The sequence below is a fragment of the Maribellus sp. CM-23 genome, assembly GCF_021354595.1.
In the GTDB taxonomy this organism is placed as follows: domain Bacteria; phylum Bacteroidota; class Bacteroidia; order Bacteroidales; family Prolixibacteraceae; genus Draconibacterium.
On sequence record NZ_JADWYJ010000005.1, the window covers coordinates 1 to 461,373 of the forward strand.

A 461,373-nucleotide genomic window follows, 5' to 3' on the forward strand; every position below is an offset into this window, starting at 1 on the left:
CTTCTTTGCTTATTTGCCCGGTTAAAACTTCAGCAACTACCCGTCGCTTGAAGCTTTCATCATAAACTATAAATCCTGACATAAATTTACTTTTTGTGTAAACCTATTTTAGGACAAGACAGATTTACCCTCACTCCTGTCTCTCCCTTCCAGGAAGGGAAAGATGATTAGCTTCCAAAATGATGAAGGCTTGCGAAGTATTGATTTAAGCTACGGCCAATCGTCCCTGCCTACCGCTGGAGGCTTTCTTGTTTGCAGGGAAGGATAAGAGGATGGGGCGAAATAATAATTGAAGTGATAGACTGGCTTTCAACAAAAAAGGCTGACCTGACAAGTCAACCTTTCCTGTTTGTATTTCCCGGATGTTTTTACCCTGCATGTTGGCGGGGAGCTTTCCGGTCTCCGAAGCCATTGTCGCGTTTATCCGTCATTCGGCCTTTCATGGCATCAAACTTTAGCAACTGCTCTTCGGTAAGCAGCGAGCGGATTTGCTGGTGTTGTTTGGCCATAATTTTCTGAATCTCGGCTTTTACCCCCGTCATTTTGTCGATGTTGCTGTAAATGGCATTCAGATCAGCTTTGTCGGCAGTGGTTAATGTTTGCTGACGGGCTTCCAGTTCGCCCAGTTCATTGCGAAGCGGTTTCACCTGTTTGGCTGTTTCCAAACGAATGGCTTTCACCTGTTCCTGTTGTTCTTCGGTAAAGAAATGGTTCATGCGTTCGGCCATGCGTTCGTGGCGCGGCATCAATGCTTCGCGCTGTGTACGTTCACCTCTTTTGCCTTCCGGCTTTTGTTGTGCAATTGCCATTGACGATACGGCCAGTACCGTGATCAGTGTCAATGTTAAGAATCTGATTTTCATAGCTTTTATTTTAAATGATTGAATTCAACCCTTTGGACATGTATTTACTTTTCCGGTTTAATTCCGGCGATAAAATTTTTGGAGGATTTATTTCGATGAGTTGACTAATCTGCTGACTGACAGTGTTTGTTGTAGGAGTGAAAGCGGGATCGCACCGCAAGGTTTTAATATAAATTAACGTAATGGAAATCGGATTTGGTTAACTTATTTGAGGTAAGAATTGTTACTTTTGACGTTCAATGTTGAGTTGTAACTCAAATTATTTCAGAAAGGAAGGAAAAAATGAAGAAGAAAATTTGGATAGGAGTGTTGCTGGTCGTGGTAATGGGTGCCATGGTTTTGGGCTTCACCCGCGACGAGAAAAATTTTGAAATTGCCAAGAACCTGGATATCTACCATACCCTTTTCAGGGAACTGAACATGTTTTACGTGGATGATATCGATCCGAATAAACTGGTAAAAACCAGTATCGACGATATGTTGATGTCGCTGGATCCGTATACCAATTACATTTCGGAAGACCAGATCGAAGATTTTCGTTTTATGACCACCGGGGAGTATGCCGGAATTGGCGCTTTGATTGGACAGCAGAACGGTAAAATTGTTATCTCGGAGCCGTACGAAGGTTTTCCGGCGCAAAAATCGGGACTGAAAGCCGGTGACATTATTCTCGAAGTTTCGGGAAAAGAGACCAAGGAAATGAATACCGAAGACGTAAGTAATTTATTGAAAGGCCCGGCCAATCAGCCAGTGACAATAAAACTTCAGCGCCCGGGCGATAAAAAGCCTTTTACGGTTGACGTGGTTCGTGAAAAAATATCGATTAACGCAGTGCCCTATTATGGCATGCTGGATAATCGTACCGGCTACATTCGCCTTACTCAGTTTACTGCCGATTGCAGCAAAGATGTTCAGAAAGCTTTTGTTGAGCTGAAAAAGAACAATCCCGATGCTTTGGTACTCGATCTTCGCGGAAACCCCGGAGGTTTGTTGATGGAAGCGGTGAATATTGTTAACTTTTTTGTACCCAAGGGCGAGGAAATTGTTAGCACACGCGGAAAAGTAAAACAATGGGACAAAACCTACACGGCTACTTCCGCACCGCTCGATACAACCATTAAAATTGCAGTGCTGGTTAACCGCGGCTCGGCTTCCGCTTCGGAAATTGTAGCCGGCGCCATCCAGGACCTCGACCGTGGTATTGTGGTAGGTACCCGCACTTTTGGAAAAGGTCTGGTGCAAACCACCCGCGATCTGAGCTACAACACCAAACTGAAAGTTACCACAGCAAAGTATTACATTCCGAGCGGACGGTGTATTCAGGCGCTCGATTATTCGCACCGTAACGACGATGGAAGTGTGGGCTACATCCCGGATTCGCTGATTACCGAGTTCAGCACCAAGCACGGCCGCAAGGTTTTTGACGGCGGAGGAGTGGTGCCCGATCTGAAAATTGAAGGCGACCAGTTAAGTACACTGGCCATTGAACTGGTTACCCGTTTCAAGGTGTTTGATTTTGCCACCAAATATTCGAACGAGAATGCGACGATTCCTCAACCGGAAGAGTTTGTGATCAACGACGATATTTACAATCAGTTTGTGGACTATGTGGAAAACAGCGATTTTAAATACGACTCTGAATCGCAGGAAGAATTTAAAACGCTGCTGGAAACGGCCAAAAGGGAAAAATACTACGGCTTGGCAGAGGCGGAGTTTGAAGCGCTGAAAGCGAAACTGGAACCCAACCTGGATAAAGACCTGAAAGAGTTCAGGAAAGAAATAAGCGAGTTGCTCGAAGACGAGATTGTTTCGCGCTACTACTACCAGAAAGGGGCCATTCGTGCAGCCGTTAACGACGACGACGGTATCAAAAAAGCCGTGGATGCCCTTCATTCTGAAACCGCTTACGCAGGCTACTTTGCCCCGGGAACGATCATTACCAGGAACTAATTTTTTGAATAAGATAAGAGAAGGAGGTCGGGAGGCCTCCTTTTTTGCTTGCAACCATTTCGAAGTTTAGCTGTTAGGAAATAAGCGGCCAATTCAACTGATTCCCCTGAATTTATTAATTTACGGAAGAATAACAGGATGTTTATTTCTGTTGCTGAAGACAAATCAAAATCATCGTGCCATGCAAAAACTGAAAAAATTTATCGTTCCCTTTTTGTTGTTTACCTCGGCGGTATTTGTAAAGTACTTTCTTGAAAAATATGAATTGGTGGCCGATCAATGGTTTCGTTTCTTTGGTAAAACCGGTTCCATTTTAATGATCGTCAGCGTTGCCTGGCTGATAATCGTTTTTCTTAGAGCCGGCAAGCGCGCGTTTCTGGAAAAGTACGATACCTCGAAAACAGATAACCTGCGGTCGCGGAAATTTCATACGCAGTTCAATATCATGGAGAGCATCATTATCGCGCTGGTGGTCATCATTGCCATTGGGAGTATTCTGATGTTGTTTGATGAGGTGAAACGTTTGGGAATAAGTCTTTTTGCTTCGGCGGGTGTGGCCGGTATTATTATTGGTTTTGCCGCTCAAAAGCTGATTGGTGCTGTGCTGGCCGGTCTTCAGATTGCGATTACACAACCCATCCGGCTCGACGATGTGGTGGTGATAGAAGGAGAATGGGGAAGGATTGAAGAGATCACCCTGACCTATGTGGTGGTGCACATTTGGGACCAGCGGCGGCTGATTGTCCCTTCCACCTATTTTTTTGAAAAACCTTTTCAGAACTGGACACGTACCTCGGCCGAAATTTTGGGAACGGTTTTTATTTATACTGACTACCGGGTATCGTTTGAGGCGCTTCGGAACGAATTGACCCGTCTGCTGGAATCAACCCCGCTGTGGAATAAAAAAGTAAATGTGCTGCAGGTAACCGATGCCAAAACAAACGGAGTGGAAGTTCGCGCACTGATGAGTGCAAAAGACTCGTCAACAGCCTGGGATTTGAGGGTGTTCATCCGCGAGAAACTGATTGAATTTCTTCAGAAAAATTACCCTGAAAGCCTGCCGCGAACCCGGATCCAGCTAGAAAACAATACCACGGAAAAACCACAAAGCAAAAATTAAAATCTCCGTACCAGTTACTCAATACTAAAATTAATTTTGAAATGAAAATCTATTTTGCCGGATCGATCCGGGGAGGCCGCGAAGATGCTGCCTTGTACTTGCAGATTATTGAACACCTGAAAAATTACGGGGAAGTACTGACCGAACATGTGGGAGATCCAGCGCTAACCAGCGCCGGAGATGATGGCCCTACCGACCGGTATATTCATGACCGGGACGTGGAGTGGCTGTTGCAATCGGATGTGCTGGTGGCTGAAGTGACGGCCGTTTCGATGGGCGTTGGTTACGAAATCGGGCGCGCCGTGGCAGTGGGCAAAAAAGTGTTGTGTCTTTTTCGTCCGGATGCCGGAAAAAATTTGTCGGCGATGATTGCCGGTTGTTCCGGAATTAAGCTGGTGGAATACACTTTGCTTTCCGAGGCCCAATCAGCCATTGATCAATTTTGGGAAGAAAGCGCCTGAGTAAGACCAACTTTGTTACATGGCTGAAAACTTGGCGATCCATCCGTCGCTTCTCGGGGTGAGGTTTTCGTTCATCCCGGGCCCGATTACGACAAATCCGCCGTCTTTGGTATTGAGCACTTTGCAGGCCCTGGCGTATTTCATGTCGAGTAAAAGTTCGTTCAGCACCTGGCCGTCTCCATCTATTTCCATCAGCCAGGGGCCAATGGTTCCCGTAAATGATGTGACTTTGGTGCCTGCAACAATAAAATGGCCGTCAGGGCGAATGGCAATGGCATTTCCTCCTTCCGAACCTTCGGCGTCGAAATTCTTTGACCATTTTACTTTGCCGTTGCAGTCCACTTTTTTCAGGAGGAGATCGAAGTCAAAAATCGGGTACTCGTCGTTGATGTCGTTCAAACAATTGCCGCCCCAGCCAACCAGCATAAAGCAACTGTCCGGGGAGCAGCAAACACATTCGGTCCATTCTTTGCTTTTGGGGGCTTCCATGCGGCTTGTCCAGGTGGCATTTCCTTCGCTGTCGGTCCGGATCACGATCATATCGCAATCGTTTTTTGATTTTCCGGCCACTTGCCCGCCCAGAACAAACCCCCCGTCAGGCAGCTGTTTAACAGTCGAGAAACAACCGTTTGATGTTTCATTAAACGTTCTTTCCCACTTTATTTCGCCGCTTGCATTTAATTTGGCCAGCCAAAGTTGTGCGTGGTCGGCGTCAGTGCCTTTAGCGCCTGCCACTACCCATTCATCTTCGTTGATCACCGCCAGATCGGTACCTTTGTAGTACATGCCGTTCAAGGTAGTTCGTGTTATTTCATTTCCACTCTTGTCGGTTTTCAGAATTAGAACCTGCGATTGGTTGTTCTGATTTTTTTGGGCGAGAATGATTAGTTTGTCTTCTCCGGCGCTCACTATTTTTCCGGGAGTTTCACTTTCATCCGATTCATAGATTCGGCTCCAGATGAGATCGCCTGCTTCGCTGTAAAACAGGAGACTCAGTTTTGAGGCATTACCGCCAATCGCCCCCAGCACCGCAAAACCACCTAAGGGGATTTCAGTTACATCTGCAAAATAGTCTTGTTTTGGGTTACCGGATACTTTTTCCCATTCGGCATTCCAGGTTTGCGCTGTTGTGCAAAATGCAGTTAAAACAAGCGCCAGTAGTAGAGAGAATAATGGTTTCATCAGTCAAGCTATTGGTTTTAATTGTATTGATTTTGTGCTTATACGGTTTTGGAAAAAACAAGTTATGTTCAGTGAGCGATAAAAATGAATAAAGGGCTGCCTGCCGGTGTTTAACCACTATAAATATTTAAGGGTGATGATGGTCTAGCAGGAGGTTTATTGAATGAGCGGAAATGAAGAAAAGGAACTTTTTGTATCTTCGGCACTTACGATTTCAGTAAACCTTATAATTTGTAAAATACCAACTTAAAACCTATGAAGAAAAGAGATTTTTTAAAAAGTCTGGGATTGCTGACTGCCGGCGGAGTAGTTAGCGGAGTCGTTAATCCGGCCTCTGCAGCGTCGCTGATAAGCAGCCCGGCACCTAAAAAACAAATCGGATTACAGATTTATTCGCTGGGTAAGGAACTGACCGAAGACGTTCCGAACGGGCTGAAGAAAATAGCCAAAATTGGCTACAGTAGCATTGAACTGGCCGGTTACAGAAACCGTCAGATGGGTGATTATTCGCTGGCTGAATACCGGAAACTTGCCGAAGACGCCGGGTTGAAAATTAACAGTTCGCATGTTAATCCGCCTGTTCGGAAATATTCCAGGGAAAACGTAGGCGAAATTGCCGATTTCTGGAAACAAACCGTTGAAGACCATGTGACGCTGGGTGTGAAAACACTGGTACAACCCGGAATGCCGACGGTTGAATCGCACGACGATGCAGCGCTTGTTTGCGAAGTATTTAACAGAGCCGGCGAAATTGCAAAAGCAGCCGGAATTAAATGGGGATACCACAACCACAGTGGTGAGTTTGAGCGCATTTCAAAAGCGGGCGATAACCCAAAACAAGGCGATGTTATTTACGATTTGATGCTCGACGGAACCGATCCGTCGCTGGTTTTCTTTGAAATGGATGTTTACTGGACGGTAATGGGGCGAAACGATCCTTTGGAATATTTTGCCAAGTATCCGAGCAGATTCCCAGTCCTTCATATTAAAGATCGGAAAGTTTTGGGGCAATCGGGGATGATGAATTTTGAGAACATTTTTACCAAGGCCTACGAAAACGGTCTGGAAGCCTTTTATGTGGAACTGGAAGGCTTGCGTCAGGGCGACAAAACGCAGTTTGACGGGGTAAAAGAATGTTTCGACTACCTCAACAATTCCAGGTTTGTGAAATAGGAGGTGATTCACTTTGCAAGTATAAAGGAACGGATGCAGCTTTTGTATCCGTTTCTTTTTGCCTGATATTTTCGCAATAACTACCCGCAAAAAAGGGTACATCGAATTAAGTCGATGCACCCTTGCAATGATCTCTAAGCCTTTAGACTCTATTTCTCTCTGTCGTACCGGCAGCACTCAGGCAATTGGCCATAAGCTTCGTCGGTAGCTTTAAAATTGGGCGTATCATTTCCGGCTTTTGCGATGGCCTTTTCGATGTTTTCAAGTGTGGTTTTTTCATCGTCGAAGGCAACCGTCAGTTCTTTTGTTTCTACATTCCAGTCGGCAGAAAGAACTCCTTCTACTGCCTTTGTAGTGGTTTCGATGTGGGTTTTACATTCTTCGCAATCACCTCCTTTTACTTTTACCTTTTCTGTTTTCTCCGCAGCAAAAACAGTACATACACTCAACATAAACAAAAGGGCTAAACTCAAAACTTTTGCTCTCATAGCTTTAAAATTTTTAATTAATAATTGATACTTACTGGCTTCTTCTCACTCTGCATTGTAGATAGATTGCCATGCTTCTTAAAGAGGCAAAGGAGGTGCCATTAAACGGCATGTTTTTTTGGAGGTTGAATAGCAGGAAGTTGGGGCTTGGGAAGAAAAAACAAAGGTTATCATTTTGATACGTTAGTTCAAAATGATAACCTTTTGGCGTAAAATTGGCAATGTGCCGGGACCTTTTTTTAATGCTTGTGGTCTTCTTTTCCGGCTTTGTCCTTTTTCTCGCTTTTTCGTTCGTACTGGCAGCATCCGTGAAGATTCTCGTAAACATCGTCCGGTGCCTTGTAGTGCGGAGTATCGTGGCCAACTTTCGCTATAGCTTTTTCAATGCTGTCGGTGTTGGTCTTTTTATCGTCAAAAGTAACCTCCAGTATTTTGGTTTCTTTGTTCCAATCGGCTTTTGACACTCCTTCAACCGCACTGGCCGCTTTTTCGATGCGTTTTTCACACATTCCGCAATTCCCGTACACTTTGATTTTTTCTGTTTTGTTTCCGGCAAAAACGGCACCCGCACCCATCATAAGCAGGGTTACTAAACTTAAAACTTTTGTTTTCATCTTTTGAAATTTTAATGGTTAATACTCAATTGTTTAAAATGTATTTTACTATTTATCTTTTTCGCAATCGCAAGGCATTTGAAATCACGGAAACAGAGCTAAAGCTCATGGCTGCTGCCGCTATCATGGGGCTGAGTAAAAGCCCAAAAAACGGAAATAAAATTCCGGCGGCGATTGGCACTCCCAAAGCATTGTAAACGAAGGCAAAAAACAGGTTTTGTTTAATGTTTCGCATTACTTTATGACTAAGTTCACGCGCCCTCAGAATACCGTTTAAATCGCCTTTAACAAGTGTAATTTCGGCGCTTTGCATGGCAATGTCGGTACCTGTGCCCATGGCAATACCAATGTTGGCCTGTGTAAGTGCCGGCGCATCGTTTATTCCGTCGCCCGCCATGGCCACTATGTGTCCCAGTTCCTGAAACTCTCTTACTTTTTTGTATTTGTCTTCGGGCAGGCAATCGGCTTCAAAACCGTCGAGGTGCAACTCTTCGGCAACGGCTTTTGCAGTGTACTGGTTGTCGCCGGTAAGCATGTACACTTTAACTCCCGCTTTTTGTAACGAATGAATGGCTTTGCCTGATGATTTTTTGATGGAGTCGGCCACGCTAATCAATCCTTCAACTTTGTTTTCCACTAACAGGTACATTACCGTTTGCCCGGTCGATTGCCAGTTCTCTGCCACTTTTTTTACCGCTTCGTCCGGAAATGCACCAAAGTCATCAAGCAGGCGATGGTTTCCCAGCCCAACCTTTTGCTTTTTGAAAATCGCCTGTACTCCTTTCCCGGTAAGTGACTCAAAATTTTCCAGTTTTTCGGGTTGAATGTTCTTTTCTTTGGCGCCTTTTACAATGGCGTCAGCGATGGGGTGTTCGCTGTTGGCGTCAATGGAGGCTGCCAGCCGAAGTACCTCTTCATCGCTCATCTTTCCAAGCGACCGGTAATTTCGTAATGAAGGTTTCCCTTCGGTGATGGTTCCGGTTTTATCGACGATCAGTATGTTTACTTTGTTCATTTCTTCGATGGCACGCGCATCTTTTACCAGCACCCCGGATTGAGCCATCCTTCCGGAGCCCACCATGATCGACATGGGCGTGGCGAGTCCCAATGCACAGGGGCAGGCAACAATCAGCACTGCAATGGCATTTACAAAGGCATACACATAGGCCGGTTCCGGTCCCCAAATGGACCACACGGCGAAGGTGACAATTGCCACACCCGTTACAATCTGAACAAAATATTTGGCTACCACATCGGCCAGTTTCTGAATGGGTGCTCTCGAGCGGCCGGCTTCGTTCACCATTTCCACAATTTGCGACAACAAGGTGTCGGCACCCACTTTTTCCGCTTTCATTTCAAAGGCGGTTTTCCCGTTAATGGTTCCGCCGGTCACTTTACTTCCCTCAGATTTGTCGGCCGGAATGGGTTCTCCGGTAATCATGCTTTCGTCGATTACGGCGTTTCCTTCGGTTATCGTTCCGTCAACCGGCACTTTTTCGCCCGGTTTCACTTTCAGCGTATCGCCTACCATTACTTCTTCCAAAGGGATTTCGAGCTCTTCTCCATTGCGGATTACACGGGCAACGGGAGGTACCAGCCCAAGCAGTGCTTTTATGGCCGAGTTGGTTTTGTTGTGGGCCCGCAATTCAAGAACCTGTCCGAGCAATACCAGCGTTAAAATAACGGCGGCGGCTTCAAAATACACATGTACATTTCCGTCGGCATCTTTAAACTGAGCCGGGAAAATTCCCGGAATTAGCATGGCCAGTACGCTGAAGATGTAAGCCGCTCCCACACCAATGGAAATAAGGGTCCACATATTTGGATTGCGCAGCCGGATAGAGCTCCAGCCACGTTTAAAAAAGTCCCACCCAGCGTAAAAAACAACCGGAGTGGCCAGGATAAATTCTATCCAGTTCCAGACTTTTGCGGATGCGAGTTCATGTAAACGCAAAAAAGGAAGCATTGCTGACATGGCGATTATAAAAACGGGCAGACTAAGGCCCACGGCCAGCCAGAATTTGCGGGCCATTTTTTTATAGGCTTTTTCCTCATCGCTTATCATTTCTACTTTCAGGGGAACCAGGTCCATTCCGCATTTGGGGCAGTTTCCCGGATGGTCCTGTTTAACCTCTGGGTGCATGGGGCAGGTATAAATTGTTTGTTCCCGGCTACTAGCTTGCCGGCTTTCAATTTTTTTCAGATCCATGCCACACACCGGGCAGCTTCCGGGTTCATGGTACATTTTATCACCTTCGCAATGCATGGGGCAGTAATACTGTCCTTTGCCTTTTGCCGGTGTTGTTTTTTCATGCTGATGTGTATCGTGGTGATGAGCATGACCGTGCGAACAACAACCCGGATGCTGCCCTTGTTTTTCCATTCCTTCCTTTTCTTGCGGAACAAGGTGCATGTTGCACACCGGGCAATCGCCTGGCTGGTTATAGGTTTTGTCTCCCTCGCAGTGCATGGGGCAAACATATTTTTCAACTGTATTCATAGTAGATCGCTTTCGTTTGTTTCCGAAGAATTAAGAGATAAGGTGCATTTTTTCATCAAACTCTTCTTTATTTATCTCACCCCGGGCATGACGTTCTTTCAAAATGTCGAGTGCCGATTTGTTTTCTGCTGGAGGGGTGTTTTGTCCGGCATTTATCCCCTTGGTAACAGCCCAGATTAAAACAATCAGAACTGCAATTCCAAGGATCCAGCCGAATCCCATTCCCCAACCCATTCCATTCATTGCGTACATAACAAGCCTCCTTTCAAACTTTTAATTAATTGTTTCCACGGGTGCCAGGTGCATGTTGCAAACCGGGCAAACTCCGGGTTCTTTGTACTTTTTTTCTCCTTCGCATTTCATGGGGCATTGGTAAAAAGTTCCACTTTGGGTGTTACCGTGTTGCCCTTGTTGATGTGCCCTTGCAGAATGTGCTACATTCATTTTTCTGTTTCTGGTTGCGAATATTTCCTTTACATTTTTCATAATCGCTTGCTTTTAAATCGTACAGTAAAGGTAGAGGCTGCTGTGTGAGAAAACGTTACACTTTTTTTAGATTGATTTACATGATTTTGAACCTATACATCGTTGAGCGATGTGCGTTTTTGCTCGCCCAGTTTTTTAAAGTAAGAAGGCGTAAAGCCCGTCACTTTTTTGAACTGCCCCGATAGATGCGCCACACTGCTGTAGCCCATTTCCCAGGCGATTTCGCTCAGCGTTTTTTCGTCGTATACCAGCAGCTCTTTTACCCGCTCAATTTTCAGATGAATAAGGTGCTTTTCGATGGTGGTGCCTTCTACCGACGAAAACAATGAACTGAGGTACGGATAGTCGAGGTTGAGTTGGGCAACCAGGTAATCCGAGAAATTCAATTTATTTTCTTCGTTGCGCTGATACACGTATTCGATGGAAATAGCCTTTATCTTTTCAATCAAGCGGCTTTTGGCATCGTTAATGATCTCGAAACCCACTGTTTTTAATCGGGTATCAATCTTTTCCAGAACTTCCGGTTGAAGGTCATTTTTTAGTGTCACGGTCCCCAGTTGCACGTTCTCAGTCGGAATGCCGGCGTCTTTAAAAATCTGCGAAACCACCATAATACAGCGGTTGCAAACCATATTCTTGATGTTGACCTTCATGAAATATTCGTTTTTCATTAAATAGCCAGGATGCCGTTTTCATCGGTGCGGACTTTGAATACCTCGTCGACCGGAGAAACGATGATCATGCCATCGCCTCGGTAGCCGGTTCTTCCGTTGTGACGAATAAGCTGAACCACGGGATCAACATGTTCGTCGGCCACCAGTATCTCCAGTTTTATTACCCGGTAAGCATCGGTAAACGGGTATTGGTCGCTGATGTGTTCTTTCTCGTGGTCTGAGTAGCGGCCTGTGCCTTCACATCTTACAAGCGTCATGCTGTAGTATCCTTCCTTTTTCAACGCGTTGTAAACCTCTTCCGTTTTCCGGTGTCGTATGTAAGCTTTTATTAGTTTCATTGTTTATATGATTTATGTATCCCTATGTTGAATACAGAAGGCCAAAGTTTCTGCCCTGCAACCAACTACCTGTTTTGACCTTCGTTCTATTTTTATTTAGCTTTCTTTTTCCGGACAGTTGGTGATGTCCTGAATTCCGCAACCGGCACAAGATCCGTCTTGGTTGAGGTTGCCGTCATCAAAGGAGCAGGCATGCCCGGTAAAAGAAGCGTCTTTGTTAAACAGCAATTTCACTCCCAGCGCCAGAGTCATAATGGCTACCAGGATAATTGTCACGATCAAAATTTTTAAATACATGGTTTACTCCTTCCTTTTTTTGTCTCAGAGTTCCCGGAGTTAAAATGCCGGGGAACTTTTCTCATCTCTTTTTTTCTTGTTGTAACTTACAAAGTCCTTGATGCTCAGTTGTTACATTATTTTTGAAAAGGTTTCTGTAATTTTTGTATCAGAAGCTCATTGTGCGTTCAATTACTCTCAACCGCTTCCTTTTTCATTCAACATGTTTCTTTCGATTCAAATCGCAACAATCCAATTTATGGCCGCCAAAATTTTTTTTGTTTTGCGCTGCCATATTGTTTAGCCATCCCCTGAATCCTTTTATTTTCTTTTCGAAAAGGGATGTTTTAATTCCGGCAATATTCAATTCACTGATTATTTCTTCTTGGCTAATCCTGTATGGATTGAAGTAAACAGTGATTGTTTGCTTATCAAACAGCACGGTCTGAATGCCTTCTTCTTTTTTAAGAGAAGCTAAACAGGCGTTGATCAAGTCATGGTCCGGGAGTTCGTCAACCCTTAGTTTGATGTTTTGAATGTAATCTTCCATGACGTTTCCTTTTATTTGTTTAAATCACCCGGAAGAGGCCAAGGCCCCTCCGATTTTTTAGTACTTACTGAAGCGTGTCTTTGTTCTCCCCGCAACTCAGCATCATGTCTCCGAAATACGGATTTCGGATTTCTTTCGTTTCGCTAATCCAGTAAGCGCCTTTGTCATCCAGCGCCATTGGACAATACTGGTAATAAACAGTGTCGTGGTCTAGTCCGAACATTTTCAGGCTGACGTAAAAGGCATTGTTGAAGTCTGAAAGCGCCAGTCGTTGCTTGTCGATATCGCTTTCCGAACGGATGTTTTTTACAGAGCCGCTCAGCGTTTTAAGCTGGTCCATCCAGGCCATGTGTGCATCGCCTTTCAGTAGTTTCATGTCAACCGATTTCAGGGCCTCTTCCACTTTTTGAGCCTCTGTACTTACTTTTCCTGCATCGGATTCAACAAATGCATTGTTCATTTTCAGGTAAGCATGTAGCACTGCGGAAAGCTGGTTGGTAAACTTCGGATCGGATTCAACCCGTTTAATTTCTGTGTGTTGATCTTCGTTCATGTTCATTCCCCCGTGGTTGTGCCCGCCTGACGACGCGCCACCTTCAGGATTCATCATGCTGTGTTTTCCGGCAAGTTGGGCTGCCGCGTCGATACTGAAGGTGCCGTTAACAGCTATTTCTTCGCCTTGCTGCAGTCCGTTTTCAACTACATAACTTTCCCCCAGAGCAGGGCCCAGTTCTACCTCGCGCATGGTGAAATACACGCCTTGATCCGTTTCCGATTTCACATATACCAACGAACGCTTGCCGGTCCACATCAACGCTGTTTTCGGAACAACCATTACATCGGTTTTTGGTAATTGGGCTTCCACTTTTCCGGATACAAACATTTCGGGTTTCAGTTTTAACCCGGGGTTGGATTTTGCAACCCGTGCTTTTGCCACGCGGGTTTTAGGATTGATGACCGGGTCGAGAAAATCGATGGTGCCTTCGAAACTTTCGCCCGGAAGCGATTCAACCGTAAAAGTTACTTTGTCGCCTTTTTTTATCCATGGCATGTCCGATTCGTACACATCAAAAAGTATCCAAGCTTTTGAAAGGTCTGCAATTTCATAAATGGCTTGACCCTTTTGGATGTAATCGCCGGTATTTACTTTTTTCTGTGTTACATAGCCCGAAACATCGGCCCTTACATCAAAGGTTTCCCGGGTTTTGCCCGAAGCCAGGACCTGTTCAATCTGTTGCTCGCTTAACTTCCAGTTGCTGAGCTTTTCTTTGGCTGCTTGAAAAAGCTGGGGTTGCGATGCTTTTATTTTCTGTGCTTCGAGCAGCTCTTCCTGTGCGGTAACGAGCTCAGGCGAGTACACCGAGGCAATCACTTGTCCTTTTTTTACATAGTCGCCGGTAAAATTCACCATCAGTTCTTCTATCCTGCCCGGAATGTGTGACGATTGCGAAAACACCAGGCGTTCATCTGCCTGAACCTTGCCATCGAGCCGAATCAGTTTGACAGGGTCGGCTGAACCAACCACGGCAGTTTGAACCCTGGCCAGTTGCATGGCCGTTGGCGACATGCTAATTGCTGCCGGGTCAATTTCTCCGTTTTGTTCTTCTTCCAGCGGAATCAAATCCATGCCGCACAAAGGGCAGTCGCCGGGTTCGTTTTGCCTGATCTGCGGGTGCATGGAGCAAGTCCAGGTGGTTTCTCCGGCAACCTCTTCGTGGCCGTGTTCGTGCCGGTGTTCGTCGGTAGTTGTGGCTTCTGAGCCTCCAAATATTAACCAGCCCAGCAGCAAGCCGGTTGCCAGCGTGGCCAGAATGGTGACGATTGTTTTTTTATTTGTGTTCATCGTTAATATGTTTTTGCCGTGATGTAATTTAGTTTTGCCACTGCAGTCTGGTGTTGGGTTTCCGCCATGGCTTTCTTTTTCTCGTATTGCAGCAGTTGTTGTTGCATGCGCAGCACTTCCTCAAAATCTTTCCCGGAATTTCCGTAGGCACTGAACAAAAGATTCAGTGTTTGATCGGTTTGGCTGATTTGCTTGTCGTACAATTCAAGTAGTTCCTGTTGCTGCTGAATTTGGAACCAGATCATTTCGTAAGCAGAAGTGAGTGAAAGCATGGTTTCCTCTTTCTGAAGCGAATAATTTTCCTGCATCAACTGTGCTTCTTTTTGGGCTGCCTTGTACTTTTTCCTGAAAATCGGAATGCTTACAGAAACCATTGGCATCAATACGTTTTTGCCATTGTCAGCCATGTCCATATCGGTTCTTTTGCCAAGAATGGCATAATCGAGCCCAACACCCAATTTGGGCAGTCCATCCAGCCGGGCGGCTGTTTCAGAAGCTTCGCTGGCCTGCATTTTTGCATCCAAAGCCTTGAGCATCGGATTTTCAGTCAGCAACGAGTCCTTTCTGAAATTTACGGGAACAGTCTCAATTGGCAGTGAATCAGTAAGTGTCACAGCTTTGCCTTGTTCCCGGTTAAGCAGTTTGTTAAAAGCTGCCATCAATGGTTTTTCTTTCATCTCGAGGATGGAAAGGCTGGTTTGGGCATCTTTCAGCATAATGTCCACCCGCAACACATCGGTCATTGGCGAAAGGCCGTTTTTGAACTTGGTATTGGCAATGGTTTTATACGACTCAAGGATGCCGATGTTTTCCTGCTCAATTTCTTTTAAGCGGTTCAACTCATACAAGGGGTAGTAAGCTGCAGCCACTTCGTAGAACAATTGATTGCGGGCATCCAGAAATGACTGGTATTTTGCGTCGGCCATCAGCGAAGCCGCATCGGCTTTTGCTTCGAGCGTACCAAACCACGGAAACATCTGGCTGAGCGAGAACTTGGCCCGTTGCGGCCCCACGCGTGTTTCCACCGGCGATACAAAATAGCCAAACGAAAAGGTGGGATCGGGCAACGAACTTACCTGCGGAACTTTTTGCAGGGCCGCTTCAAAGTCCTTGTATTTGGCTTGTAGTCCGGGGTTATTGGCAGCAGCCATTTCAAGGTAGCTGTTCAGTGTCTGTGCCTGCACAGCACTAAAGGCTGAAACAAACAGGATTATTAATGTGATTATCTTCTTCATGACTGACTCTTTTTAAGTTTTCGCTCTTCGCGATAGCTGTACAGCACCGGTACAATGAAATAAGTGATGGCGGCAAAAATCATCCCTCCGAAGGCCGGGATAGCCATCGGAATCATAATGTCGGCACCGCGGCCGGTGGAAGTTAAAATCGGCAGTAAGGCAATAATTGTAGTGGCGGAAGTCATTACTGCGGGTTTAATCCTTCGTTGCCCGGCCTCCACTACCGCAGCCCTGATTCCTTTCCAGGTGTCGGGGCGGTTTCGGGCAAAACTCTGGTCGAGGTAAGTTCCCATCAATACGCCGTCGTCGGTGGCAATTCCAAACAAGGCGATGAATCCCACCCAGACGGCCACACTCAGGTTGATGGTGTGCATCTGGAACAATTCGCGCATATTGGTTCCAAGGATCGAAAAATTAACAAACCACTCTTGTCCATAGAGCCAAAGCATCATAAAACCACCGCTGAACGCCATGGCAATTCCGGTGAATATCATCAGCGAAGTAGTGACCGATTTGAATTGGAAATAAAGAATCAGGAAAACAATGGCCAGCACCAGTGGAACAATAATCGACAGCCGTTTTTCGGCGCGTACCTGGTTTTCGTAGCTTCCTGAAAACTTGTAGCTCACACCGGCCGGAACGGTGAGTTCCCCGGAATCAATTTTTGACTGGATCACATTTTGGGCATCATTGACCACGGTAACTTCCGAAAAACCTTCGCTTTTATCAAAAAGAACATAGCCCACAAGAAAGGTCTCTTCGCTTTTGATGGCTTGCGGCCCGCGCTGGTATTCGAAGTTTACCAGCTGGCTCAACGGAATTTGTGCACCGGTTGGCGTTTGCATCAGAATTTTTCCGAGCGCTTCCGGGTCGTCGCGTAACTCACGCGGATAGCGCACCCTTACAGGAAAACGTTCGCGTCCTTCCACTGTCGATGTGATTTTCATGCCACCAACTGCGGTTTCTATCGTTTGCTGCACATCTTCCACATTCAATCCGTAGCGCGAGATTTTATCCCGGTCAATATTGAACAGAAGATAGGGTTTACCCACAATCCGGTCGGCAAAAACTGCCTGTGCTTTCACCGAAGGAACGGTTTTGAGGATCTCTTCCAGCTTTATCCCGAAGTCTTCGATGGTCTGCAAATCGGGCCCGTACACTTTAATTCCCATGGGGGCGCGCATCCCGGTTTGCAACATCACCAAACGTGTTTCAATGGGCTGTAGTTTAGGAGCCGAAGTAACGCCCGGAATTTTGGAAACACGTACAATCTCGTCCCAAATATCGTCGGGTGACTGGATGTTTTCACGCCAGTTGCGGAAATAATTTCCGTGTTCGTCGGGAATTAGATCCTCTTGCGCAATACCCTGTTCCAGGGCTTCCTGGTTCGAAAGTTTGTTCCCGGAAGTCGTGATGAAATGCCCTTCATGGTCGGTTTTGAAGCGTACCCGGTGGCCGCGTTCATTGAGCATGTACTCCGGTTTGTAGTTGATCACATTTTCATACATGGAAATGGGAGCCGGGTCAAGTGCCGATTCCACGCGGCCGAGCTTCCCGACCGTGAGATCAACTTCCGGGATATTGGAAATGAGCATGTCGAGCTGGCCCAAAACTTCGCGGTTATAAGCAATGCCCGAATGTGGCATTGAAGTGGGCATCAGCAGGAAACTTCCTTCATCCAATGACGGCATAAACTCCTTGCCTATTCCCGGAAATTCATGCGTTAATGTGGACCAGACACTGGTTGTGCGGATGTTCCATCCAAGCTTGTCAAAACCACGGGCGGCAAATCCAAAAATATTGCTGAAGCCCATCCAGACGGTTACTCCCATAATAATCAGGAAGGTTGGGATGGAAAGAAATGCAACTTTGTGATCCAGACACCAGGTCAGTATTTTTTTGTAGAAATATTCAAGTAATGAAAAAGCCCCCAGTATAATGGTCAGCAATATGGCTACAAACACGACATTCATCACCAGGCTTTTTGTCGGGCCGAGGGGCAGCCAGTACCTTGCCAGAAGCCAGGTTACCCCGATCAATACAATAACTATTTCAATGTACTCCAGCAGCCAGTTCCCGATCTTTTGAATGCGATACGGCAGGCTCTTGTTTTCCGGCTCCTGCTTTTTGTCGCTTGTTTGTTCCCGTTTGAATTGTTTAGCGGTTCCGGCTATTCCAAACGCCAGTATCATCATTCCTCCCCAAATCTGTCCCGTTGTCAGCAGGATGATGCCAAGCGGGATAAGGATGATGTTTACCCATTTCCGGATGATTTTGCTGTTGATGCGGGCTCCAAAAAACCAGTGTGCCAGCGCCGGCATAATAAACAGCGAAACAATCAGTGCAGCAATCAGTGCAAAGGTTTTGGTAAAGGCCAGCGGTATAAATAGTTTTCCTTCGGCGGCCTGCATGGTAAATACCGGGATAAAACTGACAATGGTAGTTGAAACGGCTGTCAGGATAGCGGAACTTACTTCTGTGGAACCGTTGTAGACCGTAGTGATGAGTTTTTGTCCGGGGGGTGCTTCTTTGGTGTGTTTGATTATGTTCTCCGAAAGAATCACCCCGAGATCGACCATGGTTCCGATGGCGATGGCGATGCCAGAAAGTGCTACAATGTTGGCATCCACGTTGAAATAGCGCATGGCAATAAACACCATTAAAACGGCGATTGGCAGCAAGCTCGAAATAAGCAGCGATGCCCTCAGGTTGTACACCATGATAATCACCACCAGGATGACGATCAGGACTTCGAGAGAGAGCGCTTCTTCAAGTGTTCCCAGGGTTTCGTAGATCAAACCCGAGCGGTCATAAAAGGGTACAATGGTAAGCTGGCTTTCCACTCCGTCGGGTAATACTTTTGAAGGCAACCCCGGTGCAATGTCTGCCATTTTTGCTTTTACATTGTTGATAACTTCCAAAGGATTGGCGCCGTAGCGGGCCACCACTACGCCACCTACCACTTCAGCGCCGTCTTTGTCGAGCGCCCCGCGCCGGTTGGCCGGGCCAAGAGTTACTACTCCAATGTCTTTTATGCGAACCGGAACATTGTCCTGAACAGCCACCACGGCTTTTTCAAGGTCGTTCACATTTTTGATGTAACCCAACCCGCGAACCAGGTATTCTGCCTGGTTGATCTCGATGGTTTTGGCTCCCACATCGCGGTTTGATTTCTGAACCGCCTGCATTACCTTACTCAGTGGAATGTTGTATGCTTTCAGGGCGTCGGGATTTACATCTACCTGGTATTCCTGTACAAAGCCGCCGATGGAAGCAACTTCAGAAACACCTTCGGCAGCGTTGAGCGCATATTTTACAAAGAAGTCCTGTACGGTACGTATTTCGTGCAAGTCCCATCCTCCGGTGGGATTACCTGCTTTGTCGCGACCTTCGATGGTGTACCAGTAAACCTGTCCAAGTGCAGTTGCATCGGGGCCAAGCGCGGGCTGAACGCCTTCCGGCAATAATCCGGACGGCAATGAATTCAGTTTTTCCAGTATCCGCGACCGCGACCAGTAGAATTCGATATCATCATCAAAAATGATGTAAATACTGGAGAAGCCGAAAATAGACGAGCTTCGGATCGACTTTACGCCCGGAATGCCAAGCAAATAGGTTGTTAGCGGATAGGAGACCTGGTCTTCAATGTCCTGTGGCGAGCGCCCCGCCCATTGTGTAAATACAATCTGTTGGTTTTCCCCAATATCGGGGATGGCATCGACCGGTACCGGGTCGTTGGGTAAAATTTTAGTGTCCCAGCCAAAAGGCGAGGTGATAATCCCCCAGCTAACAAAGAGAATTAACACCAGCATGGTGACCAGTTTGTTTTCAAGAAAAAAACGAATGATTTTATTGAGCATATCCTTTTATCTATGAGATTAATACAATAAAGAATCAGGACTTTGTCGAGACAAAGCCCAGCTGTTTATCATAATAATTTCATAAAAGATATACTTGTTGTTCAGCAAGTTTTTCCATCACCGTGAGCGGTGGCGGAGTTTGGCCGATAAAGGTATGTTCTTCTTCTGTTTCGTAAGGTAACAGAACTCCCGCTTGCCAGATCAACTGGGCGAAAAGATCAATTTCTGCTGTAACCGGTACCGAGAAAATGGCCGGTGCAGAGAAATCGTCTTTTACCTGGAAGAACCGGGCTTCATCGTTGCAGCAACCGGAGTCGCCGCAGCAGGAGTCTGCCTGGTGAAATACCGAAACGGAAACCATATGACCGCCACAGTAGTGCTTCGACACCATCAAGCCCATTGTGGTAAGCAGGAGTAGTGTCGCAAAAACAATATGTACGATCTTTTTCAGCATTCTTTTTCTAAAACAGTTGTGCCCTTTAAATGTTTATTTTTTGCCTTTGAGCGATGAGGTGATTGCTTTTTTTGGTTTCGTGCTCATCAATCTTAGCAAAGATAAGGTGAGCGAATGGACCTGTTTTTATACAATTTTGGAAAATATTTACAGGATTATGAGAGAAGGGGAGGAGTTTATCGGATGCTATCAAGCGAACGGCGGTCTTTATTTTTGAGTTTTTTATAATCGCCGGGAGTTATTCCTGTCTCCTTTTTAAATTGCGCGGAAAGATGCGCTGAGCTGCTGTAGCCTGCTTTAAAGGCGATTTCGCTGGTGGTAAGTTCACCGTATGAGAGTAGTTCTTTTACGCGTTCAATTTTCTGCAGAATGGCAAATTTCTCGATGGTGACCTCTTCGGAAGCTGAAAACAAATGGCTGAGCGATGAATAATCGGCACCAATTTCCCGAACAAGGTATTCCGATAGATTCAGGTTTTGTACCGGGTGTTCTTCGGAATAATGAACCCACTGAATAATGGCGGCTTTTATTTGCTCAAGGGTCTGGCTTTTTTTGTCCTGAAGCAGTTCAAAGCCTTTTGCTGTTAAGGCTTCCGAAAGCTGCAACGTTTGAATTTCCGAAGGCGTCGGGTCGATTTCCACTTCACCGAGTTTGATCGACAGAACTTTGAATCCTTGTTCTTCCAATACGCTCCTGACTGTTTCAATACAGCGGGGACAAACCATGTTTTTAATGTGCAGAATCATTTCTTAAATCGCTAACAAACATCTAAAGTAACAATTCAAATATGAATTTGATGAAAATATTTCTGCCAGGTGATTGGCTGAATGCCTGGGATAAAATAAAAAGAGCCGGTTCGTCATTTACAAACCGGCTCTTGTGTGAATATGTATAAGCTAATTGGATCAATACCGTGACATCATGGCTGAGATGCCACCACCGTTGGTGACGTTTGAAAATCCGCGGCTCATCAGCACCTGTTGAGCATAAGCAGAGCGGGCTCCTGTGGCGCAGTAAACGATGATTTCACGGTCCATGTTTTCACCCAGTTCGCCTTTTCCGGCCATGATATCGTCCAGCGGAATGTTGACAGCATCGGGAAAGGCACCGCTTCGGAATTCTCCCGGCGTACGAACATCGATCACCAGTTTTTTTAGTTCTGATGCACTTACATTTTTGTTGGTTTCGGTTTCTTCCATCACCTGCTCTGCAATGCTTTTTGGGGCAATGGGCAGCGGAAGCATGTTGATATTACGGAAACCGGCTGCTGCTGCATGACGTTGCAAAGAGGTGTGTCCACCCGAGATATTCATGACTTCTGGGCAGCCTGCACCAATAAGTGTGCGTACTGCCTGATGGCCTTTTTTACCGGTTTCATCGTAAACCAGAATGGCGATATCTTTTGGAATTCGGTCGAGATTGGGTTGCAGCATTTCGAGCGGCAAATGATGAGCGCCGTTCATGTTGCTTTTTTGATGGGCAAACACATCGCGGATGTCAAGCACGATCAGCCGTTCTTTTGTTTCGAGGTAATCATCAAGTTCGGAAGCCAGTATGCTTGGCCCGTAACCCGACATTTTGTTTTCGGCAGCATAAGCCGCCATATTCATGGCATCGTTGGCAGTGCCGATTGGCGGAGAATAGGCAAAATCAACGTCTGCAAGATCGCCCACTGTAAGTTTGCCTGCACAGGCTGTTGCAATCACGTCCAGGCGTTTGTCGGCGCCTTTGTAGCCAGCGGTTTGTCCGCCCAGTACAACACCGGTATTTTTATCGAAAACAAGCATTACACTCACGGTTTCTGCTCCCGGATAGTAAGATGTATGGTGTTCTTTGTGGACCACCACTGCATCGGCATCAATGCCAGCCGCGCGGGCTTGCTGAAGCGAAAGTCCGGTGCTGCCTGCAACCGCATCAAAAACACGAACCACGGAAGTGCCGATCGAGCCTTTGTAGCTGTGTTTGCCACCCAGGGCGTTTTCGGCAGCAATTCTTCCCTGACGGTTAGCAGGCCCTGCCAGCGGGTTGCGTACTTTTTTGCCGTTCACGCGGTGTTCAATTTCCACCATATCGCCTGCAGCAAAAATATCGGGGGCAGAAGTCTGCAATTGGTCGTTTACCAGCAAACCTCCTGCTTCGCCAATTGCAAGTCCGGTGTCTTCTGCCAGTTGCAAAGTTGGACGAACACCCACAGAAAGCAGTACAATGTCGGCTTCCAGCGTTTTACCGTTGTCCAGTTCGACAGAGTTGCTGTTTATTTTTATGACCGCCGTTTCAGTATGAATACCAACGCCAAAGGCAAGCAGTTCGCGGGTCAGAAATCCGGCGGTTTCGGCTTCCATCAATGGCATTACATGCTGCATTTTTTCCACCACATGAACTTTTAGCCCTCTTTTTACCAACGCTTCCACCATTTCGAGGCCGATAAAACCGCCACCCACAACTACCGCTGTTTTGGGGTTGTGGTTTTTCAGGTGATTGTCAATCTTGTCCATGTCTTCCAGTGTCCAAAGACTAAAGACATGGTCGGCACCGGCTCCCGGTACATCGGGTTGAATCGGGCGTCCTCCCTGGGCCAGAATCAGTTTGGTATATTCAAAAGTTCTTTTCTGTCCGGTTTGGCTGTTGGACGTGTGAACCTGTTTGCTATCCTTGTCAATGCTTTCAACCAGTGTGTTAATGTGCACATCTACCTGGTATTGTTCGTTAAAACTTTCAGGGCTTTGCAGAATCAGCTTCGAGCGGCTGTCGATGTCGCCTGCAATGTAGTAGGGTAGGCCACAATTGGCGAACGAAACATCAGGACCTGCTTCCAGCATGGTTATTTGTGTATCCGGTGATAAGCGGCGGGCTTTGGCTGCGGCAGTTGCTCCTGCGGCAACCCCTCCAATAATCAATAGCTTTTCCATATTCCTGTTTTATGACTGTCTGTAAAAATAAAATATCGATACATCTATATATTTCGATGCGAAAGTAGATAAGTTTTCAGAAGTACGGAGCGATTCTTTTTAAATGTTAACTTATTGTTTATGCATTGAAGGATAAAGAAACAGGGAGTGATTCGCGGATGAATTTCAATTCAAAGTTTTACTAAAAAATACTTTTTACTCTTAAAAAGTTGTTTTTAGCGCAAGTATTTGCATTTGGCCGTGTCAAAGACTGAGAACGAACAACGATTTGTTTTGGTTTTTGCCGTTAAATCGTTGAAATATTACACATTATGATGGTGCATTTGAGGAAGCAAATCGTTACAAATTACATTTACTATACATAACTTTACAGAAAACAAAATTCTAACCATGCAGATCCGGGATTTATTCATGATCCTGTTCGCCTTTTTATTTTTTCAGAGCTCCGGACAGGAAAGTTTGATTACGATAGAACAAGCCGTAGAGTCGGCCTACAACCGTAACACCGAATTGCAGCAAATGCGTGCGCAATTGCGGCAAAAAGAGAACCAGTGGCGAACAGAAACAGGCGTTTCTGCTCCCGAAATCAGTTATTTTAAGGAAGGGATCAGCTCGGGACCGGGAGATGCCTTTGATGAACAGCGAATTACCATTTCGCAGGAATTTGATTTTCCGCTCACCACGTCGTACAGGTTAAAAGGTCTGTCGCAGGAAGTGGAGGCGGTTGCCTTGCTGGTAAAAGCCCGGGAAAACGAGATCAAAGCGGAAGTAAAAAGCAAGTACGTGGAGGTTTTGTATGCCCAGTATCTTCAGCGGTCGCGGCAAAACCAGGTAAAACTGGCCGAGGAACTTTACAAGGCCGTGTACACCCGGTTTGAGATGGGAATGGGCAATGGCATCGATCTGGCGAATGCCGAACTGCGGCTCGAACAGGCAAAAAACGATCTTGACCAAACAGAGTGGGTGTTGCACCAGGCACGCTATGGTTTGTTTTATGCCATGGGTTTGCCGGTGGAAGACCAGAAATACAGCATTCAGTTTTCGGATACCCTGCGTGCCACCGATATTGAAGTTTCCCAGATACTGACACTTTCGGTTCAGGAAAGCCAACCTGCCTTTCTGGCGTCGCAGCACGAACTGGAAGCTTCCGACTTTTATATTAAGGAAGCCAAAAGCAACATTCTGCCCGATATTCGCCTGAATCTTTATACACAGGATTACGGTACGGGTTATGATTTTAAAGGATTTGAAGTGGGTTTGAAAATTCCGATCTGGTATCCGTTTGATCAGAAAGGAAAGATAAATATGGCACAGGCCAAGCAGGACGAGATTCGGTGGAAACAGCAGGAAATAAGGCTCAACACCAAAAAGCAGATTGAATACGCCTGGCATAATTATTCGGTAAGTCAGTCGATTATAAAAAGATACAACAGCACCATGAAAGAGAAAGCCGAGCATTTGCGCAGCCTTTCTTTGAAAGCGTACCAACTGGGAGAAGTGGATCTGCTTAATCTTCTGAATGCCCAGCAAACCTACCTGATGAGTGAAGAAAGGTACTTGCTTGCCTTGCGTGATTATTACCTTCAGCTTGTAACACTCGAAAAATACCTTGACCGGGAATTAGTGTATTAATGAATCATCCAACCGAAAGTATAAGCATATAACATGAAGAATATTTTATCCTTAGCAGTTCTAGTGGGATTGGCCGCGATATTGTTTTCCTGTGGATCGGAAAAACAACCGGGGCAGTCAGAAACAAAGGAACAAACCGAACTTCCGCCTTCTTTGCAACCCGAAGGTGCATCAACCGGAAAGTTGATTCAGTTAAGTGAAAAGGAGCAAAACGAGTTAAGCATCCAGGTGCAGAAAGTAGCCAATAATTTTATTGATTATACGGTAACTGCGCCCGGAGTGGTGTTTCCGGCACCGAATCACGGTAGCATCATCAGCACGCCCATCAACGGGCGAATCAGCAAGATGAACAAGTTTGAAGGAGCTTGGGTGAAAAAGGGCGAAGTGTTGTTTGAGATTCAAAGCCTTGAGTTCGGAACGCTGGTGTCGGAGTATTTGCAAGCCTTTGCCGAAGAGCGTTACCAAACCAGCCGTTTGAAAAGAATCAAACAGTTGGTGGAAGAAACCATTTCTTCAGCCAGTGAGCTGGAGCGGGCGATGGCCGAATACGATCATGCATCGGCCAGCTCGCGGGCTGCCTACTCCCGTTTACGGGCCGTAGGGGTTTCTGTGGACGAAATTAAATCTTTCACCGACGGAGAAAACATCGATCCGGTGCTGAAAATTCATTCACCCATCGATGGAATTATCGAGAAGAACTTTGTGGAACTGGGACAGTCGGTAAATGCGCTGGAAAACCTTTCGCGTGTGCTGGATACGCGGGATGTGCTGATCCGCGCTTATCTTTCTCCCGATGATGCCAGGCTGATCAATACCGGCGATTCGGTAGTTGTTTCCAAACGCGAAAAGGAAGAAACCATTCTGTCGGCGACGGTTTCTTCGGTCAATCCGGGGCTGGATGAAGATACCCGGTCGGTGATTGCCAACATCCTGGTTCCGGCAGTCGATGGCTGGCCCAAGCCGGGGGAAAATGTACGGCTTTCGATTGCTACTTCTTCAAAAAAAGAAATCATAGCACTTCCGGTGCAGTCGCTTACATACGACGGAAACAACCCGGTGGTTTTTGTGAAAAAGGGAAACGGTATTTACGAAAAGCGCTTTATTGGTGTTTCCGAAATTCGCGACCAGTATGTTTTTGTGGATAGCGGGCTTAGTAACGGTGAAGAAGTGGCCGTTTCGAATGTGTTTAGCCTCAAGGCGCTTTCCCGCTTCGATATTATTGCAGAAGAATAATCAAGAAAGGAAAAATCATGTTAAAAGAAATCATCACTTTTAGTGTACGGCAGAAGTTTGTAGCCCTTTCGTTGGTTATTCTGATGGCTGTGGCGGGCTATTTTTCGCTGATACAGTTGCCGATCAATTCGCTTCCGGATGTGACGCCGGTGCAGGTGCTCGTCATTACCAAAGCCGGTAGGTATTCGCCTTATGATGTGGAGAAACTGGTGAGTTACCCGATTGAAACCGCGATGAACGGCTTGCCTGATGTGGCAGAAGTTCGTTCCATTTCGCAGTTTGGTTTGTCGGCAGTAACCGTGGAATTCGAAGAAAAAACAGATATTTATTTTGCCCGGCAGATGGTAAGTCAGCGTTTGCAGTCGATCAGCGACGAGCTTCCACCCGATGTTTCCAGCCCGCAGTTGGGGCCGATTACCACGGCGCTGGGCGAGATTTATCAGTATGTGGTAAGCGGCGAAAATTATTCGCTGACCGAGCTGCGTGAAATTCAGGACTGGTTGATTGCCCCGCAGCTGAAAGTGGTAAAAGGCGTTACGGAGATCAACTCTTTCGGTGGCTTTGTAAAACAATACAATGTGGTGGTTCAGCCCGGGCGTTTGCGCATGTTTGGTATCGGTATCTCGGAAGTGATCACCGCCATTTCGGCCAACAACAGTGTTTCCGGAGGAAATTACCTGGAGCACAACGGGGAGCAATTTATTATTCGTGGAGTGGGGCAGATCAATAAAGTAGCCGACCTGGAAAATATCGTTGTTACCAATATTGACAACAAACCAGTGTTTATCAAAGATGTAGCTTCGGTTGAAATTGGAACGCAGATCAGGCAGGGCGGTGTTACGCAGGATGGAAAGGGAGAAGTGGTAACCGGAATTGTGATGATGTTGCGCGGCGGAAACGGAAGAAACGTGATTGCTGATATTGAAGATAAAATCGACAACATCAACCAAAACCTGCCGGAAGGCGTGAGTATCGAAAAGTTTTACGACCAGTCGGATCTGATCAGCCGGACAACGGCCACTATCTCCACCAACCTGATAGAAGGAGGTTTCCTGGTGATTGTGGTGTTGTTGCTTTTGCTGGGGGAAATTTCAGGAGCTTTGATTGTGGCGATGGTGATTCCGTTTTCGATGTTGTTTGCCTTTATCGGGATGCGCGAGTTTGGCCTGGCAGCTAACCTGATGAGTTTGGGTGCGATCGATTTCGGGATGGTAGTGGATGGTTCGGTAGTGATGGTGGAAAACATTGTTCACGGCCTTCAAAAAGATAAAGGCAAGAACAAGGACGAAATTATACGAACATCGGCACAGCAAGTGGTGCGCCCCATCTTTTTTGGGGTTCTGATTATTCTGATGGTGTATGTCCCGATCATGACTTTCAGCGGAATGGAAGGCATTATGTTCCGTCCGATGGCGATTACGGTGGCAGCGGCAGTTTTGGGGTCATTGCTTTTGGCGCTCATTTTTGTGCCGGCTATTTCATCCATCGTTTTTCGAAAAGGAGTGAAAGTGCGGAAAAATTACCTGATCAACTTCTTAAAGCCCAGGTATACCAATTCGCTTTCCAAATACATGGATCGCAAGTGGTTTGTGGTTTCGGTGGCGGGTGTCATTTTTGCGGCTTCGTTGTTTCTGATGACCCGCTTGGGAACCGAGTTTATTCCCGAGCTGGATGAAGGTTCGATTTTGATTGAACAGGTAAGAATGCCTTCAGTAACCTTGGATGAATCGATCGAAAATGCCAATTGGCTGGCAGGGAAACTGGTGCAGAATATCCCCGAAATTCAAACGGTGGTGCCTAAAACAGGTCGTTCTGATTTGGCCAACGACTGGATGGGGGTTCATCAAACCGATGTGTGGGTGATACTGAAACCGGCCGACGAGTGGCGAAAAGGCCTCACCAAAGAAGATATTATTACCGAAATTGAGCCATACCTGCAAACAGAGCCGGGGCTGGTTTACAACTTTACGCAACCTATTGCGATGAGGGTTGATGAGTTGACCAGCGGTGTAAAATCTGACCTGGCGGTGAAGATCTATGGCGAAGACCTGGATGTGCTGAGCAAGATCGGAGAGAACATTTCCGCGCTGCTTCCTCAACTAAAAGGAACGGATAACTTTTACGTGGAGCAAACCGTTGGACAGCCCTATATTACCATCGAAATTGACCGCGAAGCAGTGGCCTCGTTTGGATTAAACGTGGACAATGTTCAACAGGTGATCGAGGCCGGAATTGGCGGCCAGGAAGTGGGACAGGTTTACGAAGGCCAACGGAGGTTTGGCATTGCTGTTCGTTATCCCGAAGATGTGCGCGATGAGTTGCATAAGATTCAGGATGTGCCGGTGCATTTGTCAAACGGTGGTTATGTTCCTTTAAAGCGGGTGGCCAAAATTGTGTTGCAGGAAGGCCCGCGCGAGATACAGCGCGAAAACGGCTGGAGGCGCCTGATTGTAGGCATCAATATCAAAGACATTGATTTGGGGAGTTACGTTGCCGGTCTGGAAGCCCAGATTCGGGAGAAAGCTGAAATACCTGCCGGATATTTTATCGATTATGGCGGTACATTTGAGAATCAGCGCCGGGCAATGCGACATTTATTGTTGGTGGTGCCGCTCTCTATTTTTATCATCATTGGCCTGTTGTACCTCAACTTTGGTAAAATGAAATATGCCATTCTTATTTTGCTGAACCTTCCTTTTGCTTTATCCGGCGGGATTTTTCTGCTATGGGTGCGCGGAATGTATCTTTCCGTTTCGGCCAGTATTGGTTTTGTGGCTTTGTTTGGGGTGGCAGTACTCAACGGGATTGTGTTGATCGATCATATCAATGAATTGCGAAAAGAGCGGAAGGGAGATCTGAAGCAGCTGATTGTGGATGGTTCGGCCGACCGTTTACGGCCCGTACTGATGACGGCTCTGGTAGCCAGCCTCGGTTTCATCCCGATGGCTTTTAACACTGGTCCGGGATCGGAAGTGCAACGCCCGCTGGCAACAGTGGTGATTGGAGGTCTGGTGACATCTACCTTGTTAACACTGATGGTTTTGCCCATTATTTATCATTGGGTGGAAAAACGAAAAAATAGATCTGAAACGCTAACAACAGAAACCGAAAGTTGAAGAGCGATTTCTGATTCGTCTAAGAAAGTTATACTGATTATTGGCAGCCCGTTTTAACGCTAGTGTTGAAACGGGCTGTTTTTTTATAGGTTATGGTGACAGTTTCTTGGGTAGCAATGGTCCCTTTTACAACAAGGTTACAAATAAGAAAACAAGTAGATTTATTCCGGATATTATCTCTGTATCTAAATTATATGTTTCGTTTGGAAGGAACATAGAGTAAAATGAGAATAAAACGAAACTTGGTAAAAAGCCGGACTCATGTTCGGAATTAGGAAAGAATTTAAGAGCAATGTTGTCGGCTGTTACTCGCTTGTTGATGAGGATTTGAAAAATGATTGCTTTGAAATATCCAATGATTTGATTATTGATTTGCTCGTATAATCTTTTGGGGAGAGGTAGGAGTACGGGGAGTTAACTGCTAAGGTACTAGTTCTTTTAGAACCTTATTTTTATTGTTTGTCGCTTTTAAATCATTTAGTTATGGGGTGGTTGGCAGGAGCTATTGTTAAAGTATGAAGATGGGCTTCTAGGGAATACGGAAGAGTCTGGAAGTGAAGTACTCATCGTTAGCTTACTCCCACCCTGAAACCAGATTTTGTCGCTTTTTGCCTAATGATTCTTATATATTATGATTAATATGATGGTCGGAAATAGGTATGTTTGAGGAGAAGACTTAGAAAAATCAAAAGTAGTTGAAACGCAATGGTGGTCTCGTCTATATGTTTTATTTTGTATGTTTTGTTGGTTTGATAGTTTCTTTTTTCGTTTAATTCTTCGTTTTTCTTTGCTTTTCTTTGTTTTTTTGATTAATCTTATGGAATAATAAACTATCTAACTTAATAATAATGAAAACGATCCTTAATATTTCTGTGACATTTATAATCGACTTTTGAGCCCTTCAAGGTCGAGTCAATGAAAAATAATAAAGAAAAAATCTCCTGTACTCTTTTATCTAAAGTTGATAAAACGAAATCTGATTTGAATAAACGTAAGTTTATAAAAGATATATGGTCAGGATTTATATATTTCTGAAGCTGGTAATTCAGCTTTGTGCCATCAAAAAGTAGTTTAAGTTCAATAAACGAAATTAGTTATCCCATAATATATTAACTGTTACAATCCATAGTTATGAAGGTGTTTAGTTTTTATCGAAAAAAGATGCTGTCGTACATTGTTGCGACTTCAATGCTTTTCCTTTTGTTTCTATCGTGTGATGATGATCAGGAAAGCTCTTCCGGAAATCCGCACGATCCATCGAAACCTATTTTGGTGACCACTTTTTCGCCGACGAAAGGTGGGGCCAAAGACAAGATTTTATTAGATGGAGAGAACTTTGGCACTGATGCCAGTAAGATTGAGGTGTATTTCAATTTAAAGAAAGCAGCTGTTATTTCGTCCAGTGGAAATCGTATTTACGCCATTGTGCCTCGTCTTCCCGGAGATAATCCGGCAATCAAGGTGGTGATTGGTGAAAATTCGGCTACTTATGATTCGACGTTTCTGTATACTCCTCAGGCCCAGGTTACCACGGTTACAGGGAATGGGACGAAAGATTTCGTGGAGGGGCCGCTTGATCAGGCTCATGTGTATGGCAAATATCTTGAGTTAGATGCCGAAGGCAATCTCTTTATGTCCTGGCGTGATGGAGGTTCCTGGGGAGTAGCTCGGATTAGTGAGAAGGAGAATATAGTTACCCCTTTGATTATCGCCACATCAACTTCAGAGCGTGTGTTGTATGCCAATGGTCTCACCGTAGATCGTGCTACCGGTATTCTTACCGCTTCTCACGAGTCAGTCCCGGAGGTATTTTTCTCTTTTGATCCGCGGGAAGCCTGGAATCCGCGTCAGCGTAATGCCAAGTTTTCAGAGTCAGACTATGCTTCGATTGTTTGGAATGACCGTTACGCAAATTTTATTACGTACTGTCCTTATGACAAGATGCTTTACACCCGGTTCCGGGATGGTAAAATAGCCCGAATCGATCCGGATACCTACGAAGCAGAGATTGTTCATCAAGGTCCTTACGGATCTCAATACGGGCAAGGGATAAATCCGTTAAAGCCTTGGGAGCTCTATATAACTTTGCACTCCAATGCTAATCCGGTTGAGTTTAGACAGGGAATTATGATGCTTGACCTCCGCGATCTGGAAAGTGGATTTAAACGCCTGAATGCACCGGGAGGAAGTGGTTTTCGCGACGGTCCGGTTGAAGACGCATTATTTAACTATCCAAAGGATATCAAATTTGACAATGATGGAAACATGTTTATTGCGGATTATGGAAACCATTGTATTCGTATGCTGTCGGCAGATGGTATTGTCTCTACGGTGGCCGGCCAACCCGGAACATCAGGCTATAAAGATGGTGGTCCGGTAGAGTCACTGTTTAAAAATCCCTGGGGTGTTGCTGTGAACGAACTGGGCGAGATTTATATTGCTGACTGGGGGAATGCAAGGATTCGCAAATTAGTTATCGAATAATTAACGTATGTATAAAATGAGGATCATTCGTATTATGTGTTTGTTGCTGATATGCGTAATGCATATGGCTGCTTTCGCACAACAAAAAGAAGAACTAAAGATTGCCGGAAAGGTGGTCGATGAGCAGGGTGAACCACTTCCCGGTGTAACTGTGTATGTAAAAGACAGGCCCACTGCAGGTACATACACCAACGCTGACGGAGAGTTTACTATAAATGTAATATATGGTGACCATTTGGTATTTACTTTCGTAGGCTACGAACCCATTGAACATGTTTCGGTGAAGTCTACTGATAATCTGCAGATACAGTTTGCTCAAAAAGGTGTAGCTCTTGATGAATTTGTCGTCGTGGGCCTCGGAGCTAAAGAACGAAAAATCAGTTCGGTAGGTGCCATCTCTACGATAGATGTTAAGGAGTTGCAAGTGCCAGCTCGATCTGTTGCCAATTTACTTGGTGGACGGGCAGCGGGAATAATCTCTCTGCAAAGCAGTGGAGAGCCGGGAAAGAACATTTCAGAATTTTGGGTGCGTGGTATTGGTACATTTGGAGCCAATAGCAGTGCACTTGTACTTATCGACGGTTTGGAAGGCGACCTGAATACGATCGACCCAGCAGATATTGAGAGTTTTTCTATCCTGAAAGATGCATCAGCTACTGCTGTGTATGGGGTTAGAGGGGCAAATGGTGTTGTGCTGGTCAATACCAAGAAAGGTCTTGTGGATAAGACGCAAATTACCGTTAGAGCCAATACAACTTTGTCCTTTATCAATCGCTTGCCGGATTATCTGGATGCCTACGAATATGCAAAATTGGCCAATGAGGCCAATGTGGTTCGCGGTGACGCACCTTTGTATAACGAAACCGAGATGGGGATTATTCGGGATGGTTTGGATCCGGATATGTATCCCAATGTAAACTGGCAGGACGAGATACTTAATAAAAGCTTTTGGTCTCATAGTGTTTATGTTAGTGGCCGAGGCGGCAGTGAAGTTGCCCGATATTTCCTGAGTTTAGGTGCAAACAGCGAAACAGCAGCATACAAGGTGGAGAAAAATAGTCCGTATGCTTCGAACGTAGGGTATAATACTTATAATTATAGGGTTAATCTGGACCTTGATCTGACCGAGACCACCGGTGTTTACCTGGGATCTGATGGTTTCTTTTCTCAGTTGAATCAGCCGGGGATTGCGAATACAGAGTATATCTGGAATGCCCAGGCTCGCCTTACTCCATTGACTATCCCTACCGTATATTCAAATGGTTTGTATCCTGGAGTTGGTGCGGGTTCACAGTCTTCACCCTATGTAATGATTAACCAAACAGGCCAAGCTTCTGATCAGGTATTCAAAGGGAAAGCTACCTTGGCTTTAAATCAGGATTTATCTTTTATAACTAAAGGTTTAAAGTTCAGGGTACAGGGAGCTTATGATATTCATAGTTTCTTTAATGAGCGCAGATCAATTCAGCCGGCACTCTACGAAGCTACCGGACGTAACTATGACGGGACACTGATTATGATTGAGCGTGTGCAGGCAAAACAAGCATCATACAATAAATCAACTTCTCAGTATCGTAAGTATCACCTGGAAGCAGTTTTTAATTATGATAAGATATTTAAGGAGGATCACCGTACCTCAGCCTTGGTATATTATTACCTCAGCGATGCCAAAAATACGAACGATGCGACCAGCAACCTGGCGGCCATACCGCTGCGTTATCAAGGGGTTTCCAGTCGGTTTACGTATGGATTCAAAGATACTTATCTGCTGGATGTTAACTTTGGTTACACCGGGTCTGAAAACTTCCAACCCGGTAGGCAGTATGGATTTTTCCCTTCGATAGCTTTGGGTTGGGTGCCGACTAATTATGAGTTTGTTAAAAAGGCTGCTCCATGGCTCGACTTCTTTAAAATCAGAGCTTCCTACGGTACTGTGGGTAACGACCGAATCACCAGTATTCGCTTCCCTTATCTGACTAAAGTGAATGAGGGTACAGGATCGGTTTGGGGTGTGCCAGGCATTGAAACAATAGGTGAAACCCGTATTGGAGCAGATAACCTCGCTTGGGAGAGAGCGATTAAGTCAAACTTAGGTTTTGAAGGTAAGCTCTTTGATAACAAAGTAGATTTTGTATTTGAAATTTTCAGAGACCAGCGAAATGGCATTTTCCAGCAGAGGGTGCAGGTTCCGGAATATGTGGGTGTGATCTCTAATCCATTTGCCAACGTGGGGCGCATGAAAAGTACAGGGGCCGATGGCAATATCAGCTATACCACTGATATTACTCCCAACTTTGGTATTACGCTACGGGGTAATTTTACTTATTCCAAAAACACCGTGCAGAATTGGGAGCAGGCTTATTTGGAATATCCCTACCTGGAGTACAATGGATTTCCTTACGGTTCCATCCGGGGATATCAGGCTATCGGGCTTTTCAAAGATGAAGAGGATGTAAAATACAGTCCTAAGCAGACGTTTGGAACTGTCATGCCCGGAGATATCAAGTACAAGGACATAAATGGAGACGGAATTATCAATACAATGGATAAAGTGCCACTAACCCACAGTAATTATCCATTAACGATGTATGGTTTTGGTGGTGAGTTCCGCTACAAAAACCTAACCTTGGGTGTGTTATTTAAGGGAACCGGAAAAACTTCTTTCTTCTACGTGGGGCAAAATACAACTGTGAACGGTGTGTCAGAAACAAACGGAATGGGTTATATGCCCTTCTTCCAGGGAAATCAGGGAAATGTTCTTACCCTGGCTGCCGATCCTAAAAACCGATGGATTCCGATGGAATACGCTTTGGAGCATGGTATCGATCCGGCTTTGGCTGAAAACCCGAATGCCCGCTTCCCGCGTTTACAATATGGAAATAATGCCAACAACAGTCAGTTGTCTACCTTTTGGGAGGGAGATTCGCGCTACCTGAGACTGCAGGAAGTAACATTGAATTATCGTGTTAGTTCCAACTTTATGAAGCGGTTGGGTGTAGCTTCAATGGACGTACAGCTTGTAGGTACCAATCTTTATATCTGGGACAAAGTGAAAATCTTTGACCCGGAGCAAGCCGTTTGGAATGGACGAAAATATCCGATTCCTCAGACCTATGCGGTACAAGTCTATTTTAACTTATAGCAATACACTAATTTTAGAAAGATGAAATCATTTTTAATTATAAAAAGAATAACCATAGCGTCTGTTGTAGGCTTGATCTGTGTGATGGCGACATCATGTAAAGATTACCTGAATATCGACGACTATTTTGACGATGAATTCAACATCGATTCAGCATTTGTCAACGCCAGGTATATCGAAGCATACATGTGGGGTGCAGCTGACATGTTCCCTGACGAAGCACAAACGGTCAGGTATGGATATACGCCCGGGCCTATGGCTGCTGATGAGGCTTTCAATGGACTAACCGGTGGAGGTTCGAGTAATGTTTACTATGGGATGGATTTTGCTACCGGGCGGATTACGCCTGACTTTTTTGGCGATTCTTCTCCCAATTTAAATCAATGGGGTAGATATTATAAGATCATACGTAAGACGAACAATATTTTGCAAAACCTTGATATGCCCAAAGATTTGACTACTACCGACAGGCTGCGGATTGAAGGTTATACGCGTTTCATCCGTGCTTATGCTTACTACAGTTTATTAGTGGATTATGGTCCGCCGATTATTTTGGGTGATGAAGTGGTCAATACCAATGAATCTCTTGAATATTACGACCGTCCGAGAGCAACGTATGACGAAGCAATGGAATATGTTTGCGGAGAATTAGAAAAAGCAGCCGAGTTGATGCCGAAAGAAGTAGGTATTCTGGATTTTGGACGCCCAACAAAGGGTGCAGCCTATGGTTTGATTGCCCGGTTGAGATTGATCCATGCCAGTCCGTTGTTTAATGGTGGTTCGGTAGCCAGTTCCTATTTCGGTAACTGGAAACGTTCTACTGACGATGTGTTCTATGTGTCTCAGGAGTATGATGAAAGTAGATGGGCACTGGCTGCTGCTGCTGCAAAACGGGTTATGGATCTTGGATTGTATCATTTATATACGGTGAAAGCAGACGAGAGTACACCAGCTCTTCCGGAAGGTGTAGTTTCTGATCCCGACTTCTACGGGAGCTATCCGAATGGTGCCGCGGGGATTGATGCTTTCCGGTCGTATTCAGATATCTTTACAGGAGAAGCGGTATCAGCTATTAACAAAGAATTGATTTGGGGTAGAAATACTTCGTACATCAATAGTTATATCAATCAAGGTGCCTTTCCTCCGTCTCTGGGTGGTTGGGGACGTTTTTGTGTGACACAAAAAGTAGTGGATGCTTACCTGATGGAAGATGGTCGCACCAAAGATGAAGCGCGTGGTGACATCTACTTTGAAACAGTTGCAGACCTTCCGGCAGGAGGTACTTTTGACGATTTGTTCACCGAACAGTCCAAGTCTTTCTCCGGATACCCCATGAATGCGGGTGTGTATAAAATGTATGACAAACGCGAGATGCGGTTTTATGCTTCTGTTGGCTTCAACGAAGCCGTTTGGCAGGCATTGTCCAGTACGACTGTTAATATGCACACTGCCAAATATTATTACCAGGATGTAGATGGACGTGGTGGTGTTACGGCAACCTCGCCTAACTATCCGATTACCGGTTATGTGATCAAGAAGTATGATCATCCTTACGATGCGCTTAGCGGTACAGGTGCCCGCACCATTCCAAAGGCATATCCTATTATCCGCTATGCTGAAATCCTGTTGTCGTATGCCGAGGCGATTAATAATCTGACCGGTAGTCACACTGTTCAGTTGGGTGATCAGACCTATACAGTTAGCAGGGATATCAATGAGATCAAGAACTCTTTTAACCTTGTGCGTTACCGTGCCGGATTGCCAGGTTTGTCAACCAATCAATTGAACAACCCGGCTGATGTGCAGCAAGCAATTGAGCGGGAGCGTATGGTTGAGTTTTTATACGAGAACAGGCGTTTTTACGATGTGCGTCGCTGGGGTATTTATGAAGACTCTGAGCGGGAACCGATTCGTGGTATGAATCCGGACGGTGCAGACCGTGAGAGTTATTACAGACGTACCATTCCGGCTACTTCATCCTATCTTACCCGTGTAGTCGACAAAAAGTTGGTTTGGGTGCCGATTCCCCGTGCGGAGCTGCGCCGGTTACCTTCTCTGGATCAAAACCCGGGTTACAATTAAGATTAAGTTGAACAAGTAGTAAAAACGATACAAATGAAACAGAGATTATTAATAATAATTGCCTTGCTGGGAACCATGGTTGCCTGTAATGACGATGCGATCTTTGAAAAAGAGATGTATAAAAATGAAGTCGCTTTGATTAGTAGCGATTACTACAATACTTTTCAGGAAGTGGTAAAGTTGACCAGTGAGGAAGAGGTTATTGGCTATGTAGCTGCCTCGGTAGGAGGAACGAATGCACCTGCGAAAGACATGGTTATTGGCCTGGAGGAAGATGCTGAGCCATTGGGCTTGTATAACTATTCACTTTATGATGCAGACTCAGCATTGTATGCCAAGCTATTGCCAAAAGATAAATACGAGATTACCGAATACCAAATTAAGGTGAATGCAGGTGAGCGCGCGGGCAAGACAATGATTCGGTTACGTCCGGATGGATTATCTCCGGATTCAACCTACTTTCTTAGCTTAAGGGCTACTGATATTTCAGGAGTGGAGCTAAATCCAAAAAAGAGCACCATTCTTTATCAGGTTTTATTGGAGAACGACTATGCTTCTCAGGCAGAAAACTCTCTTTATACCATGACCGGAATGATTAACGGAATGGTGACAGCGGCTAACAAAGAACTTTTCCCTCTCTCGTACAATAGTGTGCGGATGGTTGCAGGGAATGAAACTTTTGTCTCTAAAGAGGCTGCAATCAAAGAGACCTCGATCATTTTGGAGGTGGCCGAAGACAATAGTGTTACAATAAAACCTTACGGTTCTATTCAGGTGACTCAGTTAGATGACGATGACAAATACCCAAACGTATTTATGGTTGAAGATTATTACGGTCAGAAAACCAATGTGTTTTTATTGGCATATGAATACACGATTGGCAGCGTAACCAAGGTGATGAAGGAGCGTGTAGAAATGCAAATAAGGAATTAGCGATATAGTGATATGCTTCCGCTGATTTAGTGGATATTCCTATCATTTAGGAAATTTCTTCACTAGTATTTATGCATCGCATTATATGCAGACTAATAATCAGCATATGATGCGATGTTTTTTTATGGAGAGAATGCTCTGATTTAGTGATATGTGCTAGCCGCTAAAGCGAGAAACTCTCTTGTAAGAGAAATAGCATCAGGAGTTGGAGTTCACTCAAGTAGCGGAGGTCTGATGGGGCAACAAATTGTTGATGATTTATTGGAGGAGAATATCAAAAAAGGAAGCGTAAAAAGCCTGCAGATTAAGCAATAAAATCATCGAGCTTTACCTGTTTGTCGAGCAAGTCCTGGAGGGTGGTTGCTTTCAGGTAATCGATAATGCGGTTGTTCAGTTCGCCCCAAAAACCTTTGGAGGCGCATGTGTCTTCGCGCTTACAGGTATGATGATGCGAAAGACAATCTACCACGCAAATGCCAGGTTCAAAAGCATTGTGTATGTCGTTAATCGTAATTTCGGAAGGTTTACGGGTAAGAATATATCCGCTTTTCCGGCCCGAAGCTTTGGTGACCAGACCGGCGACTTTTAAAGAGGTCATAATGTGATCGAGGTATTTATAAGAGATTTGCTGGTTTTGGGCAATCTCTTTTTGGTAAATACCATTCTCGCATTCGCTCATGGCTATTTCAAGAATAGCACGAACGCCATATCTGGTTTTCGTACTGAATTTCACAGTGGTTAGTTGAAAATTTTTCTAAAGATAACTAAAAGCAAAAGTAATGAAAACCTCGTTGTCAACTTTTACGGTTCCAAGTATCTTTTTGGGCGGATCAATATCAAATGCTGACAACTCTACTTCCAGGTTGCCTTTTAAGATCGTTCCTGCATGTTCGCAATAAATAACTTCGCAGGGTATGATGTAGTCGCGTGTTTTTCCCGCAATGGTAATCCGTGTATCCAGCAGGGTGCTTCCTGATTCCTCGTCAAATTCTGCTGCATTGTATGCCTCCACCTTTATTTTTATGAAAGGAAACTGATCGGCATTCAGCATTTTGTAAAAATCGTTGAGCATTAGTTTGTTGGGGCCTGAGAAGTCGCGTACCGGAATGCGGATATTCTGAGAGAGTTTATTTTGAGGGGAATTGTTTTGCGGGTCAGAAAGGTTGGGGTTCAGGTTGATAAATTCAAATTTGTTGATGTTTGAAGAACCCTGGATCAACACATAGTTTTGGCATTCATCCAATTTTCCGGATTTTCCTTTGTCCCGCGCCGGTGTTTGAAAAAACAGTGCGCAGAGCAGCAGTAAAAAATAATAGCGTGGACTGAATGTGTACCTTTTTTGCATTTTATCCGGTGTTGAAGATTGCCCGGCACTTTGCCAGACAATCTTTTTTCTTAAAATCAATTCATTAGAATGAAATAGCTGCTTCGAGAACTACTCCATTGAATTTTCCTCCATCAATCTCTCCGTGCGCTGGTCCATCGTATTTTTGGTTGACGTAGTCGAGTTTTACCAACACGTTGTTGGTCATAAACCATCCGCCGCCAATGTTGGTGCGGTTAACTTCCGACCCGTCGTTGTCGCTAACATGGTTGTAACGGGTTCCCAAATAGAAACTTCCGAGGCGGTAAAGTGCCTGTACCGCTGTTTGGGTAAAATGCTGGTCGGCATCTCTGCGTACACCTTTCATGTTTTCGTAAATTCCGAATACTTCCAATCCGTGAAACTGAACAAAAACGTTGGCCATGTAGCTGTTCATTTCCGATTGACCACTGTTGGGATCCCAACGGCCTGAACGGAAATTGTCGGCTTCGGCAGCAGCTGTTTGCATTACGTTGTAGTAACGGGCACCCGCACGGTCGCCGGCCCACAAGTATGATCCGCTGTGTCCTTCTCCTACATGGTATCCCGAAAGAGTGGCTCTTACCCGAAGATCTTCGTTGATGTTTTTGTCGTAACCCAGTTTCCAGTTAAAAACAAGGTCTTCTCCCAGGTCGCCGCCGCGGCCGTAGTTCATGCGTCCGTTGTTAGCACCAACAAGGGCCAGAAACCCGTTGTTACGGAACATAACTTCCAGTCCGGGGTTGGTGGTAAATGCATCCATAACCCAGTTGCCAACAAAGGGATTGTTAAGTACTGCTGCGTTGTTGCTGCGGAAATAGTGCGCATCGCCGTAATCCGGCATCATAACACCCGCTTTAATTGTCAGGTATTTCATAATGTTATTGGCAGCCGGCAAAAACGGCATGTTGTCGATAATCAGGTAACCACCTTCTACCCACGCTTCGTTGTGGTGGCGAGAAGATAAATAGGTGTTCATATACAGCTGAATACCGGGAGCTAAATCTGTGGTAAGACTTAAGTTCGCAGTAGGTAAATTGAAATTGTTTTTCAGATCAATTAACTCTACGTCAGCTTCGTGATCCAACATTTGCAACTGAATGGCAAAGTCGGCTCCAACTTTAACTTTCACTTTATCGAAAGTGACCGGATCTATTTTGGCTTGCTCAAACTGCTGACCAAAAGAGACTATGCTAAGAAATGCAGCGGTGATTAAAACAATAAATCTTTTCATTTTAAATTGAATTAGATGTTTTTACTTGGTAATGACTGATTAAGCTCAGCGGGCTTTTATTTTGTTTTCAGAATTATCTCGTAGGCAATTTCAATGGCGTCGCCGGTTTTCAGAGCTCCCATCATGGCTGTTGGCGGCTCAATCTTGAAATCGCTCATTTTTAGCGGTACTTTTCCGGCGATTTTTACCATCTGTCCGTTTTCGGCAACCAGCGTAAAAGGCAGCGAAATTTCCTGGGTTTGCCCGGCAATAGTCAGTTTCCCTTTGATGCTGGCCTCAGAACCCGGCGAAACGGTGGCTGTTTCACTTGCTTTGAATTGAATTTGCGGATGTTTGTCCCCGTCAAGCGCTTTGTACGTTTTGTTGGTCATGATCCGGTTGTCGCTTTCAATGTTTTTTACTTCGCACACAACATGTACATCCGAAACAGATGCCTGCTTGTTTTCGTCCAGTTGAATCGCGGCGTCGCAATTAAAATCCGAAACCTTGATTTCCCAGTCGTGTACCGATGAGGTACCTAAAATGGTGATCTTACTCGTTGTTTTGTCTAAATAAAACGGAGTGCTAGCCGTTGAAATAGCCTGAATGCTTAGTAATAGTAAGCTAATGATCAGGTATTTAAAATTTACTTTTTTCATAATATTAATTCTCCTATTAATCCTATCGAAATGGTAGGATAAAGATGTTGTGAAATTTGATTTGGAATACTGAAAAAAGTCATGATTCTGGTTAGTTTAAATAAAAATAAGTTATTGTTCATTCTTCGTTCAGGTAGAAATGTTTTGTTTTTGCTCGCTGTTGGAGGCTGTATAGCAGGTTATTGTGCAGGAACATTTTGAAATTAAATTCGTTTATCCTTCCAAAGAGATATCAGGAAATGAAGTGTACGATTTCTGTTATTTATATTCAATGCGTTACCATTTTCTTAATAATGACCGTTTGGGGGCAGGAAAATAACTATAGTAGAGAGCGTTATAAGATGATTGAAACGCAATTGGAAGCCCGGGGTATCACTGACAATCGAATTTTAAATGCTTTCAGAAAAGTGCCGCGCCATGAATTTGTGTTGCCCGAGTACCAGCGTTATGCCTACAGCGATCAGCCGCTGCCGATTGAGGAAGGACAAACCATTTCGCAACCATTTATTGTGGCATACATGACCGATGTTTTGCAGCTAAAGCGGTCGGACCGTGTTTTGGAGATCGGAACCGGTTCGGGCTACCAGGCTGCCATTCTTTCTCAGCTTTGCGATTCGGTATTTACGGTAGAGCTTTTTGAATCGCTCGGAAATAAAGCGCATACTCTGTTTGAAAAACTGCACTATCGCAACATTGTCTCTAAAGTCGGCGATGGTTACCTGGGGTGGGAGGAGAAAGCTCCTTTTGATGCGATTATTGTCACCTGTGCTCCGAGTCATATTCCCAAGCCGCTTCAGGATCAGCTGGCCGATGGCGGCAGAATGATCATTCCGGTAGGCGAAGGACAGGTGCAGCACCTGGTACTGCTTCAGAAACAAAATGGCAAGATTCGGCAAAAAACTGTACTCCCGGTCCGCTTTGTCCCCATGCTCGACAAGGACAAAGGTAAATACTGAAAAACCGGAAAATTGCGTATTTTGGTGCTACCAAAAATCAATACATGTTAAAATCAATCTTTATTTCTGTCCTGCTGGTGACAGCCTTTTCTTTTTTGTCGCCGGCACAAATCGATTCTAAACGTCAGTGGAACATGTACCGGGGAAATTATGCATCCGGTTGGTTGGATAAAGCCGGCCTGCCTGAAACCTGGGATGTTAAATCGGGAGAGAACATTGCCTGGAAAACGGAGATTCCGGGTCTGGGGCATTCCTGTCCAGTTGTTTGGGGTGATAAAATCTTTGTGACCACTGCCGTGAGTGAAAACGATGGCGACGATATTAAAACAGGTATTTATGGTTCGATCGGTTCGGTACCCGATTCTTCTGTTCATCAGTGGAAAGTTTATTGCCTGGACAAAGAAACCGGGAAAATAAACTGGGAACAAACCGCCTGTACCGGCATTCCTGAACAAAAGCGGCACCCGATGTCGTCGCATGCCAATTGTACACCGGCCACCAACGGCGAGTATGTACTTGCTTTTTTCGGGTCCGAAGGTTTGTTTTGCTACAACATGGAAGGGCAGCTGCAATGGAAAAAGGATTTTGGCGTGCTGAAATCAAACTTCTTTCTGGTTCCTGATGCCGAATGGGAGTTTTCGAGTTCACCGCTTATTCATAAAAATCGGGTAATTATTCAGTGCGATGTGGACACCAACTCGTTTGTGGCCGCTTACGATATAAAAACAGGCGACGAGGTATGGAAAAAGAACCGGGATGAATTTCCGGGTTGGAGCACACCCAATGTTTATTCTGACGGAAACAGGGAGATTGTTGCGGTAAACGGATACAAACACCGGGGCGGATATGATTTTGAGACCGGGGAGCAAGTGTGGCGCATGGCGGGAGGCGGAGATATTCCCATTCCCACTCCGGTTGTTGGCGACGAACTGGTGTATTTTAACAGTGCTCACGGAAAACTGTCGCCGATACTGGCGGTGAAAAAGACTGCTTCGGGCGATATGATCCTGAACGAAAAAGGCATTGCAAGCGATCATGTGGAATGGGCCAAGCTAAGAGGCGGTGCTTATATGGGCACCATGCTTTTGTACGATGGCTTTTTGTACAATGCCCGCTGGAACGGAAAGCTAAGCTGTTATAACGCATTAACCGGCGAAGAAATCTATTCTGAAAAAGTGGGGAGCGGAAACAGTTATACTTCTTCGCCTGTGGCTGCCGACGGAGTGCTGTATATTGCGGACAACGATGGAGTGGTTTACCGCGTTAAAGCAGGACCTGAATATGAGCTGCTGGGCAAAAACAAACTGCACGAGGTTTGTATGTCAACTCCGGCCATAGCAGAAGGTTACCTGTTTTTTCGTACTTCGCAACATGTAATTGCTGTTTCAGCCAGCGAAAAATAAGCTTTTGTAAAAAGACTTTAAATTGGCGGATTCACAGGTCTCTGCTTTTTATAAATCGGAGAATTTGTACTACTTTCGTCGGGTTATTTAGATCAGAAAGCATGTGGATTAAGGTATCCCGGGTCATCCTTCGAAATAGAATTTTACTACTCTCTATCCTGGCGGTAATAACCGTTTTTTTTGGGTATCACGCACGTAAGGTGGAAATGTCATACGAGTACGCCTCGTTGCTTCCGAAAAAGGATCCCGCATATAAAGATTATCAGAAGTTTGTAGAGGTTTTTGGCGAAGAAGGGAACCTGATCATTGTTGGGATCCGGGATTCCAGCTTTTTTCGTCTCGATCATTTTAACCGTTGGAAGAGACTTTCCACCGAGCTTTCGGGGATTGAAGGAGTTGAGAACCTCCTGTCAGTTACCAACACCTACAACCTGGTTGCGAACCGCGATGAGAAGAAATTTGAAGTAATTAAAACCTTTCCTGATTCCATTGCCACGCAGGCAGAACTGGATGGATACGTAGAGAAATTTCACGAACTGCCTTTTTACCGAAAGCTGGTTTATAATGATGAAACCAACGCATACATTCTGGCCATTACGGTCAACAAGGATAAAATGGCCACCAAAGAGCGCGAAGACCTTGTTCGGAACATCCAGGCAGTTTGCCGTGCTTTTGAGCAGGACGAAAACGTTCAGCTACATTACTCAGGGCTGCCCTATATCCGGGTGGTGAATTCGGTGAAAATCAAACGCGAGTTGTACATGTTCAGCGTGTTGGCGCTGGCCATCTGCATTGTTGTTTTGTTTTTGTTTTTCCGTTCGCTGAAAGCGGTGCTGGTTCCGGTGTTGATTGTGATCACCGGGGTGATTTGGGCCATGGGGATGTTATCGCTTTTCGGGTACAAGATTACACTTCTTTCGGGGATGATTCCTCCGTTGCTGATTGTGATCGGGATCCCGAACAGTATTTACATGCTGAACAAGTTTCATCACGAGTTTGTAAGCCATGGCAACAAAGTGAAAGCCCTGCAACGGGTGATCATTAAAATCGGAAATGCAACTTTCCTGACCAACCTCACAACCGCTTCCGGATTTGCTACTTTCATAATTGTAAAAAGCGATATTTTACGCCAGTTTGGGATCATCGCATCCTTGAATATTCTGGCGCTGTTCATTCTTTCGTTGTTGCTGATACCGATCATCTTCAGCTTTATCGGACCGCCTTCTTCACGCCACGTAGGGCACCTCGATACCAAGTGGGTGAATTGGATCATCGAAGGACTGATTCACATAACACAACATTACCGCCGGGTGGTTTACCTGGTTACAATTGGGATTGTATCACTCGGTATTTTTGGCATCACACTGATCAAAAGTTCAGGTTACATGGTGGATGATATTCCGAAAGACGATCCTGTGTACATCGATCTGAAGTTTTTTGAAGACAATTTTAACGGATTGATGCCGCTCGAAATCATGGTGGATACCAAACGGCCACAGGGAGTGATGCAGCTGAGCACTTTTAATAAAATTGATGAGTTGGAAAACCGGCTGGCAGAATATCCCGAATTGTCGGCATCCACTTCTTTGCTAAACCTGCTGAAATTCTCGAAGCAGGCTTTTTACAACGGAAACGAGCGTTACTACAGCATTCCGAACAACCGCGAAAAGAACTTTATTTTACAATATGCCCAAACCGGAGAAGACAACGCCAATATGCTGCATTCGTTTATGGACAGCACGCGGCAGTCGACACGTATCAGCATTCGGGTGAAAGATGTAGGCACCAAACGAATGGAGCAGCTTTACACCGATTTCATGCAGGAAATCGACTCCATTTTCCCGGCCGATAAATACGATGTAACCGTCACCGGTTCGAGTATCACCGCTTTCCGTGGTACGCAATATTTGCTGAAAAATCTTTTTACCAGTCTGGGGTTGGCCATTTTGCTGATTTCAACATTCATGGCCATTATGTTTTCTTCGTGGAGAATGGTCATCATGTCGTTGACCCCGAACGTGATTCCGCTTATTTTTTCCGCGGCGGTGATGGGTTTCACGGGTATTCCGATCAAAGCTTCCACCATCCTGGTATTTAGTATCGCCTTTGGTATTTCGGTGGACAACACCATTCACTTTCTGGCCAAATACCGGCAGGAACTGAATCTTACCAACTGGGACATCAGCAAATCGGTACAAATGGCTTTGAAAGAAACCGGCGTGAGTATGCTTTATACTTCGGTGGTACTGTTTTTTGGTTTTGGAATTTTTAGTATTTCAAATTTTGGCGGAACGCAGGCAATGGGTATCCTGGTGTCGCTGACACTTTTGGTAGCAGTTACTTCCAACCTTATATTATTGCCATCGCTGCTTACCGGGCTGGAAAGACTTACCACTACTGAAGCGTTCAAGGAACCTTTGCTACATATTTACGACGAGGAGGAAGACATTGAGCTGGACGAACTGGAAATCGTTCCGGATGACGAACTTAAATTAGGGAATTGATGTATTCTGTAGAAGATTTACAAAAAATAGTGAGCGAAGCAGTCGCTTTGCGTTCCAAACAACTGTTGGATAAAACGCCGATTGAATTGTATAAGCCCATTCATTATTCGCTTGAAATGGGAGGAAAACGGCTGCGACCGGTGCTGGTGTTGCTGGGCTACAATCTTTTTGACAAAGAGGTTCAAAAGGCAGTTCCTGCGGCACTGGGAATTGAGGTTTTTCACAATTTCACACTGCTTCACGATGATATTATGGACAAGGCCGATGTGCGCAGAAACAGGCCTACCGTTCACATAAAATTCAGTGAAAACCATGCCATCCTTTCGGGCGATGCCATGGCTTTCGAAGCCTATAAATACTTCCTCGAAAGCGGGTCTCCGCGTTTGCCGGAGGCAATGAAGCTTTTTACCGATACGGCCATCGAAGTTTGCGAAGGACAGCAGTTTGACATGGACTTTGAAAAACGGCTGGATGTAAAAGAGGAAGAGTACCTGAACATGATCCGGCTAAAAACTGCCGTGTTGCTGGCTTGCAGCCTGAAATCGGGCGCCATTCTGGCCAACAGTCCCGAAAAAGCCGCAGATCAGCTGTACGAATTCGGAATCAACCTGGGGCTGGCTTTTCAGCTGCAGGACGATTTGCTGGATACCTTTGGAGACCAGGAAACTTTCGGGAAAAAAATTGGCGGCGACATCCTGTCAAACAAAAAAACACTTTTGTTGATCAATGCGCTGGAACATGCCGATCCGGAGCAACATGCCTCGCTGATGGAATGGATCAAAAAAGACGATTTCAACCCGGAAGAAAAGATCGGGGCGGTGACCGAAATTTACCGGCAAATCGGAGTGAAAGAATTGGCCGAACAGAAAGTGGACGCTTATTTTAACCGGGCCATTGAGATTCTGGATGAAATGGAACTGGAAGATGTTGTAAAACAACCCTTACGCGGGTTTGCCCTGAATATGCTGACCCGAAAGAATTGACGTGTTTTAAGGGCTGGAAGCGAACTTTCTAAAAAAGAAAAATGCGTTGGATAGAACTAAAACAATGTTAAATTTGTTAGCGTTTAAAATTTTTTTGACAATAAGTTAGATCCGATTTTAAAATCAAATCCAATATGGCTCAAAATACAGGGAAAATAGTACAGGTCATTGGTCCTGTTGTGGATGTTAGTTTCGAAAAAGAAGGTGGTGAATTACCAGCTATTTACGACGCACTTGAAATTCTTCGCGAAGGCAAGGAAAGTTTGATCGTTGAATGTCAGCAACACGTTGGAGAGAATACCATTCGTTGTATTTCGATGGACTCTACCGATGGTTTGAAAAGAGGTACCGATGTGAGAGCATTGGGAAGCCCGATTAAAATGCCCAAAGGCGAAATTGCCCTGGGACGTTTGTTAAACGTTGTTGGTGATGCAGTAGATGGTTTGGAACAACTGCCCAAAGAGGGATTAAAAATCCACAACGAACCACCAAAATACGAAGACCTTACTACCGAAACCGAAGTGTTGTATACCGGTATCAAGGTAATCGACCTGATTGAGCCGTATGCAAAAGGAGGTAAAATCGGATTGTTTGGCGGTGCGGGTGTAGGAAAAACCGTACTGATCCAGGAGCTTATCAATAACATTGCTTTGGCTCACTCGGGCTTGTCGGTATTCGCCGGTGTTGGAGAGCGTACCCGTGAAGGGAACGACCTGTTGCGCGAAATGATCGAGGCCAACATTGTTGACTACGGCGATGAATTCAAAGAGTCGATGGAAAAAGGAAGCTGGGACTTGTCGAAAGTAGATCCCGAGCGGCTGAAGAAATCAAAACTGGCCATGGTGTTCGGACAGATGAACGAACCTCCGGGTGCACGTGCGCGTGTAGCCCTTTCGGGTTTGACCATTGCTGAAAGTTTGCGCGATGGTGACGGTTCTGCCGGCGGCGGTCGTGACATCCTGTTCTTTGTCGACAATATTTTCCGTTTTACTCAGGCCGGTTCAGAGGTTTCGGCATTGTTGGGCCGTATGCCTTCGGCGGTAGGTTACCAGCCAACGCTGGCCACCGAAATGGGTATTATGCAGGAACGAATCACTTCTACCAAAAACGGATCGATCACTTCGGTCCAGGCGGTTTATGTACCTGCCGATGACTTGACCGACCCGGCGCCTGCAACAACCTTTGCCCACCTGGATGCAACCACTGTACTTAGTCGTAAAATTGCCGAGCTGGGGATTTATCCGGCTGTTGACCCGCTGGATTCAAGTTCGCGTATTCTTACGCCCGATATTGTGGGAGAGGAGCACTATTCGTGTGCGCAGGATGTAATTATGCTGTTGCAACGTTACACCGAGCTGCAGGATATTATTGCTATTCTGGGTATGGACGAACTGTCGGAAGAAGACAAACTGGTGGTACACCGCGCACGTCGTGTACAGCGTTTCCTTTCGCAACCTTTCTTTGTGGCTTCGGCATTTACCGGGCTGGAAGGAAAACTGGTATCGATTGAAGACACCATCAAAGGATTTAGAATGATCATGAACGGGGAAGTGGATAAGTACCCGGAAGCGGCATTCAACCTGGTGGGAACCATCGAAGAAGCCATTGCGAAAGGTGAAAAAATGTTGGCTGAAAATTAATTCGGAAAGGACTGATCATGTATCTTGAAATAATTACACCCGACAAAAAAGTTTTTGAAGGAGAAGTGAAACTGATCCAGCTTCCCGGAAGCAAGGGAACATTTGAGATTCTGAAGAACCACGCACCGATTATTTCCACACTGGGGAAGGGAATCATCCGGATCCAGGAGGAAAACAACACCGAGCACATGTTTGAAGTGAGCGGAGGTGTAATCGAGAACAAAGCAAATAAAATTATAGTGTTGGTTGAATCGGTTTAAAAAGATACATCAAAGCATAGGCCCCGCAGAGTTTTCTGCGGGGATTTTTATTTTGTGATGCAAAAGAATCCGGCAGATTAAGATATCTTTGAACACTTCGGACGAAAGGAAGACAAAGCTGTTTTTATGAAGGTAAAATTCCTGGTGATACGTTTTAGTTCCATTGGCGACATTGTTTTGACATCGCCGGTTGTGCGGGGTCTTAAACAACAGGTGCCCGATTCCGAAGTTCATTTTGTAACCAAGCAAAAACATGCCGGGTTGGTAACTTCCAACCCCCACATCGATAAAGTCCATTTACTGGACGAGAATATCAACGAACTGATTACGCAGCTGGAACAGGAAGACTTTGATTACATTATCGATCTTCACCAGAATTTCAGAAGTAACCGGATAAAAAGCAGCTTGAAGGCGCCGTCGTTTTCTGTGGATAAACTCAATTTTCAGAAATGGCTGATGGTGCAGTTTAAAATCAACCGCTTACCGCATCGCCACATTGTGGATCGTTACCTGGCCGCCACTTCTGTTTTTGATGTACAAGACGATGGGGAAGGCCTGGATTATTTTATTCCGGAAGAAGAGGCTTTCAAACGCGAAGATCTTCCGGAAACGTTCAGAAACGGTTATGTGGCTTTTGTGATTGCAGGCACTTTTGCCACCAAGAAACTCCCGGTGGAAAAAGTGGTGGAAATCTGCCGTAACATTTCCTATCCTGTAATTCTTTTGGGTGGCCGGTGCGAAAAGGAAGCCGGTGAGCAGGTGTTGGCGCAATCGAACGGGAATGTGCTGAATTACACCGGAAAAATCTCGCTGAACCAGTCGGCTTCACTTGTGCGCGATGCCAATATTGTTTTGTCGAACGATACCGGGTTGATGCACATCGCGGCTGCTTTCAAAAAGAAAATTCTTTCGTTTTGGGGGAACACGATTTCCGAGTTCGGAATGGTTCCCTACCGAACCAACAATGCGTCGCTGCAACTTGAAGTGAAGGATTTAAAATGCCGCCCCTGTTCCAAACTGGGCTACCAGAAATGCCCGAAGAAACACTTCAAATGTATGAATGACATTGACACCGGATTGGCCATCAGGTGGATACAGAAAAATTTCAACTAACAAATTTTCAAACACAGCCAGATGTTCCCAACTTCTGGAATCTGAAATCGTTGATCTTCAGTCAGCATTTAGTTTATTTAATTTCAGCGACTTATTCTTTTAACGTCCTTTAACGCACCCCCGGCAAAATCTTTTGTCCTTAAAAGAGGCAATACATCCGTTCACAGGTGTATTTCGACAGCCAACAGGAAAATCTGCCGACTCAGATTTGTTTCGTTCAATGGAAATATCCGGTGAGTTAGTTTTGCCACAAACCTGGAAACATTATGACAATGCTTAAGAGGAAAATCATTCTTTTAACAGCTTGTTCTTTGCTGCTGATGGACGGATTTGCGCAGGCAAAAGAAACTGCGGAAAACGACAAGACGGCGTGGGAACTGGCCCGAAAAGCGGAGGGAGTGTCGCTTTATTACCGATGGCTTTCGACCGACTCGATGAAAATTCGCGAAATGCGTGCCCAGTTTCAGATCAATGCCGGGGTTTCCAAAATCCTGCCGCTGTTTTCGTGTGCCGAGAATTATGGCGCATGGGCAGTTGGCGTAAAAGAGTGCAAAATTGAAACTTTCAGCGACAGTAACTGGGTCACTTATTCGCGGATGAATTACCCGTGGCCTTTTAAACAACAGGATCTGGTGGCCCGTCACCTGGTTTCCCGGTTGGATTCGGAAATCGTGATTTCCATCTCGGCCGAACCTGCTTTTTTAGCCAGAAAAGAAGGGATTGAACGCATGGAGAATTATTGGGGAGAGTGGACGTTTTCCTCGTTAAATGACGAGGCCACTTCGGTTGACTATCGCATGATCTCGTATACAAAGCCGCTTTTCCCGCGGTTTATGCAGGATCCCGTCATTCAGAAGCTATTTATTGAATCTTGTACCGAACTAAAACAACTGGCAGAAAAGAAATGAAAAGGAACAAACATCAGTGGGGGATCAGAAGAATTTTTAGCCTTCAGGAGGAGCCTGAAAAAGTAGCGCGCGGATTTGCCCTTGGTTCTTTTATCGGGATGCTGCCTTTTCCCGGCTTCCAAATGTTTATTTCGGCGGCACTGGCAAGCTGTTTTCGCTGGAACAAAGTGGCCGCCATCGCCGGAGTTTTTAACACCAACTTGTTTACGGGAGCCTTTGTTTTTGCTTTTAATTTTTGGCTGGGGAAAGAAATCCTGGGATTTGAATCCACTTTTTCGATGCCCGAAAAAATCAATCTGAGTTTTGCCCGGACGGTTATTTCGGCAGGCCGCGAAGTGTTTCTTTCATTGCTGTTGGGCGGAGTAATTACAGGTTTGTTGGCTATGGTTGGCGGGTATTACCTGTCGCTTTTCATTCTTAACAGAAAGCAACAGAAATGAAAACGGAAAAGTACACACTGATTACCGGTGCAAGTGCCGGTTTGGGGAGAGAGCTTGCCGAAGAATGCGCACGCCTGGGGCAAAACCTGCTTTTGGTGGCGCTTCCCGGCGAAGATATCTTTCGCACTGGACTTAATCTTTCGCTTAGGTATCAAGTTCGGGTGAATACGTTTGAATTTGATCTGACGGAATCCGGCGCAGTGGAGTGTTTGGTGGATGAGGTCAGCCACTTCCAAATCGATGTATTGATCAACAATGCCGGAACAGGCGGAACCAAACCTTTTTTGGAAGCTACCGCCGAGTACATCGACCGCATTGTTTTGCTGAATATGCGTGCCCTGGTTTTGCTAACACGGCTGTTATTACCGGTTTTGAAGAAGCAGGGGCGTGCCTACATCCTGAATATTGCCAGTATGGCTTCTTTTGGGCCGATGCCTTTTAAAACGGTATATCCGGCTTCAAAAGCTTTTGTGTATTCTTTTTCGCGCGGTTTGGGAGCCGAGTTAAAAGGTTCCGGAATAACGGTTAGCGTGGCACATCCGGGAGGAATGCGGACAAATCCTGAGGTGACAAGCCGCATCGAAAGTCACAACCGCCTGGTAAGAAGTACGGCGCTACCGGTTTCAACAGTAGCCCGCATTTGCATCCGGCAGTTGCTAAAGGATGATGAACTGATTATTCCTGGATTTATGAACAAACTAAGCTGGCTGGTTTTGAAAATAGTACCGGTTTGGCTACGTTTGAAAATTATGCGGTCAACGCTTCAAAATGAAATCAGAAATACCACACAAACTGCTAAAAGAGCCTGAGGTGAAAGAACAAAAAAATACGCGGGTTCTGGTAACTGGAGCCAACGGACTTTTGGGCGCCCATGTTGTGCGTTGTTTGCTCAGCGAGGGTTATCGGGTGTTGGCAATGGTTCGGAAAGGCAGCAACCTCAAAGCCCTGGAAGGCTTGGATGTGGATTGGTTTGAGGGAAATGTTACCGATAAAGAAGATGTGGTGCGGGCCGTAAAACAAAGTGATTTTGTCATCCACACGGCCGCACGAACCACGCAATCGCCGTCATCGCTCGAAGCTTACCGCAAAGCCAACATAAACAGTACGCAGTACCTGGTTGAGGCCGCCGAAAAATTTGGGATTCAACGCATGGTTTATGTAAGTACAGCCAACTGTTTTGGGAATGGTTCCAAAGAACACCCGGGAAACGAGAACACCCCTTTTATTCCCTGGTTAAAAAGGTCGGGCTATGCCTACAGTAAGTTGCTTGCGCAGCAATTGGTGCTGGACAGTGTGCGGCAAAAGAAAGTGGATGCTGTAATTGTCAATCCCACTTTTTTGATTGGCGAAAACGATGTAAAGCCCAGCAGCGGCGAGGTGTTTTTGCACGTGGTTAACAAGCGGCTTGTTTTTTATCCTCCGGGAGGCAAGAACTTTGTGGATGCAGCTATGGCAGCAAAAGGAGTAGTGGCAGCGTTGGAGAAAGGACGAACGGGAGAATGCTATTTGTTAACGGGCGAGAATCTTTCGTACCGTGAGTTTTTTGAAAAAGTGATTTCAGTAACACAACAACGACCGGTTTTTGTTCCCATTCCTTCGTGGCTGCTTAAATGCGCCGGTTTTGCAGGCGATTTACTTGAGAAATACCTTCGATTGCCGGTGCGTTTAACCCGCGTAAATGCAGGAATGTTGTGCCTTGGAAATTACTTTACTTCTGAAAAGGCAGTAAAGGAGCTTGGATTTCGCGAACTTCCGGTTCAGGAGTCGGTGGAAAAAGCTATTTTGTGGTTCCAAAAAAACAATTACCTGTAAAATTCCGATGAAAAGAAGGCAAATATGGTTCCGGTTGTGGGTGGTCTTTTTGATTCATCTGGTCATTAAAAGTTTTGATCTCTCGTTTCCGAACGGACCCTTTGAAATCTCTTTGCGCAGCCTGGTGTTTTCGCTGTTCTTTTTGATATATGGGATGGGTATTTGGTACGGTGCCGACCGTGCTAACCATTTTTTTCAACGCCTGGTCGGGAAGCAAAGCAACGAAAGAAAAAGAATCGCTCTGCTTACCTTATTGCACGCTGTTTTCGGATTTGTTTTATTGCTTTCATTTAACCATTTGTACAGGCTTGGCGACATTGAATTGTTCAACAACGGTGAAGTGTGGGAAAGCGTGTTGTTTTTTAACCCGGAGCTGACGGTTTCTCTTTTGTGCATTTACCTGATTGTGGTGGGCTTTGATGGCTATTTTCAAACCCAGAAACGCCTGCAGGAACAATTGCTGCGGGCCAAAGAACTGGAAAAGGAAAACATTCTGGCACAGTACAAAGCGCTGAAAGCACAGATAGAACCACATTTTTTGTTTAACAGCCTGAGTGTGTTGTCCTCGCTGGTTTATGAGGATGCTGATCTTTCGGCTGATTTTATTGTGAAAATGTCGAAAACGCTTCGCTACATTATCGAGAAGAATGAGTTTCACCTGGTAACGCTTTCCGAAGAATTGGAGTTTTTAAAGGCCTATTTTTTTCTGATTAAAATACGGTTGGGAGAAGGAGTTTTTTTGGATGTTGAACTTGAGAAGAAGTTTGTTGAATCCACTTTTATTCCTCCTGTTACTCTGCAGTTATTGGTCGAAAATGCAGTGGTTCACAACAAATACAATCCGAACGATCCTTTAAGAATATCGATTCGGAAGGAGGGAAATCACATGATTGTATGTAATAACCTGAACCTACGTAATGACAAGGAAACATCTACCCAAACAGGACTGAAAAACCTGTCGCGGAGGTACGAGCTGCTGTGTGGTCAGAATGTGGAAGCCGAAGCAACTGCCAATGAATTTGTGGTCAGAATTCCGGTTTTAAATACTACCGATTATGAACGTTTTAATATTTGAAGACGAAAACCATACCGCGCGGCGTTTGGTGCAGCTCTTAAAAAAGTATGACCCGGAAATTAATGTGCTCGACATAATAAGTTCTGTAAAGGACGGGGTAGAGTGGTACCGCAATAACCCGGCTCCGGATCTCGTTTTTCAGGATATTTTGCTAAACGACGGAAACTGCTTTGATATTTTTGAGCAGGTGAAAGTAAATGCGCCACTGATTTTTACCACGGCTTACAACGAGTTTGCACTTCGCTCGTTTCAGGTAAACAGCATCGATTATGTGCTGAAACCCTACGATTTCGAAGACATTAAGGCAGCACTGGATAAGTTTAACCAGTTCAGGGAAATGTTTCTGGTTCCTGAAAATGAGCTGTTAAAAAAGATTCTTTTTTCGGAGCGCCCCGGGGTTAAAAAGCGTTTCCTGGTAAAAGTAGGAGACCGTTACCGGTCGGTAAAGAGTGAGGAAATTGCCTGGTTGATTTACGACGACGGACTGACTTTTGCCGTTACTTTCGGGAATGCCCGTTTCCCGGTAAATTTTTCGATCGATCAGCTTTCTGCCTTGCTGGATAATGACCTGTTTTTCCAGGTAAACCGGAAATACATCATCAACATTGAGAGCATAAAAAACATACATACCTGGTTTAACAGCCGGCTAAAATTGGACATTGCCCCTAAACCTGCGGAGGACATAATTGTAAGCCGCGAACGTGTCCGTGATTTTAAGCTTTGGCTCGACAAATAAAACGGGGATATTTTCTAAATGCTCAAAATGGTATCGGTAAGACTCACGTCGTGCTCAAGATTCATTTTTTTACGCAGGCGGTAGCGGTGGTTTTCCACCCCGCGAACCGATATTCCCAACAGGGGGGCAATTTCCTTCGACGACAAATTCATGCGTAAGTAGGCGCAAAGCTGCAGGTCGCTTGATGTCAGATCCGGATACTGCTCCTTCATTTTATTGAAAAACTGTTCGTGAGCACGCTCAAAGTTGTTTTCAAATATTTTCCAGTCATCCTGGCTCGAAATATTCTCGTCAATTTTATTGTTCAAATAATTGTAGTACTTATCCGGATAGCGCGACCCCAGCTCTGTTTTTTGCCGGTTGATGATGTTTTTAAGATCAAGCAGAAATTCGTTCTTTTTAATAATGGACATGGTTGAACTGGCCAGCTCTTTACTTTTATGTTGTACCTCGCTTCGCAGTTTCTCATTTCGCAACCTGATTAACTCTTTTTCCCGGGCTTCGCTTTGCATCTGTTCTTTCTTCCGCGTTTGCCTGATTCCCCAACTTCTGAAAATAAGAAGCGCAGAGATCATCAGAATAATGTAGACGAAGATGGCTCCGCGGGAAGCTGTTAAGGGTGGTTTTACTTCAAACGAAAACGTGTAGGTTTTACTTTCGTTACCCCAAAGGTCCACTGCTTTTACCAGCAGCTGATAACTCCCTTTGGGTAACCTTTCGAAGTTGAACTCGGGAGTGTTGGTTTTCTCCGACCATTCAAGTTGCAATCCTTGCAGGTAGTATTGATACGATACCGGAAGTTCGTTCAGCAAAGGAAATGAAACCCTGAATGATACGTTGTTAAAAGTGTGCCTGATTTTTATATCGGAGGTATCCAGCGGCAGTAGGAAAGTTCTGTCGCGGTTGTTACTTAGCTGAATTTCCCGGATGGTGGGTGCATAGTTTTTAATAAGGTTTTCAGTCGGATTGGCAACGGACGCATCCAGATAAGCTATTCCGTTTTGCAGGCATAAAATAGCTGCATATTCCGAAAGTGGAAGAATATTTTCAAAGCCTTCTACCAGCATTGGGTTGTTAAAGAGCGAGGTCGGAAACTCGCGGATTTGTTTCACGCTGTCCTGAAAAATGAAAAACAAGCCGATCTTCTCCTTGCTGATAAACCAGTAATGGTGGTTGGGAGCTTCTATGATCCGGTGCGCTTTGGCATATTCGCCCAAAGCCGTATTTAACGATTGATAGGCAATGATAGTATCCTTTAGGTCATCGTATGTAAAAAGCTGGTCGCCGGTGGTAAAGACCACGCGGTTTTCCACCTGGAATACATGTATTCCAAAGTCTTTGTTAAAGATGTCTTTCCCGTATTCTTTTATGCCCAGAATTGTTCGTCTGTCATCGTCAATGGTAAGCTTGTAAATATCACGGTGCATGTGGCTGGCCCAAAGGTTTCCAAAATGATCAAATTCAATGTACCGGATTAAGTCGGTAAAACCTGTGATCCGGTTTCGGAACTTTATGCCATTCTCTGTTTTCTCGAATACGATAATGCTGTTGTAGGTCGATTGAAGCAAGAGGTTCGGATGAAACGGATCCTGTACAAAATTAAAGGCTCCCGATTCTGAAGAGAGTTGAACCCAATCTTCTCCGTTTAAAACATAGGTTCCCTGGTTGTGCCCCACCAAAAGTTGGTTGTCAAATATTTTCAGGTTCCAAATCTGGTCCTGCGATTCTGGTACCAGTGTGATTTCTGGGCTGTCGATGTCAATGTTCTTTGCAAAAAGTCCCTGGTTGGTTCCCAGGTATAACTTATCGTTGAAAATAGCAGTGGAATATATGGCGCCGGTTCCGGGTAGTTTTTCAATTACAAATCCCTGGTTTTCATTTTCAGTCAGATATCCAATGCCAACGTCAAGCGCCAGCCAAATGTTGTTCCACTCATCGGTTTCTACGCCCAGAATGGTATTGCTGAGTAGCCCGTTTTGTGTGTTGGCATGCATTAAACGTTCACCATCCGCACTAAATACCGAAATCCCATCTACCAATGTTCCGATAGCAATTTTGTTGTCGTTTAAAACGCAAGCCCTGTTTAATTCACTCTGAATATAATAATCTGTCCATGGTGCATTCCAGGTGTTGAGCGCTTGTCCGTCCCACAGGAATATTCCATGGGTGGCGGTGCCAATCAGAATTTGATGCTGTTTATAGGGAAGCAGGAATTTGATGTTTTTATCTATTAGCGTCTCATCCTCGATAAACGCGTTGAATTTACCGTCTTTCAATTCAAAAATACCTCTGTCTCTTATGGCCACCAATACCTTATCATTCACCTTGTTCATTACGTGAATGTGGCCTGAAAGATCGATGGATGTGATCGAGTCGGCATGGTAACAAAAAATCCGGGGGAAGGCCTGAAAATAGACATAGTCATCCTGAACGGCAATGTTCCAGAACTCGATGTTGTCGAGGAAATACTTTTCGGCAATTGGTGTCAATGATGTATAGTTCAACTTGCCGTACTTATCAGTTTTCCAGTAGCCCAACTCTTCGTAGCCTCCTGTGTAAATAATCGAGTCGCGACTAACTTCAACCGATCGTAAAATGGTTTCGTTGGGTAAACTGTTTAGTTCCCAGTTGGTACCGTCGAATGCTAATAGTCCTGTATGATTGGCAAAATATATTTGCCCGTTCCTGGCTGTGCTTACACTCCAGTTTTGGCGTGCGCCGCCGTAAACCGATTGGTCAAACGAAAGAACTCCTTCGTGTTCTCCCAAAACCGTTAGGGGCTGGACGGATAAAAGCAGAAACGTGACACACGAAAGAAAGACGTAAAGCGCTTCAAAGGATTTTTCCCCCGGAACGAGGCCGGTATTTCTCCCATTCAGGCTTTTATCGTTTGAGGAGAAAAAAGAATCTGTTCCGCACATGTTTTCTGTCTGATGTTGTCCCTAATCCGGGCGTAATATTAAGTATAATTTGGTTGTTAAAGGCATTTATTTCCCCTCAAAGTAGGAATTTGTGTTGTTTATCATACGTTTTTAATTCCCCGAAATGAGAGGCGAGGTTAGGGATTAAATAAATGTAACATAGTTGTTTATGCAGGCGTAGTTTTATTAGGATGAGGTAATGATGAGGTGAAAATTGAGCTTCACTTTTGTCAGAGTATGGAAAGTGTATCCAAAAATCCGTTATTGCATTTGATCTGTCATATTTTTGGGTTCAAACTAATTCAAATTTTATAGTTATGCGAAAACCATTATTCATTTTAATCCTTCTGTTTTCGTTTACAACCTTGTTCGCCCAGGAAAGACTTTCGATTTCGGGGAAGGTTGTTGATGATACAGGATTAGCGCTACCGGGTGTATCGGTATTGGAAAAAGGAACCACCAATGGTACTGTAACCGATATCGATGGTAACTATACGTTACAAGTCTTTACAGGAGCAAAAGTAATATTCAGTTTTATCGGATTTCTTCCACAGGAATTTGCTGTCACTCAGTCCACGGTTATTAACCTGGAAATGAAAGAGGATGTTATCGGACTGGAAGAAGTGGTTGTAGTTGGATATGGGGAAGTGAAAGTAAAAGATCTTACGTCTTCTATTTCTACAATTGAATCTGAAGATATCCTGAAGTCTCCATCTTCCGATGCCATGCAGGCTTTGCAAGGAAAGGTAGCAGGGCTACAAGTCGTAAGTAGCGGAGCTCCTGGAGGGTCACCAACTATCCGGGTAAGGGGAGTTGGGTCTTATCCTGGCATTGGGGATACTAACCCGCTATACGTAGTTGATGGAATGTTTGCCGACAATATTGGTTGGCTAAATCCATCAGACATTGCCTCTATATCGGTACTGAAGGATGCCTCTGCAGCTGCTATTTATGGTGTTGAGGCGGCAAACGGAGTTATACTGATTGAAACAAAATCGGGAAAGAAAAATCAAAAATCAGAAATAACCTACGATGGTTATTACGGTATTCAGGTGGCCCAGAATATGGTAAAAATGGCCAATTCAGAGCAATACACTGCGATGGCACGAGAAGCAGGTACAGAGGACAATGTAAGCTACAAGCTTGTTTTAAATGCTATGCAACGTTACGGAAGAAGTCGGCTTAATCCAAATGTACCCGACGTTAACACTGACTGGTACGATGAAATTTTACGGTTAGGCAACAAGCAAAATCACAGTTTAAATGTCTCAGGAGGAAACCAGCAAGCCTCTTATGCAGTAGGCGCAAACTATTTTTCTGAAAAAGGTATTCTGGACATGAAGAACGATTATGAAAGATTTAATCTTCGCACTAAAATTGATTTTGATGCTACAGACTGGTTTGCAATTGGGGGAAGTTTATTGTTCAGTAATTCGCTGAATTATTCTCCAGACAATTCAGCATGGAGTCGTGCTTACTGGGCAGTACCGATTCTCCCGGTTTACGATGAATTGAATACTGACGCATGGCCTACTAATTATAGTGACTCACAGGTGTTAGGATATCGTGGCTCGCAAAATCCTTTTACAAGCATGGATTTTTCTAACGATCAGAGGAAAAGTAGAAAGGTTCTGGCGAACTTTTACGTTCAGTTGGAACTGATTCCTGAAAAACTTTCGTTTAAAACCTCTTATAATTCAACTTTTACAAATGCCGCAGAGCGGAATGTGCGTTTGCCCTATTATATTACTGAAGACTATCAGCGTCAAGTTGAGGACGCTTCTATTTCGAAGGTTTCAGAGACATGGTTCAAGCAGATCTGGAACAATGTATTGACATACAATGATTCTTTTGGTAATCATAATCTAACTGCAATGGTCGGAAGCGAATACAGGGACGATGCCTGGGATAAGTTATTTATGAAAGGCCTTGAGTTTCCTTATGACAACGAATCTTCGTGGTTTGTCGATCAGGCACAGAATGTTGTTATTGAGGAGAATGGAAGTAGAGTTACTTCAGATAGTGGCTCAAGGTACTACGGGCTATCTTATTTTGGTCGTGTTTCCTATAATTACAACAATCGTTATCTGCTTTATGGTACTTTTCGTGCTGATGGAACTTCTAAATACCAGGAAAAATGGGGATATTTTCCAACAGTGGGCGCCGGATGGGTTCTTTCTGAAGAAGACTTCATGAGTGATATAAATTGGTTAGATTACTTAAAATTAAGGGCAAGCTGGGGTAAACTGGGGAACAATAGTGTTCCTGCAAGTGACGGAGCAAGTACTACCAATAATGTTACTGTTGCCATCGGTGATCAATTACTAAGCGGTACTTCTACAAGCAGTAACTTTTCGTATCTTAAATGGGAAGTGACGGAGGAAACTAACTTCGGGTTAACCGCCAACCTTTTCGACAATAGGCTTTCGGTTGATGCAGATTATTTTACCAGAGATACAGAGAATGCCGTTATTTCAATTCAGGTTCCATTGATAGGCCAGACCGTTCGACGCAGTTTAGGTGTGATTCGAAATTCAGGCTTTGAACTTGGATTAAATTGGTCGAACCAGGTGTCGAAAGATTTCAGTTACAATTTGGGCGTAAATATATCGACCTTAAATAATAAGGTACTGGATTTATATGGACAGGAATATATTGATGGAGGTTCTGCCGAGTTCCGTCAGCGTACAATAGTTGGTGATCCCTTGCTTGCATTCTTTGGATGGGAAACTGATGGTATTTACCAATCATGGGATGAAATTAATGCAGATCCTGTTGCAGTTGAAAACGGGTTGGAGCCTGGTGATTTCAGGTACAAGGACCAACAAGCAGAAGGAGAAGAAGGATATGGTATTATTGACGGAGAAGATCGCGTTGTATTAGGGTCCTATCTTCCTTCATTCACTTATGGGGCCAATTTGGGCATTCAGTATAAAAACTTTGAGTTTTCGGCCAGCATTTTCGGGCAAAACGGAAACAAGATACTAAATCGCCGGAGAGGTGAGGTGATTTGGACTTCTGACCTGAATATGGACGCTGATTTAGCTATCAATCGTACTCAAATTGAGCTGGATAGTGATAATAACGTCGTAAGTGTAATTAAGCCAGGAAAGTACCCTTCATCAAAGGCTCTCCGGAAGGGGTGGAACCAAAGAATGAGTGATTACCTGGTTGAAGATGGTTCTTTCTTCAGAATTCAAAACATTCAGTTGGCATACAATCTAAGGAATCAACAATGGTTTGGTGCCAGTTTGCCAGAATGTAAGGTTACACTAACGGCTGAACGTCCTCTCTCCATATTCAAATACAACGGATTTAATCCGGAAATAGAAAATGGAATTGACAGACAGACATATCCGATACCTGCCGTTTACACTGTAGGATTAAATGTAAAATTCTAACCATTAAAAAAATGAAGATGGAAACGATAATAAAACTGCTAAGAATAGTGGGCATCATCTTTGCCGCAGCATTGGTAACATCTTGTAACAGTGTTTTGGATGAGCCACCACTCAATACTTCTTTTACCGAAGACGTTGATTACAGCAACTCAAACAATATGATAATGCCTTTGATAGGTGCTTATGAAGCATTCTACACCAGAGGCTGGGAAGAATTTCCGTTGATGTCTGTCAGAGGCGATGATGTAAACCATGGTGGTTTAGGTGATCAGCAAGACTTTGCAGAGACAGATAAATTCAATTATAACAAGGATTTCTGGATGTATAACTCAACTTGGCAGGTACAGTATAACGATATCTTTGCTTGTCATTCAGCAATGGAAGAAATTGATAAGTATTTGCAAAACGGAGCGAATAGCTCACTAGGCAATCAATACATCGCGGAAGCAAAAGTGATCAGAGCCTTTTTGCTGTTTAATCTTTCCAGAACCTGGGGTGCCATATTTCTTCCGACAAACTCGGTCCCGACAGATTTATTAGTTGCTGAGCCTGTTTCAAAAACAGAGGTGATGCAGCATCTTGCGGATCAAATGGATGAGGCTATTCCTTATCTCCCCGACATGCGTCCTAACCAACGTGTTGACTTACCGGGAGGCATAACCAAATATACGGCTCTTGCAATAAAGGCCAGAGCAAACCTGGAGATAGAGAATTATCAGGAAGTGGCCAATGCTACTGCTCAAATAATAAATTCAGGACTTTACAAATTGGAGTCCGATTTTTACAACTTATTTAAAATACCGGGTAAGTTAAGTAGTGAGAATATTCTTGAGTTACAATATTCTGATTTTGGACAAGGTTCGGGAGACAGAAAAGGTTACACATTTGCTGTTTTTGGACCTCAAGGTGCTTTTTATGAGCCTAAAGTAGCAGGAGCCGAAGGTGGCTGGGGGTTCTATGAACCTAGTTTGAAATGGATTAAATTCATGCTCGACAGAGGAGAGAAAATCCGTTTACAAACCAGTGTACTGTTTACTCCGCGCGGGATAGCCGAGATAAAATCAGACCCTAATTATTCTAATTTGCCTGCGTGGATCTCAAATGAGACTCCTTCGGGGGATATTGTATTGGACTATCCACGGGCTATGTTTGCCAGTGGAAAACACTATCTGCCGTCCGATCAATTAATTGAAGGTCGTACTGTTTACGGTTCCAATAATAATTTTCGTTGCATTAGGTATGCTGAGGTTTTATTAATGTACGCTGAAGCTCTTACTCAAGGGGCAACGCATACGGGAATGACAGCCGATGAAGCTGTGAATGCTGTTAGAAACAGGGCTGGCCTGACCTCAATTAACGGAGTAACAAATGAGCAGGTTATGGATGAAAAATTCGCAGAACTTGCGATGGAATGGGGTATCCGTTATTATGATATGATCCGTCTGGGAAAATTTGACGAGCTAAGCTACGAGGGTAGAATTTTTACCGCAGATAAAGCATTTCTGCCTTATCCGCAGAATCAAGTGGATATTTTGCCTGGGTTAAAGAATTAAACAGTGAGGACTTTTTAATAATGATAAAAATGAAACAATATAAAATTGCAATACTCGCATTATTATCAGTTGCTATTTTCGCCTGTCAGGGTGGTTATATCGACGAGATATCAAAAGTTGACCCGGGAACAGATGAGTCCGGTCCTGTGGTTACGGTAACTTCACCGGCAGGTGATGTAAATGCGCCGTCTGATGTGTCAGAAGTCAGCATTCAATTCGAAGTGGTGGACGACATCGAACTGAAATCGATTAGTGTTGAGTTGAATGGTACATCGCTTGGATCGTACGATCAATTTAAAGATTACAGAAGGTTTATTGGTGCTTATGCCGAAGAATTGGGCCTGGGAGATCACGTTCTTGAGATTGTGGCCACGGATATGGCTGGAAAGTCAACCACTCAGACCATAAACTTCAAGAAAATCAATACCATCAGGGACTTGATGAACGAAGCAGTGTTCCACATGGCTTTTAACGGCAACTATGTGGACGAAGTGAGTTCTGTTGCGGCAACGGTAGTTGGTACGCCTTCGCTGGGCACCGGTGGTGTTGATGGCGGATGCTATGTGGGAGCGCCCGATTCGTACCTGACTTTTGATGGCACAGGACTTCAGTTCCCGGAATTTAGCGCAAGCTTTTTCCTGAATGTCACAGCTACACAAATAAGAGACAGAGCCGGTGTTCTGGTGATGAGCCCGGAAAACGCCAATTTCGACAACAGTCGGAAGTTCGGTTTCCGATTCTTTAGGGAAAATGGAGGCGGACTGCAGCAATTTAAACTGAATGCCGGAAACGGAACATCTGAAAAATGGTTTGACGGAGGCGCGGCTGCACGGGTTAATCCGGCAACTACTGAATGGGTTCATTTTGTGTTCACGATTTCAGCTACCGGAGCCAAAGTGTATATTGACGGAGTATTGGTGAAAGAAGATACATTTAGCGGAGTAGATTGGACAGGTTGTGATATGCTGTCGATTATGTCGGGTGCACCAAGGTTTGCGAACTGGAATCACTTGTCCGACGAAAGCAAAATGGACGAACTGCTGATTTACGACCGGGTACTTACTCAGGCTGAAATTGATCTGCTGGGTTTACTTAATTAAACCAGTAGGCGACGAACTAGTAACTCCGGTATTCTCCGGAAGGAAACATGATTCGGGCCAGAGTATGGTGAAAGAGTTTTTTTAAAAAGCCCTTACGGCCGATAAAATAATACGGATAATGAAGGACGGTTGAGAAACCGCCTTCGTATCCAGCGATCTTATCAGACCCCACCGTAGAAATACGGAGGGGTCATTTTTCAAATGAACGTTACTACTTTTAATTGGATTTTTTCTTACTACCGATGCGTACTATTTTCCTGTTATTTTTTGTGAGTTCTTTGCTGTTCTTTTCTTGCAGTAAAGATGATTCGGGTTCAGAACCGGTTCCTGAGAAACTGGGGATTACCTATGTTTACATTGGGGAGACAGCCTTGGTTGAGAAGGGGAGCAATGAGAACATTTCATTGGCAGAACCCATTGAAATCAAATTCGATAAGGCGGTAAATACTGCATCGGTTAACGAAAATATCAGGTTGCTTAACGCCGCAAGTCAGGAAATAGAACTGACAAAGAGTTTTTTTAGTCAGAATCAGCTTGTTAAACTGGCTCATCCGGCGCTTGACGAAAATTCAACTTATACACTCCAAATACTGAGCGGATTAAAAGGGGAGAACAATGAAACGCTTGATGCGCGCACTTACTCTTTTAAAACGCTGACAGTGCCGCTGGTACTTGAATCGGTAATGATTGGTGACAATCCGGTCAATCTGTTAACCCGAATCAAAGAAGTTAGCAGGGAACCGGAAATTACCTTAAATTTCAATACACCAATAAGCAAAGACGATCTGGCACCCTATGTTTCTTATCGAACGGGTGGCTCCGGTGTGGCTTATTCGCTTACTCAGATCGACGAAAAAACAATCTCCGTGACAGTAACTCAGCCACTGGGCGGATTTTCAAAACATACGCTTTCCATTTCAGCCAATATCGAAGACAGGATCGGAAAACCCTTTGATGGGATGAATATGAATTTCTATACTGAAATTGATCCCACACCGAAATTTCCTGAAATAAGCGACGAAGAACTTTTAACCAAGGTACAAGAGCAAACTTTCAAGTATTTCTGGGATTTTGGACACCCGGTGAGCGGATTGGCGCGTGAGCGGAATTCATCGAACGAAACAGTTACAACCGGAGGCTCTGGCTTTGGAGTGATGGCGATACTGGTAGGGATCGAACGTGGTTTTATAACAAGGGCCGAAGGTGTGGAGCGGCTGCAAACCATGGTCGATTTCCTTGGAAATGCCGATCGTTTTCACGGAGCATGGTCGCACTGGCTGAACGGAACGACCGGGAAAGCGCTGCCTTTCAGTACCAAAGACAACGGCGGCGATTTGGTGGAGACTTCTTTTATGGCTGCTGGGCTGCTGGCTGTCCGCCAGTACCTCAATTCGTCAGATTCAGAAGAAAATGCATTGATTGGAAAGATCAATGCTTTATGGAATTCCATTGAGTGGGATTGGTACACACGTGGCGGGCAAAATGTGTTGTACTGGCACTGGTCGCCGAATTACGGCTGGGATATGAACATGAAGATTCAGGGTTACAACGAAGCGCTGATCACTTACATAATGGCGGCTTCTTCCACAACGCATCCGATTTCTGCAGACGTTTACCACCAGGGATGGGCGAAAAACGGCTCCATCAAAAACGGGAAAGAATTCTACGGAATTAAGTTGCCGCTTGGATACGACTACGGCGGTCCCCTGTTTTTTGCTCATTACTCGTTTTTGGGAATAGACCCAACCAATTTGTCGGATCAGTATGGCAATTACTGGGAACAAAACAGAAACCATACCTTGATCAATCGTGAATACTGCATACAGAATCCCAAAAATTATGTGGGATACAGCGCCGATTGCTGGGGCCTAACCGCCAGCGATAACCACGACGGGTACTCGGCACAGTCGCCCACCAACGATTTGGGCGTAATTACGCCAACTGCGGCTATTTCATCCATCCCTTTTACGCCCGATGAATCGATGCAGGCACTTCGCTTTTTCTATTACCAGCTGGGCGACAAGTTGTGGGGAGACTATGGATTTTACGATGCATTTAATGTAACGGAAAGCTGGACAGCCGGTTCGTTTCTGGCCATTGACCAGGGACCGATTGTTGTGATGATAGAAAATTACCGTACCGGGCTCATCTGGGATTTACTGATGTCGTGCCCCGAAGTACAGGAAGGTTTAACAAAACTAGGTTTTACATATTGATATGAAGGTACTTAAATTAAACATAATCGCTTTTTTATTGCTGGCGCTTGCTGCGTGTGACACCCGTAACAAAACAACAGAGGGAACTGTGCAACAAAGTCCTCAAAGTCTAGAAGACTCCTTGCTGACGCAGATTCAATACCAGACTTTTCAGTATTTCTGGGAAGGCGCAGAGCCTACTTCGGGTATGGCGCGCGAGCGTATTCATATGGACAACATTTATCCGCAAAACGACCAGGATGTGGTTACGCTTGGAGGTTCAGGCTTTGGAGTGATGGCCATTCTGGTGGGGGTTGAAAGAGGATTTATCACCCGGGAACAAGCCCTGGAACGCTACCGGAAAATTGTGGACTACCTGGAAAAAGCCGATCGTTTTTACGGTGCCTGGCCGCACTGGCTCGACGGACCCAGCGGAAAAACTCATCCGTTTAGTAAAAAGGATGACGGAGGTGACCTGGTGGAAACTGCTTTTATGATCCAGGGACTTTTAACGGTGGCCGAATATTATAAAGACGGAAACGAAGCCGAACAGCAATTGGTGGCTGATATTCAAAAACTTTGGGAAGAAGTGGACTGGAGTTGGTACACCAAAGGCGAAGATGTTTTGTACTGGCACTGGTCGCCCAATTACGGTTGGGAAATGAATTTCCCGGTGGGCGGCTACAACGAGTGTCTGATCATGTATATTCTGGCAGCGGCTTCCCCAACTCATTCCATCGAGCCGGCTGTGTACGACAAAGGCTGGGCATTGAACGGAGCAATTGCCAACGACACCGTGTACTACGGGTTGAATACGGTGCTTAATTTTTACGAACACGGCGACGATCCAACAGGCCCCATGTTTTGGGCACACTATTCCTACCTGGGGCTGAACCCAAAAGGACTAAAAGACAAGTATGCCGATTACTGGAAACTGAATCAGAACCAGGCTTTGATTCATTACAGGTATTGTGTGGACAATCCAAAGCAATTCAAAGGCTATGGAGAAAGCCAGTGGGGAATGACTTCCAGTTATTCAATCAATGGATATGCCGGGCATCATCCGGGCGAGTTGGATTTGGGTGTAATTTCTCCCACCGCAGCGCTTTCTTCTTTCCCGTACACTCCCGAAGAGTCGATGCGGTTTTTGAAATACCTCTACCTCGAAGCCGATTCACTGGTTGGGAAATATGGCCCTTACGATGCGTACAGTCAGGAGCATGACTGGTATTTGCCTCGTTACCTGGCCATCGACCAGGGGCCCATTCCGGTGATGATTGAAAACTACCGGAGCGGAATGCTGTGGAATTTATTCATGAAAAACAAGGATGTGCAGGCCGGGCTTAAGAAACTGGGTTTTGAAAGCCAATACCTGACAAAATAATACAGATGCGATGAATTTACATGGGGCAAAACATAAGTTGGGAGTAACAATAGCCGCTTTAACTCTCTCGTTGAGTACGGCTTTGGCACAGGAAATAGTTCCGCAAACGTATTGCAATCCGCTGGATATTGATTATACGTACATGGTTTATAATTCAGCCAGAAATATATCCTATCGTTCAGGTGCCGATCCGGCGGTGATTGAATTCCGCGGTGAATACTACATGTTCGTCACCCGCTCTTTTGGCTACTGGCATTCCACCGACCTGGTCAATTGGAACTTTATCAAACCGGTACAGTGGTTTTTCGAAGGTTGCAACGCGCCAACAGCTTTTAATTACAAAGACTCGTTGGTGTATTTTGCCGGCGATCCGGCCGGTTACGGAAGCATTCTTTATACCGATGATCCCAAAAGCGGAAAGTGGACACCCACGGCATCGATCAGCAATAATATTCAGGATTCTGAATTGTTTATTGACGACGACGGGAAAACCTACCTGTATTGGGGCTCTTCAAACGTGTATCCGATCCGGGTGAAGGAACTGAACAAAGACGACCGGATGCTGGAAACTGGTGTAAAAGCCGACCTGATCAACCTGGACGAGGAAGAACACGGCTGGGAACGTTTTGGCGAGAACAACTTCCATCCTACTTTAAAGGAAGGCTACATGGAAGGGGCTTCGATGACCAAACACAACGGAAAATATTATTTGCAATACGCAGCTCCCGGAACACAGTTCAACGTATACGGAGACGGCGTTTACATTGGTGATTCGCCGCTGGGGCCTTTCACGTATATGAAAAACAACCCCATGAGTTTCAAACCCGGTGGTTTTACCAACGGCGCGGGGCACGGAATAACCGTTAAGCAAACCAACGGACAATACTGGCATTTCGGTACCATGGCACTGGCTTCGAATTCGCATTGGGAAAGGCGCCTTTGCATGTTCCCAACGTATTTCGACAACGAGGGGCTGATGCATTCCAACACGGCTTACGGAGATTATCCGCGTTTTGGCCCCGACCACCCTACCAAGGCAGGTGAGCACTGCGGCTGGATGTTGCTTTCCTACAAGGGAAAAACAAGCGTTTCTTCGTCGCAAATGCAGGTCAAAAAAAGCACTTCTACTGACAATGATTACGACATTACTGAAATGCCGTTGGAGAAAAACAGCGAAGGCGAAATTCTTTCTCAGGTACTGACGGATGAAAACCCTAAATCATTTTGGGTGGCCAATGCCAACAACGACCAGCAGTGGGTAAAGATTGAAATGCTGAATCCGGGTAAAGTTTATGCCTTCCAGCTGAATTATCACGATCACGAGTCGGGTATTTATACCCGCACCGAAGGCTTGCGTCACCGGTTTACCATTGAAGTATCAGAGAACGGTACTGATTGGCAAACGGTGGTTGACCGAAGCAATAGCTACAAAGATTCGCCCAATGCGTACATCGTCCTTAGCCAGCCTGTTAGCGCCAGGTTTGTGCGGTACAACAACATGGAGGTTCCCGGGAACAACCTGGCCTTGTCCGAGATCCGCGTATTTGGTTTGGGACTTGGCAAAAAACCGTCGGCTGTTAAAGGCTTTTACGTAAAACGGGAAGAAGACCGCCGCGATGCCACCCTCAGCTGGAATCCGGTAAAAGGGGCGCAGGGCTACAACATTCGCTGGGGAATTGCCCCCGATAAACTTTACAATTCCTGGCAGTTGTACCATGATACCGAATTACTGATGCGCTGTCTGGATAAAAACACAAGCTACTTTTTTACGATTGAAGCTTTTAATGAAAATGGAATTTCTGAAAAATTACCTGTTCAGGAAATAAAATAAATGTTTGGAAAATGAAGAAACTGATTTTTATACTACCCGCTTTACTATTGCTGATGAGCTGTCAGCCCAAGGAGTCCGGTTCGGGCAAGAATGATATGGATGCATTCGTCAATGATCTGATGTCAAAAATGACTATCCAGGAAAAAATTGGACAGTTGAACCTGGTTACTCCGGGCGGAGGCATCCTGACCGGTTCGGTGGTGAGTACCGACGTGGAATCAAAAATTAAAAACGGCCAGGTAGGTGGAATTTTTGGCGTTTACGGACCCGAAAAAACACGCCAGGCGCAAAAACTGGCGGTGGAAGAAAGCCGTTTGGGGATTCCCATGTTGTTTGGCTCAGACGTTATTCACGGCTACAAAACCACTTTCCCGTTGCCGCTTGGTTTGGCAAGTTCGTGGGACATGAAATTGATTGAAAAAACAGCACAAATTGCAGCAAAGGAAGCTACCGCCGATGGTATTTTCTGGAACTTTTCGCCGATGGTCGATATTTCACGCGATCCTCGCTGGGGCCGCATTTCCGAAGGTTCAGGTGAAGATCCCTACCTGGGGTCGCAAATTGCAAGGGCCATGGTAAAAGGATATCAGCAGGATGATTTGACGCGTTCGAATACCATGATGTCGACCGTGAAGCATTTTGCCTTGTATGGCGCTTCCGAAGCTGGTCGCGATTACAATACGGTGGATATGAGCCGGCTGCGAATGTTCAACGATTATTTTCCTCCCTATAAAGCTGCGGTCGATGAAGGTGTGGGCTGTGTAATGTCGTCGTTTAACGATGTGGATGGAGTTCCCGCATCCGGAAACAAATGGCTGCTAACCGATGTACTGCGCAATCAGTGGGGTTTCGATGGCTTTGTGGTTTCTGATTACACTTCGGTGAATGAAATGATCGCCCACGGAATGGGGGATTTACAAGCGGTTTCGGCGCTGGCTTTAAAAGCTGGTCTAGATATGGACATGGTAGGGGAAGGTTTTCTGACCACGCTTGAAAAATCGCTGGAAGAAGGAAAAGTAAGCGAGGCTGACATCAACCTGGCTTGCCGCCGGGTGTTGGAAGCAAAATACAAACTGGGATTGTTTGACGATCCGTACCGCTATTTTGACGATGCACGCCCCGCAAAAGATATTCTCACTGCTGAAAACCGGAAAGTGGCACGCGAAGCTGCCGCACGCACCATGGTTCTGCTCAAAAATGAGGAGCAACTGCTTCCGCTGAAAAAGTCGGGAACCATCGCGTTGGTGGGCCCGCTGGTTGACAGCCGCAATAATATGCTCGGAACCTGGGCACCCACCGGCGAAACCAGGTACGCGGTTACTGTAAAAGAAGGATTTGAAAATGTGGTGGGCGAAAGCGTGAATGTTCTTTATGCCAAGGGCGCCAATATTTCTGACGATCCTGAGTTTGCTGCAAAGATCAATGTGTTTGGACCTAAAATCGATATCGATGAACGTTCGCCCGAAGCTATGATCAGTGAAGCTCTTGCGGCAGCAAAAAAAGCAGACGTAGTGGTAGCCGTAGTTGGAGAGGCAACCGAAATGACCGGAGAATCATCGAGCCGGACGGATATTTCACTTCCTGAATGCCAAAAGAAACTGGTGCGCGCCCTGGCCAAAACCGGCAAGCCGCTGGTAGTGGTTAATATGAGCGGCCGCCCCATGACCATCGGCGAAGAAAACGAACTGGCCGGTGCATTGCTGCAAGTGTGGCACGCAGGTGTGGAAACCGGAAATGCACTGGCTGACGTTATTTTTGGCGATTACAACCCTTCCGGGAAACTTACGGCAACATTCCCGCGCAATGTTGGGCAAATTCCGATTTACTATGCCATGAGAAATACCGGAAGACCGCAGGACGGAGAGCAGTTCACCAAGTTTAAATCGAACTACCTCGATGTTTCAAACACGCCGCTTTTTCCCTTTGGTTATGGTTTGAGCTATACCAGCTTTGAGTATAAGGAGCTGGTTCTGGATAAATCAACGCTGACCAATACAGACGAAATAAAAGTATCGGTTTCAGTGACGAATACCGGTAATTTTGATGGCGAAGAAGTGGTTCAGTTATATGTACGCGACGAGGTGGCTTCAATCACCCTTCCGTTGCGCGAGTTAAAAGGATTCCAGAAAATATTTATCCCAAAAGGAGATACGAAAGAAGTAGTGTTTACACTGCGTGCCGGAGATTTGGCCTTTTATCATTCTGATCTGTCATTTTCGGCCGAACCCGGTGAATTTACCGTTTTCGTGGGGGGTGATTCCAATGCATCTTTATCAGCAAAATTCAGTTTAGAGTAAAATCAAGTAGATGGTATTAAAAAGCAATAAGATATTTTGGGTGCTGGCAATTGTGGCTTTCGGTTTACTGTTTTCCTGTCAAACAAAAAACGAAAAGCCCGGGCGGCCAAATATCATTTTTATTATGAGCGACGATCATGCCTACCAGGCGATCAGCGCATACAGTGATAAACTGATTGAAACACCCAATATCGACCGGATTGCAGACGAGGGAATGCTTTTCACCAATGCATGTGTGAGTAATTCAATTTGTGCACCGTCGAGGGCAACGATTTTAACCGGAAAGCATACGCACATTCACGGGAAGATCGACAATAATTTTCCGTTTGATACAACCAATGTTACTTTTCCGCAGTTGTTGCAGGATGCCGGTTATCAAACCGCCATGTTTGGGAAATTGCATTTCGGAAACAATCCCAAAGGTTTTGATGAATTTATGATTCTTCCGGATCAGGGCGATTATTATAACCCGGAATTTATCACGCGCAAGGGCGACACCACCATCCAGGGATATGTTACGGATATTATCACTGATCTTACGCTCGACTGGCTGGGGAAAAGAAAGGAAGAAAAGCCTTTTATGCTGATGTATTTGCACAAAGCGCCGCACCGCGAGTGGTTACCGGCCGAAAGGCATTACCGCGAGTTTACCCAAAAAACGTTCCCGGAGCCTGAAACCTTGTTCGACGATTACAAAGGCAGAGGCAGCGCCGCCCGCGAAGCAGAAATGAATCTGCTGAAACACATGACCGTTTCGGCCGATAACAAAATCTATCCGGAAGTGGCCAAGGAACTGGGAGTTCAGGAACCGTCGGAATGGGGTTTTAACGTTTTTAAAAGCAAATATGCCCGTTTTACCGAAGAGCAAAAAGCGCAATGGGATGCGGTTTACGGACCCATCAACGATGAATTTGCGCAACTGTACCCGAACATGACCGATTCGGCTTTTATGCGTTGGAAATACCAGCGATACATGCAGGATTACCTCGGGTGCATTGCGGCGGTGGACGAGAATGTGGGCCGCCTGCTGGATTACCTCGACAAGAATGGCTTGAGTGAAAATACAATGGTGGTTTATACTTCCGACCAGGGATTTTACCTCGGAGAACACGGTTGGTTTGACAAGCGTTTTATCTACAACGAGTCGTTTAAAACACCGCTTTTGGTAAAATGGCCGGAGAAAATTGCGCCCGGTTCTGTATCGGATGAGATGGTGCAGAACCTCGACTTTGCCCAGACATTTCTGGAGGCAGCGGGAGTTCAAGCTCCGGCTGACATGCAGGGCGAAAGCCTGGTTCCATTGTTGGAGGGCAAAAACGATCGGTGGACCCGCGATGCAGTTTATTATCATTATTACGAATATCCCGGATTTCACATGGTGAAACGCCACTACGGGATGGTTACAAAAGAGTTCAAACTGGCCCATTTCTATTACGATGTGGATGAATGGGAACTCTACGACCGGCAGAAAGATTCACTGGAATTGCACAACGTTTACGACGATCCTGCCTATGCCGATGTGGTAAAAACACTCAAGGAAGAACTCACTGAAATCCGGGAAAAATACAAAGATTCGGATGAGCTTGATCAGAAGTTCATCGATCGGTACAAAGAAAAAGGGCTGATTAAGGAAAAGAAATAAATCCCAAAATATTTTATTTGTAAGTTTGGTAGCTGCAAATACTAAACTTACAACAATGAAAGCCGGAATCTGCCTTTTTACAATCTTGGTGCTTGCTTCGTTCTTTTCATGTTCTGTTTATACTGAACCCGAAAAAGAAATGGATCCTTCCTTGGTTCTTTGGTACGATAAACCCGCCGAAAGTTGGACAGAAGCGCTACCTATTGGAAACGGACGACTGGGCGCCATGGTCTACGGCAAAACCGGGAACGAGGTCATCCAGTTTAACGAAGAGACTTTGTGGACGGGCCAGCCACATGATTATGCGCACAAAGACGCTTACAAAGTACTGGATAAACTGCGCGAGTTACTTTGGGAAGGGAAGCAAAATGAGGCGCATCAACTCGGTAACGAAGCTTTTATGTCGGAGCCGCTGGGACAACTTTCATACCAGCCTTTTGGCGATATTCTGCTCGATTTTCCGGGACACGAAAATGCAAGCAATTTCAAAAGAAAGCTGGATTTGGAGGATGCTGTTTCTGCCGTCAGCTACGATGTGGAGGAAGTAAACTACAAACGTGAGATTTTTGCTTCAGAGCCGGAACAGGCAATTGTGGTGAGGTTGTCGGCAAGCAAAAGAGGGAAACTCAATTTTACAGTGGGCCTTGCTTGTCCGCACGATGATTTTACGGTTTCAGTGAAGGGCGACCAGGTAATCCTACAAGGCACAGTCAACAACTACCCGGAAGAAAATGTAAGGGCAGGTGCTCCCTATCCTGAAAGCAAACTTACTTTCGAAGCCCGCCTGAAAATTATGAATGAAGGAGGTGGATTGATTGAAGAAGACGGGAAAATCAGGGTGACCAATGCCAATGCGGTGACGCTTTACCTGGTGGGGGCAACCAGTTTTGTCAATTATCACGATATCAGTGGCGATCCAGGCAAACGTTGCGAAAATTATTTGGCCGGCCTGGAAGGGAAATCGTACGGGCAGATCAGGCAAGATCATATCACCGATTATCAAAAATACTTTAAACGTGTCAACGTAGATCTTGGGAGGTCGGAGATTTCCATCCGCCCCACCAACGAACGTTTGTCAACCTTTAAACAGGATGAAGACCCCAGTCTGGTGGCTTTGTTGTATCAGTACGGTCGTTATTTACTGATTTCATCTTCGCGGCCGGGAACACAACCCGCCAATTTGCAGGGCATTTGGAACGACCGGCTGGCACCACCGTGGGATAGCAAGTACACCATCAACATTAATACGGAAATGAATTACTGGCCGGCTGAAATTACCAATCTTTCGGAGTTGACCGATCCTTTGATCAGCATGGTGCAGGATTTGGCCATAACCGGGCAAAATGTGGCCAAAGAGCATTACAACAAAGAAGGTTGGGTAACGCATCACAACACCGATATCTGGCGGGGAGCGGCACCCATCAACAATGCCAATCACGGCATCTGGCCAACGGGAGGCGCGTGGCTGAGTCAGCATTTATGGTGGCACTACCAGTTTAATGGCGATAAGGAATACTTAAAGAATACAGTTTATCCGGTTCTGAAAGAGGCGTCGCGGTTTTTTGCGGGCTACCTGGTTCCCGATCCCAAACACCCGGAGTGGCTGGTCAGCGGCCCAAGTAACAGTCCCGAAAACGGTGGACTGGTTATGGGACCAACCATGGACCACCAGATTATCCGCGAGCTTTTTGCCAATACAATCGAAGCTGCAGAGATTTTGGGTGTGGACGATGATTTGGTAGCAGAATTAAAAGCGAAAAGAGAAAAAATTGCACCCAATCAGATCGGGCAGTACGGACAATTGCAGGAGTGGCTGGAAGATAAGGACGACCCGAACAACCAGCACCGGCATGTTTCGCATTTGTGGGGTCTGCATCCCGGAAATGAAATTCATCCTTTGACTACACCTGAACTGGCTGAGGCTTGCAAAACAACGCTGGCCCAACGGGGAGACGGAGGAACCGGATGGTCGCGTGCCTGGAAAATCAACTTTTGGGCGCGTTTGCTCGACGGCGACCATTCATTCTTGTTGCTGAAAAACCTGATGGTGCCCTCGGTGAACCCGGAAACCGGAAAAGACCAAGGCGGTTTGTATGCCAATCTTTTTGACGCACACCCGCCGTTTCAGATCGACGGAAACTTTGGCGCTACTTCCGGAATTACGGAGATGTTGCTGCAATCACATTTGAGGGATTCAAAAGGGATTTATTTCCAGGATATTCTTCCGGCCTTGCCTTCGGCGATTTCCAGCGGAAAAATTAGCGGGATAAAAGGTCGCGGCGGTTTCGAGCTATCCATCGTTTGGGAAAACAATGAGTTGGTGTCGGTCGAAATAAAATCGCTGCTTGGTAATCCGCTAAATGTGCGGTACAAAGGTGTGACCATCACAACCCTGACAGAAAAAGGAGAAATATATACTTTTGCGAAGGACGTATTTAAAGGTTAATCTAAAGCATTCCCGAAGGTCCGGCTTTTTCTTCACTGAAGTTGTGAGAGATATTTGCTGTGGCGACCGAGGGAAAATAAAAAGAATAAAACAGGAAACGAAGTAAAATGAGGATTGGAGGAAAGCATTATCATACGATTTGGATAAAGGAAAACGACGCTGCAACCGTTCAGGTGATCGATCAGCGAAAGTTGCCCTTTGAGTTTGATATGATGGATTTAAGAACGGTGGAGGAAACTTTTTTTGCCATTCGTGAGATGGTGGTCCGGGGGGCACCTCTTATCGGAGTAACTGCTGCTTACGGAATGTATCTGACGCTGCTTGAATGGAATGAGGGGAACCTGGAACAACATCTATTGGAAAAGGCCGCCTACTTGAAATCTTCGCGCCCAACCGCGGTTAACCTCGCTTTTGCGGTAGATGAAATGGTAGATTTTATTCTGAAACATAAAACGGATGCTGATCTGATTGAGAAGACATTGGAGAAAGCCCATCAGCTAAAACAAGCTGAAATTGATTTTGGGGATAAAATAGGCGAAGCAGGTCTTCAACTCATTGAAAAGATCTATGCGGAAAAGAAAGAAACAGTAAATATTTTGACGCACTGTAATGCCGGGTGGCTGGCCTGCATCGATTGGGGAACAGCTACTGCTCCCATCTACAAAGCGCACCTAAAAGGAATTCCGGTGCATGTTTGGGTGGATGAAACCCGGCCCCGAAACCAGGGAGCAAGGCTCACAGCGTTTGAGTTGGGTGAAGAAGGTGTTCGGCACACCGTGATTCCCGACAATACCGGCGGGCATTTGATGCAACACGGAATGGTGGATATGGTAATTGTTGGGAGCGACCGGACAACCGTTGGCGGTGATGTAGCCAATAAAATAGGCACTTACCTGAAAGCTCTGGCTGCGAACGACAACGATGTTCCTTTCTATGCAGCACTTCCGTCGTCAACTTTTGACTGGGAAATGGAAGATGGAGTCAAAGAAATTCCGATCGAACAACGGGCTGCCGAAGAAGTGGCCGAAATGGAAGGTTGGAACGGACAAGCCGTGCAAAGTGTTCGCTTAATCCCTGAAAAAAGCCAGGTTGCCAATTATGGTTTTGATGTGACCCCGGCCCGGCTGGTAAGCGGATTAATCACCGAACGCGGTGTGTGTGAAGCCAACAAACAAAGTATTTTAAATCTTTTTCCGGAATACAGAAAATGACAAAAATTGCAATAATCGGAGGCTCCGGCCTGGAAGATCCGGCGATTCTTCAGAACCCAACAGAAGTAGAAATTGGTACTCCGTACGGAAAACCTTCGTCGGCGTTTAAGTGTGGAAAAATCGGTGGTACCGAAGTGGCGATCCTATCCCGTCACGGGCGCGATCACTCCATTCCTCCAACGCAGGTGAACAACCGGGCCAATATTTGGGCGATTAAAGAACTGGGGTGTACACACATCATCGTTACTACGGCCTGCGGTAGTTTGCGCGAAGAAATCGGTAGGGGAGACCTGGTGATTCTCGATCAGTTTATCGATTTTACCCGGCACCGCGGAATTACTTTTCACGAGAGCTTTGAAAACGGGGATTTAAACCATACTCCGATGGCCGATCCTTTTGATGGTTCGTTACGCAACAGGCTAATCGAAAAAGCAGAGGAGCTAAAGTTGCCGTTTCATCCTCAGGGAACTGTGATAACGATCGAAGGCCCGCGGTTTTCCACACGCGCCGAGTCAAAGATGTTTCGCATCTGGGGGGCCGATGTCATCAACATGTCGGTAGCGCCCGAGTGTATCCTTGCCAACGAAATCGGAATTCCGTATGCAGCTATCGCGCTGAGTACCGATTACGACTGCTGGAAAACCGATGAGGCGCCGGTTACCTGGGAAGAGGTGCTAAAGGTTTTTAACCGGAATGTGGAAAACGTTCTCGGCTTACTGGTAAAAACAATTGCTTCTTTTTCCTAAAGAAAAAATTCGTATAAAAAACAGGTTTTAAATGATATGTTTTGGCATGGCATTTGTAAAATATCAAACAAATGCTTCAAAGCCATGAAAGCATATCGTTCATAACCGTTCAGTTAGTACTATTATAAATTTAAGCCAACCTGCTTCGTTTGGCTGTCAATTTTCCGGCGGCGTCCGTTTTAAGATGCCGCTTTTTTTGTGCCCGTAACTAAAAAGCGCTCAACAGAAATCGCTGTCGGTGCTTTTGGGTTTAGCCTTCGTATTTAAACGAAACTTTCATTTTTACCCGGTAGAACTCAATCACACCGTCTTTCAGGTGCATGTCCATTTCACACACTTCGGCAACCCGCAGGTCGCGCAATGATTTTGATGCAAGGCTGATGGCATTTTGAGCAGCTTTTTCCCACGATACGGGACTGCTTCCTACCAGTTCAATGACTTTGTAAACGCTGTCTGGCATAGCTTCTCATTTTTTGGTTAATAATCAAGTAATTGAAAGTGCGTTCTTTTACGAGGATTTTGCAGAATTGTTTGGAAGAAGGAGCCAGTTCCGGCGATATGTTTTTGCGTAACGCAATGTCAGGTCAATCCTGAAATTAGTGAGTTTGAACGGCAATTCTTATTGAATCACCTTCAAAATTTCTTCACAGCCGGAGAGGTTTACAGATAAAGGTAAAAGCGTGCAGTTGCTACAAAAGCGGTTGCCACAAGCAGCAAAATGTTGGTTTGGAGTTCACCACGGTCTCCTCTTTTAAAATTGATAATGGCTGCCAAAAGCATGATAATGGCCAGGCCCAGGGCCGAAATGGGGATTACTAAGTTGCTGATGGGATACAAGCCCGGAAAAAACAGCCCAAATCCTCCGAGCGATTCCAGCGACCCGATTATCCGTACTTTTTTGGCCGGCATTTCAGCGGTCCAATCCATTGCTTTTTTTAGCTTTTCCATCGGAACGACGGCTTTTACAAGGCCCAGTGTAAGAAAAACAGCTGCCAGTATTACTTGAAGAATCCAGAGAAATACATCCATTTCAGGCTTTTTTAAGTGATAACACTTGATTCGAATGGTTGTTCATCCCGATTTAACGCACACTTGTGCCTATCGGACTAATACCTAAACGTATAAGTGGCCTGAAATATTGGAAGAGGCATCTTAAAAAAGCAATTTACCGGTAAAAAAGTGCCCAATCGCACCTGGGCGAAGGTATTTCCGAGTAGGGGAAAGTTATTTTTCCAATACCCACACTCCTGACCCCGGATTGGCTTCCGAGTACTCGTCTTTGGCTTTCAAAGCTTCGCTTTCGGTTTTGTAACGGGCAATACCAACAATAAAGAAATTACCGTATTTCCCGAGGTGGAAGGGTTCGTAACCTTGCTCTTTTAACTGTTGTAAATAGGTGTCTGCATTTTCCTGTGCTTTGAAACTTCCCCCGATCAGGAAGAATCCGGTAGAATCACTAAGTTTCTCTTTTTCCGGTTCAGGAACTTGAATCGTAAGACTGTCGGCTGCAACTGAAACTGTACTGTCGGACTGAATGGAATCGGTGGTAAGCACCGGAGTTTCTTCTTCTATTATTGTTTCAACCGTCGGAGTTGTTTGAGCTGGCTCTGCGGGTTGTTTGTCCTTCATAAAAAGAAAAACAGCTACCCCTATTAATGGAATGAGAACCAACAACAGCCACCACCAACCGCCTTTGCGTTTTTTCTCTTCTTTGGGTTCCGTGGTTACGACAGGTGCAGGCTCCGGAATTTTTTCTTCTTCCTTCTCCTCAACTTCCTCTTGTTCTTCGGCCACCACTTGCGAAGCTTCTTCGGGCACCTCTTCTTCCAACGATTCCGTTTCTACAATATCTGCCGGTTCATCCTCCAAAATTTCCGTATCGGCAACTTCTGAAGTTTCTTCTGATTCTGATTCCGTTTCTTCAACCGTTTCGGGTTCGGCCGGTGTTTCTTCTGCTTCCGGAATTTCCGGTTCTTCAAGCGAAGTAGTTTCCAGACCAAATGAATTGAGCGAAAGTGGCTGGTCATCTTCCGAAAGAAAACCAAGCTCTCCTTTTTCGTTGCGGAAGAAAGTTCCGATGGCGTCCAGGTTTACTTTTTCCCCTTTATCAAGTTTGTACAACCAGTTGTCGCGTTCTTTTTCAATTTTCTGGAGAGCTTCGAAATGAGAATCGCGCGTGTTGTCGGCAACGTAGCCTACCAAAAGGCCATCGTTGTTCCGGATCTGCGGATTAAAGGTCAGACGGGTGGAAGGTGGCTTGATTTCATCACTGTCTTCACTGATCTCAGCGGGTTGATACTCCTGAATAAACGCGCCAAATCCCGGGATGATCACCATCTCGTGGTCCGGCAAAAGTTGTTGTATAAACTTGTGTAACTTCACGGTTGATAATTTTTCAGGCGTAAAATTAATAAAAATCGCCGTTACTGTCTTTTTCGCTTTTTCAGGTTAAATTTTCAGGAATGCGTTTATTACAATCTCTCTTTCTGATCGAGTAAAAGCATGTTTTTATACTTTTGAAGCTCAAAACCAAAAACATTATGGCAGAAAAAATTTTAGTGACCGGCGGAACCGGTTATATCGGTTCGCATACCGTGGTTGAATTGCAGGCGTCAGGTTACGAGGTAATTGTGGTGGATAACCTGTCGAACTCGAGCATTGACGTACTCGACAACATTGAACAAATTTCGGGCATCCGGCCCGCATTCGAACAGTTCGATCTGGCGGATGCAGCAAAAACCGAAGACTTTTTCACCCGAAACAAAAATATTGCGGCCATTATTCATTTTGCGGCATCAAAAGCTGTGGGCGAGTCGGTGGAAAAACCCTTGCTGTATTACCGCAACAACCTGGTGTCGCTGATGAACCTGCTTGATTGCCAGATTAAGTTTGATGTTCCGAACATCGTTTTTTCTTCGTCGTGTACGGTTTACGGCCAGCCCGAAGTACTTCCGGTGACTGAAAAAACGCCGCGAAAAGATGCAGAATCGCCTTACGGAAATACCAAACGCGTAAACGAAGATATTCTGAACGATACGATTCACGCCAATCCACAGTTGAAAGGGATTGCACTTCGGTATTTTAACCCGATCGGTGCGCATCCGAGTGCTTTGATTGGTGAATTACCGTTGGGTGTTCCGCAAAACCTGGTGCCTTTTATTACCCAAACGGCCGCCGGTTTGCGCGATGAGCTGAAGGTTTTTGGCGACGATTATGATACGGTTGACGGATCGGCTGTTCGCGATTACATCAATGTGGTGGATTTGGCCAAAGCGCACGTGGTGGCAATCAACCGCTTGCTGCAAGGGAAAAACAAAGCCAATTACGAGATTTTCAACCTGGGAACAGGCACCGGACTTTCGGTGCTGGAAGTGGTTACCGGTTTTGAAAAAGCAACCGGTGTAAAACTGAATTACAAGATTGTAGGCCGCCGTGCAGGTGACATCGAAAAAATATGGGCCGATACCACTTATGCCAACGAAGAGCTGGGGTGGAAAGCCGAAAAAGGAACGGAAGAGACCTTGCTTTCGGCCTGGAACTGGGAAAAACGCGTCAGAGGAATTAAGTAGTCCTTTGAGGCCCGAATAGAGGAAAGAGGAAGGAGCGTGCTGTTTCAGCATACTCGTTCCTCTTTGTGTTTTCATTTATTTTTCTGAGTTTTCCGGTCAATTCTTCTATTTTTGTTTTAAAATCAGACACAGCATGAAAAAAACAATATTGGTTACAGGTGGTGCAGGGTTTATTGGCTCGCACGTGGTTCGTTTACTGGTAAACAAGTACCCGGAATATAAAATTGTCAACCTCGATAAACTGACGTACGCCGGGAATTTGGCTAACCTGAAAGACATTGAAAACCGGCCCAATTACGAATTTGTAAAGGGCGATATTGTAGATGCTGATTTTATACAGAAACTGTTTGAGGAAAAACAGTTCGATGGCGTGATTCATCTGGCTGCCGAATCGCATGTAGACCGCTCGATTTCGAACCCTACCGAGTTTGTGTATACCAATGTAATCGGTACGGTTAACCTGCTGAATGCGGCGAAATTTACCTGGAAGGATAATTTGGAAGGGAAAAAATTCTATCATATTTCTACCGACGAAGTGTACGGATCGCTGGGCGACGAAGGTATGTTTACCGAAGAAACGCGTTACGATCCGCACAGTCCGTACTCGGCATCAAAAGCCAGTTCCGATCATTTTGTGCGGGCTTACTGCGATACCTTTGGATTGCCAACCGTGATTTCAAACTGCTCGAACAACTACGGTTCGTACCAGTTTCCGGAGAAACTGATCCCGCTTTTTATTCACAACATTAAAAACAACAAACCGCTGCCGGTTTACGGTAAAGGCGAGAACATTCGCGACTGGCTGTGGGTGGTGGACCATGCACGCGCAATTGACGTAATTTTCCACCAGGGGGTGATTGGCGAAACCTACAACATTGGTGGTTTTAACGAATGGACCAACATCGACCTGATTAGGGTGATGTGCCGGAAGATGGACGAGAAACTGGGGCGTCCGGCAGGTGAATCCGAAAAACTGATCACTTTTGTGAAAGACCGCGCCGGGCACGATTTACGCTATGCGATCGATGCCACAAAAATTAAAAACGAACTGGGCTGGGAACCTTCGCTTCAGTTTGAAGAAGGCATTGAACTGACCATTGAATGGTACCTCGAAAACACCGAATGGCTGGAGAATGTTACTTCGGGCGATTATCAGAAATACTACGAAGAGCAGTACGCGAAACGATAGTAGCGTTGCGGCTTTTTTTAATAAGAAGGAGCTAGGGTGAGTGTGTTCATTCAGACAAATTTCACGCAAAGCACGCGAAGTTGTTTTTAAGGATGCAAAAGCAAATATTGACAATCAATAATCTGCGAGCTTTGTGCTTCCTTTGTGTCTTTGCGGGAACTCGATTTTATCAAATCTTGAGACACTGTCTTTTATGGTTGATTCGATAAAATTCAGGGTATAACTTTCAGGAACAGAAATTTATACTATCTTTGCGCCACATTTTTCAAAAACAAATAAAGTAGAGTTATGCCAGTAAAAATGAGACTCGCGCGACACGGTCGCAAACGCTACGCATACTACCACATTGTAGTAGCCGATAGCAGGGCGCCACGAGATGGCAGGTATATTGAGCGGATTGGCACGTATAATCCGAATTCTAATCCTGCTACTATTGATCTCGATTTTGACAAAGCTTATGATTGGCTTGTTAAAGGCGCACAACCTACTGACACCGTTAAGGCAATTTTGTCTTACAAAGGTGTGTTGTACAAAAAACACCTGATGGGTGGAGTGAAAAAAGGAGCATTTGATGAAGCGGAAGCCGAAAAACGTTTGGACAAATGGATGGCAGAAAAAGATGCCAAGATCCAGGCCAAAGTTGACCGTTTGCAAGGCGAAGTTGATTCAGCCTTTAAGAAACAAATGGAGGCTGAAGTTAAAATCAAAGAAGAAAGAGCTGCTGCTATTGCTGCTAAAAATGCAGAATTGGCCGCTGAAGCTCAGGCTGCTGCTGCCGAAGCAGAAGCTGAAGAAGCTCCTGAAGCTGAAGCACCAGAAGCTTCAGAAGAAGAACAAGGTGCGGAATCTTAAGAAAGACTCACATCTTATGATAGAAAGCCATTCGTTAATTGACGGATGGCTTTTTTTGTCTTAAGAAATACCCTTTTGGCTTTGTGTGTCTTTGTGGATGCTCTGAGCGTCTTTGAGTAAACTTTTTCTCTTCTTTCATAAAGTACCTCCACGAAAGGAAAGAGAACTTCAAAGTTGCTTCTCTTCCATAAAATTCAACACAATTTGTCTATTTTTGAAGTATGGAAACAATACCAAAAACCGATTGCGAAAAAATAGGATTCTTCCGGAAAACACATGGTGTACACGGCGAAGTAGTGCTTGAGTTCGAAGAACATTTTGAATATTCGGTGGAAGAAGCCGAACGTTTTTTTGTGGAACTCGACGGTTTGTTGGTTCCGTTTTTTATTGCTGAAGATGGTTTGCGTTTTAAATCGTCGAAATCGGCCATTGTAAAATTCGACTGGGTAGATACCGAAAAATACGCCAAGCGCCTGATTGGGGCTTCGGTGTACCTTTATCTGGATGAAATTGTGGATGAACCACTGGAAAGCGAAGCACTGCTAAAAGGCTTTGTGCTTTTTGACGCAGAAAAAGGCGAAGTGGGAGAGATCGAACAGGTGGATGATTATTCGGGAAATGTGGTGCTGACCGTCAAGCACGGCGATGAAGAACTGCTGGTTCCTTTTCACCCGGAATTTGTGGTGGAGATTGACGAAGAGCAAAAGCGCCTTACCCTGAACCTGCCGGAAGGATTAATCGAGGGCTAAGCCTTTGGTTCAAAAATCAAGCGGAGTAAAATTCATAGTCATATTTTCTATCTCAATAATTTTGGTGGTTGATTCCCTGAATTTAAGGAATCAAAAATACACCAATGATGCTTTCTATCTTATTGTCTTCAAGCCAGACGGGCTTTTCCTTTTCCAATCGATGAAAAGGAAACATTCCGAAGGCATTTCGGAAGTGGTCAAAAATAACCTCGGCGTTTTTTCAAAGTAGCCTAATAGCCCGATTGACGGATTTTTGACACGCCCGCAGAGACTTTTTCTAATCCCACTTTCAGGAAAATGCGTTAAGAAATCAAGGGTATGTAGCGTTAAAAAAGAAAAGCTGTTTGAGTCTGACATTGAGATCAATTGTCAGACGAGTTTCTTTTCTTTTAGCGTAATGCGTTTGATTTTAGCAATTTTCATGTCGGTGGCAGCTTTTTTGAATACTTTTTCAGCTGGAGGAAAAAGTATTTTCCGTCTGAAAAGACAAAGTATATAGATGCGAGAAAGACATTTCAGGAAGCTACGAAACAAATAACGGTAACAAATGATGTAGATTCCTTTAGAATATCAGGGGTTCTGAGTTAAATAGGGTTCGTAAGCTTTGATTTTCTTCCTCCACTCATCCGGAATAAGCTCCGATTTTTTATGTTGCATTTGGTAGCAAACCAAAACCGTGGTGCACAGGGCAGCTGGCTCCGGGTTTCCCTTTTTGAATAATTGCTGGGTCATTTCCAGGCTCTTTTCTCCCAGCGACGAAATATGCGTTTGTACTTCAATCTGGTCTTCCAGGTAAATGGGGTCGAGGTAATCAACCTTTACCGAAGCAATCACCAGCCCTGTTTCTGTCCAGCTGATCAACTTGCCCAGTACTTTCTCAAAATAATTAAGCCGGGCCAGGTCAAAAAATTCCTGGTATTTTCCGTTGTACACATGGCCCATCAGGTCCACATCGTTAAAGCGAAGCTGAATGGAAGTGGTATGTATATCGCTCATATTCTCCGTCTTTTAAAAATTACAAAGTTCTTATCTTCCTGGAGGATTGAGTATTTCCCTCCGAAAGAACGGTCAAAATTGAACTTTTTTTTCGAGGTAGTGCAACTTTGCGCATATTTGTCCGTCATTAGTGAAGTAATATTTAGAAACCGGAAATAGTTATACAAGATGAAGCGAGTCCCGGTGGGACGAGTTCCGTCTTATACCTTAATAAACAAACAATTTTAAAAAAATGAAAGCCAGAATTTTATTGTTTAGCCTCCTGTTGGCAGGAATATTTGCTGTAAATTCAGTAAAAGCAGAAGAAGAAAACCGCGAAGTATCACCTTTCTCCGAGATTTCACTACGGATCTCCGGGAATCTCTACCTTACCCAAGGCAACAAACAAAGCGTGAGAGTTGTAGCCAAAGAATCGGTTTTGAGCGAGCTTATTACCGAAGTGAAAGGAAATGAACTGGTGATCCGCTTTCCCAATTCGAACATCTTTCAGCGCAATTTCAAACCCGGTAAAATCGAAATTTATGTTACCGTGCCCGATGTAAGTGCATTGTCGGTTTCTGGTTCAGGCGATATTATTGCCGAGAAACTGGAAGCCCGGATTTTAAATCTGTCGCTTAGCGGAAGTGGCGGAATCAAGTTAGGTTCACTCGAATCAAGCAAATTGAAAGGAAGCATCTCGGGTTCGGGAAATATCGAAGTGAAAGGCCGAAAAGTAGCTGACGATTTAAGTGTGACCATCTCGGGTTCCGGAAATTTCAATGCAACGGATTTTGAAGCCGATGCAGTCAGTGTAACCATTGCCGGATCGGGTAATTGCAACGTTACCTCAAACGGAACGATTAAAGCACGCATAGCGGGTTCGGGAAGCGTTTTCTACAGCGGGAACCCAAGCATCGATGCTTCGACCGCCGGCTCCGGAAAAGTAAGGGAAATGTAGTGTGACAAGCCATACAAACATTGAAAATCATTCGTCAGCTGACGGATGATTTTTTTTGTGCATTATTTGATCATAATGTATTAAATTGCTTCTCAATAGTTCTAACTGTAATTAAAATTCAACAACATGGGAGTATTAAAAGAATTCAAGAGCTTTGCCATGAAGGGCAATGTGCTCGACCTGGCAGTTGCTGTCATTATTGGTGGTGCTTTTGGTAAGATCATCACCTCTTTTGTAAACGATGTTTTGATGCCACCTATTGGGTTGCTTTTGGGAAATACCGATTTCAGCAACCTGAGAGTTGTCATCAAAGAAGGTAGCGAAGCCGTAATGAATGGCGAGCAGGTAGTAAGTCCGGCCGTTGCTGAAGTGGCGATTAAATACGGCGCTTTTGTAAACACCGTGCTCGACTTTCTGATTGTGGCTTTCTCAATTTTCCTGGTGGTAAAGGCTTTCAATAAAATGAAGAAAAAAGAAGCTGCTGCTCCACCTCCTGCTCCGCCGGCACCTTCGAAAGAAGAAGTATTGCTTACCGAAATCAGGGATATTTTAAAAGAAAAGAAATAAAATCTTTTCAGGATACGATCAAAACTGCTTCGCTGTCAACCGACGGACGGAGCAGTTTTTTTTATTTCCGGATAATCTCGATTTGCCCGCCCGGCCCGAGTTTGATAATGCTCGAAGGTTGTGCCGGAGTGCGGTCGTCCTGCCGGTACTCTACGATGTAATCCACCGCATTTTTTATTTCATCGGAAATCTCGTCAAAAAAAGTGGGCGATTTTTCTCCGCTTACATTGGCCGAAGTGGAAACCAGCGGACGGCGAAAACGTTGCAGCAGGCGGCTTGTAAAAGCTTCTTTGGTAAAGCGGATTCCGATGCTGCCATCTTCGGCAACCAGGTTTGCGGCCAGGTTTTTAGCCCGGGGGTAAATAACCGTCAAAGGGGTAGTGCTTATTTCCACCAGATCCCATGCAACTTCCGGAACCTCGGTCACATAGCGGTCGAGCAAGGCCGGGTTTTCCATTAGCACCAACATGCTTTTCGAGTCTGCACGTTTTTTTAGGTCGTAAATACGCTTCACTGCTTCGGGGTTGGTGGCATCGCAGCCAATTCCCCAAATGGTATCGGTGGGATAAAGAATGATTCCTCCGCTTTTCAGTACCTCCAGTGCTTTTTTAATATCTTCCTGCATTGTTTAGCCTACTATTTTCTGATACAATTTTGCGAGCTTCTCCACGTATTTACTGGTTTGAAATTCGCTGGCCCGCAACCTGCCTTTTTCAATTAATTGGGTGCGAAAATAATCATCGCTTATCAATTTCTGAATAGAATCGCCGAGTTCTTCAATATTTCCGGGTGAGCACAAAATTGCTGCATCTCCTGCAGTTTCCGGCAAACAAGATACGTTGGAGGTGATTACCGGGCATCCGCTGGCCATGGCTTCGATCACGGGCAATCCAAAACCTTCAAATACCGAGATGTAGATCGAAAGCGTGGCAAGCTGATAGATTCCTGCCAGATCTTTTTCAGGAATGTTTTTCAGGATGATCACCTGTTTCTGAATATTTTTGGCAGCTACATATTTGTGTATATCGTTGCAATACGATGTTGGATTGCCGATCATTACCAGCGGAATATCCAGGTTTTTTGCCTGCAGGGCTTTTAAAATGGAAAGCTGGTTTTTGCGTTCTTCGATGGTTCCCACGGCCAGAATAAACTGATCGGGCAGGCGGTATTTCTCTTTTATTTTTGCGGTGTCAACCTTTTCAAAAAACAGGGGCGAAATGGCCTGATGAATCACCTCAATCTTGTCGGGCGACGTACCGGTAAACTCCACAATGTCGGCTTTTGTTTGCTCACTGATGGCGATGATCTTTGTGGCGGCCTTGCAGGCATATTTTACCTTGTAGCGGTAAATAAGCCGGTCGAAAAATTTATAAAATTCGGGGTAGCGCAAAAAAATCAGGTCGTGAATGGTCACCAGCGCCGGAATCCCGGTTTTGTGGATACCGCGGGGCAACTCGTTGCTAAGGCCGTGGTAGAGGTCGAGCCGACGGGATCTAATTTCGCCGCTTAGTTTAAAGTTTCGCCAAATGGTCTTCTTAAGCCCCGATAGTTTGCGGGGTGGAGCCACAATTTCAAAAGCTTCCTGCTGTTTTAGCATCGCCACTTTTACCTCGGGGGTGAACAGGGTGTATGTGTTTTCAGGGAAATATTTAATAAGTCCGTTTAGGGTATTTCGGCTGTAATTTCCCAGTCCTGAGGTATTTAAAAAAGCCCGTTTTGCGTCGTATCCTACTTTCATAATTGGTTTATTGCTTCTGTCTAAAATAACAAAAAAGGCCGGGTTTATGCCCCGGCCTTCAAATTTTGTATCATTTATGTTGCAATAAATTCTGCGAAGGAACTGAAGTCCTGAATCTTTAAATTCAGAAATTATTTAAAGTCTTTCACGCCACTAAAATCGAGTGTGGCAAAATAGTCTTCCAGTGTTTCAGCGCGGCGGATTTCAGTCACTGCTCCGTTTTCGCGCAGCAGAAGTTCGGCCGAACGAAGTTTTCCATTGTAGTTAAAGCCCATCGAATGTCCGTGAGCGCCGGCGTCGTGAATTACCACAATATCATCAGGGTCAATCTCGGGCAACATCCGGTCGATGGCAAATTTGTCGTTGTTCTCGCACAGCGAGCCGGTAACGTCGTATTTCGTAGTGGCGGGCTCGTTTTCTTTTCCCATCACTGTAATATGATGATAAGCTCCGTAAAGGGCTGGGCGCATCAGATTGGCCATGCACGCATCAAGACCTGCAAATGTTTTGTACGTTTTTTTGATGTGGCGCACTTTGGTAACCAGGTATCCGTAAGGTCCGGTAATGGCGCGGCCCAGTTCAAAGAAGATCTTAAGTGGTGCCAGACCCTTTGCAACAATCATTTCGTCGTACACCTTTTTAATACCCTCGCTTACAAAATCCAGATCCACCGGTTTTTCTTCCGGTTTGTAAGGAATGCCTACTCCACCGCCGAGGTTGGCAAACTCAATGCGGACACCGGTTTTCTCATACACCTCATTGATCAGGTTAAAAAGAATTTCAGCGGTTTCAACAAAATACGTTGGATCCAATTCGTTGGAAGCTACCATGGTGTGAATACCAAAACGTTCCACTCCTTTTTCCTTTAGGATGCGGTAGCCTTCGATCATTTGTTCGCGGGTAAAACCATATTTGGCTTCTTCGGGATGCCCGATGATCAGGTTGCCCTGTTTCAGGTTCCCCGGGTTATAGCGCATGCAAATGGTTTTGGGCAGACCTACATGTTTTTCAAGGTAGTCGATGTGCGAAATATCGTCGAGGTTGATAATGGCTCCCAGTTCTTTGGCAAGTTGAAACTCGTATGCCGGCGTATCATTTGAGGTCAGCATAATCTCGTCGCCGCTCATTCCCACTTGCTTTGCCAGTTCCAGTTCAGCTACTGAACTACAATCGATTCCAAAACCTTCTTCCCGCAAAATCTTCATGAGGTAAGGATTCGGTGCCGACTTTATCGCGTAATATTCTTTAAAGCCTTCGTTCCATGAAAAAGCTTTGTTAAAATAGCGTGCATTTTCCCGCATCGCCTTTTCATCATAGATATGAAACGGAGTCGGGTGGTTGGCAATAATCGTTTCCAGTTGTTCTTTACTGAATGGTAGCTTTTTTGCTGTCATGTTTTACGTGATTAATAAAGAGAAGCAAAAGTACATTTTCCTGTTGATTTATAGTAGAATTATTCTAAATAAACAGGAGTGGAATTAACCGGAAATTTACAATGATCTATGATTAGTCTTCCACCAGACTCATCGCCGCACGGATTCCATCAGCCGCACTGGAAACAATTCCTCCTGCATAGCCGCTTCCTTCGCCAATAACATACAGGTTTTGGAAGCCTTCACAAAGCCCGTTTTTTTCGCGGATTACCTGGATGGGCGACGAAGTTTTGCTTTCAAAACCCAGCAGGTTTCCCTGCTCAAAACCGCGCATTTTTCGGATAAAATCCTGTAAGCCTGCTTGCATTGATTGAACTACCGGTGCGGGGAGCAGGCTCCAAAGTGGCGCCTGGATCAGTCCAAGCGGGTAACTGCTTTCGAGTGTAGCTGATTTACTTTTCTGATTCAGAAAGGCACTGATGCTACATGCCGGAGCAGAGTAACTTCCTGCAAAATTGTAAAAAAGCTCTTCCAGTTTCTGGAGCTGGTCGAGGGCTTCGATAGGTGAAACCGTTTTCCCGGCCAGTTCATCGGGGTGAATTCCTGCTACACAGGCTGCGTTGGCAAACATGCCGTTGCGTTTGTAATAGCTCATTCCGTTTACAATGTTGGTATGTTCGTAAGCTGCTGCGGGGACTACGGTTCCTCCCGGGCACATGCAAAACGAAAATACCTGGTGTGTTCCGTCGGCCGGCGAGGTGAGCCGGTACTCGGCGGCTTTTACTCCCGGAAGCACGGGTTTTCCCCACTGTGCAATATTGATGGTTTCCTGTTTGTGTTCCATGCGGCTGCCCACCGCAAAATTCTTGGTACGGAAAGGAACACCTCGGCGGATCAACATCTTATAGGTTTCGTAAGCCGAGTGTCCCGGTGCAATAAAAACGGCGTCGGCTTCCAGGTTTCCGGCAGAAGTGACTGCCTCGCTTACTTTCCCGTTGATGATTTTCAGGTCTTCCAGCTGTGTTTCGAAAAGCATGCGGCCGCCCAGTTCTTGGAATTCGTGCCGCAGGTTTTGGACAATCTTTCGCAGGTTGTCGGTACCCAGGTGCGGATGTGTCATATACATGATCTCGGCAGGTGCCCCGGCTTTTACATAGCTCGAAAGAATAAAATGTTTTTCTTTGGAAATGTGTTTTGAGCGTGAAGTCAGTTTTCCGTCCGAGAAAGTACCGGCACCACCTTCTCCAAAAGCATAGTTGTTTTGAGCATTAAAAACTCCGCTGCGTTCAAAATGCGAAATGGCTTGCCCCCGTTTTTGAACGTCGGAGCCGCGTTCGATCAGCGTAACATTAAAACCGGCTTTTTGCAAAACAAAGGCATTAAAAAAACCGGCCGGGCCGCTCCCAACTACTACAATTTTCCTGTTTCTTTTTTTGAACGGAATCTGTAATTCATCCTGCTCAGGAGACTCATCTCCTTTTATTTTTGATGAACTAACCAGCACTTTTACCAGCCAGAAAATACTTTTTTTATTCCGTGCATCCAGGCTTTTGCTTTCGGTATAAAAAGAGAAATCCCGGATATTCAGCTGCTTGGCAATACGCTCTTTTAGCTGTTCTTCGGTGTAGTTGGTAGGTAATTTTAAACTGATCGCCTTTGTTCCCATGCTGTATAATTTCGATTCAAAAGTAGGTATTCGCTGTGTTATTTGGAACAACCCGGGAGCTTCCTGTAAAATTTAATGTAACTGAACCGGTTTTCGCGCGTCTGTATTTATGTGATGAGCAACAGCGGAATTACCGAAAGCGGAAAACAATGATTCATTCACCGGAGATAACGCTTCGTTCGTCGAATAAATAACAGTGATTCCACGGGTTTTCATCACATTTATTTCAGAAAACAAAAAACAAGCAATTCAAGCCATGATTAGTCTTAAAAATGTACACAAATCTTACGTTACCGGCAGCAACTCGCTTCACGTGCTGAAAGGTATCGACCTGGAGATTGAAACAGGCGAATTTGTTTCGATCATGGGCTCCTCGGGTTCGGGAAAATCAACCCTTTTAAACATTCTCGGAATTCTGGATAATTACGACGAAGGTGCCTATTATCTGAACGGCTCGCTGGTGAAAGACATGTCGGAGAAAAAAGCTGCCAAACTGCGTAACGAGATGGTGGGCTTTGTATTCCAGTCGTTCAATCTTATCTCCTTTAAAAATGCGATGGAAAATGTGGCACTTCCGCTTTACTACCAGGGAGTGAACCGCAAAAAACGCAATAAAATTGCACTGGAATACCTCGATAAAGTAGGACTGCTGGATTGGGCCGATCATTTGCCCAACGAGATGTCGGGAGGCCAGAAACAACGTGTGGCAATAGCCCGCTCGCTGATTTCGCAGCCCAAAATCATTTTTGCGGATGAACCAACCGGAGCCCTCGACACCACTACTTCGTACGAAGTGATGGAGATGCTGAAGGAGATCAATGCCGGCGGGATTACCGTGATTCTGGTGACACACGAGCATGATATTGCCGCGATGACGCAAAAAATCGTTCGTCTGAAAGACGGCCGTATCGATCAGATCATCAAAAACGGCGATCTGAAACACTTTCAGCATCAATACGCCAAAGAGCTGGAAACCGCATAAAGAGTATCCAGTCGCAGTCTCAGTTTTCAGTTCGTTTCACTGAACTTTGAATTCTGAACTCTAAACTTTAAACTATTCTATCATGTTCGATATCGATAAATGGCAGGAGATCTTTGCCACCATCAAAAAGAATAAAATGCGGACTTTCCTCACGGGCTTTAGTGTTGCCTGGGGGATTTTCATGCTCATGATTTTGCTTGGGTCGGGCAATGGCCTGAGCAACGGGGTTTCTGAGAACTTTATGCGCGACGCCGTAAATGCCATGTGGTTGTGGAGTGGTCGTACCAGTATTCCCTATCAGGGCTTAAAAGAAGGCCGCGACATACGTTTTACCAATGCCGATTACGATGTGCTAAAGGACCTGGAAGGGATTGAATATACTTCGGGGCGCTATTACATTCGTGGAAATAAATTTTCATACGGAAACGAATACGGCGAATACACGGCGATTACCTGTCATCCCGATCTACAGGACGTGGAAAACATTGAAATAGTAGATGGCCGGTTTATCAACCAGGTCGACATCAATCAAACACGAAAATCGGTGGTGCTGGGAAAGGACATCTACGATGCTTTGTTTAAAGATAAAAATGCCATTGGGGAATATGTGCGTGTTAACAACATTCCTTTTAAGGTGGTGGGAATATGCCGGGAAGGTGGCGGTACCCGTCACCGGAATGCGTACATTCCTGTAAGCACCGGACAAAAAGTGTTTAACGGTTCCAACCGCCTGCACAATTTTGCACTGACCATTAACGCAACAACTCTGGAAGAAAGCCAGGCCATTGAGCAGCGGGTGCGCGAAACGATGGCCCGCAAACACCGGTTTGATACCGCGGATGAGTCGGCCATGGGATCGTACAACAAGCTGGAAGACGTAATTCAGACCATGAAAATATTCCAGGCCATCAAAATCTTTATCTGGATAATCGGAACAGGAACCTTGATCGCCGGGGTGGTGGGAGTGAGCAATATTATGCTGATTGTGGTAAAAGAACGCACCAAGGAAATTGGCATCCGCAAAGCGATTGGCGCAAGCCCTTCGTCTGTGATCGGGTTGGTTTTGCTCGAATCGATATTGATCACAACGGTTGCCGGGTACATCGGTTTGGTGATGGGAACGGGACTGATGGAGCTGATCAATCTGGTGGTTGAAAAGCAGTACGAAGTTTCGGCAGCTACTAACGGCGGAAACGGAGAGACCATATTCCGAAATCCTACGGTTGACCTTGGGGTTGCAATGACTGCCACTTTACTGTTGGTGGTTGCAGGAACCATTGCGGGGTATATTCCTGCCAAGCGCGCCGCACGCATTAAACCGATTGAAGCTTTGCGCGATGAATAACAGAGACTCTCTGAACTTTGAACTTTAAACACTGAACTAAAATGTTTGATTTAGATCTTTGGAAAGAAATACTGAGCGCCCTAAAAAAGAACCGGATGCGAAGCTTTATGACTGCTTTCGGGGTATTCTGGGGAATATTCATGCTCATCATCATGTCGGGAGCCGGAAAAGCTTTGGAGAATGGAGTGATGGACGGTATCCGTGCCTTTGCGTCCAACTCTGCTTTTTTCTGGACCGAACGTACCAGTAAACCCTACAAAGGATTTCAGCGTGGAAGGCAATGGAGCTACACCAATACCGACATTGAATACATAAAAGCAAATGTAAAGGATATTGAATACCTGTCGCCGCGTTTGTTTGGCCCAAGAGGCTATGAAGGCGACAATACCATCAGAGGCAAGAAAACAGGTTCGTTCAATATTTACGGCGACTATCCTGATTTTTTCAAAATTGATCCGTGGACGCCATTAAAAGGGCGCCTTATCAATGAGATCGATATTTTACAAAGTCGCAAAGTGGTGAATATTGGCGAACGTGTGGTGGAAGTAATGTTTGACAAGGACGAAGATCCGATCGGTCAGTATTTGAAAATAAACGGAGTTTATTTCCAGGTAGTAGGAGTGATAAAGGGTGAAACACGCGTAAATATTGGAGGAGGTAGAAAAAACGAAACCATTATCATGCCTTTTACCACGATGCAAAAGACCTACAATTTTGGCGACGATGTTCACTTCTTTTCGGTAACCTCGGCACCGGGAGTTCCGGTGAGCAGGGTAGAAGCCCGCTTAAAGGAACTTCTGAAAAGCAGGCATAAAATTGCCCCCGACGATATGCAGGCAGTGGGTTCTTTCAACATCGAAGTGGAGTGGAAAAAATACATGGGCCTTTTTACCGGTATTCAGATTTTAACCTGGATTGTGGGAATCGGTACCCTGATGGCCGGAGTGATCGGTGTCAGCAACATTATGCTGGTGATTATTAAGGAACGTACGCAGGAAATTGGAATTCAGCGGGCCATCGGAGCTACTCCGGGCAAGGTGATAATGCACATTGTGGCCGAGAGTGTGTTCCTGACAGTGATGGCAGGTTACATCGGGCTGGCGCTGGGTGTTGGTTTGCTCGAGTTGCTGAACATGGCACTGGAAGCAGCCAGTTCGGATGCAGATTCGATTTTCTTCCGTTCGCCCGAAGTGAGTTTCCAAATGGCAGTAGGTGCCTTGTCGGTACTGGTGATTTCCGGAATACTGGCAGGATTGATACCCGCCAAAAGAGCCGTTAGTATCAAGCCGATCGATGCGTTAAGAGACGAATAACAAAAGTGTTGAAGCGGGATTGGGTGCTTATTCACCCCCTATCTCCACTGCGTTCCGATTGTCCCCCTGCAGGGGGACAGGAGCGACGAAAGAAGCGACAGGGGGTTTAAAAATGATAGAATTTAGAGACAAACAAAATAATTTCAAAAAACAATAAAAGCATTTTGAGCCATGAAAAAGATTGTAAGATACCTGGGAATTGCGATTTTGATCGCAGCGTTTGGAGGAACCCTTTTCTTCCTGTATAACAAGTCGAAAAAGAAACAGGATTTCTTTGAAAACAAGAATCCGTTTTACAGCGATGTAGTAATGAAAACCGTGGCAACCGGTTCGGTGGTGCCGCGTTACGAAATTGAAATTGTGCCACAGGTCTCGGGGATTATCGATGAACTGTATGTGGAAGCGGGCGATAAAATCAGCAAAGGACAGGTAGTGGCGCGTATCAAAATTATTCCGGATATGGTTACGTTAAATGCTGCTGAAACCCGGTTGAACAGGGCGAAAATCAGTTACGAAGATGCCCAGATCGATTACGACCGTCAGCAGAAGCTTTTTGACAAGAGTGTGATCTCATACGAAGAGTTCAAATCGTCAAAGGTCGGGTACGATTCAGCCAAGGAAGAATTGTCGGCTGCTGAAAATAATTTGGAATTAATTCAGAATGGTGTAACAAAAAAGGCAGCAACGGCTACCAATACCCTGGTTCGTTCTACTATCGACGGTATGGTGCTTGATGTTCCGATCAAAGTTGGAAACTCGGTCATTCAGGCCAATACTTTTAATGCCGGTACTACCATTGCTTCGGTGGCCGATATGAAAGACATTATTTTTGAAGGGAAAGTGGACGAAACCGAAGTGGGTAAAATTAAGGAAGGAATGCCGATTGAACTGGAAATTGGCGCCATTGATAAAGAAAAATTTGACGCCGTACTGGAATATATTTCACCCAAGGGAGTGGAAGAAAACGGAGCCATTCAGTTTGAAATAAAGGCAAATGTGCAACTGAAAGAGGGCCAGTTTATACGGGCCGGTTACAGCGCCAATGCCAACATCGTTCTCGAAAAAAAAGACAGTGTAATGGTAATTCCGGAAGGCATGCTGCAATTCGACAACGACTCGTCGTTTGTGGAGATTAACACCGGAAGTACAGAAGAACCGGTTTACGAGAAACGCATGGTGAAAACCGGCTTGTCTGACGGAATCAATATTGAGATTACAGAAGGTTTGAAGCCGGAAGACAAGGTAAAAGGCGAAAAAATCGATCCAAAAGCGATGAAAGAAAACACCAGCAAAGGCTAGGCTTAGTTAGTTTCAAAGGTTTATGTAAATTAGTCGAAACAAAAAACAATAAAAAAATGAAGAATCTTTTAACCTTGCTGATCGCAGTTACGGGACTTTTATCGGTAGCAACAGTAAAGGCCCAGGCTCCCTGGGACCTGCAGAAATGCTTCGATTACGCCATCGAAAACAACCTCCAGATCAAAAGGCAGGTGCTGAATACCGAATATTACCAGAACCAGGTCAACCAGGCAAAGTCGGATAAGCTGCCCAACCTGAATGCACAGGTTGGAAATGATTTCAGTTTTGGACGGACCCTGACTTTTCCTGAAAATACGTATGTAAATGCCAATTCAACTTCTCTTTCCGGGGGTGTGAGTTCTAATCTGACCGTTTTCAATGGCATGAGATTGAGCAATCTGGTTCAAAAGAGCAAATTGGATTTGCAAGCCACCCTGTATGAATTGGATAAGACCAAGGATGACATCATGTTGTTGATTGCAGCGGAGTATCTCCAGATTCTTTTTGCCGAAGAAGTGCTGCTCGTGGATTCAGCCAACCTGGAAGTAACCAAGCAGCAACTGGAGAGGTCGAGACAACTGGTAAATGCAGGAAGCCTGGCCCGGGGAGCAATGCTGGAAATTGAAGCACAACTGGCACGCGAAGAGTTACAGTTGGTAAACGATCAGAACAGTCTTCAACTGGCCTATCTGAATCTGTATCAATTTCTGGACCTTCCGATGGCTGAAAGCTTTAAGATAGAGAAGCCGAGTCTTCCTGAAATTCAGGCCAATGTGACCATGATGAATGCTTTTGATGTGTTCAATAATGCGATAAATGTCCGCCCTGAAATAAAAGCCGCCCAGTTGCGGGTGGAAAGTGCGATGAAAGAACTTGAAATAGCCAAGGGAAGTAGATATCCCAGTCTTTCGTTTGGAGCTTATTACAATAATATTTTTAATAATAAAGACAGCCGGGGTTTTAATGAGCAGATCCAGAACAATGGTCGCTCCAGCTTAGGATTAACCTTATCCATCCCTATTTTCAACCGCTTCCAGGTGAAGAACAGCATTTCCAATTCGCAGATCCAGATTTCGGATTACGAATACCAGCTGCAGATTGCACGCAATGTGCTTCGAAAAGATATTGAACTGGTTTATACCAATGCTTTGGCTGCGCTCAACCGCTATATTTCTACCCAAAAAGCGGTTACGTCGATGAAAGAGGCTTTCCGTTATACCGAAGAGAAGTTTAACGTGGGAATGATCAACTCGGTGGAGTATAACCAAAGCAAGAACAACCTGGCAATCGCACAGTCGGATCTGATACAGGCCAAGTACGAGTATATTTTCCGTACCAAAATATTAGATTTCTACAACGGTGTACCAATCACCTTGTAGCGAATCATGCTTGAACATTGTTTTTTGTGCCCTGACGGTTAGCGTCAGGGCTTTTTTGTGTTTGTCAGAAATATACTTTCACAATAAGGTTTAAAACGTAAGCTGAGGGATAAGAGAATTTTTTTCAACTCAATTTTATTGCATAATTTCGTCCAGCATTCAGGAATTATTATTACGGATTAATCAATCAATCAAAGTGAAACAAACAAGTATTTTTTTGAGTTACATCGTCCTCTTAATTTTGGGCGCTGGCTTGACCAATTGCGGGCAAGTCGAAAAAGAAGTAACAACCAAGCCCAACATCATATACATCCTGGCTGATGACCTGGGGTATTCGGAAGTGGGTTGCTACGGACAGGAAAAAATAGAAACACCCAACCTTGATGCGATGGCCACTAACGGTATGATGTTTACAGAACACTACGCCGGGGCTCCGGTTTGCGCGCCTTCGCGTTGTGTGCTGCTAACCGGTCAGCATCTTGGGCATGCGCAAATCAGGGGTAACGACGAGTGGGCTTCCCGTGGCGACGTGTGGGATTTTGAAGCCATGGCAAAAGACCCCAACCTGGAAGGACAGCGTCCGTTAAAAGCAGGTACCCCAACCATTGGGCGTTTACTGCAAAATGCCGGTTATAAAACAGGAGTGGTGGGTAAATGGGGCCTGGGGGCTCCCTTAACCGAAGGGATTCCCAACAAACAGGGCTTCGATTTCTTTTTCGGATACAATTGCCAGCGGCAGGCACACACTTTTTTTCCCGTTCATTTATGGAAAGATACGACCAAGGTGCTGTTAAACAATAAAATGGTGCCGCCCCGTACCCGGCTTCCCGAGGGAGCCGATTTGTACGATCCGGAGTCGTACAAGGATTTCTGGCTGAACGAATATTCGCCTGATTTGATGCAAAAGGAAGTCATCAATTTTATCAAGGAAAACAAAGACGCGCCTTTCTTTATGTATTATGCCACGCCGATTCCGCATAATCCGCTGCAGGCCCCGAAGCGTTGGATAGATTACTATGTGGATAAATTTGGCGACGAAGAACCGTACGATGGTAGTAAGGGTTATTTCCCGCATCGTTATCCGCACGCCTGCTATGCGGCAATGGTTTCGTACATGGACGAGCAGATTGGTGAAATTGTAGCCACCCTAAAAGAACTGGGATTGTACGAAAACACCATCATCATGTTTAGCAGCGACAATGGACCGACGTATACCGGGGGAGCCGATTCGCCCTGGTTCGACAGTGCCAAACCGTTTAAGAGCGAACATGGCTGGGGAAAAGGAAGTGTGAACGAAGGCGGGATCAGGGTGCCAATGATTGTTCAGTGGCCCGAAAAAATACAGGCCGGTACCGAAACGGATCTGATTTCGGCTTTTTACGATGTGTTGCCAACTCTTTGCGAAGTTTCCGGGGCTGAAATACCTGAAAACGTTGACGGAATCAGCTTTTTGCCAACGCTTGTAAACAGCGGAGAGCAAAAAACACACGAGTACCTGTACTGGGAGTTTCCCGAATCGGGTGGACAGCAAGCCATAAGAATGGGCAGTTGGAAGGGAATCCGTAAAAATATCCGGCAAGATAGTTTGCGCATTCAGTTGTACGATTTAAGTACCGATATTCAGGAGTTATACGATGTTTCACCGGAACATCCCGAAATTATTCAGGAAATGGAGGCCATTTTCAAAAGAGAACATACGACGGCTGAAATTGAAAAATTCAGAATGAAACAACTGGGAGATTAAACTGAAACGAATCAGGCCAAATCAAAAAATCAGCTTTCTTGTTTGGGAATTGATGCAGTTTTTTGATTTGGCCGGTTCTTAACATCAAGATACAAAGCATGAATATTGTTTTTAAGGCAGGATTACTACTTCTCTTTGCCGGTGTTTTTTCGTGTACATCTTCCGTAAAGAGTAGTAGCGATGAGGATGCCCGTCCGAACATCGTCCTTATTAACATCGATGACATGGGCTGGCGCGATGTGGGTTTTATGGGTTCGGAATATTACGAAACACCCAACATTGATGCGCTGGCAGCCGATGGAATGATATTCAGCAATGCCTATGCCGCTGCCTCGAATTGTGCTCCCAGCCGTGCCTGCCTGATGAGCGGGCAATGGACGCCCCGGCACAGTATTTATACCGTCGGGACTTCGGCACGGGGAAAAAGCCGCGACCGGAAACTTGTTCCGGTGGTTAACAATGAAACCATGCCCGATGATAATGTTTTGATTCCGGAAGTGCTGCAAAAGGCTGGTTATGTAACTTGTCAGTCGGGGAAATGGCACCTGAGCGAAAAGCCGGAGTTAAGGGGTTTTGATTTTAGCATTGGTGGCAGCCACGCCGGTAATCCGGGGTCTTATTATCCGCCCTATAAAAATGTTCCGTCAGTAAAGGCGCCGGCGGACGATTATTACCTCACCAATCTCATCATGGACCGGACTTTGGATTTCTTGGACTCAGTCGACAACAAGCCTTTCTTTTTGTATTACGCGCCATATGCTGTTCATACACCCATTCAACCGGTAAAAGCGTTGTTGCCGAAATATGAGAACAAAGCGGAATGGAATGGGCAAAATAACAGCGAGTATGCCACAATGGTAGAGAATGTAGATGCACAAATTGGCCGTTTGGTGGAGGCGCTGCGAAGTTCAGGAAAGCTGGAAAACACGGTTATCTTTTTTACTTCCGATAATGGCGGGCATTACGGAATAACCAAACAGTGGCCGTTGCGCTCCGGAAAAGGATCGTACTACGAAGGCGGTATTCGTGAGCCCATGTTTGTTTTTTGGAAAGGAGAAATAAAAGGAGGAAGCCAATCGGATTTTCCGGTTAGCCAGCTCGATTTTTATCCAACCATACTTGACATGGCCGGTATTTCGAAACCCGCAGATAAGATACTTGACGGAGCATCGATTTTGTCCGTACTAAAGCAATCCGAAACCTTGGAAGAGCGCCCGCTTTTCTGGCATTTCCCGGTGTACCTGGAAGCCTATGTAAAGAATGATAGCACAACGCAGGACCCGCTTTTCCGTACCCGCCCCGGATCTGTTGTGCGTTTGGGCGACTGGAAACTTATTCAGTATTTCGAGAATAACGATATTGAATTGTATAACCTGAAAGAAGATATCGGTGAGGTAAACAACCTGGCAGGATCAAATCCTGAAAAAGTGAAGGAACTTATAGAGATTCTGGAAACCTGGCGGGAAAAGACGGTTGCTCCTGTTCCGGAACAATTGAATCCTGATTATCAGGGAAAGTAATGTCAAAAATCCGGAAAGCTAAGTTTTACATCATCGATCATAATTTTTAGCTGTTTTGTTCTTCCTTCACTGTTTTAATGATTATTTTGGGAGGACTTAAAACAACTAAATCATAATACCATGTTTAAAACCAGGTTATTAGTCTTTCTTTTTATATTCAGTACATTTTATTGTTATGCTCAGGACGACAACGGGGTTATGTCGATGGATGAGTCCAGATTTCCCAGAAAACGCCAAATCATCCGGATTCCCGGTTTCGATGGCTACCAAACGTTGAAATGTGATTTCCATATGCATACCATTTTTTCTGATGGACAGGTTTGGCCTACAATCAGGGTGCAGGAAGCTTGGCAGGAAGGGATGGATGCGATGGCCATTTCTGATCATATCGAATACACACCACACTCGAAAGATGTGGTGGTTGACCACAACCGTGCGTATGAAATCGGCGAGGATATGGCTGCCGAAAATAACATTATCCTGATTAAGGGGAACGAAATTACGCGCAATACACCTCCTGGTCATTTTAACGCAATTTTTATTGGAGATTCGAAGGATTACATCGCTGACAGGGATAATGCCAAAGACAAACAGGCTGTGATGAAGGCTGCTGATCAGGATGCTTTTATTTTCTGGAACCACCCCGGTTGGAAAGTGAATTCGATCGATGGTTCTTACGAATGGATCGATCTGGTGGACGAGTTGTTAAAGGAAAAGATTCTGGGAGGAATTGAAGTTTTTAACGGCTTTAAATTTCACAAAAAAGCGCTGGACTGGTGTGTCGATAACAACCTTGCAGTGATGGGTTCGACGGATATGCACAACATTGTAGGTTACAGCTATAATCTTGAAAATGGAGCCCATCGCACCATGACACTGGTTTTTGCCAAAGAACGGACGGCTCGGTCGGTACGTGAAGCGCTGGAAGAAGGACGCACCGTTGCCTGGTCGACAAAATATATTGCCGGGAAGGAAGAATGGGTCAGCAAACTGTTCTACGCCAGCGTGGAAGTCAGCCCGGTTTTTCATGCAAAGACAAGGAATGAAAAAACCACCAACTACTACGAAATAAAAAACAACAGCGATTTGTATTTTGAAATGGAGCTTAAGTCGGGCAAGGGAAACAAAAATATTACGCTTTACCCGCAATCATCACAGGTTATTTCTGCAAATGAAGGGCAGGAAAAACTGACCTACGAAGTGGTAACGGCCTTTGTGCGCAGCGACAAAAATCTGGTGGTAGATATTCCGCTAAAATAAAGGGAAAATTCTTTTCCCAAACTACCGTGGGTGCTGGCTCAGGTTTTGACAATTTGAATATCTTTACGTGCAACTTATTGAAACCTAAATCAATTAAAGCTATTCCTTATGAAGTTGTGTTTGGCCTTTCTGTTTATGCTATATGTTGCTTCAGTTGGTGCAAGCAATGTGTTGCAAACAAACTCCGATACCACCATTAGTACATTCAACAAAGACTACGTTTACGAAGTAAAAAAAGCCCGTTCTGAAATCCGGATCGATGGAGTTATTGAAGAACCCGACTGGCAGGCAGCGCAAAAGGCGGATACTTTTTTTAAAGTGTTGCCGGTCGACAGTGGTTATGCCACGCAGCCTTCCACCATATTAATGACCTATGATGATAAAGCGCTTTACCTGGCGCAGATTTTTTACGATACGATTGCGGGCAAACGGGTGATGGAATCTTTCCGGCGCGATTTTGCTTTTGGCAACAACGACAACCTGCTGGTGTTTTTTGATACTTTTCTGGATCAGACCAACGGATTTTCGTTTGGAGTTTCGGCCTCAGGAGCCAAGTGGGACGGCACCATGAGCAACGGTAGTGCGGTTTCGCTCGACTGGGATTGCAAGTGGGAATCAAAAACCAAACATTACAACGACCGGTGGGTGACCGAAATGCGCATCCCGTTCAAATCGGTTCGTTATCCGCGCGGAAGTCAAACGTGGTTTACCAATTTCAGCCGTCTCGATCTCAAGGCAAACGAGAAATCGTCGTGGGCGCCTGTTCCACGGCAATTTCCGACGGCCTCGCTGGCTTACACCGGGGTGATGAACTTTGAAGAACCACTGCCCAAACCCAAGCCTCAGATCTCGGTTATTCCGTATGTTTTTGGTGGTATTTCAAAAGATTACGAAGCCGGAACTGACGCTTCGTACCGAAAAGATTTTGGTTTTGATGCTAAGATCGGCATCTCGTCTTCCATGAACCTAGATCTGACTTACAATCCCGATTTTGCCCAGGTAGAAGTAGACCGCCAGATTGCCAACATCGACCGTTTTGAGTTGTTCTTTCCGGAAAAACGGCAGTTTTTTCTCGAGAACGGCGATCTTTTTTCCAGTTATGGATACAACACTTCCACGCCTTTCTTCTCGCGCCGGATAGGCTTGGATGCTCCGGTGCTGGCAGGAGCCCGTCTCACAGGAAAAATAGGGAACGATTTACGCTTGGGGCTGATGACGATGACCACCGAAAAAACCAGTGATTTCCTGGCGCGCAATTTTACCGTTGTTTCGCTGCAGAAAAAGGTTTTTGCCCGGTCGAACATCGGGTTTATAGCCGTTAACAAACAGTATTTTGATGTGCCATCGGATACCAGCATGTACAACCGAGTGGTGGGAGTGGACTACAACCTGGCCAGTGCCAATAATTTTTGGAGCGGCAAGTTTTTCTATCACCGGTCATTTCAGCCCGGAAACCCGGACAAACAATATTCGCAGGGGGCTTCGGTTACCTACAAAACAAAGCATCTTACACTTGGCCTGTACGAGACCTCGATAGGAGAAAATTACCTGGCTGAGGCAGGATATGTAAGGCGCACCGGGTATAATTTCCTCGGAACAAAAGCCGGGTATAACTTTGTGCCGAATAAAAAGGTGGTTAGTCATGGCCCCAGTGCTCAGATCGATAATTATTACGACAAGGACTACAACAAAATAGAGCATGAATACGACTTTTCGTACCACTTTCAGTTTCAGGACCGCTCCGAGTTTGAGCTGTCGTACAAAAACTTTTACGTGAAGTTGCTGGAAGATTTTAATCCAACCAGCGATGCCACGAATTTTCTTCCTGTGGGATCTGATTATCATTTTGGTGCCGTTTCGGCTGAATTTACTTCTACCCGGAAAACACTCTTTAACTGGAGAGCTGAGGCAACAAAAGGTTCTTTTTACAGTGGCGACATTCAGTTTGTAGAAGGGGAGATCGGATACCGTTTTCAGCCTTACGTCAACCTTACCATGAATTTTAATTTCACCGATATGGATTTGGGAGCTCCTTTCGACCGGGAACAGTTTTTCCTGATCGGCCCCAAAATGGATATCACCTTTTCGGATAAAATTTTCTGGTCAACATTTGTTCAGTACAACGAGCAGGTTGATAACCTGAATATTAATTCTCGCTTTCAGTGGCGCTACCAGCCGGTTTCGGATATTTACCTGGTTTATACCGACAATTATTTTACCGGAAACTGGAACTCGCGTAACCGCGCTGTCGTACTTAAAATGACTTACTGGTTCAACTAAAAGGAAGGCGTTTAACACGGCTTAACGAATTTCTTACCTTATTGTTAAACCGGATTCCGGGGGTTTTAAATATTTCCGGTTGTTCGAAAATAGATTATCTTTGCAAACCTTAAACAATTTGACTATGAATCGTTTAAGTTTATGAATTTTGTAACTATAAAACTCGATTAAAATGAAAGTAACAGTAGTTGGAGCTGGTGCAGTTGGAGCAAGTTGTGCCGAATATATTGCCATTAAAAACTTTGCAGAAGAAATTGTATTGATTGACATCAAAGAAGGTTTTGCCGAAGGAAAAGCCATGGACTTGATGCAAACGGCGTCGTTAAATGGTTTCGACTCTACCATTGTTGGTGCTACTAACGATTACTCAAAAACTGCAGGCAGCGATGTAGCTGTAATTACCAGCGGTATTCCACGTAAACCGGGAATGACACGCGAAGAGCTGATCGGTATCAATGCCGGTATTGTAAAAGACGTAGCAACCAAATTGATTGCCGAGTCGCCAAACGTAATCATTATTGTGGTTAGTAACCCGATGGATACAATGGCTTACCTGGCGCACAAAGCTACAGGTCTTTCTAAAAACCGTATCATTGGTATGGGTGGAGCATTGGATAGCGCCCGTTTCAAATTCAGACTGGCTGAAGCCATCGGTTGTCCGCAATCGGATGTTAGCGCCATGGTAATTGGTGGTCACAGCGATACAGGTATGGTTCCGCTGATCGAAAAAGCAGTGGTAAACAGCGTGCCGGTTTCTGAATTCCTGTCAGAAGAAAAAATGGCCGAAGTAGTGGAAGCTACAAAAGTAGGTGGTGCAACCCTTACTAAATTACTGGGAACTAGTGCCTGGTATGCTCCGGGTGCAGCCGTTTCTGAATTGGTAAAAGCAATTGCGCTCGATTCTAAAAAAGTATTCCCTTGTTCAGCATTGCTTGAAGGTGAATATGGCTTGAGCGATATCTCAATCGGTGTTCCTTGTGTAATCGGCAAAGGCGGTATCGAGAAAGTATTGGAAATCGAACTTTCTGATGCTGAAAAAGCAAAACTGGTGGATAGCGCCGAAGGAGTTGCTGCTGTTAACGCCCTGTTGTAACAGAACGAAAAAAATTATTAGTATAAAAAGGCGGTTGATCCATTCGGGTCAGCCGTTTTTTATTATGTTCGTTTATTTTTAAACCATGCGAACAAAGATTCCTATCAAAATAATCGAGCTCGAAAACGGCAATTATCACTTACTGGTAAACAGTTCTTTTTACAATGGCACCAGTGGTATGTGGGTGATCGACACGGGGGCTTCCAAATCGGTTTTCGACCAGAATTTACAAGATCGCATTGCCGAAGTCGATGAGCATACCGAAGACTTGCACTCGGCGGGTATCGGTGCCGAACCGATGAAAAGCCGTTTGTGTACCTTAAAAGAGATCCATTTTGGAAAGATGAAAGTGCCGGGGATGAGTGCCGCTCTGCTCGATCTTAGTCATATAAACGAGTTGTATGAAAATGCTGCCGACCTGCAAATATGTGGTTTGCTGGGGGGCGATTTTTTAATGAACTACCGGGCAGTGATCGATTACAAACGAAAACTACTTATACTGCGAAGATAATTCGGTTTTACTTTATCTAACTTGGAGAAGGCCGAAAGATTGATGATAGATTGAAAAGCAGATTGAAGGAGATTGGTTCAATCTCTTCAACCCCTACAATCATTTCAATCTAAAACCAGTTGAAAATATTTTGCCAAGAAATGCACAAGTATTACAGATAAGATACCAAGAGGTGCGCTGAAAAGAATAAAAAGCGTCAAAGGCTTCGGGAATCGTTGCCTTTGACGCTTTCTTTTTTAGGATGTTACCTGGAAAGATTCTCCAAAGTTTGTTTTCCTTCTTGCATCAGTTCGTTAAAATCAGCCGGCTTTTGAGTGAAATTAAACCGGGCAACAAGCTCGTTAAGTTGTTTAAGTTTTTCTTGTGCCTCGGCCGACGTATTTTTCTGAAATTCTTCACGTAATAAACGGATCTTTTCAGCATCCTGGATGCCTTCGCGCAAGCGTTCGAAACGGATGGAGCTCCGTGCATCAGGATAAACAATGTAGGTATCTCCGGCTGGCCAGGTGCGAAAGCGCGAATCGGTCAGCGGGTCTTTCACCCAACTGTTGTAAGCCCAGCGTAAAAAACCATCGAAGCCGGTTGCCATGGTATACCAGCCAACAAAAACAGCCTCGGCCGGTTCCGAAAAAGTAAACACATTGGGGAAGCCGTCGGCGCAGCATACATACCAGGTTGAAATGTAACTATGGTCTTTGCGGTACTGAAGAATTTCAGGTTCAATTTCAGCTCCAAAAGCAACGCTCAGGTCGGTGAGCTGGTCCGGAAATATCTTGTAGTTATGATGATTATCAGCAAAGGCCACTCCCATTCCCGGTACGACTTCGGCCAGCAGGTTCATGGTGGCTTGCATTTCTTCGGGCGAGCGTTCGTCCATGGCAATGCGCGTAATGTCTTTCCATCCTTTTTGCTCTACATGTTTCACAAAATCTTTTAGGAAAGGAGTCCACAGTTCTTCAAACTCTTTTGTGCCTGCTTTTGCTACGATTTTTACTTCTTCGTCAGAAGCAACATCGTGGTAGTAAAGTTCATTTCCCCAGGGAACCATGGAGTAGCAGTTGATCTGATTTTTAATACCCAAATCGATCATAAACTGCACCCACTGGTCAAAAATGGTATAGTCGTAAGTCCAGCTTCCGTCGGCTTGTTTGTTCCAGGCAATCATAGAACCAAATGCATCTTCGGTTTGTCCTCCCCAGGGACGGTTGTTCAGGGTGGCGGTAATTACTTTTTGTCCGGCATCGGCAAGTAATTTCATGAGCGGGCGAAGCAGGTCCCAGTGTGCTGCCGACCATAGTTCCACATCGTGTACACGTGCTACCGCATACGGGTTTTGCCACAGGTCGAGGTGAAATTTCCAGTCCGAAGCCTCGGGGAGCGTGCGGTCGGCCACTTCAACCGTAAATGCGAAATCGCTGTGTTTCTTTCCGTCAAGCATTAACTGCATGGTTGAAGTATAGCTTCCGGGAGCTGCGTCGGCGGGTACATCAAACGTGATCCATACCGGGCGGGTTGACTGAGGCTCCATTTCAAATGCAGAAAGCGTGTCAAGCACATCCGGACTGATACGGGCGATAAAGTCTTCGGGTTTGCGGTATCCACATCCCGGGCCAAACTCGTCGGTTAGTACATAGCGCACAAACTGTGCACGAGCAATGTCTGCCGGCAGTGTTTTTCCATCCTCTGTTTTAAAATCAGAAAACCGGCATTCAACGACTCCGGCAGGCTGATTGTTCCACAGTACCAGTTGTGCCGAAATTTTTTCGTTGCGCCAGGCAAAACCATTCCAGACGTTTGTGTTTGCCAAATCAGGGATTAAGCTTTTGTTGTAACGGTAGTCAACCGAACCAATGGATGCATGCAAGCCCGGCGTAACCACACTCCAGTCGGTTAAGGTGTCGGCTGAAGGATCTGCAGCTTCTGCATAAGTCACAGGAGCCGCAATTTTTCCGGGTTTTGAACATCCCAAAATGAAAACAAAAAGAAGGGTAAATAAAACTAGGTTCTTCATTATATATCGAGTTAGAATTATGATTGATTTCGGTATAACTGTCATCTCTTTATTTAAAAGGGAAATCAGAAAGCATCTTGTCCTCAAAGATATTGAATAGTGCTTACCAGTTGCAAAAAATTAATTATTTCTGTTTGACCGGAATTAGGCCTGATTGAAAGTTTTAGCCTGCCATACTTCAAAGGCTAGGAGTGTTTCAGTGGCTATTTCCTGTATGTATGTTTCGAGCGAAGTTTCCTGGAACTGTTTTTCATCCCAGTTTCCGTTCAAGAGTTTTGCATCTCCTTTCCATACAAAAACCAAAGCTTCTGTTCTTTTATTTTTAACATGGATGGCAGTTGAAATACATTCATATTCATCCCCTTCGTAAAATTTCAGTATTTCCAGTGAACGACGATCCACGTTCTGCAAAAGCTTTCCTTTAACCTTTGATCCCTTACTGGGAAATACGGCCGGATAATCGGCTTCACTTACGGCAAGGCGCTTGAAATTGTGCAGGATCGCTTCCTGCGTTGGGAAACTTGTTCCGGTGAGTGCCTGCACTACTTCGGAGAAAAGGAGAGAGCCGTAAACAAAAACCTGTTGCATAAAATATCCGGATTAAATCAACTGCCTCAAATTTAACTGCTTCAGATTTGGAAACCACAGGGAATTAGGTATATTTGCTCCGCTAAATTTTAAAGTATTGAGGATTAAGCTGAACATATCAAGAAAGTTGCTCGTTAGGCTGGCATTTTTTGCCGCTTTAATAGGCGTAGCTGTTTGTATGGATGCTTACCTGGAAAAAAATCCTACCAAACTGGATCATATTCAGACCAATGCGGATAATCACGGAACTCACCAAGGTGAAGTATATGTTCTGGCACAGGCCAATCCGCTCACGGTAAAGACTTTCTTCCAAAAAACACCCTCCCGGAACCAGGATTCGGATGCACATAATAAATTTCTGCGGCAGTATTACTCCGTCAGAAATTACCAGGTGTTGAAGGCCGAGGTGGTTCAGCAAACAAGTCCTCTGATTACTTCGTATCATTACCTGGTTTATCAAAACCATTCGCTTTCCCCCGACGAAGATCCGTTATCTTAATTTTTCGCGTTTTCGCGTGAAGGGCTGTGCGCAGAGGAGCTGCGTATGGCTGTAAATAGCTTGGATTCAAAAGAACAGACAATAAATCAAACATTAAAATTTAATTTAAAATGCAAAACAAAGGTGCAATTTTAACTTTTGCAATTCTGTTGGCAGCTGTGAGTCTTTACCAGTTATCTTTTAGCTGGAAGTCTCAACAGATTAAAAAAGATGCCGAGGAATATGCTCAAGGAAATCCGGATGTGGAATACCGTTACCTGGATTCAATGGCAGGAGAAGTGGTGTACAACTTCTTCGGGTTGAAAAAATTTACGTACAAAGATGTTCGTGAACTGGAAATGAACCTGGGTCTTGACCTGAAAGGCGGTATGAACGTAACGCTTCAAGTAGAAGTGAGGGACATTATCCGTGCGATGTCGAATTATAGTACCGACGAAACTTTTAACAAAGCATTGGCACGCGCCGACGAGTTGCAAACCAATTCGCAGGACGATTATGTAACGCTTTTCGGAAAGGCTTTTGATGAAGTGGATCCGAATGCCAAACTGGCGTCGATTTTTAATACACTCGAACTGCGCGACCGTGTGACTTTTAACTCTAGCAATGCTGACGTATTGGATGTTATCCGCAAGGAAACCGATGCAGCCATCGATAACGCCTTCAATATTATTCGTACGCGTATCGACCGCTTTGGGGTGGCTCAGCCAAACATTCAGCAACTACAAACACGTGGCCGTATCCTAGTAGAACTTCCGGGGGTAAAAGACCAAAACCGTGTTCGTACGCTTTTGCAGGGAACTGCTAACCTGGAGTTCTGGGAAACTTACGAAAACCAGGAAGTTTACCCGTATTTGATGCAGGCCAACGAAAAAATTCGCGAAATGAATGCTGTTAACGGAGAAAAAGAAGTAGCAGAAGAAGCCACTACTGAAACTCAGACAGCAGAACAGGATACCACCGGCGAAAATTCGTTATTGGCAGAAATGGAAGCAGGAAGCTCTGCTGACTCATCAGCAACCGGAATCGACAACATGGCTGATTTCCAGAAAGACTATCCATTGTTTGCAGTGCTTACTCCAAGTACCGATCAAACCGGGCAATTATTCAGAGGGCCTTCGATAGGTTATACGCAGGGAAAAGATACTGCGAAAGTAAATTCATATTTGAACAATCCACAGATCAGAAACCTTTTCCCAAGGGATATGAGGTTCGCATGGACCGCTAAGTCGATGGATCAAGCTGGCATGTTTTATCGTTTGATTGCGCTGAAAGTAACCACCCGTGACGGACGTCCACCGCTGGATGGTGAAGTGATTACCGATGCCCGCCAGGATTTTGACCAGATGGGTTCGAATCCGGAAGTGTCGATGCAGATGAACAGCGAAGGAGCCAAAGTATGGCAGCGTATGACCAAAGAAAACGTGGGCAAATCAATTGCGATTGTTCTGGACGGTTATGTGCGTTCGTTCCCAACGGTTAACGGTGAAATTCCGGGTGGACGTTCAAGCATCACCGGTTTGGAAAGTATTGAAGAAGCAAAGGACTTAGCGAACGTTTTGAAATCGGGTAAAATGCCGGCTCCGGCCCGTATTATCCAGGAAGATGTTGTTGGTCCGTCACTGGGTCAGGAAGCGATTAACAGCGGCTTAATCTCGTTTATCATTGCTTTTGCACTGGTATTGGTGTACATGTTGTTCTTCTACAGTAAAAATGCAGGTTTGGCAGCGAACATTGCGCTGGTAGCCAACATGCTTTTCATCTTTGGTATTCTGGCTTCGTTGGGTGCTGTTCTTACATTACCTGGTATCGCCGGTATTGTACTTACCATTGGTATGTCGGTGGATGCCAACGTGCTTATTTATGAACGTGTTCAGGAAGAACTTCGTGCGGGTAAAGGAATTAAATTGGCGATAACTGACGGTTACCGAAACGCGTATTCTGCGATTATCGACGGTCAGGTGACCACTTTGTTGACAGGTATTGTGCTTTACATGTTTGGCTCAGGCCCAATCAAAGGTTTTGCTACTACCTTGATCATTGGTATTCTTACCTCGTTGTTCTCAGCCATTTTCATCACCCGTTTGATTTTTGAATGGCAGCTGAGAAAAGGCGGACGTATTTTGTTTGCTTCCAGTGCTACCGAAAACTGGCTGCGTAATACACGTATTAAATTCCTGGAAAAAAGAAAGATTGCCTATATTATTTCTGGAGCGTTGATTGTACTTTCGATTGGCTCGCTGGTAGTTCGCGGATTGAATTACGGTATCGACTTTAAAGGAGGTAGAACGTATGTGGTTCGTTTTGACCAGGATGTAAAAGTGGCCGATGTACAAAATGCACTGGCGGTTGTTTTCGATGGAGCTCCTGAAGTAAAAACCTATGGAGAAGCTGACCAGGTAAGGATTACTACTGATTATAAGATTGATGACGATAGCGAAAACATCGACAACGAAGTGGAAGCTTTGTTGATGAAAGGTTTGAAAGACGCCGGATTAATTGACCAGGGAGTAACTCTGGAGCAATTTACGGATGTTTACCAGCAGAGTTCTCAAAAAGTAGGACCAACCATTTCGGACGATATCCGCAATGAATCGGCCATTGCTATTACGTTCTCTCTGATTATTATCTTCCTGTATATTTTGGCCCGTTTCCGCAACTGGCAGTACGGACTTGGTGCGATCGCTGCATTAACACACGACTCGTTGATTGTTCTGGGACTTTTCTCACTATTGGCAGGTGTGCTTCCGTTCTCGCTGGAAATTGACCAGGCATTTATTGCGGCTATTCTGACAGTGTTGGGTTACTCAATCAACGACACGGTGGTAGTTTTCGACCGCATCAGGGAAACCATGGGACTGCATCCAAAACGCCGTGCCGAAGAAAACATGGACGAAGCTATGAACAGTACACTGCGTCGTACATTTAGTACTTCGTTGTCAACTTTCGTAGTATTGCTGGCGATCTTCCTCTTTGGCGGTGCTACCATTCAAGGCTTTACATTTGCCTTGCTGGTGGGTATTGTTGTAGGTACTTATTCTTCTATCTTTATTGCAACTCCGATTGCTTACGATACTCGTAACAGGGTTAAGAAAGTGGTAGAAAGTAGAAAAAAGTAGTTTGATCCGATAATTTTGGATATAATTGCCGGAAGTTGGAAAAGGGCAGGAGTTTTTCTGTCTTCTTCAAACTTCCGGCTTTTTACTTTTTGTATATTTGTGATTTAAATTTAGAAGAATGAGTTGTCTTTTATTCATAAGCGGAGGTGAGTTGGTTTTGGTAATGGTGCTGGCTTTGCTGTTTTTTGGGTCAAAAGCTATTCCTGATATCGCCAAAACGCTTGGAAAAGGAATGCGTGAATTCAAAAAGGCTACCAACGAAATAAAGCGTGAACTCGACGCCAACACCTCAGATATAAAAAGGGATATCAACGATGTCACTTCAACGGTAAAGAAGGAAACCTCGGAGATCAATAGCGGAATTCAGAAAAACTTCGAGGATTAATTACTTTAAAATACACCTTCTTGGCAATAGCATTGTACATATTTATTTTGCTGCTCAGCTTTGTATTGCTGGCGCGGATTGTGGATCTATTCTTTGTTGCTTCACTCGATAAAATTTCGCGGGACCTTCGTCTCTCAAGCGATGCCGCGGGAGCAACCTTAATGGCCGTTGGATCGAGCGCTCCGGAGCTTTTTGTGGCTTTGTTTGCGGTACTGAAACCGGGCGAGCACCAGGTAATTGGTATCGGAAGCATTGTGGGAAGCGCGATTTTTAACCTTCTGGTGATTGTGGGGGCGGCAGCTTTGGTAAAAAGTAGCAAATTAAACTGGAAGCCCATGTTCCGCGACATCCTCTTTTATACCCTCACGGTAATCATGCTGGTGGTATTTATTTGGGATGGTCATTTCACCTTAACCGAATCCATTGCCTTTTTGGGATTGTACGTGGTCTATGTGGTGGCAGTGGTATACTGGCGGCGTATTTTGCCTTACAACGATGTGGAGTTTGAAGAGAAAGTGGAAGAAGCACACGGAGAACACAATAAGATTACAAAACCACTGGATCAGTTTCTACGTTTTATTTTTCCCAAAGCTGAAAGGTATTACCTCGTTTTCTTCTTTTCCATTGTTTTGATTGCGGCACTTAGTTATGTTCTGGTTGAGGCTGCGGTAAAAACGGCTCACCTGATGAACATTCCGGAGGCCATTATTGCACTGACCGTGCTTGCAGTGGGAACATCAATACCCGACTTGTTTTCATCGATTATCGTGGCCAAACAGGGAAGGGGAGACATGGCTGTTAGCAATGCAATAGGTTCCAATATTTTTGATATTCTGGTAGGACTGGGTTTACCCTTCCTGATTGTGATGTCGCTTTCAGGAGGCACAGTGGATGCAGGTGGAGATATTGTAACTTCCGTACTTATTTTGTTGGGTTCGGTGGTTCTACTTATCGGGCTTTTATTGGTTCGGCGCTGGAAGGTCGGAAAGCTTACCGGCTTTATTTTAGTGGCTGCTTACCTGGCTTACGTTGTTTACGAAATAGTGAAACTCTAAAATCATTGTTTTGATAAAGGCTGAGAACATACACAAGTCGTTTGGGAACTTAAAGGTTTTGAAAGGTATTGACCTGGAAATTCCGGAGAGAAAAATATATTCAATCGTAGGAGCCAGTGGTGCAGGTAAAACTACTTTGTTGCAAATACTCGGAACATTGAGCAAACCCGACAGCGGTGATATTTATTTTAGGGACAAGAAAATATCGGCCATGTCGGAAAAACAACTGGCTGCTTTCCGAAACAGGGAAATTGGATTTGTTTTTCAGTTTCACCATCTGTTGCCCGAATTTACTGCGTTGGAAAACGTGTGCATTCCGGCTTTTATTGCCAAAGAATCCAAAGCGAAAACAGAAGCAAAAGCCAAAGAACTGCTCGACTTTCTGGGGCTGTCTGAAAGAATGGAGCACAAGCCATCAGAGCTTTCCGGCGGCGAAAAACAGCGGGTAGCTATGGCCCGGGCGCTGATAAACGATCCTTCGGTGATCATGGCCGACGAACCTTCGGGTAACCTCGATTCGAGCAACCGTGACGAGTTGCACGATCTGTTGTTCAAACTGCGCGACGAACTGGGCCAGACTTTTATCATCGTAACCCACGACGATCATTTTGCGGAACGTTCCGACCGCATTATTCAGATCAAAGACGGAGTGATTGAGTAGTACCATGGATTTTGATACACTAAAGGCCTTTTTGGATGAAAAAGTGGAGGAGTTTTACCGTCCCGAGTTCATCGAAACAGACCCGATCCAGGTTCCGCACAGGTTTTCAAAAAAAGAAGACATCGAAATTGCCGGTTTTCTGGCTGCAACCATCGCCTGGGGAACCCGGGCAGCAATCATAAAAAATGCACTGTATTTAATGCAACTGCTGGATGAAGATCCGCACAGTTTTGTCTTGTATGCTTCTTCAGCAGAGTTAAAACGCCTGAAAAAATTCGTACACCGGACTTTCAATGGCGACGATTGTGTGTATTTCATTCAATCTTTACGAAATATCTATACCAGCCATGGCGGGCTTCAAAAAGTATTTGAAGAGGGCTTTTTAAATGGTGATACGGCCTGGGCTGCGCTGGCGCATTTTCACGGGTTGTTTTTTGAACTTCCGGGAGAACGTACCCAAAAGCATGTTTCAAACGTCAGAAAAGGTGCATCGGCCAAACGGCTGAATATGTACCTGCGGTGGATGGTTCGGGAAGATAAAGCCAGGGTGGACTTCGCACTTTGGAAAGGGATTCCGGCATCGGCACTCATGCTGCCACTGGATGTTCATACGGGTAACGTAGGACGAAAACTGGGGCTTTTGCAGCGCAAATCAAGCGACTGGAAAGCCGTGGAAGAAATTACCGCCAACCTGCGCCGGTTTGATCCGCAAGATCCCATCAAATACGACTTTGCCTTGTTTGGGCTGGGGGTTTTTGAAAAGTTCTGATGCTTTTCTCGATTACACAAAGAACCGCAAAGGCAGCTCAAAGAATCTCTGGGGCGCTTTGTGGCAACTCTGTGAAACTTTGTGTAATTTAATAGCTCAATCCAAAGCACAGCAAAATGACAGAAAATGAAATTTCTAATCTCGTAATCGGAAAGGCCATCGAAATTCACAAAGCACTTGGACCCGGCTTGCTGGAATCGGCCTATAAAGAATGCCTGTTTTACGAATTGACTGCGGCGGGTTTAAAGGTGGAAAAAGAGAAGCCCGTGCCAATTATTTACAAGGAAATCAAGCTTGACCATGGTTACAGAATTGACCTACTGGTAGAAAACAAAGTGGTAGTGGAATTAAAAACCGTGGAAACTTTTACAGATGTACATTTCGCTCAGGTTCTAACCTATTTGAAAATTGGAAACTTCCACTTAGGTTTGCTGCTTAATTTTAATGTGCTTCGTTTAAAAGACGGCATCAAACGTTTTATAATGTAATGGGCAGAAACAACTACTTTCAATTTAAACAGTTTAAGATTATCCAGGAAAAATCTGCGATGAAAGTGGGTGTGGATGGTGTGTTGCTGGGTGCCTGGGTTCAGCCTGATTCCGCCCGGCAGATACTCGATGTTGGCACCGGAACTGGACTGATTGCGCTGATGCTGGCTCAACGCTCGAACGCGCAGATCACAGCGATAGAGATCGAAGAAAATGCGGCCGGCGAGGCATCACTGAACGTAAGTGCTTCCGGATGGAAAGAGCGCGTTGAAGTACAGAAGATTTCTTTGCAGGAGTTTGTCAAATCTGCCTCGTCTTCTTTCGACCTGATCGTGTCAAATCCTCCCTTTTTTAGCCAGGCAACACGGGCAGCTTACACGGAACGAACCATTGCCCGTCACAACGACTTACTTCCTTTTTCGGAGCTTATCGCCTGTTCCGCCGACTTGTTGGCTGAGAACGGTAAAATTGCATTGATTTTGCCCATTGAAGCCTTGGAAGAGATTCAGTATTGGGCTAGAGAAAATAACTTGTGGCTTTGCCGCAAAACCGAAATTTTCCCCAAAGCAGGAAAGAAAGTCAACCGTGTCCTGTTGGAGCTGGGAAAAAAGGAAACAGTCCTCAACGAAGACTGTTTGACAATTTATAATTCTGATGGTTCTTTTACAGAAGAGTATGTCGCGCTGACCCGGGACTTTTACCTGAAATTTTAGGCCAGGAATAGAAAGGGATTAAAGATCCGGTCCATGCGGTTCGAGAACTTACGAATGGCCTGTTGATCCATTTTCGAAGTACTGTGATCTATTTTGGCTACTTTCTTAACGATAAACTTTTCCAGAAAATTCATCTTCTCAAAGTTAAATTCGCCACCCAAACAAGCCGTTGCTTTGGCATGTTCCAGCAATTCTTCAGGGAAGGCATTGTTCAGATGAGTTCGCGCTTCTTCTCCTTCGTCCATGCAACAAATAAAGAGGCCCAGCTCTTTCGTTTGTAGCTCTGCGATATTAAGCCGGCAGAATGTTTTGATTCTTTTTTGAATTTGTCCGGCATGGATGGAACCTCCAACAATAATTCTTTCGAACTGAGAGAGGTCGGGTGCTTTTTCCTTTTTCAGGTTACAAAGAGTTACCTCTTGTCCCAGCAGTTGTTTTAGTTCACGGGCCACTGTTTCGGTGCAGCCATGTGTTGTGCAATAGGTGATTAGAGTTTTCATGCGGTTAAATTGTTTTCCCTCAGTAGCATCGTGTGGAATTTGCAGGGTTGTGAATCAGCCTTGTATCGCGTATTCCATTCTTATGCTCACTTTAAGAGTTGATTGTTTTGGCTTATTCTGATAAAGATTGTTAATATGCTTTCAATAATTTCTATTTAAAATTAGGCACTTAGGGTAAACAATGGTGTTAAGAATCGGTTAATTGTCTGTAATTATCGGTTAAAATAAAATACTAAAAAGTGTTTTACTAAAAAAGTTCTATTTTTGCACAAAATTTAAGCATAATACCATGACAATTGATATGAAACCAGAAGTACAGATTGATGCAAATTACTACAAGATTGCAGAAATTCGGCGATTAACAGAGCATGCTTTTATTCTTTCGATGCCCAGAAGCCGGTTTAAGTTTGTGGCAGGGCAACATGTGTCTTTGTCTATTCCGGGCGATTATCAAAGCCGCGAATACTCTATATACAGTGCTGAGGGTGGTACTAACCTGGAAGTGTTGGTGAAGGAAGTAGATGGTGGTTATTTTTCGCCGAAACTGTCGCATCTGAAAGAAGGCGATATGGTGGAGGTACACGGCCCGTTCGGTAAGTTCGGATTGGATGAAAAGAATCTGAAAAACAATAAGCATGTTTTTATTGCCAGCGGAACCGGCATTGCGCCTTTTCACAGCATGGTTCAAAGCAACCCGGGCTTGGATTTCCATTTGATCCACGGAGTGCGTTATGCCGATGAAGCCTATGAAAGAGATGCTTATGAAGCAGGCAGATACACGCTTTGTACTTCGCGCGATGATAAAGGGAATTTTAGAGGTCGTTTAACGGAATACCTCAAGAAGACGGACTTTGACAAAAACACGTCTTTTTACCTGTGCGGAAACAGCGATATGATCTTTGATTCGATGGAGATTCTGAGCGACAAAGGTTTTGGAAGAGAAAACATTAACGTGGAAGTTTACTTCTAAACTTCAAAATATCTTTTTCTGCGAAAAGCAGTTTGTTGAGAAAGTCAGGAATGCCATCTCTCTGAGTAATCAGATGGGATGGCATTCTTGCTTTTACTTATTTCGAGTCAATTTTTTCGCCAAAGGCAAGGTCTCCGGCGTCACCCAGGCCGGGAACAATGTATGATTTAGGCGTCATTTCGGGGTCTACAGCACCCAGCCACAAGGTAACATTGTCTGCCTTGATTTTTTCTTTTACATAGTTAACGCCTTCTTCGCTGGCAATGATGGCAACCATGTGAATGTGCGCCGGTTTTCCTTTGCTGAACAGTGCCTCGTAACCAATTTCCATCGATTTTCCCGAGGCCAGCATGGGATCGGAAAGAATAACTACTTTGTTGTTGAGCGACGGCGATGCCATGTATTCAAACTCAATTTCAAATTTTCCACCTTCGGTATATTTTCTGAAAGCCGAAATAAAGCAGTTCTCCGCCCGGTCAAAAACCCGGAGAAGCCCGTTGTGCATGGCCAGTCCGGCACGCAGAATGGTGGCCAAAACAGGCTGACTCTTTAATTTCGGAACTTTTGCCACACCCAGCGGCGTTTGTACGTCTTGTACTTCGAATTCCATTTCCTTACTGATTTCGTAAGCAAATAATTCCCCAATGCGGTTCAGGTTATCACGAAAACGAAGCGGGTCGGTTTGAATGTTAATATCACGGATCTCGGCCAGGTATTGGTCCAGTATAGAATGATTGTTGCCTAAAGTTTTTATGTTCATATTCTACTATCGCAGTTTATAAAAGTGAGTTTTCTTTTTAATTTTGGTTTCGCATTTTTCATGAGAAAAATCCGCGATCTTCTTTGTTGTCAGATGCTGGCTAAAACTGGTTGGGGCAAATAAAAATGGCTTTAAATCAGGGAAAGCAAAGATTTTTTGATATAAATGACTAATTGACAACATGTACAGTTTATGATAAAACGTATCTATAAAAACCTGTTTTCGGAAAAACTGCGCGTAAAAATAAGGATTTATTTCAATATACTGATTTCTCCTTTCTATTCGGGGCAGCAGTTTTATTGTAATTGTTGCCAGAAATCGTTTCGGAAATTTCTTCCAAAAGGGAATATCGAACGGGAAAATGCCCAGTGCCCTTATTGTGGCTCGCTTGAACGGACGCGGGTTTTGACATTGTACCTGAGAAATGAAACCGGAATTTTTACCATGAAGAGGCCTAAAATTTTGCACGTTGCCCCGGAATATTCTTTGTTTCGTATTCTTAAAAAACTTGACGCTGAATATGTGGATGGCGATATCGATCCGGCTTATGCACGGAATGTGGTTGATATTACAGATATTCATTTTCCGGATAATTATTTTGATCTGATAATTTGTTCGCATGTTTTGGGACACGTGCCTGATGAGGCAAAGGCTGTTAAAGAGCTGTGCCGGGTACTTTCTCCGGGTGGCGAGGCAATTATTATGTCTGTTTTAGACCTCGACTCTTCTGTTACTTTGGAGGATAGTAAGATCGTTTCGCCCGAAGACCGTTTGGCTCGTTACGGAGAATTTGATTTATGCCGTTTGCACGGTATGGATTTTCAGGATCGGTTGGAAGCGGGCGGTTTTAACGTGAAAACTATCGATTACCGTACGCATTTTACAGCCGCAGAAAATGCCCAATTCAGGTTGGGAGATGGTAAACGAGAGTTGATATTCAGTTGTAGAAAATAGCAGGCGTTTAGTGATTCACTCTTGCTTTGCCCACCCATTTTCTGATAAGAAAGTATAGAAATTCCGCCTTCAGGTTGTTAACAAAGTCGCCGGGCATTTCAACCGGGTACCGTTGAAAGTGCGTACTTACACTGTCGTATTTGAGGCCGGCCGTTCCAAAGGTAATGTCGCATATTTGCTTTTTCACCAATTTGGTTAGCAACTTTTCCGAAACTCCGTGGTCGGTAAAAGGGAAGGCGAAGGCTTTTATTTTGGGCTCAAAGTGGTGGTTGATCCACTCCATATTTTTCTCAATTTCATCGAACTGTGCATTTTTTTTCATGAGCCAGAATTCGGGATGGGAACACGAATGCCCGCCAATCGTAAATCCTTGTTTGTGTAACTGCTTTAGCTGACTTTTGGTCATGTAGGGCTGTTGTTCCTTTAAAAATGCAGCAAAATCCATTTCAAGCAGTTCGGCTGCTTGGTCAATTAGATCCTTTTGATGATATGGAGTTTTTAGCAGATTGTGCCGGAAGATACCGTGTTTGGCCAAAAAACTTTCGGTTTCTGAATCGGGGTTTGTCAGCAAACCGTTTAACAGCAGGCTGGCTTTGTAACGGTGAAAAAGCGCTTTGTTGCCCACAAAATCAGAATTGATAAAGAAGGTTGCCGGAATTCCTTTCCGCGATAAAATGGGCGCAATTATTTCGGCACATTCGCTAAGCCCGTCATCAAATGTCAGATGAAATTTTTTCACGGAATTGAATGGGTTTGCATAGAACTCCTCCAGCGGAACGGGTGTAAAATATCTTAGAATGTAATCGAGTTCGCTTTCGAATGTGTTGGCATCTCTGTACGGATAGTTCAGAACATGGGCCAAATGACTGTTACTTACGGTATGGTAAAAGGGTAGAAAAGCGGGAGTATTTAGCCGGAATAAAGTTTTCGCCGGAACAACCCGGGCCACTTGTTTGCATATGGAACGAGGAATATTTGCCATCGGAATTCAGGATTTGATCCACCGAAGTGGCAAAGGTAAACCATTGTATTTGACCAGAAAATAGGTTTCGGGGTAACTTCCGAAGCCGCTGAAGAAGTGAGCAATGCCCGGCACCGTGGAGCCCTCAAAATCAAGTGTTGTATTTTTCCCTGCATTTTCACGGATAAAGCCGTCGATCAGAAGCCGCATGGCACCCGATTTTTTGCCGGTCTTATTTGCAACAGAATCGTGGAATGTAACGCGGTTGCCGTATTTGCAGAAATAACCGGCCGCACACAATTCGTTGGAAGGAGTGTAAATCCCGTAAATTCTTCCAATTCCTTTGTACAGCCCAAATGCGATCAGGCGCTTGGCTGTATTCCAATCTTCTTCCGAGAATTCCCGCCAGGGGTTTTCGGCTCTGAGTTGTAAATAATCATCCAGTTGAATTCCTGCCACAAAGCTCAGGTTCTTTTTATGTGCTTTTTTCAGGTTCTTTTTGGCATCGGGCGAATACCCCGAATACAACCCGGCATAATTCATATTTAAAGGAAGAATATAGTTGGTGCGGGGCGAAATTTTCAAGTGGAGGCCGGTATTCTCCATAGGCGTTTTTGTGTTCACCTGTGTGTCGCAATATTTAAAGAGCTGCGAAACTTTCAGAAAGAATTGCCTGGTGATTTCTTCCGAAGGAGCCGGGAATATTCCCAGTTGCTGGCAGTAATCGGGTTGATAGACATAGGAGATTCCCCATTTTTTTCGCACGGGCAGTGGCATTATAAAATCATAATCGCCCATTACCAGCGCATCCCAGTTGTCGGCAGCACGGTCGAGGTACCAGGAGGCGGCATAAATGTGCTGGTTGGGGGAATTGTTCAGGCAGTTATCCCACTTGTTGTAATCAATGTCCTTATTTTTTATGTACCTAATGTTGGGTTGTTCTTTCATTTGCCCAGCTAAATCCAAGTTGGTTCATGTCTTCAAACACCTGGCGGAAACCTTTCCAGATTCCTTTGTCGTTAACGGTTTCGTTGTGCCAGATACTCACAAATGTACCACCAACATTCTTAACTTCGGTCATGATTTTTTTAATTTCTTCAAAAGCTTTGTCAGGAGACAGTTTCAGGTAGTGCGTAAAGGTTCCGTCCATAACCTGGAAGGGCACAACCAGCAGGTTGGTGGCGGTCTCGCGTTCCAGGTCGTAGAAGTAAAAAGGCGTGCAAATACCAGCCCTGAATCCATGCAAACAAGAGTAACCCATTGTATAGTCTTCCACAATTCCGCTTTTGATCAGCCGCCGGTACGAAGTGGGCAGCTGAAGCCGCAGAAAATGCTGACGGCTTTTCAGAATATTGGATTTCAGGATTTTTTCCAAACGAATTCGTTCGGTGCGCGTTTTTTTGCGGTTCCCTTTTTTACTGGAGGCAAAAGAAGGATGCAACGCTACATCGTATTTTTCTTTGATGGTGCGGATCAGTTTTTGGTATGATTTGTTGCGGTGCGAGATGTTTTTATCGTAACGGCCCCAGTCGCCCAGCAGGAAAAAGAACTTTACCTTCTCCTCGTTTCCTTGAAATACCGTATTCAGGTATTCATAAGTGTCGTATGGATCCTGGCTTTTCCCGGTCAGTACGTTTAATCTTTGCCTGAATTCAGCCCGATCTTTAAAAAACGATTTTAGCAGGGCAGCACCTGTTCGCCAGCAACCTTTGTTTTTATAGGCCCAGGCATTGTCGATATCAATGGTTGAAATAAAGTCAAATTGGGATTGAGGGAAACTCAACTCGGGATGTTTTTCTTTTAGCTTGTTTCCCAGCAATTGTGCCCAAATATTGACAACCGGTTTCTGAAAGAGATTGTATTTTACGAGGATGCTGTTTTGCGGCGTGTAGCGATCGAGTTTGTCGCGGGTTTTGTCGGTATATTCCTCGTGGCGGCTAACCAGGTAAAAAGAGGCAGCCAGCGGATCGAACGGCAGATCGGAATCCTGCGAACTTTCGCAAAAGTATTTGTTCCCTTCGTACCAAACCGGTTGAATGCTTGGCTTGATCAATGCTTTCTGAAGGATCAGCCGGTGTGGCTTGATGTAAAACTCATCCCCAAATTTTTGGTACGAATAGTTGAACTTTGGCCCATCGTGTTGCTGAAATTCCTTTGAATTTTTTGTGAACGCAACTTCCGTTTGCAGGATGTTGGTAAAAATGAGCTTCGAAATGTACTCGATTCGGGAGGTAATCTTTTCAGAGTAGATCAGTATCATTTGGTTTCGTTTAAAAGTTTAGCATTCCCTCGTCGGCAAAACTCAGGTAATTGTTGTGCCCGATGATGATGTGGTCGAGCACGGCAATGTCCATGGTTTCGGCGGCGGTTTTGATTTTTCTGGTTATTTTTTTGTCAGCATCGGAAGCCTGCATGGTCCCCGACGGATGATTGTGGCACAATATAATGGCACTGGCTAGTTTTTCAATGGCGGGTTTCAGGATAATTCTTACGTCGATCACGGTTCCGGAAATGCCTCCCTGGCTGATCATAAACGTATCGATTATTTTATTGCCGCGGTTGAGCAGCATCACCCAGAATTCTTCGTGGCTCAGGTCTTCGAGCAAAGGAGAGAAATAATCGGCGGCGTCTTTGCTCCCGGTAATTTTGTTGTTGCTGAACACTTCGGCGTCTTTGCGGCGTTTTCCCAACTCAAGTGCTGCTGCAATGGTGACGGCTTTTGCTTCGCCAATTCCGTTAAAAGTTTTCAGGAATTCGATGTTCTTTTGTCCAAGTTCGTTCAGCTTGTTGTTCACGGCGGCGAGTATCCTGCGCGAAAGCTCCACGGCTGTTTCTTCCAGGTTTCCCGACCCAATAAGTATGGCAATCAACTCGGCATCGCTAAGCGAACGAGCGCCTTTTGCGAGTAGTTTTTCGCGTGGCCGGTCTTCCGCTGCCCAGTCTTTAATATTTAGCTTTTTGTAGTCGCTCATATCTCCGGAACTTCTCTTTTAAAAATAAACAGAATAAATGATTTGTAAAAGACCGAATCGATTGTTCCGGAACATATGTCAGATTGAGGCAAAAAAAAACCTCCCCGCATTGCGGAGAGGCTTCTATCTTGTTGAATGTTGTTTCTTACAACTGATTCACTTTTAAAGCCAGACTTGATTTCAAGTTCGATGCTTTGTTTTTGTGAATGATGTTACGTTTTGCCAGTTTATCAATCATAGCAACAACGCCCGGATACAGCTTTGCAGCTTCTTCCTTGTCAGTAGCATTACGCAATGCTTTAATTGCATTACGAGTAGTTTTTGCGTAGTACTTGTTGTGTACTCTCTTCTTTTCATCCTGACGGATCCTTTTTAATGCTGACTTATGATGTGCCATTTCTACGTTTCTTCTTTAAAAAAAATTAGTAGCCCGTAGGGGATTCGAACCCCTGCTACAAGAATGAAAATCTTGCGTCCTAACCCCTAGACGAACGGGCCATCATGTTAATTCCCCTTATTTTGGGACTGCAAAAATACTGCATTTTTGTTATCTGCCAAATTTTTCAGGAAAAATATTTCAGCTAAATTTTGGTCTTCTTTCGTTTAAAAAGCCGTTTTTATTTTAGCGCTGCAAAGAAAAGCAAGTTTTTTGGATTTGCAAATAAAAAAATGCAAAAAAAATCATTTTTATCGCAGTTCGAAGTTTTGTCCGAGATAAACACGTCTTACATCTTCGTCGGCAGCAAGCTCTTCTGCAGTCCCGGCCTTCAGGATGTTACCTTCGAATAACAGGTACGAACGATCGGTAATGGTAAGCGTTTCGTGCACGTTGTGGTCGGTAATCAATACACCGATGTTTTTTTCTTTGAGCTTCATTACAATCTGCTGGATGTCTTCCACCGCAATCGGGTCTACGCCGGCAAAGGGCTCATCGAGCAAAATAAACTTTGGATCGATGGCCAGCGCCCGTGCAATCTCGGTACGACGCCGTTCTCCTCCCGACAGCTGGATTCCTTTACTTTTGCGGATATGTTGCAGGCTAAATTCATCCAAGAGCGTTTCTAGTTTTTCTTTCTGGAATTCTTTCGAATAATCGGTCATTTCGAGCACAGCACGAATGTTGTCTTCGATGCTGAGCTTTCTGAAAACAGAAGCTTCCTGGGCCAAATACCCAATTCCTTTTTGGGCTCTTTTATATACCGGCAGCTTGGTAATCTCCTCAGTGTCGAGGAAGATCTTTCCGGAAAAAGGCTGGATCAGGCCTACGATCATGTAAAACGACGTGGTTTTTCCGGCACCGTTGGGGCCCAGCAAACCTACAATTTCGCCCTGTTTTACATCAAAACTAACCCCTTTTACAACGGTTCTTTTCCGGTATTTTTTGACAATATTTTCTGCTCGTAAAATCATTTGAGTTCAAATAACGGATTTTTTTTGGATGAATTACAAGGCATTCATCTCCATTTCACGTTTTTTAACCACCCGGCGCGAGATGAAAATTCCTACTTCGTACAGCAACACCAAAGGAATACAAACCATAATCTGGCTGAAAACATCTGGAGGCGTAATAACGGCCGAGAGCAGCAACATCAACACATAGGCATGCTTCCGGTAAGTTTTCATAAACTTTGGGGTGAGAATTCCAACCTTGCTCAAAAAGTAAGAGAAGATAGGAAGCAGAAAGACTACCCCGGATGCCAGCGAAATAGAAGTGACCGTAGCAATGTACGACCGGGTATTGATTTGGTTGGTAACCGACTCTGATACACTATAGGTTCCCAAAAACTGTATGGAAAGCGGTACGATCAGGAAATAACCAAAAAGTACACCCAACAGAAACAGTATAGAAGTATAAAATACAGCGCCGCCGGCATGTTTTTGTTCTTTTTCGTACAATGCCGGTTTAATAAAGCGCCAGAATTCGTAAAAAACCACCGGTGCAGCTATGACAAGTCCGGCAATGATTGAAATCATAATGTGCATCATAAACTGATCCGACATTTTGATGGCAATCAGATGCAACGGCTGTTGGTTGATATTGAGTGCATCGGTTCCTACCATTTCCCCGAGTTTGGCCAGCATTCGGTTGGTCCAGAACTCCGGGGTCATCGGTTTCATTATAATCGTATCGAAAATGAGGCTTTTGAGAGCAAAAGCAACAATTGCAAACACAAACACGGCAATAAAAGAACGAATGATGTGCCACCTTAATTCTTCGAGGTGTTCCAGAAACGACATTTCTGATTCTACTTTTTGTGCTTTACGCTTTTTTGTGCTTTGTTCTTCTCTGGTATTTTCTTCGCTCATTGGCTTCAGGCTTAATAAAAACTTCACAAATGTACAGGAATTTTTGGCATTTGAAATTTCACATTTTCGAAATCTGTAAAGCCGCTAATTCCGAGGTTTCGAATATACATATATTATAAGAAGCTATTTATTATTGGCAGGTGTGATTTGCATGAATTCAAATTGAAATCATATTTAAGCAGTTTTTGAACGGAAAACTTTCCATATTTGTATTGAGGGAATAAAAAATGGAAAGGGTTAAGGTTTGAGGCAGATGTTATGAAAACAAATGACAAGCTTTAAAAATCATTAAAAATCATTGCTGTTTTATTTACTTTTAATAAATTAGAATTTGCTATTCGATTAAATAGTAGATTGTGGGAGAGTTAGTTATGTATAAGGATATTGATTTGCTGGAGCGACTGCAGCATTTTTTTGGTTTTGATCGCTTTAAAGGCCAGCAGGAAGCTGCGATCAAAAGTGTGTTGGGCGGTGATAACACCTTTGTGTTGATGCCAACGGGGGGAGGAAAGTCGCTGATCTACCAGTTGCCCGCGCTGATAATGGAAGGAACAGCGATTGTTATTTCTCCGCTTATTGCGTTAATGAAGAACCAGGTGGATTCGATTCGCGGAATGAATGCCGAAGATAATGTGGCGCATTTTCTGAATTCGTCCTTGTCGAAAGCAGCCATTACCCAGGTGAAGGAAGATGTGATAAACGGCAAAACGAAGCTGTTGTATGTGGCACCTGAGTCATTGACAAAAGAAGAGAATATTGAATTTCTAAAACAAATCAAAATATCGTTCTATGCCATCGATGAAGCGCATTGTATTTCGGAATGGGGGCATGATTTTCGGCCTGAGTACCGGCGGATAAAGCCCATTGTGGAAGAGATCGGTAAATCGCCGATTGTTGCGTTAACGGCAACGGCAACGGCAAAAGTTCAGCACGATATACAGAAAAACCTTGGAATCCTGGATGCACAAGTGTTTAAGGCATCGTTTAACCGCGAAAACCTTTACTACGAAGTACGTCCGAAGGTGAAGACAGTGAACCAGATTATCAGGTTTATCAAGCAGAACGAAGGGAAATCGGGGATTATTTACTGCCTGAGCCGGAAGAAGGTGGAGGAACTGGCTGAAAACCTGCAGGTAAACGGCATCAAAGCACTGGCATACCATGCCGGGATGGATGCCAATACCCGTTCAACCAACCAGGATAAGTTTCTGATGGAAGAGGTGGACGTGATTGTGGCGACCATCGCTTTTGGAATGGGGATCGATAAACCCGATGTGCGTTTTGTGATTCACTACGATATTCCGAAGAGTTTGGAGGGATATTACCAGGAAACCGGGCGTGCCGGTCGTGATGGCGGCGAAGGGAAATGTATCACTTTTTATGCCTACAAAGACATTCAGAAGCTGGAGAAATTTATGCACGGAAAACCGGTGGCCGAGCAGGAAATCGGGAAACAACTGCTGCTGGATACAGTTTCTTATGCCGAGACCGCGATTTGCCGGAGGATTATTCTGTTGCACTATTTTGGGGAAAAATACGAGCAGGAAAACTGTGGCAATTGTGATAATTGTTTAAATCCGAAAGAGCAGATCGAGGCCCAGGAGGAAATTGTTATTGCGCTGAAAGCCATTTTGGAGGTGAATGAAAAATACAAAGGCGACCACATTGCCAATATCTTGATCGGGAACAAGACCGCTGCCATAAAATCGTTCAAGCACTACACGCTTGAATCGTTTGGAACGGGTGCCGATCACGACGAACGTTTCTGGAATGCCGTGTTCCGACAGTCGATGGTGGCAGGCCTTATCAATAAAGACATTGAAAACTACGGTTTGCTGAAGGTTACGCCCGAAGGACATGCGTTTTTGGCCAATCCGGTAAGTTTTATGCTGGTGCGAAATCATGATTACGAGGAAGAAGCCGAAAGCGAAGGAGGAGCACCCTCCGGAGGATCGAGTGGCGATCCGCAGCTGTTTTCCATGTTAAAAGATCTGCGCAAGCGTATTGCCAAGCGGCATAATCTGCCGCCGTTCGTAATATTTCAGGATCCTTCGCTCTCAGATATGTCGATTCAGTATCCAATCAACATCGAGGAATTGCAGAATATTCAGGGTGTTGGCCAGGGGAAAGCCCGCCGGTACGGAAAGGATTTTGTGGAGCTGATCAAGCAATATGTGGAAGACAACGACATTGAACGCCCGGAAGATTTGGTGGTGCGCACCGTGGCCAACAAGTCGAAAATGAAAGTTTTCATCATTCAAAGCATCGACCGCAAAATTTCGTTCGAAGATATCGCTGAATCCAAAGGAATTGAAGTTTCGGAAGTGATCAGCGAAGTGGAGGCAATCGTTAATTCAGGCACAAAACTGAACATTGATTACTACATCAACGATGTGCTGGATGAAGATCATCAGGAGGAGATTTTTGATTATTTCAGGGAGGCCAAGTCAGATTCCGTGCAAGAGGCATTGGACGAGCTGGGAGAGGATGAATATTCGGAAGATGATATCCGGCTGATGCGTGTCAAATTTTTCTCCGACATGGGGAATTAAGATACCGATAAACATATTCAACTTTTTACATGCAAAAATGTTACTTTTGCACCGCTTTATCATTTGTAACAATTAATACAACAAAATATGACAGTTGCAGTTAACGAAAAACTTGCTTACAAAGTAGCCGATATTTCACTGGCTGATTTTGGGCGAAAAGAAATAGAGATCGCGGAAAGAGAAATGCCGGGACTGATGTCGATCCGGAAAAAATTTGGCCCATCGAAGCCTTTAAAAGGTGCCCGCATCATGGGAAGTCTTCATATGACCATTCAAACCGCTGTTTTGATTGAAACACTGGTGGAATTGGGAGCAGATGTTCGCTGGGCAAGCTGCAACATTTTCTCGACTCAGGATCATGCGGCAGCCGCTATTGCACAGGCTGGTGTTCCTGTTTTTGCTTGGAAAGGCGAAACGCTGAAAGAATACTGGTGGTGTACCGAGCAGGCCCTGAACTTTGGCGATGGCGTTGGCCCTACCGTAATTGTAGACGATGGAGGTGATGCTACCATGATGATTCACCGCGGATATGAAGCTGAAAGCAATGCAGCCATTTTGGATAAACCTGCTGAGGGCGAAGATGAGTTGCAACTTAACCTGATACTGAAGCAGATTCTATCAGAAGATCCTACCCGTTGGCAAAGAGTAGCCAAAGAGGTGAAAGGTGTTTCGGAAGAGACAACCACCGGGGTTCACCGTTTGTACCAGATGCAGGAAGAAGGCAAATTGCTGTTCCCCGCCATAAATGTGAATGATTCGGTAACCAAATCGAAGTTTGATAATCTTTACGGATGTCGTGAGTCGCTGGCGGATGGTATCAAGCGTGCCACCGATGTTATGATTGCCGGAAAAGTGGTAGTTGTTGCCGGTTACGGTGATGTGGGTAAAGGTTGTGCCCACTCGATGCGCAGTTACGGTGCGCGGGTGATTGTTACCGAAATCGATCCGATTTGTGCGCTTCAGGCTGCGATGGAAGGGTTCGAGGTTAAACCCATGGAAGACGCATTGTGTGAAGGAAATATTTATGTAACCACCACCGGAAACAAAGATGTGATCACCGGCGAGCACATGGCTAAAATGAAAGACCAGGCCATTGTTTGTAACATCGGTCACTTTGACAACGAAATCCAGGTAGCACGTCTTGAAAAATGGCCCGGAATTCAGCGGACGAATATCAAACCACAGGTAGATAAATATACATACGAAGACGGACACAGCATTTATCTGCTGGCTGAAGGACGCCTGGTAAACCTGGGTTGTGCCACCGGTCACCCGTCGTTTGTTATGAGTAATTCATTTACCAACCAGTCGCTTGCACAAATCGAGCTTTGGGAAAATGAGTACGAAGTGGGTGTGTATACACTTCCGAAAAAACTCGACGAAGAAGTGGCTCGTTTGCACCTCGAGCAAATTGGTGTTAAGCTGACCACACTAACCGATGAGCAGGCCGCTTATTTGGGTGTGCCCAAAGAAGGACCGTATAAACCGGAACACTACAGGTATTAATCTATACGAAAGGATATCAGAAAGCGGGTCTCAGTTTTGGGGCCCGTTTTTAGTTGTAAACCCTTAGCATATCTCCAAAACGCGATACATTGTATTGTTTGAGCGGGGCTGAAGCCGGGCCTTTTACAACACTGCCTCCAATAAAGATGAATTGCGATTCGCAACAGGAACAGGTTCCGGTGGCACCTTTGCTATCAACCCGGCAGCTCGAGTTTATTTCGTTGGTGCAGGCTGCGTCAAAGGCGTAGTACGAACCTTCCATTTCGCAATAAATAATTAAGCCGCCAAACCCGGGCCCGGGAAAATAAACGGAGTTTCCGGGAACCGTAAGTTCGTTGTGCGTTATCAGGCTAACCTGGAACGCAACCGGAACATCGGGAATTTGCGAGTCTATTTCATTGCACGATAGCGAAAGCAACAAAACCAGTACGAAAAAAAATAAATACTTCCCACTTCTTAAAATCAACTGCTTCATTTTTATTATTTTTACTGGAACTATCAAAAGTAGCAATTTATTGCGTAAGCCGTATGACTCATGGATGATCTGATCGTCATAATATTAACGATTCTGGTTGCAGTGGTAGGGGCGCTCAATCAACGGAAAAAGAAAAGAGAGGCCGAGGCGTCTGCTTCCGAAGAGGCAGGGCAGCCTACTGATTTCTGGGAAATGATTATGCAACAGGAAGAGCGGCCCCCGGTTTACCAAACGGTACCACAGGAGGAGGACGATCTTTACGACGAAGTGGTGGATACTGTGCCCGAACCCAAGCCTGTTTATCAGTTTAAGGCTGAAGCCGAGGGAAGTTCTGAAGTGGTGGGAGAGAAGAAAATTCTCCAGCGCGAGGCTAAAAAGCGGGTGATGGTTGACGGGGAAGAATTTTCCATCCGAAAGGCCATTATATACAGCGAGATAATGAACCGGAAGTATATATAAATCATTCATTATGAATATTTTTTCGGCCGGATCATTTCAAAATTGAATAAATTATTTACATTTGCAGGAAAGGAAGGGTCCTGGGCAACCGGGATTCTTTCTATTTTTTTATGCACTATTATAGTATCAAAAAGAAAAATGAAGGAGGATAAGAAATGTCCGAAGTAACATATTTAACACAGGACGGACTAAACAAGCTTAAAAAGGAGCTTGAGCGTCTGGTGACGGTTGAAAGACCGAAGATTTCGAAACAGATTGGCGAGGCCATCGAAAAAGGCGACATCTCTGAAAATGCGGAGTACGACGCAGCAAAAGATGCACAGGGAATGCTGGAAGCAAAAATTGCCCAGTTGCAGTCGAAAGTGGCCAGTGCCCGTATTCTCGACGAATCAAAAATTGATACGTCGAAAGTTCAGATTTTGAACAAGGTAACCATCCGGAACCAAAAGAATAATGCAACTATGCAGTATACGCTGGTGCCGGAGAGTGAAGCAAACCTGAAAGAAGGGAAAATCTCAGTTCAGACACCGATTGCCAAAGGGCTGATCGGGAAAAAAGTGGGCGATGTGGTGGAAATCAAAGTTCCATCAGGTATCATTCCTTTTGAAATTGTAGAAATCTCAATTTAATTAAAAATGGCAAGCATTTTCACGCGCATTGTAAACGGAGAAATACCAGCCTACAAAGTTGCTGAAGACGATAACTTTCTGGCCTTTCTCGATGTATTCCCAACAGCCAAAGGGCACACGTTGGTGATTCCCAAAAAAGAAGTGGATTATCTTTTTGATTTGGATGACGAGATGTACGCCGGATTGCAAATGTTTGCCAAAAAAGTAGCACTTGGAATACAGAAAGCCATTCCTTGTGTGAAAGTAGGCGTGATGGTTTTGGGGCTTGAAGTGCCGCATGCGCATATTCACCTTGTCCCGATGCAAAGTGAAAAGGATTTGCTCCATTTCTCGGAGAAGGTAAAGTTTCCGCCGGAAGAGATGGAAGCCATCGCAAAATTGATTGCCGATAGCATCGAATAAAATAACAGCCTGGTATTCACCGGGCTTTTTTTTGCTTCCCCGATTCTACCAAATTTTATTAACAAAGCCCCTTCGCCGCAGCCAAATTAAGTACCTTTAAGGGACTTTTTGAAACGTATATTTATGGTTCCATTTACGCATTTACACGTACACTCACAGTATTCAATTCTCGACGGGGCAGCCAGTGTTCCGGCCCTGGTTAACAAGGCCAAGTCGGACAATATGACCGCGCTGGCGCTGACTGACCACGGTACCATGTTTGGCATCAAGGAATTTCATGCTGCCTGTAACAAAAGTGAGATTAAACCCATTCTGGGCTGCGAAACGTACGTGGCATCCCGTACAATTAATGACAAAAACGATAAGGTGGACCGTTCGGGGCATCACCTTATTTTGCTGGCCAAAAATAAAACCGGTTACCGTAACCTGATCAAACTGATTTCGGTCGCCAATACCGAAGGTTTTTACTACAAGCCGCGTATTGATAAAGAATTGCTGCTAAAACACCACGAAGGATTGATTGCTTCTTCGGCTTGCCTGGGGGGGGAAATTCCGCAGCTGATCATGAACAACCACATGAAAGATGCCGAAGATGCTATTTTGTGGTACAAGAATTTATTTGGAGAAGATTACTACCTGGAGTTGATGCGTCACCCGGCAGAAGCGATCGAACAGCGGCAGGAGGTATACGACTGGCAGGTAATGGTGAACAAGCAGCTGGTGGTGCTGGCAAAAAAGCTGGGAGTGAAACTGATTGCTACCAACGATATTCACTTTACCAACAAGGAAGATGCTGATGCGCACGATCTGCTGATCTGTCTGAATACCGGGAAGGATTTTGACGACCCGAACCGGATGCGTTACACCAAACAGGAATGGTTTAAAACGCAGGCCGAAATGAACCAGCTTTTTGGCGATATTCCGGAGGCGCTGGCAAACACCATGGAAGTGGTGGAGAAGATCGAGAATTACGAGCTGAACTCTGCCCCCATTATGCCTGTGTTTCCTATCCCGGAGGAAATTGGAACAGAAGAAGAATTTGCCCAAAAATATTCGGAAGCCGATTTGCGCGAAGAATTCGGCGACGCTGCTTTTGAGCGCCTGGGGGGCTACGACAAAGTATTGCGCGTAAAGCTTGAATCCGCTTTTCTGGAGCATCTGGCTTTCGAGGGGGCCAAGGAACGTTACGGCGATCCGCTCGAAGCTTCGGTGGAAGAACGGCTTACCTTCGAATTGAATACCATTAAGGTGATGGGGTACCCGGGGTACTTCCTTATTACGCAGGATTTTATCAACTGGGCCAAGGATAACGGAGTGTTAGTTGGTCCGGGGCGTGGTTCGGCAGCGGGTGCAGCCGTTTCTTATTGTTGCGGAATTACCAACATCGACCCGATTAAGTACGACCTGCTTTTCGAGCGTTTCCTGAACCCCGACCGTATATCGCTTCCCGACGTGGATATCGACTTTGATGATGACGGGCGGCAACTGGTACTCGATTATGTAACCAATAAATACGGGCGCGATAAAGTGGCCCACATTTGTACGTTCGGAACCATGGCTACCAAGTCATCCATCCGCGATGTGGCAAGGGTGTTGAAACTTCCGCTCCCCGAAGCCGACCGCCTGGCAAAACTGGTGCCCGATGCACCGAAAATGAGTTTTGCCAAAGCGTACAAGGAAAGTCCAGAACTGACAGCTGAAAAGAAATCGCCTAACGAACTGGTAGCGCAAACCATCAAATTTGCCGAAACACTGGAAGGATCGGTCCGGCAAACCGGCGTTCATGCCTGCGGGATTCTGATCAGCCGCGATACGCTTTCGGACCATATTCCGCTGATGCCGACCAAAGATGAAGAACACCTTCTGACCACTCAGTACGACGGCCGTTTTGTGGAAGACATTGGTTTGCTGAAGATGGACTTCCTGGGATTGAAAACGCTTTCGATTATCAAGGAAGCATTGGAGAATATACGGATTTCAAAAGGGATTGAAGTTGACATTGAAAAAATACCTTTTGACGATAAAAAAACCTTTGACCTGTTTAGCCACGGCGAAACCACCGCGATCTTCCAGTTTGAATCGGACGGGATGAAAAAGCACCTTCGGGATCTGAAGCCCAACCGTTTTGAAGACCTGGTGGCCATGAACGCCTTGTACCGCCCGGGACCAATGGAATACATCCCCGATTACATTGCCCGTAAACACGGACGGCAGAAAGTAGATTACGACGTTCCAATGATGGAGAAATACCTGAACGATACCTATGGTATTACGGTGTTCCAGGAGCAAGTGATGTTACTTTCGCGTTTACTGGCCGGTTTTACGCGTGGTGACTCCGATACGCTTCGTAAAGCGATGGGTAAGAAGATTATGGCGGTGATGAACAAGCTGAAAGCAAAATTTATTGACGGGTGTAAAGCCAATCTTCAGTTTGTAAACGAATGTAAAAATACGGGTAAAAAGCCCGACGATGTCATCGAAAAGATCTGGAAAGACTGGGAAGCATTTGCCTCTTACGCCTTTAACAAGTCGCACTCGGTGTGTTATGCGTACATTGCCTATCAAACCGGTTACCTGAAAGCCCACTTTCCGGCAGAGTTTATGGCGGCCAACCTTAGCCGTAACCTCAGTAACATTACCGATATCACCAAGTTGATGACGGAATGCCGCCGCATGAAGCTGAATGTTTTTGGACCGGATGTAAACGAGAGTTTTGTGAAGTTCACCGCCAATAAAAACGGAGACATTCGTTTTGGAATGGGCGCGATTAAAGGTGTGGGCGCAGGAGCTGTTCAGAACATTATTAACGTGCGGGAAAAGCTGAAAGGGTTTAAGACCATTTTCGACGTGGTGGAAAACGTCAACCTGCAGACCGTAAACAAGAAAAACCTGGAAGCGCTGGCAATGGCCGGGGCGTTTGACAACCTGGGAATGAAACGCAGCTGTTTTTTTGCAGGTGAGCACGAAAACGATGATACGAACTTTATTGAGAAGCTGATCCGTTATGGAAACAAGCTCCAGCAGGAGAGCAACAGTGCACAGCAGAGCCTTTTTGGTGCTTTCGATACCGGTTCGGTGGTAAAAAAGCCGACCATTCCGCCCGTGGAAGAATGGGCAAAAATTATCCTGCTGGAGAAAGAAAAAAACCTGATCGGTATTTACCTGACAGCTCACCCGCTGGACGATTACAGGCTTGAGTTGGAAAACTTCTGTTCGAGAGATGTTTCGCTGAAAGAATTAAATGAGGATATTGAGAAGCTGAAGGACAAAGATTTGACTTTTGGCGGAATGGTGACTGCCTCGCGTGAAGGACAGTCAAAAAACGGGAACATGTATGCAACGCTGACTTTGTCGGATTACACCGATTCCAAAGAACTCTTCTTTTTTGGAAACGACTATGTCAACTTTGGGAAGTACTGTAAAACCGGACTTTTTGTAATGGTTCGGGGAACGGTGAAAACCCGCTTCAACAGTAATTTTTACGAGTACAAGGTGAACAGCATCGAGTTGTTATCCGATGTAAGGTCGAATTATGTGAAAAGTGTTACCATCAATATGCCCATTTCAGCGCTCAATAAAAAACTGGTGACGGATATTGATCATCTGGCAAAAGAACACAAAGGAAACGCGTTGCTGAAATTTGTTGTGTACGACCCCGAAAACAATATGCAATTAGAAATGTTTTCAAGAACAGCAAAGGTTGATCCTTCGGATGATTTCTTAAGCTTTTTTGACGATCAGCCGGACGTGAGTTATAGAATTAATTAGTTAGTTTTGCGCAAATTATAACAACAAATATTAAAAGAATATATTATGGCTTTAGAAATTACAGATGCCAATTTCGAGGAATTGGTCTTGAATTCAGACAAACCGGTTATGTTGGACTTTTGGGCTGTTTGGTGTGGCCCGTGTCGTATGATTGCTCCGATCGTTGAAGAAATGGCGGCAGAATACGAAGGAAAAGCAGTAATTGGGAAAGTGGATGTAGACAGCAACCAGGAAGTTGCCATGAAGTACGGAATCCGTAACATCCCTACTGTTTTGTTCGTCAAAAACGGCGAAGTGGTTGACAAACAAGTGGGCGCTGCTCCAAAACAGGCGTTTACCACTAAACTGGATGCTCTGCTGTAATCCGTAACGAAATACTATTCACCGGGTGACTCTGAGTTGTGTCAATTAGTCACCCGGTGAATTCATTTTTGGAAAGTGAAAAACATCTTCGACATAGAGCAATTTCATCAGTTCGATAACCTGGGGTTGATCGCTCAGGAGGTGGTGGAAGGTTTTATTACCGGTCTTCACCGCAGTCCTTTTCATGGTTTTTCGGTGGAGTTCGCCGAGCACCGGCTTTACAACCAGGGAGAATCAACCCGCCAGATCGACTGGAAACTCTATGCCCGCACCGACAAGCTTTTTGTAAAACAATACGAAGAGGAAACCAACCTGCGTTGCCAGCTGGTGATGGATACTTCTTCGTCGATGTTGTTTCCGTATTCAAAAGGCAGCAAACACCTTCAGAACAAACTGGCTTTTTCGGTGTACACCGCAGCCGCGCTTATTTACCTGATGCGGAGACAACGCGATGCTGTCGGGCTTACGCTTTTTTCGGATGAAATTGAGTTTCACTCCACACCCCGGCTTTCGTCGGTAAATGCCGAGATCATGTTCAGCAAACTTTCGGAGCTGATCCAGCCCGAAAATGCGCATTTGCGGAAAAACACCAACACAACACAGGTGCTTCACCAAATTGCCGAGAATATCCACAAGCGCTCGCTGGTGATCATTTTCAGCGACATGCTCGACAGTCAGAAAACCGAAGAGCTTTTTTCGGCGCTTCAGCATCTTCGTTACAACAAACACGAAGTCATTCTTTTTCATGTCACCGATCATTCGCTGGAACGCGAATTTGAGTTCTCCAACCGGCCGCACAAATTTGTGGATCTGGAAAGTGGACAGGTGGTAAAGTTCAATCCCTGGGAAGTAAAAAAACACTACGTTTCAACGGTTAAAGAATATTTCGACGACCTGAAAGTGAAATGTGGCCAGTACCAGATCGATTTGGCCGAGGCCGATATCAACAAAGATTTTAAAGAAGTCCTGTTTTCGTATTTGGTAAAGCGGAAGAAGCTTTTCTGATCCTTCAGCAGATTCAGCACATCGTTCCCGCGCGACCGGTAGTTGCGTTGCATCGTTTTTGTATTTTTTACCGTCATTTTTCCGTTCCGCAACGTCGTTTTTGCATCCATCCGAGTCGTTTTTCCGTTCCGCTACGTCGTTTTTGTATCCATCCGGGTCGTTTTTGCATTCCGGAGCGTCGATGACGAGCAATTTTGAGTCGTTGTTGCATTTTTTGTGCTCGTTTCCCGGTAATGTTTCCTGGATACTCACTTGCTGTCAGCCAAATTTTGTTGAACACGACATTTATTTATCGGTGAATAAAAGTATCTTAGAGTTCCTCTAAATGATCGTTTTTAGAGACTAAAACCAAAGAACCAAAATAAACCAATAATCATGGAAAGAAGATCATTTCTGAAAAAGTCAGCACTGGCAACCGGTGCTGCAATGACTGCCGGCAGTTTAAAGGCCAACACTTCACCCATCGTTGAAAAAGACATTTACGAACTTCGCGTGTTCCATCTGAAAAGCGGTGGAAGCCGAAATCAGCTGAAGAAATTCTACACCGAAGCGGTGATTCCTTTTCTGAATGAAAGAGGTGCCACGGTGGGTGCTTTTAACGAGTACAGTAAAGAAGATCCGCCAGTCATGTACATTCTGCACGCCCATCGTAGTTTGGCTGCTTATTTTGAAGCCGTTCAGGGAATGCGGTCGGATCCTTCGTTTCTAAAGGCGGCAAACGACTACCTGAATCTTCCGGCTGATAATCCGGTTTTCGAACGGTACGAAACCTTTTTGCTGGAAGCTTTTGATGGCATTCCGCGTTTAAAAGAACCGGCAAAAAGTCGTGGCCTTTTCGAGCTGAGGACCTACGAGAGTTACAACGAAGATGCCGGGGTACGCAAGGTAAAAATGTTTAACGACGAGGAACTTCCGCTGTTTGACAAAGTGGGCTTACATTCGGTATTTTTTGGGCAGCACCTGGCCGGACAGTACATGCCTGCTCTAACGTACATGCTGTGGTTTAACGACATGGAAGAACGCGAGGCCAACTGGGCGAAATTTGTCGGCAGCCCGGAATGGAATGTAATGAAAAACAAACCTGAATATGCCAACTCGGTAAGTAAGGTGCAGAAGAAATTTCTGACTCCGGCCGATTTCAGTCAGTTGTAAACAGGGGCAGAGGTTGCTAAAGTCATACGAATTTTATCTATGCATTCATCCGATGGTAATAATCTTTATGTAAATTCAAACATGAGTCTATGTAAATTCAAAATTAAAGCCATGTAAATTCAAATTAAGTAGTATATTTATATTTGATTATTAGTAGATTGTGATGATTAATAGAGAGATCGCAAGTCGAATAATGCAGCATGGCACAAAGTATCCGGTGATTGCTGTTACGGGACCACGACAATCAGGGAAAACGACTTTGTTAAAGTCAGCTTTTCCGGATTATGAATATGTTAGTTTGGAAAACCCTGATAACCGCAATTTTGCGGAAACCGACCCCAATGGTTTTTTCAGCCGCTATTCCCGTAAAATTATTCTTGATGAAGTACAACGGGTCCCCGCGTTATTTTCATACATTCAAACTCTTGTTGATGAAAGTGGTGAAAGAGCACAGTTTATCTTATCGGGATCACAGAATTTTCACCTGATGGAAAGCATTACCCAAAGCCTTGCTGGCAGGGTTGCAATTTTTCGCTTATTTCCATTTGATTTTCAGGAATTACAGTCGGAAGGATTGTTAGACGATGATTATCTTGATAGTCTCGTAAGGGGATTCTATCCTGCCATTTATGATCGCGATATTCCATCAAGAATTTTTTATTCGAATTACATTCAAACGTATGTTCAGCGTGATGTAAGTGAATTGGTTGCCATAAAAAATATCCGGCTTTTTCAGAACTTTCTGGGACTTTGTGCCGCACGTGCCGGCCAGTTACTTAACTTAAACTCACTTGCCAACGAATGTGGCATTTCTCAGCCCACCGCAAAATCGTGGCTTTCGGCACTTGAAAATAGCTACATCGTTTTTCAGCTTTTTCCGTATCATGAAAATTTTAGTAAAAGAATAGTAAAAACACCAAAACTTTATTTTTACGATTCAGGATTGCTGTGCTATCTGTTGAAAATAAGTTCTTCTAAACAGCTTTTAACTCATTCTGTAAAAGGAAATCTCTTTGAGAATATGATGGTTGCAGAATATGTAAAACGTATTAGTCATAAGAATACTTTTGAGGATGTCTGGTTTTGGCGTGATTCTAACGGGAATGAAGTGGATTTGATAATTCAGGAAGAACAGCAGTTAAATCTGGTTGAAATAAAAGCGGGGCAAACTGTTATGTCAGATATGTTCAGTAGATTATTGTGGTGGGAAAATTTAACGAAACAAAAGAATCTCACAAAAACATTGGTGTATGGAGGAAACGAACGACAATCACGAAGTATTGGGGAAGTTATGCCATGGAGAGATTTCGGAAAATAGAGTCCCAGGTTTTTGTGTGCATTCTGACTCGTCTTTATTTGCAATAAGAAAATAACTAGCTTTTCCTTGCATCGATAGTAATTGTAAAAAGGCGTTCAGCAAAAAGTTCGATTTTATTAATCGCTGAAAATCACTAAATTTAAGGATTACTAAAGTCCCCGTATATGTTAGTAAAGACCTTCGGAAGCGCAGTTTTTGGAATCGATGCCACTACCATTACCATGGAGGTGGACGTTACCACCGGAATTAAATTCATGTTGGTTGGCCTGCCCGACAGTGCCGTAAAAGAAAGTCAGCAACGCATTGAATCGGCTCTGCGTTTAAATGGCTACAAATGGCCCAAGCAAAAGATCATTATCAACATGGCGCCTGCCGATATCCGCAAAGAAGGCTCTGCCTACGATCTTCCGTTGGCAGCGGCAGTGTTGGCCGCTTCGGGGCAGATCGATGCTTCCTTGCTATCGAAATACGTTTTAATGGGCGAATTGTCGCTCGACGGGACTTTGCAGCCGCTAAAAGGAGTGTTGCCCATAGCCATTAATGCCCGCAAAGAAGGTTTTGAAGGATTTATTCTTCCCCGGGCAAATGCGCGGGAGGCAGCAGTAGTGGATACGCTTAAAGTGTACGGTGCCGAAAATATTGTGGAAGTGATTGACTTCCTGAACGGGAAACCGGCACTCGAAGAAACGGTGATTGATACCCGTGCTGAATTTTATGCGCAAGTAACCAATAATCCGCTCGATTTCTCGGATGTAAAAGGACAGGAAAATGTAAAGCGAGCGCTGGAGATTGCGGCTGCCGGAAGTCATAATATAATTCTTGTCGGGCCTCCCGGATCCGGGAAAACGATGTTGGCGAAGCGCATCCCTACGATTCTTCCGCCCTTTTCGCTAAAGGAAGCACTCGAAACCACCAAAATTCATTCGGTTGCCGGTAAGATCGACAAGGAAACTTCGCTGATGACCCGCCGGCCTTTCAGGTCGCCCCACCATACGATTTCGGACGTTGCTTTGGTTGGAGGTGGAAATTATCCCCAACCGGGGGAAATAACAATAGGATATATTTAGGGTATTTCTAACATTCAGATATAGAGTAAATTGCATCTTGTTAGAAGATGTAATTTTTGATAATTGAAATATTCCCAATAAGAATCTTAAAAAAATTGCAATATATCATTTGTCGTCAAGAACTTTCGAAGTTAATTAGCTTTGATATCAGAATACATCACCTGTAATACTTCCTTCCATCTACATTGAATTGCCAATTCACATTTCCCCAATTTGATCTTTGCGATCATTCTTCAGACTCCCGCGCAAGCTGGAAAAGGTGTGAAATAGTCTATTTTACAAGGATTCCTAGTTTGCGAATCTGCCAATTAATTTGTGGGTGAAATATTTCACAGATCAAAAAGATTTGAATATAAAACCTCTTAAATAATTATTTATCTTAGCATATCGTGTTAATTCAATTATTATGAATGCATTTGAATTTGTCTCAAATTTTGAAAGTTATATTGACGAGATTGAAGAAGTAATTAAACCGGAATTAATTCCAATCTTAAATAAACTTCGTGAAATTGATCCCCATGATGTTGTAAGACCTGATACATGGATTCCATTTCAATCTAATGCTCGTGGAATTGTCTGGAGTTTATTCATCAGGGAGAAAAGGAAAGCTGAAAAACCTATCTCTACAAATCTCCTTCAATGAACTTCCTGTAAATTAAACGATGTTGAAAATAAAAATCCTATCCAACATCAACTAAATCTTTGACATCTACTCCTAAAGCTTTACTAATCTTATAAAGTGATAATAGGGTGAGATTACGAGTTCCCGATTCGATAAATGACATATTACCTTTTTCGAAATTACACATTGCTGCAAGATCCTGTTGAGAGATTCCTTTTTCTTCCCTCAGCTTCTTGATTTTTGTACCAACTCTTATTTGCAATTGTTCGAATTCCATTAGATGCCATTAATCGACATCTAATTTTTTGTTTTATATTTGATTAACGGTTATGATATATTATAACCAAATATGAAAGCTCAATTGACAAAACTGATATGTCTAACCGATTCAATTAAAAACCAAACAAATGGCATACTGTGAAAATTGTGGAACTAAGATTATATCTGATTCAAATTTTTGTACAGAGTGTGGATTTAAAATTGAGTCAGATATTTTAAATCCAACTAAAGTAAAAGAGAAAGAAAATACAACTAAAACAGAAGATACTGAAATCAATACAGAGTCGAGTAAAAACTTTATGGATTTTTCCACCGAATTTGGTGTAAAAACTAACAAGGTCGATTTCACACCATCTAAAAACAATAAAAGAAAACCACCAAAAATTCAAGACGGTTCAAAAGAAGAAACTGAATTAGATGAAACCTTTGTGTTGGAAACAACAAAATTAGCAAAAGAATTTGTTGAACGTTCATCTGAAATTAAGGATGAAGATGATATTAAAATTAAAGACATAAAATCATTTTTTGAACTTGGTGAAAGAATTGAAAAATTAGGGAGTATCGCTCAAGAAAGTAAGACAATTGAAAGTAATAATAAAACTAAAATCTCTTACGACACCCTTGAAATCATTGAAAGTATTGTTGGTGTCGTTCTGATTATTGGTTTGGTAATTGTCCTTGTAATTTATTTTCCTGACTATAAAGATAATCTCCCTGAATGGTTAAAATCAATATTTGAATAAACTAATCACTAATAAATAAAATCATGGGTTATTGTCGAAATTGTGGAAATAAACTAAATCCAACATCCAAATTTTGTTCTAATTGTGGAGAACAAGTCGTTGGTGATAATATGGTAAAATCACAGAAAAAGTCGAATAACAGAGGGAAAAGTGGAATTAGTACAATTTGGTGGGTCATAATGTCAATTGTTGCATTGTTATTGGTCGGGACATTATTTCATGAATCGAATCCAAATGAAACAAATGATGTTGAAACTAATACTACTTTACCTTCAGAATTAAACACAAAACTAATTGATGAATTAATTCTACACTTCAGAAATGATGGAATTATCGGAGAAATAAAACATTATAAACAATCAGTAGTAAGGGATGAATTTGGAGACAAACTCATTGGTGATTGTACCTACGAATCCGAAAAGGAAGGTCAAATGTTTTCTTTTAGTATATATCAATTTAAAAATAATGAGGAATTAAAAAACAGTTTACAAAAATCAAAAGAAGAACATCCTTTTGTTTGGGAACAATCTCAAATCTATATAAATGATTGTATGCTAATGGATATTGGAGAGATGTCTTTTGGTGGAGTTGTAATAAATAATAATGAAATCAGAAAGAAGATTGCATCCTCATTCAAATCATTCATAAATTAAAACAAATTCAAAAAATGAAGATTACATTTTTCACTCTGATTGTTTTATTACTTGGTCTTTCAGGTAAAGTTGATGGACAGGAGATTCAAAATAACAGTCGTAGTATTATTGGATATATAGAGGATGGAACCGTCATGAATAAAACTCGTTCAATAGTTGGTTATGTTGACGATGGAACAATTATGAATAGGTCACGGTCTATCATCGGTTACATAAAAGATGGTACTGTGATGAATTCTTCAAGGTCAATTATTGGTTATATTGATGGAAACACCGTAAAAAATAAATTACGGTCTATTGTTGGGTATGTACAAGATGGTAAGGTAATGAATAAAACAAGGTCTATAATAGGTTATTACAAGGGTGTTGAATCATCCGAAGCAGCATTACTATTTTTCTTTTTCCTTTGAATAGAATTTTTTGAATCATGAAAAAAGTATTGTTCAATTGAGGTCAGACACCACCATTTTCTTCCGGTAAATCACATCACCATTAGTTATTTTAATAAAATATATCTCATCAGACCACCCTGCTATATTAATCCTTGTCGATGATCCAACGAATTCAAAATGTAATACAGAGACACCATTTGTATTGAATATTTCTCCGGTGACATCACCTTCAAATGGTGCTTCTATAATTATATACTCTGAAGCGGGATTGGGATATAAATGTATTTCCTTTATATTGAAAACATCCACCACGGTTGTATTAGTATCTCCCCAAATCAGATCTACAAATTCCGGGTGATCCACAAATGGATTTCTATTTTTTTGATAAGTATAAATCACATTATTTCTATGGATTTCAAATGAATCCACCGGATCTTCTTTATTCCATTCTAAAAGGGTTGAAAGTTTACCCATATACCCCTTGCCGGATTCATTTAAATCAAAGGTATTAACTGTATCCACCAATTCAAGGTCAGGTTCATCTCCTTCTCCTTCATAACGTGTTGCCATATAGAATAGCATCCTAGCAACATCACCTTTCACAGCGTCTCTTGGTTCCCAACTATCGGCATCAGTATAACATTCTGTTGCACCATCACCATCCACATACAAAGAACCACCATTGTCGAAATCTTTATTGTTCCTAGCAGAATTTACGGTGATGTCAGCTGGCCGGAGATGATGAACATCCGTTCCTGCACCCATTGTTGTTCCAAAATCACCATGCGATTTAGCCCAAACATGTTCTCTACTCCAACCTGTGCTATCGTTATATTCTTGGGCTGCATTGACTGACCAACCACTATAAAAAAGTATTACATTTTCGGGATTGGTGGTGTCTTTGTCGGTTTCTTTTAGTATATCCCATGTGTCGGTTGATGAAGATGTATATGGAAATTCAACATGGTCTTTGATGATGTTGTGGAGTCCGGTTTTAAGTTGCTCACCGGTTAAGTTTTGAACGGTGGTGTAGTAACCATTTGGAATCTGAGCTGAACTAATCGCAGCAAATAGAATTTGAATTACTACAAAAAAACTACCTTTTGAGAGATTTCTTAATCTCATAAATTACAGTCCTAATTTTTCTACAATCTCTTTAATTTTCCCTTCAGTAGTTCGTAGTTTTTGAGAACAAAATGTTGCAAGTTTTGCAGCTCTTTCGACCTTTTCTGCAAGTTTATCAATTGATATTGTATCCGTTTTTAAATCGGCTAGGATTTGATCTAGTTCTTTAGCAGCTTGTTCATAATCGAGGTTTTCCATTTTGGTTTATCTTTTAGGTATGACACAATAATTATCCTTTTAAATAATTCAATTTCTAATTCAGTATTTTTATCTAACTCTTGGGTTTTAAGTAATTTGCCATCAATCTTAGGAATAGCATAACCTTTTAATAAAATATTATCAGGGTGATATACTCCAATAATGTCATTAACGTGAGAAGTGTATTTCAATTTTTCTTCAATTTTCTTCAATGAATATGATACAATTAATTCCATAATCTGATTAAATTCAGACAATGCATTTTTAATTTTCCCTTCCGAATTTATTTGAATCAATTCTAGTGTATGATTAAGTTTCTTATTCAACGTTATGATATATGCCGATGGATTTGATTTTAACACTTCCTCACCAACTCTGATAATATTCTGTTCAGCATTTAATTTCTGACGTGCTTCAGAAATAATCCTGTTCATGTTTGAGTGTAAATCTCCCCTTCTTATTTGAGTGATTGAGATTGATTTTGAGGTTAACGTTTGTATATTTAGTTTCAAATGACTTTTCTTTTCTTCTAAGATTTTGTTTTTATACTCAATAATATAACTGTAAGCACTTATAACCTTAACTTCATAATTATGTGCTTTTTCAACAATATAACTCCCAAGCGCAGACGGAGTTTTATGATGTACATTGGCAACCAAATCAGCAACACTAATATCAGTCTCGTGACCTATGCCTGTAAAAACAGGAATTGGGTGAAGTGCTATCTCCCTGCAAATAGAATATGAATTAAAAACATCCAAGTCAAGCTTAGACCCACCGCCTCTGATTAGTGCAATAATTTGAAATGAACTGGTTGTTAATTGTTTCAATTGATCAACAATTTCAAATTCTGCTTTCTCACCTTGCACTAAACATGGGTATATTTGATAGTCAAAATGATAACCGTAAGAATTGTTCTCAAGTTGTTTTTTAAGGTCTGTTATGCCAGCAGTTTCAGGAGATCCAATTATTGCAATTTTTTGAATCACAATTGGAACTTTGATTTCTTTGTTCTTATTTAAAAGTTCCTCTTTCTTTAACCTATCAATTGTTTCTTGTTTTTTCTTTTCCAATGCTCCAAGACTGAAGTTGATGTCAACATCTTTTACAATGATATTTAAACCGTATTGCTCCGTAAATTGAATCTCTACCAAAAAAAGAACTTCATTCCCTTTTTTAATAATGTTATTGAAATCTCCCCCAAGAGAATTCCTGATGTTTGTTAAAGTACTTTTCCAAATTGCACCTTTACATTGTGCTATACTTCTTCCATTTTCAGTTTCGGCTAATTCTAAATAACAATGACCGCTTGAGTGAAAATTAATATTTGCCAATTCAACTTTTAACCAAAATTCCTTCCCTTTGATTCGTACCTCAAGATAATTTCTTATACCTTTTAGTATTGTATAAAGTGTATATACTTTTTTATCGGTCATTTGGAGTGGTACAAACTCTAATTCAAGAGATTATTAGTAACCATAAAAATAGTGGATTGAATTGAAATATAACTATTTGCTTTAGAATAATTGATAATAGTTGAAACCCATTATGATTAAAATGGTAATTTTCGATTATGAAAATGGAATATATTAAGTTTGGAAGATGTATTTGGTGTCTAAAGCAAAAACCTGACGTTACATTTTTCAACAAACCTCATACAATCTCGAAGAAATTGGGATCTAATGTAATAGGATTTGATATATGTGATTCTTGCAATACTTATTTTGGGAGTGTTGAGAAATCAAGTCCATATCAGATGTCAGTTGAGACAGCGTTCAAGGAGATTCTGAATGTTTCAAAATATATTATTCAAACAATATCAAAAAAGCCGGATAAAAACAAACCAATACTTAGGTCTATGTATTTTGAATATTATAGATCAAAAGGGTTGCTACGTATTAAAAATAGATTTAAGCTTCAGAGATATTTCATTAAGAATTTTACAAGACAGTTTAAAAGAGGAATTTACGAGATATTCCTTCAAGAGTTTCATAGACAAATTGGAGAAGGACATTTAGATAAATTTGATCGAGTTCGAAATTTTACAAGATTTGATATTGGTGATATCCCATTATATTACGCTGATAATAATGGAGTGTATTTATTGCCGGATGACATTGACCAACCACTTGTACCATTTACTCCCCAAAGCAAGTCGGAAATAAATGATTATGGCTTTTATCAAATGTGGTTGTACGGTCATCTTTTTTATATAGAAGTAACCCCAAAAGCGGAATTTTCAAGACAGATTTACCTAAGAAACGAAGAAAGGAAGATTGTTGGCTCAGGTTTCATATACAATGGGATTAATGAATTAAATTTTATAACTGATTTAGATTTTACCCTAAGTAAGTTGACAGGGTCTTAAAACCATACTTTCACTTCCTTTTAAATCAAGATTAATTTTGAAGTGCTGCTATCTTAAAAGCTTCACCGATAATATATTTCGGGAGTTGTAAATGAGTTCATTTAATAGTGTGATTAAAAAGGAAGCAGGAATAATGGGAAGCTATAAGCGTAAGCTATCGTAAACACTCATGATTTCACGTTCTTTAATGCCGAGATAGACCTTGGTGACTTGGATCGAGGAGTGTTGAAATAAATTATTAAGCAAAACTATACTTTCGTTACTATAATTATTCAGTTTCAGGACCCTGTTCCCAAGTGTTTTTCTAAACATGTGCGTTGAAACATTACCTTCAACTTTAATATTATATTTTTTGAAGATTTTCTTCAAGTTGACATTAACCCAACTTCTATCGATTGGCTTTGTACCATATCTATTAAGAAAGATATATTGATTGGTGTCTGTAATTTCCATTTTAACTTTGATCCTTCCAATCAAATCTAATAGATCCGGATTGATTTTAATCTTCCGGTCTTTTTTTGTTTTCTTCTCGACAACATTTAAATAATCAGCGTCATCAAATTGGCACCACTTTAATTGGAGAAGATCGGATATTCGAAGCCCCGTAAAAGTTCCTATTGTGATAAGCAAACAATATTTATAGTTTTTATCTCTCTCAAGTTTAAAAATTAAGGACTTAAAATCATCCCAATCCATACTTGAAGTAGTCGTTCGTTGACCCGGTAATGACATAATATAAAGTTTATAGATTTATAAATAAAACTACCGCAAAACCTTATACTTTGCTGCATTTCTAGTGCTAAGTAAAAGCTAAATCTGTGTATAATTCAGGTTTGATTTGTAAATGACTGAGGACCAAAGATGTTCAAAAAATGGTTGCTTATACTTCTATGATTAAGTATAAGATTTGCTATTTTTGAATATTTCAAAACCAGTCAATAGTAACCATGGATTTCAATATTTTTTATTCCAATGAATGGATTCAGATTGAGACAAAACTTGAGCAAGAACCAGATAGCAAAACAAAAGGTGATTTATTTGAATACTTTGCATATTTCTATTTGAAGTATTTTAAACACCTGTATGATATTAACGAAATTTATTGTCCGGTCGTTGATGGTCGTCCTTTCCCCAGCAAGATTATTGAGAAGCTAAATTTGGAAGTTAAAGATTCCGGAGTTGATGGCGTTTATATCACTAATAAAGGTGAATTCATTGCATGGCAAGCAAAATTTAGGGGTAAGAGAGTTCCTTTGACAGCACGAGAGCTCTCAACGTTTTGGGCTGAAGCGGAATATGCGGATTACAGGTTAATAATTTCAAATACTCGTAAATTACCAACAGTAGCTGGAAAGAAGTCAGGTCATTTAACAATTCTTGTTGATCACTTTGAACGACTTGAGTCTGAGTTTTTCGACACACTTGCAAGATATTTCTTACAAGAAGAACAAGATATTTTAATAAAACGAAAACAACCCCGTGATTATCAAGATAAAATTTTAGAAGACATCAGAGAAGGTTTTGCAAATTACAATAAGGGTAAAGTAATTGCGGCTTGTGGTATTGGTAAAACTTTAATCTCACTATGGGCAACAGAAGAACAAAATGCACGAAAAGTAATTTTTTTTGCACCAAGCTTACAATTGATACGTCAGACTCTTGAAGAATGGTCTAAAGAGACCATTAGAAACTTTAAATATTTATGCATTTGTAGTGATCAAAGCGTTGATACATCAGTTGACCAAAATAATATTTCACTTGATGAGATAGATATTCCCGTCACAACAAATTCAGAAGACATTCTCCGATTTTTAAAATCAAATAATTCAGACAGACCGGTTTACATGTTCTGTACATATCAATCAGCAGAAGTTATTGCAGATGCTGTAAAAAAACATGGAGAATGGTATTTTGATTTAGCAATATTTGATGAAGCTCACAGAACGGCAGGATTTGGAGTTAATTCACAGTTCAGTTTGGCACTTAAAGATGAGAATATACCAGCTATAAAGAAGCTTTTTTTAACTGCAACAGAAAGATTGGTCAGACCATCATTTGCTAATTCTGCTATTGAAAAAGGAATAATTGTCTATTCAATGAATGATGAACAAATTTATGGGAAAGTATTTCATCGATTAACGTTTGGTGAGGCTATAGAAAAAAGAATAATATCAGATTATCGAATTGTATTATCAGGAATCAGTTCTTCAGAGTATGAAAGAATAATAAAGGATAATTTATACTTGGCGAATGAAACATCCCAAGAAGAAAAAATAGAAGCTGCTCAGAACATTTATAAAAGATTTATTTTGAGAAAAGCTCTCTTTGAAGTTGGTATTTTCAAAGTTATTTCTTTTCATTCAAAGATTAGTGATTCAAAGTTATTTGCTAGAAAATTGGCTGAAGAGAATATTGCTGAACCAAACGTGAATGTTTATATAAACCATATTAATGGTAGTATGAGTGCTCAAGATAGAGCGATGATAATAAAAGATTTTGAGGATGCTGATATTGGCGTGATTTCAAACGTAAGGTGTCTTACCGAGGGCGTAGATATTCCGTTAATCGATGGTGTATTTTTCTCTGATCCTAAAGGGTCAATGATAGATATTGTTCAAGCAGTTGGTCGAGCTTTAAGACAGAAATATGGAGAACAGTATAAAACTGCTTATATAATAATTCCCATTTTATTAGATGATTCTTCAGATGAAATTATTTCAGGAGAGGGATTTGAAGCATTATATAATCTTATTCAAGCATTAAGGGATCAGGATTACGGCTTGGCGGAATGGATTGATACTATTAATGCAGCAGCTGTTAGAGGAAGGATAAAAAATGAGAAAAAATTGGGGAAGATTGAACTTTATATGCCAAAACATATTGACTACGAAAAATTTCAGGATTCATTGATGTTGAAAATTGCAGATGTAAATAGAGACCCAACAGGAACAACTGGAATCGGAAGCAAACTAGGAAAAAAGGAACGTAAAGGAAGTATTGTTCGTGTTTTTAAAACAATAATTGATTATAGATATGATACTTGCCAAAAAAGTTTGGTAGATCCAACCCTCTTATTAATGGATTCAGGGAAAAGTTATAATCCAAGCGAAATAAAAATAAATAACAATAATATCTCTCATTGCCGGCGATTAGGACTTATTAAAAAGTTAGATGCTTCATATCAATTAACAGTAATTGGGCAACTGCTAAAATTAGGTAAGATTAGTTTTGATACGATTTTTAAAAACCAAATGCTGTTATTTCGTGAAGAGACCTCTGGTAAAATAATTTATCCTTATAGAACGGCAATGAATTTTCTCAAAGAGCTAAAGTCAATTAATTACATACAATTCTTGTATGGACTTTATTCTATCCAATTTGATAACGACAATCGTCCAAATTTAAATGAGGCTGTTCAAAATGCAGAAAAAATTCAAGCGAAATATCCAAATATTCATTTAACAAGTGAATCAAATAAAGCAAAGGTATTATCAGAACTTAATGAATTGTGTGATAGAGATTTTTCTTTCAATAATGTGTGGACTGATAGAACGACAGCAGGTAATCAGTTCCGGTATTTAATCAGACACCTAGAGCTTTTTGATGATTTGTTCGCTTTAAGAGATAAAAATATTACTATATTGCCCGGCTCTGAAAAGAAAATAGAAGCATTGTTGGCAAATACTTCATCATTCTTAAATACACGGGATTACGGTAATAAAATTTGGATAGAAAGTTAATGAGTTTCAATTATTATAACAGAGACATAAGATCTCAAGGTCATACTCCAATATATAAAATGCATAAATACTTTGCGAGAAGACCTCACAATATTTTTCGAGAGCTATTAGAGCAATATTCAAAAGAGGGAGATATTATTTTTGATCCATTTGGTGGCGGGGGAGTTTCGTTAGTAGAGGGATTAAGTATAGATCGTAGGATAATAATATCTGATATTAATCCAATTGCCGCTTTTATTCAGTTCAACCAAGTATCTCAAGTTGAAAAGGAACGATTTAAGGAAATTGTCAGAAAAGTTGAAAAATTAGCAAAAAAAGAATTTGGAGAATATTTTAAAAGTGAATGTGAAAATTGTCATAACCCTGATGGTCATGTCAGGTGGTTTGAACATGCGTATATAGTAAAATGTCCTGTTTGTTTTGAAGAAACACTATTAGAGAATACTTTAAAGGTAAAAGGGAAAAATAATAAACCCAAAAATGGTTTCTATACTTGTCAAAAGTGCAAGAATGAATTTAAAGCAGCAGAAACACCAAGAATAGGAAGTAAAATACTTTCAGTTAGGGTGAAATGTGATTCGTGTGGAACTCAGCAAAACAAAAAACCTAATACTATTGATTTTGAAAAATTTAATCATTTTGAGAAAAACTTTGAAAAATTAATTGATGACTTTAATTTAGAAATCCCATTTGATGTAATACCTGCTGCATGGGACCGACAACAAGAAGATTGTTTACATCGAAAAGGTTTTAAAAGATTTGTCGATTTATTCACTAAAAGGAATCTGATTGTAAGTGCATTTTTATATAAAGCTGTTGATTCCTTGCGGGATGAATTAACTTATAACGAATATCAATATCTACTTTTTTTGATTAGTTCACTTATTCGTTATACTAATAATATGAGTTTTTCAACATCGACTTGGATGGATGGTAGGCCAGTAGCATGGGCTAAACATGCATATTGGACGCCGAATCAATTTATCGAAACAAATCCATTTGAATATTTAAAAAATAGAATAAAAGCATTTGACTCTGCAATTAGCGATAGAAAAAAAAGGTTCAAAGCAAAAAAAACACATTCCTTTTCCTTTAATGACGTAATTTATAATACTGCTGATTATTCAGTTATTGCAGAAGATTCAGGAGCCATACAGATACCAGCCAATTCAATTGATATGGTACTTACAGATCCACCCTATGGGAGTAATGTTCAATATGGTGAACTATGTGAATTTTGGAATATCTGGCTAAAAAATCGTTCTCCTTTTGCAAACATTGAAAATTCATTAGCAAATGAAGCGGTAGTACATAGAAAAACAAAAGACTCCAATTATTCAAAGGATTTTGAAGATTATTATAAACTGCTTCACAAAGTTTTTTTAAACTGCCATAGAGTATTGAAAAATGAAGGAGTACTCGTTTACACTTTTAATAACAAAAATATTCGTGCTTGGTATGCTGTAATTAAAGCCACAATTGATTCTGGATTCTACATTGAACCAGAAGGAATATTCTTTCAAGAAGGAATTGAGGCATATAGAGATACTGCCCATCTAAGATATGATGGTACACCACAGGGAGATTTTATTTATACGTTTAAAAAAGTAAATAAAAAAATTGATTTTAATCATGTAGGAGATTCTTTTGAAGATTGCTTAGAGAATACTTTAGAAGGTTTATCAAGATCAAAAAGACAATTATCATTTAATGAATTTTATATAAATCTCTTTTCATATTCCGTTCCTTGGCTAATCAGGCAGGTCTCTAATAACAAAGATTATAAACACATAGAAACGTTATTTTCAACAAGAAGCATCGAACATTTTTTGAACGAAAACAAGAGATTAGAAAAAAATGAAATTGGTTGGAAAATAAAAAAGTTATAGATGAGCGAGAACTATACTTGGACTAGGTTAAGTGATGTTTATTCGATTCCGGAGTTAACTTTAAATATAGAGAAGCTTGAAAAAGAATTTATAAATTATGATGAAACTTCTTTATTCTCTCAATTAGTAAATACATCACAATCAAACAAATTACCATATCATAGTTGGATGAGATATAGAGAAGCTTATTCCGGTGATTTGGTAAAAGAACTTTTAAAGAGATTCCCAATAGATTTGAAAGATTTTGTAATTGATCCAATGTGTGGTTCTGGTTCGACTATGGTTGCATGTAATGATTTAGGAATCAAATCAATTGGATTAGATGTGAATCCATACGCAATCTTATCTTCTAAAATTAAATGTGCTTCTTTTGATCACAATCAATTAAAAAAAGTTAATGTAATCAAGGGTGAAATTATACATGATGCGAAATCGATAACAATCACTCCCAATGAATTTGACACAGATATTGAAAAATACTTCAACCAAAGCAATTTTAGACAAGTAGTTGCACTAAAGCAAGTAGTAAATAATATTGAAGACCTTTGGTTAAAGGATTTCTTTCTTTTTGCACTTTTATCAATTTTAGAAAATTGTTCTAATCGAAAAAAAGATGGTAATGGTCTTGCAACAAGAGAAACAAAAGTGACTGACTGCTTTGCTCAGTTTGGAAATCAAATCAATAAAATGATTTCAGATATTACTAGTTATCCATATCCCAATGGTGATTTGTCTAAATCATTATTAGAAAGTGCAAAAGATCTAAATCATAAAAGATTATTCTCAAACTCGACAAAAAATGAGGTGGGTTCAATAATTTTTTCTCCACCATATGCTAATTCATTCGACTATTTTGAATCGTATAAAATGGAATTAATATTTGGAGAATGGTCAAGGGCTAACGAAATACACAATAATAGAAAAACATTAATCAGAAATTATAGATTGGGGTATGGCAAAGATCTTAATTCTAATTTTCCAATCGTTCAGCTACTTCGTGAAGAAATATGGAAAAAAATACCACTAAAAGAATCAAAAACAGGTAAAAGAGATGGTAGAACTAGGTTAGTTCCTAATATGCTTAGTGCATATTTTGAGGATATGGCAGTAGTCATAGAGAATTGTATGAACCTATTAAAAGCAAAAGGGTATCTGCATATTGTTGTGGATCAAAGTTCATATCTCGGTGTCCCTATACCTACTGATATCATTTTTGCCGAAATCGCACAAGAATTGGGATATAACAATATTCAAATAATTAAATGTCGAAAAGCAAATACATCTGGACAACAATTAAAACAATTTCCATATTTAAAGCAACTTCTAAGGGAATCTATTGTATCTGTTCAAAAAATCTAATTCATTCAAATTTCCCATTAGATTCGGGATCAAAGAAGCATCATGTAAATAACTCCTTCTACTAATTGAATGAAGTATAAGTTGTATAATAGCTATTGTCTCACTACTTGATTGTAACGAATTCCAATTTTTCTTGGAACGATGATTATTTAAATAGTTTCTAAATTACATTGGCTCGTTATTTATTGTTAATCAATTCGTTATTTTAATGCCACCAAAATACGACACACGATGAAACAACTAATCTTACTTAGCTTGATACTCTTTTCTATTAATGTCGGTGCTCAAACAGTTATCACACTCAATTTTAATCAGCCACCTGAGTTTGGATTCATGATAGGTTTAACTGACACCACCATTGTACACGGTGACTCAATTATGCTAGGCCAAGACTTAACAATCTATGGTGGATCCGGAGAATATTCTTTTTTCTGGACTCCCGGATCATCTTTAAGTGATTCAACAATTATGAATCCACATGCCAATCCAGAGGACACAACAACTTATGAGTTAACCGTGGTTGATAATTATGGATGCAGCTTTTCTGTTAATTACACAGTCAACGTTAGAGCGTTTCCTGTTTCTGTTGATTTTGGGATAAAAGAATCCAACTCAATATTTGTGAAGTTATTTCCGAATCCCAACGATGGTAAGTTCAAAGTTGAGCTGAGTGGTAATCCACAAGATGAAATAAACCTAATTATCATAGACAATATGGGTAGGATTATCCATAAGAAAGTCTTAAAGAATTTTACTGGGAATCAAATCGAGACAATGGAGATGACCTTACCTAGTGGGATGTATATGCTTTTGATCAAAACTGATAGTGATAAACTTCAAAGACAATTTATTATAAACTAAGCTCTCAAAATCTAAATTTATGAAGGCCAATTTAAAAACAGTATCAACAATCATATTTTTTCTAATAGCCTTTGCATCTTCAGGTCAAACTGTATATACTAAAAATGATACAATTCAACTTGAACAAGATTCGGTAGTATTAAAAGTTAACAATCATAGAGGACAAATACAATGGCAGTATTCACGGGGGGCTTATGATTGGGAAAATATAGAAGGAGCGACAAACGATTCCTTATTTATAGGAAAGATTGATAGTTCTGGCTTCTATCGTGCAAAAATTATTGACAATAATTGTAATCCTATTCTTTCGGATTCAACATATATTCTACGAAAACTATCAAATGAAGAAGAATTTCAAATGATAGCCAATGCCGACGGTATTAATAATGACGTTATATTTTTTGCTCCAGATAGTACAACTACCCAAATCTCAATTATAGATACAACAGGTACAAATGATATTGTAGAGATTCAAACGACTTTGAATTTGGATAGCATTAAAATAGGTTCACTTTTAGTGGATACTACTGGCATGGGTAAAATAATATATGTTACTGACTATGTTAAAGAAAAAAGTGGTGGAGATCTAATAAAGAAAATGATTGAAGGATTTCAGGTCGGAATTGATTTCTTAATTACCGATGATACTCTTTCCTATTCTTCTCCGACTAACAGAACAAAGAACTGGTGGGATAATCAATTAAAACTTAACAATTCGGGAAAGGTAAAAAAAATGGGTTTCAATTCTTACTTACAAGGAATGGAAGAAACCGTTGAAAAAGAATATCTTCAACTTGATTTTTCAAATACTGATTTATGGAATATTGAGGATGATAATGGTCATCTTAATATCAGGATTGAAGAAGGATATTTAAAATACAATCCTTCAATAGATTTCTATGCGATATACAAACCAGCAGTTGTAGCAACAGCTGCAATAAGTCCCTATCTCCTTGATCTTTTGGGTGACTATCTATTAAAAGGTACTTTAGATAAATTGAAAGTAATAACTTATAATGATTTTGATCTTCGCTTAAAACTTAATATTGACGCGAATTTAACTCAAAATATTAATCCTGAACCAGTAAAGATCGCACAATATTGGTATGCTATTCCAGCTGGGCCAATACTTGTTTCTGTTAAGACAGAATTGGTTGCGAGGTTAGTTTTAGAATCCTCTGGAGATATTAATATACAACCAGACTATGAATTAAAAAAGAATTTAGTATTAGGGATTAATGTAAATAAGCAAAATGAAGAATTTGAAAAAGAATTTATTCATGATCATTATGCGGATAAATCTTCCAGTATTTCTTATACAGGTAATTTTAATTTCAGCGAACGTCTTGAAATTGTTCCAAGTGTAGAAGTTTATATAATGGGATTAGTTGGTCTGAATGGAGAATTAATACCCTATCAAGAATTTAATTTTAATGCATCAATCAGCAATGAACACCCATTAATTTTTGATACGTCTCTTGATATAGGTGTAGATGGTCATGCAAGTTTTGACATTTCTGCATTTCACTTTGATAAGGGAACATCAGAGTTATTTCGTGGAGAATGGGAAATCTCTAAAAGGAAGAACTTATATCATGCCCCGGCCAAGCTGAGTTATTATAGTGGCAATAATCAAACTGGACTTGCAAATACAACTTTATTAAATTCTTTAAAAACCAGAGTTTACGACAGTAATAATAACACAATTAATAATTTCCCTGTTTTTTATGACGTAATTTCTGGTGGTGGAAGTATTGACTTAAACGTACCAAAAACAAATTCTTCTGGTATTGCAAGTGCAAACTGGACACTTGGGAATAGTGGTACTCAAAAAGTAATAGCCAGATTGACAAAAGCAGATGTTACACAAAAGGTAGCAGAAATAAATTTCAACGCAAATATTGATTATTCTTCATCACCAGTAGTTTCAACATCAGAAGCCTCTGAAATCTCTGAAACATCAGCAACTTTAAATGGAAATGTTTCTTCAGATGGTGGAAGCCCAATCACTCAGCGAGGATTTTATTGGAGTAGAACAAATCAAAATCCTGATTCGGGAGATAATGTTGTAATTGTTAGTGGAACAACTGGCATTTATTCAAAAATGATATCTGGATTAGAATCCGGTATTACCTATTATTTTAAAGCATTTGCAATTAATAGTAAGGGAATATCACTAGGAACAACCGTTGAATTCAATACGAATGAAGCAACGTCAGGAACATTTACAGATCCAAGGGATAATCATGTCTATAAATGGGTAAAAATAGGTGATCAAATTTGGTTTGCAGAAAATTTACAATACGGAAGCACTAGTGGGTCATATCCACAAGCCTATATCTATGGTGATCCTTCTATACATGGGTATTTATATACTGATAGAACAAAATATTGTCCAAGCGGATGGCATACTCCATCGGATTTAGAGTGGCAACAACTGGAAAAAGATTTAGGAATGAGTGAAACTGAGGTCATCCTAGAAGGTTATAGAGGTGAAGGGATCGGTGATAAATTGAAGGACAGTACATCTTTTAATGCCACATTAAGTGGATATAGAGTACATAATTCTACCAGTGGCTATTACTTAGGATTAAACGATGTAGGGAGATATTGGACAACTACGAGTGCTGGAATTAATGGAAATAGCGAATATTGGATACGTGAAATAAATGTGAATAACTCAATGATAAATAGAACGCATACAACCTATTGGAGAGGATACTGTATAAGATGTGTTAAAAACAAGTAACTAAAAGAACACTTGCATTTTTCAGTTCTAAAATTTTTTAATCGAAATAATTAAGAGGTTATTTTTGACAAAATAAGAACAGTAATCTTATACTTCCTACCATTGTATAAGCTCCCGTAAATTACATGAAGATTTTTACTTCTTTTTACCTATTGTCCAAAGTATTTTATCAAGAAAACGATTAAATCGGATTGTTTGAATATCTCGTAGTTCTCCTATGAATGGAGCCTCAATGATATTAAGATGTTCTTCAACGGAAGCCAAGCTTTCGTTAATTTCCAAAATGTGATTCTTTTTAAATTCATTATACTTTATTTTATAAGAATCATATTTGTTTTCTCTTAGGTTTACAGCTCTTTTTACTAAGTTGTCAATTGGCAATATATTCCATGGGTCATTCAGGAACAAAACTTTTGAAGCTAAAGAAGTCATTGTTTTTCCGTGAGTAATACCAACCTCATTTAAGAATTCTGCAAAAAGATCAACACATATTCCATCGCCTTCTCCTTCGCTAGTATATATCATAGCCATTTTAAGTAATTCATCCGTTTTACCTTTTTCAATATTCCTTGCAACACGAAATTCATTTATAAATGATTTAAATGAACCATCTGATTTCTGCAAGTAATCTTCTGTCTTCAATTGACCAGCTTTATATTTTTGGAAATTATTTATGTATGTCAAATCTGTATAATAATATTGAAGCAAATTCCCCAATGCCATTATTGTATCTACCTTATTCATTATTTTACACTTTTATGAAATCACCATTTTGATATTTGTACAGTTCAACTTTTTTCAAATGCGAAAATTCACCATCGAGAATAGCAGCCCAAATAGATTTATATCCCTTAATTTTTTTAGGTGATGCCCAAAATCCCAAATAAAAAGAGGGGTAACTCCCTGTTGATAGAAGATTTTTTGCATACAATAATCTACGATCTATATAATCTTGTTTTCCTTTTTTTGTTTTCTGATCAAGTCCATTTAAATAAATGTAATTATCTGCACGAATATGAACAAGTTTGGCAAAATCATCATTGAATGCTTTAATGGAAGTGCTACTCTCTGATTCAGCAGCAAGAATAATTTTCTTTCTAAATCCATGTACGTTGTGTGTTATTGCTACGTCTAATAACCATTCACCGGGTAACTTATTTCCTTGATCATCTACGGGTATCACATTCAGAGTGTAATCAGCATTTTTATAGAATTCATTAAATAAGGAATGACCTACCGTTGAGACAAATTTGGCTGACTTTAAGGCATTCAACTGGAAATTATCATTGGCAGTAATATTCAGGGTGTTCAGGAAACTACTATTTAAAACTTCGTTTAATTTATACTTATCCATTGAATTATAACTTCGTTTAATTTACAGGAAGCGTATTAACCTCTTAATCTTAACGTGAATCTGACTTATATTCTTTTTGCTGAGCTTTTATTTCAGCAATAATATCTTTACCAAGTGTTCTGGTGTTCTTTTTATTCCCCATTGAATTTAATAAGGGCACGCCAAGATTTAATTCATCGTTTATTTCTCGAAGTATTGGTTTTGCTGTTTCTTCTCTTTCTTCATCGAGATTAAACACGATTATTGTGGTGGTGTCATATCTGTCTATGCGTAATAATCCACCTTTAAGAGAAATAGTTACACTTTCAATTACTTTACCTCGGTCAAATGATCCCTGTGCTTTCTTTATCTCCTTCTGTTTTCTCTCCTTTTTAACGATATAATCCTTGGCTTCAGGTAATGGAATAATTTTGTCCGGATGTACAAATAGGTCATTATTTTCATCAACAAATGGAACAAGACGAAGACATTCTATATCAATCCCATAATCCCTAAGCCATAAAACTGATGATATCACGTCAGAATGAAATTCCTTAGATACCAAAATAATACGTTGAGAATGATTAAGGACATCCAGTTCTTCATCAATAAAATCGTCAATCCTTGCACGAGCATCATCTTCATCTGATTTCAAATAAATCGCAAAATGATTTATAATTTCATCGACTAGGTAATTTGAACAATATGAAGTGTATTTGATTGCTTGCCAATCGACATCTCTCCCTGAATCATCACGCTTTAACTCGATGACGACAAGTCGTGCGTTCTTATCAATTGCAAGAAGATCCAAACGACTACCAGATGGCAATGGCAGTTCTTTTGCAATTATTAAAAGTTCTTCTCCCAATATTTCAGGGGTCTTTTCAATCCACTCTTGAATATCATACCTCTCTAACAGATTGTGTGCAGAAAAATTAGTGGGGGTCAGTTTGGTTAGTGACTTCTCGGTAATGTTGACTTTATACATCGTTTGAGTTATCAGTTAGTTGCAATAAATTTAATTAAATTATGTGGGAGCATTATTAAAATGGTTGATATTTATTATATATCCGGTGGTGACCGATAACTATTAATTTCATATAAAAGAAGGTGTTAAGTTTAGATTCACCTTCTTTATTTTAAAATCAACTGGCAGCATTTAGGAATTTAATAAAAAAGGTGTGAATTATATCAAGAAGTCAATCTCGACAGGTATTCTTTGGTTTCACTATTACCAGTTGACATCTCCGTTTGAATATGCGTAAACAACGCTCCAACCAACTGCACTCCCGACATCACCTGTTTGATCCAGATCCACCGGATACGAAAAAAACTTTCGTATAAAGAAAAATTGAAAATATAAATCTATTTGGGTTATAGTCTGGAAAAAAAAATCCATCACATGCAACCATAAGTAATTCTCATTTCTTCCTTATTACTATCTATAATTAATTCCAAATTCTCCTCTAGATCATTAAAATTGAACGAATATATTCCATCACCGTAACGGTCCCAATAAACAAAGACACTATCTTTGAGATTAGTACTTCCTGATTCAATTTTATTTTCAATTTGTTGGTAAAAAATCGCAATGTTTAAGGTGTCAAACTTAACTGTATATTCCATAGAAAAATCCCCATTAAATGCAGGACCGAATCTTGTATGTCTTTTTTCTATGGTTTTAAATTTTGGAAAATCTAATCCTGTTTTTGCTTCAATTTCAGACTTACTTCCTCTCTTTATATTGTAATAATAGTAATCATATGTACCCCTTGAAACAAAGAAAATAATCAACAAGGAAAGTGGTGCCAATGTGGTTAAGATAATACGTGGAACTAATTTAGGGACTCTCCATTTAATGGATAAAAAAAGAAATAGTGGAGAAAAAATTATCCATGATAAAATAAGTACAATAGTTTTAAAGATATTTTTGAATGATGACACCATGTTTTGCTAAATTTTATTTCATCACAGATATATAACATATCCAATTGTGAGACAAGGAATTAGTTTTTATGAGTTGTCTTTCCAATAGAAATAGCAAGAATTACCGATGCTCCTAATTCTTCTAATTTTTTTGTCATCTGAAACATTGTTCTACCACGAGTTACAATATCGTCAAAGATTATTATTTTTTTATCTCTAAAATAAGTACGATTAAAACTAAAATAATCAATCGGGTTTATAGTATTACCGGAAAGATGTGTTCCTTCTCTGTCAGTATGAATCGTTAACATTTCAAATCCATTATTTAATCCTGTATTAGTACAGACAATTTGAGAGAATCTCTGAAACCTTTTAATGTTTTTTTGTCTAGTCGAAGCCGGAGCACAAACCAATGTTAACATGCTTCTTTCATTTATCGAAAAGGTTTGATTTAATTTATTACTCACCATTGTTGCAATTTGCGATGTTGCGATAGTTGAATCCCCATCTTTAAAATTCCATATCAATTTTCTTACATCCCAGTCAAACTCTGTTACATCAGACTCAGAGGTTGGATAATAATTATGAAAATAGAAAAATTTTACGGGTACTCCTTTTCTACTATTAAGGGTTTCATAATTTGAAACTTTATGCTTAATATTGATTAATTGATTTTTTCTCTCGGCAATTATCCGTTGTCTCTCGGCTTCTTCCCTTCTCTCTCTTTCTTCTCTCTCTCTCTTTTCTTTTTCTGCAAGTTCTGCTAATCTTATTTCTTCTCTTCTTTTTCTATCCTTAATCTCTTGAATTCTTGCTTTTTCTTTTTCTATTCTTTGTCTTTCCTTAGCAACCTTTGCACGCACCTCAGGCAAAGAAAGCTGGTAGAAAAATGTAATAGAAACAATCTTAATATTTTTATATTTTTTCTTGAGGCTATCGGTGAGTTCAACGTATTCCATTTCTGAACATGTTAAAGTAATTAATACATTGTACTCTGTGTGTTCCTTTCGTTTGTTCCTATAATTAATTATCTCACCTTTTTCCAAATAGAAAAGATTGTGTAAAGAATAAAATTCTGAATCTATAACATCATGAAAAACTGAACTATCGGTTTCAGGATTATCATTAAAAACAATTCCAATATCAGTATCAAATTCCTTTGATAAGCTATCTATTACTGTGGATACATCAGAGAACCAATTTTTCTCAACAAATGATTCTTTTCTATTTATTTTTTTATAATGGATTGTTCCATTTTGAACAGATTCTACAAGTGAAATATCAATATTATTGAGTGAATATTCTTTGTTATATAGTTGGTATGAATTATATGTTTGTTTAACTTCTATTTGTTTTAAACGCTTATATTTAGGATAAGGTATTACTCCTAAATGAGTGTATTCCTTCACAGACCAATTGGGCATCAACTTTCTTGCTATTGTTGAAAATGAATTATAAAATAATTTGTATTGTGAAATATCTCTATAATATAGCATTCTTGTTTCTATATCATATTGATAATCTTTAATTTTTTCTTCCTTTGAATCAAGTGCAGGGATTGAATTATGTGTTCCCAGATGTTTGTCCAAATCCAAGTCGTGGTTGACATAATATTGGTAACCTTCAGGGTATTTCTGTCGAATCTTGTTTATTTTAGTTTGAAAGTAATCTCTATTTTTAAAAATAATATTCCTCTTATTTTCGATAATTAGTTCCTTTTCTCTTATACCAAGTACATTAATAGTTTTTCCTTCAAACTGAGCCTTAAAAAAATTGTTGAATCCATGAGGATAGTCAAAACGAATTTGTTCTATTTCTTCAGTTAAAGCACGATTTTTTTTATTTTTATTAATTCGTAAATGTGTTTCATGAATTTGAGTTGCAGCGGTTGTGGTTAAGTATTCTTTTTGATCAATATTCAGCTCGGTAATAGAATTATATCCGTACTTCTCTTTGATAAATTTCCTGAGTCCTTGCAGCTTATTGTTTTTTAGAGAATCAAAATTATTATTTACAGTTATAGTTCGAATCTTAAATTCATGTCTAATTATTTCTTTTTTACACAAAAGATCTAAGTCATTGAATTTACAATATGGATCAATCTCATTTATTACTTTGGAAAGCCCGAATCTATATGTCTTTAATAAATCATTGTACTTCCTCTTTATTCTCCTGTCTGATAAAGTAAAAATAAGTAATGATTCTCGAATAACTCTAAATGCTTTCTCCATATAAATTCTACCGAATTCACTTCTAGTAGGAAATAGACTCTTTTTTTGCCGACTAATATTCCATTTCAATGCTATTATAAAATGAACTGAATAAAAAAATAGCTTATATGTCACTAGCATAGTAGCAGTTATTAGTATTACATCTGACAATGCTAGAATATAGACAGCTAGATAATATCCGAATGGTATTCCAAGCAAAGAATAAATGAACTCCCAAACATGTAAATTCCTTATTACTCTATCATTAGTATCATATTTTATTGAATAATCAGTTAAAACAAATCCTAAAATCGTATATCCTAAGTAAAAGCGATATTTTATTTTAACAGTTTCATTAAGATCTCCAAAGAAAGATGCAAGATATAAACTATAAGATAGTACGAGAATTATTAAAAAAGCAATAAAAAATGGCCAATTAAATTTGGTTTTTGTAATCAACGGTAGTGAGAGAATAAGAGAAAGCGCAATGCCAATTGTAAGCATTAAAAATTCAGACAACAGGGTTGGTGTATCAGGGGACAAAGCTGTTAAAAAAATTAACCAGACATTTCTAAGTATATCAAGTGTATTATCAAGAGAGCTCATAACATCATGTATATTTTCCAACACAAAATCATATGGATTTTCAAGTGGATAAAAAAATTAGAATCGTTAATGATTAGAATTTATATAATCGTACATTGATTTCACGGTATCAAAGGATAAGTGTGGTTCGGATGCTCTTAATTGTTCTGGATTATCACTATCCCAGTAGCACCCACAAGCAAGAATTCCAGCCCTTTTAGCCGAAATTATGTCTATATCTCGATCTCCAAAAGAAATAGAATTTGTATTTGTGTATCCACATTCACCTAGTGCTTTTATCATTGGATCTGGATTAGGCTTTCTTTTCGTTGTATCATGATACCCAATAATGACATCAACGTGAAACTTGAAATGAGTAACAACTCGTTCACAATAAGGTCTAGGAGCTGTTGAAACTATTGCTATTTTGTGTCGATTTGTACTAATGTAATCTAAAGTTTCCATTATCATAGGATAAGGTTTCATTCGAGGTATCAACCTATAAACATCGGACCATCTCCTTTGGCTTCTTAAATTCAAAGCAATTTTGCTATCAATAAGAGTTTGATCCAAATCAAAAATGAATAGCATGTTATTTGGTGTTAGATATTGATTTTAGAAGTTCTTTATTTTCATTTACGATGTTCCTTTTTTGTGATTCGAGTAATTCTATTTCACGCTTTAAGGATTCAATCCTGTATGAAACTTCATTTATAGAATTATCAAACATGGAAGTCTGACCATTAGCATCACCACCATATTTTATTATATCCTTATTTAGTTTTTCAATGTCCTTTTTAATTTTGGCAATTTTTAAGACATTCTCATCAATCTGTTTTTTTACATCAGGATTCGAATTTAGAGCTTCAGACTGGACAGTAGTATTACTTGATTTCTTTTCAGGTGAATATCTCTTTTCAACATTAACAGTTTTTGAGGATTCTATATTTGATTGAAGTTCTATATTCCCCCTGTTTTGCAAAATGTTTTCAATAAATTCATTAATGTTATTTGAAGAAAGGGGGAAAGCTCTACCATTGCTAATTAGCATTCTATTTCCAGCATTGGAGGGAGAAATTTTATCATCATTGTACTTGATACATGCAACTGCTCTTTTTTGATCCGTTGCAAACTTAACTGTATGTAATGTTCCACCTTTTACGTTGGTTTCTATAACTACTACGCCTTGTGATAATCCTGATTGAATTCTATCCCTTTCAACAAAGAAATTTGGACGCATACTCGTTCCAATTGGATACTCAGAAATCAAGCACCCATTTTCGAGGATTTTTTCAGCTAAATATGAATTTTCTTTAGGATAAATTTTGTCGAGTCCACCTGCCATTACGGCTATTGTTTTCCCCCCAGATTCGAGAGCAACTTTGTGCCCAAGTGTATCACATCCAATTGCTAATCCAGAAACAATTATATAGCCCCTCTCGACAAATTGTTTAGTAATTATTTTACCAGCGATTTCTCCATTAGGTGAGTTTTCTCTTGTGCCAATTACCGCAATTTTCTTTTCATTGGCCAGTACCTTTTCATCACCTTTTACAAACAAAACGACAGGTGCATCATTATCAAGTTCCTTCAATAATTTTGGGTAAATTATATCAGAATATCCTATTGTTCTAATTCCTTTTTTTTCAGATTTTAACAAGATGTCATTTGATAAATCAAATGACATCTTTACATCTTCATCTGTGATAGATTCTGAGATCTTAGGCGCAACTAACGACACCATCCTGATATAATCAATTAATTCTTTTTGATTTTGTTCGGGTAATTCTAAGTCAATAATCTTTTTAACTGTTTTTCTTCCAACCTTTGGAAGATTAAGTAAGATTAGCGTATCAAGTACATTCATAGTCTATGAATAATTAATCCCATGCTGTTTGAGCAATTGCAAATAATATTACCTTCTTAATACCAGATTCAAGTAATACCTTCTTTCCTGCTCGTAACGAGTTTCCTGTTGTTGTAACATCATCTATCAAAAGTACCGTTTTATTATCCAAATTTGTCTTTTTAACAAATTTCATACTTTCTTTATGATTGGAGATACTCCTATCTCCACCTTGCGCTAATTTTTCAATTTTTTTGTATCTAACAAGACATTCACAACAATTTTTCCATCCGTTATAATCCGCTAGTTTTTCCGCTAAATCTTTAATACCTGTTTTTTTTCTATCAGGATCATGAGAAGGAATGACCATTATCGCGTCTATTGAATCTTCAAAATAATTTTTTAGCCTTTCAAAAAAATATTCCACAGCCCAGTCGTAATCATCTTTAAATCGTAATATTTTTTTTGAGAATTCATCAAACTTTTCATTATTTCCACCACGATAAGGATGATACGTACCATAGTGTTTGATTGGTTCCGGTATTAGAGAAGATAAATCGAATGTTTTCATAAGGTGGTTAATTTAGTTTATACAATTAGTTGATTTTAAGAACTAAAGATATCAAACATAATTAACCTTAGCAAGAAAAATATTTTTTACTTCCTACCATAGTATAAGTTCCTGTAATTTACCGGAAGTATATCAGATTATAAACCTATTTCATTTATATAAGATTTTTAGAATGGTTGATATTTATAGATATATCCGGTGATGTCCGGTAATTATTATTTTCATTTGAAAGAAGGTGAGTTTGAAAAAAACACCTTCTTTTCTATTGAGAAATAGCATTTGTTAGCTGAAGAAAAAATCATCAATCCTGTTGTTGTCAAGTATTCCCTGCCAAACCTTTTTACCTATCTTGTCCATTAATTTTAAATCAATAAACAGGTCGATGCATTCATCTTCCAAGTCGTCTATTTTTAATACAAACTTTGAGAACTTAACCTGTTTCCCCTCAACTGGTTTTGTTTCTTCGTTGATTTCATCAATTTCCTCATATTCATCCCAATAGTTCTCAAAATAAAAGGTAATGCCGTTTTTATTTAACGCTGTTATAATGTTTTCGGTAGCTGAACCACTTTCAGCATGGAATATGGCATGATTTCTACCATCTGTCGTCCGGAAAAAACAATTTTCTGATAATATACTTTCCAAATTTTTGTTTGTGAATTTTATAGTTTTCATAATCTTTTGTTTTTAAATAATAATTGGTTTTTAGTGTAAAGGGAGAGTGGTTGTAACCACTTCCCTTTGTCAATTAAGATCTACCTCGACCTATTATGCAGCCTGAACATCACCGTTCGATTCTTCGAGAAATTCTTTTTCAAGTTTTTGAATCTCATTCAATTCAGGTAGGTTCTGTTCCACCATATTAAGTCGTTTTGCTGCAAATTCATGGCTGACTTTGTCGATATCAAATCCAATTGCTTTACGTCCTAATTGGAGAGCAACCGCAGCGGTAGTGCCCGTTCCTGAAAAAATATCAAGGACAGTATCACCGATTTTACTACACATTAATATTGGAAGGAGTGTGATGTAGTAAGGGAAAGGAGCAAGATGACGAAAATTGGGATCTATTTCCTTGAGTTCATCCCATCGGAATCCATTGGCTTCAATTACATTTTTAACGTGTTGTTCGTCTAAGAAACTACGAAACCTCTCAATGGGTTTGACCAAAGTCCAACCATGGTCTTTCCTTTCTTTCCCAATTCCTGAATCTTTTGAAGTACGTTTTGTTTCATAATTTCCTTCTTTCCAATTAATAAAATCTCTGAAATAGAATTTTTTAGGATCTTTTACAAAGTGTATTAGCACCTCGACATTCGGCATTAATCTTTTGATATTGTGTTGCGGTTTTGGATTTTTCTTTACCCAATACCATTTCTGATTGACATACCACCCATGTTCTACCATTTTAAGAATTAACCGTTCCGGTATCAGACAGTCAACACCTTTATCATAGCTATCTGAAATGTTGACAAACAAACTTCCTGAATCGGTTAACTTTTTATAAACCTGATCATATATCTCAACCTCTTTTTCGATAAATTCTTCAGGGGTTCTTTCCAATCCATGCTCCGGTGGTTCATCATTCCCCTTTTTCAAATAATTACGTTGTTGAAAATATGGTCCTGAATGGATTGCCAATGGCACACTATTATCGGTAACAGCTGCAAGGTTTTCACAGGATTTATTGTGTAGTTCAAAGTTTTTTCCACGTACATAATCCAATGATTCTGTCAATGCATTTGAACCTTCTTGCTTCTTGAACAAGATATAATTATTCATTGCATTCCAAGCATTATGAATTTTCATTTCGCCAGAATCCAATTTCTCTAGCAATTGCAGACCTTTAATTTCGTCATCACCATTATCCACAAATTGTTTAACCGCAATCAATCTTCGCAATGATGAAGCTTTGATATCAGCTCCAATAAGGTCGCAAGCAATTTGAAACCTATCTTTACCTACAAGTGAAAATTCGTCATCACCCATCTCGATGTCACCAATTCTTTCACGTACCTTACCTTGACTCAATCCGAGTACACCAAGGATGACAAGAGCTTGTTTCAAGAGTTCCATTATTGACCGCCTCGTCTTGTAATTTTTATATACGAACTGCTCGTTTATTTCATCATCAGATAATTCGTGAATCTTAACCGGCAATTTTTTCCACCCTAGTTCCCTGCAAGCGAAGTATCTACTAATGCCATTGATAATTTTAGGTTCCCCCCCACGCATTACAACATCAATGGGTTCCAGTAATCCCTTTAACTTAATTGTCAACTTGAGAATGGAAAGATCCTTATTCTCATAAACTTCGAAGATAGATTTAAAGGCTTTCATATCTTCAACATTCGCCATTGGATTGGATTTGTTCAAACCATTGTAAAGTTCAACACTTGAACCATTTACTGATTCATTAACTACTTCATTTGAAGTTTCTTTTTTGTTTGTTTTTTTACTTTCCATTGTGTAAAATTTTAAAATTAATTAATTGTAATTCCATATAATTGACTTACATATTTTTCAAAAAAAAGAGAACGCAGCTCTCTAGCGAAGATGATTTCTCACCCTCGCTGTTCACTAATTTTTATGTTTCAGTTGTTTATATGAAATGTAAATCAATTAATATGACTTACATATTTTTCAAAAAAATTTAATCTATGTACAGTTCCTTATAATGGTCATACATCACCGGCTGAATAAGATTCAAACCATCTTCCAATGCTTGAGGATCTTTAATCCCAAGCTTATAATCTTCTGTCTTACCGATTAATTTGGTAAACTTTCGTACTTTCTTCCCCTGATCGCTTAACCAATATGATTTCACATAGAGATATTTAATCTTGCTAACTGGATGTATCCCATTTGAGATTCTAATTTCTGGTTGTACCACCATTCTTATCCTCATTAGTTGAATTACAAAATCACTAAGTGTACTATCGACATCACATGCCATATTGATATCATTCTTTTCCTCTGACAGCTTATCAATCGTTTTAAAATAAAAATCTAAGATATTATTCCTTACTACTTCAAGTTGAAATTGGTATAAGGATGTGTTATTCCGCTTTAATGTCTGTTCGCTGAATTTATCGTTAAAAGCCCATGACACAAATTCGCGTGCCCTGTCTTTATCTCTTACATCCTTTTGATATTTCATATAATGTTCCATCTGTTCTTTTACATATTCATTAGTCATTAAATCTTCAGCTTCTAATAGTAGTAGCATTAATGATTTAACTACCCCTGCGCTTGTTAGACTGGCTAATATAAATTCAATAAATTCCATGAAATCATTATTTTTACAGAACAAAGTAAAGAAAAATATTCTGTAATTCAAAATAAATGAATTACATTATTGAAATTTATTGATTTTTTTTTCTGCTTCGTGTAAATTACAGGAAGTATCATGTTTTTTAGACTCCCCTATTTCATTGGTATTACAGAAACTTTAATTAGTCCTTGTTTATAGCATAAATTGATAAAAAATAAAATATTGCTAGAAATTCTCGAATGGGATAGATTCTTGGGTAAATTTTGGATAGTAGATTTCATCTCAAATTCTTGTTTCAATACAACAGAACCCAGATACTGCTAGTGAAAGGTGTTACGTAACTATATCTTTATGATACGATAAGATCATGCTCAATCGGCTATAAAAATACCCTACCAGAGAGAATCCGGTCGTGTAATTTTAAAGGTTCCCTCTCCAAAGGGATTCCCCGCCACCCAATGAGAAAACTTCGTTAAAACGGATGCGGCAAATTCATCAGTTGTATTAACTCCTATATTTCCCAACTATATAATTCAATTAACGAATAAAAGACACCACCTGTTTTTCATTTGTATCATTAATAGCTAGTACCGAAAGTTAGTTGATATTCTTAATGGAAAATTTGAATACAAATGTACTGTTGCATTAGTTCTTAGTGTCCTCGCACGTCCGGCAGCTTGTATTAAATCTGATTCAATCAGGGACAATTGAATGTTGCGGTGTTCCTCATTTATAAAGGTATTAAACTTATATCGGAATCCATTAAATTCAACTTCTTGAACGGACATTGAGGTAAAAGATGTCTTAGTTTCAGGATCAATAACCTTTGCGGTCAACATGTATTCCGCTTCGTTTCGATGGGGAGTTCCTACAACAGCAATGTCCTGACCCTTCAACAAATCATAACCGCTGCAATTACCAAAGTACATTTCAATAACAGGATTTTGAAAGTTTTTTCTCATTGATTTAAAAGTTATGGTCGGTAAATCTCCAACTTTATCGCTTATATCCTTACCATATCTTTTTAAACCATCTCGGCTGCAACTTCTATTGGTGTATTGAATTATTGTACCTTGCTGTTCAACATCGGTGATGTCAATAACTTTGACTCTATCCCCAAATAATTCTTTGTAAATGTATGTTGGTATTGTTGCTGAGAGAATAACTACTTTTTTATTCTTGGGAAGATTCCTCTTTACTACATAGTATATGATATCAGGATTATGCCTGTCCCTCACATAGTAAGAACTTTCTAAAAAGCTAAAAATATTTGAACCAATATTATGGGGAGCGACCTTTTCAATAATATCATCAACATCAAATAAAAAGGTGGGTGTCTTTGACACCACCGAAGGATTCGCATTGGTTAATTCATCCACAACATATTTTATTCCGGTTGAATTAGCTATTAATCGTAGGCCAAATAAGTCTGAAATCTTCATTGTTTGAATCTCCAGCAAAGAAGTAAGTGGATCTTCATCAAATATTAATGTGTCATGTGCAAATTCGGTAAATAATGCTCGTTTATGCGTTGTAAGTATTGTTTTATCTGAGTTTTTCGCTTCTTCAAGATATTGTACATATTCTTCTGCTCTTGCAATATCATCAACAGAATATTTACCGGCATTTTGTGGATTTGCAACATGGTATATTATTTCCATCGCTTTCTTCGGCACACCTATATGATAATAGTGTTGAATCTTTCGAATGATTTTATCATCGCTAAACTTTACCGGGTCAGGTGTCATATTATATTCAACCTTCATTCTCCCGGCAATTTCATTTTTTAAAGCACTTGTTGGAAGTGCAATGGTTGCCGATTTATTAAGTAATGACTCTGTTTTTCCAATCGCTGTTGGAAGTTTCATAAGATAAATCTTACCTATCTCACCGTTATTAATGATATCATCAATATTGGATTTTAGTATTTGTTCCGCTTCGTATAAACTTATTTTCTTTATAGGTTCCAATATCTCAATTTGTCCCCTTCTTTCTTTAACTGTGGAGATGACATCAAGTAATCCGTTATCTTCTTCAAATGGTGAGAATTTATAAATAGGTTGGGGATAATACTTAACCTTGTTTACATATACAATAGTATTGAAGCTGTTTTTATTATACTTGGTCTTTCCCAATTTATTGTATTTCTCCATGGTACTTTTTAAAAGCTTCATCCCACCTTTGATATGAATTAGGTTGGTCGCTAGTCCAAACAACTCCATATGATACAGCCACCTTCCATCGAGGAATTCGTCTAATATTTTTATTTGTTTTCTTGCTGCATTGAAATCAATAATAGTTTTTGCCCCCCCTCTATTTGATGTAGGGTGTGATATTTTTGTATTTGCAGAAAAAAGAACATTTCTATAATTATTATATAGAAGATCCCATTTTTCGGCAGTACTTAAACTGGTGTAATATTCAATATCAAGGGGAATTTTCCTGCAACTATTGCTGTCGTGCGAAATAATATTAATTGAAAGTGCATCAATAAACTGACTAGTTGAAATTGGTTCTATGCTTATAATATTAGATTCAATCCCGCCAAAGAAAAATCTACTTGGATCCTTACATACTGGATCTGCTTCCGGGAATAATTTCAACAGGGATAGTATAATAAATTCGAAGAATCTTTGATCCGAAATAGGTTGATCTAAGAAGAACACCAGTCGATATTTTAATTCTTCGGATGAATAAGAGAAGGTTTTATACCAAACTTGAGGGATTAACCCAAATTCTTTGCACCGAGGAAGTAAATCTTCAATTTTTATAGTGTTATCGAAATCCAATGCAATCACAGATTGTGATGTCCATGAAGCATTGGATCTATAACCATCAAATATTCCACCCGACCAACTGTAAGAAAAAGGCGGAGAAACAATCTTTGAAAATTGATTTATTGTAAGACCAGTTACAAGGGTAAGATTTTTTGTTATGGTCTCCTTTTCATCCTCACCGGGTTTTGATGATTGTGGTCGAGGATCAACGGTGATGTTGTAGGTTTTTTCATTTATTATTTCCATTTGGGGTTATACATTTTTCTTTCAGTTTATCACCTTCGTTAAGGTTCTTGAGAATGATTTGCTTCAGCATTGTTGCCACCGGCAAATATTCTTTGTGTGCTTTCTTTTCCACCTTCAAGTAGAATTCAACTGGCAATGATAGGTTGACTTTTACATTCTTGTTTTGTGTTTGAATACTTGGTTTCAACATTGTATAAAGTTTTTATCTTTTTATTTATTATCAGATACATATAAGTATAATCGAATAGTAAATTATAAAGAAAAATTTCCAAAAGTTGCATGATCTTTATGTTAAATAATTGCGATCAAACTCGTGAAAAATATTTATAAGAGAAGTTTAGCACTTGGTGTAATTTACAGGATGTCAGATTTTATGGAAAAATTGGCAGAAAAAAAATTGAATTCTAGCGTTTTTTATGGACCATAATTTTCAAGGTAGTCAAGACCTATTTCAAGCTACCGGGGGGGACTCTCTAAGAGGGGATGGGTAGAACCCTTCTGTCCGGGAACACATATCATAAAAGATGGGCTTGTCCATTTTAATTGGCAATAAAAGCACTTAAAAAGGACTTATCTTTTTCGATTGAAACGTTCCCTTTTTAATTCCTTGAAATAGGTTATCTTGCTATAAGGGTGTGTTGAGGTTTTTGAATCATCAGGATGCAACAACATTTCATCAAAAGAATAAACCTTATTATAGTCATAACGAGGATGTGGAATTCTAATCCCATATGGATCATAATCTGTCAGGTTTGAAGTTCTACATATTCCATGAAACATTTGTGCTGAGATTTTATCCGGTAGATTAAGTCCAATATTATTCTTCTTCAAGTATTCAGTTTTTGCTTCGAAATAAATATCTTTTTCAGATTCCAAAGCATAAAACTGGTTATCATCAGGATTGAAATAGTAGAACGTGTAATTTAGTTTCTTAAATCTGTTGCTATTTTTTTTCGCAACTGCATTATACAATATCATTTCCTTGTAGTTGTTAATATATTCAATAATTACGATGGTTTTAAAAAATCCAATCTTATGAAAGGTAATTTCACGAACAATAGTTTTTATAACCTTTTTAATTTGCACACGATCAGAAATTGAATCAAGTTCCTGTAAGCGATTAGAAATGTTGTTAGATTCTTCAAGTATTCGTTCATTATATCTTAAATCCTGTTCATATAACTCTATACTTCTTAGGCATTCATTTTTTTCATTGTTTATTTTACCAATCTCATTCGTGTATTCTTCCACAGAATAACCTTCGTTTTGAAAAATAATATTGGTTCTTTTTCGCCTATTTTCAATTCCTTTTAATAGATCTTGAAATTCGTTAATCTGATTCTTTAAATTATCAATCTTATCGGTACTTGAAATAAAGAAACCTTCAACTTCTGTATCAGGCATATTGATTAGGTTTTCTTTTACCAGTTCCCAAGTTATGCCATCTAATGTTGATATCGAAATATTACTGCCACGGCATGACGTTCCTTTATTTGTTTTATTACTACCTGAATTTTTTGGACAGATATAGGCATCATCTGTTTGTTTTCCCACATAATACTCACCGCAAACAGCACATTTGAGTTTCCCTCTAAGTAAGAAGATATGCTTTTTACCTTTATCCGCTTTTGTCTTATTAGTTTCAACCAATTCTTGTACAAGATTGAATTGTGCTTTTGATATCAAAGGTGGTGTAGGTCTAATTCCAAGTTTTACTATTTTATATCCAATGTATTGAGTGTTCCGAAGTACCCTTGCTAAAGTATGAGTATTACAAACGATTTTGGGGTACTTCCTTGAGCGACATATTCTGCTAATTTTTGAACAGGTAAGACCGTCTTCGTAAAGGTCAAACACTTCTTGTACAATATCGGCTTCACTCTTATCTAAAGATTCTATAATTTTATCATTTACAACGAAACGATTCTCGTTGTCTAGAGTGTACCCAAATGGAATTTTCCCCCCATTGTATTTACCAAGCTTAACATTATTTGTTTTTGCAGATATAAATCTCTCTTTTGTAAGCCGAGCCTCATATTCAGTTAGCCATCCAAAAACGGAGATAGATAATCCTGCTTGAGGACTGATTTTCCCGGTTTCATCCAATAACCAAAACCTTTGAATGTAAAAATAAACGTTAATTGAGTTATTTTGAAAGAAATCAGTTAGCTCGAGCAGGATTATTGGTTTTCTTGCCAGACGCGACATCTCCCATACTAACACTATTTTGATATTAGATGCAATTACCTCTTTTAAAAGTTTGGCCAGACCTTCTCTTTCCCTTTCATCTTTAAATCCACTTAATTTATCTTCATAAAGATTTTTGTCTTCAAAAATGAAATTGTTATCTTTCACAAAACTCTTTAAATCTGATACTTGTCTTTCGTAATCCTGAATATCACTACTAACTCGGATATAAATTGCGCATCTCTGTGCCATGTAAAGTTTTGGTGTAAAATACAAAAAAATGGTGAGACACCCTTAATATTATCTTTTGTTATTAGTTTGGCTCACAACGGCGTTTTGTTTTTGGATGAACTTCCTGAATTTAAACGCACCGTGCTTGAGGTGATGCGGCAACCGCTGGAAGACCGCAATATCACCATTTCGCGGGCTAAATTTTCGGTGGAATATCCCGCCAGCTTTATGTTGGTGGCCTCCATGAATCCTTGTCCGTGCGGGTATTACAATCATCCTGGAAAAGATTGTGTTTGTGCTCCCGGCGTGGTACAAAAATACCTCAATAAAATATCGGGGCCGCTGCTCGACCGCATCGACATTCACCTGGAAGTGGTGCCGGTTCCCTTCCGGAAACTATCTGAAATGAACGGTTCGGAGAAAAGCGAATCGGTTCGAGAGCGGGTGATCCGGGCCCGAAATATTCAGGAAGAACGCTTTAGGGAACACAAAGGTGTTTATGCCAACGCTCAAATGAATTCGAAACAAATTCGTGCATTTGTTCAGCTGGATGAGGAGAGCATCGAGTTGATCAAAAATGCGATGGACCGACTGGGGCTTTCGGCACGTGCTTACGACCGTATTCTTAAGGTAGCACGAACCATTGCCGATCTTGAAGCGGAAGAGAATGTACAGGCGCATCATTTATCCGAAGCCATTCATTACCGCAGCCTCGACCGCGAGAACTGGGGAGGATAAGCAAGTTGCAGTAGCAGTGTTGTGTTGATGGTTGGTACGAAATCAATATCTTTGCGTCGCAATTAAAACCTAAAATTGATTTATGGAACAGCCCAATAATCCACTTCACGGAAAAACGCTCGAAGCCATTGTAGTTTACCTGGTCAGCTATTACGGATGGGAAGAACTGGGTGAGATAATTCCGGTCAATTGTTTCCGAAAAGACCCAAGCATAAAATCAAGCTTAAAATTTTTGCGAAGAACCCAGTGGGCCCGTGATAAGGTGGAGAAGCTGTACATTGAAACCATCGGGAAATAGTTTCTTCCCAGAAGGAATTTTTATGCACGCAGCGAGATGGTGGCTTTTATCATAAAATGACTCCCGTTTTTCACATTGTTTATGAAATGTGTACCCGAAATAAAATCAAAAAAATATAGTTTTGCACCACTTCAGCTTATAGATGTTTTATAAGCATGTATTTACAAGTTAGAATTTAAAAAAACATTGATATGACTAACTCTCCAGACAGGAGCCTTATTTGCAAATTAAAAGACATCTCTTCTTTTCTTCTAAAACGGGATCAGAAAACCATTTGTGTTCAGGTAAACGATACCAGCTTTAATGTAATGAACCATTGGTTTTGGCATAAGTTTAAACGAAAAAACTGGGAGCCTCAAACCTATCAGCTGATGAATAAATACCTGTCGCCGGAAAAGAACTACATTGATGTTGGTACCTGGATCGGCCCCACCATTTTGTTTGCGACCGAGATTGGGGCAAAAAAGATTTATGGAGTAGAAGCCAATCCTGTGACTTATGAGATTTTGAGTAAAAACAGCCAGATGAACCAGGTTGTTTCGGATAAACTCAGTCTTTATAACCTTTGTATCACTGACGTTGATGGGGGCAAGGTTGATTTTGGCGGCAAAAAAGATGCAGATGCTTCCAGTGCCTCTTCAATTCGCGGAAATGCCTGGCAAATTCCTTCATCCACCATTTGCACATGGATAAAACAAAACAACATTGAGGATTTTAATTTTATTAAGATTGATATTGAAGGTGCTGAAAGTCTGATCAAAAAAGATATGCAGACACTTTCGGCACAAAAAGAACTGGTTGTGCTTTTGTCGCTGCACCCTCCTTTTTGGGAAAATAAAGAGGAAATCGCGGAAACTGTTGCCGGGTACTGTTCACTTTATGATGTATACACGGTTAATGAGAAAAAGCTGGAAATTGACGAGCTAAAAGAAATGATGCTCACCAGTGTCCGCAAACCCAAATGGGGAACCAAATACGGCAACTTTTTCGAGGTGCTCTTAAAGTCGAGGTAGTGTTTTCTGAGCTTCCGGATCGTTGGTATTTCTCCGTTTTATCATTGCTGGAAGGGAAAAGTGGTTGTTAAAAGGTATTGCTGGTATTTCCGGATCATTTAAAGTAGAAAGATGAATGTTTATATAAAAGATACAGTGGCCGGTGAGTACGATGCGTATTACGCCACGCCTCAGGGGAGAGAGGTCGATAACATTGAAAAGAAGATTATTTCCGGTCTGATGAAAGATATTCCGGCAGGTGAGCTTTTGGAACTGGGATGCGGAACCGCCCACTGGACACAGTATCTTTGTGAGCAAGGCTTTCAGGTGACTGCTATCGATGCCTCGGAAGAGATGTTGAAAATAGCCCGTGCAAAGAAGATTCACAAGGCTACTTTTCAAAAAGAAGATGCGGCGAAACTGTCCTTCCCCGACCAACGTTTTTCGTTGATTGTTTCCATCACGATGCTTGAGTTTGTGGACGATGTGGAAGCGGTTTTTGACGAAATCGATCGCTTGCTTTTACCCGGCGGGTATTTGGTGTTGGGATGCTTAAATTCGGAATCGGAACTGGGAAAATACAAAGACAACGACGCGGTTTTCCGCCATGCCCGTTTTTTCTCTTTGCAGGAAGTTAAGGAGAGGATGTCGCGGTTTGGGGAGCCAGTGCTTTGCTCGGGAGTTTATTTTTCACCGGCCTTCGATTTACTGGATGGCTCAGAAAAACAGGATACTGTGCAGCCGGCTTTTATCGGCGCCCTTGTGCAGAAAAAATAAGCCTTATGGAAATATCGGTTGAAATTAGCTATTACGCCTTGCAGAATGATTACAATACTCCTGTACTGGAGTTTCTCGGCAAAATTGACAGGCAACCCGGAATAAGTATTGAATCCGGGATGATGAGTACATTGATAACAGGGGAATACAATACTGTGATGACATTGCTGGTACACATACTGGAGCCGCTTATGGAAAAATATCCTTCGGTGTTTACGCTTAAAATTGCCAATGCCTGCAAAAGCTGCCAAAATCAGGAAAATTAAGGCGAGCCTGGTGAAGATTTATTCCGGGATTTCGTAAATTGACTCATGGCAAAAAAGGCTTTCCGTGGTATGAATTTTGAGAATCCGGAGTTTTGTAAATCAATAGAACTACATGGCCTTTACTAAACAAATCTTACACTATTTGTTGGGGGTATTCCTTTTGGCTGTCCCAATAAAGGGCTTTTCGCAAGAGGTAAAGCCAACCGTCGATTCGCTGCAACTTTCTGTTCTTCTTTCCAAAGCCATCTTAAACAACGACACGTTGAAAGCCGACAGCTTGATTTTAACCGGGATGGATGTCAACATCGCGGCAAACGAAGGAGTAACGCCGCTGATGTACGCTGCAGAGGAGGGGAACCTGCATTTTATTGAAAAGCTCTTACAGGTCGGTGCCGATGTAAACCAACTTCCCGGGAACAAAGTTACTGCTCTGCAAAGTGCGATTATCGCGAATAAGGTGGAAGCAGCTGAATTATTGCTGCAAAACAGTGCCAACCTAAATACAAAAGACCAGTGGGGAAACACGCCGGTTTTAAATGCCGCACAAAACAATAGTCCCGAAATGCTCCGCTTGCTCCTGCGTTGGGGCGCAGATGTGAACCATGCCAATAGCGATGGAAATACCGCGCTTCATTATGCGACAGTCTTTGGCAACGATTCGTTGGTGACTGAGCTGATGGATGCCGGAGCAAAGGCAGATTTGAAAGACAAACAGGGATTCACTACCCTGATGGTGGCAACTTCAGAGAATTTTAACTCTGCCGCGGAATTGCTGGTGAGTTACGGAGCTGATTTGAATGCGGTAAACGATCAGGGGTATTCGGCACTTAGCATCGCCATTTTAAACGGAAATGTGTATCTGGCAGAACTGTTCCTGCTGAATGGTGCCAATGGGAACCTGCTTGCGCGGGAAGCCAAAGACCACTGGTATTTTTCAAAGGGTACCGGAAAATACATGCGAAAAGTATTGCGGGAAGCGGAAGTAAAACGAAACCTTTCGCCAGTGCTCGAAGATTGGGCAGGAGGCGCAAAGTTCGGGTGGACGGAAAGTCATCTGACAACGGGCATTTTGGTGGGCGTTCGGGAAACCAAGTACAATTTCTGGCTTCAGGCAGCCTTTGGTGTTACGCCTTTTGTCTACAGCACGCTGACAGAGATCGGTGGAAAGAAGTACCAGTTTTGGCAACGCGATTACCGCCTGGCGATTGAGGCAGATAAGTACTTTGCTTTTCATAAAAGTTTCCGGACTGAATGGGGAATCTGGGCAGGTGTTGAAACGGGCTTTGATTTCGGAAGTTACAGGGGAACCGGCTTCAAACCTTCGTCCGAAGTAAATGTATTCCCGACAGCCGGGGTGTTCTGGCGGCAGGGCTTCACAGAAACAAGACTCGGCTATAAAAAGAACCTGTTTCAGGTCGATGAAGCAGGGGAATGGGGGATTCAGTTTCATTTTTATTTTGGGAGGATGTAGCAATGAAAATGACCGCAGTACATGATTTAATTGGGAAGTCGTCGGGCTTAAAAAGAGGAATATTCTTTCTAGTACTTTTGCTGGCCGTGATTTCGTGTGAACGGAGATTTGATTTTTTCGAGTTCGACTGCGAAGATTGCTACCAGGAGAAACCTGAATACGGGCCGCTGATTATCTATTTCTCGATCGACGATGAAAACGATTTTGTTTTGTACACGATTTACAAAGGTGATTTTGAGGATTGTGTGGTGGAGTATGCCGACACTGCTTTTTTTAAGGAAGAACATATCGATGTTCCGGTGGATGAATATTATTCGGTGGAAGCCAGGTATGTAAGTGGTGGTGATACTATTTATGTGGTTGACGGTGATCGGTTTAACCTGAAACGGGAGAACAGCGAATGCGACAAAAAGTGCTACTACTTTAAAGGAGGAATTATTGATGTAAGACTTCGAAAATGATGATTTGGATGTTCGATATTGAGGCTTTAGTTTTTAACGCAGAATGGACACTTGACCCGGTCTCAAAATAAAATAAAGCAGAGTAATACAAGTTTAACCAAATTGAAACATTATTTTTGAACATTATGCTGTTTTCAATGGTTTGAGAACAAAACTAAATAACAACTCTATGGTAGACAGAATATCAGACCCTATTGGACGATTAATGGGGCTTCGTTATAAATCCCATCCCTGGCACGGAGTAAACATCGGAGAGAAGGCCCCTGAAGTAATTACCGCTTTTATCGAAGTGGTTTCAACCGACACGGTTAAATACGAAATTGACAAGGATAGTGGTTACCTGCGTGTTGACCGTCCGCAGAAATTTTCGAACGTAGTACCGGCACTTTACGGTTTTATTCCGCAAACCTATTGTGGAGAGAAAGTGGGCGAATACTGCAACAAGAAAACCGGCCGGAAAGACATTAAAGGCGATGGCGACCCGATCGATATTTGTGTGCTGACCGAAAAAGACCTGGCGCACGGCGATTTACTGGTAACTGCGCGTCCGATTGGTGGTTTCCGCATGATTGACGGCAACCAGGCCGATGATAAAATTATAGCTGTTTTAATGAACGATACCGTTTACGGTCATTTTCACGATGTTTCGGAATTACCTGAGATCGTAATCAAGCGGCTCGAGCACTACTTTCTTACCTACAAAGATATGCCGGGGGTAGACAGCAATACCGAGATTACCACGACCTACGGAGTGGAAGAAGCGCTGGAAGTGATTAAACTTTCGGTGGAAGACTACAATAATAAATTTGCTAACCTCGGCAAATTGCTTTCTTAAGAATAGAAGAGTCGTAAAAAGATGATAGAAAAGTGCAGCGCGAGTTGCACTTTTTTTATTTACGAAGCTTTTTCAATGGCCTGGTCGCGCAATTGTTTGACGAGCCTTTTCAGGGCTTTCTTGAAAGCTCCTTCAATGGCTGCGAAGTTGGTCATTTCTTTCCCAACATAAATAAAGAAAACAGCCAGTTGCCGGTCGCCCAGTTGCTGGTAAAATTCGTGCTTATTGAGCCGGTAAGCTTCGCGCATCAGGCGTTTGATACGGTTGCGGCGAACCGCCCGTTTAAAGCTTTTTTTGCTGACACTAAAAGCAGCCTGAACCGGTAGTTGAGTGTTTAACTTCGTTTTCAGGTAGACCACTTTTACGGGAAATGTCAAAAACGATTCGCCTTCAGCAAAAAGTTTTTCAATTACTTTCTGGCTGCAAAGTCGTTCTTCTTTGTTAAACGAAAAAGAGCCGCTGGTTTTTATTTCTTGATTGTTTTGCATTGAAAAATGAAAAGGCCGCCCGATGGTGTTGGACAGCCTTTCAAAAGTATTGATTTTTTCAATTTAATTCTTGTTTACCTTTTTAATGTACTGCTCTAAAGCCATGGTCATAGATGGTGCCTGGGCCGTTGGAGCTTCAATGTCGAGACGCAAACCTGCATCGCGGACTGCTTTTGCCGTGGAGGGGCCAAAGCAGGCAATTCGTGTGCTGTTTTGTTCAAAGTCAGGGAAGTTCTGATACAAGGACTTAATCCCCGACGGGCTGAAGAATACCAGGATATCGTACTTGATATCTGCCAGATCAGAAAGATCTGCACTTACGGTACGATACAGGATAGCTTTGGTGTACTTGTAACCTTCTTTATCCATCAGGGTTGGAATTTCCTGTTTGTGGATATCCGAAAGTGGCACCAAAAAGCGTTCACCGGCATGCTTCTTCATCACATTTACCAGGTCGGCAAATTTGCCATCGGCATAAAAGATCTTACGCTTCCTGTACACAATGTACTTTTGCAGGTAAAACGCTGTGGCCTCCGAAATACAGAAATACTTCATGGTGTCCGGAATGGTTAAGCGCAACTCTTGTGCAATTCTGAAATAATGATCAATTGCCGTACGGCTGGTGAAGATCACAGCAGTGTGGTCCAGGATCTGAATTCTCGTTTGGCGGAATTCCTTTGCCGGAACGCCTTCCACCTGAATGAAAGGCCGGAAATCGATTTTTAGGCCGTTCTTTTCCGCCAGTTCAAAATATGGTGATTTTGCTGTCTGGGGCTCCGGCTGCGAAACTAAAATGCTCTTGACTTTCAAATTTTTATGCTTTTAATGAAACATATCCCTTCTTATTCAACTACAACTACTTTATAAATTAAAAGCAAGGGTAAAATTTCAAGGGTACAAAGGTATAAAAACAGATAAAATATAGAAAATTGTTTCCTTAATAAAATTATTACCCCCCTCTGAAGTAGTACCAAATTAAATGCAATAACGATTATTAAACCTGCCAAAACAATGAGTAGCGGGTTATTCCAGGGCGAAAAGGAAACCAGTGCAACCAGTGGTAACAACACCAGGCCCAATGCGCGGTTAAAATTGTCCACATTAAAAAGATATTCGCTGGTTTCGGCCTGGGTCTCAAACAGTGAGCCCACCGTCAGGTAAACGAGCTTCTTTCCAAAAAAATAAAGCAGTACGCCCGCCAGTACAAAGGCAAAATAAGTGATTCCTTTGGCTGAATGAGCCAGGTTAAGTATGTTGAAAGCCTGAAATACAAAAATGGAAAACGTCAGGTAAAAAACAGCATCCAAGCGATAGGCGCCGTGCGATGCAGGATAGTTATTTTCCTGTAACATCCTGACAGAGGTCGGATAGTTGATAAGCGACAAAAAGAGATGCCCAATGTATTTGATGTACGAGTACCGGATGGTGGCAAACAACGAAAGGGCCACAAACAGAACCAAGAAGAGCCAGTCGGTTTCAGGGCTTTGCTTTTTGTGCACCGGCAAAACAATATCCGATGCCGAGACTTCTGAATAGGCTATGCTTTCCACATCTTTGGGAAGAAGATAGCCTTCTGCCAGGATGGGATCTTTGTATCTTGGATGATAGCTTTGACGAACACCTTGCGGCCTTGAAAGCACCGTTTGTTGTGCTTGCTGACTCTGTTTCAGACTTTGGTTCTGTGCCTGTATGGAGTCGGGTTGATATGTTATCAGTGCATCCATTGTGTATAGCCGTGCAAAGATACCATTTTTTGGATTGCCAAATCATGGGAAGAGCACATGGGTACCAACTATAATTTGTAATTTTCCGCTCTTATTCAAGTGATGATCTATGATTTACCTGGCACCTTTGCAAGGTTTTACCGACTTTGTTTACCGGAAAGTATATGCCGAAGTTTTTCAGGGCATCGATGCTTTTTTTATTCCGTACATCACCGTTCAGAGCGAGGTGGTTTTAAAAAAGTACGAGCGTGAAATTCTTCCGCAGAATAACCTGCAAAGCCGCGTTGTTCCTCAGATTCTGGGTAAAGATGAAGACGAAACCTGTTTTTTGGCGGAAACCTTGCTGAGTCGCGGTTACTCGGAAATTAACCTGAACATGGGATGTCCGTACCCGATGGTGACCAAACGGGGAAGAGGCGCCGGACTTTTGCCGCAACCCGAACAGGTTTACCGCATTCTGAATACATATTTTCAGCGTTTTGACAGTGCCTTGTCGGTAAAACTTCGTGCAGGGCTGGATGCTTCGGATGAAATTGAGCGGATCGTTCCGGTGCTGAATGAGTTTCCGTTAAAAGAGGTGATTCTGCACCCACGTATTGCCCGTCAGCTTTACAAAGGCGAAACGATTGATACGGCAGTGGATTTTACGATTACAAACCTCAGGCATCCGCTGGCATACAACGGTGATATTTTTACGTTGGAAGATTTTCACCGGCGGGAAAAGCAGTTTGCGCCTATCAGCAACTGGATGCTGGGCAGAGGAGTGCTGATGAATGCTTTTTTACCTTCAGAAATGAAAGGTATTCAGTGGACCGGGGAGGCAAAACGAGCCGCGTTAGTGCTCTTTCATCAAAAGATGGTGGCAGAATACGAGGCAACAACCGACAACCCGGGAAATGTGCTGAATAAAATGCAGCAGTTCTGGATCTATTTCAGTTACCACTTTGAAACACAGGCCAAAGCTTTTAAACGGATTAAAAAATCGAAAAATCTGGCACTGTTTAAAGCCGAAGCCGGAAGTATTCTCAACAATGAAGCACTGTTTTCGGAAAACAACACACTTAACTGAACGAACAATTTTCGCGTTCGTATTTTTCCATCAGGGTCATAAGTAAAAACATTTCTTTCACCTCGTCCTCGCTTTTGGGAGCTTCACAAATTTGAAGAAAGCGATTGAGGGCGTCCCTGTAGTCATCTTCAGTTACAATATCATAGATCATGCTGAGTGCCGGTATTTTATTGATCCTGACTAATGTGCATCCAGCCAGTTTTCGGCTGCATTCATTTCAACAATCAACGGGACTCCAATGTTTACCGCATTTTCCATCCCTTCTTTTACCAGCTTCTTCATGGCTTCGAGTTCGGGCTTTACAACGTCGAAGTTCAATTCGTCGTGTACTTGCAGGATCATTTTTGACTGAAGCTTTTGCTTTTTCATTTCGCGGTGAATGTTGATCATCGCAATTTTGATAATGTCTGCTGCCGAACCCTGGATCGGGGCATTGATCGCATTTCGCTCGGCCATTCCACGTACTACTGCATTGGCCGAGTTAATGTCGCTCAAATACCTGCGGCGGCCTTTAATGGTTTCCACATAGCCCATGTCTTGCGCCAGTTTGATCTGCTTGTCCATGAATTCCCTGATTTTTGGAAAATTCTCAAAGTACCCGTCAATCAGTTCTTTGGCTTCTGTTCGCGGGATGTTCAGCCGCTGCGAAAGCCCGAAAGCCGAAATTCCGTAGATGATACCAAAGTTGGCGGTTTTGGCTTTTCTACGCATGTCGGAGTCTACCTTGTCTTCGGACACCTGGTAAATTTTAGCCGCAGTAATGGAGTGAATGTCTTTGTTTTCGCGGAAAGCACGTTGCATCTCCTCGTCGCCGCTAAGCGCTGCCATCACCCGAAGTTCAATTTGCGAGTAGTCGGCAGAAAGGAAAGTATGCTCATCGTCCGAAGGAATAAAAGCTTTTCGAATTTCGCGCCCGCTATCATCGCGAATCGGAATATTCTGAAGGTTGGGATTCACCGAACTCAATCGTCCCGTTGCTGCAATGGCCTGGTTGTACGACGTGTGTATCTTACCGGTTTTCTTGTTCACCAGCAAGGGCAAAGCTTCTACATAAGTCGAAAGCAGCTTTTTCAAGCCACGGAAATCCAGTATTCTCTGAACGATCGGGTGGCGGTCTACCAGGCGGATCAACACATCTTCAGAAGTGGAATATTGCTTGGTCTTTGTTTTCTTTACGTTGGTGTCGATCTTTAATTTTTCAAACAAAATCGGCCCCAGCTGTTTGGGCGATGAAACGTTGAATTCCTCTCCCGCCAGCTCAATAATTTCTTTTTCGAGCTCAATGATTTGCTCGCGCAACACCACGGCGTATTGATTTAACTCTTCCGAGTTTAGTTTCACACCTGCATTTTCCATGCTGGCCAACACTGGTACCAACGGCATTTCAATGGTTTCGAACAAGTCCCGAACACCCGCCTTGTCAAGATCCGGATCGATAGCAAGTTTCAGCTGAAAAGTAAGGTCGGCATCCTCGCAGGCGTAATCGCGCAGCTTGTCAACAGGAACCGATCGCATTGTAATCTGGTTTTTTCCTTTTTTCCCGATAAGATGTTCGGTAGGCACTTTTTCATAGTTCAGGTACTGAAGGCAAAGCTGATCCAGGTTGTGTTTCATATCTGGCTGAATCAGGTAATGAGCCAACATAGTATCGTAAAGTTTTCCTTTTACTTCAACTCCGTAGTTGCTCAGGATCAGGATGTCGTACTTGATGTTCTGCCCTATTTTCATCACATTTTCATCAGCAAAAACTTCACGGAATTCATCCATAATCTTTTGTGCCGCTTTTTTGTCTTTCGGAATGGTTACGCAATACGCTTCGTGTGTGCGAAATGCAAACGACATACACACAATTTCGGCGGTGTGGGTATCTAAACCGGTGGTTTCGGTGTCGAAACAAAATTCCTTTTGCACCGATAATTCGGCACGCAAACTGGCACGTTGCATTTCGTTTTCCACCAGATAATACTGATGAGGAACCGAATCAATGTTTTCTGTGTTTTTGCTTTCCTGAACAGCTACTTCCGGGGCGCCAAAAAGCGTTCCCTGGAAAGCGGTTTCCACAGCCGGCGGGGCTTCTCCGAGGTTCAGCCTGGTGATTAACGCTTTAAATTCCAGTTCTTCAAACAGCTTTTTCAGGTCTTCGGCGTGCGGCTCTTCTCGAATCAGCTTTTCTTTTTCAAACTCAATCGGAACATCGGTAATAATCGTAGCCAGTATTCTTGAGAGGCGAACCTGCTCTTCATGCTCAATCAGGTTTTCCTTTTGCTTGCCTTTAAGTTTGTCGGTGTTTTGGTAAATACCATCGATGCTGCCAAAATCGCCAATCAGTTTTTGTGCTGTTTTGGGACCAATTCCGGGGCAGCCAGGAATGTTGTCGGCGGTGTCGCCCATCAGTCCCAGGATATCGATCATCTGTTCGGCCCGTTCAATGCCATAATTTTCCTTTACCTCGTCAAGTCCCCACACTTCGGCATCGCCACCCGCTTTCCCGGGTTTGTACATCACCACATGTTCCGAAACCAGCTGTGCATAGTCTTTGTCGGGTGTCATCATGTAAGTGATAAAACCATCCTTTTCCGCTTTTTTGGCGAGAGTTCCAATCACATCATCCGCCTCAAAACCTTCTTTTTCGATGATAGGAATATTGAACGCTTCAATAATCCGGCGAATGTAGGGGATCGATTTACGCAGGTCTTCTGGCATTTCCTCGCGGTTGGCCTTGTATTCCTTGTACATCTCGTGCCGGAAAGTAGGCGCAGAAACATCAAAAACTACTCCGATGTAATCAGGGTTCTCCTTCTCGAAAAGTTGCACAATGGTGTTGGTAACGCCCAGCATTGCCGAAGTATTTAATCCTTTGGAGTTAAAACGAGGATTACGGATAAAGGCAAAATAACTGCGGTAAATCAATGCATACGCATCTAAAAGAAAAAGTTTTTGCTGACCTGTTTCGGGCATAATTCGAGATTTTACTGATTATCGGATGCAAACCATTCGGCAAACGAAGTTTTGGTTTCGTAAAGCCGCAGGCTAAATAGTGAAACGTTTGAAGGGATTTCTTGTTGAAGAATACCTGCAAAATAAGTGACCAGGTTTTCGGAAGTGGGTTGAAAACCGAGCACGGTGAGGCGTTCGGTAGTCAGAGCCAATGCTTCTTTCTGAGGTGCCGGGGTAAGTGCGTTGATGACCAGTGCGTGATCAAAAACCTGAATGATTTTTGTATTGACGATGTTTTTTAGCTGTCCGAAATCCATTACCATCCCGTCTTCCGGATGACCGGGCTCGTTTTTGGCATCACCTATCAATGTCACTTCCAGTTCGTACGTATGGCCATGAACGTTTTTGCAAACTCCGTTGTAAGCTAAAAGTGCATGGGCCATTTCAAAATCAAAACGCTTGGTTACCCTTATCCTCGGCATATGTCAGTCCCTTTTTGGTAGTGTGAAAGTAAGTTTTTTTTCAGCAAAACCTGAATAGAAAGTAGCGAAATGCAAACGCAACCATTTTTGTTAAAATTGCGTCTTTTTAATGCAGAGGCAGGTAACAAAAGCAATGCGTAGAAACGATTGAATCAGTAAAATTTGAGAACAATGAAAATCCGGGAGTTGGTTTTAATGGGGATGCTGGTGTTTTCGGCATGTAGTTCAGGAGACGACGATCATGTTTTTCAGTTGGACAGCGGGCAGCGTTTTGTGCTTCAGGAAGAATACGCTTCTATGGATCACGGGTTGAGCATTGGTGTGGAACATGTGAGTGATTCGCGTTGTCCCACCGGCGTTGTTTGTATTTGGGAAGGGGAGGCTACCGTTTATTTGTACGTCAGGACACAGAATATACAGGAACTGGTGCTGAGCACAGTCCGTCAGCCAAAAGATACGGTGCAGAATTACGAAATTGAACTGGTGAATGTGAGTCCTTATCCCGATATTTCACGCGAGATAGAGCAGGAAGATTACGAGGTGACGCTGAAAGTCAGACGAATTGATCCTTAGAACCAAAGGTGTTCAGCCAGAATTTTGAATCCCATTAGAATTAAAATGATCCCTCCCAGGATAATGGACTGATGGCTGCGTTTGGCAGGAATGTATTTTCCGAAAAGCATTCCCAGCATGGACGCAATGAAAGTAACCGCTCCAATCACCAAAACAGGAAGAAAAATGGGGATCTCAAGGAAGCCGTAACTGATTCCTACCACAAAAGCATCGATACTGGTGGCGACGGAAAGCCCGATCAGTACACTCATTTTAAACGGGTCGAGGTTGTTAAGCGAACCGTTTTCCCTGATTCCTTCAAAAATCATTTTACCACCGATAGCCGCCAGCAAACCAAACGCGATCCAGTGATCGACTGATTTAAGTATATTTTCGACGGCACTTCCGATAAACCAACCCAACAGCGGGAAAAGCGCCTGGAAGAAAGCCAGTGAAGCCGCTACTTTGCATGCCTGCAAAAATTGAATTTCACGTCGCAGCAATCCGCAGGAGACTGATACGGCAAAAGAATCGAAACTTAGCCCGATGCCGATCAGTAAAAACGTTATGAATTGGACCAGTGTCATTTTTGAGGGGGCAAAAATAAGCATTTGAACGGGAACCGCGATAAAGGTTTAACCGCAGATGGTTAAATTATTTCTGAAAATTAAGTAAGGTTTGTTATAAATTGAAAGATCAATCGTCAAATGTAGCAGATGACGTCCGAAGAGTTTAAAAATACGGTGATTCCATTTTCCCGGAAGTTGTATCCGATGCTTTTCCGAATTTTGAAAGATGAGGAAGAAACGCGCGATGCATTGCAGGATCTGATGGTGAAATTGTGGAACAAGAGGAACGAACTGCAAAATTGCTCGAATCCTTCTGCCTACATTATAACCATTGCTAAGAACCACAGCTTTGATCTTCTAAAAAAGAAACGGCCATTACGAATAGGCGAGAAAGAGGAACAGAAGATCAGGGATTTGCGGGATGAGGACAGCGGAATGGAAACCCGGGAACGTTATTCGCATGTGCGGAAAGCCATTGATGTATTGCCGGAAAAGTACCGGACCGTTATTCAGCTGCGCGACATTGATGGGATGGAGTTTGAGGAGATCAGTGAGATGACCGGATTTGAAGTGTCCTACGTGAGGGTAATCCTTTCGAGGGCACGCCAGAAAGTGAAAGAAGAAGTTGAAAAAATGTACGATTATGACCAGACGAGAAGAACTGTTGGAGAAATATTATAGAGGAGAATCATCGCTGGATGAAGAGCGGGAATTAAAACAACTCGCACCGGGAAATGAATTGCCGGATGCAGAACAGGATATGCTGGACTTTTTCGGACAAGAGGCCGTTTTGCCCGATGGTTTGGAAGAAGAACTAATGAGAGCTGTTGAAAAACGGAGGACCCGGTCGTTTAAAATAAGACGCCTGACAAGCATGGGGTCAGCGGCGGCGGTTATTTTAATTGTACTGACAGTTTTCCTGGATGTCCGGAATAAACGGATCAGTAAAATGGAAAACGACTTTCGGATGATGGAGCAGGCCTTGCTCCAGGTTTCAGAGAGCCTCCAGCCCGAAGAGCAAAAACAAATGCTGGTACTTTGGGTGGACGACGATGTGGAGATCGTTATTAATTAGAAAATGCAAACTGGGTACTGCAGGTCCGGTTGCCAACAAAATAGAATAATAAATTAAAAAATAAAGCAATGAAACGATTGATTTTAATAGCGTTTGTGCTGTTGCTTTCAGCAGGTGTTCAGGCGCAGGATACGCAGCGGTTTTTTGAAACCCTCACCGGGAAATATGCCGATAATGACGGTTTTAGTGCCAGCATGCTGACCAGTGATATGTTTGATCTTTACCTGAAACGAAAAAAGCTGGATGAAACGTCGGAAGTGGCGGCTGCCCTGAAAAAGCTGGACAGGATTATGGTGGTTTCGCAAAGTAAGATAGGGTTGGGAATGGAAGCCTTAAGTACGGGCGTCAACAAAAGTGAAAAGCCCAAAAACGAGAGTCTGGAGGTGTTGCACGGTGAATTGCTGAACCACTACAAAGGAGGCGGATTTACTTTGCTGAAAACCGAAAAGCGAATGGGCGAAGATGTGAAGGTTTACCTGAAGAAAGAGAACGACAAGATCAGTTCGCTCGTGTTAATCACCAACTCGTCGGCGGTGACTTCGCTGGTGGAGCTGGACGGAGATATTGATCTGGCGAATGTGGCTTCTTTGAGCTCTGCCCTGAATATACGGGGACTGGAGAACCTCAATAAAATTGACAATAAGAGTTCGTATTATTTATACGGAACCGGTGCTTCTGAATATTTCGACCAAGGCAGGATGGAAGTGATAGAAGCCCGCGCCCGCGAAATGGCCGAGCGGCAGGTGGAACTTTCGGAAGAGCAGGTAAAACGTATCCAGGAACGGACAGAAAGACAGGCACAAAGAGAGATGGAAGTGGCCGAAAGGTACCGTGAAATGGCCGAGAGATACCAGCGCGAACCTATTTTTCTGAATTACCCGGGTGACAGCACGGTTTATTATCTGAACGGCAAAAAGGTGGATGCCGATAAAATAAAGGACTTGAAAAAGCTGGATATCAAAACCATCGATGTAAAAAGAGATGATAAAAACAATGAAATCACCATTGTTAAGATTACCACGAAGTAACGCAAACTGACAAGCATAAAAAAGGGCGGATCATTCTTTTTGATCCGCCCTTTTTGTGTCTTTTATCTTTGCTATTGCAAGTATTTCGAATAAGTGATGACCAGCTTTATTCCGTCTGTTTGATCGGCCCCGTGAAGTACTACGCGGTTGGCAAAATCGGGGCGACGCCCGGTTGTCAGGTAAAATCCCTGGTTGCCAACATAATCATCATGTTCCGGGTCAGTTATATCAATAATCCTTTGTAAGTGCTGCGTAATATTAAAATGGTAGGTGTAATCGCTTCGTAAATAACCATCAAAATAAAACGAATTAAAGCCGGCGTCAACGGGGAGCTTTTCATCTCCGTTTTTATCAACGTAGGTAAGTATTAACCGCGAAGGCGGCGCATATTTATCCTTTTTGCTGGCAATGGTATCGATCTGGAAAACCAGCTCTGCTTTGTTAATAGCAGTTTTGGTTGAGTCTTGCCATTGCAGAAGATTATCAATAAAGATCTTTGATTTTAATCCGCCTGTAGGCTGAATATAGATGTGTTCCTGTTGCTCTTCTTCCTGATCCAGGCTGCTTTCAAAAGCAGTACCTGAATAGTCGTGCGTAATGTTACTAACCCTGGCACTGTACTGCGTAATTCTGAAAACCCTTGAAAGCGTATCCGGAGTGAGTGTGTCCACTTCGTATTTGTGTTTGTTCTCGTCGTTGTTGTAATAAACCGCGAGTACCGATCCGTTGAACGTGGACGTTGGCACTGTTTCAATCGAAAGCAGGGTTCCGCTTGCCGACGCTGCCAGTTTTTCGGCTTCAACATACAAGCCTTTAAAGAGGCTAAGAAAAGCCGCGTTGGTTGATAAGTCAAGCGAGTCAGCCGTTACAATTCTATTTCCAAGTGCGTTGTCGATCGGAATTTTCAGGTACTGGTACAGCGTGTCCTGCGAGGCAGAATCCAGTTCCACTTTAGGTGTAAAAGTGAGTTCTCCCAACAGGCTGTTGGAAGCCATCATTTTCAAATCGGTTTCCTGGGTGTACTCAATGTCCGGATTCAAAGGCTCTGTCAGTTCGTAAACTTTCAGATTTTGCGGGGTAACTGTGTCTCCGTAAATAATTCTGTAATACAGAAACAAAAAGGTAGAGTCGGCCTCCGGGTTGCTGCCAAAATCGGGATACGAAGTAAGCCTGAACTGCGATGCAAAGCTAACGGTGGTGTTTCCAAAAACCTCGTCGTTGATACTTCCCAACAGGTTGGTGGAGTGTTCACTTGTTACAATGCTGTCTTCGGTAAAAGTAAAAGCCGAAATATCGCTCTTTACTACTACACTTTTTACATTGATCAGATCTTCACCGGGAAGCAGCTCAAGTCCCAGATCGTTTTTATCGTTACAGGCAGTAAATGCAAAAACAAGGAACAGGAATCCGGTTCCGAAACGAAGTACCTGGTGGATATGTTTTCTCACGTAATTTCCGATTTTAATTAGTATGTTTTTCTGTTTTCTCTTCAATCACACAAACGTATGAAAAAACAACGAGAGCATTTCGGCAATCATTGCTTAAATGAAGATTTTAAAATTTATTTTGATCTTTTAACAAAGTTTTGATGCTAAACCTTGTCGTAAAACTCGTTATAGGCATCAATGTAAGTTTCTCTGGGGTGATAATCCAAAAATAATTTACCCGATTGTTTGATGTAATCCTTGACATCGCTGTTAATGCTGGCCGTTCCCTGAATGGCAGCATCCGAATAATCGATGGCGAGTTTGCTTACATTAAAGAAAGTTGGGTCGTTGATCGCCTCCACATCTTCTTTGGTAATACCTTCGAGCAGCAGCTTTTCGTTAAAGCGCGGGTCGAGTGTTTTTTTGAAATCGTCGTCGTAAACCGAATACACTACTTTCGACTGGCTAAAAAGCGGGTCGTTGTAATAGTATTTTTTAATGTACAGCGGAACCAGCGAGGTTAACCACCCGTGACAGTGAATAATGTCGGGCGCCCAGCGCAGCTTAATTACAGTTTCGAGTACGCCGCGGGCAAAGAAAACGGCACGTTCGTCGTTGTCTTCAAATTCGTTTCCTTTATCATCCTTGAGGACCGATTTTCGCTGGAAATAGTCTTCGTTGTCGATAAAATATACCTGCATCCGTGCCGCCTGAATCGATGCCACTTTTATGATTAGCGGATGATCGGTATCGTTAATAACAAGGTTCATTCCGGATAAACGGATTACTTCGTGGAGCTGGTTACGACGCTCGTTTACACAGCCATAACGGGGCATAAATGTTCTGATCTCTCTGCCTCTTTCCTGAACACCTTGCGGCAAATACCGGGCTGTTTCCGACATTTCGCTTTCTGGTAAGTAAGGTGTTATTTCTTGTGAGATATAAAGGATTCTTTTCTTTTCCATCAACCTATAGTGCAGTTAAAAACAGGGGGCAAAATTAATAAAAATAAACCAATTAATCAATTTAAGTGGGTTAGGTTCAGTTACTCTGCTTTAAAATTGTGGTATTTTCACAATTATATTTGTTTACTTTGCAGCCGCAAATTGAGGGGTATGAAACTCGTAAGGACAGTAGAAGATCTGCAACAGGAACTAATGAAAGCGGGCCATGAACAGGGCCCGGGATTTGTTCCAACCATGGGTGCTTTGCACCAGGGACATTTGTCGCTTGTAAAACAGGCAGTGGCTGAGAACAAAGTGGTTGTGGTGAGCATTTTTGTAAACCCTACCCAGTTTAACGACCCCAAAGATCTGGAGCGTTATCCGCGTACTTTGGAAGCCGATTTGGCGTTGCTCGAACCCACCGGATGCAGTATTGTTTTTGCACCGCCGGTGCACGAAATCTATCCCGAGAAAGATACCCGGAAATTTAATTTTGGAGACCTTGAAAAGGTGATGGAAGGACGGTTTCGCCCGGGACATTTTAACGGGGTTGCCCAGGTGGTAAGCCGCTTGTTTGAGTTGGTAAAACCTGCCAAAGCATATTTCGGGCTGAAAGACTTTCAGCAACTTGCCATCATAAAAAACATGGTAAAGCAGCTGCAACTTCCGGTCGAAATTGTACCTTGCGCCATTGTTCGTGAACCAGGTGGTCTGGCTATGAGCTCGCGCAACGAGTTGCTAACCAGTGAGCAGCGCGAGAACGCAGTGGCGATTTCAAAAACGCTTTTCAAGGCCAAAGAACTTCGCGGACAAAAAAACGTAAGAGAACTTGCAGAATGGGTGATAAGCGAAGTAAACAACAACCCGTTTCTGGAAGTGGAGTATTTTGAAATAGTGGACGACGAGCAATTGCAACCGGTAAAGAGTTGGGATGACAATTCCATAAAAGTGGGGTGCATTGCTGTTTATTGCGGAAAGATCAGACTGATCGACAACATTGTTTTTAACTAGAAAGGCAAAGCCATGCAAATTGAAGTTTGTAAATCAAAAATTCATAAAGTAACCGTTACCGAGGCCAACCTGCAATACGTGGGCAGTATTACTATCGACGAGGATCTGATGGATGCAGCCAACCTGATTGAAAACGAAAAAGTGCAGGTGGTAAACATCAACAATGGCGAACGACTCGAGACCTATGTAATTAAAGGTGAGCGCGGTTCGGGTACCATTTGTTTAAATGGCCCTGCAGCGCGCAAAGTAGCTGTAGGCGATGTGGTGATCATTATTTCATACGGAATTATGGACTTTGAGGAAGCCAAAACCTTTAAGCCCAGCCTTGTTTTTCCCGATACCGAAACCAATAGCCTTGTATAAGATTTAGAAAAGTCGTCGCCTCACTGCGAGAATAACTGATAGTGAGGCAACGGCTACATGGGAAAATATAAGCAACCTCGCGGGTTTTGTAACAGCGAGGTTTTTTATTGCCGGGCATTTGAATTATGGTTATTTTTGATTCCTATGAATTTAATGACGCAATCAAAAATATTCAGAGACTTTGCTTCTTTTTCGCCGCTGTTGCAAATATGGAAAGGGAGCAACCACACCATTGTTTTTACCAACGGTTGTTTCGACCTGATCCATCACGGACATGTGGATTCGTTGCAGGAATCGGCTGCCCTTGGTACCAAGCTGATTGTGGGGCTGAACTCCGACGAGTCGGTGCGAATGCTGAAAGGAGAAAACCGCCCTATTTTAAAGGAAATGGAGCGTGCAGCGGTGTTGGCAGCTTTCGAGTGTGTGGATGCGGTCATCATTTTTAACGAGGAAACACCGGCAGAGATTATCGCGGAGATCATTCCCGATGTGCTGGTAAAAGGCGCCCAATACGAGGTTGAAGAAATTGCCGGCCACGATACGGTACTAAATAACGGCGGAAAAGTAGAGCGGCTGGACCTGGTGGAAGGCATCTCGACCAGCGAACTGATTGAACGCATTAAAAAACTATAGAATCCCTTTGTGGAAGCTTTAATCCCGGTGAGCTTTTAACGTTATCCGATGTGGAAACGGAATGCTGATAACTCAGATTCGACACTTTTTTATTTGTTATTCCTTATTCACTATTTCTTATTTTCTTGTTTTTTTTCAGATTTATATTTGAGTATAAGAAGGGTATTCGCCAGCAGGGAAAGATCAGAAGATTGTTATAACTGAATGAAAGAGTAGACACGCTTTCATAAAAAAAGGAGACCCCGTAGCGAGCCTCCTTTCTGAGCTATTAAAAACTAAAACTATTACTGTTTCACTACTTTGGATGACGTAATTTTACCTTCAGAAACAATCCGGAGGAAATAAATGCCCGAAGGCAGTCCTTCCAGGTTGATTTCTGTCTGGTGGTAGGCATTTTCAATCACATCAATAATTTGTCCCTGCGACGTGGCAACATAAACACTAAAAGGTTTATTGTCCATAATGCTCACATTTACGATTCCACTTGTAGGGTTCGGACATACATCGAAGTTAAGGGCAGGTATATCTTCAATTCCGGTTACAGTTCCGTAATCTTTTTTAACAAATATTCCCGGGCGCAATGCTTCTGTAAAGTTTTGCATGTAAGCAGCCTGTTGTTCGGTAAACATACAGGCACACGGCAACGAGTAATCCATAAAGTTATTGATCTGGATCAGGTTACCACATTGGTACAATTCACGCTGGCAATTGTCGTACACCATGGTTTTGTAGTACTGTTCCGGAGTATCATCGAAATTATCGCCATACAAGGTTTCTACTTTTACTGGGAACGGCATATAGACTGTTTTTTCAACCACCAGGGCAAACGTGTGTTTTAACCCAAAATAGTGTCCTAACTCGTGGATAGCTGTTTTATACTTGATATCCGGTGTTAGTTCGGTAGCCATAAATGTATTGTAGTAATCCAGGCTTAAACCGTCAAGAACAGAAGCATCGCTGTCTTCCGAGTCGAGCCAGCTTTTCCAGAATGTACTGTCGTTGCTTTCGAGCCAGGCATTGTAAAGTGGATCATTGGTACCTGTTGGTTCCGGATTGGTAACAAAACCCCCAACCTGTCCGTTGTTTTTACCGTTAAAGTCGGCAATATAAATGTTCAGGTAACGTTTGTGGTCCCAGTTGTAAGGGCGGCCAACATCGTCGAATTTAAATGCATACTTTTCTTCAGGCGCTGTGCCAGTGCCTACGCTAAAGTAATCTTCGGTGGTGGTATGGTATACAATACCGTTGGTTGCTACATTGTCGGGTGTCAGAGTTGCCAGTTTCAATTTAATTCCGGGAATGCCAATCACCGAAGTAAAATCGTCATTAACACCCGACTGGTCGTTGGTCCCCAGTAGCGCACTGTTGATGGCATCGAGCATTTCCTTTATCTGTGTTTCTGATATCTTGCCTTCAGGGTTACTCTCATTGTGGATTACATGAACTACTGTATTCACAATAAATACAGAATCAGGTTCACTAACGACGGCCCCATTTTTCAACGAATAATTGCCTGTACTACTGATCGCTCCAAAAGGATTGTCGCCTACGAATATGCTTGCCGATTTATTGGTAGTAGTGTCAGAAACACCGAATTTTGGAGCTTCAATCTCGCCGCACGAAATATTACCTGCATCAAATTTATCCTTAAGGCCGTTTTCGAAGTATTTTGTCAGGGCAGGGGTTTCCAATGATTTTTCACCATTTTGTGCACACAACAACCCAAAGTAATAAATTTCATAGCTGGAACCACTTTCCAACCAAATTGGCCATGGTTCTGATACCAGGTTAAAAAAGTCGATGTTAAATGCACCGTTAAGACTTACTTCTGAGCGTAAAGCTTTCGAGTTGAGCAGGCTTTCGCAAGCCGGCCCCATTACCACAACAGGAATTTGTTCACCGTTTACATCAATGGTTTTTTTCTCGGTAACTTCAATAAGATCTACTTCCCCGGGTACCAGACGATCAACATATACAATATTTGAATATTGGGTATAGGCAGTGTCAATTTGTTCTGCTGTGAGTCCAAGACCACCTTCCTCAACCGGCTTCTGCATTTCATTTTCCATGGTAAAACCCGTAACATGCGCGGGCCAGTTGTATCTGGTAATCAGTTTAAAATTGTAGTTGGGAGAAATTCCGTCATTTGCTTCGTAATGATCCGATTTCGCCCAAAGCTTTACAATCTCTTCAGGCATAGGGAAAGACTCTGTGAGCGTAGCAAGTGGGGCATCGCATAATGCGAAAATCGTATTTTTTTCGGTGTACGATACTTCTGTATACCCCCATTTGGCTACATAATCGTTGTAATATTTAAAATCACAGGCCCAGGTCGAATCGGTCCATGCGTATCCCTTTGATGTTAACAGGTTGGTCGCTTTGGAGTAAAGCTCGTGTTCCATCCCTGCATCAACCGTTCCGGTAGTCACACAACTGGCTTCAGCCTCCCAGACATCGATTTGTTCCTGTGTGATCCCGTTGTTAATCAGAAATTGTTGGAACTTTGCATTTCCAAGGTTACAGGCCCAGTTTAGATCGGTGATACACACCGACGTATTATAACGGTAATAAGGCAAAAGTTCTACCGGAACACCTTGTGTGGTATCTTGCGTAAATTCGTAGTGCGAAAAATCATTGGCAATGGTTCCGTTAAACAGCGACATTTCCCACTGGTCGCCGGGTTGCGCATCCATGTCAATCAGTTTATAAAAGGTTTGGTCGTACTTGTCGTAGATGTACGCTTTGTTTCCTTCTTTAAACATATAACGGGCATTTCCCTTCTTGTATTCTTCAGGTAATGGCTCTTCTTGCGGTCTTGCCTCGGGGCCAACCCAAAATCCCCGGGGAGTATAAATCTCCGAGCAATTTACGGTAATAGTATCTGTGGTGCCGTTAATCACACCGGTTATCGAAACGGTGTCGGTAAGCACAATTACATTAATATATCCGGTAGTGAATTCATCAGCATACCAATATTTCCAGGACGATCCGGCCGGAGCAAAGGGTTCTCTTACCTGTGCAACAACATTCAGCGTTGCAAACAAAGCAAAAAGTAGTAATAATTTCTTCATACGCTTGAAATTGTATTTTAGTTAATATTCAGTTTACTCATATAATGATCCATAACTGGGGTGACTTAATGAAGGGTTCCGGTTCGCATGTACATAAAACCTTCGTCTTTATTATCTACAATGTAGAGGGACAAACTTCCGTCAACTGAATTTGCATATGGATTAGAAACCAGGGTGTAACCTTCGGGCTGAGTCATTTTATTAACCATGCCTTCTATCTCTTGTCTGATCTCGTCAGGGATGTAACTGGAATAACCGCCGTTACCTTTTTCTGAGTCCAGGCTGAATGCAATCTGGTCGCTTCCTGTTGTTTCATAAGTGAAATAAACGTCGAAGAAAGATTCAAAGCCATCTCCTTTAAACACAAAACTGAAAAAGTTGTAGGTATCATTTAGTTTTGGATTATAATACCCCAGGTAGATACTAAAATCGCTGAAATAGGGATTGTTTTCAAGCCCGAAATAGGTGATAACATCTCCGTAACGGAAGCCACCTTCGAACTGGGGTCTTGAGCTCCAGAATCGTCCGCCTTTTGCCAGACTGATGCCGTTTACTTTCAGGAAATGTTCGATCCCGTCGTCGACAGGTACCATCGTACGTACAGTTGAGTAAAAGGCCGATTCACTGCCATTGTCGAGGCTTACGTTCAGTACTTTCGAAATGCCTTCGCCCTCTGTTAATTCTCCGAAGGTAATGGTACTAAAGGCTTCCATTCCGGGCACGGCGAGAGGACGTGTGAGTTTTATGCCATCTTCGGTATAGTAAAAACCTATTGTCTGTGACTTTAGCTTACCCTCTTCATCGTAATAATAAAAACCAATAGATCGGTTGTAAAATCCCAGACTCAGTTGGAGTTGGGGCGCTTGGCCTTTGTGCAGGTAGTTAAACAAGATCGTATTATCGACAAATTCCTTGAACTTTAGTTCCGACAACATGTATTTGGTTATATCCCACGATGCATTGGAGGCAGGAGTCATTACCATTTTTGAGCGACCGTCGCTAAGAACGATTTCGTCCTCCGAATAGCTTTCTATCTGGTACTGGAATGTAGAGCTGTAATTCAGTTCATAGAGCTTGTGTATAAAACAGTAGGTCTCGAACGACAATTCGAAATTGCTAACGTGTTTTACTTCATAACGAATATTGCTTTGTTTTTTTGTTGCATCGAAAGGCTTGGTGCCGAAAGCGTAGTTGTACTCGTAATAATCGCCGGCCATTTCACAGGTGCCGTCGTTGTTAAACTTTACAACCGTATTAAATCCTCCAACGTCGTCTCCGTCTGGTTTTAAAACAAACTTCCAGCCATACTCTGAACCGGTAAGGATCTCAGTAATCTTTAGTTCGTGCTCTTCTGCTGTCAACCGATCCTCGGGGAAAGGGTTATACGGAGAGTCGTCGCACCCACTTAGTACAGTAATCCCCAGCAGCAACAGTATTGATAGTTTAATAATTTCTCTCATTTTGAATTTATTCATGTTCAATTATATCTTAATGATGTACTGAAAGTTATCCCTTTATAAATCGTGTTCCTCGGCGTACTCGATTATCCATTGTTCCATCTCGTTTCCAATGCGTTGGACATCGATTCCCAGGTTGTTGTAATACTCTATTAAAAGCTTGTATTTCTGATGCACCTTTTCAAAGTCGGTAATACCAATGTAGTCATAGCCGTTTCCAGCTTCATTCACAATCCTAAAAAGGCTATACAGGGCTGTTTCTTCCGAACGTGTTACTGCAATTTCAGAAAGCGTGGCAAAATCTTCCATTTCGTTTACAGCTCCATAGGGGCGAATAAATCCCCGGTTCAGAGCTTCCAAGCCGCCCAGTGACGAGAAATGGGTGTTTTTAAGGTACAAGCCTTTGCTTATATCGCTATAGCCCTTGGGTAGTCCGTATCGGCGGTTCAGGATGTGTGCAAATTCGTGATGTAGTATTTTTTGCATTTCGTAGCGGAAGCTAAAGTAACTTTCGGGATCCATGTCAGGATCGAAACTATTTACCAATCCAATGTTGATGCGATACTGCGAATCGGCCTGTCCGGCGGCGCTCATGCTGGTGCCGTTTTCTTCTCCGTAGTTGATAGAACCTCCAATAAGAACAATCTCGCGCGGAAGGTTTTCACGCAAAAACTCATTGTTATAATAGGGTTTAAACCAAATTTCTTCCATTAACAAAAGAAAATCGTACACTTTTTCTGCCTTAGGCGGAAAGGCGTTGGCATTGTTCCCAATAAAGTGCGAATCCCAGTTGTAAATAACCTTAGAGTCGTATTTCTGTTCTATTTCGTATATTTTTTTTCCAAGAGCAGTGGTGGTATCAATATCCGTAGGTTGGTATTCGTACGGCTCGATATCGAGTGTGTCGTCCGAGCTACAGGCACTTATCAGAAAGACAAATGCAAAAACAGAAAGGATTAAGTATATTCTTTTCATGATCAAAATTATCTAGGGTTTTTTTCTATTTCCGGGTTGTTTATCAACTCGTTGTCGGGTATCTGCAATACGTAGCGAAGGTCGTTTTGTTCCAGGACATACTTCTCTCCGTTAAAATAATGTACAATCTCAGGTGCCCCGTTACGTTTCAGGTCGAACCAACGGTGTCCTTCGTAACACAGTTCTTTGCGTCGTTCCAGTAAAACTCCGTCTACCATATCCTGCTGTGTTCTAAAATCACTGAATCGATAAGGGACATAATAGTCAGGATGAAAGCGTTTTTGGCGAAGAGTATTCAGATCGCGGATAGCATTAGCTTTGTTGTCGTCGCCTCCCAGTTTGGCATAAGCCTCTGCCCGGTTTAGCAATACCTCTTCGGTCCGGAACAGCGGGAAATTAAACTGCTGATAGCTTAACGATAACTTTAGTGTTATGTAGTTGGGCATTGATGTATTGGTGAAAGAAAAATTTTGTTTGCCCCTCAAATCACGGTATTCGTAAATACGCATAAACTCATTAGCATAATAACCACTTCTCATGTAGTTTACTGCAAAATAGCCGGGGCGAATCAGTAGTACATTTTCCCGGTCGTCGGTAAAGTAACTGTTGGCATGTGGCAGTGGTTCAAAAACTTCTCCCAAGTCGCTGTTCGGAAAATCATTGTGGTCGAGCAAAGTTGAATTGATTTCCCAAGACTGGTTACTGTATTCAATTGTTTTTTGATAATCGCCTGTATACAGGTAAAAACGGGAGGCAAAAGCCAGGGCCGAAACTTTGGTGAAATGGAATTTTGGTTTCTCAATATACGCATCGTTGATCAATTCAAGGCCTTTTAGCATGTCCTTTTCAATCTGTTCGTACACTTCTGCTACGGTATTTCTTTTGAAGTAATGAAATCCGGCTTCGAGTGGTTCCAGCAAAACCGGAACACCTAAATCGGTTTCTGCGGTGGCCGGGTCGTAGTGCTTCCCAAAAAGGTTAACCAGTGTAAAGTAGGAATATGCACGCAAAAGCAGTGATTCCCCCAAAATAGAGGCAGCAAAGTTTTTGTCTCCTTCCGCATCCATTACATTGGCAATTACCAGGTTTTGTTTGTAAATATCAGCATAATACCAGCGCCAGGCATACTCCGGCGAAGAGGCTTCATCGGTAGCACGCTGGTCGATCCACAGGTATGCCAAACTCCATTCAGAGTATACACTTGGATTATTAAATGTTGTGTAATTTTTGGCTATTACATCATCGGTCATCAGGTCGGTAAAGGCATGGTAAACCTTTGGTAACCCTCCTACCATAACAGCATGATAGTCATCAACTGTTTGTGGAACCACCCTGTCTTCGGGATCGGTGCTTAATTGATCTTCACAGGAAGTGAAAAGCAGTGCAGAAAATAGAAGGATTCCGCTTAAATAGTTTAAATATCTTTTGTTAAAAGTCATGTTCTTTTTACTTACTTAGTTATTAAAAATTGGCTTTTACGCTAAATGTAAAGGAAGTTTGAAGTGGAATATTTGAGCCTTGTATAAGAGCTTCCGGATCGCGGCCATTCAGATCTTTATGGGTAAGCGACCACAGGTTTTGTCCTTGTAACTGAAAGTGAATATCACCAACTCCGGAAACTTTGTGCTTTTCTCTCCGAAGATTGTATCCAAATGTAACATTTCGCAGTTTCAGGTACGATGCATCTACCACCCTGATATTGCTGTTATTGTACATGTAGGGGACATCATATCCCTGTATCTGTAAGGCATATTGAGTTTCCAGATCGAGAATGGCAGGTACGTTGGTGTACTGTTCATCACCTGGAAATTGCCAGCGGTTTACCATTTCCTGCGAAACGTTTTCGGTGTCCAGGTAATAATATTGGTAAACTTCGTCGAGTCTGGTTTTATTTCCCCCACTGTAAACAAACAGCATCGAAAAGTTAAAGTCTTTATACGTAAGAGTATTGGTGATTCCTCCCGAGTATACCGGCTCGCGGCTTCCCATGTATTCCAACGCACCCATATCGCGGGTTGAAAGATCCATACCGTACACTACATTGTCATCGGCATCGTAGAATGTCGGTATACCTGCTTCGTCCAATCCGGCAAAGCGGAAAGCATAAATACCGGTCATAGGGTTTCCGACAACAGGAGCTACTATATTACTTGATGTAAGTGTTCTGAGTGTTGGGGTGTAAAAGGCTTCCAATACCTCGTTTTTATTGTAACCAAATGTAAAGTTAGTGTTCCAGGTAAATTTGGGTGTTTGTATGTTGGTTGAGCTTATTGAGAATTCAATACCCTGATTGCGCATACTTGCCCAGTTCAGGTTTACTTTGTCGAAACCAGTGACTCTTGAGACCGGGTAAGGGCTGATCAGGTCGAAGTTACTTCGGTTGTAATACTCCAAACTACCACTAATGTTGTTTTTAATAGAGAAATCGAGAGCAAGGTTGTAAATGTGTTCTTTTTCCCACTGAAGGTCGGGATTTGGCGGTTGCTCAACATTCAGTGATTCTTCCTTGTCATTCGGGTCGATAGCATAGGATAATTCATAATAGGCCAATACTTGTGGAGAGAAATTACCCGATACATTACCCCTTAATCCAAACGATCCGCGTAGTGCGAGGTTGGTAAAAAGCTGCTGGTTTTCCATGAAACTTTCCTGGGTGATATTCCAGTTGGCACCAATACTCCAAATGGGCAGAAATCGGTAACGGGCGGTACTTCCAAACTGGTTTGATCCATCAGAACGCATGTTTCCGTTTAAAGTATATCGTCCTTTATAGGTGTACGTTGCTGTTCCAAAATACGAGAGCAAGTAAGTTGGGCTGGTATTTAAGCCGTAGTAGGGAGTAAGTGAATAAACTTCGGCACGTTTAATAGGCAAATGGCTTGGATTGGCTGTTTTGCCGCGGTAATATTCGTAGCCATAACCAAATACATAGCCATAATCGTAAATTTTGCTTCTGTATTCCTGTCCTCCGAAAAGATCTACTTTGTGGTCATCAAATATTTTCGACCAAGAGATGGTATTCCGGTTGGTAAAAAACGAACTGCGATCGTCGTTGGTTTGCATCAGACCGCCACGGGGAAGAGTGGTTACGCCTTCTGCAGGGGCATCTTCATCTTCTGAATCAATAAAAAAGTATCTGTCATTATCGCGGTAGGAATTTGATATATTTGAATTTTCGGTATAAATCCGCTCAACATGAGCATAAGTTTTCCGGAACGAAACGATCGAATTTAAATCGATATTGGGGTGGATTTTCCAGTTCAGATCAATCTGGCAAAGTGCATCGATGTTACTCAGGTTCGAAAACGAATTCTCAATTTCATTGAAAATGTTCATTCCCGTTTTATTGTAGGTATAGTAATAATCCGACCCGTCGGCTTCTTTCTCGGGAATAGCCCGGCTGGTTGTTAATGCATACACGTAAGGGTTGGCATTGGAATTGAAAATTTCCTGCTCCTTATTGCTGATATTAAGTTTGATGCCTGCTCTAAAGTTTTTGGCAACGTTGTAATTGGCTTTAAAGTTGGCAATGTAACGATCGGTGCTTTGCCCGATTGTATTACCTAAATCCTGAAAGTAATTCAACGAAAAGTAATATTGTGCACGTTCGGTACCAGATGTGATACTAACGTTGTGCTCCATTTTAAAAGAGTTTTTATACAGCAGGTCGAACCAATCGGTGTTTTCCTGCCGAAGACGGTAAACTTCCTGTTGGAATTGTTCATCGGTGATGGATTTATCGTAATAGCGCATTACTGACTGACCGAATCCCCCGGCGAAGTAATCGAGGTTGTTGTAATTCATCAAACCTTTGTTGAACATTTCTTTCGACAGCAATATTCTGTCGTTGGAATTCATCATGTAAAAATCGTTGATATCAGGCTTCATTTCTGTGGTGAAATTGCCCGCATAGTCAATGCTGAAATGATCCTTTTTACCGCGTTTGGTAGTAACCACAATTACACCGTTTACGGCCTGCGTACCATAAAGCGCTGTAGCCGATGCGTCTTTCAGGATAGAAATTTCTTCAATATCGTTGGGGTTCAAACCTCCAATTGCTGAACTAACGAGGGTACTTGGATCTCCCGAATAAAGTTCGTTTGGGTTGATTTTAACGGCATCTTCCATTACCACACCATCGATAACCCAAAGTGGCTCTCGGTTACCACTGATCGATGAGTTTCCTCTGATTCGAATTTTACTTCGTGACCCGGTGGTACCTGAAACGTTTTCAATTTGCACACCGGCAACCTGTCCCTGAAGCATTTTGTCAACTGTTTCGAGTCCCGGCTGCTGAACATCAGCCATTTTTACTTTCTGTACCGATCCGGTAAACTCGCGGCGGTCAACATTCTGAAACCCGGTAACTACTACTTCGTCCAATCCCTGCAGAGAGAGTTTTAACGCGATGTTATAGTGGTTCTTTTCATCCATCTCAACCACATTTTCCTGGTATCCGATCATGTTAACCGTAATGCTTTTTACTTCTTCGGGAATCGTGATTTCGAAAGTTCCGTCGAGCAAGGTAGTTGTGCCCTGAAGTAGCCCGTTTATGCGGTAAGTAATGGTTGCAGCTATTATGCCTTCTCCGTTTTCATCGGTTACCATCCCGGTAATTGTCCGCTTTTTTTCCTGCTGGGTTTTCACGGGGGCAACTACCGGTTCTTCCTTTTTTTCTGTTGGAGCCGGAGTAAGTACGATTATTTTTTCTTTTACTTCCACATCCACCGAAAGCTGATCCGACAAGGCATCAAGGATCTTCTCCGCACTATCGCGCAGATTCACCTGAATCGATTTCTTAGTATCGATATTGGTGGTGCTGTAGAAGAAATTTTTCCCGGTTTGCTTTTTTAAGTGGTCCATAACCTGCTTTACGGTCACGGTTGCAGTGCCCGATTGTGGATTTTCAGCAGAGCTAAAATACGCTGTACTGAACAAGGTCAGTAGCAAAAAGGTAAATGCAGTTTTTCGCATCATTTTTTGTAAATTCTTAATCATGTATGGTTTGTTTTTTTGCATATTTCGTGCTATTCACCTTCGGATTTTGGTAATTCAAAGCCCAATGATGACTCTTCTTCGGTTTCGAACGAAGACAAATTATATGGTTGATCTATCTGTTAGCTAGAAGGTTGTGATTTAACCTTAATGGTATTTTCCTCCGTAATAAAATTGATGCCTCCGGTTTGGCTTAGCAGCTGAAGAATTTCGTCGAGCTGCTGATTTTTATCGTATTGACCGGAATACCTTACCCGGGCAGCTTCTGCATCTGTAAATGCAAAAGATACTTCGTACCAGCGTTCCAGTTCTTTGGCAATTTCTGAAAGGTTTTTATCCTCGAAATAAAAAACCCCATCCTTCCAGGATGTATAAAGTTTTACATCCACATTTTGAGTGGATATCTCTCCGGTAACTTCTGAAAATACACTTCGTTGCCCGGGGCGCATTAATGTATTGGGCAATTCAGGAATGGCCAGGCTAACTGAACCCTCTACAAGGGTTGTTTCAAAAGTCTGGTCATTATCGTAAACTTTCAAATCGAAGGATGTTCCTTTAACTTCCACATCTCCGCGCGGCGTATGAATAACAAAAGGCATTTCGGCATTGTGTACGACGTCGAAATAAGCTTGCCCACTCACAAATACTTCGCGTTTTTTACCGGTAAACTCCGACGGGAATTCGAGCCTCGTTTGCGAGTTGATCCATACCTTGGTACCGTCCGGAAGTTCAAAATAGTATTCTCCCCCGGTCGGTACTTCCAGTACATTCTTTTTTACGCTGTTTTTTGCTGTATTATTAAGTGGTGTGATGTTCTCCGGAATAACAATTTGATCCAGACTGTGATCCAGCGAATCCATGAGTTCCACGGTTGGTCCATCGGCTAAATACAGAGTCGCTTTTTTTCTTCCGGTATATTGTTCCTGTGCCGTCATTTCACTAACCGGATTGGTCCGGAACAGTGGAATCAATATCAGAACAGCCAATACTGCAACAAGGGTTGTGCTCCCCACTTTAACCGCAATTCTACGGTGTTGCTTGCGCGTGGCAGCCGAGTTCACGTTTTCCCATGCTTTATTGACATCGTAGTGTCTTTTGTCTTCCATCGGTTCTTTTGGTTCTGCTTGTTATGTTTTAATGTTTACCTGTAAGTGTTCAAAAAGAAGAAAAGGGTGAAAGAAAAACTAATTTTTTTTATAAAAAAAATTACAAGGAATTGACAGTGCTTCTTTATTTGTTGATTTACTGTTTGTTGTGGGTTTTTGCGGGAAGGGAAGTTGCAAGGTCTTTTTATTCAAATTCGGGTTCAAGAGGGTAGGGTACTTGCCCGCGAATGATACTGATGGCCCTTTTGAGTTGAGTTTTTACCGTGTTGATTGAAACACCCAGTACATCTGAGGCTTCAGAATAAGAAAGGTGCTGAAGGTGAACCATTACAAATACCTCCTTGCAACGAGGAGGAAGATTGTTTAATGCCTGGTTCAGAGCTTTTTTGTAGTTAATGTTTCCGGGTTTGTTTTCATCGGCCGGCAGACTGTTTGTATAGTCGTCAATTAAGACATGCTGTTTCCTGATTTTTTGTTTTAAAAATTTGAGGGCGGCAAATTTAACGCTGCAAAAAAGATAGGATTCCATTGAGCTTTCTACCTTTTTGTACCTTTTGTATACGATAAAATCTACAAAGAACTGCTGAACGATATCTTCGGCTTCGCTGTCGTCTTTCACAATTGCATACGCATAATTACATAACTCGCTGTAGTGCTGTTTAAACAGTACCTCAACTATTTTTTTGTTTTTATGCTTACCGCCAATTCTCATGAAACGACCGAAACCTGCTTTGTATGTCATGGGCAAAAGCCACAATGCAGAGTCTCAAAATTAACTTTTGTGAAAACTATCCCTATCAAACACTGTCAGCAAAATTATAAATTCCGACGAATAATGATTTATAAAGCGTAGGATTAACACAAAATGTAAGTTTTGTCTTAATATTTGAAATTTTATTGATTGCGCTTTTTTGCTGGTGGTCTGCATGAGATCGGATTCAGAATAATCTTTCCAAAAATTGGATTTTCAGTGTTGTGTTGCAAGAAGCGGACAAACAGACTTCAGGCAAAGAATCGAATTTTAATGGTAACTTCGCTGTAATTATTTATTTTGAATATGCCTTCAGCAAAAACAATTTACACCTGCCAAAACTGCGGCGCACAGTCGCCTAAATGGCTTGGAAAATGTACCTCTTGTGGCGAATGGAATACCTTGGTGGAAGAAATTGTGGCAACAAAGCAAACGACCGGGAAACTGTCGGTACAGATCTCGGGTAACCAGCCGCTGACACTTGATAAGATCGAAACCGTAAAAAACAGCCGCATTTCGGTAGGTATCGAAGAATTTAACCGTGTGCTGGGCGGGGGCATTGTTCCCGGTTCGCTGATATTGCTGGGGGGCGATCCCGGTATCGGAAAATCTACTCTGGCGCTGCAAATGGCGCTGGGTTTGAACGGGAAGAATATTCTCTACATCTCGGGAGAGGAAAGCCTGCAGCAAATAAAACTGCGTGCCGAGCGCCTGAGCAATAAAACCAGCAGTTGTTTGTTTTTGAGTGAGACTTCGCTCGAAAATATCCTGGCTCATACCGAACAGGTTAACCCTGAACTGCTGATCATCGACTCGATTCAAACCATTTCCACCGAGTTGATTGAATCATCTCCGGGATCGGTGGGACAGGTACGCGAATGCACATCGGCCATTTTAAAGTTTGCCAAGAAAAATAATGTGGCGGTGGTGCTCATTGGTCATATTACAAAAGACGGGAATCTGGCCGGCCCGAAAGTGCTGGAACACATGGTCGACACGGTTTTGCAGTTTGAAGGAGACACCAATTACATGTACCGGATTCTGCGCTCGAACAAAAACCGTTTTGGCTCGACTAACGAACTCGGAATTTTTGAAATGCGCAGCGATGGTTTGCGTGAGATCACGAATCCTTCGGAACAACTGATTTCGAAAGTGAGCCACGATGTAAGTGGAACAGCGATTGCTGCCACCGTCGAAGGCGTACGTCCTTTCCTGATCGAGATTCAGGCCCTGGTAAGTTCGGCGGCTTACGGAACGCCGCAACGGTCTTCCACGGGTTTTGATCTGCGCCGGCTGAACATGTTGCTGGCGGTGCTTGAAAAACGGGCGGGGTTTAAACTTATCGCCAAAGACGTATTTCTGAACATTGCGGGCGGGCTTAAAATCAGTGACCCGGCCACCGACTTGGCGGTTATTTGTTCCATTCTTTCGTCGAATATTGATATTGCGATTAACCACAAAATCTGTTTTGCCGGAGAAGTGGGACTGACAGGCGAAATAAGGGCTGTCAGCCGTATTGAACAACGGATTGCCGAAGCTGCCAAATTGGGTTTCTCGCGGATTTATGTACCGTCGCTAAACAAAGGCTTTGATGTGAAGAAGTTCAACATCGACATTGTGAAAGTAAGCCGGGTGGAAGAGGTATTCAAAACCATTTTTGCATAAAATTTCCGAAGTAGGATTACAGTTCAGTATCTTGAACCTCGCTCAGAAACTTATGGGATAGCAATTTTTAACTTCCGATTTTTGATTTCTGACCGAACTATTTATAATTTGGCACCCTGATGATGAAAAGATTCCAATTTATAGTATTGTTACTGGTTTTTGTTGTGGCTTCGTGCGACGATCCCGTGGTTCCGAAACCAGAAAATCTGATTAAGGAAAGCCAGATGATCGATATGCTGGTGGATATACATTTAGCGGAAGCGACTTACAACAAGTTCCGCTATGATACGATCATGCGAGATAATTCGTCGGTCAACTTTTATTATTCGGTGCTCGACAAATACCATGTTCAGGATAGCTTGTTCGAGCAATCTTTTATCTACTACGCCAGCGTTCCGAAGAATTTCGACAAAATGTACCGGAAAGTAACTTCGAAGCTGAGTGAAATGGAGCAGGAATTATCCGGCAGAAAGCAGGATGAGTTGAAGTTAAAGGAAGAGCAGGCCGAAATTGATAAATAGCCCAAAGATGTGAGAAAACTGGCGGCCACATATATTTTCCCCGGAAACAGGCCACCTGTAAAAAACGGACTTCTTGTTTGCGACGACGACGGAACAGTTGTTGAATTGCAGGAAAGAGCAGATAACTGGTGCGAAGAGGCCGGTGTGGAATACTACAGCGGCGTTATTGTTCCGGGCTTTGTAAATGCACATTGTCACCTCGAACTTTCTCATTTACATAAAAAGACAGAGGATAAAACCGGTATGGGCGGTTTTATCGGGCAAATTAATAAGCTCAGAAAGGCAGAGCCCGGGCTTGTTCTGAAAGCCATGCAGTTGGCCGATCGCTTGATGTGGGCCGCAGGGATTGCTGCGGTAGGCGATGTTTCCAATTCAGGGATCTCCATTCCGGTGAAGCAAAAAAGCAAAACAACTTACCATACTTTTGTAGAAGCTTTTGGTTTTCATCCTTCGCGGGCAGAACGGGCTTTCGATCTGGCGGTCCAGGCCCGGAATGAGTTCAACCAAAGCGGACTTCCGGCAAGCATTGTCCCTCACTCGCCTTATTCTGTTTCAGAGTCACTTTTCATGAAAATACAGGAAGAAGCAGTGCAGAATAGAGGCATTTTATCGATTCACAACCAGGAGAGCCAGGCCGAAGAGCAGTTTTTCAAAGAGGGTACCGGGCCGATTGCCGATCATTTGCAGCACAACATTGGCCTCGATGTTTCGCACTGGCAGGCAGGCAGGAGCACTCCGTTAAACACCGCATTGGAATTTCTGCCGGTTGAAAATACCTTGTTGCTGGTTCATAATACGTTTACCAGCGAAAACGATTTGAAAGATCTGGAACTACAACGGTCGAAAGAAAATACTTTTTTAGCACTTTGCCCGGGTTCCAATTTATACATTGAAAATGCGCTTCCTCCGGTTGAACTCTTCAGGAAACACCGGATGAATATTTGTTTGGGAACCGATAGTTTGGCTTCCAATACTGCCCTTTCCATTTTAAAAGAAATGATTACGCTTCAGCAAAATTTTCCTGATGTTCAACTGGAAGAACTCATAAGCTGGGCATGTGTTAACGGAGCCGAAGCTTTGCATATTTCGAATACTTTCGGAAGCTTCGACGCCGGGAAAAAACCGGGGGTGAACCTGCTTACCGGTGTTCAATTAAAAAATCTGCAACTTACGGAACACACAAAGGTGAAGCGCCTGCTTTGAAATCCACTGCCTGAAATATTTTCTACCTTTGCCCTGTTATAAAAAGTTGAATGGTGGCAGTGTGGCGGTTAAAGCTGCCGTTTGCCTAATGAGTAGAAGAATTTATAGATGAAGATTGGAAATCTTGAACTGGGGAATACGCCTCTTTTTCTGGCGCCGATGGAAGATGTGACTTACAAGTCGTTTCGCTGGATGTGTAAGAAATTTGGCGCCGATGTAATGTACACTGAATTTGTGTCGTCAGAAGCTTTGGTGCGCGACATTCAGAAAACCCGCGAGAAAATGCATCTTTTTGAATTTGATCGTCCGGTGGCCATTCAGATTTACGGGCACAACATTGAGTCGATGGTGCGCGCTGCCCAGGTGGCCGAAGAAAGCCAGCCTGATTTTATCGACATCAATTTTGGCTGCCCCATGAAAAAGATCATCCGCCACGGTGCGGGAGCGGCCATGCTAAAAGATTTGCCTAGAATGCAGCAAATGGCGGCCGAGATTGTTAAAGCGGTGAATGTACCGGTAACAGCCAAAACACGTCTTGGGTGGACGGCCGCCGATATGCCAATTCTGGAAGCTGCCGAGCGTTTGCAGGATGCGGGAATTCAGGCTCTGGCCATTCATGGTAGAACACGCGAGCAACTGTACACCGGCGAGGCCGACTGGACGCTGATAGGAGAAGTGAAAAATAGCCCGAATATCCGGATTCCGATTATTGGCAACGGCGACATAAACAGCGGAGAAAAGGCGAAAAGATTCCTGGATGAAACCGGTGTCGACGGATTGATGATCGGACGTGGAGCCATCGGCCGTCCCTGGCTTTTCCGCGAAGTAAAACATTACCTTTCTACCGGCGTAGAATTTCCTCAGCCAACGGTTGCCGAAGTGGTGGATGTGCTGAAGGAGCAAATGTTTATGAACCTGGAATGGAAAGACAACGAACGGTCGGGGATACTGATGATGCGCCGGCATTTTGCTAAATATTTTCCCGGCCTGCCCAATTTCAGAGAATTGAAAATTGCCCTGCTTCGCGCCGAAACAAACCACGAGGTAGATGAAATTTTGGTGAAAATTGTAGAGCAGTACGGAGATCAGCAACTCGACTTTAATCATTCAAGCTTAAAATGACGGAAAATAATTACAACCAGTACTTTTCAGAAGAGTCGCTTTGGGAGAAACTTAAAAAGTATGCCAAAGTAGCCGGTACAAAAGTCGTTTATGCGGTTTTGCTGCTGTATTACACCATGCAGGACAAAGGAACCGGGATAAAAACAAAGCTGAGCATAGCCGCTGCTCTCGGGTATTTTATCCTCCCCACCGATGCCATCATCGACCTGGCACCGTTAATCGGTTATTCCGATGATTTGGGCGTGTTGCTGTTTGCGCTCTCCCAGATTTCGAAAAGTATTACACCCGAAATTAAAACAAAAGCCCGGCAAAAACTCAACGACTGGTTTGGTGAAGTAGACCCCGGAGAACTAAAAGAAATTGATGAGCGGGTGGGCTGACATATCAGCGTTAACAGAGGTTAAAGGTTGAAAATGAATGGGGTCTGGCACGCTAATTGAATAAGTATTTCTGCAAGGAGACTTCAAAGAAAGAAGTGATTGCTGAGGGATAATTGATGGATAGAAGGTAACCTTGCTTTTTGTTTTTTGTTTTTTGTGAAGGATTCAACCTTCGAATTGTTAGCGAACAGCCTCGGGAAACCGGGGCTGTTTTTTAATGTCTCAGGCTGTCTGTCTCGGCTATTTTCAATACTTTTGAGAGCTTAACGCTAGCCTATGCACGGATTCGATTTTTCAACACTTCAATGGATCTTATTTGCCGTTTGCGCCCTGTTGGTGGGGATGTCAAAAGTGGGGGTGCCGGGTGTATCAATGCTGGTGGTACCTGCGCTTGCCATTGTTTTTGGAGGAAAAGCTTCTGCCGGAATTTTACTGCCCATGCTGATGATGGCAGATATTTTTGCCGTTAGCTATTACCACCGCCATGCCGAATGGAAGTACCTTTTGAAACTCTTGCCCTGGGCATTTGTGGGTATTGCAATTGCGTTATGGGTAGGGCATGTGGTGAACGACGAATGGTTCAAAAATATTATGGCAGTGCTGGTGTTCCTGTGTATCGGGCTCATGCTTTGGAAAGACCGCCAGAAGAAGGGGCAACTCTTTCCGAATTCCTGGTGGTTTGCCGCAGCTATGGGGGTACTGGGTGGTTTTGCCACGATGATCGGAAACGTTGCCGGGCCCATTTTTGCCATTTATTTGCTGGCCATGCACTTGCCTAAAAAATCGTTTATCGGCACCGGAGCCTGGTTTTTTCTGATTGTCAATTTTTCAAAATTCCCCTTACACATTCTGTTTTGGAAAACCATCAACTGGCAAACTCTTACGCTTAATGTTCTGATGTTGCCTGCCATTGCGCTGGGGGCCTTTCTTGGTATCGCATTGGTAAAGCAGATTTCGGAACAACTATACCGCACTGCTGTTATTGTTTTAACCGCGTTATCCGCATTTTTATTATTAATATGAAAGCTCTTATTGATTTTTTTGAAGACAAAAAGGTTGGATCGGTTTTGGATGTTGGAACCGGCCCCGGTCATTTTATTAAAGTTCTGAATCAGGTATTTTCAAACGCCGAGATTTACGGAGTTGATCCGGATGAAGACGCATTGAAAGAAGCCGCCCTTGGGTATCCTTTGGCGCATTTTTCGGTCATGAAAGGAGAAACGCTTTCGTTTGACAACGACCGCTTTGATGTGGCCGCCATATCGATGGCTCTTCACCACCTGTCGGATGTACAGACAACCCTGAAAGAAATGCAACGCGTAGTAAAACCGGATGGATGGATTGTTATAAACGAGCTTTTTAGCGACGATCTGAATCCGGCACAGGAAGTGCACAAGGCGATGCATCATTTCCGAAGCAAGATCGACCGGCTGAACGGGATATGTCACAACAGTTCATTCACGAAGAAAGAAATTCTTGAAATGGCAGAGACTTCCGGATTAACAATATCCCTTTATTTTGAGCATAAAAGCCCGGCGGAGTCTCCGGGAGAAGCGGATATCGAAGAAAGAAAGCAAAAGTTATACGAGGCAGTGGAAACCGTAAAGGATAAACCGGAATATTGGGAACTGAAAAATGAAATTCCGGAGATAGAGGTCGCACTTGACAAGTTTGGATTTGAAATGGCGACTCGTCTGGTTGTGGTTGGCAAGGTGCAGAAACAGTAATTTTAGCGTCGAAACAGAGCGTATTGAAATGGCAGGAAGAGAAAAGAAATCGCGGAACAAAGGGTCGGCAGGCAATAACCGGAAATCAGGAGAGGATTTCCTGATAAATAACCTGCAAAAGACCGGAGTTTCTGAAACTGAATCAGGTCTTCAGTATTTGGTAGTGGAAGAAACAGGCGGTCCCAAGCCGGGCTTGTTTGACGAGGTGTTGATTCATCAACGGGCACTTTTGCTCGATGGCAAGATACTCGAAGACACCTATCGCCAAAACAGGCCCGACAAAGTAAAACTGGAAGAGTTGATCGAAGGTTTGCAGGAAGGGCTGCAAATGATGTCGGTGGGAAGTCGCTACAAATTCTGGGTACCGGCCGACCTGGCGTGGGGGCGTAAAGGTACAGGGAATAAAATTCCGCCCAACGCCGTTTTGAGCTTTGATATTCGTTTGGTGGAAATCTGCTAGAGCAACTTAGTAACCGGCTTTAGATGGAGATGATTGAATGGATTGATGGGATTGAATAATCTGTGTCAATCTGCTTTTCAATCTACAATCAATCTTCTCCCGCTTGTTCAGTTAGGGCAGAGTAATCGGTGTTTGTTCCTCGAAAATAGTAAATACTGCCTGGTTGTTACAAAGGTCGCCTGTTTCCGATGACGGACGGTAATTGATCTGACAATTTAAATCGTTGTCAGGCAGGGTTACCGACAAAATACCTTCCATTATCCACCGGCAGCAAACATTTACATGCAAATCCTGTTTGGTGCTCATTTCATAGAGGTAACCGTGCGAACTGATACCACTGTGCGAGCCCGAGATCAAATACTCATCGTCGCAAAAATCTTCGGTATCTCCGCTTAAAACCAGGTGCGTGTCGTAGCCGGAAATCCATTCACGGGTGGTTTGCTGTTCAAAACGAAATTGTTTCCCTTCGGGCGATGTAATTGCTCCATCTTGCACCTTACAGGAATACTCCGGGTGATTGCTGCTGTTCAGCCCTTTGTTCTGAATGGTTTGTGTGCCTTCTATTTTGTAGCCGTCCTGGTAATACTCATCAAAAGTAATCTCCCAGCTGGCATTTGGTACGCTGGCAAAATTGCTGGCATTGATAATGATACTGCCTTTTCGCATCCTCTGGTCAATTCCCTCAATTTCTTCGCTGCCGTAATTAATGGTAATGGTTTTCGGCCAGGTGGTCAGATCGGATGGTTCCACCTTCAGACGAGGATAGGTATCGTTTTGTTTGGTGGCACTTTTCAGCGAGTTTTCGACCACATCGCCCCTTTGAAATGCTTCATCCTGGATACTGGAGAAAAGGTCGTAGGCGGTAACCGATTCGGTCAGCAGCGTCACAGCTTCTTCGTTACTGATGGTTTTCTTCTCGATGTCGTTACACGACCATAGCAGCCAGCCCGTGATCAGGGTTGCCAGGAAAATCCGCTTTTGCATAGTTGGTTATCTTTTAGGTTACTTTCTTCCGAGAGGAGAATCGGCTTTGTTCATCTCCGGGTTTGAACTTTGGGCTTTAATTTAGTATTTTTTTCAGTAAGAGTAGAAACGGAACATGAATAAAAAGGTGGAGAACCCATAACTTCGGCAAAATGAGTGCTTGTTTCGGTACCGGGAATGGACTACTTCGATGTGTCAGACTAGGATTTCGAAGAAGATAGAATATATTTCGATGTAGATAGAATACGTTTCTATGAACATAGAATGTATTTCTATGAACACAAAATGCGTTTCGATGAACATAGAATGTGTTTCGAGGTGGATAGAACACATTTCGATGAAGATAGAATATATTTCCAGGAACAAGGAAGACTTTTCAATGAGCATAGAATATATTTCGAGGTACACAGAAAGCTTTTCGAAGTGCAGGAAACTTGTTTCTAAGAAGAAAGAAGGCTTTTCGATCTGTATGGCAGGTGTATCTGTTTCGTGCACTCGTGTTTCGTGCAGCGTTACTTACGGAGACTTGTATTTGGGCTGTATGCATAAAAAAAGCCGCTCATTACTGAACGGCTTTTTGTTGTATGCTATCGTTTTCTAATAGAATTTCGATCTTTTGTCGACAATCTCAACCGCCTCTTTATGTGTTTCGAAAGTCTGAGAAGCTGCGCGGTAGCTAATGGTTTGGGCAAGTCTGTTTTGTTCAGCCTCTACATTGGCAACCGGGTTTTCGGTTTCCGAAGTTACCATCACTACAAATACTCCGTTATTACCAGAAATAGGTTCTGATAATTTATCAACCGGCATGTTTGTAACGGTTCCGATAACGGCAGGCTCTAAACCAACACCAGGAATCGAGAAAGAGTTAAAGTTAATGTTGGCAGCATTTTTAACCTCTGTATTCATTTCCTGTGCAAGGGCATTCAGATCCGATTTTCCGGCCATAGCTGTTTTTAACTTTTCAACCAGGTATTCAGCTTTCTTTGCTTTGGTTGCAGCAAGTTCTACACGTGCACGAACCTGGTCGAAAGGAGCCACACCTTCTTCGGTTACTTTGGTAAGAACCGCAATCACAAAGTTGTCACCCAATTCAAAGATCGGTGATCCCTGCGTTGTTTTCAGAATATCATTTGCTTCTGCTTCGTAGGCTGCTTTTACCAACATCCTGGCGTTTTCCAGTCCGGCAATCTGGCGATCGTTTTCACCAACATTGGCAACACGTTTGGCCAGTTTCTGTTCAGTTACAGCAGCATCAAAAGCTTCGCGGCTTGTATTTTCTCCGGCAAACTGGCTGGCAAGAGCATAAGTTTCCTGGTATGTTTTTGTGCTTGGCACCACATTGCGTGTTAAATAGGCCACCTGAACCTGCGGAGTCAGTTTTCCGCGTTCGGTAGTTTGGATTATGTGAATACCAAACTGGCTTGCCACAATGCTTACTTCGCCTTTTTTGTTGTTAAAGGCAGCTTCTTCAAAAGGTTTTACCATCATGTTGCGACGGAACCAACCCAAATCGCCACCGTTAACGGCAGAACCCTGGTCGCTTGAATTTTCACGGGCCAGTTTGGCAAAGTCAGCACCGCTTTCGATCAGCGTTTTCAAACTGTCGGCCAAAGCCTGAGCGGCCATTGCTTCTACTTGAGAATTTACAGGCAACAGAATGTGACGAGCCTCCACCGAGTCGGGCATCATTTCAGATTTGTGCAGTTTGGCCAGCGTGAAAGCATCTCCATCGGCATAAGGGCCAAATACACTGCCTACCTCAGCATTCTCGTCGAATACCCAGGCTGCAATGTTTTCTGGAAGATCTTCTTTTTTGCTCCAAACGCTTTGGAAAGGAACATCCGAATTGGCATTTACAAACTGAACGTTGTCTTCGGTCTTTTCAAAATCGCTTTTAATATCGTTGATCCATTTTTCAGCATCAGCATAATCCAATGCAGATGGTTTAACCGCATACGTGATGTATTCAATTCTTCTGCTTGTAGCTTCTTTGTACTCATCCTGATTGGCTGCGTAGTATTCTTTCAGGTCTTGCTCGGTAACGGTTACCTGGTCGTCGGCAACAGTGCTTTGAGCCACAGAAATGTAGTCGAAGTTAACTGTTTTGGTGGCAGCAGCAGCGCTGGTTTCAGCTTCTTCTTTGGTTACATACAAACCTTTTCCTACCATGTTGGCATATTTCGACTGTGCACGTTCTTCCACAATCTGGTTTTCCAGGTTTAACCAATAAGCTTTGTTTTCCTGCGTAACAGCGCCGGTTTCCATGCCTTTCAGAAAGCGAACCACTGCACCGCGGTCAAACTGTCCGGTTTCTGGGTTGCGGAAAATCTGTTGAACAATGGGGTGAATGTTTGCCCCAGTTAACATATCAAGCAGTTCTTCGTTGCTTGTTTCAATACCGAGTTTATCGAAAACATCACCCATTACAATTTCACTGATCTGTTGTTGCCAGGCCTGTTCTCTTACCTGTGCCCACATATTATCATCGAGCTGGGTAGTGTTGTAGTTTTGTTTGAATATTTCACCTAACTCTTCTACTTTCTTCTGAAAGTCAGGGTACTGAACGGATTCACCGTCAATAACTCCAATCTCTAAACGGTTTCTCTGAAACATCGACGAACCTCCCTGGAGCATATCGCCAAGGATAAATGCTGCCAATGAAACACCGATTACAATTGCCACTAACAATCCTGCTTTCGTTCTAATTTTTTGTAACGTTGCCATTGATTTACAGTTATTTTAATGCAAAATTTTATTTGATTTTTTTCGAGCTACGAAGATAACAATTTTAACTATTTAACACAGCTATTTGATTTTTTTTTAGGGGGTAAAGAGGTGTGTCGTTAAGGGTCAGAAAATGAATATTTTATGATCACTCAAGCGACAATAGTTAATCGTCTGCAATAGTGAGTTTTACCAGTTCTATTTTGGTGTTGGTGGCTTTTAATATTTTGAAATGGAATTTTCCGATGGTAATAAGTGAGTTGATCTTGGGAATGCTTTCGTGGTGGAAAAGCAGAAAGCCGGCCAGGGTTTCGAACTCTTCGGTCTCGGGCAAATCTAAAAAGTATTTTTCGTTGAGAAGGTCAATTTCTGCCCGTGCTGAAAAAATGTACTCGTTATCGCTTAGCTTTTTTTCAATAATGTCGCTTGTGTCGTGTTCGTCTTCAATTTCCCCGAATATTTCTTCCAGAATATCTTCGCTGGTCACCATCCCGGATGTTCCGCCAAACTCATCCACCACAATGGCAATGCTCCTGTGTTCCTGGATAAAAGTGCTCAACAGTTTATTGGCGGGCATGGTTTCGGGAACGATCAACACTTTTTTGATAAACGGCTCGATCGATTTTGGGTTATGAAACAAAACCGATGAATGTACATAGCCAATAATGTTATCGGCGTTTTCCTTGTAGAAAAGTATGCGGGAATAGCCTGTTTCAACAAATTTCTGGCGCAATTCGCCAATGGCTGCCCCCATTTCCAACATCTCGATCTCCGTTCGGGGGACCATGATTTCGCGCAGTTTTACCTTCGAGAAGTCAAGTGCATTTTTAAACAGTTTGATTTCTGTTTCGACTGTTTTTTCGGCTAGTTCTTTTCTTCCGGGGTCGTTATCGTTAACAAACTCATCCAGATCTATCCGGCTAAATACAGGGTTTTTTTGTCCTTTTGCGATGTCGGTTTTCAAGACACGCTTTAGGAGTGTGTTGGTTATGCCGATGGAGAAACGGGTAATGGGGTAAAAAAGAACATAAAAGAAAGCAAGCGGAAGGGAGAAGAAATTCAGTAAAGAGTTGGGGAATAAACGGAAAAGGGTTTTGGGCAGAAACTCAGAGAATACCAGAATGATAATGGTGGAGGTGATGGTTTGCATAAACAGCACAACCGATGCCGACTGAAAATAGGGTTCAAACACCGGTTGTAGGAGGGCGGCAAAGGCAATACCGTAAATAACCAGCGCAATGTTGTTGCCCACCAGCATGGTGGCAATGTACTGCCCGCCGTTGGCAGTAACAAATTTTAAAATGCGCGAACTAAAAGGTTCTGATTTCTTGTCGAGTTCGAGGCGTAGTTTATTGGCAGATACAAAAGCGATTTCCATTCCGGAGAAAAATGCTGAAAGTAGCATTGTCACCAATATGATCAGCAAATAACTATTCATTTTAAACGTTTACTTAAATTGCAATACCCTGTTCGAATCTTGTTTGGGTATTTCTACTTCCTTCGTTTTTGATGTATCGTTTACTACCGGAGCTGTCGCTGGTGTACCGGTGTTGTTCACCGAAACGTAAATTTCTCCCTTGGGATTCAAAATCTTTGTGTTTTTCATCTCCTGGTCCGAAATCAGTCCATCGCCGGTCAATATTCTGTCTTCACTGATAATCCGTACAAATTCTTCGGTATGTATTTTCCCTGCTTTTTTGTCCCAGATCAGGTGCTCGGTTTTAAGCGTATCTCCCTTGGCATTGGTAACAACTACATTGTTTTTTGCCTCCCAGCTCTGATCTTTCAGGAATTCTTTGGCGTAGTTGGCCGTAATGCTGGAGGTAATTTTCTTATTGGTATCGTAGTTAATTATATTGACGCCTTCCGGGAACTCAGTGTAGGTCTTTCCCTCATTCTCGAAACGAAGTAATTTAGGGGCTCTTACTAGAGATTTTATCCGTCCGGAGTCCGTAACCAGTGTTTCAAAATTTGAAGCTTCCAGTATGGGCAGGTTCGTCGATTCAATCGTTTTGATTTTGGCTATTTCGTTGTCCTCACAGGCATAGAAAAGTATTGCAGCCCCCACCAGGAGAACTGCAATACAATATCTTTTTATGAGTAGATACAAATTAGAATCTAACTCTTGTGTTTTCATTAATCCATCCTCCAACTTTGTAGGTTGCCCCAGCCTGAAGACCTTCCATAAAGGCTTCTTCTTTATTTGGGAAGTACTTTTTGTACTCAGCAATTTTTTGTGCAGCGTCAATCGAGCAATCTTCGCTACGACGTGCTTTTTCGTAGTAATCGCAAGCTACCCAGAATATGGCCGCTTTTTCAACGCTTTTGCCTTCGAAAGAACGGCTTGATGCAACGTAGATATTTCCAATCAACATATTAGCTTCACAGTTGTCGGATTGTATTTCCAATACTTTACGTGCATACGAACGGGCTTCTGAATAAGCACTTTCAGAATACAACACCTGGCCGTATTGCAGGTAGTATGATGCGAGCAGTTCCTTGTCGGTTTCCTGTTCCATTGCCATTTTGTAGTATTCTTTTGCTTTGGCAATATCACCCTTCTTGATCAGACGACGTGCCATATTGAATGCTGCTTCTGCTGATGGATCCAGTTCGTAAAGTCTTTCTGTTGCCTGTGCAAAAAGTTCTGATTCAGTACAGTTGGCTTTACCCAAACGGCGTAACATAGTTTTGATATAATCAATGTCATCTTTGTTGGCGTCAAAGTCAGCTAAATATATTTTTTCAAGAACTTCACAGTCAGCAGCACCAGATTTTCCAAAAATCTCTTCTGAAAACGGAAGAACAGTTTCCTTAACCAGTTTTACGTTTTGCTCATCTTTGTTGGCGGCAACAATCTCGTTGGCAACTTTAGTGGTTGTTTCATAGTTTAAAACTACCTGCTCTTTTGGAAGCTCGCCAAGTTTGAACAGTGCTACAGTGGTTTGCATAAACAATACCAAAACAGTTGGCTCTGTTTCTGCACCCTGTAATTTGATTGACTCACTCAGCCACTCATATCCCGACTTGTAAACCTGGATCAGTTCATCTCCTTCGGGAGCCTCGCCTTTATCGGTGCTCAGTTTGTACCGGTAGGTAAGCCAGGCTGCACCTTTACGTCCAAGAACATATCCTCTGTCACCAAAATACTTGATCCTTTTGTCGTATATTTTCATATACTCGTTGATCAGTTTAAGCCTGTCTTCTTTTGTGGTCGCTTTTTCAATAAAATCTTCCCACATTTTAGCTCCCTGGATATAGATATTTTCGGTTGACTTTGGATACTGGTTGTAAAGCACCTGCCAGTGTGGTTTGGCCGATTTATAATCTTTCTGCTTGTAAAACTCAAGGTACAATGAATACTCTGTTCTGAAGGTTTCATCACCGGCTTTAATCAAATCATCGGCAGTACCGAGGTTTACTTCACCTCCTGCGCCATTGTCGTCACCAGCTTCACCTGATGGTAATTCTCCGGTAAATGCAAAATCAAAAACATCGCCTGATTTTCCTTCGATATCAAGGGTTTTTTTATCGTCGATAAAGGTGAATCGGATCCATTTGGTTTTAGCATCGGCTTCCACTTCGTATTTTCCATCAAAGCTGGTCATCATCATCCCACCTCTTTGGGCTTCAACGGTAATTCCGGCGGCCGGTTTTCCATCCATATAAACCGTACCTTTCAAAACTCTTTGTGCTTGCGCAACGGTGATGCCGGTTATCACCATTAAAGCGTAAAAGAGTGTTATGCGTAACAAAGCTTTCATAATAGTTTTTTATTTTTTCAGTTTAATTTCTCTAATCAATTTTTCGCGACATAAACCACAAGTCGTGCAAATTGGCACTTAAGTTGAATTTCGCATAATTTTCGCGCACTAAATTATATTTCGTCGTACCTCTCTTTCCAAACTCTGCCGATATATTAATGGTAGAGTTAGAACGGTATATCGGTAAGCCTAGCCCAAAACTTATGCCAAAGTCATTAATCTGATGGTTGTTGAGCGAATGGTATGTTTGTTCGTATTTGATACCTGCCCTGTAAGCAACCCTTTTCCATGCATTACGGATGGAAAACTTATCGGGTATCCACTCTGCTCCGAGTGCAAATTTATTTAAATCTGAAAGAAAAGCGCTTTTTTCACCCATAATAGTTGCATCAGCCCAGCCCTGGCGATAGTAGTCGGCATTAATCTCGTAAACATTCTTTTTAGAGAAGGAAACACCAAGTCCGATGGTGGTTGGAAATACAATCTTTCCTTTTTCTTCTTCTTTACTAAAGAGCGTGTCCTGATCTCCTTGTTGTGCGTAAACAATATTCTTTAATACTATATCGGATTCAAACGTAGTATAGGTTGGCTTGCTTTCAAATACGCCGGCAAGTACCAGTTGTTTGTCTTCTTTCATTGGGAGAATAAATTGCGCTCCGAATTCAAGTCCAAAGTCAGCAACCCGCAGCTGCGAGTAACGTTGCAAAAGGTACAGATCGGAGTACGCAAACGTGAGTTCCGAATTCCGGCTCACTTTACCAAAGCGGTAGTTCAGGTTCATTCCCACCGACAGGTTTTTGAACGGCTGAATGGCCAGCCCCCAGTATGCATCAGAAATGGTTCCTGTTCCATAATAAATGGTACGGGCTGCACCGGTGTTTTCAATATCTTCGTTGACCTCGATCTGGTATCCTACGTTTGAATAGGGGGTTATACCAAGACTGGTGGCCATCCAACGGTTGATACGAAAGCTCATCGAGAAATAATTGAAATTGATGTCGCTTGTATTCATTTTACTGATTTCGCTTGTATAACGCGAAAAATCTCCCTTCAAGCCAAACTCAAAAAGAAAGTTCAACGAGTCGGTTGCCGTGTAGGAAGCCGGGTTGGCATTATTTACCTGAAGTGCATACCTGCTGGCAAGTGCTGCGCCTCCCATTGCTGATGTTCTCCCAAAACTGTATGATTGCAGGTCTCCCAGCCCATACCTCGAATATGGTGACGAGGTATTGTTGTTAAACTGTGCAAATAACATAGCCGGGACCATTATCAGTCCGGCAATCAATATAAGTACTCTGCTATTACTCGCCATTATGTTCTAAAATGCGGTTTAAACCCAAGCTGGTTAAATTAAAGTGTACAAAGAAAGAATTTTTTAATTTGTTATCAAAAAATTCAGCATCGCCGCCTGTGATAATAACCTTTAAATTTTTATAAAATTCTTTAAACAATGTAATTGTTGTATCTACTTCATATACAGTTCCGTTCTGAACTCCTGCCCTGATTGCCTCAATTGTGCTTGTTCCATACAGCTTATTCTGTTCTGCTTTACCGGCATAGGGTAATTTCCCTGTAAACTGATGTAGCGCTTTAAAACGCATTTCAATTCCGGGCGAAATGTTTCCTCCAAGGTATTTTCCTTCTGCTGTCAGCAAGTCGTAGGTGATGGCTGTTCCGGCATCGATAACAAGCACATTGTTATTCGGGTAAAGATCAAATGCGCCAACAACGGCGGCAATCCTGTCTTTGCCAAGTGTTTCTTTTGTCTGGTAACAATTTTCAATCGGAAGCGGAGTATTTGCATCCAGTTCGATAAATGTCTCGAAACGGGTTTGCAGTGCGTGTTTAAGTTCCGGAGAATAATCCTTCACAGTAGAAAGCATTACCTTCGTAAGACTGGGATGTTCTTGTTGCAAAACATCGATGTGTGAGGGCAAAAACTCATCAACCGGGACAGTGATTAATACTTCTCCCCGGTTAAAAACGGCAAACTTGGTGCGTGTATTTCCGATGTCTATTACCAGGTTCATTTAGTCGATGATGCGTTGGCTGATATCAAGTGCTTTAACCGAGTGGGTCAACGCTCCGATCGAAATATAATCTACTCCAGTGTGTGCCACTTTCTGGATCCGCTTGATGGTCATGTTGCCCGAAGCTTCAATTTTCGCCCGGCGGTCGATGATTTTCACACACTCCTTCATCTGGTCGGTGCTCATATTGTCGAGCATGATGATGTCAACATCGGCAGCCAGCGCTTCCTTTACCTGTTCGATGGTGGTGGTTTCAACTTCTATCTTGATGCTTTTCGGAATGCGTTTACGAATGGCATTCACAGCGTTGGTAATTCCTCCGGCTACCTGGATGTGGTTGTCTTTGATCATCACCATGTCGTACAAGCCAAAACGGTGGTTGGAAGCGCCTCCCATCCGAACGGCATATTTGTCGAGGTAACGATAGCCCGGCAGTGTTTTCCGGGTATCAAGGATCTCTACTTTGGTGCCTTCAATTTCCTTCATGCAGAGATGCGCATAGCTTGCAATCCCTGAAAGTCGTTGCAAAAAGTTGAGTGCCTTGCGTTCTCCGGTAAGCAGTGCGCGGTAGTTTCCTTTAAACTCAGCGATGATGTCGCCGGGAACCACTTCGCTTCCATCGGGTTTTAGGGCATTCCATTCCAGGTTTTTATCAAACTTTCTGAATACCATTTCTGCCACTGGAAGCCCCGCAATAACACCGGCCTCTTTTGCCACAAAACGGGCGGTTTTTGTTTCTTCCGGATCAATTAAATTGTTGGTGGTAATATCTCCGTCGCCTATGTCTTCTGCGTAAGCCAGGTCAAAAAGTACCTCGGCCGAACGCAATGTTTTTTCGTCCATCATAACCTTTATTCTCTAACAGGTTCGAAATGAATTTCTTTGTTTTTTTCTTGTATGCTGTGTACTTTAAAATCCGGATTCTCATGTTGAAAGTCTTCCCTGATGTGCCCACCACGGCTTTCCTCCCTGATTAATGCAGCCTTTGCTACCAGTTGGCAAATCGCTGCTTCGTTTCGGATTTTAAGTAGATTGTATTCGTTTGTTTCGTTTTTGAATTGCTCGGTAATTTCGGCTAACTGTCGAACCGCATCTTCCAAACCCGTTCTGTTTCGAACAATTCCCAGGTTGTCAGACATAATTTCTGCCAGATTGTTGCGGTAAATCAGGAAGGTTTCTTCATTGGCTTCGTCCACATAAACCGGCTTTGGCAACTCAATGTCGCTGGCAGAGGTTTTGATTTTTGCGGCTTTCTCACTGGCTCTTTTTCCAAACACCAGACATTCGAGCAGCGAATTGCTTGCTAGTCGGTTCGCACCCATCACCCCGGTTGATGCCAGTTCTCCGCAAACAAACAACCCTGAAATGTTGGTTTCAGCGTCGAGGTTGGTGCGCACTCCACCCACCATGTAGTGGGCTGCGGGCGCAATCGGAAGAAGGTCTTCGGTAATATCGAACCCAAATTCTTTCAGGTGCAGATTGATGTTGTGAAAGCGTTTTCTGATCTTTTCCTTGTCGAGGTGTTTCAACGACAGGTAAATAAATTTATCCCCCGATTTCTGAATTTGTCTGAAAATGCTGTAAGCAACCACATCGCGCGGTGCGAGTTCGGCCAGCGGATGAATGTCTTTCATAAACCGTTCGCCTTTATTGTTAAGCAACCAAGCGCCTTCGCCACGCACTGCCTCACTGATCAGGTAAGCTTCCTGGTTGGGAATGTAAAGCGCAGAAGGATGAAATTGAATAAACTCAATGTCAGAGATTTGTGCACCTGCTTCATACGCCAGCGCAACTCCGTCGCCGGTAGCCGTATGCGGATTGGTGGAACGCGCAAAAATCCGCGACATTCCGCCGGTAGCCATAATCACGGCTTTCGATTTGAAAACAATGTTTTCGCCGGTTTTGAAATCGTAGGCATGTACGCCCTGGATTCGGTTTTCCTGGATGAGCAGCTTGATAGCCGTCACATATTCAAACGATTCAATGTTCTTTTTGGCCTGAACAAGCTCCAGTTTAAAACAGGTAAGTGCTTTGCCGGTAGCATCGCCGCCGGCATGCAGGATCCGGCGTTTCGAATGTCCGCCTTCAAGTCCGAGTACAAAATCTTTTCCTTCGCGATCGAATGGCATGCCCAGTTCGATGAGCTCCAGCACGCGGTCGCGGCCTTCGTTCACCAATATTTCAACGGCATCGCGGTCGCAAAGTCCGCGCCCGGTTACCAGGGTGTCGTGTAAATGTTTTTCCGGAGAATCGTCTTTCGAGATGGCGGCTGCAATACCGCCCTGTGCGTAATAAGAATTACTCGTGTCGAGCTGCGATTTTGTTACAATGGCAACTTTTCCAAATTCAGACGAGTGATAAGCTGCCGAAAGGCCGGCCAGTCCACTTCCTATTACAACCGTATCAAATTCAAGTACATGCATCTATGTTTTCCGCTTTCCTTAAACGAGCTTGCAAATTTAGCATTTCTTTTAAGCATAGGTGTGATTTTTAATAGGAAACTTCTAAATGAGCCGGAAAGGTAACGCATTGAAGGTATAATCCCCGGATTGGAGAAAATACTTTATGCCTGAGAGATGCTTGTACCGCTAAGGTATTGTATGCGTTTGCCTGTATTTTTACTGGTAGTAAACCATAATGTTTCCCGCTATTTGCTGAAGCGAAATCTCCGCCACCTTGGTAAGATACTGGATAGAAATCAGCCGTTCTTCTGCGTCAAGAAGGCTTTTCTGTACCTCGCGCAGTTCGAGCCCCGAGAGGTCACCCAGTTTGTAACGTTCCAGCGCAATTTCCAGGTTCTCCTTTGCCACGTCGAGGTTTTGTTTTTCGAGTTGCAAAAGCTTTAGGTTGTTTTCATACGAATAGTAAATGGTAAGGAGGTCGGCTTTTACTTCCTGTTCTACCTGCTGATATTGGTATTGTTGTTTTTCGATGTTTAACCGGGCATTTGTTTTTTCCAACTTTCTGGTGAATCCGTCAAAAATATCGATCCCGAGCGTCAGTCCGTAATTCAGCCCGTTCACTGTTTGATTTTTGACGGAGCCCGTACCGTAGTTGCTGTGCGAAAAATTGTACCCGGTAGAAGCATTTAAGTAGGGATAAGCACGTGAAGCGATGATCTTGTAATCAAGTTCCGAGATCACTTGGTCTTTGGCAGCTATCAGCAGGCTGGTATTGTTGCCAAGCATTTGATCGAGCAGCGCCTGGTATTGCAAGTTGTTGTTGATCTGGATGGCGCTGTCTTTTACAACAAGTTCATCTTCCAGCCTTTCTACCGACATTAGCTTTTTAAGCCTTACCTGCGATGCTATAATTGCTTCGTTTTGGTTGGCCAGCCTTGAACTGTCGGCATTCAGGTAAACCATCGATTGCAATAATTCAAGTTTCGAGGAAGAGCCGAGCAGGTAACGTGCTTCGTCGATTCGTACCCGCTCGCGGGAAAGCTCCACAGCATAAACGAGGTTCTTGTTCAGGTTCAGCTGTTGCACATACAAATAATATTCGGAAATGATTTTGGCAATCAGGTTTTCCATGTTCATCCGTGTGTTGAGCCCGCCCATTTGCTTTAGCTGATTCAGCTTTTCGTAGGTGGTTTGTACATTGAAGCCCCTGAAAAGAGTTACATCAAGGTTTACATTGGCAGAACCGCTCATGTTATGAACGCCCTTGTTCACATTGTCAGCGCCTGTTGCAAGCGACTGATTTGTGTTATTCAGCGTGCCTCCGAAACGATTGGTTGAAGTTACATAAGGCAGGAAACCGGCATTTCCTTTTGTATAATTATTCTCCGCCAGTTGTTCCTGGTTGCGCGCTATTTTGATGGAAAAATTCCGTTCCAGCCCGGTTACAATGCACCGGTTCAGGTCGTAAACTTCCTGCGCACCGGTAAAAAACGGGGCAGCAAGAAGCGCGATGGCAAGCAGTATGTTACTTATTTTCGGAAGATTCGATTTTTTGTACTTGAACCGATTCATCATGAATGTTTTTTGTTTCACTTGAGATAAAAAGATAGATTCCCGGAACCACGTAAAGGGTAAGGAAAGTGGAAATGGTTAACCCGCCTACAACGGCAATACCCATGGCAACGCGGCTTTGCGCACCTTCGCCAAGACCGATGGCCAGTGGAAGAATGCCGAGAACGGTCGATAAACTGGTCATCAGGATGGGGCGGAACCGGGCTGCCGATGCATAACGAATGGCGTCGAGCTTGCTCATGCCAGCCAGTTTGCGCTGGTTGGCAAATTCCACAATCAGAATTCCGTTCTTCGAGACCAGACCGATCAGCATGATGATCCCGATCTGGCTGAATATATTCATTGTAATATTGAAATACCACATAAAAATCATGGCCCCGGTAAGTGCCAGCGGAACAGTCATCATTACGATTACCGGATCCTTGAAGCTTTCGAACTGGGCTGAAAGAACCAGGAAAATCAGGACAATGGCCAGAAGAAAAGCAAACATCAAGCTGGAAGAACTTTCAGTAAAGTCTTTGGAGTCGCCGGCAAGGGCAGTTCTGAACGAATCGTCGAGCACATCGGCTGCAATCAGGTCCATTTCAGCCAGACCTTCGCTGATGGTTCTTCCCTGTGCCAGACCTGCCGAAACTGTTGCCGACACAAAGCGGTTGTAGCGGTACAATTGCGGAGGAGCAGTCTCTTCTTTCAGGCTGACAAAATTATCGAGCTGTATCATTTGTCCGGTGTTGTTGCGCACGTACAATGATTTCAAGTCAAGCGGCTTGTTTCGGTCCTGGCGGGCAATTTCACCCAAAATTTGGTATTGCTTTCCGTTCATGATGAAATAGCCAAAACGTTGGCCACTCAATGCCAGCTGAAGTGTTTGCCCGATGTTTTGCGTTGAAACACCCAGCAGGTTAGCTTTGTCGCGGTCAATTTCAATCTGTAGTTCAGGTTTGGTGAATTTCAGGTCAACATCCGCCATTTCGAAGGTGGGGTTATCGTGAACCCGGGCCATGAATTGGGGCAGGATTTTTCGCAACTGATCAATGTTGGGCGCCTGTAAAACATACTGAATGGGCAGTCCCGCACGTCGTCCGCCAAAGGTTGATTGCTGAATTACGCTGGCTCTTGCTTTGGTCATTTTCCGCAGAGCGGCTGATAACTGACTGGCAATTTCCTGTTGTGTTCTCTGTCTTTCGGAGGGTGGAATCAGAACCACTCGTACAAAGGCACGGCTGCCCCTGACCATGGAGGTAACCTTGTCGCGCTCGGGAACAGTGCGTTCCACAAGCGCGGTCACTTCTTCGGTATAAGCCTGGTTGAACTCATAGGTCGAACCTTCCGGCGTTGTAATGTTAATATTCAGTTGAGAGCGGTCTTCCAGCGGTGCCATTTCCGACGGAATGACTTTCCACAATGTAAAAATCAATCCCAGCGCTGCCACAAGCACAAGAGGCGAAAGATACCTGCGTTTCAGAAAAGTATCGAGCGAGCTTTTATAGGCGCTATTGAGTTTAACAAAGAATTTTTCGGTCCACATGTAGGCCTTGCTTCTTTTTTTCCTTGTTTTCAGTATTTTGGTTGAAAGCATGGGCGTAAAAGTCAGGGCAACAAAGGAAGAGATGCCTACGGCTCCGGCAATAACAATACTGAATTCGCGGAATAGTCTGCCGGTCATGCCTTCCAGAAATACGATGGGGAAAAACACGGCAATGAGCGTAATGGTGGTGGCAATGATCGCGAAAAAAATCTCGTTGGCACCCGCTATTCCTGCATCAAGCGGTTTCATTCCCTGCTCTATCTTCACATAAATATTTTCCATCATAATGATGGCATCGTCAACCACAAGCCCGATGGACAATACAATGGCCAGGAGGGTGAGTACATTTATGGTGAATCCGGCCATGTACATAATGAAAAACACACCCACCAGCGAAACCGGGATAACAAGAATCGGTAGGACGGTTGTGCGCCAGTCGCGTAAAAAGGCAAAGATGATTACCACCACCAGGAAAAATGCGAGGTAGATGGTACTTTGCACTTCAGAAATGGAAGTGCGGATGTATTGTGTATTGTCAAAACCGATTTCAATACCCACATCATCGGGTAGGTCTTTTTTGATGTATTCAAGACGCTCGTATACTTCGTCTGCAATATCGATATGATTGGCGCCGGGTTGCGGAACAACAACGGTACCGACCATCGGGATACCGTTCATTTTCATGATTCCCCTCAGATCTTCGGGACCCAGTTCTGCTCGGCCAATGTCGCGGATCCGGATCGAAAGGTCCCCGGTTTGTTTGAGAATGAGGTTGTTGAATTCCTCGGGTGTCTTCATCAATCCGAGGGTGCGGATCGTCAGCTCGGTGGTGTTTCCTTCCACGCTGCCGGCAGGTAACTCCACATTCTCGCGAAGAATGGCATTGCGAACATCCAGGGGCGTCATCTGGTAGCCCGCAAGTTTGGCCGGATCGAGCCAGATACGCATGGCATATCTCTTTTCTCCCCAAATGGCAATGGAGCTGACTCCCGAAATGGTTTGCAACTGTTCTTTAAAAGTTAGTTCGGCAATCTCGGACAGTTCGAGCAGCGAACGCTTCGGACTCTGAACGGCAATAAACATAATGGGGCTGGCATCGGCATCAGCTTTTGAAACAGTAGGAGGGTCGCAGTCGCGGGGCAGGAAACGCTGGGCTTGCGAAACCTTGTCGCGTACGTCGTTGGCCGCAGTTTCCAGGTCAACGGTCAATTCAAATTCAACCGAAATCCAGCTGCGTCCCTGGCTGCTTCGGCTGGTCAGGGTGCGAATACCCGGAATACCGTTAATGGACTGTTCAAGCGGTTCGGTGATCTGTGTTTCGATAACATCGGAGTTGGCTCCCGGGTACGAGGTGCTTACCGAGATCAGCGGCGGATCGACACTCGGGAATTCGCGCACCCCAAGGTAGGTCATCCCGATTGCCCCAAACAGGAGAATGACCAGCGAAAAAACGGTGGCCAGTACCGGGCGTTTTATACTTACCGAAGATAAACTCATGATTCAGGAATTACTGGTTAGTAAACAAAGTATCCAACTGGACCGGCAGGTTTTCGCGCAACTGCAAAATAGCGGTCGTAAGCAGCGTATCACCAAATTCCAGCCCTTCCCTGATCTGTATCTGCGATTCGGTGCGCAAGCCAATTACCACATTTCGCTGTTCTGCTTTTCCGTTTTTTAGCACAAATACTTTTTCTCCCGACATTTCGGCAATTACCGCTTCTGTGGGAATGGCAATGGCATTTTCGATTTTCGACAACAACGCAGCGACTTTAACCGAACGACCGGGCTTTAGCTCTTCCTTTTTATTGGGATACCGGGCTCTTACCGTGATGGTCCGGGTTTCGATGTTCACCTTTGGATCTACGGCATAAACATTTGCATTGAATTTTTCAGGACTGTCAGGGAATTGGAAAGTGATCGGAAATCCCGGGGCAATCTCACCCGAATACCGTTCGTTTACGGAGAATTCAATTTTGAGTGGGCTTATTTTTACCAGTCGGATGATTTTGGTTTGGGTGCCGGCATAGGCTCCCTCGCTGATAAAACGCAAACCAACCACGCCGTCGAACGGAGCACGCAGTTCGGTTTCTGCAATCCGGGCCTCAATCAGCATAATGTCAGCTTCTACTGATTGCAGTTCGGTGGAAATCTGGTCGTAGCTTTCGCGGCTGATGGCATCGCGGTCGAGCAATTGCCGTTGCCTGAACTCCTTTTCCTTTAAAAGTTTTTGCTGAGCCTGCAACTTTAACAACTGGGCTTGAAGCGGCCGGTCGTTTATTTTTGCCAGCAAATCACCCTTTTTCACCCGCGTTCCTTCTTCGAAAAAGATACCCACCACTTTTCCCGAGGTTTCAAACGATAGCTCCACTTCTTCGTCGGGCAACAGCGAACCTGTGCTGATGATGAGCTCGCTCATTTCCTGCGGAACGATAACATACCCGCTGGCAAAGGTTTTCTGTATGCCGCCACGCATGCCTGCAAATCCCCGGGCAGGGCCATCTTCATTGTGTTTGCTTAACAACGGTTTAAGCTTCGGGTATAGAATTATCCCGGCAAGAAATAGCAAAATGATGACTGAAAGGATCAGTCGGAAAACTTTTTTTGTGCCCACGTCGATAAATTTAGTCAGTTTATGTCTGCAAATAAGCCCCGAGGAGCCGACAAGGACTTTGACTGTCAGTAAATGAAAAGGTTAATTCCGGGTTGGACTTTTTTTGGTTCCGTCTTCATTTTTATCAAAGCCAATCAGCTGTGACCCCCAAGTTTTTTAATTGAGATATAAAGTATCACGGTTATGCGGTAAAGATAAAAACTTGTGTGATACCATCAAGTGATAGAAGTCTTTGATATTTGGGAGATGCGTTTGCTGGGGGTGCAAGGGCTGGTAGTTAGAATGAAAGAGCCTGACTTACCCATCATCACATCCGTAAAATCTTTTCCCAAGTAGATTTGTCCACCGGAATTCCCTGTTTCAAATTCTCATTTCGGGTGCTTATAACTCTTTCTCCGGGAAACTTAATCTGTTGGTTAGCGTCAATGGGGAGGGAGGCTTTAAAATCATCGATAATAGCTGAAATGCTTTGGTCGATTGCGGGGTAATTGTGCAGTTTTTTTAAGTCGATACAAATAAAAACCTGCGAAACCCCGTATTCAGCTTCCTTGCGGGTAATGTCTTTGGTGGCGAGTCCTGCCGATAAAACGGTGGCCAATATGTCCAGGAGCAAGGACAAGCCCGCTCCTTTCCAGTAGCCGATGGGCAAGCCTCGTTTGCTTTCCAGTATTTCGTCTGGCGATGTTGTCAATTCATCGTTTTTATTGAATCCTCCCGGAAAGGGTAACAAGGTCCCTTCTATTTTTGCGGCTTCCATCTTCCCGTACGAGAATTGCGTCATGGCAAAGTCAAGAACAATGGCTTCATCGCCAAAAGGAACGGCCAGCACAAGCGGATTATTTCCCAGGCGGCTGTCTTTGGCTCCCCAGGCCGGCATGTTGCCTTCGGTGTTGGTCCAGCCAATAAAAATCTTTCCTTTTTGTGCTGCCTGCCAGCCATAAGTGCCGCCGCGCATCCAGTGGTTGGTGTTGGCAATGGCCACACAGCCAATGCCGTTTTCGGTGGCCAGTTCCATGGCGCGATTGGTACAAAACTCCGCATTTAACGGACCGGGCCCAAGATTTCCGTTCCATTGTTCGATGGCTCCGGCAGCATTCGTTTTTTCGGGCTCAGCATCCGGTTTCACAAAACCTTTTTGTACGTTTTCAACAAAACGCGGAAAACGGTAAACTCCGTGTGAGTATATTCCCTCGAGGCTGTTTGTGGCAAAAATTTGTGCACACTTACCGGCACGGGGTTCTGAAAAATGATGGTCCAACAAAATGCGCTTAAACTCTGACCTCATTTCATAAAAAGGAACCTTTATTTTATCCATGTCAAAGTTGTTGTATTGTTTACCTTTTCCAACAATGCAGGCACTTTTTTGTATGGATCGCCTTCTCCCAATGTTTCCAAAGGCAAATAACCCCGGTAGCCGTTATCTTTGATTATTTTAAAAAGCTTTTTAAAATCGGTGGGCGTTTCCTTGCCGTCCATCCACATATTTTCTTTGATCTGCCAGGTGACAGCATATTTTATATTTTTCTGAATTTCTTCAAAAGGATCATGTTGCCGGTAACTACCAATATCAAGGTTTAACCCCAGCCATTCAGAATCAACCATCTCAAAAATACGATCAACATCGGCCGCTGTTTTTATAAAATCGTTGTGATTTTGAATCGCGATGATCACTCCATACTGCTTCGCAAAATCGCAGCAGGTTTTCAGGTCCTTAGCCATCCATTCAAAAACCTGATTACGCGAGTAACCTAAGTGTTGGTTTGTTCCGGCAAAAACACGAACGTTGGGGATTCCCATTTTTGCGGCAGCCTCAACCCATTTTTTTATCATGACAACATCGGCTTCCCGGCTATTTTCATCCGGATTGGCAAAATCATTCCTTACGCCGGTTCCGCTGATATCAAGGCCCAACAGAAAAGCCTGTTTCTTAAATTTCATCATAAACTCATCGCTCGGAACATCGGGATAGCCTGGGAAATAGTAGCCTGTTGGGTCGATGGCATCAAAATTATGTTCCGCACAAAAGTCAAGGACATCAAACAAATCTATCTTTTTGTCCATGAGAAGCTTGTTAAATGAATATAAGTTCAGGCTGATTTTAAATTTATGTCCCAACTTACTCCAAACAGAGGGCATTTCTGTGGCCAATACCTGCAATCCTGATGCTGCAAAAGGAACAGCCAGCATTGACTTCATAAAATTTCTTCTTGAAGATTTCATTTTTTGACTTCGTTTTAATGTGTTAACGAATTCCCGAAGGGGCTTCAATAACCACTTCCTTTACAATCGCAGTGGGTGAAAGTTGGAGCAGATACCGAATGGTCTTAAAAAGATCTTCCGGTTGGATCATTTCTTCAGCTTTTAAGGGAGTTCCCGCGTCGAAAGCCATTTGCGTATTTACCCAGCCCGGACAAAGAGCGGTTACTTTTATGCCTTTGGGCGTAAGTTCGTGGTACAACGATTCATTAAGCCCCAGCATTCCGAATTTGGAGGCGCAATAGCCACCGCTGCCTGCGTATCCTACTTTTCCCGAACGCGAAGCAATGTTAAAAATGTAGCCGCTTCGCTGGTGCTCCATCCACGGGACCACTTCTTTTGTAAGGGTGAATTGTGCCGTAAGATTGGTGTTCAGCATCGCCTGAAATTCACTTTCCTCGAGCTCGAGTGTACCATCGAAATACACGCCGGCATTGTTGACCAGTACATCGATCCGGCCAAACTGTGCAATAACAGATTGTATGGTTTCCTTCATTTTAGGAGTGTCGGTAACATCCAGCAGAAAGATGACCGGTGCCAGCCCTCCGTTGTTCACGATTTCGGCAGCTACTTTTTCGAGGTTTTTGGGGTTTCGCCCAATCAGCACGGTTTGATAGCTCATCTCCGACAGTCCATAGGCGATGGCTTCTCCAATCCCTTTGCCTGCTCCCGTAATTACAGCAATTCGGTTTTCGATAATCATAAGCTGTTTTTTCCGAAAGATACAATCAGAAGTTTTGAAATAAAAATAAGAAAGGGGAGATAACTATTTCTCCTCCAGCATAAACCCGCTTCCGTGAATGTTGCGGATTTCGATGTTGGGGTCGTCTTTCAGGTATTTCCGGAGTTTGGTAATAAAAACATCCATGCTGCGGGCCGTAAAGTAGCCATCGTCGCCCCAGATTTTCCGAAGGGCTGTTTCGCGGCTTAGCAATTCGTTTTTATTCTGGCAAAGCAGCTTTAGCAGATCAGCTTCTTTGGGCGAGAGCTTTTGTTGTTCGTGGTCGCGGCTGATGGTGCGCAAACGGGCGTCAAATTCGTACGAACCTATGGTGAAAAACGGACGATCGGGAGGGGTCTCCACGGACTGCCGTTTAATGATCGCCTGAATTTTGCACAGCAGCACCTCGGTGTCAAAAGGCTTGGTAATGTAGTCGTCGGCCCCGGCATTGTAGCCTTTCAAAATGTCTTCTTTCAGCGTTTTGGCCGTCAGAAAAACCAGGGGAATGTCCTTGTTTAGTTTCCGGATTTCGGCGGCAATGGTAAAACCGTCGATGTTGGGGAGCATCACATCCAAAATGGCAATCTGGTATTCGCCGGCCCGGAATCTCTCCACTGCGTATTTTCCGTCGTCCACCCACGTAACTGTGTAGTCGTTGATTTCGAGATAAGATTTTAACACCGCCCCAAAGCTGAGGTCGTCTTCTACCAGGAATATGTGTTGTTTTGTTGTCATTGTTAACTTCTCATTCTTTGGCCCCTTAGTTCTCCGAAGGGGAAATCCCTCCTCTTGGGGGAGGTTAGGAGGGGTCAATATAATAATTTGCAAAGATTGACTTCATTTCAGTTACTACACGAACTTCGATAAGGAGGTTTTACTCCCTCACAAAAGGTAAAAATACATCAAATTTGCTTCCTTTCCCGGGTTCGCTCTGAACGCCGATGTTTCCGCGGTTGGCCTCCAGTACCGCTTTTACATAGCTGAGACCCAGTCCGAAACCTTTTACGTTGTGAATATTGCCACTGGTTTGCCGGTAAAAGCGCTCAAATATTTTCGACTGTACCGTTTTGCTCATCCCAATCCCTTTGTCTTCCACCGAAACCAAAACCCCGTTGGGCTGGTTACGTGTCCGCACTTTAATTTCCGGCGCATCGGCTGAGTATTTATTGGCATTATCGATGAGGTTGTACACCACGTTGGTACAATGATTCCGGTCGGTGGTGATCATCGGGTTGGGAGCCTGCAGGTCGAGGTCGATTTTGCCGCCCCGCTTTTCCACTTGCAGAATAATTCCCTGCACCGCATCTTTGATCAGTTCGTGCACATCAATCGCTTCCCAGTTAAATTCAAAGTCCTTCCGGTCGAGCCGGGCAATCGTCAGTATATCTTCCACCTGCCGGTTCATCCGGTTGTTTTCCTTTTTGATCATGCCCGCAAAATACCGGATACGTTCCGCGTCGCCCAGCACTTTTTCGTTGGTGATCGAGTCGGTGGCTACCGAAATGGTGGCAATCGGCGTCTTAAATTCGTGGGTCATGTTATTGATAAAATCCGATTTCATTTCCGAAATCTTCTTTTGCCGCAAAATGTAAAAAATGCTCAGTGCAAAGGTGGTGAGGATAAACAACGAAAACAGGAACGAAGCCACCAGCAGCCAGTTAAGCGAGCGGTAAATAAACCCGCTTTTCCCGGGGAAGCTAACCGCCAGTTTCAGGTTCTTCTGAAAAATATCGTTGGGGTAAAGCTCTACCTGGAAGCCCGATTGAACCACGGCGGCCGAGTCGCTCACCGCAAGGGGAAACTCAGCAATGCTGTCGCGGAGGATCGCAAACTCAAAATCAAGCGGAATACTGCTTTCTTCCAGCTCTTTTTTGAGGGTTTCGGAAACCAGTTGCGCGTCAATTTTCCGCACATCCCATGTCGACACTTCGGTTACCATCCGGTTGGCCAGTTTTTTCAGGCTGCCGGCTTTAAAATGAATACGCTGGGAAAGATCGGGACGCAATATCTTAAAGGTATCCAGGTCGGTAAGCAGCGAGTCGATTTTTAGGGCGCTGATCGTATACAGCGAATCCATATCGGTAAAAAGGGTGTCCTGCCTCACAAACACCGTGGCATTCGAGCGGGTGTTGTTCCCGGCAATCACCACATGGTTGCTGGTCGACGACACCGTGCTTACGTTGTACGAAAATGTTTGCGTGCTTTGGGTCGAGTCGCTTTTCGTTTTTATTTCAATCAGCGCGTTCTTTTTGTCGGGGCTTACCTGCCGGATGATCTGAATCGGTTTTCCGGAAGGCCGGGGGGCTGTGCGGGTAACTACTTTTACCGATTCGGGTTGGCTTTGCCACTCAAACTCGGTGTCCACATCAAAATTCATATTGAGGGTGGTAGCATGGGGCGGCATGCGGAATACCGAGTCGTCCGAAAATATCATTTCGTTTACAATGCCCAGGTTCTGGACATCTTCCAGGCGGTTTACCGTGCGGATCAGCGCTTCGTTCACACTCCGCCCGAACATTTCATTTTTTACCCGGATAGCCTGGTTCATCCAAACCAGCTGAACGGCAATAATCCCTAAAATGGAAATCCCCATCAACACAATCAGTCCGGTAAATAATTTTTTGTTCATGTTTCAAATATAGTTATTTGAGCAGGGCAAAAACCGGTTTTAACTTTTCCTTAACAGAGTTTAACCAGGCTTTAACTGATTGGTAGGCAGCCTTCCATCTATCTTTGTTTGCAGAAAAACAATTCAAAAAATAACAACATGAAGAACATTTTATCGGCAAGCGGAATTTTGGCCCTGGCAGCTTTATTGACCTCGGCTATTTCAATCGGGGAAATGCCACAGGACCCGCCCCGCGGAAAAAAACACATTCAACTGACAAAAATCGACGACAAGGGAAATAAAACCCAGCTCGATACGGTACTAAAAGCCGGGGAGGTTTTTGTGTGGAACGGCGATACCATTGGCGAAGGAAAGGAAATGCAGTGGATAGCCAAAGAAGGAAAGTTTGTGTTCGACTCCGACATGGATTTTGACTTCGACTTTGATACCGATTCCATTCATAAGCTATTTATAAGCAAGGCTGGCGATCTTTCGCTCCCTAAAATGTTTTCGTTCACCTGCAACGACGATTCCGCCCGGCAGTACAAGGTGAAAATGATTGCTTCGGGCGATGACAAAGAGCTTATGGAATGGACCAGTAAAGGTGGCAACAACCTGATGGGCGCTCCTTTCGCGGGGCCTAAAATGATGATGATGCGCAGCAGTGCCAACGGAAATGTGATTGATCTGAGCGATCCAGGGATCATTTCGTTTGAGAAAAAAGAACTAAAAGACGGCCGTGAAAAGATTACGATCATCCGTGAAAAGCCATCGGGCGAAGCAATAGAAGTGCACGAGGAGATCATGATTCCCGGGGCGCCGATGATGATGCACAGCGGACTGCCGCACAAAGCCAAAACCATTAAGGTAATTGCAGGCGACGACGGTAAAGTGGAGATCATTGAAGACGGCAAACAAATTCACGTGGAAGAAATGAGCGAAGATGTGAAAGTGATCGAAAAAGACGGCAAGAAGATCGTGATCCGCAAATCCCGTGAAGGCGACGAAGTAAAAGTAAACGTAGAAGTAGAACAGAAACAGAAAGAAGAGAAATAATTAAACCATTACCAACCGTTGGCTTATCAGCCGGATTTTACTATTTGTCATGACACAAATAGTAAACACAAAAATCAGCCTAGCCCCGAGTGCTCGGGGTTGCTTCGTCTTTGCGTCAAGGCAAAGATGAAGGCCTCCGGCAGGAAAAACTGACGAACATTATTGGAACGGTTAAACAGGAAATAGCATTAAACAGCAAACAGTGCGAAATGGCCGGGCTTCCCTTGTTGGAATACCGGCCTTTCTTTTTTGGGTGACGTGGGTGCGGCCCTGCAAAGAACTCCGGGCGGAAGGCAAAAACCGTTTTTTCGCCGTAACTTTTATCTCCCGAAAGCAGGCAACACTTTTAAAAGGAGGTAGCTATGAAAACCATTTTACTGTTCATGCTGGCAATGATTGTTCTCGGGGCTTCGGCCCAGAAAAACGTGGTGATTGATCAGGACCTGGCCGATAATTCGGACCCGTTGAAAGTAAAGATCGGCGTACAAACCATGGGGAAAGTTGCCAAATACAAATTTGGGGAGTACGCGGTAACCGAAAGCAAAAACGGCTGGACCACCTCGCACGGGAAATCAAATTTCTGGGGCACGCGCGAAGAGAGCACTACCCGCAACAAGTTCTCGTTTACCCTCGGCGACGGCAAATCGAACACCGCCCGCGTTAATGCGGCGACCGATGTAAAGGTGCAACTCAAAAACAGTCTGGAGCTTTTCTCGGGGTTTTACCTGGGTGACGACGAACTGCAACTGGCGGAGCATAATTTCTCGGCATCCATTATCCTGAACAACGACACCACCCGGCTTTGGCTGCTGTTTATGAAAAAGTCGGTGGGCACCGAATCGGACGAACCCGGTGGCGCTGTGCTGACCAACGGGCAGCGAAAGATCCTGATTGTATCGGCCACTTCGGAGCAAGAGGGCAAACGCGGGCAAATGCTCCCGGCGCGTGGTTACCAGTTTCGCGAAGGCGAACAAACCCTCTCCGCCATTCAGTACCTGGGCGGGGGTATGCTGGGGATGAACAAAAGCATTGTCTGGCTGCACAAGGGTCTCGATGAGGATACAAAACTGGTGCTTGCCGCCGCCATGACCGCACTCCTTCAAAAAGAAATGACCGCCATTACCCTCGATTAAAATAGAGTAGAAGTGCGGCTTGTTTTGCCTCCCCGGTAGCTTGTTTGGGGACTCATCCGGCAGGCAAAAAGGAGGTTTTTCGGTTTCGTTTTGACGATTTTTTCCCAGATTGAGAAAGGCAAATGCTTAACAAAATATTTACTTCGTTGAAAAACAGGGACTAAGGTTTTTTGGCCTGTTACTTGCTTTACTCTTCCCGTCCATGATAAAAAAGAGATAAAAAATAGGGGGAAAGCGACTTCTGTATTTATGATTGGTTTTGTGTTTAGGGGTTTGTAAATTATCAATCATCTTCAAAAAGCGTCCATAGCTTTCCCCTCTTTTCTTTTTTTCGGATTCTATCATCTCAACTTTTTATTGAATAAGCATTGTCCCAGGGATTCAGCTTTTATTTAGTATTTCGTCGTCAAATAAAAAATATTGTTAAATTAGTCCTCACCTTAGGTGACACCCGAAACGATTAGCAGCGAGAGATTTATTCACCCCAGGAACTTCAAAAGATATTTAAACTATTTTGGATGGTGGCTATAAAGACTGATAATACTATAAAACCATTTTTAAGATGGGCAGGAGGTAAAAATTGGCTTGTTAAACATCTTGATTTGATTTTGCCAAAAGATGGTTTTAATAATTATCATGAGCCATTTCTGGGAGGAGCATCAATGTTTCTTTCAATTTATCCTAAGAATGAAGCTTTCTTGTCTGACTTAAATAGAGAGCTGATCGAAACATATTCTACACTTAAGGTTAATCCAGAGGGCATTATAGATATTCTTAGAACCTTTGAGAATACGGAGAAATTTTACTACCAAATAAGAGAGAGACGATATGAAGATCCTTTAGAACAAGCTGCTCGGTTCGTTTTTCTTAATCAGACGTCATTTAATGGTATATATCGAGTTAACTTAAATGGAAAGTACAATGTCCCATATGGTTATAGAACTAAGGATTTTTTAGAGGCAGAAAAACTTCGATTAGTTAGCAAACGCCTTAAGAATGCGACCCTTGATTATGGTGATTTTACTATAGTCGAAAGTAGAATTCAGAAAGGAGATTTGGTTTTTTTGGATCCGCCTTACACAGTATCGCATAATGATAATGGGTTTATCAAATACAATCAAAAATTATTCTCTCTAGATGATCAGAAGAGACTGAGTGATTTGATTGATTTTATAAAAGCTAAAGAGGCCTTTTATATACTTACTAATGCTGCTCACAAAACTATAGAGGAAATATTTGATAAGGGAGATAGAGTGTTAAAAATAAACCGAGCAAGTTTAATTGGGGGAGCAAACGCAGAAAGAGGACAAACAACAGAATGCATTTTTACTAACATAAGCAAGTAGCTATGACTGAAGAGCAAGTTAAAGAATTCTGGGAAGGTATGGTCCCCGAAAAGAGTTTGAAGAGTATTATAGCTAAAAGAAAGAAGCCATACATATATGAAAGTGTGCCTCTTGAACTTGTTGAAAAGTTTAAAACTTTGGGTTGGGAGATAGATCGGGAGTATAAAACAACGGTCAAGATGAGAAAAATCAAAGCATTCGATATGGCCTTTGAAGATGAAGTATGGTCTACAATTGCTAGCCTAGGTTTTTTTTACATGAATAAGGATCGAAATTTTAGAATGCCTTACTCTGATGATCCGAAACTAACACAGCAAGTTGATGTTTTTGCTGCAGACAATGAGACAATACTTTTTATCGAATGTAAGGCTGCTAATGGAGAACCCAAAAAAGGCAATTTTAAAGAAACTATAGAAGCGATTGGTGGAAAAAAAGAAGGGATCCATAAAGCTGTAAAAAAGTTATTTCCAAAATCTAAGTATAAGCTCAAATTCATATTTGCAACGAAAAATTATTACTTGTCGGAACCAGACAAAGAACGTCTTAATAATTTTGGGATTCTGCATTTTGATGAAGAAACAGTTCAGTATTATCAAGATCTAATAAAACATTTAGGATTATCAGCTCGATTTCAGTTGCTTGGAAATCTTTTTGAGGGTCAGGAGATTCCTGAAATACAAAATCAGGTTCCTGCAATTGAAGGAAAGATGGGAGGTCACACATATTACTCTTTTTCAATAGAGCCTGAGAAACTACTTAAAATTGCCTATGTGCTGCATAGAAACAAGGCAAATAAAAAGTTAATGCCGACCTATCAAAGATTGATAAAAAAACCAAGGTTGAAGGCAATTCAATCTTTTGTTGAGGATGGTGGTATTTTTCCCAATTCTATAATTATTGATATCAGTACAGGAAAGAAGAAGCTGCGTTTTGACAAAGCATCTCCTCAGGTGGAAGATGCTCTTTCGAGAATTGGCATTTTGCATTTACCAAGACAATATCGGTCGGCATTTATTATTGATGGACAACATCGTTTGTATGGATATGCTAATTCTGAATATAAAAACAGGAATTCAATTCCTGTTGTGGCTTTTATTAATCTTGATAGAAAAGATCAGGTTCGTCTATTTATGCAGATTAATGAAAATCAAAAAGCTGTACCAAAAAATTTGCAAAATACACTCAACTCAGATTTATTATGGGATTCAGAGAATCTAAATGATCGAATAAGAGCATTAAAGCTGCAGATCGCACAAGATTTAGGAGAAGATAAGTCGTCTCCATTGTATGATAGAGTTATTGTTGGTGAAAATCCAAAAACCGCAGTGAGATGTATTACGATCGATAGCATAAAGATTGGACTTGACAGGAGTAATTTCTTCGGTCAATTCTCAAAAAAAGAGATAAAGGAAGATGGTACGTTTTTTAAAGGCGATAACGACTCCACATATGATAAGTTCTTTCCATTTATTATTGAATGCTTTAGTTACATAAAGGAGAACTTAATACATGAATGGAATCAAGGCGAAGCTGATGATGGCTTTCTTTCAATCAATGCTGGAATCGAGAGTTTGCTTCGTATTTTTAGTGACATCATAGATCATTTGGTAAAAGAGAAAATAATTAATCCTAAAGTCGATAAGACTGATCATATAGTTACTGAAGCTATCTATTATCTTGATCCATTGATTGATTATTTAAAGCATTTGTCGGGAGAACAAAGGTTAGAGCTTAAAAAGAGTTATGGAACAGGGGGACGTGCAAGATATTGGCGGTCTCTTCAGCGATCGATTAATGCTGTTCGGCCTGAATTTAATCCTAATGGTTTGGCAAAATACTGGAAAGATGAAGCAAAAACATATAATGAAGAGTCTTTTAAGATGATTCGAGATCTTGAAACTTATATGAAGGAAGATTTCAAAATGCGCTTGGAAGAAAATTATGGTGAAGCATGGTTCAAGGCAGGGGTACCAAAAACTGTTTATGATGGAGCTAATCAGCGAGCGTCAGACAAAAACTATGAAGCAAAGACTAAGTCTGAGGAGGTTGAGCCATGGGATTGCTTGAATATTATTGATTATAGACGGATTGCAACTTATGGTAAGAACTGGAGTGAAATTTTTGAAAAATTTTATACAAAACCGGGTGAAGAAAAACTTCGAGGAGGTAAAGAAGCCAAAACTAATTGGATGCAAAAGCTTGAATATATTCGAAATCAAAACTTTCATTCATATAGTGTGAAAGTAGATGAGTATGGGTTTTTATGTGAACTGAATGAGTGGTTAATTGAAAAGAACTTAGGAAATGAATTTAAATGAGACATTAGCTATCCTTGGAGAAATTTAAGGAATAAAACTGATCAATAGGGAGGTATAAAAAGAATATGGGGAATTCATGATTAATTAAATAAGATTTTTACTCTCTTTGCTCATTGTATTTAACTTATAGGGTAAAACTTTCAATAAAAATACACAGTCTCCATAGTCATGGGCTAAAGCCCGTTCGCAGGAATACGTACTAACCCCAGGCTTAAGCCTGGGGTTGATGCGCCCAGACCGCCTCCGGGCTTCAGCCCAATCATACTTCACTTCCTTCTTTTTTCCCTTTGCTCTCTGCTTCTTGCCCTCCGCTTTCCTCTCTTACCTGCTGTAAAACATTGCATTACAAAAAATGCTGCCGTAACTTCAACTTCGGTTAGTGCTATGGAACCTTCAGCACACGAATCCGTTTCCTGCAGATGGTTTTTAGCCGCCCTGACATTCATTATTAATCTTTAAATTTAAGTGTTATGCCCAGTAAAACAGAATCAGGCCACGCCATTAACGTGGCAACCTTCAACGATTTGATTTCGTTCGTAAACGGCTACGGAAGTGCCTACAACCCATCGAACGAGGCCCTTGCCCTGCCACAGTTGCAGGCGCTTGCCGCCAGTGCCGGCACCCTGCTCGATGCAGTGTATACCGCACAGGCGCCGTACAATGCCGCCGTTGCCGCCCGCGAGGTGGCTTTTGCTCCCTTAAGCAAGCTGGTTACACGGGTAATGAGCTTCCTGAAAGCTTCGGGCGTTACCCCCGAAGTGTACGACAGCGTGTTAACCGTAGCGCGTAAGATCAAAGGAGCCAGGGCTTCGGCCAAACCCAAAACAGTGCCTGCCAATGGGGGAGAAGAACCCGCCGTGGAAGTTAGAACCGTGTCGAGCTCGCAAATGAGCTACGACAGCCGCGAAGAAAACTTCGGCCGCTTTATTCAGCTGCTGGCGGCCATTCCGCAGTATGCCCCCAACGAAGAAGAACTGCAGGTAGCGACGCTTACTGCGCAGGGCGAAGACCTGAAAGCAAAGAATGCGGCAGTGATCAATGCCAGCGTTCCGCTAAGCAACGCCCGCATTGCCCGCGACGAAGTGTTGTACACGCCCGTAAGCGGCCTGTGCGACATAGCGCTAACCGTGAAAAGTTATGTAATGGCAGTGTTTGGTGCATCGAGCCCGCAGTACAAACAAATAGGCAAGCTGCGTTTTACAAAACAGAAGATTTAACTGCAACAGATAAACCCGGTTGTGCAAACAGCCGGGTTAACTCTCCATTAGAGCTCCATAAACTTTCAACAGAGCATCCTATAAATTCAAAAGACCTGTCTTTAGCTTCGAAAGAGCATTCTTGATGGTCAATAAAGAAACATAAATGTTCAAAAAGACAATATGCATGTTCAATATTGCAGTATAAAAGTTCAAAAAAGCATTATGAATGTTCGAATGAGCAATCTAAATCTTCAATAAGGCAATATGTAAGTTCAACAAGAGAGTATGAACACTCATAAATACCACAACGGGAGATAAACTCAGCCCGTTATTTTCAAAAAACAATCAACCAATCTAAAAAGAAAAACCATGAATTTTGTAACCGCAGCCGTACAGGCCGATTTTTTATGCAGAAACAGCCATGTGTGGCCGTTTTTAACTGCCATAGCCAGTGGAATAATGGCTTTTGCAGCCTTGTTTGCCGTTGTATCTTATTCGGTGAGTAAAAAGACTCAGTACCTTTCCACCATCGAGAGTTGCTCCAAAGAATTTCGCTGTTACATGCGGCAGATCCAGAGGGGGAATCCTCCGGCGACCATCAAGCGCGATATGCTGGGCTTGTTTCACAAACAGCTTTTTTACATCCGCAACCATTATGTGCCCGTCGATATCAAAATCGAGTGGATCAAAACCATGCACCAGATTCTTCAGGATAATATACTGGGTGATGAGAAAAAGGTAGATGCCCCGAAAGCCGTGACGTTTGGGAAGGAAGACTGGGAAAGGTCGTTTGATCGGGTGCGCGAGTTCTATGACTACCAAAAAGGGTCGGAAGCTGCCCATCCAACCCGTAAGCAAATCGAAAAGAAAAGGGTGAAACATTACCGGAAAACCTACTTCAACTGCTGGCAAAGGTTTTGGCTTCGCTGGAACTCCCAGTGGAAAAAAGCTTTCCCGGCAGAAATCATTTTGGCGGAAATAAAAACCGAACCGCAGGGCCAGTAATGGGAAGATGCGTGCTGAAAAGTCCGGAGAAGCATCTTTTATCTTCAGAACAGTAAGTCAATCGTGCTGAAGATTGCTTGTGGTGCAGTGTCTACTTGGTTGTTTGCCAGGTGGTTGTTTCGTAACTTGTATGTTGCAACCAAAAATTAACTGTCATGAAAAAAATCGTTTTTATGATCCTGGCATGTGTTTTAATGGCAGCTACTTCCTGTCGTCATAAAACAGCCGAAACCGAACTGGAAGCAGTAAAAGCCCAACAAAAAGTGGAGGAACAGAACAAGATGCTTGTTCAGCGCTACTGGGAAGGCAAATGGAACGACCGGCGTCCCGAAACCCTGGGTGAATGTCTGTCAGCAGATGTGATGTACCACGGCACTTCTATGCAGATGAACGGAATGGAAGAGTACAAACAGGTGTACGGCACTTACCTTGCTGCGATATCTGATACACATGTGGAAATCAACAAGCTAATGGCCGAAGGAGAGTTGGTGACCAGCTACATAACCTTAAGCGGAACCCATACAGGCGAACTCGACGGACTGCCGCCAACGGGAAAACAGATCAGCGTAAGTGTGTTTACCATTTTCCGCATCGCAGAGGGAAAAATAATGGAAGAATGGGAAATTATGGACGAGTTGGGTTTTATGACACAGCTGGGCCTGGAGCTTGGAATGAAAGAACAGGAATAAAAGATAGCCGGGAAAGCCGCTTGTCTGTAGCGCTTTCCCATTGGGCTATCTTATCTGTCCTTCGAAATATTGATCTCGATTGTTTCATGTTTGTCCTGTTCCGGCAATTCAAATTGAACCGAAGAGGAACACACCGTAAAATCGATGGATTTTCCTTTGTATTGAATCCGGTTTACATTGCCGGCGCCGTGCAGAACGATCCGCCAGCTTCGCAACTGGTTCATTCCCGAAAAACTGCCTTCCACCGGGTGAATGGTAAGTGTCGCTTTTTTGTCGCTTTCGGTGTACGACAGCGTTGTTTGTGCCAACATTCCCTCCAGGTAATCGTTGCTCGCGCCATCGTCTTCCACCAGCCTGAATGTTCCGTTGTCGCCGGTAAAAATGTCAAGTTCAAGCCAGTCATTGGTTCCGGCTTCAATTGAACGGGCATAAGCGCGTTTCGGAACAATGGCGCCCTGTTTTACAAACAAGGGAATTTGTCCGGGCGGTGCTTTCACTACCACGGTTTGTCCGCCTTCAAAAGTTTCGCGGGTCCAGTAATGGGTCCATTGCGCTCCGGCCGGAAGATACACTTCGCGGGTACGCGCACCTTGTTCGTATACCGGCGCTACCAGTATTTCGTTGCCAAACAAATATTCGTACAGGCGGGTAGGGCGGATGATGTTAACACCCTCCAATCGCGCCAGGTGTGCATACGAATAGATGTAGGGGAACAGCTGCATTTTCAGGTGCGAATAAAACCGGAAAACCGAATCGGCACGTTCCGAGATGTTGAAGGCAATGTTGCCGCTTGGGTTTTCGGGTTGTGAAAAAGGAGTTGTAAGCGGCACAAAATGCGCGAACTCAACCCAGCGGATGTACAGTTCTTCATCTATCTGCCCATTGAGTCCAACCGCAAAGCCTCCAAGGTCGTTCGATAAAAACGGAATTTGGTGGAAATGGCGGGAAGTATCGGTGTACATGGCCAGGTTTTCTTTAAAGGCAACCCGTGGCAGCCAGGGCGAAAATTCATGCTTCGGATCTTCAACCGTCCAGTCGGAGCGGGTATCGTCGGTCCATTTCCCGGGGTAGCGTTTAAATTCATCGGTTTCCACCCCGTGACTGTGCGAGAGGATAAAACCACGCCCCCGGCTTTCTTTTCCGAGTTTTTGGGTGGTTTCAAACATGGCTTTGCAAACCGGAATGGCATCGGTTTTATCGAGTTTGATAAAATCGGCCCCCTTATCAAAAAAGTGCTTTACTTTTTGCTGAAAGTAAGCCGTGGCTTCGGGATTGGTAAAATCGATGTCGCCGCACCAGGTTCCCCTTACTTCCCGGCTGTTGTCGCCAATAATGGTCGTGCGCAGTCCGTTGTGCCATCCATCGGTGCGTATTTTTTCAGCCTTAAAAAATCCTTTTGATTTGAAATCTTCGTATTCGGCTTCGTTTCCGGTTTGCATAATGGCATCCCACATCCATATGCCGGCTTTGATATTTTGTTCCTGCATGTAGTCCCACATGCCTTGCATGTCGGGATAGGAGATGGTGTCGGCTACAAAATCCATGTACTTCTTGGGGCCCTGTCCCTGGTTTTGCCAGTCCCAAAACCATGAGTCGATCCAGAAAGCATCGATCGGATAGTCATGTTCGATGATCTTGTTGATCAGTTCGATCGACTGTTCCTGGTTGGTGTAAGCGCCATATACCAGGCCAAATGCCCATGCCGGTGGGAGAATTACGTTGGTGTCAGCAACAGTGTTCTGTACAAGTACTTCAGGACTTTTTTTTCCCGAAGGAGAGCAGGCGCAAAACACTGCGGCAGTAAGGAATATTATCCAGGTCTTCTCAACAAGGGTTTTCATTTTCCGGTAAGCTCTTTTTGGTAAATCCGTACATAATCAATGTGGTACTGATGCGGAAACAGCGAATCATCGATGCCGTGTTTTCCTCCCCAGCCACCTCCAACGGCAAGGTTCAGAATCAGGTGAAAGGGCTGGTCGAAAGGCCATGCTCCGGGACCTTCTCCATTGTTTTTGAAGCTAAAGTATTGTTGTCCGTCAACATAGCTTCTGATTTCGTTGGCATCCCATTCCATTGAGTACACATGAAAATCAGTAGTCGCGGTTGGTTGGTAGATTTCTTTTCCCACTTGTGTACCAATGGTGTGGTTGAAAAATTCGGTATGAACGGTTGAATGCACTGTGTCGGGGTCGTAACCCACGTGTTCCATAATGTCGATTTCGCCGCTTTTGGGCCAGTTGCCGTAAGAGTTGTGGGTAGAAAGCATCCAGATAGCGGGCCAGGTTCCTTTGCCGGTGGGCATTTGGGCTCTCACTTCCACTTTGCAATATTGCCAGTCGCCTTTGTTTTTGGTCGTCAGGCGGGCCGAGCTGTAGTCTTTGTTTTCAGTTGGTTCCTTGATGGCGGTGATGGTTAAAATCCCGTTACGTATGTAGGCATTGTCAGGATCAGCCACCGTGTACCATTGTTTTTCGTTGTTGCCCCAACCGTAGGTATTTCCGCGTGTATCGTAGTTCCATTTGCTGGTATCGGGAAGTCCGTCGGTATCAAATTCGTCAGACCAAACCAGTTCCCAGGTGTTCTGATCTACCGTGATGGTATCGGCTTTTTGCTTTTTGCTACTTCCGCATTGGGTGAATAACAAGGCAATCAATGGAAGTAAAAGCAAACTTTTTATTTGTGTCATCTATCTAAATTTTTTAGTGGTGTTACTGTAAAATTTTCTTTCGTCTCGGATGGTCTTTGAATGGACTCTTATTGGCTTACGTTCTTCAAGCCTTTTTAAGTGTCTTTCGTTGTGCGCGAAATTGATAGCGCGTAGAAATAGCTGCCCGCCCTAAGGCAGGGATTTTGTCGACCCGGGATGCCAGTGCTTTATCCTAATTGGCTGAGAAAGGAAAGGAATGGGAAATCTTCCCATTCCTTTCAAGCTAAACTAAACTATCCTATAATCTAACTAAACGTGTTATTTCAGATACCAGGGAACCTGCATCGTGTTGTCAATACCTCCAAATTGTTCATCAATGGCTTTCTGATAGTTCTCAGGATTGGTGGTTACCTCATTGTTTGGGTAATACCAACGTTTTGGGAACTCATTTGGATTGTCTTGATTTAAACAGGTTACAGGATTTAAGATATATTCCGGATAGCCGGTACGTAAAAACTGATAGTAATAGCTGCTGTTGGGTTGGAAAAAATCAATCAGCCAACGTTGTATCCAGATCTGTTGCAAGCGATTTGTTTTACTTCCTCCAGTCTTATATGCAGCCTCACCTGTGAAATAGTTATCTATATAATCTTGTGTGATTTCCATTCCATGCACTAAGCCTTCAGTGTGGGGCAGATGCATGTAGTAAGATAATTGAGCTTTCACTCCTTTCTCGTAATAATCTTTTGCGTTGCCGCCCACCCAGCCTTCTTCTATGGCTTCAGCTATAATGAAACATTGCTCGGCGTAAGTAAAATATAGCAACGGATCGTTGTCTCTAAATTTCACATACCGCTGATTCAATATTGAATACATTCCCGCATCATTATTGATTGACAATGTGTTTGCATCCATCTCATAAGGGGCTCCTACATAAGCTTCAAAGTCAGTTGCAGTGTAGGTTTCCAACATTTGAGCTGCCGGTTCAGCAAAATAAAATAATCGATAGTCATTGTTCTTTTTGAGGGCATCTACTGTAATTGTTGATGGAGCTTGGTCGAGCCTCTGGTTATTTCCATTATAAAAAGGATAAGTTGCATTGGTGTTCTCGGTGTATACCAATTTTAAATCATCATCATAACTGGTCATTAAATTCCCTGAATTTACAATGGCCGCAAATCGGGCTTTTTGCTCAGCAGTTGCTTTTTTACTGATGGTTTGAATCACTTTTAACTGTAGCGCATTACAGAGTTTTTGCCAATTGCCGGCATCTCCGTCATACATTATGTCACCTTTAAAATCAAGGCCTTGAGCAAAAAAGGATTCTGCTTGCTTCAGATCGTCAAGAATTTGCGCAAATACATCGGCCTGTTTGTCATAAACTGGTTGAGTGATACCTTCTTTTGCCTTGCCGGCATCGGAATAAGGAATATCTCCCATACTCAAAGTTGCATTAAATCCATACCACGCTTTTAAAAACAATGCCAGGCCCTTATAGGAAGATTCTGCTACACTGCCTTCGGCAAACTGAACCATATCGTTGAGATCGGTTAGGTATTTAAAATTACCAAAGCTTCCGTATATCCAGTAGGCCCAATAATACTGACCTGGGTCTGGCGTAGAGGTTAGCTTGGTTACGTGATGATCAAACAAAGTGATTTGAGTATAGACATCAGGGCTATTATTCGATAGCTTAAATGTTTTCATCAGGGTATAGGATGCGAGCATATCCGGCGTAGCAGATGTCGATTTGTCCGGGTTCGTATTAATTTCCTCAAAATTACTACACGCTGCTGTATAAAGGAAAATTATAATTATTAAAAGATATTTTAGATTTTTCATAGTTCTAATTATTAAAATGAAAGTTTAATATTAGCTCCAATATACCTTGAAGATGGATCCGCAAAGTTTTCATTACCACCATCGGGGTCGGAATACCTGAATTCCTTCGCCCAGAACAATACATTTTGTCCTATAAAGCTTATGGATGCACCTTTAACCGGGCCTATTTTGGCCAGCATTTGTTTTGGGAATGTATAAGTAAGTGATACTTCACGAAGCTTTAAAAAAGTTCTGTCTAAAATGTCTTCTTCGTATCCTGTGCCACCCCAGGCTGTACCTCCGTGCAACGAACGGATGTAATCTTTGTAAGTCACAAATACATCGTTTGGAGCAAAAATACGGCTATCTTCAATGATTTCTCCGGTGTTACTATCTGTTGTATAGGTGCCGGAAACTACCATAACACCACTTGCAAGATAGTTTTTAGATCCGGGAGTAGCCACATCCAACGCCCTTTCAGGAGTTACAGATTCTGGATGAACACCTTGTATCCACATATATGCTTCTGTGGTTGAGGACATCATTCCTCCAACAACTCCATCAAACGATGCATACAGACTCCAGTTTTTATACTGTAAGCTTGTATTGAATCCCCAAATCCAATCCGGGCTTTTATACCCGATAACAGAATTAAAGTTTTCTCTTTGTAACAGACCTGATTTATAGATACGCTGTCCTGCATATTCTCCGGAAGGAACTGTTTGATATGTCCTGATAGTATAGGCGTCAGTTCGTTCGCCGACTTTTACCCATGGTTTGTTGGCCGAGTAAACAGGATCTAATTTGGAATAAACTTCTTTATAAGTTGACCAGTTAAGCCCCATGTCCCAACGCAGGTTCGCAGTTTCGACTGGAGTTCCTGTTAATGCCACGATCCAACCTTTTCTTTTAGTTTCCTCTTCGGTGTTGATATACATTGAGTTATATCCCGAGGCAGAGGTCAAAGGTCCTTTTGTTAGGGCGTCATAATTTCGGCGGTTAAAATAAGAAACATCAGCCGTTAGTCGCTTATTAAAGAAAATACCCTGTGCTCCTGCTTCGTAGGTATCAGTAGCAGATGGAAGAATATTGGCAAGGTCGTAAAGTACATCAGGCGCATAAGTGCCACTTACATCATTCCAAATGCTGGATACTGAGGTGTATACACTGTTAATAGCATAAATGCCTGCCGGATCTTTTGCCTGTGTCCATGAACCTCTGATTTTGAAAAGATCCAACCATTCTTTTGATGATTCACCTAGTAATTCTGAAATAATAAAACTACCGGAAACCGATGGATAAAAATAAGACTTACTTGATTTATCAACACCAGGCCCCGCTAAAGTAGAACTCCAGTCGTTACGACCTGTTGCGTCGATGTAAATTAATTTATTCCATGACAGAGCTATGCGTCCGTATGCTGAATTAACTTGCTGTGATCTTCTTTCTTCAGCAACCGTAGCCGGATTAACCGATGCAGCTAAAGAGAAAAAGCCCGGAACGGAAATGCCGCCTACCGTACAAGCATTAATATTTTCGTCTTTTTGATAGAAAATAGTTCCTCCGGCAAGATATTCTATTTCAAGTTTATCATCAACAAATTTCTTGATGCCGGTTAAAAGCAGATCACTGTTGGAACTCATACCGGATGTTTTTCCTACCAGGTAAGCCCCAGTTCGTGATCCGTTAAATGTTAATCCGGATCTATAGGTGAAATACGGAATCCCCGTATCTCCGAGTGATGTATAGGAACCTTGCGACAAGCTCAATTGTCCAACATCTCCATAGAAATCCAGACCAGAACGCAAGGTCGCCCTTAGCCAATTTGTCAAATCGTAACTTACCGTTAAGTCGGCATTAAAAATATCACGGGTCACTTCATTCAGTCTTTCATATCTGTCGTAGTAAGGGTTGTTTTGGTTTTTCCCACTATATGAATCATTTTCTAGATCGTAACCAAAATGGTTGTTTTGGAGCACACCCGGATTTAACCAATAATCCTTATAATCGCGTACATCAAAGTCAGCCGAGCTATTTACCAGTAAGGTGTACATTGGATCATAGGAAGTATAGCCATTTGAGCCCATATTTGGTGTATGCCTTCTGGTATACGACAAATTGGATGTTAAATGAAATTTTTCCAAATTGATATCTCCACCTAAAGTGTAAGTATATTTATCTACTTTGGCATTTGGATAACGGCCTTTGTTTTGTGTCCAGTTTAGCGAACTTCTAAGTGCAATGCCTTTTTGGTTAAAAGCAACATTTACATTGTTGTTTGTAATGTAACCTTGTTCCAGGAAGTTTTTGAAGTTGTCTTTTCCTACCGGTAAATAGGCATAATCTCTGTATTCTTTTGCAATAGGATCCCATTGTGTTTGAGTGGATCCGTCCATTGCACCACCCCAGGATTGGTCTTTCGTTTGTTGGTAAGTATTGTTTTCACCACGGCCGTAAACACTTTGTTTTTCAGGAATGGCTAAATATCCGGCTGAAAACATCGTATTGGTTGACAGGTCTACACTAATACCAGTGTTGCTGCTACTCCCATTTTTAGTGGTGATTAAAATCGCACCGGCCCTTCCCCTAAAACCATATAAAGCAGAAGCGGTAGGCCCTTTAAGTACGTTTAACGATTCTATGTCTTCAGAAGAAATATCGTTTAAAGTTTTATTGGCGTACGCAATCCCATCGATTACAATTAGCGGAGTTTCTCCCAAAATGCTGATTTTAGGAGTGGCATTAAAGTCTGTCGGGTTTTCAATTAATACACCGGCAACCTTACCGGTAAGAGATGTCGCAACATCTGTTCCTTGTACTCTTTGTAAATCTTCGCCTTTAACAGCCTGAACCGAATACCCCAGTGCTTTTTGTTCCCTCTTTATGCCCAGGGCGGTAACCACCACTTCTTCCAGGCCAATGGCTTCCGAAACAAGTGTAACATTAATGTTGGTTTGGTTGCCAACCTGCGCCTCCGCAGTTTCCATTCCTATAAAAGAGAATACCAAAACGGCATCGGCTGATAAATCGCTGATGGTATAACTTCCATCGAAATTGGTTATTGTTCCGTGCGTAGTTCCTTTCTCCACAACGGTAACTCCCACAAGCGGTTCTCCCTTGGAGTCAGTAACTTTTCCGGTCACCGATTTCTGGTCGGGTGTTGAGGCGGTTTTGGGCGTTAAAATAATGTATTTGTCATTGATCAGTACACCTACGTCGTTCTTGTCGAACAATTGGTTGAGGATGTTGTCAATGGTTGCGTTTTCGACCGAAACGCTTACTTTTTTGTCAACATCAATTAGCTCACTGTTGTACAGAAAATAGAATTCGCTCTGCTTTTCTACTGCTGCTAAAACCTGCTTCACCGTAGCTTGTTCGAAGCTAACGCTAAGCTTCTTGGTTTGAGAATAGCTGCTCGAGGCAACTGCCTGGAACGCAGAGAGAAGAATTAATAATAATGCATTACGCATAATCATAAGTTTTTTCTTATGGTGCCTCGTCAGCAACCACAAGGGTTTGACAAATTTTTTCATACCTTTGAATGTTTTTATTAGTTTAATTACCAGACCAATTACTTGGTATTAAGCGCGGAGGGAGTGTTGGAGCACTTCCTCTTTTCTTTGAATAATATTTTCACATAAGCTCTTTGTTTTTGGATATTATTACTGTGGAATAATTTTTTTCGCCTTCAGCCTTGTTCATTTTTCCGGGCTTGTAGATTATTTTAATGGCCGGTGAACTTAACTGCAGAAGTTCCAGCACTCGGTTCAACGGTTCGTTTTCGAATGTTGTACTGAATTTGTATTTCTTTAACTCGTCGTTTGTGATGATCACTTTAACACCGTACCAGCGTTCGAGTAAAGTAGCCACTTCTTCGAGAGGTGTATCGTCCAGAACAAGAATATTCTTGTGCCACGATATTTGAGCATCGATGTTGCCCGGTATTGCTTTTAAATTCTTCGAATTTTTTTCTACCTCGTAGTGGTCGCCTGGCTTCATTTCAACCGTATTCGATTGGTTTGCCTGATCAACCGCACTGAATTTAACCGAGCCTTCCTGTAGGGCCACAGCCACCACCTCTTCTTCGGGGTAGGCTTTTACATTAAACCGTGTTCCGGTTACTTCAATGCTTGTATTGGCAGCGTTTACGATAAAAGGCGATTTTGTATTAGAGGCCACATCCAGGAATGCTTCTCCTTCAAGGTATACCTTTCTGTTTTGTTGAACAAACGGAACTTCGTATCTCAGCAAACTTTCGGCATTCAACCATACTTTTGTCCCGTCAGGAAGTATTACATGCGATCGCATCCCCACCGGACTGTTGAATTGTTGTTCTGCAAACTCTTGTTTTACCTCGGTTTTAGAGAGCTGTTTCTGTATGCTCCAGGCTGAATAAATAAGCAAAGGTATGGCAAGAATAGCCGCGACTTTGGTTAGCTGTTGAACCAACTGTTTGACCTTGTCTTTTTTCCGGGTGCGGATCATTACCTTTTTAAAGGCAAAATCCACGTCAATATCTTCTGTCATGCCGGCAAACACTGCAGCCTGCATTTCTTTTTCCTCTTCCGAAATTTCCCGGTTAAATGCCAGGTATTGTGAGAGCTGTTCGTTCTTATGTAATGATTCTTTCTTCAATTTTCCTCCGCTGATAAATATCTGTTATCTCCCTTTTGTTGTAGTTAATACAATCGAACAAAGAAAAACACGTAGTCGAAAAGCTATTTTTTTTTGGAATGTCAGAAAAACAGGAGCAGGGTAAGATAATTTTGAAGCTCTTTTCTCAGGATCTTCAATGCATTGGAGATTTGAGTCTCCACTGTACGTTTTGACAGTTCAAGAGAGAGCGCAATTTCGTCGTTTGATAAACCTTTGAAACGGCTGAGGGTAAATATTTCGGCGGTTCGGGGAGGAAGTTTGGTAAAAGCCAGTTTAAGTTTTTGCTGAAGTTCTGTATCGGTATAAATATCGGGGTTGTATCGCATCTCCGATTCCATTTGCCGTTTAAGTTCTTCAATAACGTTCTTTTTTACCTGCGCGCTTTTTAAGAAGTTGATGGAGCGGTTTTTAACCGAGGTAAAAAGATAACTTTTTAGTGGATTGTCTGATTTTAAGGAATGCGGGTTTTCCCAGAGACGTACAAAGAAATCCTGAACAAGTTCTTCCGCTTCGTCTTTATTGAGTACAATATTCGATGCAAAAACAACCAGTCCGGGATAATAGTATTTGAATAGAAGTTCAAATGCAGTGGTGTCGCCCTGTTGCATTCGTTCTACTAGTATTCGTTCTTCAATCCCTCCTATTTTCGTTGAAATCCTGACAGCTTTCTCCATGACAGATTAGGTTCGGCGGAGGTAAAGGTAAAAATATTTTTGGCAAATAACCGGGCTGGTTTTGATCGGATCTTATTTGTTGGGAGCACTGCAAATAGACAAATTTCCTTGATTCGGGAGTGCTTGTACTTTTCTTTTTTCGATCTTATTGTTTGGGATTGAAAACGTCTTGTTTGTTGAGAGTAAGAGGGCCCAAAAAAAGGCAGTCCGTTCACTAACGGACTGCCGAGCATTAAACCTCAAGTCATTATCACAATTGTTTGTGAGCAACATGACAATGCCTCATTCGTAAATGAACCTGGTTTATTGTACAGGAGTAAGTTGAATATCTACCACCGTCGCGTTTCCTTCGGTAACTCCCACATTCCAGACCGTATCTGTTTCGTAGCCTTCCAACTCGGTGGTGAGGTAATACGTGCCTGACAAGAGTCCGATGATTTTGTACTTACCGGCTTCGTCGCTAAACGAAGACGTAATCAAACTATCTGTTTCCATGCCTTCAAGGGGCATCCATACTTTCACAGAAGCATTTTCAAGGGCTACACTGGCTGTATCGCTTACTGTACCTTCAATACGGCCGGCTTTGCCCAACATTACACAACGCACAACGGGTTTAAAGTTAAAGCCGTTGATGTGTCCGCCCTGCCAGTTTCCTTTGGCAACAAACGATTTGCTCACATCGAAGTCGAGCAGCACATCGGCTGTTTCGCCACCACTGATTTCAAGGGCCGGTTCAATCTTGATCTTTAACCCGCTGGAAGATCCGCTGGGAACCTTCAGATCGAATTCGGTTGCATCTTTCATCACCACTTTCGACTCACTCACGTGCATCCTGATCTGGTCGTAGGTTCCGGCTTCCAAATCAACAGAGGCCAGTATTTCGGTCACTCCGTTTGAAAGCGTCAGCAGATCAATTTCCATGGGTTCCTCGGTCAGAACAATAAAATCTGATCCGCTAGAATCAGTTTCCTGTTTCCTTATTTCTACTTTGTCGATGGTTACGTATGTTTCAGCGATCAGGTCAATCGGGAAGGGAGCGTCGGTCAGATAGATGTTCACTTTTCCTTTGCCGGCCTGAATACCGCTTGTGTCATCATCGTTACACGCAGCCATTAAAATAATCCCTAAAACAAACGTACTTAACACTAATCCAATTCTCTTCATGGGTTCTGCTTTTTAATTATAGTTTTTAACAAATGTGTCGTTTTCCTGTTTTCAGCCCATTGTTGCTGGCTGTATATATAACAAGTTGGTAAAAGTGAAGTTGAAGGGTGCAACCTCTGTTGCATTCCCTCAACTTCTTGCAAACCTATTTTATTTAACTTCAATTACGGCGTATTTCGATATTTTCCAGAACTCTTCGGGATTGTCGATCTGCAGGTAAGCGATCATTCCGTCTTCTTCCACGAAAGAGTAAGAACTGTCCGGGTGTTCTGAGATTACCTTTGCTTTGTGCGAGAACAGCGGAATGGTTTTGGTATCCTGAATATTCAGCTCGGTGAAATAATCATCCGCAAAATTTTCCTGGATAGCCGTGTGTTTTCCGATGCCCAGGAAGCCACCATCTTTGGTAAGCACGCCTTTGTCTCTGAGTTCTTTGTAAGTTCCGTAGGCAATGTGTGCTTTGTTGAGTTCACCGATCTGCTCTTCAATCACCTGTTCCTTTATTTGCAGGGTATCTGCCTTTTTGGTGAGTTCGCTTTCCATTACATTCATTTGCTCGCTCATGTTGGCCAGCAGAATGTCTTTTTCTTGGAGTTGCTGCTGAAGTTGGGCAATCTCGTTGTTCTGGTCTTCGATGCTCTGGTTCAGGGCAGCAATTTTCTTTTTGAATGAACTTAGTTCAATACCCGACTTCTTGAGTTTCTTTTCGAGTTGGGCAATGTGTTCGCTGCTCTTTTCAAGCATTTCATTCATCATTTTAATGTCGTCAACAATTACTTGTTTCTGATCGCGTCCGCCTTCGCGTTCTGTTTCCAGTGAAAGTTGCTGGCGTTTCTCTTTGATGAATTTCAGGTTGTCCTCGATTTCATTAAACGCGGTCATCAGCTCGTTTACCATCGAGTCGCGTTCCTGAAGCTCGGTATTCATGCTTTGTTTGTCGGATTGAAGTGTGTTAATCTCCTGACTCTTTTTCTGGTAAATGGATACCCCTGTATAAATGGCAACTACCAACATAGCCGCCACCATTAGTAGGCCTGCTATTTGCGATTTTTTCATTTTTTCCATGACTTAATCTCCTATCGTTTTGAATTGAATGATATGCCTCTATATATCCAAGTGTTGTGCCAGAGTAGGGACTGGTTTGTAAACGATAGAAAATCAATGGATTGTAAAAAGTGCGGCAGGCTTGTTTTCTATCACATTGATAGTGGATTATCAAAATGATAAAAACCGGGTTTATTCTTCCTCTTTCAGCATGCGGTAAATGGTGGCAACGCCAACGCCCAGTTTGTCGGCTACTATTTTGGGTTTGTTGTCGTATTGCTCCATCAGTTTTTTTACCAGGCAGAGGTTGTATTCGCGCAGGGTCATGCCTTCGGAGTAAAGGCTTTCCAGGCTTGCCGAATCATCCATCATAAGGTGTTCGGCGAGTATCTCCTTGTCGTCGGCTAGGGTGGCGGCCAACTCAATAACCGATTTCAATTCGCGCACATTCCCCGGGAAGGGGTACGATAACAGTTTGCGCGAAGCAGAAGCTCCCAGTGTTTTGGCTTCCAGTTTATTTTCCTTGCAAAAGGTGGCAATAAAGTTTTTCGCGAGCAATATCACATCATTACCACGGTCGCGCAAGGGTGGAAGATCAATTGGAAGTCCGTACAAACGATAGTAAAGGTCTTGCCGGAAGGTTCCTTTTTTTACTTCTTCCAGCAGGTTTTTGTTGGTTGCCATAATAATACGGCAATCAATTTTAACCGTTTGGTTGCTGCCAATGCGGATGATCTCTTTTTCCTGCAAGGCCCTGAGTAACTTTGCCTGCAGCGAAATTTCCATTTCGGCAATTTCATCCAGAAACAAGGTGCCGCCGTTGGCTTCCTCAAATTTCCCGATACGCCGGGCCGCAGCCCCGGTAAAGGCGCCTTTTTCGTGTCCGAACAATTCGCTTTCCACCAAATCTTTCGGGATGGCAGCCATGTTTACCGCCACAAAAGGTTTTTTGGCCCGTTGCGAGTTGTAGTGAATGGCTTTTGCCACCAGTTCTTTGCCGGTGCCTGTTTCGCCGGTTACCGAAACCGTTACATTGGTGCGGGTGGCTTTCTCAATTAAATCGAATATTTTTTGGGTGGCCGGGCTGTTCCCTACAATTGTATTCTGGTAGCTGTATTTTTGACGGACTTCCTTGCGAAGTGTCTTTATTTCGTCTTTTAATTTGAACTCCTTCCGTATGTTACTGACCGTGTTGAGAAGTCTTTCCCGGATGTCTTTCGATTTTACGATGTAATCATAAGCGCCGTGTTTCAGCAGGTCTACCACTACCTCAATGTCTTCCTGTTCCGAGATCAGGATTACCTGGATATCCTCGTCCCTTTCTTTTACCTGTTTGAGCACTTCCAGGCCTTTCATATCGGGCAGGCGGTAGTCGAGCGTAATCACATCGGGTTGCTGGTGCAGTTGTGCCAAACAGCTTTTGCCATCTGCGAACGACTGGATTTCATAGTCAGGGTTCAGCGATAAATTGTGAACCAGCAAGCGGTTATACCACTCGTCGTCTTCTACTACAAATATTTTGAATGTTTTTGATTCCATATCGTTCAAAAGGTGTCTGGCATTGTTGTGCAGAACAAAATTATCCAATATCCCGCACTGCACAACGAAAAGTTGGCATCAATCTGTAAAATTATTCTCCAGTAGGTTTTGCAGGTGTGTATTCAGAATGTTGATCTCGCTTCTGAGCCGGGCAAACTGGGCTTCAAGCTGCGATGTTTCGGCAGAAGATTCGGCCAGTTGCTGCAAGGTTTTTACGGTGTTGTAAACGGGCATGATGTTCATGTGTTTCACCGGCGCCGCCATTTTGTGCGCCAGGTCGGCCACCGTTTTCCATTGTTGCTGGTCTATACCGGCTTTGATTTTTTTGAGGTTGCTTTGGCTGGAGCTTATAAATATCCGGATCATTTCTTTCAGGAATACTTTGTCTCCATTGGCCATATTCATTAGCTCCTCAATATCGGGCTGAAACTGCTGGTGTTCCTCGTTGTTTCTCGGATGAATCGCAGTGCTGCTTTCGAGGGTTTGGGTAATAACCGCGTAAAGATCGGCTTCTTTGAAGGGTTTTTCCAGGAAAGCATCAAATATTTGGACCAGGCCGGGCTGGCTTTTATTGGCCGACAGGGCGATGATTTTCGTCGCAACTCCTTTTTCTTTTAATAAGCCGGAGGCCTCGATGCCATTTAAAACCGGCATGCGGATATCCATCATGATTAAATGGTACGAAGTTTTGACAGCCATTTCAACTGCTTGCTGTCCGTTTTCAGCTTCGTCGAATTCGATTTCCCATTTCCCCAGAATATTTTTTAGCAGATGGCGGTTGAATTCCTCGTCGTCAACAATCAGCACTTTTCCTCCTTTTAGCTGTTTCGGTGCCGGAAGGCTTTCGCTGGTCTGAACGATGTTGTCCGGATTGCCTTTCCTGTAAGGGATGGTGACCGTAAAGGTGGTGCCGACTCCCGGCTGGCTTTTTAGCGAAATAGTTCCGTCGAGAAGCGCCACCAGTTTTTTCACAATGTAAAGACCCAGTCCGGTTCCCCCGGCTTTTTTATTGGCATCCGTATCCAACTGAACAAAGTCGTCAAATATTTTTTCCCGGTTTTCTTCCGAAATTCCGATTCCCGTATCGGTTACCTCAAACCTGAGCCATTCTCTATTTCCCTCGCTGGCAAGAGACGCTTTTAATGCCACCGAACCTTCGTCAGTAAATTTGATGGCATTGGTAACGAGGTTGCTGAGGATCTGTTTGAGGCGGGTTTCATCGTTGTAAATGACCAGGTCCGCTGTATTTCCTTTGTCAAGCGACAGTTGAATGTCTTTGGCAGTTGCCGCTTCACGGTTGAACAATTCAATTTTTTCCAGCAGGTCGTCCAAATAGAAATCGACAGGCTGAAGTTGAATCCGCTGGTTTTCGATCCGGGTGAAATCAAAGGTGTCGTTCACCAGATCGATTAAATGCCGCGTTGATTTGTGAATCACCTCCAGGTCTTTTCTGTTTTTATCATCGGGTTTTCGCAGTAAAAGTTGTTCCGATAAGCCATAAATAGCGTTGATCGGAGTCCTCATTTCGTGACTAACGGTGGCCACAAAAAGCTCCTTGGTGCGTGCCAGTTGCTCGGCGTGGTTTTTGGCTTCCTGAAGAGCCTTTTGGTACGACCTTGATTTCCGCAGGTCCCTAAAGAACAGAACCAGCGTCAGGAACATGAGCAAAAGAACAGTGAGCGCAAAAAGAGTGAGGCGTTTGTAAGTTTGGGAGGCCAGCAAATCGGCCTGCTGTGTTTTTTGAAGCAGGCTCTGTTGTTCTTGTCGTTCCAGCTTTGAAATGACTCCTGCCAGCGCATTGTTAATCTCCAGGTTTTTTTGCATCAGCGCAGTTTCGCGTACCATGAGCGCCTTGTTTCGCGCAGCTATTTCTTTTTCCAATTCTGCAATTTCGTCGCGCATCGACTGCTGCTCAACCGTTCTGTCAACAATAATCGGTTGAGGAGGTTCGGGCTTCTTGCCCAGTAAGCGTTTAAAAAAGCCTACTTTTTCAGCCTCCTGAAAATGGATCGTGTCTTTTACCACTTCCATTGTATCCAGCTTGTCGAAATATTGGGTAAACGTTTCGTGTTCATCCTCTTTCGAAAGGTGGAGGTTCAGGATATTTTTCCAAATCAGTAGTTTTTGGCGGGAAAGAACCAGGAGCGAATCGACTGACCCACGCGCAGCAGTGTCGGAAATGGCATAATGTTGCAGCTCGTTCAGTTTATTGTCAATCGTCTGGTTCAGCTCGGAATAAGTTTCGAGGTACGTTTTGTTTTTGCTGAGCGAGTAAAGTTTTACCGAATTTTCGACGTCCCCCAGGTTGGCATGCAGGTCTTTTACCATAATTAGTTTATAATCGGGTCGGGCTTCGCTTAGCCACGACTCCACAATTTCCGAGAGACTTTTGTAAACCATGTTCCCCGAAAGCACAATCAGCGCCAGCATCACCACCGTGATCAGGATAATGGGTATTTCAATTTTAGTTTTTCGCATCAAAAAACGGTTTTGCAGCAACTAATTTAAGCAATAGCTGTCAATTGCCATTTGAATACTGTCTGAATTTCGAAAGTGCTGTGCAGGTATAAACGCGGAAGAGAAAAGCAGATTGCCTTGAAAAAGAATTGGTTGTGTTAAAAATTCTTTAATGGGGACTGAATCCCAAAAGATTGTTAAATCAATCAGTACAAGATGATTGTTATTTCAGTAATGAGTTAAAAAAGGATACTTTTGTCCGTTCAAAATTTGATAACTATAAAAACAGAATAAAATGGCTGAAATTCAGAAAACTTTGCTGGTGATTCTCGACGGATGGGGAATCGGCGATGGTTCAAAAAATGATATCGTAGCAACGGCTCCGACACCTTTTATGGATTCGCTAATGGAGAAATATCCGCATTCACAATTAATGGCTTGCGGCGAATATGTGGGTTTGCCCGATGGACAAATGGGGAACTCTGAAGTTGGACACCTTAATATCGGTGCCGGCCGGATTCTTTACCAGGATATGGTAAAAATTACAAAGGCAATCCGCGACAAATCGTTGTGGCAGCATCCGCAGATTCTGAAAGCATACAATTATGCCAAAGACAACAATAAAAAAGTTCACTTGGTGGGTTTGATTGGCCCTGGTGGAGTTCACGCACTGAGCTCACACATGGTTGCGCTTTGTCGGATTGCCACAGATATGGGATTGGACGATGTTTTTGTACACGGATTGATGGACGGTCGTGATACTGACCCGCGTTCAGGATATGGTTTTGTTGAAGCCGACTTGAAAGCGATGGAAGGAACCGTTGGTAAATTCGCGTCGTTGATTGGTCGTTACTACGGAATGGACCGCGACAATAATTACGATCGCTTGAAACTGGCGTACGATCTTTATACGGAAGGCAAAGGCGAAAAATCAACCGATGTATTGGCAAGTATTCAAAAGTCGTACGACAATGGTGTGACTGACGAATTTATGAAACCGATCGTAATGGTGGATGAAGCCGGAGAGCCCCTGGCAAAAGTTGAAGAGGGTGATGTGGTAATTTGCTTTAATTTCCGTACTGACCGTTTGCGTCAGACAACCATTGCTTTCACTCAGAAGGATCTTCCTGAGTTTGGCATGCATACTATGGATCTCCAATGGTACACAATGACTAACTACAAAGCCGACTTCGAAGGTATTAACGTAATTTTTGATAAAGACAATGTGCAGAACACCATGGGTGAGGTTGTGGCAAAAGCAGGATTGAAACAGATCAGGATTGCTGAAACAGAAAAATATGCGCACGTAACGTTCTTCTTTAGCGGAGGTCGCGAAGCAGAATTCGAAGGAGAGAGCCGAATTTTGGTTCAATCGCCGAAAGTACCGACTTACGATCACCAACCGGAAATGTCAGCTCCGGGCGTTCGCGACGCGATTGTCCCAAAACTGGAAAAGGGAGAAGCAGACTTTGTTTGTCTGAATTTTGCCAATGGTGATATGGTGGGACATACCGGTGTTTATGAGGCGATTTATAAGGCAATTGTAGCAGTGGACGCATGTTTGAAAGATGTGGTTACAGCCGCTCAAAAAGGAGGTTACGATGTAATGGTGATTGCCGACCACGGTAATGCTGATAATGCAGTTAATCCGGATGGATCTGAAAACACGGCTCACTCGTTGAATCCGGTGCCTTGTGTTTTTGTAACCGAAAAACAAGGTATTAAACTACTGGATGGTGTGCTGGCCGATGTGGCTCCAACTTTGTTGGCCGATATGGGACTGGAAGTTCCTGCCGACATGACCGGAAAGAACCTGATTGTGAAATAATATTTCCGATAAAAATAGTTCGTCATTCCTGCGAAGCAGAAATCTGAACCTTGTGAGTTGGATTCTCTCTTTCGCGGGAATGGCGAAAATGTTAAGAACTAATAAGAAGAATGGTGATTGAAGTTGGAAGAGCATTGTTGAGTGATGACATCATTGAGGAACATTTCCTGTGTGATGTATTAAAATGCAAAGGTGCATGCTGTATTGAAGGTGATTCAGGAGCTCCGGTCACCGATGAAGAGGCCATTCAGATTGAAAAGGATTACCCCCTGTTTGAAGAATATCTTCCCCAGAAACATAAGAAAGAGGTTGAGAAACAAGGCTATTCGGTTATTGACAGCGATGGAGACCTTGTGACTCCGCTGGTTAATAATCGGCAATGTGTTTACTCTTTTTACAACGACAATGGCATTCTGCAATGCGCTGTCGAGAAAGCATATTTCGAGGGCAAAATAAAGTTCCGCAAACCAATTTCCTGTCACCTGTTTCCCATTCGGATAACAGAGTACAGGGACTTTGATGCGGTGAATTATCAGCAGCTCAGGATATGTAAGCCCGGTAGGCAATGTGGTGCTTCCCAAAAACTTCCGCTTTATAAATTTCTAAAAGAGCCACTTATCAAGAAGTATGGTGAAGAGTGGTACAAAGAACTGGAGATAGCAGCCGACTATCTCAAATCCTCCAGATAACTTCTTTTCTGTTTGAATGTGGTAATAGTAAGCTTATTGTGATCCCGGTGTCCGTGTGAAGCGGTCTGGCTGTTTGTGATTCTTTTTGGCAGGTTGGACATGGTAAAGATTACTGGTCATCAATAGGAGCTAATCTGTTCCTTGATTCAATTTGGTCCAGATAAGGATTAATCGGCCCTATTTCCCAAAAATCATATAAATTCCCACGAGTCCCATTTAGATGATTTTTTGTCCCAATATGATTCCGCTGAATTTTGGGTGTGTTTGATATTTTACTGATAATGAGTTGTTTGGTGTTTTTGGCATGTAGGTTGTTTTATATAAAGCGCATCGGACGCAATAAGGTGCAAAGCTTTTTGAGAAGAAAAATTACAAACAATAAAAAAAACACAACATCATGAAAAAATTATCTTTAGTATCCGTTTTGATCTTCTTTTTTGCAGTAGTAGTAAACGCACAATCAGAAAGTAGCAATCATAACATTCAGGTAAAAATACCTTCGTTTTCCTTTGTTGGAGTTTCCGATGCAGGACAGGGAATTGTATTAGAACCTAAAGCACCTTCAATTGCAGGGGGAGCGTTAGATTTTACTGCTTCAAGTGCCAGTGACGATTCAAAATGGTTGAACTATTCATCAATTTTGAAGAAAGGCAATGGCAGTAAGTCAAATTCGATTTCTGCAGCATTGACTGGTGATGTAGATTTATTGTCAGCATCGGGACTTGAAATTGTACTAACTGTTAGTGAAGATGCTGGAAAAGGTAAAGGGAATACAGGAGCTGCCGTATCATCTAGTCCGATTGTTCTTGATCGCACAAGTAAAGATGTCGTAACAGGTATAGGGAACTGCTATACAGGAACAGGTGCTACATCAGGACGTCAATTAACTTATAGTCTTAATTTGAATGACCCGGATCAATATGGAAAACTAATCTCGAATGATTATTATCTGACGGTCACCTACACTATTACAGAAAACTAACAATCTACAATAAAAAATAAGGGAATAAAAAGGAAGGCTGAACAGCCTTCCTTTTTATTTTTTCAGTCTTTTTAACCGCAACAATAGGTAATTTGCCTATTGACTTTCGTGTTGTTGGACTCTAATTTTAGCAACATGAAACACAAGGGCGCTTTTCTTGTCATCATAATGCTTTTTTTATTGACCCGATTGTGCTTGGGCATTGATAAGAACACTGAACATAAAGCCAGTGTTGTGATCCCTGATGTCGCTTTGTTGTCGCTTCAGTTTGACGGGAATTCCAATATAGAGTTTATAGGGACTTCATCATCTGTTGCAGGCAGCAAAATCGAGATGGGGGGAGAAGCGACCGCTGATATCTGGTTGAATTATTCTTCTGTTTGTCATAAAAATCAAAAAAGAAAAGTAACTGCAACGGTTGTGGGAGAAGTCCCGGAAGGCGTAATCATTAAGGTAAAAGCTGATAATAGCGTCGGAACAGGGAAAGGAGAATTGGGAAAAACCAACGGCACCGTCGTTCTTTCCAATAATCCGAGCGATGTGATTTCGGGTATCGGTAGTTGTTATACAGGCAGCGGCGCGCATAATGGACATTTGTTGTCGTATCAATTGGAAATTGATGAAGAAATGTTTTATCAAGCCTCTGAAAACAAGTTCGCTTCCGTTCATGTGGTTTATACGTTAACCGACGATAATTAATTTCCTAAAACAATTGCAAAGAACTGGGAGATTGGTATTTTAGCGTTGAAAATTTTCAAATTGCAAAAACCAATCAGGATGAGGCTTCAATATCTGACCCGCATTTTTTTTCTTGTTGTCTTTCTTTCTTCATTTACAATTTTTTCGAATGCCAATATTTTGGTTCTGAATGGCTTGACTCATGAGTCGACAGGAGAGCTGGGGACTAAGTACAAAGACAGGATTGAAATCCAAAACAATGGTACGGAAGAGCGCAGTGTGAGGGTTTACCTTCGCGATTACTGGTTTTCGTATACCGGAGAGAGCCGGCACGATGAGCCGGGCACGCTTGACCGTTCCAATGCGGCGTGGGTCAACTTTAGTCCACAATTACTTACGCTTCAACCCAACGAAAAAGCATTTGTAGACTTTGAGGTAAGTGTGCCACAAATCGACTCATTGAAAGGGACTTACTGGAGTGTGATTATGGTGGAGGGAATTGTGCCTCCTGATACAGTTGCGTCTTCGCGTGGGGTAAAGATCAACACTGCCATCCGGTATGCTGTGCAAATCATCACCAATATTGGCGAAACGGGAACAAAAGATTTGCAATTCTTGGGACTTGAGCTAAATAATGACGGAACGAATAATTTACTAAATGTGGCAGTTGAGAACGCAGGTGAATGCATTCTGAGGCCCGAAATCAGTCTGGAAGTATTTGATGAAAACGGAATTTCGCAAGGAATTTTTAAAGCTGATCGACGAAAAACGCTTCCGGGAACTTCCATCAGTACTTCGCTTGTTTTAGAAGGGATTAAGCCAGGGAATTACACGGCTATTCTGGTGGCAGACTGTGATGAGGACCACATTTACGGAACCAATATCTCGCTTGAAATCTGAAAATGCTTCGTCAGCTATTTTTCATAACTATATTTTTGTTGGTATTTGCCTGTTCCGCTTTGGGACAGCAGAAAGCATCGGTACGTTTTGTAAAAGACAAAGTTTCGGCACTTCCCGGAGAAGTTGTGAACCTGGCTTACCATGTTGATAATTTCTCGGCTGATACCCTTGATATTTTACCTTCATTTTTATACCCGGAAGCCTGGAGTTTGGTGACAAATATTCAGCAAATCAAAATTGCTCCCGGGCAAAAAAAGCTGGGGATTGTTTCGTTGAAGATCTTTTACGAAAGTGCAGTGGGTGAATACCCTGTTACGGTTAGGCTCAAGGAACGAGGCGAAACACAGTTGGCTCAGTCCGGAATCGGTATTTCTGTTCTGGAGGTTGAAAACATTACACTGGAACTGATTGATAAGCCGATTTATGTGTCGGCAGGAGATAAAATTAGTGCCTCTTACATGCTTCAGAATTTGGGAAATACCGAAAAGAATATTTTCATCAACACCAATAACTGCGATGTTTCCGGGCCTTCATCTGTTACGCTGAAGCCAGGTGAATCTGCGCAGGTTCAGATTGTAAAAACAACGTCTGATGAAATCTTCCAGAGTAAAAATGAATCGTTTACAGTGCGGGCTTTGGTGGATGAACGGGTTTTGAAAAGCATTTACTCAACGGCCGTTGTATTGCCGTCGAAGAAAGCCCGGAAAGATCTGTACTATCGTTTTCCGGTTAAAATGGCGGCAACTTATCTTTCCACCAATCGCCAAAACGAGTTTGAGTCGGTTTTGCAGTACCAGGTAGACGGGAGAGGTTCGCTTGATCCCGAAGGAAAGCATCAGTTAGGGTTTATGGCCCGCTGGCCCGATAATTCGGATCTTAGTTTTCTGGGTTTGTACGACCAGTATTTTCTTACTTATTCGAATGATAACCTGGAGGTATTTCTGGGTGATAAATCCTATACGGTAACTCCGCTTACCGAGTCGTTCCGGTATGGAAGAGGTGCGGAGGGAAAGCTTACCCTGAACAATGGGCTGGGGGTAGGTTTCAAGTATTTGAAGCCGCGTTTTTTCGAGGAGATTGAGAGTGAACTGGCTGTCTCAGCTGGTTTTAATTTTAACCGGAACAATAAAATTGAATTACACTATTTGTCAAAGAAATACCAACTGGAAAATGACCCGGCGCAACTGTTTAGCTTGACTTCGCTGTTTACTCCTTTTAAGCATACTTCAGTGGATGTAGAAGTATCGCACGGACAATTTGTTGGGAAAAAATCGAATGCGGTGCGTGCTGGATTAAACAGCCGATTTTCAATTTTTCAGCTTACAGGAGTTTATTACGACACAGGAAAAGACTACCCCGGGTATTATACCAATTCGCGGTTTTACTCAGCTGGCGTGAGTGCAGACATTTCGGAACGAATCAGCTTGTTTGCCAGTGCGAGAGAAGATTTCAGAAATGCGCAGTTGGATACTTTTTTTGTAACGGCCCCTTATTCAAGATCGTTGCAGGGAACTGTGAGCTATAGAACCGGCGAGCGAAGCAACCTGAAACTATACTGGCGCGAATATGAAAGAAAAGACAGGTTAAGCCTGAATAAATTTCACTACCAAACTAACTCTTGGAACCTGCAGTTTAATCACCGGTTTAAAAAAATAGATTACTATTTGAGCGGTGAGGTGGGGGAGACCACTAACTTTTTGGAAAATGCGGGGCAGCAAGATCAAAAAAGTTACCGGGCCTCGGCTGATGTAACATATCGTTTTAATTCCCGGCATTCGGTACGTGTTTTCGGAAACTGGTCGAATATTAACCAAATTGTTTCTGACGATCGACGCAGTGTGTTGGTGGGAATGGCCGCTACGAGCAGGATTTCAAAAAATCTTCGTATGAATTTTTACCTGCAAAATGCCTACGATATTGATGATTACTACCGGAACCGAAACCTGATGCAGTTTAACGTGGATTATTCGTTCTTGCGCAGGCACAGCATTTCGCTCCGAAGTTTTTATACCATTTTCAGAAACCAGGTGAACGACCCCGAGTTTACCATGGCAGCCACTTATGCGTACCGGCTTGGCGTTCCTTTAAAACAGGTGATAAGTGCAGGGAAAGTTGTGGGAAGGATCAGCGACCGGGAGGGAAATCCTGTGGAGGGGATCTACCTGCGGATTTTAAACGAAACTACGGTTTCAAACAAGAACGGCGAGTTTGAGTTCAGGCTGGTTACGCCCGGAAAGCAACTCCTGATCATTGATAAGTCGAAGCTGGATGTGGATGAGATCCCTAGTATTCCGATGCCGCTTGAAATGGAGGTGCTGGATAACGAAGAGTCCGTGGTTAATATCTCAATTCAGAAGGGTGCCCGTTTGAGCGGGAAGCTGATCCTAGGCCAAAGTCAGTTAGCTGCATTGGATAATAAAGCGGCAAAACCTGCCAATGTTGTGGTGGAGCTGAAAACAGATTTTGAAACTTTTCGCCTGACAAGCGATGGCGAGGGTAACTTTTCATTTCCGTTGGTTCGTCCCGGCGGTGTTGAATTGCGGATTTACGCCAATACGGTTCCTGCAGGGTACCGGCCAAAACAAACTGTTTATACCTATCATCTGGAACCGGGCGAACAGAAGTTTGCAGAGATTACGCTTGAGTCATCCAAAAAAGAGATCATTTTCAAATCCGCAGGAAAATCCATCGCTGTTAAAAATAATCTTACGCCGGTAGTCATTAACAAGCGAACCCTTAAGGAACCGTCAGAGCAGGAAATCTTTTATTCGATTCAGATCGGTGCATTTAGAAAAGCTTTGCGAAAAGACTCGAAATTTCTGAAAGACCAATCTTTTTATTTCGAAAAACAAATTGATAACTTACACAAGTATTTTATAGGCCGGTTTACCAATTACGAAGACGCTGAAAAAGAACTTGAAAAGCTAAAATCAGAATATGCATCGCCTTTTATAGTGGTGGTTAAAGATGGAAATGTAATGAGCGTGAGCGAGTTTGAATCAGGTGAAGCTCAGTAGTAAAACTGTGAAACTCAGCGCAGGTATTGTACAAATGAATGTAAAATAATGAAGAGTTGCATTAAACATATAATGATCGTTTTTGTGGCGTTGGGCTTTGCGGTATCGGCGCAGGCGCAATGGAACAGCGGTAATATAAATGTACGTTTTTCGGTGCCCGAAATTGCGATCGTAGATATTGAACCCGAGCTTGGTTACATCGAGTTTAGCGTAAATGCTCCCTATATTGCGGGTGGAGAGCCGGTGGTAGAGCATGTTTCCAGCGAGTCGGTGTGGATCAACTATACCTCAGCCATTCGGAGAAATGGGAACCGCCGGTCGATCAATGCACAGATTTCGGAAGGTACCATTCCCGACGGCATTTCTTTTTATGTGGAAGCTTCTTTTGCATCTGCATTTGGGAGCATAAATCAAGGGAGTCCTGTGGGTAGAGTTCAGATTACCAGTCAGCCGCATCCGATTATTACCGGCATCGGTAGTTGTTTCACCGGCGACGGAGTAGGAAAGGGGCATGAGTTAAAATATTTTCTTGAGATTTCTGATTTCAGCCAGATGAAATCGATAGAAGACCAGGTATTTACGGTATTGTATACTATCACTGATAATTAGCGGAGAATGAAACGAGCGCGTAAATTATCTTTTGTGCAAAGGAGGGTAATTATAAGCGAGTTCCATGAGTTGCGATAAGAAATAAAGAATTATAAACGAATGAAAGTTACGTCGGTTTTAGTCTTTTTATTACTCGGATTGCTGGCAAGTGCCCAGCAAATGGAGGTGCGTGTTGATGGAGCTGTTTCGTTTGACGGAGCAACCTTTGCTGTTACCGAGGCCGGTGAAGACTTTGCGTTTGGGGTTGAAAGTGAATCCTCGCTGTGGATCTCGATAGATACAAACGATTACTGGGATAAAAAGGTTAACCCCAACCGGAAATGGTGGGTGGAAGTAGTGCGGGAAGATCTGACCTGGAACGATGATGTTCGGCTGGAAATCGTTCGTACCGGCGATGGTTACGGCCAGAAAAACAACCATAAGGTGTACGACGGTACCACTTATCAGTACATTGGAGAAAATTCCTGGTATTTTTTTCGCGGGCGGGGTATTATATATGATATTCCGATTCAGCTAAGGCTGTCTGGTCTCTCGGTTACACAGGGAGCGCAGGATTTTGAGACAAATGTGATATTAACCATTTATGACGATTGATGATGAGCAAGAAAATCGTATTTGCAACCTGTATTTTGGCTATTTTTCTGCTTACATGCGAGGAGCGGGAAACGGAGGAGATTACAACGCCGGCTTGGATTGAAGCACGTTTGACAGAACTGCAGAACTCCGGCGAATGCTTTGGATGTACCTTGCAGCGCTGGACCTATAACAACGAATACTATTATCATCTTTATTGTAATCATTGGTCATGCAGCAATTGCGAAGTGTATCGCTACAATGGTGAAAAAGTTGTTTGGGGCGAGAATGTGGATCCCGCAGATTACGAAAAAAACAAACACCGGCCCGTAAAAATATGGGAGTGCGGCATGGAAATCAATGGCGGAACTTAATAGCTCCTCTCTCTCTTATTTTCTGATTTTCTGCGGCCTAGCTGGTAATTTCAATACGATTCCCATCCGGGTCAAGAATAACACTTTCATAATACCCGTCGCCGGTGGAGTGAGGCTCTTTTAGCACTTTGAACCCGTCTTTCCGGAGCGTGTTGGTGAGTGCATCAACCTTTTCTTTTGATCCAACACTGATGGCAAAATGAATCAAGCCGGTAAACTGCTTAACTACATCGTTTTTCGATTTTGGAATTCCTGGCATTTCCATCAGTTCCAGCCGGCAATCACCGTAAAAGGAAAGAAAATAGGACCGAAACTCCTTGGAGTGGTTGTGGTAGATTTCTGACGAAGAAGCATCGAAATAATGCATGTAGAAATTCCGGAGGCCCTCGAGATTGTATGTCCAGATTGCAATATGTTCAATACGCATGGCTTTGCTTTTTTTTGATCCATTAAAAATACGAAACGTTTTCAGTAAAAAACAGAGGCAATTGAATTAAATTTCACCGTTCCATTCACCAAAAAAACGGTCCAGAAATGTTTCCATGAAAATGTGTCTTTCGTTAGCTATTTGAAGGGCGGCGGATGTGTTGAGCCGTTCTTTTAATAGCAGTAGTTTTTCGTAAAAATGGTTGATGGTAGGCGCCGTGCTTTTCTTGTAATCATCAAAACTATTGTGCATTACAGGTGGAATGCTCGGATCGTACATCAAGCGATTCTTGTTTCCGCCATAGGCAAAAGTACGGGCAATACCGATGGCACCGATGGCATCCAGCCGGTCGGCATCCTGAACAATCTTAGCTTCTGTTGAGGTGGCAGCCGTTTCTACTTCCGCACCTTTAAAGGATACTTCGGAAATTACCTGTAATATTTTCTCCTGTTGAGCCTTTTCAACATCCATTTGTTCAAGCCAGGTCCGGGCTCTTGATGTGTGATTATCTGTTTGTAGCTTCCAGTCGTCCAGATCGTGCAATAAAGCCGCCATTTCAATTGTAAAACGGTTACCTCCTTCCAGTTCCGAAATTTTTAGGGCCAGGTTCCGAACGCGAAAAATGTGCCACCAGTCGTGTCCCGATCCTTCTCCTTCAAAAAGCTCTTTGATGTGATCCTCAGTGCGTTTAAGTACCTCGTTTTGTCGAATATTCGAATTCATAATTCAAAATTAGCCGTATGAAGATAGATTTTAAAAGCCAAAAAATGTTAACAATGTTAAGAGGCGTTTTTTAATGCATTGATAATCAGCTGTGAATTGAAAATATTATTTCGAATGGGATGTATATCACTGTCGCAGACATTGCTTTTTTACTATTTTTGCCACGTTTTAAGGAACCTAAAGGTTTTAGGATTATTTGGGTTTGAACAGACAGGGAAGATTGTATATGACATATAATAAAAAACTTACTCTACCGGCGATGTTTTATAATTCGGTAGAGAAATATGCAAATAAAACCTCGATTGTATTTACCGGCGAAGAAAATTACACTTACGCGGAAATGGGAGAAGAGGTTGAACGCATTGCAGAGATGTTGCTGGAGTTAGGCATTGGTTCGGGCGATAAAGTAGCGATACTAAGTGCCAACATGCCAAACTGGGGAAAAGCTTTTTTTGCCATTTCACTGATCGGAGCCGTAGCCGTTCCGATTTTACCCGATTTTCACAGTAAAGAAATTCACTCGATTCTCGAACATTCGGGATCAAAAGCATTGTTTGTTTCCGAAGGATTGTACACGAGTGTCAGCGACAAAACGGCGCATATGCTGGAATGCATGATTTTGGTAGACCGCTTTGCGCTTATTCCAAAGGAAACTCCGGCGAGCCATTTGCACTTACTGGCTTCATCCGTTCCGGTTAACAAGAAAGATTTTGTTCCGGTAGATGTGGACGAGGAAGATTTGGCATCGATTATTTATACATCAGGAACTACCGGGAACTCGAAAGGGGTTATGCTGACACATAAGAACCTGACGTGGACTGCCCGCCAAAGCCGCACGCTGCAAAAAATTGAAGAAGACGACAGGTTTCTTTCGATGCTGCCGCTTTCGCATACACTCGAAAACACTGTAGGCTTTTTATTGCCGATGATGTACGGTGCTTCTGTGCACTATTTACGTAAGCCTCCGGTGCCTTCGGTTTTACTACCGGCACTGAAAACGGTGAAGCCAACCATCATGTTATCAGTGCCGCTGATCATCGAAAAGGTGTATCGTTCAAAGATCCAGCCTACGTTTGAAAAAAATGGCCTGATGCGTTTCCTGAGCACTTTTGCTCCTACACGGATATTGTTGCACAAGGTAGCTGCCAAAAAGCTGATGGAGACTTTTGGTGGTTGTGTTCATTTCTTTGGAATTGGTGGGGCCAAACTCGACACCACGGTGGAACGTTTTCTGAAAGAAGGCGGATTTCCATACGCAATTGGTTACGGTCTGACAGAAACAGCTCCTTTGCTGGCTGGTGCAGTTGGCAAAAATACACGGGTAGGTTCTACCGGTATTGCCATGGAAGGCGTTACGCTACGTATTGCCGATCCTGATCCGAAGACCGGCGAAGGTGAAATTCAGGCAAAGGGCGAAAATGTAATGAAAGGCTATTACAAAGCGCCTGAAATTACGAAAGAAGTGTTTACGGAAGATGGCTGGTTCCGTACCGGCGACCGGGGTGTTTTCATCAAAAACAAGCTGTTTGTAAAAGGCCGTATCAAAACCATGATTGTAGGTGCCAGCGGCGAAAACATCTATCCCGAAGAAATCGAGTCAGTGATCAACAAAATGCGTTTTGTGCTCGAATCACTGGTTGTGGAGAAAAAAGGGAAATTGGTGGCCATGATTCACCTGAATATGGAAGAAGTGGAGGAGAATCTGAAAAATATGAAACTGGAGGCCAAACAGTATATCGCGGTCAAATCGGATGAAATTCTGCTGGAGATCATGAAGAAAGTTAACCTGGAAGTGAACAAGTTTTCGCGGATTAACCAGGTGGTATTGCAGCCTATCCCGTTTGAACGTACCCCCACCCGAAAGATCAAGAGATTTTTATACGCTTAGGATAAATTGATATTATAAAAGGAAAGCTTCAGATGAGGCTTTCCTTTTTTGTTACATTAAAGATGAGGCCAATGCAAAGCTAGTTTCCTGAAATGAGCAAAGTTTTGCTAATTTTGTAGCCACAAAAATTTCAGCATAGATGGTAACGGAATCAAGATATAGTGCAAGGGGAGTTTCAGCATCAAAGGAAGATGTACACGAAGCAATCAGGAATGTAGACAAAGGGGTATTTCCAAAAGCTTTTTGTAAGATCGTTCCCGATATTTTGGGCGGAGACCCCGAATGGTGTAATATAATGCATGCGGATGGAGCAGGCACAAAATCGTCGCTGGCCTACATGTACTGGAAAGAAACCGGTGATCTTTCGGTTTGGAAAGGTATAGCGCAAGATGCACTGATCATGAATGTAGACGACCTTTTATGTGTGGGAGCCACCGATAATATCCTGGTTTCATCCACCATCGGACGAAACAAAAACAATATCCCGGGAGAAGTAATTGCAGCCATTATCAACGGAACCGAAGAATTGCTCGCTACTTTACGCGAGATGGGAGTCAGCATTTATTCCACAGGCGGTGAAACGGCTGACGTGGGCGATTTGGTGCGCACCATCATTGTGGATTCAACCGTAACCTGTCGCATGAAAAGGGCAGACGTGGTTTCTGCTGACCGTATTAAGACAGGAAATGTGATTGTAGGACTTTCCTCTTCAGGACAGGCAAGTTACGAAACCGAATACAACGGAGGGATGGGGAGCAACGGACTGACTTCGGCCCGCCATGATGTATTCTCAAAATACCTGGCTGAAAAATATCCCGAAAGTTTTGATCCGCAGGTGCCGGGAGAGTTGGTCTATTCGGGAGGTAAAAAACTGACCGATGCTGTTGAAGAACTGGATATCGATGCCGGAAAACTGGTACTTTCTCCAACACGAACCTACGCTCCGGTAATTAAAAAAGTACTGGATCAGTTCCGCGGTGAAATATCGGGTATGATCCATTGTTCGGGTGGCGCACAAACCAAAGTGCTGCATTTTGTCGATAACGTTCATGTGATAAAAGACAACATGTTTCCGATACCGCCACTGTTTAAACTGATTCACGAACAATCGGGAACCGACTGGAAGGAAATGTACAAGGTGTTTAACATGGGACACCGTTTTGAAATATACTGCGACGAAGATATAGCACAGGAGATCATCAAAATCTCTGAATCGTTCAACATTGAGGCGCAGATTATTGGAAGAGTTGAATCTTTTGAAGGGAAAAAACTCACCATTACGTCCGGCAACGGCACTTTTGAATATTAGCTCATTCCCACGAAAGTGGGAATCTCATCAAAACATGGCGAACTTTTATGTTTACATATTAGCGAACAAGCCAAACGGAGTTTTGTATATTGGACTAACAAATGAGTTAGAAAGAAGACTGGGAGAGCACAAAGACAAAGTCCTGAAAGGATTTACGTCGAAGTACAATGTAGATAAACTGGTTTATTACGAAGAATTTGATACCTATGAAGAAGCTTTTTCAAGAGAACGAAGACTGAAAAAGTGGAGTAGGGACTGGAAAATTGAATTAATAGAAAAAGAAAACGCGAATTGGGAGGATTTATCAGCTGAGTGGTTCTGAAGATAGAGATTCCCGTTTGCACGGGAATGAGGTTAAAAGACAGTATAGATTATGGCACAATACGAATTACTAGAGAAATTTGAGTCGATCAAGCACCGCTACGCAGAAGTGGAGCAGCAGATTACCGACCCAGCTGTAATGGCAGATATGAAGCGTTACGTGAAGCTGAACCAGGAATACAAAAACTTGCAGAAGCTGGTGGCCAAATTTCAGGAATATAAAAACCTGGTAGACAATATCGAAACCGGGAAAGAAATGTTGGCTGAAGAGACCGACGAGGAAATGCGCGAAATGGCGCGCGATGAAATTGAAGCCTCGGAAGAAATGCTTCCAAAGGTTGAGCGGGAAGTGAAATTTTTGCTGGTTCCGGCCGATCCGGAAGACGGGAAGAATGCGATTCTTGAAATCCGTGCAGGAACCGGGGGCGACGAAGCCAGTATTTTTGCCGGCGACCTTTTCCGTATGTACTCGAAATACTGCGAGAAAAAAGGCTGGCGTTTGGAAGTTACCAATGCCAACGAAGGAACTGCGGGTGGTTACAAGGAAATCGTGGCCAAAGTTACCGGAGAAGGTGTTTACGGTATCCTGAAATACGAATCGGGTGTGCACCGCGTACAACGTGTTCCGCAAACCGAAACACAGGGAAGGGTACATACATCGGCTGCAACCGTGGCCGTTTTGCCCGAAGCCGAGGAGTTTGACGTGGAACTGAAAGAATCGGATATCCGAAAAGACACTTACTGTTCATCAGGACCTGGCGGACAGTCGGTGAACACTACGTACTCGGCCATTCGTTTAACACACATGCCAACCGGTATTGTGGTAACCTGTCAGGACGAGAAATCGCAGCTGAAAAACTTAGCCAAAGCGATGACCGAACTTCGTACCCGGATTTACAACATGGAATACCAGAAATACATCGACGAGATTTCATCGAAGCGAAAAACCATGGTTTCCACCGGTGACCGTTCGGCAAAAATCCGCACCTACAACTGGCCGCAGGGACGTGTAACCGATCACCGTATTAACCTGACACTGTATAACCTGCAGGCAATTATCGGTGGTGAAATCGACGAGATCATCGAAAAACTGATGATCGAAGAAAATGCCGAAAAACTAAAAGAAGCAGCTATTTAATTTTTAAAATAAGGACCGATTTCGGGCTTTCAACAAGTAAAAATGAATCAACAACAACTTTTTGAGGAGATCCAAAAGAAACGCAGTTTTCTTTGTGTGGGACTGGATACTGACATTCAGAAAATTCCTCAGCATTTATTGGAAACTTCCGATCCGGTTTTTTCTTTTAACAAGGAGATAATTGATGCGACGGCTGAGTTTTCGGTAGCTTACAAACCCAACCTTGCTTTTTATGAAAGTCTGGGCTCAAAGGGATTGGTCAGCCTCGAAAAAACGGTTTCCTATATCAAGGAAAACTACCCGGAGATCTTTCTGATAGCCGATGCCAAGCGTGGCGATATAGGCAATACTTCCAACTTGTATGCCCGTGCCTTTTTTGGCGAACAAGATTTCGACGCCGTAACTGTGGCGCCTTACATGGGCGAAGATTCCGTAAAGCCGTTTATGACTTATCCCGGCAAATGGGTGATTCTTTTGGCGCTAACATCCAACAAGGGAGCTTTCGATTTTCAGTTTATCGAAGACCGGGAAACCGGCGACAAGTTGTTTGAAACAGTGCTGAAAAAGTCGCAGGAATGGGGAAGTGAAGAGAACCTGATGTACGTGGTGGGCGCCACAAAAGCCGAGAAATTAAAAGAAATACGCGAGATCGTTCCCAACCACTTTTTGCTGGTTCCGGGAGTAGGAGCGCAGGGTGGTAGTTTAGAGGAAGTGGCGCACAACGGATTAAATTCGAAATGTGGTTTGCTGGTAAATTCTTCGCGCGGAATTATTTATGCTTCCGGAGAGGTTGATTTTGCCGAAAAAGCAAAAGAGGCTGCCCGCGAGGTTCAGTTGGAAATGGAAGTGCTTCTTCAGGAGGCCGGACTGATTTAAAAACATTGCACAAGCTATAAAAAGAAAGGGCTTCCCAACGGAAGCCCTTTTTCTTTACGATTATGAATACAGGTCTTTAAACCTGTGGGATAAGCATTATTTGCTCAGATCTTTGATACGGATGTTTCTGAAATACAATTCAGAACCGTGTCCCAAAAATCCGATGTAACCTTTTTCACGATCCAGGCCCGGGTGTTTTTTTCCGTCACGTGTACCATTTTTGCTGGCTTCTTTAATATCACCGTCAACAATGGTCACTCCATTCAGGATTACTTTTACGCTTGAGCCTTTTACGATAACTTCTTCGATGTTCCACTCACCAACAGGGTTCAGGAAGCCTCTTTTGGCAGCAATTACGCCGTAAACCGATCCGTGGTACTGGTATTCGTGCAGCTTGGCATAAATAGGAGCTGTGTTATCCAGGATCTGAAGTTCCATACCCATGTAAGCAGCATCTCCTTCAAGTGGCGCCCTGATTCCAAGTCCGTTGTTGGCTCCGGGTGTCAGTTTGAACTCAAAACGGAAGTTGAAATCGCTGTACTCGTTGGCAGTAAATAAGTTGCCGCGTCCGCCCATTTTTGGGTTGACCACCAAAATACCGTCTTCAGCATAATAGTCGGTCAGGTTTCCTTGCCAGCCATCCAGGTTTTTCCCGTTGAACAGCGAAACAAAACCTTCCTCTTTTTCTTGCTGAGTTAAACCGATGGATTGGGTATCGATTTCTTTCACATATACATCGCGGAAAGCCAGTTCGTTTCCGTGTGCCTGCAATTCGATGGTTCCTTCTTCGAAAATCGGAATGCTGCGGTCCCAGTAGTTGTCCATGCGAACATTGTCAACTACCAACTCGCCGTTCAGGTAAACTGTAACGTTTTCACCGATCATGGTAATGTGGAAGGTATTCCACTCATCAAGCGGGTTATCGGCTACTTTCGATGGATTGCGAACATTGTCAGGGTTGTTGTTGTACAGCCCGCCTGATCCTACCTGTGCACCTACTTCAACGCGCGAAGTATCCCAGATCTGAACCTGTGGAGTTCCTCTCAGGTAAATACCGCTGTCGCCTTTTTTAGTGATCTTCCAGTCAACGATCATTTCGAAATCTTTGTAGCGTTTTACTGAAACCAGGTTGGCGCCGTGACCGTTAAAAATGATCTGGCCGTCTTTAACACTCCAGTTTTCCACCATTTTTTTGTCGGCTTCCACCTGAGCTTTTGCTTTTTCAGCTTCGCTCATTTCAGCAATTTTGATCGGGTTGCCATTCAGCAACATCCCTTGCCATCCGGAAAGGTCTTTGCCGTTGAACATAGATACAAAACCTTTTTCGTCGGGCATTGCATCGAGGTAACGCTGAATATTGATCTTGTCGTACTGGCTGTCTTCGCCCGATAAAGCGTTGGCAGCTTTTCCAAGAATTCTTTTAACGATATCGCCGGTTTGGCCTTTTTCTCCGTCGTTGCCTGGCATTGCATTTTGCATTACCGCACGGGCAGCTCTTTCTGCCAGGTCTTTGTTATCCAGGAATGGTTCAAGGTATATCAAAGCCAGGAATGTTTTTAAGCCTCCGATGGCCGCGATCACGTTGTTTTTGTCGCCGTTCGAAGTGGCGTAAGGCATTATTTTCCGGTATTGTAGCAATTTCTGGTCATCCGGTAAATTGGCTGAACGAACCAGTTTTACAAAGTTGGAAAAGGCTTTTTGCTTGAATTCGCCCGACGAGCTTTGGCAGATTTCATACAGAACTTTGGCAGCCGAATATTCTTTCCAGGCGTTGAGTGCATTGAAAGCAGCTTCTTTTTGTGCACCGCTGGAAGTATTGAAATAGTTGGTTACGGTTTCAAGCGCCACATTGCCACCAATTTCAGGCAGGATCGGGAAGATCCGCTCTTTTTTGTCGGTTGATTTTAAGGCACTGAATACTTTTCCGTTTGCTTTTTGCTCGGCAGCTACATTTTGGGTAACAGTAATAATGGCCTTTTGAGTTTCCGCAATTTCGTTGGCGTCAGAAACTGAAAGCAATAGTTTCAGCAGGTCATCTGTATTACCGTAAGCTGATACATTTTTCAGCGCTTTAAAGGCAGCTGATTTTACTACATTTTCCGACGATTTTGTAGCGGCCAGCACATCGTCAAAATACTGAGAGCCTGCTTTGGCAGCCAGTAATTCGATAACAGCAGCTTTTGTTTCGCCTGATGTATTGGAGAGTTCGCCTGCTACCTGGTAAAGATGATCTTTGTCGAGTAGTTGAGATAGCGTGCTTTTTGTAAGCTGAGTGTCGTTACCGCTTTTCAGGTGGGCAACCAAAGCCGGAATGGCTTCTTTTCCTTTTAGCTGACTTAAAGCCACAAGAGCTTCCTGTCTAACCACTTCAGAAGCGTTGTTTACATTCTGAGCAACCAGGTCGTTGGCAAGCGTGCATCCGCGGCGTCCAAGCATCGAAATGATCTCCGCTTTTACTTCGGGAGCAGCCGCTTCTGCTTTGGCAATCCAAAGACGTGTGTCGGCAATTCCTCCAGTTTTTTCGGCAATGTTCAGCGCCGAGTAACGGAAAGCCTTGTCTGAATTATCAACGGCTTTTAGCAACAGCGGCGTAGCTTTATAACCCAGGTATTTGGCATAGATAAACAGCGCGGTAGAATAGTTGTGCAACAATTCGGGCGCCTGGTTGGCTTTGAAAACTGCTTTGCAGGCTTTTTCCAGCGTGGCAATTTCATTTTTCTGACCTAAACGATCAGTGTACAACAGGAAAGCGTTGGCTGCATCCGTTTTGTCGTAAGCAAACTTAACGCCCTGCGCGGCTTTTAAAAGCAGGCTGTACGAAGCCGGATCACCAATTTGTGCCAGTGCAGTAAGAGTTGTTTTTCTGAGTTTCACTTCATCGGTTCCTGCCAGTGCAGTGATTTGCGGAACAGCCGCTGCGTAGCTTAATTCACCCAGGGCACGTACCAAAGTTAGTTTTGCTTTTTCACCAGCTGCAGGAAGTGCTTCTGCAAATAATTGGGCGGCACCTTCGCTGTTGATGGCTAAAATAGACTGAGCAGCGGGTTCAACCAACTCTTCGTTGGTCAGGTATGACTTTAATGCTTCTGTAGTTTTTGCCTCGCCAACCAGGTTGAGTTGGTTCATCAAAAAGGTTTTTACTTCGGCATCTTTTTGAGCTGCCAGTGCTTTTAGTAAATTGTTTTCAGCAAATGCACGCTCTTCGTTTTTCCCAAACTGACTGCTGTAGCGGGCAAAACTATTCAATGCAAAACGAACGGCTGTGTCGTCGCCTACTCCCGGAGGGGTCAGCATTTGCAGCATTTTCTGAATTCCTTCGTCTCCCAAAAGGTAAACCTCGTTCATTGCCTTGTCAAGGTGAGTGAGGTTTTTTGTGGGCATTTGCGCCAGAATGTCGGCGACTTTGGTATCCAATGTCCGGCGGTCCTGGGCAAATCCGGTGCCCGAAACAGCGGCCAGAACAAGGATGCAAATAAGTTGAATTATATTTCTCTTCATCGTTGTTGTCGTTAATCTTTTATCCTAAAACCTAAAAATTTCGTTCACTAAATTGTCCAGGGAGCACGCATGGGCTGATTGATCAGACGGTTGGCTCCTTCATCATCGATGAACTCCAGTTTTTCAGGATCAAAACGAAGTGTTCGACCCAGGCGAACCGCAATAATTCCCAGGTTAACCAGGGTAGCCGAACGGAAACCATTCATTTCGTTCAGTGCGAATTTCTTGCGTGTTTTTACCGACTCAGAGAAGATTCCGATTTGTGGTTCCGGCTCAGGAAGCGTTTTAATAAAGCTTTGAAGATTTGGAATGTCGGATCTGAATCCCTGGTAAATCTTGCCATTTGGCCCTTCAATGTAGGCTGCATCTTTGTCGCGGTTTTCACCATCGAGGATAATCTGGCAACCATCGGCATAGGTATAAGTGATTCTTCTCCAGCTACCTACTGCATCGTAGTGTTGCTGCGGTGCATCCACTTCAATTTTTATCGGGCTTGTGTCGTCTTTGCCCAGCATGTACTGTACAGGGTCGAGGTAGTGTTGTCCCATGTCGCCCAAACCACCGCCGTCGTAATCCCAGTATCCGCGGAAGTTGGAGTGTACGCGTAGATGATTGTAGGGTCTGTACGGGGCAGGTCCTAACCACATGTCGTAGTCGAGGTTGGAAGGAACCTGTTCAGTAGGCAGGTTGTGTTGTCCGCTCCAGAAAAATTTCCAGTTGTAACCGGTAATTCCGCTCACGGTTACTTTCAGCGGCCATCCTAAAATTCCGCTGTCGATTACTTTCTTCAAAGGTTTAACGTCGGTACCCAAACCGTAGAAATTGTCTTTGAAACGGAACCAGGTATTCAGGCGGAACATACGGCCGTGGGCATTTACTGCTTCCACTACTTTTTTGCCTTCGCCAATCGTACGGGTCATGGGTTTTTCGCACCAGATATCTTTTCCGGCTTTTGCTGCTTCAACAGCCATAATTCCGTGCCAGTGCGGTGGAGTGGCAATGTGAACGATGTCAACTTCGGGGAGTTGGCAAACTTCCCTGAAATCGCTAAATTCTTTCACTTTGTAATCGATCATGTTACGTGCCAGTGCCAAATGTTCGGTATCGACATCGCAAATGGCCACCACTTTTGTTCCTTCGTAAGGAATATGTCCGCGACCCATTCCCCCAACTCCGATGATGGCTTTGGTAAGCGTGTCAGACGGAGCGAGGAATCCGTTTCCTCCAAGCGCGTGGCGCGGGATAATCGTAAATCCGGCACCAACCATAAGAGCGCTTTTTAAGAACTTTCTTCTGTTTGTAGTTTGATTTTTACTCATATAGCTTTTTGGTATTAAAAATTGCAGCTTAGTGAATTAAATTGCAAGTATAACTTACCTCAGGTTACAATATAGGGTAATATTAGGGGTAACAGCGAAGAAAATCGGACAAAAATTGGCCGGAAATCCAAAATTCAGAAGGATGACGCGAAACGGAAATGATGCAGTCAGGAGCGCCTACGAGATTTCCAGCAAATCAGAAATTGTTTTGCCAAAAGGTTGCGCATAGCACTGCTGGTAGTACTTTTCGAAGTGCTCCAACGATTCGTGCGCCTGTGTATTTTTCCCCAGTTTTAGCAGCGCTTTTATTTTATAGCTGAGAATGGTTTCGTTTAAGGGATCAAAAATCAACAGGGCCTGCGACAAGCGAAGCACGGCCTCGTGGTTCTGCATAAACGTTTCATCTGAATAAAGTGGCAGCAGTGTTTCGAGCAGTTCATCCGAAACTTTGCTTTTGAAATCGTCAAGCCACACGTCGTCCATGTGCGGAAGCAGCGCTCCTTTTTCGATGATCAGGAGAATCTTGTTCAGAAGCCCGGAGTGAATGTCGGTTTTAATGTTTTGTTTAAACTGTTCAATAAGCAGGAAATAATCGGCCAGGTCGCAATACACATCGTCGTCGAGGGTAATTACCCATTTTCGGTTGTTGTATTCGATGTTGATGCCGCTGTTTTGTTCGATGATCTCGCGGATACGCTGAACCTGGGTGCCCCGGTTGTTTTTCGCACTTTCGGCCGGGTAGCCCGCCCAAAGATGGTTGGTGAGCTGTTTCGAGCTAAGCCCGTTTTCGCGTAAAGTAGCAATCAGCACCAAAACAAATAACTGTTTTCTTCGGGTCGAAAAGCGCGAAGTAAGGTCTTCTCCATCGCGGTTAATAATTTTAAAACCACCAAAAAACTGGATGGATGGGCCGGTGTTTTTGCGCTTTTCTTTCAGCGAAAGAATGGTTTTCCGGGTACTGTTTGCCCGCTGCGAATTTCTGTGTTTCCTTTTCCGAAGGAGAAGAACCATGAAAAACACAAAAAGAACTGCTAAAGGCAAAAGCCAGAGCCAGGAAAAGCTCGCGGGTTCGGTATCTTTTTTTATTCCCTGCTGATACAGGCGCTCCACCTCAACATCGCTCAGGGCACGGTCCCAAATCGTCAGGTCGTCCATCATCCCGTGGAAAGATTCGTCCCACAGGTTGGTGCCAATTAAAAGCGAATATTCCGTTGAGCGGATGTTGGCGGCAGTGTCAATCCCCACCAACTCGCCGTTTTTAAAGAAGCGCACGGTTTTGCCGATCGAGATCACAAAGGTTATTTGCTGCCACTCGTTGATCTTTACAACGGCCGAATCAATCACGTGGTCTTTAATTCCGGGCGAAGTAAAAAGCAGGTTTCCGTCCCTGAATTTTACCGACAGTGCTTTCCCTTTCCCAATTATACTTCGGTTTCCGCTTATGTCGGTAGGCTTTATCCAGGCACTTACCGTAAAATTATCGTTGAGTTCAATGTCGGTGTCGTAGTCAATGTAATTGTCTTTTCCGTTGAACACGGCACACCATCCCCGCAACGAGTCTTTCCGGTACTCGATGTTGCTGTACGGAATTTCGGTACTGGTTGCAACCGCATTGTCAACATTCTGCTCAAAGGGAAGCATCAAAACCACTCCGTCTTTCAGATCCTTTTGGCGGGCGTAAAATATCTTGGTGCTTTCGGAGGTGAAGCTGTTAAAGGTGAACACGTCGGGCGAAAAATGATAACCATCCTTGTACGGACTCAGTTCGGTTTGCGTGGTGTGTATCTTCCCAAACGACTCCAACTGAGGCAATTCTTTCCAGGTAATTCCTTCTATCGGTTGGTTGTCAAAAATTACATTGGCAGTGTACCACTTTTGTTTTGAGAAATTTTGATGGTAAACGTCAAAAATGTTTTTGTGCCGCGTAACAAAAAAGTTGGGTAGCTTTCCGGTACGCTCGTTAAAAAGCTGCGGCGTTTTTTCCGGATGTTGTTTTAATGAATCGGGCAGACTTTTTAAAGCTGCGTCAAGGTAAAAAACAACCAGGTCATTTTCAGGTTTTCCTTCAAATCCAGCGCGTGTCTTGGCCGGAAACCCAACAGGAACCCTGTAGGAGCAGGCAAACTCTTCCAACGAATAGGAGAATGCTGTTGCTTGGGGAGTGAAAACAAAAAGCCTTTTGTTTTTTGCGAGGCAATCCGGAATGTTTTCGATGGCTTGTTCGCCGGGAATGGCCATAAAACGGGAGATACTGTCGGATCCGGGTTTTTGAAAAGATTCAGCGAAGTCCTGCGTGGCAATGAAAGTAAGAATTTCGTGTTTGTTATTCTCCAAAAATTTATTCGCCTCATTAAAAAGGTTGATGCCTGAAGCACCCGGAGAAAGAATAAAGGCACGGTATCCGTCAAGCAAATCCTGCTTTATGTTTCCGTTGGTTTCAGTGGAAAGGAATACATATTCCTCCAGGCTGTTTTTCGCGATTGAATGGAACGGAAATAGCAGGAAAAACAATGCCCCGAAAAAGGCATAACCCCAATTTGACCTGTAAATACATTGCATGCTAACAAAAATAGAAAAAAGACGCAGAGTAAAGAGGGATGCAAGCAAGGAAATCGCTTTTAACTTTTATGTTCGGCTGGCTTGGTTTGTACTTACCTGAGAATATCAGAAAATAATCATTCAGGCGATGCTCCACTACCGCAAACATGGGGGCTTTGCCCCAAACCCCACTTCATTTTTTGGCTTGAACCAAAAAACGAAGCAAAAAAGTTCAAGGCTGCGCCCGCTTCGCACGAAAAATTGGCGTTCGAACAGCTAAATCGTCCAAACTCGCTCATCCCTCGCTCAAACAAGGACGATTCTTAACGCCGTTCTTACTGATTTTTCGGCTCACCGGTCGAGGCCGGCAGGCATCACCTTCTCCGCCATAGCATTGGCAAGAGTCATTTCTTCCCTGATTAAATGTTTTTATATGTAAGACTACTTGTTACTTTTTAAAGGCTGTTTTCCTGGGGATGCAAGGCGAAATTAGTACAGGATAAAAAGCAGAAGCCGGGGATTTGGATACTTTTTAAGTGGTGATCAATAAAAGAAACTAACCACCATCTGGGAACTTACTTATTTAAGCCGGGTATATGTTTCAATAATCAAACGATCGACCCCGAGATTTTCGATTTTTTCGATTCCTTTTTGAACGAGCGTATCGTTGTTGATTGTTATTTCAAAATCAAAAGTATGGTCTTCCCATTCGCGGAAATTGCAAAACTCCAGGTGTTCGGTGTAGGTAGTTCCGTTTAACGAATATTTTCCTCCGCCAGCAACAAATACAGATGTAGAGTCGGTTCCTTTATTCAGATCGTGGCGAAGAAAGGAAAAGTGATTGGCATTGATGATTTTAATGGTTTTTTGCCCGTCGGTGTAATCGGTAAAAACCGTATCGTTTTGCTGAATGGTTTCACCCGAAATCAGCAGCCAAGTTCCTTCAATCGGCAGCTTGGTTTCAGAAGTAGATTGACACGCCCAAAATAAAGGTAGGATTAGCAGAAAGGTTAGTTTTTTCATGTTTAGTAGATCGTATTGAATTTTTCCATGGCGATTCTTTTTACTTCGTTCATCGAGATTTCGCGGCCCAGTTCCTGCTGGATGGAAGTAACTGCCGAAGAAGCAAAGCCGCAGGGGTTGATGTAATTGTAATAGCGCATGTCGGTATTCACGTTTAGCGCAAAGCCGTGCATGGTAACATAGCGGCTAACCCGCACCCCGATGGCACAGATTTTACGTGCCCGCACTTTATGGTCGGCCTGTAGCCAAACACCGGTGGCCCCTTCTTTTCTTCCGCCTTCCAAACCGTATTCGGCAATGGTGGCGATAATCGCGTCTTCCATTTTTTCGATGTATTCGCGGACGCCTATTTTAAGGTTTTCCAGGTCGATAATGGGGTAGCCCACCAATTGCCCCGGGCCGTGATAGGTAATATCGCCACCGCGGTTGATCTTGTAGTAGGTCGCGTCTATTTTTTTCAGGAAATCAGTGTTGGCCAGCATGTTTTTTTCATCGCCGCTTTTGCCCAGCGTGTATACATGCGGATGCTCCACCAGGATAAAACTGTTGCGCACCGTTGGTTTTCCGGTACTGCGTTTTTCGGCTACAACTTCCTGCAACCTTTCTTCCTGGTAATCCCAGCAGGCTTTGTAATCTTTCAGCCCTAAATCGATGTAGTTAAAATCTGCCATTTATTTGTTTTTAGCTTCAAGCTTCGAGTCTCAGGTAGCGAGCCACGGGTTCCGGGTTTTACATCTGGCAACTGCTACTGAATACTTATCACTTTTCTAAGCATTCACATGCTCTTCAGCGCGGTACGAGCTACGCACCAGTGGCGAGCTTTCCACAAATTTAAATCCTTTGCGGATGCCAATGTTGCGGTATTCTGCAAATTTTTCGGGAGTGATGTATTCCACCACCGGCATGTGCTTCGTGGTGGGTGCCAGGTATTGCCCAATCGTCATTACTTTGGCACCGGCCTCCAGCAGGTCGTCCATGGTTTGCAGAACTTCTTCGTGTGTTTCACCAAGCCCAAGCATAATGCCCGATTTGGCCACTTTATAGTTTTCAGCCACATAACGTATCACGTCGAGGCTGCGGCGGTATTTCGACGCAAAGCGGATAAACGGTGTCAGTCGCTCGGTGGTTTCCAGGTTGTGCGAGATCACATCCGGGCCGGCATCGATCACCTGCTGAATGAGTTCTGTTTTTCCCCTGAAATCGGGAATCAGCACTTCAATCTTGGTTTCCGGGTTTACCCGTTTTACTTCGCGTATGGTTTCTGCCCAAATGCCTGCACCCTGGTCTTCCAGGTCGTCGCGGTCGACCGAAGTAATTACACAGTGTTTAACACCCATAATGCGCACCGATTCAGCCAGTTTTTTGGGTTCTTCCAAATCGGGAGCCAGTGGTTTTCCGCTGGGAACGGCACAGAACTTACAGCGGCGGGTGCAAATGTTTCCCAGTATCATAAACGTAGCGGTGCCCCGGTTCCAGCACTCCCCAATGTTCGGGCAGTTTCCGCTGGTGCAAATCGTATGCAGGCCGTGTTTGTTTACCAGGTTCTTCACTTTCGAGTAGCTTTCCCCTTTTGGCATTTTCATCTTCATCCACTTCGGCAGGCGCTCCCTGCCATTCAATTCATGTGCCATATCAAAAAAATTTCTGCAAAGTTATTAGTTTAAAAATGAATACAGGATGAAAAACTCCCAAATACTAAAATTGTTCTGAAAAAAACACTTCTTGCTGTAACTGTGTTATTTTTGTGAGATATCAGGAAATCTATGAAACACATTATATTCTCTTTTTTGATCCTTTTTAGTCTGAATACGGTGTATGGGCAGCAGAAAAAAGTGTCGGAGATTCAGAGTAAATCAAGTCTGGCAATTAAATACTACAATGAAAAAGACTATGAAAAGGCGCTTCCGTTGCTAAAAGATGTGTACGCCCTTACCCGGAACAGTACTTATTATCGGTATTACATTACCTGTATGATTGAGTTGAAACAGTACGACGAGGCTATCAGGGAAATTCAGGATGAACTAAAAAGACAAAAACCTCCGCGGCCCGATTATTTTATTTACTGGGGGCAGGTGCTGAAAGCGAAGGGATTAAAACAGGAAGCCACTGCGAAGTACCAGGAGGCGATTGACAACATTCAGCCCAATAAAGGGAGTTATTATACCGTGGCCAATGCGTTTCTGGCGAACCAGGAGTTTGAGCTTTCGAGAGATGTGTATCTGAAGGCCCGGGAAGTGTTACCGGCCGAAGATTTTAGTTACGAACTGGCGCGTTCGTATTTGTACTTGCGCGACAATGAAAACATGCTGGAAGAGTACCTGAATCTGCTGAAAAAAGATCCAAACCATCTTCCGCGGGTGCAAAGCAGTTTGTCGTCGGCCATGCGGCTGGATATCGACGACGGGCTTCGCGACCAGTTTCGCGAGCAGGTGTTGTTGCGTATTCAGAACGAACCCGATGTAATTGGCTACAACCGGCTGCTGATCTGGTTTTTCTTGCAGGAGCGCAAGTTTGCCAGTGCCTTGCGCCAGTCGATTGCGATCGACCGCCGCACAGGGGAAGAAGACCAGCAGATTGCAGTTTTAGGCGATATGGCGCTGCGAAACAAAGACTACACAGAAGCCAAAAAGGCTTATAAATACCTGATGGATAAAGGCGAGGAGAACAGCTATTATGCGCAGGCCTACATCCGGACGCTGAATGCTTCCTACCTCGAGTATGTCAACGATTTTCCGGATGACGTGGGAAAAGGGAAGGAGTTGGCGCAGCAGTTCAGTAAGGGATTGGAATACCTCCAGCTGGGGCCGGTCACATTGCTGCTGGTAAGAGAATATGCACACCTGGAAGCGTTTTACCTGAGGGCTCCCGAACGAGGCATTGAAATGCTGGAGAAGGGCATTGGTATTCCCGGGTTAAAACCTGAACAGACAGGGGAGTTGAAGGCCGAACTGGCGGATGTTTATTTGTACAACAACGATCCGTGGGAAGCCATGCTTTTGTATTCGCAGGTAATTGATGAGAACAAAACCAACAGCCTGGGCGATGAGGTAAAGCTGAAAAAAGCGCGACTGGGTTATTACATGGGCAACTTTAAGTGGGCCAAAGCGCAGCTCGATGTGCTAAAGGCGAGTACTTCGAAACTGACTGCCAACGATGCCATGGAGCTTTCGATGATGATCGGGAACAACCTGAACCTGGATACCACGGCAGTGCCGCTGCAAATGTTTGCACGCGCCGACCTGCTGTTTTTCCAGAACCGGAACGAACAGGCAATGGCGGTGCTCGATTCGCTGGAGGAACAGTTTCCCTACAACTCGCTGGTGGATGATATTCTTTTCCGAAAAGCAAAACTCGAAATCGGCCAGCAGAACTACGCGCTGGCTGCCGAATACCTTCAAACCATTGTCAATGATTTTGGCTACGAATTGATGGGCGACGATGCCATGTATTTGCTGGCAGAATTATACAATTATGACCTCGACCAGAAAGAGAAAGCCAAAGAGCTCTACCGCGATATGTTAAGTGATTATCCGGGCAGTGTTTATATTGAGGAATCGCGGGCCAAATACAGGGAGCTGCGCGAGGTGTATCCCGACAAGGAGGAGGGAAGCAAGGAGCAATTGTTTCAGCGGGCCATTGAGAATTCCGAGTTTTAAAAATTACGGGTTGTGCAACAACTACCTTTGTTGGCCGCTGGTGATTGTTATTTTAATATTCATAAAGTATTTCTTCTCCTGATACATGGAGAATCACTTTGTCGTCACCAATTATCTGTAAGTCCTTAATATCAAATGAAACCTCTTTCCCTGGAATTGCTGTACAGATTTCCTTATTGTCAAGTGATAATCTTAAAGTCCTTTGGCATGGATCTGATTTTGCAACATTTCCTGAATCAATCAATTTTACAATCCATGTATCACCATCGCATCCACTTGCGGCAAATTTTATATTCAGACAATCTCCGGTAATTGTTAATTCTGTTATTGAGAATGGGGCATTCGGTGCGTTCTCGTATTCTTCGGAACTTATTACAACGCTTTGGTCACAAGTCAATTTAGAAATATCCTTAATCTCATCTATCTCAACCACTACTCCAACCATACAATAGCTTCCCAAGTCTGTTCTTTCGTGATATTTAAATTTAATCTCTTTGTTTTCTACTAATTCCAAATCAAAGACATCTAAATTTAATGGTTCTAACTTTGATTTATCATCTAATTCGATAACCCAACCACAACCATCAAGTCCTGTTAGATTTTTCAATTTACCTGATTTATAACTTTTTGAATTGTCATTATCACTTTCTTCACAGGATGAAATAAATAAAATAAGGCTAAAGCAAAGTATACTTAAAATACTCGCACCAAATAATTGTGTTCTGTGGTTTTTCATGTCAATTGTTTTAACGCAAGATGCATTGACTTATCATATGGTTGCGTCACTTGCTGTTAACACACTTGTAAATGACCCTTTTTGTGTATTCCTAGTTTCTCTCTTTTTTTATGTGATGAGATGTATTCAACGGTTTTTGATTATTTGTCGATTAAACGTAAACAGAAATCAACTAATTTTTTTCTTATCAGGGTATTATCCTGCATCGTAAAAAATGAAAACAAACTGTTAAAAGCATGGGAGATAGCTTATTCTCCTTCGCAGTTTTAACAGGTACTTAAAAATTATAGGGTTAACAACTACCATTGTTGTGTAGCGTTTTTTAAATACACGTTATTTAACGTTAATGTTGCAACAGCAGAATCCCCTTCTATCCAATATTTAAATTCAATTCCCAATGTCTTAAGCATTAATTGAGCATGTCCCCAAAAACACTTTTCAAATTCATCGATTGTAACGCCAAGACATAAACCTTCTTTAAAATAGGAGGTATAAGGCCTGTTTGCTTTAACTTTAACAGTTGTTTGAGATTCGGAAACAATTTCGAACGTTCCATTTGGATAGTTGGTAATTACAAAATTTAAAAAGTTTACTACAGGTTCAAGTCCTTTTCCTTTCATTGAATTTAGGCTTGGTCCATGTTTCTGGGCAACAAAGGTCATAAAGTCATCAGTAGTTTTTCCCATACTTTTTGCATAGGCAATTCCAGTGCATATGTAATAATCTGTTCTCCAAACTGCATATTTTGCAGTTTCATCAGCCGAAGCTTTTGTCAAATTAAATCTACTTGAATCACTCTCTTGCGAGTAAGCTGCATTTAAACTTAAGATAAGCGTTGCTGTCAGGATGAATAAACAATGTGATTTCATAATCCTATATATTTAAAAAGTAAGAAATTCTCTGGCTATATTACATTTAGTACTTTCTAAATGGACACAACGATTGGTGCATGTTGTTGGGGCGGATTTCAGAGCGTGTTCCTGTCCGCCAGCTAGCAGACAGAAATGCGATGCGAGAATCCAGCGCACGACACCGCACGAACCCCACAATGCAATTTACAATTTCTTAGGGGGAGTTTTTTAAAGTTCATCAATTATCAATCTTTTGCCTTTTTCACGGCTTCCGTCAATTAATTGTCGTGAAAAACATTTTGGGCAATAGTAATAATTTAGCTTTTTAAGTTCTTTCCAACTCCATTTTGCTTTTATTACTGGAGTTCTATCGCACCCATCAGGCGGTTTTTGTCATTTGTTGGGTCAAAATAAACTAATTCTTTTTTTTACAGGCGCTTAAAAATTACGCAGTTGTGCAACGGTTACTTGTGTTAGTAGTTGGCTTTTTTTATAAAGCTATTCAATACGTCTTATATGGAAAAAGCTGTTCCTGGATGAAGAAACAGCTTTCGAATTATGCAATACGGTATTCTTTTATTTATCGGCAAGTACAGCCTCTATTAAAAGCTCCAGGTTTACATCAAAATTCATTGGTGCTTTTCGGGTGGTTCCTTTCACGGTAACTGTTATTTGTTTGTCCTCCATCAAATCTTCTCCAAAAGCGGCATATCCGCCTCCAAGCATTCCATTGCTTGTAAAAGTAAGCGAATCAGGCGTATTTATTTCCATCGTAGTTTCTCCAACCGAAACGATTAAATGATTAATGGTATCTCCTTCTGAAAGGCCACTTAGGCCATAGTTAACGGATTTGCCGAGAATGTATGTAATATCGTCCAACTTATCCTTAAGGTCATCATGGCCGTTAAGGGAATAAGTCTCCGAACCCGTAAATGCATAATCCGTTCTCCCCGACTCGTGCTCTATTGCCGATGCTTCGTTTACTTCAAACGATAATGTAAGCGGAAGTTTGGTTTCAATAACTACCGGGTCGTCATCACACGAAAAAAGGAAAAACGGAGCGAATAAAAGTAAAATGTGAATTTGTTTCATGGTTAATTTATTTAAAGTTTGAGAAGACAATTATATGAACATTAGTTTTAACAAAATATTTTTTTCAGCTCAATTAACAATTCTTGATTCTACTTAACTTAATTAGTGTTAATTGCTGTAATTTTTTTAATATTCTATATCCAAGCTCGTTGATTACCCATTTTATTTGATGCTGTTTTATGCTTGATGGTAACGGTGGTGGTAGTAAGTTGTGGCGCTCCCGGGTATTTGCGGACTGTTCATCTGCTGGTTCCGATTTGCAATCGGGACCTTTTTGTGTTATATCTTTTTCAGCCTTGCAGGCCGAGGCACGATTTGCAAAATCGCGCCGGCGGAGTTGCTACAAAGAACTGCGGTTGAATTACCCACTGAACCACGCATTACATATAGCTTTTGTTGTTCCCTGTATTTTTATAAGTTGTTGGTTTCATATTTCTAACATAGATTACTCCATCAAATATTTTATACCATTTGCCAAAATGTGGTTTATGTCCAAGTATTATACTCTCAAATTCTTTATCCCCAACTGGTGCTTCCCTAATTCTTGAAAAGTCAATAAAAGCGTAATTCGATTCGATTTCCTGAGCAATTTTGAATTCCCAAGAGGTCTCAGGTGCTGAAACAGAGTCAATTTTAGAAAACGCATTGTATTCACCATTGCTAGATGTAAACGCTATACTAAAAACATTTTCGTTCCCAAATTCATTTGAAACATGTTCTGCAAAATTTGTAAATCCTTGATACAAATCATTACCCTCCTCATAAATAGCATCTCTAATTTTAGTTGCACCATGATAGTTTGCAGTCCATACAATTACTTTTTCATTCGGGAAAAAATTATTGATGTACCAACTGAGATTTTTTGCCATTCTTTCATCTCTTAAAGGCACACTTGCTTCAAGTCCTGCTTTCATTTCGTATGTATATGAAATAAGATTCTCTAACTCTAAAATTATTTGGGTTCTTGCTTCTACAGAACCTTTCTTACTCGCTTCTATCAGTTTTTTGATGGTGTTAACATCTTGGGTAAAGTGGTTAAAGTTGAAAGTTGAATCTTGAACGGCCTTGAATTTATTTGTGATTATAGCGTTGTGTTGTGTCAAGAAACGTTGAAAATCAAACTTGGTAGAACTAGAAATATCAAAAGCGTCATCTAGAAATTTTGGAAAAAAACTGGCATAATAATTTAAAAAAGTATTATCTATCCCAATTATGTTTAATGAATCCTTTTTGTTCCATACATAGTCTGCCATTGCTTTAAACTCATTAGTATAAGACCAAACATTACACAATCCCTTTTTAAACTCCAACTCTGCAGTTTTTGGTTTATCACTTTGCTGAATAACTGCACTTGCGTAATGCATATCAAATATGGTTGCTCCTTCGAATGCAAGAACCTTATAATTTAGTTCTTCATGCAAAAACTTAACAAGTCTGGTTTTTGCTTGGAATGTTGCACCGTCTCCGTGACTAGCCTCTCCCAGAAATACAATTTGTTTATTCTTGAGAACATTGTTCAAAAATATCAAATCGGCAAAATTGTCATCCGAAGGGGATATACTGCTAATTGGATATGTATTTTCAAGAATAATATCAGTTTCGTTTTTACAGCCCTGAAATGTAATTATTGATACAATTAGACATAAATAAATAATGATTTGTTTCTGTTTCATTTGTCTCAGTTTAATATTGGGCACAACGGTTGGTACTTGTTGTCGGTGCTCAGCTGGTTCCGATTTGCAATCGGGACCTTTTTGTGTTATATCTTTTTCAGCCTTGCAGGCCGAGGCACGATTGGCAAAATCGCGCCAGCGGAGTTTTACCAGGTACTTAAAAATTAGGGGGTTGTGCAACGGTTATCCGTGTTAGCTCCCTGTGCTTTATTTATTTTCAATTTTCTTTATCATTTCTGTTGTCAATTCTAAAATTCTTAGTGGATATTTATCCCGAACTTCTCTTTGCTCCTCATGATTTAGCCAGCTATATTTTTGCGCATAATTCCTTTGCGAATATTCTTCTCTTAATTCATGTATTGCTTCTGTTGATTTTGATAATACAGGAAAATAACTGGAGAAATTTATGCTGTCATTGATATTATTTTTGATAAAACAGTCTGGATTATTTTTTATCAATTGCTTTATTGTCGATTTTAAATTGGCAATTTCAACTGTTTTTTCGTTAATCGTAATTATGCCATTTACGCTTTGTTTAATTTGAATAATATTGGGTGTTTCATTTATTTCCTGTTCAATTTCATTCAGTTTAGTCATATCTGAATACCAATTGGGTATTCTTGTAGGGAATGAAACATCTGGATAGTACTTAGTGTCAAAGTCTGCATCGGATGGAATTACAGCATATGAAATACGATAAATTCCTGAATTAGATAGTTCTGTTTTTAATTTATTTATAAAACCCATTTTAACATCACAATGAATGTAAAGACGATAAACCATAAAAGGAATTTCAATCTCATCTCTCATTGATTGCCAATCACGGATTCTGAAATGCAAACTGTCTAATGGAATTCTTTTATTATCCGCTACAATAATTGGGTTAGAACTTTCCTTATCGTCTTTAGAAAACACAACATAAATATCCTCAATTAAGGAAAGTTTTTCTGGTCTTTCATAAAATACAGAAAACGGAAGGTCAAGTTTATATTGATAATGAATGTTTTTACTTAAAATACTTTTATTGATGACTTTATAATTTATCAAATTTATTTTTGATAATCCGAATGAAAGAGCTGCAACACACAGAATTGAAGCCGATAGCCATTTTAAACTTTTGCGAATGTAGGTTAACCTTATTGTATTCCAGCTTTGAAGGAATAGTGTGATTGTAATAAGAATAAATACATAATTATAGTCAGGATAGAGGCTGAAAAGATGCCAGCTTCCATGAAATGTGAATCCGAAAAAGAGTCCAAAAACGACAGCCAATTTTGAAAACCAACTTAAAAAATACCAGTTTAAAAATCTTTGGTCGTTGACAATTGCTGTCTTTCTATGATTACGGATTCCAAATATCTTTTTGGGTTGGTCAAACCAGAAAACGAAGCAAACTGATTGTCCAATGATAACTGATAAGAATGCAAAGAATAGATTGTAAAAGGTTACCTCTTTGTCTGTAAGAACCCACAAATCATATTTCTCGGTAACGGAAAGAATTCGAAATGATTCTCTCATGATATAAAGGAATGAGTAAAAGGAGAACGAATAAAGCAATCCCAAAATTCCTCCAACTATCAACCTAAATCTTGAAAGTTCTATAAAATTGGGCTCTTTATGTAAAAAATTTTTACTCAGTGTCATTTTGGTTTTCTTTCAGCATGAAGCACAACGCCCGCGTAACGCATCTTTTATCCAATCAATATCTTCTATAGGAACAACAAAAAGTATCGTTCCCAATAAAATACACTTGTAAAGCACGCCTTTTATGTATTCCTAATTTCTCTCTGTTTTTATGTGATCAAGCGTATTCAACGGTTTTTGATAATTTACAGGTTAAATATAAACAGAAATTCAACCAAGGCTTTTCTAAACAGGGTGTTATCAGGCATAATCCGCCGGCCGGAGTTCGCGGTTCTAAGTAAAACCCTCGTTAAGCTCGCTTTTTACCCCGAACGGCTTGAAAAAAGTGAGCCTGTTCTCGCTTAAAGTTAGAATGTTCTCGTTTTTAGTGAGAAAGTTCTCACTTTTTACAAGGAAGTTCTCGTTGAAAGTTAGGATGTTCTCACTTTTAGCAAGCTTCTTCTCACTTAAAGTTAGAATGTTCTTGCTTTGAGGGAGAAAGTTCTCGTTTAAAGGTAGCTTTATCTCGTTCGGAGCTAGCTTCGCAATAGCAGTAGTTCCGTGCTGCCGTACTGCTGTGTTTTTCTCGTAGCTCTTCTTCTTTGTCCCCATTTTCGAGGGGGACGAGGAATTCCGGAGGCTCTGACGACGGAATGACGGAGGGGGTCAGGCCGTGGCAGAGTTCAAAGTTCAGAGTTCAGAGTTCAGGGTTCAGAGTTCAGGGTTCAGAGTTCAGAGTTCAGGGTTCAGAGTTCAAAGTTCAGAGTTTGGAGTTCAGGTTCCAGTGGTGAGCTCCCTGCTCTTCGCTCCTTGCTCCCTGCTCCTTGCTCTTTGCAATTTAACAGTTTTTCATTTTGACAATAGCATGCAGCTCTTTGCTTATTCGCGCATTTTCATTGAAGGATTGAAGGACTGAAGACTGATGGATTGATGGACTGAAGGATTGAGGGACTGGAAGGCAGAATTTGCAATATTCAATAATCAATTACCAACGACTCGAAGCTCATGGTTTGTAGCTCACAGCTCTTAGCTTATTTCCGCGAAAAATTCAGGATAGACGGAAGGATAATTAACTGCTAACGGGGATCGGGTATGCGCTTACCTCTTGGAAAACGTTTCCCCAATTCTTCAACTGCTTCTTTGGCGCCGGGTTGCCCCATGGTAGCCGCATTTTTCAGCACTTTATAGATCGAAAGCGATGCGCTGTAGGCCTCGCTTCCGGCAAGGATCATACTATCGTCCAACTCGTTGCTAATGCGTTCGAGCTGGGTGAAATAGGTACGAATGGCTTTTACTGCCTCAAAATCGGCAGTAGCTTCGGGTACATCAATAAAGGCAGGCATATACTGTGGATATTCCTGCGCGTATTCCACCGCTTTTTCAACAAAAGCCACGGTTTTATCGCCCATCTTGGGCAGCTCTTTACGCTCGTCGGGCGTAAGGGTCATTAACTTAGGTTCCAGTACGGTAGCCAGTACCTGGATGGCCTGGTTTACCTGGTCCTTTTCTTCATCGGTTAAATGGAATGAAAATCGATCTTCCATAAGATTTAAATTTGATTTGAAATTTGGGGTACACTGGAGTTTTTGGGGATATTTCCCTGCCACCCTTCCGGCTGCCAGGTACCTAAACATGTATACAGGGTTTCCGCTATCCTGAATTTCAAAAAAAAGATAATGCAATTGAGACATATAAATCAAGGCTTGCGATTATGCTATGGAGCATCTGTACAATGAGTTGCGTTGTGTGTTGCCCGTTTTTTGGGGCGACGGTCATCCGGTTTTCTTTTTGTACATTGGCGTTTTGAATCATCAGCTTTATGGCGCAACCTGTAAAATCTTATTTGTATGCGGGCCTGGCCGTGTTGTTTTGGTCGACCGTGGCAACCGCCTTTAAACTGGCTTTGGCCGAATACGACTTTATCCAGGTTATTTTTTACGCATCGGCCGTAACGGTTGTGTTGCTTTTTGCGGTTTTACTGTTTCAGCGGAAAGTACATTTAATCGCCCGGGTAACTCCGCGGCAATGGACGCATTCGTTGCTCATGGGCGCTTTCAATCCCTTGCTGTACTACCTGGTGTTGTTTAAAGCCTACTCCCTGCTTCCGGCGCAGGTGGCGCAACCTTTGAACATGATCTGGCCCATTACGCTGGCCTTGTTGTCGGTGCCGCTGCTGAACCAAAAAATTGGCTGGATAAGCTTTGGGGCGCTGATGGTTAGTTTTACCGGGGTGTTTTTTATTTCGTCGCAGGGTGGTTTCGACGGGTTTCGCAATACAAACGTGCTGGGCGTTTCCCTGGCGGTGGGGAGTTCGGTATTGTGGTCGCTGTACTGGATCTTTAATGTGCGCGACCGCCGCGACGAAGTGCTGAAACTCTTCCTGAATTTTGCCATCGGTTTTGTTTACCTCTTGCCCGTGATGGCGCTTTTCTCTTCGTTCAGAATAACGCTCAACACAGGGTTTTACGCCATCGTTTATACCGGAATTTTTGAGGTGGGCATTACCTATGTGCTTTGGCTCAAAGCCATGAACCTGACCACCAGCAATGCCAAAATCGGGAACCTCGTGTTTTTTGCGCCGTTTCTTTCGCTGGTGTTTATTCATTTTATTCTGAAAGAAACCATTTATGTCACCACGTTTATCGGCCTGGCTTTTATTGTGTCGGGCGTGCTTCTTCAGCAACTCGACAGGCGAAAAGGACGGTGACGGGTGGGGGTTAAAAGGATTTTTTGTTGAGGGTTAATAATCGATGTTTTTTTGGCTGTTAAAACATCGGGGAGAATGATTTATCCGACACTGAAAGTGTCGAACATAAATAACCCGGTGCGCCTGCACGGCTTTTGACGGGAAGCGCCGGGCTAAGGAAAGACCCGATCTCGTCCGGCGAAGAAAGTTGTTAGTTGATGAATCGGGATTCCGGACGAAAACAGGCTGATCATCATTTTATTAAGTAGTGTAGTTAATGATAGAAAAAAGAAGATTCCAGCAGATATTTTATCGCAACAAGTAAATTATTGTTTACCTTTGAGTGGGATTTAGAAAGATTCAGTTACATGAAATGCTCCGAATTATTTCGACTCTTGAAAAAAGATGGCTGGTACCCGATTTCACAAAAAGGGTCGCATGTTAAATTAAAACATGACCAAAAAGAGGGAATAATAATTTTTCCAAACCATGGGAGCCAGGAAGTCGGAAAAGGACTTGAGAAGAAAATTTTGAGAGATGCAGGAATTACACTTTAAAGACATGAATCATGAAAGCGTTTAAGAAAAAAATTAAAATAATAGTTGAAAAAACAAAGACCGGATTTTCTGCTTATTCTGAAGAATATCCAATATTTACAACAGGAAGGACTATTCCTGAATTAATAAATAATGCGCTCGAAGCCACTCAATTAAATTTTGAAGAAGAATTTGAAATTACACACGAGAATTTAAAATTTGAAATTGACTTTGCTCAATTCTTCCAGTATTATAAAGTGCTCAACGCAAAGTTTCTTGCTGAAAAGATTGGGATGAATCCTACTCTGTTATCTCAGTATGTGCAAGGACACAAAAAGCCATCGGAAAGCCAAACTGAGAAAATATTAAGTGGAATTCACCAGATTGGACAAGAATTGTCTGAAATGAACCTGATTTATAAAGCATAGAACACGGGCTATAACATTTGCAAATTGCATTTCGGATGCAGTGGGATGCGTTGTCTCTGCTCATTTCTGCAAAACACAATAAATCACGAACCAGCCACAACTTCTCGCAATAAATCGCAATAAGTTACCACAAGTCACTATTTTTATTGGATGGAAAAACCACTTCGAATTTTGGGGATCGACCCGGGAACCACGGTAACCGGTTACGGGCTGGTGGAAATCAGGAACAAAAAGCCGGTGATCCTGCACATGGGGAACATTACACCCGGGAAGTTCAAGGATCATTACCAGCGCTTGAAGGTTTTGCACGAGCGGGCGCTTCATTTGGTGGAGACCTATCGCCCCGATGTGATGGCGATTGAGGCCCCTTTTTACGGGAAAAACGTACAGTCGATGCTGAAGCTCGGACGCGGACAGGGCGTTATTATGGCGGCTGCACTGATGCACGGGGTTCCGATCCATGAATATGCGCCCCTGCTGGTAAAGCAGGCCATCACCGGAATGGGGCGTGCCTCGAAAGAGCAGGTGGCTTATTTCCTGCAAAAAGTGTACGATCTGAAAGAAATGGAGAGTGTGCTCGACGAAACCGATGCGGTGGCGGTGGCCATTTGCCATTTTATCCAGTTGAACAAGCCGCAGAAATCAAAAGAGTATAAAAACTGGGCCGATTTTATTAAGAAGAATCCTGACAAAGTGAAGTAATTAGAAGATGAAAAAATCGATCAAGACCTTTTTAATCGTCATAGCTGTTATACTGGGTTTTGTATTTCTGCCTCCGTTTATTGCCTGGCTCAACGGCGAGGCATTCAAGGTGTCGTTAACCGAAGTGCGTTATGGCGTATTTCTGGGATTACTGACGCCGCTGCTGATCTGGCTCTCCTCGAAAATGAAAAGTACCTTTCTTTTTGTAGTGGTGGCCCTGGTAATTATCAGCTTAGGCGGATTTTTACTCCATCTTATGTTTCCGAATTAACAAAACTTCGTATCCAAATCTCAAAAACCTAACTAAAAACAAAAATGAAACGACGTACCTTTTTTAAAACCAGTGCGATAAGCGGATCGGTACTGGCTCTTTCCGGAGCGGCTGCGTGTACAACCGGTTCCGGGCATTCAGAAACCCCGGTAAACCTCACCGATTTTGAGTTGAATGAGACCACGGTTGCCGAACTTCAGAAAAAGATGGAGGCGGGCGAATTAACGGCCGAAAGCATTTGCCAAAAGTACCTCGACCGCATTGAAAAAGTGGATGCTTATTTGAAGTCGGTGATCGAGTTGAACCCGGATGCCATTGAAATAGCCCGGCAGCTCGACGGCGAGCGGGAAAAGGGGACGATTCGCGGGCCTTTGCACGGAATCCCGGTGCTGATCAAAGACAACATTGATACAGGCGACAAAATGATGACCACTGCCGGATCGCTTGCATTGGCGGGAAACGTGGTGGAAAAAGATGCGTTTATTGTGACAAAGTTACGCGAAGCCGGAGCGGTTCTGTTGGGGAAGACCAACCTGAGCGAGTGGGCCAATTTCCGGTCGGATAATTCTTCGAGCGGATGGAGTGGCAGAGGCGGACAGGTGCGGAACCCTTATTTTCTGGACAGAAGCCCCTGTGGCTCGAGTTCCGGAACAGGAGCGGCCATTTCGGCCAATTTGTGCGCCATTGGAATCGGGACCGAAACCAACGGTTCGATCGTTTGCCCGTCGGGGAACAACGGCTTGGTAGGAATAAAACCCACGCTGGGCATGTGGAGCAGGCAGGGAATTATCCCGATTGCACACAGCCAGGACACTGCGGGCCCCATGTGCCGCAACGTAAGCGATGCTGCCATCTTGCTGGGAGCGCTGGCAGCAGCCGACCCGACCGATGCCGAAACCCATCTTGAAAAAGGGAATATTCTGAATGATTATACGCCTTACCTGAAAGCGGATGGTTTGAAAGGGAAACGCATTGGTGTGGCTTCGCAGATGTTATCGGGCAACCGAAAGGTGAACGAGCTATTTATGCAGGCTGTCAGTGATTTGCGGGAGGCCGGTGCAGAGGTGGTTGAAGAAGTTGAGTTTGAGCACAACGGGGAATGGAACAGGTTTTCGTACCAGGTTCTTTTGTACGAGTTTAAAGCCGATCTGAACCAGTACCTGGCCGGGCATCCAACAGCCCGGGTGAAAAGCTTGGAAGAGATCATTGCTTTTAACAAGGCGAATGCAGGTACGGAAATGCCCTGGTTCGACCAGGAAATAATGGAAGCCGCGCAGGCCAAGGGCGATTTGACAAGCGAAGAGTACCTGGAAGCTTTGGCGAACTCCAAGCTGTTTGCAGGCAAGGAAGGAATCGACAAAGTGATGGAAGAACTCGGGCTGGATGCAATTATCGCGCAAACAAATGGCCCGGCGTGGACCATCGATTGGGTGAACGGCGACCATTTTAGTGGCGGAAGTTCATCGCCTGCGGCCATCTCGGGTTACCCAAACATCACGGTGCCGATGGGCTTTGTGGAAGGGCTTCCGATTGGCCTCTCCTTTTTCGGGAAAGCCTGGAGCGAACCTGCGCTTTTGGAAATAGCCTTTTCGTACGAGCAAAAAACAAAGCACCGCAAGGCTCCCGGATTTCGGAAGTCGCTAATGGAGTAAGCATTTATTACATGCGAAATGATTTATACTTTGTTTTTTTAGGTGCTTATTTTATTATTATGCAATGAAATTCAACTCATGCCCGTAAAAATGAACGGTGTTGCAATTTATTTGTTAATTTCTCGATTCAGGTTTGGCTTCTTTTCTTTTTGAAAGAGCCAACTTCGGATTAGAGGACAAAAGTACAGCATGGAGGATTTGAAGAACTGGACCAGTTTTATCAACGGCGACAAGCAATCCCTTGAGATCATATATACAAAATACTATGATCAGCTGCTGAATTATGGCCTGAAGTTGTTTTCTGATCCTGAAATAGTGAAAGATTGTATTCAGGATTTATTTGTAAAGCTGTACTCCAGCAAAAAAATAAAGCCGACGATGCATGTGCGGCCTTATCTGTTAAAATCGATCCGGAATATATTGATCGATAAACTGGCCAAGCAGAAATTGCTGGTTTCTGAAAACGAAATCTCATTTCACATGCCTGTTGACGAGGAGGACCTGGAAAAGAAGTTTGGTGGCAACGATGAGGAGTTACTGATGCTCAAAAAGCTGTTGCATTCTTACGATCAGCTATCGGACAAGCAAAAGCAAATCCTTTACTTTCGATACATTCAGGAGCTTTCGCATAAAGAAATTGCGGAAATTCTGGATATCAATGAGCAATCGTCCATGAATTCGTCGTCAAGAGCCTTGTCGAAATTGCGAAACCTTTTACTGGATAAAGAAAATCAGGTTTTTCTCAGTGGTGATGATCTGAAGAAAAACCTGATTCTCTTGTGTATGGTATCAAAATAAGCTATTGCTTCGGCAGGGCTTTAAAGTCGATTTCCGGGTGAGCGGCAGAAGACTTTTCGCGGGTAAAAACCGTTCTGTAAGCCGTGTTATCGTCAAAGAAACCACAGTTTTTCATGACAAACGATTTCCGGTTTTTTGTAACGCCACCGTAATAATCGGCGCGGCGTTTGGCGGCAGCCGTTGCATCGTAGGTAAAACCGGCCTCGGTTAGTTCTATCCATTCACCTTTTTCGGTAACGATCCACTGGTTGGTAAGCTCCACTTTTCGGGTGAGGTGCCCCTGCGAAGGGATAAAGTTCTCGAGAAACGAATGCGGGCGGGTGTACCACGTTACCTTTTGGGGCCGCGAGAACGAGGCGATCAGTCGCCAGTTGTTTTGCTCCGGATCAAAGAACCACGACGTATAAACGGTGGCACCTTCGCGGTTTTGGTCCGGGTGAATGCGTGTCAGAAACCGATAGGTCTTTCCGGCTTTCCACGGATAGCGCAGAAAACTTTGTCCGCCCGAACCTTCTCCCCCAAATTCTTTGGTAACCACGTCTTTGCCCTTGTAGAGCATGTGAACCTGGGCTTCTACCGGAATTTCTTCCGGGTTATCGGTTGAATAAGGGCTCCAAACCGAAAACAGGATTCTTCTTTCGGTGGGCGAGTTTACCTGTATTCCGCAGTATCCTTCGCCAAAACCATTGACCATGTAGTAAGAACCGATCACATCTTCTTTTTCAGGCACCATCACTTCGTTGTAGAAGTACTCTACGTTTCCGGCTGATTCGGGAATCGGGTACGAAAGATGAACCGAGGGGCCACGCCGTCCAAAATAGAAATTCTCGGGTTCGCGTACAAAAATCAGTGGCTCCTGTGCTGCTTCGCCTTCAATAATCAGGTCTGAAATATCCGCAAAAACAGAACCTGTGCGCGATTTGCCTTTCAAGTCAATACGTACATGCTGGTTTTCTTTTACCGTTGTGCTTCCCACTTTAATGGTTTCCCACGCAGGATTATCAAGGGTAAGTTTGTGTGCTTTTCCGTTTATCGACACTTCAATTTCGGATTTACCTTCAGGAGTGCGGGCTTTCAAAGCTATGTTCAGGTTTCCGCTGTGGCCTGTTTTAAACCAGCAGGAAATTACGGCACTTTTATCGTCCCAACCCGAAAGACCGTTTTTGTTGATATCAACGGTTCCTGTTTTTTGGGTAACATAAGCATTCCCGCCAAGTGGAATATTTACTGCTGAACCGGCCGAGAATGCATGGTTCACGTTCAGGATAATCAAAAGAATAAGAACTAAATGCTTCATTTTATTTTGCTTGCTTTTACTATTAGCGATTCAAGAGATCGAATTTACTTCTTTTTTTTGAGGAGCCCCGCCGAGGCAGGTATGCGCCGTTTGAAAAGCTGCATACCGCCTTTGCCTGAAGGGACTACCTTTCTCTGTTATTGCTGTTTATTTGTAGTTGGAGACGTTGTTATCAGTTATTGAATAAATGTTGTTATGCGCAGGTTGTGGATAGTTTTTAGCGGCAATCTCTGCTTTCAGGTTGTCAATTTGCTGCTGGGTGATGGTGAATTGTTTGGTTGCATAATCGTTCACCGTTATGTCTACGGGCGTAAGAAAACCCCAGGCTTCAAAGAAAGCGGTCAGGTCGAGATTGGCAATGCGGCAGGTGGCGCGCACAAAATCGAGCTGATAAAAGCCATCGTTTGTGGCCTGTGAATTATCCTGGTTCCGCATGTATTCATACAGATCTTTGTAAAAATCCTTTTTCCCCAATGCATCCATCAGGTACAGTTTCAGCTGCCAGAAAGGAATGAGTTTTACAAACACATCCCCGTTTTGGTTGTGGGGAATGCCTTTGTTCACCAGCTCGTTGAATCCTTTGTTGTACCTGTCGTCAGAGATCAGGCGCGAGGTATTACCCCACGATGTTTGTACATGCAAAGAGTGAATGTTGGTGGTAACCTCGGTCATTCCGATCCACTTCAGACCGGGCCGGGTTTGGTTGGAGTGCCCCACTTCGTGCGCCGGCCCCCAGGGAGATGTGGCGAGTTTATTCAGGCTGCACAGTTCGTTCATTGTTCCTGTAACATAAGCCGTACGGTAGCTGGTCGAATACATGTAACTGTCGGTATAAACCACGTGGAAATACATGCGGTTGTTAAAGGTTTTGTTGTATTTAAACAGGCCCATAAATTCCCATTCCAGACGGACCAGGTCGTCGTATTTGTTGATCAATGCCAGTCCGTCGGGGGTATTCTCCCTGAATTTTTCGGTGGGGAAAGTTAGGTGTGCATATTTTCCCAGAACATCAAAATGCTTGTAGCTTGCGTTGCTTAAAAGCCTGTTCCAATCCTCCGAATTGTGTTTCTGACTGTCGAAGTAGCCATTTATTGTGCCGGTTACAAAGTTGATTTTTACCGGGCTTTCAGTGGCGGTCCCGGTGTGGTACATCACGTAAACCAAGCCCCCGGAAGTAATGTTGATCTTGTTTAATCCGTTGGCAACCGGATAGGAGTTTCCTCCAAAGCCATTTTCCAAATCCTGGATTACAATTGATACATTTTTGTGGTCCGGGTTATTGGCAAAAAAGATGAGTTCGTCTCCGGTAGAAACAGAAATTCCGGTAGGGTTGTCGCGCAAACTATAGGTGCTGGTTTTGTTTGTTTTGGCCATTACGGCAGGATCCTGCCAGGGGCGGTATTCCTGAATTCTGAATTCTTGGTTGTATTCTCCGCGGAATATTTCCAGTGCCATGTCTTTGAAAAAATTGTTTGGAATAGCCATTACAGCCGATTCGCTTGTTCCCGGTTTTAGCTCGGAGCAACTGTTGTCGGTAAAAATCGATAAGAAATCGAAGTTATCCGGGTTTTTCCGGTAGAATTCCATTTCGGCACAGGCAACAAAACCCTGGCCATCGCCGGCACCTGATTTAACTACTAGTTGAATGGTAACAGGTTTGCTGATTGGGGTAGAAAATGTTACGCGGCTTGATGCTGAACTACCGTTGAAATTGTAATCTCCGTATTTGGTAAGGGTGGGATTGTCTTCGGTAGCTATCCACAATTCAAATTCTTTAATGTGTCCGTTTGATCCGCTTTGGCGCGGGTAGTATACAAAATAATCAATTGTTGAAACATTCGAGAAATGGTAGCTTAGGGTAATGGGGAAGTAATTTTCGCCGGCGTTATTCCAGCTAGAGTGATAGATGGTGGTGTAGTTTCCATCGAGCGATTTATCGATATTCTGTCCCGACTGGAACGAAGAAGTTTCGGCACTTGAAACCGTAACTTTTATATCATCTTTAATATCGCCCTGGTACGAATCGAGCCCCGACTGAGAAACCGAGAACGATTTTTTGAGTTCGCCGGCCTTTACCGAAACAATGGCTGCACGCTGGTCTGACTGTTGGTTGGTGTTGGTTTCTACTGTAATTACTCCGTCGGCATAAGTGGCGGTACACCAGCTAACACCTGACTCGCAGGTAAGCGGAGCTTGGTTGGTGGTAACTTTTACAGTTTGCGTAGAACCGATGCGGCTGAACGTTAGTTGTGAGGCTTCAATTTCCAGTTTTGGAATTTCAACGGTTTCTTCCAGTTTGTCTTTAGAACACGAGATATTGAATATAAAAAGTACCGCAAAAAAAGCGATGAAGGATTTTCTTTTCGTTCTACACATAGTTTTTGATTGATGTTAGTTTATTTAAAAAGAAGTTTTACGCCGGTTAAAGCGTAAAACTTCTGTATGATTTAATCAAAATTATTCCTGTCCAAAGATCCTTAAATTGGAAAGCATTGCGTAGTTGCTTTTCCCTTTTTTATCAGTGCCAAAGTAGACTTTTAGATACCTGGTTTTCGGGTTGTTTGTTAAGCGGTAGCTTTGTTCCGAATTGGTATTAATATCAAAGGAGTATACTCCTTGATCTTCCCAGTTCCAGGTGGTCGGGTCGTTTTGGTCGCTTGCTCCATCAGCAGCACAAGTAAGAAACTGTTGTCCAACCTGACCTTGTCCGTTACCCTGCCGACGGGTTAATGCAACGCGGCTTACCGTAACTTCTTTCCCTAAATCGATAATAAACCAGTGTGGATAGGTGGCCCCAAAAGAAGCCCAACTGGCATGCCAGAAAGTTCCCAGTTCATCATCCAAAAGGGCAATGACTCTTCCTTGCGGGCTACCGCCTTCGCCGCCGGCTTCCTGTGAGCTGTAACCGATAGTCTCGAAGTTGGAATTGTCGACATATCCGGGCACCGTCCATGTATCTTTGGAGATTACTGATTCCGCCAAAGGCGTAATGTCAAATGAAACAGGTTCAGAGCTGTTTTTATATTGGTCGGATACAGTTACTTCAAATGTTATCGGGTCGGCGGGAAGATTTGTAATAAAATCTTTGCCTGAGTCACTGGATGTGAATTTTACCGTTTCCCTGGCAGTTGGATTTTCAGGATCAGGATAAGAGACCGAAATAACCAGTGTTTTCCCGGTTTCATTCACCCACGAAATAATACCGCCACCAAAATCCGGAACAACTGATATGGTCGAGATTACCTCGTTGTAGGCAGGAGGAAGAGGCGCTTTCGAAATCGTAACCGGCTCTGATTTTCCGCCTTGTATGTTGCAGGATGCCAACTTGAACTGGTATTCGTTGGTGTCTGCAAATCCGTCAATGGTGGCAGTTACATAACCGGAAACAGAGTCCAGATTAAATTTGGATATGTTTTTGCTAAAGTCCTGCCCCTCTATTGAGTAGGAAATGTTTACGTAATCGATCCCTTCGCCTGAAGGTAATCCCCACTTTAAGACTACTGCACCATAATCGGCTTCTGCTGACAAGTCAACTACTTGTCCCGGAATACGTACATTTTCATCATCGTCGCTACACGAAGCAGCAAACAGGAAAATGGAAAGCAGGTAAAATATATTGATTATTTTCTTCATCTATTTAAAGTTTAAAGTCGTGTTATTGAAATGTTCATTAACTATCTTTTTTTAGCCCCAATTAGTAACCCGGATTTTGGACCAGGAACTGGTTTTTCTCAATATCCCCGATCGGAATGGGCATCAGGTAATGTTGAGGAGTCCGGAATACCCGGGTAAAATTCACATCCACAACATTGAAGAATCCGGCATCGGTTGATTGAGAGTAATCCATCCCCTGAGCTTTCACGTTAAAGTACTTTGTGCCAAGCAACCATCTTCTCACATCCCAGAAGCGTTGGTTTTCCAAATACAATTCAATGGTTCTTTCCTGGCGAACGATTTGGCGCATTTTGGCTTGGTCGAGTGTGGCGCCGGTGGCAGCCCATGCTTCGTCAATGGTTGGAATGCCTGCTCTGGTCCGGATTCGGTCAATGTATTCCTTTGCTTTCTCGAGGTTGCTTGCACCCCCCACTTCAATGAGTGCTTCGGCATAATCCAGGTACAACTCACCAAGACGAATAATTGGCCAGGAATAATTGATGATACTACCACCTGTTGCTCTTGAAAACGAAGGATGAACTCCTTTTTTGTTCAGGTAACCGGAAGGAGCATAGTTGTTGGTCCGGGTTTTAACCCCACAGTTATCGTCTTTGCGGAAGCTTACCAGCATTCTGTTTCTGTTATCTGCGGTTACTCCCGGATCGTTGGTGTAAGCATACAGTTCGTAATAACTGTTGTGATAAGCTATCCAGGCATAAAACCGGGGTTCTCTTTCCATGTTCAGATTCAGGGTATTTCCCGAGCCATGTGTTAAGTCGGTTTGGTTGCTGTATTCAAAAGCATTTTCAAGGTCATAGCTGGGATCTTCATCAATCGGCAACCCATTTTTTGTGTAAAATGATTTAATCATGGTAAGTGTAGGTGCCACTCCGTTCCACGATCCACCATTTGTCTGATTAAATGGAGTACTTTTTCTTTGCAATGAATAATAATTTTCGGGGCGCGTGTCAGCCCAGATAATTTCGGGGGTATGGCGGTCGGTGATGGTCATCCGGAGCGTTTTTTCAACACTGTTCGATGGTTCAGCCAAAGTGGCTGCTGCATCACCTTCCTGGAACAAACGAATACCATTATCTTCTGCTGCATCTATTGCTGTTTTGGCTGCATCGGCTGCTTTTTGCCATTTTGAAGCGTCATAAGTCGTATTCATCAGAGGAGTTCCATCAGCATTTTTCACCTGTGCTAAAGCACCTGAGATATCATCGGCATCAGGGTCGGAGTAGTAAACCGATCCTCCATTGAATTGGGGCGAAGCGGCATACAGGAACATTCTTGCTTTAATGGCAAGAGCTGCCGGTTTGGTAGCCCGTCCGAAGCTTGTTTCTTCCTGTTCGTTAGGTAAGCCTAAAGCAATGGCCTCGTCAAATTTGTCGGCTACCCACTGAACACATTCATCATACGGAGAACGGGCCGGGTAATTTTCAGCAGGAGTATTTACTGCAAACGATTCTTTAATCAGGATAGTCGGGCCATAATTTTTAACCAGAATATAGTGATAATAGGCAATTAGGAAAGTGGCTTCGGCTTTGTATTCCTGCTTGTCTTTCTCGTCCATCAGGGGGACGGCATCAATATTCTCCAGTAGCAAATAACATTGCCGGATACCCTGAAAGAGTGTATTCCAGTATGAGATAACCGGGTTGCTGGCTGTGTAGTTTCCTTTTGGAAAGTTGGCAAAAGTTTCGTGCTCGAAAGCCGTTACTACTTCATCGGCCGTAAACATATCAATAGAAGCAGTCTGATGCCTTGGATTAGGTAGATACGAATAGCAGGAATAAAGATATCTCCTGGCTGCTTCTGAATCTTTGAAAGCATCCTTGTCGTTGGCCGTTTCGGTTGGTACAATGTCAAGATAATCACAGCTGAATAGTGACAGTACCAAGATTATTGAAGAAATAATGTATTTAAATTTCATCCTGTTCAAAATTTTATAATGTGAATTGTACGCCCAAATTAACTACTCGCATTGTCGGATATTTTAAGCCGGATCCTCCTCCCATTTCCGGGTCCCATTCCTTGAACTTTGAGAAGGTCAGTAAATTGGTTCCGCTCAGGTAGAATCGCATGAATTTGTGTGAATATCCAAATTCCAGGTTTTTGAGTTTCAGGAACGAAGCATCGCGCAACCAATAGGTAGAGGCTGCGGTGTTGTTGGCATTGTCAGCAATGCTCAGACGCGGATATTTGGCGTATATATCCTGGTTGCTTTCGCTCCAGTAATCATCAGCCACAAATTGCAGTACGTTGCGGGTGTAGCTGGTTCCGAAAGGGTGAAATCCGCTCATGACCAGTGATGTGCGGGCTACTCCCTGGAAGAATAGTGAGAAGTCCCATTTTTTGTACTGCAAGGATGTTCCCAAACCGTAAACAAGCTCCGGAACAGTTGGGTGTCCCATGTACTGACGGTCGTTCTGATCAATCTGCCCATCTGTTTCTCCGTTTATGTTCGGTATATCTGTGTACTTAATATCACCGCCACTAATAAATCCCCCGATTAGCTGGTCCGGACTGTTGACAACTTCTGCATCGTCAATAAATAGCCTTTCAGCAGTGTACAGCAATGGCTGATTGATGCTATGTCCAACTCTGGAATTCCCAGGGTATAGGAGGTAGGCCGGCTCGTCGTACGAAAGAATTTTGTTTTTGGCAAATGAGAAAGTTCCTTTTACTGAAACAAACAGGTTGGGGTTTACTTGTTTATTGTAGTTTACCGCTCCGTCAAAACCTTTGTTTTCAACCTCTCCCAGGTTTCCGTAAATGGCCGTGCCGGATGCACCAAAGAAATTAGGAATGGATTGACGTTCCATGAATATGTTTTCCCTTCTTTCTTTAAACACGTCAAAAACGATTTCAAAAGAATCAAACAGCTGGAGATCTATACCAATGTTTGTTTTAGTGCCAATTTCCCAAGAAAGATCGCTGTTTTGGTAACGTTTATAGACTGGTCCTTTTTGTTCGTAATTTTGATCTACACCTGTAGTGTATTTGGCATCGTCTGATTGTAATTCAATATCTGCCAGGTAGAGGAAGCGGGCATCATCGGTTTGGTCGTTACCAACCTGTCCCCACGATCCTCTGATTTTCATATGAGAGATAACGGGTTTGATGGACTCCCAGAAAGCTTCTTCACTAATGTTATAACCTAAAGCAACAGAAGGAAAGAATCCGTAACGGTGTCCTTTGGCAAAGTTTTCACTTCCGTTGTATCCAAAATTGAATTCGGCCATGTACCGGTTGGCATACCCGTAGGTTACGCGGCCGGCAATACCTTGCTTTCTTTTTGGAAGTGATTCTTTTAGTGTTCCGGGCGTATTGATGTTAAATTCGTTTTGGTTGTACAAAATCATGGCCCCTAAGCTGTGCGCATCATCAATAACCTTCGAGTAGTTTAACTGTCCCTGAATGTACATGGTGCGATCACCTCTGCCAAAGCTGTTGTCGCCATCAATATCAAGAACGGTGGATACCGGAGAACCGGTTGTTCTTACAAGGTCGTACTCCGAAATATCGCCTTCACCGTTGTAATAAATATTACCCAGGTAATATTGGTTGTAATTCGAACTTCTTGATATGTGAGTTCTCGACCAGTTTTTGAAAGAAATCAAGCCGCTGAAATTCAGTCCATTTGTAATAAAGTCCAGTTTCTGATCCAATTGCAGGGCTGCAATTACAGTACTTTGGAAATCCGAGTTGTATCCTCTTACCATTTCGGCCAGTGGGTTTATTCTTCGGTCGTTTGAAGAGGCTTTTCCTCCCCACATTAGGTGGTCGGTGGTGGAGCTCAAGTTACGGGGATCGTCGGTCGAGAACAAGATCGGAAAATCAACCGGGTTCGAATAAATTACGTTGTTAAACAAATCACTGGCACTCCGGTAAGGTGAATTCTCATCTCTTAACTGAACATTTAAACGTAAGCCAACGGTGGTTGTTTTGGTTGGATAATACCTCAGGTTGTTCTGGAAATTGTATCTCCACAACGAAATGTTATTGCTGTATGAGAAGAAGTCTTTGCTTCTTGATTTTAACATTCCTGATTCGTGTGATCCGGAAAGAGACGAGAAATAGTCTACTTTAGAGCTACCTCCTGTTATGTTTATAATTGCTTTTTGAGTTGTCTGGTAATCGTTGAACAGCTCGTCGTACCAGTTTACATCCGGGTAAAGCGAGGGGTTGTTTCCTGCAATGGTTCCGTTAATTTTTTCCTGCGAGTAAGGAATGAATGATGTACTCGAAGGATTTTTTTGGGCTTCGTTGTACATGTTCATATAGGTAACTCCGTCGGCAAGATTTACTTTGTAAGTTGGTGCAGCAATGGAGTTTTCGATACGAACGTTGATTTTGGGCTTGTCAAGATCTCTCCCGTTTTTTGTGGTAATAATCATAACTCCGTTTGCCCCCAATGTTCCGTACAACGCGGTTGCCGTTGCATCTTTCAGTACCGAAAAGCTTTCTATGATTTCAGGGTCGATGTTGTTCAGGTCTCCTGAACTAATCTGCACTCCATCAAGAATGATTAACGGAGTAGTGGTGCCTCCAAAGGTCGAAATACCCCTGATCCAGAAATTGGCGCCGTCAGCACCTGGTTGCCCGCTTCGTTGCACTGCAATAAGGCCTGCAACACGACCGGCAAAACTGGTAGATAACTGAGTGGATGGAACCTTTAGTTCAGTTGCTTTAATAGATTGAACGGATCCTATTACAGAAGCTTTTTTCTGGTTCCCGTAACCAACTACGACTACATCTCCAAGTTGAGTTTGGTCTTCTTCCAGCACAATTGAAAGCTGTGTTTGTTCGCTTACCAGGATTTCCTGTTTTTTAAATCCGATAAAGGAAATAACAAGGGTTTGACCCGGTACTGCATTGAGCGTAAAATTACCGTCGATGTCTGAAATCGTACCATTGGTGGTACCTTTAATAATAATGTTCACACCAACCAGCAATTCACCGCTTGTATCGGTAATTTTCCCGGTAATTTTTTGAGTTTGTTTGGAGGGCTCTTCGTCCCCCGGTATCGGTTGTTTTTTGGAGATATAGATTTGCCTACCCGAAATCACATAGGTATTGTTGGTATCTGTAAACAGTGAGTTCAGAATAGCATCCACTTTTTCTCCCGAAAAATTCGCGGTAACCCTGCGTTCAAGATCCAGTGCTTCATCTTGGTAGATAAATACAAACTCAGTTTTCTTGCTGATTTCATTCAGCACTTCTTTTACGGTTTTTCCGACTGCATTGATAGATATGGACGTAGTTTGTGAGTAACTGTTTTCTCCATAGCTAAATTGCAGTCCTAATATGAGGCAGATTGCTAACAATTTCATCCTTCGGATATTATTCTTTAATAATGACCGCTTGTTTAAAACTTTTGCGTCTATTTTATTCATAAATTTGTAATGATATTAGATTTTAAATTTTACATTTTGAATCTCTTCAAGCCGGACAATATTCCCAGTATCGTTCGGCTTTTTAGTTCTACTTGCTGGCGTTTATATTCTCATAGGCAATTCGTGTTTTTTCATTTATACTTTGATTTATTTTGTTAGGAATTAATAGCTGTTTTTGCTGATCTTTTTAGCAGGATTGATATGCTGTCGTTGATTTAATTAGGTGAAATTTCATAAACTCCTTTTTCGTTTACCGAATAGTGGTATGGTAAAATATTTTGCAGCCCGGTTAATATATCTTCCAGTTGGTCCTTCAATTCCAGTTCTCCTGATATTTTTGGGTTGAATTTTTCATCCGTTTTTATGGAAACTCCGAAGTAGATTTCCAGGCGTTTCAAAACTTCAGTAAAGGGTTGAGAGTTCAATACAAGTAAGCCTTTGGTCCAGCTGGTGTATTCGTGGGCATCAACCTCAATTATTTCTCCCATTGCCCCGGTTACGTCTATCTGAACGAGTTGGTTGGGAGCCATAACTTTTTGTTGTTTATTTTCTCCTTGAAGCTCAATTTTCCCTTCTGCCAGTACTACCGTGGCATAGTTTAGTTCAGAATAGGTGCAAACGTTGAACGAAGTACCTAGTACCCGGATGTCAAACTTTGCGGGAGTTTCAACAATAAATGGCTTTTGAGCATTTTTGGCCACTTCGAGGTAAGCTTCTCCCTCCACGTAAATTTTACGCTGTTTTTCATCAAACTGCTGTGGAAATATAACACGACTTCCGGCATTGATCCATATTTTTGTGGAGTCGGATAAAGTCAGCATCGTGCGTTTTCCGCCCGGTACAATAATCTGGTTGTAGCTGATCGGTTCTTTTTTTCTTGTTGGTTTTTTGGTTGCTATTGCCTGGTTGTTAATGGTAATCTCTCCGCTTCCTGAGTAATTTACTACGGCAGTGTCTTTGTCTATATGGATCTCATTGCTGTCCGAAACCATAATAATAATGTCAGACGATTGTTTTGGAACAGACATCTGCGCAACAACCGTGTTTAGTTTATCTTCGTTTTGAACGGTATGGGCAATTTCAAACCAGAGAAAAGCCCCGCTCAATGCAGCAGCCGTTGCCACAGCTGTATAAATACGGTATTTTTTTCGTCTGTTATTGTAGGTGGCGGTTTGCACAACTGTGTTCCAAAGTCGTTTCTTCTCCTCCGCAGAAGTTACAATTTCATTCTTTTTAAAAAAATGGATTAAGTTTTTAAATGATGAGAATATATTGTTGTTGTGCTTCTTCATTTTAGTTTATTTTGTTTAATAAGACGATCTGATTTGAAAAACCTACTCATGAAAAATCGGCAATTGTAATAAAATTTTATTGTTTTTTTAATGATGGGTTGTAATTAGCCTAGGATCAGGGAGTTTGTAGTGGAAGAATTTTTTCTTTTTTTGAAGGAGGAATCACGCTTTTAATATCAAAATGGCTATTAAGACACAGTAGGAGAGAGGCGGCTCAGATTGTTTTCTCCTTTTACTTCACTTAAAAAGAAAGCGTATCTTTGCGGCAAATAGAAAGGTATGAAAGAGCGCTTGTTTGGTAAAACATTGACGGAGTTACAGGAGATTGTGTTGGAGCTGGGACTGCCTAAGTTTACGGCAAAACAGATCACCGACTGGTTGTACAAAAAACAGGTATCGACGATCGACGAAATGACGAATCTTTCCAAAAAGGCTCGGGAGCTTTTAAACGAACGTTTTGAATACGGACTGACTGCATACACAAAAGTACAGGCCAGTGTTGATGGTACCAGGAAGTACCTGTTTCCTACCATTCAAAATAAATTTATTGAAACGGCGATGATTCCGGAGCGCGACCGGAAGACCGTTTGCGTGAGTTCGCAGGTGGGCTGTAAAATGGGGTGTTTGTTTTGTTTTACTGCCAAACAAGGTTTCCAGGGGCAATTATCGGCGGGTGAAATCGTAAACCAGATTCGCAGCATTGATGAGGTAGACGAGGTGAGTAACATTGTTTACATGGGAATGGGGGAGCCTTTCGATAACCTGGAGGAGGTATTGAAAAGTCTCGAGATCCTGACTTCGGAATGGGGATATGCCATGAGTCCGCGAAGGATCACGGTTTCTACCATCGGGATTATCCCGGGAATGCTTACTTTTCTGGAGAGGAGCGAGGCACATTTGGCCGTGAGTCTTCATACTCCGTTTCATGAAGAGCGCCAAAAGCTGATGCCGGTGCAGGTAGCCTATCCGGTTGATGCAGTGGTGGAAGAGATCAAAAGCTGGGATTTTGGCCGCCAACGACGTGTTTCATTTGAATATATCTTATTTGAAGGCTTGAATGACAGCATGGAGCACGTGAGGGAATTGGCGCGTTTGCTAAGCGGTTTGAAATGTCGGATCAACCTTATTCGTTTTCACCCGGTACCCGGAACACCGCTTAAGAGTCCGGGCGAAGCAACCATTCAGCGCTTTAAAGATGCATTGAATAACAAGGGGATTTTAACTACGGTACGAGCCTCGCGCGGGCAAGATATTTATGCGGCCTGTGGATTGCTTTCAACCAAAGAGTTGGTGAAATAAGTTTCTGTAAACGAGCTTTCCCAAAGGACGATCAATCATTGCCAATCTATACTGACTAGATCTTTCAACGCGAATTTCTCCTTTAAAATGACTCCTTTCTCCGATTTGGAAAGTGTGGCACATTCTGTATAATAATCGTGTTCAAAAAACAGGATGTAATCTTTTTCGGCGGCTTCATCCAGAAAATTTTGCTTTTCACTCATCACTTTTACCGGATCCAGGTCGTAGGCCGAAATCCATAACAGCGGAATGTTGGCAGCTGTGGGGATTAAATCCGACATGTACGCGAAAGTTTTGCCACCGGTATTTATGAGCGGAATCATTTGTCCGGGAGTGTGCCCGTCAACAAAACGAACTTCAAATCCCGGGAATAATTCTCCTTCTTTTTCAACCATCTTAAGCTGTCCTGAATTGTACAGGAACTCCAGTATGTCGTAATGAAAGGCGGCCCGCTCGCGGGGATTGGATGTTTTTGTGTGCTTCCACTGCGCAAGGCTGCACCAATGTGTGGCATTCGGGAAGCTAAGTTGGAAGCCGCTTTCGGTGTTTTTTACTGCGCCGGTACAGTGGTCCCAGTGAAGGTGGGTGAAAAATACATCGGTAATGGATGTGTTTGAAATGCCGGCTTTTTTAAAAGATTCTTCAAGTTCATTCACCGAGCTTACTCCGTTGTTCTGCAAATGTTTGGCAGGGTAATGATTGCCGATTCCGGTTTCAATTAATATCTTTCGGTTTTCGGTTTCAACCAGCAGGCAGCGAAGTGCCAGTTTTGTGAAATTATTTTCGTCCGATGCATAAACCTTGCTCCACAAAACTTTGGGGATGACGCCAAAAAGGGCGCCGCCGTCGCAATGAAAATTTCCGGCAGATATGGGTGTGAGTTTCATGTTAAAAAATTTCTGTAAAAATAGGATTATTCAGGTAGCTTGAAAGAATGGCTTTTTTGAAAGGCGCTGTCCAGTGAAAAATCCAAAACAAGCTTTACTACTCCGCTGTAATCTTGAATGCCGGCTTCCACTTTGTTGGTTTTCAAGTAGGCGTTGTTAACGGTGGAAGCTGCCTGGTCGAGTTTTTCGTTCCGAAGCTCCATCCAATGCTGCCGGATCCGGTTGAAATCATCTTTCACTTGCGGACTGATTTTAGCCGACAATTCTGGATATTCTTTTAGTTGGTAAGCTTGTCTTAAAAAGTGTCTTAAAATATAGAGGTCGGCAGCGTAGTTCAGTTGTTTCGAATCGCTTTGCGAACAAACGAGCCAGGCGTAAAAGTTGGCTTCTGCTTCGCTGGTGACTCCGAGTTGATGGGCTTTTTCGTGTGCCAGGATGACCGGGTATTCAATTGGCAGCACTTTTTTGTTTACATGAACCTCGTTAAAGAAGGGGCCAAAATATCCCGAAATGCCCGACTGCGCAAAAAAGTGACTAAAGGTGATCGATTTGTCTTTTCTTTTACCCATTGGGTATTCGAACTGTAATGCCCGGGCAAGTTGTTGATAGGAAAACTCAACCAGAGAATCTGCTTTCCCGGCCGAAAGGTCTTCCAAAGTACAGTGGTTCCGGTTTGTCTGGTCGATCAGCTTGGTGGTGAGTTCAAGAAATGTTTGTTTGCCTGGTTGTTGGGGTGTTATGTTGAGTCGGGCGTTTAGATCTTCGCGGTAATAATTAAATCCCCAGAGCAGGTAAAATGCGATGTAGCCAGTAGCAAGAATATTTAGGATGAGCTTGCCTGCTAGGCGAAACGATATTTTCCGCAAGGTTAAAAGTACGATCATTGCCGGAATGTAAAGTAATAAGGCGATGTAGAAAAGATCGTCGACTGATAACGGAATTACTGAGCTGATGGTGGATGCAACTCGGGCCACAAAAGGATAAATGCCTTTTGAATACCAGCTTTCTGTCAGGTTGGGATTTCTTGCCGCAACCTCGGTGAGGCCAAAGCAAGCGATCGCTGTTATTGGCAGAATCCATCCTTTACTTATTTGTGCTCTTCTTTTCAGTTCCGGTGTTATTAAAGTCAGGAAATATAAAAAGAAATTTGGGACTGTAAATTAAGTTTTGATTTTTCAGACCGGAGATTTGCTTCAGAGTACGCTCTTTGTGTTGAGTACAGGAGAATAGATCATGTTTTGGAATAGTGTTAGGAAAAGATTTTCAGGCATGTGATTGTGTGTGTTCTTTCGTGAGAATGAAAACTTCCTGTTTGTTTTACGGTGATTTTTGAAACAAATGGGTATCATTGTAGACGGTTCAATAAAATAAAAATGAAGAAGTCTGTTTTTTTGGTATTGGTGATGGGGGGATTGCTGATACACACCTTTACGAGAGCGGAGTCGTATGGTAAGAAGGTGATGAAAATTCACAACAAGGCGATTACGGTGGATACACATTGTGATACTCCGATGGCTTTGTTGCAGGAAGATTTTGATGTGGCGGTTCGTAACAAGGCACCTCAAAGTCGGGTGGATTTTCCCCGAATGAAAGAAGGTGGCTTGGATGCCATGTTTTTTGCCGCCTTTACCGGCCAGCGCGAACGAACTCCCGAAAATACCCAGGTAGCTTATGAAAAGGCAAATCGTATGATTGAGAAGACCTACGAAGTATGCAGGATAAACAGCGATCTGGCAGAAGTGGCAACGGAGCCCGGTGATGTGCTGCGAATATCGGCCGAAGGGAAAAGAGCGATTTACATTGGGATGGAAAACGGATTCCCGATTGGTACCGATCTTAACAGGGTGGAAGAGTTTTATAAGAAGGGAGTTCGGTACATTACACTTTGTCACTCGTACAACAATGATATTTGCGATTCTTCAACCGATAAAAAAGGAGCCGAGCACAACGGACTGAGCCGGTTTGGAAAAGAGGTGGTGAAAGAAATGAACCGTTTGGGGATGATGATCGACGTTTCGCATATTTCCGACAAGGCCTTTTTCGATGTAATTGAACTAAGTTCAGTTCCGGTAATTGCTTCGCACTCCAGCGTGAGGGCGATTGCGCACCATCCAAGAAACATGACCGACGATATGATCAAAGCTCTTGCTGCCAATGGCGGGGTGATTCAGATTTGCATGCTCGATGACTATGTGAAAGACCCGGATACAACCACGGTACGTTATCAGAAAGAACAGGAATTAAGAAATAAATTCTCTTCCAAAGAATGGGAGACGATGAGTGAGGAAGAGAAAGCAAAAATTCGTGCGGAGTGGCGGGGACTCGATAGTAAATATCCCAAGGAATTGCCAACCGTTTCCGATTTTGTGGACCATATCGACTATGTTAAAAACCTGGTTGGGATCGACTTTGTAGGCATTGGTTCCGATTTCGACGGTGGTGGTGGTATTCGGGATTGTGTGGATGTAAGCGAATTTCCACGGATCACCGAAGAAATGCTGGCGCGTGGTTATACCAGCGATGAAATTTCTAAAGTGTGGGGAGGTAACTTCTTCAGAGTTTTTAAAGCCGTAAAAAATAGTACAGCTCAATAACTTATCTTCTTTTTTAGGCTATTCTCTTATTTTATTTGGCAGGTCTGAAGCATAGGTGATTACACCTATTTTGGGCTCAGGGAAACTACGTAGTAACGCCGTATTTTTTGAATATTGTGTGCAGGGAGAGTTATTAACAATTCCCATATTGGGAAAAGTTAACAGTGAAAGCCGTGTGGATATAGATTTCAAGGGACTTCTGTGAATATCTTTTTCGCTTGAGAACGGTTGTATTTGTTGATAATTATTCGTAGTTTGCCTTAGTTGTAACCAGATATATTGGTATCGTCATAAAAAGAATTGTTGTATTAGGAGTTTTTGTCTTGCTAATTTCCCTTCATTGTGGTGCGCAACAAGAACCTATTTTAACCTCGTATATGTATAATGGCCAGGTCATTAACCCGGCTTATGCAGGTATATGGGAGAAGATCGGGTTTACCACCTTAGTAAGAAAACAGTGGGCAGGTATTAACCGGTCGCCCCTTACTGAATCCTTTTCTTTTCATTCGCCCCTGAAAAATGAAGCCGTAGGGGTTGGGCTAAATGTTATGAACGACAGGTTCGGCCTTGAAAACAGGCTGAGTGTGCTCGCCGATTATGCCTATGAAGTGTACCTGTCGCGCCGTACCCGATTAAGGATGGGCGTCAAATTTGGCTTTGTTAACTATAAAAATCCACTCACCGAGTACGAGTTATATCCCGACAATCAGTATGATCATGCTTTTGCCGAGGATGTTGATCTGAAGTTTTTACCCAACTTCGGGATCGGCTTTTTCCTGTACCAGGAGCATTTTTACGCGGGATTCTCGGTTCCCAAGCTTATCGAAAATGACTTAAAAGAGAACTTCCATAATTATTCGACCAGCGCTGAGGTTCGCACCATATACCTGAATGGGGGCTACGTTTTGCCTTTCGACCCCTTTAATTATGTGGTTTTCAAACCAACCATGCTGGTTCGTGCAACCTGGGGTACGCCGCTTCAGGCTGATGTTGCCGCCAATTTTATGATTCGCGAAAAACTTTGGCTCGGAGTGATGTGGCGTAGCAACGCAGCGCTGTGTTTTACGGGAAACTGGATGTTCAGCAACAATATTCGTGTTGGCTTTGCCATGGACGTTACCTATACAGATATTTATCCTTATCAGAACGGAACCTTCGAATTTACCATTGGTTACGACATCGACTTTTTTGGACGCACTTACTTACGATCGAGGTACTTCTGACAAGGATTTAAAATTACAAACCCAATTTGAATGAGATGAAAAACTTAACAAGAACCGAAACAACAACAGATCAACAGCCCACCGGCATTGGCTATCGGAAGCCTGGAGGCCCGCTGTTTTCTGTGTTGGCAGAACCTCTGCAAAGAGCCCCGGGAAAAAGAAAGGGGCATATAAGACAAACATTGGCCACTTAAATCGAAAGACATTAAGTTGACTAAATTGCTACATAACCAAACTTGTAAATTAACTATTGTTTTGATAGTTGCTTTATCGGTATTTATGGATACTACTTCTGTAAAAGCGGGCGTGTTGCGCGCTGTCGAAGGGGGCTCTGTGAATATTGTTACAGGTGGTTATGGGGCGCCGGATAACATTCACTTTTCAAAAATCTCCGACAACAATGCCTTCCTTGACGATACCATTGGCATTGTTTGTCCGGAAGATATTTCTACCTATACCGATGTCAATGCCTGTAATACTTTGATAAGTTCCGGGTTGGAGCTGATCGATCGGGGAAATACCGTTGCATCGCTTAGCTGGCAGATGGAAGGAGCCACCGAAGGCAGTTCTTCTGCCTCAGGGGTCAATCAGCTTACTTCGTACGTTTTTAATGAAGGAACCACCCTGGTTACTTACCGCGGGAAAGACCGTTCCAACCAGCCGATTTTCTGTTCTTTTGTAGTTGTTGTAGCCGACAACGAAATTCCCCGCTTGATGAATCCGCCAGGAAATATTTCGGTGGAGGCCGACCCTGGTGACTGTCATGCAGTTGTAAACTGGCAGGAACCCATTGTTCTGGACAACTGTGCTTCGCGCGATCAAATCATTGTGGATGCCAATTACATGCCCGGAAGTGCCTTCCCGATTGGAACCACCGAAGTGTTTTTCTCCATTAGCGACGGGGTGGAATACAACCGCGATGAATATTCGTTTACCGTAACGGTTACCGACGATGAAAAACCGGAGATTTATGCGCCCAATCCAATCCGTGTGAAATGCGGGGATCCAGTGCCTGAAGCATTTACTTCGTGGCGTGAGTTTACTGAAGCCGGAGGAGTGGCTTTCGACAACTGTAACATCGAAGTTGAAAGTTTCCGTTTTGTTGGGCAAAAGAGCAATGGCATCCGTTGCCCGTATACGGTAACGCGCACTTACAGCATTGCCGACGACTATGGCAACCTTACCGAAGTCGAGCATCTGGTATATGTGACAGGCGAAGAGGAAGTGCAGGAAGAACCTCAGCCGGAACTGGTGTTGAAATCGGCGATGGCAGGAACAATTACTGCTATTGCAAGCGGGAATTGGAACGATCCAAATACTTGGGATCTAGGACGAGTGCCTCTAGCGGATGATGACGTTGTTATTCCATCTACATTCACTGTGACGCTGACGGATAATGCAGTTTGCCAGGATATTACTATCAACGGTGTGTTGAATTATTTTAACAATGGAGCTTATACCTTACAGGTTTCCGGCGACTGGTCTAATAGCGGAACATACAACGGCGGGACCAACGGTGTTGTTGAGTTTATCGGGAGCAACCCAGCGAGTATAAGCGGAACCACCAATTTTGAAGGGTTGGTCATCAATAAAGGAAGCCTTACAACAATCTTAACCGTTAGCGGAACAGCAACGGTATTAAGCAGCGGCTTACTTACTATGACAAGCGGCCTTGTAACCATTCCGGGAGGAGGAAGTTTTGCCGTGAATCCGGCCATTGGATTAACAATTGAACAAGCCGCGGGTTTTGATGTCACCGGGGGAGCCTTGACTACTGGTAATTTTTCTATTACGAATGAAGGACTAATTCAGGTTTCTGCGGGAACCGCCAGTTTAGGGAATACTTCCGGAAATGAAGTTCATACCCAGGTTGACGGGGCTTTTGTTGTAGCCGGAGGAAATGTGGATATAGCCGGATGGCTTTATAATTCCGCATCAGGAACCTTGACACCACCCGGAATTACTTCCGGTATTTCTATTTCGGGAGGAACGATTACCCTGGCAACAGAAGGAAACGGATTAAGCAGTGTTGGGTCGCTTCATGTAACATCAGCCGGGAACTTTAGCTTTACCGGTGGAACCATCGTTTTTGAGACGCCAAGTTCAGCAGCCACAGAACTTGACCTGGGATTGCTTTCCGGCGGTGGAACCAAGAACACCGTGGGCGGCACTTTCCAGTTCGGGAATACCTCAACGCCTCCCGGATCCGTCTTCAATGTTTCAAGTGATATAACGCTTAATCGCATTACTTCATCTGCGAATGCTGACCTTGTATTGGATGGAAATCTTTTGGTAAATGATTTATCACTGAATAGCGCAACCACTATTAACCTAAATGGATTTGCCTTGCGGCGGGAAGTTTCGGGTCTTGGTAATTATACTTTCCCACTGGATGATGGTTCCGGCAATTCGATCCCGGTTACAGTCACTCTTACAGCAGGAAGTAATATCGGGTCAGGCGATTATATTGAAGTTACAACAACAGACGGAAAGCCATCCGCAAATGCCAATACTTCGAATTATATCAGCCGGTATTGGGAGGTAGATGTGAATGGAATTACCAGCCCTGAATTTGATGCGACGTTTACTTATTCATCAACAAACGATGTAACCGGTTTGGAAGCAAATATTGCAGCAGGTAGTTACAGTGGAAGTTTGCCTTGGGTAAAATACGGCGCAGCCAATGCCGGTGCAAACACTATTTCAGTCACTGGAATCAGTGGGAATGGAGTGATCTTTACCGGAATAACCTTGGCTCCTCCAACGGTTGAAATAAACGGAGGTGTGCCCAGTGAAGAAATATGCACCGGTTCATCAGTGGTTTTAACAGCTGTTCCGACCGGCGATCCGGGATGGACCTACTCATGGAGCCCTTCAACAGGTTTAAGTGCAACCAACATTGCCGCTCCGACTGCGAATCCGACATCTGATCAAACTTACACTGTTACTGTTACCGATGGGAATGGTTTTACTGCGCAAGATGATATTCAAGTGATTGTAAATTTAGATCATACGATTTCATTGAGTTCAGGCTCAAACAATCAAACTGTTTGTAGCAACAATGCCATTACTCCTATCGTTTACACTATCGGAGGCGGCGGAACAGGAGCATCAATAACTTCCGGATCATTACCAAATGGCGTTACGGAAAGCCTTTCTGGAAATACTTTTACAATCAGTGGCACTCCAACAGAATCGGGAATATTCAATTATACGGTTACTTCCACGGGTAATTCCTGTAACGCAGCGACAGCTAATGGGACGATTACAGTCAATCCAGACCATACAATTACATTGAGCTCAGGTTCGAATAATCAAACTGTTTGTATCAACAATGCTATTACTCCTATAGTCTATACTATCGGTGGCGGCGGAACAGGATCGTCAATAACTTCAGGTTCATTACCAAATGGTGTTACGGGAAGCTTTTCTGGAAATACTTTTACAATTAGCGGTACTCCAACAGAATCAGGAACATTCAATTTCACGGTTACAACCTCGGGCAATTCCTGTAACACTGCGACAGCTAATGGAACGATTACAGTCAATCCTGATCATACCATAACTTTAAGTTCTGCCGCAGGTACCGACAACCAGGAGTTCTGTCTTCCCGATGCGTTAACAAATATTACCTATGTCGTTGGCGGTGGTGCAACAGGAGCCAATGTTTCCGGATCACTCCCTTCCGGAGTTTCGGGTAGCTATTCCGGAGGTATTTTTACTATCAGTGGTACACCCACAGTTGCAGGAACGTTTAATTACACGGTAACCACTTCGGGTAATAGTTGCGGTCCCGAAACTGCCAGTGGTACGATCACGGTTCATCCAACACCAACCGTAAAAATCACTATTAGTCCAAACAGTACCATCTGTGCAGGAACAAATGTTGTATTTACGACTACTGCAACAGATGAAGGAGATAATCCTACCTTTGAGTGGCAGTCAAATACAGGAAGCGGTTGGGCAACGATTCCGGGAGAAACAGGAACCTCTTACTCGTCGTCTTCTTTAGTCAATGCACAGAGCATCCGAGTCATCATGACAGCTGATCCGACCCATTGCAGTGCCGTAATTACCAGCAATTCTTATGTGATGACTGTAAACCCGACGGTAGTTCCTTCGGTTACGGTAAGTCATACCGGCAACGATATTTGCGACGGCGAATCGGTTACTTTTGATGCTACCATTACCAATCCTGGTACTTCTCCTACATATCAATGGCAACTGAGTACCGATGGAACTAACTGGAGTGATATTTCGGGAGCTACGAATAAAACATATACAACAAGCAGCCTGAGCGATGGGGATCAAATACGGGTGTTCATAACTTCGAATGCCAACTGCGCGAGCCCGGCCGATGCTGTAAGCACTCCTGTTGTGGTTACGGTTCATCCGATCGTTGTGCCAACGGTTTCGATTACTGCAAACACCACCACGATCTGTCCCGGTGAGACCGTTAATTTTTCCATAGACGGTGAGACCAATCCGGGATCAAATCCTTTTTATCAGTGGAAAGTAAATGGAGTGAATGTTGGCACTGATCTGCCAACCTATTCAAGTGCTTCGCTTACGGATGGAGATGAGGTGACATTGCAAATGACTTCAAATGCAAGGTGTGCTTCTCCAGTAACAGTGGGCAGCAACGTGGTAACAATGCTGGTGAACCCCGGAACTCCTGCCATTCCGGGAGCAATAACCGGAAGCATAGCTGTTTGTCCCGGAGTTTCTGAAACTTATTCGATAGCTGCTGTTACCGATGCAACCGTTTATACCTGGACTGTGCCGGCAGGATGGACGATTGATTCCGGACAAGGAACGACATCCATTACCGTTACAACCGGAACAGGAGGCACCTCCGGTAATATTTCAGTTACGGCGGGAAATACATGCGGAACAGGCAGTCCCCGGACGTTAGCCGTTTCGGTAGGAACACTTTCCTCTCCGGCAACTTCAATCTCCAACCCAAGCAACAATACCTGTGAAGGGACAAGTAAAACGCTTACGCGAAGTGGTGGAACCCTGGGGACAGGAGCTCAGTGGGTTTGGTATACCGGAAGTTGTGGAGATACAAAGGTGGGAACAGGAACGAGTATAACTGTGAACCCATCCCCCGGAACATATACATACTGGGTACGCGCTGAGGGGACCTGCGATACAACGGCATGTATTTCCGTTGACGTGACGGTTAGCCCGGGAGCTCCTTTGCAACCCGGTGCAATTACCGGTACGACTCCGGTTTGTCCGGGAGAATCATTTACCTATTTCACTTCTCCGGTAGCTGATGCAGCTTCCTATGCGTGGAGTGTTCCCGGTGGCTGGACAATTACGGGAGGACAGGGAGATACTTTGATTACGGTTACCGCCGGTTCAACAGGGCAAAATGGAAACATCAGTGTTACCGCCTCCAATTCGTGTGGAACAAGCACAGCCCGAACGCTGGCTGTTACTGTCGCTCCCGGAGAACCTGCAACGCCAGGAGTAATTGCGGGATTAAGCGATCAGTGTACAAACAGTACAGGGCTAAGTTATAGTGTTTCTGCGGTTGCCAATGCCTCCAGCTACAGCTGGGTGTTGCCAACCGGATGGACAATCACCGGAGGTTCTGGTACCAACTCGATCACTGTTTCAACCGATGGTACCGCCATCGACGGAATGATAAAAGTGGCTGCAGAAAACAGCTGTGGTGTCAGTGATACCAGTTACCTGCCTGTTACAATTTTCAATTCGGCCCCGGCTACCCCCGGACCAATTGATGGGGTTACTGCTATTTGTCCGGCCATTTCTACACTTTATACAATTGATCCGGTGACTGATGCACAGGAGTACACATGGTCGGTTCCGGCTGGGTGGATCATCGAGTCCGGTCAGGGAACAACAAGCCTGTCAGTAACTGTGCCTATTGGTGCTTCCAGTGGAAACGTGACGGTTACTGCCAACAATATTTGCGGCAACAGCACTGCATCAACGCTGGCTGTTTCAGCTGCATCAACGGGCAGTGTTTATGCGGGTCCTGATATCGTAGTATGTGAAGGGATCAGTTTTGCCTATATGGCTGGCGAAATTGGCGGGGCAATAGACCGAAAAGGAGAATGGGATTGGGAGTCGATTACATATCCGGAGAATCTGCCTCATGTCCAGTATTTTGATGATCCTGATAATTTGAATACACTGTTCACCTTTCCTACATCTTTTACTTCCGGTACGGCCTACATTCGAATTTTTACTACCAGTAGTGTAGCCGGTTGTGGCGTTTTGTCTGATACCATGAAGATTACCATTTTGCCCCGTCCTGAAGCGACTATCGTTTCCACCGATACCGTTTGTGAAGGAGAGGACGCAACGGTCACTATTTCCGCAACTCCCAATTCGACGGTTACTTACCGGATCAATTTGGATGTACCCAAATTAATAAACATCGACAATTCCGGAACTGCTGCGATTACGCTTCCCGGATTGACTTCGAGTGCCAGCTTCAGAATTATCAGTGTAAAATACAATGAGCTAACGAATTGTCAGGCAGTTATCGATACGGTTGCCCAGGTAGTGGTCAACCAACTGGCAGTTGTGGAGGCAGGGCCCGATCAAACACTCTGTTCAGCAAGCCCTGAAGTTAATCTGGCGGGTTCTGTTACGGGAGCGGTAACAACCGGCACCTGGTCTGGGGGAGCCGGAGTGTTTACTCCGAATGCCAATACCCTCAATGCGGTTTATTCTCCGACACCTTCCGAAGTTTCCGCAGGTACGCTAACGCTGACACTTACAAGTGAAGATCCTTCGGGACCTTGCCTTGCTGTGTTGGATCAAATGATCATTACTTTTGATCAGGCCGCTACGGTGGATGCCGGTGTCAATCAGGAAATGTGTTCAGACGGAACGGTTCCACTTTCCGGATCTATAGGGGGTGCTGCTACTTCCGCAACCTGGTCCGGAGGAGGTTCATTTGCTCCCAATGCAAGTACATTAAATGCCGTTTATACGCCTTCTGCATCCGAGCAATTGCTGGATAGCTTCCGGCTGATACTTACCTCCAATGATCCGGGAGGGGTGTGTGCCCCGGCTTCGGATACCGTTTGGATTTATGTACATCCCGGAGCAACGGTTGATGCAGGAACAGACCAAGTGATTTGTGCTTCCTCAACGGTTACTTTGAATGGCTTGGTGGGAGGTGGTGCAACAGCCGGAACCTGGACCGGAGGAAACGGTACTTTTACCCCCGACGCTACAGCACTGAACGCAGTGTATTCTCCAAGTGCAGATGAAATTTCTGACGGATCGGTTACGCTGACATTGACAACTAGCGATCCGGATGGGCCATGTGGCCCGGTATCAGATCAGGTAGTGATCACAATCGACGAAGCCGCAACGGTGAATGCAGGAATTGACGCAAGCGTGTGTGAGGGATCAGACATTATCCTGGCCGGTTCAGTGGGGGGAGCAGCTTCATCAGCTGTCTGGACAGGCGGAGCAGGCACCTTTACTCCCAACCGAAATACGGTCAATGCTACCTATACCCACGCTCCGGGTGAATTTGGCGATGTGATGCTGGTACTGACCACCGATGATCCTTCGGGTACTTGCGCGGCCGTAGCCGATACCATGATCTTAACAGTCGATTCTACCATTTCGGTTACCGTTGGAAACGATACCATGATCTGCTCCGATGCAACCATCACCCTGGATGGCTGGGTGGAATCGGGAACCGGTACCTGGTCAACCAACGGGAGTGGTTCTTTTAGTAGCGTTACCGACCCCAATGCAGTTTATACACCCAGTACCGGCGATATATACAATGGCCTTGTTACGCTTACTTTTACAACGGAAGATCCCGATGGAATCTGTGGTCCGGTTAGTGCTTCGATGCAGTTGACAGTAAAAGAAGTAATAACGGTAACAACCCAGCCGGTCAACACCGGGGTTTGTTCTTCTTATCCGGCCAATATTTTTGTACAGGCTGTTGGTGACGATCTTACCTACCAATGGTTCCGGGGGAATGGGACGCCGGTTAACAATACCGCAAATATAACCGGAGCACAAACTGCCACACTGAATTTTGCCAATGCCACTTCGGGAGATACTGACAGTTACTATGTGGTTATCAGCAGCCCTACTGCCTGCGATGTGGAAACTTCAGATACGGTTACACTGAACGTGGATGAGGAGATTTCGGTTACTACACCGCTTGTTTCCGACAGTATTTGCGTAGGAAGCGATGTTACATTTAACATTGTGGCAGAGCCGGGAGGCCTTTTAAGTTACCAGTGGAGAAAAGACGGGGTAGATATTCCCGGGAAAACAACAAATACATTGATCCTTACCAATCTAACGCCGGCAGATGCAGGCTCTTATACTGTTTACATGACAGGATTGGAAGGCTACACTTGTCAGGATGCCGAATCGGCTCCCGGAGAGCTTTTTGTGATCGACAATGCATCGATCCTACCTACTTATCAGTCGGATACTTTCTGTTTGGATGCGTCAATCGATACCATGATTTATACCATCGACGGAGGAGCGACCAGTGCATCGGTAACAGCGGGTTCGTTGCCCGCTGGTTTGGTGGGAACCTATGATGTGGCTACACGGCGCTTCCTGATTTACGGTGCGCCAACTGCTGCCGGAGAGTATAACTTCACCGTTACCACCACCGGATATTGTGTTCAGGCAAGCGCAAGCGGTTTAATTGTGATCAACAATCAATTAAATCCGCCGCTTGTTTCTGCCAGCCAGGTAATTTGTTACAACTCAGTGCCTGCGGCCTTAACGGTTTCAACCCCGGCCTCGGGAGGCTCAGGGCCTTATTTGTACCAATGGCAGGATAGTGTTGCTACCGGCAACTGGGCCGATATAACGGGAGCCACAGCAGTTTCTTATACGCCGCCGGCTTTGATCGAAGAAACATATTTTCGCGTTATTGCCACCGACGACGGTTATCCTTCCTGCGGATGGGATATCAGCAACGTGGTAACTGTGACTCCTTTTGATACCGCGGCGCCTACCTTTGCCAAACCCGACGATTTTACTTTAACCGCCAACGATACTTGTGGCGGAGACATCCGGCCGGTGGTTACCGGAAAACCGCTTGCCGTTTCTTACAACGATAATTGCTCTGACGACACTTACCTGATTGCGAATACAACCTACTCCGATCACAGTGTAGTGCCGGGGGCGTGCGGAAGTAGCTACAGTTTTTCTCGTACCTGGGTGGTAACCGACGAAGCCGGAAATTCTTCGGAGCAAACTCAGATTATTTATGTGGAGGACAAAACCGCTCCAACCTTTACTTCGGTACCAACGGCCATGCCTTTGTCGTGCGAGCAGGATACATCGCCTTCAGCACTTGGTTTCGCCGTGGCTGCTGACAACTGCGATCCCAACCCGGTGGTATCGTACTATGATACTTCGGTGCCCGGAACCTGCGCGGGTTCATATACTTTTATCCGCCACTGGATCGCCACCGATGCCTGCGGAAATGCAGACACCATAGCACGGACTTACAATGTGCAGGATAATGTGAAGCCGGTGATCATCAATGCGGGTGACACCACCGTCGATTGTGTGGGCGATATTCCGGAGCCGGATGCTTCTGTATTTGAATATTACGACGAATGTGGCTCAACAACCATTGAACTGATTGACGAAATTGCACACGACCTCGACAATGAGTCGGGATACTGTCCCTACCAGGTAGTCAGAACCTGGCGAGTAACCGATGATTGTTTGAACAAAACGGAATTTGTCCAAACGATTTACGTGCGGCAGTTGTCTTCCTGTCCTGCCTGTTCGGAATGTTTGTACGATAATACCCTAAATATTGCTGACTTTACAGGAGATCCGGATGGCGACACTACATTTGTGGATGTGATAAAACAGGATAAATGTTGTGGAGCCGAAAACGTACCCGGAGCTCAAACCCTTTTCTGTGCCTCATTTAAGATCAGGCTGGATGAAGGTGCAGTGGGCGTAGAAATACTGATTGACCATGTAACACCGCCCGGACAGGACTGGAAACTGAATTGTGAAGATATTGACGGGGGAGATGTGGTTTGTCTGCCTTCCAACGAGTGGCAACTGTTCACCTTCTGTAAAAATGCGGCATCCAATCAGCCACAGGAAAACAGTTATACCTTCCGGTCGGTCAAAGGATTGATTGCCAGCGGTGACATTGAAACACGCGAAGAATGTAACGAGGTGTTATCGGTAAGCGGAGATTTCTCAAATCCCCGGTGGACCAGTGTTTACCCGGGAAATCCCGGTGATTACGACCACCTGTTATCGAGCACCACCGACACCATCGTGTACTTTAATGCCGAACCGGGCTCTCCGCCCCATATTCAGTATGCAGTATGCGGCGACATCAGTGCTACACTGTGCGCCAGCACAACCGGTGGGGTAATTTGCGATACCGTGGATGTGTATGTAAGACCTGCCATTGAGATGGAGCTGAACATTAATCCCGACCTGATTTGTATCGATTATGTTCCGACGGTTAGCCCGATTATTTCGCCTGCCGGGGCATATGATTTGGAATGGTACCACGGAGCAACACCTTCAGGCGCTCCGGTAGCCACCGGTCCTTCTTATACGCCTCCCAGTACGGGATGGTACTCAGTGGTGGCCATCGACAATGCAACAGGTTTGGATTGTAACCGCGATACCTTCAGCTTTGAAATGAAATACGACCTGACAGGGCCAACGATCAAAGAACCGCCGCTACCGCTTATGCTGGATTGTAACACGTCAAATTATGCACAGTTGATCAACGACTGGCTAGCGTCGGCCACTGCGGAATATGTAAACGATGTGGGGGATACCATTCATTTTACACCGACCAATGATTATTATGATGGGCCTGGAGTAAACATGATTTGCGGCGATTCAACCCTGGTTACATTTACTGCCATGGATCAATGTTCCAACGATACTACAGCTACTTCTTACATTATTGTGATCGACACAACAAAGCCAATCATTGATCCGGAGGCGATGGATTCAAGTATCCAGTGTTCTACCACCGATCCCGATCAGGAACCGGCTTTCCTGGCGTGGCTGGCCAATCACGGAGGAGCGAGAGCTACTGATGTTTGCGATCCTGATCTGGAATGGTCTGTTGATACAGCCTCAACCACCTGGACCGGTGATCCGGCCAACAACCAGCGGACGGTTACCTTTACCGTAACCGACGATTGCGGCAACTTTGAGGTAACAACGGCTACCTTCTCGATTATTGATACGGTGCCACCCGACCTAACCTGTCCGGATGATGTGGAAGAAGAAGCCTCACCCGATTTGTGTTCGAAGGTACCGGATACAATGGGAGATCCTATCTATTCGGATGATTGTTCAACTCCGGTGTTGACCTGGAGATCTACAGGGGCACTTATAAGCTCCGGGAATGGTGTTATTTCTGGAATAGCATTTCCGGTGGGGGTAACAACCATTACATACAAAGCCACTGATGCCGCCGGATTAAGCGATAGTTGTTCGTTTACCGTCACCATCGTAGATGTTACTCCGCCTAATCTTGAAATTTCAAACTGTATTGATGTTTCGGGGACAATGGATGCAACGGATTGTTTCGCTTATCCTCCAATAATCGACGATCCGGATTTCTCAGATGATTGCTGGCCAAAGGATTCACTGGTCTTATCGTTTGAAATCGTTGCCGAAGGTGGAGTTTGGGACACAACTGGCTTCGGATATGTATCTGGCTTTAGGTTTCCCGTAGGCGTTTCCACGGTTACATATACCGTGACCGATCCCGATAGCAATTCGGTATCTTGTGATTTTACCGTGACCATGCTGCGCGATGAGATTCCATGGACGGCTATTACCTGTCCAGCCAATCCGCCAGCCGTGGTTTTAGGGCCAACAGAATGTGAGCGGGCGATATCACTAACTCCGCCAACGGTAGATGATTATTGTGTTACTGCTACCTATATCGTTTCAAATAACTACAACAACGATTCAGTCATTGTAAACGAGACTTTCCCAACAGGAACCACCGAAGTAGTTTGGTACATTACCGATAATTCGGGTAATGTGGACTCGTGTATCGTATATGTGGAAGTCAACGGCATTCAGTTACCAACGATCACCTGTCCGCCGAATGTAAGTGGCACGATGACGGCCGACGATTGTTTTGCAGTTCCGCCAACCATTGATACAGCATCTTATTCTGCTCCTTGCTGGCCCAAAGACTCGCTTGATCTGACTTTCCATATTATCAATGGAACCTGGGACACCACAGGAGTGGGCGAAGTTGACGGGCTGGAATTCCCGGCGGGAACAAGTACGGTTTGGTACATTGTCACCGACCCGGATGGCAACAAAGACAGTTGTTCGTTTACGGTAGCGATGTTACGCGACGCCATTCCAAGCTCTGTCATTGTATGTCCTCCGAATCCGACGCCTGTGAATTTGGGCGCCAATGAATGTGATGCCACCATAAGTTTGCCTCAACCTACAATCAATGAATCCTGTACCACGGTAGTTTACAGCTTCACCAACAATTACAACAACGATTCCATCATTGTAAACGAGACCTTCCCAACCGGAACCACCGAAGTAACCTGGTACATTACCGATAACTCGGGGAATGTGGATTCGTGTAAAATTTACGTGGAAGTCAACGGCATTCAGTTACCAACGATCACCTGTCCGCCGAATGTAAGTGGCACGATGACGGCCGACGATTGTTTTGCCGTTCCGCCAACCATTGATACTGCCTCTTATTCTGCTCCTTGCTGGCCCAAAGACTCGCTTGATCTGACTTTCCATATTATCAACGGAACCTGGGATACCACAGGAGTGGGCGAAGTTGACGGGCTGGAATTCCCGGCGGGAACAAGTACGGTTTGGTACATTGTCACCGACCCGGATGGCAACAAAGACAGTTGTTCGTTTACGGTAGCGATGTTACGCGACGCCATTCCAAGCTCTGTCATTGTATGTCCTCCGAATCCGACGCCTGTGAATTTGGGCGCCAATGAATGTGATGCCACCATAAGTTTGCCTCAACCTACAATCAATGAATCCTGTACCACGGTAGTTTACAGCTTCACCAACAATTACAACAACGATTCCATCATTGTAAACGAGACCTTCCCAACCGGAACCACCGAAGTAACCTGGTACATTACCGATAACTCGGGGAATGTGGATTCGTGTAAAATTTACGTGGAAGTCAACGGCATTCAGTTACCAACGATCACCTGTCCGCCGAATGTAAGTGGCACGATGACGGCCGACGATTGTTTTGCAGTTCCGCCAACCATTGATACAGCATCTTATTCTGCTCCTTGCTGGCCCAAAGACTCGCTTGATCTGACTTTCCATATTATCAACGGAACCTGGGACACCACAGGTGTGGGCGAAGTTAATGGATTGGAATTTCCTGCCGGAACGAATACCGTTTGGTACATTATTACTGATCCGGATGGTAACAAAGACAGTTGTGACTTTACCGTTACCATGTTACAGGATGCAATCCCTTCAACCGCATACAATTGCCCGGTTGACCCGGCCGATGCGACTGTTGATTCTTCCTCGTGTGACGCATATGTTACAATCGAACCTCCAACAATTAACGAACACTGTATAACCGCTACCTATATCATCACACATGACAGTGAATACGGAACCGATTCAGCAAATGCTTCAGGTTATTACCCGATCGGACAACATACAGTTACCTGGACCATCTCCGATAATTCCGGTAACGATACCACCTGTATTCAGACATTTGAAGTATTCGATTTGTTGCCCGTATTAAATTGCCCGGAACCGGTGGTTGTTTATGCCGATTTTAATGAGGAATATGCATCCGGGGTTACCGTTGGATTGCCATACTTCAAAGATAACTGTGATTCAACGCTGATTTATAAAGTTATTCCGCCTGATTCAAGTTTAACCGTGGTTGATACAGCTTTGTCAGGAATAAACCTGTTGACGGGAGCTCATACCTATGATCTGGGGGTAACAACCATTTGGTATATTTTTGAAGACGGACACAACCATATCGACAGTTGTTCTTTTACGGTTACTGTTTTAGCCGCACCGGTAATTGAATGTCCTCCTGACACCACGGTTTATGCTGATGATAACTGTGAGTTTCTTTATTATCCGGGTGAGGCGGTGTTGATTGAAGGAGCCCAGCCGATAGATTGGACATGGACATTGATCAATCCGGATGGGAGTACTTTAACCGGAGGAAGCAGGACTCCGGATGATGGCCTCGATCCACAACCAATAGTATCTTCGGTTCCTCATGAATATCCATTTAAACTGGGAAAGACTACAATAATCTGGACCGCTACCAATACAGCAGGGGCCGATACCTGTGAACATTACATTACTGTGATCGATACAACGCCCCCTAAAATTTACCAGCTCGATTCACTCGAAGACTGTATGGAAGAAATTATATCGGCTGTTTACAGCGCAACTGCTGATGATCTTTACGAGCCCGATCGCCCCGATTACCTGTACTTTGCTCCGGGTGATACAACGCTCGATCTGACTGTTTTGAATGACTTCAACGATAATTGTGAGCTTAATTGTGGTGACAGCATTACGTGGGTAATCGATCTTTCGCCATATACCGATCAGCACGGGGTAAACTGGCCGGCCCAGGACAGCGCCTATTATGGAAGCGGTCAGATTTCAGAGTACGGAGTTGGAATGTGGTTCCCCGGAGATGGAACCTATATGGGCAATGTGGAGCACTGGGTGAGTTATTTTGTAACCGATTGTGCCGGAAATACTTCACTCGTAGGGCAAAGAAAGATAATTGTTACCCCGCGACCAAAACTAATTAAGATGAACACGCCATGATAAGAACCGGGAAACATAGCATCCAGCAGCAGGTTTCAGGATATCTGACATCCAGTATCGGATATCGAGTATCGGGTATCCAGGATCCTGTATCCGGCATCATGGATCATGCATTTGTTTCAGAATCTGCCGGAACCAGCCAGGGAAGCGCTAAAATAGGCAGGGGAGAGGTCAATCCTGCCGATGGAAATGCAAAAATTGTCAGGGGACGGTGTAAATCCTCCGGGGATGACAAAAAAATCTTCGGGGACAGTTCAGGTGCTTCGGGGAGGGCAAGAAACTTTCCGGGGACGGCTCAGGTGCTTCGGGGAGGGCAAAAAACGCTCCGGGGGCAAGTCAGCTTTGCCGGGGAGAACTCAATACACTCGGGGACCGGTCAAATAACACAGGGAGTAGCAGGAATGCGGGTTTCAGAAAATAATAGGAATCCTGTCTGTACCGCTTCCGCACAATTGCATCGCGTGGCGGGTAGGTCAAAAAATGATGAATGTCGAATATTGATTGACGATTTAAGAAGTATAAAAACAAACGAACATCCATCTGAAAGAACAAATACCGAATATAAACAAGACAAGCTCACGGCTCACAGCTTGTGGCTCGTAGCTGAAAAAATAAAATCCATTTCCTCTCTCTCCCCCTTGAGGGGTGTTGGAGGGGGTAAAAATAGTAAACCAATATTCCTTGCAAAGGGAGAACGGACAGTAGCTAACAATAAAAACCATCATGCCTATGCAACATGACTAAAAGGAAAATCTTTCCGGGCGGTAGTTGATGCGTCAGCCAACGATCCGGGAAGTATGGTTCTGTAGGGGGCTATGTGCCCCCGGGGCGAACGGGAACAGTGGATGCCTTTCTTTACAACAACTTTTTTGACGATACAACAACAGCGCACCACTTTCCCGCCAGCCGGACCATTAGGCTTCAAATCCATCCGTCAGCTGACGGATGGAATTTGGAACAAAGAGTGAAAGCAAAAGTTTTAAAGAGCTATGCAGATAAAAATGAAAATGCTTTCGAATAAAAATATAAGTCGCGATTGCGACCCCCTAATCCCCCAAAGGGGGATCTTCCTCACCTTTGGGGAGGTCAGGAGGGGTCAGAATCATAGAGGGAATTAGAATTTGGAAGTATAGAACTTTTAGGATATTAGTCTGCAAAATAAAAGAGAACAAATAAAACAAAATGAATTATCAACAGGAGATACAAAACTGCAGCAAGCAGTTGCCAGCCTGCCCGGCATGCGAAAGCAGACGGGTCGCAGTAAGCAGTGAAAACAGCAACTTCCGCCTGAACTTTCGCCACGTGTGCGGGGAGAAATCTTTGCATTCTTTTCCCTTCGCTCTTGGCACTGCATCTCCGCAAAACCTGAATGCCTATGGAAAAAGTCTTCGTAAAATGAACATGGTTGACCCGAAAAAAGAGAAGCAAAAGCTGGTTCAGAGTTTAGTGTTTAGAGTTCAAAGTAAGCATGTATACCGCGCTTTTTTCTCTCTGCCCTGTGCTCGCAGCCCTTTTCTCTTTGCGATGTTGTTAAACCCTGCACTATTAAAGAGAAGTAAAATGAAAAACGTAATTACAAAACAATTTAAAACAAATACTTAATTATTAACCAGCTCCGTCCTGCCCGGTTAATAGGTTCCCCCTTTAGGGGGATGTCCCGAGTATTCGGGACAGGGGGTCGGGCCGAGCCTTTAAAATTTAATTATTATGAAAAAGCAATTTTTAATTTTGTTCTTGTTCGTAGCGGCATTAGTCGCCGGAACGTCGCAGTCCTTTGGGCAGACGACCACTCTGCCTAATAATTCAACGAATCCGATTAATGGAATTAGTTGTAACGATTCTCCTTTGCACCCTATGCCAGGTGTTTCTTATACTTATTCATTGAATGGGTATTCTGGGCCTGAGGTGGTTGCAGACTGGACATGGTGGGCTACTAAAGACTCTGCATTTATTAGCGCAAGTGGTTTGGTGACAACCAACTGGCTTGATTCTGTAGGGGGTGTTGATCTTTTGAATCATAGCGCAAATTATGGACAACTTAATCAGAGTGATTCAACAGTTTCTATTACTTGGTCGCCAGGTATTCTCGCTCGTACGGAATACGAAGCAACAGTAAATTTGGCCGGAGATCCGCCATCTCCAACTTTTGTTGTAGGTTATGCTCGTGGTCAGAACTGTGCAGATAACATGCAAGTATATGAGATCAATCCTATTCCTGCCTTCGTAATTGATATTGCCAACATTGACGGAACCGGAAATACAATGGATTGGGACGTAGATACAGGTCAATGTGTTAGTCCGATTGAAAGTGCAACATACAATAGTAGTGTTGATTCAGTTATAGTAAACTACGGTCATGATACCTTGTATTTTGAATTAGCTGCGATGAATTTTGTTAATGATTTTATACCTTATTTGACAGTAAACGGAGGGTCTTTGTCAGGAAGTCAAACAGCTGACATCGGTATCGCAACTACATACGCAAATGCAACAAATGGAACTTTTGTTACTGATACGACAGTTACTTCTTCTGCAACTGCTATTACCTGGAACACGGGTGAACGTTTTACCGCAAGTGCGATTGACAATGCAACTGGAGTTTCTTTATGGATCAGAGTAATAATAAATAACAACGAATGGGAATCTTTAGCCGCACAAACTTTTTCTTTGGCTGCGGATGCTATTGATGATGGCGGTAATGGAATTTGGGATATGGAAGATGATGACTGTAATACAGCAGGAGGAGGTACAGATGCTATTGATTATATCGATGTGGCAGATCATAGAATTGATCCTCGTCCGACAATTACACATCAGACTTCGGATCCAATTTCTGCTGAACCCAATAACGTTGTGGATAAGTCGAGCAAATAATGATGAATCTTGCTTTTTCATAACCTAAGATATCAGTCGGTTGACTGACAAGCCGGATGGGGCCGCTCCAGGGGTGCTTTGGCATCCGTGGGGCGGCCGGCCGGGTTGGAAAGCAGGAGAGAAGAGTCAGCAGTCTCAGTCGGCAGTCACAGTGTTCCGTGTGTCATCCTGAGCGAAGTCGAAGGATGTTTCAGTATGAACCAGTGACCAATGACGAATGACCAGTGACAAAAAGTTCAGGGTTCAAAGTCTGTCCGTCCTTTGACGGATTCAGTGTAGTTTTTACTCGAAGCTCGTGGCTCTAGGCTCAACAGGTTATGAAAAACGAGAAGCCTCTGTGGCTCTCTGTGAGGAACTCAGTGTCCTCTGTGTTTAAAAGTCCGTCAGCTGACGGATACCACAGTGAAAGGAAGAAGTAAAATGAAAATGATCCGGTCTGCAAAGACGTACTGGGGGAATTCCGGAAGTAAAAACCGGAATTAAGAAAAGGAAGAAAGTGAACAGTCTCAGTTGGCAGAGTGTCATCCTGAGCGAAGTCGAAGGATGTTTCACGCTTAACCAATAATTAGAGACTTGCAGCTTATGAAAAGTAAAAACAAAAAGAAATGTGAACAAAAATAACTACATAAAAACCAGCAATGCCCCGCCTGTGGCGAAGTACTTGCTGAAGATGCGCGACGGGCCTGAGTGTCGTCAGCCGGCACCCGGGACTGTCCCGCGCATTATTCCCTCTGCGGCCCTCTGTGTAAACTCTGTGCCCTCTGTGGTAAAAAATGATCCGTCAGCCGACGGAAACCACAAAGGACTACTGAGAAGACACAGAGAGCACGGAGAGATAAACTCAATCCTTGGCTTTCCGCAAGCACTGCATCCCGGGTGGATCGGGACCTGCAGGAGGAAAACTAAGTTTAAAGTTTAAAGTTCAGAGTTGAGCGTGTCATCCTGAGCGAAGTCGAAGGATGTTAGTTTCAAACTACCTGCTGTGCTCTGAGTGCCTGATGTGGTTCAGGATAAAATGAATCTGCAATTGGCAAATAGCAGTAGGCAAACCGGTAAACAAAAATTATCTGTAGTGCCCTATGTGTCTATTGTGGTTCAAATAAAATTTGATGAACGAATGATGATGAACGATTTAGGATGGCAGAAGGATGAAGAAAGTTAGCAGTTGGTCAATTTTGCAATTTGACAGTTTAACAATGAATAATCTTAGCGACTTAGCGCCTTTGCGAGAGAAGAAACCATCTTCTGTGCCTATGTACCTGGTGTGGTTCAACGAAATAATAAATAAAGCAAAACAAGTTCAAAGCTCGTAGCTCTTAGCTAACAGCTCATGGCTAAAAAAAGTACACATATCATCCGTTGGGTAGTAGGAGTAATCCTGGTGCTGCTGACCGTGGCAAATGCTTTTGCACAGGACGGGGCGAAGCCTGTCCCTGAGTTATCGGTCACCCAGTGCGATACCTTGGAAGTACAGGTGGTGGATTTTCCTGCCGATCGGTATACTTGGGATCTTTACAGCGACCCAAATGGGAATTTCGCAATTAGCCAGGGAGATATGGAGTCTGCTATCTATTTTGAAAACGGAATGTACGAAGGCTTTAAAGTTCGTGTCATTGACCTTCCTACCGGGACTTACTTCCTAAGGGTAATGGCTTGGGATGAAGTGGAGTGTACGAATAACCTGATGGTGTTCAAGTTGGAGGTGATTGAACCGCCTCCGCCGATTGTGTACGGCGATTCGGTGTGTGTGGATGAAGTGCCTGTTGTAAGAATAATTTTTACCGGAAACGGACCGTGGACATTCACTTACACCTATTCGGATGGAGTTACCACAGTAAATGGCAATGGCGAAAGTGATATTGAGGATCTTACTATGCCGATTATGAATCCGCTGCCTGAGGGCAAGTATATTTTCTGGATTATGGAAGTAGTGGATGGCTGTGGAATCGCACGTGAATACAGTCCGGAAGAACGGCCCGGAACCGGTATCCTGATCTATCCGAAACCAACAAAACAACCGATCTACCTGAAAGAAGAATGATATTAGTGTATGGAAAAGTTAAATTGTAAATTAGAAAGGAGAAAACAGGAAAAGCTGAGGCTGAGGCAAAGGCAAGCCCCAAGGGGGCGAAAGTTAACAGCCCGGGGTGTAACCCTGGGGGAAAAAGAGCCATCAACCCGCGCTCCACGGTCCGGCGTTGATTGAAATGAGAACTCAGCATGGAGCAAGAGAATACCGGCGAGTAGAAGAAAGAAAAGAGAATGATGAATATCGATGAACAACAAAGAGAGGCAAAGGCGAAGAGAACAGTCGCAGTGTTCAGAGATCAGTCTCAGTTAACAGTTAGTCAATTTAACAGTTTGACAATTTGATTAATGATATTAGGAATGAACAAACAATTGGCAAATAGCAATAGACAAACCGATAAACCTTCAAGCGTTTTTAAAACCTTGAAGCGTTTAAACTTATTTACTGTGCCCTATGTGCCTATTGTGGTTCAACGAAAAAGTTTGAAGCTCACAACTTGTAGCTAAAAAGAAGATGAACATGGAAATACATTTCGCACCGGTGAAAATAGTCTTCGCGCAACCAACAAAGGATCTCGCGCAGACGACAGTACACTTCGCGCGACTGACAGAAGACCTTGCACGACCGAAAACTGACTCAGCGTCAGGTGCAATCTCTTCCGCGCAACTGCCAACTGACAGCGCGTCAGGCGAAGAACGCTTCCGGCGACCGACAGAAGGCATCCGATCATCGACAGAAGCCTCCGCGCCGATGAAAATGTGTCCCGCACGACCGACAGGAAGCTCCGCGCTCCTTTTCAGTGTGTGCTCGGCAATTTGGCAATTGGATGAACGAATGATGATGAACGATTTAAGATTGCAGAAGAATGAAGAAAGTGATCAGTATTTAGTCTCAGTTGACAGTAAAGCAATTTGGCAATTTAACAGTTAGACAATTTGATGAACGATTATGAAATGAGCGGACAATTAGCAAATAACAGTAGGCAAACAGATAACCCTTCAAGCGTTTTCAAAACCTTGAAGTGTTTAAACTTATCTACTGTGCCCTATGTGCCTATTGTAGTTCAAAGAAAAGCTCATAGCTAAAAAATGAAAAAGTTGATGTACATAGTATTCTTCCTCTTTATGGCGGCAAACCTGCTCGCCCAGGAGACCTATGTCATCGACTCGGTATGTGTGGGAGCCGAACGTACCTACCGCCGCGACGGGGAAGCCAACTATTCTTACTATTGGGAGCTGGTTGACCGCGAGGTGAATGACACCAGTTATGTGCCGGGTGTAGACTTTAAAGATATAAATGGCACCGATACCACCTGGGGAAACGAAATCACGCACCTTTGGGATGCCGAAGGCGAATTTGATATTATAGTTTATGTGACCACAGAACACGGCTGCGACACCCTGGAGCAGGGCATGGTAAAAGTATTCCCCCTACCCGAAGCAGAAGTGGGCGAAGACAAGGTGCTTTGCGATCTGAACGATATTGCGGTTTCAGGTGATACGGCATGGAACTACAGCGTACTGTACTGGACCACCACCGGCGACGGAACATTTAGCGATGCCTACAGTCTGCATCCCGTTTATCAGCTGGGGGCAAACGACAGCATTCTGGGCGAGGTGACACTGATTCTCACCGCCGAAGGAATGGCCGACAACGGAACCTGTACGCCCGCTGTTGATTCGCTTACCTATCGCTTAAGCAGGCCCGAGATTGCTTTTGAGGTGCGCGAACTGCTTTGTTACAACGATCGCGACGCCATCATCTGGGTGAACATGATCGGCGGGGCAGCGCCTTTCGACTTTGCCTGGACAGGCCCCGACGGATATGCTTCAACAGCCAAAGACAGCATCACCGGTCTGGGTGCCGGCTGGTATTACTTAACCGTTACCGATGCCAACGGCTGTTTCGACATCGATTCGGTTGAGATCGTCAACCCGCCCGAATTGCTGGCTTCCATCAAAAATATTACACAGATCAGCTGCTACGGTTACTCCGATGGCGCCATTGTAGCTTCTGCCACAGGAGGTACAGGTACATTATCCTTCTCCTGGACCAGCGAGCTGGGCTCGATGTATTCAGGTGATTCGATCACTGGCTTGCCGGCCGATACCTATTACCTGACAGTGACCGATGAAAACGCTTGTACTTATTTGGATACGGTTGTACTGCCCGATCCTGACCTGCTGCTGGTGGATGTAACGGCGGATGATACTATTTTGTGTGAAGGAGAAGTGGTAATCCTTCACGGTAGTCCGGTGGGTGGAACCGGACAACTGACGCACCACTGGACCGGTAACGGATCGGTTTTCCTAAGTCCGACCACCGATAGCCTGACTACCTTTGCCGGCGCTCCGGTAGGGAATTACATTTTTACCTACACCATTACCGATGAGGCGCTTTGCCAGGCCACCGACAGTATTGAGTTGAATGTTTACCCGCCTTCGTACAGCTTCGATTCGATGGAGGTTTGTGCCGGTGCTGACGCCTTCACCTGGAACAACCGCACGATTACCAGCGACATGGACCGTATCTATAAGGATACCTTGCCGGGCATGAACCAGTACGGTTGCGACTCGATCTTAACCCTTGATGTGAAAGTACTTTTCCCGACGGATTTCGATACCACCATTTACATTTGCGAAAACGAAACACCTTATGCTCCGTACGGCAACATCACCATTCTGCCCGACCGCGACAGCATTTATTACGATACTTTACACTACGCCAGCTCTGGTTGTGACTCGCTGCTGATCACCATCAATGTATTCACCCTTCCGGTAACAGAGAGTTTCCTCGATTCAACACTTTGTGCAGGCGCCGGAGAATTTATGTGGAATAATCGGCTGATACAAACCGATTCAAGCCAGGTGTATTTAGATACCCTGGTGAACACCTTTGGCTGCGACTCACTGCTGACCTACGATGTGACCATTGTTCCGCCGGATACCTTCCATGTGGATACTACTTTCTGCCAGGATGAACCTGAATTTGTATGGAACGGAATTACCATTCTGACGGCTTTCGACAGCATTTATGAAGCCGTACTCACCAACCAGTTTGGCTGTGATTCCATTGTGAACCTGAATGTACAACTGTTGCCGGTAACCGATACCGTAATCGATACTATGTTGTGTTACGGTAATCCACCTTATGCCTGGAACAACCTGTTCATTTATGCCGAACACGACAGCACTTACCTCGATACCCTGGTCAATCAATACGGTTGTGACTCTTTGCTTACTTTAAATGTAACCATAAAGTATCCTGATATTATTGATTTGGATACGACGCTTTGTGAAGGAACCCCCGCTTTTGCCTGGGGCGCCGGACACATCGTCGATTCTTACCGGGACAGTGTCTATACCGATACTCTTCAAAACGTATTTGGCTGCGACTCCATCGTTAACCTCGATGTGAAGATCCTGCTGCCGTATGACAGTTTGCAAACCGTGGAATTGTGTGCAAACGAATTGCCTTACAACTGGTACAAACATACCGTATTACCCGATCGCGACAGCATTTACTACGACACTTTGTATTACGCCGCAGGTTGCGACTCTTTGCGGCTTCAACTGGAGGTGATCACGCTGCCGGTGTCGGATACCCTGATCGAAATGGTGCTGTGTGAAGGAAGTCCGTCGTTTGATTGGAACGGCCGTCCGGTTTCTACCTATATCGACAGCACTTACCTCGATACAATGCAAAACGTGTTTGGTTGCGATTCAACCATTACTCTGGTAGTCGACATTGTGCCGGCATTCAAGGATACTCTTTCCGATGCTTTCTGTTTCGGGGAGCCAATTGCCGACTGGTACGGGCAGGTTCTTTCATCAGAGCATGATAGTACCTATATTCACAATGTCCCCGGGCCATCGGGTTGTGATACTTTGATTTTCTATGAAATTACCATATTGCCGGTAACCGAAATTGAACTGGATAGCACAATTTGTTACGGATTACCCGAATTTTACTGGAATAACCGCTTGATTTCAACTGCTGCCGACGGTGTTTACTTGGATACGCTGGTGAACAGTTTTGGTTGCGACTCGTTGCTGACCTACAATGTGTTTATAATTCCACCGGATACGGTGCCGGTTTACGATACTTTCTGTATGAACGAGTTGGTGGCCGACTGGAATTCCATTCCAATCCAAACCCAAACCGACAGCATCTACCAGGCCGTATTGCCTGACTCGGAAGGTTGCGATTCGGTGGTCATTCTTTATACAACCATTATTGAAGGCGGGGTGACCTACGATACCGTTTACGCCTGCGTGGAATATACCTGGACCGATGGGACCGGTCAAACGTATTTCAATTCCGGCGATTACGTGCATGCGCTTGGTAGCGGAACCGCTTGTCCTGACACCAGCTGGCTGCACCTGGTGATTAGCCCGCCCATTCAGATCGCCCCAACAGTGGCTGATGTGCTTTGTTATGGCGACAGCACCGGAACCATCGATTTAGTGGTGAGTGGAGGTATCGCGCCGTACCGTTATCTCTGGAACACCGGTGATACCACTGCCAGCCTGAATAACCTGCCAGCCGGCGATTATTCTGTAATAATTTACGACTCGCTGGCTTGTGAGCAGACCATTACGGTTACCGTTTCTCAGCCTGATTCACTATACATTGATAATGTTGTAGTAACGAATGTTGAAATAACAGGCGAATCAACCGGAAGTATTGAGGTTGATGTTAGTGGTGGAACTCCTGGTTACAGATACCAATGGACCAGTGAAGATGGTGTGGTGGTTGACTCGGTTCAGAACCTGTATAACCAACCGGCAGGTGATTATACATTAAGCGTTTGGGATGCCAACGACTGTCCGGTAACGATTACTATAACGATTACTGAACCTGTTCCGCTTGATAAATATATGTCTCCGGTTGTAACACCAATTTGTTACGAAGACCGGTATAATTATCCGATTCTTGATTCACTGAGTGAATACCTGACGCTGGATTCGGTCGTTGAAGTATTCTCTAATGCTGGCCTCGATTTAAGTTCCTTTAAGATGGATGCGCTGGTAATTGACGGTAGCACTTATTGTTACGAAGAAATACGAACCTATAGTATAATGGATTTCGAAGGCGATACCCTTAGCGCTACTCATCGGATCATTGTGGATGATCAGGAACCGCCAACAATTAGCTGTCCGGATGATTTCTCGGTGTCTAACGGAATTGTTCCGGATCCTTACGATTCTACCAAATTTCTGACGGCAGGTGGTTCGTTCAGCGATAATTGCGGAATTGTAAGCTTTGCATTTGTTGGTGAACACACCGATGGATTATCGAATCCCGAGACCATCACCCGCATTTACGAAGTGGCTGACTATTGCGGAAACACTTCTACCTGTGAGCAGATCATAACAGTGTATGTAACAACAACCGATCCGGCACTTGATTGTAGTGACTTGCCAACGGAATACCTAGCTTGTAGTGCAAGGGATCTACCGGTTTACAGAACGATTGAAGAGTTTAACGATGCAGGAGGAAATTATTTTAGCTCGCTGCCAATAGATACTTTCTATTATACGGATGTGGTGGCCGGAACTTATTGCCCGACAATCACCCGAACCTATGTTTTAAGGAATGTGGCCGATCAGGAAACAACTTGTGTTCATGTGTTCAAAGTGGTGGATAACGAAGCCCCGCTTCTGAATCTTCCGGACGTACATATTTATTGCGATGAACCCCGTCCGAGAAGATACTCAGGGTCAACGAGTGTTTCGGATGTAGTAAGAGACTATCCATTATCTAAATACGATCTGGATACCATCATTTGGGATAATTGTGGTCCGCGATCATCAATTGACTATATTCAACCGGCTAAAAACGATGATGTTCAGGAAGGTTGTCCGAAAATTATTACCCGCTATTACGAAATCGTTGATAAATGTGGAAATGAAGGTACAGGAACGCAGCGAATCTTCATCTATGATACGGTAGCACCGGTAATCACCAACTTCCCGTATGAGATTACTGCCGACTGTGATATTCCTCCGGCTTACACCGATGTGAGCGCTTATGTTTCGGATGACTGTGGCCCGCTGGAGATTGATTACCGCGACTCTTTGGGCGGTGTGGATGAACAAGGCGTAGTATATCGTATTTATACATTTAGCGATCCTTGTAATTCTGTAGAAGTTATTCAGAAAATAACCATTGAGTTGAAAAATGTGCCTGTGTTGGCTTCAATAGATCCTATTTGTCAATTTACTGTGGCTCCGGCATTGCCAACAACCTCGGTTAACAACATTACAGGTTATTGGTTGCCCGATACCATAAGTACAGCTGAAGCCGGTACGTTCGAATACATTTTCTATCCCGATTCCGGTCAGTGTGCGGGGCCTGCAAGCTTAACCATCGAGGTGGTTCCGGCAATTGATCTCACGGCAACAGCGGTTGACCAGGGCTACAATCCAAATCCGGTCGGAAGCATCGATCTGTCCATTGAAGGAGGAAGCGGAACATATACCATCAACTGGACGGGTACTAAGGGTTATTCCGCAATTACAGAAGATATTTCAAACTTGTATGCAGGCCGCTACTTTGTGGAAGTTCAGGATGAGGTAGGTTGTTACGACAGTCTTTCGCTTACACTTATTGCCCAATTGCCTGAAATCGCTTGTCCGCCCGACACTGTGATCGAATGTCCGGATCTGGCTGCTTATCCTCCGGCAACAAATATTGCTGAATTTGAAGTGTTAGGTGGATTATATAAACCCGATAGTTTAGTGTCAAGGGTTTGGAACTTCGATCTTCCGGGAGACCGCGATTTCTGTTTGAGCCTGGATCGTTATTACGTGATCGAAGATATTTATGGTCGCCGCGATACCTGTGTGCAACATGTGGACTTCTACGACATTGTTGCTCCAGTGCTGATTGCTCCGGAAGGAGACACGGCTGAATGTTTGTCGTCGGTAGTTCCGCGCATTGAAACACTGGCTGATTTTCTGGCGCTTGCTGATGCCGATGCTTATGATAATTGTGCGCTTGATCCTGCTTCGTTTACTGTGAGAGACACTACGATTGTTCTTCAGCCCGGAAGGACGAGGGTGATTGTATATTACAGTGTAGCTGATTTCTGTGGGAACATAGCGCGCGATACTAGTTATTACCTGGTAACCGATGACCAGGCTCCTGAAGTATTCTGTGCCGACATTACGGTTTACTTAAATGCCGATGGAACTTACTCGTTCACCGTTCAGGATTCCATTGCCATGGTCGACAGTCTTTACGATAACTGTACGGCACCGGAAGATATGCTGGTTTACCTCGAAACAAGAGAGCTGACCTGTGAAGACATTGAGTCGGGCTTCCAGGTTCGGGTGACGGTGGTGGACGAAGCAGGCCTTTCTGCAGAATGTATGGCCAACATCACGGTTGTAGATACCATTCCGCCGGAAGCTATTTGCCAGGATATTACGGTTTACCTGGATGAAAACGGCGAAATGAGCATCACTGCCGAACAAATTAACAATACTTCAACCGATAACTGTGAAGTAGCTACTATTCAGCTTTCAAAAGACCGTTTTGATTGTACTGATGTGGGAGAAAATACAATAGAACTGACGGTTACCGATGTTTATGGTAATTCGGCTACCTGTGAAGCCATTGTAACCGTAATCGACGAAATTCCTCCGGTTATTACCTGTGTTGGAAAACAAACCGTTCAGCTAAGCGAGGAAGACGGAACATATACATTGAGCTGGGAAATTGTGACCGAGAGTGCAGACGATGAGTGTGGTATCGATACCATCCTGTTGGATAAATATGTGCTGGATTGCGATGATATAGGAACCACCTTTATTACGGTAACGGCTTACGATGTAAATGGAAATTTCAGTAGCTGTCAGGCAGAATTTGAAGTATTCGGCAATATTCCGCCAAACGTTGTCAACGATACGGCCGTAACGGCAGTGGATGTTCCGGTGGATATCAATGTGGTTCTTAACGACTACGACCTGAAAACAAATATCAATATTTCGTCGCTTAACGTGATATCGAATCCAAATAATGGATCGGTTGTAGTTGATAAGGTTACGGGAATAGTGACATATACGCCTGATCCGGGATATGTTGGAACGGATGTGTTCCGTTATTCCATTTGTGATGATGGAATACCTTGTGACCCTGAATGCGGAAAAGCACTGGTACACGTAACGGTACGCCCGGCCAATCAACCACCGGTGGCCGTGGATGATTATTTCGATTTGCCTTGTGGTAATCTTACCGGAAGTGTAATTGAGGGACCAGATGATGATTATGATCCGGATGGCGACAACATTGTGGTGAATCCGGTAGCCATAACACTTCCTGTTAATGGTAATCTGACCTTGTTTGATGACGGGCATTTCGAGTACGAGCCATTCTTCGATTTTGAAGAGGGAGTGGACAGCTTCCAGTATGAAATTTGGGACGAAGGCTTGCCTCCGTCATTAAGAGATACTGCCTGGGTATACATAACACGTGTAGCCGACCACGATTGTGACGGTGTTGCCGATGTGGACGACATCGACGATGATAACGACGGTATCCGTGACCTGAACGAAGGATTTAATCCTGATTTCCCGGATCTCTCCATCGATTCGGACCAGGATGGAATACCGGATTACCTGGATATTGACTCGGACAACGACGGTATCGTTGATAATATTGAAGGACAGGGTGAACACGATTATGTGAGTCCGGACGGATGGCGCGACCAGAACAACGATGGTTGGGACGACCGCTACGACCCGAATTACGGAGGTTATGCTTTCGATGAAAACCTGAATGACCACGATCAGGACGGAATGCCTGATTACATTGATATCGATTCGGACAACGACAACGTATTCGACTTTATTGAGGGTTATGACTACAATGCCGACGGTATCCCGGATGTTACCCGCCAGTTTGTTGATACCGACGGCGATGGCTTGGATGATGCCTATGATACCTGGATTGATACCTGGGGCAATGACATTGACAATGAAGTGGAACACAATGCACCACTGCAAGACTTTGACGGCGATGGATGGCGTGACTGGCGCGATACCAACGACGAAGATGACGAGTACATGACCGCAGACGAGGATATCAATGGCGACGGCGATTACAGCAACGACGATCTCGACCTTGACGGGCATCCGGAATACCTGGATACCGAAATGGATTGTGAACTGTTTATTCCGGAAGGTTTCTCTCCGAACGATGATGGTGTTCACGACTTCTTCCAGATCCTGTGTATCTATCCAAGGTATCCGAATGCGAAAATGATGATCTTTAACCGCAACGGACAAAAACTGTGGGAAAAAGAACATTACGGTAACTACGACATCTGGGGCTGGAACGATGCCTGGTGGTGGGGTACAACCGACAGCCGCTTTGTAATTGGAAGGTCGGGCGGATTGCCGGCCGGTAACTACATTTATGTACTGGAACTAAACGATGGTACCGGCGAAGTTCGAAACGGAACGGTGATGCTTGCATACTAAGTAATGCAGGCATCATTTTGATCAGCCTATTTATTCTTTTGCCTGAAATACACCTCGTTGTAAGTGCTTTTGTTTCAAAAAGTCTGGTTCGTTTTCAGAAATGCTTATGAGTTTTCGGAGATATTGAATCAAGAATGGGGGATAGGATGCATGTAAATCAGCAATTTGCAGGATAGTGTTCATGTTTCTGCTGACTACTTTTGTATCATGGACGCTTAATCATGTTTCAGAAGATTCATGTCATATGGATGTTGGCATTGGCTGGCCTTGTTTATGGATACAAACCCGTTGTTGCAAACCCGTTGTTATTTCCCGAAAATATAGAAGGAACTGGTAACGATGTCAAATACAATGTGCCTCCGGTAGCTCAAAACGACACCTTTGTTTATTATGCCGGCTGCGATGGTATCCTCACAGGAGATATTCTGGCAAACGACTGGGATGAAAACGAGGATTCGCTGAAAATTTATTTTGCTATCACACCCAGACCCAATCAGCTTTTTATAAACGACGACCGGACTTTTTCCATTCAGATTCCGGAATGGTACAGCGGGACGATGGAGTTTGATTATTATGTAGAAGAAAAAACGAAGGATCGTTACCGGGCAATGGCCAAGGTTATTATCGAGGTTATTCCGGATTCGGATTGTGATGGAGTGGTCGATTTTGAGGACCTTGACAAAGATAACGATGGAATTCCGGATTTTGTGGAGGGTGATGGTGCCATTGATTCTGACGGCGATGGAATTCCTGACAGTAAAGACATAGACAGCGACAACGACGGTATTACCGACAATGTTGAGTGGCAGGGCGAGGAAGATTACGTGGCACCGCTAAATGTAGATGCCAACAACAATGGTTGGGACGATGCATACGATCCTTCGGCGGGCGGCAAATACGCTTTGCCGGTGGATACCGATAGCAACGGAGTTCCCGATTACCTGGATGCTGATGCCGATGGTGATGGTGTGAGCGATTTGATTGAAGCATTCGATGTAAACAACGATGGTTTTTCGGATGTGAAACCCCACTATCAGGATAATGATGGGGATGGTTTGGATGATGCTTTCGACAGTGTAGATATAAAAAGCGGAAATTGCAATCCAACCGGTAGCAATTGTGTGCTGATTGATTTTAACAAAAACGGTGTTCGCGATTGGCGCGATCTGTCCAACCGCTATTTTGGAGTGAAGAGCTTTGTTTTTCCCAATCCTTTAGTGAATCAGTTCCGCCTGGTTCACCCCGAACTAAAGACTGGTGAGCCGGTGGATGTGCGAATCTTCTCAATCGATGGTAAGTTGTTGTTCCGGAAAGAACTCACTTCTTCGCCTAACTTTATTCAAATACCTGAATTTACCGAAGGAGTATACCGTATCCTGGTTCATTCCAATAGTTTCACAAATTCTCAGAATATAATTATTGCCCGTTAGTTCATAGTTAGAAAAGTAGTATCCCGTAAATGATGCCCTTACAGCTCTTTTGCGGGTTATTCTTTTGTTGCTTGTTCTATGTCGACAATCAGGTCATCTACATTTTCGATACCAACCGAAAGTCGCATCATGGTATCGCGGATATTGGCGGCCGCTCTTTCTTCCAGTGGAAATTCAGCATAAATGGTTGAGTGGGGATGAATGATCAGTGTTTTATTATCGCCCAGGTTGGTTGCTCTGCGAACAACTTTTAGCTTGTTCATAAAAGAATAGCAAGCTTCTTTTGATTCCAGATCAAATGAAATGATCGTGCCCGGAACTCCGTTAAAATATTTTTTGGCGGCATCAAAACCCGGGTCGCCTTCAAGGCCCGGATAGTTTACAACCGTCACTTTTGGGTTCGAGCGCAGATAGCTTCCCAAGGCAATGCAGTTCTGGTAGCATTTCTCCACACGTAGTTCCAGCATGTCGAGGCCCTGGCTCATGTTTCGGGCAGTTTGTGGCGACATGCTGCCTCCGGTGTTCCTGTAAATGTTTTTTCTGATTTTGGCGATCAATGCGTTTTTTCCAAATTTTTCTGTGTAACCGCCCAGGTTCGGATTGAGTGTCCAGTCAAAATTTCCGTGATCAATAATGGCACCGCCAAACGAAGTAGCCCCGCCGGAAATATGTTTGGTGGTGGAGATTACCTCGATGTTTACGCCAAAATCAGCTGCGCAAAAAACATTGGGAGGCGTAATCGTACTGTCAGCAATCAACGCAATGTGGTGCTTTTGGGCGATCCGGGCAAGCATTTCAATATCTGCAATGTCGAGCTGAGGATTGGTCACCGTTTCAAAATAAATGGCACGGGTGTTTTTATCGATCAGTTTTTCAATTTCCTTTTCGTTGCGAAGTTCCGAGAAGCGGCATTCCAGTCCAAACTCAGCAAGTGTTTGGTTAAACAGGGCATACGTGTGCCCAAACAGGCGGCTCCCGCTGATAATGTTATCTCCGGCTTTGGTAAGAGCTAAAACGGTATTGGAGATGGCAGCCATGCCCGAACTAAGCGCTATTACCCCGTTGCTGCCTGTGAGGGCCTTTAGTTTTAGCTCGAAATATTCCACCGTGGGGCTCGACGTACGCGAGTATACATGGGCAATGTATTCTCCCTTAAAATTCGCTTCAATTTGTTCTGCTGAGTCAAATTCGAATGCTACCGCTTCGTACAATGGCATATGCAGCGCATTGTGCGGATCGGGTTTGGGATAAGGCACATTGAGGGAGGTGGTTGTAAAGCCGGCTTGTTTCATTTTTAAATTTTTACCAAAAAAACAATTCAATAACATAAAAGTTTTTTAAAGATAGAGTATTTGTTGGTATGATTTTTGCAATTTAAACGCAGGTTTTAAATAATAATTAAACAGCATTTATTGAACCTTATAAGACCATGGCGCCCCCCGCCATGGTCTTTCTCTTTTACATCGCTTGCTTTTCTTATATCATATTCCCGGTTTGTCGTCCTTATTATTCTGTGCTTAAATCAGTGAGACTCTGATTTCAGGAGCGATAGTGAACTGAAATTATGAAGTCGAACTGATCCCGATGCACAGCAATCGGGATTTAATGGGGTCTATTCCCCGCCCCTTGGGGCGAATTAAAAAATATCATGCCTTTGATACCCAGTCTGCTCTGCGGTGGGTAGTTCATTAGTTTTGCCCATCCTGTTGGCGAACTCATGTTATTCTCTTCGGCAGGATGAGGAGATTTTTTGGTGATTTCAGAAAGCTTTATGGAGTGTTTCTCTATCTTTATAAAAAAACAAGCATGAAGAAATTTTTGCCAAAACTTGTTCAGGATGATCCATGGCTGGAACCATATTCAGGAGTAATTTCCGATCGGATGATTGTTGCGGAGAGGAGACAAAGGGAATTAACAGGCGGAAAAAGTCTGTACGAATTTTCTTCCGGCCATTTGTATTTTGGGCTTCACAAAACAACCGGTGGTTGGATTATTCGGGAATGGGCTCCCAATGCAACCTACATTTATCTGGTGGGTACTTTTAACGAATGGTGCGAACAGGCTGAATTCTCGTTTACGCACATTGGAGAAGGAGTTTGGGAATTGGAATTGGAAGCAGATGCTATTGATCACGGAGATTTATATGCCCTTCAAATTCACTGGGCGGTGAATTCAGGAAAACGAGTGCCGGCATGGGCAAGATATGTTGTTCAGGATAAGGATACCCACATTTTTAATGCGCAGGTATGGGCGCCGGAATTGCCTTACGAATGGAAAAATCCCGGATTTGAGAGAACGGAAGAACCGCCTCTCGTTTACGAAGCCCATGTGGGAATGGCGGGAGAAGAACCCCGTGTTCATACTTACAATGAGTTTCGGGAACGGATGTTGCCGCGCATCAAAGCCAACGGATACAATACCATTCAGTTGATGGCGATTCCCGAGCATCCCTATTACGGAAGTTTTGGCTATCACGTGTCCAGCTTTTTTGCTCCGTCGTCGCGTTTTGGAACGCCCGACGAATTAAAGCAACTTATTGATGAAGCTCACGCAATGGGGCTGGCGGTGATCATGGACTTGGTACATTCGCATGCCGTGAAAAATGAAGTGGAAGGATTGGGGAATTACGATGGAACCCGCTTTCAGTTTTTTCACGACGGGCCCAAAGGTGAACATCCGGCATGGGATTCCTATTGTTTTAATTACGGGAAAAGCCAGGTAGTACATTTTCTTTTGTCGAACATCAAGTATTGGCTCGAGGAGTTTAAGTTCGATGGATTTCGTTTTGACGGCGTTACCAGCATGCTGTATTTTAACCACGGTCTGGATATCGCCTTTACCAATTACGCCGATTATTTTGGAGCCAATGTGGATTACGATGCCGTTACCTATTTTAAGCTGGCCAATAAACTGATGAAAGAAGTAAACCCGAAGTCGCTTTCGATTGCCGAAGATATGAGCGGAATGCCCGGACTGGCAGCACCTGTTGCAAGTGGCGGTCTGGGGTTTGATTTCCGGATGGCAATGGGAATGCCCGATTTCTGGATCAAAGTCATCAAGGAGAAGTCGGATGAACAATGGGATGTAGGCGATATTTTTTACCAGCTGACTTCCAAAAGACTCGACGAAAAAGTGGTGAGCTACGCCGAATCGCACGACCAGGCATTGGTGGGTGACAAAACCATTATTTTCAGGCTGATCGATAAGGAAATGTATTTCAGTATGCGGAAAGACCAGCTCAATTTAACAGTTGAACGCGGAATTGCCTTGCATAAAATGATCCGTCTGGCCACTGCCAGTTCGGCGGGTGGCGCTTACCTGAATTTTATGGGAAATGAATTCGGACATCCGGAGTGGATCGATTTTCCGCGCGAAGGAAATAACTGGTCGTTTAAGCACGCCCGCCGGATTTGGAGCATTGCCGACGACCCCGAACTGAAGTTTCACTGGCTGTACGATTTCGACAAGGAGATGATTGCCCTGATCAACGATAATAAACTGCTGACCATCCCTTCGGTGGATTTGGTGCTGGAAAACAAACCGGATAACGTGCTGGCTTTTCACCGCGGACTGTTTTTATTTGTGTTCAATTTCAATCCTCAGCATTCCTACACCGATTACGGTATTCCGCTGGGTGCCGGAAAATACAGGATTGTATTGAATACCGATTCCGGAAGGTTCGGAGGCAACGATCTGGTGGATGAAGACATCAGCTATTACACCTTGCCCAATGGCGGGGTTGACAGTCAGCATTATTTAAAACTTTATTTGCCGGCCCGAAGTGCACTGGTGTTTAAAAAAGTGGATATTTCGAAAGCAAAATAAATGCGGGGAGCAAAATTTCAAACATACGTAGACATACCTCATTACCAACATAAAGCGGGGTACGAAAAGAGAAGTGTTTTTGTCGGCTCCTGTTTTACTGAAAATGTGGGAAACAGGATGCAGGCACTGAAATATCCGGTGGACATTAATCCATTTGGAATTCTTTACAATCCATCTTCGGTGGGAAACGCGCTGCAGTTGCTGCTGAATGAGAAAAAATTTAGCGCCGGTGAGCTGTTTCAGCACAACGGCATTTGGCATAGTTTTATGCACCACGGCCGGTTTTCATCGGTTGATCAGGCGGAAGCGCTGGAGCAGATAAATGCGCGGGTCGCTTTTTCATCTAACTGGTTACGGCAGGCTGATTTTCTTTTCCTGACTTTTGGCACTTCGTGGATTTACCGCTACAAAGAAAGCGGTGAAGTGGTGGCCAATTGCCACAAAGTTCCGGCATCGAAGTTTGTTCGCGAACGTTTGTCGGTTCGCGAGATAGTGGATGTTTACACCGAGCTCTTGCCCCGGATGTGGGCACAAAATCCCGAAGTTAAAATCGTATTTACAGTTAGCCCTATTCGCCACTGGAAAGACGGGGCCATCGAAAACCAGCGAAGCAAGGCAGCGCTGATCCTTGCAATCGACGAGTTGGTAAAACGATTTCCGGATCGGTGCTTTTACTTCCCTTCCTACGAAATAGTGATGGATGAACTGCGCGATTACCGCTTTTACTCCGAAGATATGTTGCATCTCACCGAAGTAGCTGTTGATCATATTTGGTCGGTGTTTGAGGAAAGCCTGATTGATGCAGAGAGCCGAAAAGCAGCTGTAAAAATTCAAAAATTGGTGAATGCGATGCAGCATCGCCCGGTAAACAAACGTTCGCAAGAGTTTGCCGTTTTCCTAAACAAGTTCCTGAAAATGACCGAAGAACTGGAAAAGGAATATTCTTATCTTAACTTAAAGTTAGAAAAAGAATATTTTATCCGGCATTTGAGGGAATTGGAACAAAACGGGGGATGAAAATAATATAATTCATGTACATTTGTTTATATGAGTGTTCACTCATTCTCCATAACTTTCTAAACCAATTTATCTCAAATCGTAATTAAGTTTTGTTATGCATTACCTTAGTTTTGATCAGGAGCAGCTTATAAATCTGGAGTATTCGTTAGACCGCGAAATACTTCGGACCAACAAGGCTGGGTCGTACCTGTGTACCACGTTAAATGGCTGCAATACCCGAAAATATCATGGATTACTGGTTAGCCCCATCGAAAATTTCGGGGGTGAAAAGCACGTGTTGCTATCGTCGCTTGATGAAACGGTGATTCAGAATGAGGCGGAGTTTAACCTCGCAATCCACCGTTACCAGGGAGGAAGTTATGAGCCCAAAGGACACAAGTACATGCGGAATTTCAGTTTTGGAAATGTGCCAAAAATCACGTACCGAGTGGGTGGGGTAGTTATTACAAAAGAGCGTTTACTGGTTGAAAAGGAAGAACAGGTGCTGATTCGCTACACATTGGAAGAGGCACGTTCGGCAACCACTTTGCGCTTAAAGCCTTTTTTGGCTTTCCGGAATATTCATGCGCTGAGCAAGGCAAACCTGTTTGTGAATACCAAATTCGAAAACATCGAAAACGGAGTTGCCACGCGCCTGTACGACGGATATCCGAATCTTTATCTGCAAATAAGCAAAAAGGCCGATTTTGTGCCGGTACCCGATTGGTACTATAATATCGAATACCTTAAGGAACTGAACCGTGGGTACGATTATCTTGAAGATCTTTTTGTGCCGGGTTATTTCGAACTTCCCATGGAAAAAGGAGAGTCGGTGGTGTTTGCGGCAGGGTTAACAGAATCAAATCCATTGGGATTGAAACAACGTTTTACCCGCGAATCGAGAAAAAGAGCAGAAAGGGAAACTTTCGCCACCTCATTGGAACATGCTGCGAAACAATTTGTCGTTCATAAAAAAAATACGGCAGAAATTATAGCTGGTTTCCCTTGGTACGGAAGCATTACCCGGCAAACCTTTATTTCGCTGCCAGGACTGTGTTTATCACTAAAAGACGAAAAACTGTGCGCTACCATACTCGATTCGTACCTGAAATATTTTAACGACGGATTTTTTCCAGATCATATCGGAAGCAAAGAATTGACCTATCATTCAGCGGATACTTCGTTGTGGTTTATTTGGGTGGTTCAGCATTGTTACAAAACAAAAGGCAAACCTGCCATCGCCTGGAAAACCTATGGTCCGGCCATCAAACGGATTCTTTCTGCCTATAAAGAATCGAAGCTCGGTTACATCGGAATGAACAAGGACGGTTTGATTGAGGCTGAAAAAGAGAACATTGCATTAACCTGGATGGATTCTTATGTAAATGGGAATCCGGTGGTTCAGCGTGCCGGAATGGCGGTTGAAGTCAACGCGCTGTGGTTCAATGCTATTTGTTTTGCCCTCGATTTGGCAGATATGGCGGGCGACCACGAATTTATTGATGAATGGAAAGACATGGTAGAAAAAGTGGCGCATTCATTTTTAAATACTTTCTGGAGCGAAGGGCATGGGTCTTTGGCCGATGTGGTGAAAGACGGCGTGCCTGACTGGTCGGTGCGGCCCAACATGGTAATTGCGGTGGCCTTGGATTACACGCCGCTTAACAAGGAACAGCAAAAGCAGGTGTTGAGTGTGGCCAAAAAGAAATTGCTGACAAACCGCGGATTGCGGTCCCTGTCACCCGATCATTTGCGGTACAAGGGAAGTGTGAAGGGTAATCCGCAGGAAAGAGAATCGACTCTGCACATGGGGGCGGTTTGGCCCTGGTTGTTTCCGTTTTTTGTGGAGGGATATCTGAAAATTCATAAAAAAGGCGGACTGCCGGTTGTAAAACAAATATTGGAAAGTTTTGAAGAAGAGATGACACAACACTGCGTTGGGACTGTCTCGGAGATGTACGACGGAAATCCGCCGCACCAGGGAAAAGGGGCTATTTCGCAGGCCTGGAATGTGGCTGGTGTGTCGTACGCCATGAAACAGATCCGGAATTACCACGAGTAATAACGGGAATAAAAAAAGTAAACAATAACGCCTGGTTAATTTGGAATGAAGAACTGAGAGACGAGAAAATTTGAGCAGAATTGTTGAAACGTAAAGTACAGGCACATTTGTTGGGAAGCCTGGTTGCCATTGAAAACTTTAAAAAGCGTTACACATGAAAGTATTGATGTTTGGTTGGGAATTTCCACCGCATATTTCAGGAGGACTGGGAACAGCATGTTATGGATTAACCAAAGGACTGGCAGAAATTAACGATGTGGAGGTAACCTTTGTAGTTCCAAAGGCTTTTGGCGATGAAGATCAGTCGGTCATGAAACTGATTGGAGCCAATAACATCCCCATTGCCGCAAAAGACTTTTATTTTCAGGAAGCAGATAAATCAATGAGTTACCTGGAGGTGGATTCTCTGATCGTTCCTTATGTGAGCGAAGAAGATTTCTGGAAGCTCAAAAACGAAAAATATCCCCGGAACACCCGTTTTATTGAAACCAACGAAGGCTTGAAAATTGATTTCAGCGGAAGCTACGGTGCCGGACTAATGCAGGAGATTAAAAACTATGCAGTGGTGGCGGGGTTCATCGCCCGGCAAAATCATTTTGATATAATTCATGCCCACGACTGGCTGGCTTATCCAGCCGGAATAGCAGCGAAGCGAATCAGCGGAAAACCCTTGGTGGTGCATGTGCATGCTACCGACTTCGATCGGAGCGGGGGGAGTGTAAACCCCGGTGTTTATGCAGTGGAGCGTGAAGGAATGGAGGCTGCCGATAAAATAATCACGGTAAGCAACCTTACCCGCGACACGGTTATTAATAAATACGGGATTTCGCCCGATAAGGTGGTAACGGTTTACAATGCCGTTGAGCCGGTGGATGACGATCCCGGAACACTGCCGCCAAAAGGCATCGATGAAAAAGTGGTTACTTTCCTGGGGCGCGTTACCATGCAAAAAGGCCCCGAGTATTTTATTGAGGCCGCAAGCCTGGTGCTGAAGAAAATGAAAAATGTACGCTTTGTAATGGCCGGAAGCGGCGATATGTTGGATGCGATGATCGCCCGGACAGCACAACTGGGAATTGCCGACCGTTTTCATTTTACCGGTTTTTTAAGAGGAAACGACGTTGGCAACCTCTTCCGGATGACCGATGTTTTTGTAATGCCTTCGGTTTCGGAGCCCTTTGGTATTGTGCCGCTCGAAGCAATGCAACTGGATGTGCCGGTGATTATTTCCAATCAGTCGGGAGTGGCCGAAGTATTGGAAAATGTGATAAAAGTTGATTTCTGGGATACGTTTGCCATGGCAGATTCCATTCATGGGATTTTGAGTTACCCTTCGCTGTCGGCCCACTTCAAAAAAGAAGGGCGCAACGAAGTAGGAGAATTGAAATGGGTCAATTCTGCCATGGATGTTAAAAAGGTATACGATAGTGTAGTATTTCAGAATTAAGTGATTAGGGAATGAAACAAATCCTGAGCAGTCAATCGCAGTGGGATGAGTTACAATAATGAATAAACAATTTTAAGATGACGAAATCAGTTTGTTTGTTTTTTCAGGTCCATCAGCCGTTCAGACACCGGCGCTACCGGTTCTTTGATATCGGTAACGACCACTATTATTACGACGATTATTCAAACGATACGATAATGCGGAAAATAGCCGACAAGTGCTATTTGCCCGCCAATAAACTCATCCTCGATCTGATCGACCGGATGGAAGGAAAATTTAAGGTAGCCTTTTCGATCACCGGAACTGCATTGGAACAATTTGAGTTGTATGCGCCCGAAGTGATCGATTCGTTTAAAAAACTGGCAAAAACCGGTTGCGTCGAGTTCTTGTCGGAAACCTATTCGCATTCGTTGTCATCGCTGAAGAATCCCGAGATTTTTAAGGAGCAGATCCGTTTGCACGACGAGCGTATATTTGGTTTGTTTGGGCAAAAGCCACGTATTTTTCGCAACACCGAGATGATTTATTCGGATGAGATCGGTGCAGAAATTGCCGGAATGGGTTTCTTGGGAATGCTAACCGAAGGCGCGAAACAGGTGTTGGGGTGGAAGAGCCCGAATTTCCTGTATGTGAATGCTATTAATCCGCGCTTGAAAGTATTGATGCGCAACTTTAAACTCAGTGACGACATTGCATTTCGCTTTTCCAACGGAAACTGGTCGGAACATCCTTTAACGGCCGATAAGTTTATCGGATGGCTGGAGCGTTTGGAAGAGAAAGAGGAAGTGGTAAATTTATTTCTGAGCTATGAATCGTTTGGTGAACGACAAGTTGCAGAAAGCGGAATCTTCAATTTTCTGGAAAGTTTTGTGACGAAAGTTTCCGAAAAACCGCACTTGCGATTTGCTACGCCCACCCAGGTGGTTGAACAGTTGCAGCCAGTTTCTGCAGTTCATGTTCCCGAAGCTATTTCTTGGGCCGATGAAGAAAGAGATCTAACCGCCTGGCTGGGAAATAATCTTCAGAAAGAAGCCTTTAACAAGCTTTACGAGCTGGGAAAGCGAATGCAGCGCTGCACAGATGTTGGCCTGATTAAAGACTGGAACTACCTGCAGGAAAGTGACCATTTTTACTATATGTCAACTAAACATTCTTCCGATGGGCGTGTTAATCGATCAGAAAATCCTTTTGATTCTCCGTATGGGGCTTTCATCAATTACATGAACATCTTAAGTGATTTTAAGATCAGGTTGAATGCGGTGGTTCCGGAGAATGAGACAGAGAGTGAAATTGCGATTCTCCAACGTATTATTGAGGAGAAAGATGAAAAACTAAAAAAACTGGAAGCCGATTTGCGCCGCCTTCAAAAAACAGGAAAACAAAAACGACACTAAAAATAGCTGATGTGTAGCCCGCATGTTAAATTCGATGGTTTTAATTGACTGGAAAACAGCTGGTAAAAACTGAACAGCTATTTTTGCTACGCATTTGGGCGTTATGTCGCTGAAAATTAATGATAAGAGAAACAGCAGGAGGCAAAGCTTTCCTGCGTAAGGGACAAATATAAAATTTGAAAAATGAAGACAAACGAAGTACGATATATCCAAACACCGGTAATAGAAGAACCGGTGTGGAAAAAAATCAGTGTAGAATCTGATTTGCCGGCAGACCTTGAGCCCTTGAGGGTGCTCTCGAAAAACCTTTGGTGGGTTTGGAACACCGAAGCCCGTGAGCTTTTTCGGTATGTAGACCCTAAAATCTGGGAAGAATGCGAACACAACCCGATCGTTCTGCTGGATAAAGTGAGTTACAACCAACTGAAGGAACTGACGAAAGATGAGGAGTTTCTGGCAAGAATGCATCGTGTGTATGCCGATTTCAATGCTTACCTGGAAGCAAGAAAAGAGCTGGTCGGTCCTGAAGTAGCTTATTTTAGTATGGAATACGGCTTGCACGACAGCTTGAAGATTTTCTCGGGCGGTTTGGGAATTCTGGCCGGTGATTATTTGAAAGAAGCCAGTGATTCGAAAGTAAACCTGGTGGCAATGGGGCTGCTGTATCGGTATGGATATTTCAAGCAAACGCTTAACCTGCACGGAGAGCAGATGGCGAATTACGATGCACAGCAGTTCACAAAAATTCCGGTTCGGCCGGCCGTCGACAAAGACGGAAACTGGGTAACCGTTGAGGTGGAGTATCCCGGAAGAAACCTGGTAGCACATGTTTGGCAGGTAAATGTTGGCTCGGTAAAACTTTATTTGCTGGATGCCGACCACGAAGGCAACAGCGACCAGGACCGCTTTGTTACGCATCATTTGTATGGCGGCGATAACGAAAACCGTCTGAAACAGGAAATGCTGCTTGGGCTTGGTGGTATCAAAGCCTTGAAGAAATTAGGTTACCAGTCGGACATTTACCATTGTAACGAAGGACATGCGGCGTTTATCGGTATCGAAAGAATGACGGGACTGATCAACGAACAGGGATTGACCTTTGCCGAAGCCAAAGAAGTGGTAACGGCTTCTACCGTGTTTACGACACACACTCCGGTGCCTGCAGGGCACGATTCGTTTCACAACGACATGTTTCGTCATTACATGAGCAGCTTCCCGGAAAAACTGGGTTTAAGCTGGGAAGAGTTCGATCTGCTCGGGAAGGCGAATCCGCAGGAAGATCATTTTAACATGAGTTACCTGGCTTGTAACCTTTCGCAGGGAATCAACGGGGTGAGTATGTTGCATGGCGATGTGAGCAAAGAGGTGCTAAAAAACCTTTACAAGGGCTACCTGACTGAAGAACTGGAAATTGGCTATGTGACCAATGGTGTTCACTATCCTTCGTGGACGGCTCCGGAGTGGAAAGCACTTCATAAAAAATATTTTGGGAATGATTTTCCGGGCAATCAGCTCGATTTTGATGTCTGGAAAAATATATATAATGCCCCGGACAGCGAGATATGGGAATTGCGCAAAACATTGCGTTTGAAAATGATCAATTACATCAAGCAACGTTTTGCCAGCAACTGGATCAAGCGGCACGAAAACCCGAAAATTATTACGGAGGTGATGGGGAAACTCAATCCCAACGTGCTGACAATTGGTTTTGCCCGCCGCTTTGCGACCTACAAACGTGCACATCTTTTGTTCCGTAACCTCGATCGTTTGGCCAAAATTGTAAACAACCCGGAGAGACCGGTACAATTCATCTTTGCCGGAAAAGCCCACCCGGCTGATAAAGCCGGTCAGGACCTGATCAAAAACATCGTGGAAGTTTCAAAACGTCCGGAATTCAGAGGCAAGATATTGTTTGTTCAGAACTATGATATTAACCTGGCGAAGATGCTGCTTCAGGGAGTGGATGTGTGGATGAACACGCCAACCCGTCCGTTGGAAGCTTCCGGAACCAGTGGGGAAAAAGGAGTGATGAACGGAACATTGCACTTCTCGGTACTAGACGGCTGGTGGGTGGAAGGTTACCGTAAAAATGCTGGCTGGGCTTTACCGGCCGAAAGGGCCTACGATGTTCAGGATTTTCAGGATGAACTGGATGCTGAAACCATCTACAACATTCTGGAAGAAGAAGTGGTGCCAGCATTCTATAACCGTAACCACGAAGATGTGCCGGAAAAATGGGTGGGTTTTGTAAAAAATACCATCTCTCAGGTAGCGCCTAATTTTACTACCGGTCGCATGATCAAAGATTACCAGGACCGCTATTACAATCCGCAGTTTGAACGTTCAGCAAAAGTAAACGCCGATGGGTTTAAACTGGCCAAAGAACTGGCAGCATGGAAAGCCTATGTCAGCTCGAAATGGGACGGGATTAAAGTCATTAACCAGGATATGATTGAAGGCTTTACTAATAAACTGGTGATGGGTCGCGAATACCCGGTTTATGTAAAAGTGGATTTGAACGGTCTTACTGCCAAGGAAGTTGGTTTGGAGCTGATCATCACCGAAGAAGGTGAAAATGGCGGGCTTGAGATGTTCGATACCTGGGAGTTTGAACCCGAGGATTGCAATAATAATATTTGCACTTACAGATACGTGGTACGTCCCGATCATCCGGGAGCGTTTAATTACAGTTTCAGGCTGTTCCCGAAAAACGAGAACCTGCCACACCGCCAGGATTTTAAATACCTGAAATGGTTGTAATACTTGAACAATAGAATACAAAAGGTGCTTTCGGGCACCTTTTTTTATGCACTTGTCAGAAATGAACATGCTTTTGAAACCCGGAAACAGAGGGAGAGTATCGACATTCGTTTTAGGCGGAAGTGGTGCCCTTAAAGGTTGTGCCGGCGTTTGTCTGCTTTGCGTTTGATGAATTTTATGTAAACTTTAGATCGGAATGTTGTTTTCACGAATGGAGTATATACCGAACTGAATCTTTTTTCATTAGCTTCAAACTGTTATTTTTGCACGGATAATAAAGCTATCTTGAAAGAATCGGTTGAATTCGGTTTCATTTCAATGATAAGAAATACGGTTCCCGGTAAATAGATCAAACCATGAAGAATCAAAAAAAAATCGGAAAGAAAATAAAGGCGTTTCGCGAGTTCCGTAAAATATCGCGCGAAGATCTGGCTTTGAAAGCGAACCTGGATGAGGGGCAACTTGAGGCGATTGAGGAAAAAGGAAGTGTTCCTTCGTTGGGACATCTTATAAAAATATCAAGAGCCCTGGGAGTACGAATCGGTACTTTTCTGGATGATCAGGAGAAAATTGGTCCGGCGGTTGTAAAAGCCGGTGAAGAAAAAGCAAGTTTTAGTTTTTCGACCAAAGATGCTACTCCGCGCGAACACCTGAATTTCTTCTCGCTCGCACAGGCAAAAGCCGATCGCCACATGGAGCCTTTTGTGGTGGAAATTGAACCCAGTAACGAATCGGACTATAAATTGTCGTCGCACGAGGGCGAAGAATTTATTTTTGTATTGGAAGGAAGTGTAGAGATTAACTACGGAAAAGATCTTTACCAACTGGAAAAAGGGGACAGCATATACCTGGATTCCATTGTTGCGCATAACATTCATGCTGCCGCCAACCAAAAAGCAAAGTTACTGGCCGTTATTTACACGCCTGTTTAAATTAAAAATCAGCCAACATGCAGCTACTCGATTATACACTGGGCCAGATGCTGGAAAAGTGGGCCTACGAAACTCCCGACCATGATTTTATTGTATACCCGGATCGCGACCTGCGTTTTTCATACAAGCAGTTTAACGACCGTGTAGATCAGTTGGCCAAAGGCCTGCTGTTTATTGGTATTCGTCCGGGCGATAAAGTGGGTATCTGGGCTAAAAACGTACCCGACTGGACAACCCTGATGTTTGCCACGGCAAAAATAGGAGCCGTTTTGGTGACCATTAATACCAATTACAAGCTGTCGGAGATCGAGTATATTCTGCACAACGCTGACTTGCAATCACTCTTTTTGGTAGATGGTTACCGCGACAGTGATTATGTGCAAATGATTTTTGATTTGGTTCCTGAATTAAAAACGCAGGCACGTGGCGAACTTCGCAGCGAAAAGTTTCCCAAACTGCGTAACGTTGGTTTTGTTGGGCAGCAGAAACACCGGGGGATGTACAACACCTCCGAACTTATTCTTCTGGGAAATCACATTGACGACCTGGAGCTGGAAAGTGTAAAGGAAACGGTTGCCTGTCACGATGTGGTGAACATGCAGTATACTTCGGGTACCACCGGATTTCCAAAAGGAGTGATGTTGTCGCATCATAATATTCTGAACAACGGATTTGCTACCGGCGAGTGTATGAAATATACGCAAAAGGACCGGCTGCTGGTGTGTGTGCCACTCTTTCATTGTTTTGGATGTGTACTGGCGGTTTGTTCCATTGTTACCCACGGAGCCACTTTGGTTTTTACCGAAGATTTTGATCCCTTGATGGTATTGGCTTCTGTTCAGAAAGAAAAGTGCACCGCATTGTACGGTGTTCCTACCATGTTTATTGCCGAGTTAAATCACCCGATGTTTGATATGTTCGACCTCTCGTCGTTGCGCACTGGGATTATGGCGGGTGCACTTTGCCCGATTGAAACCATGCGGCAGGTGATGGAAAAGATGAACATGAAAGATGTTATTGTGGTGTACGGTCTTACCGAGTCTTCTCCGGGAATGACTGCAACGCGTACACATAATTCGCCCGAGGTACGTGCAACCACTGTTGGTTTTGAATACCCCAATGTGGAGGTGAAGATTGTAAATCCGGAAACCGGCAAACTTTGCAGGCAGGGAGAGCAGGGAGAGATTTGCTGCCGCGGCTACAATGTGATGAAAGGATATTATAACAATCCGGAAGCCACCGCAAATGTTATTGACGCAGAAGGATGGCTGCATTCGGGCGATTTGGCTGTGAAAACAGAAGATGGCTTTTACCGGATCACCGGACGAATCAAGGATATGATCATCCGGGGAGGGGAAAATATTTACCCACGCGAAATTGAAAACTATTTGTTTCAGATCCCTCAGATTGAAGCCGTGGAAGTTGCCGGAGTTCCCAGCAAAAAGTACGGAGAGGAAGTGGGGGCTTTTATTAAAGTAAAAGCAGGCCAGCAGTTAACCGAGGAAGAAGTGGTTGACTTTTGCAGAGGGAAGATCGCACGTTTTAAGATTCCCCGTTATATCTTTTTTGTTGAAGAGTTTCCGATGACTGCCAGCGGAAAGATTCAAAAGTATAAATTGAGTGAGTTGTCGCTGGAATTGTGCAAAAAGAAAGGAATAGACATTATCTAGCTTTTGACCTCTGATAGAACACAGAAACTGCCTTTATGACGCTGTTATGGGAGAAAATAATTATGTTTACGATCTGATTTAGTCGTCGGGTTATATCCCCACGAAGTGTCATTAATGCCCAAATCTGATATTGCTCATGTTTTTCAGCGGTAAAAAATAACATCTTCGTTTACTGTTAGTTAAAGATGTCTTTTAAAAATATTTGATATTGAGTACTATTATACGAAGGGTAATAGTATGAAGACACCCAGAGTGTCGGGCCGGCTGTCGGAAGACTGCCGGCTTTTTTGTGCCAAAAAAGGAAAACTATTTTAACTTTGTCGGGCAATTAAAATAAAACTCATGGCGAAATACAAACGCATCCTTTTAAAGCTGAGTGGTGAGTCACTAATGGGAGATCAGCAATACGGAATTGACCAAAGCCGCTTAAATGATTACGCAGAGCAGATAGCTGCTTTGGTGAAGAGTGGCGTAGAGGTAGGTATTGTAATTGGGGGCGGAAACATATTTCGTGGTCTAAGCGGGGCTGCAAAAGGTTTTGACCGCGTAAAAGGCGATCAGATGGGAATGCTGGCGACGGTAATTAATAGCCTGGCATTGAATTCTGCATTGATCAATGCCGGAGTTCGGTCAAGGGTGATGACTGCTATTCGCATGGAGCCGGTTGGCGAGTATTATTCAAAAGAAAACGCGGTTGATGCATTGGCAAAAGGCGAGGTTGTCATTATATCGGCAGGTACGGGAAATCCGTATTTTACCACCGATACCGCCAGTGCTTTGCGCGGAATTGAAATTGAAGCGGATGTTATGTTAAAAGGTACCCGGGTGGATGGAATTTATTCGGCCGATCCCGAGAAAGACGCTTCAGCAACCAAATTCGAAAGCATCACTTTTGACGAGATCTATGCGCGCAATTTGCGAATAATGGATTTGACCGCGACAACTTTGTGTAAGGAAAACAATTTGCCTATCCTGGTTTTTAATATGGATCAAAAAGGTAATTTGCAAAGAGTTATGAATGGGGAGCCAATTGGAACGATTGTGCATAACTGATTCGGGTTTATTTGAATTGGGAATAAATTATTTAAAAAATTTTCGCGTTTATATATTTTTTCTATATTTGCTAACAATCCACGGTTGGTAATACAGTGTTTTAACTAATGCAAGAGGAAGTAGAATTCGTTTTAGACGTCTGTAAAGAGAAGATGGGGGGAGCAGTTGGGCACCTCGAAAAGGAGCTGGTTCACATTAGAGCAGGAAAAGCTTCACCAGCCATGTTGGATGGCGTTCATGTAGAATATTATGGAAGTTTGGTACCGCTAAGTCAGGTATCAAATGTGAGTACACCCGATGCAAGAACAATTGCAATTCAACCTTGGGAAAAGAAATTGATTCCTGAAATTGAAAAGGCAATCATGGCAGCTAATTTGGGTTTTAATCCGGATAACAACGGAGATATCATTCGAATTAACATTCCTGTATTGACAGAAGAAAGAAGGAGAAGCTTGGTAAAACAGGCGCATCAGGAAGGTGAAAATGCCAAAATCAGTGTACGGTCAGCAAGAAAAGATGCCAACGACACCCTGAAGAAATTACAAAAAGATGGGTTGTCGGAAGATATCCAAAAGGATGCCGAGGCAGAAGTACAAAAAATGACTGACAACTATTCGAAGAAGATCGATTCTTTAGTGGAAGCTAAAGAAAAAGATATAATGACTATTTAATTGTTTCTAGTTTTCTGTTTTCTGAACATTGTTTAATTGTTTTCATGGCTTTGAGGCAGCTTGTAGAAGCTGCCTTTTTTTTTGCCTTTTTTTATCTTGGGATTTGTTTTCCCGGGGGCTGTCACGAAAAACGGGAGGAGGAGTGTACTTCGCTTCATAAACAAAAAATCCGCAGAAGCGTACCTCCACGGATTCTATAAATATCATTGAAATCTTTTGGTTTATTTCCTGTCGTTATAGCCTGGACATTTCCTCTTTCAGCCATTTTGGGCGGTTGGTTGTGATGCCTTTCACGCCAAGGTCAGCAAGTCGTTTGGCTTCTGCCGGATCATCTACTGTCCAGGTTAATACTTCGAGGTTCAGTTTTTCGGCAGCTGCGATTACGTCCTTGTCGATAATGGAATGTTGCAAGTTCACTCCGACCAGTTTGTTGGCGGCAGCTTCTTCCATTTTGTTGCTTAATCCTTTTTTTGAAGAACTTAGCCAGTAGCATTTATTGGCAGGAAATGCTTTTTGCGCTTTAACAATGGCATCCCAGTTAAAGCTGATAAATACAATTTGATCCTGTTTGCTACTTCCCTCCAGGATGCGCTCCAGTGCCGGAATTACTTCGGCACCACATTTTATCTCCACCACCAGCTTTTTCCCGGTCGGAATGGTTTGAATGACTTCTGACAAATACGGGATTTTTTCTCCTTTAAATTCTTCTCCTTTCCAGATGCCCGCATCCTGGTCGCGAAGCAGGATAGATGGTGTTGATTTTATTTCCAGGTTCTTTTTTCCGTTGCAGGTACGTTTGGTGTCCTTGTCGTGAATAACCATTACGCGGTTGTCTTTGGCAAGATGAATGTCAATCTCCACCGCATCGGCGCCGAGTTCCCACGCCAGGTTGACCGCTGCCAGTGTGTTTTCCGGAGCCAGGTACGAAGCCCCGCGGTGTGCAATAAAAGTACTTTGTGCCATAAGGTTGTATCCAAGAACAACGAATAATACGATAGAAATGATTGTCTTCATGCTATTGTTTTGTGTCGAATGTAACGATAATTTTAGCGAATGTAAACGTAAAAATGTAGTTTTGAGACCACTTTTACGTCAAATTTAAAAGTATTTAACAGCATTAATACTTCTCCCTGTTTTTAAATGACAACAACAAATACAAGAAGTCAGGATCCCACAGGTTGGTTGACCAACGCATTGAACAAATGTGTGGTTTTGCTTTTGAAAGGAATAGCACTTTTGCCTTTTAGGGTTTTGTATTTTTTGTCTGATTTGGTTTACCTGCTGCTAAAACATATTATCAGGTACCGTAGTGCTGTGATCCTGGAAAATCTTCAGACTGCCTTTCCTGAAAAAATACACGATGAAATTCTTCAATTGCGAAACCGCTTCTACAAGCATTTGGCCGACGTTTTTATAGAGTCGGTGAAGCTGCATTATATGACTCCTGCACAGATGCAGAAGAGGGTGCGTTTTGTGGGAGTCGAGGAAATGAACCGGTTCGCAGAATTGGGGAAGGGAGTCATTGTGCTGGCTTATCATTACAACAATTGGGAGTGGGGAAGTTATCTCCAAAAGTTGTCAAAGCATCGTATTCTGATGGTTTACAATAAAATGAGGGATAACCAGCCAATGGATGATTTTTTGCTGCATTCGCGCGAGAAATGGGGCGGGCGGGCTGTGCAAATGGGGCGGGCTGCAAAAGTTGCGTTCGATGAAGTAAAAAAAGGAGTACCTACTTTGTTGTGGCTGGTGGCCGACCAAAGTGCATTGGCCGAATTGGGTTCGTGGGCCACGTTTCTGAACCGTGAAGCTGCCTTTTTTACCGGTCCCGAAAAGATCGCACGAAAAACCAATCAACCCGTATTTTTTCAGAAAGTAAGAAAAGTAGGGAGGGGCAAGTACGAATATGAATTCTCGCTGATGGTAGAAGAACCCGCCAAGGCTGCTCCCAATGAGATTTTGCTTACCTATATTCGCAAAATGGAAGAGGCCATACACGAGGCACCCGAATATTATTTGTGGAGCCACCGGCGCTGGAAACACAAACGGCCGGAAGGGGTTGAGTTGAAGATATAGTCCGTCAGGTTTACGAGTAACAACAAAAAAGGCCGTTTCAGTTTACCTGAACCAGCCTCTTTCCGTAATTTCTTCCAGGGGCCATTGCTCCGGCCCAGGTAAAAACCATTATAAGAATTAAAATTTTGCCTAAAAAAAGGGGAACCTGGCTTTATCACGTTCTGGTCAAGGAATAGTGATTAGTTAGGAAATTTCCTGTTGCCCGGCTCCCCCTGAAAAAACTGCACTATATGATTCTTAATCCAAATCCATCGTGTTAATTATTTCCGAAGAAAAGCATCTACGTTTTCTGCCACTACTTTACCGGCCTGAATAGCATGTACCACAAGGCTTGCTCCACGTTCAATATCTCCTGCTGCAAATACCTTGTCGACCGATGTCTGTTTTTGTTCATCTACTTTTACGTTTCCGCGCGGATCGTATTCAACTCCCAGGCTGTCGAGTAAACCGTTGTGAACAGGTTGTGTGAAACCCATCGAAAGCAAGGCCAAATCAACGTCCACAATCTCTGTGGTTCCTTCCACTTCTGTCATTTTCCAACGGCCGGCATCGTCTTTTGTCCATTCTACCTGAACGATTTCCGCTTGTTTCAGTACTCCGTTTTCGCCAATAAAGCGTTTGGTGTTCAGGCTCCAGCGGCGGTTGCATCCTTCCAAATGAGAACTGGAAGTACGCAATGTGTTGGGCCAATAGGGCCAAGGATTGTTGTTGTCTCTTTTTTCAGAAGGCTTGGGTAAAATTTCGATCTGGGTTACAGAACTTGCTTTTTGCCTGATGGAAGTACCCACACAGTCAGACCCTGTGTCTCCACCTCCGATTACCAGTACATTTTTACCTTCAGCCAGAATTCTTTCGTTAGCTTTGATCTCCTGACCTGCCACCACTTTGTTTTGCTGGGTGAGGAAATCCATTGCATAATAAACCCCTTTTAAATCGCGGCCTTCCACTTCCAGGTTACGTGGTTGCTCGGCTCCGATGGCCAGAACAACCGCATCAAAATCTTTCAGCAATTGTTCTTTGGAGATATCGACACCTACGTTTGCATTGGTTTTGAAATCAATGCCTTCGTCAACAAATAAGGCTAAACGACGATCGATGATCCGTTTGTTGAGTTTGAAATCCGGGATGCCGTAGCGAAGTAATCCGCCAATCGCATCATTTTTTTCAAATACGGTAACAGAATGACCGGCACGGTTTAGTAGGTCGGCTGCCGACAATCCGGCAGGTCCTGAACCAATAACCGCTACTTTTTTACCGGTTCTTGTCAGCGGAGGGTTGGCCACTACAATACCGGCATCAAAGGCCTGTTCTACGGTAGCGCATTCGTTTTCGCGGATGGTAACCGCTTCGTCGTGAATGGCCAACACACACGATTTCTCGCAGGGTGCCGGGCAAATCCTTCCTGTAATTTCAGGAAAACTGTTGGTTGAATGCAATATGTAATAAGCTTCTGCTTTGTTGCCGCGGTAAACAGCATCCTGCCATTCCGGAATTTTGCTCCCCACCGGGCAACCCCAGTGGCAAAACGGAATGCCGCAATCCATACAACGCGATGCCTGTAGCTTCCGGTCTTTCTCGTTCAGTGTTTGTTCAACTTCACCATAGTCGAAGATCCTTTCCTCCTTCGGACGATAGCCTGCTTCGATGCGGCCAACTGTCATAAATCCTTTTGGGTCTCCCATATCTTTGTTCCTCTTTTTTCGATTTTTGATAATTGTAACTAATCTCTACTCGTGGCGTGACGGATCATCTTCTGTCAGCTGTAGTTTTTTCTGTAACTCTTTCAGCTTCTGTTCCTGCAATACTTTCTTGTATTCAAACGGAATCACTTTTACAAACTTCGGAAGATAAGCTTCCCAGTTGGTAAGGATGGTGGCCGCCACGGAACTTTGGGTGTAAGTCAGGTGTTTGCTGATCATATCCTGAAGCTCTTTGATGTCTGCCTTGTCTTCAACAGGAGAAAGTTCAACCAAACCTTTGTTGCAGAAATAGTCAAAGTTTCCGGTTTCATCCAGTACATAAGCAATCCCGCCACTCATACCGGCTGCAAAGTTTCGTCCTGTTTTTCCCAGAACAACAACACGTCCGCCAGTCATGTATTCGCAGCAGTGGTCGCCGGTTCCTTCAATCACCGCTTTTGCTCCCGAGTTACGCACGCAGAAACGTTCTCCTGCCACACCGCGGAAATAAGCTTCACCGCTGGTTGCTCCGTAAAGCGAGGTGTTTCCGATCAGGATGTTTTCCTCGGGTTTGAAGGTCGATCCCAGTGGCGGAACCACGATGATTTTACCTCCCGATAATCCTTTCCCGATGTAGTCGTTGCAATCGCCTTCCAAACGGAAGGTAACACCTTTTACCAGGAAGGCTCCGAAGCTTTGCCCTGCTGTACCGTGGAAAGTACAGTTGATCGTATCCTGGGGTAAACCCGCTTCGCCGTAGCGTTTCGAGATTTCTCCCGATAACATGGCTCCGATTGTACGGTCAACGTTTACAATGTCTCTTGACATCCATACTTTCTCTGCACCATTCAATGCTTTCTTTGCGTCGCGAATCAAGGTGTGATCCATATGACCCGAAGTATCCTGTGTGTTTGCGGCTGTATTGTGAATATCGGTGTTTTCAGCTTCTTTTGGTACGTAAAGAAGACGGGAGAAGTCAACTGTTTTCATTTTCCAGTTGGTAACTTCATCGTTTGCCTCCAGCAGGTCGGTACGTCCCACAATTTCGTTGAATTTGCGAAAGCCCATTTCAGCCAGGTATTCACGAATTTCCTCTGCAATAAAACGGAAGAAATTAACCGTGTATTCTGATTTCCCAATAAAACGTTTTCTCAGTTGTTTGTCTTGTGTTGCAATACCTGCGGGACATGTATTCATGTGGCATTTACGCATCATAATACAGCCCAGAACGATCAGTGCAGAAGTGGAGAATCCGAATTCTTCGCCGCCCAAGCATGCCAGAGTTACTACATCGCGGCCGGTTTTTAGCTGACCGTCCACCTGAAGCTTCACTCTGCCACGAAGGTTGTTAAGTACCAGTGTTTGCTGTGTTTCTGCAATTCCAAGTTCAACCGGCAAACCCGCATGTTTGATCGAGCTGGCCGGACTGGCACCGGTTCCTCCGTCAGCCCCGGCAATAATGATCACGTCAGAGAATGCTTTGGCAACACCTGCTGCGATGGTTCCCACACCGTCTTCCGAAACCAGTTTAACGGAAACTTTGGCTCTCGGGTTGGTGATCTTCAGGTCGTAGATCAATTGCGACAAATCCTCGATCGAATAAATATCGTGGTGAGGTGGTGGCGAGATCAGTGTAATGCCCGGAGTTGAATTTCGGGTTTTGGCAATGATCTTGTTCACCTTGAATCCAGGTAACTGACCGCCTTCACCGGGTTTTGCTCCCTGGGCTATTTTAATTTGCAGCTCTTCGGCGTTTATCAGGTAGTTGTTGGTAACACCAAAACGTCCGGAAGCCACCTGCTTGATTTTGCTGTTCTTCAGCGTGCCGAAGCGGGCCGGGTCTTCACCTCCCTCTCCGGTGTTGCTTCTGCCGCCAATTGTGTTCATGGTAACAGCCAGCGCTTCGTGGGCTTCTTTGCTGATCGACCCATATGACATGGCGCCGGTTACAAAGCGTTTCATGATCTCTTCGACCGGCTCTACTTCTTCCAGCGGAATCGGGTTTCGCTTGAATTTCATGCAGCCACGAATAAAGGCCGGTTGCCGGTTTTGTTTGTCAACCAGTGTGCTGTATTCCTTGTATTTGCTGTAATCGTTGGTGCGGGTTGCCCATTGCAGCAATCCGATTGTTTCCGGGTTCCAGGCGTGGTGCTCCCCGTATTTCCGCCAGGCGTAATTTCCTGAATTTTCAAAACGGAAAGGTTCCGGAGCATTGTCTGCTTTGTATGCCTGCTCGTGAAACATGCTGGCTTCGGTGCAGATTTCTTGCATGCCCACACCTCCAATTTTAGAGGTGGTTCCGGTAAAATAATTATTGATCACTTCGTTGCTCACCCCGATCGCCTCAAAAATTTGTGCACCGTGGTAACTTCTCAGTGTTGAAATACCCATTTTAGAGAATACCTTCAAAAGGCCTTTCCCAACTGCTTTGATATAGTTTTTGCGGGCTTCCACATAATCCATTTCAATTTTGCCTTCTTTCACCATGTGGTCGATGGCGGCAAATGCCAGGTAGGGATTGATTACACTTGCCCCGTATCCCAACAGCAAGGCAAAATGGTTTACTTCGCGGGCCTCGGCGGTTTCAACAATAATACCTACCTGCATTCTTTTTTTGCTGCGGATAAGGTGATGGTGAACGGCCGACACTGCCAGTAATGAAGGAATAGGCGCCATTTCTTCCGAGATGCCCCTGTCGGTAAGAATAATGTAATTCTTGTGGTCGTCTACTGCTTTTTCGGCTGCAACCAGCATGTCGCTTACGGCTTTTTGGAAGCCTTTTTCGCCGTCTTTTACCGGGAACAGCATCGGGATGGTTTTGTGAGTGAACATCTCATCCTTCAGGTCCTTGATTTTGCCAAGGTCGGTATTGGTCAGCAGCGGCTCATCAAATTTAATCAGTTTGCAGTGTTCCATGCTTTCATCCAGAATATTGGAATGCAGCGCTCCAATGTAATTGGTTAACGACATTACCAATCCTTCGCGGATCGGGTCGATGGGCGGGTTGGTTACCTGGGCAAACATCTGTTTGAAGTAATCAAACAGACGTTTAGGTTTGTCAGAGAAAACAGCCGGAGGAGCATCATTTCCCATGGAACTGGTTGGCTCGGCCGCACCTGTACTCATGGGCTTGATAATCTCGTACATATCTTCTTTGGTGTAGCCAAACACTTTGGAATAAGTTTCAAAGTTGTCGATCGAAGAAGACACGCGCTGTTTTACCGAAATATCTTTCATCTGCATGCGGTTTTCTTTTAACCACATTTGATAAGGATTTCTTTTACTAAGCTGATCTTTTACTTCTTCGTCGGGAATGATGATTCCGAGTTGAGTATCTACCAGCAGGATTTTACCGGGGCGCAAACGGCCTTTTTCCTTGATCTCTTCCGGTGCGAAAGTTTGAACACCCACTTCAGAACCCATTACAATCAGGTTGTTTTTGGTGATCACATAGCGCGATGGGCGTAACCCATTTCTGTCGAGTGTTCCGCCAATGTAACGTCCGTCGGAGAAAACCATTGAAGCCGGGCCGTCCCATGGCTCCATGATGGTGGAGTGGTATTCGTAAAATGCTTTTAAACTGTCCGGAATCGGGTTCTTCTGGTTGAATGATTCCGGTATCATCATACACAATGAATGCGGCAACGAGCGCCCTGTCATGTGTAAAAATTCAAGCACATTGTCAAATGATGCTGAGTCTGATTTTCCAGGTTCGATAACCGGGAGAAGTTTTTGCAGGTCTTCGCCGAATACTTCTGATTTCATCAGTGCTTCGCGCGCCTGCATCCAAAGACGGTTTCCTTTTACCGTGTTGATCTCGCCGTTGTGCGCTACAATTCTGAAAGGTTGCGCCAAATCCCAGGTCGGGAAGGTATTGGTGCTAAAACGCGAATGCACCAGAGCAATGGCACTTTTGAGTTTTTCGTTTTTGAAATCGAGGAAATAGGCTTTTAACTGGTCGGGAGTAAACATCCCCTTGTACACCATGATTTTCGATGACAAACTTGGCTGGTAAAAGCTGGATTTGTTCTTCAGGTTGGAATCCCTGATTTCCTTTTCAGCCAGTTTGCGGACAATGTACAACTTACGCTCCAATGCATCTCTTTCAAGATTGGCCTTAACAAATACTTGTTTGATCGCCGGCTCGGTAGTTTTGGCAATTTCTCCCGGAGCCGATTGGTCAACCGGCACATCGCGGTAGCCAACTAAAGTAAGCCCTTCCGCTTCGATGTGTTTTGTAAGAATCTCAATACAAATATTGGCTTCGAATTCTTCTTTTGGAAGAAAAACCAGGCCGGTTCCGTATTTTCCCTGTGCCCCTACGTCCAGTTTCAGTTCTTCTGTGATAAATTCGTGCGGTACCTGCATCAGCAAACCTGCGCCATCTCCGGTTGAATTATCGGCGCTGGTAGCACCACGGTGATCCATGTTGCGCAGAACTTCCAGTCCGCGGTTGATTATATCGTGTGAAGGTTTTCCCTTGATGTGTGCCACAAATCCAATTCCACAGTTATCATGCTCATTTGCAGGGCTATATAGTCCCTGTGCTACAGGTAGTCTCTTCTGCATCATTATTCCTTTCTGTTTTTAAAGTTCCCTTATAGTGCAGTGCTTAACCGCTGTCTGAAAAATCAAGCACTGCCAAATTGTAAGATAAAATTAAGTTTTACTTACGGAGTGAAACCAAAAATAATGAAAGGCAAGAAGAATTACAATCATGAAGCCCAAATAGATTGTTTAATAACATACAATTAACTTTGCTTTTTCTGATTGAATTGAGTATGGGTGGCGTGCGAATGTTTGGGGGTTGTACTATTTATAAGGTTTTTCGGGCCTTGGAGGCTACCCGTTCAGTAGTTTGTTTATCGCTTCTTCAATTCTTTCGAAATGAAAGCCTTGCAGCACCGTTGTCATTTTTTCATCAATTTCGTTCAGGCAAAGGTTACCAATGCTTCCTTCGTGGGTGTGTTTTACCGATCTTTCAGGATGAAACCGACCTTCTTCAATTTGTGCCCCCACTTGCTTGTAAGCTTCCCGGAATGGAACTCCATTTAATACAAGCTTGTTTACCTCTTCCACGCTAAACAGATAATCGTATTTCGAATCGTTCAGAATGCCTGTGTTGACGGTCATGTTTTCCACGGCAAGAGTTACGATGTTCAGGCAGTCGTTCATTTCCTTGAATGAAGGCAGGAAAACTTCTTTTACCATCTGAAGATCGCGGAAATAGCCACTTGGCAGGTTGTTGACGATCATGCTGATCTGTCCCGGAACTCCCTGGAGTTTGTTGCAGCGTGCCCTGGTAAGTTCAAATACATCCGGATTCTTTTTGTGCGGCATAATGCTCGACCCGGTGGTGAACTCGGCAGGAAGACTTACAAAATTGAAGTTTTGACTCATAAACAGGCAAACATCGTAAGCCAGTTTTGAGAGCGTTGAAGCTAGGTTGGCCAAGGCAAACGAAACGATCTTTTCAACTTTTCCGCGTCCCATCTGCGCATAAACCACGTTGTAGTTCATGTTGCTGAATCCAAGCAAATCGGTGGTCATCTGTCGGTTTAAGGGGAACGAAGAGCCATAACCGGCGGCTGAACCCAGTGGATTTTGATTGGTGATCCTGAAAGCTGAAGCCAGCAGTTCCAGATCGTCAGTAAGGCTTTCGGCGTAGGCGCTGAACCACAAACCAAAAGACGAAGGCATGGCCACCTGGAGATGGGTATAACCAGGCATCAGAATATCTTTTGTTTCGTCTGCTTTTTTGAGCAGAACATCAATCAGGGTACTGGTGCTTTCAACAATTTCCTTGATTGCCTCGCGGGTAAAAAGTTTCAGGTCGAGTAGTACCTGGTCGTTTCTGGAACGCCCGCTGTGTATTTTTTTCCCGAGATCGCCCAGTTTTTGAGTAAGCAAAAATTCCACTTGCGAATGGACATCTTCTACGCCTTCTTCGATCACGAAATTTCCGGCAGATGCTTCCTTGTGCAGTCTTTTTAGTTCGCTGAGCAGGACTGGCAATTCGTCTTTTTCAATCAGGCCAACTGATTCAAGCATGGTTACATGCGCCATGGATCCGAGTATATCGTGTGTGGAAAGATAAAGATCGAGTTCGCGGTCTTTTCCTACAGTAAATTCTTCGATGGCTTTGTTTACCGGTGTTCCTTTATCCCAAAGTTTCATGTGATTAAAATTATTTAGTTTCAACGGTCCGTCAGCCGACGGATGGAACTTGCATTGCAATCATTCTCTTTTGTATTATCCGCCAATCGGTGGATCTGTGTCTGTTCAGTGCGGCAAAAACAACCGCTTTATATCTCAGTTAATTACGGAGTGACTTGCGTTGCAAAGATAAAATTTCGTGTTTGTTTCTTGGGCGTAAAAGAGCCAAATGTTACCATACGGTCGTTTTTCTGGTCAAATTGATGGGTGTTTAATGGAAGATTGATTGCTTGAGACTGCGATTTTCGGGTGTTTTTGGTAAGGAAGATAAGCTGATTCTGTGCATTTAGTAGTGTTTTTCATCAAGTGCTGTTTGGGGAATATTACTACATTTGTGCGGATAATAAAATTAAGAAAACAGGGCTGCCTGATCCTGTATTGAGGAGACAGAGAGGCAGGGTTGTAGTTGTGATTTATACCGGATGACTTTTGGGGTGTTGCAGGTTTTACCTGTTGTCCCGAAATAAACAATAGTAAGCTGATGAAAACATTGAAGATTTTATTGTACGTCGTTATTGCAGGTTCGTTACTGGCGATTTCGTCGTTTTATTTTGCAGAGCCTTTTTACCACAAAATGGTGGCTGAAGACGGCTTATTTGAGAACATTACCGCATTAGGACTGCTGATGATTTCCATTTTGTCGTTGCTGCGTCTGATCCGGCAACGCGGAGAGAGAAACAAGTACTGGATGTTTTTGAATGTGTTGATCGTTTTGGGGGCGTTTTTTGGTTTTGGCGAAGAAATTTCCTGGGGACAGCGAATTTTTTCCATTCAGGCAGGCGACTATTTTATGCAAAACAACCTGCAGGGAGAAACCAACCTGCATAACCTGGAAATTGGCGGCGTGAATATCAACAAACTTATCTTTTCACAAGGGCTGGTAATTGTTTTTGGTACCTACTTTGTCCTTTCTTTGATCCTCTACCGGAAATGGAATGGGTTTAAAAAGCTGGTCGACCTGTTTGGCGTTCCGTTGCCGCGCATTCAATATTCAGTGATGCTGCTTGCCTGTACCTTGCCCATTTTGCTTGTTCCTGACAGAAGAATATGGGAATTGTGGGAAGCCATTTTTGTAACAATTCTTTTGCTGGTTTTTATCGATCCCTGGAACGAAAAAGAGGGGCTTTTAAAAAAGTAGCACTCTTTGAAGCGAAGCGGTTCAGAGAAACCCGTTTTTAGCTAATCTTTATTGGTAATCAGTTATTTCGATCGGATTTTCAAGATTTTGTCGGACAAAATGCCTGCCGGGTTGTTAATGTATAGATAACCTGAGCTATGTATTTAGGTTTGTTAGAGTTAAGTTAGTATTTTTGCGCTCTTAAAGCAATGAAGACGAATTTGAAACAAGAGAATGAAGGTGCACTCATTGGTCAGGGCCGGTCGGGTAAGGTTTACCGGATCCAAGAAGATGGCAAGGACCTGGCGGTAAAGGTTTTCTCAGGAGTAGACAGCCTTACTGACTTGGTAAACTATGTTCTTACCGGTGCGCCGAATGCTTACGGCTGGAACGAAGATGCAGTAAAAAGTGCGCATTTAAGACGCGAAATACTGGAACAGCTGCTGTTTTACTGGTTCGGATCAAAAGTGAGAATTGCAAAATCGTTTGGCGATGCCTGGCACGAACCGGAGAAATCCTTTAAAATATCTACAGAGTTTGTAACAGGAAGGCCTGCAAAATTGCATCATCCTTTTTCCGGAAAGTGCGACTGGGAGTTGGGAGATCTCACCCGGAATGTAATGAAGCCCTTGCAGCAAAAACTGGCTGATTCGGGTTTTGATGGTTTGGTTTGGCAGGCCGGAAAAGGGAATCCCATTGCGTTGAATAATTTCCTTTTGGGAGAAGATAAAACCTGGATTTGGATTGATGCCGAATCGGGGGTTCCGGCTTTGTTTCCGTTGAATCCGCTATCGTTGCTGGGGTATTACCTACCCAAATCTTTTCGTTACAAACGGGCTCTTTTTGACGATGTTGATGTTCCGAAGCTTAAATCGTATGTGGTGGAACGACGGGAAGATCTTGTCGAGCTGTTATCGGAAGATGGTTTTATTTTGCTGCTGGAGCGTATCAAAAAGCTGGACAAACACCAGAAAGCATGGAAAGCTTTGGGGCGTGTTCAGAAAAGTATCAATTATCAGCTGATTAAAGAAAAGATTACGCGGGAAGAGGCCGAGTTCTACTCGGAGCATAAAGTTCAGTGGATAAAGAAAGAATTGCTGCGGTTGAGCAAACGTGCTTTTGTGAAGTTGTTTGTTAAGTTGCCTGTCAAACTTTATCGGTGGTTGAGCTCTATTCGGTACCTGAAATTGATAAAAGACTCTGTTCGTTTTCTTTTTAACGGCGATTACCGGAAACAAAGTGTAGATGCCTTGCTGAAGCAACGGATTACGGATTGGGAAAAGCGGGGGCAGCTGAGCCGGAAAAGTGCTGACTTTTTGCGGGAGCAGGCCGACCGGGAACTGGCAAGTCCGTATTTGTCTGACTTTATTATATTGATTGGTTTAAAGCCGCTGATGAACGTGGTGGAGTTGTTTGTGTTGCCTGCGTTGTTTGCCGCTGGTTTGATCAACGAAGCTGTGTTGGTGCTGGGCGTTGCTTTGGGCGGAATTATATACCGAACGCTTTATACGCTGGGCCGAATGATTTACGAACGCCTGGTGTTGCCGGCAGATAAGCGTCATCCGCGCTGGATTGCGCTTTTTGTTGGGATGATCCCGACATTCGGAAATCTGGCTTATCCAACGCAGATGGTGTATGCCGCCAGTTCAAAAAGCCTGGAGTTGTCTGAATTTTTAATGTACGATATCAGTACGCGTATTGGCGCCAAGATTCCAATTTGGGGCGGAAAGGATACGCTTACAGAACATTTCTTTAATCATCTTCCGGATGTGGTTATCCGAAACCGGAAAGCCTTCAAAAAGAGAAAGTTGATGAAGATCAGGAGGAAGCAGGCGGCTGCGTTGAGTTGATTTTCTGTGACTCTCAGATTGGCGGAAAAGAAGGGGGAGTGTTCACTACTTGGCTTCTGGATATCACTTGGGATTTGCTGACGCTGAGAGGAGCAAATAGGCTTCATATCCAATTGTAAGTGTCTCTTTTAAATCGTCCATCTATAATCCCTGCCCGTTTGCTCAGGCAGGGTTGGTCGATCGTTGTCATTTGCTGACTACAACTTCTTTGATTCTTTTAGCCGGATTCAGGAATATCAGGAATAAAACACCGGTAAGTGCCAGTTCGTGCAGTTCACTTTCTTTTTTCATCTGGATCAATGTGAGAACGGCTGTGTTGGTTACAAAAAACATAATAATGTGGTGAAGTCTCGGAACGGGAACTCCAAAATCAACCACCAGTTTTCGGATGGATTTTATTTTCCAGGTAAGAAGCGGAAGGAGAACAAAGTAAGAAACCAGCGCCACAAACATCAGCTTGGAGAAAATCAGGATGTTCAGATCCACTCCGTCGATTTTAAGGTTGTGCAGGTTGGTTTCGCCCTGGTAGTTGTTGGCCATAAAATATTCGCCCGATTGGATGCCAAAAATTCGTTGTCCCCACGAAATTTCTTCGCCGCAACCAAAAATAAACACCAGGCAAGCCAGTGTGTAAAAGAGAACCTGCTTTTTGTCGGCTCGTTTTAGGGCTTTTACTGCATTTATGCCAAGCAGTATGGCGCAAAGTATCAGGAAAAGAGCTGTCAGGTATTCCACCCAGCCGTCTTCGCGAACTACATGGAGAAAGGCATCAAAGCCGCCTTCCATTGCTTTTATTTTGGCATAAGCAATAAACCAAACTATGATTCCCAAAACAATAATGTCGGTGATTAAAAACCCTGATATCTTTTTCTTCATCTTGTTGAATTTTTGTAATTAAGGAATAAAGTGCGCGCTGCTGTCGTGCTGCTTTCCGTATGACAGAATGAAAAACTGCATGATCTGTTGGCATTTGTATCTGTCAAAAAAAATAGCATGCCCGTTTCATTTCAGCGTTTAATTGTAAATTGCGCCAAAATTAAGATTTTTATTATTCGGAAGCTATTTGAAATTACCAATATGGCAAAAGATCGTTATTTTATCCTTACCATCGCAATTTTAGTACTTTTAGTTATTATCTCGTCGCTGCCCGTGCCCTTGCTGGTGAATGCTGCTAAGTATGCCCAGGTGGGGCGTGAGATTCTGGTGAACGGAGACTGGATCAACCTGACGATCGGAGGTGCCCCATACGATCAGAAACCACCGATGTTGTTTTGGTTGGCAGCCACTACTTTTAGTATTTTTGGTTTGTCGGTTTCGGCCTACAAAATTTCGGTTCTGTTGGTTTCGCTGATTGGTGTTTATTCTACTTTTCGCCTGGGGCGCTTGTTTTACGGAAAAGAAACCGGTTTTCTGGCGGCACTTTTCTGGATGACTTCGCTTGGCTATCTTCATTTTCACAACGATGTTCATACCGATACCATGCTGGTGTCGTTTGTGGTTTTCTCGGTATGGCAATTTATGGCTTATTTCAAAGAGCGAAAATGGCACCAGTTTGTATTGGGGGCTGTAGGTGTTGGTTTATCGATGCTGACCAAGGGGCCTGTTGGTATGCTGATTCCTGCTTTTGCCGTGGGTGCCAGTTTGGTGGTGCACAAGCAATGGCGCGATGTTTTTAACCTCAGGTGGATTGTTGCGGCGGTAATTGTTGCAATTATTATTATTCCTGCACTGCTGGGTTTGTTTCGCCAGTTTGGGCTGGAGGGAATCAAGTTTTATTTCTGGACCAATAACATGGGACGCGTAACCGGTTCTTACCAGGGTACGAACACCGACTACTCTTTTTACATTCATACTTCCATGTACATGTTGTTGCCGTGGACTGTGTTTATGATTGTAGCCATGTTTAATGAAATTAAAAGTCTTGTGAAGCTGAAAAAGGCAGATATAAATGCGGTTGAGGTGGCGAATATTGCAGCGGTGGTTTTCTTTTTGGGGATACTGAGCGTTGCCCGGCAAAAAAATCCGCACTACATGTTGAGTGCGATTCCATTCCTTTTTATCATAACAGCGAAGTGGACCGTTCGTATTTTCGGGGAAGAGCAGTTTGCCAAAAAAGCAAAAGTGATTTCAGTTATTAATAAAGTAATAGCGTTGCTGTTTTTTACGTTGATTCCGTTTATGGCCGCATTCTTCTTCCCGGAAACAAGGATCATTTACTGGGTAATTGTGGTCACTCTTTTTGCATTGGTTGTTTTCCTGGCATTTCGGAAAGCAAACCTGAAAAAACAGGTGCAGATATTGCTTTTGGCCTCTTCGGCTCTTTTGTTTACCATTAACTATAATATGCTCCCGAATATGTGTAAGTACGATACTTCGATGGAGGCCGCTGAAATTTTTAATAAAATGGCCGAGCCGGGAGCAACGCTCAATATCTATGGTCAGGAAGCCCGTTTGTGGGAGTTGTTGTTGTACTCCGACTCGTATGGTGGATTTTTGCAAACAAGAGAAATGCTGGATGACTTTTTGCCACATCCGGGAGCGTGGCTTTATACTTCAGAATCGGGTTACAAAGAGCTCCAGGAAATGGGGCTGAATATGGAGGTGGCTCACGAATTTACCGAGCATCGAAAAGTAACCAGCCAGTCGATTAATTTTCTTAATCCCAACAAACGGGCCTCCAGGTTTCAAAAAATGTACCTGGTTATTTTGAGGTAGTTTGTTGAAATAACGACTTTTATTGGTGTGTATCCGGTCGCTGTGGCGAGTCGTTTTAATCCACTTTGTTTTTATCTACCCCTGCTGTTTTGCATGAAGGGGAAAATCTTCATCTGCTATAAGATAGCCCCTATCTTATGTCAGAGAACGTCTCGCTGACGGGGTAGAACCAATATCTTTTGTAAAAGAGACCTCCTCTTTTATCAGATAGCCGCCATCGGGCGGGGGAGAATGATTCTCTGATGGAAGATCGCCTTTGTCTTATGTAAGAGAAAGTGTGTCGGGCGGGGTAGAGGCATTATCTTCTATAAGATAGCTCTTGTCTTTTGGCAGATGGCTCTTCTCGGGTAAGCGAAAATCATTCTCTGATGGAAGATGGCTTTCCTCTTTTTATCCTGACACCTGAAGTTTTGTTTGGGAATGATGAAGTAAAAAGTTCCATCTTAGTTACGACGCAGAACTCTTAACGGACGCAAAATAACTTTTTGCGCAGCTGTTGCAATTTATGCCCTAGGCAGCTGGCTTTTTCCGGTAACCCTTTAATCTGGATTTACGCATATTCCTCTGATCGATTCTTTCGGGCAGACAGTCTTTTCGGACTGTCTTTCTTTTCGTATCTACTGTTTTATAGGTCGGCTTAATCGTGCTTAATGTCGGCATAAGTATGTCTTTGTGTCAAAAAGGTATTCTGTAGTCTATTTGTGTATCAAAAAGAAATCAAATCGAGTCTATCGTTAATAATTTGTTAAGTGATGTGCTTGTTTTATTTTAAATGGGGGTGTGTGCTTTCAAAAATGTATTCTTTTGAAGTATCGATTAAAAATAAAGGGGGTTAATTCTGATAAAGGATAAAAAATAGAATATGTACCTTTTAAAATGTGGGGGTATTTCGATTTTGAATAAAAATATTGACAATAAGTTTAACTTTTAATTTTTACCACTATGAAAAAGACACTACTCATTGCTGTAAGTATGTTATTGCTTTTTGCCTATACGGCGCCGGCTCTAAAAGCCCAGGAGGTTGATGCAGGTTTGGATATCTACAGCAGCTACGTTTGGAGGGGGATTAAATTTGGCGAAGGCGCAGCTTTTCAGCCTTATGTTGAATTCAGTGTAGCTGGTTTTGCCCTGGGAGCCTGGGGTTCTTATTGTGTTTCGGATAATGAAGCTGCCGAAGCCGATTTGTATGCAAGCTACGGATTTGATCTGGGAGAAAATGCTTCGCTGAGCTTAACCATTACCGACTACTATTTTCCGGGGACAACCAGTGAACCAACCTCGTGGACAGATGGCGACAATCATTATTTTGAACCCATGGTTGGCCTTGGCTTGGGGCCTGTAAGCTTAACTGCTGCCTACATGTTTTACGACGGTGCGGGGAAAAACGGAGATGCTTCGGGCGATCTTTACCTCGAAGCAGGCGTAACTGCCGGTCCTGTAGATCTCGCACTGGGCGGCGGAACCGGGCAATACTCGATGAAAGATGATGCGGGTTTTGATATCTGTAACATCAGTGTTTCAACCTCGAAAGAAATTAAAATCACCGACAGTTTCTCTCTTCCGCTTTCGGGAGCCGTCATTTTAAATCCTTCGTATGAGTCCTTTCACATTGTTGTAGGTATCTCTCTGTAAGAATCAAAGGCTCTGAAATTACGTGACTTGCGGTTCAAACTAAAATAAAAAACGATGAAAAAAATTGAAGCGATTATACGCAAAACAAAATTCGAAGAAGTAAAAGAGGCCTTGTACGAAGCAGGCATCGAGTTCTTCTCTTTCTGGGATGTAAGAGGTATTGGCCAGGCCCGCGAAGGTCGGGTTTACCGCGGTGTTGTATACGACACCAGTACAATAGAACGCACCAAGCTGGAGATTATCGTGCGCGACAAGAATGTGGATAAAACCATTTCCGCCATTCTGAGTGCCGCCAGGACCGGTGAAATTGGCGACGGGAAGATTTTTATTCTGCCCATCGAAGAATCGTACCGGATCAGAACCGGTGAAGAGGGCGACGAGTCGCTTTACATCAAAGGAAAAGAGGAGTAGTAACTGAAAAAAATTAGACGATCATGGAAGAAACTTTACAAGGCCTGCAAATAGGTCTCGACAATATGTGGTTATTGATTGCCGGATTTCTGGTGATGTTTATGCAACCCGGGTTTGCAATGGTGGAGGCTGGTTTTACCCGCTCGAAAAACACCGCAAACATTCTGATGAAAAACTTAATGGACTTTTCAATTGGGTCCCTGTTGTACTGGATTATCGGTTTTACACTGATGTATGGCGATTCAATCGGTGGTTTTGTGGGCATGCCCGACCTGTTTTTTATGAGCGATGGTTTTGGCGACAATTATGCCGATTATTCCGATCTGTTTTTTCAGACTGTGTTTTGTGCCACTGCCGCAACCATCGTGTCAGGAGCCATGGCCGAGCGCACCGAATTTAAATCGTACCTGATTTTTACCATCGTGGTTTCGGTGCTTATTTACCCCGTTTCGGGACACTGGACCTGGGGTGGCGGATGGTTAAGCCAGCTTGGTTTTCACGATTTTGCCGGGTCGTCCATTGTGCACTCGGTAGGGGGCTGGATTGGATTGGCCGGAGCGGCCATGATCGGCCCGCGTCTCGGGAAGTACGGAAAAGATGGAAAAGTAAACGCCATTCCGGGGCACAACCTTACTTTGGGGGCGCTGGGGGTATTTATCCTTTGGTTTGGCTGGTTTGGGTTTAACCCGGGCTCGCAGCTGGCTGCCGCCGGTACCGAAAATGCCGTAGCCATCGGTCATATTGCCGTTACTACCAACCTGGCAGCTGCTGCCGGGGCGGTTACCGCCATGATTGTGGCCTGGTTCCGTTACAAGCGTCCTACTTTGTCGCTTTCGCTAAACGGCGCTTTGGCAGGCCTGGTGGCAATTACCGCCGGTTGCGATGCCGTTAACCCGGAGGGAGCGGTAATGATCGGTATTATTGCCGGTTTTATTTTACCATTTGTCGTAGAATTCTTCGATAAAATAATAAGGGTCGACGATCCTGTAGGTGCCGTTTCGGTACACGGCGTTTGTGGTGCTTTTGGTACTCTGGCCGTTGGATTGTTTTCGACTTCCGAAGGTTTGTTCTATGGGCACGGAGCAAAATTGCTGGGTGTTCAGGCAATTGGAGTGCTTACCTTTTTTGTGTGGGCATTCGGTATGGGATTGATTCTGTTCTTCGTCCTGAAGAAAGCAAATATCTTGCGCGTTTCTAAGCGCATTGAAGAAGAGGGCCTCGATGTATACGAGCATGGTGAGAGTGCCTACAACTAATCTTCTTCAGCTTTTAAGTCTGTAGCTGTCTGTTTATGGCCCCGCCAGCGGGCGGGGCCTTTTCCCAAACTATCACAAAAGAGAATAAACATAACCTAACAATTATTATATTTTTTCATATTCAATTAAGGTCAAGGGGAGTTAGTTTAGTTAGATTAAAAGAAGGATGAACCGGTTGTCGCAAGGCAGCCGGTTCTTTGCTGAATGCATTGTATCCCAGAGGTGAAAATTCGGGATGTTTAGTGTTGCTGTATTTTGCTCGTAGCGCTTCTTCTTTGTCCCCATTCAGGGGGACGAGGAATTCCGGAGGCTCTGACGACGGAATGACGGAGGGGGTGAGGCGGTCACAGTAATTAGTTGTCGTTTTTAGTTTGAAGAGAAGCCGTTCTTTCAATAATGTTTGGCAGTAGCCTGCGGCTCAAAACTTCATCATTCTTCAATCGTTAATCGATATTCTTCATTCAATTGCTGTCTGCTCGTAACTCACGGCTCAAAGCTCATTCTGCAATTTAACCATTTTTCAGTTTAGCAATAGCCCGAAGCTGATGGCTCAACGCTCAAAGCTTTCTTTTTATGGTCGCATCACAACTTCAGTTTAAAAGCGATTTAATTCCCTCGATTTGTTGATAAATAAAATAAGTTTCTGGTGGGTAAAGCTGACCGATCGTTATTTTTGCTGACTCAAAAAATCTGAAAGATCATGATGCAGACCTGGTTCGAAAGCAAAGTAAAATACATGAAGGTTTCTGAAAGCGGAACCGAACAGATGGTAACCGAAAACTTCCTGCTGGATGCAGTTTCGTATACCGACGCCGAAACACGCATTATCCGTAAAATGCAGGAAATGGTACGGGGTGGCGAGTTTACGATTGTTGACATCAAGAAATCCAGGATTGCAGAAGTATTTCCTTTCGAAACCGGCGAGTGGTGGTTTAAGGCAACCATTAACCTGGTGACGGTTGACGAGGAAGCCGGGAAAGAGAAAAAGTTACGCACCAACTACCTGATCATGGCGGACGATATTCGTGAGTCGCTCGACCGTTTGGATGAAAGCCTGAATTACCTCGTAATTCCTTACGTGGTTTCTGCGATGGCTGTTAGTACCATTGTGGATGTGTTCCCTTACGAGCCAGCCGAATCGATGGTACCCCAAGGCTATGTGCCGGTGGAGAAAAAACCTGCAGCCAACCCAATCTTTACCAACGGTGTAAATCCGTTTGAGGACGATACCGAGGAAGAGGTGTCGGGATCCGAAGAGGTATTCGCGGGCGACGATTTTAGGGAAGCTGCCGAGGCGCCGGATACAGATGAACCGGAGCTTGAAGAGCCGGAAGCCGAAGAGGAAGAATAGATCGAATTTGCAAAGTAATATTCCTGCTGTTTTTTGTTCTGGCGGAGAAGGTATTGGGAGTCACTGACAAATGAGTAGTGATACCCTGTGCGGATATCACTACTATCTGAAGTATTTGCTTTGATTTGTGAGAACCTCAATGCTGGTGCATGTGCGCGCTGCCCTGTTCGAGGATACCGTGAAGCGCTTCCAGGGTATGAGTATAGTCGACATAAGCTTCCACGTATTGGCGGCCTTGTTCCGTCGATTCATTTTTAACTTTCTCCAGTGCCGCCACCTTTTCGTATTTCTCCCTGATTACCTTCGCGGTATGCGTGTTTAGTTTTTCGAGAAGATTATCGATGCCGTTATTTTTCAGGGCCTGATCGCTTAACTGCACAATTTTTTTGGTTGTTCCAGCTGATTTCAACCCGGTATAGGGTGCTCCTTCCGTTTCCCGGTGCAGCCTGACAAGCGTTTCAAGAAAATGTTTTTCAACAATGTCATAAACCTCTTTGTCGCCGGATTTTAAAGCGTAAGTCTTTTCAAACAGGGATATAACTTCTTGTTCCTGCTCTTTGCTGATCCATTTCAGCACCAGGTTAACATTATTGGTTTCAAGTGCTTTTAAGGCATCTTTGATAGTTGGCCCGTCATAGGAGTCGCAATGTGCTGTTGACGAAAATGAACCAAATACCATTAACAGGAACACCATGACGCCCGACAGGATGGAGCGTACTTTTGAGTGGTTTTGTACATGCTTTGAGGCCGTTGCTTCCGGAGTAATTTCTTTTGCTTTCATTGTAAATTGATTTTAGGATGTTGTTACCATACTTATTCGGAGTAAAAGTATGGAGCGGAAAATACCTGTGCGACCTACTTTGTAAGGTAGTACCTGTTATTCGTGGTTTGGAGTGATGATTTCAGTCTGGGGATAAAAATCAGCCATTTTCGGTTACTTCTGGCTTGGAGTGTTTTTCGAAATCCGGTTTTTGTATTCGCTGGGAGTTATCCCGGTTAGTTTTTTAAAAACCCGGTTAAATGCCGACTTGGTGTTAAAGCCACTTTCAAAAGCAATTCCCAAAAGGGAGAGTTGGTCAAAAGCCGGGTTGCCAATTCGAGCTTTCACTTCCTCTATCCTGTACTGGTTGATAAATTCAAAGAAGTTGATTCCGAATTGCTCGTTTATAACCCTCGAAAGTTGGTGGGAAGGTATCTCTAGCTTTCCGGCTAATTCGGGGAGCGAAAGATTGGGATCGAGATGAGGTTTTTCCGAGGCCATAAAATGCTTTAAACGACGCGCGTATTGTTCTGCATCTGTTTCTTTCAGAATGGTGGTGGAATATTTTGTCTTTGTTTCGGTTACGTATTCAACATTTTGGTCGGGATACTGAATAAAAATTTCCTGTTGCTTTAGTCCAAAATAACCGATCAGAATAATAAAAACAGACAAGGTAAGAAACAGACCGTGTGTGCAGAATATCCAGGAGAAAAGGTGAAAAACATGGTGGATCGAGGCAAAAACGATGAGTGCGGTCCAGATAGCACCAAAGGTGTAGACCAGTTTTCGCAGCCAGTCGGGGTTAACAGGCTCCTGCGACGAGAAATTATTGAAAATGTTGATGTCCAGTTTTCGGAAAAGAGCTATCGATAAACCAAAATAAAAAGGCCCCGACAAAGCCGTAAGCAGCAGGAAAATATTAAAAAGCAGGGGCGTTCCGTGGTCTCCTTCCGTATGATCCAGTCTTATTCCGGCCGATATTCCGGGCGAGAACGACGCAACAAGCAGAAACAGGTTAAAGAGAAGGAAGGGAACAAAATGTAACATGTTTTTTCTGTTGAGCCGAAACTTTTGGTCGATCAAAGCCGAGATGTATAAATACAGAAAGGGGCCGTGAAGCATGAGCAGGGAAACAAAGGCCGCTGACAGCAACTGGTGTTCCATGAACAGGCGGTTGAAGAACAAGGCATATGCGCCGGTATACAAGCCCAGGTAGCTTAGCCAGCTAATCAGTATTTTATCGTGCAATGCCTTTTTCTTCTGTAAGGTCAACACGGCAAAAAACAAAGCATTAAAAGCAGCGATCAGGAAAATATACTTCATTACATCTGATGCTTCATCGGTTAAGTTATACTTCCCTAAAATACTTCATTTATCATTATAACGAGAGGTTTTCTCCTGTTTTACCTGCTTGTTTGCTTGGTTTGTTTACGGCAGCAAAATTGTTAGTTTTTGATACACCGGATGCTGAATCCTCTGGCATTTGGCTGCATAAAATCTATTGCAATGTCTTCACTCAGGTATATGCAGCTTGAGCCATCTCGTGTGCCGGTGCCGGTCCAGTAATAGGCTAATTGGGCGCCGAAGTGCATAAATTCGCCCGTAACTACTTTTCCCGACGGTATGGCCGTAAAACCAGTACTATTGGTGGAAGTATATCTCATTGGACCATAAAAGCTCCAGTGGGCAGAAGTTGTTTCACGAAGTTTAAATCCGTAATATCCGTTTTGAAACGGGGAGATATAATCGATCAGTTTTTTCCAGTCCTCCACGGTAGGAACACGCCAGCCCTCCGGTGCAATGTTGCGACTGTCGGAGGCAGCATACCAATTGTAAAGGGCGCCGTAAACGTCTTTGTTTAACTCATTGTTGTCGTAGTAAATATAGGCTCCGGTCTGAATCTGAAAATGTCCCCATTTGTATAAATCGGTTTCGTGGGCGATTGCATCTCCATTCTGGTACCGTGTCGTTTTTAAATTTTCGGCCATCCAGGTTTGTTCGCCAATCTGAATGGTTTTGTATTCATTCCCATCAATGTCGGTTACCGTACCATAAGTTAGTTCCGGATTAAACAGAATATAGTCGGGTGTGCTAAATTCAATCTGGTTTCCGTAAACAGTGTCTGTTTCGCTTCTGTAATAAGCCCGGAGGTAATAGGCTGAGTTGGCATTCAGTCCGGTAATTTTGCTGGACGAGGAACCAAAGTTGCTGTCATCAACCGAGAACGAATTGTCCAGCGTTGGTTGTTCTTTTTTCCCCCAACATACGCCGCGTGCAACTATTGGAAAGCTTTCGTCGCCCGATATTTCGCTTGTGCATTCAGCCGAATAGCTGGTAATGTTCTGCACTTCAATCGTATTTATATACGCTTCTGTCTTGTCTTTTTCACAACTCAAAACGAGGAAGCCGAGGATACATACATTCAAAAGGGATTTAATTGTTTTCATGATCATTGGTTTTAACTTATATCTGTTGTTGGGTAATTCATTGTTGGATACTCTTGGTTTTAAGGGTGTTTTCCGGTACTTAAATACGAGTGATTGTACGGATAAAGAAATAAACCGGATTTTTGAAATTTTATGTATGGGTGCGTATTCAATGGCTTTTAGTTTTCATAAAAGTAAAAATAAAAAGTACAGGTGCTTCTGATAAAGAACATGTTTTAGGATTGTTTCAGTGGATTAAACGCGTTTGGGGCAGGTTTCTATGTTTGCATCAGGTCTGCAAACGAGGGGAGTGGGCTGTATTTTGTTGCTGGATTTATAATAATTGCAAGATTAACGGTTGGTCTGAGGTCGTGGCGGTCCCGAGTGCTCGGGATTGTCCGGCGGAAACGGAGGTTGGGACGAGATTCAGTTCTCATATTCCCAGCGTTATTTGGTCTTTCACATTATGGTATCTTAAAGATGCTTTTATGCATTCTTTTAATTCCAACTCAGGAACTTTCTGGTTCAATTGGAAAACGATTGCTCTTTTCCCCTCGTATTTAAATTTACGGTCAAAAACTAATCTGAAAGTATCGACCAATCTACTCGTACATTGGAAATACATTGCATACTGGTCAGGTGCTTTTTCTTTCCAATCCATTCGTAAGGTGCTGCCATTTTTGGTTACAAAACTTGGTTCTCCCCATTTTAAAGTTTCTTCCAAATCTGTTACCCCTTCGGTTTCTTCTGCTGTTTCTATTACTAATTCCCTAAGATGTTGCATTTTATCCCGGACAAAGTCGGGATAATTCGCAAAAACTGCTTCTACCTGAGGATTTGTTTTCAATTTCAATTTACCCATTCGTTAAATATATAAATAATTATAAGCTATTGCAGGAAAGGTCACATTGTTTCACTTCAAGCAGGCATTGCAGCTGGATAATGGATTCCCGATGCCCGAAGCTCGTGGCCGCAGCTTTTAATTTGTCCCCATTTTCGAGGGGGACGAGAAATTCCGCGGTCCTTGCCTGCGGAATGACGGAGGGGGTGTGACAGTTGCAGTTTGCAGTTTTTGATAGATGGATTCTGGATCCTCAATTCCCGAAGCTCCATTCAAGATAAAAACAATCCCGCAGGGATGGGAGTTTAATCGCAGCCTGCGGACCTCCGGGGAATCATGACAGTTTTGGAGGATTCAACGTTTTTCAAAATACCTTCAGCTATCATGAAAGCAAGATGGAGTATTACCCACATCAATACCCAAAATCAAACTCCGATTTTTATTCGAACTATATGGGATGAGGACAGCCTAAACAACAACGGCGTGCTTCTGCCAACTTCAAGTTCCGGGATTTAGGGCATGTCGACAGAAACCAGTTCAACCGTAATTCTTCCTTCTTTTGGTTGCAACTCCATTAGCAGGCCAACCCCTGTTTTGTAAAATTTATGCTCCCGGGCGCCGGGCTCCAGTGGCGTCCATTCCATGGTCTCCAAACAATCTTCGAAGGTGCCCAAATCTATCTCAACCATTTTATGGAGGTCTATCACCATGGCCATATCTTCGGCTTCCCCTTCATAATACTCCTGTTGATACTTCATGCCCATTTTTGGGTTTGAAAACATTAGGACTCCGGGCATTGCTCCGTCCACACCGGCTTCCCACGAACCTTCGGTCCCTACCAGTTCTCCATCCTCATATTCTTCACTGTATTCGCCAAAGTACCAGACATTACCATCCTTGTCCTCAGCATACCAGTCATCGGTTTTTTCAACCATTTCACCATCCAGGTAGGCCACATCACGAACAACGGTAGCCTCAACTCCCATGATCATTTTGGTTTCATCGGTAACCGAAACAATAATCGTTTCTTCTCCGTCTTCCGTTTCACCGGCATAGTAAAACACTTTTCCTGTTTCAAAAGCCAGGTACTGGTTTGTAAATCCCGTTACAAAGGCTTCTGCCCCCGGGAAATTTGGTAAGAAAGTCTTACTTTTTAGCACTGGTTCTGCTCTTTTACTCAAGTCATCTGAGCTGCAGCTCGCCACAAGAAGAAAAAGAATTAAAATACCAGTCACAAAACATCCTCCACTCAATTTCAATCTGTAATTGCTTTTCATGATCTATTGTTTTTGTTAAAAGGAAATTGATTCCAGTGAAGCGGATTCTGATCTTAACGGCATCTATACTTTACGAGATAAAACAGATTTAGTTCAGGAAGCTTTCGCGCTGTACGTGCTCCTGGGGCGAATGTTTTTAGAGAAAGCAGCACTTTTATAGGCTAAACATTCATTGTTTGAGGTGAAGACATCATTGCTCAATCATGGATGCTGGAAGCGCGTGGCCCGCAGCTACATTCAACGTGTAAACAATCCTGTAGGGATTGGATTTTAGTAGTAGCTCCGATACCCGGGACACAGAACCCGGTACGGGTTCGATAGCCACGAAAGACCACTTCACAGCCACTCGGTCAGCAAAAATCCAACCCCTACCGGGTTGCCGCAGCCGGGGTACGTTCTGTTCTATGATAATCAAACGCATACTGCGTTTGCCGGAGTGATGCGCGTTTTGAAAAACGAAGTGGTGGAAGTACCGGATGTGCATTTCAGTATTGCAGTTTCACAATAGCTTGTATTTCTGTGTCGCCGCACCGCTGAATTTGGCTCGCAGCTCTTAGCTCACTGTTCAAAGCTTATTCTACAATTTCGCAATAGCCCGAAGCTCGTTGCTTGCATCTTATTTCAAGCCATAACTGTAAAGCTTGCCATTGCTGCTGCCAACCACTACGCTCAGCTGCCCTTGAGTGAGTGTTCCAATGCTAAAGGCACTGCTGCCGCGCATTGGGAAGCCGTCGTACTGTTTTCCGTCGGGTTTAAACAGGTAGATTTTTTCGGCTCGTGAATCTGCCACGCCCACCATTTTTTGGTTCGCCGAAAAAGTGTACACATTGGGGTATTCGGTAATGGCATTGTCAAACTTATCGGAATAGATTTTTTTGCCGTTTTCGTCGATCACTTCCAGTTTGTTTCCGTCCACAAAAATGAAATCAGGAATGCCGTTGCCGTTCAGATCGCTCATGTTAAACAGGTGTTTGCTGCTGTATTTTCCGACGTTTTTCTGAACATAGCGTCCGTCGAAATACAGGTAGTATACCACGCCGTCTTTGTCGGTTGCGACCATTTTGGGTGTTCCGTCGAGGTTTAGTATCAGCGGATTGGCTGAGCTCTCGAACGATGCGGCGGTTTTAACGCGGGTGGCGCCGCGGCGGTCCTGAATGTAAACGCGGGCGTTGTCTTTAAAAACGATGTAGTCTTTGCCCGCCACTCTGAAATGTTGCACCGGCGTGCTTACCTCGCCCGCTGTTTTATCAAAATTCCAGCCTGAAACAATCTTACCATTGTGGTCGTAGGCGATCACCTTGCGGTTTTCGCAGGCCACAAAATAGCGGTACTTGCGGTTGTTGTCGTAATCGAAAACACTTACCCCGTTGGTGGCCGGCGATGGAAAAGCAACCGGGAATCCGCTTACGTTGTTGCCGTTGCGGTCGATCAGGTACAATTTCTCGCGGGTATTAAACAGGAACTGAAGTTTGCCGTTGCGGAAAAAGTCGATCTGGAAAACTTCGCCCAATATCTTCCCGCTGATCGGGATGCTCCAGATTTTGGTGCCGTTTTCAGAGACCAGGTGCAATTGGTTGCCTTTATCCTGAACCAGCACGTCCTGTGTGGCTTTGTTATTATAATTGGCTACTATCTGGGGTTTCATTTCGATGGCTTCGCCCAGGTTGGTTTGCCAGGCCGCACGGCCCGAAGTTTTGGGGCGACTGTCGAAACTCAGGCAGGCCGCGTTAAAAAACAGGTCCTTTTCGCAAATGATTTGCCAGCTAAAGGCGTCGAACTTCCGCAGCGATTCTTCGTGGGTTTTAAAAGCGGCCTTCATCGATTCGCTCAAAAGCACCTGGTTCCACTCGTAGCTCCGGTTGATATCGGCATAAACCTCAACGTTCGAGCGGCTTTCCATGTTTTGCGAATAGGAGTTGTAAAGCGGGGTGTCTCCCAGTGTATTTCCCGAGCCCAGGTTGTCGAGGCAGTTCTGAAGTGTTTTTTCCGAACTGGCAAACACCAGGTAACCGCCGTAAAAAGCCGCATAAGATGCCTGTGCCGATACAAAGGCATCGCTTAGCCAAACGGCAGGAAGGGAAGGGAAGGGGAACTGATAGATTTGGTGTTTGTCACCGTTGGCACTGCTGTAATCCGAAATGAGTTTTCCCAGCTCTAGTTTGTTTCTTCCGGCATAGCTGCGTATCATCGCCTCCATGGCTGCCTGCGCATCTTTCCGCGAATTCAGGTTAAAAATAAACAGGCTTCCGGCCGGTTTTCCTTCACTAAAAGAAGTAACAGCGGCGATTGCCTGGTTGTGGATCATTCCTTCGAAGGTGGTTTTAAAATCAACCGATAATGCCCGCTCCATCTTCTTGATTTTCTCTTCGCGCTGGTAGAAATTGTTGGTTCGTCTGAAGTATTGTTCGAGCCGTTCAAAGAACTTTTTCCGGTCCGAAAACAAAAAGCTGATGTACCAGGCGGTGTTCTCGGGCAGCACTCTTTTGGCTTCACCGGCAACGGGTTCCTGCCCCGCAAACACCGATAGAAAGTTGTTGAGCGAGTCGGAGGCAGTGGTTATTCCATTGGCTTTTATGCTTTTTTTATCAAGCGAAACATCCAGTTCGCTCCATCCGGCAAAGTTCGCCATGTCGCGCACAGCCCGCTGGGGACTTACGGTATTTGACTCGCCAAACTCGTTGTTAACGGTAGTCCTTTTCCCATTCAGAAGGCGTGTGCTGAGCTCGGGAAAACGGCTGTGGTTGATGTACCAGGCAATTTTGGTTTGCGAGGTAACCGATTTGTTGACTTTTACAAAATCGTGGTTGTCGAGCAGGTTGCCGGCGCTCAGTTGCCGGATTCCTTTCTCCACCAGGATCACCTCGGGGCTAATGAGTACGAGCCCGTCTAATGCAGCAAAGCTAATGCTTCCCGGTCCGCGGCTGTTGGCGACCTGGGTTATTTTGTGGCCGTTGTATTTTTTGGAGGTAAACGAAGAAGCGGGAGTATGAAGAAGGCCGGAAAGCAGCACTTCCAGCGAATTCAGTTCGTGCGAGCTTTTCATTTGCGAAATGATAAGCGGTTGCAGTTTGTTTTCTCCCACAAAATCGAAAGCCATCACAAACGGACGTTTGGCCAATGAATTTTGTATCTCACGGTTGTTCCTGATCAGTGTGTCTATTTGTTGGCTGGTGCTTGTAAGCCAGTGAATGCCTTCAATGGACGAGAGTCCTTCCAGAATTTCATTGCCCGCCGGAAGTGTGTGCAGTGAATTGAGTTCAAGAAAGAACGGGGACGAAACAGGTACGGCCTTGAAAAGGGAGGTTTCCCGGGCAAATACCGCCTCGTTTTTATTCCAAAAGAAGTAGGCTGCAAGCCCGCCAATTATAACAACAGATATAATAATGAGGTACTTTTTCATACTATTAAAATTGCCTGTTTTCAAAGGTATAGTATGGAACTCGCATGTCCGTCAAATGGCGGATAATTATCCTTTGGGATGTTCCATCAACTTGCGGGTTACATGCTCGTTTCATCTAAACAGAATTATTCAATCAAAAGTACAAATTAGAAAACGCTAACTAACAGCTTTTTCGTTTATAGTATGAAAAGCGGGTTGTTGATAATTATGATTTTACCTTTTCAGAATGGGGAGACGTTTTTTTGAGGTATCTGCAATCTCTCCCCGCTTTAGGAAAGACAATAAAAAATTGCTGGGCATGAAAAAGGCCGGAACTGAATCCCGGCCTTTCTCAATACTTTATTCGTGTTCTACAATTGTTTTGCAACTTCTATTTCGTGGAATGCTTCAATGTGGTCGCCCACTTTAATGTCGTTGAAGTTATCGATGTTCAAACCACATTCGTAGCCATTTTTCACTTCTTTTACATCTTCCTTGAAACGTTTCAGCGATCCGAGTGTGCCGGAATAGATAACAATACCGTCGCGAATTACGCGGGCTTTGGCGTTACGGATGATTTTACCATCGCGAACGAGACAACCTGCCACGGTTCCCACTTTGGTAATTTTGAATGTTTCCATCACTTCCACGGTACCCAGAATCTCTTCCTTGATTTCCGGTGCCAACATACCTTCCATTGCCGCTTTGATCTCGTTGATGGCATCGTAGATGATCGAGTACAGACGAATGTCGATCTGTTCTTTCTCGGCCAGTTTACGTGCATTCAGCGACGGACGAACCTGGAATCCTATTACAATGGCTTCTGATGCAGCAGCCAAAAGAATATCGGATTCGGTAATCTGTCCAACGGCTTTGTGCTTGATGTTCACCTGGATTTCTTCGGTCGACAGTTTGATCAGCGAGTCTGACAATGCCTCGATTGATCCGTCCACGTCACCTTTTACAATCAGGTTCAGTTCCTGGAAGTTTCCGATCGCAATTCGGCGGCCGATTTCATCCAGCGTAATATGTTTTTGTGTTCTGAGTCCCTGTTCGCGGGCCAGCTGTTCACGTTTGTTGGTAATGTTACGGGCATCGCGTTCGCTGTCCATTACGTTGAATTTATCACCGGCCTGCGGTGCTCCGTTCAACCCGAGAATAATGGCCGGTTGTGCTGGCCCCACCTCTGTAATGCGCTGGTTACGCTCGTTGAACATCGCTTTTACGTGACCAAAATATTGTCCGGCAATCAGGATGTCACCCACACGGAGTGTTCCGTTTTGTACCAGCACGGTTGAAACATAACCACGTCCTTTGTCGAGCTCCGATTCGATAATCGTTCCATGAGCTTTTTTATCCGGGTTGGCTCTCAGTTCCAGCATTTCGGCTTCAAGCAATACTTTTTCCAAAAGTTCTTCGATACCGATACCGTTTTTGGCTGAAATATCGTGGCTCTGGTATTTACCACCCCATTCTTCAACCAGGTAGTTCATGTTGGCCAGCTCTTCTTTTATCTTCTCCGGATTTGCTCCCGGTTTATCAATTTTGTTGATGGCGAAAACGATCGGAACACCCGCAGCAGCGGCATGGTTGATTGCTTCCACGGTTTGTGGCATCACATTGTCGTCGGCCGCTACAATAATAATGGCAATGTCGGTTACCTGTGCTCCACGTGCACGCATCGCAGTAAACGCTTCGTGACCCGGTGTATCAAGGAAAGTGATCACACGACCATCTTCGAGTTTTACGTTGTAAGCCCCGATGTGCTGCGTAATACCTCCAGCCTCACCCGCAATTACGTTGGCGTTACGCACGTAGTCGAGCAGTGATGTTTTACCGTGGTCAACGTGTCCCATTACGGTAACAATCGGTGGGCGCGATTTCAGATCTTCTTCTGCATCGGCTTCTTCTTCGATCGCTTCCTGGATTTCCACACTTACAAATTCCACCTTGTAGTCGAATTCTTCGGCAACTACTGAAAGTGTTTCTGCATCGAGGCGCTGGTTGATTGAAACAAAGAGCCCCAGCGACATACACGATGAAATGATCTGGTTAACGCCCACATTCATCATGGTCGCTAATTCTGCTACTGTAACAAATTCGGTTACCTTCAGAATGTTCTGCTCCAGCATTTGTTTTTCCATGTCGGCGTGCATCCTTTCGGTGGCGGCAGCACGCTTGTCGCGGCGGTGTTTCGACCCCTTGGATTTTCCCTTGGTAGTTAAACGGGCCAGTGTATCTTTAATCTGCTTTTGTACATCTTCCTCGTTTACTTCTTTTTTGAGTAAACGTTTTTTCTTACCACCGGCGGCACCGGTTTTATTCACCTGGAACTTACCTTTTGGCTGGTTGGGCGATTGCGGACGATCAACGTTCACACGACCACCAGCGGCGTCTTTAGGTATTCTCTTCCGGCGTTTTTTATTCCGTGAATTCTGATCCGAGTCAGAAGATTCTTTTTTCTGCGGTAATTCAATTTTTCCAAGAACGGTTGGGCCATTCAACTTTTGAACCCTGGTCCGGATCATATTGTCGTCGTCGGGTTTGGCTTCTTTCTGCTGATTGGCGGCTGAATGCTCTGCTGCACGCTGACGGTTTCTTTCCTGACGCTCCCGCTCTTTTTCTTCCCTTGTTTTTTTGTCGGGACGGGTTTTTTGATTGATGTCGTCAAGGTTGATCCTCCCAACAACTTTTACTTCCTCTACTTTGGGAATCTCGGTTTCAACCATCACTGGTTCTGCTTTCTCCACTACCGGTTGCATTTTTGGTTCTTCTTTAATTTCTTCTTTTTTAGAAGGTGCTGGTGCTTCCGGAGCAGGAGTTTCTTTTACAACTTCGGGTTTTACCTCGGCTGCTTTAGGCTCTTCTTTTACCGGCTCTTCTGCTTTTTTCTTGGGTTTATTCTGCTCGTCAAGATCGATCTTGCCCAGTATCTTGGGAGCTTCGGCGGCAGGCCTTTCAATTTTGATCTCTTCTGGCTTCGGCTTTTCCGGAGCTGGCTTTGGTGCAGGCGCCGGAGTTGGCGCTGGTGCAGGTGCAGGTGCTTCTGCCTTGGTTACAGGTTCGGCAACTTCTTCCTCGCCATCGATGGTAAGCACCTCTTTTTTAGGGCGCTGACTTTTCAGACTGATCTTTTCCGATTCCTTTTTCAGTGAAATGTCCACCTTGTACTCCTGCTCAAGCAGTTTCACGGCTTCCGTATCCACTTTTGTGTTTGGATTCGAATCAATATCATATCCCTTCTTATGCAGGTATTCCACAATCGTGTGAATCCCCACATTACATTCTCTTGCAAGTTTACTGAGCCTAACTGTACCTGCCATAAATTTTTATTTTCTATTCATTATAATGCCCGTTTCCAAGAGGATACAACCGGCATTTTATTCAAACTCTGATTTCAATACCTTGAGAACGTCGTCAATGGTCTCGTCTTCAAGGTCGGTACGTTTAATCAGATCTTCGCGTGGGATGTTCAATACGTTTTTAGCCGTATCGCAACCGATCGCTTTCAATGCATCGATTACCCATCCTTCAATTTCATCTGCGAATTCATCCAAATTAACGTCTTCTTCGTCTTCTTCCATTTCACGGTAAACATCGATCTCGTAGCCTGTTAGCTGGCTGGCCAAACGGATGTTCAGCCCTCCTTTACCGATGGCGAGTGAAACTTCTTCGGGTCTCAGGTAAACTTCCGCTTTTTTCTGGGCTTCAATAATTTTGATCGAGTTAATCTTTGCCGGATTTAATGCTCTCTTAATATAGAGTTGCAAATTGGCCGAGTAGTTGATCACGTCAATGTTTTCGTTTTTCAATTCCCGAACAATGCCGTGAATACGGGATCCTTTCATCCCAACACAAGCACCTACCGGGTCGATTCGTTCGTCGTACGATTCAACGGCAACTTTTGCCCTTTCTCCGGGTACGCGAACAATCTTTTTAATGGTGATCAGCCCGTCAAAAATTTCAGGGATTTCCAGCTCGAACAATCTTTCGAGGAAGGCCGGTGCCGTTCTCGATAAAATGATCAGCGGGTTGTTGTTGCGCAATTCTACTTTGTATACAATGGCGCGAACGTTGTCTCCCTTGCGGAAATAGTCAGAAGGAATTTGCTCTGATTTCGGAAGAATCAGTTCGTTGCCTTCGTCGTCCAGAATCAGGATTTCCTTTTTCCAAACCTGGTATACTTCTCCGGTAATTATATCACCGATTTTATTTTTGTATTTACCGTAAATATGGTCTTTTTCCAGTTCCAAAATTTTGCTGGCCAGGTTCTGACGCAGGTTCAGAATGGCCCTTCTTCCAAAGTCGGCAAGTTTTACCTCGTCGGTTACTTCTTCACCTTCTTCAAAGTCTTCGTCGATTTTATGTGCATCGGTAAGCGAAATCTGAAGATACGGGTCTTCCAGATCTTCGTCGGCTACCACCTCACGTCTTCTCCAGATTTCAAAGTCGCCCTTGTCGATGTTAATAATCACATCGAAATTTTCGTCGGTGCCGTACTGACGGATAAGCACACTGCGGAACACTTCTTCCAGTACACTCATCATTGTTACCCTATCAATGTTCTTCAGCTCTTTGAATTCAGCAAAAGTATCTATCAGGTTTATATTTTCCATTGTCAACTTTATTTAAATGAAATTACCGCTTTCGCACTTTTAATATCGTCGTATTTTAAGTTATACTCTTTTACAACCAATTGTTTCTTTTTCTGACCTTCCACTTTCTCTTTCCCGGAAGTTTCCAAAACGATTCCCTCGTCGGAAGTCGATTTTAACAGACCTTCCAGTTTCTGGTCTTCGGTTACTACTTTGATTGCCTTTCCGGTATATTTAATGTACTGTTCCTTTACCTTAAAGCTTTCGGTCAGCCCGGGTGAAGAAACTTCCAGTGCAAAATCTTCTTCTTCGCGGTCGAGGTTGTGTTCAACGTTTCTACTGATCGCAATACACTGTTCGATCGTCATTCCATCGTAGCTGTCCACAAAAATATGGATCACGTTCGTACTGCTAACGTTTATTTCGACGATAAACATACGTTCGTCCAGTTTTTCCCTGACCAGTTTTTCTATTATTTCCTTAGCAATCATCGCTGTTACTTCCAACAAAATAGGGAACCCGAGGTCCCCTAAAAACACTTTTTAGAAAATTCTCCGCAAAAATAGAAAAATTCCTGAACATTGACAAATATGAACGGAAAGCTTAAATAATTGATTTTAAAGGATAAAAATCTTTTGCAAGGTGGCGGTTTTGCAAGGGTATCTTCACGGCGGCAAGCGGATATGATTCACAGAATCAGATGGGTATTGCGATTCGTGAAAGTTTTGTACTTTTAGGCGTTTTGAATTAGGCAAACAAGTGAAGCGAAAGCAGGTAAATAAAAAAAAGATCATAAACGATCCCGTCTTTGGGTTTATCAATCTTCAGTCAGAGACTGTTTTCGATCTGCTGGAACATCCTTTTTTTCAGCGGCTGCGAAGAATCAAACAGCTGGGCCTTTCTTTTATGGTATTTCCCGGAGCCAACCACAGCCGCTTTGAACATGCGCTGGGTGCTACGCATCTGATGCGGCAGGCCATATCGACCCTTCGTTTAAAAGGGCACAAGATTACGGAGGAAGAAGCTGAAGCCGTAACCATTGCTATTTTGTTGCACGACATTGGCCACGCACCTTTCTCGCACGTATTGGAAAATACACTGGTTAATTGTTCGCACGAAGAGATTTCACTTTTGCTCATGCAGGAGTTAAACCGCGAATTTAACGGGCAACTTGACCTGGCGATCAAAATCTTCCGGAATGAATACAAAAAGCAGTTTTTGCATCAGCTGGTGGCCAGCCAGTTGGACATGGACCGGCTCGATTACCTGAGCCGCGACAGTTTTTTTACCGGCGTGGCTGAAGGTACGATTGGCATTGATCGTATTATTAAGATGCTGAATGTATACGACGATCAACTGGTTGTGGATGTAAAGGGAATTTATTCCATTGAGAAGTTTTTGATTTCGAGGCGGTTGATGTATTGGCAGGTGTACCTGCATAAAACCGTTGTGGCTGCCGAGTTTATGTTGCTGAATGTGTTAAAACGTGCCCGTCAGCTTATTCATGCCGGAGAAAAACTATACGCTACGCCCACACTTAAGATTTTTTTGGAGAATGCATTTTTATCAGAAGATTTCCGCCGAAACATAGAAATAGAAGGGCGGCGGGTTTTGAACTGGTATACGCTGCTGGACGACAACGATATTTTTATCTCGATGAAAGAATGGCAGCACCATTCCGACCCTGTTTTGTCGAAGCTGGCACAATGTCTTACCAATCGCGAATTATTCCGGATCCGGATGATGGACAAGCCACTTTCAAAGAAAAAAGAAGAAAGCCTGCTTGCCTTAATCAGAGAGAAGATTATTGCAAATCCGGAGGATGCAAAATATTTTTTGATGGCCGATGTTATAACTAACAGTGCCTACAATAAACATGACGAAAATATATTTGTCCTTTATAAAGATCACACCATAAAAGAATTGAACGAAGCTTCCGACATAAATTTATCAGTGTTGTCGAAGGCTGTACGCAAGTATTTTGTGTGTTATCCTAAAGAATTGGACATTTATTAGTTAAAAGTTATATTTGCATCGCAAAAAAAACGGATAATGGAGTTTAAAGCTACGGACATTGCGTCATTTCTCAATGGAGAGATCGTTGGGGATAGCGATGTAAAGGTTTCGAATGTTTCGAAAATCGAAGAGGGGAAAGAAGGAACTCTGGCTTTCCTTGCAAATCCAAAATATGAACATTATATATATGAAACCAAGGCATCCATTGTTTTGGTGAATAAATCATTTGTTCCCCGGAAGGAAATCAACACTACACTTATTAAAGTAGAGGATGCTTACAAAGCATTTGCTTCCTTGCTGGATCTTTACGTGCAGGCTACAACAAAAGCTAAAACAGGCATTGAACAGCCTAGTTTTATCGCTGAAGGTGTTGCCCTGGGCGAAGGTATTTATGTGGGAGCTTTTGCCTATGTTGGGCAGGGATCAAAAATTGGCAACAATGTTCAGGTTCACCCGCAGGTGCACATCGGTGAAAATGTGAGTGTTGGCGATGGCAGTATTATTTATGCCGGCGCCAAAATTTATGCGGATACGGTGATCGGAGATCGTTGCATCGTTCATTCGGGAGCTGTTATTGGCTCCGACGGGTTTGGATTTGCCCCGCAAGAAGACGGTACCTATAAAAAGATACCGCAGATTGGAAATGTTATTTTGGAAAGCGATGTGGAAATTGGAGCCAATACCGCCATCGATTGCGGAACAATGGGGCATACTATTATTCGTAAAGGTACCAAAATTGATAACCTGGTGCAGATCGCACACAATTGCGACATTGGCGAACACAATGTTTTTGCCGGCCAGGTAGGAATTTCCGGATCAACCAAAGTTGGAAATTATAATAAATTTGCCGGTCAGGTAGGACTGGGAGGGCATATTACTGTTGGAGACCATGTTACCTTGGGGGCACAGTCTGGCGTTGGTCAGAGTGTGAAAAGCAACCAGGTATTGTTCGGTTCTCCGGCCATTGAGATAAAACAAGCCATGAAAGCCTATGTGGCACTTCGGTATCTGCCGGAGATGCGCACTGATCTTGCCCGGCTGAAAAAGGAGATGGACGCCCTTAAAAACAAATAGAACGAATTTCATATTACATGCTTGAAAAACAAAAAACGCTGGCGAACCCATTTAAGATCGAGGGCAAAGGATTGCACACCGGTGTAATGGTAACCATGAACTTTTTGCCGGCGCCGGTAAATCACGGATTTAAATTCAAAAGAGTAGATTTGGAGCATCAGCCGATTATTGATGCTGATGTGGATTTGGTAGTCGATACTTCGAGAGGAACCCTGCTGGAAAAAGAGGGGGCCCGGATTGGCACGATTGAACATGCACTGGCTGCACTTATCGGGATGGACCTCGACAATGTGCTGATTGAGGTGAACAACGAAGAAGCCCCTATTATGGATGGTAGCTCGAAATATTTCGTGGAAGCCATCGAAAAGGCCGGAGTAGTGGAGCAGGATGCTGATCGCGAGTACTTTGAGATTACCGAAAAGGTTGAAATATTTGACGAGAAATCGGGATCGCACATTGTGGCCCTACCCGACGACGATTATCGCCTGAACGTGATGATCTCTTTCCCGTCGGCCGTATTGAGTAACCAATATGCCACACTCGATTCAATCCAGGATTTTAGAACAGAAGTGGCTGAGTGCCGTACTTTTGTATTTGTAAGAGAGATAGAATTTTTACTCAATCATAACCTGATCAAGGGTGGCGATCTGAACAATGCCATCGTAATCATCGATCAGGAGATTTCTCAGGAAGCGCTTGATCGCCTGGCCGATTTAACCAATCATCCGAGAGTAGAGGTAAAGCCTCAGGGAATTTTAAACAACCTCGACCTGCATTTCGACAACGAGTGTGCACGGCACAAACTGCTGGATGTGATTGGTGATCTTGCCCTGTGCGGGAAGCGGATCAAAGGACGGGTAATTGCATCAAAACCGGGACACGGACCGAATACGATTTTTGCCAAAGAGCTGAAACGTCAGTGGCTGAAAGAAAAAGAAAGTGCGCCCAAATGCAATCCGAACGACAAACCTTTGATGGACATCAACAAAATCAAGGATTTGTTACCGCACCGTTATCCATTTCTGATGGTGGATAAAATTGTGTGCATAAACGAGGATGAAATTGTAGGTGTAAAGAACGTAACTGCAAACGAACCATTCTTCCAGGGGCACTTTCCTGAGGAGCCGGTAATGCCCGGAGTTATGCTAATTGAAGCAATGGCTCAATGCGGTGGTTTGCTGGTGCTTAGCCAGAAAAAGGAGAAATATTCTACCTATTTTATTCGGGTAGATAATGTTAAATTCAGACAGAAAGTTGTACCCGGAGATACGTTGATTTTTAAATTAAAATTAACTTCGCCGATCAGAAGAGGAATAGCCAACATGAAGGGGCTCACTTATGTAGGAGACAAAATTGTAGCCGAAGGTGAGTTTATGGCACAAATAGTTCTCAAAACAGATTAAATAATTAATATTATAGAATGAAACAACCACTAGCTTACGTTCATCCGGATGCGAAAATAGCTGATAACGTTGTTATTGAGCCTTTCGTTTCTATCGATCACGATGTTGTAATTGGAGAAGGAACAAGGATCGGTTCAAGCGTTACCATTTTACCTGGGACCAGGATTGGTAAAAACTGCAAAATTTTTCCGGGTGCTGTAATTGGCGCTGTTCCGCAGGATCTGAAATTCAAGGGTGAGTATTCAACTGTTGAAATCGGAGATAACAACACCATCCGCGAATTTGTGACCATTAACCGGGGAACTTCTGCCAAAGGAAAAACCGTGGTGGGAAACAATAACCTGATTATGGCTTATGTACACATTGCACACGACTGTGTGGTGGGTAACAATGTCATTCTGGTGAACAGTACACAATTGGCTGGTGAAGTTTGTATCGATGACTGGGCGATCATCGGAGGTATGACAGCCATTCATCAATTCTGCAGAATCGGTTCGCATGTAATGATCTCCGGAGGTTCTTTGGTTCGTAAAGACGTTCCTCCGTTTATTAAAGCCGGTCGCGAGCCGTTATCGTATGTAGGTATTAATTCGATTGGTTTACGCAGACGAAATTTCAATAATGATAAAATCCGCGAAGTGCAGGACATTTACCGTTACATCTATCAGAAAGGATTAAATGTAGCGCAGGCGGTAGAAATTATTGAGGCAGAAATGCCCGCAACACCCGAACGCGATGAAGTCCTTTTATTTGTAAAAGACTCGAAACGTGGAGTAATTCGAGGATATTTCCCCGATTAAGTTGTGATAAAAAAGAACTGAATGCCATTCCGGAAACGGGGTGGCATTTTTGTTTTTAGGCGAATGGTTAAGCCCCTGAAAATTTAATGTTGCGACTTTAGTCTTTGGGGTTTTATTTTTTTGCTTGAAGACAGAAGTTGTGTATCCCCTTTTTCTCCCCTGCTACTGGCAGGCTGGTGTTTTCAATCTTCCGTCTTCAAACTAGATATAAGTGTAGTAGTTTATTTTCCGTGATTCCAGCCCTGGGCCTGCAACGGAATGGCTGAGCCTCCGGTGGTAACCAGGTTAACGCCTTCCGAAGCTTCGGTCATGTGCCCAATGATCGTAAAGTCAGGATCGTTCTTGATCTTTTCGTAATCATCGAGCGGGAGTGTAAACAGCAGCTCGTAGTCTTCCCCTCCGTTAAGTGCTGCCACCAGCGGGTTGATGTTGAGTTCTTCGGCCATTTGTTTGGTTTGGAGATCCATGGGTACTTTGTCTTCAAACAAACTGCACCCAACGCCCGAGTTTTTGCACAAATGCATAATTTCGGAAGAAAGCCCGTCGGAAATATCAATCATCGACGTGGGTTTAATGCCCATTTTTTTGAAGGCCGCAATAATATCGGCGCGCGGTTCGGGCTTAAGCTGGCGTTCCAGTATATAGTCGTATCCGCCTAATTGAGGCTGCATGTTTTCATTTACTTTGAAAACTTCGTTCTCACGTTCGAGCAATTGCAGTCCCATGTAGGCTCCGCCCAAATCGCCTGAAACACAAAGCAGGTCGTTGGCCTGGGCGCCACTTCTTTTCACGATGTCGTCTTTTTCCACTTCCCCTATGGCAGTAATGCTGATCGTCAATCCAGTCAGAGAACTGGTCGTATCGCCTCCCACCAGGTCAACCCCATATTTTTCGCAGGCGAGGTAAATTCCTTCATACAGTTCATCAATCGCCTCCACCGAAAATTTGCTGGAAATGGCGATGCTGATCGTGATCTGTTTCGGAGTGGCATTCATGGCATAAATGTCAGAAAGATTCACTGCTACCGACTTGTATCCAAGGTGTTTCAGCGGTACATACATCAGGTTGAAATGAATACCTTCAGTCAGCAAATCGCTGGTAACAACGATCTGTTTGTTGCGGTAGTCAAGAATGGCCGCGTCGTCGCCAACCCCCAAAACAGAGCTGTCGTTTTTTAACTGAATGTTTTTTGTGAGCCGATCAATCAGGCCAAATTCGCCAAGTGTCGAGATGCTGGTATGTTTTGTTTCTTTACTCATTATTAATTACAGACAAAGAAGTATGAATTGTAATGTTCAGGGAGCAAAAATACCCATAGTTTTATATCTTTGCAATTTATTTAAACACTCTTATTTCAACATTGTTATAAGGGTAGAAAACTAGAAGAATGGAAGATCAGGATAAGATATTATCAGAAGTTACGCAAGGCGAATATAAATACGGTTTCGTAACAGATATTGAAACCGAAATCATTGAGAAAGGACTGAGCGAAGACGTGATTCGTTTGATTTCTGCCAAAAAGGAAGAGCCGGAATTCATGTTGAATTTCCGTTTGGATGCTTACCGGAGATGGCTGAAAATGAAAATGCCCAACTGGGCCTATTTAAAAGTTCCGCCCATCGATTTCCAGGCGATCAGTTACTACGCCGCGCCGAAGAAAAAAGCACAATACGAAAGTCTGGATGAAGTTGATCCGGAATTGCTGGAGACCTTTAATAAACTGGGTATTCCGTTGGAAGAACAGAAACACCTGGCAGGAGTGGCCGTTGATGCGGTAATCGACAGCGTTTCTGTAAAAACCACTTTCAAGGAAACTTTGGCTGAAAAAGGTATTATTTTCTGCTCGTTTTCGGAAGCGGTAAAAGAGCATCCCGAGCTGGTACAGAAGTACCTCGGACAAGCGGTGCCGGTTGCCGACAATTACTTTGCTGCATTGAATTCGGCTGTATTTAGCGATGGCTCGTTTTGTTACATTCCGAAGGGAGTTCGCTGTCCGATGGAATTGTCAACGTATTTCCGTATCAACGCAGCCAATACCGGTCAGTTTGAACGTACGCTGATTGTGGCTGACGACGACAGTTATGTTAGTTACCTGGAAGGTTGTACGGCTCCGATGCGCGACGAAAACCAACTGCATGCAGCGGTTGTTGAAATTATTGCGCTTGACCGCGCGGAAGTAAAATATTCTACGGTTCAGAACTGGTACCCGGGCGATAAAAACGGGAAAGGCGGTATTTACAACTTCGTAACCAAACGTGGTGTTTGCCGCGGGGTTTCCTCGAAAATCAGCTGGACCCAGGTAGAAACCGGATCAGCCATTACCTGGAAATACCCAAGTTGTATCCTGATGGGTGACAATTCAGTCGGTGAGTTTAACTCGGTGGCTGTTACCAACAATTACCAGCAGGCCGACACGGGTTCTAAAATGATACACATCGGGAAAAATACCAAGTCAACGATCATTTCGAAAGGTATTTCTGCCGGTAAAAGTGATAACTCGTACCGTGGTTTGGTGAAGATTCTTCCTGGAGCGAAAAACTCACGAAACTTCTCACAGTGTGATTCGCTGTTGTTAAACGATACCTGTGGCGCACACACTTTCCCGTACATAGAAGTAGGGAATAAATCGTCGGTGGTGGAACACGAAGCAACCACCTCGAAGATTGGAGAAGACCAGATTTTTTACTGTAACCAGCGTGGTATCGATACCGAAATGGCCATTGGAATGATCGTAAACGGTTATGCCAAGGAGGTGCTGAATAAATTACCAATGGAGTTTGCAGTAGAAGCCCAGAAGTTGTTGCAGATCAGTTTGGAGGGCAGTGTAGGATAGAAATATTAACCAGAGGAGCAGCATTTCCTATAGTTGCTCAAATTCAATATTCAATAAAATGTTATCAATAAAAGATTTATATGTTTCCGTTGAGGGAATGGAAATACTGAAAGGAATCAACCTGGAAGTGAAGCCAGGCGAAGTTCATGCCATTATGGGCCCGAACGGGTCAGGAAAAAGTACTCTGGCAAATGTTTTAGCAGGAAAAGAAGAGTACGAAGTTACTTCGGGTTCGGTACTTTTTGACGGCGAAGATTTGCTGGATAAAGCACCGGAAGACCGTGCAAAAGATGGTCTTTTCCTGAGTTTCCAGTATCCGGTTGAAATTCCGGGCGTGCCGATGGTGAACTTTCTGAAGTCGGCCGTAAACGAACACCGCAAACACAAAGGCGAAAAAGAACTTACTGCGGGCGAATTTCTGAAACTGATGCGCGAAAAGATGGACATGGTCGACATGCATCCGAATTTGACCAACCGCTCGGTGAATGAAGGTTTCTCAGGTGGTGAGAAAAAGAAAAACGAAATTTTCCAGATGGCGTTGCTTGAGCCCCGTTTGGCTATTTTGGATGAAACCGACTCAGGTCTTGATATTGACGCATTAAAAACAGTGGCCAACGGAGTAAACGCGTTACGTTCTCCTGAAAGATCGGCCATTGTGGTAACCCACTACCAACGCTTGCTGGATTATATTGTACCCGATTTTGTACACATTCTTTACAAAGGAAAAATTGTAAAAACGGCCGGGAAAGAACTGGCTCTCGAACTGGAAGAAAAAGGGTACGACTGGATTAAAACAGAAAACTAAAATGAGTGTTACAATAGAAAAAGTCGATTTATCGCTTAAGTACACCGCGTATTACAAACAGGTGAAAGAGGAGCTTTTCGAAGGTTCTTCCGACATCCTGAATGACCAGCGAAACAAGGCGTTTCAGAGTTTTGTAATGCAGGGTATCCCAACGCGAAAAAACGAAGACTATAAATATACCAACCTGCATCCTTCGTTTGCGCCCGAATTTGCGTTTGTGCATTCCCGGACAGATGAAGAAGCCAACCTGCAGGAGATTTTCCGTTGCGATGTACCACAGTTGGATACTACGCTGGCCTTTGTTTACAACGGATGGTTTTCGAAAAAGAGCAGTGCAATCGATCGGCTTCCGGAGGGAGTGATCCTTGATAGCCTGGAGAATATTTCAAAAGAACGTCCTGAGCTTCTTTCAAAATATGCCAGTCTGGCTAACCCGGATGAAGACCCGATGGTGGCCATGAATACCGCATTTGCCAAAGACGGTTTCTTCCTGTTTGTTCCCAAAGGCGTGGTGCTCGATAAAGCGATTCAGATCATCAACCTGATGAAAGGATCGTCTGATCTGCTGGTTACGCAGCGAAACTATATTTGTGTGGAAGAAGGTGCAAAACTGCAATTGTTGCTGTGCGATCACAGCGAGAATCAGAACAATTACCTGAGCAACTCGGTGACCGAAGTTTTTGCAGGAAGCAATGCTGAAGTGGAGTTTTACGCTTTGCAAAATCAGCATAACAAAGCAACCAGTATTCATTCGGTTTTTGTAGAACAGCAACGTGACTCACGGGTAACAACACACACCGCATCCTTGCATGGCGGCCTGATTCGCAATAACCTGAAATTCATTTTGAACGGAGAGAATTGCGAAGCCAATATGTACGGAATTTCGTTTTTGGATAAAAAACAACACGCCGATAATTTCACGCAGGTAATTCATGCAAAACCACATTGCGTAAGCAATCAGGTTTACAAGAATGTACTGGATGAGCAATCAACCGGAGCATTTTCGGGCAGGATACACGTGGTTCGCGATGCACAAAAAACAAATGCATTTCAGCGAAACAACAACTTGTTGCTGACCGACCAGGCGACCATGCAAACCAAGCCGCAGCTGATTATTGATGCGGATGATGTAAAATGCAGCCACGGTGCCACGGTTGGGCAGATTGATGAAGAAGCATTGTTCTACCTTCGTGCCAGGGGAATTGACGAAGACAAGGCGCGACTGATGATGATGAATGCTTTTGCACACGAAGTGATTCAGGAGATTAAACTGGAGCCGCTGCGTGAACGTATCGACGAACTGGTTGATAAAAGATTAAGAGGAGAACTGGCACGTTGCCACGAATGCTCTTACGGAAAAGACTGTTAATTTTTAAGTTATAGATTAACCCGGAAAATATCCGTTTGGATATATCGGAAGGGATTACAAGGCGACCGTTCTTTCATACAAAGAGCGGTTCTTTGTTTTAAGAAATCTTTCGCACCTTTGCAACAGCCCGTTCGGTGAACGGAAAAAGAAAACAGACATGGCTTACAACATAGACGAAATACGAAGTTTCTTTCCTGTATTGAAGAAGGAGGTTTACAACAAGCCTCTGATTTATTTCGACAGCGCTGCTTCTTCTCAGAAGCCCGTTCAGGTGTTGAAGAAGGAGGAGGAACTGCACAACGACCACTACGGAAACATACACCGCGGGGCGCATTTTATGGCCGATAAAGCCACGCAGGAATTTGAAGATGTACGCGAGCAGGTGCGGGCTTTTATCAATGCCGCTTCCCGCAAGGAAATTATTTTTACCAAAGGAACCACCGAGAGTATTAACTTGGTGGCAAGTTCGTTTTGTGAGCGTTTTGTGGAGGCCGGAGATGAAATCATTGTTTCGGAAATGGAACACCACGCCAACATTGTTCCGTGGCAGCTGGCCGCCATCCGGAAAGGGGCAAAAATTGTCAAGCTTCCGTTTAACGACCTGGGGGTTTTGGAAATCGAAAAGCTTCCGGCCCTGATCAATGAAAAAACAAAACTGATTGCAGTAGCTCATGTTTCCAATGTATTGGGAACGATCAATCCGGTAAAAGAAATGATTGAACTCGCGCACCAAAGCAAGGTGGCTGTTCTGGTGGATGGTGCGCAGGCATCTCCCCACATTCCGATTGATGTACAGGAACTGGATGCCGATTTCTATGTTTTTTCTGCCCACAAGATGTACGGCCCCAACGGCGTGGGTATTTTGTACGGAAAAGAAAAGTGGCTCGAAGAAATGCCGCCCTACCAGGGAGGAGGAGAGATGATCTCCGAGGTTTCGTTCGAAGGCACTACTTTCAATGAGTTACCCTATAAATTCGAAGCCGGTACGCCGCATATTTCAGGGGTGATTGCCTTTGGTGCTGCCCTCGCTCTGATGAATAAAATCGGGTTGGAAGATATGGCCGCCTGGGAACATTCACTGCTTGTTTATGCCACGCAAAAACTGAAGGAAATAGAGGGCATGAAAATCTATGGCGAAGCCCCCCGGAAATCGGGAGTGATTTCGTTTAACATCGAAGGAATTCATTCGTACGATTTGGGAATGTTGCTCGATAAAATGGGGATTGCACTTCGCACCGGGCATTTGTGTGCCGACACAGTGATGGCGCATTACGGCATTCAGGGCTGCGTGCGTATTTCGTTCGGGATGTACAACACCAAAGACGAAATCGATGCATTTATCGCTGCATTGAACAAGGTGAGGATGATGTTCTGAAAAAGAAAACCCTAAGGCTGAAGTTCCTTAGGGTCGTCTATCTAATTAGTAATTTGTCTCTTTTATTTCGAAGTAAGACTGTGGGTGCTGGCAAGCCGGGCACATTTTCGGCGCAGCCATTCCTTCATGAAGAAAACCACAGTTTCTGCATTTCCAAACCACTTTGTCGCCGCGTTTAAAAACCTTGCCTTCATTCAGATTGTCGTAAAGGGTACGGAATCTTTTTTCGTGGGCTTCTTCTACCCTTGCTATTAATCTAAAGGCCATGGCAATTTCTTTAAAACCCTCTTCTTCGGCAACTTTGGCAAACTCGGGATACAGGTCCACCCATTCTTCGTTTTCGCCGTCAGCCGAGGCTTTCAGGTTTTCCAGGGTTGTGCCGATTTTTCCGGCCGGGTAAGTAGCGGTAATTTCGACCATGCTTCCTTCCAAAAATTTGAAGAACCTTTTAGCGTGTTCTTTTTCGTTTAAAGCGGTTTCAGTGAAAAGCGCTGCAATTTGCTCCAACCCTTCTTTTTTGGCCTGGCTGGCAAAATAATCATAACGCATGCGGGCCTGCGATTCGCCGGCAAATGCTTTCAGTAAATTTTGTTCTGTTTTTGTCCCTGCTAATGAATTCATTTCAAGAATATTTAAAGGTTCTACAATGTTGATTTTTTTGAAACGATTAAGATAGAAATAATAAAAGAGGTGAAACGAAGCATTTACTTATTTATACTTATTCAAAAAAGCGAAGCAAGTACATTATCGGTAAGGCGCAGGAGGACGCAAAGTAGTGAGCAAGAAGAGAATTGATCTCAATCCGAAATTTTACTTGTCTTATTCCTGGGTATTGGGAAAGTTTAGCGGCCTTGGATTCATTTTTGTCATTTGTTTAAAATGCTGTGTGTCCGAAATATATTCCCCATTTTTTCAGAAAGATGATTCTTCTAATAACTGAAAAATTACGACATTTGCATCCTGTATTAAGAAATTGAGTATGACCATTGAAGAAGTACAGCAAGAGATAATTGGCGAATTTTCGATGTTTGATGAATGGATGGATAAATATTCATACCTGATTGAGCTTGGAAACGATCTGGGAGAACTGGATGCCATCGACAAAAACGATCAGAACCTGATTAAAGGTTGCCAGTCGCGGGTGTGGCTGGTGGCTGAAATGAAAGACGGGAAGATTCACTTTCGGGGAGAAAGTGATGCCGTTATTGTAAAAGGCCTGGTTGCTTTGTTGCTGCGGGTGGCATCGGAAAGAACGCCGCAGGAGTTGCTGGAAAACGAACTGCATTTTATCGACGATATAGGTTTAAAACAGCATTTGTCACCCACCCGGTCTAACGGATTGCTGGCCATGGTAAAACAAATTAGGTTATACGCTGTTGCTTATAGCAAGATTGCAGGATAAGGAGGCAGACATGGACAAAAGAATTGATTTAATCATAAATAACCTCAAAGAGGTCTACGATCCGGAGATTCCGGTGAATGTATATGATTTGGGACTGATCTACAACGTAGATGTAGATGAAGAAAACAATGCCAGCATTGTAATGACGCTCACTGCTCCCGGGTGCCCGGTTGTAGATGTGCTGATCGACGATGTTACCCAGGCCGCTCAATCGGTAGAGGGCATTCAGGCAGTGAATGTGGATCTGACGTTCGAACCGCCGTGGGATAAGTCGATGATGAGCGAAGAGGCCCGTTTGGAACTGGGTTTCTTTTAACAGGAAAACCCTAAGGGTCGCGAAGCTCCCTTAGGGTTTTTTGTTTCTTTTATTGTTTCTGAATTTTAACCATCCATTGCTTCTCTAGATCCTTTGGCTTTACACTCAAAAGATACATCCCGGATCTTAATTCATTAAGATCAAGCTCAACTGCCTGATTTGGCAAAAAGGTTTCATCTTTTATCGTCTTGCAAACTCTGCCACTCACATCCAGTACAACAATCTTACATACTTCCTTCCGGTTATGCTTAAGCTGAATGTGAAGCTCGCTACTAAAAGGATTTGGATATACATTTAGTATCGATTCTTCTTTGTTCGGGTTCATCAGTCCATCAGTAATAGTGAGTTGATATACTTCGCCAATCTGCCATTTCGAAATATTCACAGTGCCCTGTGTTGCTGAGCTTAACCCGGCTGTAGTTATGTTTGCTGCTTTAATACTAACTTCCTGGGCATTTGAAGTTATGTAAAGAAGCACTACAAGTCCGATTATCAGATATTTCTTCATAATATTTCTTTAATTTTTTTGAGCTGTCGGAGCCAGATTTATTAGACGCTCTAATACCATTTGATAATGGTCGACCATCGCTTGTGCTGTTTCAGCAGTTGGATTATTAAACATTTCTTCGAGATAAGGGAATCGGCTTAAATCGAGGTTAGGATTATTCATGTATGCATAATCTTTAATCTTCATAATTGCTTCTTCCACAGTTTGCGCTTCTAATGCCCCACTTTTGTTTGCCATAAGTGTGTTCACCGAAGGCGATGTGGTAATTTGGTTACTTGTTTGGTCTGCATTGCCGTTAACGGCATACAGCTGAGGATTGTAGTTGGGATTAACTTCAGCCAATGCCAGTTGCATGTCATTCAACATGCTCTGCATATTTTCTATAACCCGGGTCAGGTCGTTTGTGTTGATTCCCACTGCAGTATTTACAAAAGAGAAAATTTCTTTACCATCCGATTCTCCCCATGCGATACCTATAATTCGTGCATAATCACCTACAGCCATATTTTTAGGATCCACAGCTATCGCCATTCCATCCTGATTGCCTGATGGCAGGATGTAGTCGCCTTTTTTAACTTTGCCAATTACCCTTACCTGAACCTGACCCATGAAGGCTACTTTTTCATATTTCTTTTCGTTGGCACCTTCGGGCATGGCACCAATTACGGTCGGGTTCTGGGTGATCACCATGAATTTCTCAGCTTTTTTGAAGTCTTTGGAAATGACGCCGCCATTAACACCAACTACCTCGCCAAACAAAAGAAGTTCGGTTTCTTGCTTTTTTTCCAGCCATTCAGCATAATCTGCTCCACCTGATTCAAAGGCTACTCCTAATCCAATTGTATTGAATGCTTCAAAAATACCCCATTGCAGCGATTCTGCAACTACATCAACTCCTGACCAAACCACGTCATCAATGTCACCCAAAATTGCCTCTCCGACAAGAGCTCCTACGCAATTCACGCCAAATACAATCACCGACTTTGTAAAGTCTACGCCAATAGAATACAGTTCTACTGCATATTCACTCGTAAAATCAATACCATCAGGTTCTATTTTGAGCGGTTTTGCTCCACTTTGATCTCCTCCTGCTGGTAAAGGAGTACCGGGTAGTGTACCATCCAGCTTTATCGAAAAAGGGTCTGGTTTTAATAACTCGTATATCGCACTTGCTATTAAGCCAGGTAATCCCGAATTGCCTTCAATTCTACCTTTTGCACTTCCCTGCCTGTCGAAAAAAGTAATAAAGTTATCCTGTCGGCTGGGAAGAATTGCTGTCGATTTAATTCCAATACCATGTTTGCTCCCCTCGATTTGTAGCGCATATTCATTGTAGTCAGATGCATCCCCTTCGGGATTATTATATTTAATGGTAACCTGTCCTCCGGCATTTACCTTAGTTTTCAGGTTAGTTACTCCATCAACTGTCAGCGTTTTGTTGAGATTGGTGTTGCCTCCTATCTTTGCATTGTTTTTAACTTCGAGATCTTGACGGAGTAGGGTGTTTTCATTTACTGTTAATGTTCCGCTTAAATAGGTTGGACTTGCATTATTAACGTTTAGCTGGTTATTCAAATCTGAGATTCCGTCAACTTCAAGCGTGTTTTTCAAGTAAGATGCGCCCTCCACATCCAAAGTCCCTGTCAATACTGTTGGACTGTTGTTGGACACGGATAAAGGTCCGTTATTGACCGTTTCTCCTGAGACGGTATTTAAGTATACATTCTGTTTTACAGAAAGGTCTTCTCCAACATCAAGACTTCTGGCCAGGTTAATATTACCGTTACTCTGAATTCTTAATCGTTCCATATTATCGGTTACCATAACCAAATCCTTGGAGTCGGTGGTTCCCAGAACATCTTTGTCGGGATCAGTTTTTGAATTTCCAAATAATGACCAGGTTTGGGATGGGACTCCTTCCTTATTAGCACTTTTTAACTCTACGCCGGTGAGCGAACCTGCAGTTTTTGCATGTAAGGCATAAGGAACCGATAAAAACTGGGAAGTGCCCATATCTATCCATTCCTCAGATTCCTCCGTTTTTACTTTAACGTTCAGGAAATGCTGAGCCGAACCCCAGTCAATTTCTTCAAAATTGTACATTCCGGATGATTCGCCTGTTCCGATTACCAGAACAAACATCCCATAGTTGTTGGTAATAACTTTGTGATTACCTTCCCACAACGCGTTGCCATTGGCAGATTCTTTGAGAATCGTCACTTTAACATCAAGAGAAGAATTCGCCATCAGGTTTCCAAATTGGTTTCGGGCTTCTGCCTGGTAAATTATTCCTTCCGGCGCCTGTGCCGAGGTAGTCGCAGAAATTAGACATAGCACTGCCATAAAGGCAATACGAATTAACAAAGTAATGCTTTTCATAAATTTTGTATTTAAAGAGTAGTTGGTGGGATAATCTGCTCGTCAGCAACGATATAGCATTTTTCCCCTTATTTTTTATCAATAACAAGTTACGCTAACAATTGATAAAAAACAATATGTTAATGACATGATTTTATGAACATTCGTGCGTCATCCTGAAATATTAAAAGCAGAGGAGAGACACCGCGTTTTAATAAATTGGGAAGTAAAAGCAAGTTATTATTGTTTATAGACGGGGTTTTTGAAGAAGATTCTTTTGATGAATCACATTCTGAATATTGATGAGGTTATTCCATTAGGGTTTATATGGCAATTACACTCATTGCTAAAAGGAAATAATGATAGAGTATAAAGCAGATACTGGAACAGGCCATCCTTTGTAAGAAACGGCCTGTTGTAATATCGTATTGACGTGTAAAATTACACTATCTTCAGCGGCTTATCCACTTTGGTTTTTAGCAGTGCAATATCCAGCACATCCATAATTGTATTGACGAAGTGGAACTTTAATCCTTTTAGGTAAGCTTCCTTAATGTCTTCCAGGTTTTTCCTGTTTTGTTCCGAAAGGATGATTTCGGTAATGCCGGCTCGTTTGGCGGCCAAAATCTTCTCTTTGATTCCACCCACCGGAAGTACTTTTCCGCGGAGGGTAATTTCACCTGTCATCGCGAGGCTTTTCTTTACTTTCCGCTGCGTGTAAGTAGATGCCAACGAAGTAACCATGGTAACCCCGGCCGACGGGCCGTCTTTTGGGATTGCGCCTTCCGGAACGTGAATATGTACATTCCAGTTGGTGAATATTTCCGGATCCAGGTCAAGCTCGTCAGCATGCGATTTTAAATACTCATGTGCCAGCATGGCTGATTCTTTCATCACTTCGCCCAGGTTTCCGGTAAGCGTTAATGCTCCCTTGCCTTTGCTAAGGCTCGATTCTACGTAAAGAATTTCTCCGCCAACGGCTGTCCAGGCAAGGCCGGTAACCACGCCTGCGAAATCGTTCCCCTGGTATTTTTCCTTTGAATATTCAGTAACACCCAGGTACTCACGAATGTCATCGCGGGTAAGTTTTTTATTGTATTCTTCTTCGAAAGCAATCTTTTTAGCTACCCGGCGCACCACTTTTGCAATTTTCTTGTCGAGTTCGCGAACACCCGATTCACGGGAGTACCCATCAATGATCATCTCAATCACTTCTTTTGGGAAACTGATGTCTGATTTTTTCAAACCGTGGTTTTCAAGCTGCTTGGGAATTAGGTGCCGTTTGGCAATTTCTACTTTTTCTTCCAGCAGGTAACCACTCACTTCAATCAGCTCCAAACGATCACGTAACGGTGGTGCAATGGTGCTCAGCGAGTTGGCTGTGGCAATAAACATCACCTTCGACAGGTCGTAATCGTGCTCAATATAATTGTCGTGAAATTCGCTGTTTTGTTCCGGGTCCAGCACTTCGAGCAAAGCGGAAGCAGGATCGCCGTGAAAATGTTTCGACACCTTGTCAATCTCGTCCAGAATAAAAACAGGGTTCGATGATTTGGCTTTTTTTACGTTCTGAATAATCCGGCCGGGCATGGCTCCGATATAGGTTTTCCGGTGGCCGCGAATTTCTGATTCGTCGTGCAATCCACCCAAACTCATGCGGGCGTACTTTCTTCCCAATGCACGGGCGACCGATTTTCCCAGTGAAGTTTTTCCAACTCCGGGAGGGCCGTATAGACAAAGAATCGGCGACTTCATGTCGTTCTTTAATTTCAAGACCGCCAGGTGTTCCAGAATACGTTCCTTTACTTTCTCCAGGCCGTAATGATCTTCGTCCAGCACTTTGCTGGCATGTTTCAGATCAAAGTTATCTTCGGTGTATTCGTTCCATGGAAGGTCGAGCAAGGTCTGACAGAAGGTAAACTGCACTGAATATTCTCCGGCTGCCGGGTTGAGCCGTCCCAGTTTTTCCACTTCCTTTTCAAAGAACTGAGCCACATCTTTGCCCCATTTCTTTTCCTTTGCCTTTTCTTTTAATGCATTTATTTCCTGTTCGATCGGGTTTCCGCCCAGCTCGTCCTGGATGGTCTTCATTTGCTGGTTCAGCATGTATTCACGCTGCTGACGGTCCAGATCGGTTTTTACCTTTTTCTGGATGTCGTGTTTTAACTCCAGCATCTGAACTTCTTTTACCAAAAAGCTGATGGCCTGGATGCCACGGTCTTTCAGCTCGGCAATTTCCAGTAACTTCTGTTTGTCTTCCACACTCAAATCGGTGTTCGAGCAAATAAAATTGATCAGGAAAGTTGAGTTCTCGATGTTCTTAACCGCAAAAGTAGCTTCCGGCGGCACGTTCGACGAGAACTGTGCAATTTTGATAGACAGGTCTTTTAGCGAACCCACAATGGCGTTGAATTCGTTATCGTCGGTTGGGCTGATGTCTTCCAAAGGTTCCACCGTTGCTTTGAAGTACGGATCTTCGCTGATGAATTCCCGTATTTGGTATCTTCTTTTTCCCTGGATGATCACCGAAGTCGATCCGTCGGGCATTTCCAGTACCTTCAGAATTTCGGCAATGGTTCCAACGTCGTAAAGATCTTCTTTTTCGGGGCGGTCAATCGTATAATCTTTTTGGGCCACAGTTCCGAGAAGTTTGTTCCCGCGGTTTACATCGCGGACCAACTGAAGCGAACGTTCGCGTCCGACAGTGATTGGCAAAACTACTCCCGGAAAGAGAACCGTGTTTCGCAAGGGAAGAATGGGCAACACCGATGGAATCTCGGTATTTTTTAATTCCTTGTCATCCCCGTCGGCAATAATCGGGATAAACTCGGAATCGTCGTTCATCATTCCGGATGCGTATAAAACTTCAAATGCTGTGTTCTTAATCTTACCCATAGTTCTTTTCTAAAAATGACAGAATGTCGCAGGCAATGTGCCTGATCGTACAGGGCTACTGATTGGCAATAGCCGTGCCAATTACAAACAAGGCAAACAATCGCCGATTGTTCATTCCAAAAGCCATAAATACCGACAAAATTGCATGTTGGGGACAAAAAAAAAGCACCCGTCGGTTGGCGGATGCTTTGCTGTATCTTCTCGAAAAATTATTTTTTCCGGTTTTCCATGTGTTTGCTGTAACGGCTCATGAACTTGTCAACACGTCCTGCAGTATCCACCAGTTTGGTTTTACCTGTGTAGAACGGGTGCGAAGTATTCGAAATCTCCAGTTTGTAGATCGGATATTCAACGCCATCGATAACTTCTGTTTCTTTGGTGTCAACAGTTGAGCGTGTAAAGAAAGTATGTCCGTTAGACATATCTCTGAACGCTACCAGTCTGTATTCCTTAGGATGAATGTCTTTTTTCATTTTTTTTTTATGTTTTTCGAATGGTTACATTCTATACTGTAATCCATTCTTGCGTTATTACATTTTCTAATTCGGGCTGCAAAGATAAATATTGTTTACATTTTTCCAAAAACTTCTGCCATTTATTTGCTTGTTATTTAAGTTGTTGTCAGGCACCAATTATCGGAGCTTTTTTAACTTCTTTGGTGCGGTCGAACATATACCGCATGGTATAATGTGTTTTGGCACGTTTGGCGCCGGTTGCTTCATAAATGGCAATAATTTTCGGGTTGAAATCGCCGGCCCACGAAAGCTCAACTTCGGTATAATGCTGGTGCGACTTTTTCTTCATGATTTGTTCCTGGTGCCAGAAAATTCCGGACTCGATTCCCGAGCGCTGGTATTTCGGATCGACACCCATTAACAGAATCCGGGTACGTGTCATTACTTTTTTTCGCTTGTAGTAAAAGAATTTCAGAATTCCCCACAGATTCATTTTCCCTCCCAGTTTCATAAAAATCTGGTTAACATCGGGCACCATCACAAACATGGCAATGGGGCGGTCTTTGTCGTAAGCAAACCAGATCATTTCAGGGTCGAGAATGGCTTTCGATTCGTTCAGAAAATCATACAAATCATCGGGGTTGAGTGGTTTGTAGTGTTCGTGGAACGACCAGGCTGCATCGTACACCTGGCAAAAATCCTTGACGAACTTATCGGTTTGGCTGTAATCAAAATGCCGGAATTTAAACTGGGGTTTTTGTGCCACCCAGGTGGCAATTTTCCAGAAGCGCTCCGGGAAGGGAACCGTATAATCGAGGTGGTACGAATACTGCTCAAAATACACATCAAAGCCAAACCCGCGGAAAAGCTTTTCATAGTAGCTGGGGTTGTACGGCATACCGTATCCCTGGTGAGTAAAACCATCGGCGAGCAAGCCCCAGTTTACGTAATTTTCGCCAAAATTAATGGGGCCGTCCATGGCTTCCATCCCATTTTTTTTGTTCCATTCGGCCGCTGCACCAAATAACATATTGGCCGCTTCCTGATCATCGACACATTCAAAAAAACCACAACCGCCGGTTGGTTGTTCGTAGGTTTTGGCCAGTTCGAAATTGATAAAAGCCGCGATTCTTCCCAGTAATTTTCCGTCGTCGCTTTGCAGCACCCAACGAATGGCTTTCCCTTTCTTAAATGTTTTGTTCTTTTTCGGATTGAAAATGGATTCAATCATCATGGGAGGAACTGCCGGCCAGTTGGGATCGTTTTTGTATATCTGCTGCGGAATACTGTGAAACAGCTTCCGGGTTTTCTTATCGGTAACTTCTATCAGTTGCATGGTGAAATTTTATGCCAAAATAGTTTAAAATGGATAAATCATCGAGCTTTTATTCAATAATCGGAGCCCGTACAAACTCTTTTTTACGGTCGAATAAATACCGCATGGTTCGGTGTGTAAGTTTATGATCGGCACCAAACGATTTGAAAAGCGCATTCATTTTTGGGTTAAAATCACCCACCCAGCTCATCTCCATATCGTTGTACCAATGTTTCTTTAGCATCACTTTTTTGAGGTGGTGAAAAATACCCGACTCAATCCCTTTGCCCTGGTAGCCCGGAACCACACCCAATACAATAACCCTGCACCGTGTAATGGTTTTTCGCTTGATGAGATAGAGCATTTTAAGGGCTTGCCACAGGTTCAGTTTGCCCGTTTTCAGCTTTTGGATGACCTGGTTCAAATCGAGTATCTGCATAAAAAAGGCGATCGGTTTCCCATTGTGATAGGCGTACCAGACAAACTCTTCGTCGAGGATGATCTTTGCGTTTTTTAGCAAGCTTTTTACCAGGTTAAAATCCAGCGGCTTGTAGTTTGCGTGGCCTCCCCAGGCTTTTTGATGGATCTCTATAAAATCGCGGATGTAGCGGTCCTGGTCTTTGTAGCGGAAATGCTCAAAAGAATAACCGGGTTTTTGTGCCACCCAGCTGGCAATCCGCCAAAACCTGTTGGGTAGGTCAGGGTTGGTAATATCGAGTGAATAGCTGTACTGCCGGTAGTAGGTTTTAAAACCGTATTCTTTAAAAAGAGCCAGGTAATACTTCGGGTTGTATTGCATGCCAAAGGTTTGCGGTTGAAAACCATCGGTCAACAAGCCCCAGTAAAAGAAGTTTTCGTCAAAATTTACCGGGCCGTCCATGGCTTCCATGCCGTTTTCACGGAGCCAGTCGCGGGCTGTGTCAAAAAGCAGGTTGGCTGCTTCCTGGTTGTCGATGCATTCGAAAAAACCACAGCAACCGGTGGGTTGATCGTAACCTCCGGAATATTTTTCATCGTAAAAAGCAGCAATTCGCCCGATGTATTTTCCGTCTTTCTGCAATAACCAGCGGGCAGCGTCGCCGTTTAAATAACGCTTGTTTTTATTTGGGTTGAAAGTGTTCTCGATCATCATCCGCAGGGACGGGATCCAGTTGGGGTCTTTTCTGTAAATATTCTCTGGTACTTTGTGAAATTCATCTACCAATTTTCGGTTGGTAACCTGAATGATTTGCATGAAACTTTATTTTTTACATTCCGGAATCCGAAAGTAATGTTTTTGGAAGGAAATTAAAAAAGGATTTACCCCGCAATACGAGATAAATCCTTTTCTTAAACTAGCGGAAACTTTATTAATCGCGGCTGGCAACTTTCGAAAGCAGCCGAAGAATTTCCAGGTATAACCATACCAGGGTCACCATCAGGCCAAAGGCACCGTACCACTCCATGTATTTGGGAGCGCCCGAAGCCGAAGCCCTTTCAATAAACGAAAAGTCGAGTACCAGGTTAAGTGCTGCAACAGCAACCACCACCAGGCTAAAACCGATGCTGAAGTTTGAGTTCCCATACAGGAACGACATTTGAGCCCCAAACAGTCCGGCAATAAAACTCCCGAGGTACACCAGAGCAATGCCTGCCGTGGCTGCAAAAACCACCATCATAAATTTGTTGGTTACTTTAATGGCACCCGAACGGTAAAGAAAAAGCATGGCTAAAAAAACGGCCATGGTTAATGCTACCGCGCGAATAACAATGCCGCTGAACTGCATTTCGAGGATGGCTGAAATACCCCCCAGCAACAAGCCTTCGAAAACAGCATAAATCGGAGCCGAAATACCCGAACTCTGTGGCCTGAAAACAGTGACAAGCACGGTAATAAAACCACCGATTCCGCCTACCAGCAACCAGGGACCAACTGCGGCCATGCCTGCTTCGGGGCTGGTAGCAATGGCATCAAAGAATTTATTCCATGTAAAAACGGCACCGGCAATTACGAGTAAAAGCATCAGTGCGGTTTTGTTCATGGTCCCGTTTATGGTCATGGCTTGCGAAGGATTCGTATAATCCCTGCTAAATACATTTTCTCTGAAAACGGGATTCGAAGATTTTGAAATGTTCATCATTTTAATTGTTTATAATTTCTGTTGTTGAGTAATGTAACAAAATACATGTCATCAAGGTTGGGCTAAATCAAACTGTTTGCCAAATTAAATCAAGGCTGACAAGATTGCAGTTAAAGTAAGTTAAGGCTTTTCCTCGCCGAAAGTTTCCTGTAGGTAATCGCTTGTTAGTTCTTCGTAAAGCTGATTACCCAGCAGGACGGCGGTAGCCGAACTGTCGGACTGCAGGTTTTGCGAGAGCTCAATACAAGCCGTGTTGAGCTGTTTCGAGCGCGTTCCCATGGCAATAACTGCGCGGTAAAGTGGTGTAAAAAGCTTTTCGTCGCGGGCCAGCGTGGGAAGTTCATCGAAAAAAGGCTCAAACATTTCGTCGATGGCTTTTTTGTCAGTAATCGCCAGGCGCCCCATTAAGTGAACCCCCGTGAAACGTACGATGTGCTTTTTCCCGCGGCACCATTCAAGCGCTTTGATAAACGCAAATTTGGTTTTACACCAGAGATTGGCCGATGCCTGTTCTGCAATTTCAGTGGTCTCAAACGATTTTGTCCAGAAACCCATCTGTTCTTCACTTACTTCGGAAGGTTCATCGAGCAGGGTGGCCAGGATCATGGTTTCGCGCCACTGTTTGTTCCAGAGTTTTAGCGCCAGCAAATGATTGCGTTGGTAGGTTTTAGCCAGTTCGCGCAAATCGATGATGGAAACTCCCCAGTTCAGTTTGTAGCTGATTCCCTGCTGGTTCATGGCATCGGAAACCTCGCCGCTTTTCCGCAGTTTGATAGCCCGGAGCAGGTTTTGGTATTGTTCTTCGGTTTCCTGGTTATCGAGAATAAAATCCATTTTCTAGTAAATTAATTCAGCAAAAATAAAGATTACCACAATTCCGAGGGAATATAGTGTATATATTCCAACCGGGAGGTAGGCCGCGATGGAAATATTAAATCGTTTTTTTACGCTGTAGGCGAGGTATACTTTTTCAAACAGGAACGCGATAAAAGTGGCAAAAGCAATGCCCGGCAGTCCCCAAAACTGAACAAATACAAGACTCAGGCTAACGTTCAGAATTAATTCCATAACCGAGGCTAGCATAATGGGTTTTGTAATCTGAAGTCCGTTCAGGATGGTTTGCGGCATCATCAAGCGGCTGATGATCAGCAAAAGGTAGACATTAAAAACGGTGGCACTTTCCGCAAAACCGGGATTGAAAATAAGCGGAAACAGCGGTTTGGAAACAAGAAGTAAAACAGCCGTCAGCGGGAAAAGAAAATGCATCAGCCTGGTGACGCTGGCCTTTAACTGTTGCAGGTTTTCGTGGCGGTTGCTGTTGTTGGCAAAGGCAGGCAGCATGGCGCTACTCAACGCATTGGCCATTAACATTGCCAGCGGCAGTTCGCGCGCACCGTAACGAAATAAGGCAAAGGCTTCTTCGCTAAACCGTGAGGTAACTATAAAACCATCAACAAATTGTGCCGATCCGCCGAGCAAGGTGGCAATAACCAGCGGGCTGGCAAGCTTTAAGTGTTCACGGATAAACGCCCCGGAAGCAAATAACTCGTTGTTGACAATCAACAGTATCCAAAGCCAGGCATACCGGAAGAACGCAGACAACACAAGCCCGATGAGCGCCCATTTAATGGGAAACCCCAGAATAACGGGAGCCAGCACCAGGATGAGTTGCAAGCCAAAAGAGATGATGGCATAAATTACCATCGCCTTGTTTTTGTTGCGAAGCAGGTAGTAATGTTCTACCAGGCTGGCGGGTGCACTTAGTATAATAAATGCAAGTAGTAAATTGATTTCGGGAACCGGGTGGCGGTTTAAAAGCAGTTGCGAAAACAAGGGTTGTAAAAAGTACAGCAGCAAAGCCGCAAGCAGGCTAAAAGTCTGAATAACCAGGAACGCGCTGAAGACATTTGTTTTCGATCGTTCCACATTATTTCCGATGGGCAACAATGCTTTTAATAAGCCATTGAGCCAGAAGAAACTGAGTGCGCCCGCTACAAAAACAAAGGTTTCGTATTCGCCGATTTCGGTTTGGGTAAGTGCTGTTTTGGCAAAAACAATACCGATAAGAATGAGAGTGGAATAACGCGCCAGTTGGAAAAACTGAAAGGCCGAAACTGTATTTAGTGCTTTTTTCACCCGCTTAATTTGGTGTTAAAAATAGAAAATTAGATGCACAACCGGTCATTGGGCACGCGTTTTGATTTCCTTCTCTGCCCCAAGGGATTTTCGATTTTATCACTTACTTTTGTTAAAAAGCTCAACTAAAATGATTCAACTTAAAGGCTGGACCCGCAATACTCTGTTGATCGCCGGATTTCTGTTCATCCTTTTTCTTATTTGGTATTTCAGCAATATTGTTACCTATATCCTGGTTTCGGTAGTGCTGTCGTTTATGGGGCGGCCGCTGATGCGTTGGCTCACCAAGTTGAAATACAAACGTTTCAGAGTTCCTCCCGGAATAGCGGCTTTTGTTTCGCTGGTGGTTATCTGGATTGTTTTTCTTTCCTTTTTTCGTTTTATAATTCCGCTCCTGATCAAGGAACTGGAAACCCTCTCGAAAATTGATTTTACGGCGGTGCTCGATTCGATTGAGGAGCCGCTGTTGAGTATTCAGAAGTTTTTTACCCGCGAGCCGGTTAACATAAACGAAAGAAGTTTTCTGGATCTCATGAGTGAAACCATCGGTGCTCAAATCGATTTTTCCAAAGTCTCGAACTGGTTTGGTGTGGTAGCCGGAACTCTGGGCGAGGTTTTGATCGGTTTCTTCTCGGTTTCTTTTATCACTTATTTCTTCCTGAAAGAGCAGAACATGTTTCGGGAATTCATCATTTTGCTGGTGCCGAGTAGCCTGGAAACAAAAGTTGCGCATGCGCTTGATTCGATTTCCTATCTGTTGCGCCGGTATTTTATCGGGCTTGTGTTCGAGGTGTTTATGGTGATGCTGCTCGACACGGTTGGTCTCACCATTGTGGGCATCGGTTTTGAACACGCTGTTGTGATCGGGTTGTTTTGCGGAATTCTCAACGTCATCCCTTATTTGGGCCCGTGGATGGGAGCTTTTCTGGGCTTGCTGATCGGGGCAGCACTTCATATTCATGCTGATTTTATGACCGTAACCCTCCCGATGCTGGGGTGGATGACGCTGGTGTTTGGGCTTGTTCAGGTGTTGGACAATGTTTTGTTTCAGCCTTTTATCTACTCCAGCAGCGTAAAAGCCCATCCGTTGGAAATCTTCCTGGTGATTCTGGCAGCCGGGAGCATGGCCGGTATTCTGGGAATGATTCTGGCCATTCCGGTGTACACAATTTTAAGGGTGATCGCCGGGGAGTTCCTCGAAAATATGAAATTGGTTCAAAAAATGACCCGCAGCTTGGAAAAAGAAGAGAATTAGGTCTTTTATCTGTGTTTTTTTCTGCCCGAAGTGCCCTTTTTTCTCCGGTTTTTTGCACAAAATGAAGGTGCAATTGTCAGGTGTTCAGTTAATTCAAAAAAAATTTAATTTATTAGGAACAATAGAGAGAGTCTATTGTTAATATAGGTGATTTATCCAATAAAAAGCCTTAGTTACATTGCTAAACTGAACAGAATGAGAAAATATTTCGTTGGGAAAATGTTGCGGAAAAATCTGCCGGTTTTCATTTTCCTGTTCGCTGCATTTTTTTCAATTTCCAATACTATTTATGCTGCTACCGAATCTGTGGTGACCGATGGACACTCGCAGGAAGAGGTCAAACGCGGAGAACGGTTTTTCAAAGGTCTGTTGCCTGCGAACCGGGAATTTGCTTCCTGTGTTTCGTGTCACAACCTCAATCCCGTTGATACCCTGAACTGGAATCCTTCGGCCATGGACCTGGCCCTGAAGTTTGTAGACAAGGATTTCGCCTCATTTCAGGCATCCGTTATGAATCCCTCGGGCGCTAAAATGGAAGCATCGCATGTGAATTTCAATATTGCAGAAGAAGACTTAAAAAACGTTAAGCTTTATCTTGACAATCTGGCACACAAGGGCCCGGCTCCTGCCAAACCCACGTATTTCAACCTGATCCTGTTTTTTGCATTGGGCTTGTTGCTCACCTGGGCCTTGGTTGAACTGATCTTCCTGCACAATATTAAATGGAAAGTTATTCCGATGCTCATTTTTGTGGGAGCTTTTGGCTGGCAGGTAAAAATGATTGTTACCGATGCCATTAAACTGGGGCGGCAGGAAAATTATGCCCCCGATCAGCCGGTGAAGTTTTCACACAAGGTGCATGTTGGCGATAATGGTATCGATTGTATGTATTGTCATACCACTGCTGAGAACAGCAAGTCGGCCGGAATTCCGGCAGCCAATCTTTGTATGAACTGCCATGTTTTGATCCGGGAAGGCACACACAGCGGCAAGTTCGAAATTGCCAAAGTGGTGGAAGCCAACGAAACCGGTAAACCCATTGAGTGGGTGCGAATTCATAACCTCCCTGATCATGTTTTCTTTAGCCATGCAATTCATGTGGGCTCGGGTAAACTGGACTGCAAACAATGTCACGGACCAGTGGAGGAAATGGATATCATGCGTCAGAACGCCGATCTATCAATGGGTTGGTGTATTGACTGTCACCGCGACACAAAAGTTGACTTTGAAGGAAACGGATATTACGAACATTTTGTAAAACTGCACGAAGACCTAAAATCGGGAGCTATCGATTCGGTTACTGCCAATGATATTGGTGCCAACGATTGTATGCGTTGTCATTATTAGTTCAGTGTTTAGAGTTCAGAGTATAGAGTCTGAAGAAACAAAGGGAAATGCGATTTGTAATCGCGTAAAGTTCAAAATTTAATGTTGAAAGTTTAAAGAGCTAGAGACTATAAACTAGCGCCTAACAGCTAAAAATTATGACAAAATATTGGAGAAGTTTAGACGAGTTAAATGATCCGGTAGCATTTAAGAAAAGCGAGATCAGGCTGGAAGTGGATGCCAAGAGGGCTGTTGCTCAAAAAGCCGCCGGTTCATCCCGCCGCGATTTCCTTAAAACTTTTGGGTTTAGTGTTGCTGCGGCAGCAGTGGTTGCCAGTTGCAAACGCCCGGTCGATAAAGCGATCCCTTATCTTGTAAAACCCGAGGAAGTAACTCCGGGTGTGGCCAATTACTACGCGTCTTCTTATTTCGAAGGCAATGAATATTGCAGCGTGTTGGTAAAAGTGCGCGACGGGCGTCCGATTAAGATTGAAGGAAACGATCTTTCATCGGTTTCGCAACGCGGAACTTCGGCCCGGGTGCAGGCTTCGGTTTTGAATTTGTACGACGATGCCCGTTTTAAAACACCGCTGAAAAGAGGCGAGGCAACTACCTGGGAAGAGGTAGATGATTACATTGGTAAGAAACTGGCGCAATTGAACCAGGACAACAAAAAAGTTGTACTTCTCACTTCTTCCATCATTTCGCCTTCTACCAAAAAAATAATTCAGCAATTTCAGGAAAGATACCCGGTTGTAGAGTGGCTCCCTTACGATGCCGTTTCGGCCGCGGGAATACTCAAAGCCAACGAGCTGAGTTTTGGTGCGGCTTTTATTCCCGATTACCGTTTTGAAAAGGCCAAAATAATTGTGGGTTTTGGTGCCGATTTTCTGGGGACCTGGCTTTCGTCGGTGGAATACATCAAAGGTTATTCGGCTGGCAGAAGGGTGCTTGAAAAAGGCGACGTAATGAATCGTCATTATCAATTTGAAACGGGTATGACGGTGACCGGCTCCAATGCCGATGTTCGTTTTCCTGTCAAACCTTCGGAAGAAAAAACAATCCTGACGGCGCTCTATTACCAGTTGCTGCAGGCAAAAGGTTCGATGGCGATTACGGCTCCTGCCAGCCCGGTTGATATCAACGGACTGGCTGAGGATCTGCTGGCAAACGAAGGACATTCGCTGGTAGTTTCCGGAAGCAACGACGTACATACTCAGTTGATCGTAAACGCGATTAACCAACTGCTCGGAAATTACGGAAATACTGTTTTGACCGGCAGGACACTAAATACGCATCAGGGAATAGATGCCGATTTTGAGACTTTCATTTCAGAATTAAAAAATAAAACCGTTGCCGGGGTGCTGTGTTGGGGAGTTAACCCCGTTTACAACCATCCGAAAGGCAGCGAACTAAAAGATTTGATTGGAGGCGCCGAGTTGTCGCTTTCTTTTTCCGACCGAAAAGATGAAACTACGGCCGCCTGTCACTGGGTTTGTCCGGAGCCGCATTACCTGGAAAGCTGGAATGATGCTGAACCCAAATCAGGAATGTTCAGCCTTGCGCAGCCCACCATCTCCAAACTGTTTGACAGTCGGCAGGTTCAGGAGAGCTTACTGAAGTGGGCCGGAGAAGAAACACCCAATTACTATGAATTTGTAAAAAAGCACTGGAGCGAGGAACTTTCCAAACTTCAGGATACCAATACTGATGCCCGTATTTTCTGGAACGACACCTTGCAAAAAGGGGTTTTCGAGCCGGGAAAAACAAACCCGGAACTTACCTATTCCGAAGCCGGACTGGGAGAAGCGTTGAGCGCTCAATCAGAATCTAATGGCTGGGAAGTGGTTTTGTACGAGAGTGTGGGATTAAAAGACGGTAGCTCGGGCAACAACCCGTGGTTGCAGGAATTACCCGACCCGGTGGCCAAAATCAGCTGGGACAACTTTGCTGCGGTTCCGGTAAAATGGGCCGAGGAAAACGGACTTCAGAACGAGTCAGTGATCACTATTAACGGTGTTGAGTTGCCGGTGTTTATTCAGCCCGGACAAGCTGCCGGAACCATTTCGGTGGCGCTGGGTTACGGCCGCGAGGTGGCCGGTAAAGTGGGCGACGGCGTGGGAACAAACATGTACCCCTTTGTGTCGGTTGAGAATGGCGCAAAGAAATTCTGGGTAGCTGGTGCCGATGTGCAAACAACGGTTAAAACCTTTGAACTGGCGCTTTCGCAAACGCATCACTCAATGGAAGGCCGGCCAATTGTGCGTGAAACCAATTTCAGCGAATGGCAAATCGATCCGCGATCGGGCAACGAGTTAAAAGAAGAACATGAAAAACACGATGTAAGCCTGTACCCGGCTCCTGAATTCAAAGGGCACCATTGGGGAATGGCTGTGGATCTGTCGTCGTGTATCGGTTGCAGCAACTGTGCGATTTCGTGTCAGGCAGAGAACAATGTTCAAGTGATCGGGAAGGAAGAGGTGCGCAACCGCCGTATCATGCACTGGATTCGGATTGACCGTTACTTTTCGAATAACCCCGAGAATCCGGAAGTTTACCACCAACCGGTAATGTGTCAGCATTGCGACAATGCGCCGTGTGAAAATGTTTGCCCGGTTTCGGCAACTCCGCACAGCGACGAAGGTCTCAACCAAATGGCTTACAACCGTTGCGTGGGGACCAAGTACTGTGTGAACAACTGCCCGTACAAAGTGCGCCGTTTTAACTGGTTTGAATACGTGAAAAACGATGCCTTCGATTTTAATTCAAACAGTGAGTTGGGCCGAATGGTATTGAACCCGGATGTGACAGTTCGCTCGCGCGGGGTCGTGGAGAAGTGTTCGTTCTGTGTACAGCGTATCCAGGAAAAGAAAACCGCAGCCCGTGTTGCAGGAAGAAAAGTCGAAGACGGAGAAATTCAACCGGCTTGTGTTCAGTCGTGCCCGGCAGACGCACTGGTATTTGGCGACCTGAATGATCCGAACAGCAAAATTTCGAAATACTTCAAAAACGAACGAAACTACCACCTGCTGGAAGAGTTGCATACTTTACCATCAGTAGGATATTTAACTAAAGTAAGAAACAAAAAAGCATAGCAACTTATGTATAATTCGAAGGTAAGAGGAAAACTGATCGAGGGCGATAAAAGCCTCGGGCAAATCTCGCAGGAGATCCTTGCCCCGATTCACAGAAAGAAGCCGCCACTCTGGTGGTATGCCGCCTTGCTGGTCAGTTTAAGTATGTTTGGTTTTGGACTGTATGCCAAATACGTTACGATTTCCACGGGGATTGGTACCTGGGGGGTGAATAACTCCATTGCCTGGGGATGGGCCATCATCAACTTTGTGTGGTGGATCGGTATCGGACATGCCGGAACAGCGTTCTCGATTTTCTTGCTGATCCTGCGCCAGAAATGGAGAACAGCCATTAACCGCGCCGCCGAAGCAATGACCGTAGTCGCTGTGTTTTGTGCGAGTTTATTTCCGTTGTTGCACATGGGACGGCCATGGTTGTTTTTCTGGATCTTTCCTTACCCGAATACCCGGGGCCCTCTCTGGGTGAACTTTAACTCACCGCTTTTCTGGGACTTTGTGGCGATTTCGGCTTACCTTCTTATCTCAGCCAGTTTCTGGTACTTTGGAATGGTGCCTGACTTTGCTACCATTCGCGACACCGCCAAATCGAAGGTCAAAAAAGCGGTTTACGGTTTCTTTTCTTTTGGCTGGACAGGCTCGAGCAAAGAGTGGCTGCGTTTCGAAGGACTGAGTTTCGTGCTGGGTGGTATCGCCGCGGTACTGGTGGTTTCGGTTCACTCGATCGTTTCTACCGACTTTGCGGTTTCCGTAAAACCCGGCTGGCATACAACTATCTTCCCGCCTTACTTTGTGGTGGGAGCTATTTTCTCGGGTTTTGCCATGGTTCTGACACTGGTAATTACCATGCGCGGCCTGTATAAAATGAACGATTTTATTACCGACTCACACGTTGATGCGGTTTGCCGTATCCTGATCTTTATTTCGCTGATCATGGGAACGGCTTATGTTACCGAGGTATTTATGGCCTGGTATTCTGCCAACGATTACGAGTTTTCGCTCTTTTTCAAAACCCGGTTATTCGGGGAATATGCTTTCCAGTTCTGGGCTATGTTTATTGCCAATGCGGTTATTCCGCAGTTGTTCTGGTTCAAGGCTGTTCGCCGCCGGATGTGGGTCGTGTTTGTTATCTCGATTATCATCAACATTGGTATGTGGTTCGAGCGTTTTAACATTGTGGTTACTTCGCTAAGCCGCGATTACCTGCCTTCTGCCTGGGCGTCGTATTCGCCTACCTGGGTGGAGATCGCCTTTTTCACCGGAACGATCGGTATGTTTATTACCGGGGTGTTACTGTTCTTCCGCTATATCCCGATGATCGCTATTTCGGAACTGAAATCGGTGGCTAAATTTGATAAACCCAACAACGGACAACTAAAATCTACCGGCCATGAGTAAGAAGTATATTTTGGGAGTTTTTAACGATGAAGCAACTTTGGTGGATGCTTTCGAAAAAATCAAAGCCAAAGGAATTTTACCGACTGAAGTGTATACTCCTTATCCGATTCACGAGATTTTGGAAGGAATGGGAAAGAAAACCCGGATCACTCACGCGGCTTTCTTCTACGGTTTGTTTGCTGCTGTCGGGATTCTGAGTTTCCTGACTTACGCAGCAGTGATCGACTGGCCGCTTCATTACGGCGGAAAGCCTTTTAACGCTTTCCCATCGTTTATTGTGGTAACCATTGTGGCAACTATCCTTTCGATCACCTTGCTTACGCTGTTTACTTTTTCCGCCAGGGCAAAGATATTTCCGGGAAAAAAAGCCGATATTTTTCATGAACGCGCTACGGATGACAAGTTTGTAATCGTGCTCGATCCTGAAAAACTGGGCGACAACGCTAAGGCAGTAGAGGAAATTATCAGGGAACACGGAGAAGTGGAGTAATGCAAAGATAAGTATGGAGACAAGGAGATATGAGTATTGAGACTAAATCAGATACAATGAATTTCATCAAAAAAACAAGGTTTTCTTTTGCCTTTTTACTTTTTGCTTTTGCCTTTACCTCGTGCGATTACGACCGCCGTGCTACGGGTTGGCAGTATTTCGATGATATGGTGGAATCATCAGCTTACGAAAGCTACACGCCTAATCCGAATTTTAAAGACGGGAAAACCATGCAGCCACCGGTGGCCGGGGCCATTCCTCGAGGGATGATGCCTTATCCTTATCAGAAAACGGATGAAGACCGTGCATTGGCAGCCCAGGCATTGGTAAACGCTGTTCCGCTGACCGAAGACAACCTGACGCGCGGTAAAAAGCAATACGATATTTATTGTGCACAGTGCCACGGCGAAAAGGGCGATGGACAGGGGCAGTTATTTGTACGAAAAAAATATACCTATCCGCCGGCCAGTTTGCTAAGCGAAAAGATGAGGGCCAACCCGGAGGCAGATATTTACCACGTAATTACTGTGGGGTATGGAATTATGGCAGAACACGGTTCGATGCTTTCGCCCGACGATCGCTGGAAGATTGCCATGTATATTAAAAACGAGTTACAGAAATAGTTTTCAAAATATCCGATTATGGAAGAGAGAGTTGTTCTTTCAAAGAAATTTAAATTACTCACGTATGTGCTCATCGGCATTGGCGTGCTTTCGTTTGCACTGGGCTTTGTGTTCGATGCCAAACGTACGTGGGCCAATTACCTGTTGAACAATTATTATTTCGTGTCGCTGGCAGTGGGGGCCGCCTTCTTTGGGGCTATCCAGTACATCACGCAGTCGGGCTGGTCGGCCATGTTTAAACGGGTGCCCGAAGCCCTGGCTTCCTATTTTCCTTACGCTGCCGGCTTTTTCGTGTTGATGTATTTCGGAATGCACTCGATTTATGAATGGACCCACGACGAAGTAGTTCAGCACGATCATCTGTTGCAGTTCAAATCGCCTTACCTGAACATTCCCTTCTTTTTTATCCGGGTGGTGGTATTTTTTGCGCTGTGGATAGTCATGTCGCGGCTGCTGCGCAAGCTTTCGTTACAGGAAGATGAGCACGGCGGTATGGAGTATTTCAAGAAATCGGAACGGTATTCCAAGATATTTATATTCATCATCGCCTTCTCATTCAGCTTGTTTGGAGTTGATATTCTGATGTCGCTCGAACCGCATTGGTACAGCACGCTGTTTGCCGGCAAAAGTTTTATTGCCGGGCTGTTGCATGCTTCGTCCATCATGGCGCTGATCGTGATCCTGCTCTCAAAACAAGGATATTACAAGCAGCTGAACGGAAGCCACCTTCACGACTTTACCCGTTATATTTTTATGGCGAGCATCGTTTGGGGCTATTTTAATTTTGCGGAATTCATGCTGATTTGGTATGGCAACATTCCCGAAGAAACCGTGTGGTTTGTAAAACGCTGGGAAGGAACTTACAAGATTCTGTTCTTTGTGAACATCATTCTCAACTGGGCCGTACCGTTCCTGGTTTTGATGCCCCGTAAATCTTCGCGCAGTAAAATGATCATCCTTCCGGTGGTACTGTTGCTGATCATCGGGCAATATACCGAGCTGTACTATATTATTTGGCCGGCAACGGTTCACGAAGCCAAATTTGGTTTGCTCGAAATCGGTACTTTCCTTGGCTATGCGGGCTTGTTTGCATGGGTAGTTGGAACTGCCCTGACAAAAGCTTCGCTGGTTCCCAAAAATCATCCGTACTTACAGGAAAGTATCCATCATCATTTTTAGAATTATTGGTTAAACAGAATAAACGTTTCATCACTGCGCATTCCGTTTTCGGGGTGCGCTTTTTGTTTTAAGGGAACTTCAATTTCTCTGTCAAGAGATACCTTCCATACACATCTTTTGGGGTGTCTGATTAATCGTAGATCAATGTTATTTCGTCCGGGACTACGAAGAGATATAAAAAAGCTTTCTTCGCCGGACGAAGGACTGAGTGCAAGTTTACCCGGTGCTTTGCGCCGGGTTATTTATATTCGACACTTTCAGTGTCAATTTTCGTCCTCACCCTGAAAGGGCGAAACAATAATAACCGTGGGTAAACGATTCGTGTGTACGTCAACAGACGGACGGACGGAGGGTGTAGCCCACGGCAGTTAATCCAGAACAACGACAGGCGCAATTTCATCGCTGTTCAGAGATTTGAAGCTCTTTGCGCCGCATAGCAAAAGTATCTTCGAACAATTTTCCTGAAAATATTAGTGTATAAAGTGGAGTTTTACGGAAGGAAGATGAGAACCTGTTATTGAACATATTTTAGCAAACCAGCACCCCAATTTTGTTGGAAAAAACTTCTGTTCGATTAAATTAGCTGAAAAACTACTAATTCTTTTCCCATGCTGTTAATTTCAATACTCCCGGATTGGTCGACAATGGAATTGTTCGAACGGATATTTTGGTACCTGGCCATTCCAACTACGCTTATTTTGATTCTGCTGATGGTGCTTTCCATCTTTGGCGGAGATACGGATACCGATGTCGACACCGACGTGGATGCCGACATTGCGGATGGCGATACCATTCCTTTCCAGTTTATATCGGTGAAAAACATTGTGGCTTTCTTTGCGGTTTTTGGCTGGTCCGGAATTGGCTTTATCAATGCCGGAATGGCGCCTTGGCTTGTCATTTTGCTGGCGGTTTTTTGTGGCCTGCTGATGATGTTGCTGATGGGAACGCTGTTTTACCTGATGTCGCGGCTGGCCGAGAATGGCACGTTGAAAATGAACAATGCCATTGGCAAACTGGGCGAGGTATATCTTCGTATTCCGGCCCAAAGAGGCGGGATGGGCAAAGTGCAGATCAGTGTTCAGGGATCGGTGCGCACGCTCGATGCCATTACCGACGATCTGGATACCATCTCTACCGCTGCCATTGTCCAGGTGATCGATGTGATCGACGACAGCATTCTGCTCGTTAAAAAACAAGGAAATTAAACACCCATAAAAACTAAAAATCAATGCAAGACTATTTTGTAATTCTAATCACCGTTGCCGCTTTTTTTCTTTTTGTAATTGTGGTGGCAATGATGAGGAGGTACAAACGATGCCCCTCCGACCGCATTCTGGTGGTGTATGGTAAAATTGGCAAAGGCTCCGACCGCGAATCACGTTCATCGAAGTGTATTCACGGGGGTGCTGCGTTTATCTGGCCCATCATTCATTCGTATGCATTTCTGGATTTAACACCTATTTCCATCGAAATCAACCTGACCAACGCACTGAGTAAGCAAAACATTCGTGTGGACGTGCCTTCCCGTTTTACGGTGGGTATTTCAACCGAACCCAATGTAATGAACAATGCTGCCGAGCGTTTGCTGGGTTTATCGCAAGACCTGATCAGCAACCTGGCAAAAGACATCATTTTTGGTCAGTTGCGTTTGGTCGTGGCTACCATGGAAATCGAAGAGATCAACAGTAATCGCGACCTGTTTCTGGCAGCGGTTTCGTCGAACGTGGAAGCGGAACTGAAAAAGATCGGTTTGAAACTGATCAACGTAAACGTAACCGACATCAACGACGAGTCGGGCTATATTGAAGCGCTGGGTAAAGAAGCTGCTGCAAAGGCCATCAACGACGCCAAGAAAAGTGTGGCGGAGAAAAACCGTGACGGGGAAATTGGACAGGCCATGGCACATCGCGAACAACGTGTGCAGGTGGCCAGTGCTGATGCTACCGCTGTGGAAGGGGAGAACCTGGCAAAAGTTACGATTGCCAACTCGGATGCCGATCGTCGGGAGAGGGAAGCCGAAGCGAACCGCCGTGCGGTGGCTGCCGAGAAAGTAACCGATGCCCAGGCGCTGCAGGAAGCCTATGCTGCCGAAAAACTGGCCGAGCAGGTGAGGGCCGAGAGAGACAAAGCTACACAGGTGGCCAACATTGTGGTTCCGGCCGAAATCGATAAACAAAAAGTGGAGATTGATGCCGAAGCCATAGCCGAACAAAAACGCCGGATCGCCAAAGGGGAAGCCGATGCGATTTACGTGAAAATGGCGGCAGAAGGAAAAGGTATTTACGAAATCCTGAGCAAACAGGCCGAAGGTTTTGAGAAACTGGTGAAAGCCGCCGGTGGCGATGCACAAAGTGCTGCCCTGATGATGATCACCGACAAATTGCCTGAACTGGTGAAAACACAGGTGGAAGCCATCAAGAACATTAAGATCGATAAAGTTACGGTTTGGGAAACCGGTAACGGCAAAGACGGTAAAACATCGACTGCCAACTTTATGCAGGGACTGCTGGGCTCTCTTCCTCCGCTCGACGATGTATTTAAATCGGCCGGGATGGAACTGCCCAATTATCTGAAAGGCACACCCGCGGAAGAAGCTGTTCCCGAAGAGGCTCCTGAAGTGAGCGACGAAACAGATTTTGATCCGAAATAACATCGGACGACGATACAACGCAAAACACCGGTTTTCTTTTTTTGAAGGCCGGTGTTTTTTTATGCCCCCAATAGAGTCTCGTATTAAATCTAAAAAAGGGGGGTAATGACATTGTCTTTAAGTATGTTGGAAAGTGTCCGGTTGTCAGGAATATAGAACATACTTAATTTAATCTTTTACAGTTATATCATTTTATCCCAATCTTTTGAGTTGAATCGTTAGGTTATATTGCAATTTGTGTTTTAAATTACACCATCTATTGTTCCTAAACTAAGTCATTTTGTATTTTTAGTGTCAATAAATTCATTTAATTGGGAGACAAAAGCGGAAAAAACAAGCTGGACTGGTTAGAAATCTGGATTGATTTTAAGTCAGGAGATAGGAGTGCTTTCGAAATTATTTACAGCACTTTTGTAGATCGTCTATATGCGTACGGAGCAAAAATGACAACTGATCAGGACGTTGTGAAAGATGCGATACAAGATTTGTTTATTGGGCTGTATAATTATTCTATTGATCTAAAAAAGCCAGAGTCTCTGGAATTTTATCTTATTAAATCATTGAACCGGATAATTATCTCTAGTCTCAATCGTCGCAAAAAATTAGGACAGATATCGGAGGCTGGACAGTATACATTTGATCTCAAATTTGACTTTGAAGAAGATTTTTTGCAAAAGGAAACAATCAGTCTGCAGGAAGAGTCAATCAAACAGATTTTACAAAAACTCGAGCCTCAAAAGCGAGAATTACTTTTTTTGAAATTTCATACAGGACTAAATAATAACGAAATAGCCAAAGTCCTGGACATAAAAGAGGAAACGGTAAAGAAACAGCTTTACCGTTTGTTACGGCAGTTGAGAAAGCAGTATGGATCTCGTTTGATCTATTGGGTTTTCAAAAAAAAAGTATTTTAATGTCCCCTATTCCCTCATTCGTTACTCTTATTAGTAAAGTCTAAATTTTAATAGTCGTTACTGAAATTATATGAAACTAATTGATCGGATAATTGACGATCCCTTGTTTTATCGTTGGGTATTTAACCCGGATGATTACACCAATCGAATTTGGGAGGATTTTATGAGGGAAAATCCTGATTATGCAGATGAAATAATCAATTTGAAGAATAGATTGAGTCAAATACAGATTGTAAACAAACAATTATTGCAGGAAGAGAAGGAACAACTTGCTCATAGTATTTTGTTAGAGACTATTGACAAAGCAACACCGAAAAAGGAAATGTGGTATGTCAAGTTTCTTCGTTATGCGGCAGTTATCTTATTCGCTTTTGGTTTTGGAGGAGTTGTGTCCTATTTCATCTTTCATGATTCTGAAATGCCTATTGTTCTGCCTGAGATGAATGTTCTTTCACAAATGGCGGGACCTATGTTAATTCTTCCCGAAGGAGAAAGTGTGCATTTGGGAGAGAAAGAATCCAGGATCGACTACTCAAATGAGGGGACAATTTTATTAAATGGAAATAGAGTTCTGAGGTCAGGAGACAATACAACTCCGAGCAAGATTAACCAGGTAGTAATTCCTTATGGCAACCGTTCTGAAATAACGTTAAACGACAGTACTGTGGTCTATCTGAATGCAGGTAGCCGTATGGTTTATCCTTCAACTTTTGAGGGGGACAATAGAGAAGTATATCTTTTTGGTGAAGCATTTTTTGATGTAGCTAAGGATACAAAACATCCTTTTGTTGTTCACACATCCGATATTTCGATCCGGGTTTTGGGGACTAAATTTAACATTAGCGCTTATCCTGAGGATAACGTAATTCAAACGGTACTGGAAGAAGGAGAAGTTTCAATTCGGCGGAAGGATGCGGGATTGTTTGAGCGCGATATTGTGTTGCATCCCAATGAACTGGCTTCTTATTCCCGGAAAGATAAAAATGTTCGGATTACTGAGGTAGATATTAGCTACTATACTCTTTGGAAAGACGGGGTTATTAAGTTTTCAAACAGTGATTTGAATCGGGTGTTAAAACACCTGGAAAGATATTATAATGTACAATTTAAGTTCGAGAACCCTTTTAACGCAGACATAAAAATTAGTGGGAAGTTAAGTTTAAAGGAAGAAAAGGAGGAAGTGTTTGAATACATTTCACGTGTCGCATTAATTGATATCGAATATGATAAGGGAAATCAATACGTAATAAAATAAAGAAACCGGAGAATGGTGGCACATTCTCCGGTTGTCGAAAGCTGTACTGTTTAATTAACAGTACATTAAGTGTAATAATTAATATAACAAACTTATGAAATTTATTTTAAACCATGGCTTCCCGAAAAGGTGTAGTCAGTTAAAAATCTGGTTAGTAATGCGATTAACTTTATTATTTACATTCGCCATGAGTTTCACTGCCATCGGGGCTGGTTATTCCCAGCCTGCAGGCATGAATTTCGATTTTCAGAACCGGAAGATCTCACAGATCATCCAGACAATTGAGAATCAAACGAGCTATGTTTTTCTTTATCGGGACTCTGATTTTGATGTAAGCAAAGAGCTGTCTTTTTCAGTTAAGGATGCTGACATTGCAAGTCTTATCAATGAGTTGATAAAAGGGCAAAATGTGAACTATGCCGTTTATGATCAACAAATACTTATTACCAAGAAAGTTCCGCTGGAAAAACAAGAAGAACAACAACCCCAAAAAATTACAGGTGTTGTATTAGACGTTTCCGGACAACCGGTTATCGGAGCTTCTGTTCTTGTAAAAGGAACAACACTTGGAACCGTTACTGATTTTAATGGAGAATTTAGCTTCACCGTTCCTGACGGAACTCAAACTTTGGTAGTTTCGTTCGTTGGGATGGAATCTCAGGAAATAATGCTGAATGGACAAACTACCCTAAGTGTAGTATTGTCTGAAAGTATGATCGGAATGGATGAGGTACTTATAGTTGCTTACGGTACCGCAAAAAAAGAGTCGCTTACTGGAGCAATATCCACTATTAGCGAGAAAAAAATTGAGCGGCGGCCCGTATCCAGCGTTGCCAGTGTTTTGGAAGGAAATGTTTCGGGAGTACAAATCAATAATACATATGGAGAGCCTGGATCTGATCCTACCATTCGAATCAGGGGGTTTAGCTCTGTTAATGGCTCTAATAGTCCGCTGTATGTAATCGATGGAGTGCCATTTGGAGGAAACATCTCGGATCTAAATCCGCAAGACATTGATAATATAAGTATTCTAAAAGATGCAGCTTCTTCAGCTTTGTATGGAAACCGCGCCTCGAATGGTGTAATACTTATTACTACGAAAAAAGGACGGGGGCATGGTGTATCCATGGATGTTAATATAAATCAAGGCGTATATACCAGGGGAATAAAAGAATATGAACGAGTTGGGAGCAATGATTTTATGGAAATAATGTGGAAAGGATACAGAAATTCATTGATGAGTGATCAACCAGAGGACTATCCTACCACCGAGCTTGCCAATCTGGAGGCTTCTTCAACATTAATTGATACATATCTTAAATACAATATTTACAACAAAGCCGACGATGCACTCTTCACTACAGATGGGAAATTGGTATCGGGGGCAAAAATACATCCCGGATATGATGACCTGGATTGGTATAAATATGTTGAACGTTTAGGGTACAGGCAAGATTATACAGTTAGTGGCCGGGGGGCAACCGATAAAAGCAATTATTTCTTTTCAGCCGGATACCTCGATGAAAAGGGGTATGTTAAATCATCTGATTTTAATAGGTTTACCGGGCGTGCCAATTTGAGTATAACTCCACGAAAATGGATCGAAACCGGTATTAATTTATCGGGATCTTATCAGGTGGCAAATAACACCTCGGGAAGCGCAAGTAGTTCAAGTTCTTTTGTAAACCCATTTTACATGGCAAGAAATATGGCTCCTATTTATCCCGTGTATTTTCATGACATGGCTACAGGCGAGTATATTTTAGATGACAGTGGTAATAAAATATATGACTCTGGTAGTGAGTATTCAAGGCCGCAAAGTCTTGACCGGCATCTTATTTGGGAAAATGAGCTGAATATGGATCGCACCTACAGGAGTACCTTGCAAGGAATGGCTTATATGGATATTAACTTCTTGAAAGATTTCAAATTTTCGGTAAAGGGTGATTTAAATGTTCGTGCTTCAGAAAATCAATCCTATGATAACGCGACCATTGGAAACGGAGCCGGTAATAATGGCCGTGCAAAACGGATATTTTACCGTTATAAAAACTATACCTTCCAGCAACAGTTAACTTGGGTAAAAGAATTTGGAGACCACAATGTAGATGTTTTTGCCGGACACGAAAACTACAATTATAATTATGCCTATACCTATGGCTATAAAACTACAGAAACATTTACAGGGGGACCCGAGTTGATAAATTTTACCGAGATTACAGCGCTTGACGGATATCAGAATAATTATCGTACTGAAAGCTATTTGTCACGTGTACGCTACAATTATGATAATAAATACTTTGGGGAATTGTCCTTCAGGAAAGATGGCTCATCACGTTTTTACAAGGATAAACGTTGGGGAGATTTCTGGTCGGTTGGCGCTAGCTGGTTAATTTCAAAAGAGCCATTTATGCTACCGTATGAAAATACTATAGATTACCTGAAACTGAGAGTGTCATACGGTGAAGTGGGTAATGATGCCAGTGTCGGATATTATGGTTACATGGCGCTTTATGAGATGGATCAGAATGCCAATTTGGGAGCTGTATATAAATCGCAGAATGAAGCTCTTGATATTAAATGGGAAACTTTGAGTTCTTTTGGTATTGCTTTGGAAGGTAACCTATTGAACCGTATGAATTTTTCAATTGAATATTTTGATAAACGATCAAACGATCTGTTGTTTGATGTAAACCTTCCACTTTCTGCTGGTGCAACTTCGGGCTCCAGCGCCGAGGCAACCATTTCAAAAAACATAGGCTCTGTTTCTAATCGCGGAGTGGAGTTTAGTTTTGATGCCGATTTGATAAAAAGTAAAAGTTTAACATGGAATGTTGGAGCCAGTGCAACTTTGTTAAAAAACAAAATTATTACACTGCCCGAAGAAAACAGAGAGAATGGTATCATTAGCGGAACAAAGAAATATATGGAAGGCCATGGCATTTATGATTTTTGGATGTACCAGTTTGTTGGGGTGGATCAAATGACTGGAAATTCGTTGTATCTGCCAAACCTGGAAGACTATACAATTGGAGTGGAGGAAGGCGAGAATGAAATTCCTGCCGAATACTTGGTGTTGATCAATGACGAATACTACACCACTTATACTACTTATGCTAAAAAAGATTGGAGCGGGAGCGCGATGCCTGATGTATTTGGAAATATTTCTACGTCATTAAATTATAAAAACTTCGACTTTTCGATACTTTGTACTTACTCAGTTGGAGGAAAAACGCTCGACTATTCTTATCAAAGTCTAATGTCAGTGAGTGCTACTCCCAGTGCAATTCATAAAGACGTATTGAATTCATGGGATGGTATTCCTGCCGGAATGACTGCAGATGCAGAGAACAGGATTTCCCCCAATGGAATACCTGTTATTGATTATTTCCTGAGTTCTAAAAACAATGCAACATCGAGTCGTTTTCTGCAAGATGCCTCTTATCTGGTTGTAAAAAATGTGGGAATAAATTATAACTTCCCGAAACACGTGACTAGTGCGCTGGATATCACTGGTTTATCTGTTGGGCTGTCAGTTGAGAATTTATTTACTTTCACTTCTTTGAAGGGAATGAATCCTCAGCAGTCATTTAGCGGAATTAATGACAATGCGTTTGTAACAGCACGGGTATTCTCTCTTGGAATTAATGTCAAGCTGTAATAATGCAAAAAATCAAAATATGGAAAGCATGGATCCGAAGAAATATAATCGCGTATCTCCGTTGGGTAAACGATATGCTAATTCCACATTATACCATAAACGAATCAATAATTTAAGTAAGATGAAAAAGATAAATTTATATATATGGTTGGTCTTCATCGTTTTTATATTGGGAGCATGCGCTGAAGATTATCTTGATACCAGACCAACAGCCGATACAGCCACATCTACAGTTTTTGAGACAACCGAAAACGCAGCTTTGGCTATTAACGGGCTGAACAAAATGATGACTACTCAGTATTTAGGATCACAGGGCTTTAATGGAGAGGGGACAATAAAAATGTATTTTGGGAACTATCCGGGAAATCATTTTTATGTCAATTTATCTGGTTGGTCAAATGTAATTAATGGAAACTACCACGATAACACTTCTTCCACTTATGATTATTATCCTTGGTATTACTATTACAAGTTAATAGGAAATGCCAATTCGATAATCGAATACATCGATGATGCAGAAGGAGCAGAAGCTGATCGTCAGTTTATAAAGGCCCAGGCATTGACACATCGTGCCTATAGTTTTTTAATGTTAGCTCAATTGTACTGCAAACGGTGGATGGATTCTCAAAATGGTGCCACAGACGGAATCGTACTTCGTACTGATTTATCGATCGGGGATATGGCTCTTTCAACCCTGGCAGAAACCTATAAACGTATTTATGACGACTTGGACGAGGCAATCTCGCTGTATACTGCGTCGGGCAACACCCGAGAATTTAATTACGATCCTGATATTAATGTAGCCTATGCCATTTATGCAAGAGCTGCTATTACCCGGCAGGATTATGGTACTGCAGGTACGATGGCCGCGAAAGCCCGTGACGGTTATCCACTTATGAGCAACAGTGACTATAAGGCGGGGTTTTATACCCCTACCACTGAATGGATCTGGAGCAGCTATGGAGCCCCTGATGAAACATTGTATTACTATTCCTATTTTGCCTACATTGCCTATAATTCAAACGCAAGCAACGTGCGTAACTATCCAAAATGCATTAGTAAAGAATTATATGATAAAATTCCCGGAACTGATATTCGTAAAGAAATGTTTTTAGATCCGGAAGATTATTCGTATTCTTCTACTACCGGGCAGGCTGGAAATGCGCTAAAAGCAGTAGCTTTTGAAAAATATCCAGATTTGTATTCAACAGCAAAAGCTTTTGCTTACATGCAGTTTAAAATTAAAGCTGAAGACCTTCCGGGAGTTGGAAATCTGAATCATTTTCGTTCTTCTGAGATGTACCTGATTGAAGCAGAAGCTGCTTATTTCTCTGAAAATGAAAATGGGGCAAGAAACGCTTTAAATGCATTAATCAGGGACTCCGAACGTGATCCCTCTTATGAATGCACTGCGGCTGGTGATAATTTACTTGAGGAGATCAAGTTTTATCGTGCAGTAGAATTATGGGGGGAAGGCTTTGATTGGTTCGATCTGAAAAGATGGGGCGACAGCATTGACAGAAAATCATATGACGATGGAGGAAATTTTTTATCTGTTTTGGCAGTTACTTATGGACCGGCTGATAGAAACGAATGGACGTGGAAGATTCCGTTAAAAGAGACTGAATACAACGATGCAATAAATAATGGATCCATTTCAGAGGAATGATTCTTAAAATATCCAGGTAGGAATTATTGAAGAGTAATAATACTATCTATCTTACATTCGAAAGCTTACTGTAGTTACAGTAAGCTTTCCTTTTTTGTCGTTGGTGAGTGTTACTATAATCCAATCCCAATGGGATTGTTTTTGTGATGTGGTAAACATCCCTGTAGACAATGTCCAATTCTAAAACAGTTGAATATACAAAACCACTTTATGAGCAACGAAATAAGGAAATGTTAAATAAGAACACTCGCACCTCAGCATTTGTCGGCTAAATTGCCCCGTTGACCGATAATTTTTTCAGAGATTGTTATTTTGCAGCTTTCTTTAATAATCTATACCAAAGCCGTAATTTGTACGGTAAAAGAAATACTATTCAATAAAAATCAATATGGAATTATTTGAAGCGCGGAATGTGGAGAAGGTGTTTGCCTCTACCAAAGCCCTGTCGGATGTAAGCATTTCGGTAAAAGAGCAAAGCATTTTTGGCTTGCTGGGGCCCAACGGTGCCGGGAAGACCACGCTAATCCGCATTATTAACCAGATTACCGCACCGGATAAGGGCGAGATATTTTTAGCCGGGCGAAAAATGACCCGCGCTGATATTTCGCAGATCGGGTACCTGCCCGAAGAACGGGGTTTGTACAAAAAAATGAAGATCGGCGACCAGGCCATTTACCTGGCACAATTGAAAGGGATGTCGCGCGGAGATGCGGTTCGCAACCTCAAAAAGTGGTTCGAAAAGTTCGACATTATGCCCTGGTGGAACAAAAAAGTGGAAGAGCTCTCGAAAGGGATGCAACAGAAAGTTCAGTTTGTAACCACGGTGGTGCATCAACCCAAACTACTGATTTTCGATGAGCCTTTCAGCGGCTTCGACCCCATTAACGCGAATCTTCTGAAAGAAGAAATCCTGAACCTTCGGAGCGAGGGGGCTACCATTATCTTTTCGACTCACAACATGGGCTCGGTGGAAGAATTGTGCGACAGCATTGCACTGATCAACAAATCGGTGAAGATCGAGGATGGTCCTACCGATGCGATCCGCGAAAAATACAAGTCGAACATTTTTGACGTACGCTACCGCGGACAATTTGCCGATGTGGAAAAAGTGCTGGGTGCTCAGTACGAGATCATCGGCCATGCTGAAACGGAGAAAGAGAACACCCTCAAAATCCAGTACCTGAACGGCAACTCAAACAACGACCTGTTGCAGGCCTTGATGCCGGTAGTGGAATTAAGTGCTTTTGAGGAGGTGATCCCAAGCATGAACGACGTGTTTATCAAAGCGGTTCAGAACGCCAACAAAAAGTGAGAAACGGTTTCGAATATTACCACTTCATGAAGTAAATAAAGAACAATGAACAATACATTTTTAATCCTGAAACAAGAGTATTTGAAAAGGGTCCAAAAGAAATCCTTTATCATTCTCACGATATTGATGCCCATTCTGATTGCCGGTGTATATGCGCTGGTGATCTATTTTTCGGTGAAAGACGACACGCAGGAAAGAACAATCGCAGTATACGATGAGTCGTCGCTATTTTTGGGCGAGTTCGGAGACCAGGGAGCTACCAAGTACCACTTTGTTCCGAAAGAAGAATACACCGAACTAAAAGGTAAGTTAAAGGGCAGTGGCTACTATGCGGTGCTGTATATTCCCGGAAATATTTACACCAACAACCAGGCGCAGCTGGTATCAGAAAAACAGTTGCCCCTGGAGCTGACCGAGCAGATTGAGCACCGGATGAGCCGCTTTATCGAGAACGACAAACGGCAGAAGGTGATCGATGATTCGGGTATTCCCGACCTCGACGAGCGGCTGAAACAAACGCGTACTTCGGTCCGGCTGAATACCTTAAAACTGTCAGAGTCAGGAGAGGCCAAAAAAAGCTCATCGATTGTGGCATTTATTGCCAGTTATGCGATGGGGATCATCATCTACTTTTTTGTGTTTATGTACGGTGCCATGGTGATGCGCAGCGTGATGGAAGAAAAGAAAAGCCGCATTATCGAGGTGATCATATCGTCGGTAAAACCTTCGCAGCTGATGGCCGGAAAGATCATCGGTACGGCGCTGGTTGGATTAACGCAGGTAGCCATTTGGGTAGCTTTGGGCGGTATCGGACTTTTTGTAGTGCAGGGATTTTTTGCACCTGAAGCCGCTCAGCAAATGGGGCAAAGCCTCATGGAAGCGCAGGGTGGCATGAACCCCGCCATGGCACAGGCTGCCGAACCCAATAAGGTGAACGAAATCATGGAAATGATCGGTAACCTGAATATTCCGCTGATCCTGTTTTCGTTTGTATTTTATTTCCTAGCCGGTTACCTTTTGTACAGTTCGTTGCTGGGCGCCGTTGGTGCCGCTGTCGACAACGACGAAGATTCGCAGCAGATGGTTTTCCCGGTGACTTTCCCGCTCATCCTTTCGATCATGTTGCTGTTTCCGATTGCCAAAAATCCCGAAGGACAGCTGGCATTCTGGACATCGATCATTCCGTTTACTTCGCCTGTTGCTATGATGGCACGTATTCCTTATGGTTTGCCAACCTGGGAAATTCTGCTTTCGATGGCGCTGTTGGTGTTGGCAACCGTGGGAGCCATTTACGCCGCTGCGAAAATCTACCGCGTAGGTTTGCTGATGTACGGGAAAAAGGTGAATTTGAAAGAGCTTATCAAGTGGTTGCGGTATAAAAATTAAAAAATCTCAAAAAAAGAAGGATAATCCTTTGTGTGTTATTTAGATTTAATAAAAATTACCTATATTGCTCAAATTATGACAATAATCATGTACCATACTTATATGTGTTGCTGTTCGGAAATTTCCGGAAAGGTATTGTCGTAGTGTAAATTGAACTTAGTCGAGTGACGATAACAAGGCCTTTCCGAATAACGGGAAGGCTTTTTTATTGGCATTTATTGGGAAGAAACATATAACTCAAAAAATAGAACAAGATGAAACAGGTTCCAAACAGTCGGCAGACCAAAGGAAAGGTGGCATCTTAATCCGTAAAGGAGAAATTAAAATTAACAAGATGAGAGCACAAAACATTCTTGAAACGATTGGCAACACGCCACATGTGAAGATTAACCGATTGTACCCCGAAGGATACGAGGTATGGGTAAAAGTTGAAAAAACAAATCCGGGGGGAAGCATCAAAGACCGTATTGCGCTGTCGATGATCGAAGATGCCGAAAAGAACGGCATTCTGAAAGAAGGTTCGGTAATAATTGAACCCACTTCCGGAAATACGGGTATCGGATTGGCGCTGGTGGCTGCGGTGAAAGGTTACCGCCTGATCCTGACCATGCCCGAGTCGATGTCGCTCGAAAGACGTCGTGTGTTGACTGCTTTGGGTGCCGAACTGGAACTTACTCCCAAAGAAAAGGGAATGAAGGGAGCGATTGCCAAAGCCCAGGAGCTTTCGGCTGAAATCCCGAATTCGTGGATTCCGTTGCAGTTTGATAACCCGGCCAACGTGGCTGTTCACCGCGACTTCACGGCACAGGAAATCATCAACGACTTCCCGGAAGGTTTTGATTACCTGATTACGGGTGTGGGAACCGGTGGCCATATTTCAGGAGTGGCAGAGGTTTTAAAGGCAAAATTCCCAAACATTAAAGTGTTTGCGGTAGAACCCGATACCAGCCCGGTAATTGGCGGAAAAGATCCGGGGCCACATACTATTCAGGGAATCGGGGCAGGCTTTATTCCGAAAAACCTGAATACAGAGTTGCTCGACGGAACCATTGAAGTGGGCAAGGAAGAGGCTTTTGAATACGCACAAAGAGCGGCTAAAGAGGAAGGGCTTTTTGTGGGGATCTCTTCGGGAGCTTCGCTGGCAGCAGTCGCCAAGAAAATCAAGGAACTGCCCAAAGGCTCAAGGATTCTTACCTTCTCGTACGACCATGGGGAAAGATACTTATCAATCGACGGATTGTATTAAAGAGGGAGCCGGTTAGTTTTAACTGGCTCTCAATCGTTTTGGGACAAGAAAGTTCGGGGCGTTGGAGAACGTGTCAATGTAGTTGATCGAACAAAAGTCCAAAAACAGTTGTTTCTTTCGTAATCAATGAACTTTAAAATATGAAGAAAGGAGCAGCTATGTTTTTAACAGGATTACTTGTAGGAATTGGCCTGTCGGTTATTTTGATCGTGGTGGTTTTACCCCGGCAAATGTTTGTAATTAACGAAAGCAAACTTGGTTTTGACGAAACGGTGGAAGCCATCTCTCAATCGGTTCAGGAAAATAAATGGAGTATGCCGCATGTGTACGATTTGCAGGCAACCATGAAAAAGAACGGATTTGAAGTAAAACCGGTAAAGGTGTTTTCGCTGTGTAAGCCGGAACATGCCTACAAAATTCTCAGCGACGATGACGAGCGAATGGTATCTGCTTTAATGCCGTGCCGGGTTGCAGTGTACGAAAAAGGTGGAAAAACCTATGTGTCGATGTTGAACTCGGGACTTTTTTCTAAATTGATGGGGAAAAAGGTGAAGGAAGTGATGGGAGATGCCAGTGCCGAAAACCTGCAGATTCTTGATCCGGTAATTAAGTAGTCGATTGAACGAATAAGAATAAAAATCAAAAACTAACAGAAATGAAGAAAGTATTGTTTTTACTGCTTGCCATTGGTCTGTTTGCCTGTGGTTCGGCAGAAAAGAAGACGGATACAAAGTCGGCAACTCCGGCCGAGGCGACGGAAGTTTCGCTGAGTATTGGCGGTATGACCTGCGAACATTGTGTGATGTCAGTGGAAAAAGGGATCGGCAGTTTGGAAGGAATTGAAGCCGTGAAGGTGACGCTCAGTGATTCAACCGCCGTGGTGAAATACAACGCTTCGGTGTTGAAACTCGACGATATTAAGGAAGCTGTAAAAAAGCGTGGCTACGAAGTGAAATCTACCGAATAGGCTTGTTTTTAGTCGGTTGAGGAAAATAATCGGCTGTATTTCTTTTATGTTTGGGTAGATTTTGTATATTGAGCCAATGTGATGAAATAGAAAACATGAAAACAAACAACAGGAAATTAGAAACCAGGGAACGGGGTCCGGTTTGGAAAGCAAAAATCGGCCTGCATTCCGGGATTTCTGACAAGACGTTTACCGTCTTCAGAAAATCCAAAAAGTGGGAAACGTACATCTATCTGAATTAAATAAAAGCTCCGGTCGTTTGACCGGAGCTTTTTTTATGTTGGCCTTAGGGTGTTGGGGGCTTATTCATCCAATGGGTTATAAACCGTACCAATAAACAACAACGTATTGGTGGTTCGTTCGCGGATGGCGAAAATAAACGGTTTGTCAAAGTATACGGTAGGTGTTCCTCCGCCTACTGATGTTAATTCGAATCCGATGGTAGTAACGGCAGCAGCTTCTGTCCCTTCTTCATTTACATCCACAAAAGTGTTTTGTTTTACGAAAGAAATAAACGTGGCAACATCGCTCAGGTTTGAGAAATCAGCCGCGTTTGGGGAAAATGCATCTTGCATTCCCAGATTTGTGAGGCTTTCATTCAGTTTTTTCTCGTACTTGAATTTGAATTTCGGCAACAGTACGTTGTATTCCATTTTATCTTCCTGCTGGTCGAGTCCCGAGGTGATTTCTTCGTAGGTTTCTCCGGTAAATATGGGTAGCATTCCGGGCAGACTTTCGTTGGGTAAAATAAGGTCCATTACAAAATTATCGCGGCCATAGCTGAGTTCGTATGCCGAGAATCCATTTCCGTTGTATCTTCTTAGCGGAATTCTCCCTGACATGGTAGGAACATCTATGCTTTCTCCGTTGCTGAGTGTAAAAGGCAAGTCCTCGGTAGCATCTTTTTCAAACTGCTGTGTCCAGTCGCCTTTAAAATACACTGCGTTTAGCAGAAACATTACTGCAGCGCCTGAAATTTCATTTAAAACCTTGTCGATTTTTCCGTTTGTATGATCCGATGCCCAGCCGTTGATTCGTTTTAAGGTGTTGACCACGTCGCTAAAATCGACTCCTTCAATATCTGCCTGGTAATCGGTTTTCATGGCCTCTTTGTACGAAGGTTTTACCGGAAATCCATTTCTGTAAAACATGGCATTGGCCAGGTTAAGCGTCACTTTGTTGTCGGCTTCAAGTAATTGCTCCACCAGTGTTTGGTAAAGCTCATTTATTTCTTCCTGAGTCAGGTTGTTATAGCCGAGCATGTCGCGCATTTGCGTAAAAGTATTGCCACCAGCACCGTTCATGGCCATGTTCAAAGCTATGTTGGCGCTAAGGGGCGAAAGCATCATGTTTTTCTGTTCTTCACCGGCTACCTCTGTAAAAAGCGAAACGCCAAAATGGTTGCTTCTGGTTAACACCTCGGTGGCGTAGTCGGGAAGTACGATGGATTTGGGCTCCCTGGTTTCGGGTTGATCGTCGTCGTTGCTTTGCTGGCAGCTTAGCAGCCCCATAATCATGAAGACAAGAAGAAGCGTAACATTTGTTTTCATCTCATTAAAATTGTTTATTTAGTTAGTATTCGATGGAACTCCCATGATTTTAATTATACCTGTTTGTGGCAATTCTTCGTCATGGTCGTTTCATAGTCAAGTTTTTGAATGATAGATTTTTTACTTAGATGGATTTGCTTGGGAAATGGTTGCTTTGTGTTCGGAATTTATTTTACAAAAGAGACTCGTTCTTTATGTATTGATTGAAATAAAGAACGAGTCTTTAAGCTCAATTTAGGCTGCTCTAAGAGTTGGTAAAACTGAAAAAGCTCCGGTCAAACGAATGTTGACCGGAGCTTTTTTCTGCTTGCAATTTGGCTGATACTATTTGTATTCGTCCCAGCTTTTTATTTTGACATCTTCCAGTGTGTATTTGCAAATTGCGTAAAGGAAAGCACTTGCCACACGGGCATTGGTAATCAGCGGAATGTTGTAGTCGATGGCACTTCTACGGATGGTATATCCGTTTTTTAACTCCCGATTGGTATGGTTTTTCGGGATGTTGATTACCAGATCGATTTTCTTCTGTTTAATGTAGTCCAGCGTATTGGGCGACTGTCCTTCTTCGTCGGGCCAGTAAATCAGTGTATTTTCGATGCCATTGTCGCGGAAGAACTTGTGTGTTCCTTCGGTGGCAAAAATGTTGAAGCCACGCTCTGCCAACATCCGGGCACTGTTGAGCAATTCCAGTTTTCCGCGTGAAGGTCCGGAGGAGATCAGGATGTTCTTCTTCGGGAAATTGTAGCCTACTGACAGCATTGATTTGAGGATAGCCTCGTAGAAATTCTCCCCGATACAACCTACTTCCCCGGTCGACGACATATCCACACCCAGTACAGGGTCGGCTTTCAGCAAACGTGCAAACGAGAACTGAGGTGCTTTTACTCCCACATAATCCAGTTCAAACAGCGACTTGTCGGGTTTCGGAACATCGATTCCCAGCATCACTTTGGTCGCAATCTCAATCAGGTTGAGCTTCATTACCTTCGATACAAACGGGAAGCTTCGCGAAGCACGCAGGTTACATTCAATTACTTTTATGTCGTTGTCTTTAGCCAGGAACTGCATGTTGAAAGGCCCGGTAATTTCGAGACCTTTGGCAATCTGACGGGCAATTTTCTTCACCCGGCGGATGGTTTCCACGTACAGTTTCTGTGGCGGGAACACGATGGTGGCATCTCCCGAGTGCACCCCGGCAAATTCCACATGTTCCGAAATGGCATAAGCGATCATTTCTCCGTTGTTGGCCACCGCGTCAATTTCAATTTCCTTGGCATTTTCGATGAACTCTGTTACTACTACCGGATGTTCTTTCGATACGTTAGCCGCCATTTCGAGGAAGTGTACCAGCTGATCGGGGTTGGAAACCACGTTCATGGCGGCTCCCGAAAGTACGTACGACGGACGGATCAACACCGGGTAGCCCACTTCGTCCACAAACTTGTGAATGTCTTCGATGGTAGAAAGCCGTGCCCAGCGTGGCTGGTCTACACCCAGGCTATCCAGTAGCGAAGAAAACTTCTCGCGGTCTTCCGCATTGTCGATTTTAACCGGCGAAGTTCCCAATACCGGAACATTCTGCCCGTGGAGTTTCATTGCCAGGTTGTTTGGAATCTGTCCTCCCATCGAAACTACCACTCCGTGCGGATTTTCGAGGTCGTAAATATCCATTACGCGCTCAAAACTCAGCTCATCAAAATAAAGCCGGTCGCAGGTATCGTAGTCGGTACTCACCGTTTCGGGGTTGTAATTGATCATTACCGCGCGGTAGCCCTGCTCTTTAATAGTGTCGATAGTGTTTACGCTACACCAGTCAAATTCCACCGAACTTCCGATACGGTAAGCACCGGAGCCGAGGACTATTACCGATTTATGATCTCCTAAATAATGAACATCGTTTTCGGTACCGTTGTGCGTCAGGTACAGGTAATTGGTTTGAGCCGGATACTCGCCAGCCAGTGTGTCGATCTGTTTTACCACTGGAACAATGCCATTTGCCTTACGGTAATCACGGACACGCAGTAAATCGCTGAAAATTTCTTTTACCGAACTTTTGATCACCAGCCGGGCAATCTGGAAGTCGGAGAAACCCGCTTGTTTGGCCGCTTTTAGCAGAGGTGTCGGAAGCTGCTCCAGTTCGTTTACCTGGCGCAGTTCCAGTTTTATTTTGTAAATGTTGTTTAGCTTTTGCAGGAACCAGCGGTCGATCTTGGTCTTTTCGTGAATCTCGTCGATTGAGTAGCCTTTGTTAAAAGCTTCGGCGATGGCAAAGATCCTGCGGTCGGTCGGGTTGCTCAGCTCTTGTTCTATTTCCTGGATGTTGATCTCTTCGCGGTTGCCAACAAATCCGTGCATGCCGAGTCCCACCATGCGGATACCTTTCTGAATGGCTTCTTCGAAGGTACGTCCGATGGCCATGATTTCGCCCACTGATTTCATTGAGCTACCGATGTTTTTGGAAACGCCTACGAATTTACTCAGGTCCCAGCGCGGGATTTTTACCACACAGTAGTCGAGTGCGGGTTCAAAAGCGGCAGTGGTAACTTTAGTTACTGAGTTTTTCAGCTGATGCAGGCCGTAACCCAGCCCCAATTTTGCAGCCACAAATGCCAGCGGATAACCGGTTGCTTTTGAGGCCAGTGCTGAAGAGCGGGATAGACGTGCGTTTACTTCAATTACGCGGTAGTCTTCCGAATTCGGGTCGAGAGCAAACTGAACGTTGCATTCGCCCACTACACCTACACGGCGGATGATTTTTATGGAGATTGCTCTCAGTTTATGGTATTCCGAGTTGGAAAGCGTTTGCGAAGGTGCTACCACAATACTTTCTCCGGTGTGAATTCCCAGCGGGTCGAAATTCTCCATATTACACACCGTGATACAGTTGTCGTATCTGTCGCGTACTACTTCGTATTCAACTTCTTTCCAGCCTTTAATCGATTCCTCTACCAGGATTTGCGGGGAATAAGAGAAAGCACTTCCTGCGAGTTTCACCAGTTCTTCTTCGTTTTCGCAGAAGCCGGAACCAAGTCCTCCGAGGGTGTAAGCAGCACGGATAATGATCGGGAACCCAACTTGTTTTGCCGCCGCTTTGGCCTCTTCCATGTTAGCAGCTGCAATGCTTTTAGGTGTTTTTACGTCAATTTCTGCCAACATTTTGGCAAAAATGTCGCGGTCTTCAGTATCGATGATCGATTGCACCGGAGTTCCCACAACTTCCACGTTGTATTTTTCGAGTACGCCCGATTTAAAAAGTGCCACTCCGCAGTTAAGCGCAGTCTGGCCACCAAAAGCCAGAAGAATCCCTTGTGGCTTTTCCTTTTTTATAACTTCTTCCACAAAATGCGGGGTTACCGGCAAAAAGTAAATCTTGTCGGCAATGTTGTCCGAAGTCTGGATGGTGGCAATGTTCGGGTTGATCAAAACCGTTTCAACTCCTTCTTCTTTCAGCGCTTTTAATGCCTGCGAACCTGAATAGTCAAATTCACCGGCCTCGCCAATTTTCAGGGCACCCGAACCCAGTACGATCGCTTTTTTAATATGTGTATGTATCATGATAACTATTGATTTTCGAATGATGATTAACGATTGAAGATTTTTGATTGAGTGGCCTCAATGCAACCTTAATCGTTGTGTTCTACACTTCTGTTCTTTTTTGCTGTTTCAATGCTTTTAACAAAGATGGATATCAATTCGTTGTTCTCAATAAAACATTCTTCCAGTAAATCTACTGTCTTAGTAAGGCCGGAATACTTTATAATCTTGAGTGCAACAAAGGTTTCCCTAAGTTCTTTAAGGCAAATGCTCATTTTATGAATGAAATCTTTTTTAGATTCAGCACTCTGAGCTTCGCCATAATTCAGAGCAGGAGATGTTCCTGAACGGACAATTTGATTTTGCATGTGACTGCCAACCGGAGAATGCGGTAATGTTTCTGCCAGCCTGATAATCATAGCTGCGAACTTTATCAACCTTTCCTCCAAATCAAATCTGTTCATCTCTTTTTTTCGTTCTTAATTCTTAAATCGTTAATCGATATTCTGCGGTTCAAACCTGTTTTTTGTATTCCACAATATTTTTGATGAACTCGTCGAACAAAAACTCGGTGTCAGTTGGGCCGCTCGATGCCTCGGGGTGGAACTGAGTAGAGAAGAACGGCTTGGTTTTGTGCCTGATTCCTTCGTTGGTCTCGTCGTTCACGTTGGTGAACAATGGCTCCCAGTCTGCCGGCAATGTTTTGGTGGCTACCGCAAACCCGTGGTTCTGGGAAGTGATGTAACATTTGTTGGTCCCTTCCAGAAGTACCGGCTGGTTGTGGCTGCGGTGACCGTATTTCAGTTTGTAAGTGTCAGCTCCGGCAGCGCGCGCCAGCAGCTGGTTTCCGAGGCAAATCCCCATAATCGGTTTCTCTTCGGCAATCACTGTTTTGATGTATTCTACAGTGGCATCGCACATGGCCGGGTCGCCGGGTCCGTTGGAGATAAATACGCCGTCGTATTCTTCTCCTGTAAAATCGTAATCCCACGGAACACGGATTACGGTGGCATTCCGGTCGATGAGGCAGCGGATAATGTTGTTTTTTACCCCGCAATCGATCAGCACTACTTTGTGTTCCCCTTCGCCATAAACTTCGCGTTCTTTGCAGCTGGCAACGGCAACCAGGTTTTCCTTGTTGGGATCGTAGAAGTCGATTTCTTCATCAAATTCGATTTTTCCCAGCATCGAACCTTTCTCACGTAAAATTTTTGTTAAGGCTCTGGTGTCGATGTCGAATAAGCCCGGAACTTCGTATTCTTTCAACCAGTCGGATAAGCTTTTTTCAGCATTCCAGTGACTGAACTCAAACGAATAGTCAGAAATGATCAAACCAGTGATATGCAGTTTGTTCGATTCGTAAAATTTATGGATCCCGTTTTCTTTTTGGTTGAACGGAACGCCGTAATTCCCAATCATTGGGTAAGTCGAAACCAGAATCTGGCCTGTGTACGACGGATCAGTCAAACTCTCGGGATAACCGGTCATTGCTGTATAAAACACTACCTCTCCAGCGACTGATTTTTCGCTTCCGAACGATTTTCCAACGAAAACAGTTCCGTCCTCCAATGTTAATTTTGCCTGTCTTACTTTAAACATATTCCGATATGATATTAAAAAAAATGCGTTTGTTCTAAAATCGACAAACGCATTTCAGTTCTCTTCTATAGATATTTTCTGATAAGTATTCCACATAAATAATGATCGTAACATTAAGCCAAAATCAAAATCGTTGCAAAAATAGTAATTATTCTGAATAAATTAGTTTGATTCTAAATTGAAATGAATATTTTTACATCGAAAATGAATATTTATTCAATGAAGAATAAAGTACAAAGACAACTTGAAATCAGAAAAATAATTCAGAACGGGAAGGTTCAGAGTCAGGAAGAATTGTTGGGTACTTTGAAGAGCAAAGGTTACGAGCTGACACAGGCAACCCTCTCGCGCGACCTGAAGGTTTTGCAGGTGGCCAAAGTGCCGCATCCGGTGCTGGGATATATTTATACCATTCCCGAAAACGGAGCCCCTGTTTCGCTGGCAGAGCAAACGCGGGTGAATTACCTGGCCGATGGTTTCAAGGATTTGCAATTCTCGGGTAGCCTGGCGGTTTTGAGAACTCTGCCGGGTTATGCAAGCAGTATTGCGGCTGTCATTGATAGTTCAAATACATGGGAGATCATCGGCACAGTGGCGGGTGATGATACCATATTAATTATACAGAGGGAAGGAATTTCAAAAAGTGATTTGATGGAGGCATTAGTGAAAATAATGCCAAAGCTGAAAGAAAAGTTATAAGAACAAGCATGAAAAGTTTGGATAATATTAAGGTTGAGGTGGCCAGTGAGGAACACCTCAAATTTGTTGACGATATAAACGATGCCATTGATGAAGCCTCGAAAAAGAGGGGAACGGGTATCGCTCGCCGAACATATGAATATCTCTCTTCCAAAATGCAGGAGGGGAAAGCCATTATTGCTATTGAAGGGGAACAGTTTGCTGGGTTTTGCTATATCGAGACCTGGCAGGAAAAAGGTTTTGTAGCCAACTCGGGTTTGATTGTGCGTGAAGAGTACCGCGGAATTGGCCTGGCTAAAGCCATTAAAAAGAAAGCCTTTGAGCTTTCGCGGCAAAAGTATCCGAATTCAAAAATATTTGGTTTGACCACCGGTTTGGCGGTAATGAAGATTAATCACGAGTTGGGATACCGCCCGGTAACATTTTCTGAGTTAACTTTGGATGACCAGTTTTGGAAGGGATGCCAGGGGTGTGTGAATCACGATATACTGGAGCGGACAGGCCGTAGTAAATGTTTGTGTACCGGCATGTTGTACGATCCGGCCTGGGAAAAACCGGTAGTTAATGGTAGTCCGATTAAAAAGCGCAGTCTTTTGGATCTGATTCCGCGGATTAAGCCGGGTTTGGCAAATAAAAAGAACAAATTACTGAAAAAGAATAAATAAGAGAGTGACCGCACTGTAGAGGGAACAGACAGCTACAGATTACCTGGAGGGAGTAAGTTTTGCTGTCACTCTTCTTTCAAGAAAAATATATCATGAGCAAAAAAGTGGTTTTGGCATTTAGCGGGGGGCTCGATACCTCGTTTTGCGTAAAGTATTTAAAAGAGGAAAAAGGTTTTGATGTTTATACAGCCATCGCCAACACAGGAGGTTTCTCGGATGAGGAACTAAAGGCGATCGAGCAAAGAGCGTTGGCTCTGGGGGCTGTTCAGCACGTTACCCTCGATGTTACCAACGAGTATTACGAAAAGTGCATCCGATACATGGTTTTCGGAAATGTGCTCCGAAACAATACCTATCCTATTTCGGTAAGCTCGGAGCGCGCGTTTCAGGCCATTGCCACCATTGAGTATGCCAAGGAAATTGGGGCAACTGCCATTGCGCACGGAAGTACCGGTGCCGGAAACGACCAGATTCGTTTCGACCTTACTTTCCAGGTGCTGGCGCCCGAAATAGAAATTATTACGCCTACCCGCGATTTATTGCTGACCCGTCAGCAGGAAATTGACTACCTGAAAAAACACGGGTACGAGGCGGATTTTTCCAAAATGGAGTACTCCATTAACCAAGGGCTTTGGGGCACCAGTGTTGGCGGTAAGGAAACGTTGACTACCGATAAAAATTTACCGGAAAGCGCTTACCCGAAACAACTGGAGACAACCGACGAACAGGTAATTGAACTCGGTTTTGAAAAAGGTGAGTTTGTGGCATTAAACGGCGAGTTTTATGAAAATGGCCCGGAAATTATCCGTGCACTGGAAGAAATTGCATCGAAATACGCCATTGGCCGCGATACGCATGTGGGAGATACCATTATTGGCATTAAAGGCCGCGTTGGTTTTGAGGCCGCAGCGCCGCTGATCATTATCAAAGCACATCATTTGCTCGAAAAACATACGCTTACCAAATGGCAGATGTACTGGAAAGAACAGCTGGGCAACTGGTACGGAATGTTCCTGCACGAAGCCATGTACCAGGAACCGGTAATGCGCAACATCGAGGATTTTCTGGAATCGACACAGGAAAAGGTGACCGGTAAGGTGATCGTGAAATTGCGTCCGTATCATTTCGACCTGGTAGGAATTGAGTCGGAACACGATCTGATGAATTCCGGATTCGGACAATACGGCGAAACAGTGGAAGCCTGGACCGCCGAAGACGTAAAAGGATTTACCAAAATTTTGTCGAACTCGTTGAAGATATACAACAAGGTAAACGGAGATTTATAAGAATTTTGAATTTCGATTGACGAATGCCGATAGATGAGAAAAATCTGAAATCTTAATTCGTTAGTCATCAATCGCCAATCAAATGGTTAAAGTTGGAATTATAGGAGGAGCCGGGTACACAGCCGGTGAGTTGTTGCGTATTCTTATTCATCATCCGGAGGCGGAGGTGGTGTTTGTGCAGAGTACAAGTAATGCCGGAAATGCTGTTTCAAACGTGCATGTTGACTTGCTGGGCGATACCGACCTGGTTTTTACGGAAGAAATGCCTTTTGAGAAGGCAGATGTGATTTTCCTGTGCATGGGGCACGGAAAATCGAAAGAATTTGTGGAGCAAAATAACCTGCCCGAAAGTCTGAAGGTCATCGACCTGAGTCATGATTTTCGTCTGAAAAGAGCAGGAAACGATTTTATATACGGTTTGCCCGAGTTAAACCGCGAAGCCATAAAATCGGCCCAATACATTGCCAATCCGGGCTGTTTTGCCACCGGAATTCAACTGGCATTTTTGCC

354 protein-coding genes and 1 tRNA gene (1 of these 355 only partly in view) are annotated in these 461,373 nt (G+C 43.6%); 197 read left to right on the top strand and 158 right to left on the bottom strand.

Annotated features, from left to right (window positions below; genetic code table 11):
* Positions 1 to 368: 368 nt before the first annotated feature.
* Positions 369 to 863 (bottom strand): Spy/CpxP family protein refolding chaperone, encoded by a 495-nt coding sequence (locus INQ51_RS16415; RefSeq protein ID WP_233379036.1) that lies wholly within the window; start codon positions 861 to 863, stop codon positions 369 to 371.
* A 282-nt stretch (positions 864 to 1,145) separates the two neighbouring features.
* On the opposite strand from INQ51_RS16415, the gene INQ51_RS16420 reads away from it, so the two are divergent.
* The 3 genes from INQ51_RS16420 to INQ51_RS16430 all read left to right on the top strand — a co-directional run bounded on the left by INQ51_RS16420 (position 1,146) and on the right by INQ51_RS16430 (position 4,394).
* Complete coding sequence (locus tag INQ51_RS16420) at positions 1,146 to 2,813, top strand: S41 family peptidase (RefSeq protein WP_233379037.1); 1,668 nt, start codon at positions 1,146 to 1,148, stop codon at positions 2,811 to 2,813.
* Between the two features lie 181 nt (positions 2,814 to 2,994).
* Complete coding sequence (locus INQ51_RS16425; protein WP_233379038.1) at positions 2,995 to 3,933, top strand: mechanosensitive ion channel family protein; 939 nt, start codon at positions 2,995 to 2,997, stop codon at positions 3,931 to 3,933.
* A 41-nt stretch (positions 3,934 to 3,974) separates the two neighbouring features.
* A complete protein-coding gene (locus INQ51_RS16430; protein WP_233379039.1) occupies positions 3,975 to 4,394 on the top strand; it encodes a nucleoside 2-deoxyribosyltransferase in 420 nt (139 codons plus the stop codon).
* A 15-nt stretch (positions 4,395 to 4,409) separates the two neighbouring features.
* Here INQ51_RS16430 and INQ51_RS16435 read toward each other — a convergent pair whose 3' ends face one another.
* Positions 4,410 to 5,576 carry a hypothetical protein gene (locus tag INQ51_RS16435; protein ID WP_233379040.1) on the bottom strand — a complete coding sequence of 389 codons (1,167 nt, stop codon included), beginning with the start codon at positions 5,574 to 5,576 and terminating at the stop codon, positions 4,410 to 4,412.
* 255 nt (positions 5,577 to 5,831) lie between these two features.
* Between INQ51_RS16435 and INQ51_RS16440 the strand changes: the two genes are divergently transcribed.
* A complete protein-coding gene (locus tag INQ51_RS16440; RefSeq protein WP_233379041.1) occupies positions 5,832 to 6,749 on the top strand; it encodes a sugar phosphate isomerase/epimerase family protein in 918 nt (305 codons plus the stop codon).
* A 149-nt stretch (positions 6,750 to 6,898) separates the two neighbouring features.
* Here the strand turns inward: INQ51_RS16440 and INQ51_RS16445 are convergent, their stop codons facing one another.
* The 15 genes from INQ51_RS16445 to INQ51_RS16515 all read right to left on the bottom strand — a co-directional run bounded on the left by INQ51_RS16445 (position 6,899) and on the right by INQ51_RS16515 (position 22,976).
* Positions 6,899 to 7,237: a heavy-metal-associated domain-containing protein gene (locus INQ51_RS16445; protein WP_233379042.1), complete on the bottom strand. Its 339-nt coding sequence runs from the start codon at positions 7,235 to 7,237 to the stop codon at positions 6,899 to 6,901.
* Between the two features lie 239 nt (positions 7,238 to 7,476).
* Positions 7,477 to 7,851, bottom strand: a complete 375-nt coding sequence (locus tag INQ51_RS16450; protein WP_233379043.1) for a heavy-metal-associated domain-containing protein — start codon at positions 7,849 to 7,851, stop codon at positions 7,477 to 7,479.
* A 52-nt stretch (positions 7,852 to 7,903) separates the two neighbouring features.
* Positions 7,904 to 10,351, bottom strand: a complete 2,448-nt coding sequence (locus INQ51_RS16455) for a copper-transporting P-type ATPase (protein WP_233379044.1) — start codon at positions 10,349 to 10,351, stop codon at positions 7,904 to 7,906.
* A 30-nt stretch (positions 10,352 to 10,381) separates the two neighbouring features.
* Entirely contained in the window at positions 10,382 to 10,603 is a 222-nt protein-coding gene (locus INQ51_RS16460) for an SHOCT domain-containing protein (protein ID WP_233379045.1), read from the bottom strand.
* Positions 10,604 to 10,624: 21 nt separating this feature from the next.
* The gene (locus tag INQ51_RS16465; RefSeq protein WP_233379046.1) at positions 10,625 to 10,837 is read right to left on the bottom strand and encodes a heavy metal-binding domain-containing protein; all 213 of its coding nucleotides are present in this window, start codon (positions 10,835 to 10,837) and stop codon (positions 10,625 to 10,627) included.
* 92 nt (positions 10,838 to 10,929) lie between these two features.
* Entirely contained in the window at positions 10,930 to 11,490 is a 561-nt protein-coding gene (locus tag INQ51_RS16470) for a helix-turn-helix domain-containing protein (RefSeq protein WP_233379047.1), read from the bottom strand.
* 17 nt (positions 11,491 to 11,507) lie between these two features.
* Positions 11,508 to 11,849, bottom strand: a complete 342-nt coding sequence (locus INQ51_RS16475) for a P-II family nitrogen regulator (RefSeq protein ID WP_233379048.1) — start codon at positions 11,847 to 11,849, stop codon at positions 11,508 to 11,510.
* A gap of 96 nt (positions 11,850 to 11,945) precedes the next feature.
* Positions 11,946 to 12,125 (bottom strand): hypothetical protein, encoded by a 180-nt coding sequence (locus INQ51_RS16480; protein WP_233379049.1) that lies wholly within the window; start codon positions 12,123 to 12,125, stop codon positions 11,946 to 11,948.
* Between the two features lie 214 nt (positions 12,126 to 12,339).
* Positions 12,340 to 12,675 carry an LDCC motif putative metal-binding protein gene (locus INQ51_RS16485; RefSeq protein WP_233379050.1) on the bottom strand — a complete coding sequence of 112 codons (336 nt, stop codon included), beginning with the start codon at positions 12,673 to 12,675 and terminating at the stop codon, positions 12,340 to 12,342.
* A gap of 64 nt (positions 12,676 to 12,739) precedes the next feature.
* The gene (locus INQ51_RS16490; RefSeq protein WP_233379051.1) at positions 12,740 to 14,518 is read right to left on the bottom strand and encodes an efflux RND transporter periplasmic adaptor subunit; all 1,779 of its coding nucleotides are present in this window, start codon (positions 14,516 to 14,518) and stop codon (positions 12,740 to 12,742) included.
* A 2-nt stretch (positions 14,519 to 14,520) separates the two neighbouring features.
* Complete coding sequence (locus INQ51_RS16495; protein ID WP_233379052.1) at positions 14,521 to 15,753, bottom strand: TolC family protein; 1,233 nt, start codon at positions 15,751 to 15,753, stop codon at positions 14,521 to 14,523.
* On the bottom strand, positions 15,750 to 19,613 hold the full coding sequence (locus INQ51_RS16500) for an efflux RND transporter permease subunit (protein ID WP_233379053.1): 3,864 nt from the start codon (positions 19,611 to 19,613) through the stop codon (positions 15,750 to 15,752). The genes INQ51_RS16495 and INQ51_RS16500 overlap by 4 nt, the downstream gene beginning before the upstream one ends.
* Before the next feature lie 79 nt (positions 19,614 to 19,692).
* Entirely contained in the window at positions 19,693 to 20,067 is a 375-nt protein-coding gene (locus INQ51_RS16505; RefSeq protein WP_233379054.1) for an HYC_CC_PP family protein, read from the bottom strand.
* Positions 20,068 to 20,243: 176 nt separating this feature from the next.
* Positions 20,244 to 20,813 (bottom strand): helix-turn-helix domain-containing protein, encoded by a 570-nt coding sequence (locus INQ51_RS16510; RefSeq protein ID WP_233379055.1) that lies wholly within the window; start codon positions 20,811 to 20,813, stop codon positions 20,244 to 20,246.
* Positions 20,814 to 20,972: 159 nt separating this feature from the next.
* A complete protein-coding gene (locus INQ51_RS16515) occupies positions 20,973 to 22,976 on the bottom strand; it encodes an FAD-dependent oxidoreductase (protein ID WP_233379056.1) in 2,004 nt (667 codons plus the stop codon).
* Between the two features lie 390 nt (positions 22,977 to 23,366).
* On the opposite strand from INQ51_RS16515, the gene INQ51_RS16520 reads away from it, so the two are divergent.
* The 7 genes from INQ51_RS16520 (at position 23,367) to INQ51_RS16550 (ending at position 37,598) form a co-directional block, all read left to right on the top strand.
* On the top strand, positions 23,367 to 24,608 hold the full coding sequence (locus INQ51_RS16520) for a TolC family protein (protein WP_233379057.1): 1,242 nt from the start codon (positions 23,367 to 23,369) through the stop codon (positions 24,606 to 24,608).
* A gap of 33 nt (positions 24,609 to 24,641) precedes the next feature.
* A complete protein-coding gene (locus INQ51_RS16525) occupies positions 24,642 to 25,841 on the top strand; it encodes an efflux RND transporter periplasmic adaptor subunit (RefSeq protein ID WP_233379058.1) in 1,200 nt (399 codons plus the stop codon).
* A gap of 17 nt (positions 25,842 to 25,858) precedes the next feature.
* Positions 25,859 to 28,957, top strand: coding sequence for an efflux RND transporter permease subunit (locus INQ51_RS16530; RefSeq protein ID WP_233379059.1), 3,099 nt, complete (start codon positions 25,859 to 25,861; stop codon positions 28,955 to 28,957).
* Positions 28,958 to 30,088: 1,131 nt separating this feature from the next.
* The gene (locus tag INQ51_RS16535; RefSeq protein ID WP_233379060.1) at positions 30,089 to 31,441 is read left to right on the top strand and encodes an IPT/TIG domain-containing protein; all 1,353 of its coding nucleotides are present in this window, start codon (positions 30,089 to 30,091) and stop codon (positions 31,439 to 31,441) included.
* Between the two features lie 16 nt (positions 31,442 to 31,457).
* Complete coding sequence (locus INQ51_RS16540) at positions 31,458 to 34,583, top strand: SusC/RagA family TonB-linked outer membrane protein (RefSeq protein ID WP_233379061.1); 3,126 nt, start codon at positions 31,458 to 31,460, stop codon at positions 34,581 to 34,583.
* 21 nt (positions 34,584 to 34,604) lie between these two features.
* A complete protein-coding gene (locus INQ51_RS16545) occupies positions 34,605 to 36,665 on the top strand; it encodes a RagB/SusD family nutrient uptake outer membrane protein (RefSeq protein WP_233379062.1) in 2,061 nt (686 codons plus the stop codon).
* A gap of 33 nt (positions 36,666 to 36,698) precedes the next feature.
* A complete protein-coding gene (locus tag INQ51_RS16550) occupies positions 36,699 to 37,598 on the top strand; it encodes a BT_3044 domain-containing protein (protein ID WP_233379063.1) in 900 nt (299 codons plus the stop codon).
* Between the two features lie 304 nt (positions 37,599 to 37,902).
* Here the strand turns inward: INQ51_RS16550 and INQ51_RS16555 are convergent, their stop codons facing one another.
* From INQ51_RS16555 to INQ51_RS16570, 4 genes are all read right to left on the bottom strand, one after another.
* The gene (locus tag INQ51_RS16555) at positions 37,903 to 38,331 is read right to left on the bottom strand and encodes an RrF2 family transcriptional regulator (protein ID WP_233379064.1); all 429 of its coding nucleotides are present in this window, start codon (positions 38,329 to 38,331) and stop codon (positions 37,903 to 37,905) included.
* A gap of 21 nt (positions 38,332 to 38,352) precedes the next feature.
* Positions 38,353 to 38,943: a YceI family protein gene (locus INQ51_RS16560; RefSeq protein ID WP_233379065.1), complete on the bottom strand. Its 591-nt coding sequence runs from the start codon at positions 38,941 to 38,943 to the stop codon at positions 38,353 to 38,355.
* Positions 38,944 to 39,007: 64 nt separating this feature from the next.
* On the bottom strand, positions 39,008 to 40,174 hold the full coding sequence (locus INQ51_RS16565) for a hypothetical protein (protein ID WP_233379066.1): 1,167 nt from the start codon (positions 40,172 to 40,174) through the stop codon (positions 39,008 to 39,010).
* Between the two features lie 56 nt (positions 40,175 to 40,230).
* On the bottom strand, positions 40,231 to 40,812 hold the full coding sequence (locus INQ51_RS16570) for a YceI family protein (protein ID WP_233379067.1): 582 nt from the start codon (positions 40,810 to 40,812) through the stop codon (positions 40,231 to 40,233).
* 239 nt (positions 40,813 to 41,051) lie between these two features.
* Between INQ51_RS16570 and INQ51_RS16575 the strand changes: the two genes are divergently transcribed.
* The 13 genes from INQ51_RS16575 (at position 41,052) to INQ51_RS16635 (ending at position 54,642) form a co-directional block, all read left to right on the top strand.
* Entirely contained in the window at positions 41,052 to 41,768 is a 717-nt protein-coding gene (locus INQ51_RS16575) for a protein-L-isoaspartate(D-aspartate) O-methyltransferase (protein ID WP_233379068.1), read from the top strand.
* Between the two features lie 44 nt (positions 41,769 to 41,812).
* Entirely contained in the window at positions 41,813 to 43,171 is a 1,359-nt protein-coding gene (locus INQ51_RS16580; protein ID WP_233379069.1) for a PQQ-binding-like beta-propeller repeat protein, read from the top strand.
* Positions 43,172 to 43,272: 101 nt separating this feature from the next.
* Positions 43,273 to 45,675 (top strand): efflux RND transporter permease subunit, encoded by a 2,403-nt coding sequence (locus tag INQ51_RS16585; protein ID WP_233379070.1) that lies wholly within the window; start codon positions 43,273 to 43,275, stop codon positions 45,673 to 45,675.
* Positions 45,675 to 46,658 (top strand): polyprenyl synthetase family protein, encoded by a 984-nt coding sequence (locus tag INQ51_RS16590; protein ID WP_233379071.1) that lies wholly within the window; start codon positions 45,675 to 45,677, stop codon positions 46,656 to 46,658. The genes INQ51_RS16585 and INQ51_RS16590 overlap by 1 nt, the downstream gene beginning before the upstream one ends.
* Positions 46,659 to 46,792: 134 nt before the next feature.
* Positions 46,793 to 48,298 (top strand): F0F1 ATP synthase subunit beta, encoded by a 1,506-nt coding sequence (gene atpD, locus INQ51_RS16595; RefSeq protein WP_233379072.1) that lies wholly within the window; start codon positions 46,793 to 46,795, stop codon positions 48,296 to 48,298.
* 17 nt (positions 48,299 to 48,315) lie between these two features.
* A complete protein-coding gene (gene atpC, locus INQ51_RS16600; protein WP_119436449.1) occupies positions 48,316 to 48,558 on the top strand; it encodes an ATP synthase F1 subunit epsilon in 243 nt (80 codons plus the stop codon).
* A 126-nt stretch (positions 48,559 to 48,684) separates the two neighbouring features.
* Entirely contained in the window at positions 48,685 to 49,671 is a 987-nt protein-coding gene (locus tag INQ51_RS16605; RefSeq protein WP_233379073.1) for a glycosyltransferase family 9 protein, read from the top strand.
* 272 nt (positions 49,672 to 49,943) lie between these two features.
* Positions 49,944 to 50,579 (top strand): hypothetical protein, encoded by a 636-nt coding sequence (locus INQ51_RS16610; RefSeq protein WP_233379074.1) that lies wholly within the window; start codon positions 49,944 to 49,946, stop codon positions 50,577 to 50,579.
* Positions 50,576 to 51,019: a DUF2062 domain-containing protein gene (locus tag INQ51_RS16615; protein ID WP_233379075.1), complete on the top strand. Its 444-nt coding sequence runs from the start codon at positions 50,576 to 50,578 to the stop codon at positions 51,017 to 51,019. The genes INQ51_RS16610 and INQ51_RS16615 overlap by 4 nt, the downstream gene beginning before the upstream one ends.
* The gene (locus INQ51_RS16620; RefSeq protein ID WP_233379076.1) at positions 51,016 to 51,828 is read left to right on the top strand and encodes an SDR family NAD(P)-dependent oxidoreductase; all 813 of its coding nucleotides are present in this window, start codon (positions 51,016 to 51,018) and stop codon (positions 51,826 to 51,828) included. The genes INQ51_RS16615 and INQ51_RS16620 overlap by 4 nt, the downstream gene beginning before the upstream one ends.
* Positions 51,788 to 52,831 carry an NAD-dependent epimerase/dehydratase family protein gene (locus INQ51_RS16625; protein ID WP_233379077.1) on the top strand — a complete coding sequence of 348 codons (1,044 nt, stop codon included), beginning with the start codon at positions 51,788 to 51,790 and terminating at the stop codon, positions 52,829 to 52,831. The genes INQ51_RS16620 and INQ51_RS16625 overlap by 41 nt, the downstream gene beginning before the upstream one ends.
* A gap of 7 nt (positions 52,832 to 52,838) precedes the next feature.
* Entirely contained in the window at positions 52,839 to 53,906 is a 1,068-nt protein-coding gene (locus INQ51_RS16630; RefSeq protein WP_233379078.1) for a sensor histidine kinase, read from the top strand.
* Positions 53,887 to 54,642 (top strand): LytR/AlgR family response regulator transcription factor, encoded by a 756-nt coding sequence (locus tag INQ51_RS16635; RefSeq protein WP_233379079.1) that lies wholly within the window; start codon positions 53,887 to 53,889, stop codon positions 54,640 to 54,642. The genes INQ51_RS16630 and INQ51_RS16635 overlap by 20 nt, the downstream gene beginning before the upstream one ends.
* A gap of 14 nt (positions 54,643 to 54,656) precedes the next feature.
* Here INQ51_RS16635 and INQ51_RS16640 read toward each other — a convergent pair whose 3' ends face one another.
* On the bottom strand, positions 54,657 to 57,563 hold the full coding sequence (locus tag INQ51_RS16640) for a triple tyrosine motif-containing protein (protein ID WP_233379080.1): 2,907 nt from the start codon (positions 57,561 to 57,563) through the stop codon (positions 54,657 to 54,659).
* 317 nt (positions 57,564 to 57,880) lie between these two features.
* Between INQ51_RS16640 and INQ51_RS16645 the strand changes: the two genes are divergently transcribed.
* From INQ51_RS16645 to mtnP, 11 genes are all read left to right on the top strand, one after another.
* Positions 57,881 to 60,964, top strand: a complete 3,084-nt coding sequence (locus INQ51_RS16645) for a SusC/RagA family TonB-linked outer membrane protein (protein WP_233379081.1) — start codon at positions 57,881 to 57,883, stop codon at positions 60,962 to 60,964.
* A 17-nt stretch (positions 60,965 to 60,981) separates the two neighbouring features.
* On the top strand, positions 60,982 to 62,517 hold the full coding sequence (locus INQ51_RS16650) for a RagB/SusD family nutrient uptake outer membrane protein (RefSeq protein WP_233379082.1): 1,536 nt from the start codon (positions 60,982 to 60,984) through the stop codon (positions 62,515 to 62,517).
* A 29-nt stretch (positions 62,518 to 62,546) separates the two neighbouring features.
* Entirely contained in the window at positions 62,547 to 63,617 is a 1,071-nt protein-coding gene (locus tag INQ51_RS16655) for a LamG domain-containing protein (protein WP_233379083.1), read from the top strand.
* A gap of 242 nt (positions 63,618 to 63,859) precedes the next feature.
* Positions 63,860 to 65,833, top strand: coding sequence for a glucoamylase family protein (locus INQ51_RS16660; protein WP_233379084.1), 1,974 nt, complete (start codon positions 63,860 to 63,862; stop codon positions 65,831 to 65,833).
* Position 65,834: 1 nt separating this feature from the next.
* Complete coding sequence (locus INQ51_RS16665) at positions 65,835 to 67,196, top strand: glucoamylase family protein (protein ID WP_233379085.1); 1,362 nt, start codon at positions 65,835 to 65,837, stop codon at positions 67,194 to 67,196.
* 10 nt (positions 67,197 to 67,206) lie between these two features.
* Positions 67,207 to 69,027 (top strand): family 43 glycosylhydrolase, encoded by a 1,821-nt coding sequence (locus tag INQ51_RS16670; protein WP_233379086.1) that lies wholly within the window; start codon positions 67,207 to 67,209, stop codon positions 69,025 to 69,027.
* Positions 69,028 to 69,038: 11 nt separating this feature from the next.
* The gene (bglX, locus tag INQ51_RS16675) at positions 69,039 to 71,324 is read left to right on the top strand and encodes a beta-glucosidase BglX (protein ID WP_233379087.1); all 2,286 of its coding nucleotides are present in this window, start codon (positions 69,039 to 69,041) and stop codon (positions 71,322 to 71,324) included.
* A gap of 10 nt (positions 71,325 to 71,334) precedes the next feature.
* Positions 71,335 to 72,966, top strand: a complete 1,632-nt coding sequence (locus INQ51_RS16680) for a sulfatase (protein WP_233379088.1) — start codon at positions 71,335 to 71,337, stop codon at positions 72,964 to 72,966.
* A 55-nt stretch (positions 72,967 to 73,021) separates the two neighbouring features.
* Complete coding sequence (locus INQ51_RS16685; protein ID WP_233379089.1) at positions 73,022 to 75,412, top strand: glycosyl hydrolase family 95 catalytic domain-containing protein; 2,391 nt, start codon at positions 73,022 to 73,024, stop codon at positions 75,410 to 75,412.
* A 107-nt stretch (positions 75,413 to 75,519) separates the two neighbouring features.
* Positions 75,520 to 76,623 (top strand): S-methyl-5-thioribose-1-phosphate isomerase, encoded by a 1,104-nt coding sequence (gene mtnA, locus INQ51_RS16690; protein WP_233379090.1) that lies wholly within the window; start codon positions 75,520 to 75,522, stop codon positions 76,621 to 76,623.
* Positions 76,620 to 77,369, top strand: coding sequence for an S-methyl-5'-thioadenosine phosphorylase (mtnP, locus tag INQ51_RS16695; protein ID WP_233379091.1), 750 nt, complete (start codon positions 76,620 to 76,622; stop codon positions 77,367 to 77,369). The genes mtnA and mtnP overlap by 4 nt, the downstream gene beginning before the upstream one ends.
* Positions 77,370 to 77,619: 250 nt before the next feature.
* On the opposite strand, the gene INQ51_RS16700 is transcribed toward mtnP, so the two are convergent.
* The 3 genes from INQ51_RS16700 to INQ51_RS22650 all read right to left on the bottom strand — a co-directional run bounded on the left by INQ51_RS16700 (position 77,620) and on the right by INQ51_RS22650 (position 79,751).
* Complete coding sequence (locus tag INQ51_RS16700) at positions 77,620 to 77,829, bottom strand: dodecin family protein (RefSeq protein ID WP_233379092.1); 210 nt, start codon at positions 77,827 to 77,829, stop codon at positions 77,620 to 77,622.
* A 200-nt stretch (positions 77,830 to 78,029) separates the two neighbouring features.
* The gene (locus INQ51_RS16705; RefSeq protein WP_233379093.1) at positions 78,030 to 78,398 is read right to left on the bottom strand and encodes a DoxX family protein; all 369 of its coding nucleotides are present in this window, start codon (positions 78,396 to 78,398) and stop codon (positions 78,030 to 78,032) included.
* Positions 78,399 to 78,593: 195 nt separating this feature from the next.
* Positions 78,594 to 79,751, bottom strand: coding sequence for an SPOR domain-containing protein (locus INQ51_RS22650; RefSeq protein WP_233379094.1), 1,158 nt, complete (start codon positions 79,749 to 79,751; stop codon positions 78,594 to 78,596).
* 158 nt (positions 79,752 to 79,909) lie between these two features.
* Here INQ51_RS22650 and galE point away from each other — a divergent pair, with 158 nt between their 5' ends.
* The 4 genes from galE to INQ51_RS16730 all read left to right on the top strand — a co-directional run bounded on the left by galE (position 79,910) and on the right by INQ51_RS16730 (position 83,728).
* Positions 79,910 to 80,938 carry a UDP-glucose 4-epimerase GalE gene (gene galE, locus INQ51_RS16715; protein ID WP_233379095.1) on the top strand — a complete coding sequence of 343 codons (1,029 nt, stop codon included), beginning with the start codon at positions 79,910 to 79,912 and terminating at the stop codon, positions 80,936 to 80,938.
* A 133-nt stretch (positions 80,939 to 81,071) separates the two neighbouring features.
* Complete coding sequence (gene rfbB, locus INQ51_RS16720; RefSeq protein ID WP_233379096.1) at positions 81,072 to 82,127, top strand: dTDP-glucose 4,6-dehydratase; 1,056 nt, start codon at positions 81,072 to 81,074, stop codon at positions 82,125 to 82,127.
* A gap of 288 nt (positions 82,128 to 82,415) precedes the next feature.
* Positions 82,416 to 82,979, top strand: coding sequence for a 30S ribosomal protein S16 (locus tag INQ51_RS16725; RefSeq protein ID WP_233379097.1), 564 nt, complete (start codon positions 82,416 to 82,418; stop codon positions 82,977 to 82,979).
* A gap of 221 nt (positions 82,980 to 83,200) precedes the next feature.
* Entirely contained in the window at positions 83,201 to 83,728 is a 528-nt protein-coding gene (locus tag INQ51_RS16730; protein ID WP_233379098.1) for a ribosome maturation factor RimM, read from the top strand.
* Positions 83,729 to 84,298: 570 nt separating this feature from the next.
* Here the strand turns inward: INQ51_RS16730 and INQ51_RS16735 are convergent.
* A complete protein-coding gene (locus INQ51_RS16735; protein ID WP_233379099.1) occupies positions 84,299 to 84,724 on the bottom strand; it encodes an acyl-CoA thioesterase in 426 nt (141 codons plus the stop codon).
* 232 nt (positions 84,725 to 84,956) lie between these two features.
* Between INQ51_RS16735 and INQ51_RS16740 the strand changes: the two genes are divergently transcribed.
* Both INQ51_RS16740 and mscL read left to right on the top strand, forming a co-directional pair.
* The gene (locus tag INQ51_RS16740) at positions 84,957 to 85,661 is read left to right on the top strand and encodes a head GIN domain-containing protein (protein WP_233379100.1); all 705 of its coding nucleotides are present in this window, start codon (positions 84,957 to 84,959) and stop codon (positions 85,659 to 85,661) included.
* Between the two features lie 126 nt (positions 85,662 to 85,787).
* Positions 85,788 to 86,228, top strand: coding sequence for a large-conductance mechanosensitive channel protein MscL (gene mscL, locus INQ51_RS16745; protein WP_233379101.1), 441 nt, complete (start codon positions 85,788 to 85,790; stop codon positions 86,226 to 86,228).
* Positions 86,229 to 86,289: 61 nt separating this feature from the next.
* Here the strand turns inward: mscL and INQ51_RS16750 are convergent, their stop codons facing one another.
* The 4 genes from INQ51_RS16750 to INQ51_RS16765 all read right to left on the bottom strand — a co-directional run bounded on the left by INQ51_RS16750 (position 86,290) and on the right by INQ51_RS16765 (position 91,005).
* Complete coding sequence (locus tag INQ51_RS16750) at positions 86,290 to 86,853, bottom strand: L-threonylcarbamoyladenylate synthase (RefSeq protein ID WP_233379102.1); 564 nt, start codon at positions 86,851 to 86,853, stop codon at positions 86,290 to 86,292.
* Positions 86,854 to 86,856: 3 nt separating this feature from the next.
* Complete coding sequence (locus tag INQ51_RS16755; RefSeq protein WP_233379103.1) at positions 86,857 to 87,966, bottom strand: glycosyltransferase family 4 protein; 1,110 nt, start codon at positions 87,964 to 87,966, stop codon at positions 86,857 to 86,859.
* A 131-nt stretch (positions 87,967 to 88,097) separates the two neighbouring features.
* Positions 88,098 to 89,360: a diaminopimelate decarboxylase family protein gene (locus tag INQ51_RS16760; protein ID WP_233379104.1), complete on the bottom strand. Its 1,263-nt coding sequence runs from the start codon at positions 89,358 to 89,360 to the stop codon at positions 88,098 to 88,100.
* Between the two features lie 112 nt (positions 89,361 to 89,472).
* Positions 89,473 to 91,005 carry an NAD(P)/FAD-dependent oxidoreductase gene (locus INQ51_RS16765; RefSeq protein WP_233379105.1) on the bottom strand — a complete coding sequence of 511 codons (1,533 nt, stop codon included), beginning with the start codon at positions 91,003 to 91,005 and terminating at the stop codon, positions 89,473 to 89,475.
* A 256-nt stretch (positions 91,006 to 91,261) separates the two neighbouring features.
* On the opposite strand from INQ51_RS16765, the gene INQ51_RS16770 reads away from it, so the two are divergent.
* The 11 genes from INQ51_RS16770 (at position 91,262) to INQ51_RS16820 (ending at position 105,731) form a co-directional block, all read left to right on the top strand.
* Positions 91,262 to 91,987, top strand: a complete 726-nt coding sequence (locus INQ51_RS16770; protein ID WP_233379106.1) for an ABC transporter ATP-binding protein — start codon at positions 91,262 to 91,264, stop codon at positions 91,985 to 91,987.
* An 82-nt stretch (positions 91,988 to 92,069) separates the two neighbouring features.
* Positions 92,070 to 93,332 (top strand): ABC transporter permease, encoded by a 1,263-nt coding sequence (locus tag INQ51_RS16775; protein ID WP_233379107.1) that lies wholly within the window; start codon positions 92,070 to 92,072, stop codon positions 93,330 to 93,332.
* A gap of 41 nt (positions 93,333 to 93,373) precedes the next feature.
* Entirely contained in the window at positions 93,374 to 94,645 is a 1,272-nt protein-coding gene (locus INQ51_RS16780; RefSeq protein WP_233379108.1) for an ABC transporter permease, read from the top strand.
* A 171-nt stretch (positions 94,646 to 94,816) separates the two neighbouring features.
* Positions 94,817 to 95,944 carry an efflux RND transporter periplasmic adaptor subunit gene (locus INQ51_RS16785; RefSeq protein ID WP_233379109.1) on the top strand — a complete coding sequence of 376 codons (1,128 nt, stop codon included), beginning with the start codon at positions 94,817 to 94,819 and terminating at the stop codon, positions 95,942 to 95,944.
* Between the two features lie 56 nt (positions 95,945 to 96,000).
* Positions 96,001 to 97,323, top strand: coding sequence for a TolC family protein (locus INQ51_RS16790; protein ID WP_233379110.1), 1,323 nt, complete (start codon positions 96,001 to 96,003; stop codon positions 97,321 to 97,323).
* Positions 97,324 to 97,540: 217 nt separating this feature from the next.
* Positions 97,541 to 99,067, top strand: a complete 1,527-nt coding sequence (locus tag INQ51_RS16795; protein WP_233379111.1) for an arylsulfatase — start codon at positions 97,541 to 97,543, stop codon at positions 99,065 to 99,067.
* Positions 99,068 to 99,165: 98 nt separating this feature from the next.
* A complete protein-coding gene (locus tag INQ51_RS16800) occupies positions 99,166 to 100,587 on the top strand; it encodes a sulfatase (RefSeq protein WP_233379112.1) in 1,422 nt (473 codons plus the stop codon).
* A 120-nt stretch (positions 100,588 to 100,707) separates the two neighbouring features.
* A complete protein-coding gene (locus INQ51_RS16805) occupies positions 100,708 to 101,847 on the top strand; it encodes an Sb-PDE family phosphodiesterase (RefSeq protein ID WP_233379113.1) in 1,140 nt (379 codons plus the stop codon).
* A gap of 108 nt (positions 101,848 to 101,955) precedes the next feature.
* Positions 101,956 to 104,127 (top strand): carbohydrate binding family 9 domain-containing protein, encoded by a 2,172-nt coding sequence (locus INQ51_RS16810; RefSeq protein ID WP_233379114.1) that lies wholly within the window; start codon positions 101,956 to 101,958, stop codon positions 104,125 to 104,127.
* Between the two features lie 172 nt (positions 104,128 to 104,299).
* Positions 104,300 to 105,220, top strand: a complete 921-nt coding sequence (locus tag INQ51_RS16815) for a malate dehydrogenase (protein ID WP_233379115.1) — start codon at positions 104,300 to 104,302, stop codon at positions 105,218 to 105,220.
* 85 nt (positions 105,221 to 105,305) lie between these two features.
* Positions 105,306 to 105,731 carry an aspartyl protease family protein gene (locus tag INQ51_RS16820; RefSeq protein ID WP_233379116.1) on the top strand — a complete coding sequence of 142 codons (426 nt, stop codon included), beginning with the start codon at positions 105,306 to 105,308 and terminating at the stop codon, positions 105,729 to 105,731.
* 244 nt (positions 105,732 to 105,975) lie between these two features.
* Here the strand turns inward: INQ51_RS16820 and INQ51_RS16825 are convergent, their stop codons facing one another.
* Both INQ51_RS16825 and INQ51_RS16830 read right to left on the bottom strand, forming a co-directional pair.
* Positions 105,976 to 107,742: a glycoside hydrolase domain-containing protein gene (locus tag INQ51_RS16825; protein ID WP_233379117.1), complete on the bottom strand. Its 1,767-nt coding sequence runs from the start codon at positions 107,740 to 107,742 to the stop codon at positions 105,976 to 105,978.
* A gap of 144 nt (positions 107,743 to 107,886) precedes the next feature.
* Entirely contained in the window at positions 107,887 to 108,330 is a 444-nt protein-coding gene (locus INQ51_RS16830; protein WP_233379118.1) for a gamma-glutamylcyclotransferase family protein, read from the bottom strand.
* Between the two features lie 97 nt (positions 108,331 to 108,427).
* Here INQ51_RS16830 and INQ51_RS16835 point away from each other — a divergent pair, with 97 nt between their 5' ends.
* The 8 genes from INQ51_RS16835 to INQ51_RS16870 all read left to right on the top strand — a co-directional run bounded on the left by INQ51_RS16835 (position 108,428) and on the right by INQ51_RS16870 (position 116,016).
* Positions 108,428 to 108,829: a hypothetical protein gene (locus tag INQ51_RS16835; RefSeq protein WP_233379119.1), complete on the top strand. Its 402-nt coding sequence runs from the start codon at positions 108,428 to 108,430 to the stop codon at positions 108,827 to 108,829.
* 110 nt (positions 108,830 to 108,939) lie between these two features.
* Entirely contained in the window at positions 108,940 to 111,945 is a 3,006-nt protein-coding gene (secDF, locus tag INQ51_RS16840; protein WP_233379120.1) for a protein translocase subunit SecDF, read from the top strand.
* A gap of 118 nt (positions 111,946 to 112,063) precedes the next feature.
* Positions 112,064 to 112,330: a twin-arginine translocase TatA/TatE family subunit gene (locus INQ51_RS16845; protein ID WP_119436498.1), complete on the top strand. Its 267-nt coding sequence runs from the start codon at positions 112,064 to 112,066 to the stop codon at positions 112,328 to 112,330.
* 20 nt (positions 112,331 to 112,350) lie between these two features.
* Entirely contained in the window at positions 112,351 to 113,385 is a 1,035-nt protein-coding gene (locus INQ51_RS16850) for a calcium/sodium antiporter (RefSeq protein WP_233379121.1), read from the top strand.
* A 10-nt stretch (positions 113,386 to 113,395) separates the two neighbouring features.
* Complete coding sequence (locus INQ51_RS16855) at positions 113,396 to 114,046, top strand: ABC transporter ATP-binding protein (protein ID WP_233379122.1); 651 nt, start codon at positions 113,396 to 113,398, stop codon at positions 114,044 to 114,046.
* Positions 114,039 to 114,815: a TIGR02757 family protein gene (locus tag INQ51_RS16860; RefSeq protein ID WP_233379123.1), complete on the top strand. Its 777-nt coding sequence runs from the start codon at positions 114,039 to 114,041 to the stop codon at positions 114,813 to 114,815. The genes INQ51_RS16855 and INQ51_RS16860 overlap by 8 nt, the downstream gene beginning before the upstream one ends.
* A 116-nt stretch (positions 114,816 to 114,931) precedes the next feature.
* Positions 114,932 to 115,303: a GxxExxY protein gene (locus INQ51_RS16865; RefSeq protein WP_233379124.1), complete on the top strand. Its 372-nt coding sequence runs from the start codon at positions 114,932 to 114,934 to the stop codon at positions 115,301 to 115,303.
* Positions 115,303 to 116,016 (top strand): tRNA1(Val) (adenine(37)-N6)-methyltransferase, encoded by a 714-nt coding sequence (locus tag INQ51_RS16870; protein ID WP_233379125.1) that lies wholly within the window; start codon positions 115,303 to 115,305, stop codon positions 116,014 to 116,016. The genes INQ51_RS16865 and INQ51_RS16870 overlap by 1 nt, the downstream gene beginning before the upstream one ends.
* Here INQ51_RS16870 and INQ51_RS16875 read toward each other — a convergent pair.
* Positions 116,013 to 116,516 (bottom strand): flavodoxin domain-containing protein, encoded by a 504-nt coding sequence (locus tag INQ51_RS16875; protein ID WP_233379126.1) that lies wholly within the window; start codon positions 116,514 to 116,516, stop codon positions 116,013 to 116,015. The genes INQ51_RS16870 and INQ51_RS16875 overlap by 4 nt on opposite strands.
* A 289-nt stretch (positions 116,517 to 116,805) precedes the next feature.
* Here INQ51_RS16875 and INQ51_RS16880 point away from each other — a divergent pair, with 289 nt between their 5' ends.
* Entirely contained in the window at positions 116,806 to 117,486 is a 681-nt protein-coding gene (locus tag INQ51_RS16880; RefSeq protein WP_233379127.1) for a ferredoxin--NADP reductase, read from the top strand.
* A 97-nt stretch (positions 117,487 to 117,583) separates the two neighbouring features.
* On the opposite strand, the gene upp is transcribed toward INQ51_RS16880, so the two are convergent.
* A complete protein-coding gene (gene upp, locus INQ51_RS16885) occupies positions 117,584 to 118,246 on the bottom strand; it encodes a uracil phosphoribosyltransferase (RefSeq protein ID WP_233379128.1) in 663 nt (220 codons plus the stop codon).
* A gap of 192 nt (positions 118,247 to 118,438) precedes the next feature.
* Between upp and INQ51_RS16890 the strand changes: the two genes are divergently transcribed.
* A complete protein-coding gene (locus INQ51_RS16890) occupies positions 118,439 to 119,200 on the top strand; it encodes a class I SAM-dependent methyltransferase (protein ID WP_233379129.1) in 762 nt (253 codons plus the stop codon).
* 7 nt (positions 119,201 to 119,207) lie between these two features.
* Here the strand turns inward: INQ51_RS16890 and INQ51_RS16895 are convergent, their stop codons facing one another.
* The 8 genes from INQ51_RS16895 to tatC all read right to left on the bottom strand — a co-directional run bounded on the left by INQ51_RS16895 (position 119,208) and on the right by tatC (position 125,440).
* Positions 119,208 to 120,182: a polysaccharide deacetylase family protein gene (locus tag INQ51_RS16895; protein ID WP_233379130.1), complete on the bottom strand. Its 975-nt coding sequence runs from the start codon at positions 120,180 to 120,182 to the stop codon at positions 119,208 to 119,210.
* Between the two features lie 6 nt (positions 120,183 to 120,188).
* Complete coding sequence (locus tag INQ51_RS16900) at positions 120,189 to 121,109, bottom strand: hypothetical protein (protein WP_233379131.1); 921 nt, start codon at positions 121,107 to 121,109, stop codon at positions 120,189 to 120,191.
* Complete coding sequence (locus INQ51_RS16905; protein WP_233379132.1) at positions 121,087 to 122,421, bottom strand: polysaccharide deacetylase family protein; 1,335 nt, start codon at positions 122,419 to 122,421, stop codon at positions 121,087 to 121,089. Before INQ51_RS16905 ends, INQ51_RS16900 begins: the two co-directional genes overlap by 23 nt.
* 10 nt (positions 122,422 to 122,431) lie before the next feature.
* Complete coding sequence (gene radC, locus INQ51_RS16910; RefSeq protein ID WP_233379133.1) at positions 122,432 to 123,133, bottom strand: RadC family protein; 702 nt, start codon at positions 123,131 to 123,133, stop codon at positions 122,432 to 122,434.
* Between the two features lie 145 nt (positions 123,134 to 123,278).
* Positions 123,279 to 123,530, bottom strand: a complete 252-nt coding sequence (rpsT, locus tag INQ51_RS16915) for a 30S ribosomal protein S20 (protein ID WP_119436511.1) — start codon at positions 123,528 to 123,530, stop codon at positions 123,279 to 123,281.
* A gap of 29 nt (positions 123,531 to 123,559) precedes the next feature.
* Positions 123,560 to 123,631, bottom strand: a tRNA-Glu gene (locus tag INQ51_RS16920).
* 189 nt (positions 123,632 to 123,820) lie between these two features.
* Positions 123,821 to 124,543 (bottom strand): LPS export ABC transporter ATP-binding protein, encoded by a 723-nt coding sequence (gene lptB / locus INQ51_RS16925; protein ID WP_233379134.1) that lies wholly within the window; start codon positions 124,541 to 124,543, stop codon positions 123,821 to 123,823.
* A gap of 33 nt (positions 124,544 to 124,576) precedes the next feature.
* A complete protein-coding gene (tatC, locus tag INQ51_RS16930) occupies positions 124,577 to 125,440 on the bottom strand; it encodes a twin-arginine translocase subunit TatC (protein ID WP_233379135.1) in 864 nt (287 codons plus the stop codon).
* A 356-nt stretch (positions 125,441 to 125,796) separates the two neighbouring features.
* Here tatC and recQ point away from each other — a divergent pair, with 356 nt between their 5' ends.
* Entirely contained in the window at positions 125,797 to 127,992 is a 2,196-nt protein-coding gene (gene recQ, locus INQ51_RS16935) for a DNA helicase RecQ (RefSeq protein ID WP_233379136.1), read from the top strand.
* Positions 127,993 to 128,079: 87 nt separating this feature from the next.
* Positions 128,080 to 129,498: an adenosylhomocysteinase gene (ahcY, locus tag INQ51_RS16940; RefSeq protein WP_233379137.1), complete on the top strand. Its 1,419-nt coding sequence runs from the start codon at positions 128,080 to 128,082 to the stop codon at positions 129,496 to 129,498.
* 49 nt (positions 129,499 to 129,547) lie between these two features.
* Here the strand turns inward: ahcY and INQ51_RS16945 are convergent, their stop codons facing one another.
* Positions 129,548 to 129,973 (bottom strand): Rieske 2Fe-2S domain-containing protein, encoded by a 426-nt coding sequence (locus INQ51_RS16945; RefSeq protein WP_233379138.1) that lies wholly within the window; start codon positions 129,971 to 129,973, stop codon positions 129,548 to 129,550.
* A 60-nt stretch (positions 129,974 to 130,033) separates the two neighbouring features.
* Between INQ51_RS16945 and INQ51_RS16950 the strand changes: the two genes are divergently transcribed.
* The 10 genes from INQ51_RS16950 to INQ51_RS16995 all read left to right on the top strand — a co-directional run bounded on the left by INQ51_RS16950 (position 130,034) and on the right by INQ51_RS16995 (position 140,779).
* Entirely contained in the window at positions 130,034 to 130,432 is a 399-nt protein-coding gene (locus INQ51_RS16950; protein WP_233379139.1) for a hypothetical protein, read from the top strand.
* Between the two features lie 155 nt (positions 130,433 to 130,587).
* Positions 130,588 to 131,061 (top strand): transcription elongation factor GreA, encoded by a 474-nt coding sequence (gene greA, locus INQ51_RS16955; RefSeq protein ID WP_119436518.1) that lies wholly within the window; start codon positions 130,588 to 130,590, stop codon positions 131,059 to 131,061.
* Positions 131,062 to 131,067: 6 nt separating this feature from the next.
* Complete coding sequence (locus INQ51_RS16960) at positions 131,068 to 131,463, top strand: HIT family protein (RefSeq protein WP_233379140.1); 396 nt, start codon at positions 131,068 to 131,070, stop codon at positions 131,461 to 131,463.
* Between the two features lie 123 nt (positions 131,464 to 131,586).
* Positions 131,587 to 135,231 carry a DNA polymerase III subunit alpha gene (dnaE, locus tag INQ51_RS16965; RefSeq protein WP_233379141.1) on the top strand — a complete coding sequence of 1,215 codons (3,645 nt, stop codon included), beginning with the start codon at positions 131,587 to 131,589 and terminating at the stop codon, positions 135,229 to 135,231.
* Between the two features lie 45 nt (positions 135,232 to 135,276).
* Positions 135,277 to 135,594: a thioredoxin gene (gene trxA, locus INQ51_RS16970; RefSeq protein ID WP_233379142.1), complete on the top strand. Its 318-nt coding sequence runs from the start codon at positions 135,277 to 135,279 to the stop codon at positions 135,592 to 135,594.
* 75 nt (positions 135,595 to 135,669) lie between these two features.
* Positions 135,670 to 136,599: a DUF58 domain-containing protein gene (locus INQ51_RS16975; protein ID WP_233379143.1), complete on the top strand. Its 930-nt coding sequence runs from the start codon at positions 135,670 to 135,672 to the stop codon at positions 136,597 to 136,599.
* A 375-nt stretch (positions 136,600 to 136,974) separates the two neighbouring features.
* Positions 136,975 to 137,751: an NIPSNAP family protein gene (locus tag INQ51_RS16980; RefSeq protein WP_233379144.1), complete on the top strand. Its 777-nt coding sequence runs from the start codon at positions 136,975 to 136,977 to the stop codon at positions 137,749 to 137,751.
* 163 nt (positions 137,752 to 137,914) lie between these two features.
* The gene (locus tag INQ51_RS16985; RefSeq protein WP_233379145.1) at positions 137,915 to 139,069 is read left to right on the top strand and encodes an ATP-binding protein; all 1,155 of its coding nucleotides are present in this window, start codon (positions 137,915 to 137,917) and stop codon (positions 139,067 to 139,069) included.
* Between the two features lie 164 nt (positions 139,070 to 139,233).
* The gene (locus INQ51_RS16990) at positions 139,234 to 140,136 is read left to right on the top strand and encodes a YifB family Mg chelatase-like AAA ATPase (RefSeq protein WP_233379146.1); all 903 of its coding nucleotides are present in this window, start codon (positions 139,234 to 139,236) and stop codon (positions 140,134 to 140,136) included.
* A gap of 406 nt (positions 140,137 to 140,542) precedes the next feature.
* Positions 140,543 to 140,779 carry a hypothetical protein gene (locus INQ51_RS16995; RefSeq protein ID WP_233379147.1) on the top strand — a complete coding sequence of 79 codons (237 nt, stop codon included), beginning with the start codon at positions 140,543 to 140,545 and terminating at the stop codon, positions 140,777 to 140,779.
* 37 nt (positions 140,780 to 140,816) lie between these two features.
* Here the strand turns inward: INQ51_RS16995 and INQ51_RS17000 are convergent, their stop codons facing one another.
* Positions 140,817 to 141,035, bottom strand: coding sequence for a helix-turn-helix domain-containing protein (locus tag INQ51_RS17000; RefSeq protein ID WP_233379148.1), 219 nt, complete (start codon positions 141,033 to 141,035; stop codon positions 140,817 to 140,819).
* A gap of 130 nt (positions 141,036 to 141,165) precedes the next feature.
* Between INQ51_RS17000 and INQ51_RS17005 the strand changes: the two genes are divergently transcribed.
* The 3 genes from INQ51_RS17005 to INQ51_RS17015 are packed head-to-tail and all read left to right on the top strand — an operon-like array spanning position 141,166 to position 142,843.
* A complete protein-coding gene (locus tag INQ51_RS17005; RefSeq protein WP_233379149.1) occupies positions 141,166 to 141,780 on the top strand; it encodes a zinc ribbon domain-containing protein in 615 nt (204 codons plus the stop codon).
* A gap of 23 nt (positions 141,781 to 141,803) precedes the next feature.
* Positions 141,804 to 142,433 (top strand): zinc-ribbon domain-containing protein, encoded by a 630-nt coding sequence (locus INQ51_RS17010; protein WP_233379150.1) that lies wholly within the window; start codon positions 141,804 to 141,806, stop codon positions 142,431 to 142,433.
* A 14-nt stretch (positions 142,434 to 142,447) separates the two neighbouring features.
* Positions 142,448 to 142,843 (top strand): 5-fold beta-flower protein, encoded by a 396-nt coding sequence (locus tag INQ51_RS17015; RefSeq protein ID WP_233379151.1) that lies wholly within the window; start codon positions 142,448 to 142,450, stop codon positions 142,841 to 142,843.
* Between the two features lie 33 nt (positions 142,844 to 142,876).
* Here the strand turns inward: INQ51_RS17015 and INQ51_RS17020 are convergent, their stop codons facing one another.
* From INQ51_RS17020 to xseA, 3 genes are read right to left on the bottom strand one after another with little or no spacing between them, the layout of a single operon-like run.
* Complete coding sequence (locus tag INQ51_RS17020) at positions 142,877 to 143,950, bottom strand: endonuclease (RefSeq protein ID WP_233379152.1); 1,074 nt, start codon at positions 143,948 to 143,950, stop codon at positions 142,877 to 142,879.
* Between the two features lie 3 nt (positions 143,951 to 143,953).
* The gene (gene xseB, locus INQ51_RS17025) at positions 143,954 to 144,148 is read right to left on the bottom strand and encodes an exodeoxyribonuclease VII small subunit (protein WP_233379153.1); all 195 of its coding nucleotides are present in this window, start codon (positions 144,146 to 144,148) and stop codon (positions 143,954 to 143,956) included.
* Positions 144,109 to 145,584 carry an exodeoxyribonuclease VII large subunit gene (xseA, locus tag INQ51_RS17030; RefSeq protein ID WP_233379154.1) on the bottom strand — a complete coding sequence of 492 codons (1,476 nt, stop codon included), beginning with the start codon at positions 145,582 to 145,584 and terminating at the stop codon, positions 144,109 to 144,111. Before xseA ends, xseB begins: the two co-directional genes overlap by 40 nt.
* A gap of 137 nt (positions 145,585 to 145,721) precedes the next feature.
* Between xseA and INQ51_RS17035 the strand changes: the two genes are divergently transcribed.
* Positions 145,722 to 146,516: a hypothetical protein gene (locus INQ51_RS17035; RefSeq protein ID WP_233379155.1), complete on the top strand. Its 795-nt coding sequence runs from the start codon at positions 145,722 to 145,724 to the stop codon at positions 146,514 to 146,516.
* A 141-nt stretch (positions 146,517 to 146,657) separates the two neighbouring features.
* On the opposite strand, the gene INQ51_RS17040 is transcribed toward INQ51_RS17035, so the two are convergent.
* Positions 146,658 to 147,248 (bottom strand): tyrosine-type recombinase/integrase, encoded by a 591-nt coding sequence (locus tag INQ51_RS17040; protein WP_233379156.1) that lies wholly within the window; start codon positions 147,246 to 147,248, stop codon positions 146,658 to 146,660.
* A 215-nt stretch (positions 147,249 to 147,463) separates the two neighbouring features.
* Between INQ51_RS17040 and INQ51_RS17045 the strand changes: the two genes are divergently transcribed.
* The 5 genes from INQ51_RS17045 (at position 147,464) to INQ51_RS17065 (ending at position 157,114) form a co-directional block, all read left to right on the top strand.
* Positions 147,464 to 150,256 (top strand): DEAD/DEAH box helicase family protein, encoded by a 2,793-nt coding sequence (locus INQ51_RS17045; protein WP_233379157.1) that lies wholly within the window; start codon positions 147,464 to 147,466, stop codon positions 150,254 to 150,256.
* Complete coding sequence (locus tag INQ51_RS17050; RefSeq protein ID WP_262909951.1) at positions 150,256 to 152,145, top strand: DNA methyltransferase; 1,890 nt, start codon at positions 150,256 to 150,258, stop codon at positions 152,143 to 152,145. The genes INQ51_RS17045 and INQ51_RS17050 overlap by 1 nt, the downstream gene beginning before the upstream one ends.
* Entirely contained in the window at positions 152,146 to 153,504 is a 1,359-nt protein-coding gene (locus INQ51_RS17055) for a DNA methyltransferase (protein WP_233379159.1), read from the top strand.
* A gap of 231 nt (positions 153,505 to 153,735) precedes the next feature.
* The gene (locus tag INQ51_RS17060; protein WP_233379160.1) at positions 153,736 to 154,365 is read left to right on the top strand and encodes a T9SS type A sorting domain-containing protein; all 630 of its coding nucleotides are present in this window, start codon (positions 153,736 to 153,738) and stop codon (positions 154,363 to 154,365) included.
* Between the two features lie 19 nt (positions 154,366 to 154,384).
* Entirely contained in the window at positions 154,385 to 157,114 is a 2,730-nt protein-coding gene (locus INQ51_RS17065) for an FISUMP domain-containing protein (RefSeq protein ID WP_233379161.1), read from the top strand.
* A 135-nt stretch (positions 157,115 to 157,249) separates the two neighbouring features.
* Here the strand turns inward: INQ51_RS17065 and INQ51_RS17070 are convergent, their stop codons facing one another.
* The 14 genes from INQ51_RS17070 to INQ51_RS17135 form a co-directional block, all read right to left on the bottom strand.
* On the bottom strand, positions 157,250 to 157,858 hold the full coding sequence (locus tag INQ51_RS17070; RefSeq protein WP_233379162.1) for a hypothetical protein: 609 nt from the start codon (positions 157,856 to 157,858) through the stop codon (positions 157,250 to 157,252).
* Between the two features lie 4 nt (positions 157,859 to 157,862).
* The gene (locus INQ51_RS17075) at positions 157,863 to 158,468 is read right to left on the bottom strand and encodes a hypothetical protein (protein ID WP_233379163.1); all 606 of its coding nucleotides are present in this window, start codon (positions 158,466 to 158,468) and stop codon (positions 157,863 to 157,865) included.
* 49 nt (positions 158,469 to 158,517) lie between these two features.
* A complete protein-coding gene (locus INQ51_RS17080) occupies positions 158,518 to 159,435 on the bottom strand; it encodes an endonuclease NucS domain-containing protein (RefSeq protein WP_233379164.1) in 918 nt (305 codons plus the stop codon).
* A 410-nt stretch (positions 159,436 to 159,845) separates the two neighbouring features.
* Complete coding sequence (locus INQ51_RS17085; protein WP_233379165.1) at positions 159,846 to 160,394, bottom strand: hypothetical protein; 549 nt, start codon at positions 160,392 to 160,394, stop codon at positions 159,846 to 159,848.
* Positions 160,395 to 160,453: 59 nt separating this feature from the next.
* On the bottom strand, positions 160,454 to 163,213 hold the full coding sequence (locus INQ51_RS17090; RefSeq protein WP_233379166.1) for a phosphoribosyltransferase: 2,760 nt from the start codon (positions 163,211 to 163,213) through the stop codon (positions 160,454 to 160,456).
* Between the two features lie 42 nt (positions 163,214 to 163,255).
* Positions 163,256 to 163,759: an HAD family hydrolase gene (locus INQ51_RS17095; protein WP_317207969.1), complete on the bottom strand. Its 504-nt coding sequence runs from the start codon at positions 163,757 to 163,759 to the stop codon at positions 163,256 to 163,258.
* Position 163,760: 1 nt separating this feature from the next.
* The gene (locus INQ51_RS17100; protein ID WP_233379168.1) at positions 163,761 to 165,035 is read right to left on the bottom strand and encodes a DNA-processing protein DprA; all 1,275 of its coding nucleotides are present in this window, start codon (positions 165,033 to 165,035) and stop codon (positions 163,761 to 163,763) included.
* A gap of 13 nt (positions 165,036 to 165,048) precedes the next feature.
* Positions 165,049 to 165,585: a ComF family protein gene (locus INQ51_RS17105; protein WP_233379169.1), complete on the bottom strand. Its 537-nt coding sequence runs from the start codon at positions 165,583 to 165,585 to the stop codon at positions 165,049 to 165,051.
* A 282-nt stretch (positions 165,586 to 165,867) separates the two neighbouring features.
* Positions 165,868 to 166,260, bottom strand: a complete 393-nt coding sequence (locus tag INQ51_RS17110; RefSeq protein WP_233379170.1) for a hypothetical protein — start codon at positions 166,258 to 166,260, stop codon at positions 165,868 to 165,870.
* A 93-nt stretch (positions 166,261 to 166,353) separates the two neighbouring features.
* Positions 166,354 to 168,048 (bottom strand): DNA methyltransferase, encoded by a 1,695-nt coding sequence (locus INQ51_RS17115; RefSeq protein WP_233379171.1) that lies wholly within the window; start codon positions 168,046 to 168,048, stop codon positions 166,354 to 166,356.
* Between the two features lie 187 nt (positions 168,049 to 168,235).
* The gene (locus INQ51_RS17120) at positions 168,236 to 168,871 is read right to left on the bottom strand and encodes a hypothetical protein (RefSeq protein WP_233379172.1); all 636 of its coding nucleotides are present in this window, start codon (positions 168,869 to 168,871) and stop codon (positions 168,236 to 168,238) included.
* Between the two features lie 569 nt (positions 168,872 to 169,440).
* Entirely contained in the window at positions 169,441 to 171,879 is a 2,439-nt protein-coding gene (locus INQ51_RS17125; RefSeq protein WP_233379173.1) for a hypothetical protein, read from the bottom strand.
* A complete protein-coding gene (locus INQ51_RS17130) occupies positions 171,863 to 172,069 on the bottom strand; it encodes a hypothetical protein (RefSeq protein WP_233379174.1) in 207 nt (68 codons plus the stop codon). The genes INQ51_RS17125 and INQ51_RS17130 overlap by 17 nt, the downstream gene beginning before the upstream one ends.
* 380 nt (positions 172,070 to 172,449) lie before the next feature.
* Positions 172,450 to 174,318, bottom strand: a complete 1,869-nt coding sequence (locus tag INQ51_RS17135; RefSeq protein ID WP_233379175.1) for a recombinase family protein — start codon at positions 174,316 to 174,318, stop codon at positions 172,450 to 172,452.
* Between the two features lie 60 nt (positions 174,319 to 174,378).
* Between INQ51_RS17135 and INQ51_RS17140 the strand changes: the two genes are divergently transcribed.
* From INQ51_RS17140 to INQ51_RS17175, 8 genes are all read left to right on the top strand, one after another.
* On the top strand, positions 174,379 to 175,035 hold the full coding sequence (locus INQ51_RS17140; RefSeq protein WP_410796485.1) for an ATP-binding protein: 657 nt from the start codon (positions 174,379 to 174,381) through the stop codon (positions 175,033 to 175,035).
* A gap of 82 nt (positions 175,036 to 175,117) precedes the next feature.
* Positions 175,118 to 175,333: a VF530 family DNA-binding protein gene (locus INQ51_RS17145; RefSeq protein WP_233379177.1), complete on the top strand. Its 216-nt coding sequence runs from the start codon at positions 175,118 to 175,120 to the stop codon at positions 175,331 to 175,333.
* 191 nt (positions 175,334 to 175,524) lie between these two features.
* Positions 175,525 to 176,346, top strand: coding sequence for an FkbM family methyltransferase (locus INQ51_RS17150; protein WP_233379178.1), 822 nt, complete (start codon positions 175,525 to 175,527; stop codon positions 176,344 to 176,346).
* Between the two features lie 111 nt (positions 176,347 to 176,457).
* The gene (locus INQ51_RS17155) at positions 176,458 to 177,102 is read left to right on the top strand and encodes a class I SAM-dependent methyltransferase (protein ID WP_233379179.1); all 645 of its coding nucleotides are present in this window, start codon (positions 176,458 to 176,460) and stop codon (positions 177,100 to 177,102) included.
* Positions 177,103 to 177,107: 5 nt separating this feature from the next.
* Positions 177,108 to 177,368 carry a hypothetical protein gene (locus INQ51_RS17160; RefSeq protein WP_233379180.1) on the top strand — a complete coding sequence of 87 codons (261 nt, stop codon included), beginning with the start codon at positions 177,108 to 177,110 and terminating at the stop codon, positions 177,366 to 177,368.
* Positions 177,369 to 177,480: 112 nt separating this feature from the next.
* Positions 177,481 to 178,839 carry an ankyrin repeat domain-containing protein gene (locus INQ51_RS17165; protein ID WP_233379181.1) on the top strand — a complete coding sequence of 453 codons (1,359 nt, stop codon included), beginning with the start codon at positions 177,481 to 177,483 and terminating at the stop codon, positions 178,837 to 178,839.
* 8 nt (positions 178,840 to 178,847) lie between these two features.
* Positions 178,848 to 179,300 (top strand): hypothetical protein, encoded by a 453-nt coding sequence (locus INQ51_RS17170; protein ID WP_233379182.1) that lies wholly within the window; start codon positions 178,848 to 178,850, stop codon positions 179,298 to 179,300.
* A 169-nt stretch (positions 179,301 to 179,469) separates the two neighbouring features.
* Positions 179,470 to 180,135, top strand: coding sequence for an inorganic pyrophosphatase (locus INQ51_RS17175; RefSeq protein WP_233379183.1), 666 nt, complete (start codon positions 179,470 to 179,472; stop codon positions 180,133 to 180,135).
* A gap of 59 nt (positions 180,136 to 180,194) precedes the next feature.
* Here the strand turns inward: INQ51_RS17175 and rnpA are convergent, their stop codons facing one another.
* The 3 genes from rnpA to INQ51_RS17190 all read right to left on the bottom strand — a co-directional run bounded on the left by rnpA (position 180,195) and on the right by INQ51_RS17190 (position 182,347).
* Positions 180,195 to 180,623 carry a ribonuclease P protein component gene (gene rnpA, locus INQ51_RS17180; protein WP_233379184.1) on the bottom strand — a complete coding sequence of 143 codons (429 nt, stop codon included), beginning with the start codon at positions 180,621 to 180,623 and terminating at the stop codon, positions 180,195 to 180,197.
* A gap of 63 nt (positions 180,624 to 180,686) precedes the next feature.
* Positions 180,687 to 181,433: a uroporphyrinogen-III synthase gene (locus tag INQ51_RS17185; protein ID WP_119436532.1), complete on the bottom strand. Its 747-nt coding sequence runs from the start codon at positions 181,431 to 181,433 to the stop codon at positions 180,687 to 180,689.
* A 32-nt stretch (positions 181,434 to 181,465) separates the two neighbouring features.
* Positions 181,466 to 182,347, bottom strand: a complete 882-nt coding sequence (locus tag INQ51_RS17190) for a DUF4271 domain-containing protein (RefSeq protein ID WP_233379185.1) — start codon at positions 182,345 to 182,347, stop codon at positions 181,466 to 181,468.
* 109 nt (positions 182,348 to 182,456) lie between these two features.
* On the opposite strand from INQ51_RS17190, the gene INQ51_RS17195 reads away from it, so the two are divergent.
* Entirely contained in the window at positions 182,457 to 183,416 is a 960-nt protein-coding gene (locus INQ51_RS17195) for a tRNA dihydrouridine synthase (protein ID WP_233379186.1), read from the top strand.
* Here the strand turns inward: INQ51_RS17195 and INQ51_RS17200 are convergent.
* From INQ51_RS17200 to INQ51_RS17210, 3 genes are read right to left on the bottom strand one after another with little or no spacing between them, the layout of a single operon-like run.
* On the bottom strand, positions 183,409 to 183,567 hold the full coding sequence (locus INQ51_RS17200; protein ID WP_233379187.1) for a hypothetical protein: 159 nt from the start codon (positions 183,565 to 183,567) through the stop codon (positions 183,409 to 183,411). The genes INQ51_RS17195 and INQ51_RS17200 overlap by 8 nt on opposite strands.
* A 29-nt stretch (positions 183,568 to 183,596) precedes the next feature.
* The gene (gene polA / locus INQ51_RS17205; RefSeq protein ID WP_233379188.1) at positions 183,597 to 186,374 is read right to left on the bottom strand and encodes a DNA polymerase I; all 2,778 of its coding nucleotides are present in this window, start codon (positions 186,372 to 186,374) and stop codon (positions 183,597 to 183,599) included.
* Between the two features lie 11 nt (positions 186,375 to 186,385).
* Positions 186,386 to 186,835: a 6-pyruvoyl trahydropterin synthase family protein gene (locus INQ51_RS17210; protein WP_233379189.1), complete on the bottom strand. Its 450-nt coding sequence runs from the start codon at positions 186,833 to 186,835 to the stop codon at positions 186,386 to 186,388.
* A gap of 171 nt (positions 186,836 to 187,006) precedes the next feature.
* Between INQ51_RS17210 and INQ51_RS17215 the strand changes: the two genes are divergently transcribed.
* A complete protein-coding gene (locus INQ51_RS17215; RefSeq protein WP_233379190.1) occupies positions 187,007 to 187,408 on the top strand; it encodes a hypothetical protein in 402 nt (133 codons plus the stop codon).
* Here the strand turns inward: INQ51_RS17215 and INQ51_RS17220 are convergent.
* Positions 187,405 to 187,974 carry a manganese efflux pump MntP family protein gene (locus INQ51_RS17220; RefSeq protein WP_233379191.1) on the bottom strand — a complete coding sequence of 190 codons (570 nt, stop codon included), beginning with the start codon at positions 187,972 to 187,974 and terminating at the stop codon, positions 187,405 to 187,407. The two genes, INQ51_RS17215 and INQ51_RS17220, sit on opposite strands and share 4 nt — an antisense overlap.
* A 129-nt stretch (positions 187,975 to 188,103) precedes the next feature.
* On the opposite strand from INQ51_RS17220, the gene INQ51_RS17225 reads away from it, so the two are divergent.
* The 3 genes from INQ51_RS17225 to INQ51_RS17235 all read left to right on the top strand — a co-directional run bounded on the left by INQ51_RS17225 (position 188,104) and on the right by INQ51_RS17235 (position 190,059).
* Positions 188,104 to 188,637, top strand: coding sequence for an RNA polymerase sigma factor (locus tag INQ51_RS17225; RefSeq protein WP_233379192.1), 534 nt, complete (start codon positions 188,104 to 188,106; stop codon positions 188,635 to 188,637).
* Positions 188,600 to 189,031: a hypothetical protein gene (locus INQ51_RS17230; protein WP_233379193.1), complete on the top strand. Its 432-nt coding sequence runs from the start codon at positions 188,600 to 188,602 to the stop codon at positions 189,029 to 189,031. Before INQ51_RS17225 ends, INQ51_RS17230 begins: the two co-directional genes overlap by 38 nt.
* Before the next feature lie 68 nt (positions 189,032 to 189,099).
* Positions 189,100 to 190,059, top strand: coding sequence for a DUF4252 domain-containing protein (locus INQ51_RS17235; RefSeq protein ID WP_233379194.1), 960 nt, complete (start codon positions 189,100 to 189,102; stop codon positions 190,057 to 190,059).
* 71 nt (positions 190,060 to 190,130) lie between these two features.
* Here the strand turns inward: INQ51_RS17235 and INQ51_RS17240 are convergent, their stop codons facing one another.
* Complete coding sequence (locus tag INQ51_RS17240) at positions 190,131 to 191,507, bottom strand: DUF4270 domain-containing protein (RefSeq protein WP_233379195.1); 1,377 nt, start codon at positions 191,505 to 191,507, stop codon at positions 190,131 to 190,133.
* A 143-nt stretch (positions 191,508 to 191,650) separates the two neighbouring features.
* Positions 191,651 to 192,451 (bottom strand): glycogen/starch synthase, encoded by an 801-nt coding sequence (locus tag INQ51_RS17245; protein WP_119436543.1) that lies wholly within the window; start codon positions 192,449 to 192,451, stop codon positions 191,651 to 191,653.
* A 150-nt stretch (positions 192,452 to 192,601) separates the two neighbouring features.
* Between INQ51_RS17245 and panC the strand changes: the two genes are divergently transcribed.
* The 3 genes from panC (at position 192,602) to rfaE2 (ending at position 194,437) form a co-directional block, all read left to right on the top strand.
* Entirely contained in the window at positions 192,602 to 193,441 is an 840-nt protein-coding gene (gene panC, locus INQ51_RS17250; RefSeq protein WP_233379196.1) for a pantoate--beta-alanine ligase, read from the top strand.
* Between the two features lie 12 nt (positions 193,442 to 193,453).
* Positions 193,454 to 193,804 carry an aspartate 1-decarboxylase gene (panD, locus tag INQ51_RS17255; RefSeq protein ID WP_119436545.1) on the top strand — a complete coding sequence of 117 codons (351 nt, stop codon included), beginning with the start codon at positions 193,454 to 193,456 and terminating at the stop codon, positions 193,802 to 193,804.
* A 153-nt stretch (positions 193,805 to 193,957) separates the two neighbouring features.
* The gene (gene rfaE2 / locus INQ51_RS17260; RefSeq protein ID WP_233379197.1) at positions 193,958 to 194,437 is read left to right on the top strand and encodes a D-glycero-beta-D-manno-heptose 1-phosphate adenylyltransferase; all 480 of its coding nucleotides are present in this window, start codon (positions 193,958 to 193,960) and stop codon (positions 194,435 to 194,437) included.
* 284 nt (positions 194,438 to 194,721) lie between these two features.
* Here rfaE2 and INQ51_RS17265 read toward each other — a convergent pair whose 3' ends face one another.
* The 7 genes from INQ51_RS17265 to INQ51_RS17295 all read right to left on the bottom strand — a co-directional run bounded on the left by INQ51_RS17265 (position 194,722) and on the right by INQ51_RS17295 (position 206,783).
* Entirely contained in the window at positions 194,722 to 197,508 is a 2,787-nt protein-coding gene (locus tag INQ51_RS17265) for a zinc-dependent metalloprotease (protein WP_233379198.1), read from the bottom strand.
* Between the two features lie 65 nt (positions 197,509 to 197,573).
* Positions 197,574 to 198,968, bottom strand: coding sequence for a DUF4302 domain-containing protein (locus tag INQ51_RS17270; protein WP_233379199.1), 1,395 nt, complete (start codon positions 198,966 to 198,968; stop codon positions 197,574 to 197,576).
* A gap of 54 nt (positions 198,969 to 199,022) precedes the next feature.
* Complete coding sequence (locus INQ51_RS17275) at positions 199,023 to 199,940, bottom strand: putative zinc-binding metallopeptidase (protein WP_233379200.1); 918 nt, start codon at positions 199,938 to 199,940, stop codon at positions 199,023 to 199,025.
* An 8-nt stretch (positions 199,941 to 199,948) separates the two neighbouring features.
* Complete coding sequence (locus INQ51_RS17280; RefSeq protein WP_233379201.1) at positions 199,949 to 201,379, bottom strand: RagB/SusD family nutrient uptake outer membrane protein; 1,431 nt, start codon at positions 201,377 to 201,379, stop codon at positions 199,949 to 199,951.
* Between the two features lie 22 nt (positions 201,380 to 201,401).
* Positions 201,402 to 204,938 carry a SusC/RagA family TonB-linked outer membrane protein gene (locus INQ51_RS17285; protein ID WP_233379202.1) on the bottom strand — a complete coding sequence of 1,179 codons (3,537 nt, stop codon included), beginning with the start codon at positions 204,936 to 204,938 and terminating at the stop codon, positions 201,402 to 201,404.
* A 119-nt stretch (positions 204,939 to 205,057) separates the two neighbouring features.
* Entirely contained in the window at positions 205,058 to 206,041 is a 984-nt protein-coding gene (locus INQ51_RS17290; RefSeq protein ID WP_233379203.1) for a FecR family protein, read from the bottom strand.
* A 184-nt stretch (positions 206,042 to 206,225) separates the two neighbouring features.
* Positions 206,226 to 206,783: an RNA polymerase sigma factor gene (locus tag INQ51_RS17295; RefSeq protein WP_233379204.1), complete on the bottom strand. Its 558-nt coding sequence runs from the start codon at positions 206,781 to 206,783 to the stop codon at positions 206,226 to 206,228.
* A 315-nt stretch (positions 206,784 to 207,098) separates the two neighbouring features.
* On the opposite strand from INQ51_RS17295, the gene radA reads away from it, so the two are divergent.
* From radA to INQ51_RS17335, 8 genes are all read left to right on the top strand, one after another.
* Positions 207,099 to 208,457, top strand: coding sequence for a DNA repair protein RadA (radA, locus tag INQ51_RS17300; protein WP_233379205.1), 1,359 nt, complete (start codon positions 207,099 to 207,101; stop codon positions 208,455 to 208,457).
* A gap of 119 nt (positions 208,458 to 208,576) precedes the next feature.
* On the top strand, positions 208,577 to 208,978 hold the full coding sequence (locus INQ51_RS17305; protein ID WP_119436558.1) for a DUF4296 domain-containing protein: 402 nt from the start codon (positions 208,577 to 208,579) through the stop codon (positions 208,976 to 208,978).
* Positions 208,979 to 208,987: 9 nt separating this feature from the next.
* On the top strand, positions 208,988 to 210,181 hold the full coding sequence (locus INQ51_RS17310) for an amidohydrolase family protein (protein WP_233379206.1): 1,194 nt from the start codon (positions 208,988 to 208,990) through the stop codon (positions 210,179 to 210,181).
* Positions 210,182 to 210,289: 108 nt separating this feature from the next.
* Positions 210,290 to 211,303 carry a tRNA dihydrouridine synthase DusB gene (gene dusB / locus INQ51_RS17315; RefSeq protein ID WP_233379207.1) on the top strand — a complete coding sequence of 338 codons (1,014 nt, stop codon included), beginning with the start codon at positions 210,290 to 210,292 and terminating at the stop codon, positions 211,301 to 211,303.
* Positions 211,300 to 211,683 carry a YkvA family protein gene (locus tag INQ51_RS17320; RefSeq protein ID WP_233379208.1) on the top strand — a complete coding sequence of 128 codons (384 nt, stop codon included), beginning with the start codon at positions 211,300 to 211,302 and terminating at the stop codon, positions 211,681 to 211,683. The genes dusB and INQ51_RS17320 overlap by 4 nt, the downstream gene beginning before the upstream one ends.
* A gap of 276 nt (positions 211,684 to 211,959) precedes the next feature.
* Positions 211,960 to 212,706: a sulfite exporter TauE/SafE family protein gene (locus tag INQ51_RS17325; RefSeq protein WP_233379209.1), complete on the top strand. Its 747-nt coding sequence runs from the start codon at positions 211,960 to 211,962 to the stop codon at positions 212,704 to 212,706.
* A complete protein-coding gene (locus INQ51_RS17330) occupies positions 212,703 to 213,410 on the top strand; it encodes a class I SAM-dependent methyltransferase (RefSeq protein ID WP_233379210.1) in 708 nt (235 codons plus the stop codon). Before INQ51_RS17325 ends, INQ51_RS17330 begins: the two co-directional genes overlap by 4 nt.
* A 28-nt stretch (positions 213,411 to 213,438) precedes the next feature.
* A complete protein-coding gene (locus INQ51_RS17335; protein ID WP_233379211.1) occupies positions 213,439 to 213,870 on the top strand; it encodes an FKBP-type peptidyl-prolyl cis-trans isomerase in 432 nt (143 codons plus the stop codon).
* Positions 213,871 to 213,981: 111 nt separating this feature from the next.
* Here the strand turns inward: INQ51_RS17335 and INQ51_RS17340 are convergent, their stop codons facing one another.
* The 17 genes from INQ51_RS17340 to INQ51_RS17420 form a co-directional block, all read right to left on the bottom strand.
* The gene (locus INQ51_RS17340) at positions 213,982 to 214,854 is read right to left on the bottom strand and encodes a hypothetical protein (protein ID WP_233379212.1); all 873 of its coding nucleotides are present in this window, start codon (positions 214,852 to 214,854) and stop codon (positions 213,982 to 213,984) included.
* Positions 214,855 to 215,451: 597 nt separating this feature from the next.
* On the bottom strand, positions 215,452 to 217,578 hold the full coding sequence (locus tag INQ51_RS17345; protein WP_233379213.1) for a peptidylprolyl isomerase: 2,127 nt from the start codon (positions 217,576 to 217,578) through the stop codon (positions 215,452 to 215,454).
* 166 nt (positions 217,579 to 217,744) lie between these two features.
* Complete coding sequence (locus INQ51_RS17350) at positions 217,745 to 219,016, bottom strand: hemolysin family protein (RefSeq protein ID WP_233379214.1); 1,272 nt, start codon at positions 219,014 to 219,016, stop codon at positions 217,745 to 217,747.
* Positions 219,017 to 219,025: 9 nt separating this feature from the next.
* Positions 219,026 to 219,715 carry an LPS export ABC transporter periplasmic protein LptC gene (gene lptC, locus INQ51_RS17355; protein ID WP_233379215.1) on the bottom strand — a complete coding sequence of 230 codons (690 nt, stop codon included), beginning with the start codon at positions 219,713 to 219,715 and terminating at the stop codon, positions 219,026 to 219,028.
* Entirely contained in the window at positions 219,690 to 221,342 is a 1,653-nt protein-coding gene (locus INQ51_RS17360) for a tetratricopeptide repeat protein (protein WP_233379216.1), read from the bottom strand. The genes lptC and INQ51_RS17360 overlap by 26 nt, the downstream gene beginning before the upstream one ends.
* Positions 221,343 to 221,373: 31 nt before the next feature.
* Positions 221,374 to 222,654: a hypothetical protein gene (locus tag INQ51_RS17365; RefSeq protein ID WP_233379217.1), complete on the bottom strand. Its 1,281-nt coding sequence runs from the start codon at positions 222,652 to 222,654 to the stop codon at positions 221,374 to 221,376.
* Positions 222,644 to 223,372: a type III pantothenate kinase gene (locus tag INQ51_RS17370; RefSeq protein ID WP_233379218.1), complete on the bottom strand. Its 729-nt coding sequence runs from the start codon at positions 223,370 to 223,372 to the stop codon at positions 222,644 to 222,646. The genes INQ51_RS17365 and INQ51_RS17370 overlap by 11 nt, the downstream gene beginning before the upstream one ends.
* Positions 223,373 to 224,218: a carboxylating nicotinate-nucleotide diphosphorylase gene (gene nadC, locus INQ51_RS17375; RefSeq protein WP_233379219.1), complete on the bottom strand. Its 846-nt coding sequence runs from the start codon at positions 224,216 to 224,218 to the stop codon at positions 223,373 to 223,375.
* A 5-nt stretch (positions 224,219 to 224,223) separates the two neighbouring features.
* Positions 224,224 to 225,795 carry an L-aspartate oxidase gene (gene nadB, locus INQ51_RS17380; protein ID WP_233379220.1) on the bottom strand — a complete coding sequence of 524 codons (1,572 nt, stop codon included), beginning with the start codon at positions 225,793 to 225,795 and terminating at the stop codon, positions 224,224 to 224,226.
* A 195-nt stretch (positions 225,796 to 225,990) separates the two neighbouring features.
* A complete protein-coding gene (locus tag INQ51_RS17385; RefSeq protein WP_233379221.1) occupies positions 225,991 to 227,346 on the bottom strand; it encodes a TolC family protein in 1,356 nt (451 codons plus the stop codon).
* Positions 227,300 to 230,371, bottom strand: coding sequence for an efflux RND transporter permease subunit (locus INQ51_RS17390; RefSeq protein ID WP_233379222.1), 3,072 nt, complete (start codon positions 230,369 to 230,371; stop codon positions 227,300 to 227,302). Before INQ51_RS17390 ends, INQ51_RS17385 begins: the two co-directional genes overlap by 47 nt.
* A 10-nt stretch (positions 230,372 to 230,381) precedes the next feature.
* A complete protein-coding gene (locus tag INQ51_RS17395; protein WP_233379223.1) occupies positions 230,382 to 231,485 on the bottom strand; it encodes an efflux RND transporter periplasmic adaptor subunit in 1,104 nt (367 codons plus the stop codon).
* Positions 231,486 to 231,792: 307 nt separating this feature from the next.
* Positions 231,793 to 232,800, bottom strand: coding sequence for a 3-dehydro-L-gulonate 2-dehydrogenase (yiaK, locus tag INQ51_RS17400; protein ID WP_233379224.1), 1,008 nt, complete (start codon positions 232,798 to 232,800; stop codon positions 231,793 to 231,795).
* Positions 232,788 to 233,681: a sugar phosphate isomerase/epimerase family protein gene (locus tag INQ51_RS17405; RefSeq protein ID WP_233379225.1), complete on the bottom strand. Its 894-nt coding sequence runs from the start codon at positions 233,679 to 233,681 to the stop codon at positions 232,788 to 232,790. The genes yiaK and INQ51_RS17405 overlap by 13 nt, the downstream gene beginning before the upstream one ends.
* 46 nt (positions 233,682 to 233,727) lie before the next feature.
* A complete protein-coding gene (locus INQ51_RS17410) occupies positions 233,728 to 234,444 on the bottom strand; it encodes an SDR family oxidoreductase (RefSeq protein WP_233379226.1) in 717 nt (238 codons plus the stop codon).
* 63 nt (positions 234,445 to 234,507) lie between these two features.
* Positions 234,508 to 235,197, bottom strand: coding sequence for a response regulator transcription factor (locus tag INQ51_RS17415; protein WP_233379227.1), 690 nt, complete (start codon positions 235,195 to 235,197; stop codon positions 234,508 to 234,510).
* Between the two features lie 139 nt (positions 235,198 to 235,336).
* Complete coding sequence (locus INQ51_RS17420) at positions 235,337 to 237,091, bottom strand: sensor histidine kinase (RefSeq protein WP_233379228.1); 1,755 nt, start codon at positions 237,089 to 237,091, stop codon at positions 235,337 to 235,339.
* 138 nt (positions 237,092 to 237,229) lie between these two features.
* Between INQ51_RS17420 and INQ51_RS17425 the strand changes: the two genes are divergently transcribed.
* From INQ51_RS17425 to INQ51_RS17455, 7 genes are all read left to right on the top strand, one after another.
* On the top strand, positions 237,230 to 238,126 hold the full coding sequence (locus tag INQ51_RS17425; protein WP_233379229.1) for a hypothetical protein: 897 nt from the start codon (positions 237,230 to 237,232) through the stop codon (positions 238,124 to 238,126).
* A gap of 362 nt (positions 238,127 to 238,488) precedes the next feature.
* Entirely contained in the window at positions 238,489 to 239,259 is a 771-nt protein-coding gene (locus INQ51_RS17430) for a hypothetical protein (RefSeq protein WP_233379230.1), read from the top strand.
* 518 nt (positions 239,260 to 239,777) lie between these two features.
* The gene (locus INQ51_RS17435) at positions 239,778 to 240,605 is read left to right on the top strand and encodes a DNA adenine methylase (RefSeq protein WP_233379231.1); all 828 of its coding nucleotides are present in this window, start codon (positions 239,778 to 239,780) and stop codon (positions 240,603 to 240,605) included.
* A gap of 2 nt (positions 240,606 to 240,607) precedes the next feature.
* Positions 240,608 to 242,923: a DGQHR domain-containing protein gene (locus INQ51_RS17440; protein WP_233379232.1), complete on the top strand. Its 2,316-nt coding sequence runs from the start codon at positions 240,608 to 240,610 to the stop codon at positions 242,921 to 242,923.
* Between the two features lie 470 nt (positions 242,924 to 243,393).
* Entirely contained in the window at positions 243,394 to 244,140 is a 747-nt protein-coding gene (locus INQ51_RS17445; protein WP_233379233.1) for a hypothetical protein, read from the top strand.
* A gap of 351 nt (positions 244,141 to 244,491) precedes the next feature.
* Positions 244,492 to 245,127, top strand: coding sequence for a hypothetical protein (locus INQ51_RS17450; RefSeq protein WP_233379234.1), 636 nt, complete (start codon positions 244,492 to 244,494; stop codon positions 245,125 to 245,127).
* 155 nt (positions 245,128 to 245,282) lie between these two features.
* Entirely contained in the window at positions 245,283 to 245,816 is a 534-nt protein-coding gene (locus INQ51_RS17455) for an ester cyclase (RefSeq protein WP_233379235.1), read from the top strand.
* Positions 245,817 to 245,866: 50 nt separating this feature from the next.
* Here the strand turns inward: INQ51_RS17455 and INQ51_RS17460 are convergent, their stop codons facing one another.
* The 10 genes from INQ51_RS17460 to INQ51_RS17505 all read right to left on the bottom strand — a co-directional run bounded on the left by INQ51_RS17460 (position 245,867) and on the right by INQ51_RS17505 (position 261,839).
* A complete protein-coding gene (locus INQ51_RS17460; RefSeq protein ID WP_233379236.1) occupies positions 245,867 to 247,657 on the bottom strand; it encodes a TIM-barrel domain-containing protein in 1,791 nt (596 codons plus the stop codon).
* Positions 247,654 to 248,502 carry a family 16 glycosylhydrolase gene (locus tag INQ51_RS17465; protein ID WP_233379237.1) on the bottom strand — a complete coding sequence of 283 codons (849 nt, stop codon included), beginning with the start codon at positions 248,500 to 248,502 and terminating at the stop codon, positions 247,654 to 247,656. Before INQ51_RS17465 ends, INQ51_RS17460 begins: the two co-directional genes overlap by 4 nt.
* 279 nt (positions 248,503 to 248,781) lie before the next feature.
* Positions 248,782 to 250,305 (bottom strand): SusD/RagB family nutrient-binding outer membrane lipoprotein, encoded by a 1,524-nt coding sequence (locus INQ51_RS17470; protein ID WP_233379238.1) that lies wholly within the window; start codon positions 250,303 to 250,305, stop codon positions 248,782 to 248,784.
* Between the two features lie 11 nt (positions 250,306 to 250,316).
* Complete coding sequence (locus INQ51_RS17475; protein WP_233379239.1) at positions 250,317 to 253,754, bottom strand: SusC/RagA family TonB-linked outer membrane protein; 3,438 nt, start codon at positions 253,752 to 253,754, stop codon at positions 250,317 to 250,319.
* 163 nt (positions 253,755 to 253,917) lie between these two features.
* The gene (locus tag INQ51_RS17480) at positions 253,918 to 254,919 is read right to left on the bottom strand and encodes a FecR family protein (RefSeq protein ID WP_233379240.1); all 1,002 of its coding nucleotides are present in this window, start codon (positions 254,917 to 254,919) and stop codon (positions 253,918 to 253,920) included.
* Between the two features lie 101 nt (positions 254,920 to 255,020).
* Entirely contained in the window at positions 255,021 to 255,614 is a 594-nt protein-coding gene (locus tag INQ51_RS17485) for an RNA polymerase sigma-70 factor (RefSeq protein ID WP_233379241.1), read from the bottom strand.
* A 303-nt stretch (positions 255,615 to 255,917) separates the two neighbouring features.
* Positions 255,918 to 256,778: a DUF4382 domain-containing protein gene (locus INQ51_RS17490; RefSeq protein ID WP_233379242.1), complete on the bottom strand. Its 861-nt coding sequence runs from the start codon at positions 256,776 to 256,778 to the stop codon at positions 255,918 to 255,920.
* 150 nt (positions 256,779 to 256,928) lie between these two features.
* A complete protein-coding gene (locus tag INQ51_RS17495) occupies positions 256,929 to 257,834 on the bottom strand; it encodes a hypothetical protein (RefSeq protein ID WP_233379243.1) in 906 nt (301 codons plus the stop codon).
* Between the two features lie 180 nt (positions 257,835 to 258,014).
* A complete protein-coding gene (locus INQ51_RS17500; protein ID WP_233379244.1) occupies positions 258,015 to 259,361 on the bottom strand; it encodes a sigma-54-dependent transcriptional regulator in 1,347 nt (448 codons plus the stop codon).
* 78 nt (positions 259,362 to 259,439) lie between these two features.
* Positions 259,440 to 261,839 carry a hybrid sensor histidine kinase/response regulator gene (locus INQ51_RS17505; protein WP_233379245.1) on the bottom strand — a complete coding sequence of 800 codons (2,400 nt, stop codon included), beginning with the start codon at positions 261,837 to 261,839 and terminating at the stop codon, positions 259,440 to 259,442.
* 274 nt (positions 261,840 to 262,113) lie between these two features.
* On the opposite strand from INQ51_RS17505, the gene gpmI reads away from it, so the two are divergent.
* The 9 genes from gpmI (at position 262,114) to INQ51_RS17550 (ending at position 271,468) form a co-directional block, all read left to right on the top strand.
* Positions 262,114 to 263,646, top strand: a complete 1,533-nt coding sequence (gene gpmI / locus INQ51_RS17510; protein WP_233379246.1) for a 2,3-bisphosphoglycerate-independent phosphoglycerate mutase — start codon at positions 262,114 to 262,116, stop codon at positions 263,644 to 263,646.
* A 110-nt stretch (positions 263,647 to 263,756) separates the two neighbouring features.
* Complete coding sequence (locus INQ51_RS17515) at positions 263,757 to 264,335, top strand: DUF3109 family protein (RefSeq protein ID WP_233379247.1); 579 nt, start codon at positions 263,757 to 263,759, stop codon at positions 264,333 to 264,335.
* 397 nt (positions 264,336 to 264,732) lie between these two features.
* Positions 264,733 to 265,317: a hypothetical protein gene (locus INQ51_RS17520; protein WP_233379248.1), complete on the top strand. Its 585-nt coding sequence runs from the start codon at positions 264,733 to 264,735 to the stop codon at positions 265,315 to 265,317.
* 135 nt (positions 265,318 to 265,452) lie between these two features.
* Positions 265,453 to 266,016, top strand: coding sequence for a hypothetical protein (locus tag INQ51_RS17525; RefSeq protein ID WP_233379249.1), 564 nt, complete (start codon positions 265,453 to 265,455; stop codon positions 266,014 to 266,016).
* Positions 266,017 to 266,094: 78 nt separating this feature from the next.
* Entirely contained in the window at positions 266,095 to 266,895 is an 801-nt protein-coding gene (locus INQ51_RS17530; RefSeq protein WP_233379250.1) for a hypothetical protein, read from the top strand.
* A gap of 35 nt (positions 266,896 to 266,930) precedes the next feature.
* Positions 266,931 to 269,912, top strand: coding sequence for an SPOR domain-containing protein (locus INQ51_RS17535; protein WP_233379251.1), 2,982 nt, complete (start codon positions 266,931 to 266,933; stop codon positions 269,910 to 269,912).
* Positions 269,913 to 269,960: 48 nt separating this feature from the next.
* Positions 269,961 to 270,521, top strand: coding sequence for a hypothetical protein (locus INQ51_RS17540; RefSeq protein WP_233379252.1), 561 nt, complete (start codon positions 269,961 to 269,963; stop codon positions 270,519 to 270,521).
* 99 nt (positions 270,522 to 270,620) lie between these two features.
* Positions 270,621 to 271,115, top strand: coding sequence for a hypothetical protein (locus tag INQ51_RS17545; protein WP_233379253.1), 495 nt, complete (start codon positions 270,621 to 270,623; stop codon positions 271,113 to 271,115).
* 2 nt (positions 271,116 to 271,117) lie between these two features.
* Positions 271,118 to 271,468: a hypothetical protein gene (locus INQ51_RS17550; protein ID WP_233379254.1), complete on the top strand. Its 351-nt coding sequence runs from the start codon at positions 271,118 to 271,120 to the stop codon at positions 271,466 to 271,468.
* A gap of 37 nt (positions 271,469 to 271,505) precedes the next feature.
* Here the strand turns inward: INQ51_RS17550 and INQ51_RS17555 are convergent, their stop codons facing one another.
* On the bottom strand, positions 271,506 to 271,895 hold the full coding sequence (locus INQ51_RS17555) for a VOC family protein (protein ID WP_233379255.1): 390 nt from the start codon (positions 271,893 to 271,895) through the stop codon (positions 271,506 to 271,508).
* A gap of 66 nt (positions 271,896 to 271,961) precedes the next feature.
* Entirely contained in the window at positions 271,962 to 272,618 is a 657-nt protein-coding gene (locus INQ51_RS17560) for an HD domain-containing protein (RefSeq protein WP_233379256.1), read from the bottom strand.
* Between the two features lie 226 nt (positions 272,619 to 272,844).
* Here INQ51_RS17560 and INQ51_RS17565 point away from each other — a divergent pair, with 226 nt between their 5' ends.
* The 5 genes from INQ51_RS17565 (at position 272,845) to pyrF (ending at position 278,150) form a co-directional block, all read left to right on the top strand.
* Positions 272,845 to 274,506, top strand: coding sequence for an AMP-binding protein (locus tag INQ51_RS17565; RefSeq protein ID WP_233379257.1), 1,662 nt, complete (start codon positions 272,845 to 272,847; stop codon positions 274,504 to 274,506).
* A 139-nt stretch (positions 274,507 to 274,645) separates the two neighbouring features.
* The gene (locus tag INQ51_RS17570) at positions 274,646 to 275,815 is read left to right on the top strand and encodes an AIR synthase related protein (protein WP_233379258.1); all 1,170 of its coding nucleotides are present in this window, start codon (positions 274,646 to 274,648) and stop codon (positions 275,813 to 275,815) included.
* Positions 275,816 to 275,849: 34 nt separating this feature from the next.
* The gene (locus tag INQ51_RS17575) at positions 275,850 to 276,137 is read left to right on the top strand and encodes a GIY-YIG nuclease family protein (protein WP_233379259.1); all 288 of its coding nucleotides are present in this window, start codon (positions 275,850 to 275,852) and stop codon (positions 276,135 to 276,137) included.
* A gap of 51 nt (positions 276,138 to 276,188) precedes the next feature.
* Positions 276,189 to 277,274 (top strand): peptide chain release factor 1, encoded by a 1,086-nt coding sequence (gene prfA, locus INQ51_RS17580; protein WP_233379260.1) that lies wholly within the window; start codon positions 276,189 to 276,191, stop codon positions 277,272 to 277,274.
* Positions 277,275 to 277,316: 42 nt separating this feature from the next.
* Positions 277,317 to 278,150, top strand: a complete 834-nt coding sequence (gene pyrF / locus INQ51_RS17585) for an orotidine-5'-phosphate decarboxylase (RefSeq protein ID WP_233379261.1) — start codon at positions 277,317 to 277,319, stop codon at positions 278,148 to 278,150.
* A gap of 96 nt (positions 278,151 to 278,246) precedes the next feature.
* Here the strand turns inward: pyrF and INQ51_RS17590 are convergent, their stop codons facing one another.
* The 6 genes from INQ51_RS17590 to lipA form a co-directional block, all read right to left on the bottom strand.
* The gene (locus INQ51_RS17590) at positions 278,247 to 281,648 is read right to left on the bottom strand and encodes a DUF1080 domain-containing protein (RefSeq protein WP_233379262.1); all 3,402 of its coding nucleotides are present in this window, start codon (positions 281,646 to 281,648) and stop codon (positions 278,247 to 278,249) included.
* A 47-nt stretch (positions 281,649 to 281,695) separates the two neighbouring features.
* Entirely contained in the window at positions 281,696 to 282,967 is a 1,272-nt protein-coding gene (locus tag INQ51_RS17595; protein ID WP_233379263.1) for a Gfo/Idh/MocA family oxidoreductase, read from the bottom strand.
* A gap of 177 nt (positions 282,968 to 283,144) precedes the next feature.
* Entirely contained in the window at positions 283,145 to 285,526 is a 2,382-nt protein-coding gene (locus INQ51_RS17600; RefSeq protein WP_233379264.1) for a LamG-like jellyroll fold domain-containing protein, read from the bottom strand.
* Between the two features lie 558 nt (positions 285,527 to 286,084).
* Positions 286,085 to 286,528 (bottom strand): hypothetical protein, encoded by a 444-nt coding sequence (locus tag INQ51_RS17605; protein WP_233379265.1) that lies wholly within the window; start codon positions 286,526 to 286,528, stop codon positions 286,085 to 286,087.
* A 2-nt stretch (positions 286,529 to 286,530) separates the two neighbouring features.
* A complete protein-coding gene (gene lipB / locus INQ51_RS17610) occupies positions 286,531 to 287,199 on the bottom strand; it encodes a lipoyl(octanoyl) transferase LipB (protein ID WP_233379266.1) in 669 nt (222 codons plus the stop codon).
* A 96-nt stretch (positions 287,200 to 287,295) separates the two neighbouring features.
* Positions 287,296 to 288,159 (bottom strand): lipoyl synthase, encoded by an 864-nt coding sequence (lipA, locus tag INQ51_RS17615; RefSeq protein WP_233379267.1) that lies wholly within the window; start codon positions 288,157 to 288,159, stop codon positions 287,296 to 287,298.
* A gap of 132 nt (positions 288,160 to 288,291) precedes the next feature.
* On the opposite strand from lipA, the gene INQ51_RS17620 reads away from it, so the two are divergent.
* A complete protein-coding gene (locus tag INQ51_RS17620; protein WP_233379268.1) occupies positions 288,292 to 290,184 on the top strand; it encodes a tetratricopeptide repeat protein in 1,893 nt (630 codons plus the stop codon).
* A 52-nt stretch (positions 290,185 to 290,236) separates the two neighbouring features.
* Here INQ51_RS17620 and INQ51_RS17625 read toward each other — a convergent pair whose 3' ends face one another.
* From INQ51_RS17625 to INQ51_RS17655, 7 genes are all read right to left on the bottom strand, one after another.
* Complete coding sequence (locus INQ51_RS17625; protein ID WP_233379269.1) at positions 290,237 to 290,920, bottom strand: hypothetical protein; 684 nt, start codon at positions 290,918 to 290,920, stop codon at positions 290,237 to 290,239.
* 299 nt (positions 290,921 to 291,219) lie between these two features.
* Positions 291,220 to 291,789, bottom strand: coding sequence for a hypothetical protein (locus tag INQ51_RS17630; RefSeq protein ID WP_233379270.1), 570 nt, complete (start codon positions 291,787 to 291,789; stop codon positions 291,220 to 291,222).
* A 558-nt stretch (positions 291,790 to 292,347) separates the two neighbouring features.
* Positions 292,348 to 292,863 carry a hypothetical protein gene (locus INQ51_RS17635; protein ID WP_233379271.1) on the bottom strand — a complete coding sequence of 172 codons (516 nt, stop codon included), beginning with the start codon at positions 292,861 to 292,863 and terminating at the stop codon, positions 292,348 to 292,350.
* Between the two features lie 380 nt (positions 292,864 to 293,243).
* A complete protein-coding gene (locus INQ51_RS17640) occupies positions 293,244 to 294,536 on the bottom strand; it encodes an erythromycin esterase family protein (RefSeq protein ID WP_233379272.1) in 1,293 nt (430 codons plus the stop codon).
* A 207-nt stretch (positions 294,537 to 294,743) separates the two neighbouring features.
* Positions 294,744 to 296,054, bottom strand: a complete 1,311-nt coding sequence (locus tag INQ51_RS17645; RefSeq protein ID WP_233379273.1) for a hypothetical protein — start codon at positions 296,052 to 296,054, stop codon at positions 294,744 to 294,746.
* A 399-nt stretch (positions 296,055 to 296,453) separates the two neighbouring features.
* On the bottom strand, positions 296,454 to 296,771 hold the full coding sequence (locus tag INQ51_RS17650) for a hypothetical protein (RefSeq protein WP_233379274.1): 318 nt from the start codon (positions 296,769 to 296,771) through the stop codon (positions 296,454 to 296,456).
* A 464-nt stretch (positions 296,772 to 297,235) separates the two neighbouring features.
* Positions 297,236 to 297,703, bottom strand: a complete 468-nt coding sequence (locus tag INQ51_RS17655; protein WP_233379275.1) for a hypothetical protein — start codon at positions 297,701 to 297,703, stop codon at positions 297,236 to 297,238.
* Positions 297,704 to 297,978: 275 nt separating this feature from the next.
* On the opposite strand from INQ51_RS17655, the gene INQ51_RS17660 reads away from it, so the two are divergent.
* From INQ51_RS17660 to INQ51_RS17690, 7 genes are all read left to right on the top strand, one after another.
* Positions 297,979 to 298,866 carry a DMT family transporter gene (locus INQ51_RS17660; RefSeq protein ID WP_233379276.1) on the top strand — a complete coding sequence of 296 codons (888 nt, stop codon included), beginning with the start codon at positions 297,979 to 297,981 and terminating at the stop codon, positions 298,864 to 298,866.
* A 347-nt stretch (positions 298,867 to 299,213) separates the two neighbouring features.
* Complete coding sequence (locus INQ51_RS17665) at positions 299,214 to 299,402, top strand: type II toxin-antitoxin system HicA family toxin (RefSeq protein ID WP_233379277.1); 189 nt, start codon at positions 299,214 to 299,216, stop codon at positions 299,400 to 299,402.
* An 11-nt stretch (positions 299,403 to 299,413) separates the two neighbouring features.
* Positions 299,414 to 299,809, top strand: coding sequence for a helix-turn-helix domain-containing protein (locus INQ51_RS17670; RefSeq protein WP_119436638.1), 396 nt, complete (start codon positions 299,414 to 299,416; stop codon positions 299,807 to 299,809).
* A gap of 150 nt (positions 299,810 to 299,959) precedes the next feature.
* Positions 299,960 to 300,511: a crossover junction endodeoxyribonuclease RuvC gene (ruvC, locus tag INQ51_RS17675; protein ID WP_233379278.1), complete on the top strand. Its 552-nt coding sequence runs from the start codon at positions 299,960 to 299,962 to the stop codon at positions 300,509 to 300,511.
* A 7-nt stretch (positions 300,512 to 300,518) separates the two neighbouring features.
* The gene (locus INQ51_RS17680) at positions 300,519 to 300,782 is read left to right on the top strand and encodes a hypothetical protein (RefSeq protein ID WP_233379279.1); all 264 of its coding nucleotides are present in this window, start codon (positions 300,519 to 300,521) and stop codon (positions 300,780 to 300,782) included.
* A 44-nt stretch (positions 300,783 to 300,826) separates the two neighbouring features.
* Complete coding sequence (locus INQ51_RS17685; RefSeq protein ID WP_233379280.1) at positions 300,827 to 302,434, top strand: amidase; 1,608 nt, start codon at positions 300,827 to 300,829, stop codon at positions 302,432 to 302,434.
* 189 nt (positions 302,435 to 302,623) lie between these two features.
* The gene (locus INQ51_RS17690; protein WP_233379281.1) at positions 302,624 to 303,232 is read left to right on the top strand and encodes an RNA polymerase sigma factor; all 609 of its coding nucleotides are present in this window, start codon (positions 302,624 to 302,626) and stop codon (positions 303,230 to 303,232) included.
* Between the two features lies 1 nt (position 303,233).
* On the opposite strand, the gene INQ51_RS17695 is transcribed toward INQ51_RS17690, so the two are convergent.
* The 6 genes from INQ51_RS17695 to INQ51_RS17720 all read right to left on the bottom strand — a co-directional run bounded on the left by INQ51_RS17695 (position 303,234) and on the right by INQ51_RS17720 (position 314,877).
* Positions 303,234 to 304,529 (bottom strand): DUF3472 domain-containing protein, encoded by a 1,296-nt coding sequence (locus INQ51_RS17695; protein ID WP_233379282.1) that lies wholly within the window; start codon positions 304,527 to 304,529, stop codon positions 303,234 to 303,236.
* 147 nt (positions 304,530 to 304,676) lie between these two features.
* Positions 304,677 to 306,905 (bottom strand): M60 family metallopeptidase, encoded by a 2,229-nt coding sequence (locus INQ51_RS17700; RefSeq protein ID WP_233379283.1) that lies wholly within the window; start codon positions 306,903 to 306,905, stop codon positions 304,677 to 304,679.
* Positions 306,906 to 306,986: 81 nt separating this feature from the next.
* Positions 306,987 to 308,162: a DUF5126 domain-containing protein gene (locus INQ51_RS17705; RefSeq protein WP_233379284.1), complete on the bottom strand. Its 1,176-nt coding sequence runs from the start codon at positions 308,160 to 308,162 to the stop codon at positions 306,987 to 306,989.
* Positions 308,163 to 308,223: 61 nt separating this feature from the next.
* On the bottom strand, positions 308,224 to 310,119 hold the full coding sequence (locus INQ51_RS17710; RefSeq protein ID WP_233379285.1) for a RagB/SusD family nutrient uptake outer membrane protein: 1,896 nt from the start codon (positions 310,117 to 310,119) through the stop codon (positions 308,224 to 308,226).
* 13 nt (positions 310,120 to 310,132) lie between these two features.
* Entirely contained in the window at positions 310,133 to 313,522 is a 3,390-nt protein-coding gene (locus INQ51_RS17715; protein ID WP_233379286.1) for a TonB-dependent receptor, read from the bottom strand.
* A 278-nt stretch (positions 313,523 to 313,800) separates the two neighbouring features.
* The gene (locus tag INQ51_RS17720; RefSeq protein WP_233379287.1) at positions 313,801 to 314,877 is read right to left on the bottom strand and encodes a FecR family protein; all 1,077 of its coding nucleotides are present in this window, start codon (positions 314,875 to 314,877) and stop codon (positions 313,801 to 313,803) included.
* Positions 314,878 to 315,156: 279 nt separating this feature from the next.
* Here INQ51_RS17720 and rlmN point away from each other — a divergent pair, with 279 nt between their 5' ends.
* Positions 315,157 to 316,176: a 23S rRNA (adenine(2503)-C(2))-methyltransferase RlmN gene (gene rlmN, locus INQ51_RS17725; RefSeq protein WP_233379288.1), complete on the top strand. Its 1,020-nt coding sequence runs from the start codon at positions 315,157 to 315,159 to the stop codon at positions 316,174 to 316,176.
* A gap of 35 nt (positions 316,177 to 316,211) precedes the next feature.
* On the opposite strand, the gene INQ51_RS17730 is transcribed toward rlmN, so the two are convergent.
* Positions 316,212 to 317,063, bottom strand: a complete 852-nt coding sequence (locus tag INQ51_RS17730; protein ID WP_233379289.1) for an MBL fold metallo-hydrolase — start codon at positions 317,061 to 317,063, stop codon at positions 316,212 to 316,214.
* A 26-nt stretch (positions 317,064 to 317,089) separates the two neighbouring features.
* Positions 317,090 to 318,193 carry a DUF3810 domain-containing protein gene (locus INQ51_RS17735; RefSeq protein WP_317207973.1) on the bottom strand — a complete coding sequence of 368 codons (1,104 nt, stop codon included), beginning with the start codon at positions 318,191 to 318,193 and terminating at the stop codon, positions 317,090 to 317,092.
* Between the two features lie 243 nt (positions 318,194 to 318,436).
* Between INQ51_RS17735 and INQ51_RS17740 the strand changes: the two genes are divergently transcribed.
* From INQ51_RS17740 to INQ51_RS17785, 10 genes are all read left to right on the top strand, one after another.
* Positions 318,437 to 319,657: a dipeptidase gene (locus INQ51_RS17740; protein ID WP_233379291.1), complete on the top strand. Its 1,221-nt coding sequence runs from the start codon at positions 318,437 to 318,439 to the stop codon at positions 319,655 to 319,657.
* Positions 319,658 to 319,956: 299 nt separating this feature from the next.
* The gene (locus tag INQ51_RS17745; RefSeq protein WP_317207974.1) at positions 319,957 to 320,880 is read left to right on the top strand and encodes a type IX secretion system membrane protein PorP/SprF; all 924 of its coding nucleotides are present in this window, start codon (positions 319,957 to 319,959) and stop codon (positions 320,878 to 320,880) included.
* Positions 320,881 to 321,135: 255 nt separating this feature from the next.
* On the top strand, positions 321,136 to 335,712 hold the full coding sequence (locus INQ51_RS17750) for an HYR domain-containing protein (RefSeq protein WP_233379293.1): 14,577 nt from the start codon (positions 321,136 to 321,138) through the stop codon (positions 335,710 to 335,712).
* Positions 335,709 to 336,452, top strand: a complete 744-nt coding sequence (locus INQ51_RS17755; protein WP_233379294.1) for a hypothetical protein — start codon at positions 335,709 to 335,711, stop codon at positions 336,450 to 336,452. Before INQ51_RS17750 ends, INQ51_RS17755 begins: the two co-directional genes overlap by 4 nt.
* A gap of 442 nt (positions 336,453 to 336,894) precedes the next feature.
* Positions 336,895 to 337,314 (top strand): hypothetical protein, encoded by a 420-nt coding sequence (locus tag INQ51_RS17760; RefSeq protein WP_233379295.1) that lies wholly within the window; start codon positions 336,895 to 336,897, stop codon positions 337,312 to 337,314.
* 105 nt (positions 337,315 to 337,419) lie between these two features.
* Complete coding sequence (locus INQ51_RS17765) at positions 337,420 to 338,586, top strand: hypothetical protein (RefSeq protein WP_233379296.1); 1,167 nt, start codon at positions 337,420 to 337,422, stop codon at positions 338,584 to 338,586.
* 1,330 nt (positions 338,587 to 339,916) lie between these two features.
* A complete protein-coding gene (locus tag INQ51_RS17770) occupies positions 339,917 to 340,627 on the top strand; it encodes a hypothetical protein (protein ID WP_233379297.1) in 711 nt (236 codons plus the stop codon).
* 507 nt (positions 340,628 to 341,134) lie between these two features.
* Positions 341,135 to 341,545, top strand: coding sequence for a hypothetical protein (locus INQ51_RS17775; protein WP_233379298.1), 411 nt, complete (start codon positions 341,135 to 341,137; stop codon positions 341,543 to 341,545).
* A 158-nt stretch (positions 341,546 to 341,703) separates the two neighbouring features.
* Positions 341,704 to 350,103: a gliding motility-associated C-terminal domain-containing protein gene (locus tag INQ51_RS17780; RefSeq protein ID WP_233379299.1), complete on the top strand. Its 8,400-nt coding sequence runs from the start codon at positions 341,704 to 341,706 to the stop codon at positions 350,101 to 350,103.
* A 221-nt stretch (positions 350,104 to 350,324) separates the two neighbouring features.
* A complete protein-coding gene (locus tag INQ51_RS17785) occupies positions 350,325 to 351,533 on the top strand; it encodes an Ig-like domain-containing protein (protein ID WP_233379300.1) in 1,209 nt (402 codons plus the stop codon).
* A 56-nt stretch (positions 351,534 to 351,589) separates the two neighbouring features.
* On the opposite strand, the gene INQ51_RS17790 is transcribed toward INQ51_RS17785, so the two are convergent.
* Complete coding sequence (locus INQ51_RS17790; protein ID WP_233379301.1) at positions 351,590 to 352,825, bottom strand: PLP-dependent transferase; 1,236 nt, start codon at positions 352,823 to 352,825, stop codon at positions 351,590 to 351,592.
* A gap of 514 nt (positions 352,826 to 353,339) precedes the next feature.
* Between INQ51_RS17790 and INQ51_RS17795 the strand changes: the two genes are divergently transcribed.
* The 10 genes from INQ51_RS17795 to frr all read left to right on the top strand — a co-directional run bounded on the left by INQ51_RS17795 (position 353,340) and on the right by frr (position 368,346).
* Positions 353,340 to 355,358: an alpha amylase C-terminal domain-containing protein gene (locus INQ51_RS17795; protein WP_233379302.1), complete on the top strand. Its 2,019-nt coding sequence runs from the start codon at positions 353,340 to 353,342 to the stop codon at positions 355,356 to 355,358.
* Positions 355,359 to 356,375, top strand: a complete 1,017-nt coding sequence (locus tag INQ51_RS17800) for a GSCFA domain-containing protein (RefSeq protein ID WP_233379303.1) — start codon at positions 355,359 to 355,361, stop codon at positions 356,373 to 356,375.
* Positions 356,376 to 356,472: 97 nt separating this feature from the next.
* Entirely contained in the window at positions 356,473 to 358,419 is a 1,947-nt protein-coding gene (locus INQ51_RS17805) for an amylo-alpha-1,6-glucosidase (RefSeq protein ID WP_233379304.1), read from the top strand.
* A 154-nt stretch (positions 358,420 to 358,573) separates the two neighbouring features.
* Positions 358,574 to 359,866 (top strand): glycosyltransferase family 4 protein, encoded by a 1,293-nt coding sequence (locus tag INQ51_RS17810; RefSeq protein ID WP_233379305.1) that lies wholly within the window; start codon positions 358,574 to 358,576, stop codon positions 359,864 to 359,866.
* A gap of 77 nt (positions 359,867 to 359,943) precedes the next feature.
* Complete coding sequence (locus INQ51_RS17815) at positions 359,944 to 361,260, top strand: glycoside hydrolase family 57 protein (RefSeq protein ID WP_233379306.1); 1,317 nt, start codon at positions 359,944 to 359,946, stop codon at positions 361,258 to 361,260.
* 183 nt (positions 361,261 to 361,443) lie between these two features.
* Positions 361,444 to 364,020: an alpha-glucan family phosphorylase gene (glgP, locus tag INQ51_RS17820; protein WP_233379307.1), complete on the top strand. Its 2,577-nt coding sequence runs from the start codon at positions 361,444 to 361,446 to the stop codon at positions 364,018 to 364,020.
* A gap of 356 nt (positions 364,021 to 364,376) precedes the next feature.
* Positions 364,377 to 364,952: a helix-turn-helix domain-containing protein gene (locus tag INQ51_RS17825; RefSeq protein ID WP_233379308.1), complete on the top strand. Its 576-nt coding sequence runs from the start codon at positions 364,377 to 364,379 to the stop codon at positions 364,950 to 364,952.
* A 17-nt stretch (positions 364,953 to 364,969) separates the two neighbouring features.
* Positions 364,970 to 366,622 (top strand): AMP-binding protein, encoded by a 1,653-nt coding sequence (locus INQ51_RS17830; RefSeq protein WP_233379309.1) that lies wholly within the window; start codon positions 364,970 to 364,972, stop codon positions 366,620 to 366,622.
* A gap of 342 nt (positions 366,623 to 366,964) precedes the next feature.
* The gene (gene pyrH, locus INQ51_RS17835) at positions 366,965 to 367,675 is read left to right on the top strand and encodes a UMP kinase (protein WP_233379310.1); all 711 of its coding nucleotides are present in this window, start codon (positions 366,965 to 366,967) and stop codon (positions 367,673 to 367,675) included.
* 107 nt (positions 367,676 to 367,782) lie between these two features.
* On the top strand, positions 367,783 to 368,346 hold the full coding sequence (frr, locus tag INQ51_RS17840; protein WP_233379311.1) for a ribosome recycling factor: 564 nt from the start codon (positions 367,783 to 367,785) through the stop codon (positions 368,344 to 368,346).
* A gap of 234 nt (positions 368,347 to 368,580) precedes the next feature.
* Here the strand turns inward: frr and INQ51_RS17845 are convergent, their stop codons facing one another.
* A complete protein-coding gene (locus INQ51_RS17845) occupies positions 368,581 to 369,360 on the bottom strand; it encodes a glycerophosphodiester phosphodiesterase family protein (protein ID WP_233379312.1) in 780 nt (259 codons plus the stop codon).
* Between the two features lie 126 nt (positions 369,361 to 369,486).
* Between INQ51_RS17845 and INQ51_RS17850 the strand changes: the two genes are divergently transcribed.
* Complete coding sequence (locus INQ51_RS17850) at positions 369,487 to 370,422, top strand: lysophospholipid acyltransferase family protein (RefSeq protein WP_233379313.1); 936 nt, start codon at positions 369,487 to 369,489, stop codon at positions 370,420 to 370,422.
* 260 nt (positions 370,423 to 370,682) lie between these two features.
* Here INQ51_RS17850 and INQ51_RS17855 read toward each other — a convergent pair whose 3' ends face one another.
* The 3 genes from INQ51_RS17855 to argH all read right to left on the bottom strand — a co-directional run bounded on the left by INQ51_RS17855 (position 370,683) and on the right by argH (position 378,278).
* Positions 370,683 to 372,104, bottom strand: coding sequence for a glutamate synthase subunit beta (locus tag INQ51_RS17855; RefSeq protein ID WP_233379314.1), 1,422 nt, complete (start codon positions 372,102 to 372,104; stop codon positions 370,683 to 370,685).
* Positions 372,105 to 372,149: 45 nt separating this feature from the next.
* Positions 372,150 to 376,673, bottom strand: coding sequence for a glutamate synthase large subunit (gltB, locus tag INQ51_RS17860; protein WP_233379315.1), 4,524 nt, complete (start codon positions 376,671 to 376,673; stop codon positions 372,150 to 372,152).
* 270 nt (positions 376,674 to 376,943) lie between these two features.
* Positions 376,944 to 378,278, bottom strand: a complete 1,335-nt coding sequence (gene argH / locus INQ51_RS17865) for an argininosuccinate lyase (RefSeq protein ID WP_233379316.1) — start codon at positions 378,276 to 378,278, stop codon at positions 376,944 to 376,946.
* A 520-nt stretch (positions 378,279 to 378,798) separates the two neighbouring features.
* On the opposite strand from argH, the gene INQ51_RS17870 reads away from it, so the two are divergent.
* Together INQ51_RS17870 and INQ51_RS17875 are read left to right on the top strand one after the other, a co-directional pair.
* Positions 378,799 to 379,455, top strand: coding sequence for a hypothetical protein (locus tag INQ51_RS17870; RefSeq protein WP_233379317.1), 657 nt, complete (start codon positions 378,799 to 378,801; stop codon positions 379,453 to 379,455).
* 188 nt (positions 379,456 to 379,643) lie between these two features.
* The gene (locus INQ51_RS17875) at positions 379,644 to 381,284 is read left to right on the top strand and encodes a hypothetical protein (RefSeq protein ID WP_233379318.1); all 1,641 of its coding nucleotides are present in this window, start codon (positions 379,644 to 379,646) and stop codon (positions 381,282 to 381,284) included.
* Between the two features lie 186 nt (positions 381,285 to 381,470).
* Here the strand turns inward: INQ51_RS17875 and INQ51_RS17880 are convergent, their stop codons facing one another.
* The gene (locus INQ51_RS17880) at positions 381,471 to 382,160 is read right to left on the bottom strand and encodes a hypothetical protein (protein ID WP_233379319.1); all 690 of its coding nucleotides are present in this window, start codon (positions 382,158 to 382,160) and stop codon (positions 381,471 to 381,473) included.
* A gap of 201 nt (positions 382,161 to 382,361) precedes the next feature.
* Between INQ51_RS17880 and INQ51_RS17885 the strand changes: the two genes are divergently transcribed.
* From INQ51_RS17885 to INQ51_RS17905, 5 genes are all read left to right on the top strand, one after another.
* Positions 382,362 to 383,999 (top strand): ArnT family glycosyltransferase, encoded by a 1,638-nt coding sequence (locus INQ51_RS17885; protein ID WP_233379320.1) that lies wholly within the window; start codon positions 382,362 to 382,364, stop codon positions 383,997 to 383,999.
* Between the two features lie 942 nt (positions 384,000 to 384,941).
* Positions 384,942 to 385,631: a hypothetical protein gene (locus INQ51_RS17890; protein ID WP_233379321.1), complete on the top strand. Its 690-nt coding sequence runs from the start codon at positions 384,942 to 384,944 to the stop codon at positions 385,629 to 385,631.
* 54 nt (positions 385,632 to 385,685) lie between these two features.
* The gene (locus INQ51_RS17895) at positions 385,686 to 386,042 is read left to right on the top strand and encodes a P-II family nitrogen regulator (RefSeq protein ID WP_233379322.1); all 357 of its coding nucleotides are present in this window, start codon (positions 385,686 to 385,688) and stop codon (positions 386,040 to 386,042) included.
* Between the two features lie 23 nt (positions 386,043 to 386,065).
* Positions 386,066 to 387,298 (top strand): ammonium transporter, encoded by a 1,233-nt coding sequence (locus INQ51_RS17900; protein WP_233379323.1) that lies wholly within the window; start codon positions 386,066 to 386,068, stop codon positions 387,296 to 387,298.
* 700 nt (positions 387,299 to 387,998) lie between these two features.
* The gene (locus INQ51_RS17905; RefSeq protein WP_233379324.1) at positions 387,999 to 388,649 is read left to right on the top strand and encodes a DUF4494 domain-containing protein; all 651 of its coding nucleotides are present in this window, start codon (positions 387,999 to 388,001) and stop codon (positions 388,647 to 388,649) included.
* Positions 388,650 to 388,785: 136 nt separating this feature from the next.
* Here INQ51_RS17905 and INQ51_RS17910 read toward each other — a convergent pair whose 3' ends face one another.
* The 9 genes from INQ51_RS17910 to rimP all read right to left on the bottom strand — a co-directional run bounded on the left by INQ51_RS17910 (position 388,786) and on the right by rimP (position 402,418).
* Positions 388,786 to 389,430, bottom strand: a complete 645-nt coding sequence (locus tag INQ51_RS17910) for a DUF6448 family protein (RefSeq protein WP_233379325.1) — start codon at positions 389,428 to 389,430, stop codon at positions 388,786 to 388,788.
* Between the two features lie 153 nt (positions 389,431 to 389,583).
* On the bottom strand, positions 389,584 to 390,732 hold the full coding sequence (locus INQ51_RS17915; protein ID WP_233379326.1) for a helix-turn-helix domain-containing protein: 1,149 nt from the start codon (positions 390,730 to 390,732) through the stop codon (positions 389,584 to 389,586).
* 122 nt (positions 390,733 to 390,854) lie between these two features.
* A complete protein-coding gene (locus INQ51_RS17920; RefSeq protein WP_233379327.1) occupies positions 390,855 to 391,856 on the bottom strand; it encodes a fibrobacter succinogenes major paralogous domain-containing protein in 1,002 nt (333 codons plus the stop codon).
* A 412-nt stretch (positions 391,857 to 392,268) separates the two neighbouring features.
* Positions 392,269 to 392,697, bottom strand: a complete 429-nt coding sequence (locus tag INQ51_RS17925; protein WP_233379328.1) for a DUF1801 domain-containing protein — start codon at positions 392,695 to 392,697, stop codon at positions 392,269 to 392,271.
* Positions 392,698 to 393,188: 491 nt separating this feature from the next.
* Positions 393,189 to 393,836 (bottom strand): hypothetical protein, encoded by a 648-nt coding sequence (locus tag INQ51_RS17930; protein WP_233379329.1) that lies wholly within the window; start codon positions 393,834 to 393,836, stop codon positions 393,189 to 393,191.
* A 733-nt stretch (positions 393,837 to 394,569) separates the two neighbouring features.
* Positions 394,570 to 397,353, bottom strand: coding sequence for a DUF3352 domain-containing protein (locus INQ51_RS17935; protein ID WP_233379330.1), 2,784 nt, complete (start codon positions 397,351 to 397,353; stop codon positions 394,570 to 394,572).
* A 350-nt stretch (positions 397,354 to 397,703) separates the two neighbouring features.
* The gene (infB, locus tag INQ51_RS17940; RefSeq protein ID WP_233379331.1) at positions 397,704 to 400,655 is read right to left on the bottom strand and encodes a translation initiation factor IF-2; all 2,952 of its coding nucleotides are present in this window, start codon (positions 400,653 to 400,655) and stop codon (positions 397,704 to 397,706) included.
* Positions 400,656 to 400,712: 57 nt separating this feature from the next.
* On the bottom strand, positions 400,713 to 401,948 hold the full coding sequence (gene nusA / locus INQ51_RS17945) for a transcription termination factor NusA (RefSeq protein ID WP_233379332.1): 1,236 nt from the start codon (positions 401,946 to 401,948) through the stop codon (positions 400,713 to 400,715).
* A gap of 8 nt (positions 401,949 to 401,956) precedes the next feature.
* Entirely contained in the window at positions 401,957 to 402,418 is a 462-nt protein-coding gene (gene rimP, locus INQ51_RS17950) for a ribosome assembly cofactor RimP (protein ID WP_233379333.1), read from the bottom strand.
* 268 nt (positions 402,419 to 402,686) lie between these two features.
* Here rimP and INQ51_RS17955 point away from each other — a divergent pair, with 268 nt between their 5' ends.
* From INQ51_RS17955 to lpxA, 4 genes are read left to right on the top strand one after another with little or no spacing between them, the layout of a single operon-like run.
* A complete protein-coding gene (locus INQ51_RS17955; RefSeq protein ID WP_233379334.1) occupies positions 402,687 to 403,943 on the top strand; it encodes an HD domain-containing protein in 1,257 nt (418 codons plus the stop codon).
* 36 nt (positions 403,944 to 403,979) lie between these two features.
* Positions 403,980 to 405,017, top strand: a complete 1,038-nt coding sequence (gene lpxD / locus INQ51_RS17960; protein ID WP_233379335.1) for a UDP-3-O-(3-hydroxymyristoyl)glucosamine N-acyltransferase — start codon at positions 403,980 to 403,982, stop codon at positions 405,015 to 405,017.
* A 17-nt stretch (positions 405,018 to 405,034) separates the two neighbouring features.
* The gene (locus tag INQ51_RS17965; protein ID WP_233379336.1) at positions 405,035 to 406,420 is read left to right on the top strand and encodes a bifunctional UDP-3-O-[3-hydroxymyristoyl] N-acetylglucosamine deacetylase/3-hydroxyacyl-ACP dehydratase; all 1,386 of its coding nucleotides are present in this window, start codon (positions 405,035 to 405,037) and stop codon (positions 406,418 to 406,420) included.
* A 17-nt stretch (positions 406,421 to 406,437) separates the two neighbouring features.
* Positions 406,438 to 407,220: an acyl-ACP--UDP-N-acetylglucosamine O-acyltransferase gene (lpxA, locus tag INQ51_RS17970; protein WP_233379337.1), complete on the top strand. Its 783-nt coding sequence runs from the start codon at positions 406,438 to 406,440 to the stop codon at positions 407,218 to 407,220.
* 221 nt (positions 407,221 to 407,441) lie between these two features.
* Here lpxA and thiL read toward each other — a convergent pair whose 3' ends face one another.
* On the bottom strand, positions 407,442 to 408,479 hold the full coding sequence (gene thiL, locus INQ51_RS17975) for a thiamine-phosphate kinase (RefSeq protein ID WP_233379338.1): 1,038 nt from the start codon (positions 408,477 to 408,479) through the stop codon (positions 407,442 to 407,444).
* A gap of 128 nt (positions 408,480 to 408,607) precedes the next feature.
* Here thiL and sufB point away from each other — a divergent pair, with 128 nt between their 5' ends.
* The 4 genes from sufB to INQ51_RS17995 all read left to right on the top strand — a co-directional run bounded on the left by sufB (position 408,608) and on the right by INQ51_RS17995 (position 413,602).
* Positions 408,608 to 410,053 (top strand): Fe-S cluster assembly protein SufB, encoded by a 1,446-nt coding sequence (gene sufB / locus INQ51_RS17980; RefSeq protein ID WP_233379339.1) that lies wholly within the window; start codon positions 408,608 to 408,610, stop codon positions 410,051 to 410,053.
* A 58-nt stretch (positions 410,054 to 410,111) separates the two neighbouring features.
* A complete protein-coding gene (sufC, locus tag INQ51_RS17985; RefSeq protein WP_233379340.1) occupies positions 410,112 to 410,858 on the top strand; it encodes a Fe-S cluster assembly ATPase SufC in 747 nt (248 codons plus the stop codon).
* Position 410,859: 1 nt separating this feature from the next.
* Positions 410,860 to 412,227, top strand: coding sequence for a Fe-S cluster assembly protein SufD (gene sufD / locus INQ51_RS17990; protein ID WP_233379341.1), 1,368 nt, complete (start codon positions 410,860 to 410,862; stop codon positions 412,225 to 412,227).
* Positions 412,228 to 412,384: 157 nt separating this feature from the next.
* Positions 412,385 to 413,602 carry an aminotransferase class V-fold PLP-dependent enzyme gene (locus tag INQ51_RS17995; protein WP_233379342.1) on the top strand — a complete coding sequence of 406 codons (1,218 nt, stop codon included), beginning with the start codon at positions 412,385 to 412,387 and terminating at the stop codon, positions 413,600 to 413,602.
* A gap of 45 nt (positions 413,603 to 413,647) precedes the next feature.
* On the opposite strand, the gene rbr is transcribed toward INQ51_RS17995, so the two are convergent.
* Positions 413,648 to 414,223 carry a rubrerythrin gene (gene rbr / locus INQ51_RS18000; protein ID WP_233379343.1) on the bottom strand — a complete coding sequence of 192 codons (576 nt, stop codon included), beginning with the start codon at positions 414,221 to 414,223 and terminating at the stop codon, positions 413,648 to 413,650.
* A 358-nt stretch (positions 414,224 to 414,581) separates the two neighbouring features.
* Here rbr and INQ51_RS18005 point away from each other — a divergent pair, with 358 nt between their 5' ends.
* Together INQ51_RS18005 and INQ51_RS18010 are read left to right on the top strand one after the other, a co-directional pair.
* The gene (locus INQ51_RS18005) at positions 414,582 to 415,004 is read left to right on the top strand and encodes a SufE family protein (protein ID WP_233379344.1); all 423 of its coding nucleotides are present in this window, start codon (positions 414,582 to 414,584) and stop codon (positions 415,002 to 415,004) included.
* A gap of 10 nt (positions 415,005 to 415,014) precedes the next feature.
* Entirely contained in the window at positions 415,015 to 415,320 is a 306-nt protein-coding gene (locus INQ51_RS18010) for a metal-sulfur cluster assembly factor (RefSeq protein WP_233379345.1), read from the top strand.
* Positions 415,321 to 415,369: 49 nt separating this feature from the next.
* Here INQ51_RS18010 and INQ51_RS18015 read toward each other — a convergent pair whose 3' ends face one another.
* From INQ51_RS18015 to INQ51_RS18055, 9 genes are all read right to left on the bottom strand, one after another.
* Positions 415,370 to 415,828: a T9SS type A sorting domain-containing protein gene (locus INQ51_RS18015; protein WP_233379346.1), complete on the bottom strand. Its 459-nt coding sequence runs from the start codon at positions 415,826 to 415,828 to the stop codon at positions 415,370 to 415,372.
* 9 nt (positions 415,829 to 415,837) lie between these two features.
* Positions 415,838 to 418,207 (bottom strand): hypothetical protein, encoded by a 2,370-nt coding sequence (locus tag INQ51_RS18020; protein WP_233379347.1) that lies wholly within the window; start codon positions 418,205 to 418,207, stop codon positions 415,838 to 415,840.
* Between the two features lie 420 nt (positions 418,208 to 418,627).
* On the bottom strand, positions 418,628 to 421,081 hold the full coding sequence (gene lon / locus INQ51_RS18025) for an endopeptidase La (protein WP_233379348.1): 2,454 nt from the start codon (positions 421,079 to 421,081) through the stop codon (positions 418,628 to 418,630).
* Positions 421,082 to 421,290: 209 nt separating this feature from the next.
* Positions 421,291 to 421,554, bottom strand: coding sequence for a type B 50S ribosomal protein L31 (locus tag INQ51_RS18030; protein ID WP_233379349.1), 264 nt, complete (start codon positions 421,552 to 421,554; stop codon positions 421,291 to 421,293).
* Positions 421,555 to 421,702: 148 nt separating this feature from the next.
* Positions 421,703 to 422,872, bottom strand: coding sequence for a GNAT family N-acetyltransferase (locus INQ51_RS18035; RefSeq protein ID WP_233379350.1), 1,170 nt, complete (start codon positions 422,870 to 422,872; stop codon positions 421,703 to 421,705).
* A 49-nt stretch (positions 422,873 to 422,921) separates the two neighbouring features.
* Positions 422,922 to 424,085 (bottom strand): GNAT family N-acetyltransferase, encoded by a 1,164-nt coding sequence (locus INQ51_RS18040; RefSeq protein ID WP_233379351.1) that lies wholly within the window; start codon positions 424,083 to 424,085, stop codon positions 422,922 to 422,924.
* A 115-nt stretch (positions 424,086 to 424,200) separates the two neighbouring features.
* Complete coding sequence (locus INQ51_RS18045) at positions 424,201 to 424,968, bottom strand: Bax inhibitor-1/YccA family protein (RefSeq protein WP_233379352.1); 768 nt, start codon at positions 424,966 to 424,968, stop codon at positions 424,201 to 424,203.
* 123 nt (positions 424,969 to 425,091) lie between these two features.
* The gene (locus tag INQ51_RS18050) at positions 425,092 to 425,805 is read right to left on the bottom strand and encodes a hypothetical protein (protein WP_233379353.1); all 714 of its coding nucleotides are present in this window, start codon (positions 425,803 to 425,805) and stop codon (positions 425,092 to 425,094) included.
* 3 nt (positions 425,806 to 425,808) lie between these two features.
* Positions 425,809 to 427,107, bottom strand: coding sequence for an oligosaccharide flippase family protein (locus INQ51_RS18055; protein ID WP_233379354.1), 1,299 nt, complete (start codon positions 427,105 to 427,107; stop codon positions 425,809 to 425,811).
* Positions 427,108 to 427,237: 130 nt separating this feature from the next.
* Here INQ51_RS18055 and INQ51_RS18060 point away from each other — a divergent pair, with 130 nt between their 5' ends.
* The 18 genes from INQ51_RS18060 to INQ51_RS18145 all read left to right on the top strand — a co-directional run bounded on the left by INQ51_RS18060 (position 427,238) and on the right by INQ51_RS18145 (position 451,530).
* Positions 427,238 to 428,362: an AI-2E family transporter gene (locus tag INQ51_RS18060; protein WP_233379355.1), complete on the top strand. Its 1,125-nt coding sequence runs from the start codon at positions 427,238 to 427,240 to the stop codon at positions 428,360 to 428,362.
* Between the two features lie 195 nt (positions 428,363 to 428,557).
* Entirely contained in the window at positions 428,558 to 429,709 is a 1,152-nt protein-coding gene (locus INQ51_RS18065; protein WP_233379356.1) for a cytochrome c3 family protein, read from the top strand.
* Positions 429,710 to 429,846: 137 nt separating this feature from the next.
* A complete protein-coding gene (locus INQ51_RS18070) occupies positions 429,847 to 432,783 on the top strand; it encodes a TAT-variant-translocated molybdopterin oxidoreductase (RefSeq protein WP_233379357.1) in 2,937 nt (978 codons plus the stop codon).
* A gap of 6 nt (positions 432,784 to 432,789) precedes the next feature.
* The gene (nrfD, locus tag INQ51_RS18075) at positions 432,790 to 434,178 is read left to right on the top strand and encodes an NrfD/PsrC family molybdoenzyme membrane anchor subunit (protein ID WP_233379358.1); all 1,389 of its coding nucleotides are present in this window, start codon (positions 432,790 to 432,792) and stop codon (positions 434,176 to 434,178) included.
* The gene (locus tag INQ51_RS18080; RefSeq protein ID WP_233379359.1) at positions 434,171 to 434,668 is read left to right on the top strand and encodes a DUF3341 domain-containing protein; all 498 of its coding nucleotides are present in this window, start codon (positions 434,171 to 434,173) and stop codon (positions 434,666 to 434,668) included. The genes nrfD and INQ51_RS18080 overlap by 8 nt, the downstream gene beginning before the upstream one ends.
* Positions 434,669 to 434,724: 56 nt before the next feature.
* Positions 434,725 to 435,291, top strand: coding sequence for a c-type cytochrome (locus INQ51_RS18085; protein WP_233379360.1), 567 nt, complete (start codon positions 434,725 to 434,727; stop codon positions 435,289 to 435,291).
* An 18-nt stretch (positions 435,292 to 435,309) separates the two neighbouring features.
* A complete protein-coding gene (locus tag INQ51_RS18090; RefSeq protein ID WP_233379361.1) occupies positions 435,310 to 436,470 on the top strand; it encodes a hypothetical protein in 1,161 nt (386 codons plus the stop codon).
* Between the two features lie 608 nt (positions 436,471 to 437,078).
* Positions 437,079 to 437,675 (top strand): hypothetical protein, encoded by a 597-nt coding sequence (locus INQ51_RS18095; protein WP_233379362.1) that lies wholly within the window; start codon positions 437,079 to 437,081, stop codon positions 437,673 to 437,675.
* Between the two features lie 23 nt (positions 437,676 to 437,698).
* The gene (locus INQ51_RS18100; RefSeq protein WP_233379363.1) at positions 437,699 to 439,120 is read left to right on the top strand and encodes a flotillin family protein; all 1,422 of its coding nucleotides are present in this window, start codon (positions 437,699 to 437,701) and stop codon (positions 439,118 to 439,120) included.
* A gap of 311 nt (positions 439,121 to 439,431) precedes the next feature.
* Positions 439,432 to 440,034, top strand: a complete 603-nt coding sequence (locus INQ51_RS18105; RefSeq protein WP_233379364.1) for an RNA polymerase sigma factor — start codon at positions 439,432 to 439,434, stop codon at positions 440,032 to 440,034.
* A 70-nt stretch (positions 440,035 to 440,104) separates the two neighbouring features.
* Positions 440,105 to 441,289 (top strand): FecR family protein, encoded by a 1,185-nt coding sequence (locus INQ51_RS18110; RefSeq protein ID WP_233379365.1) that lies wholly within the window; start codon positions 440,105 to 440,107, stop codon positions 441,287 to 441,289.
* Between the two features lie 157 nt (positions 441,290 to 441,446).
* A complete protein-coding gene (locus INQ51_RS18115; RefSeq protein WP_233379366.1) occupies positions 441,447 to 444,950 on the top strand; it encodes a SusC/RagA family TonB-linked outer membrane protein in 3,504 nt (1,167 codons plus the stop codon).
* 121 nt (positions 444,951 to 445,071) lie between these two features.
* The gene (locus INQ51_RS18120) at positions 445,072 to 446,619 is read left to right on the top strand and encodes a RagB/SusD family nutrient uptake outer membrane protein (protein WP_233379367.1); all 1,548 of its coding nucleotides are present in this window, start codon (positions 445,072 to 445,074) and stop codon (positions 446,617 to 446,619) included.
* Positions 446,620 to 447,007: 388 nt separating this feature from the next.
* A complete protein-coding gene (locus INQ51_RS18125) occupies positions 447,008 to 447,931 on the top strand; it encodes an ABC transporter ATP-binding protein (RefSeq protein ID WP_233379368.1) in 924 nt (307 codons plus the stop codon).
* Between the two features lie 45 nt (positions 447,932 to 447,976).
* Complete coding sequence (locus INQ51_RS18130; RefSeq protein WP_233379369.1) at positions 447,977 to 449,317, top strand: ABC transporter permease; 1,341 nt, start codon at positions 447,977 to 447,979, stop codon at positions 449,315 to 449,317.
* Positions 449,318 to 449,651: 334 nt separating this feature from the next.
* Complete coding sequence (gene cysK, locus INQ51_RS18135) at positions 449,652 to 450,563, top strand: cysteine synthase A (RefSeq protein ID WP_233379370.1); 912 nt, start codon at positions 449,652 to 449,654, stop codon at positions 450,561 to 450,563.
* A gap of 140 nt (positions 450,564 to 450,703) precedes the next feature.
* Positions 450,704 to 451,177 carry a DUF302 domain-containing protein gene (locus INQ51_RS18140; RefSeq protein ID WP_233379371.1) on the top strand — a complete coding sequence of 158 codons (474 nt, stop codon included), beginning with the start codon at positions 450,704 to 450,706 and terminating at the stop codon, positions 451,175 to 451,177.
* A 41-nt stretch (positions 451,178 to 451,218) separates the two neighbouring features.
* Complete coding sequence (locus INQ51_RS18145; RefSeq protein WP_233379372.1) at positions 451,219 to 451,530, top strand: copper ion binding protein; 312 nt, start codon at positions 451,219 to 451,221, stop codon at positions 451,528 to 451,530.
* A gap of 302 nt (positions 451,531 to 451,832) precedes the next feature.
* Here the strand turns inward: INQ51_RS18145 and INQ51_RS18150 are convergent, their stop codons facing one another.
* The 4 genes from INQ51_RS18150 to carA form a co-directional block, all read right to left on the bottom strand.
* Positions 451,833 to 453,080, bottom strand: coding sequence for a serpin family protein (locus INQ51_RS18150; RefSeq protein ID WP_233379373.1), 1,248 nt, complete (start codon positions 453,078 to 453,080; stop codon positions 451,833 to 451,835).
* 324 nt (positions 453,081 to 453,404) lie between these two features.
* Positions 453,405 to 456,635 carry a carbamoyl-phosphate synthase (glutamine-hydrolyzing) large subunit gene (carB, locus tag INQ51_RS18155; RefSeq protein ID WP_233379374.1) on the bottom strand — a complete coding sequence of 1,077 codons (3,231 nt, stop codon included), beginning with the start codon at positions 456,633 to 456,635 and terminating at the stop codon, positions 453,405 to 453,407.
* A 68-nt stretch (positions 456,636 to 456,703) separates the two neighbouring features.
* Positions 456,704 to 457,078, bottom strand: a complete 375-nt coding sequence (locus INQ51_RS18160) for a four helix bundle protein (protein ID WP_233379375.1) — start codon at positions 457,076 to 457,078, stop codon at positions 456,704 to 456,706.
* A 49-nt stretch (positions 457,079 to 457,127) separates the two neighbouring features.
* A complete protein-coding gene (gene carA, locus INQ51_RS18165; protein ID WP_233379376.1) occupies positions 457,128 to 458,213 on the bottom strand; it encodes a glutamine-hydrolyzing carbamoyl-phosphate synthase small subunit in 1,086 nt (361 codons plus the stop codon).
* Positions 458,214 to 458,432: 219 nt separating this feature from the next.
* Here carA and INQ51_RS18170 point away from each other — a divergent pair, with 219 nt between their 5' ends.
* From INQ51_RS18170 to argC, 4 genes are all read left to right on the top strand, one after another.
* Entirely contained in the window at positions 458,433 to 458,912 is a 480-nt protein-coding gene (locus INQ51_RS18170; protein WP_233379377.1) for an arginine repressor, read from the top strand.
* Positions 458,913 to 458,920: 8 nt separating this feature from the next.
* On the top strand, positions 458,921 to 459,577 hold the full coding sequence (locus INQ51_RS18175; protein ID WP_233379378.1) for a GNAT family N-acetyltransferase: 657 nt from the start codon (positions 458,921 to 458,923) through the stop codon (positions 459,575 to 459,577).
* A gap of 92 nt (positions 459,578 to 459,669) precedes the next feature.
* A complete protein-coding gene (gene argG, locus INQ51_RS18180; RefSeq protein ID WP_233379379.1) occupies positions 459,670 to 460,863 on the top strand; it encodes an argininosuccinate synthase in 1,194 nt (397 codons plus the stop codon).
* Positions 460,864 to 460,945: 82 nt separating this feature from the next.
* Positions 460,946 to 461,373, top strand: partial view of an N-acetyl-gamma-glutamyl-phosphate reductase gene (argC, locus tag INQ51_RS18185; RefSeq protein WP_233379380.1) — the 5' portion only. It continues 541 nt past the right edge of the window; 428 of the gene's 969 nt are visible here — the first part of the coding sequence; the start codon lies at positions 460,946 to 460,948; its stop codon lies beyond the right edge, outside the window.

What these genes read in the sequence shown, in the direction of transcription:
- INQ51_RS16415 (WP_233379036.1), bottom strand. Translation starts at nt 863, where the DNA reads ATGAAAATCAGATTCTTAACATTGACACTGATCACGGTACTGGCCGTA.
- INQ51_RS16420 (WP_233379037.1), top strand. Translation starts at nt 1,146, where the DNA reads ATGAAGAAGAAAATTTGGATAGGAGTGTTGCTGGTCGTGGTAATGGGT.
- INQ51_RS16425 (WP_233379038.1), top strand. Translation starts at nt 2,995, where the DNA reads ATGCAAAAACTGAAAAAATTTATCGTTCCCTTTTTGTTGTTTACCTCG.
- INQ51_RS16430 (WP_233379039.1), top strand. Translation starts at nt 3,975, where the DNA reads ATGAAAATCTATTTTGCCGGATCGATCCGGGGAGGCCGCGAAGATGCT.
- INQ51_RS16435 (WP_233379040.1), bottom strand. Translation starts at nt 5,576, where the DNA reads ATGAAACCATTATTCTCTCTACTACTGGCGCTTGTTTTAACTGCATTT.
- INQ51_RS16440 (WP_233379041.1), top strand. Translation starts at nt 5,832, where the DNA reads ATGAAGAAAAGAGATTTTTTAAAAAGTCTGGGATTGCTGACTGCCGGC.
- INQ51_RS16445 (WP_233379042.1), bottom strand. Translation starts at nt 7,237, where the DNA reads ATGAGAGCAAAAGTTTTGAGTTTAGCCCTTTTGTTTATGTTGAGTGTA.
- INQ51_RS16450 (WP_233379043.1), bottom strand. Translation starts at nt 7,851, where the DNA reads ATGAAAACAAAAGTTTTAAGTTTAGTAACCCTGCTTATGATGGGTGCG.
- INQ51_RS16455 (WP_233379044.1), bottom strand. Translation starts at nt 10,351, where the DNA reads ATGAATACAGTTGAAAAATATGTTTGCCCCATGCACTGCGAGGGAGAC.
- INQ51_RS16460 (WP_233379045.1), bottom strand. Translation starts at nt 10,603, where the DNA reads ATGTACGCAATGAATGGAATGGGTTGGGGAATGGGATTCGGCTGGATC.
- INQ51_RS16465 (WP_233379046.1), bottom strand. Translation starts at nt 10,837, where the DNA reads ATGAAAAATGTAAAGGAAATATTCGCAACCAGAAACAGAAAAATGAAT.
- INQ51_RS16470 (WP_233379047.1), bottom strand. Translation starts at nt 11,490, where the DNA reads ATGAAGGTCAACATCAAGAATATGGTTTGCAACCGCTGTATTATGGTG.
- INQ51_RS16475 (WP_233379048.1), bottom strand. Translation starts at nt 11,849, where the DNA reads ATGAAACTAATAAAAGCTTACATACGACACCGGAAAACGGAAGAGGTT.
- INQ51_RS16485 (WP_233379050.1), bottom strand. Translation starts at nt 12,675, where the DNA reads ATGGAAGATTACATTCAAAACATCAAACTAAGGGTTGACGAACTCCCG.
- INQ51_RS16490 (WP_233379051.1), bottom strand. Translation starts at nt 14,518, where the DNA reads ATGAACACAAATAAAAAAACAATCGTCACCATTCTGGCCACGCTGGCA.
- INQ51_RS16495 (WP_233379052.1), bottom strand. Translation starts at nt 15,753, where the DNA reads ATGAAGAAGATAATCACATTAATAATCCTGTTTGTTTCAGCCTTTAGT.
- INQ51_RS16500 (WP_233379053.1), bottom strand. Translation starts at nt 19,613, where the DNA reads ATGCTCAATAAAATCATTCGTTTTTTTCTTGAAAACAAACTGGTCACC.
- INQ51_RS16505 (WP_233379054.1), bottom strand. Translation starts at nt 20,067, where the DNA reads ATGCTGAAAAAGATCGTACATATTGTTTTTGCGACACTACTCCTGCTT.
- INQ51_RS16510 (WP_233379055.1), bottom strand. Translation starts at nt 20,813, where the DNA reads ATGATTCTGCACATTAAAAACATGGTTTGTCCCCGCTGTATTGAAACA.
- INQ51_RS16515 (WP_233379056.1), bottom strand. Translation starts at nt 22,976, where the DNA reads ATGGAAAAGCTATTGATTATTGGAGGGGTTGCCGCAGGAGCAACTGCC.
- INQ51_RS16520 (WP_233379057.1), top strand. Translation starts at nt 23,367, where the DNA reads ATGCAGATCCGGGATTTATTCATGATCCTGTTCGCCTTTTTATTTTTT.
- INQ51_RS16525 (WP_233379058.1), top strand. Translation starts at nt 24,642, where the DNA reads ATGAAGAATATTTTATCCTTAGCAGTTCTAGTGGGATTGGCCGCGATA.
- INQ51_RS16530 (WP_233379059.1), top strand. Translation starts at nt 25,859, where the DNA reads ATGTTAAAAGAAATCATCACTTTTAGTGTACGGCAGAAGTTTGTAGCC.
- INQ51_RS16535 (WP_233379060.1), top strand. Translation starts at nt 30,089, where the DNA reads ATGAAGGTGTTTAGTTTTTATCGAAAAAAGATGCTGTCGTACATTGTT.
- INQ51_RS16540 (WP_233379061.1), top strand. Translation starts at nt 31,458, where the DNA reads ATGAGGATCATTCGTATTATGTGTTTGTTGCTGATATGCGTAATGCAT.
- INQ51_RS16545 (WP_233379062.1), top strand. Translation starts at nt 34,605, where the DNA reads ATGAAATCATTTTTAATTATAAAAAGAATAACCATAGCGTCTGTTGTA.
- INQ51_RS16550 (WP_233379063.1), top strand. Translation starts at nt 36,699, where the DNA reads ATGAAACAGAGATTATTAATAATAATTGCCTTGCTGGGAACCATGGTT.
- INQ51_RS16560 (WP_233379065.1), bottom strand. Translation starts at nt 38,943, where the DNA reads ATGCAAAAAAGGTACACATTCAGTCCACGCTATTATTTTTTACTGCTG.
- INQ51_RS16565 (WP_233379066.1), bottom strand. Translation starts at nt 40,174, where the DNA reads ATGAAAAGATTTATTGTTTTAATCACCGCTGCATTTCTTAGCATAGTC.
- INQ51_RS16570 (WP_233379067.1), bottom strand. Translation starts at nt 40,812, where the DNA reads ATGAAAAAAGTAAATTTTAAATACCTGATCATTAGCTTACTATTACTA.
- INQ51_RS16575 (WP_233379068.1), top strand. Translation starts at nt 41,052, where the DNA reads ATGAAGTGTACGATTTCTGTTATTTATATTCAATGCGTTACCATTTTC.
- INQ51_RS16580 (WP_233379069.1), top strand. Translation starts at nt 41,813, where the DNA reads ATGTTAAAATCAATCTTTATTTCTGTCCTGCTGGTGACAGCCTTTTCT.
- INQ51_RS16585 (WP_233379070.1), top strand. Translation starts at nt 43,273, where the DNA reads ATGTGGATTAAGGTATCCCGGGTCATCCTTCGAAATAGAATTTTACTA.
- INQ51_RS16590 (WP_233379071.1), top strand. Translation starts at nt 45,675, where the DNA reads ATGTATTCTGTAGAAGATTTACAAAAAATAGTGAGCGAAGCAGTCGCT.
- atpD (WP_233379072.1), top strand. Translation starts at nt 46,793, where the DNA reads ATGGCTCAAAATACAGGGAAAATAGTACAGGTCATTGGTCCTGTTGTG.
- atpC (WP_119436449.1), top strand. Translation starts at nt 48,316, where the DNA reads ATGTATCTTGAAATAATTACACCCGACAAAAAAGTTTTTGAAGGAGAA.
- INQ51_RS16605 (WP_233379073.1), top strand. Translation starts at nt 48,685, where the DNA reads ATGAAGGTAAAATTCCTGGTGATACGTTTTAGTTCCATTGGCGACATT.
- INQ51_RS16610 (WP_233379074.1), top strand. Translation starts at nt 49,944, where the DNA reads ATGCTTAAGAGGAAAATCATTCTTTTAACAGCTTGTTCTTTGCTGCTG.
- INQ51_RS16615 (WP_233379075.1), top strand. Translation starts at nt 50,576, where the DNA reads ATGAAAAGGAACAAACATCAGTGGGGGATCAGAAGAATTTTTAGCCTT.
- INQ51_RS16620 (WP_233379076.1), top strand. Translation starts at nt 51,016, where the DNA reads ATGAAAACGGAAAAGTACACACTGATTACCGGTGCAAGTGCCGGTTTG.
- INQ51_RS16625 (WP_233379077.1), top strand. Translation starts at nt 51,788, where the DNA reads ATGAAATCAGAAATACCACACAAACTGCTAAAAGAGCCTGAGGTGAAA.
- INQ51_RS16630 (WP_233379078.1), top strand. Translation starts at nt 52,839, where the DNA reads ATGAAAAGAAGGCAAATATGGTTCCGGTTGTGGGTGGTCTTTTTGATT.
- INQ51_RS16635 (WP_233379079.1), top strand. Translation starts at nt 53,887, where the DNA reads ATGAACGTTTTAATATTTGAAGACGAAAACCATACCGCGCGGCGTTTG.
- INQ51_RS16640 (WP_233379080.1), bottom strand. Translation starts at nt 57,563, where the DNA reads ATGTGCGGAACAGATTCTTTTTTCTCCTCAAACGATAAAAGCCTGAAT.
- INQ51_RS16645 (WP_233379081.1), top strand. Translation starts at nt 57,881, where the DNA reads ATGCGAAAACCATTATTCATTTTAATCCTTCTGTTTTCGTTTACAACC.
- INQ51_RS16650 (WP_233379082.1), top strand. Translation starts at nt 60,982, where the DNA reads ATGGAAACGATAATAAAACTGCTAAGAATAGTGGGCATCATCTTTGCC.
- INQ51_RS16655 (WP_233379083.1), top strand. Translation starts at nt 62,547, where the DNA reads ATGAAACAATATAAAATTGCAATACTCGCATTATTATCAGTTGCTATT.
- INQ51_RS16660 (WP_233379084.1), top strand. Translation starts at nt 63,860, where the DNA reads ATGCGTACTATTTTCCTGTTATTTTTTGTGAGTTCTTTGCTGTTCTTT.
- INQ51_RS16665 (WP_233379085.1), top strand. Translation starts at nt 65,835, where the DNA reads ATGAAGGTACTTAAATTAAACATAATCGCTTTTTTATTGCTGGCGCTT.
- INQ51_RS16670 (WP_233379086.1), top strand. Translation starts at nt 67,207, where the DNA reads ATGAATTTACATGGGGCAAAACATAAGTTGGGAGTAACAATAGCCGCT.
- bglX (WP_233379087.1), top strand. Translation starts at nt 69,039, where the DNA reads ATGAAGAAACTGATTTTTATACTACCCGCTTTACTATTGCTGATGAGC.
- INQ51_RS16680 (WP_233379088.1), top strand. Translation starts at nt 71,335, where the DNA reads ATGGTATTAAAAAGCAATAAGATATTTTGGGTGCTGGCAATTGTGGCT.
- INQ51_RS16685 (WP_233379089.1), top strand. Translation starts at nt 73,022, where the DNA reads ATGAAAGCCGGAATCTGCCTTTTTACAATCTTGGTGCTTGCTTCGTTC.
- mtnA (WP_233379090.1), top strand. Translation starts at nt 75,520, where the DNA reads ATGAGGATTGGAGGAAAGCATTATCATACGATTTGGATAAAGGAAAAC.
- mtnP (WP_233379091.1), top strand. Translation starts at nt 76,620, where the DNA reads ATGACAAAAATTGCAATAATCGGAGGCTCCGGCCTGGAAGATCCGGCG.
- INQ51_RS16700 (WP_233379092.1), bottom strand. Translation starts at nt 77,829, where the DNA reads ATGCCAGACAGCGTTTACAAAGTCATTGAACTGGTAGGAAGCAGTCCC.
- INQ51_RS16705 (WP_233379093.1), bottom strand. Translation starts at nt 78,398, where the DNA reads ATGGATGTATTTCTCTGGATTCTTCAAGTAATACTGGCAGCTGTTTTT.
- galE (WP_233379095.1), top strand. Translation starts at nt 79,910, where the DNA reads ATGGCAGAAAAAATTTTAGTGACCGGCGGAACCGGTTATATCGGTTCG.
- rfbB (WP_233379096.1), top strand. Translation starts at nt 81,072, where the DNA reads ATGAAAAAAACAATATTGGTTACAGGTGGTGCAGGGTTTATTGGCTCG.
- INQ51_RS16725 (WP_233379097.1), top strand. Translation starts at nt 82,416, where the DNA reads ATGCCAGTAAAAATGAGACTCGCGCGACACGGTCGCAAACGCTACGCA.
- INQ51_RS16730 (WP_233379098.1), top strand. Translation starts at nt 83,201, where the DNA reads ATGGAAACAATACCAAAAACCGATTGCGAAAAAATAGGATTCTTCCGG.
- INQ51_RS16735 (WP_233379099.1), bottom strand. Translation starts at nt 84,724, where the DNA reads ATGAGCGATATACATACCACTTCCATTCAGCTTCGCTTTAACGATGTG.
- INQ51_RS16740 (WP_233379100.1), top strand. Translation starts at nt 84,957, where the DNA reads ATGAAAGCCAGAATTTTATTGTTTAGCCTCCTGTTGGCAGGAATATTT.
- mscL (WP_233379101.1), top strand. Translation starts at nt 85,788, where the DNA reads ATGGGAGTATTAAAAGAATTCAAGAGCTTTGCCATGAAGGGCAATGTG.
- INQ51_RS16750 (WP_233379102.1), bottom strand. Translation starts at nt 86,853, where the DNA reads ATGCAGGAAGATATTAAAAAAGCACTGGAGGTACTGAAAAGCGGAGGA.
- INQ51_RS16755 (WP_233379103.1), bottom strand. Translation starts at nt 87,966, where the DNA reads ATGAAAGTAGGATACGACGCAAAACGGGCTTTTTTAAATACCTCAGGA.
- INQ51_RS16760 (WP_233379104.1), bottom strand. Translation starts at nt 89,360, where the DNA reads ATGACAGCAAAAAAGCTACCATTCAGTAAAGAACAACTGGAAACGATT.
- INQ51_RS16765 (WP_233379105.1), bottom strand. Translation starts at nt 91,005, where the DNA reads ATGGGAACAAAGGCGATCAGTTTAAAATTACCTACCAACTACACCGAA.
- INQ51_RS16770 (WP_233379106.1), top strand. Translation starts at nt 91,262, where the DNA reads ATGATTAGTCTTAAAAATGTACACAAATCTTACGTTACCGGCAGCAAC.
- INQ51_RS16775 (WP_233379107.1), top strand. Translation starts at nt 92,070, where the DNA reads ATGTTCGATATCGATAAATGGCAGGAGATCTTTGCCACCATCAAAAAG.
- INQ51_RS16780 (WP_233379108.1), top strand. Translation starts at nt 93,374, where the DNA reads ATGTTTGATTTAGATCTTTGGAAAGAAATACTGAGCGCCCTAAAAAAG.
- INQ51_RS16785 (WP_233379109.1), top strand. Translation starts at nt 94,817, where the DNA reads ATGAAAAAGATTGTAAGATACCTGGGAATTGCGATTTTGATCGCAGCG.
- INQ51_RS16790 (WP_233379110.1), top strand. Translation starts at nt 96,001, where the DNA reads ATGAAGAATCTTTTAACCTTGCTGATCGCAGTTACGGGACTTTTATCG.
- INQ51_RS16800 (WP_233379112.1), top strand. Translation starts at nt 99,166, where the DNA reads ATGAATATTGTTTTTAAGGCAGGATTACTACTTCTCTTTGCCGGTGTT.
- INQ51_RS16805 (WP_233379113.1), top strand. Translation starts at nt 100,708, where the DNA reads ATGTTTAAAACCAGGTTATTAGTCTTTCTTTTTATATTCAGTACATTT.
- INQ51_RS16810 (WP_233379114.1), top strand. Translation starts at nt 101,956, where the DNA reads ATGAAGTTGTGTTTGGCCTTTCTGTTTATGCTATATGTTGCTTCAGTT.
- INQ51_RS16815 (WP_233379115.1), top strand. Translation starts at nt 104,300, where the DNA reads ATGAAAGTAACAGTAGTTGGAGCTGGTGCAGTTGGAGCAAGTTGTGCC.
- INQ51_RS16820 (WP_233379116.1), top strand. Translation starts at nt 105,306, where the DNA reads ATGCGAACAAAGATTCCTATCAAAATAATCGAGCTCGAAAACGGCAAT.
- INQ51_RS16825 (WP_233379117.1), bottom strand. Translation starts at nt 107,742, where the DNA reads ATGAAGAACCTAGTTTTATTTACCCTTCTTTTTGTTTTCATTTTGGGA.
- INQ51_RS16830 (WP_233379118.1), bottom strand. Translation starts at nt 108,330, where the DNA reads ATGCAACAGGTTTTTGTTTACGGCTCTCTCCTTTTCTCCGAAGTAGTG.
- secDF (WP_233379120.1), top strand. Translation starts at nt 108,940, where the DNA reads ATGCAAAACAAAGGTGCAATTTTAACTTTTGCAATTCTGTTGGCAGCT.
- INQ51_RS16845 (WP_119436498.1), top strand. Translation starts at nt 112,064, where the DNA reads ATGAGTTGTCTTTTATTCATAAGCGGAGGTGAGTTGGTTTTGGTAATG.
- INQ51_RS16865 (WP_233379124.1), top strand. Translation starts at nt 114,932, where the DNA reads ATGACAGAAAATGAAATTTCTAATCTCGTAATCGGAAAGGCCATCGAA.
- INQ51_RS16870 (WP_233379125.1), top strand. Translation starts at nt 115,303, where the DNA reads ATGGGCAGAAACAACTACTTTCAATTTAAACAGTTTAAGATTATCCAG.
- INQ51_RS16875 (WP_233379126.1), bottom strand. Translation starts at nt 116,516, where the DNA reads ATGAAAACTCTAATCACCTATTGCACAACACATGGCTGCACCGAAACA.
- INQ51_RS16880 (WP_233379127.1), top strand. Translation starts at nt 116,806, where the DNA reads ATGACAATTGATATGAAACCAGAAGTACAGATTGATGCAAATTACTAC.
- upp (WP_233379128.1), bottom strand. Translation starts at nt 118,246, where the DNA reads ATGAACATAAAAACTTTAGGCAACAATCATTCTATACTGGACCAATAC.
- INQ51_RS16890 (WP_233379129.1), top strand. Translation starts at nt 118,439, where the DNA reads ATGATAAAACGTATCTATAAAAACCTGTTTTCGGAAAAACTGCGCGTA.
- INQ51_RS16895 (WP_233379130.1), bottom strand. Translation starts at nt 120,182, where the DNA reads ATGGCAAATATTCCTCGTTCCATATGCAAACAAGTGGCCCGGGTTGTT.
- INQ51_RS16900 (WP_233379131.1), bottom strand. Translation starts at nt 121,109, where the DNA reads ATGAAAGAACAACCCAACATTAGGTACATAAAAAATAAGGACATTGAT.
- INQ51_RS16905 (WP_233379132.1), bottom strand. Translation starts at nt 122,421, where the DNA reads ATGATACTGATCTACTCTGAAAAGATTACCTCCCGAATCGAGTACATT.
- radC (WP_233379133.1), bottom strand. Translation starts at nt 123,133, where the DNA reads ATGAGCGACTACAAAAAGCTAAATATTAAAGACTGGGCAGCGGAAGAC.
- rpsT (WP_119436511.1), bottom strand. Translation starts at nt 123,530, where the DNA reads ATGGCACATCATAAGTCAGCATTAAAAAGGATCCGTCAGGATGAAAAG.
- lptB (WP_233379134.1), bottom strand. Translation starts at nt 124,543, where the DNA reads ATGATTTTACGAGCAGAAAATATTGTCAAAAAATACCGGAAAAGAACC.
- tatC (WP_233379135.1), bottom strand. Translation starts at nt 125,440, where the DNA reads ATGAGCGAAGAAAATACCAGAGAAGAACAAAGCACAAAAAAGCGTAAA.
- ahcY (WP_233379137.1), top strand. Translation starts at nt 128,080, where the DNA reads ATGACAGTTGCAGTTAACGAAAAACTTGCTTACAAAGTAGCCGATATT.
- INQ51_RS16945 (WP_233379138.1), bottom strand. Translation starts at nt 129,973, where the DNA reads ATGAAGCAGTTGATTTTAAGAAGTGGGAAGTATTTATTTTTTTTCGTA.
- INQ51_RS16950 (WP_233379139.1), top strand. Translation starts at nt 130,034, where the DNA reads ATGGATGATCTGATCGTCATAATATTAACGATTCTGGTTGCAGTGGTA.
- greA (WP_119436518.1), top strand. Translation starts at nt 130,588, where the DNA reads ATGTCCGAAGTAACATATTTAACACAGGACGGACTAAACAAGCTTAAA.
- INQ51_RS16960 (WP_233379140.1), top strand. Translation starts at nt 131,068, where the DNA reads ATGGCAAGCATTTTCACGCGCATTGTAAACGGAGAAATACCAGCCTAC.
- dnaE (WP_233379141.1), top strand. Translation starts at nt 131,587, where the DNA reads ATGGTTCCATTTACGCATTTACACGTACACTCACAGTATTCAATTCTC.
- trxA (WP_233379142.1), top strand. Translation starts at nt 135,277, where the DNA reads ATGGCTTTAGAAATTACAGATGCCAATTTCGAGGAATTGGTCTTGAAT.
- INQ51_RS16980 (WP_233379144.1), top strand. Translation starts at nt 136,975, where the DNA reads ATGGAAAGAAGATCATTTCTGAAAAAGTCAGCACTGGCAACCGGTGCT.
- INQ51_RS16985 (WP_233379145.1), top strand. Translation starts at nt 137,915, where the DNA reads ATGATTAATAGAGAGATCGCAAGTCGAATAATGCAGCATGGCACAAAG.
- INQ51_RS16990 (WP_233379146.1), top strand. Translation starts at nt 139,234, where the DNA reads ATGTTAGTAAAGACCTTCGGAAGCGCAGTTTTTGGAATCGATGCCACT.
- INQ51_RS16995 (WP_233379147.1), top strand. Translation starts at nt 140,543, where the DNA reads ATGAATGCATTTGAATTTGTCTCAAATTTTGAAAGTTATATTGACGAG.
- INQ51_RS17000 (WP_233379148.1), bottom strand. Translation starts at nt 141,035, where the DNA reads ATGGAATTCGAACAATTGCAAATAAGAGTTGGTACAAAAATCAAGAAG.
- INQ51_RS17005 (WP_233379149.1), top strand. Translation starts at nt 141,166, where the DNA reads ATGGCATACTGTGAAAATTGTGGAACTAAGATTATATCTGATTCAAAT.
- INQ51_RS17010 (WP_233379150.1), top strand. Translation starts at nt 141,804, where the DNA reads ATGGGTTATTGTCGAAATTGTGGAAATAAACTAAATCCAACATCCAAA.
- INQ51_RS17015 (WP_233379151.1), top strand. Translation starts at nt 142,448, where the DNA reads ATGAAGATTACATTTTTCACTCTGATTGTTTTATTACTTGGTCTTTCA.
- INQ51_RS17020 (WP_233379152.1), bottom strand. Translation starts at nt 143,950, where the DNA reads ATGAGATTAAGAAATCTCTCAAAAGGTAGTTTTTTTGTAGTAATTCAA.
- xseB (WP_233379153.1), bottom strand. Translation starts at nt 144,148, where the DNA reads ATGGAAAACCTCGATTATGAACAAGCTGCTAAAGAACTAGATCAAATC.
- xseA (WP_233379154.1), bottom strand. Translation starts at nt 145,584, where the DNA reads ATGACCGATAAAAAAGTATATACACTTTATACAATACTAAAAGGTATA.
- INQ51_RS17035 (WP_233379155.1), top strand. Translation starts at nt 145,722, where the DNA reads ATGAAAATGGAATATATTAAGTTTGGAAGATGTATTTGGTGTCTAAAG.
- INQ51_RS17040 (WP_233379156.1), bottom strand. Translation starts at nt 147,248, where the DNA reads ATGTCATTACCGGGTCAACGAACGACTACTTCAAGTATGGATTGGGAT.
- INQ51_RS17045 (WP_233379157.1), top strand. Translation starts at nt 147,464, where the DNA reads ATGGATTTCAATATTTTTTATTCCAATGAATGGATTCAGATTGAGACA.
- INQ51_RS17050 (WP_262909951.1), top strand. Translation starts at nt 150,256, where the DNA reads ATGAGTTTCAATTATTATAACAGAGACATAAGATCTCAAGGTCATACT.
- INQ51_RS17055 (WP_233379159.1), top strand. Translation starts at nt 152,146, where the DNA reads ATGAGCGAGAACTATACTTGGACTAGGTTAAGTGATGTTTATTCGATT.
- INQ51_RS17060 (WP_233379160.1), top strand. Translation starts at nt 153,736, where the DNA reads ATGAAACAACTAATCTTACTTAGCTTGATACTCTTTTCTATTAATGTC.
- INQ51_RS17065 (WP_233379161.1), top strand. Translation starts at nt 154,385, where the DNA reads ATGAAGGCCAATTTAAAAACAGTATCAACAATCATATTTTTTCTAATA.
- INQ51_RS17070 (WP_233379162.1), bottom strand. Translation starts at nt 157,858, where the DNA reads ATGAATAAGGTAGATACAATAATGGCATTGGGGAATTTGCTTCAATAT.
- INQ51_RS17075 (WP_233379163.1), bottom strand. Translation starts at nt 158,468, where the DNA reads ATGGATAAGTATAAATTAAACGAAGTTTTAAATAGTAGTTTCCTGAAC.
- INQ51_RS17080 (WP_233379164.1), bottom strand. Translation starts at nt 159,435, where the DNA reads ATGTATAAAGTCAACATTACCGAGAAGTCACTAACCAAACTGACCCCC.
- INQ51_RS17085 (WP_233379165.1), bottom strand. Translation starts at nt 160,394, where the DNA reads ATGGTGTCATCATTCAAAAATATCTTTAAAACTATTGTACTTATTTTA.
- INQ51_RS17095 (WP_317207969.1), bottom strand. Translation starts at nt 163,759, where the DNA reads ATGCTATTCATTTTTGATTTGGATCAAACTCTTATTGATAGCAAAATT.
- INQ51_RS17100 (WP_233379168.1), bottom strand. Translation starts at nt 165,035, where the DNA reads ATGAATGTACTTGATACGCTAATCTTACTTAATCTTCCAAAGGTTGGA.
- INQ51_RS17105 (WP_233379169.1), bottom strand. Translation starts at nt 165,585, where the DNA reads ATGAAAACATTCGATTTATCTTCTCTAATACCGGAACCAATCAAACAC.
- INQ51_RS17110 (WP_233379170.1), bottom strand. Translation starts at nt 166,260, where the DNA reads ATGAAAACTATAAAATTCACAAACAAAAATTTGGAAAGTATATTATCA.
- INQ51_RS17115 (WP_233379171.1), bottom strand. Translation starts at nt 168,048, where the DNA reads ATGGAAAGTAAAAAAACAAACAAAAAAGAAACTTCAAATGAAGTAGTT.
- INQ51_RS17120 (WP_233379172.1), bottom strand. Translation starts at nt 168,871, where the DNA reads ATGGAATTTATTGAATTTATATTAGCCAGTCTAACAAGCGCAGGGGTA.
- INQ51_RS17125 (WP_233379173.1), bottom strand. Translation starts at nt 171,879, where the DNA reads ATGGAAATAATAAATGAAAAAACCTACAACATCACCGTTGATCCTCGA.
- INQ51_RS17130 (WP_233379174.1), bottom strand. Translation starts at nt 172,069, where the DNA reads ATGTTGAAACCAAGTATTCAAACACAAAACAAGAATGTAAAAGTCAAC.
- INQ51_RS17135 (WP_233379175.1), bottom strand. Translation starts at nt 174,318, where the DNA reads ATGGCACAGAGATGCGCAATTTATATCCGAGTTAGTAGTGATATTCAG.
- INQ51_RS17145 (WP_233379177.1), top strand. Translation starts at nt 175,118, where the DNA reads ATGGAACAGCCCAATAATCCACTTCACGGAAAAACGCTCGAAGCCATT.
- INQ51_RS17150 (WP_233379178.1), top strand. Translation starts at nt 175,525, where the DNA reads ATGACTAACTCTCCAGACAGGAGCCTTATTTGCAAATTAAAAGACATC.
- INQ51_RS17155 (WP_233379179.1), top strand. Translation starts at nt 176,458, where the DNA reads ATGAATGTTTATATAAAAGATACAGTGGCCGGTGAGTACGATGCGTAT.
- INQ51_RS17160 (WP_233379180.1), top strand. Translation starts at nt 177,108, where the DNA reads ATGGAAATATCGGTTGAAATTAGCTATTACGCCTTGCAGAATGATTAC.
- INQ51_RS17165 (WP_233379181.1), top strand. Translation starts at nt 177,481, where the DNA reads ATGGCCTTTACTAAACAAATCTTACACTATTTGTTGGGGGTATTCCTT.
- INQ51_RS17170 (WP_233379182.1), top strand. Translation starts at nt 178,848, where the DNA reads ATGACCGCAGTACATGATTTAATTGGGAAGTCGTCGGGCTTAAAAAGA.
- INQ51_RS17175 (WP_233379183.1), top strand. Translation starts at nt 179,470, where the DNA reads ATGGTAGACAGAATATCAGACCCTATTGGACGATTAATGGGGCTTCGT.
- rnpA (WP_233379184.1), bottom strand. Translation starts at nt 180,623, where the DNA reads ATGCAAAACAATCAAGAAATAAAAACCAGCGGCTCTTTTTCGTTTAAC.
- INQ51_RS17190 (WP_233379185.1), bottom strand. Translation starts at nt 182,347, where the DNA reads ATGGATGCACTGATAACATATCAACCCGACTCCATACAGGCACAGAAC.
- INQ51_RS17195 (WP_233379186.1), top strand. Translation starts at nt 182,457, where the DNA reads ATGATTTACCTGGCACCTTTGCAAGGTTTTACCGACTTTGTTTACCGG.
- INQ51_RS17200 (WP_233379187.1), bottom strand. Translation starts at nt 183,567, where the DNA reads ATGATCTATGATATTGTAACTGAAGATGACTACAGGGACGCCCTCAAT.
- polA (WP_233379188.1), bottom strand. Translation starts at nt 186,374, where the DNA reads ATGCCCGAAACAGGTCAGCAAAAACTTTTTCTTTTAGATGCGTATGCA.
- INQ51_RS17210 (WP_233379189.1), bottom strand. Translation starts at nt 186,835, where the DNA reads ATGCCGAGGATAAGGGTAACCAAGCGTTTTGATTTTGAAATGGCCCAT.
- INQ51_RS17215 (WP_233379190.1), top strand. Translation starts at nt 187,007, where the DNA reads ATGAAAATCCGGGAGTTGGTTTTAATGGGGATGCTGGTGTTTTCGGCA.
- INQ51_RS17220 (WP_233379191.1), bottom strand. Translation starts at nt 187,974, where the DNA reads ATGACACTGGTCCAATTCATAACGTTTTTACTGATCGGCATCGGGCTA.
- INQ51_RS17225 (WP_233379192.1), top strand. Translation starts at nt 188,104, where the DNA reads ATGACGTCCGAAGAGTTTAAAAATACGGTGATTCCATTTTCCCGGAAG.
- INQ51_RS17230 (WP_233379193.1), top strand. Translation starts at nt 188,600, where the DNA reads ATGACCAGACGAGAAGAACTGTTGGAGAAATATTATAGAGGAGAATCA.
- INQ51_RS17235 (WP_233379194.1), top strand. Translation starts at nt 189,100, where the DNA reads ATGAAACGATTGATTTTAATAGCGTTTGTGCTGTTGCTTTCAGCAGGT.
- INQ51_RS17245 (WP_119436543.1), bottom strand. Translation starts at nt 192,451, where the DNA reads ATGGAAAAGAAAAGAATCCTTTATATCTCACAAGAAATAACACCTTAC.
- panC (WP_233379196.1), top strand. Translation starts at nt 192,602, where the DNA reads ATGAAACTCGTAAGGACAGTAGAAGATCTGCAACAGGAACTAATGAAA.
- panD (WP_119436545.1), top strand. Translation starts at nt 193,454, where the DNA reads ATGCAAATTGAAGTTTGTAAATCAAAAATTCATAAAGTAACCGTTACC.
- rfaE2 (WP_233379197.1), top strand. Translation starts at nt 193,958, where the DNA reads ATGACGCAATCAAAAATATTCAGAGACTTTGCTTCTTTTTCGCCGCTG.
- INQ51_RS17265 (WP_233379198.1), bottom strand. Translation starts at nt 197,508, where the DNA reads ATGAAGAAATTATTACTACTTTTTGCTTTGTTTGCAACGCTGAATGTT.
- INQ51_RS17270 (WP_233379199.1), bottom strand. Translation starts at nt 198,968, where the DNA reads ATGAGAGAAATTATTAAACTATCAATACTGTTGCTGCTGGGGATTACT.
- INQ51_RS17275 (WP_233379200.1), bottom strand. Translation starts at nt 199,940, where the DNA reads ATGAAAAGAATATACTTAATCCTTTCTGTTTTTGCATTTGTCTTTCTG.
- INQ51_RS17280 (WP_233379201.1), bottom strand. Translation starts at nt 201,379, where the DNA reads ATGACTTTTAACAAAAGATATTTAAACTATTTAAGCGGAATCCTTCTA.
- INQ51_RS17285 (WP_233379202.1), bottom strand. Translation starts at nt 204,938, where the DNA reads ATGATTAAGAATTTACAAAAAATGATGCGAAAAACTGCATTTACCTTT.
- INQ51_RS17290 (WP_233379203.1), bottom strand. Translation starts at nt 206,041, where the DNA reads ATGGAAGACAAAAGACACTACGATGTCAATAAAGCATGGGAAAACGTG.
- INQ51_RS17295 (WP_233379204.1), bottom strand. Translation starts at nt 206,783, where the DNA reads ATGACATACAAAGCAGGTTTCGGTCGTTTCATGAGAATTGGCGGTAAG.
- radA (WP_233379205.1), top strand. Translation starts at nt 207,099, where the DNA reads ATGCCTTCAGCAAAAACAATTTACACCTGCCAAAACTGCGGCGCACAG.
- INQ51_RS17305 (WP_119436558.1), top strand. Translation starts at nt 208,577, where the DNA reads ATGATGAAAAGATTCCAATTTATAGTATTGTTACTGGTTTTTGTTGTG.
- dusB (WP_233379207.1), top strand. Translation starts at nt 210,290, where the DNA reads ATGAAGATTGGAAATCTTGAACTGGGGAATACGCCTCTTTTTCTGGCG.
- INQ51_RS17320 (WP_233379208.1), top strand. Translation starts at nt 211,300, where the DNA reads ATGACGGAAAATAATTACAACCAGTACTTTTCAGAAGAGTCGCTTTGG.
- INQ51_RS17325 (WP_233379209.1), top strand. Translation starts at nt 211,960, where the DNA reads ATGCACGGATTCGATTTTTCAACACTTCAATGGATCTTATTTGCCGTT.
- INQ51_RS17330 (WP_233379210.1), top strand. Translation starts at nt 212,703, where the DNA reads ATGAAAGCTCTTATTGATTTTTTTGAAGACAAAAAGGTTGGATCGGTT.
- INQ51_RS17335 (WP_233379211.1), top strand. Translation starts at nt 213,439, where the DNA reads ATGGCAGGAAGAGAAAAGAAATCGCGGAACAAAGGGTCGGCAGGCAAT.
- INQ51_RS17340 (WP_233379212.1), bottom strand. Translation starts at nt 214,854, where the DNA reads ATGCAAAAGCGGATTTTCCTGGCAACCCTGATCACGGGCTGGCTGCTA.
- INQ51_RS17345 (WP_233379213.1), bottom strand. Translation starts at nt 217,578, where the DNA reads ATGGCAACGTTACAAAAAATTAGAACGAAAGCAGGATTGTTAGTGGCA.
- INQ51_RS17350 (WP_233379214.1), bottom strand. Translation starts at nt 219,016, where the DNA reads ATGAATAGTTATTTGCTGATCATATTGGTGACAATGCTACTTTCAGCA.
- lptC (WP_233379215.1), bottom strand. Translation starts at nt 219,715, where the DNA reads ATGAAAACACAAGAGTTAGATTCTAATTTGTATCTACTCATAAAAAGA.
- INQ51_RS17360 (WP_233379216.1), bottom strand. Translation starts at nt 221,342, where the DNA reads ATGAAAGCTTTGTTACGCATAACACTCTTTTACGCTTTAATGGTGATA.
- INQ51_RS17365 (WP_233379217.1), bottom strand. Translation starts at nt 222,654, where the DNA reads ATGGCGAGTAATAGCAGAGTACTTATATTGATTGCCGGACTGATAATG.
- INQ51_RS17370 (WP_233379218.1), bottom strand. Translation starts at nt 223,372, where the DNA reads ATGAACCTGGTAATAGACATCGGAAATACACGCACCAAGTTTGCCGTT.
- nadC (WP_233379219.1), bottom strand. Translation starts at nt 224,218, where the DNA reads ATGATGGACGAAAAAACATTGCGTTCGGCCGAGGTACTTTTTGACCTG.
- nadB (WP_233379220.1), bottom strand. Translation starts at nt 225,795, where the DNA reads ATGCATGTACTTGAATTTGATACGGTTGTAATAGGAAGTGGACTGGCC.
- INQ51_RS17385 (WP_233379221.1), bottom strand. Translation starts at nt 227,346, where the DNA reads ATGAATCGGTTCAAGTACAAAAAATCGAATCTTCCGAAAATAAGTAAC.
- INQ51_RS17390 (WP_233379222.1), bottom strand. Translation starts at nt 230,371, where the DNA reads ATGAGTTTATCTTCGGTAAGTATAAAACGCCCGGTACTGGCCACCGTT.
- yiaK (WP_233379224.1), bottom strand. Translation starts at nt 232,800, where the DNA reads ATGGATAAAATAAAGGTTCCTTTTTATGAAATGAGGTCAGAGTTTAAG.
- INQ51_RS17405 (WP_233379225.1), bottom strand. Translation starts at nt 233,681, where the DNA reads ATGAAGTCAATGCTGGCTGTTCCTTTTGCAGCATCAGGATTGCAGGTA.
- INQ51_RS17410 (WP_233379226.1), bottom strand. Translation starts at nt 234,444, where the DNA reads ATGATTATCGAAAACCGAATTGCTGTAATTACGGGAGCAGGCAAAGGG.
- INQ51_RS17415 (WP_233379227.1), bottom strand. Translation starts at nt 235,197, where the DNA reads ATGACAACAAAACAACACATATTCCTGGTAGAAGACGACCTCAGCTTT.
- INQ51_RS17420 (WP_233379228.1), bottom strand. Translation starts at nt 237,091, where the DNA reads ATGAACAAAAAATTATTTACCGGACTGATTGTGTTGATGGGGATTTCC.
- INQ51_RS17425 (WP_233379229.1), top strand. Translation starts at nt 237,230, where the DNA reads ATGAAGAACATTTTATCGGCAAGCGGAATTTTGGCCCTGGCAGCTTTA.
- INQ51_RS17430 (WP_233379230.1), top strand. Translation starts at nt 238,489, where the DNA reads ATGAAAACCATTTTACTGTTCATGCTGGCAATGATTGTTCTCGGGGCT.
- INQ51_RS17435 (WP_233379231.1), top strand. Translation starts at nt 239,778, where the DNA reads ATGGTGGCTATAAAGACTGATAATACTATAAAACCATTTTTAAGATGG.
- INQ51_RS17440 (WP_233379232.1), top strand. Translation starts at nt 240,608, where the DNA reads ATGACTGAAGAGCAAGTTAAAGAATTCTGGGAAGGTATGGTCCCCGAA.
- INQ51_RS17445 (WP_233379233.1), top strand. Translation starts at nt 243,394, where the DNA reads ATGCCCAGTAAAACAGAATCAGGCCACGCCATTAACGTGGCAACCTTC.
- INQ51_RS17450 (WP_233379234.1), top strand. Translation starts at nt 244,492, where the DNA reads ATGAATTTTGTAACCGCAGCCGTACAGGCCGATTTTTTATGCAGAAAC.
- INQ51_RS17455 (WP_233379235.1), top strand. Translation starts at nt 245,283, where the DNA reads ATGAAAAAAATCGTTTTTATGATCCTGGCATGTGTTTTAATGGCAGCT.
- INQ51_RS17460 (WP_233379236.1), bottom strand. Translation starts at nt 247,657, where the DNA reads ATGAAAACCCTTGTTGAGAAGACCTGGATAATATTCCTTACTGCCGCA.
- INQ51_RS17465 (WP_233379237.1), bottom strand. Translation starts at nt 248,502, where the DNA reads ATGACACAAATAAAAAGTTTGCTTTTACTTCCATTGATTGCCTTGTTA.
- INQ51_RS17470 (WP_233379238.1), bottom strand. Translation starts at nt 250,305, where the DNA reads ATGAAAAATCTAAAATATCTTTTAATAATTATAATTTTCCTTTATACA.
- INQ51_RS17475 (WP_233379239.1), bottom strand. Translation starts at nt 253,754, where the DNA reads ATGCGTAATGCATTATTATTAATTCTTCTCTCTGCGTTCCAGGCAGTT.
- INQ51_RS17485 (WP_233379241.1), bottom strand. Translation starts at nt 255,614, where the DNA reads ATGGAGAAAGCTGTCAGGATTTCAACGAAAATAGGAGGGATTGAAGAA.
- INQ51_RS17490 (WP_233379242.1), bottom strand. Translation starts at nt 256,778, where the DNA reads ATGAAGAGAATTGGATTAGTGTTAAGTACGTTTGTTTTAGGGATTATT.
- INQ51_RS17495 (WP_233379243.1), bottom strand. Translation starts at nt 257,834, where the DNA reads ATGAAAAAATCGCAAATAGCAGGCCTACTAATGGTGGCGGCTATGTTG.
- INQ51_RS17500 (WP_233379244.1), bottom strand. Translation starts at nt 259,361, where the DNA reads ATGGAATCAAAAACATTCAAAATATTTGTAGTAGAAGACGACGAGTGG.
- INQ51_RS17505 (WP_233379245.1), bottom strand. Translation starts at nt 261,839, where the DNA reads ATGCGAAAAACTAAAATTGAAATACCCATTATCCTGATCACGGTGGTG.
- gpmI (WP_233379246.1), top strand. Translation starts at nt 262,114, where the DNA reads ATGGCTGAAATTCAGAAAACTTTGCTGGTGATTCTCGACGGATGGGGA.
- INQ51_RS17515 (WP_233379247.1), top strand. Translation starts at nt 263,757, where the DNA reads ATGGTGATTGAAGTTGGAAGAGCATTGTTGAGTGATGACATCATTGAG.
- INQ51_RS17520 (WP_233379248.1), top strand. Translation starts at nt 264,733, where the DNA reads ATGAAAAAATTATCTTTAGTATCCGTTTTGATCTTCTTTTTTGCAGTA.
- INQ51_RS17525 (WP_233379249.1), top strand. Translation starts at nt 265,453, where the DNA reads ATGAAACACAAGGGCGCTTTTCTTGTCATCATAATGCTTTTTTTATTG.
- INQ51_RS17530 (WP_233379250.1), top strand. Translation starts at nt 266,095, where the DNA reads ATGAGGCTTCAATATCTGACCCGCATTTTTTTTCTTGTTGTCTTTCTT.
- INQ51_RS17540 (WP_233379252.1), top strand. Translation starts at nt 269,961, where the DNA reads ATGAAGAGTTGCATTAAACATATAATGATCGTTTTTGTGGCGTTGGGC.
- INQ51_RS17545 (WP_233379253.1), top strand. Translation starts at nt 270,621, where the DNA reads ATGAAAGTTACGTCGGTTTTAGTCTTTTTATTACTCGGATTGCTGGCA.
- INQ51_RS17550 (WP_233379254.1), top strand. Translation starts at nt 271,118, where the DNA reads ATGAGCAAGAAAATCGTATTTGCAACCTGTATTTTGGCTATTTTTCTG.
- INQ51_RS17555 (WP_233379255.1), bottom strand. Translation starts at nt 271,895, where the DNA reads ATGCGTATTGAACATATTGCAATCTGGACATACAATCTCGAGGGCCTC.
- INQ51_RS17560 (WP_233379256.1), bottom strand. Translation starts at nt 272,618, where the DNA reads ATGAATTCGAATATTCGACAAAACGAGGTACTTAAACGCACTGAGGAT.
- INQ51_RS17565 (WP_233379257.1), top strand. Translation starts at nt 272,845, where the DNA reads ATGACATATAATAAAAAACTTACTCTACCGGCGATGTTTTATAATTCG.
- INQ51_RS17570 (WP_233379258.1), top strand. Translation starts at nt 274,646, where the DNA reads ATGGTAACGGAATCAAGATATAGTGCAAGGGGAGTTTCAGCATCAAAG.
- INQ51_RS17575 (WP_233379259.1), top strand. Translation starts at nt 275,850, where the DNA reads ATGGCGAACTTTTATGTTTACATATTAGCGAACAAGCCAAACGGAGTT.
- prfA (WP_233379260.1), top strand. Translation starts at nt 276,189, where the DNA reads ATGGCACAATACGAATTACTAGAGAAATTTGAGTCGATCAAGCACCGC.
- pyrF (WP_233379261.1), top strand. Translation starts at nt 277,317, where the DNA reads ATGAATCAACAACAACTTTTTGAGGAGATCCAAAAGAAACGCAGTTTT.
- INQ51_RS17590 (WP_233379262.1), bottom strand. Translation starts at nt 281,648, where the DNA reads ATGAAGAGAAATATAATTCAACTTATTTGCATCCTTGTTCTGGCCGCT.
- INQ51_RS17595 (WP_233379263.1), bottom strand. Translation starts at nt 282,967, where the DNA reads ATGAGTAAAAATCAAACTACAAACAGAAGAAAGTTCTTAAAAAGCGCT.
- INQ51_RS17600 (WP_233379264.1), bottom strand. Translation starts at nt 285,526, where the DNA reads ATGCAATGTATTTACAGGTCAAATTGGGGTTATGCCTTTTTCGGGGCA.
- INQ51_RS17605 (WP_233379265.1), bottom strand. Translation starts at nt 286,528, where the DNA reads ATGAAAAAACTAACCTTTCTGCTAATCCTACCTTTATTTTGGGCGTGT.
- lipB (WP_233379266.1), bottom strand. Translation starts at nt 287,199, where the DNA reads ATGGCAGATTTTAACTACATCGATTTAGGGCTGAAAGATTACAAAGCC.
- lipA (WP_233379267.1), bottom strand. Translation starts at nt 288,159, where the DNA reads ATGGCACATGAATTGAATGGCAGGGAGCGCCTGCCGAAGTGGATGAAG.
- INQ51_RS17620 (WP_233379268.1), top strand. Translation starts at nt 288,292, where the DNA reads ATGAAACACATTATATTCTCTTTTTTGATCCTTTTTAGTCTGAATACG.
- INQ51_RS17625 (WP_233379269.1), bottom strand. Translation starts at nt 290,920, where the DNA reads ATGAAAAACCACAGAACACAATTATTTGGTGCGAGTATTTTAAGTATA.
- INQ51_RS17630 (WP_233379270.1), bottom strand. Translation starts at nt 291,789, where the DNA reads ATGAAATCACATTGTTTATTCATCCTGACAGCAACGCTTATCTTAAGT.
- INQ51_RS17635 (WP_233379271.1), bottom strand. Translation starts at nt 292,863, where the DNA reads ATGAAACAAATTCACATTTTACTTTTATTCGCTCCGTTTTTCCTTTTT.
- INQ51_RS17640 (WP_233379272.1), bottom strand. Translation starts at nt 294,536, where the DNA reads ATGAAACAGAAACAAATCATTATTTATTTATGTCTAATTGTATCAATA.
- INQ51_RS17645 (WP_233379273.1), bottom strand. Translation starts at nt 296,054, where the DNA reads ATGAGAGAATCATTTCGAATTCTTTCCGTTACCGAGAAATATGATTTG.
- INQ51_RS17650 (WP_233379274.1), bottom strand. Translation starts at nt 296,771, where the DNA reads ATGGGGACAAAGAAGAAGAGCTACGAGAAAAACACAGCAGTACGGCAG.
- INQ51_RS17655 (WP_233379275.1), bottom strand. Translation starts at nt 297,703, where the DNA reads ATGGAAGATCGATTTTCATTCCATTTAACCGATGAAGAAAAGGACCAG.
- INQ51_RS17660 (WP_233379276.1), top strand. Translation starts at nt 297,979, where the DNA reads ATGGCGCAACCTGTAAAATCTTATTTGTATGCGGGCCTGGCCGTGTTG.
- INQ51_RS17665 (WP_233379277.1), top strand. Translation starts at nt 299,214, where the DNA reads ATGAAATGCTCCGAATTATTTCGACTCTTGAAAAAAGATGGCTGGTAC.
- INQ51_RS17670 (WP_119436638.1), top strand. Translation starts at nt 299,414, where the DNA reads ATGAAAGCGTTTAAGAAAAAAATTAAAATAATAGTTGAAAAAACAAAG.
- ruvC (WP_233379278.1), top strand. Translation starts at nt 299,960, where the DNA reads ATGGAAAAACCACTTCGAATTTTGGGGATCGACCCGGGAACCACGGTA.
- INQ51_RS17680 (WP_233379279.1), top strand. Translation starts at nt 300,519, where the DNA reads ATGAAAAAATCGATCAAGACCTTTTTAATCGTCATAGCTGTTATACTG.
- INQ51_RS17685 (WP_233379280.1), top strand. Translation starts at nt 300,827, where the DNA reads ATGAAACGACGTACCTTTTTTAAAACCAGTGCGATAAGCGGATCGGTA.
- INQ51_RS17690 (WP_233379281.1), top strand. Translation starts at nt 302,624, where the DNA reads ATGGAGGATTTGAAGAACTGGACCAGTTTTATCAACGGCGACAAGCAA.
- INQ51_RS17695 (WP_233379282.1), bottom strand. Translation starts at nt 304,529, where the DNA reads ATGAAGCATTTAGTTCTTATTCTTTTGATTATCCTGAACGTGAACCAT.
- INQ51_RS17700 (WP_233379283.1), bottom strand. Translation starts at nt 306,905, where the DNA reads ATGTGTAGAACGAAAAGAAAATCCTTCATCGCTTTTTTTGCGGTACTT.
- INQ51_RS17705 (WP_233379284.1), bottom strand. Translation starts at nt 308,162, where the DNA reads ATGAAGAAAATAATCAATATATTTTACCTGCTTTCCATTTTCCTGTTT.
- INQ51_RS17710 (WP_233379285.1), bottom strand. Translation starts at nt 310,119, where the DNA reads ATGAAATTTAAATACATTATTTCTTCAATAATCTTGGTACTGTCACTA.
- INQ51_RS17715 (WP_233379286.1), bottom strand. Translation starts at nt 313,522, where the DNA reads ATGAAATTGTTAGCAATCTGCCTCATATTAGGACTGCAATTTAGCTAT.
- INQ51_RS17720 (WP_233379287.1), bottom strand. Translation starts at nt 314,877, where the DNA reads ATGAAGAAGCACAACAACAATATATTCTCATCATTTAAAAACTTAATC.
- rlmN (WP_233379288.1), top strand. Translation starts at nt 315,157, where the DNA reads ATGAAAGAGCGCTTGTTTGGTAAAACATTGACGGAGTTACAGGAGATT.
- INQ51_RS17730 (WP_233379289.1), bottom strand. Translation starts at nt 317,063, where the DNA reads ATGAAACTCACACCCATATCTGCCGGAAATTTTCATTGCGACGGCGGC.
- INQ51_RS17740 (WP_233379291.1), top strand. Translation starts at nt 318,437, where the DNA reads ATGAAGAAGTCTGTTTTTTTGGTATTGGTGATGGGGGGATTGCTGATA.
- INQ51_RS17755 (WP_233379294.1), top strand. Translation starts at nt 335,709, where the DNA reads ATGATAAGAACCGGGAAACATAGCATCCAGCAGCAGGTTTCAGGATAT.
- INQ51_RS17760 (WP_233379295.1), top strand. Translation starts at nt 336,895, where the DNA reads ATGAATTATCAACAGGAGATACAAAACTGCAGCAAGCAGTTGCCAGCC.
- INQ51_RS17765 (WP_233379296.1), top strand. Translation starts at nt 337,420, where the DNA reads ATGAAAAAGCAATTTTTAATTTTGTTCTTGTTCGTAGCGGCATTAGTC.
- INQ51_RS17770 (WP_233379297.1), top strand. Translation starts at nt 339,917, where the DNA reads ATGGCTAAAAAAAGTACACATATCATCCGTTGGGTAGTAGGAGTAATC.
- INQ51_RS17775 (WP_233379298.1), top strand. Translation starts at nt 341,135, where the DNA reads ATGGAAATACATTTCGCACCGGTGAAAATAGTCTTCGCGCAACCAACA.
- INQ51_RS17780 (WP_233379299.1), top strand. Translation starts at nt 341,704, where the DNA reads ATGAAAAAGTTGATGTACATAGTATTCTTCCTCTTTATGGCGGCAAAC.
- INQ51_RS17785 (WP_233379300.1), top strand. Translation starts at nt 350,325, where the DNA reads ATGTTTCAGAAGATTCATGTCATATGGATGTTGGCATTGGCTGGCCTT.
- INQ51_RS17790 (WP_233379301.1), bottom strand. Translation starts at nt 352,825, where the DNA reads ATGAAACAAGCCGGCTTTACAACCACCTCCCTCAATGTGCCTTATCCC.
- INQ51_RS17795 (WP_233379302.1), top strand. Translation starts at nt 353,340, where the DNA reads ATGAAGAAATTTTTGCCAAAACTTGTTCAGGATGATCCATGGCTGGAA.
- INQ51_RS17800 (WP_233379303.1), top strand. Translation starts at nt 355,359, where the DNA reads ATGCGGGGAGCAAAATTTCAAACATACGTAGACATACCTCATTACCAA.
- INQ51_RS17805 (WP_233379304.1), top strand. Translation starts at nt 356,473, where the DNA reads ATGCATTACCTTAGTTTTGATCAGGAGCAGCTTATAAATCTGGAGTAT.
- INQ51_RS17810 (WP_233379305.1), top strand. Translation starts at nt 358,574, where the DNA reads ATGAAAGTATTGATGTTTGGTTGGGAATTTCCACCGCATATTTCAGGA.
- INQ51_RS17815 (WP_233379306.1), top strand. Translation starts at nt 359,944, where the DNA reads ATGACGAAATCAGTTTGTTTGTTTTTTCAGGTCCATCAGCCGTTCAGA.
- glgP (WP_233379307.1), top strand. Translation starts at nt 361,444, where the DNA reads ATGAAGACAAACGAAGTACGATATATCCAAACACCGGTAATAGAAGAA.
- INQ51_RS17825 (WP_233379308.1), top strand. Translation starts at nt 364,377, where the DNA reads ATGAAGAATCAAAAAAAAATCGGAAAGAAAATAAAGGCGTTTCGCGAG.
- INQ51_RS17830 (WP_233379309.1), top strand. Translation starts at nt 364,970, where the DNA reads ATGCAGCTACTCGATTATACACTGGGCCAGATGCTGGAAAAGTGGGCC.
- pyrH (WP_233379310.1), top strand. Translation starts at nt 366,965, where the DNA reads ATGGCGAAATACAAACGCATCCTTTTAAAGCTGAGTGGTGAGTCACTA.
- frr (WP_233379311.1), top strand. Translation starts at nt 367,783, where the DNA reads ATGCAAGAGGAAGTAGAATTCGTTTTAGACGTCTGTAAAGAGAAGATG.
- INQ51_RS17845 (WP_233379312.1), bottom strand. Translation starts at nt 369,360, where the DNA reads ATGAAGACAATCATTTCTATCGTATTATTCGTTGTTCTTGGATACAAC.
- INQ51_RS17850 (WP_233379313.1), top strand. Translation starts at nt 369,487, where the DNA reads ATGACAACAACAAATACAAGAAGTCAGGATCCCACAGGTTGGTTGACC.
- INQ51_RS17855 (WP_233379314.1), bottom strand. Translation starts at nt 372,104, where the DNA reads ATGGGAGACCCAAAAGGATTTATGACAGTTGGCCGCATCGAAGCAGGC.
- gltB (WP_233379315.1), bottom strand. Translation starts at nt 376,673, where the DNA reads ATGATGCAGAAGAGACTACCTGTAGCACAGGGACTATATAGCCCTGCA.
- argH (WP_233379316.1), bottom strand. Translation starts at nt 378,278, where the DNA reads ATGAAACTTTGGGATAAAGGAACACCGGTAAACAAAGCCATCGAAGAA.
- INQ51_RS17870 (WP_233379317.1), top strand. Translation starts at nt 378,799, where the DNA reads ATGAAAACATTGAAGATTTTATTGTACGTCGTTATTGCAGGTTCGTTA.
- INQ51_RS17875 (WP_233379318.1), top strand. Translation starts at nt 379,644, where the DNA reads ATGAAGACGAATTTGAAACAAGAGAATGAAGGTGCACTCATTGGTCAG.
- INQ51_RS17880 (WP_233379319.1), bottom strand. Translation starts at nt 382,160, where the DNA reads ATGAAGAAAAAGATATCAGGGTTTTTAATCACCGACATTATTGTTTTG.
- INQ51_RS17885 (WP_233379320.1), top strand. Translation starts at nt 382,362, where the DNA reads ATGGCAAAAGATCGTTATTTTATCCTTACCATCGCAATTTTAGTACTT.
- INQ51_RS17890 (WP_233379321.1), top strand. Translation starts at nt 384,942, where the DNA reads ATGAAAAAGACACTACTCATTGCTGTAAGTATGTTATTGCTTTTTGCC.
- INQ51_RS17895 (WP_233379322.1), top strand. Translation starts at nt 385,686, where the DNA reads ATGAAAAAAATTGAAGCGATTATACGCAAAACAAAATTCGAAGAAGTA.
- INQ51_RS17900 (WP_233379323.1), top strand. Translation starts at nt 386,066, where the DNA reads ATGGAAGAAACTTTACAAGGCCTGCAAATAGGTCTCGACAATATGTGG.
- INQ51_RS17905 (WP_233379324.1), top strand. Translation starts at nt 387,999, where the DNA reads ATGATGCAGACCTGGTTCGAAAGCAAAGTAAAATACATGAAGGTTTCT.
- INQ51_RS17910 (WP_233379325.1), bottom strand. Translation starts at nt 389,430, where the DNA reads ATGAAAGCAAAAGAAATTACTCCGGAAGCAACGGCCTCAAAGCATGTA.
- INQ51_RS17915 (WP_233379326.1), bottom strand. Translation starts at nt 390,732, where the DNA reads ATGAAGTATATTTTCCTGATCGCTGCTTTTAATGCTTTGTTTTTTGCC.
- INQ51_RS17920 (WP_233379327.1), bottom strand. Translation starts at nt 391,856, where the DNA reads ATGAAAACAATTAAATCCCTTTTGAATGTATGTATCCTCGGCTTCCTC.
- INQ51_RS17925 (WP_233379328.1), bottom strand. Translation starts at nt 392,697, where the DNA reads ATGGGTAAATTGAAATTGAAAACAAATCCTCAGGTAGAAGCAGTTTTT.
- INQ51_RS17935 (WP_233379330.1), bottom strand. Translation starts at nt 397,353, where the DNA reads ATGAAAAAGTACCTCATTATTATATCTGTTGTTATAATTGGCGGGCTT.
- infB (WP_233379331.1), bottom strand. Translation starts at nt 400,655, where the DNA reads ATGGCAGGTACAGTTAGGCTCAGTAAACTTGCAAGAGAATGTAATGTG.
- nusA (WP_233379332.1), bottom strand. Translation starts at nt 401,948, where the DNA reads ATGGAAAATATAAACCTGATAGATACTTTTGCTGAATTCAAAGAGCTG.
- rimP (WP_233379333.1), bottom strand. Translation starts at nt 402,418, where the DNA reads ATGATTGCTAAGGAAATAATAGAAAAACTGGTCAGGGAAAAACTGGAC.
- lpxD (WP_233379335.1), top strand. Translation starts at nt 403,980, where the DNA reads ATGGAGTTTAAAGCTACGGACATTGCGTCATTTCTCAATGGAGAGATC.
- INQ51_RS17965 (WP_233379336.1), top strand. Translation starts at nt 405,035, where the DNA reads ATGCTTGAAAAACAAAAAACGCTGGCGAACCCATTTAAGATCGAGGGC.
- lpxA (WP_233379337.1), top strand. Translation starts at nt 406,438, where the DNA reads ATGAAACAACCACTAGCTTACGTTCATCCGGATGCGAAAATAGCTGAT.
- thiL (WP_233379338.1), bottom strand. Translation starts at nt 408,479, where the DNA reads ATGAGTAAAGAAACAAAACATACCAGCATCTCGACACTTGGCGAATTT.
- sufB (WP_233379339.1), top strand. Translation starts at nt 408,608, where the DNA reads ATGGAAGATCAGGATAAGATATTATCAGAAGTTACGCAAGGCGAATAT.
- sufC (WP_233379340.1), top strand. Translation starts at nt 410,112, where the DNA reads ATGTTATCAATAAAAGATTTATATGTTTCCGTTGAGGGAATGGAAATA.
- sufD (WP_233379341.1), top strand. Translation starts at nt 410,860, where the DNA reads ATGAGTGTTACAATAGAAAAAGTCGATTTATCGCTTAAGTACACCGCG.
- INQ51_RS17995 (WP_233379342.1), top strand. Translation starts at nt 412,385, where the DNA reads ATGGCTTACAACATAGACGAAATACGAAGTTTCTTTCCTGTATTGAAG.
- rbr (WP_233379343.1), bottom strand. Translation starts at nt 414,223, where the DNA reads ATGAATTCATTAGCAGGGACAAAAACAGAACAAAATTTACTGAAAGCA.
- INQ51_RS18005 (WP_233379344.1), top strand. Translation starts at nt 414,582, where the DNA reads ATGACCATTGAAGAAGTACAGCAAGAGATAATTGGCGAATTTTCGATG.
- INQ51_RS18010 (WP_233379345.1), top strand. Translation starts at nt 415,015, where the DNA reads ATGGACAAAAGAATTGATTTAATCATAAATAACCTCAAAGAGGTCTAC.
- INQ51_RS18015 (WP_233379346.1), bottom strand. Translation starts at nt 415,828, where the DNA reads ATGAAGAAATATCTGATAATCGGACTTGTAGTGCTTCTTTACATAACT.
- INQ51_RS18020 (WP_233379347.1), bottom strand. Translation starts at nt 418,207, where the DNA reads ATGAAAAGCATTACTTTGTTAATTCGTATTGCCTTTATGGCAGTGCTA.
- lon (WP_233379348.1), bottom strand. Translation starts at nt 421,081, where the DNA reads ATGGGTAAGATTAAGAACACAGCATTTGAAGTTTTATACGCATCCGGA.
- INQ51_RS18030 (WP_233379349.1), bottom strand. Translation starts at nt 421,554, where the DNA reads ATGAAAAAAGACATTCATCCTAAGGAATACAGACTGGTAGCGTTCAGA.
- INQ51_RS18035 (WP_233379350.1), bottom strand. Translation starts at nt 422,872, where the DNA reads ATGCAACTGATAGAAGTTACCGATAAGAAAACCCGGAAGCTGTTTCAC.
- INQ51_RS18040 (WP_233379351.1), bottom strand. Translation starts at nt 424,085, where the DNA reads ATGCAAATCATTCAGGTTACCAACCGAAAATTGGTAGATGAATTTCAC.
- INQ51_RS18045 (WP_233379352.1), bottom strand. Translation starts at nt 424,968, where the DNA reads ATGAACATTTCAAAATCTTCGAATCCCGTTTTCAGAGAAAATGTATTT.
- INQ51_RS18050 (WP_233379353.1), bottom strand. Translation starts at nt 425,805, where the DNA reads ATGGATTTTATTCTCGATAACCAGGAAACCGAAGAACAATACCAAAAC.
- INQ51_RS18060 (WP_233379355.1), top strand. Translation starts at nt 427,238, where the DNA reads ATGATTCAACTTAAAGGCTGGACCCGCAATACTCTGTTGATCGCCGGA.
- INQ51_RS18065 (WP_233379356.1), top strand. Translation starts at nt 428,558, where the DNA reads ATGAGAAAATATTTCGTTGGGAAAATGTTGCGGAAAAATCTGCCGGTT.
- INQ51_RS18070 (WP_233379357.1), top strand. Translation starts at nt 429,847, where the DNA reads ATGACAAAATATTGGAGAAGTTTAGACGAGTTAAATGATCCGGTAGCA.
- nrfD (WP_233379358.1), top strand. Translation starts at nt 432,790, where the DNA reads ATGTATAATTCGAAGGTAAGAGGAAAACTGATCGAGGGCGATAAAAGC.
- INQ51_RS18080 (WP_233379359.1), top strand. Translation starts at nt 434,171, where the DNA reads ATGAGTAAGAAGTATATTTTGGGAGTTTTTAACGATGAAGCAACTTTG.
- INQ51_RS18085 (WP_233379360.1), top strand. Translation starts at nt 434,725, where the DNA reads ATGAATTTCATCAAAAAAACAAGGTTTTCTTTTGCCTTTTTACTTTTT.
- INQ51_RS18090 (WP_233379361.1), top strand. Translation starts at nt 435,310, where the DNA reads ATGGAAGAGAGAGTTGTTCTTTCAAAGAAATTTAAATTACTCACGTAT.
- INQ51_RS18095 (WP_233379362.1), top strand. Translation starts at nt 437,079, where the DNA reads ATGCTGTTAATTTCAATACTCCCGGATTGGTCGACAATGGAATTGTTC.
- INQ51_RS18100 (WP_233379363.1), top strand. Translation starts at nt 437,699, where the DNA reads ATGCAAGACTATTTTGTAATTCTAATCACCGTTGCCGCTTTTTTTCTT.
- INQ51_RS18110 (WP_233379365.1), top strand. Translation starts at nt 440,105, where the DNA reads ATGAAACTAATTGATCGGATAATTGACGATCCCTTGTTTTATCGTTGG.
- INQ51_RS18115 (WP_233379366.1), top strand. Translation starts at nt 441,447, where the DNA reads ATGCGATTAACTTTATTATTTACATTCGCCATGAGTTTCACTGCCATC.
- INQ51_RS18120 (WP_233379367.1), top strand. Translation starts at nt 445,072, where the DNA reads ATGAAAAAGATAAATTTATATATATGGTTGGTCTTCATCGTTTTTATA.
- INQ51_RS18125 (WP_233379368.1), top strand. Translation starts at nt 447,008, where the DNA reads ATGGAATTATTTGAAGCGCGGAATGTGGAGAAGGTGTTTGCCTCTACC.
- INQ51_RS18130 (WP_233379369.1), top strand. Translation starts at nt 447,977, where the DNA reads ATGAACAATACATTTTTAATCCTGAAACAAGAGTATTTGAAAAGGGTC.
- cysK (WP_233379370.1), top strand. Translation starts at nt 449,652, where the DNA reads ATGAGAGCACAAAACATTCTTGAAACGATTGGCAACACGCCACATGTG.
- INQ51_RS18140 (WP_233379371.1), top strand. Translation starts at nt 450,704, where the DNA reads ATGAAGAAAGGAGCAGCTATGTTTTTAACAGGATTACTTGTAGGAATT.
- INQ51_RS18145 (WP_233379372.1), top strand. Translation starts at nt 451,219, where the DNA reads ATGAAGAAAGTATTGTTTTTACTGCTTGCCATTGGTCTGTTTGCCTGT.
- INQ51_RS18150 (WP_233379373.1), bottom strand. Translation starts at nt 453,080, where the DNA reads ATGAAAACAAATGTTACGCTTCTTCTTGTCTTCATGATTATGGGGCTG.
- carB (WP_233379374.1), bottom strand. Translation starts at nt 456,635, where the DNA reads ATGATACATACACATATTAAAAAAGCGATCGTACTGGGTTCGGGTGCC.
- INQ51_RS18160 (WP_233379375.1), bottom strand. Translation starts at nt 457,078, where the DNA reads ATGAACAGATTTGATTTGGAGGAAAGGTTGATAAAGTTCGCAGCTATG.
- carA (WP_233379376.1), bottom strand. Translation starts at nt 458,213, where the DNA reads ATGTTTAAAGTAAGACAGGCAAAATTAACATTGGAGGACGGAACTGTT.
- INQ51_RS18170 (WP_233379377.1), top strand. Translation starts at nt 458,433, where the DNA reads ATGAAGAATAAAGTACAAAGACAACTTGAAATCAGAAAAATAATTCAG.
- INQ51_RS18175 (WP_233379378.1), top strand. Translation starts at nt 458,921, where the DNA reads ATGAAAAGTTTGGATAATATTAAGGTTGAGGTGGCCAGTGAGGAACAC.
- argG (WP_233379379.1), top strand. Translation starts at nt 459,670, where the DNA reads ATGAGCAAAAAAGTGGTTTTGGCATTTAGCGGGGGGCTCGATACCTCG.